We start from the raw sequence: 456847 nt of genomic DNA on the forward strand, positions 1-456847 counted from the left end.
GACAGCGGTTCGTATGTGCTTCATCTGCATGCGTCAACAATGATGAATTTATCGCTTCAGCGCCTTTTTTCTTATCGAATTTTTTCGAGTGGAGTCCGCCGTGTCACTTACGCTTTGGCAACAGTGTCTTGCCCGTTTGCAGGATGAACTACCTGCCACCGAATTCAGCATGTGGATCCGTCCATTGCAGGCCGAATTAAACGACAACACGTTGGCCCTGTATGCACCAAACCGGTTTGTGCTCGATTGGGTTCGGGATAAATACCTCAATAATATTAACGGCCTGCTGAATGATTTCTGCGGTTCAGATACGCCGTTACTGCGTTTTGAAGTGGGCAGTAAGCCGGTGACACGGCAGATCAGCCAGCCGGTGATGGCCAGCGCCGCCCAGACCAATGCGCCGGTTCAGGGTTCGCGTCCTGCGCCTTCACGCCCAAGCTGGGACAGCATGCCGGCACCAGCAGAGCTCTCTTACCGCTCGAACGTTAACACCAAGCACAACTTTGATAACTTCGTTGAAGGTAAATCAAACCAGCTGGCCCGAGCGGCAGCCCGCCAGGTCGCGGACAATCCCGGCGGCGCCTATAATCCTCTCTTCCTTTATGGCGGCACGGGCCTGGGCAAGACCCACCTGCTGCATGCGGTAGGCAACGGCATTATGGCGCGTAAGCCAAATGCGAAAGTGGTCTATATGCACTCCGAGCGCTTTGTGCAGGATATGGTGAAGGCGCTGCAGAACAATGCGATTGAAGAGTTTAAGCGTTACTACCGTTCGGTAGATGCGCTGTTAATTGATGACATTCAATTCTTTGCCAATAAAGAGCGATCTCAGGAAGAGTTCTTCCACACCTTTAATGCGCTGCTGGAAGGCAATCAGCAGATCATTCTGACCTCGGATCGCTATCCAAAAGAGATCAACGGGGTGGAAGATCGTCTGAAATCACGCTTTGGCTGGGGATTAACGGTGGCGATCGAGCCGCCTGAACTGGAAACCCGCGTGGCGATCCTGATGAAGAAAGCGGATGAAAACGATATCCGTCTGCCGGGTGAAGTGGCTTTCTTTATTGCTAAACGTCTGCGTTCCAACGTGCGTGAACTGGAAGGCGCGTTAAACCGTGTGATCGCCAATGCCAATTTCACCGGCCGCGCCATCACTATCGATTTTGTGCGGGAAGCCTTGCGCGATCTGCTGGCTCTTCAGGAAAAGTTGGTCACCATCGACAACATCCAGAAAACGGTGGCAGAGTATTACAAAATCAAGGTAGCCGATCTGCTCTCCAAGCGGCGTTCCCGCTCGGTGGCGCGTCCTCGCCAGATGGCGATGGCGATGGCGAAAGAGTTGACCAACCACAGTTTACCGGAAATCGGTGATGCTTTCGGGGGTCGTGACCATACCACGGTGCTGCATGCCTGTCGTAAAATCGAGCAGCTGCGTGAAGAAAGTCACGATATTAAAGAAGATTTCTCAAATTTAATCAGAACATTATCTTCCTGACGCTATGAAATTTATTGTAGAACGCGAGCATTTACTCAAGCCCTTACAGCAGGTCAGCAGCCCACTGGGCGGCCGGCCAACCTTACCCATTCTCGGCAACCTGCTGCTGCAGGTGAATGAAGGCAGCCTGTTGCTGACCGGCACCGATCTGGAAATGGAGATGGTGGCCCGTGTCGCGCTGACACAGGATCACGAACCGGGCGCCACCACGGTACCGGCACGCAAATTCTTTGATATTTGCCGGGGACTGCCCGAAGGGGCGGAGATTACCGTGATGCTGGACGGCGAAAGAATGCTGGTGCGCTCCGGCCGCAGCCGCTTCTCGCTCTCCACGCTGCCTGCCAGCGACTTCCCGAACCTGGATGACTGGCAGAGCGAGGTGGAATTCACCCTGCCGCAGGCCACCATGAAGCGTTTGATTGAAGCCACGCAGTTTTCCATGGCGCATCAGGACGTTCGTTACTATCTGAATGGCATGTTGTTTGAAACCGAAGGGGAAGAGCTGCGTACCGTAGCCACCGACGGTCACCGCCTTGCCGTCTGCTCTATGCCGGTTGGGCAGTCGCTGCCGAACCATTCGGTGATCGTGCCGCGTAAAGGCGTGATTGAGCTGGTTCGTCTGCTCGACGGTGGCGAAACGCCTCTGCAGGTGCAGATTGGCAGCAACAACATTCGTGCGCACGTCGGCGACTTTATCTTTACCTCCAAGCTGGTGGATGGCCGTTTCCCCGATTATCGCCGCGTATTGCCGAAGAACCCCGATAAAACGCTGGATGCGGGCTGCGATATCCTCAAGCAGGCTTTCGCGCGCGCGGCCATTCTCTCTAATGAGAAGTTCCGCGGCGTTCGCCTCTATATCAGCGAAAATCAGCTGAAGATCACCGCAAATAATCCAGAGCAGGAAGAAGCAGAAGAGATGCTGGACGTCACTTATGGCGGCACCGATTTGGAAATCGGCTTCAACGTCAGCTACGTGCTTGATGTGCTCAACGCGCTGAAATGCGAGAACGTGCGCCTGCTGTTAACGGACTCCGTTTCCAGCGTGCAGATCGAAGACGCATCGAGTCAGAGCGCGGCCTACGTTGTGATGCCAATGAGGTTGTAACCAGCCTTTTTGCCCCCATATCTTTGGGGGGTCGCGCGAAACGGAGACGGGACGCGCGGCAGCGTTTTGGCCCTGTCGCCGGGCAGCCCGCGTGGCCGTCAGCGTCAGTTGCGCCTTCTCCCGTTTCTGAGATGCCCCGGATGTGGTTCAAATGGCTTTAACCCGCCTTCTAATCAAAGACTTTCGCAATATTGAAAATGCGGATCTGGCGCTGGCTCCCGGCTTCAATTTTCTGGTGGGCGCTAACGGCAGCGGTAAAACCAGCGTGCTGGAGGCGATCTACACCCTGGGCCACGGCCGGGCTTTTCGTAGCCTGCAGGCGGGACGGGTTATCCGGCACGATCAGGACGCTTTTATACTGCATGGCCGCATCGAAGGCGCTGAGCGGGAAATTTCCGTCGGCCTGACTAAAAACCGTGCCGGCGAGAGCAAGGTACGTATAGATGGCAGCGACGGGCATAAAGTTGCGGAGCTGGCGCAGATGCTGCCGATGCAGCTGATAACCCCGGAAGGCTTTACCCTGCTGAACGGCGGGCCAAAATATCGCCGTGCTTACATTGACTGGGGCTGCTTTCACAATGAACCCGGCTTTTTTACCGCCTGGAGCAATCTCCGGCGGCTGCTGAAACAGCGCAACGCGGCGCTACGGCAGGTTTCCCGCTATCAGCAAATTCGCGCCTGGGACCAGGAGCTGGCTCCGCTGGCCGAACAGATAAGCCAGTGGCGCGCCGCCTACAGTGAAGCGATTGCGGCGGATATCAACGCTACCTGCGCGCAATTTTTACCGGAATTTCAGCTGAACTTCTCTTTCCAGCGCGGCTGGGACAAAGAGAGCGATTACAGCGAGCTGCTCGAACGCCAGTTTGAACGCGATCGGGCGCTGACTTATACCGCCAGCGGCCCGCACAAAGCGGATTTTCGTATCCGTGCCGACGGGACGCCGGTGGAAGATTTACTCTCACGCGGCCAGTTAAAGCTGCTGATGTGCGCCCTGAGACTGGCGCAGGGTGAGTTTCTCACCCGACAGAACGGGCGACGCTGCCTGTATCTGATAGATGATTTTGCCTCTGAGTTGGATGAAACGCGTCGGCAGCTGTTAGCGGCGCGACTGAAAGCGACTCATGCCCAGGTTTTTGTCAGCGCAATTGGTGCCGAACACGTGTTCGACATGGCTGACGAAAAGGGCAAGATGTTCCACGTAGAACAGGGTAAAATAGCGGTTCAACCTGAAGATTAAACGAGCGAGAAACGTTGATGTCGAATTCTTATGACTCCTCAAGTATCAAAGTTCTGAAAGGGCTTGATGCAGTACGCAAGCGCCCTGGTATGTATATCGGCGATACGGATGACGGCACCGGTCTGCACCACATGGTATTCGAGGTCGTGGATAACGCCATCGACGAAGCACTCGCCGGTCACTGTAAAGACATTCTGGTTACTATTCATGCCGATAACTCTGTTTCCGTGCAGGATGATGGCCGTGGTATTCCTACCGGCATCCATGAAGAAGAGGGCATCTCTGCCGCCGAAGTGATCATGACCGTGCTGCACGCAGGCGGCAAGTTCGATGATAACTCCTATAAAGTCTCCGGCGGTCTGCATGGCGTAGGGGTTTCCGTGGTGAATGCCCTCTCGGAAAAACTGGAGCTGACCATTCGCCGTGAAGGCAAAGTTCACCAGCAGATTTACGTGCACGGCGTGCCTCAGGCTCCCCTGAGCGTGACCGGTGAAACGGATCTGACCGGCACGCGCGTGCGTTTCTGGCCAAGCCATCAGACCTTTACCAACGTCACCGATTTCGAATATGAGATCCTGGCCAAGCGTCTGCGTGAGCTTTCGTTCCTCAACTCCGGCGTCTCTATCAAGCTGGAAGACAAGCGCGACGGCAAGAACGATCACTATCACTACGAAGGCGGTATTAAGGCATTCGTGGAGTATCTGAATAAAAACAAAACGCCTATTCACCCGAATGTCTTCTACTTCTCTACCGAGAAAGACGGCATTGGCGTGGAAGTGGCGCTGCAGTGGAACGATGGTTTCCAGGAAAACATCTACTGCTTTACCAACAACATTCCGCAGCGCGATGGCGGTACGCACCTGGTTGGTTTCCGTACCGCGATGACGCGTACCCTGAACGCCTATATGGATAAAGAGGGCTACAGCAAAAAAGCCAAAGTCAGCGCCACCGGTGATGATGCCCGTGAAGGCCTGATCGCTGTGGTATCCGTGAAGGTACCGGACCCGAAATTCTCCTCTCAGACCAAAGATAAACTGGTCTCTTCCGAAGTGAAGACGGCGGTTGAGCAGCAGATGAACGAACTGCTGGCAGAATATCTGCTGGAAAATCCGGGTGATGCGAAGATCGTTGTCGGCAAAATTATCGATGCGGCCCGTGCCCGTGAAGCGGCTCGTCGTGCCCGTGAAATGACCCGCCGTAAAGGCGCGCTGGACCTGGCAGGCCTGCCGGGCAAACTGGCGGACTGTCAGGAACGCGATCCGGCGCTCTCTGAAATCTACCTGGTGGAGGGTGACTCCGCAGGCGGTTCAGCCAAGCAGGGACGTAACCGTAAAAATCAGGCTATCCTGCCGTTGAAGGGTAAAATCCTTAACGTGGAAAAAGCGCGTTTCGACAAGATGCTCGCTTCGCAGGAAGTCGCCACGCTGATCACCGCGCTGGGCTGCGGGATTGGCCGTGACGAGTACAACCCGGACAAGCTGCGCTATCACAGCATCATCATCATGACCGATGCGGACGTCGATGGTTCGCACATCCGTACGCTGTTACTGACCTTCTTCTACCGTCAGATGCCGGAGATCATTGAGCGTGGTCACGTCTATATTGCCCAGCCGCCGCTCTACAAAGTGAAGAAAGGCAAGCAGGAGCAGTACATCAAAGATGATGACGCGATGGATCAGTACCAGATCTCCATTGCACTGGATGGCGCCACGCTGCATGCCAACGCAGAAGCGCCAGCCCTGGCGGGCGAACCGCTGGAAAACCTGGTGGCGGAGTTCAACAGCACCCGTAAGATGATCAAACGTATGGAGCGCCGTTATCCGGTCGCCCTGCTGAACTCGTTGATCTATCATGCAACGCTGAGCGATCTTTCGGCAGAGGCGCCGGTGCAGAGCTGGACTGACGGTCTGGTAACGATGCTGAACGAGAAAGAGCAGCACGGCAGCTCTTACTCCGCGCTGGTACGCGAGAATCTGGAACTCCATATCTTTGAGCCGATCGTGCGTATTCGTACTCATGGCGTGGATACAGACTATGCGCTGGATACCGAATTCGTGACTGGCGGCGAGTATCGTAAACTGTGCGCGCTGGGTGAGCAGCTTCGCGGCCTGATTGAAGAAGATGCCTATATCGAACGTGGCGAACGTCGCCAGCCGATTGAAAGCTTCGAGCAGGCGATGGACTGGCTGGTGAAAGAGTCGCGTCGTGGTCTCTCCGTGCAGCGTTATAAAGGTCTGGGCGAAATGAACCCGGAGCAGCTGTGGGAAACCACCATGGATCCGGACAGCCGCCGTATGCTGCGCGTAACGGTTAAAGATGCCATTGCGGCTGACCAGCTGTTTACCACGTTGATGGGCGATGCGGTTGAGCCACGTCGTGCATTTATCGAAGAGAATGCGCTGCGAGCAGCAAACATCGATATCTAAACGTGTAGCGGCAATGAAAAAGGCAGATCTCCGGATCTGCCTTTTTTTATGCTTTCTCTTAGTGCGGGGTAAAGTTCACCAGCGCGTAACGGTAAAAATCGCTGTTATTTTTGATGTCCAGCTTGCGCATTACGGCACGTTTATGGGTACTGATGGTTTTTATGCTCAGGTTGGTGACCCGGGAGATATCGGTGAGAGAGAGGCCCAGACGGGTATATTTCACCACCATTGCCTGCTGCCTGCTCAGGATCACAGCATCATGAGGATGGCACTTATGCGGGGTTCTGGTGTAATCCGGGGTGTTTAAACGCCTGAACAGCTTCTGGATGCGTTCAGCCGATCCTCTCTTTTTAAGCCGAATCAGGTGCTGCGAACAGGATTTTGATTCGTCATGGCACTGCGCCGCCAGGAAGAGAGAGACGTAGCGCTCCGCCACGTTATTCCCGGCAAGCGTTGAACCTGATAATTTCGGATGACGAGGGGTGTTTACATCGGTGATGACAATATCGGGCACCAGCAGTGACCTGTGGTCGTCCGCTACCAGAAATACCGGGCTGTCGATAGCTGGCGGCCAGGCTTCCTGAATCAGGTGGATCACGCCTGAAAGGAAATAGCTGTCGTTACTGACGATGACAATATTCATATGTTTCCTCCTTGAATGTCTCGCACCCTGATTCTGTCATAACTGGTTAAAATCTACACACGTAAAACAGCCATTTTTAGTGCCAGTGTTATCTGGAGGTAAACTCTGTTACCGACAGCGGGTGTGCATCGCGCTGGTCAATGTGAGCTGAATCGCGCTAGCATGAGAGTAAACCGTGAGCTGACGAGGACGTTATGGCAATAAAATTGATTGCGATTGATATGGACGGCACCCTGCTGAATCCGCAGCATGAGGTAACCCCGGGCGTGAAGCAGGCGATCAACGCCGCGCGCGAGAAAGGCGTAGCGATTGTGCTGGCAACGGGTCGCCCCTTTATCGGCGTGCAGCGTTATCTGATGGAGCTGGATTTACAGGAGGGGCAATACTGCATCACCAATAACGGCGCACTGGTACAGCAAGCGGCCACCGGCGACTGCGTGGCAGAAGTGACGCTGACGCACGATGACTACCTCTATTTTGAAAAGCTGGCGCGGGAGCTTGGCGTTCATTTCCAGGCGCTGACCAAATCGCAGCTGTTCACCGCCAACAAAGATATCAGCCCCTACACCGTCCATGAATCTTACCTGACCGGCATTCCGCTGCATTACCGTGCTGTTGAAGAGATGGATCCTGCCATGACCTTCCCAAAAGTCATGATGATCGACCCGCCCGAAGTGCTGGATCAGGCTATTGCGCGTCTGCCGCAGGAAGCCCGCGATCGCTATACCATTATGAAAAGTTCACCCTATTATCTGGAAATACTGAACAAGCAGGTCAACAAAGGCGCTGGCGTTAAGGCGCTTGCCGATAAGCTGGGACTTTCCCGCGAGGAAGTGATGGCGATTGGTGACCAGGAGAACGATCTGGCGATGCTGGAATTTGCGGGAACCGGCGTGGCTATGGGTAACGCCATAGAGTCGGTGAAAGCAGTGGCGCAGTTTGTTACCAAAACCAATATGGAAGATGGCGTGGCGCATGCCATAGAGAAGTTCGCGCTGTAACCGCTTGTTTTGCCGCCCCGGCTGAGCTGGGGCACCCCCTCAGTTTTTATCTCCCCCTGAACCTTTCCTGAAGAATCAATATTCCCAGAGACGATTGTCTGTTTTGTGATCTGGATTGTAGTACAATCTGTGCTTCAGGTACTACAATACAACCAGCGTTTAACAATAAACATACAGTTTTGTAGTGCGATTCCATCGCAGGCGGCGGTAAAGTACCAGGGACGTTAACTCAACTGCATGGAACATCATGAAAGACGAACTCAGCAAAACGGATCGCATCATTCTGACTCTGGGCGAAGAAATTGTCTCAGGTAAGTACGCTCCCGGAGGCTCGCTGCCGGCGGAGGCGGAACTCTGTGACCAGTTCAGCACCTCGCGAAATATCATCCGTGAAGTGTTCCGGTCGTTGATGGCGAAGCGGCTGGTGGAGATGAAGCGTTACCGTGGCGCGTTTGTCACGCAGCGGAGCCAGTGGAATTTTCTCGACAGTGACGTGCTGCAGTGGTCCCTGAAGCATGACCAGGATCCCCGGCTGATTGCCGCCATGAGTGAAGTCCGTAACCTGGTGGAGCCGCAAATAGCCCGCTGGTCTGCAGAACGCGCCACCTCCAGCGATTTAGCGAAGATTGAAGCGGCGCTGAACGACATGGTCACGCACCACAACGATCGCGACGCTTTTAACCAGGCCGATATTCGCTATCACGAGGCGGTGCTGGAGTCGGTGCATAACCCGGTGCTGCAGCAGCTCAGCGTGGCGATCAGCTCTTTGCAGCGGGCAGTGTTTGAACGCACCTATATGCCAGACAGCGGCAATATGCCCACCACCTTGCACGAGCATAAAGCGCTGTTTGATGCCATTCGTCACCAGAAGCCGGACGAAGCGGAGCAGGCAGCACTGACGATGATAGCCAGCTCAACCCGAAGACTTAAGGACATCACGTGACAAGTTATATCGCACTCGACTGGGGTTCCACCCATCTTCGCGCCTGGTATTACCGCGAAGGCGTCTGTCAGGAGGAGCGTCGCTCTGAATCGGGCATTACCCGGCTTGAGGGCAGAACGCCTGCCGACGTTTTTGCCGCCGCCACGCAAGGCTGGCCGGTAAATGAGTTACCCGTAGTGATGGCGGGGATGGTAGGCAGCAATGCGGGCTGGATCAGCGTTCCCTATCTCTCCTGCCCGGTCTCGCTGAATGAAGTTGCCTCACGCCTGACCCGCGTCGATAACCGTGCCTGGATCGTGCCGGGCCTCAGTATTGCTGACGGCGATAACCATAACGTGATGCGCGGCGAAGAAACCCAGCTGCTGGGGGCCGCAGAGCTTGCTCCCGCCACACATTATGTGATGCCCGGTACGCACTGCAAATGGGTTCGTGAAGAAGAGGGCCAGATCGTCGATTTTCGCACCGTGATGACCGGGGAGTTACACCATATCCTCATGAAGCATTCGCTGATAGGGGCAGGTTTGCCTGAACAGCAGAGGGATGCTGGTGCCTTTCATCAGGGGCTGGAGACGGGGGCGAACGACCGCACTATTTTAAGCCGTTTATTTGAAGTCCGTGCCGCGCATGTGTTGGGAACCCGGCCGCGCGAAGCGGTCAGTGAGTTCCTCTCCGGTCTGCTGATTGGCCATGAAGTGGCGCAGATGGCAGGCACGTTTATGCAGGGGGATCGCGCGCCGTTGACCCTTATTGCAGGCAGTTCTCTGGCCGAACGCTACCAAAAAGCGCTGGCTTTCACCGGGCTGTCCGCCCAACTGCTGGAGGGGGATCGGGCCTTCCAGCAAGGAATCAGGAGTATCGTTGATGAACTGGTCCACTAAACTGCCGCTGATCGCTATCTTACGCGGCATTCGTCCTGAAGAAGCTGAAGAGCACGTTGCTGTGCTGATTGATGCCGGCTTTGAGGCGATTGAGATCCCGCTTAACTCCCCGGACTGGCAGAAGAGTATCACCAGCGTGGTCGCCACGTTTGGCCACAAAGCGCTGATTGGCGCGGGCACGGTACTGGAGCCTGAGCAGGTTGACCTGCTTGCCACACTCAACAGCCAGCTGGTGGTGACGCCGAATACCGATAGTGCGGTGATCCGCCGTGCGGTTGAAAAGGGCATGACGGTGGCGGCGGGATGCGCCACGGCTTCGGAAGCGTTTGCCGCGCTGAAGGCGGGCGCGCAGGCGCTGAAAATCTTCCCTTCTTCCGCCTTTGGCCCCGACTATATCAAAGCGTTAAAAGCTGTGCTGCCAGCGGATGTCCCGGTGTTTGCCGTGGGCGGCGTCACCCCTGAAAATCTCCATACGTTTCTGGCCGCAGGCTGCATTGGTGCTGGTCTGGGTAGCGATCTCTATCGGGCCGGACAGCCTGTTTCACGCACCGCTGAACAGGCACGCGCCTTCGTTGCCGCCTATAAGGAAGCCGTACAATGAAAATCACAAAACTGACCACTTATCGCTTGCCGCCACGCTGGATGTTTCTGAAGATAGAGACGGACGAGGGCGTGGTGGGCTGGGGTGAACCGGTGATCGAAGGGCGGGCAAAAAGCGTGGAGGCCGCTGTACATGAACTTTCAGACTACCTTATCGGGCAGGACCCGGCGCGGATCAATGACCTCTGGCAGGTGATGTACCGGGGCGGATTCTATCGCGGCGGGCCGATCCTGATGAGCGCTATCGCCGGTATCGATCAGGCGCTGTGGGATATCAAAGGCAAAGTGCTGGGCGCCCCGGTCTGGCAACTGCTGGGCGGCCTGGTGCGCGACAGCATTAAGGCTTACAGCTGGGTGGGGGGCGACCGTCCTGCTGAAGTGATTGCGGACATTAAAAAGCTGCGCGCAATCGGCGTGGATACCTTCAAGCTGAACGGCTGTGAAGAGATGGGCCTTATCGACAGCTCGCGCAAAGTGGACGCGGCGGTGAACACCGTAGCGCAGATCCGTGAGGCTTTCGGCAATGAGATTGAGTTTGGCCTGGATTTCCACGGGCGCGTCAGCGCGCCGATGGCAAAGATTCTGATCAAAGAGCTGGAGCCTTACCGCCCGCTGTTTATTGAAGAGCCGGTGCTGGCGGAGCAGGCGGAATATTATCCTCGCCTCGCCGCGCAAACGCACATCCCGATTGCGGCCGGTGAACGGATGTACTCCCGCTTTGAATTCAAACGCGTACTGGAAGCGGGCGGGCTGGCGATCCTGCAGCCGGATCTCTCACATGCCGGGGGCATCACCGAATGCTACAAGATCGCCGCGATGGCCGAAGCTTATGACGTGGCGCTGGCGCCGCACTGTCCGCTGGGACCGATTGCGCTGGCCTCCTGCCTGCACGTGGATTTTGTCTCGCGCAATGCGGTGTTCCAGGAGCAGAGCATGGGCATTCACTATAACCAGGGCGCGGAGCTGCTGGATTATGTTGTGAACAAAGAGGACTTCGCGATGCAGGACGGCTATTTTGCGCCGCTGAGCAAGCCCGGGCTGGGTGTAGAGATCAACGAAGCGCTGGTAACTGAGCGGAGCCAGAGCGTGCAGGATTGGCGCAATCCGTTGTGGCGGTTTGGCGATGGCACCGTAGCCGAATGGTAAATCTTCGGCGTCTTTGACGCTGTAGCTGCGTTAGCAGCGAGAGTTCACCCAAATCACTTACCTGAGTAAGCTCATTGGGATTCACTCTCTTGCTGCCTTGCTACAGCGCCAAATACTTGAAGATTAACTTTGGCGGCAGCTAAAGCAATTTGTTAAAGCAAGAGCAGTAATAATAATAAAACAGACACCCTAAAATCCCTGCGTGCGGCGTGGGCAGGCTTCGTGCTGCCTGAATCTGGCCGTAACACCTCATGAGGTTGTTATGATGAACACCGATCTCTGTACCTCTACAATAAAGCAGTTAAATAGCAAAATTATTCCGTTTATCGTCATCTGCTATTTTGTCGCTAACCTGGATAAAACCAATATTTCGATTGCCGCGCTGCAGATGAATGCGGACCTGGGGCTTTCTGCCAGCATGTATGGCCTGGGCGTCGGCATGTTTTACATCTCTTACATCCTGTTTGAGATCCCCAGCAACGTCATCATGACTAAGGTTGGCGCACGCCGCTGGATTGCCCGCATCATGATTACCTGGGGCATTGTCAGCACCGGCATGGCGTTTGTGCACAGCGCTAACCAACTTTACGTGATGCGCTTTTTGCTGGGCATGGCGGAAGCGGGTTTCGCGCCGGGGATCATCTACTACATCTCCTGCTGGTTCCCGAAGAGTAACCGCGCCCGCGCCATGTCCTTCTTCTATATGGGATCGGTGGCCGCCTCCATTATCGGTCTGCCCGTTTCTGGCGCCATCCTGAATATGCATGGCATTGCGGATGTGGCGGGCTGGCGCTGGCTCTTCGGACTGGAGGGTATTCCCGCCGTGCTGCTGGGTTGCCTGGTGCTGTGGCGCCTGCCGGATACGCCAGAACATGCTCCCTGGCTCACGCCTGAACAGAAATCCTGGCTGCGCGATCGTCTGCAACAGGAGAACGCAGGCGTGGAAATTGGCAAAAATCATAGCTGGCTGAGCGCGTTAAAAGACAAAACCGTGCTGTTGCTGAGCCTGGTGTGGTTCCTGCAGGCGTTTGGCTCTATCGGCATCACGCTCTTTATGCCGCTGATTATCAAGAGCATGGCAGCGGAACAGAGCAACGTTGTGATTGGCTTGCTCTCTGCCGTCCCCTTTGTGCTGGCCTGTCTGTTTATGTATCTGAACGGCCGCCATTCCGACAAAACCGGTGAGCGCTCCTGGCACCTGGGCCTGCCGCTGATCCTCTCAGGACTCTCGCTGGCGGCGGCAGTCTGGTCCGGCAATCTGGTGCTCTCCTGGATCCTGCTGGTGCTGACCGTGGGCTTCAACTTTGCGCTGACGCCAATCTTCTGGGCGGTGACTACCGAAAAGCTGGCCGGGGTGGCTGCGGCTGCCTCCATCGCTTTTATCAATACCGTCGCCAACTTTGTCGGGCTGGGGTTACCGCCCATACTTGGGAAAATCAAGGATATGACCAACAGCTATCACTACGGGTTGCTGATCGTTGCCGTGGCGCTGATCGTCGGCGGCGTGATTGGGATTATCGTCTCCCGTCCCTCGCGTGATGCGCTGAAAACCCTTCCTCATCCCCACTCAGGTAATTGAAATGAAAATGAAAGTGCTGCAGCAGGCCGCGCTGCCTGCTCCTCTGCTCGCTGCGCTACAGGCTCGTTATAAGGTTGTGGAGTACAGTGCGCTCACCGCAGGCGACTTCAGCGGCATGGCGGGTGATTTTCAGGCGTTGCTGACCAATGGCGAAGCCGTGGTGACCCGCGAACTGATCGCCTCGCTGCCCAATCTGGCACTGATCGCCGTATTCGGCGTGGGCTACGACGGGGTGGATATGCAGGCGGCCACGGAATACAACGTAGCCGTGACGCATACGCCAGACGTGCTGACCGGGGACGTGGCCGATCTGGCGCTCGGCCTGATGCTGGCGACGTCACGGCAGATCCCCGCCGCACAGACGTTTATCCAGCAGGGAAAATGGTCACAGGGGAGCTATCCCTGGACGCGAAAAATGTCAGGTTCATCGCTGGGGATTGTAGGGCTGGGAAGAATAGGGCTGGCTGCGGCTGAACGTGCGCAGGCTTTTGCTATGTCGATTGCGTACTGCAACCGCAGGCCGCTTGATAATGTCGCTTACCGTTACGAACCTGATATCGTGGCGCTGGCGGAAACCAGCGATTTTCTGTTGGTTTGCGCCCCGGGCAGCGCCAGTAACCGCCATCTGATCAACCGTGAAGTGCTGGATGCGTTGGGCAGCGAAGGTATTCTGATTAACGTAGGGCGCGGAAGTCTGGTGGATGAGCAGGCGCTGATCGCAGCGCTGGATGCCGGAACGCTGGGTGGTGCAGGGCTGGACGTCTTTAGTCAGGAACCCGAGGTGCCGGAAGCGCTGTATAACCGGCCCAACGTGGTGATCACGCCGCATATGGCCAGCGCAACCTGGTCAACGCGCCGGGCGATGTCGCAGCTGGTGCTTGATAACGTCGAAGCGTTTTTTGCGGGTTCGCCGCTGGTGACGCCAGTACCCGAATGCCGCTGATTGCAGTACCCTTAGCTGGAGAAACGGCTAAGGGTAAGCATTATGACAGAAACACAGCTGACGTTTGATTCACGTAATCATCAACTCACCAATATCAATATCTGGACCGCAGACAGCCAGTGGCTGGTTTATGACGTGCGGCCCAACGGCGCCACTTTCAGCAGCCTGACCGTGGAACGGGTCAACCTCAGCGGGCAAACGGAAGTGCTTTATCAGGCTAAAGACGGCGCTCATGTTGGCGTGGTTACTGCCAGCCACGATTTGCCACCCCGCTACGTCTGTATCCACGGGCCGGAACATCCCGACAGCCAGTGGAAGTACGATTTTCATCATCGCCGTGGCGTGATTATTCAGCACGGCCATGCCGAAAACCTGGATGCCTGCGACATCACCCCGCCTTTTACCGCTGGCGCGCTGCGCGGCGGCTCCCACGTTCATGTTTTCAGCCCCGACGGTTCCCGGCTGAGCTTTACCTATAACGATCATGTGATGCATGAGCTGGATGTGAAAGAGGATCTGCGCAACGTCGGCGTCGCCGTGCCGCTGCATGCGGTCTGTCCGGTAAAACATCACCCGCGCGAAGTGGATGGCAGCCATTTCTGCGTGCTGGTCAGCCAGACAACCTCTGCTCCCACGCCGGGCAGTGACGAGATCAACCGTGCTTATGAAGAAGGCTGGGTGGGGAAAGAGGGATATCTGCGGCATGATGGCCACCGTCAGCGTTGGGCGCTGGCCTTTATTGGCGACACGCTGGCTGAAAGTGGCGAAAAGGTGCCGGAGGTGTTTCTGGTCGATCTTCCGGCGAAGATGGCAGACTACGCGCTGGAAGGCGATGCGCCACTGGCTGGCACAGAAACTCGCTTACCCGCTCCGCCCGCAGGCGTGGTGCAGCGCAGGCTAACCTGGACGCATCAGCGAGCTTTTCCGGGGCTGGCGACAACGCCGCGCCACTGGTTACGCAGCTCGCCAGACGGGCGGGCCATCGCCTTTCTGATGCGGGATGATAACGGCGTGGTTCAGCTCTGGACAGTCTCGCCAACCGGCGGTGAACCGCATCAGATCACCCGCTCAGCCAGCGATATTCAGTCGGCATTCAGCTGGCATCCGTCGGGGCGCCAGGTGGCATTGATCAACGATAACAGCGTGATGCTGTGCGACGTTGCAACAGGGAAAATGCACCGGCTGACCGCCAGGACGGATGAAGCGCCGCTGGCTGATGCGGTGGTCTGCTCCCCCGATGGCCAGCATGTGGCTTATCTGCGCAACGTCGGGGGCTGGCAACAGATCTTTATCGTTAGCGTGGATGCGCTCTCTTAAGGAGAGGGGCGGGAAGGGGCGCTGACTGGCATTGGCGCAGCCTGGGCAAGACTTTCGTTAGTGTGATTCTGCTGCTCGCTGCGCAGTACCCGCTCCCGTGGGGAGTCATCCGTACCGTCACTGCCTTTTCTGTAGTAATCCCACGGCAGGAACAGCGTGTCCACTACCGCAGAAAAGGGCAAGTCGAGCGCCGCCAGCGGGCGCATCACCCAGCCGCTGTTGCTGTCTGCGACCACCGCTGCACCAGCCCGCGTACCGGAATAGTAGCCCTGTTCAGGGCCGGAATGGGTCATAAAGCTGGAGCACCCGGCGGTGCCAGCAAGTGACAGGCAGGCCAGCAGGCCAGCAAAACGACACTTATTTATTACTATCATAGTCATCATCCCTTCAGTCACGGCGAGCCGGTCTGATTGTTATCGTCGCATGCCGGGAATGTCCCGATCGCTCTGTGGCGACTCTTGCACTGGTCCGACGAATTCTTCCCTGAGTGTATGACATTCACAAGGCAAGGGTTAAAAAATTTGCGTTTTTAGCCCTTGAAAGCCTCGTCAGCGTCACCATTTTACTATCAAGGTCACAGAGCGTATGCCGTCAGGGTACAGCTCAGGGCCTGCGGCCTGTCCATTGTGGAAGGTCTGACTTCTCACTCGCTGAACATCAGGAGTAGTAAAATGCGTAACTTCGATCTTGCCCCACTCTATCGCTCTTCAATTGGTTTTGACCGTCTGATCAACCTGCTGGAATCTAACCAGGGTCAGAGCAACGGCGGCTACCCTCCCTATAATGTGGAGCTGGTGGCGGAAAACAAATACCGTATAACCATTGCCGTGGCAGGGTTCGCGCAGAGCGAACTGGATATCACTGCCCATGACAACATGCTCACCGTTCGCGGCGCTCACCCTGAAGAGCAGCAGGAACGCACCTACCTCTACCAGGGGATCGCCGAGCGTAATTTTGAACGTAAATTCCAGCTGGCGGAACACGTCAACGTGCGCGACGCTAAATTAGAAAATGGCCTGCTCTATATCGATCTGGAGCGTGTGGTGCCTGAAGCTAATCAGCCTCGCCGGATTGAAATTCTGAAATAATTCCGCATCACGCGGGAAAAGGGCCGCCTCGCGCGGCCCTTTTTGTTTTTATCCTTCCCTGTGCGCCCGCTCAATCTCTTCGGCGAGTATCGCTACGCCGCGTTCAATTTTATCGCTCTCCGGCACGTAGTTCATGCGCATGCACTGGTGCGGGTGGGGCCACTCCTGCTCCAGACCGGGGAAGAAGAAGTGGCCCGGCACCATCAGCACGCCACGCTTTTTCAGCCGCTGATAGAGCACCTCGGTGGAGATCGGCAGGTCTTTAAACCAGAGCCAGAGGAAAATAGCCCCTTCCGGCTTGTGGATCAGGCAGCGATCTTCCGACAAATAGCGGCGAATAACCGCGATGGTCTGCTCAACCCGCCTCTTATAGAACGGCTTAATCACCTCTTCAGAGAGCCGCAGCAGATCGCCGCGCTGGATCATCTCATGGGCGATAGCGGGTCCGATGCCGCCAGGTGCCAGACTGATAATGCCGTTCATATTACTGACAGCTGAAATTACCTTCTCATCGGCAATAATGATGCCGCAGCGTGCGCCCGGCAGGCCGAGTTTCGACAGGCTCATGCACAGAATGATATTCGGGTTCCACAGCGGGCGCGCCTCGCTGAAGATAATGCCGGGGAAGGGAACGCCATAAGCGTTATCAATCAGCAGCGGGATCTCATGCTGCTGCGCCAGCACGTCCAGCTTCAGCAGCTCTTCATCGGTAATAACGTTACCGGTGGGGTTGGTCGGGCGGGAAACGCAAATCAGCCCGGTCTCTTCGGTGATCTGCAGATGTTCAAAATCGACGTGATATTTAAACTGTCCCTCTGGCAGCATCTCAATATTGGGGCGCGTGGAGACAAACAGCTCCTCATCCAGCCCCGCATCTGCATAGCCCAGATATTCCGGCGCCAGCGGGAAGAGTACCCGTTTTTTACTGCCGTCCGCGCGGCGTCCGGCATAGAGATTAAACAGGTAGAAAAAGGCGCTCTGGCTGCCGTTGGTAAGGGCAATATTTTGCGGCCCAATCTGCCAGCCGAGCCGATCGCGCAGCAGAGTGGAAAGCGACTCCAGCAGCGTGGTTTTACCGCGCGGGCCGTCGTAGTTACAGAGCGCTTCAGCCAGCTTGCCCTGGTCGTGCATCTCCTGCAGCAGCTGCTGAAAGTAGTCGTTCATTGCAGGGATCTGCGCAGGATTGCCGCCGCCCAGCATCACCGCACCCGGCGTGCGTAATCCTTCACCCATATCTTCCATCAGGCGGGCTATGCCTGAATGTTGTGTAAATTTGTCACCGAAGGCGGAAAAGCTCATAACGTGTTAACTACTTTTTAAATTCGTGTGGGGGTTTACCTTAACGCCAGCCCAGATGGAGTGCAATGCTGCGGCCCATGCCCGCGCCGGGCATCTCCCACAGCAGGAGCGGAACGGCAAAGCAAAAAGGCCACCGGACGGTGACCTCTCTTTTCCGCCAGGGCTGGAAGCTATTTAATAATTTGCGGGTTGACGCAGTTCTTTTCCACTTTCCCGGTCAGCGCAGCGATCAGGTTATCCACCGCATCGCGCGCCATACCATATCGCGTTTCATGCGTAGCCGACCCGATATGGGGTAAAGCCACCACGTTTGGCAACTTCAGCAGCGGAGACTCTTTTGGCAGCGGCTCTTTTTCAAACACATCCAGCCCTGCGGCATGAAGGGTGCCATCCTGTAACGCGGCAATCAGCGCCTCTTCATCCACCACCGGACCGCGACCGGCATTGATCAATATTGCGCCCGGCTTCATTTTTGCCAGCTGCTCACGGCCAATCAGGTGGTGCGTCTCTTTGGTCAGCGGCAGGCTGATGCAGAGGAAGTCAGACTCTTTCAGCAGCGTATCGAGATCGCACCAGGTGGCGCCAAAACGCTGCTCAGCCTCTTCATGGTGCTTACGTGCGTTATAGAGGATCGGCATGCTGAAGCCGAGGTTAGCACGCTGAGCCAGCGCCAGACCAATGCGGCCCATCCCCAGAATACCAAGTTTTTTATGGTGGACGTCGGTGCCAAACCAGTCGGCGCCGATGTTGCTCTGCCACTCTCCCGCCTTGACGCGTTCAGCTACTTCCGTCACGCGGCGTGCGGTGGTCAGCACCAGCGCCATCATGGTATCGGCCACGGTTTCGGTCAGGACGGTTGGCGTATGCATCAGGATCACATCGCGATCGTTCAGGGCGGCGATATCAAAGTTATCCACGCCAACGGAGACGCTGGAAGCCGCACGCAGGCGGGGTGCTTTAGTCAGGAAGTCCGCATCAACTTTACCGCCGGAACCCAGCATCCCTTCCGCCTGTTGAAATGCATCGGCATGCTGGCTCACCGTTTCAGGGGTCAGGCCGTTAACTTCCGTCACGGTAAAATGCTCATCGAGTTTAGCGCGCAGATCTTCCGGTAATTTCTTATACAGCACCACAGAAGGTTTCATTCTCGTCTCCCTTTGAATTGAGGAACGGGCCAGCTGGCCCGTTTTGCATTTTTAAGCGTGTTTAGCGCCGCGGGGCATCGGGGGCTGATTGTTCTCCGCTGGCTTGACGATAAGTGTAAGCCAGACCGAAATCAGCAGAGAGCCCCCCATAAAGATATAGGAAGCTGAAGGGCTGCCGGTCGCGCCGTTCAGGTAACCTACCACCCAGGAGCCCAGGAATGAACCCAGCGCACCCATCGCATTGATCAGCGCCATCGCGCCGCCAGCCACGTTCCGCGGCAGCATCTCCGGAATAATGGCGAAGAACGGCCCGTAAGGGGCATACATGGCGGCACCGGCAATCACCAGCAGCGTAAAGGAGAGCCAGAAATGATTCGCTCCTACCAGATAAGAGCCTAAAAACGCCAGCGCGCCAACCAGCAGCAGCGGCCAGACAAACAGCTTACGGTTTTGTAACTTATCCGATGCCCAGGAGACCACAATCATCGCCACGGTGGCCGCCAGATAAGGTACCGCAGAGAGCCAGCCCGCTTCTACCATCCCCATCTGTGAGCCGCCGCGTAAAATAGAAGGCAGCCAGAGCACAAAACCGTACACGCCAATGCTCCAGGTGAAATACTGCACGCACAAAATGATGACGTTGCGGGACTTAAACGCCTCGCTGTAGTTGCGTACCGCCTTGATATTTTCCTGCTCTTTCTGCAACTGTGCCTGTAGCGCAGCTTTCTCTTCGTTGCTCAACCATTTAGCCTGAGCCGGTTTGTCCTGCACCATAAACCACCAGGCGATCGCCCAGATAACCGCCGGGATCCCTTCAAAAATGAACATTTCGCGCCAGCCGAACGCTTCAATCAGGTAGCCAGAGACCACTGACATCCAGAGTACGGTAACCGGATTACCCAGGATCAGGAAGGTGTTCGCCCGGGAGCGCTCCGACTTGGTAAACCAGTTACTGATGTAAATCAGCATGGCGGGCATCACTGCGGCTTCAACCACCCCAAGCACAAAGCGGATCGCGGCCAGCATCGGAATATTGCTGACCATGCCGGTCAGCGAAGCGCAGACGCCCCAGAGTATCAGGCAGACAAACACCAGTTTCTTTACGCTACGGCGTTCAGCATAGATGGCGCCGGGGATCTGGAAAAAGAAGTAGCCGAGGAAGAAGAGGGCGCCCAGCAGCGAAGACATGCCTTTGGTAATGCCGAGATCGTCATTAATGCCTGCTGCCGAGGCGAAGCTGAAGTTCGCCCTGTCCAGATACGCCAGACTGTAAGTGATAAACACGATGGGCATAATATACCACCAGCGTTTAGGCGCGATTGTCTGCTTGTTCATAGGTGTACCCTCTGTTGAGGCTGTATGAGTGTCGATTATAAGTGGCTCAGAAATCGCCCAGTTCAGCGCGCGTGGGCAGCCCTTCGCTGTCGCCGATCACCTGGATGGCCAGTGAACCAATTTTGTTGCCGCGCCGGATAGCTTCGGGCAGCGTTTTGCCTTCAAGCAAAGCACTGATCACGCCAACGGCAAAGCCATCGCCCGCGCCAACCGTGTCCACCACGTTGTCTGTTTTAATCGCTTCCACCTGGCCTTTTTCGCCCTCAGCGGTTTTATACCAGGCACCGTCGCAGCCGGTTTTCACAATCACCGCCTTCACGCCCCGCTCCAGATAGAAATCAGCAATCGCTTCAGGCCGATCGTGGCCGGTTAATATCTTTCCTTCGCTGATACCGGGTAAAACCCAGTCCGCAAAGCTGGCCAGCGTATTCAGCTGTTTCACCATTTCACGCTCGTTCGGCCAGAGCACCGGGCGAAGATTGGGATCGAAGGAGATGGTTTTCCCCATCTCCTTCATCTCTTTTGCTGCATGCTTAGAGAGCGCAAGGGAAGTTTCGGAGAGAGCCGCCGCCACGCCGCTCAGATGCAGATGGCGAGCCGAGCCAAAATAGTCACGGTTGAAGTCGTCTGGCGAAAGATGGCTGGCGGCCGAGCCTTTGCGGAAATACTCCACCAGCGGATCGGAACCGTCCTCCACTTTGGATTTCAGCTGAAAGCCGGTGGCGTAGCGTGAGTCGGTGGTCACCTGACGACGATCGACCTGCTCCTTTTCCAGCTGTTGCAGGGTAAAGCGGCCAAAAGAGTCATCACCGACCCGGCTGACCCAGCCCACCTTCAGGCCCAGTCTCGCCAGTCCAATAGCCACGTTCAGCTCTGCCCCGGCAATACGCTTCACAAACTGCTCCGCCGCTGCCAGATCGCCCGGCTGGGTGGCGACAAACATCGCCATCGCTTCGCCGATGGTGATGGCGTCCAGCGGGCCGTTTTCATGCAGACTCATGGTTTTTCCTCTCGCAACAGTTCAACGTAATGGCGGGTCACCGCGACCAGATCGTCACCTTCCAGCGGGAATTCGATGCCGCGTGGCACACCGGCAGGCAGCAGCGCCAGCGTTTGCCGCCACAGATTATCAGCCTCGTCCAGGGCAACAGCATGCCAGCCATTTCCATCACTGCGGGCCGCTTTCACGTGGATATAGCTGACGTATGGACTGAGACACTCTGCGGCTGCAATCGGGTCGTCGCCTACCCACAGCCAGTTGCCCATATCGAACGTCATGCTGGTTCCCGTTGCGCCGCCGTCCTGGAAATAGCTCTTCAGCGCGGTGAGTTTGCCGCATTCAGTCTGATCGTTCTCTACCACCAGTTGAAAGGACTGACCGGCCAGTTTTTCGCGCAGAGCGGCACAATCAGTGCCGGGACGGTAATCTCCCAGAGAATATTTTAGTCGCTGGGCCGCTAATTGCCCGGCCTCAGCAAAATGGCGATCGAGGTCAGGGTTGAGTTCACCCGCTTCGGTAAACAGCGCTTCCGGCATGGAATAGAACGCAACCAGCCCCGCTTCAGCGATGGTTTTACCCAGCGCGGAAAGGTTTTCCAGCTCTTTCTCGTTAAAGAGTTCGCGACGAATTTCCACGCCGTCTGCGCCAGCGGCGGCCACGGTCGGTATCACCGCCTGCTGGCCGCCCAGCGCGGCGATCTGCTCGCGGCCATAGGCCGCCGTTACCACTATCACTTTACTTTTCATCGGATCCTCCAGGCTCAGGGTGGCCTCGACGTTATAAAAACGTTAAATGGAACCGGTTCCAATGCAAAGGGGCAGAGTACGAATTTATGATCGCGCTCACGATGCAGACAATTAATTCCAGGGGATGGTCTGAAAAGAAGGGGGGAGAGCCAGTGAAAAGCGGTGTTGCTGGTGAAAGGTTCCGGATAACCTTAACAAGCAGCAGCTAAGGGAGTCCGCTTAATCAGGTCGCCCGGCAGGTAAAAACTAATCAGGGTTTTAGCCGCTTTGTGGAGCCGCGAACAATCAGCTCGCCGGAAAAGGTACGCTCATCGGGCGGCGTGGTTTCCCCGTCAATACGGCGGATAACCTGTTCCAGCGCGGCGTAGCCCATTTGCCAGGTGGGCTGCTTCAGTGTGGTGATCCCCACGCCTGCCAGTTCAGACCACTCCAGCTCATCAAAACCCAGCAGACCGATCTGCTCGCCCCATGCCAGCTCCAGCCTCTTCAGCGAGCGCGCCACCTGCAGGGTTAATGCGCCATTTACCACAATTATTGCGCAGCGCCGATCGCGATGCTGCTGGTAAAATGCCTGCAGCACGCGGTCCATCATCGCTGCGTCATTAAGCGCCACTTCCGCCTGTCCGGCAAAGCGGTCAGGATACTGCGCCATGGTGTTTTTAAAGGCCTGCAGGCGTTCATGACGGGTATTGACCAGCCCCAGAGGTTCGGTCACAAACAGCACCGCCTGAAAATCCTGTTCGATAAGATGAGTGGTGACCTGAATGCCTGCTTCGCTGTTATCCAGGCCTACCACATCGCAGGGAAAATCGGGGATTTTGCGGTCGATCAGCACCATTGGCAGTAATGATTGCTGAAGATAACTCAGCGCCTCTTCCCGCATGCCGACCGCATTAACCACGATCCCTTCCACCTGATAACTGCTCAGCAGATTCAGATAGTGCTGCTCCTGATCCACCTCGTTATTGGTGTTACACATCAGCAGGGTAAAACCCTTAGCACGGCAGGCCGCTTCAATGCCGCTCATCACATCGACGGAATAGGGATTGGTAATGTCCGCAATAATCAGGCCGATTAAGCGGGTGCGGCCTCGCTTAAGCCCGCGCGCCATCTGGCTTGGCCGGTAATTGAGCTCAGCAATGGCGGTTTCAATCCGCTGCTTTAAATCGGCTGAAAGGGCGTGCTGCTCGCCGTTCAGGTAGCGCGAGACGCTGGTTTTACCGGTTTTTGCCGCTCTGGCGACGTCGCTGATGGTGGCTCGTGCAGCCTGACGGTTCATAGCGATCCTTTAAACATTAAAACGCAGGAAAAGGGTAGCTTCAGCCCGTTCTCGCCGGAACACCTTGAGATAGCGGTTGTTCGCTGAAAACGGATCGGGCCATCATAAAGCATAAGCGTGAGTCAGCCCACCTCTGAACAAGGAGAGGCGGAAGATAAAGCGATTCAGGCAAGAGGGGAAGCAACCGGGCCACGTCAGCGGCCCGGCAGAGGAGATTACTGCAGAGGGCTGAGGGTAATTTCCACGCGACGGTTCTGCGCTTTACCTTCTGTGGTGCTGTTAGAGGCTACCGGGTTATCGGGGCCCATACCCGTGGTGCGGATGCGGTTAGCCGCAACGCCCTGGCTGATCAACGAGCTGCCCACGCTGTCTGCGCGCTGCTGCGACAGCGTCATGTTCAGCTGACGCGTGCCGGTGCTGTCGGTGTAGCCCGCCACGTTAACGGCTGTTTTAGGGTACTCTTTCAGCACCATCGCCACGCCAGTCAGCGTATTGGCACCGGCCGGTTTCAGCGTACTGCTGCTGCTGTCGAAGGTCACATTGTTCGGCATGTTCAGCACGATATTGTTGCCTTCGCGCGTCACGCTAACGCCGGTTCCCTTCATTTTTTCGCGCAGCTTGGCTTCCTGCACATCCATATAATAACCGGCACCGCCGCCCAGCGCTGCACCGGCAGCTGCGCCAATCAGCGCGCCTTTGCCGCGATCTTTCTTCGAGGAAGAGAGCACGCCTACGCCCGCGCCCAGCGCGGCGCCCAGACCGGCACCGATGCCGGATTTGCCAGCTTCACGTTCGCCGGTATAAGGGTTGGTGGTACAGCCCGACAGGGCAATTGTGCCGCTCAAAACCAGAGCGAGGGTGATATAGCGCTTTTGCATTGGGGTTCCTTCTCATCCACAACGGCGGGTAAAATTACCCGTAAAACCCCGATTATGCCGATGAATTGTGGAAAAAAAACGGTGCTTTGCTCTTAAAGTGTAAAGAGACGCTACTTCAGATTGTCAGGATGGCAGAAACAGCCGGTAACGTGGTCGTTGATCAGCCCGCAGGCCTGCATAAACGAGTAACAGGTGGTTGTACCAACGAATTTAAAACCCCGCTGTTTTAAGGCCTTTGAAAGGGCATCGGATGCCGCGCTAAACGTTGGTGCCGTTCGGTAATCCTCATGCCGGTGGATTTGCGATTCATTATCGACAAAACTCCAGATCCAGCTGTTAAATATTTCGCCCTTCGCTTCCATGGCTAGCAGCGCGCGGGCATTGGCGATAATGGCTGAAATTTTTCCGCGATGACGAATGATCCCGCTATCCAGCATCAATCTCTCCACGTCGGCCTCCCCCATCAACGCCACGCTCTGCGGGTCAAAATGCTTAAAAGCAGCGCGATAATTTTCACGTTTCTTCAGGACGGTAAGCCAGGAAAGCCCCGCCATTTGCCCCTCCAGACAGAGCATTGCAAACAGTTCTCTTCTGTCAGTTACCGGAATGCCCCACTCCCGATCGTGGTAAGCGAGATAGAGTGGATCCTGTGTGACCCAGCCGCATCGCTGCATAGTAAATCCCCTTTATCAGATTGAGTAAAAAATAGTCATCTCTGCCTTGACGTTATCGCTATCCAGGCAATAGTTAATTCACATTAAGACCTGAAAATAAATTCAATAATACCCGCTCGCCGCTTTTGGGCTCTTTTCCGGAGTCATTTTTATGTCTGAGAAACGCACTGGCACCCGTCGTCTGGTCGTTGGGGCGGCATGGATGGCCTGTTACCTCTGTAGTACCAGCTCCGCATTTAGCTGGGATCGGCTCTATGTGTTTGGCGACAGCCTGAGTGACAGCGGCAACAATGGCCGCTACACCTGGGACGGCAGTCAGCATCCGCTGTATGACGATATTCTGGCAGCCAAAATAAACCAGTCTTTACGTCCTTCTGACCAGGGCGGCACCAATTATGCCGCTGGCGATGCGGTGGCCGTGCCGCAGCTCAATCCTGCCGATAATACGGCTGACCAGGTCAGCGATTACCTGACCGCAAATGGCGGACGGGCAGACGCAAATGGCCTTTATGTTCACTGGGTTGGCGGGAATGACCTGGCTGCAGCGGCGCTCAATCCTCTTGCCGCGAACGCCATTGTCAGCAACAGCGCCTTTGCAGCAGCCAGCCAGGTACAGGCTTTGCTGGCGGCGGGCGCAGAGACCGTTATTGTCCCCACGGTACCCAATATTGGTTCCACGCCAGCCTTACTGGAGGCAGTGATCCAGGTGGGCCTGGCACCGGTAGCCAACGCCGCGCTCGCCGCAGCCTTCTCCTCCCTCAACAGCCAGACCACGCTCAGCCAGGCTGCCCGCAACCAGGCGATCAGAGAGGCATTGTCTGCCGCAGCCGGGCAGCTGACCACGGTCACCGCTTTGCAGGAGGCGATCGCCAGCCAGCTCTATGAAGCCTGGCAAACGCTGAGCACTCAGGCCAGCGCGCTGACAGACAGATATAACCAGCAGGAAGATACCCTGCTGGCGCAGCAGGGCGGCAATATTGTGCGCGTCGATATCAATGGCCTGTTTAACGAAGTGCTTAGCGATCCGGCCCGTTACGGATTGAGCAATACCGCAGGGATGGCCTGTCCGCCGGGCGTTTCGGCAGCCGTCTGCTCCTCCACCACCACGCCGGGCTTTTCAAGCCAGCAGGCCTTTCTGTTTGCTGACCGTTTGCACCCCAGCCCGGCAACCCATTTACTGATTGCGGATTATATCCAGTCGGTGCTGGATGCCCCGGCGCAGGTCGTCGCGCTGAATCAGGCAACGCTGGCGATGTCACGTGATGCCCGCGCAACGCTGGACAGCCACCTGCAGCAGCAGCGTCACGCGGATAATCCGCAGGGTTCACTCAGCGTATATGGCGGCTATGCCGGGCAACACGATGAATATAGCGGCAATCTGGCTGCCGGAGAGGGCGACGCCACCACGCACAATCTGACGCTGGGCGTGGACTACCAGCTAACCGATAGCTGGCTGGTGGGGGCGCTGCTCTCTGGCTCCAGTGATAATCAGCAGCCGACGCCGCATTATGAATATAAGATGCGCGGCTGGCTGGTGGCCGCCTACAGCGAAATGTCATTCTTCGATAACGGCTGGGTGAATACCGATGCGCATTACGCTTCTGCCAGCTACGACAGCATTAAACGTAGCGTGACGCTTGGCCCGGCCACCCGTACTGAAAGTGGCGAAACCGACGGCACGCAGCTGGGCGCACGTATCACCACCGGCTGGGACTTCCCCATTAATGCCGCGCTCACCACTGGCCCGATGGCGCAATATGCGCTGGATTACAGCTCGGTTGAAGGCTATCAGGAGCAGGGTAACAGCAGCACCGCTATGCGCTTTGACGATCAGAATTACCATTCTCAAATCGGCGCGCTGGGCTGGCGGGTGGACTCGCAGCTGGGCTGGATCAATCCCTGGGCAGAGGTCAGCTATAACCATCAGTTTGGCGATAACGTCTGGCGGGCGGGGGGCGGCCTGAAGTCGACCCAGACCTCTTTCAGCCGCGACTCGGCAGATCAGGATACCAACTGGGTGGATGTCACCGTGGGGGCGCACGTTCCGCTTGGCGACAGCGTGGCGGCCTTTGCCTCGGTTTCGCAAACTGGCGGATTAAGCTCTGGCGAGCAGTTTATGTATAACCTCGGCGTCAGCGCGCGTTTCTGATGGTAAATGACAGGCAGCGCCAGCCGCTTTCCGGGCGGTGGCGCTGAGATCTGTAGAAGGTTTTCCGGCAACTGATGGAAGCCGCGCTTTTTATCACGCCCTCTCCCTGAACCGCGTTGAAAAAAGGTTTTACCAATCAGGCAGTAGGGGGAACAGTACGGGCAAAGCTTTCCCGCTCAAACATCTTTTCAGCCAGTTTGATTAACGCCGGACGCTCCACGCACCAACCCGGCACAATACGGCGGAAGTTCAGGAAACCAATCAGACAGGCGGTGGCGATATCCGCCAGATTCAGCGTGTCGCTGTTCAGCACGGTGCCCTTCGCGGCCTCTTTTTCCAGCGCATCCAGCCCGCGCTGAATTTTTTCGCGCTGGCGCAGAAGCTGCGCTTCCATCTGCAACTCAGGCGGGCGCATCTGTTCACGCACCAGGATCACCGCTGCATCGCCAATGCCATCCGCCAGCGCTTCCAGCTGCAGGACTTTCAGCGCCGTCATTTTGTCAGCCGGAAGCAGCGCAGGGGCAATATCGAGCTGTTCCAGGTAAGCGGCAATAATATGCGACTCATACCAGGTTTCTTCCGGGCCGGTGACCAGCGCCGGGATTTTACCCAGCGGATTATAGCCGGGAACGTGACTCTCCTCACCCCAGGGATTCTCGTTAATGAACTCAAAAGTAATGCCTTTTTCCAGCATGATCACCGAAATTTTACGAACAAATGGGCTGGTATAGGTACCAATCAATTTCATGCTGCGTTCCCCTGTTTTGACCGATCGTTACCGGTCTTATCTGCAAAATGGTAGCACCGGACGCGACCGTCCGGTGAAAGAGCGCGTTATTCTCCCGGAAAGAGGAAGGGGTTCAGGCTGCTACGGGCAAACCCTTCCTGTTCCATGCGGGCGTCGAGGATCAGGGATGCCAGATCGTCCGCTACCGGCTCCACCGCCGGATCCTTTTCCTGATAGAGCAGCTTGAGATAGGTGCCGCAGTCGCCACAGCTTTCCGCTTTGATCGGCGCCACCTCGCTCTCCAGCGACCAGTAGTGCAGATCGCGCGTCTGTTCGCAGTTACTGCATTTTGAGCGCACCACGTACCATTCGCTTTCGCAAAGGTTGCAGTGCAGGTAGCGCAGACCCTCCTGGCTACCCATATGTACCACGCCGGCAACCGGAACGCTGGCGCAAACGGGACAGAACTGCCGCTGTTCGCCATATTCGGCCCGCGCTTTACCCGGGATCAGCGCGGCCATCTGCGCCCAGTAAATCGACAGCGCGGCCCAGATAAAGGGGGATTTATCACTGCTGATTTGTGCAAAATCGTTGGCAAACAGCGCGCTGGCCAGCGTTTCCAGCTCGGCAGCCGAGGCTTTCTCCAGGTTTTCCAGCGAGGCTAATGCCTGGCCCGTCATCTCCGGTTTCATCTCCGCAATCAGCGAGTTCAGCAGACGCTGCCAGTGCGGATCCCGGGGCAGCGTATGGATATCGAGCGGCGGCTTGCCCGTGGCAGCCGTTTCCACCAGCCTGGCATAGAGATCCATCTGCAGAGGATGGTCGTAGAGCACAATTTCCTGCGCGCTGGCGACAACGGCGGCAAAGCGCAGATAGTCACCCAGCGGATTTTTCTCCGCCAGCTGCCGCAGCCGCGCGGCGCGGCGGCTGTATAAATTTTTCAGCCTGGGGAAAAGTAACGGCGGGATCTGCTCCGCCGTCTTTTTGTCGCTTTTTTCCAGCTGGTCCTGCGGGATTATGCGAATACTCATCAGGGACGTTTTTCCTGTGGTTTTGGGTGCCGCGCGCGTACGGCACGATACCAGCGCGGATGATGTTTTTTCGCCCAGGCGGGGGTAACCCAGCCTTCAACCATCGCGGTAATCGTCCCTTTTATCCACAGTGCGGCATAGATATGCACCATGATCACGATAATTAAAGCCACCGCCGAAACGGAGTGCACCACCAGAGCGAAGCGAATAACAGGGATAGCAAAGGCGCCGGCAAAGTAAGGCCGCCAGATCGCCACGCCGCTTGCCAGTAACAGCACTAAGCTAAGGATAGCAGCCCAAAATACGCACTTCTGACCAAAATTATAGCGCCCGGTATCCCCGACTTCCCTGTTTTGCACAATTTTATAAATATTTTTCGCCCAGAGCAGGTCTTCACGTTCAATCAGGTTATGTCGCCAGTAGCGGAAAAACATCAGTAAAAAGGCCACAAACATCACGACGCCGATGAAGGGATGAAGGATGCGCGCCAGCTGCGGCGTCCCCAGCACGTGCAGCAACCAGTTAAACGAGGGAAAGAAAAACCCCAGCCCGCTCAGGGCCGCAAAAACAAAGCAGAGCGCCATAATCCAGTGGTTAATCCGCTCTGATGCGCTGTATCGCTGAATGTGATGCTTATTCATTTCCGATCCTCCTTGTCATGGGTTTCGTCCTCATCTTCATCCTCTTCCACACGGTTCGGCCCGACGCCGACATAGTGAAAAACGCTGGCAGCAAAGGTGGCGGCAAAGCCAATCGCCGCCAGTGGTTTCCAGATCCCTTTCCAGAAGGTGACCGCCGGGCTGATGCCCGGATCCTCTGGCAAGCCGTGATAGAGCGCCGGTTTATCAGCGTGATGAAGCACATACATCACGTGCGTGCCGCCCACGCCCTGCGGATCGTAAAGCCCTGCATGGTCATAGCCCCGGCTCTTTAACTCACTAACGCGCTCCGCTGCCAGCTGCTTCATCTCCTCTTTGCTGCCGAAGTGGAGCGCGCCGGTTGGGCAGGTTTTTACACAGGCTGGCTCCTGGCCGACCGCGACCCGATCGACGCAAAGCGTGCATTTATAGGCGCGGTTGTCCTCTTTATTCAGCCGCGGGACGTTGAACGGGCAGCCCGCGATACAGTAGCCACAGCCGATGCAATGCGCCGACTGAAAGTCTACGATGCCGTTAGCGTACTGAATAATCGCCCCTTCTGCGGGACAGGCTTTCAGGCAGCCGGGATCGGCACAGTGCATACAGCCGTCCTTGCGGATCAGCCACTCCAGCCTGCCGTACTCCTCTGTCTCCGCGAAGCGCATCACCGTCCAGGAGTGGGCGCTTAAATCGACAGGGTTATCGTATACCCCGACGTTGTGGCCGACTTCATCACGGATATCATTCCACTCCGAGCAGGCCACCTGACAGCCTTTGCAGCCGGTACAGGTGGTGACATCGATCAACTTTGCGACCTGCTGCTGATGATCCCGCGCCTGCGGCGGCGGCGTTAACGCGTTCGTTGCTGAACGGCGGAGAATATTCTGGCTTTGTAGCGACATAGCGTATTCCTTTACACATCTCTCGATGTTAACAAGAAAAGCTTTGTATTCAGGCGTTTGTGAGTTGGCATCTCCCACAGACGGGGTAAGCGTGTTGGCCAGGAAGCCTTTACGGGCGCTCCCTTCAAATCCCCAATGGCAGGGGATGCCAACGGTATCGATCTGCTGACCATCAATGGTTAATCGCTGCAGCCGTTTGGTCACCACGGCCTTAGCTTTAATGTAACCACGCTGTGAGCTGACTTTTACCCAGTCGCCAGCCTTGATGCCTTTGGCGCTGGCCAGCTCGGTGCCAATCTCAACAAACTGCTCGGGCTGGGCAATGGCATTCAGCCGGGCATGTTTGCTCCAGTGGCGGAACAGTTCAGTGATGGAGTAGGTGGTGGCGACACAGGGGAATTTATCCGCCTTGCCCAGTGCCGCCGCGTCGCGTTTGAACAGGCGGGCTACCGGGCTGTAGACCACCGCCGGGTGGAGGGGATTGGTGCCGGTAGGGCTTTCCAGCGGCTCGTAGTGCTCCGGGAAAGGGCCGTCGCCGAGTTTATCCAGCGCAAACAGGTGCCCCATGCCGTCCGGCATCATAATGAACGGGCCAGTCTGCTTTTCTGGCGCCGCGGTCACCGGATAATCCGGCACGTCCAGCCCCTCCCAGCGCTGACCGTTCCATTCGATAAGTTTGCGCTGCGGATCCCACGCTTTACCCTGCGGATCGGCTGAAGCACGGTTATAGAGAATTCGCCGGTTCAGCGGCCAGGCCCAGGCCCAGTCGTTCACCGCCCCCAGCCCGGACGGATCGGCATTGTCGCGCCTTGCCATCTGATTACCCGCAGGCGTCCAGCTACCGGCGTAAATCCAGCAGGCGCTGGCGGTGGTGCCGTCATCACGGAGATCGGCAAAAGAGGTGAGCTGCTGGCCTTTTTTCAGCACCAGTCCGCCATCCGCATCTACCACGTCGGCCAGCGCCTTGCCGTTATTCTCTTTCGCTACTTCTTCAGGCGAAGGTGACGCCGGGTCGCTGTAATCCCAGCTCATCGCTAACAGCGGTTCAGCCGCCACGCCGCCTTCCTCGCGGTAGAGCTGGCGCAGACGCAGGTAAATATTGCCGAGGATTTTACCGTCATGCATCGCTTCGCCCGGCGGACTGGCTGCGGCCCAGTGCCACTGCAGACAGCGGGCGGAATTGGAGATGGAGCCCTCTTCTTCCGCAAAACAGGAGGAGGGCAGACGGAAGACTTCTGTCTGAATCTCACTGGCCTTAACGTCGTTAAACTCGCCATGATTCTGCCAGAAGGTAGACGTTTCCGTGCTGAGCGGATCGATCACCACCAGATATTTCAGGTTGGAGAGAGCGCGGAAAGCTTTGTTCTTGTCCGGGAAGGCGGCCAGCGCGTTAAAGCCCTGAACGATGCAGCCATTCATTTTGCCCTCCACCATCATCTCGGCCAGGGTCATGCAGTCGTAGCTTTTGTCCCACTTGGGCAGCCAGTCAAAGGCCCAGCTGTTCTCTTTCTGCGCCCTGTCGCCGTAGAAGCTTTTCATCAGGCTGACAAAGAACTTTGAGGTGTTTTGCCAGTAGTTAACCTGGCCCGGCAGCAGCATGGCCGGCGTGGCCTGTTGCAGGTAGGTTTCCAGCGTGGTCTGTTTTTCTGAAGGCAGCGTCAGGTAACCGGGCAGGCTCTGGGAAAGTAGCCCCAGATCGGTAAAACCCTGTACGTTGGAGTGGCCGCGCAAAGCGTTAATGCCCCCGCCCATCATCCCGATATTCCCTAACAGCAGCTGGATCATCGCGGCCGCCCGAATGATCTGGGAGCCATTGGAGTGATGCGTCCAGCCGAGCGCATAAAGCACGCTGGCGGTGCGATCCGGCACGCAGGTTGTGGCGAGCTGCTGACAGATGGCCAGGAAATCTGCCTGCGGCGTGCCGCAAATCCGGCTGACCAGCTGAGGCGTGTAACAGCTGGCGTGCGCTTTCAGCAGATTCCACACGCAGCGCGGGTGAGTCAGCGAGTCGTCACGCTTCGCCTGGCCTGCTGCATCCAGCTCGTAGTGCCAGCTGGTTTTATCATACTGACGTGCGGCCTCATCATAGCCACTGAATAACCCCTCTCGGAAGCTATAACCTTCACTGACTATCAGCGCGGCATTGGTATAGGCCTTCACATACTCATGCTGAACCTTGTCATGTTCCAGCAGGTAATTCACCACGCCCATCAGGAAGGCGGCATCGCTACCGGCGCGCAGAGGAGCATAGATATCGGCCACGGCGGCGGAGCGGTTGAAGCGCGGGTCAACAACAATCACCGTAGCATTGTTGCGGGTTTTCGCTTCGACCACCCACTTGAATCCTACCGGATGCGCTTCTGCCGGGTTACCGCCCATAATGAGGATAACGTTGGCGTTTTTGATATCGGTCCAGTTATTGGTCATCGCCCCACGGCCAAAGCTGGGTGCCAGCGCGGCGACGGTAGAGCCATGACAGAGCCGCGCCTGGTTTTCCAGCGCCAGCATGCCCAGGGAACGGGCAAATTTCTGGTCGAGCAGGCCGGTCTCGTTGCTGGCGGCGGAAGAGCACAGCATGCCCGTGGTCAGCCAGCGGTTTACTCTGGTGCCCGCCGCATTTTTTTCCTGGAAATTCGCATCGCGATCGTTTTTCATCAGGCGGGCGATGCGGGCAAAGGCTTCATCCCAACTGATGCGCTGCCAGCGATCGGAGCCCGGTGCACGGTATTCAGGGTATTTCAGCCGTTGTTCACTGTGAATAAAATCGAGTACGCCAGCGCCTTTAGGGCACAAAGAGCCTCTGCTCACCGGATGGTCCGGATCCCCTTCAATATGGTAAATGGATGAGAGGGCGTTTTTGGCACCGTCGCCGAGGCTGTAAATCAGCATGCCGCAGCCCACAGAGCAGTAGGTACAGTTATTACGGGTCTCTTTACTGCGCAGTAATTTGTACTCGCGTACCGATGCCAATGCTGTTGCAGGCGTAAAGCCCAGCAAGGTCAGCGAAGTCCCGGCCATCCCTCCGGCACAGATTTTAAAAAAGCTCCGTCTGTTCATTTTCATTTTTTATTTTGCTCACGCTACGTTCCTTGAATGCGCAAAATAGCAGGCTGAAAAGGGCATTATTTGACGGAAATCAAGAAGTCAGCGGTTTGTTATTATTCAATTAACAAGTTAACTACTAATGATTATCATTCCTGGGGCTAAGCCTTCCTTAACGGCAGAGAGTGAAAATCAGTTCCCTCTTTTCGCCCGAACTGCTCCTTCCTGAAACCGTGGTAACTGCACGGCGTGTGCTGTCTGGCCCCTGCAGCAATGGCTAAACCATTGCGGTTGGCGGGTGACAGGTTCAGAATCTTCGTACGCTTATCTGAAAGTTAATGATTAAAGCATGACCACTTGGTGGGCGGCGGCGTGAGAACAGATGAAATTCAGGTGAATAAAAACGGTGAGAACATGAGTGAGATCGCAGGGTTAAGCCAGGTACAGGTGCGGCAGCGCCGTTCGCTGGAGACGCCAGAGGATGACTGGCTGGCCGAAGAGGTTCCGGTGGCGCTGGTCTATAACGGCATCTCCCATGTGGTGATGATGGCTACGCCAAAAGATCTGGAAGCGTTCGCGCTGGGCTTCTCGCTCTCTGAAGGGATTATCAGCTCGCCTGCCGACATCTATGGCATCGATATTCACCCTTCCTGCGGCGGTATAGAGGTTCAGGTTGAGCTTTCCAGCCGCCGTTTTATGGGGCTGAAAGAGCAGCGCCGGGCGATGGCGGGACGCACCGGCTGCGGCGTCTGCGGCGTGGAGCAGCTGGAAGAGATTGGCAAACCCCTCCAGCCGCTGCCGTTTACCCAGACTTTTGAGATTGCGCGGCTGGATGAAGCGCTGTCTCAGCTGAAAAGCTATCAGCCTGTTGGACAGTTAACCGGTTGTACTCACGCCGCGGCCTGGATTTTGCCGGACGGCAATCTGGCCGGAGGCTGTGAAGATGTCGGGCGGCATGTGGCGCTGGACAAGCTGCTGGGGCTACGCAGCCAGCAGAGGGCGTGGCAGCAGGGTGCAGTGCTGGTCTCCAGCCGTGCCAGCTATGAGATGGTGCAGAAATCCGCAATGTGCGGCGTCGAAATCCTCTTTGCCGTCTCAGCCGCCACGAAACTGGCCGTGGAGGTAGCCGAGCGCAGTAATCTGACGCTGGTAGGCTTCAGCAAACCGGGTAGAGCCACGGTCTATACGCATCCGCAGAGACTGGTGTAAGTCGGCGTCTATACCAAAACTACCTCTGGCAGCACCTTCTCCAGGGTAGCAAAAGCGGGCAGGTTAGCCGCGGCGCTGTCGGTAATCAGGGCGGATACCTGCCCGATATCGGCATAGTTCATCCGGCTGGTCAGTCCTAACTTGCTGCGATCGGCCAGCAAAATCAGCTGCGCGGACTGCTGTACCATGGCGCGGGCAATGGCGGCTTCGTGAGGATAAAAACTACTGGCGCCGTTTTTACCGTCAATGCCTACCGGCGACATCATCGCCACGTCAGCGCGGTAGCGGTAGATCTCCCCCACCGTCAGTTCGCCCCGCGTCTCGTGCGCCCCGGCAAGCATATTGCCGCCCAGCAGAATGATACTGTTATGCAGCACTTCATGCTCCTCAGCCGCAGAGAGCTTAAGCGCCGCATTCAGGCTGTTGGTAATGATGGTCAGCCCTGACATGGTTTTCAGCTCCTCTGCCAGCATCGTGGTGGTGCTGCCTGCATCCAGGAACAGCGTTTGTCCCGGCTTCAGACGCTGCGCGGCGGCCCGCGCAATGGCGCGCTTCTCTCTCGCTCTGACTTCGCTACGCACCGTCAGGGGAGGTTCCGGCGCCGCATCCAGCGCCATCAGCCCGCCATGCACGCGGCGGGCTAACCCCATCGCTTCCAGCTCAATAATATCCCTTCTGGCGGTCTCTCTGGAGATACCCAGTTCTCTGACGATGCGTTCAGTGCTGAGGTGATTCAGGGTACTCAACAGGGCGCGAATGCGATGTAAACGGGTTTCCTGCAACATAGGGTTTCCTTTTCCGGACCAGAAGCGCGTAGCGTAACTGACATCTCCGGCTTCTGCTTGTGTATTTTATTGTATTTGTGTATTTGGTTGCATTTTGACAGAACTTTGCCATGATAAAGCTATCCGGGCGCCGGTCCGCCCGCTCATCTCACTTCGTAACGGGAGTTCTCATGGCTACACGTTCGACAATTATGGACACCAACAGTTTTCGCGCCGAGCATGCCAACGGCCTGGCAGCTGACGTACGTAAACTGACTGATAAACGCAGCAAGGTGCTGGGTGAATCTTACCGTCTGTTTTACCGTAAGCCGGTGCATCTGGTGCGGGGTGAGGGACAGTATCTCTGGGATGCCGCCGGGGATAAATATCTTGATGTCTATAATAACGTAGCCAGCATTGGTCACTGCCATCCGGCGGTGATTGATGCGGTGTATCAGCAGATGCAGCAGCTGAATACGCATACCCGTTACCTGCATGAGCGCATTCTGGACTATTCAGAAGCGCTGCTGGCGACGATGCCGGCGGAGATCGATCGTGCGATGTATATGTGCACCGGCTCAGAAGCCAATGACCTGGCTATCCGCGTGGCGCGCGCCCACAGTGGCGGCACCGGGATTATCGTCACTCAGGAAGCCTATCACGGCACCAGCGATCTGACCTCTGGCGTATCGCCTGCGCTGGGAACGGGTCAGCCACTGGCAGCAACGACCCGCCTGGTTTCGCCTCCCGACCATTACCGCGTCAACGCGCCAGATTTAGGCGCGTGGTTTGCCAGCGAAATCCAGAAGCAGATTGATGACATGGCCGCCCACGGCATTAAATTTGCGGGTTTCCTCGCCGATTCCATCTTCTCTTCTGACGGCGTGCTGCCGGGGCCAAAAGGCTTCCTGAAGCAGGCGGTCGATGTGGTGCATAAAAATGGCGGGATCTTTATTGCTGATGAGGTGCAGCCTGGTTTTGCCCGCACCGGCGAGGCGTTCTGGGGCTTTGCCCGTCACGGCGTGGTGCCGGATATCGTCACTACCGGCAAACCGATGGGGAACGGCATTCCTGTTTCGGCGCTGCTGGCGAAAAGCGATGTGCTGGCCTCGTTTAGCGACGATATTCCCTATTTCAATACATTTGGCGGCAACCCGGTGGCGATGGCGGCGGCTCAGGCCGTACTCAGGGTCATTAAAGAAGAGGGGCTGCAGGAGCACAGCCGTGTGGTGGGCGAGAAGCTGTTGGGCGAACTGCTGACGCTAAAGGCAAAATATGAGTGCGTCGGAGATGTTCGTGGTGCCGGGTTGTTCATTGGTTTTGAGCTGGTAACGGATAAAGCCAGCAAAACGCCTGATAAGCAGCTGGCGCTGGACGTCACCGAAAAGCTGCGTGAAAACCACGTGCTCACTTCCGTCGCGGGGCCTTATGGCAACGTGCTGAAACTGCGCCCGCCGCTGGCATTCCAGGAGAGCGATATTGACTGGCTGGTCGGGGCGCTGGATAAATCGTTGGCAGCATTAGGGAAATAATCGCTTAGATCGATTTGGCATCACTCTGCAGCCTAACGGCATAAAGCTGTCGTTGCGCCCGCTAAGGGCTAAACCCTTATTAACGTCGGGGCATTGATAACCCTTTTACGGATCGTTTATTTAACTATAATGATCCGACTGCTTACGCGGTGCTAACAGAAACGGCGCCGCCCACCATTAAATGGAGATGATGAACATGAGTTATTCACTGCCATCCTTACCGTATGCCTACGACGCACTGGAACCGCATTTCGACAAGCAGACGATGGAAATCCATCACACTAAACACCACCAGACTTACGTCAACAACGCCAACGCGGCGCTGGAAGGCACTGAGTTTGCCGACCTGCCTGTTGATGAGCTACTCGCTAAACTGGATCAGGTGCCGGCTGACAAGAAAACCGTACTGCGTAACAACGCGGGCGGCCACTCTAACCACAGCTTCTTCTGGAAAGGCCTGAAAACCGGCACCACCCTGAGCGGCGAGCTGAAAGCAGCTATCGAAAAAGATTTCGGCAGCGTTGATGCTTTCAAAGCGGAGTTTGAAAAAGCGGCTGCAACCCGTTTCGGTTCAGGCTGGGCGTGGCTGGTTAAAAAAGGCGACAAGCTGGCTGTGGTTTCCACCGCCAACCAGGACAGCCCGCTGATGGGCGAAGCGATCTCTGGCGCATCCGGTACCCCAATCGTGGGTCTGGACGTGTGGGAACACGCTTACTACCTGAAATATCAAAACAAACGCCCTGACTACATCAAGGCGTTCTGGGAAGTGGTTAACTGGGATGAAGCCGCAGCGCGCTTCTCAGCTAATTAATTTGCCACCACGTTAAATCGTGACGATAAACCGACGAAGTCCGCTTCGTCGGTTTTTTATTGCCCGCTGCGCGACGCCACCTGCTCTTCCCTCTGAAAATTGCTTCAGTAAAAAGATAATCATCTTTGCCTTTAATCCTCCTTCGGCGATGTGATTGCCAGCCAACTCTCTTGTTTCGACAGAAGAGAAAAAATCGATGAACTTTTGTTGGCATTGAGATACTCAGTTCAGACTATGAACTTTCAGGAGAACTTTATGTTTCCGACACTCCCTTTAACCTCATCACAAGTGAAGAGAAACGATCCTCACACAGTTAAGCTCTGGGAGGCGATGCCGGGGCAGCATCATGGCGAAACGGTTCAGGTTTCACCAGGGGTGATGCACGAGTTACACCTTGCTCAGGATGTAATCAATGCCGTCAAAGATAATCTCTCGCAAGGAACCGGTAACCAGAAAACAGATTATCTGCTGACCCAGGGAGGGAGTTATCAGCATGCTGTCGCCGCCCGCCATCTACGTGATGTGGATTTCCGGGGAGATAATCAGGCAATTGTTAAATCGGCGCTGGCGGCCCAGGGAGGCACCTGCGGTGAGCATTCCGCGCTTGCCATGGCTTATTTATCGAATATGGATCTCACGCGTCCGATTTTTACCTATGCGGTTGAAAACCATCCCGATCATCAGTTGAATATCATTGGCGATCTGCGTGAACCCCATCAGGCTGTAGTGGTGGATTCATGGCCGGTTTTTGCCCGTGCTCATCTTGCAAATAATGCGGCACTTCGGGCAAATATCAACCGACCGCTGGATGTTCATCTGCCGGGTTCCGAGCCCAAAATACCTTTAGAAGAACTCGGCGAGACAGAGCCTGTCTGTGAGGCGCGTATTACCCATATCAACCATCAGAAGCAGACACCTGATTATCATCAGGTATTGGAAAATCCACGCCGTGTCAGGCTTGAAGAGTGCACACACGGCATCAGTAACCTTGGTGTGCGATATCAGAACCGAGAAAGCCCGATAGATGTACTGGAAAATATTGCCGATCGTGCAGTTTACGAGCGACAGGCGATAGCGATGCAGCAGGCACGTCACTATTTCCCTGACAGAGGCAATAACTGATGCCTGTTTCCTGTGCCGTTGACCGACTGCTGCGACCGCTTTTACGCCACCTGAACGTTAACGCGCCGGCGCTGGCAGAAAATCAGGGGGTAAACATCGATTTTGAGCATATAAGCATTCAGTTCACTCCTCTGAATAAAGATGAGCTTTTGATGGTCGCCAGTCTGGGCTGCCTGCCATTGGAACATCATAAAGATCTGGCGTGGCTGTTGCTCAGGCAGAATAATTTTTACCAGCCGACCCCGGCAATCAATCTGACCGTTGAGGGGCATGACAAAACGGTGCTGCTCTGGAGCCGTGAACGTTTTGCTAACCTTGATAGCAGTGCACTTATCACGCTTTTTGATCGTTTAGTTGACAGAGCAAACGAAACAGTCCGACTGATTTCTGCGCACAGAACACGCTTTTAAAGAGTATCCGCTGCTATCAGAAGAGGGACTCCGCCGGATACTCCTTCCCTGAGAAGGTGTATCTTGTGTCGCTGCGCTTGAGAACCTCTCAATACAGTATGAATAAGCCGCCATTAATGGCGGCTTATTCATACCTGACCACTATTTATCCTGACTTTCCCGTTGGTTCTCCTCCCTTTGCCGCTTCGCTGTCCGACAAGGCCAATAGATCTGTTAAGCGAAAGGAGAGTTGCAGCATAAAATGCTGCCTGCCGAATTTATCCCCCCGGCTTATACCAGAGACGTCACTCTCACTGGTTTTAACCGCTTATATGGCTGGATGTCTGGATGGCTAATACCGTTTCGTGTTAGCTTATGCGCTTTCGTTCGTTGCCAGCGATGCCAATCCAATAAAAAATGCGGCAACATGTTTTATCATCTGCCAGAGAATTTCGCCCATGACTGCGTTAAACCGCCTCGAAATGCGTCAAATCTCCATCGCTTTTGGCGGTTTCACAGCCCTGAACGGCGTGGACTTCAGCCTTGAAGGCCACTCGGTGCATGCGCTGACCGGGGCTAACGGCGCAGGAAAATCGACGCTGATGGCGGTGCTGTCGGGAGCTTACGACCACTACAGCGGTGAAATTTTGCTGGATGGCCAGCCCGTGATTATCCGCTCTCCGCGCGAGGCGAAACAGCTGGGCATTCATCTTGTGCAGCAGGAAGTGGACGTGGCACTGGTGCCGACGCTGAGCGTGGCGGAAAACATCATGCTGGACAGGCTGGCAGAAGGGGGACAGATCTATCGCTGGGGAGAGATCCGCAAACAGGCCAGAGCGCTGCTGGCACAGCTGGACGTTTCGCTGGATGTTCGCCGACCTGTCGAGCGCTGCACGCTGGCGGAAAAACAGCAGATTTTGCTGGCAAGGGCGCTCTCTCATCACTGCCGCTTCCTGATCCTTGATGAACCCACCGCGCCGCTGGATCAGCATGAGAGCGAGCGCCTGTTTGCGGTGGTCCGCCGTCTGCAAAGCAGCGGCATCGGCGTGGTATTTATCTCCCACCGTATCCATGAGCTGCGCGCTATCTGCGACCAGCTCACCGTACTGCGTGACGGTCAGCTGATTGAAACCTGCCCAATGGCGCAGCTGGATGGCGAGCAGATTGTCGAGAAGATGCTCGGTCATCAGCTGGATGATATCTATCCTCCGCGCCGTCCGCCCTTCAGCGGGCAGACGCTGCTCAGCGTGGAAGGCCTGCACGACGATGCGCTGCTGCACAACATCTCCCTGACGCTGCGTAAAGGCGAAATTTTGGGGATTGCCGGACTGGCAGGGGCAGGCAAAACGGAACTCTGTAAGGCTCTGTTTGGCGCTACCCGCAGCCGGGTTGAGCGGGGAGAGCTGCACGGTAAACCCTGGAAGCCCTCTTCGCCCCATGCTGCGGTAGAGAGCCGTATGGCGCTGATCCCGGAAGAGCGCCGCAAAGAGGGCATTTTCATTGATGAGTCGGTGGCCATGAACCTGAGCGTGACGGCGGACAACAGCTTCTCCCGCTGGAGCCTGTTCGGGCACCGGCGGGCCTGGCAATGGGCGGAAGAGGTCATCAGGCGGCTGGGCGTGCGTACTACGGGTCCACAGCAGACGCTGCGGCGTCTGTCGGGCGGTAATCAGCAGAAAGTGGCCATTGGCAAATGGCTGCGCAATGACGCCGACGTATTGATTTTTGATGAGCCGACCAAAGGGGTCGACATCAAAGCCAAAACGGATCTGTTTGAGCTGATCGACGGGCTGGCCCGCCAGGGAAAAGGGGTAATTTACGCCTCCGGCGAATTCGCTGAACTGGTCGGCCTGTGCGATCGCATCTGCGTGCTCTGGGACGGGCGTATCGTGGCAGAAATGGACGCCAGCGACGTTGATGAAGAGACACTTTTACTTTACTCCACCGGAGGTACGCCTGCGTGAGCAGCAAAGAACTTTCCCTGAAGGCGACGCCCTCTGTGCGCCACCAGCTGTTTGAATTTCTCTATAAATGGGGGATGTTACTGACCGTTATCGCCCTGATCGCGGCATTTGGCCTGGCGTCCGACAGCTTCCTTGAGCCGACGAACATCATCAACATCCTGCGATCTATCGCTATCGTTACGGTGATCGCCATCGGCGTGTCGATTTCCCTGACTATCGGCGGCTTCGACCTCTCTGTGGGATCTACCGCGTCGCTGGCGAACTCGCTGGTGATCTCGCTGTTTGTCTGGTACGGCTACGGCTCAACGCAGGCGATAGTTATCACCCTGTTGCTTTGTACGCTGGTGGGGCTGTTTAACGCATTTCTTATCGTGATCCTGCGTATTCCCGACATGTTAGCTACTCTGGCTAGCCTGTTTGTGGTTCAGGGCGTGGCGATGACCTACAGCTTCGGTGGCTCCATTACGGAAAACATGGTGTTGCCCAGCGGCGATATGGCGGAAGGTACTATTCCGGCCAACTTCTCGCTGCTGGGGCAGGTTCCCACCATCGTTATTATCATGCTGGTGGTGACCGTGCTGGCGCAGTTGGGGCTGTCGCTGACCAAGCATGGCCGCCGGATGTATGCCATTGGCGGCAACCCTGAAGCGGCGCGCCTGTCGGGCATCCGTACTAACCGCTATCGCGTGCTGGCCTATGTTATCGCCTCTCTGCTGGCCGGACTGGGCGGAATTCTGCTCGCTTCCCGCATTGGTTCTTCGCAGGTGAACGCGGGTGGCGGCTATCTGATGGATGCCGTAGCCGCCGCCTGGATCGGCTTCTCGCTGGCCGGCTCCGGCAAGCCGAACGCGCTGGGAACGCTGGTGGGGGCCATTATTCTCGGCGTGCTGCAGAACGGCCTGGTGATGCTCTCCGTGCCCTATTACGCCATGGATATTATCAAAGGCTTAGTGCTGGCTGTTGCACTGGCGATTACTTACATACAGCGCCGATAGGCGCTCTACACCGACCGACAGGGTAGTGATAACAATGAAAAAACTGACCACCTCGTTACTGGCATTAAGCCTGCTCACCGCCGTACCAGCCTTCGCAGAGACCGCTGCCGTTCCGGCCGCCATTGCTGACCACGACGGCCCGGTCCGCGTGGCGGTGATCCGTAACCTCGGTTCCGATGACAATACCACCCAGTTTGTGGCGGGTGCGATTCAGGAAGGGCGTAAGCTCGGCTTTAAGGTCAGCACCTTTTTGAGCAACGGCGACGACGCCCGTTTTCAGGATTTCGTCAACCAGGCGATCAGCCAGAAATATGACGGCATCATTCTGTCGCACGGGAAAGATCCCTACTCAACGGCGCTGGTGAAGCGTATTGCAGACGCAGGTATCAAGGTTTCCGTGTTCGACACGCCGGTAAATCAGCCGGTAGAAGGGGTGACCGTCACTGCACAGGATGACGCCTCTCTGGCGCAGCTCTCGCTGGATCAGCTGATCAAAGATACCAACGGCAAGGCGAATATCGTCAAGCTGTGGGTGGCGGGCTTCCCGGCAATGGAGCGCCGTCAGGTGGTGTATGAGAAGGTGTTGAAGGCGAATCCGGGCATCCATCAGCTTGAGTCAATCGGCGCGGTCTCTTCAGATGTTCAGGGCGACACGGCGAACAAGATTGGTGCTATCCTTGCCAAATACCCGAAAGGCAAAATTGACGCCATCTGGGGCGCATGGGATGCCTTTGCTCAGGGCGCCTATAAAGCGCTGCAGGAGAATGGCCGTACCGAAATTAAACTCTACAGCATCGATGTTTCTAACCAGGATCTCCAGCTGATGCATCAGGCTGACAGCCCCTGGAAGCAGACGGTAGCGGTAGACAGCAAACTGATTGGCGCCACCAATATGCGTCTGATCGCCAATAAGATTGGCGGTGAAGCGACCCCGGCAACTTATCAGTTTAAGGCGGCGGCGATTTCTCAGGCCCAGCTTGCTGAACAGTCGGGCGCGGTTAACGTTGCCAGCCTGAACAAAATCATTCCGGGGTGGGGAGAGTCTGCCGACTTCGTGGCGCCGTGGTTCGCCACGCTGCAGGCAAAATACGCGAAAAAATAACCCGCTTTAATAATAAAAAATGCCCGCTGATGCGGGCATTTTTTATGGCAGGAGCTGCTGATCAGAACGCGGTTTTCGCGAAGCCTGTCATCTCCTGCAGGCCCATCTCACGGCCCAGCGCCGTCATCGGGTGAACCACCACAATGCCACGGACGCTTTTCTTCAGCGCGCCCAGGTTGGCCTGCTCTTTTTTGGTGATCGCCCGGCTGAACGGCAACGCTTTCAGCTTCTGCGCCTCTGTGCTGAGCTTCTGCTCGCGCACGCCGCGCAGGCGTTCCAGCTCTGCAGTAATTTTGTCTTTCTCTTTCAGCAGTTCGCCGAGCTTTTCCGCGTCGCCAGACTCCAGCAGCGCTGGCTCTTTACGCGTCAGCGCCTCCAGCTTATCGCTAAGGGTTCTGATTTCTTCCTGAACTGGTTCTTTCATTTTCATTGACCGTAATGTGATTCATTGCCGCAAGGATACACGAAAGCAGTAGCAAGAGGGAAAGGGGACGCGTTACTTTTTGAACGCCTGCTTGAGACTGATGCGGGAAATCAGCTCCGTCAGAGAGAGCACCAGCGTGGATCGAACCATCTGCTGATAACGCTGCTGCAGCATGGCGCGCAGTTCAGGATCGTCGCTGGAAAGATCTGGCCGGGGGGGCAAAGCCGTCACGCAATGCAGTTCGCCGAATGGGCCAAGCAGCTCATCGTCGGTAAAACGGTAGTCGGTGCCGTCATCATTCAGCGCTTCGCGCAGCGCCATCAGTAATTCCGCATCTTCATATTCGCTGCGGCTTATCACCCCTAAACCGTAAATCAGCTTCAGCCTGACGGAAAGTTCGCCCAGCGGACCGTCGCCAAGCAGCAGCGGCTCCACCGCATACTTTACCGCGTAGTCATCTTTGCGAAAAACCTGCATAACCAGCAGGTTTACCGCTTCCGCCAACAGCTCAACCGCCGCGATCAGAAAACTTCTGACCGTTCGTCCGGCGTTCAGGCGTTCAAGCACCCGATTCTCAAAAGCCTGTGGTTTTTCCATGAGAGCCTGCATATCGTTCATCACCAGGCGGGACGCCGCCTTAAAGGGCACAGAGTGTGCCCTGTCCGTTCATCCGTTGAAACCGGCACTAGGCCATAGCATCAAATGCTGTCACCACATCAGAGACGACGTCGCTCTCTTCTCCCAGGCCAGAAACCTGCGCCAGCGTAGCCTTAACGCCCTGACTTTCCAGCAGCGCTACCAGCTCCTGCGCCTGCGGATCCTGGCTGCTGCGATAGTGCATCGCTGCGGCAATCCCGGTCACCAGGTTAGCGTGCGGCAGACCATATTCCAGCGTGCCCAGAGTGGGTTTAATCAGGCGATCGCCTGCGCTCAGCTTGCGCAGCGGTTGACGGCCCACACGCTCAACATCATCTTTCAGATAAGGATTTTCAAAACGGCCAAGGATTTTCTGGATATAGGCCGCATGCTTGTCCGCATCAAAAGCGTAACGCTTGATCAGCACTGCGCCGCTCTCCTCCATCGCTCCCTGCACCACCGTACGGACTTTCTCATCCAGAATGGCGTCACGAATGGTCTGGTGTCCGGCCAGCTGGCCCAGATAGGCGGTGATGGCGTGACCGGTATTCAGGGTGAACAGCTTACGCTCCACAAACGCCATCAGATTATCGGTCAGCTCCATGCCAGGAATAGCAGGCAGGTCGCCTTTGAACTGGGTTTTATCGACGATCCACTCGCTGAAGGTTTCTACGGTCACTTCCAGCGGGTCGGTGGTGCCCGCTTCTGACGGCGGCACGATGCGGTCTACGGCGGAGTCCACAAAGCCAACGTTGGCTTCTGCCCAGGCGTGGTACTGCTCTGGCAGCGCCTTCATCACGTGGCCTTTCAGCTGCGTGGTGCCGCGCACCATGTTCTCGCAGGCAATGATGTTCAACGGGCGGCTGTTACCGCTGTCGCTGCGTTTTACCAGTCCTTTAGCGATGCCACCAGCAATGCGCTCCAGGATCTGCGGTCCCACCGCGGTGGTCACGATATCAACCTCAGCAATCAGTGGAATGATGTCGTCACTGGCACTGTTTACCGCATTCACGCCTTTAACGATCTCAACCTGCGCCTGCTCGCCAACCACATGCACCGGGTATTCGTGACGGGCATTCAGCGCATCCAGAACCACCTGGTTAACGTCGGCAAACGTCAGCTGAATACCAGCGTCAGCCAGTAATTTACCAATAAAACCGCGGCCAATATTTCCGGCACCAAAATGTAATGCTTTCATAATTTTTCCCGTATCAACGATCAAGGGCCGGACAAACCCGACCCGAAAAAAGAGCCGGGCATGCCCGGCCCTGGGAGGTAATGCCTGAGTACCGGAAGCTTAAGCCGGCTGTTTACCGGAGAGCAGATCCAGCACTTCCTGAACGTCGGTGGTGGTGGTCAGCCGTGCAATCACGGACTCATCATCCAGCGCGTTTGTCAGGCTGGTGATCACCTGAATGTGTTCATTGTTGCGGGCAGCGATACCGATGACCAGACGGGCAATATCATCCTCATCTTCACCGAAACGCACGCCGTCCGGGTACTGGCAGAAGACGATACCGGTATGCAGCACGCGGTCTTTCGCTTCAATCGTCCCGTGCGGAACCGCAATGGATTCGCCCAGATATGTTGGCGTCAGTTTCTCACGATCCAGCATCGCCTGAACATATTCTGGCTCAACATAACCGCCTCTGACCAGCTGCTCGCCGGCAAAGCGGATCGCCTGCTCTTTATCGGTTGCATGGTTGCCGAGGAAGATGTTGCGGGCGCTCAGCTTGAACAGATGTTCCTGGCTGTCGTCGTAGCTGTCGCTCAGCGTGGCGGTCACTTTTTCACGGTGACCCGCTGTACGGTTCGCCTCTACCAGACGGCTGGTCAGGTCGGTATAGAGACCGCTGTCGAGGAAGTTAGTCAGAGAAATATGCTGTGCGTGCGGTGCCTGACGAATGGCGCGCTCGGTCAGGTCACGGTGAGTGATCACCAGATCCACATCGCCCGGCAGGTTATTGATGGCGGTATTGGTGACGGAAATCATGGTCAGACCGGCATCATTGACCTTTTTACGCAGCACGCCTGCACCCATTGCGCTGGAACCCATACCGGCATCACAGGCAACGATGATTTTACGCACCAGAGTCAGGTCGCTGTGCATGCCATCGGCAGCGGTAGCCGTGGTCACGACGCCCTGGCCTTTAGACTGCGCTTTCATCTCATTAACGCGGCGAGCGGCGGCTTCGATATCGTCATCTTCTTTCACCTTGCTGGTTTTCAGCAGGATGGCAGAGACCACGAAGGAGACCGCAAAGGCGGCGATAATGGCGGCGATATTGGCAAAGTAAGCGCCTTTTGGCGTCATCGCCAGCACGGCCAGGATGGAGCCAGGAGAAGCTGGAGAAACCAGGCCGCCGTTCAGCAGGGTCAGCGTGAATACGCCGGTCATGCCGCCGAGGATCACCGCAATAATCAGGCGAGGGTTCATCAACACATACGGGAAGTAAATTTCGTGGATACCGCCCAGGAAGTGGATGATCGCCGCGCCGCCCGCAGACTGCTTGGCGTTACCGCGTCCGAAGAACATGTAAGCCATCAGCACGCCCATGCCCGGACCCGGGTTGGCTTCAATCAGGAAGAAGATTGACTTACCGGCTTCGCTCGCCTGCTGGATACCCAGCGGCGAGAAGATACCGTGGTTGATGGCGTTGTTCAGGAACAGGATTTTCGCCGGTTCCACAAAGATAGAGGTCAGCGGCAGCAGGTTGTTCTGCACCATCAGGTTCACGCCAGCGGCGAGGATATGGGAGAGACCCTCAACCAGCGGACCAATCGCCAGGAAAGCCAGGATCGCCAACAGCATGCCGATGATACCGGCAGAGAAGTTGTTGACCAGCATTTCGAAGCCGCTTTTGATTTTACCATCGACCACGCGGTCGAATTTTTTGATTGCCCAGCCGCCGAGCGGGCCAGCAATCATCGATCCGAGGAACATAGGCATATCCGCACCCACGATCACGCCCATGGTGGTGATAGCACCCACCACGCCGCCGCGATCGCCGCCTACCAGACGACCACCGGTGAAGCCGATCAGCAACGGCAGCAGGTAGGTGATCATTGGGCCAACCAGCTTGGCCATGGTCTCATTTGGCAGCCAGCCGGTAGGAATAAACAGTGCGGTGATGATACCCCAGGCGATAAAGGCCCCGATATTTGGCATCACCATATTGCTCAGAAAGCGACCAAAGTTCTGCACTCTGATCTTGATATCTGATGAGGACATAAAAAAACACCCCTTATTGGTACGCGCTGACAATAAGAGAGCGCGTTGATTTTTGTTTAGGACATGTCGGCGGCGAGCCGCTCTATCACTGTGTATGCAGGCGGACTCTACCACGCGAATATGACGCTGCGTAGTCAGCAGGGAAAGTGTGATGCATATCACTATGTTAGGTGGGCATGAGGGGGTATTTTAGTGACGCAGATCACATATACAGGGTGTAAAAAAAAGACGCTGAGGAAATAATGGGCGAAAGGGGCTGTTTTGTGTGATTTTTGTCACGAAAACGTGACGTGGCTTTCTCTCATATGTGTGATGGCGATCACAATAAATCTGTCGCTCAAAATGCGTGCGATCACACTTCCCCTTGGCCTCTATTTAACAGGCAGATGCTATGTAGGAAAATGACGTCTTTATTCTGGTCTAACGCCGGGTTTTTATCGGGCGGATGGCGCTTTCTGCTTAACGGCTTCGTCAGGCATCCGGCTGGCGTTTAAGCAGCACGGTTGGCAGGCGGCTTTGATGGATAATGCCTATTACAGCGATCCCATCCTTTACCTCTATAAAATAGATGCCGTGGCTCATATAAGGGAAACAGCGCACACCCGGCCAGAGTTCATTACTTTTATCTTCACCAATAGCAGGATGGTCAGCCAGGCGCTTCATCGTCTGGCGCATATTGGACAGATACTCTTTTGCAATCGCCCGGCTAAACTGCCCAATCGAATATTCCCTTATTTCAGCCAAATCGAGTTCGGCCTCTTCGGAGAGTGTTGCCCGGGTCATTACAGATCCTTCATCAGCTCATCAAATACGTCGTCAACATCGCGCACTTTGCCCGCTTCCACCTGAGCAATAGAACGGGCCAGCTTGCTACGCAGCTGCTCCATTTTCATCTGCTCAATCAACTGATAGTCATCAGCAGAAATGACCACAACCGACGGCTTACCGTTTTTAGTAATACTCACCGGCTCACGCTGCGCTTTGTTGATTAATTCTCCGAACTGGGTCTTAGCCTGATTAGCGGTGAAACTCAGCATGGTGCTCTCCTTACATTGTGCGAACAGGTATAAATCGAACGATTCGCTGCAAGAATAGAGTGCACGACAACAATGTGCCAGCTAAATTGGTTATGTCCGGCAGGGATAAGAACTTGAGAGGATAAGTGTACGTTGAAAGCACGGTTGGCAGGCGGGTTACCTTTCTCATCACAGGCGGGATATCCCCACCTGCGATGAGTCTGTAATAGCTATCCAGATTTAGCCGGGCGGCTTACTGGAAACTGCCCTGCAGCGCGCTTTGCGCCTGGCTCAGCGCCTGAGCGTTGGCGGAAAGGTTCTGCATCAGCGTATTGTACTGCGTTGCCTGCTGCTGCGTCGGGAACTGGATAGCCGGGCCGTTAAAGGTGACCTGGCTTCCCTGTGCCTGCAGGAAATCACCGGTCTGCACCGCATCCTGGCTCAGCGTCTGTAACGCGGGCAGCAGCGGCTGCAGCGAATTTGCTGGCTGCGTCACGACTTTGTTATAGACGTTGTCATAAACGGTTTTCAGCTCTTCGGGCTGCTTCAGCGCCGCCTTGCTGCTGTCGGCCTGCGTTTTGGCCGCCTGAATTTGCTGAGTCAGCACGCCCAGCGAACCGCTGGCCTGACGCAATGAGTCACGACGAGTCAGATAATCCTGCGGCGTACGAATGGCGGAAAGCTCATCCACCACCGGCTTCATGCCGGACTCCACGGCGCGGTTAACCTGCTGAGAAAAACCGTAAAGAATGGCGTAATCGCTGACGTAATTACCAAACTTTTGTTTCTGATCTTCACTGAGGCTCGGCAAATGTTCGCCGCTGCGCATCACCGTGTTTTGCAGGAAATCGATAAAAGCTTTGCGCTGATCGGCTTCTTTATCACCGCAGCCGGTGAGCTGGAAAACCAGAAACAGTGCCACAAACGGCACCAGCAGACGTGACCAGACGCGAGAAAGTCCTGTCGTCATGGGAAGTAACTCCTGTAATTGTAGGGCTTGCAAAGAAATGAGGGCGGCGTGCGCCGCCTCTGAAGAATAGTCTAACTCGTGCGGGGAGGATACGGAAAACAGGGCCGGAAGGGTGAAGAAATTCACGCTTCCGGCAGCAGAGCTTAGAAAACCAGGGCCTGGCCATCTTTGCGGCTTTCTGTGGCGGCAATGTAGAAGCCCTGTGGGTCGCGAACAATCGCCTGCGCGCCGCCAAAGTTATAGGTCTGTAGCGGATCTTCCACCACAATTTTATGTCCCATCGCACGCAGGGCGGCAATCGTATTCAGCGCCATTGCTGGCTCCACGCTCACCTCGCGGCCTTCCACCACGCGCCAGCGCGGCGCATCAATCGCCGCCTGAGGATTCTGTTTCGCCAGCATAATCCGCAGTGCCATCTGCAGATGCCCCTGCGCCTGCATCGGCCCGCCCATCACGCCAAAGGACATCAGCGGCTGGCCTTCACCATCCAGCGCAAAGGCGGGGATAATGGTGTGGAAAGCGCGCTTGCTGGCCGCAACCACGTTCGGATGGTTCTCCTCCAGCACAAAGCCTGCGCCGCGGTTTTGCAGGCTGATGCCGGTGCCCGGCACCACCACCCCTGAACCAAAGCCCATGTAGTTGGACTGAATAAACGAGACCATCATCCCGCTGGCGTCGGCGGTGGAGAGATAGACCGTGCCGCTCTGCTTTGGCGCACCAAAAGTAAAGTCGCCGGCTCTGGCCGGGTCGATCAGCGCGGCGCGGGTTTTCAGATACTCATCGCTAAGCAGCAGCTCCGCCGGAAACTCCATGTGATCCTCATCGGCCACGTAGCGCTCCAGATCTACCAGCGCCAGCTTCATCGCTTCGATAGAGAGATGCAGCCACTGCACGGAATCTGGCTCATAGAGGCCGATATCCCACTGCTCAAGAATACCCAGCGCCATCAGCGTAGCGATCCCCTGGCCGTTCGGAGGCAGCTCCTGAACCGAGCCGCCTGCAAACGGACGCGACAGCATCTCCACCCAGTCAGCCTTGTGGTTTTTCAGATCTTCCAGCGTCAGCGCCGCGCCGTGCTCTCTGGCGAAGGCGGCAATTTTTTCTGCCAGCTCGCCGCGATAGAACGCTTCGCCATTGGTGGCAGCAATTTTTTCCAGCGTATCCGCCTGGTCCGGATTGCGGAACAGTTCGCCAACTTTTGGCGCGCGGCCTTCCGGCGCAAAGCAGGCGCTGAAGCCTGGCTGGTCACGCAGCTTATTGAAGCCGCGCTCCCAGAGATGACCGATCAGCGGCGAAACGGGGAAACCGTTGCGGGCATACTCAATGGCCGGTTGCGCCAGCGTGGTCATCGGCAGCGTGCCAAACCGTTCGGCCAGTTCTACCCAGGCAGAGACCGCACCCGGCACCGTCACCGCATCCCAGCCGATTTCCGGCATGGCGGCCAGGTGAGCAAAAGTCTCCCGCGACCAGGCAGCAGGCGCACGGCCCGAAGCGTTCAGCGCATGCAGTTTTTCACCGTCCCAGATAATGGCGAAAGCGTCACTGCCGATGCCGTTGCCGGTGGGTTCCACCACCGTCAGCGCCATCGCGGTGGCAATCGCTGCGTCAACCGCGTTGCCGCCCAGTTGCAGCATGCGGATCCCCGCCTGCGCGGCCAGCGGCTGTGACGCCGCCACCGCATTACGCCCCATCATCGGCGCGCGGTAAGATGGGTATCCCACGTTAAAATCACTGATTCCACTCATAGCCGTTCCTTAATGATTAGTCGTTGCGCGGATCGAGCGCGTCGCGCAGTCCGTCGCCCAGCAGATTGAAGCCCTGCACGATAAGAAAAATGGCAAGGCCGGGGAAAACCGACATCCAGGGGGCCTGCTCCAGAAAACCTTTGGCCGTATTCAGCATCGCGCCCCAGGAGGGAGCAGGCGGCTGTTGCCCAAGCCCCAGAAAGGAGAGGCTGGCCTCGGTAATAATGGCGGAGGCGATAGCCAGCGTGGCCTGCACCAGAATCGGCGACATCACGTTAGGCAGCACGTAGCGCAGCACAATCCAGCGGTCAGGCAGGCCGATAGCGCGTGCGCCGTCGATATACTCTTCATTGCGAATGGCAATCACCTGCCCGCGCGTCAGACGGGCAAAAATGGGCATGGCGGATAAACCGATAGCGATCATCGCGTTGCCAAGACTGGGGCCGAGAAAGGCGCCCAGGGCGATAGCAAGGATCAGAAAAGGGCAGGCGAGCAGGGCTTCGATAAAGCGGGAGATCACGCCGTCCCAGATCCCCTGCCAGTACCCGGCAATCAGCCCCAGCGGCACGCCAACCAGAATGGCGATCAGCACGGAGATGCAGCCTGCCAGCAGCGAGCTGCGGGCGCCCCAGATCAGGCGGGATAAAATATCGCGGCCCAGCTCATCGGTGCCGAGCCAGTAGAGGGCTGAAGGCGCTTTACGCACCGCCAGAAAATTGGCTTTGATCGGGTCAAACGGCGCCAGCCAGGGCGCCAGAAGGGCCACGATCACAAAGAAGAGCACAATCACCGCACCGATAACCGCGCTTTTGTTGCCGAGAAACTTTTTCAGCACGCGGTTGGTGGGTTTGCGTAGTGCAGCAGCGCTGCCAGCGGCCAGAACTTCACTCATCGTCAGCCTCGCATCTTAGGATTGATCAGCACATACAGGACGTCAGCCAGCAGGTTCAGCAGCAGGAAGCCGATAGCCACCACCAGCACTACCCCCTGCACCACGGCGTAATCACGGTTAAATACCGCATCGACAATCATTTTGCCGAAGCCCGGCAGGGTAAAGACCTGCTCCGTCAGCACCGCGCCGCCCAGCAGCTCGCCAAACAGCAGCGTGGTCAGCGTAATCACCGGCACCAGCGCGTTGCGGAAGGCATGCTTTAAAATCACCTTTTTCGGCAGCAGACCTTTGGCTCTGGCGGTACGGATGTAGTCCGCTTTCAGCACCGCAATCATCGAGGCGCGCGTGTGGCGCATCAGCGTGGCGGCCAGGCCGGTGCCCAGCACCAGCGCCGGCAGCAGCAGCGTTTTGAGGTTTTGTGAAACGCTCTCACTCAGCGAGACGTAGCCAGAGGCGGGGAGCCACTGAAGATGCACGGAAAAGAGCAGGATCAGCAGGATCCCCAGCCAGAAGTGCGGGATCGAGATCCCGGAAAGCGCGACAAAGTTGGTGGTGTGATCGACCCAGCTGTTTTTCCGCACGGCAGCGACGATCCCCATACTGATGCCGACAACCAGCGCCACTATCATCGCCAGCAGCGACAGCTCCAGCGTGACCGGAAGCTTGCTGGCGATAAGCGTAGTGACCGGCTCCTGCGTGCGCAGCGAGGTACCCAGGTCACCGCGCAGCGCGTTACCCAGCCACCAGAGATACTGCGTCGGCAGCGGATCGTTCAGGTGATACTGCTCTCTGAGCTGGGCTATCACCGCCGGATCGCGCTCTTCCCCCGCCATCGCCAGCACCGGGTCGCCCGGCAGCAGCTTCTGCAGCGAGAAGACCATAATGCTCACCAGAAACAGCGTGGGGATAGCCAGCAGCAGGCGTTTACAGATCAATTCCAACATGGTCGCTCTCCGGCTCAGGGTGCCATTTTCACGCCAGCCAGGCGTACCAGCCCGTCCGGCCAGGCCTTAAAGCCCTGCACTTTTTTGTTCAGGCCAAAGATGCGCGGCTCAAAGTAGAGGTAGGCAATCGGCATATCGGTTTGCAGCTGCTTCACCACTTTGTCATACAGCCCCTGGCGTGTGGCCGGATCGTTGGTCTGACGTGCTTCGGTCAGCCAGGCATCGACCTGAGGATTGCTGTAACGCCCGTCGTTCAGGGTGCCCTTGCTGTTGATAAAGGAGAAGATGCTGCCATCAGGATCGGGACGCCCCGACCAGCCGGAGAGGCTGAGCTGGAAATCGCCGCGCTGCTGACGATCCAGCAGGGAAGCAAACTCACTCATCTGCAGGTTCACGTTAAATCCGGCTTCGCTCACCATCGCCTGAATCACCTGGCCGACCTGCTGCGAGGTGGGGTTATTGGTGACTAACAGGGTGACGTTGACTGGCGTTTTCACGCCAGCCGCAGCCAGCAGGGCTTTGGCCTTTTCCACATCGCGAGGCGCGATCGGCAGCTTGACGTGGTAAGGACTGACCGGCGAGAACGCCTGATTTGAGGGCGCGTATAAGCCTTCGAACGCCACCTGATTCAGCGCATCGCGGTCGATAGCCAGCGAGAACGCTTCCCGCACGCGGGCATCCTTCACAAACGGGTTGTTCGGGTCCACTTTGCCGTTGGCGATATTGAAGGTAATGCCCTGATAGCCCAGGCCAGTGACTTTGGCGAGGCTCAGTTTGCTGTCAGCCTCCACGGTTTTTACGTCGCTGGCGGCAATGCCTTCGGTCAGATCGAGATCGCCAGAACGCAGGTTCGCCAGACGTACCGAGGCATCAGGAATGGGCAGGAACACCACTTTATCGAAGTGATAGGCTGACTTGTTCCAGTAATTATCGAAGCGTTTCAGGACGATGCGATCCTGCTGCACGCGGCTTTCAAACTGATAAGGGCCGGAGCAGACCGGATGGGTGGCAAAATCGGGCTTCGCCGCCGCTTTGGGGGCCAGCATCGCACCAGCGCGATCGGTGAGCTGACTCAGCAGGGCAGCGTCAGCATTTTTCAGGTGGAATACCACCTGTGAAGGGGAAGCAACTTCAACCGACTCAATCGAGGAGATTTCGCTTTTGCGCAGCGAACCGGGCAGCGTCAGGGCGCGTTCAATATTAAATTTCACCGCTTCAGCATCAAACTTCTCGCCATCCTGGAAGGTCACGCCCTGGCGGAGATTCATGGTCAGCGTTTTGCCATCCTCACTCCATTTCCAGTCCGTTGCCAGGCCCGGTATCACCTTCAGGTGTTCATCCACATCCACCAGACGGTCGCACATGGCCGCAAAGACAAAGCGGCCGTAATAGGTGCGCGCCAGATGCGGGTCGAGCATATCGGGATCGGCACCCAGGCCGATGCGCAGCGTGCTTTCAGCCTGGGCCTGCAGGCTGCCGATCAGCATCAGGCCGCCCAGGGCGGTCAACAACGTGTGGCGTACTTTCATCGCGTCACTTCTCCAGAGGGGGTGATTGAGTGTTGTTTTACCGCCTGTTCAAACAGCGCACGGCGCTGCAGAAAAGCGGAAGAGGGAGGTGCAATGGTTATCACGCTGCGGTCGCGGTTAAGCTCCTGCCAGCGATGGCAGGCTACCTGACGGCCGCCCGGTAAAATCTGGTTGATGGGTTCGATGCGGCGGCATTCGTCGGTGACGTGCGGGCAGCGGGTATGAAAACGGCAGCCGGAAGGCGGCGAGGCGGGATCGGGCAGATCGCCCTGCAGCATCGGGATCTGACGCTCTGCGCCAGGCTGCATCTGCGGCGCAGAGGCAATCAGCGCCTGGGTATAGGGGTGCAGCGGCGCATCAAAAATCTCGTCCACCGTCGCCAGTTCCACAATCTGCCCGAGGTACATCACCGCCACGCGGTCGCTCATATGGCGGATCACCGCCAGGCCGTGCGCCACGATAATCATGGTCAGCCCAAACTGCTGTTTCAGGCTCTCCAGCAGATTCACCACCTGCGCCTGCACCGAGACGTCCAGCGCGGAAACCGGCTCATCGCCCAGCAGCAGTTTTGGACCTGACGCCAGCGCGCGGGCAATGCCGATACGCTGGCGCTGTCCGCCTGAAAACTCATGGGGATAGCGGCGGGCCCAGGCCGCAGGCAGCCCGACGGTTTGCAGCAGATCGGCCACTTTTTCCTGACGTTGCCGTCCGTTAAGCGATTCATGCAGCCAGATCGGCTCGCCGACGATGCTCTCCACGTTCATCCGGGGATTCAGTGAGGCAAAGGGATCCTGAAAGATAATTTGCAGCTCCCGGCGCAGCTGATTGAGGCGCGCGCCGCTGGCTTTGGTGATCTCTTCGCCCTGATAGAAAACGGCTCCCTGAGAAGGGGAAAGCAGGCGTAACAGCAGGCGGCCCAGCGTGGATTTCCCTGAGCCGGACTCGCCCACGATCGCCAGCGTTTCACCAGGCATCACCCGCAACGAGATACGGTCAACGGCGGTAACCTGCAGGTTGCGTTTAAACAGGCGGGTGGGTCCGGCAAAGGTTTTGCTCAGATCGGTACATTCCAGAATCGGGGTGCTCATGCAATTTCTCCCAGCGCGATGTGCTGTTCCAGCGGGGCACGAAAACAGGCCACCTGATGACGCTCGCCAAAGTCTTCCAGCGCAGGTTTATGCTGATGACAGCGGGTTTCAGCAAAGGGGCAGCGGGTGGCAAAACGGCAGCCAGCGGGCATCTGTTCTGGCAACGGTACGGTGCCGGGGATTGTGGCCAGGGTGGCGCTGCGCGCGCCCAGACTAGGGATCGAGCCCATCAGACCGATGGTGTAAGGGTGCTGCGGATCGTTAAAAATCTCCGCCACATCGCCCGTTTCCACCACCTGCCCGGCGTACATGACCGCCACGCGCTGCGCCACTTCCGCCACCACGCCCAGGTCGTGGGTGATCATCAGTACGGCGGTGCCGGTCTCCGCTTTCAGGGTATTCAGCAACGAGAGAATTTGTGCCTGGATCGTCACGTCGAGCGCGGTTGTCGGCTCATCGGCGATCAGTAATTTCGGCCGGTTGATCAGCGCCATCGCGATCATAACGCGCTGACGCATGCCGCCGGAGAGCTGGTGGGGATACGCTTTCAGCCGCATTTCAGGCGCGGGGATCTGCACCTTTTCCAGAATCTGCAGCGCCGCCTGCATCGCTTCACGACGGCTGACATTGCGATGGCGCATCACTGCTTCACTCAGCTGATCGCCCAGCGTAAAGGCGGGATTCAGCGAGGTCATCGGCTCCTGAAAAATCATCGCCAGCTCGTTGCCGCGGATATCGGCATAGTCACGAGGGGTGAGCTTCAGCAGATCCTTTTCCAGAAAAGTTATGTCGCCCTGCTTCACCTGAGCGCTGGCGGGTAGCAGCCCCATCAGCGCCAGCGAGGTTATGCTTTTTCCGCAGCCCGATTCGCCCACCAGCGCCAGCGTTTCTCCGGCATGGACCTGCAGGGAGATGTTGTCCAGTACGCTGACTGGCGAGCCGGCAAACTGTACGTTCAGCTGGCTCAGCGCCAGCACCGGGTGAGAGTGTTCAGCGGTCATGGGTGCTCCTCTTCGCCGCAGCTGATAGCTTCAATCAGGGCCTGCTGTAGCACCAGCAGGTGTTCTCGCATGGCTGCGGCTGCCTCAGGCGGCTGGCGGGCGGCAATATGTTGCACCAGGCGTTGGTGATGGTCGTCATAATGGTTCAGCCGCTCCTGCGTCCTGGCCAGCACCCGCAGATGTTGCCAGCTCGGTTCACGCCGCACGGCGTCAACGGCATCAAACAGCCCCAGCATCAGGCGGTTTCCGGCAGCTTCGGCAATGGCACGATGGAAGGCGCTGTCCCACAGTTCGTGCTGGTCGCCATCGCCCAGGGAGATACTCTGCATGCGCTCCAGCAGGCGCTTTAGCAGGGCAATCTGTTCATTGCTGGCGCGCAGAGCGGCCAGACGCGCCAGCCCCGGCTCCAGCTGAATGCGCGCTTCCATCACCTCCAGCAGGTTGGATCGCTGCGGAAGATCCTGCAAAACCAGAGGCTGTACCGGTGCGGCAGGGCCGACAAAGGTGCCCTTGCCCTGCTTACGCCAGATCCGGCCCTCTTCTTCCAGCACGTCCAGCGCCCGACGGATCTCCCGCCGGCCAACGGTAAACCGTTCCGCCAGCTCACGTTCGGTTGGCAGAGGTAACTCCGGCTGTCGCTCCTGCTGCTGGATCAGCTGGCGCAGCTTTTCCAGCGCGGAGCTGGAGTTGACGGCAGTTTCTGACGTGTCACCCATAATTGGTTCGCTTATTTATTCATCGTTTAAGGAAGCGCTTTCGGCAGTAAGCCCGGCCAGCGTGCAGGCAAGGCGTGATGACCTGTTTATTACAGTAGGCAAGAACTGAACCAATTTTTAATTGGTTCAGTATTCTGTGAGTATGGTCTCGCTAATTAGTTGAATTACGGACGGTTTAAATAGAAGGGAACAACGGGCAGCTGCTTTCTGCAGAAAATTGTTCTGCTGCTTTTTGGTGCAAACGGCGACCCTGAATGCACCAGTTAGGGCACCTGGGGGAGAGCCGGTGGAAATCACCCTTTCAGCGCTTGAAAAGTTTCAGCGCGCTCTCCAGGGCGATCGGACGACCCGATAATAAGGACTTTTTACCTGCCGGGCAGACTCGGAAATTTCTGAAAAAGATAAGTACAAAAACGGGCAGATTATAAAATCAATCAGGCGAATAGTTGCGGAAGTGACTAGTGTAAGCGGTACCATTCGCGCTCTGTCTGGATCAGCTAAAAAGCAGCCGCTGGTAGGGGAAAAGTGACTCTTGTTTAAGGTGGACCTGAGGCAGAAGCAAGTGTGAAAAATAGTCAAAAAATATGACGCAAATCGCATGATTTGATCTAATACTTAGAACCTGGCGTTTCCCTGCGCTGTCTCTCTGAGCCCTACTCTCTGAGCAACCCAGCGGCTGTTGTCGCCAATATTCTGAACCTGAGCCTCAGGTTCTTACCCTCTGGCCGTTCACATTTGTGATTTTTATGAGGAGAGCCTTATGGAATTGAAAGATCCGATGGGCGAATTGTTGTCGAGTCTGGAACATATTGTATTAACGCGTGAAGTTATCCAAGCCGCTCCCGCATTAAAGGGTGAAGTGACCGTGCCCGAACCAAAACGCATCAGGGAAATTACCGGCATGGAGATTGATGAGTTTGCCCTGGCATTGGGCGTCAGCGTTTCTTCGGTGAAAAGCTGGGAAGCCAAGCGCACGAAACCTTCGCGCAGTGCACAGAAACTGATGCAGTTAATACAATTTAATCCTTGCCTCAGCAGAGAACTGCTGGGGTAGTAAAGAAAAACCCGCCCTCTGGCGGGTTTTGTGTTTCTGGCTGTCAGAGACAGCACTTTTCACCGCATTCTCTTCGCTTCTTCTGCCAGCCCAGCAATTATCGCTGTTTCGCTATAAGTCAGCGGTTATCGCAATTCTGCTATAACTCGATCGTTCCGTGAAACACAACTTCATCCATAAAATTCCCGATAAAGCGGCCTGCTTCCTTCAGTTGCTGATTGCCGGAGCGAAGGCTTTCGCCCCGGCAAAGGCTGTTACTGCAGCAGCGAAATATCCGCTACCTGCAGGAACAGCTCACGCAGTTTAGCCAGCAGCGTCAGGCGGTTGATCCGTACCTCACGCTCTTCGGCGTTCACCATCACCTTCTCGAAGAAGTTATCTACCGCCGTACGCAGCTGGGCCAGCTCAATCAGCGCGTCCTGGTAGCGGCCTTCCGCGAAGTAAGGCTGAAGTTTGCTGCTCAGCGCGGAAACGTAGGTCGCCAGCTTGATCTCTTCATTCTCTTTCAGCAGGGACGCCTGCACGCTGTCGTTCAGCGGCTCGGTGGCTTTGGCCAGAATGTTGGAGACACGCTTGTTCGCGGCGGCCAGCGTGGCAGCCTCTTCCAGCGAGCGGAAGTGCGATACGGCTTTCATCCGCGCGTTAAAGTCTGCCGGACGGGTTGGACGACGCGCCAGCACTGCCTGAATGGTATCCACGCTGTGGCCCTCTTCCTGATACCAGGTACGGAAACGGCCCAACATAAAGTCGATCACCTCATCCACTACTTTGGCATTGCTCAGCTTGCTGCCATAGAGGCGCACGGCTTCTTCCGTCAGCGTTTGCAGATCCAGCGGCAGGTTTTTCTCAACGATGATGCGCAAAACGCCCAGCGCGGCGCGGCGCAGCGCGAACGGATCCTTGTCGCCTTTCGGATGCTGTCCGATGCCGAAAATGCCGGCCAGCGTATCCATCTTATCGGCGATAGCCAGCGCACAGGCCACCGGATTAGAGGGCAGATCGTCACCGGCAAAGCGCGGCTGATACTGCTCGTTCAGCGCAACGGCAACATCTTCCGCCTCGCCGTCGTGGCGGGCGTAGTGCATGCCCATCACGCCCTGGGTGTCGGTGAATTCAAACACCATGTTGGTCATCAGGTCGCACTTGGAGAGCAGACCAGCGCGCGTGGCGTGGTTAACATCTGCGCCAGTTTGCCCGGCAATCCAGCCAGCCAGTGCCTGAATGCGGTCGGTTTTATCACGCAGCGTGCCCAGCTCTTTCTGGAACAGCACGGTTTCGAGACGCGGCAGGTTATCTTCAAGACGCTTTTTGCGATCTGAGTTGAAGAAGAACTCAGCATCGGCCAGACGTGGGCGAACCACTTTTTCGTTACCGGAGATAATCTGCTGCGGATCTTTCGACTCGATATTGGTGACAAAGATGAAGTTTGGCAGCAGCTTGCCCGCCGGGTCATAGACCGGGAAGTACTTCTGGTCGCCCTTCATGGTGTAGACCAGCGCTTCCGCCGGTACCGCCAGGAATTTCTCTTCAAATTTCGCCGTCAGCACCACCGGCCATTCCACCAGCGAGGTGACCTCTTCCAGCAGGCTGTCGCTAAGGTCGGCAACGCCGCCGATTTCGCGCGCTGCCGCTTCGGCATCCGCTTTGATCTGCGCTTTACGCGCTTCGTAGTCAGCCTGCACCTTGCCACGTTCCAGCAGGATCTGCGGATACTGGTCGGCGCTATCAAGGCTGAACTCCGCTTCGCCCATAAAGCGATGACCACGAATGGTGCGGCCGGAAGTGACGCCCAGGATAGTGGCGTCCAGGCTCTCTTCACCCAGCAGCAACGTCAGCGTATGCACCGGACGCACAAACTGCACGTCGGAATCGCCCCAGCGCATCAGTTTCGGGATCGGCAGCTTAGAGAGGGCAGTGCTGACCATCGCCGGCAGCAGCGACTGTGCGCTTTCGCCTTTCATGTGCGCACGGTAGAGCAGCCATTCGCCTTTGTCGGTACTCAGGCGTTCAGCCTGATCGACGGTGATACCGCAACCGCGTGCCCAGCCTTCGGCAGCTTTGGTCGCCACGCCGTTAGCATCAAACGCAGCGGCAATCGCCGGGCCGCGTTTTTCAACTTCGCGGTCTGGCTGGGCGGCGCTCAGGGCAGCCACTTTCAGCGCCAGGCGGCGGGGGGAAGCAAACCAGCTCACTTCGCCGTGCGTCAGGCCTGCGGCATCCAGTTCGGCAGTGAAGCTGGCGGCAAAAGATTCAGCTAAATTGCGCAGTGCTTTTGGTGGCAGCTCTTCAGTGCCAAGCTCCACCAGAAAAGTTTTTTCCGTCATGGCGGCCTCTTATTTCTTGTTATTGCACATCGGGAAGCCCAGCGCCTCACGCGACGCATAGTAGGCTTCAGCCACGGCTTTGGTCAGGGTGCGAATGCGCAGAATGTAGCGCTGACGCTCGGTCACGGAGATCGCTTTACGCGCATCCAGCAGGTTAAACGAGTGGCCCGCTTTCAGAATGCGTTCGTAGGCTGGCAGCGGCAGAGGCGTTTCCAACGCCAGCAGGCTCTGCGCCTCTTTCTCATACTGCTCAAAGCAGGAGAAGAGGAAGTCGACATCGGCGTATTCGAAGTTATAGGTGGACTGCTCCACTTCATTCTGATGGAACACGTCGCCATAGGTCGTTTTGCCCAGCGGGCCGTCGCTCCAGATCAGGTCATAGACGCTGTCCACGCCCTGGATATACATTGCCAGACGCTCCAGGCCATAGGTGATTTCGCCGGTAACCGGTTTGCACTCCAGACCGCCAACCTGCTGGAAGTAGGTGAACTGCGTCACTTCCATGCCGTTGAGCCACACTTCCCAGCCCAGACCCCAGGCACCCAACGTCGGGTTTTCCCAGTTGTCTTCTACAAAGCGGATATCATGAATAGTTGGATCCAGCCCCAGCGCCTTCAGGGAGCCGAGGTAAAGCTCCTGAATGTTCTCAGGCGAGGGCTTAATCGCTACCTGGAACTGATAGTAGTGCTGCAGGCGGTTAGGGTTCTCACCATAGCGGCCATCGGTAGGGCGGCGTGACGGTTGCACATAGGCAACGGCCATCGGCTCTGGCCCTATGGCACGCAGGCAGGTCATGGGATGAGAAGTCCCTGCACCCACTTCCATGTCCAGTGGTTGCACAATGGTGCAGCCCAGGCTGCCCCAGTAATCCTGTAAGGTCAGGATCAGTCCCTGAAAGGTTTTAGTATCAAACTTTTGCATGTTGGGTCCGCACGCGAGACAAGTGGTAATAAAAAGTGGGCGCCAGTATACCCTTTGACCGTCAGATAGTCAGCCCGTGATTAAATGCATTCGCCTTGTCGTGAGCGGGAAGCGCCGGGACAATTCAGGCAAAAAAGGGTAAAAAATGAGGGTGCTTTCGGGGAGTTTTCAATTTCTGATGGCTTTCGTTTTTTGGCATCTGAATTTTTCGGGTAATTGCCCTGTTTCCATTAATTAAAATAACGGAAACCCTTTCTCCACCTCAACCAATAAAAATGCCATCGGCATCCACATCTATAAAGAAGTTTTTATCTTCTAAGATGGCATCATACGCTACAGGTTGATGAAGATCATAAGGTGGAATTAAATTGTGTTGCTCAACCACTCTTCTGGCAATCTTTTCTGCTGGCTGGATCATAATTTACCAATTGATTTCAGCCATGCTTCCATTTTATGAGCTTCCTGAGCATTTCCTGCCTGGGCTATCATAGCCAACTGTTCATAGTTTTGTGCCCTATCCAGAGTGGTATTATTCTTATGTGCTTTGAGGATAAGCGGCAGTACCGACGGTTTTGTAGACCACAAGGTATATTCACTCCATGTCATACCAAGATATTGATGAAGTTCCATACCTTGCCCCTCAACACCTTTATGCCACTGCTCTACATAATCATCAATCTCATCTGACAACACGTCACCAGCGAGGCATTTTTGAATGAAATTCATTTGTCTCTCCTAATTCTGCTTGCTGATTTTTCTGCCGCGTACCGCGGGTTTAATGATAATACCTGTAACAGGATCAACTACACCAAGGTGCATCCCACGTTTATTGAAAACTTCGATCTCACCGTGCATTGAATCCCAAGTGTAATAAAGATTTTCGATATTATCTTTATAAACCTTACGGCCACCTTCGATTCCTGCTACTAACAATCCATCCAGAATGGATGGGACTGGAATGGGCAATCCCCCCAAAACAACCTCCTGGCTTCCTTTCCTGATGTAAGCATTTTCTGGCGCACTATAGTTTCAGTCAAGATGAGTTCTGGCACTAAAGCGGGTGAATAAATGGTTTTACGAGCGCGGTTCCATTTACTGTTTCCTGGGACGTGGTTTACTGAAATGCCCTTGATATCGCTATCATCAGAAAATCGTATACGTTCTGTACAGGCAGTTTTTAAGAGGATGTCATAGCTGGCGAAGCAGAATCTAACTGGATGATTTTTAAATTTTTAAATCATACCTGCCATGCAATTATCGACCGACATCACCATACCAGTAGCGCAAAACCAGACCATCTGGTGAAAATTCGCGCGTTGACTTTCGTCTGATCGTATACGAATTTGGCCTCACTAACTCTTCGGTGAGAGACCTCAATGAAAAAGGCTATTGCGTACCCTGGTATGAAAGCGGAAGACCGGCCGATGGGACCCGCGCCCCTCTCGGCTGCGGTGCTGCATGAACCGATGCTGTTTATCTCCGGCCAGGTAGCGATTGATCCTTACACCGCCGCTATCGTTGGCGAGGATATTCAGGCACAGACCCGCCAGGTATTGAAAAACGTGGGCGATCTGCTCGGTGAAGCGGGGATGACCTTTGACAACGTTGTCCGCGTGACGATTTTTCTGACCGATCTCTCGCTCTTCTCGCAGCTGAACGAGGTTTACGCCGACTACTTCTCCTTCCCGTTCCCGGCCCGCGCTACCGTCGGTATCCAGCTCAACCACCCCGATCTGCTGGTTGAGATGGAAGTCACGGCGATGCGCTGAGGGAGAAAAACCATGCATATCCATATCGAAAATGACCCCGCTGGCCCGCAGGCGCTGCAACTCTCTGAAACGCTTCTCTGGCAGCGGCTGCAGGCAAATCCGGCGCTGCAGGGCAAATTTACGCTGTCAGAAAATCACGATCCTCAGCATCTGGCTGAATTTCTTCTGGTGGCGGATATCGTCTGGGCCGGACGTAAGTTTCCGCTGTATCAGCACGCGGCAGACGCCACCAGGCTGAGGTGGGTGCAGGTTATCTCCGCTGGCGTGGAAAGCTGGCTGGAGAAGTGGCCCGACGCGGTTCAGCTCACTAACGCCTCCGGCGTGCATGGCGAGAAGGGCGCGGAATTTATTCTGATGTCGGCCCTGATGTTCAACTACGGCATCCCTGGCTTTCTGCAGGATCAGGCGAACCAGCAGTGGCGTCCGGTCTTTGGCGGCTGCGCACGCGGTAAGAAAGTGCTGCTGCTGGGGCTGGGCGGCATTGGCGCGGCCGCGGCTGCGTTGCTGACCCGACAGGGGTACGAGGTGGTGGGCGTAACCCGCAGTGGGCAAAGCACTGCCACGGTTGCGCGCTGCATCAGCATCGAAGAGGTGGATGCTGAACTGGCGGATACCGACGTGCTGGTCTCCACTCTGCCGCTGACGCCGGAAACTGACGGACTGTTCAGCCGCGAAAGGCTGGCGAAACTGCCTTCCCGCGCCGGTGTGATTATCGTGGGCCGCGCGCGCGTTTTCGATTATGACGCGCTCAGCGAGAGGCTGAACGCCGGAACGCTGGCTGGCGCGGTGCTGGACGTGTTTTACGAGGAGCCGCTGCCGCAGGGCGACGCGCTCTGGCAGGTGCCGCGGCTGATTATGACCCCGCACTGTAGCCTCGACGATCATGGCGCCTATCTTGAGGGCTGCCTGACGCTATTTTTGCAAAACCTTGAACGGTATCTGGCCGGAGAGCCGCTTATAAACCGTGTGAGTACACAGAAAGGGTATTGATCTTACGGCCCAACACCAACAGCGGTTCATGACTAACCGGTCATCGCTTATACCTTCAACAGCACCAGGGGATCCTCAGAATGAAATTAGCACGCATCGCTTTGGTAGTATCCGGTCTGACCGGCGCACTGCTCTCTCTCTCCGCACAGGCGGCGGACACGGTTAAACCTTCCGCCGAAGAGTTCGGTGCGATGGCGCAGTGTAAAACCTTGCAGGCGAAATATCCTTCGCTGGTTGGCAAGGATGTGGTGGTAGGTCTGGGCGGCTATACCAAGGGATTTGAAGCGCCGTCGGCGGCGGATCCAACGGTGATTGAAGGTCTGGACCCGTCGCTGTTTGACCGTATCGGCGGCTGTCTCGGCTTTAAGCACACCTACCAGAATGGCTCTTTTAACGTGCTGCTGACCTCCATCTCCAGCGGCCGCGCCGATATTGGCCCGATGCTCTATGTCACGCCAGAGCGCCTGAAGCAGATTGCGTTTGTGGCTTCCGTGCAGGTGCAGGATGGATCGATTGTGGCGAAAGGCAATCCGGAAAAAATAATGAGTGCAGACGATCTGTGCGGCAAAACGGTAGCGGCCGCTGCCGGTACTTATGAAGCCACCAAACTGGTGCCGGAGCAGACCGCTAAATGTAAAGCTGCCGGTAAGCCGGAAGTGAATATGCTGATGGTGCAGAACACCGATAACAGCATTCAGGCGATCAAAAGCGGCCGTGCCGATATCTATCTGACCGCAGCGGGCTCCGCGCGTGAAATCGCTAAGGCCGATCCAGCTTTTGAGACGGCGTTTACCGTTGACCTGCCGATCATGGTTGGTTTCCCCATCGCCAAGAACAACACCGTGATGCGTCATGCGGTGCTGGATGCGATGAAAGTGATCCAGGAGAGCGGCGCGCAGAAAAAGCTGCTGGATTTCTGGGGCCAGGGTGCCAGCGCACAGCGTATCGCTGTCGATAAAGGCTAAGTCCGCCACAGCCCTTTTTGCTGGCGTGCCGCTGCGCCAGCAAAAAGGGGAGAGCAAGCGTCCGACCGCTGGAGAAAGAGCGTGGATGATTTTCTTAAGTATCTGACCCTGCCCTATCTGTGGCAGGGCGCCGTTATCGCGCTGCAACTGCTGGTCGGTGCGCTGGCCGGTGGGGTGATTATCGGCTTCTTCCTGGCGCTGGCCAGCACCTCGCGCCACTGGGTTATCCGTTTTCCGGTGCAGGTCTATATCTATATTTTGCGCGGCACGCCGGTGCTGCTGCAGCTGATCCTGCTCTACAACGTGCTGCCGCAGTTTGGCCTGTGCTTCAGTCCCTTTCTCAGCGCCCTGCTGGCGTTGATGATCAACGAAACGGCATTCTGCGCGGAGATTATTCGTGGCGGCATCCTCGCTACCGACAGGAACCAGCGCACCGCCGCGCAGGCTTTTGGCTATTCCCGCACCAAAGAGATGATCCATGTGGTTATCCCTCAGGCCCTGCGCGCTATTCTGCCCACCATGGGCAACGAGGCGGTCGGCCTGCTGAAATCCACCTCGCTGGCCTCCGTAGTGGGAGTGAACGAGCTGACCATGCGCGGACAGACCATCGTTTCGCAGAACTTCCTGTTTATTCCGGTGCTGGTGGCTTCAGGCGGCATCTATATGATCCTCTCCTCGCTGCTGGCGGCAGGGCAGTGGTGGCTGGAGCGCCACTACAACCTTGAAGATCGCGCCCGTCGCGCCCGGTTGCGGCTGGAGAAGCTGCCAGTGCCGGCGGAAGCGGAAGTGGTGACGCTGCCGAAGCAGCGTTGGGAGACCAGCAAAGCCGCGCCGGTGCTGGAAATCGACAATCTCTGCGTCGAATATGGCAGCAAGCCGGTACTGAAGGATCTCTCGCTGCACATCCGTCGTGGTGAAGTGGTGGTGCTGCTGGGGCGCTCAGGCTCCGGCAAGAGTACGCTGCTGAAATCTATCCTGGCGTTGACGCCACGCTCCGGCGGCAGGATTTCTACGGAAGGCCATATTATGGGGTATGACGAAAGCGGACGTGCGTTGCCGGACCGCCTGCTGCCCCAGAACCGCGCCCGTTCCGGCATTGGTATTGTCTTCCAGCACTTCGCGCTGTTTGACCACCTGACCGCGCTGGATAACGCCATGAGTATCCCGCTGCGCGTACAGGGCATGCAGGAGGAGGCGGCGCGAGCCAAAGGTCTCCGTGCCCTGCGCGCTGTAGGTCTGGGTGACTTCGTCGCCAACCTGCCGCATGAATTGTCAGGCGGCCAGCAACAGCGCGTGGGTATTGCCCGCGCATTAGCGGCGGAGCCGCGTATCCTGCTGTTTGATGAGCCAACCTCCGCGCTGGATCCGGAACTGGTGCGTGAAGTGAACCAGACTATCCGTAATCTGGCCCAGACCGGCATCACCATGATTATCAGTACCCACGATATCGCCTTCGCCGCAAGCGTGGCTGACCGTGTGGTATTCCTGCAGGGTGGTCAGCTGATTGAGCAGGGGCCGCCGGCGATCCTGAAGCAGCCGGAAACCGAAGCGTTCGCCACCTTCCTGAAAAATGAGCAGGTACATCAGGAGAGTCAGCATGCGTAACGTACTGCCTTTTGAGCAGGAAGCGCGTCAGCGTTTAGGCGAGCCGCTCTACCGTTACATGATGGGCCAGCCTGCGGATGCGCTGCTGGCCGCCGCAGATGGCAACAGCCAGGATTTGCAACGCTATCGTCTGCTGCCGCGGGTGATGCGCGGGAACAACGGCATTGATACCTCGGTCACGTTTGCCGGACATCGCTGGTCTGCCCCGCTTGGTGTGGGCGCCTTTGCCGGGGATGTGGTTTTCCATCCCGAAGGATTGCTGCCCATCGCCCGCGCCTGCAGGCGCCTGCAACTGCCGCTGGCTGTCTCGGAAGAGACGGTGACGCCGCTGAGTGAGATTTGCGCGGAATATCAGGGCTGCTGGTTGCAACTGCGGGCGGCAGGCGAGCTGTCGCGTATTGAAGGATTGATTGCCCATGCGGCGGAATGCGGCGCCAGCGGCATTATCCTCACCGTGCTGGCTCCGGTGCATCCGGTGCCGGGCCTGCAACCCGGCGGCTTCTCCATCGGCGATGCCCTGTTGCAGCGCGGCCTGAAAACCATCGGGTCAACCGGGCCGGGCGTGCAGCCTCTGCCAGCGTTTCCCTGCTGGGGCTGGGATGAGCTGCGTCAGGCGTGTGAATTTGCTGCCAGCCATAAGCTGCCACTGCTGGTGAAAGGCGTTTTACATCCGGATGACGCGACTGCGGCGCACAATGCCGGTTGCCAGGGCATCATCGCTTCAAATATCGGTCTGCGTCAGAGCTCACGCTGGGTTTCTCCCGTGCAGCAGCTGCCTGCGTTGCGCCAGCGCTATGCTGGCGGGCTGGTGCTGGATGGCGGCGTGCGCAGCGGCACCGACGCAGTGGTGGCGGCCTCTCTCGGCGCCTCGCTGTCGCTGGTGGTCAGGCCGGTGATGGGCGCGCTGGTGGCCGGGGGGGAAGAGGCGGTCTTTGGCCTGCTCTCCGGCTGGATCAACGAAATCACAGCCCTGAGCCACTGGTGCGGCGTCAGCAGCATCAGCGAACTGAACCCCTCGTTTCTTACCCTCGCCGGAGCCGAATCAGCATGACTCTCTCTTTAGTTCTCAATCAGGGCGACGCCAGCGAGTCGCGCATCTACTACTGCGCGCACTATCTGGCGGAGAGCCTGGGCCTGTTTGCAAAGCATGGGCTGGAGGTGATCTTCACCACCGCCGGATCTGGCGGGAAAACGGTGCAGGGCGGGCAGGTGCCTGCGGTGATCGCCGGAGAAGCGGATTTGACCCTCGGCGGCCCGATGGTGATGATGAAAAATTATCAGGAAAACGGCCCGGCGCTGCTCTGCTTCGCCGCCGCCGTCTCGGCAAATCCGTGGTTCCTGGCGGCAGGGAAAGTGGACAGCAATTTCACCCTCAGCAGCCTGCGCGGCAAACGCGTGATAGATGTGGGCAACGTCGGTACCGCGACCCTCAGCTTCAACTGGCTGCTGCGCCAGCATCAGCTGGAAAAGGAGGTTGAGCTGATTGCCGGAAGCGGCGATGAAACGGCCGACTTTGCCGCCGTCGGCCGGGGTGAGGCGGAGTATGCGCTGCACTCGATGCATGCGCTGGCACCCTGTATTGCGCGGGGTGAGCTTGAGGCTGTCGCCAGCCTGGCGCCGCTCTGCGGCGCCGTTCCCTGGAGCGCCTACATTGCCCGCCGTGACGTTATGGCGGAGAAAAAAGCGGCCTTCAGCGCGTTTACTGCGGCGCTGAGCGAGGCGCAGCAGTGGCTGCAGGCTAACGGTGCCGCGGCGCTGGCGGCGCAGGTTCAGCCCTGGTATCCCGACTATCCGTCAGCGGCGCTGGTTACCGGTCTGGACGCCTACCTTAAAGCAAACGTTTTTGCACCTTCCCCATTGATGAGGCGTGAGGATTTCGATCGCTTCGCCGTGCTGCTGACTGAAGCAGGCTGGCTCACGCCGGCGATCCCGGTGCCTTTTGCCGCGCTGGTGGAGCTTTCTTTCGCCACCGGCGTAAAACCGTAACAGGAGAAACGGCATGAAAACGTTAATTATTAATGGCCTGGTGGTGCTGGAAAGCGGGGAAGTGCAGGCCGACCTGCTGATTGAGCAGGGGAAAATCGCCGGGATCCTGGCGCGCGGCGCGTGCTTGCCCGCCGTTGATGAAATTATCGATGCCAGCGGGCTGGTGGTGATGCCTGGGGCAATTGATGTGCATACTCACTTTACCGGCTCGCACGACTTCCCGGAGCAGGAGCTGCGTGAGGGCACGCGCGGCGCCGCTGCACATGGCGTCACCACCATTGTGGAGATGCCGCACTCCTTGCCGCCTGCGACCTCGACAAAAAACTTTATCGCCAAGCGCGAGATGCTGGCCCGCAGCTGTTCGGTCGATTTCGCGATGTGGGCAGGGCTGGATGGCAGCAATGTCAGCCAGCTTGCGGAGCTGGACGCGCTGGGCGCTATCGCCTTCAAAGCTTTTCTCTGCAGCGGCGCGGTCAACGGTGAGGCGACCGATGAGAAGGGGCTGCCGCGCCTGAACGATGACGGCCTGCTGCGTGCGATGCGCGAGCTGAAAACCTTTGATGGCCTGATTGGCGTGCATGCCGAGAACCACGATATTCTGATTGGCGCAGGCAGCGAACTGCGTGAAGCAGGGCGGAAAGATACCCGCGCTCATGCGCTGGCAGGCCCGGAGATTGCTGAAATCGAAGCCGTTGGCCGCGTGCTGCAAATTGCCAAAGCCACCGGCGCCAGAGCGCATATCGTGCACGTCAGCTCGGCTGAGGCTGCACAGCAGATTGCTGATGCCCGTCCGGAAGTGCGGGTGACGTTTGAAACCTGTCCTCACTATCTGATGCTTGATGAAGAGGATCTGGTCCGCATTGGTCCCAACGCCCGCTGCGGGCCGCCAATCCGCCCGCGGCCGGTGGTGGAAGCGCTCTGGCAGGTGCTGCACAGCGGCGAAATCGATCTGCTCGCCTCCGACCATTGTCCCTATACGCCGGAGCAGAAGCTGGCTGGCCTGGAAACCATCTGGGAAGCGGGCATGGGGCTGACCGGCGTGGAGACGCTGGGGCCGATGTTCTTCAGCGAAGGCCACCTGAAGCGCGGCGTCTCCCTGCAGGATTTCGCCCGCATGACGGCTACCGGCCCGGCAAAGGCTTTCCACCTTTACCCGCAGAAGGGCGCTATCGCTCTCGGCTTTGATGCTGACCTGGCCTTTTACGATCCCGCCGCGAGCTGGACGGTTGAAGGGGCGAAGTTCCAGGGGCTGGGCAAGTGGAGCGCCTTTGAAGGCATGGCCTGTCAGGGCAACGTTGTCCGTACCCTGATCCGTGGCGTGACCGTCTTCTCGCAGGGCAAAATGCAGGTTGAACCCGGATTTGGTCAGTTCCAGACCCGCACCCATTAATGAGTGAATCAGGAGAGTGCTATGGCCGCTAAACCCGCGACGCCCGCGCGTAAAACGGGCAAATGGGAGCCGCTTGACCAAGAGAATATAGAAGAGAGCTGGGCACTCGCCAGACCGCGCACGCTGGTCGATCACGCCGTAGACGCCATTCTGTCGGCGGCCTCCCGCGGGTTGCTGCTGCCTGGCGATCGGGTGTCAGAGCCGGATCTGGTGACCCGTCTGGGCATGAGCCGCGTGCCCATTCGCGAAGCGCTGCGCATTCTGGAAAGTCAGGGCATTGTCTCCAGCGAGCCCTATAAAGGCATTCGCCTGATGGAGATTTCGCACCAGCGACTGGAGCAGATCATTGATGTGCGGGTGCCGCTGGAGACGCTGGCCTGCCGCCGGGCCATAGAGGCGGGGCGTAACGGCCCGCGTGAAATCCGCACTCTTAACCAGAGCGTGGAAGAGCTGCTGCTGATGCAGCAGCGCAACGACGTATACGGCTTTGCCTCGGCCGATACCGCCTTCCACCGCGTGCTGTGCAGTTTTGCCATGAACCCGGTGCTGAGCAATCTCTGGGAGTCCATTGCACGCCAGCTGACGGTAATCTTCGGCCTTTCGACGATGGGCAAATCGATGTCAGCGATCATCGAAGAGCATCAGCGGCTGGTGGATGTGTTTGCCGAAGGGGATATCCGCAAAATGGCGGAAGAGATTGAACAGCATATCCGCGTGCAGGCGCTGGATGTGGATTATGAAAAAATTATCGCGGAACGCCGCAAAACACTTTCGCAGGCAGAGTAGACCTGCTTCAGGATTTCGCCACCAGGAACCGAATTGATGAAAATTACTGATGTAGAAGCCTTTTATTTGCGGCTGCCAAACATTGAGAAGCGCACCGACAGTTCTCAGGATGCGTTGCTGATAAAGATCTCCACCGATGCCGGCTACACCGGCTGGGGGGAGGTGGATGGCAGCCCTTACGTGACCAAAGCGATCATCGATACGCCCTACTCTCATACCATGGTCACCGGCCTGAAGTCGCTGCTGATTGGCGAGAACCCGCTGGATACCAAACGGCTCTGGAGCAAAATGCACCGGGCGACGATCTATTACGGGCGCAACGGCGCGGTGATCCAGGCGATGGCCGGGATAGATATCGCGCTGTGGGACATCAAAGGCAAGGCGCTGGATAAGCCGATTGTGGATCTGCTGGGCGGCGCGATGCGCGACAAAATGCGCGTCTACTCCTCTAACATGTTCCAGTACAGCATTGAAGAGACCGTGGCCCGCGCCCGCCATGCGGTGGATACCGGGCATACCGGCGTGAAATTTGGCTGGGAACCCTTTGGCGAAAATGAAGCGCTGGATCTGCGCTATCTTGACGCACTTCGCGACGCGATTGGCGACGATGTTGACCTGATGCTCGATGTTGGTCATGCCTGGGACGCCAAAACCACTATCCGCCGCGCGGAGCGTTTCGATCCCTTTAACCTGTTCTGGATTGAAGAGCCGCTGCATCCGGATAACTTTGCGGGATATGGCCAGGTTTCTGCAGCCTGCACTCAGCACATTGCGGCGGGCGAACAGGAGTGCTCGGTCAGCGGTTTCCAGCGTCTGATAGATGAAGGCGGTATTGATATCGTGCAGATCGATCTGACCCGCACCGGCTTTACTCAGGCGATTGAGATTGCGGACTATGCCCGCAGCCGTGGACGCAAAGTCTGCAACCACAACTTCACCACCGACATCAATACGGCCGCCTCGCTGCACTTCCTCTGTGCCATTGAAAATGCGCTGGTGATGGAGTATTGCGTAGAGCCTGGTGAAATCAGCCGTTCGCTGGCGAAAAATCCGGTGCGGATTGAAGAGGGCTTTGCCTGGCTGCCCTCCGGGCCGGGCCTGGGCGTGGAGCCGCGTGAAGAGATTATTGAGAAGTTTCTGGTCCGGGAGTGATCCCCGACTTCAGGCCTTTGCCGGATAAAGATTTCAGGGCTGCTCACGGGCAGCCTTTTTTCATGAGGCAAAGGCTTGTTGAACATTCGCCACCTGGCTACGCTCTGGTACGCGTTGAAGTAGGGTGAATGAGGGTGAAATGAAGGAAAAGATTGGCTGGATTGATAATTTACGTGCTTTGGCCTGCCTGATGGTCATTATGATCCACACCACGACCTGGTATGTAACTAACAGCACGGCAGTGGGCGAACATACCTGGGATGTCTCTAACCTGCTGAATTCAGCCTCACGCGTCTGCGTGCCGCTTTTCTTTATGATTTCGGGTTATCTCTTTTATGGTGAACGGAGCGCGCAGGGGCGCCATTTTCTGCGCATTGTGCTTTGCCTGGCCTTTTACAGTGCGGTTGCTCTGGCCTATATCACCCTGCTGACGCCAATCAATGAAATGATTTCAGTCAGGCATCTGTTTCAAAAACCGGTGTTTTATCATTTGTGGTTTTTCTTCGCGATTATCCCCGTCTATCTGCTTTCACCGCTTATTCAGGTCAGTGCTGTGCGGGCAGGCTATCTGGCGGCCGTCACGCTGGTGCTGGCGGTGTTGGCCAATCCCAATACCGTCGATCAATCCGCAGGAGCTTTTCACTGGCTGCCGCTGAACCTTTATCTCAGCGGGGACAGCTTCTATTACGTGCTCTACGCGCTGTTCGGGCGGGCGATCGGAATGATGGACACCAGTAAACGCGGCGTCAGTTGGGTGGCAGGAGCCGTGTTTATTGCCAGCGTGGCAGGCATTGCGATGGGAACCAAAAAGCAGCTGGCGATCAACGGCGCTTTTGCCGATACCTGGTATCTTTACTGCGGCCCGGTGGTATTTATCGCCGCGGTCAGCCTGCTGATCCTGTTCAAGAACTGCCTGAATCAACGCCCATTACCTTTTTTAGCGCTGATCTCGCGTAATTCCCTGCCTGTTTACGGTTTTCACGCGCTGTTTATCCATTTTATCCGCACTCATCATCTTGATAACACCGATCATCCGTTTATCGATATTCCGCTGGTGTTTACGGTAACGCTGTTTGGCAGCCTGCTGCTGGCGCTGGGGCTACGTCGGCTGGATAAGGCGCATCTGGTGAGTTGACTGGTTTAAGCCTGATAAACTGTAAATAGTAAAAAAGCCCTGTTAAGGGCTTTTTTACATCAGGGAGTTAACGGGTAAAAACCTCTGGTCCTCTGGCATCGATAATATTCAGCAATCTCAGGGCAGGGCCGCTTGGACGGATCTGGCCACGCTCCCATTTAGAGACGCTTTCTACCGACATACTCAGGGTATAAGCCAGTGCTGACTGTGACATGCCATAGCGATTACGCATCGCTTTGATTTGCTCACCGTTCATTACCTGAACCTCTCCGATGCGATCGCGCCATTCACGCACCCTGACCCGGGCATTAATGCGTTGCAGCGTTTCATCAGGCATTGCACCGAGCTCGTTTAACTCCTGAGCCATTTGCTGGAGTTCAAGCAGATTTGCCGCCATTACAGATAACCTCTCTGAGAAATTTGTGCGATATCAGGCGAAGCAACAGAGTGAGATCGTAGCGAAAGAACTCTTTCGCCAGATCCTTATAGGTAGCCAGTTCATCCTCTTCTATTTCTCTTTTCGCACTGGAGGTAGAACTCTTTTTCCAGGCATCGACAAAGAAGAGATGCTTACCCGTTTTGAAAAAAATAATTGTACGGGCGCCGCCGCTTTTTCCTGCTTTGAGGGGAAGACGTTTTTTTATTACCCCGCCACCAAGATTTGCCTCGTACTGACCTGCCATAACCTCGGACGCCGCAAGACATAAATCGTCATCCTGGAGATCGGATTTGCTGAAAGCCCGATCGACTTTTCGTGTCACATAAATAGCCATTCCATTAGCCTTATTATTAACCCGCAATGATTACTGTAGTATTCATTACGGTAGTTTTCAACGCAAGCAGTAGGGGAAATTTCTGCCAGCGTGTCGTTAAAAAACTTATGCCCCATACCCCATCACGGCAAGCAGGTGATGCGCCTGCTGCACGGCGTCCTGACGGTGCGCAATACCCATCTTCTGATAGAGATTACGGATATGCGTCTTGATGGTTGTGGCCGCTACCGCCAGCTCTTCAGCAATCTGTTCATTGCTGTAGCCGGAGTAGATCAGTCCCAGAACCTGCCATTCGCGCTGGGTTAACGGGCTGGTGCGGATCAGTTCCGGCACCTGCGGGTGCGTCAGCAATTTCGTCACAAATCCTTCGTCAAAATGAGCAAACTTATGCCGGTGGTGCTGATTCAACTCGCGCAGGATCTGCTGCGCCCGGCGCTGCTCAAGCTCTGGCAACAGATTCAGCTGTAACAGCTGCCTTAACTGTTGCGCCATCATCTCGCCTTCAATCACAAAATGGCTGATAAAGCCCGTGCGGTTCGCCAGCCCCAGCGCCTCTATCAGCACCTGCTGCGCCTCGCTTTTCCTGCCGGTGTGCCAGTAGACCAGATTGCTCAGCAGCAGGTTACGGTTGAGATCGCTGAGCAGCCGGAACTGGCGGGCATTGCTGTTGAGTTCATCCAGCACCACTTCCGCTTCGTTAAACTGTTCTAATAATATCTGCGCGCGGGCAATGGTGCGCCACTGTCCCTGCTGAAAATGGTTGTCTGCCACGTCCGGTTTCCGCGCCTGCTGCATCCACTGGCGTGCGGCCGCTTTATTGCCGGTAATCTGCCAGTAAATCACCCGGGTTTTATCGGTATTGGTCAGCCAGTCGATATGATACTGGCCGGTTTTTAGCAGCCCTTCGCAACGCTGCAGATAGTGGTGAGCGTTATCAAGCTGGCCGCGGGCCAGCGAGCATTTCGCCAGCATCGTCAGGCACTGTAACTGCTGCTGGGGCTGGAAATTGGTCAGTACAGCCAGTCCCTGGCGGGCAGCGGCCTCGGCATCATCGAGCCGGGACCAGGACCAGAGAACCTGGGCGCGCAAACGCAGCAGGAACTCATGCATCGGCAGCTGCTCCAGATGCTGTTCCCGCACCAGTTCAAAGCCGCGATCCTGCATCTCATAAGCCGCCTGCAAAAAGCCCTGGGCTATCAGGATCTCGCTCTGCTGCAGCAGCGCCCAGAGCGCATAGTGATAAACCTGATAACGCCTGGCGATCTGCTCTGTCTGCTGCATCAGCGGCAGCGCGCGCGCCAGATCGCCTTTACAGTGCTGGATCTCTCCCGTTACCGACGTCGCCACAATACGGCTGTAGTAGCTGTCGTGCGGCAAAAAGCGCAGCGCTTCCAGCGCCAGCCGTTCCGCCTCCTCCTGGCGGCCATCGTTAATTGCTACCTGCGCGCGCAGCGCATCAAACTCGGCGGCCAGATCCTGCGCCATCGAGATATCCCGCCGCTGCATCTCCGCCTGAGCGCGCGAAAGCAGGAGGTCCACCTCCGCGTAGCGATGCTGACTCTGCGCCAGCCAGGCCTGTAACAGGACCAGCTTAGGGTTGAGGATCATCTGATCGTAGGGCAGCGCGTTCAGACACTCTTCAAGCAGCGCCAGTTCGCTCTGATTAAACAGCGCCCAGGCGTGCTGCAGCATAATATCGCGCAGCATGTCGGTATCTTTAGCGCCTAACGCATGATGAATGGCCTCCGCCGGGAAGCCCTGCGCCAGCCAGCCCTCAGCGGCGGCGCGGTGAATGGCGGGCAGCTCGCTGGCTCGCTCCCACTGGCAGCGCTGACGCAGGAAAGAGGCAAACAGCGGATGGAAGTTGAACCACTCCCCGGTGTCATCCATGCGATGAATAAACAGCCCCTGACTCTCCAGCGACTCCAGCCGCTGCTGGCCGTTTTCACCCCCCATCAGGCGCACTATCAGCGAGTCGTTCATCGAGCGTAACAGAGAGCAGCGCAGCAGGAATTCGCGGGTCTGGCTATCCACCCTGTCGAGCACCTCTTCCACCAGATAGTGGGAGAGATGGCTGGCGTTGACCCCTGCCAGCTTACGGGCAGATTGTTGCGTTGACTGCTGCGCTGGCGTGCTGGACTGCCGGGCGGAAAGGGCGATCAGCTGCAGAGCCGTCGCCCAGCCCGCCACCTCGTCACAAAGCCGGTGGCTGTCAGCCTGGTCGATAGGCTCATTCAGGCGGAAATCAAAAAACTGCTGCGTCTCGCTGTGGGTAAAGGCGAGCTGGGTTGAATTAAGTTCCAGCAGCTGGTCGCGCACGCGTAAGTTAGCAATGCCTAGCGAAGGTAGCGTCCTTGAGAGGATCAGCAGTGAGACATTTTCAGGCTGGTGCCGCAGGAAAAACCGCATGCCTTCGTCAATCGCGGCATTGGTGATCAGGTGATAGTCATCTATCACCAGCATCAACGGCTGATGCCAGTCCGACAGCTCGACAAACAGCTGCGCGAACAGGGCGGAGAGGCTGGCGTACTGATGCTTCTGACTTAACGCTTCGCTCTTGACGCAGTGACCGCCGGTGGCGTGCTGCACCGCCGCAATCAGGTAGCTGACGAAGCGTTCGGGCTGATTGTCGCTTTCGTCAAGCGAGTACCAGCCCAGATAATTTTTGCCGGAGGCCCAGTGCGCCATCAGCGTGGTTTTGCCGTAGCCAGCCGGGCTGGTTACCAGCGTCAGCCGGTAATTTTGCGCAGCGGAAAGTTTCGTCAGCAAACGCTCGCGCACCACCGTATTTTGCAGCCGCACAGGGCGGCTCAGTTTCGAAGGGATCAGCATAGTTTCGTTTCTTATGACCAAGGCAGAGGGGGGACTATCTTTATTTTAGTGTGCGTAATTAATCAGTTTTCCTTAAGGTCTGCCTTCAAGGTATTGATTGCAAGCTGGATTGAAATCTTTGTTTCATTTAGTCGCACTTCATCACATTTTTAAAAATCGGAGTTTCCGCGTTTGCTTTTCCACGCGCGCTACGCCCCATTTCTCCTCCCTCTCTAATTTTCTGCAGGAGGATGTTGAGCCCTTGCTGAAGCGGCAGCATGGAGGAAATTTATGGAAATTAAGGAAAAGTGATGCAGGTTCAGTTTAATAAATCGCTGTTTCTGGCCGCGCTGACCCGTCAGTGGCAGGGCTTTGGATTGCACCAGGCGCAGGAGATGACGCCGCATCAGTGGTGGCAGGCGACCAGCGCGGCGCTTTCTGAACAGCTGAATGCGCAGCCAGTCCCCCCGGCGGCACCGTTGTCACAGCGCCACGTGAATTACCTTTCAATGGAGTTTCTGATTGGCCGCCTGACCGCCAGCAACCTGATCAATCTTGGCTGGGCTGATGAGGTGAAAGCGGTGCTGAAGCAGCAGGGCGTAGAGCTGGCTGATGTGCTGGAGCAGGAGGTGGATCCGGCACTGGGTAACGGCGGGCTGGGCAGGCTCGCCGCCTGTTTCCTCGACTCGATGGCTACCGTGGGCCAGCCCGCTACCGGCTACGGGCTGAACTATCAGTACGGGCTTTTCCGCCAGTCGTTCCGTGACGGCGAGCAGCAGGAAGCGCCCGATAACTGGCATCGCGAAAGTTATCCCTGGTTCAGCCACAACAGCGCCCTGGCGGTGGAAGTGAGCTTTGGCGGGGAGTTGATCAAACACGAGGATGGCCGTGAGCAGTGGCAACCCGCTTTCACAATCCGCGGTGAAGCCTGGGACCTGCCGGTCATTGGCTATCAGAATGGCGTCACGCAGCCGCTGCGCCTGTGGCAGGCGGGGGCGCTTCAGCCTTTCGATCTGGCGCTGTTTAATGACGGCGAGTTCCTGAAAGCGGAACGGCAGGGCATTGAAGCGGCAAAACTCACCAAAGTGCTCTATCCCAACGACAATCACCAGGCGGGAAAACGTCTGCGGCTGATGCAGCAATATTTCCAGTGCGCCTGTTCAGTGGCGGATATTTTACGCCGCCATCACTTCCTGGGGCGGAAGATTGAGGATCTGCCGCGTTTTGAAGTTATTCAGCTTAACGATACTCACCCGACCATCGCGATCCCTGAGTTACTGCGCATCCTGCTGGATGAGCATCAGCTGACGTGGGACGCCGCCTGGGCGATAGTCAGCCAGACCTTTGCCTACACCAACCACACGCTGATGCCGGAAGCGCTGGAATGCTGGGATGAGAAGCTGGTGCGCAGCCTGCTGCCGCGCCACTTCTCGCTGATTAAGCAGATCAACGCCCGTTTTAAAAAGCTCGTTGAACAGCGCTGGCCGGGCGATAAGGCGGTCTGGGGAAAACTGGCCGTACACCATAATAAACAGGTGCGCATGGCTAACCTCTGCGTGGTCAGCGGCTTTGCGGTAAACGGGGTGGCGGCGCTGCACTCTGAACTGGTGGTGAAAGATCTCTTCCCGGAATATCACCAGCTGTGGCCGCAAAAATTCCATAACGTCACCAACGGCATCACGCCGCGCCGCTGGCTGAAGCAGTGTAACCCTGCGCTCTCTGCGCTGATAGACAGTAAGCTGAACAGCGACTGGGTGACCGACCTGAACGCGCTGAAAGGGCTGGAAGCCTTTGCTGACGATAGCGATTTCCAGCAGCGATATCAGCAAATCAAGCGGGAAAACAAGCTGAAGCTGGTGAGCTGGGTTCAGCACCATATGGGGATTACGCTGGATCCGGAGGCGATTTTCGATGTGCAGATCAAACGTCTTCACGAGTACAAACGTCAGCACCTCAATCTGCTGCATATTCTCTCGCTCTATCGCCAGATCCGCGATAACCCGGAGAAAGAAACGGTGCCGCGCGTCTTCCTGTTCGGGGCAAAAGCCGCGCCGGGCTATTACCTGGCCAAAAACATTATTCACGCCATCAACAAGGTGGCTGAGAAGATCAATAACGACCCGCTGGTGGGCGACCGCCTGAAAGTGGTGTTTATCCCTGACTACCGCGTCTCGGTAGCGGAGCTGATGATCCCCGCGGCGGACGTATCGGAACAGATCTCCACCGCAGGCAAAGAGGCTTCCGGCACCGGCAATATGAAGCTGGCGCTGAATGGCGCGCTCACCGTCGGCACGCTGGATGGCGCAAACGTTGAGATAGCTGAAGAGGTAGGCAATGAGCATATCTTTATCTTTGGTCACACCGTTGACGAGGTAAAAGCGCTGCTGAGCAAAGGCTACGATCCGCTTAAGCTGCGTAAAAAAGATAAGCATCTGCACAGCCTGCTGAAAGAGCTGGAGAACGGCTTCTTCAGCGGCGGAGATAAGCACGCCTTCGCCCCGCTGCTGGAAAGCCTGCTTCAGGGCGGCGATCCCTACCTGGTGCTGGCTGACTTTGCCGATTACTGCGCCGCCCAGCAAAGCGTGGAGGCGTTGTACCGTGACGCCACGCAGTGGACGCGCAGCGCCATACTCAACACGGCAAGGGTAGGCATGTTCAGTTCTGACCGGTCGATTCGTGACTATCAACAGCGGATTTGGCAGGCGAAGCGCTGAGGGGAAGATATGGAAAATAATGCACTTGAGCAGGCGGCCATGGAGGCGGGCATCGCCTCCGGTTTTATCAATGCGCACGGCAAGCCGCAGGCTATAGCGGCTGAAACCAAGCGCGATCTGCTCCAGGCGATGGGGTGGAGCGACGAGCGTCGCACGCTGGTCAGCCCTGTTCCCACGGTGAAGGTCTTTACAGAAGGCCGCCGGTTTGCGCTTTCCGTCAGCGGCGAGGGGGATTACGGCTGGCTGTTCACGCAGGAAAATGGCAGCTCGCAGCAGGGTAAGGTCAAAGGCAGAATGACGCTGGCGCTGCCTGAGCGGGTTCCCTGCGGCTACCACCGGTTGACGCTCTCTCAGGGAAATCAAAGCTGGGAATGCAGGGTGATTATCGCCCCCAAGCGTTGCTTTGAACCGGAGCCGCTGCTGGCGGGGAAAAAGCTCTGGGGCAGCTGCGTCCAGCTTTATACCTTACGGTCGGCGCGCAACTGGGGGATTGGCGATTTCGGCGATCTGGCGCTGCTGGTGGAGAATATCGCCTCGCGCGGGGGTGCTTTCGTCGGCCTGAACCCGATCCATGCGCTTTTTCCCGGCGATCCCGATGCGGCCAGCCCTTACAGCCCCTCCTCCCGCCGCTGGCTGAACGTGATTTATATCGACGTTGCGGCGGTTGAAGACTTCTCTCTGAGCGAGGCTGCACAGCAGTGGTGGGCAGCGCCGGCAACCCAACAGGCGCTGCAATCTGCGCGGGCTACCGACTGGGTTGATTACCAACAGGTGATGGCCCTGAAATTAGAGGGGCTGCGGCTGGCTTATGCCCATTTCCTGGCGCGTAAGCCCAGGGAAGCTTCCCGCCAGGCTTTTGACCGCTTTGTGAAGCAGGGCGGGGAAAGTCTCTGGCTGCAGGCCGCTTATGATGCCTTATACGCCCATCTTGCCCGGCAGAGCGGTAAGGCACAGGGGTGGAACCAGTGGCCGGAAGCCTGGCGCAACGCACGCGGGCCAGCCGTTCGCGCCTTTTGCGAGCAGCAGGCACCGGAGGTGGAGTTTTATCTCTGGTTGCAGTGGCTGGCCGAAACGCAGCTGGCGAACTGCTATCAGCTCAGCCAGCAGCAGGCGATGCCGATCGGCCTCTACCGCGACCTGGCCGTTGGCGTAGTGGAAGGGGGCGCGGAAACCTGGGGCGATGGCGAGCTTTACTGCCTGAAAGCCTCGGTGGGCGCGCCGCCCGATATTCTTGGGCCTCAGGGGCAGAACTGGGATTTGCGGCCGATGGATCCCTGGGCGATGGTCAGCCGTGGCTATCAGCCCTTTATCGATCTGTTGCGATCGAACATGATCCACTGCGGCGCGTTGCGCATCGATCATGTGATGGCGCTGTTGCGTTTGTGGTGGATCCCGGCGGGAGAAACGGCGGACAGGGGCGCTTACGTGCAGTATCCGGTTGATGACCTGCTGGCCATTCTGGCACTGGAAAGCCAGCGGCACCGCTGCATGGTGATTGGCGAAGATCTTGGCATCGTTCCGGTTGAAATCGTCAGCAAACTGCGTGAAGGCGGCATCTACTCCTACAAGGTGCTCTATTTTGAGCGTGATGCGGAAAAGAGCTTCCGTGCGCCGCAATCTTATCCGGTACAGGCGATGGCCACCCTGACCACGCACGATCTGCCCACCCTGCGCAGCTACTGGCAGGGGGATGATTTAACGCTGGGGAAAACACTGGGGCTGTACCGGGATGAAGCGGTACTCAAAGCGCTTTATGCCGATCGGGCTGCCGCAAGGCAAAGCCTGCTGGATGGGCTGCATCACTACGGTTGCGTGCCGAAGAGAACCGGCAGGCGGGCGGCCTTAACGCCGCTCTCGCCGGTGATCCGTCGCGGCTTACAGCGTTACGTCGCCGACAGCGCCAGCGCGCTGCTGGGACTTCAGCCGGAGGACTGGCTCGATATGGAGACGCCGGTAAACGTGCCCGGCACCAGCAGCGAATATCCCAACTGGCGCCGCAAGCTCACCCGGACGCTGGAGGCGATGTTTGCCGACCCGGAAGTAAACGCGTTAATTAAGGATCTCGATAACCGGCGCAGAAAGGTTTCGGTCAGGTAGAGGCCGGTACGTTGATACTACTCTGGATAATTTATGGCTGAGTGCTGCCCCTGAACCCGGGCAGCATTTTTACTCTGCCGTCGCTTATTTCTGGGAAATAACCGAGGTTCGCTTCTCTGCAAACAGCTCGGGCAAGGTGCTGCGCTGCCGGAACCACATCGCAAAGAAGGCGATTATCAGCAGCAGTTCCGCCAGATCGCCGCCGTAATACATCCATTGTGCCGCGGCCTGGATCTCGCTGAGGCTGGCTGAAGTCCCCTGCGGATAGCCGTAACCGAACATCAGTTTACCGAGAATACCGTGTGTTGCTGTCGCCAGAAAAAGCACCACAAGCCGCACAGCTCTGCCAGGACGGCCTGGCGCAGGATCGGGGCCGGCGATTGACCAGGTAAACAGATAACCTGAAAGAACAAAATGGAGGTGAAGAAAAACAAACAGGGCAGGATGGGTCATGGTCAGGGTATAAAGCGGCGTCAGGTAGAGAAGGTACATTCCGCCAATATCGAGCAGCGCGGCTGTCACCGGATGGATCAGAAACCGGACCGGCGGCGTCTTAAGAAAGTTCATAATACGGCGCGCTGCCGGAGCGGAGACGTTGCGCAGCAACAGAGTGCCGGGAGCGCCAAAAACCAGCCCGAGCGGGCCGAACATGCCCAGCATCAGATGCTGAACCATATGGCCACGCAGATCCTGATGCGCCCAGTCCGCCACGGGCGGCACTATGGCCGTGATAATCAGCCCTGTGCCGAGCGTGAAACTGACGATGCGCCAGAGACGCCATCCGGCGGTTTTGCGCAGCCTGAAAGCGGCAGCCAGATAGAGGCAGAGCAGCACCGCAGGCAGGATCGCCAACAGAACAAACAGCACGGTTTGTCCTCCCATACCGCCGTGCTGTGACATGTGATCCATCACTTATCTCCCCGCAGTGTGCCGCACAGTAACCCCTGATCGCCGGTAAAACAGGTATCCCGTTAACAGTAAAAGGAGACCAAACCCATTCCAGGCCAAATCGTAGGGTAAAAGGTTTTCGACGTAGCGGATCTGGTGCAGCCCGAGCAGTTTGTGGTCGATAATCCCGTCAAAGAGCTGAAAGCTGCCCATGCCAAAAAAGAATCCCGCCCAGGCGCGGTGCCGATCAAGTGCACCCCGGGCGCGCAGATCCATAAACATAAAAAAGCCCAGCACAAAAAATATCAGCTCACCCGAATGCAGTAACCCGTCAGAGAAGAGGCCGAAGGCGGGCGTGGACCAGTCAAAAAAATGGTGCCAGCCGAGCATCTGGTGAAACACAATTTCATCGACAGCAGCCATCATACCGACACCCAGTGGGAAGGTAGCGAGCAGCGTGCGCCGTAGATCTGGCTTGAGAACAGGTTCAGAAGAGGGCACAGATGTCTCCTTTTAAAATGAAGTTGCGGTTTCTCTCTCTTACAAGCGTAGCTAAAACAGGCGTCAGCTCCATGCCGATAACGAAAGCAATCACCCTGGACCCTGTACAGGGCCGGATAATCAGCCGTGTCGGCAGCTTATCTGCCATAAAAAAGGGTGGCCGTAAGGCCACCCAGGACACAGGACTGACTGTAATAACCCTATTACAGGTAAAAAATTTAGCCTTTTACGCCTCCGGCGGTAAGCCCGCCCACCAGCCAGCGTTGCGCTATCAGGAAGACGGCGGTAATCGGAATGGCAGAGAGAATGGCCGCGGCGGCAAAGTCTCCCCACAGGTAGTTCTGCGGATTAAGGTATTGCTGCATTCCCACCGCCAGCGTGTAGTTGTTCACATCCCGTAGCAGCAGTGAAGCCACCGGAACTTCGGTAATCGCTGCGATAAACGACAGAATAAACACCACGGCCAGAATCGGCACTGAGAGCGGCAGCAGCACCAGCCGGAACGCCTGCCACGGCGAGGCGCCATCCAGCGCCGCCGCCTCCTCCAGCGAATTATCAATGGTTTCGAAGTAGCCCTTGATGGTCCAGACATGCAGCGCGATGCCGCCCATATAGGCAAAAATCACCCCGCCGTGGGTGTTCAGGCCGAGGAACGGCACGTACATGCCCAGCCGGTCAAACAGGGCATAGAGCGCAACCAGCGACAGCACCGCCGGGAACATCTGAAAAATCAGCATGCCCTTCAGCAGCGAGCTTTTGCCGCGAAACTTCATACGGGCAAAGGCATAAGCGCAGGTGGTGGAGAGCGCAACAATGCCGATGGCGGTGATCACCGCTATCTTGACGGAGTTCCACAGCCAGAGCATCACCGGGAAGGGCGGCGGCGTAAGGCTGCCGTCACTGTTGGTGACGCTGATGCCGAGCGCCAGCTTCCAGTGATCCCAGGAGACACTCTCCGGGATCAGGCTGCCGGTGGCGAAGTTACCTGGCCGCAGCGAGATAGCAAACACCATCAGCAGCGGGAAGAGGATCAGCGCAACAAAACTCAGCAGTAACAGATGAGTCACCAGCAGCCTGACGCGCTGGGATTTTGGTTTTACCATCGCCATAACGCTTCCTTAATCAAATTTCATTCGTGAGGCTTTAAGGTTGATTGCCGCCAGCGCGCCAACCAGCAGGAAGATCAGCGTGGCGATGGCGGCAGCCAGGCCAAAGTCCTGCCCGCCGCCGCCCTCAAAGGCGATGCGCCAGGTATAGCTGACCAGCAGATCGGTATGCCCGGCGGGCGTGGTGGTGCCCAGCCGATCGGGGCCGCCGTTGGTCAGCAGCTGAATTAGCACAAAGTTATTAAAATTAAAGGCAAAGCTGGCGATCATCAGCGGCGTCAGCGGCTTAATCAGCAGCGGCAGCGTGATGCGGAAGAAGTTCTGCACCGGCGTGGCACCGTCCATTGCGGAAGCCTCGTAGAGATCGTCCGGGATAGCTTTCAGCAGGCCCATACACAAAATCATCATGTAGGGATAGCCAAGCCAGGTATTGACGATCACCAGCATGGTTCTGGCCGTCAGCGGGTCGCTGAACCAGGCGGGTTTGATGCCGAACAGCGCGCTCAGCATCAGGTTGATTTCACCAAAGCTCTGGTTAAATAACCCTTTGAAAATCAGGATTGAGATAAAAGCGGGGACGGCATAAGGCAGGATCAGCAGCAGGCGATAGGCGGCCTTACCCTTCAGCTCATCCCACTGCACGACACATGCCAGCACCATGCCCACCGCCGTGGTGAAGAGCACCGTGAGCAGCGAAAACAGCACCGTCCAGACAAAGATTGCCAGGAAAGGTTTCTGGATCCCCTCATCCTGAAACACGCGCAGGAAGTTTTTCCAGCCGATGCCTACCGTAAAGCCGGGGCTGAGGGTTTCCGTTTCCCAGTCGCCATGCGTATCAATCAGCTGATAGAACCCGCTGCTCATGTTGGGACTGTAGACTTTCCCGTTCTGACTGTTGGTCAGCATTCTGCCGTCATCGCCCAGTTTATACAGCGGCTGGGTGCCGGAAAACTGTCGCAGAGAGCTCATCCGTAACGCCGTGCCGTCTGCCAGCTGTGCGGAAAGCTGGCCAAGCGCCTGGCGATTCTGGGTAATGATCCGCAGTCCGGCTTTAGCGCTTTCCGGTGCGGTCTGGGGTGCCATTTCCAGCGTCTGCGGAGTGGCGGGATCCAGAGTAAAGGGTCTGGAGACCAGCACTTCACTACTCTCGGGCGACGTCAGCGCCAGCTGCCACTGCTTTCCAGCGGGGTAGAGCGCAAAGTTCCAGGCTTTGTCGGCGCGGAATTGTCTCTCCATCAGCACGCTCTGGGCGCGCTCAAAACTCAGCTGATGAACGCTGCTGTAGTTGGTGAAGGCGATGGCAATGGTACAGACCAGCGGGAACAGCACAAACAGCGCCATACCGGCGAGGCCGGGATAAACGTAGCGCCAGGAGTAGGCCCGGCGATTACCATAAATAAACAGGCCGACACTGGAGAGGATCAGCGTCAGGATGGCAAACAGGTATTCGCCCTGCGCGTACATCAACACAATTAAATAACCAGCCACCAGAGCACACAGGCCGATAAGAGCCCAGGCGAGCAGGGGGCGGCCTTTGTTTCTGGCAGGCAGGCTGGTCTGAGCTACGGACATAGCAATAATCCTTTTTGGCACGGTGCAGCCGCACAGCGGCTGCACCGTAAGTCGCGGAAGAAACGATTATTTGGTCACGCGGGTTTCCACATCTTTCAGCGCCTGAGGCACGGTCTGACGACCATTAACCGCATTGACGATGGCGCTGCGCTCGGCATACCAGAAGGCGCTCATTTGCGGGATGTTCGGCATGATTTCGCCGTTCTTCGAGTTCGCCATGGTGGCGGCAATACGCGGATCTTTTTCCAGCTTAGACTGGTACGATTTCAGCGCTACGGCGCCCAGCGGCTTATCTTTATTTACCACCGCCAGGCCCTCATCGGTGATCAGATAATTTTCCAGGAACTCCTTCGCCAGCTCTTTGTTCGGGCTGGCCGCATTGATGCCCGCCGTCAGCACGCCAACAAAGGGTTTAGAGGGCTTACCGTGGAAGGTCGGCAGCGGCGCAACGCCGTAGTTGATTTTGCTCTTGTCGAGGTTAGCCCAGGCCCAGGGACCGTCAATGGTCAGCGCCGTCTGGCCTTTGTTGAAGGCTGCTTCCGCAATGGAGTAGTCGGTGTCGGCACTGATATGTTTGTTTTTCACTAAATCGACAATGAACTGCAGGCCAGCCTGCGATCCGGCGTTATTCACGCCTGTGTCTTTGGTGTCATATTTTCCTGCAACATACTTAAAGGCATAACCGCCATCCGCGGCAATGATGGGCCAGGTAAAGTAGGGTTCCTGCAGGTTCCACATGATGGCGCTTTTGCCTTTGCCCCGCAGCGTTTTATCCAGCGCCGGGATCTCTTCCCAGGTTTTCGGCGGAGTCTTGATCAGGTCTTTGTTGTAAATCAGCGACAGGGATTCCACCGCTACCGGGTAACCAATCAGTTTGCCGTCGAAGGTGACCGCATCCCAGGTAAACGGGAACAGCTTATCTTTGAAAGCCTGGTCAGGAGCGATCTCTGCCACCAGACCGGACTGGGCATAACCGCCGAAACGGTCGTGGGCCCAGAAAATGATATCGGGTCCGTCACCGGTCGCGGCCACCTGCGGATACTTCTCTTCCAGCTTGTCCGGGTGCTCGACGGTGACTTTAATGCCGGTATCCTGCTCAAACTTTTTACCGACTTCCGCCAGGCCGTTATAGCCTTTGTCACCGTTGATCCAGATCACCAGCTTGCCTTCTTCTATTTTGGCAAAGGCGGCAGAGGAGAGAACCAGCGTTGCCAGTGCGGAGATCTTCACGGTGTGTCTGAGGATGTTCTTCATGCTGAGAGCCATAATCCAGTCCTTATAGTGCTGTGAGGCAGCAGATTTCTCTCTACATCGAGGGTGAGAGGGTACGTTGCCAGTGTGGAGTTAACCCCCCGGAGCTTCATCCTCCCCCCGCCTACGCCCCCACCTCTCAGACTGTGATGCCCCTAACACTCTGGGCGGTAATGACAGCTGACTCGCAAAATTCACCATCAGTTTTTGCCAGGTGCGTCACGAAATTGGCTTTTAGCCTGAACTTTTCTTCGCTGCGCGTGGCGGCTCATCCTCCCTGCTCCTCCCCCGTGAAAAACCCGCTGCCGGAGGATTACGCCCGCCGCGCTTGTCGGCATCCTTCCTGACATTCAATTTCCTCTGCATGTGGCAGAGAGAGGAGTTCAGGATGGCGAGCGTTTCCCTAAGCGGCGTGCACAAGGCCTTTGGCGACACGGTGATCTCCAGCGATATCAACCTGGAGATTGAGGAAGGGGAGTTCGTGGTGTTTGTCGGGCCTTCCGGCTGCGGTAAATCAACGCTGCTGCGGATGATTGCCGGTCTGGAAGAGATCACTTCCGGCGAGCTGAAGATTGGCAATCAGCGCATGAATGAAGTCCCACCTGCCGGACGTGGCATCGGCATGGTATTTCAGTCTTACGCGCTCTATCCCCACCTTTCGGTGGCGGAAAATATGTCATTCGGCCTCAAGCTTTCACGCACCAAAAAAGAGGAGATAGAGCGGCGGGTTAATCAGGTCTCTGAAGTCCTGCAGCTGGCTCATCTGCTGGAGCGGCGGCCAAAAGCGCTCTCCGGCGGTCAGCGTCAGCGCGTGGCGATTGGCCGCACGCTGGTGGCCGAGCCAACCGTATTTCTGCTGGATGAACCGCTCTCTAACCTTGATGCGGCGCTGCGTGTGCAGATGCGTATTGAGATCTCCCGGCTGCACAAGCGCCTGAAGCGCACGATGATCTACGTGACCCACGATCAGGTTGAGGCGATGACGCTGGCCGACAAAATCGTGGTGCTGAATGCCGGACGCATCGCGCAGATTGGTAAGCCGCTGGCGCTTTACCACTATCCAGCCAACCGTTTTGTGGCCGGGTTTATCGGCTCGCCAAAGATGAATTTCCTGCCGGTGAAAGTGATTGCCGCCGAGCCTGAGCGCGTGCAGGTGGAACTGCCCGATCGCCAGTGGGTCTGGCTGCCTGTTGCAGGTAGCGACGTCACGGCGGGCAGCAATCTCTCACTGGGCATTCGCCCTGAACACCTTTTGCCAGGCGACAGCGCTGAAATCAGGCTTGCCGGGGAAGTGCAGGTAGTCGAACAGCTCGGTAATGAAACCCAGATCCATATCCAGATTCCGGCAATTCGTCAAAACCTGGTCTACCGCCAGAATGACGTGGTGCTGGTAGAAGAAGGTGCAACTTTCGCCATCGGTTTGCCGCCACACCGCTGTCATCTGTTCCGTGAAGACGGAACGGCCTGTCGCCGGTTACACCCGGAGCCCGGCGTTTAAATGCACCAGTCCCCCTACAGGAGAAGATGATGATAACAATACGCAATTCCTCCCTGGCGCTGGCAGTGGCTGCAGGCGTCCTTTCCACCCCGGCTATGGCCGTGGATTTCACCGGCTACGCCCGTTCCGGCATCGGCTGGTCTGGCAGCGGCGGCGAGCAGCAATGCTTTAAGGCGACCGGCGCAGAGAGCAAATACCGCCTGGGTAACGAATGTGAAACCTATGCGGAGCTGAAACTGGGGCAGGAAGTCTGGAAAGAGGGCGACAAGAGCTTCTACTTCGACACCAACGTAGCCTATTCCGTGTCGCAGCAGAACGACTGGGAATCAACCGATCCGGCTTTCCGTGAAGCGAACGTGAAAGGTAAAAACCTGATCGAATGGTTGCCAGGCTCCACCATCTGGGCCGGTAAGCGTTTCTACCAGCGTCATGATGTCCATATGATCGACTTCTACTACTGGGATATCTCTGGTCCTGGTGCCGGTCTGGAAGATATTGATGTCGGCTTCGGTAAGCTCTCCTTTGCGGCCACCCGCAACACCGAAAGCGGCGGCTCGTTTGGCTACATTGCTGACCAGCGTAATGAACTGCCGACCTCCAACGACGTCTTTGACGTGCGTCTGGCCGGTCTTGAAACCAACCCTGGCGGCGTGCTGGAGCTGGGCGTCGATTATGGCCGTGCCAATGCGCGTGACGGCTACTCGCTGGACGACAACGCCACCAAAGATGGCTGGTTGCTGACCGCTGAGCATACCCAGAGCATCTATAACGGCTACAACAAATTCGTGCTGCAGTATGCGGCTGACTCGATGACCGATCCGGGAACAGGGGCAGCTAACGGCCACTCCAACGGTTCAGCTATCAATAACAACGGCAGCATGATCCGCGTGCTGGACCACGGTGCGCTTGACTTCAATGACACCTGGGGCCTGATGTACGTGGCGATGTATCAGGATACGGATCGTGACAACAACAACGGCACCACCTGGTACACCGTGGGCGTGCGTCCGATGTACAAATGGACGCCAATCATGAGCACCCTGCTGGAAGCGGGCTATGACAACGTGAAATCCCAGCGCACCGGCGACCGCAACGGCCAGTACAAAGTGACCCTGGCGCAACAGTGGCAGGCTGGCGACAGCATCTGGTCCCGTCCGGCTATCCGCCTCTTCGCGACCTATGCCAAATGGGATGAGAAATGGGGTTATGACACCGACAGCGGCGTGAACAATGGTCTGGCTATGAACGATACCAGCGTCCGTACCTTCAGCCGTGGCGATGATGATGAAATCACCTTCGGCGCACAGATGGAAGTCTGGTGGTAAGTGTCCCCTCATCTGCGGCAAGTTGAGTCGTAAAGAAGATGTGCTGGCTGGCGGCAGGCGTGAATGGCTGCCAGCCTTCATGGTGATTTCAAAGGAAACAACAATGAAAAAGAAACTGCTGTCACTGTGTCTCTCCCTGAGCCTGCTGGCTGCTGCGCCTGCAGTGGTCTCTGCGGCCCAGCAGGATGCTGCTAAGGCCCCCACTATTTCCAGCGAGCAGTTACGCAAACTCTCCTGGACACCGCTGGTTCCGCCGGTGACGCAGGAGGTGCAGCTTGGTAGCGGCGGCTCGCAGATCAATCAGGGCGAGATCCAGGGCGCCGTGGGTGCCTTTGCCCTGCCGGCTGACCGTGGTTCGCTGGAGATCGTATTAACCAGCGTGGTGGCAGGCAAAACGGTTTATGCCCCGAACGTGCTGGTACTGGATGAACAGATGCGTCCGGCAGCGTTCTATCCCAGCAACTATTTCCCCTATGAGAAGCCCGGCATCGTCTCCAGCGATCGCCTTGAAGGCACGCTGAAGCTCACTCCGGCGCTGGGGCAGAAGCAGATCTACCTGCTGGTTTATACCACCAGTAAAGATCTGAGCGAGACCACGCAAATGGTTAACCCCGCCAAAGCCTATGCGGCTGGCGTGGGCAATGCCGTACCCGATATTCCCGATCCGGTTGCCCGTCACACCGCAACCGGCACGCTCAGTCTGAAAGTCACCGCAGAGCAGAAGGCGGGGAACGTGATGATTGGGCAGCTCTTCCCATCATCCGACGCCCCGGCGGCCGCCCCTGCGGTGGTAGGCAGTACCCAGGCTGCGGCACCTGCGCCAGCCAAACCTACTGAGCCGATGCTGGATGACTCCGACGCCTGGTTTAACAACGCCATTAAGAAGGCGGTTAAGGCCGGGGATGTGGACAAGGCGCTGAAACTGCTGGATGAAGCTGAGCGGCTTGGCTCGAAAACGGCCCGTAAAACCTTTATCGAGAGCGTGAAGCAGTAAACGGCTGTGATTCAGGGGCCAGGCAGGGGCTTTACCAGCCTGTGTCCCCTAACATTTTCTGAATATTAAGTACGGCCTGATTATTTTCATTGAGTCGGATAGCGGCGTAGACATCAATATTTAACTGCTGCGACTCCTCATCAGTTAACGCACGGTAGCATAACCCTTCCTGATTAAAGGTACATTTTGACTGCGGCATCAGAGCAAAGCCCTTACCTCTGGCGATATGCGTCAGCATAACGAGGGAATCATCAGGCTCTTTGACTTTTTTAAGCGTGACGTTGAGCCTGCTGAAATAGTCTTCGCACTTATCATAAAATGAAGGGTTTGCGCTTCTGGCAAACCAGAAAAGCGGTAAATCACTCACTTCCTGTAGGGAAACCTTCTCGTTGAGACTGGCCGGATGCAGGGCCGGCATAGCCATCAGCAGGGGTTCACGGCAGACCCAGCGGTATTGCACAACATCTTCATGACCCGTGCCTTTCTCTCCCGTCAGGACAAGGTCAAGCGTGTTTTTAGCCAGGCACTGCAGCAGCTGGGCAGAGGTCAGGTTGGGCGTTTCCACGTCATCTTCAGCATTGAGTTTGGTCAGCTGCTTATTTAATGGCTCTACAAATTCAAAGTTCAGCGTGCGGGTAAGGCCGATGCGCAGACGCCCTTCGGTTGCCAGCGAGTCCGCTTTTAATCCATAGAGTTCCGCCAGAATGTTCTCTGCTCTTACCACAAGGGCGCGCCCTGCTTCCGTCAGGCTCACATCGTGCGTACTGCGGCTGAACAGCTGTTCTCCCAGCACGGCTTCCAGACATTTGACCTGGCGAGTTAGCGGCGGCTGGGTCATGCTGAGCCGCTCAGCCGCCCGGCGAAAGTTAAGTTCATGGGCCACAGCCAGAAAGCACTGAAGTTGCTTCACGCTGGGAAGATTGCTGCTGATAAGGTGCGCTGCTGTAGCCATAGAGTCCATCCCGCCATTCAAAGGCGCATTTTAGCCTTTTTTATCTGTGCAGATAAATCACCAATATCACTATCAGAAAAACACCCATTCACAGTAATTCAAAAATTGTATTACACATTTAATAATTCCATCTTCTCACCATATTGCTAAATTCCTCCCGAAATTAAGCACACATCTCAGGAGAGAAAAATGTCATCAAACTATGTTCTGGTATCGCGCTTCCCGCTTAAAAATAAGTTTTCCACTGAAGATTTCTCAGCATTAAAAAACAGTGAAAACACACGTTATTATTTTTGTGAAGAGCAGGGGTTTAATGAACTGCTTGAACTGCGGTCGTTTAAAGATATTAAAGAAATCTCATGGGCAGAAGAGGAAATGGCGTCAATGTTCCATCGTTTCTCTGAAGTTATTGCCGCCGATATCCGTAGAGAACTTCTTAAGTTTGTAGAATCACCCATTGACAACGAAAAAAATCTGCCTGAAACCGCTTATATTCAGTTAAGACATGTTGAGGTTCCGTCTCACAATTATCAAAAATACCGTCAATGGCGCGATGAGACCATTTTCAATGTTGTGAGGGAAAATAAAGATAAAATTAAAAGCTTCGAAGCGTTCCATTCTCTTATCAGCGGCGTTCCGGGCGTGATGTTTATCTCTTCTTTCGATGGAAATAAAGAAGAATACAAAGAGGCCTTTACCAATGCACGGTATCAGGAAATTATTAAACAGGCCGGGGATAATTTTATTACTGGGGGTAATGAAGGTCTTTATACCCGCATCTATCGTGCTTGTTGTTGCTGAGGAAAATTAAATGAACTGTAAGAAACTGGTTGTTGTCGGCGATAAATTCAATGAATTCGCTAACGGGAAAGATGTTTTGACTATTTCTCAGCTTGAGTTATTGACGCAGATTCCTGCTAATATTATCGATAAAGAACATGAAATTATTATCGGCCAAGGCGTCCGTAAAGATTTTGCCGGGAAAGTGATTTCAAATCATGCAAGAAATGCGATTCATGGTAACAAGCTCAAAATGTATTCGCTGGAAAAAATGGTCAATGATAAAAAAAATGTGCATTGCCATAAGAGACTTGAGCAAAACGTCCTTATAGGCTCAGCGGAACAAACTGACCATAACAGCAACCTTTATGCCATGCCCCTGTTGATTGATGAGCGCTGTGAACTCATGTCAGACCATCAGACCGGTCAGCATATTCAGGGCATGTTATTGGTAGAGGCAAGTCGTCAGGCCTTTATTGCCATTACTGAAGAGTTTATTTATAAACAGGACTCCGGACGTTATTACGTCATCAACAGTATGGCGATTAACTTTTCCAGCTTTCTCTTTCCCTTACCGGCCCTCGTCCATTTTGAGTTCCTTGAACAGGATATCAACAATCACCGGGGACGTTTTAAGGCGCAGGTCCGTGTTACTCAGCACCAGACGCTTTGTGCAAGCATGGATGTAGAGTTCACCGTCTACCCTTCAGGATTGATCTCCGAAAAGGAAAAGTCACTGGCTGAAGCGGCCATGCAGGCGGCAGTGGTGGAACAGCAGACACCGGCACAGGAAATGATCCATGCCTGAAATCAGTAGCCAGAAATACCGTTTGGCTGCTACCACGCAGGGGCCGCTTTACCCCCCTGCGGAGGTAATGGACGACAAAGGTAACTTCGTGGTGGTGGGGATGGTCCCCGGGGATAACGGGCTGGCGTGGCGCAAAGTGATTGTTTCGGCAGAGAGTCCGCTTCCTGAGTTCGGTACCACAGCGCCTTACAAAATAGTCCGCGATATTGAAGAGATGTCAGAGGATGAATTGAAGGCAACACTTCTGTACACGCTTCCTCTGCCTGTCCCTGCAAATAATTACGGCATGGTGTTTGCCCCGGAGCAGCGACCGCAGGCAAACAGTGAAACCCGGCCAAGTCTGCCGTTGCATGAAGGATACATTGCTGATTACCGCAGCAGTGATGGCAAACGTCAGATCCCTCCGGTGACGCTGGCAGCCTGGATACAGGCTGAGGGAGAGCTGGAGATAAGGCTTTCGGAAGATCAAAAGCGCGCGCGATTTACGTTTACCTTTCGCAAGCTTGTTCCGGATAGCGTCTATACGGTGATGAGTCTTCGAGAGAATGATTTAGCGGTTGAAGATCCCAGCCGACCAGGCCCGCTGGGGATCCCCAACCTGTTTATTACCGATAGTGAAGGTAACGCAGACTACTGGGCGGAACTGCCCGATCCGTTTCCGGCACATGAACGGCAGGGAAACCGGATTATCAATGTCGTGGTCCTTTATATGAGCACCCGTCAAAGCTACGGCGGCGCTATTGGACTCTATGGCCTAGGTGGCGATATCCATGCCCATTTAAAACTTAAATGCCGTTCTTTTGATGAATTGATTACTTTTGGGTAAGGAGATTATATGCCCTTTGTTCACGTTACGACCTGGCCTGCTAAAAGTGAAAGCGAAATTATAAAATTGCAGGAAGATATTACTTTTGCTGTGCATAAAAATACCGGTGCACCGCTGGATAAAATTTCAGTTGTGATCGTTGAAATTGAGCCTTCGCGCTGGGCAGATGCCGGCGTGCCCGGAAATAATAAGGACTTCCCGACTAAAAGTCGCAGAAAAAATTATGAGGAGTGAATTTTGAAAAATTCAGCCGCTTTTTTTGATGTGGATGAGACAATCATAAATATAAAAAGCATGTTTGATTTTTTTGCCTTCTGGTGTCGGGAAAGAAAAGACCCTGACAAGCTTGACGTTTATATGATGCATTTTCGGAGTGAAGTGAAAAATGGCACCCCCCGGGAAAAAATTAACAGAGATTATTATCGGCAGTTTTCAGGTGTTCGCTATCGTGAGTTAGAAGAGGCTGGAGAAAGGTGGTTCAGTGATAAGTTGAAATCAGGTGTATTTATAGAAAGTGCGGTTTCGGCTTTGAAAAAACACCAGGCCGGGAGTAGACGCGTTGTTTTCATTTCCGGATCTATGCTTCCTGTTCTTTCTCCTGTCGCGAAATATCTTGGTGTAAAAGATATTCTTTGCGCCCCGTTGAAATTAACGGCTGCGGGGATGCTGACTGGTGAAATAGATACGCCACAAACTATTGGTTTCGGGAAAAGGGAAGCGCTAATGACGTTTTGCAATGAAAAAGGCATCGCGCCTGCGGATTGTTATGCCTATGGCGACGATCTCTCGGATATTCCCATGCTCGAAGCAACCGGTCACCCTATTTGTGTGGGGAGATCTACAAACCTTGCCAGTTATGCAACTACACATCGTTGGCCGATTATTTAAATCATTGTTGAGGTAAAAACATGACTTCAGAAAACATTCCGCAAAATATGACCCTGAGGTCATGGCTTGCCCTATTTATCCTGGCTCTTTCAACGTTTACTATCGTCACGACTGAACTTGCCCCCGTTGGTCTGCTGACGCCAATTGCGAAAGGACTCAGCTCCTCTGAATCAGCGGTGGGCATGACGGTTTCACTTTACGCCTGGATTGGCGCACTGAGCGCGCTCTTTGCCTCTGTTTTCCTGGGCAACGTGGCTAAAAAACGCCTGCTGCTAACGCTTACGGTAGTGCTCTTTTTATCGAACGTGCTTGCCGCTACGGTAAGCACCTATACGGCGCTGCTGGCCGCGCGGGTAGTGGGTGCTCTTGCCCATGGGGCATTCTGGGCGATGATCGGTGCGACTGCCGTAGCCATGGTGCCCGCCAGATACATTGGTGCCGCAACCTCAATAGTATTTGGCGGCGTCTCGGCAGCCAGCGTGTTTGGGGTGCCGGTAGCAAACTATATTGGTCTTCACTTTGGCTGGCGACAGGCGTTCTGGCTTATGGCCGTGCTTAGTGTTGTTGCCTTTATCGGCATCACGTTACTCGTTCCCCAAATTACCAGCAAAAGCGCTATTGGGCTGGGGGCATTAAAAAGCGTACTGAAATCATCCACGCTATGGAAAATCTATTCAGCCACTTTACTGACGGTCACAGCACATTTTGCAGCATTCACTTACATTGAACCCTGGCTGCATACGCAACATTCGCTGACCACCTCAATTATTCCGGTTGTTCTTTTCGTTTACGGCATCGCAGGTCTTGCCGGTAATCTCCTTACTGGCATGGTGATCGATAAATATCTCAAGGTAACGGTATCAGCCTCGGTCCTGCTTATTTGCATAGTCCTGGTCTCTCTGGGTTTATCTGGCCCTTCACTCTCAGGCTCTGCTATTTTTGCGGCAATGGTTCTCTGGGGTGTGGCGGTCTCGGGAATATTCGTGGGCTTCCAGACATGGGTTTTGCGGATGGCTGAAGAGAAAACCTTCCCGGCTTCTGCGGTTTACGTCTCATTTTTCAATACTGCAATAGGAATTGGTGCGTCAGCCGGGGCCTGGATGGTATCGGCATTTTCCGTCTCGCTTCTTTATATTGTAGCTGGCGCAGCGATTGGACTCTCCGTGCTGCTGGTTGCCGCTATTCCTGCCCGCGTCACGTCCACACAAACCATTCTGGAGAAATCTTATGAGTCAAACTGATGATCTGACCCGTAATGGCAGAGAGATCATGGACCGCCTTGAGTCAGGACTTGCCGATAAAGTCACCGGGCGATTAAGCGAATTGGATCCCACTCTTCCGGCTTTGATTACCGATTATGCTTTTGGGGCTGTGGTAGGCCGTCCGGGGTTGGATCTTAAAACAAGAGAAATGCTGACCGTGGCCTCGCTGGTGACGCTGGGTAATGCCATGCCCCAGCTCGAATTGCATATGAGGGCGGCGCTGAACACCGGCGTTACCCCGCAAGAGCTGCTGGAAGTCGTGATTCAAATGGCTGTTTATGCTGGTGTTCCGGCCTGTATGAATGGGTTGACGGCGTATCGAGCCGCTATGGCTGCAACCGGACAGACCTTACCCGGACTTAAAAAGGAAAACCCATGAATGAAGTTGTGATTGTTTCTGCAAAGCGCACGGCAACCGGGGCCTTCCTGGGCGCACTGGCCGATCGTTCCGCAGCAGAGCTTGGAAGTCGTGTTATTCGTGCGCTGCTTGCAGACTCTGGCGTGGCGGCCAGTGACATTTCTCAGGTCATTATGGGGCAGGTTTTGACCGCGGGCTGCGGGCAGAATCCCGCACGCCAGTCAGCGCTGAACGCCGGATTACCTGTTAACACGCAGTGCCTGACGGTGAATAAGGTGTGTGGTTCCGGCCTCAAGTCAGTGCATCTGGGCATGCAGGCGCTACAGACTGGTGAAGCAGAGTTTGTGATTGCGGGTGGACAGGAAAGCATGTCCAACGCGCCACATCTGCTGATGTCTTCGCGCACAGGGAAACGCATCGGTGACAATAATATGAAAGACAGCCTGATCTCTGACGGACTCTGGGATGTCTTCAATGATTATCATATGGGTATTACCGCAGAAAACGTGGCAACCCGATTCAATATCAGCCGCGAAATGCAGGATGAATACGCTCTTCTGTCCCATATCAAAGCGCTTGATGCACAAACTCAGGGTATTTTTGAGAGTGAAATCGTTCCTGTAGAATGGCTGACCCCGAAAGGGGAGCCGCGGAGAGTGGACAAGGATGAAGGCCCACGCCAGTCCAGCATCGAAAAACTGATGCAGCTGAAACCGGTCTTTAAAAAGGGCGGCACGGTCACGGCAGGTAATGCTTCCTCTCTTAATGATGGCGCTGCCGCAGTCCTGCTCTGTACCCGAGACACGGCAGTGCTACGCGGGTTACCGATCCTGGCTTCTCTGGGCGCGTTTGCTAACTCTGGAATCGAGCCGGCATTGATGGGAGCTGCGCCGGTACAGGCGATCGCCGACTGTCTCTCCCGTTCGGGCTGGAAACCTGAACAGGTTGAACAACTTGAATCTAATGAGGCATTTGCCGCGCAGGCGCTGGCAGTGATTGCCGGGTCAGGTATCCCCTCTGAACGCATCAATCCGTATGGCGGCGCGATTGCACTTGGCCATGCAATTGGCGCCTCAGGATGCAGGATACTGGTAACGCTGGTACATGGACTGATTCGTAATAATCAAAAGCGCGGCGTGGCGGCGTTGTGCGTTGGCGGCGGGGAAGGTGTGGCGTTGAGCGTCAGTCGTTAAAACAGAAAACGCCCGATGAGCTTCATCGGGCGTTTTCTTACTGAAAGTTTTCAGCCTTTAGCCGGTCTGGCCAGAAGGCCATTATCAGGCATTCACCCCTTTCATCCCCTCCTCAGAGTAACGTCCGCCTTTTATCTCCACGCGCTGATGAATGCCGTTCAGTAACGCAACGTCTGCTTTATCCAGCACGATATCAGCGGCAGCGGCATTTTCAGCCAGATAATGGCTGTGCTTAGTGCCAGGGATAGGGACCAGCTTGTCATACTGCGCCAGCAGCCAGGCCAGCGCAATCTGCCCGGCAGTGGCGCTGTATTTCTCCGCCAGCGGCCGGATAACCTCAAGCAGCTGAGCGTTATGATCCAGGCTGGCCTGCGCAAAGCGCTCATTGTTTTTGCGGAAATCACCCTCTGCAAAATCGCTGTTCTTAAGGTATTTACCGGTCAGGAAGCCTCTGCCGAGCGGCGAGTAAGGAACCAGTCCGATATCCAGCTCTTTCAAAGCTGGAAGGATTTCCTCTTCGATATCGCGGGTCCATAACGAATATTCTGTCTGTAGCGCACTCAGCGGATGCACGGCATGCGCCCGGCGTAGTGTGGATGCAGAGACCTCGCAAAGCCCGATATGGTTTATCTTCCCCTCTTGCACGAGCTGGCTCAGGCACGCCATGCTCTCTTCGATGGGAGTCGCCTGATTTACCCTGTGCAGGTAAAATAGATCGATTCGCTCCACGCCAAGCCGTTTAAGGGAGTCGTTACAGCAGCGGGTAATGTAGTCGGGCTGATTATTGATGGTGCGGGCATAGGCTTTGTCAGGCGAGCGGTCGATGCCGCACTTGGTGGCAATTTTAAACTTTTCCCGTGTCGCCTTATCCAGACCGGCCAGAAAGTGGCCAATCAGCCGCTCGTTATGGCCGCGCCCATAGAGGTCCGCCGTATCGATAAAGGTGATATCCAGATCGATAAGTTTGTGCAGGAGTTGCAGGGAGTTCTGGTCATCTGTTTCGCCATAAAATTCGCTGAGCCCCATGGCGCCATAGCCAACATCACTCACGGTCAGATCCTGAGAAAGATTTCGGGTTTTCATCGTGTCTCCTTTTGTTGAGTCCCCCGATTGTTCCACTCCGCTGACCGTGACTGAATTCCCATTTTCGTGATGCCAAAAAGGTATCACCCCACTGAAATTACGCCTGCCAGCGCTGCAACGCGCGGCGAAGCTGGCGTGAAGAGGAGAAACCGGCGGAAAGGGCGGCTTTCTCAGCGCCTTCCCCCTGCTGTAAACGCTGCTGCGCAACCGCTATCCGCAGCTGCTCGTGATAATCCCGCACGCTGATCCCCAGATGCTGCCTGAACAGGCGCGTCAGATGGCGCGGGCTGACATGCACCCGCCCGGCTATTTCCTCCAGTTGCCACTCCTGCTCGGGATGCACTACCAGCAGGTCCTGCGTGCGATGGATAGCGGGATGCATATGGTTGCGGTAGCGCAGCCACGGCGAAAGCTGCGGATCGTCTCCCGAGCGGCGGAAGTAGATCACCATTTCCCGCGCCACGTTCAGCGCCGTTTGCGAGCCGCAGAGCTGGTGGATAAGGTGCAGGGAGAGGTCGATGCCTGCGGTGATCCCGGCGCTGGTCCAGATGCCGCGATCTTCCACAAAGATGCGGTTTTCCTTAACGATAGCGGCAGGATCGATCTTTTTCAGCCGCTCCGTCACTTCATGGTGGCTGGTGCACTGCACGCCGCTCAGCAGACCCGCTTTAGCCGCAAGAATGGCCCCTGAACAGATGCAGATCAGCGTGATGCGCTGCGCATGGATATCCGGCTGCTGCCGCATCAGCCAGTGACGCGCCGCGATGCCCTGCGGCGTGTCAAAGCAGGTAACCGAGTCATGCACGCCGGGCACCACCAGCAGACTGCCTGCGGGAAGCCTGTCGGGCAGCGGCTCGATGCGGCTGATGGTCATATCGGTGGAGGTGGTGATGCTCTCCTCCGGGCCGAAATAGCGCAGCGCAAAGGCGCCGCCTGCCAGCTTCAGCGTCTCTGCCGGGCCGGTCACATCCAGCGAGACAACGCCGGGCACCAGCAAAAACCACACCTGGACACTCATATTATGGCAGCTCCTGCAGGCACTCCTCCACGCTCTGAACGGAGGCGAAACGGTTGATCAGCACCGCTTCAGTACGGTGACGGATGTCAGCGATACTTAACGTGATGCGGTTATGGCAAATCGGGAAGGTTAGCGTCGCTTCGGTCACAAACGTCACCTTATAGCCAAGATCTGACGCGACGCGGGCGGTGGTTTCACAGCACTGTTCGGTGCGCAGGCCGCAGATAATCAGATGATCCACCTGCTGTTCCTGTAACCACGCCTGTAGCCCGGATTCGGTCAGGGCATTGTGAACGCGCTTATGCACCGTCTTCACCGCTTTATGGTTCAGAAAAGGCAGGCGCACCACCAGACCGGAGTCCCGCGAGAACGGACCCTCTTCCTCCTCATGGAACACATCCACAATCGGGATACCGCGCACGTGGCAGCCGCCGATCAGCGCGGAGAGGCTGCGTTCAAAGGCGGGCATCTCGACGGTTTCCTGATAGCCACGATGATAGAACGACTGCTGGGCGTCAATCACTAAAAGCACGCTGTTGGACATTTCTGGACTCCTGACTGAGTGGGTGTAACCCAATGATGGCGGGAAACAGCAGGGCAAAGAAGGCCAAAAACGGACATCATGGTGTCGGGGCGGGACGAGTGTGTGCATAGTGCTGACGCCTCTGAGGCATAAGGGCAACCAGCCAGATTACATCCATGATCATCTTCTTGCAGCCACAGATAAACTCCATACAGGGATACTTACATCCTGGCTACACAGCCTACTTGCGACGCGCTGTTGCAGCACGCGAACAATACCCCCACATTTGTTATCTCTATTGTTCCTGTGCTGAATATCCTGCAGGATAGTGTGTAAAGGAATTGACCGGCGGTTTACTGACATTCCGCCTATAGCTCCCACCAGCAATTGTCAGGGAACAGGAAATCCGACCCATGTCTTTTATTGATTTAGCTGTAGATTGTCTGAAGCGGGATGGTGTGATCCTCGTGCCCACCGATACCCATTATGCGCTGGCCGCCAGTCCCTTCAGCGCTTCAGCTGCGCAGCGTTTAAGTGAGATGAAGGCGCAGAAGACGGAGCAGGCTACCCTGTGCGTGACCGGCATCAATAACCTGCTGCCGTGGGTGACGCTGAATGGCTGGCAGCGCGAACAGCTACACTTTTTCGCACAGCGCTACTGGCCTGGTCCGTTAAAATTCCTGCTACCGAAGTCCGACCGAGTGCCCGAGAACCCGCTAATGTCGGGGTCGTCTGTGGCTGTGCTGTGCAATCACAATAGCTTGTTGAATGCGACCATCGACGCGCTGGGACATCCCCTGATGGTGCTTCCCGCCAGTGTAACGACTGCCTCTGACGGGCTGGTCAGCATGACGGCCGCGCGTGACAATTTTGGCGCACTGGTGGATATGGTAATCCCGTCCAATAATCGCAACCAGTGTTCCCACGCAACGACCTTTGTCAGCCTGCTGGACAATCGCGTCGAGCTTTTACGCCGTGGCGATGTGATTATCGAACCTGAAATGTCGATGGCTTAAGCCAGTTCGCGTAGCAGGCCGGCCTGTAAATCGTTAGCAAAATGTCGCACCCGCGAAGAGAGCGTTTTTTCTGACTTGAAAACCATCCATGCCTGATACGTATCCATGCGCCAGCCGGGCAGCAGGCGTACCAGTTTGCCGCTGCCGACCGGCTCGCGCGCCATATAATCAGGGAGATAAACAATCCCGGTGCCCGCCAGCGCGCAGCTCATCAACGCCATGCTATTATTGGCGCGAAAACGGCTTCTTACCTCAATATCGATTTTTTGTTTTTCTTTGCGGAAAGGAAGCGAAATTGTATGGGCCGAACCCCGGAATAAAATATAGTCGTAGCGCGGCAGATCCTCGGGGTTTTCAATTGCATCATACTGGCTGATATATTCCGGAGTGGCATATAATCCCCAGCTGATATCAGTTAATAGCTTAATAAATGGATGGTCAGGCGGCTGACGACTGATAATAATACCAATATCATACTGATCTTCAGTAATGTTTAACGGACGGTCGGTTAAATCCAGGTCGGCACTGACATGAATATTGCCGGAAATAAAGTGATTCAACGCCGGAACCACACACTGATAGCCAAAGGTGAACGGGGCAATGATATGCAGGTTACCAATAGGCTCTTCATGAAAGTTTCGAATAAACCGTTCGGCGCTGTTCAGCTCATTAAGTATGCGATAGCAATATTGATAATAACTCATCCCTAATTCAGTCACTTCAATGCTCCGCGTTGTGCGGTTAAGCAATTGCGCGCCCAGGCGTACTTCCAGCTGAGCGATTTCACGGCTGACGGATGACTTAGATAATTGAAGCAGGCGGGCGGCTTCAGTAAAACTTAATGTCTCTACGACGCGGGCGAAGGCAGCCATAGAAACCAGATTTTCGACATTATTCATCAGAAAAATTGATTATTGTCATCAGATTGTGCAGGTACATTAGCACAAAATTCCTCTGCTATCTGTGCGTTTTTGCAGAAGTAAACAGAGTTTTTCACTGTCTTTTCATCGTAAGCTGATAGCTTCTGATTGTTTCATTACTGAAATAATGCTGAACACTTGCCCGATGGGCTAGGAAGATAAAATCCCACTGGTTAGGATGTATTTCCCCAACCAGAGGTGAAAGTATGAAAATAATTTCCAGCGACTTTAAAGATCAAGAGACATTGAGCAAGAAACAAGAATTTAATGGCTTTGGCGGCAGCGGAGATAATATCTCTCCCCAGCTGAGCTGGGAAAACATTCCGGCAGGTACTCAAAGTTTTGCCGTTACGGCTTACGACCCCGATGCGCCAACCGGCAGTGGTTTCTGGCACTGGGTGGCATTTGATATTCCCACCGAAGTTAAATCACTGGCCGAAAATAGCGGAAATACGGCAGAAGAAAACCCGTACTCATTTACGCAAAGTCATAATGACTTTGGCCTGCCGGGTTACGGTGGGGCTTGCCCGCCAGAAGGAGATAACGCCCACCCCTATATTTTCACTGTTCATGCACTGGGTGTGGATAAATTAGGCATTGATCAGCACACACCTAATGCCGTGGCGCGTTTTTTGATTCACGCCAATAGTCTGGCAAGTGCTTCTTTAACGGGTTTTTATCAGCGCTAATCAGGTAAAACTATTGTGAAACGTTTTTTACTCACCGGGCTATGGGTGATTACCGTAAAGCCGGAAAATATCTGTTAATCGCGGTGTTGTTACTGGCTTTACTTTGGTTATTTACCCGAAAAGTGACCAGTAAAGAGGCGTTTATTAATGCCAGCGTCACGCAAATTGCCTCCCCGATCCCAGGTACGCTGGCCTGGCGACCGGGACAATATCCCGGTGCCGGGGTGACCAAATCCCAGCTGCTGGTCGCCATTGATGCCTTCACGGCAGGTCAGGACGGCGGCGGAAACGGGTACGCGCAGAAGGAAGGCCAGCCGAAGGGGATCACCTTTGATGCCCTGTCCCGATTGAATTAACACGCGCCAGAAAGCCCACTGTTGTCATTCTGGAACAATAAGCCGCCAGACGGGATTAAACGCGGTCCGGCGTCGGGAACGTATCTGCCCATGGTAATCTTTAACCCTGATTTTAGTGATTATTAAGAGGCCAGAGAGATGGGACAAACCATTACACAAAAAATTCTCGCACGCGCCTGTGGACGTGAAAGTGTGACGCCGGGTGAAGTGGTTTGGGCAAAAGTGGATATTCTGATGTCACACGATCCCTGCACTCCCGGCGTTGCCAGCGTATTTAAAAAAGAGTTTGGTGCCGATGCCCGCGTATGGGACCCACGCCGTTTTATTATGATCCCGGATCATTTTGTCTATTCTGCCGACCCGCAGGCCAATCAGAATATTCGCGTGATGCGTGAGTTCGCCGCCGAGCAGAATATTCACTACTTCTATGATGTTGGCACGCCGGAATATAAAGGCGTCTGCCATATTGGCCTGGCCGAAGGCGGCCATGCACGTCCGGGCGAAGTATTACTCGGCACGGACTCACATACTGTCACCTCCGGCGCGTTCGGCGCGTTCGCCATTGGTCTGGGGATCACGGATGCCGCTTATGCGCTCGGTACCGGTGAAATTCCGCTGAAAGTGCCTTCCAGCATCCGGGTGAACTTCACCGGTGTTCGTCCTGCCAGCCTGTTGGCTAAAGATATGATCCTGGCGCTGCTGGCCGAGTTAACGGTGGACGGTGCCACCTATGAAACTATTGAGTTTGGCGGTAACGCCACTGATGAACTCTCTGTCGAAGAGCGGATGACACTCTGCAATATGGTGGTCGAGTGTGGCGCCAAGAATGGAATCATGGTGCCGAATCAGGCCACGCTGGACTATCTGGCAAAGCGTACGGATGTGCCTTTTACCGTGGTCAGGCCGGATGAAGATGCTGTCTACAGCCGGGTAGTGAACATTGACGTCACCAGGATGCAGCCGAGAATTGCCCGTCCGCATTCGCCTGATAATGTCGTCGCCATCGAGCGGGTGACCAACGTGGCGATTTCTCAGGCTTATATTGGCTCCTGCACGGGCGGCAAGCTGGAAGATTTTATTGCGGCGGCAAGGGTGATCAAAGGCAATAAGGTAAAGATTCCGACCTATGCCGTCCCGGCCACCAAAGAGGTGTTTCACAATATTATCACCACGCAAATTGACGGCGTTTCGGTCTACCAAATCCTTAGCGATGCCGGGGTCAAGTTGTCAGCAGAAGCGGGCTGTGCCGCCTGCTGCGGCGGACCGGCGGACACCTTTGGCCGCATTAACGATCCGATTTCGGTGATTTCCACCACAAACCGTAATTTTATCGGTCGTATGGGGCACAAACGGGCCAGCATCTATCTGGGCTCACCTTATTCCGTGGCTGCCGCCGCCGTAAATGGCTATATCACTCACCCGGAGATTTACTTATGAGTGCATCAACCACAGGCACCATCAGCGGCGTTGTTTATGTGTTGCAGGATAACATCGATACCGATCAGATCCTGACCGCCGAATACCTTAAGGTCAATCCTTCTACATCGGAAGGTTATGCACAATTGGCGACGCTGGCGATGTGCGGATTGCCCGAGGATGCCTTACCCTTCATTGACGAGCAGAGTGGGAAATCGAAGTATCCAATTATTGTTGCCGGTAAGAATTTCGGCTGTGGTTCCTCGCGCGAGCACGCCGTCGTGGCATTAGGCGCTTCCGGTGTAAAAGCGGTACTGGCCCAGTCCTATGCACGTATCTTTTTCCGCAACTGCGTGTCCACCGGACAGGTATTGCCGGTCGCCACCGCAGAACGTTTATGCGATGAATTGCAAACAGGCGATGAAATCGCGATTGATATTGAACAGCAAACCATCACCGTGTTGAAGAATGACCGCAGAGTCGCCAGCGAACCGGTGGGAGAACTGGCCAATATTGTCGCTGCAGGCGGACTATTTTCCTATGCTCGTGCAACCGGCCGTATTAAATAATAATAATCTTTAGCCATCAATCGATGGCTATTTTATATCAATAGTCGCGAGTTGAATTTTCTTATTGCTGGATTTAAAGCCAAGCAAAATTTATGGGCATCTGCGCTAAGATTAAAAATGAAAGCACTTATAATTTCCGTAACGAAGACGCGATGAAGAATTATTCGGAATACTTCACTGTTATTGTGCCGGGCTTTGTTACCGAGGTTTAAAATTAAACACTTTTGGTAGCCATTCACGGTTAGCTGTACAGGGTACTTAAATTAATTAAACTATGCCGATTTAATGGCAGGTCTTTCTGCACCTGCCATTTGCTTTTCCTGTCGTCAGGAAAGCCAGTAAGTAGCGATAAACTAAATAATGTCAGCTATCCTCCGACATAACGAGCAAAGATCCTGCAACAACGATAACCTCAATGCACTCACAGGAATGCCAGGTACCGCAGTAGTGCCGACAAAACTACCTGACGAGAGAAAACGTCATTTCCCATCAAATCAGGGTTTCGAAAAGGCATTCTTTGCTGCCTTCTGATAATCGATGGTGATAACGCTAATCTCCGCTGCTGGCACTTGGTAGCCCCGGATGATTGCATGTCCGCTTAGAGCGAAGAATGGACGTTAGCCTTGAAAAAGTATTCTAAAGACTATTTGGCAATGGTCTGTCAAATTTCTATACGTAGTGCACGGCATGGCTATGCCTGAGGCGGCCGCTAAACACTTTTGGCTGGAAAACAGAGCATTATCCCGTTAAATTCATTTAAACAATTTCAAGTTCATTTGAGGTTACCGTGCTGGACATCACTAATTTTGGATTCTTCGCCTTATCCGTTTTTCTGCTTTCTGTTACTCCCGGACCTGATATGGCCTATGTAATCGGGCAGAGCGTGGCTAACGGCCGCCGCGCCGGTATTGTGTCAGCCTCTGGCGTAGCCCTTGGGAGTTGTACCCATGCTATTGCAAGCACTTTAGGGCTGACTGCTCTGATTACCGCTTCTCCGGTGATGTTTATGGTTATCAAGTACATTGGCGCGGCATACCTTATGTATCTAGGCGGGAAAATGTTCTTAGACACATTCATAAGAAAACAGGACCAGAAAGACATTGAATCTCAGAGCGTTAAGAAGGTAAGCGCTTACGGTCTTCTGTCTAAGGGTTTCATTACTACGTTAACCAATCCCAAGGTGCTCCTTTTCTTTATTTCTTTTTTCCCACAGTTTGTAACGCCTGAAGGCGAGCAACATGCGGCATCATTTTTGCTGCTGGGGCTGACTTATGCCCTCATAGCATTTTTAACCGATGTCACATTCGCCATATTGGCTGGCAGCGCAGCAGGCGCTGTTTCAGCAAATCGGAAATTACAGAATTTACTGGATCGAATTGTTGGAGCCGCATTCATTGCGTTGGGAATAAGGTTAGCCCTAACTCGCCGATGATTGGCATACATTGCGGGATTGTAAGAAATAGTTGTAATTCCATTGGTTAAAAGCAAAGTATTCAACATGGAAAAGCAGGATTTTTTATATTCTAAAAGCAAGTGGAACAACTATTCGACAGCATAAGTAATATAATAATGGCCCAACCCTGCTGGCCTCTCCGCCTTCCGGACAGGCCGCGTCGCGGCCTGCTACGCTAACCAGCGAAAGCCAATAGGCTTCTCTGGATCACGCGGACGCGTTTCGGGCCTCTGCTGGGGCCTGATGGTAACAACCAGGCCAACTGGTGTAGTCGGCTGGTGCCGGCGCTTTCACTGTCCATACAAATACGCGGTCGCTTTGAGCGATAAGCGGACATAGATAATCTACGATTAAGGCTGAGGTCTACCTACATAATGTCAGAAAGACCTTTCCCTTAAGGTTTGCAGAGTGAAACAATCCCTAAAGCAGCGATATAAAGCCCAACACCCTATGACAGGTGTGTGAGAACACTTAACAGGCGTGTCAGCCAGGGGTGCGGTGTGCGTGAAGCAGCTACGCCAAAACCAAATGCGGGTTGCATAATCAGCACAGGGGCAGATAAAGTTAACAGGCCTGTCAGCAAAGCCGTCAGGAACGAAGGTTCCCTGAGCCATGCCACCCCATTCAAACGGTATGAAGGCAAAAAGTATCCCGGTCAGATAATGAAACGCCCAACCAGTAAACCTCTCGCCACGCATCATGATTGTAGTGATGATAGTGTGATGGCAGAACTTTCCCCGGGGTAACCATAATAACCAGCGACCAACCAGTGCATAATTCAGCGGCTGAATATTCAGTATATGCTTCTGAAACAGGGACCATAAATCCATAGTAAATGTTGCACTAATGCCTGTTATAACTGTCTGGAGAATCGAAATTTTATCCAATCTATACGTCCTTTTTTGAGCGAATGTCAGGGCTTATAATCAGTGTGCAACTTAAAGTAAGGTTCAAGTCAATGGGTAAAGAACTGGATATAAGAGAGATAGCTGACCTTTCAGGTGTTCAGCCTTCAGCACTGAGATTTTATGAAAAGAAAGGTTTAATCAGGCCAGTAGGACGCAATGGCCTGAGAAGGCAATATCATGAAAATGTACTGAATAAGCTGCGGCTTATTGCGATTGGTCAGGCTGCAGGTTTTTCTCTGGATGAAATGGCAGCAATGTTAAATACTGAGGGGCGGATAGCTCTGGACCGTAAGCTGCTATATAAACGCTCTCAAGAGATTGACGATACTGTTCGCAGGCTGCAGCTGTTCAGTCAGGGGCTTAAACACGCTGCCCGTTGCAAGGAACAGGAACATACCAACTGTGATGAATTTCAAAAAATTATCGATCGGGGACTTCGTCTTATAAAGTAAGCCTTATCCAGCCATTACCCCTTACGACCTGCTGTCTGTTATTTGGTATATTGCGATTTCGCTCATGTCCGCCTCTGGCACACAGCAGACTGACGCGGGAGTGAGGTTTGCTAAGAGCCAGAAGCGGACATTGTGTTGGGCCGATTATGTATAGTTAACCTGACCCTCAGAGCTTTTGTTTTACCTGTTCTGATAGAGATCCCAACGGTTGCCGTAGATGTCTTCAAACACAACGACCAACCCGTATTCTTCCTCTCGCGGCTCCTGGCAGAAGTGAACACCCTTTTCCTTCATAGCGTTATAGTCGCGCCAAAAGTCGTCAGTCTGCAGGAACAGGAATACCCTTCCTCCGCACTGGTTACCAATAAAACTCTCCTGTCTGTCATTTGAAGCACGAGCCAGAAGAAGATTACAGTCGCTTTCCGGATTGGGTGTCACAACGACCCAGCGCTTACCCGGTTGTGGCGTGTCTTCAACCAACGTAAAACCCAGCTTGTGGGTGTAATACTCAATTGCGCGGTCATAGTCGTCGACAACGATGGCCACATAACCCATGCATCGCTTTTGCGTTCTCATTTTTGTTCCATTAGGTTTTAAACACAGCTCGCTTGAAACAACTTTTTAACACAATCTAAAGCCACTCGCCGCATTGATGAATCAAAAGTAAACAACGTCCGCTGTTGGCACACAGCAGCCCGATGCGAACGGACGGTCCGCCATGAGCGAGAAGCGGACAGTACAGCTTAAAATACGGCTTGCTGTAAGATTAAAAAGCACGACAATCAATGAGCTTGATCTGCAACCGGGAGCGATGTCAGATGGAAATTATGCTCAGATTTATGCTTTCCCAATATGCAGAGCTACCTTTGCCGCATAAAACCCTTCATAACTGGCTTGAAAAATGGATTTATGAGCAGGAGGAAAGATGCGCAGACGATGCTTTTGCAGCAAGGTTTCCGTGGAAAGAAACGGGTTTGCCCCAATCCTATTTTTTACAGCGAAAACTCTGTATTGATGGTCAATATTTTTTGACAGGTCCGCGTTATAGAGGAGGCGATATTAACCGCCCTTTTATTGATATAGTAGCTTCGAGCGCTGGTATCGATGATTCTGTGCTCAAAGCTGTCAGCCGGGAATGGGCGGAATTAAAACCACAACACATTCGCCAGCTTACGCCTGGTAACAATACCGTACAGGGTGTGACTGATCAGCTTATATATGCATCCTGCCTGGCTAATGAGCCAAAATATTATGACGATGCCCTTACCCTAAAGCCCGCCGCAAGCGCCGATTTTGAATGGTGCCGACTGGGGCTGCTGGAGGCCTACCAGCATTCATGGTCTACAATTCCTGCCTTATCAGGCAGCCTGTACTCTGTAGATAATGAAGACCTCGGCAACCATATTCTTAAAGGCCATGTGTATATTGTTCACGAGCAAGGCGATAGGGTCGGACTAATCATTTGTGAGCAAGGGGAAGTGGCTTTTTTAAAGGGTTGCCGCATTTCAGAAGAAGTCATCCTTCCCGCGTTTCACGGACGCTCTCTGGCTTCACGGGCACAGCGTTTACTGCGTAACCATCTTTACTACTTTAGCCAGAAAGCTTGCTTGATTACAGGAACCATTCTTCCGGAAAATTTTCCGTCTATAAGAACAGCTGAAAAAGCGGGACGTACCTGTGTTCTCAGATACGAGTTTTTGCCTGTAATTTTTGATTGAGCGGCACATCGTCATAAAGCGCCAATGTCCGCTCCTGGCACAAAGCGGACTGACGGCAGGCCAGGGTCCGCTATGAGCGAGAAGCATAAGTCGCTGCTGCGTCAGATGGAATAGAGCTTTGGTGGTGCGGCGGGCGAGAAGAACAGTCCGCATTCAAAAAGCTTTTTCGATGGCGTCAAAAAGTTCTTCGACGATTTGACTCGCTAAGCGGAAACGCTGCGGTAAACATAAAAAGCCCTTGCTGTGCAGGGGCTTTTTTTATTGCTGTACTATTCAGCAAAACGTATCCGTTAGGCGTACTTAAAAATCTTTCTCATGTTTCCGCTTTCGTTGTCGATAACCTGATTGCTGGCTGAGTGATGATTTCACTCAGCATTTATTTTTTCATTTCAGGCGATAAGGATAGTTATGAACAAGCTTTGTGTTGCGGCGTTGTTGGCTCTGAGTTTAACCGGCTGTGCGCAGCAGACTTTCGTAATGAAACAGAATCAAGTTGGCGCGGCGACGAAAACCACCAGCCAGCCGTTCTTTGTTTCAGGTATCGGTCAGCGTAAGAGCATTGATGCGGCGCAGGTGTGCGGCGGCCAGGAAAAAGTTAGTCGGGTTGAAGTGCAGCAGACGTTTGTTAATGGCTTACTGAGCGTGGTGACGTTTGGTATCTACACGCCACGTGAAGCGCGCGTTTATTGCGCCATCTGATAATGCCTCAGGCCGGTTCGCCGGCCTAATCCTGCGCCTGTTATTAAATCGCATTAGTATATTGTAACTATTAAATTCTGCTGTCGCACCGCTGCGCGGCTTGCCTGCTGACGACGATATCCGAAACGAGTTCAGGCAACGTGGTCCAGCCTGGTAAAAGCAGTGGTAAGCTGTTGAGGCATGTCAGTCCGCTTTGAACGAAAAGCGGACATTGAGTGCAAAAGAACGGCAATGCCCACCTTTATTCTTAATACTGACTTGTCTACAGCTGCTGGGTTACGGAACTACCATTTTCTGCGAAAAATACCGTCGCATTGGCTCCATTTACCAGTGAAATTTGAGGAGGTATGTGTCCAATATCCACATCATACAGTACGGGTACGGCAACATTCTCAAAAGCGGCTTTAAGGGCATCCAGATAATTATGTTTAGTCGGGTCGCTTATATCGGGTGCAGCACTTCTGCCTATAAGAACACCATTTAAGCTATCAAACCAACCCTGTAATCGTAAGCTAAATAATGCGCGTGTTAATTCACAGGGAGCCATTTCCACGTTTTCAAAATAGAGGATTATTCCTTGATCGCTATTTTTCGCCTTGTACAAAGGTAAGTTCCCGAATGGTGTACCTCCTAATCTCGATATTATTTCGAGGCAGCCGCCAATCAGTTTTCCACTAAAGCTGAGAGAAGATATAACACCATCAAGGCGTTTCCACTGTGTTTTTTGGGTCAGATTGAAACCTTCGTCTGCCGCTGTTCCCCATTGATTTTCATCAACTTGGAATACTGTTGAAGAGTACTGTTTGATTACAGTTCCCCGATTCGATTCCAGAATCTCCCATACAGCCTGAGTGGTGGCATCTAACTTTTGAGCACCAAGATCCATTAGGTTTGGTCCATGCAGAGTAGCCCAGCCCGAAATCGTAGTCAGTGGAAAATGAAGTGTACTAAGATCTGAAAAACCTACAAACCATTTTGGTTTAGACCGAGCTAACAGCTTAAAATCAATCAACTCAAGCAATTCCATAGCTAGGTCACCGCCCCACGGTGGCATAACAGCTTTTATTTCTGGGTCAGTAAGATAAGACATTAATTCTTCAGCGCGAGAAAGCTTACTGGAACTTTTATTTTTGTGCTGCGAGCGTAAGCAACTTCCTTCGCGGACTTGGAAACCTTTTTTCTTTAGGTTTTTGATGGCGAGTTCCAACCTGGGGTGCAGGTGCTGAGGTACGCCAGAAGATGGAGCTGTTACACCAATAACATCTCCCGGAACCAGCCTGGGTGGAAAGAGGACACTCATGTATAAATCCTTTTCAGAACATGTGGAAATCCATAATCCATAAATAAAGCCTGGATGTAAAATCAGCAGGCGTGCACTCCGCTTATTCTTTCCATGAACCTTAGTAAGGTCCGTTTCTGGCGCAGAGCGGACGTTAGTATCTGGCTTTTTCCGTCCTCCATTAGTTTTTAGCCGGGCACTGGCACGAAACCACAATCTAAAGGGGGTCGCTTTCGCCTTGATGGAGAAGCGCAGCTGGCATTTGCCGAATAAATGTCTTGTTTAGTTTGCGGGATAGGTTTTAGTGAGCAGGCGCGTGGATCACTTGTCGTTATGATTTTGACGTCGAAACGGCGCAGTCTGCCGGGCAGAGCCATGTTCATTTAATGGAAAAATGCGGCCAGTTTGTTATTCATAAGCTGGAGCACTCAAACCAGTAGTTGAAAAAACGGTCAGCAAATGGTTCTATAAAACATCAATAATTATTAACTATTCCTGCACTGGGTCAGATACGTTGTCACTACAGTCTACAGAGTGGTTTAGCCGGAATGGCATGGAGTGTTCCAGGGTCAAAGCTCTTAATTCTGGCTTTCCGAAACATCTTCACGATGAATATGTCATCAGCGCAAACCTGACGGGGGTTGAGGAAATCTGGCTGGCAGGGAAAACCGCATATGTTAAAAGTGGTCAGGTTACCATATATAATCCGGGTACCATTCAGGCGTCACGCTTTGACACTCAGTCTGTGGAATTCATCAGCGTACACATGCCCCAGTCAGTGATGAAGATGCTTGCAGATGAGGATAATATCCGCAGCGATCGCGAAGCGCCGGTACTGCGTGAAGGCATAATAAATAATGCGCGCCTGTTTGACGCGCTGTACCGTTTTGCAACATCAGCCCGGCTAGAGCAGGGCATGAATGAGGAGCAGGAACTGATTTTACTCTGTGGTGAGCTGCTTGAGACGTCCGCTGTGCTTCAGAGAGATGATGAACAGAGAATCAACGTAGTCATTGAGTACCTCCGGGATCACCTCAGCGTAAAACCGCAGCTGGAGGTGCTCGCGCAGATGGCGGGGATGAGCAAATATCATCTTGTTCGATTCTTTACCCGGCATACGGGGATGCCGCCTCTGCAGTATCACATGCAGCTTCGCCTGCACCATGCCCGTGACTTGCTTCGCAGAAACGTGCATCCGCTCGACGCGGCGATGCTGCTGGGGTTTTACGATCAGAGTCATTTCATCAACGCGTTTCGCAAAGTGATGGGAACAACACCCCATCACTATGCTTCGCAGGTCAGATCAGGTCACCATAAACTCCCGGTACCCTGATACGATCACGTAAAGCGCAAAGTAGCTGAATATGAGGGCTGAGGCTATGTAGGAATATTTAAGCAGACGGTGACCAAGCAGTTTGCCCCCAAAACTTCCCACCAGGCACAGTACACAGGTCCAGAACATTCCCGCAATGAAGAAGCCACTCAGAAACCAGGACGTTGCCGTAACGCTGTGCTGACCCATTCGGGATATCAGCGCACCTCCCACTGTCGCAAACCACAGAATAGCCGTGGGAGAGGACATAGCAAGCACCACGCCCCGCCCAAATTCACGCAAAAGCGGGCGATACTCGTGGGTTTCGCTGACGTTAAGTTCTGCAGCCCTCCGGAAAGCGGCCACCAGCATTTTACTGGCGAACCATAACAGCATTGCGCCACCGCCAATCCACAGCCCCAAGCGTACGGCTTCATACTGAAGCAGTACGGCCATTCCCGCCAGCGCCAGTAATGCATACGCAAGGTCACCCACGCAGGTCCCAATCCCCAGCCAGAAACCATGGAAATATCCACGTTGCATGGCAAGGGTAATCATGGCGATATTGGCAATCCCGATATCAAGACACAGCGAAAGGCTCAGTAAGAAACCGTTTGAAAACTCGATCATAGCGTAAAGCCTTTGATTTTCTGGTCGTACTCGATCATGTCGACAGTTTTACCAAGCCGGTTTAGCAGCAGCTCAGCCTCTTCGCGCTGATAATGTGGTGAATAGCATTGCAGAAACGCTATGGCTGCGTCTGTATCACCCTGCAATACAGAGCGGGTCATTGCCGTTGCTAGTTTAGTCAGAGCAGGCTTTACCGCACTGAGTTCCACCACATAATGAGTTCCACTCCATTTCAGGCACTGGTGTTCGGTCAACCACTTGAGTTGTATATAGGCCGCCCCTGCATCAGGATAATCGCATGGGCCACGGCGCAGATATCGCAGCATTTCAAGCAGGAACACTTTTAACTGCAACGTCTCATTCAGTTGCAGGGCCTGTCTTGATGGTTCTGTCAGGCACATCAGCAGCCCAAACACATCGGCCAGTGCTTCCTGCACAACCATTGATCCCCATCGGTCCTGTTTACTCAGTTTGCCAAACATCATCTTTTCAAGGATAACGGAATGCCCCAGGTCATGACCGCGAAACCATGCAATAAGGTGCCGGGCGCAGACAGCGCTTTCCGGGATAGCGTCATGGTGCCAGCCAAGCAGGGAAGCTTGGGTGCGGGCGAACCGTTCAAAAAGATTCAGATAGGTATTCGCAAACACGATGGTGCGCTTCTGAGGTGCATATTTCACGCCTTCATCTTCGGGAAAAAAATAAGCGAAATGTTTCGGGTAGCTGTTAGCTTCTCCGGCAATGGCAAACAAGTCGACAATTTTGTAGCGGCATCCGGGGAGAGCAACCAGCCGCTGGTCGATATGGTTTTGCAACCAGCAGAGGTTGTCAGGAAAAAGGTTATCCATCACATCCGAAACTTCCTGCAACCCGCGACTGGGTAACCCAAACCAGGCGGAATAATGTTGCGTGCGGGACTTGCCCACCCACGTCGACATGTGACCTATTCCCTGCACCAGCTCCTGTTCATCAAGTCCTGCTATCTGCGGGAGAAGTTCTTCTGCTGTGCTGGCGTCAGAGAGGATTTCTGCGCGCAGCTGCAACGCTTTGCGGGTATCCGGATCGTCAAATTCCTGTGCAAGCTTGAAACAAATAATGCTGAGTTTTTCTTCAACAGACTGTAGCAGCGTGCTTCCGGTTCGTGTGGCAACTGGGTGAATATGACTGGCCGCCTCTGCGAGACGTGTAGCCTGGTGGATAAGGTCCAGCGCAGCGGGCGAAAGTGAGCCAGGCAGAGGGATATCCATCATGTGGATATGATATGAGTCAGCAGCAGGCCAGAACGGTGTCGTAAACATGAAATTCCCTTCCATTATGAATAACGAGACGCTTACTTAACCATTGCATGCGTTATTGGTATTGGAAAGAATTGCGCAGTACTGCTGAAAGCGAGATGTATTTCAGACTTATAACAGATTACTTTGCTTTCCAGGGGATGGACAAATTGCCGTGGCGGGGAACTTAACTAAGCGGGACAACGCAATCCTACATCTTGATAGAATCACAAGGTCTGCATTACACTCGCGTGGATTAATCTGCCCCCCATAAATTGACATTGTTCGATGTTAGCAATATCCGCTCTGGCACTCAGTTGCCGCAGGTAAAGCCCTTAGAGCAGCTTTGAGCGAGAAGCTGATGCCCCCCGTTCACGTCCGGGCGATGCACCATACTTGCTGGTAATCTGCAGAACCACCCAGATTGAACATAACATCCGTGTTGTGCAGCGTAGTCTGGAGGCTGCGGTTCCAGGCAGGCGGGTCATCTGATCGCATAAGATGGCCGCTAGGGCACGAGCTTAAGCATGTGGATTGCTAAGCCGCCGTTTCGTTCTTCAGTACGTTCAACTTCATAACCCAATGATGCGTAGAGGCGAAGGTTCACCTCAAACAGCGAGTTTGTATAGAGTCGGACGACATCTAAGCCGGCTTGAACGGCCAGTTTCTCTGCATGGGCCATCATCTTTTTTCCGTAACCGCGCTTCTGGAAACGCGGGTCAACGGCCACGTTTTCAATCAGGATATCGTCCTTGCGCTGAATTGTTTCCACGAGCGCGGCCAAATCTGCGCCACAGAACAAAAGATCGACTCTGTTCTCCTGGATGAACGCAGCATGATCTGCCTTCATCGGAAGAGGTTCCCGGCCAATCACGGGTACCCACTTTGCGTAAGCCATTCTTGTGAGTTTCGTAACGGCCTCGGCATCGCTAATCGTTGCAATTCGCATCGTCTCGATCATGTTATTACCATCACATCTGTTGCGAGCCCCTTAGAAATGCGCTCAGCACGTTTCTGGTCTAAAAACTCCAGATAACTGTTCCACAACACTTTCCATGTCTGCACATCCTTCTCTTTCAATGCCCAAAAAGGCATAAAATCACCTCTTAAATTTTTTAAAGTTAACCCTGTATAAAGCATAAGCATTTGTAGCTAATGTATATAGAGTTTTAAAAATAACAGAGGCATTGAATAATTACTCATTTTTAATGAATACCCAGTCAGGAGGAGCTAATGAAAAGACGCTATGTGATTGCCGATGTGTTTACTGACAAACCTTTTAGCGGTAATCCGGTTGCAGTCGTTCTGGATGCCGAGGGACTGACCACTGAGCAAATGCAGTTGCTTGCCGTTGAGTTTGGCTACAGCGAAACGACCTTTGTATTGCCTCCTGAAGATTCCTCAAATACTGCTCAGCTCCGTATTTTTACACCGTCTCGTGAAATTCCTTTTGCCGGTCATCCCAATGTGGGGATCGCTTTCGTACTGGCAAACCAGGCCATACGGAATGGAGGACCACTGCCTGAGACTCTGCTTTTCGAAGAGGCCGCCGGGCTGGTGCCGGTCAGGCTCATTAAAGAGAATGAGGCTGTAACCGGCGCAGAGCTTCTTGTGCCAGAAGTATTATCATGTCGCTCAGAGGTCTGCCCGGAAAAGGTTGCTGCATGTCTGTCCCTGGAAGCCAGTGATGTTCGTACAGAAATACATATGCCTCTCGTCGCCTCGGTTGGCCTGCCTTTTCTTATTGTCGAACTCGCAACCCGGGATGTGCTTCGCCGTTGCATCCCTAATTTACAGGGGTTCCGGGCTGTTCTACCTCTCGACGGTGAGGTTTCTGTTTATGCCTATACGCTGGAAACTGCTCCCGAAGAGCAGTGTGATTTGCATGCCCGCATGTTTACGCCACGAATGAGCGAAGATCCGGCAACAGGCAGTGCGACAGCGGCAGTTACGGCCCTGCTGGCAAAGCTTCGCAATGAAAAAGTGCTTACGCTCCGAATAAGCCAGGGCGTAGACATGGGACGGGCCAGCATATTGTATTCACGCTGTGACGGCACGTCAGAAATACCGTCCGTCCGGGTGGGCGGAAAAACCGTTATTGTAATGGAGGGGGCATTTAACCTGCCCTGAGACGCGCTCATACGGTCCGCTTTGAGCGAGGAGCGGACTTAGCACAAAGGCGCAATGGATCGACTTCAAATTTTGTCCTTTTAAATAATCAAGCAAAGCTTCAAAAAAAAGGGTTCTTCTTTTTATATCTCTGACCCAAGCAATTTTTATAAGGAAGAAGAACCTCCTCAGTATTTCCGATAATATGTACCATAGCTTGCATGGTTATCTTAGTATTCAGCTCATCCACAGCTGATTCATCGATACGATTTATACCGGGAGCAAAGCGTCTTGAATTACATATAATATAGGCAATACGTGGTGAAATTGGGTAGTATAGGTCAGCATATTCAGGTGCGATCAATTCTGTCTCTGAGACACATGGATGAACGTTGACGACTGGATGATCTGATGTAATGAAAGGTATCGCGGTATCGTTTAGCAACAAGGCATGCGCGTCTTCATTTCGACTTGAATATAAACTCCATCCAATATTCATTCCAAACATATAGCTCATAAACCACCACGCATGAACAATCGTGTCGGCAACTTTGATTTCAAGATCGTTACGGCGAGGCTGAGCATGAAATACTGCGTCCCTGAATGTCTTCGTACGCGTGATTTGATGACCGAAGAACATCATGAACTCTATCATGTGCTGCTTATCATGAAGTATATCAAGATTTTCATTAACGAGCGCTTCCAATATCGGTAGTGCCTTCATTTCGTGAGAAGAATGGAGATTCTCCATTAGGTTGCACTTTGTAGCATGAATGAGTTTTTCAGCATCGTGATCTTGTATACCGAAAGTCCTATAAATATTTTCCCAACTTTGTATTTTAAGAATGTCTTTTAAATAGGACATATGTTGTGTATGGAGGTGGTGGGGGCTTTTTTGAGAGAAGGCCTTGATTATGGCAACGTGTTGGTTAGTAAATGTTGTTGTTTTGTAGAAAAAATCGTCAACGGCTATTGCACGCACACTGTCATAGGCAATTTTCCCAGTTTTCGTTGTATAGAAAACATTTTTCGTATTATTACCCCAGCGTGTAAGGTACTTCGCCCATACGTGATGGTGTCTCTTCTTAGCTTCTAGCATTTTTCGTGACATGAGAATCTATTCTCTAAAAGGTTATCCTCAAAGCTTCTATGTTTACAAAAATATAGTCAACCACGTGATTTTTTGTCAGGCTGTGTTTGTCAAAACTTGGATGCGGCATCTGAGTTTTTAGAACCACTTAATGTCCACTTCTGGCACCGAGCGGACTATCAAATAAGCTTTTGCGCTATTCATCAAACGCCTCAAATCACCCATGAGCCAGTACAATCTACTTCTTTTCTTCAACCCTCAACCGCTCCAACTCTTTCCGTCCAAGCGTTTTCAACCAGTTCCCAAGACTCATACCCGCCTCTTTCGCTGCAACTTCAAACTGCGCTTTCAGCTCAGGTGCGATCCGGATCTGAAATGTTGGAGAAAGCCCGTTTCCCTTGGGGTTTTTGTCATGCTTGATCGTTGACATACAGCAGCGCACTCCTCAATATAATATCCGTATCGTACGTACACTTAGACGATATTTATTCTTGAGCAACGCCCCGGTAGTGATGCAACACATACCGAGGCGTTTAACCAAAACGTTAAAGGAGCTAACGCAATGGCTGTTTCCGATAGTACCACAACTACCTGTCATGAAATCATCTGCCCGGTGCCAGAATGTGAGCCATCTTTCGACACGCTTCTGAAAATTCCCCTTGGCACGACGATGGATCTCTTCCAGATACTTGACTGCTGCCAGAACCTTGTCGATACGCTCATTGATACCAGCGATAACAACAGCCGCATGGCGCTTTGTGGCAGGTTGTACGCTGCGCTGAAGGTATTAGAGGTCGTGCTGAAGGCACCGCTACCTGCATATCTGATTGAACGCTTAACTGTAGAGATAGCGGAAGCAGAGGGTTATCACTGCCCGCTTTCTACAGACTCTGAAACCCTGCGGCAATATTGCGCGGCGTTAACCCTGCTGCTGTTACAGCGTCAGCAGTCGCCAGAGCAGGAAGAGCAGATCGCCGGTTTGCTGTATGAGTTGATCGGTGTGCTGACGGAGGATTTAAAAGCACCGCGCTTTGTCCGGACCGCAGATGGAATAACCATGATAAGCAGCGGTATAAAAGCTGAGGTTCATTAACCGGGAGCAGGGCGGGTGAATTTGCTTCATCCGCCTTATGCAAATCCATGTATCTCCAGGAAATGACATAAGAATTCATATAAAGAGATGATCAGGCTTGCGGATAGTGAATTTCGTAAGCATCTGAATGAGGAAAAATAATGGCTAACCTGAAAGAACTGATGGCAAAACAGAGCCCGGAAAGCCGGGAGCGCATCGCCGGAAAAGTTGAGGCAATGCGGCAGGTTATCGCTCTGAATATGTTGCGTGAAGAACTTAATCTGTCTCAAACCGAGATGGCGCAGGCAATGGGCGTGAAACAGCCAACCATCGCTAAAATGGAGCAAGCAGACAATGATCCCCGCCTTTCTACGCTGAAGCGTTACGTTACAGCATTGGGAGGCGAATTAAGTATCGACGTTAAACTGCCTTCAGGTAAAAGAGTGACCTTTGATCTTTGATTAAAAAAAAGAGCAAGTCCCTGCGGGCTTGCCTGAAATCCGATTTATTTTTTTCAGAACGTAAGTTATTTATTTAGCAGGATTCTGGCTTCATCAAGCTCAGCCTGAGCCTCTTCAAGTTTCCGCTGTGTTATCCATGCGGCTCTCAGTTTGAGCTTCTGCCAGCGTCTGGCTTCGCAGCCGGTGCTGCCTGAGGAGCAGCCAGTGCAGAAAAAACGGGACCATTACCAACAGACCAGCCAACTGTGTTTGAATCTGTTTCATAATTTTAACGGTGTAAAAGTAATATCTTTTATTTCAGTCACTTTCTTTCCTGCGAAAAAACCCATAACCTTTCGGTTATGGGCATGTTATTATTTTTAATTATGTCGTGCTTTCCCTGATATTGGCGATGCAGGGTTTTTTTTATAGTATTTTCGTTGTTATCTATAGGTAGATATAAGGTACGGCATATTTTATGTAGGGTAATTTAAATGTAGGGATACGATTATGAAAGAAATTACATTACCTTCAAAGTTAATCGCGATGTTCGAAAGCGATCCTGTTGTAGGCTGGGCAGTAAAAGACAATAACTCCCGCTTTATCTACGTCAATAACACGTTTAAAGCCTGGCAAACTATCTCAACAAGTTATGATTACGAAGGCCTGAACATCAGGGATATTCCTGTTCCTGTGTCTGAGTTTGCAGATATCTTTAACCAGCAGGAACGGGAGATAGAGCGCACAGGTAAGCCGGTGAAAGCGATCACTACGCACATTCAGGGCAGAGAGAAGATAATGCAGCCTGCCTACAATATTCAGGAGCCGCTCTATGATGAACATCATAACTGTACAGGCACGGTTATCAGCGTCAGACCCGTCAGGATCATCACGCCAACCTCGTTGCTTAATGGAAAAATAATCCAGCACGCTACCTTCCAGTCCCCTTCTGAAGTATTTACCGAAAAAGAATGGGAAGTTGTTTACCTGCTGGACTGTGGCATGCGGCTCAAAGAGATAAGCAGTATTCTCTCAATCACCGTCGATGCCGTTAACGGCAGACTCCGGAGCTGCTACAGAAAAACAGGTTTGAATTCCCTGTCAGGTTTGAAGCAATACTGCAGGGATAACAGATTTGATAACTACATCCCGCAGTTCTTTCTCAAAAAAGGACATATCATAATCAGAGGCTGACCTGATGGACAGAGACCTGACTCCTGTTGAATATTACTTTGATCACTCTCTTTTTGGCTGGGCCATAAAGGACAGCGACTCCCGCTATGTTTATGGTAATAAGATCCTCTGTCACTATTTTGGTGTAACCGAAAATCAACTTCCGGGCCTTCTCGACACGGAACTTACGCCCGATATCAGCGAGTACTATGACCATATCCTCTGTGACGACCAGAAAATCCTGACCACAAATGAAATGAGCATAGTTCTCAAAACGTTCGATTACGGAAGACGAAACAGGCTCAGATCCTTTCTGGTTGAGAAGCGTCCCTGGCAGCTCGATAATGGCAGCGACGGCATTGTCTGTACTTACACAGAGATTACCAATGTCTACTTTTCCACCTTTCTTATGCCATGTGAAAGGAAGCCCTTTGTATTCACCCGACCGGCAAATATTTTTACAGACAAAGAGTGGGAAGTGATCCTGCTGTTGCAGTGTGGGGTAAAGCAGAACGCTATGCCGGACATACTCGGTATCAGCGCTTCAGCGCTTCGCAACCGGATAACACGTTGCTGTGATAAAACAGGCGTGACGAGCACCACCACGCTGCTGCAGCACTGCAATCAGAATGGATGGGATAACTACATTCCTCCTTTTTTTCTGACCAAGGGCCATGTGTCGGTTTCCTGAGTGGCTGCGGTTCTGGCCTCTGAGCCGGGGCCGGGCAGCTTAAAAAGCCTGACCGAAGATAAAAAAGTGGGGCGCTAAGGCCCCACATTGTTTCACGACTCGCTGTATGAACGACTATTCAGGCAGAGCGTAAACCACCACCTGGTCGCCTACCTGATCCTTCAGGATAGTATTACCGCCCGCGACGAACGCCACATATTGACGGCCTTTATACTCATAGACTGACGGATTCGCTACCGCAGGTGCCTCAACCTGATCGGACCATAGCTCTTCGCCATTATCCACTGAGTAGGCGCGAACTTTGGCATCCATTGAAGCGCCGATAAAGATCACGCCGCCCGCCGTCACTGCCGGGCCGCCGATAGTTGGTGAGCCCCAGCTTTCCGGCATAAAGAAGCCATACTGCTGCGATGCGCCAACCGGACGACGCCATTTCACGTCACCCGTATGCATATCCAGCGCCACGATTTCACCAAATGGCGGCTGCCAGCACGGCATGCCAAGCCAGTTATTCGCTACCATCAGACGCAGGCCGTAAGGAGCGCCTTCCTGCGGAGCAAAGCCGCTCTCGTTGCCGGAACCACTATCCGCTTTTTCATAATCTTCGCGGCTGTAGAGCTTCACATACTGCACAATGTGCGAGGTGTTGACGATCGCAATCTGTTTTTGCGGATCGTACGCCACGCCGCCCCACTGGACGCCACCGGCACTGTCCGGATAGGTTAACGCCCCTTCGCCTTTCGTGGTTGGCGGCGTGTACATACCTTCATAGCTCAGTTTATCCCACAGCCGTGAACACTGGCCGGCACCCACCATATCCGCCAGTTTCCAGATTTCAGGCTTTTTCGATTGATCGAGCAGCGGCGCCGGTTTTGTCGGGAATGGCTGCGTTGGCGAGAGCACTTCCCCCTGCACCGAACCATCGCCCTGCGGCACAGGACGCTCTTCAATAGGCCAGACATCCTCACCTGTCAGACGGTTCACTACAAACAGAAAGCCCTGCTTGGTAGCCTGAATCAACGCCGGGATCTGTTTGCCGTTTACTGTGATATCCATCAGCGTCGGCGCCGAGTTGATATCGTAATCCCACACATCGTGATGCACCCACTGGCGAGACCAGACCACTTTACCGGTGTTGATATCCAGCGCGGTGGTAGAGGTGCCAAGCGGAACAGGATCGACACGGTTACCGCCCCAGTAGTTGGGGGACGGGGAGGAGACCGGCAGATAGACCAGGCCATGAGCCTCATCGGCAGACATATGTGTCCAGACGTTGGCCGTACCGGTGCGTTTGCGGATTTCCGCCGGAATCGCTTCAAAGGTCCATTCGCGCTCGCCGGTCTGCGCATTGATGGAAAATACGGTGCCCGCAGGTGCTTCAGCATATGCCCAGTCTTTGCCGGCCCAGCCAACAAGCAGATGGTTACCGACTACGGTAGGCGGCTGCAGCACAGATAGCGGGTATTTGGCGTTAACCTTGTTCCACTGATTGAGATTCAGAACACCATTGTCGGCAAAGCTACGGCACGGCTTACCTGAATCGGCGTCCAGCGCATAGAGGTTGCCATCAACGGTGCCCATATAGACAATCTTCTGACACGCTTCTCCGGCAACCGGATTTTTTGCCTGCCAGTAGGAGACGCCACGGTTTTTCAGTACCGGCTGCGTCAACGCTTTGCGCGAGGATTTAGTATCGTATTGCCACTTCTCTTTACCTGTACCGGGATCCAGCGCAATCAGGCGATCAAAAGGTGTACCGATGTAGATCGTCTCGTTGGCAAAAACAGGCGTCGCTGACCAGACGGTGGCAGGGATATCACCTTTGCCATCCGAGACATCGCCGGTATGAAACTCCCAGATTTTCTTTAACTTGCTGACATTATCAGTGGTGATCTGTTTCAGCGGGCTGTATTTCTGTGCGTTAAGCTGACCATGAAAGCTGTCCCAGGTGGCAGAAGAGGGTACCAATGAAATTGCCGGATTACTGGCAGATTCGACTTTCTGGTCTTGGTGCTTGCCAGTTGACGCATCGTCAGTGGTTTTAGTGGTTCCCGGCTCTTGTTGATTGGCCGCATCCACACTGAGCTCTTCCCGTGCCCCCATAGAGGCTTCAGCGGCTTTATCCTGCGCCTGCAGCGTCAGCGGCGTGACCAGTAACGCCAGCGCCGTCATGCTGACTTTCATTAATGGAGAGTGTTTATCGTTATGCACAGGCGGCTCCTCAGGCTTTGACGCGATGATCGTGACGAACGGAATTGCTGCTCAGCGCAATCAGACCAATCAGGCCGACCACCATTGCTGCCGTAATGATGTACTGATGCAGCAGCGCGGCCGCAAAACCAATACCGAACAACATTAACAAAGTGACAATAATCAGGAAAATGCGTGCACCGCGACGGGAGGCGCCCCGTAAAATAAAGGTCAGTAGCGCCAGCACCGCGCTGGCGATAGCTACACCCAGCGCACCGATTGTACCGGTGACACCGGTGAGTGGCGTCAGCCAGGCGTATAAAGCCACCGCGAAGCCGATCACGGCTGCCAGTAGCAACAGTAAGCTGCCCAGGCGTGAGGGTTGAGATTGCAGCATGTCAGGAAGCACCTTATGAAAAATGAACAGGTAATAAATATGGAGTATCGGTGAATTTATGCGCCAGTTGTTCGCGCAAGACGAAGATTAAAAAACCAGTGCAGCGCGAGAAACAGCGGCATAGTTCACTAAACGTAACAGAGTATAGAAGATGGTTTTTTAAATGGAGCGTTCTGCATTGGACAGCATCCGGGTTATTAACTTGTCGTGATGTTGGCAATTTGTGGTTCTGGCACAGCACGCATCAAAGAAATTTAATGAGGTGAGGACTTTGAAAAAATATTAATTACCAGAACGCCAGCTAAAATCAGCAACATGCCTGCTATCGCCGGGAAATCAAGCTTTTGCCCACTGACCAACCAGCCCAGAAGGCTAATTAATACGATCCCAGCACCTGACCAAATTGCGTACGCAATACCTGTAGGGATGTTCGACAGCGTCTGGGCAAGAAGATAGAAAGCAGCACAGTAGCAAACAATGGTTGCTACAGATGGCCACAGGCGTGTAAATCCTTCAGAGTATTTCATCAGGGTTGTACCAATAACTTCAGCTATGATGGCCCCACCAAGCAAAATGTATGTATTCACGCCCTGACCTCATATAACAAATGTAAACATTCATTATATCACCCAGGGTCAGGTGTGTCTGAAGGCAGCGAATACTCCCTGTTGAATAACCATGATCAGCAGCGGTATAAAAGCTGAGGTCCATTAACTGATAGCAGGGCGGGTAGGTTTTCTCATCCGCCCACCCCTCAGCTCAAATCCACATCCTTATACCCAAAGAACCAGGTGACGGCGAAGCCCGCGATCCAGGAAATCACCACGCCTGCAGCGTACACCGCCATCCCGGCGTAGATCCCCTGGCCTGAGGTCATCAGCGGCAGCGCCACCAGACCGGAAGGGCCAAACACGGTGTTCAGCCCGACAGGCAAGCCCAGCCAGGCAACCAGACCGAGAAAGAAGCCGCCGCAGGCCCCACCGATACAGGCGGTGACGAATGGCTTAACGCGCGGCAGCGTCACAGCGTAAATCAGCGGTTCGCCCACGCCAAGCAGGCCGGGGATAATCGCGCCTTTTACCTGATTACGCGTCATGGAATGTTTTGCCGAGCGGTAGTAAAGCGCCAGCGCGGCGCCCACCTGGCCACCGCCAGCCATCGCCAGAATCGGGAACAGCGAGTTAAAGCCCTGCACATCCATCAGCGCAAAGTAGACCGGAATAAAGCCCTGATGCACGCCAAACACCACCGCAATCAGGAATAATCCCGCCAGGATCGCCGTGCCAAACGGGTTGCCGTTCAGGTGCAGGAACAGCCAGGACATCCCCTTAAACAGCTCGCCGCCAAGCGGCATGATCACCGTAAAAGTCAGCGCGCCGGTAATCAGCAGCGTCAGCAGCGAGGTCAGGATCATATCCAGATTATCGGGAACGATCCTGCGGATCTGCCGCTCAACCCGGGCGCCGAGGATCGAAGCCAGCAACACGCCAATAATATTGCCGCGCGGATCGATGCCCATGCCAAAGAAGGTCTCAATGCCGGAGAAGTAGCCCGTGGTGGCCGCCGGGTTATAGCCCAGCAAAAACAGCGAGGCGATAATGGCGCCGTTAACGCCGGAGCCGCCAAATGCTTTTTGCGCGTTATAGCCAATCAGGATCGGCAGGAAGGTGAAGAGGCCTTTGCCGAAGAGCTTCATGTAGCCGACGATATGCATCAGCGTGGCGTTCTTCTCCGCCGCGTTAGCGATCAGCGTTTGCTCCAGTAATGTGGCAAAGCCCAGCAGCATCCCGGCGGCGATAAAGCCGGGAATTAGTGGGGTGAAGATGGTAGCAAATCTGGCGAGGAACTGATGAACCGCGCTGGTCTGCTTCGCCTTCATCTTCTGTTTGGTGTCGCTGGCCGTTGCCGCCAGCGCGGGCGCGTCAGAAGCCTGCTGCGCCAGCACCCTGTTCATTATCTCTGCGGCACTCTGCGCTTTGCCGGGGCCGAGGATGATCTGTAGCTGCTCCTCGCTGTTCACCACGCCCAGCACGCCCGGCAGCGCTTTCAGGCTGGCGCTGTCCGTAAGAGTCTCATCTCTCAGCGTCAGACGCAGACGGGTCATGCAGTGCCCGCAGGTTTCAATATTGCCGTTGCCGCCAACTCTTTGCAGAATCGAGGCGATCAGCTGCTCCGTGATTTTCGCCATCGCTAGCTCCCGGCGTTGTGTAGCGCCTGACGGATAAATCCGCCGTTATCTTTTAAAAGCTGCCGCGCCTGTTCAGCCTGCAGATTGCCCAGCACCATAACGATGGCAGTTTTACAGTGGTTGCCGCAGGCGTTCAGCGCCGCAGTGGCGGTCTGAAGATCGCAATCGGTCGCCTCCTGCACAATGTTTATCTGGCGCTGTACCAGCTTCTTATTGGTGGCTTCCACATCCACCATCAGGTTGCCGTAGACCTTGCCGCTGCGGATCATCGCGCCGGTGGTGAGCATATTCAGCACCAGTTTCTGCGCGGTACCGGCCTTCATGCGCGAGGAGCCGGTGACCACTTCCGGGCCGACAACCGGCACGATAGCGATATCGGCAATCTGCGTCATCTCGCTGCCTGCGTTACAGGTCAGGGCGGCGGTGGTCGCGCCCAGGCTTTTTGCGTAATTCAGCGCCGCAATGACATAAGGCGTGCGGCCGCTGGCGGCAATGCCTACCAGCACATCCTTGCTGTTAAAGCCGAGATTTTTCAGATCTTCCACCCCCAGCGTCAGGCTGTCTTCAGCGTTCTCAACGGCCTGCAAAATCGCCTGATGCCCGCCAGCAATCAGCCCCACCACCTGTTCGCGCGGAGTGCCAAAAGTTGGTGGGCACTCACTTGCATCGAGGATCCCCAGCCTGCCGGAGGTGCCGGCACCGCAGTAGATCAGGCGTCCGCCTTGACTGAAGGCTGCCACAATAGCCTCTACAGTTTGCGCAATAGCGGGGATCGCTTTCTCTACCGCCAGCGCAACTTTCTGGTCTTCAGCGTTGATAACCTGCAGCATCTCTTCGGTAGAGAGCATATCGATGTTTTCGCTCGCGGCGTTGCGGCCTTCAGTGGTCAGGACGGAGAGATCGATTTTCATAACTTACTCGCTGGTTGGTTCAGATCCGGAAACGGCCCGGACTTCGGATGGAATATTTAATTATTAAAAGTTAATTATAAAGGAATAAATTATTCTTTTAACGCTAACTGTGAGCGGGTTCATAAAGTTTGCCGCAATGCGCCACTTCAGATAACCGGTGCAGCACGCTAATTTAGCAGTGCCGCCAGCGGGGTAACAGCAGGGTGTGGGGCAATGATAAGGTGGCTGATGGCCTGCTCAGGGTGGCGAATAAGCGTAAAGGCGTGTAAACCGGCCCGCCGCGCGTAAAAAAGTCAAAACTGCAGCGATTTATTTTGTAGAATTCGCTCAGTACGCCTCAGGGCTGACGGTGTTCAATCTGGAGAAATTATGAGTAAGTCGAAGATCGTATTGTTATCAGCAGTGTTGTTGAGTGCCCTGCCGGCGATGTCCACTGCTTACGCAGAAGGCGAGCAGGCTCAGCAAGTTCAGACTACCGAAGGGCAGGACCCGGCAGCACAGGAGCAGGCCGCGCCAGTCCCGGATACCGATCCTACCGGTGAAGCACCGGACGCCAACGCGCAGGGCGTCACCTCCCCAGGCCAGACGCCGGACGTGCAGTCGCCAGCGGAAAAGAAACTGGATGTGCCAGAGAAGCCCGATCCGGCTCACCCCTATGCGGTTAAAACCTTCTTCGCGGATTTCCAGCGCTTCAATATCGGCAGCGTGGTTCCCGACCGCTACCGCACCAAGAAATATGAAATCGTTGACTGGAAAACCCGCAACCTGCCAAAACCGGCGGAAGGCACCAACTGGACCTATATGGGCGGTAATTACGTGCTGATCTCTAAAGCGGATGGCAAAATTCTGCAGGCGGAATCTGGCGACATTTTCTACCACCAGTAATAAAAAAACGGAAACCGCGTTCGCTGGTTTCCGTTTTACTCTCCCGTCCGTTCCCCTCTCCTGGCCCCCTTAAGCGGCCGGAGTCAGTTTACCCACTCCAAAAAGATAGCGGCAGGTGGAGAACAGGCACAGGCTGTAGCCCAGCAGTTCGCACCCCTCTTCCGCCATATTTTTTACCGTACGGTTATAGCCATCCAGCATCAGATGCTGCCAGAGGTCATGCTGACCAAACAGGCGCGAGAAGATCAGGATGGTGAGCATACCCGCGCACATCATTCCCCAGCCGGGATGACGGAGATAGGCAGCAAGGCCAGAGACTATCTGACGCGGCTGGCGCAGGGCTGCCCCGACGCAGAGCAGCGTTGTCGCTAACGCAAACCAGACCCAGCTTCCGTGGGAAATCTCATCAAACAGAAAATCGAGTTCACGGATCAGCATACAACTGAAGAACCCGCCGACCAGCACATAGAGGGGCCGGAGAGGGGCCTGCCGCCAGGCTCGGGCAAAATAGAGCAGGGCGATGATCAGCAGCATCCCTTCCTGCGCAATTTCCGTAAAGGAGGTTTCATGGACAGCATCGTTCATCCATCGCACATCAATAAATACCAGCCCCATCATGGCGCTGAGAAAAGCAGCACAGCCCAGAAAAGCAAACGCCCTGTTTCGGATAAAAAGTAAATCAGAATGCACAACAGCCCCCTTATTATGATTAGGGGGGCGATTATAGGAACAAGGGGTGTCAGGTCTTGCCAATTCATGCCAGTAACACGTTGGCAGCACAGAGAGATCATTTTGCGGGGTGGGCGGACGGGCCGGCACCGGCCCGCCCGCTTAATCAGAGCGCGACAGGATATTTTTGCTGCTGCTTTGTGAACCAGACCGCAGGAACCAGATGGGGCGCTTGCGTTAACTGGTCGATGCCGTTTTCAATAATGACCGACGCCTGCTGCCACAGCTCCCGGTTGCCTGCGGTAAGCAGCGCAATCTGGATCCGCTTCTCTACCAGATAGACGCGGGCAAAATGGGGGTCGAAAGGGATAATAGAACGCGTATTATCGATGATATCCGCCAACTTGATGGTCTGGGCATCCGGCGAGGCGAGCGCAGAGTGCCGGAAATGGGCAACTTTGCGCGCGGCGCGGTTTCTCGCTTCCGCAGGATGGCTGTCCGTCAGCATCTCTACCAGCGCTGCGACCTCCGCGCCAAAATGGCTGGTGATCTCATTCAGCGTGCTGGCGGTATCTTCTACCGTGTCGTGCAGCCAGGCGGCGGCCAGCATCACCTCATTGTCGGTGACGCTTCTCACCAGTTCGACCACCGCCGCCGGGTGAACAATATAAGGTTCACCGGTATATTTCCGTTGCTGCCCGGCATCGGCGTGGGCTTTAGTGGCATACCGTCGTGCCTGTTCTTCCAGTGTGAGCATTCGCCTTCTCCCGCAGGTAAAATTTCGCTTGCAATTGTATCGTGTGCTATTTATATTTTTAGTCATGACTACCGTTAAAGATGACAAAAAAGCCCAGGACGCGCCACTGTTGCTTGACCAGCAGCTCTGCTTTGCGCTCTATTCCGCCAACCTGGCGCTGCACAAGCTCTACCGCCAGCTGTTAACGCAGCTTGAGATCACCTACCCGCAATATCTGGTGATGCTGGTACTTTGGGAGCGGGATGATGTCACCGTTTCTGATATTGGCGAACGTCTGTTTCTGGACTCCGCCACGCTGACGCCGCTGTTAAAAAGGCTGGAATCAGCCGGGCTGCTTCATCGCCAGCGCTCACGCAAAGATGAGCGGCAGGTGATGGTCACCCTGACAGAGCAGGGCCGTGAGCTGCGCAGTAAAGCCGTAAATATTCCCGATACGGTGTTCTGTGCCACCTCCTGCGACGATGAGACGCTCTCCTCGCTGAAAACGAATCTGGAAAAGCTGCGCGATAACCTGAACAGTTAAGCGCTGGCTGCTAAATTAAAAAGAGTTCAGTCTATAAGATAAGTAGCGCGCGATTAAATCGCACAACAAACTAATCAGGAGTCTCATTATGTCTTTAGAAAAAGTTGTTTATACCGCAAAAGCCAAAGCCACCGGCGGCCGTGATGGTCGTGCAACCTCTTCCGACAACGTGCTGGACGTCAAGCTGGGCGTGCCAAAAGAGATGGGCGGCGCAGGCGGCGAAGCCACTAACCCGGAGCAGCTGTTTGCCGCCGGTTATTCTGCCTGCTTCCTGGGCGCGATGAAGTTTGTAGCGGGCCGCGACAAAATCTCTCTGCCAAAAGAGGCGTTTATTGAAGGCGAAGTGGGTATTGGCCCGATTCCGACCGGTTTCAGTATCGAAGTGAAACTGAACATCCACCTGGAAGGTATGGATCCGGCAGAAGCGCAAAAGCTGGTCGATGCGGCACACATTGTCTGCCCATACTCCAACGCCACCCGCGGCAACATTGATGTGACGCTGAATATCATCAACTAAGTTCCTCTTTCCCTTTCCGCAAGGGAAGGGCGACGAGCACCGCCAGCCACCGTTCACTCCGGTGGCTGGATCTACTGACACTACCCTTCTGTAACGAAAATGCAGCGTCTGTCCCGACGGCGTCACCTGCCCGCAGATCGCCCTTCTGCCATGAAAAGGCAGATCTGCCTCTCTGCATGGCCCTTCTTTTCGTCACAGTATCGTTACGTTTGCGAACATAATAAATCCGTGTTGCACCTCGTATATTCACCGCAGACGATTACGCTTACTTAGCAAACTAATGACTCACCCAGCCCGGACAACCTTCTCAGGAGAGAAACATGCTTAAATCCCGTATTGCAGCCCTGCTGCTCGGCACGCTGCTGGTCAGCGGCAGCACCTTTGCTGCAGAGACCACCATCAAACCTACCCGTGGCACCATTGACTCAGTAAGCGATTCTGCAATGCAGATCACCACCCGCCAGGGCGACAAGCTGGATGTGAAAATCACCGATCAGACCAAGGTGAACAGCGTCAGTAAAGCCAAAATGAGTGATATCAAGCCAGACAGCTATATCGGTACGGCGGCGGTGCCGATGGCAAACGGCGAGCTGAAAGCGCTGGAAGTGCATGTCTTTGCGCCAAGCCTGCGCGGGAGCGGTGAAGGTTTTAACCCGTTTGAATCTGCGGACGGTAAAGTAAACACCATGACCAACGGCACCGTGGGTAAACTGGTTCACTCCAATGGCCGAACCCTGACCGTGAAAGTGAAAGATATGGAAAAAACCGTGATCGTACCTGATGATGTGCCGGTGGTATTGCTGGAGCCGGGCGATCGCAGCCTGTTGAAAGCTGGTACCAAAGTGGTGCTGTTCGGGGCAAAAGATGAGCAGGGTAACCTCACTGCTCGCGGCGTTGCGGTAGGTAAAGATGGCCTGACCCCACCGATGTAACCCGGAGTGTGACCATGTCGGCTTCTGCAACAAAACGGGTTCACCCCTGGCCCGTCCGGCTCTGTCACTGGCTGAACGTGCTGGTGATGGTCGGCATGGTGATGAGCGGGTGGGGTATCTATAACGCCTCGCCGCTCTATTCCTTTACCTTCCCCCAATCTCTGACGCTGGGCGGCTGGCTTGGCGGCAATCTCGCCTGGCATCTGGCAGTGATGTGGCTGCTGTTTGTCAACGCGCTGATCTATCTGGTGTGGGGCGTGTTCAGCGGGCATTTCCGCCGCCGTTTCTTCCCCTTCAGCGCCGGCACGGTTATCAGAGACGCCGGTCTTGCGCTTCGCTTCCGGCTACCTCATCAGCATAACGACTATAACGCGGTGCAAAAGCTGCTCTATGTTGCGGTGTTACTGCTGGGTACGCTGCTGGTACTCTCCGGGCTGGCTATCTGGAAGCCGGTGCAACTGAGCAAGCTGGTTGCTCTGCTTGGCGGTTTTGATCTGGCCCGCTACGTCCACTTTTTTGCCATGAGCGGCCTGATGCTTTTTGTCGTGGTGCATGTGGTGATGGTGCTGCTGGTGCCAAAAACGCTGCCCGCGATGGTGACGGGTGGCAGAAGAAAGGAGCCTGCCGATGAGTGAGAAACCAAAAATTATCCTGGAGCCGGAGCAGCGTAAAAAGCTGGTGAACCTGGAGCGCCGTTTACTGTTACGTTCCGGGCTGACGCTGGGCGCAGTGTCGATGCTGACGGGCTGCAATCTGCAGGATGGCGATGAGGTCGATAAAGTGCTGTGGGCAATGTCCCGCTGGAACGATCGGGTTCAGGCCTGGCTGTTCAGCGGCAGCAAACTGGCGCAGACCTATGACGAGTCGCAAATTACCCGGCCATTCCGGTTTAACGCCTTTTATCCCGAATATAACGTGCCGGAGATCGATCTGGGCGATTATCGCCTGGAGGTCTCCGGCAGCGTGGAGAAGAAAACGCCGTGGACGCTGGAGCAGCTGCAGCGCCTGCCGCAGAGTGAGCAGATCACCCGGCTGATCTGCATTGAGGGCTGGAGCGCTATCGGCCAGTGGAGCGGCGTGCCGCTGAAAACGTTTTTACAACACGTGGGGGCCGATCTCACCGCTAAATATGTCGGCTTCAAGTGTGATGATCGCTACTACAGCAGCCTGGATATGCCCTCTGCGCTGCATCCGCAAACCATTCTGGCGCTCGATTTTGATAAAAAACCGCTGCCGCCCGATTTCGGTTATCCCCTCCGCCTGCGCATTCCCACCAAGCTGGGTTTCAAGAACGCCAAGCATATCCGTGAAATCTTCGTCACTAACCAGAACCCCGGCGGTTACTGGGAAGACCAGGGCTATAACGGTTTCAGCGGCATCTGAGTAAGCTCATTTTTTAGTCTCTTTTGGGCTTATTCCGCCGATTGAACTGAAAAATTGCGCGTAATGTGATTAACTACGCCGCTTGTGTGAGGGCCTCTCCTTCGCTCACGCCTCCTCCTGAGCCTTGCCGCAGGAGGTTAATCGACCTGCTTTCCGAACTCTGGCGAAACGGCACGGTCTGATTAGCGTTTAAGATCCGTTTAAGTTACGCCGGGAAAAAGGTTGCATGAATTACATAAAATCACTGACTCAGCAGAAGCTGTCGCTTGTGCTGGCATTTTACATCGGTATCTTCCTGAATATACCGGTCTTTTACCGCCGGTTTGATCCCTTCCTCAGTCATTTCAAAGCGTTACAGTGGGTTTCCGCCGTGGCTGAAGTGGTGGCCATTGTCCTGCTGACCTTCTTCCTGATGCGTCTGTTGTCGCTGGGCGGCAAAGTGTTCTGGCGTATTACCGCCACGGCGCTGGTGCTGATTTCCGTTGCGGCAAGCTACTATATGAGCTTCTTCAACGTGGTGATTGGCTACGGCATCGTCGCCTCGGTGATGACCACCGATACCGATCTGTCGAAAGAAGTTGTCGGTTATCACTTCGTCTTATGGATGGTGCTGGTCAGCGCCATCCCTTTGCTGCTGATCTGGCGCAACTCGCTGCGCCTGACGCTGATTGAACAGCTGAAAACGCCGGGCCAGCGTATTAAACCTCTGCTGATCATGCTGCTGGCGGTGGCGCTGGTCTGGCTGCCGATCCGCTTCTTCGACAAGCAGCAGAATATTAATGAGAAACTCACCAACGTCGATCTGCCAAGCTATGGCGGCGTGGTGGCACACTCCTATCTGCCCTCTAACTGGCTCTCTGCGCTCGGCCTGTTTGCTTACACCAGCTACGACGAGAAGATGGACAGCGAAGACCTGCTGGATCCGGCGAAGCAGTTTACCTACACGGCGCCCGCTGCCGGGCTGGATGATACCTATGTGGTGTTTGTGATTGGCGAAACCACACGCTGGGATCATATGGGGATGCTGGGTTATGAGCGGGATACCACGCCGAAACTGTCGAAAGAGAAGAATCTGGTCGCCTTCCGCGGGGAATCCTGTGACACCGCCACCAAGCTCTCTTTGCGCTGCATGTTTGTGCGTGAAGGAGGAACGGATGAAGGTCCGGGCCGCACGCTGAAAGAGCAGAATGTGTTTGCGGTACTGAAAGCGTTGGGCTTCAGTTCTGAGCTGTTCGCCATGCAGAGCGAATTATGGTTCTACAACAACACCAACGCTGATAACTTCGCCTTCCGCGAGCAGATCGGCTCGGAAAAACAGAATCAGGGCAAATCTGTCGATGACATGCTGCTGATCCCGGAGCTGAAAAAGTCATTAGATCGCCATCCACAGGGCAAACATCTGGTGGTGCTGCATACCAAAGGCTCTCACTACCTCTACTCCCAGCGCTATCCGCGTGAGTTTGCACGCTATCAGCCAGAGTGCATGGGTGTGGATCACTCCTGTACTAAAGCGATGTTGATCAACGCTTTTGATAACTCTGTGCTCTATACGGACACGGTGCTGGAGAGCGTGTTCGACCAGCTACGGGATAAAAAAGCGATCGTGTTTTATGCGGCTGACCATGGCGAGTCGATCAGTGAAAATATGCATCTGCACGGTACGCCGCGCGATATGGCACCGCCGGAGCAGTTCCGCGTGCCGATGATTGTCTGGGCTTCTGATAAATATCTGGCTGACCCGGCAAATCTGGACGCCTTCGATCGGCTGAAAGCGCAGCAGCGCGTGGGGGAAACCCATCGCCATGTTGAGCTGTTTGACACCATTCTGGGCTGCCTGGGCTACACCTCACCCAATGGCGGCATCAAAGAGAGCAACAACTGGTGTGCCGATCCGAAAAAGGCCGCAGCGCCTGCGGACAACAAAGCGTGACCGGCTGTTAAACCTGCTTTCAAAGCCCGGATCTTTCCGGGCTTTTTTATGCCTGCTCTTCGCCCGCGAGAGAGGGCAGCATAATATCCTGTTGCCGAAAAATGACTCTTACGCAAAAAAGTCCATTTTTTGCCGGTAATTCTCCCGGCAAACCCTTCTGGCGCCTGGCTTCAGCCGCTTAATTCGCGCCGCGTTACGCTTATGACCGTTATCGGGTTGTTGATGATTTCTTATGCCACTGTTGCAGCATATTTAGCTGGATAAGATGACATAAGCAAAGCGTATCGTTCATAAAAAAGGCACCTGGCCGACTAATTTAATCGTTTTTTTTCAGAGCAAATTGCCATGATTAAAGGTAAGGGCATTATGTTTGTCTGGCATTTTGCGCGTGAAATAAACGTTTCCTCTGGAAATGTTATGAATTGGTTTTTTTTATGTTTGCTTGCTGTTTCTCACACTCTGTGTAAATACCTCACAGTTGTATTGACGTTGCTTGCAACTGTTGACAAATTGATGCCTCGACGAGAAGGGAAGCGGATTAGTCTGATGGTAACTTTTCAGGCTCGCTCTCTCCTCAACTGCCGAAAGGCAACGCGCAAAGACCGCACTTAAAAAAATACAGGGTCTTGCGGAAGTGCACACAACACCACATCACAATTGGAGCAGAAGCATGCGTATTTCTAAAACAGGGATGCTGAAGGTAGGTCTGAGCCTGATCGCTCTGACCGTTGCCGCTGGCGTCCAGGCTAAGACCCTTGTTTATTGTTCAGAAGGGTCGCCTGAAGGCTTCAACCCACAGCTTTTCACTTCCGGCACCACTTACGATGCCAGCTCTGTACCGATCTATAACCGTCTGGTTGAGTTTAAAATCGGCACCACTGAACTGCAGCCTGGCCTGGCTGAAAAATGGGACGTGAGCGAAGATGGCAAGACCTACACCTTCCATCTGCGTAAAGGCGTGAAGTGGCAGACCACCAAAGATTTTAAGCCGACGCGTGACTTCAACGCAGACGACGTGGTGTTCTCTTTCGAGCGTCAGTTGGATGCCAACAACAAATATCACGGCGTCTCCGGCGGCAGCTATGAGTACTTCGAAGGCATGGACATGCCGAAGCTGATCAGCAAAATCGAGAAAGTGGACGAGAACACCGTGCGTTTCGTGCTGACCCGTCCGGAGGCTCCTTTCCTGGCTGACCTGGGCATGGACTTCGCTTCCATTCTGTCTGCAGAATATGCGGATAACATGCTGAAAGCGGGCACCCCGGAAAAAATCGACCTGAACCCGGTCGGTACCGGCCCGTTCCAGCTGCTGCAGTACCAGAAAGACTCACGTATTCTCTACAAAGCGTTTGACCAGTTCTGGGGCACCAAGCCAAAAATCGACCGTCTGGTCTTCTCCATCACGCCGGATGCTTCCGTGCGTTACGCCAAGCTGCAGAAAGGCGAATGCCAGGTGATGCCGTACCCGAACCCGGCTGACATCGCCCGCATGAAGGAAGATAAAAATATCAACCTGATGCAGATGCCAGGCCTGAACGTCGGCTACCTCTCCTTCAACACCGAGAAGAAACCGCTGGATAACCTGAAAGTGCGTCAGGCGTTGACCATGGCGGTTAACAAGAAGGCGATCATCGAGGCGGTCTATCAGGGTGCTGGCCAGGCGGCTAAAAACCTGATCCCACCAACCATGTGGAGCTACAACGACGCGGTGCAGGATTACGCCTACGACCCGGCGAAAGCGAAAGAGCTGCTGAAAGAAGCAGGCATGGCAGACGGTTTCTCTATCGACCTCTGGGCGATGCCGGTACAGCGTCCTTACAACCCTAACGCGCGTCGTATGGCTGAAATGATCCAGAGCGACTGGGCGAAAATTGGCGTGAAAGCCAAGATCGTTACCTACGAGTGGGGCGAATATCTGAAGCGTGCTAAGGCCGGGGAACACCAGACCGTGATGATGGGCTGGACCGGTGATAATGGGGATCCGGATAACTTCTTCGCCACCCTGTTCAGCTGCGCCGCGGCTAAAGATGGTTCCAACTACTCTCGCTGGTGCTACAAGCCGTTTGAAGATCAGATCCAGCCAGCCCGTGCTGAAGCCGATCACAACAAACGTATTGAATACTACAAACAGGCTCAGGTTGTGATGCATGACCAGGCGCCTGCGCTGGTTATCGCGCACTCTACGGTGTATGAGCCAGTCAGTAAGAAAGTAACCGGCTATGTGGTTGATCCATTAGGTAAACATCACTTCGAGAACGTTGATATTCAGGAATAACAGTCGGGGCCGGTCGGCCCCCTCTTGCCCCCTGTCGGGCCGCTCTTTTGCGGCCCCTCTCTAAGTCGTACCGCTCGGAAGCAAAAGAATTGTCTGTGCGCCCTTCGGGGCGTCGCGACGGAGAATATCCGTCGCAAGATGTGAGCAAATATAATCCTTCAGGCCATGAGTCTGCGGGAACTAAAAGAGAATCCGGAATATGTTGCAGTTCATACTCCGACGTCTGGGACTTGTTATCCCGACGTTTATTGGCATCACCCTGTTAACCTTCGCGTTTGTGCATATGATCCCGGGCGACCCGGTGCTGATTATGGCTGGCGAACGCGGTATCTCTCCTGAACGTCACGCGCAGTTGCTGGCCCAGATGGGTCTGGACAAGCCGCTGTGGCAACAATATGTCTCCTACGTCTATGGCGTGCTCCATGGCGATTTGGGCATCTCGCTGAAAAGCCGCATTCCGGTCTGGCAGGAATTCGTTCCCCGCTTTAAAGCGACGCTGGAACTCGGTTTCTGCGCCATGATTTTCGCCGTTGCGGTGGGCATCCCGGTTGGGGTTCTGGCTGCGGTGAAGCGCGGTTCCATCTTTGATCACACCGCTGTCGGCATCTCGCTGACCGGCTACTCCATGCCGATTTTCTGGTGGGGAATGATGCTGATCATGCTGGTCTCCGTGCAGCTGAACCTGACGCCGGTTTCCGGGCGAATAGGCGATACGGTCTTCCTGGATGACAGCCAGCCGCTGACCGGCTTTATGCTGATCGATACCCTGTTCTGGGGCGAGCCGGGCGACTTCAAAGATGCGGTGATGCACATGATCCTGCCTGCCATCGTGCTGGGCACCATCCCGCTGGCCGTTATCGTCCGTATGACCCGTTCCGCGATGCTGGAAGTGCTGGGCGAAGACTACATTCGTACCGCGCGTGCCAAAGGGCTGACGAGAATGCGCGTTATTGTGGTTCATGCGCTGCGCAACGCCATGCTGCCTGTGGTGACCGTTATCGGTCTGCAGGTGGGGACGCTGCTGGCCGGGGCCATTCTGACCGAAACCATCTTCTCCTGGCCGGGTCTGGGCCGCTGGCTGATCGATGCGCTTCAGCGTCGTGACTATCCGGTGGTACAGGGCGGCGTGCTGATGGTGGCCATTCTGATTATCGCGGTCAACCTGCTGGTTGATGTGCTCTACGGCGTGGTTAACCCGCGCATTCGCCACAAGAAATAAGGGGGCCAGGATGTCTTTAGTCGATCCAGGCAGCGTGAGCGCTGCACCCAAGCCCATGACCCCTCTGCAGGAGTTCTGGCACTATTTTAAACGTAACAAAGGCGCGGTTATCGGGCTGGTTTACGTGGTTCTAATGTTCCTTATCGCGATTTTCGCTAACTTTGTCGCGCCGCATGCGCCTTCCGAGCAGTTCCGTGATGCGCTGCTGCATCCGCCGGTCTGGCAGGATGGCGGCAGCTGGAAGTTTATCTTCGGTACCGATGACGTGGGCCGTGATGTGCTTTCCCGCCTGATGTATGGCGCGCGGCTGTCGCTGCTGGTGGGCTGTCTGGTGGTGGTGCTGTCGCTGATCCTGGGCGTGGTCTTTGGCCTGATCGCCGGTTACGTGGGCGGCGCAACGGATGCCGTTATCATGCGTCTGGTGGATATCATGCTGGCGCTGCCAAGCCTGCTGCTGGCGCTGGTGCTGGTGGCTATCTTCGGACCGTCGATCGTCAACGCCTCGATAGCGCTGACCTTTGTCGCCCTGCCGCACTATATCCGTCTGACGCGTGCAGCGGTGCTGGTAGAGGTGAACCGCGATTATGTTACCGCCTCCAACGTGGCCGGTGCGGGCGCGCTGCGTCAGATGTTTATCAATATTTTACCAAACTGCCTGGCACCGCTGATCGTGCAGGCTTCTCTGGGCTTCTCCAACGCAATCCTCGATATGGCTGCGCTGGGCTTCCTGGGTATGGGTGCGCAGCCGCCGACGCCGGAGTGGGGCACGATGCTCTCCGACGTGTTGCAGTATGCGCAGAGTGCCTGGTGGGTGGTCACCTTCCCTGGGGTGGCGATCCTGCTGACCGTACTGGCATTTAACCTGATGGGCGACGGCTTACGCGACGCCCTCGACCCGAAACTCAAGCAGTAAAGAGGCACCAGATGGCACTATTAAATGTAGACAAACTGTCGGTGCATTTCGGCGACGAGAAGGCACCGTTTCGCGCGGTAGACCGCATCAGCTACCAGGTTGAACAGGGCCAGGTAGTGGGCATTGTGGGGGAGTCCGGCTCCGGTAAATCGGTCAGCTCGCTGGCGATTATGGGGCTGATTGATTTCCCCGGCAAAGTGATGGCAGACAAGCTGGAGTTCAACCAGCGGGACCTGAAACGCATCTCTGAAAAAGAGCGCCGCCAGCTGGTGGGCTCGGAAGTGGCGATGATTTTCCAGGATCCGATGACCAGCCTCAACCCCTGCTACACCGTGGGCTTCCAGATTATGGAGGCGATCAAGGTCCATCAGGGCGGCAACAAGAAAACCCGCCACCAGCGGGCAATCGATCTGCTGAACCAGGTCGGCATCCCTGACCCGGCTTCCCGTCTTGATGTTTATCCGCATCAACTCTCCGGCGGGATGAGCCAGCGCGTGATGATCGCCATGGCGATTGCCTGTCGGCCAAAGCTGCTGATTGCTGATGAACCTACCACCGCACTGGATGTGACTATTCAGGCGCAGATCATTGAGCTGCTGCTCGATCTGCAACGCCAGGAGAATATGGCGCTGATCCTGATCACTCACGATCTGGCGCTGGTGGCCGAAGCTGCCCAGCACATCATCGTGATGTATGCCGGACAGGTAGTGGAAACCGGTAAAGCGGTCGATATCTTTAAGGCGCCGCGTCATCCCTATACGCAGGCTCTGCTGCGTGCGCTGCCTGAGTTTGCCGCTGATAAAGCGCGGCTCGCGTCGCTGCCGGGGGTTGTGCCGGGTAAATATGACCGCCCGACCGGCTGCCTGCTGAATCCGCGCTGCCCGTATGCGACTGACCGTTGTCGTGTTGAAGAACCTGAACTCCGTGATATTCCGGGGCGTCAGTCCAAATGTCATTACCCTCTGGATGATGCCGGGAGACCAACTTATGAATCCTGAACAAAACTCTGCGCTGTTAATGCAGGCGATCGATCTGAAAAAGCATTACCCGGTGAAGAAGGGGATGTTTGGCCAGGAGCGGCTGGTGAAGGCGCTGGATGGCGTCTCCTTTAACCTGGAGCGCGGTAAAACGCTGGCGGTGGTAGGTGAGTCGGGCTGTGGTAAATCCACGCTCGGTCGCCTGCTGACCATGATTGAAACCCCGACCGAAGGGCAGCTCTTCTACCAGGGGCAGGATCTGCTGAAGCACGATCCGGCGGCGCAGAAGCTGCGTCGTCAGAAAATCCAGATTGTGTTTCAGAACCCCTATGGCTCGCTGAACCCGCGTAAAAAGGTCAGCCAGATCCTGGAGGAGCCGCTGCTGATTAACACTTCTCTGAGCAAAGCCGAGCGCCGCGAAAAAACGCTGGCGATGATGGCGAAAGTGGGCCTGAAGACCGAGCATTACGATCGCTATCCGCATATGTTTTCCGGTGGCCAGCGCCAGCGTATCGCGATTGCACGCGGCCTGATGCTGGATCCGGACGTGCTGATTGCCGATGAACCGGTGTCGGCGCTGGACGTTTCGGTGCGTGCTCAGGTGCTTAACCTGATGATGGATCTGCAGCAGGAGCTGGGCCTCTCTTACGTCTTTATCTCGCATGACCTCTCCGTGGTGGAGCACATTGCGGATGAAGTGATGGTGATGTATCTGGGACGGTGCGTGGAGCGGGGCACCAAAGAGGCGATCTTTGCTAATCCGCGTCATCCGTACACCCAGGCGCTGCTCTCCGCCACGCCACGTCTGAATCCGGACGAGCGTCGTGAGCGCATCAAGCTGACCGGGGAGCTGCCAAGCCCGTTAAGCCCGCCGCCAGGCTGCGCGTTTAACGCCCGCTGCCGTCGTCGTTTCGGACCCTGTACCCAGATCCAGCCGCAGCTGAAGCAGTATGGCGAGCAGCAGATTGCCTGCTTCGCCGTTGACCAGGATGAAGGTCAGCCGGTTCCCAACTAAAGCGGGCAGGCAGGGCAGAAGGGCGGATCCGGGATCCGCCCTTTTTTATGGGTTAAAACGATAAGAAATCCAGGGCGTTACCAGCGGGCATCGCACATTGCAGTCAGGACCGTTTCTTTCTGCAGGCTTCACTTTCTTTCCGGGTTGCCGCATAAAGTAGGGGAAGCGGGGCGACGAAAAGTGACTTATGTCAAATATTTACCTCCGCCAGCACAAAGTTTGATAACTTCTTCTAAAGTATTGCTAAAGATAAAAAAGATTGGTATCCCCTTTCTTTGTTCGCATTTCTCACATTGCAAAATTTTTTAATTAACCCGACGAAATTATTTAATTAAGACAAATAATAACAAAGTTGATTGATTGTCTGCGTAGTCATTTATTTTATCTGTTCTGGAGAGTTAATTATTCACTCCACTGACGCTTACCTGGCGATAAGAATAATCTGATGCGAATAATAATTGTATGCTATATTGCCGCAAAATCCCCCCACTCCTCGCGATCGTTCCCATGAAAAGTTATGATGACCTGCAGCGTTTTAAAGAAAAAACGCAAACAAACCATATCGAATTCAAGGACATGTCTGATCAGACGATGAATTCAGACGCGGCCAACTGGGCAATCATCAAACAGCTGATAAACGAGGGATCGGAAGCGGCATTAGGTAATGGCCAGCTGACGGATATCGCTGCGCCACAGCCTATTGCCGGCGATACTTTTACGGCCCCGCATACCTCTTTACAGGCATTACTGACGCAGCCTCACTCGCTGCGACCACAGCCTGTAGCGGAGGCTTCCGTACAGCCGCACAGCGTGGCGGCCTTTGTAGCAAAACCGGCGGCAGCGCAGATTGGCGCTTCGCTGCTGGAAAGCATTTCTGCTTCGCTGAAGCCTGTTGCCACAGAGGAACCCGCGCCAGCGGAGCCTGAATCAGCCGCAGTGCCCTCTGCTCAGGCGTCAAATTCGTTAGCCGCAGCCAACCCGCTGGCGGCGGCTCAGACGGTAAATTCGTTAGCCGCAGCGCAGGCATTCAATCCGCTGGCGGCTCAGACGGTAAATCCGTTAGCCGCAGCGCAGGCAGCCAATCCGCTGGCGGCGGCCCGGACGGTAAATCCGTTAGCCGCAGCGCAGTCCACCGGGCCAGCGCCGGCCTCGTCTCTGATGGCTTCTCTGCCGGTGGCACCTTCTGCCGCCACAACGCCTTCTGCGGCGGTCACTTCGCAGCCGGCCGCTGCTGCACAAAACGCGCCTGCGCAACCCACAGCGGATCAGCCGCCACGCTTCAGGCAGCTGTTCAGTTCAGAGCCTGCCTCAGGCGCGATTTCTAAAGATACTTTGCTGCAACCTCTGCTGGAGAGAATTGCCTCATGCCGTTAGTTTGCGTTTGTTCTCCCAAAGGTGGCGTGGGTAAAACCACCATGGCTGCCAACCTGGCTTACACCCTTGCCCGTGGCGGCAGCAAAGTGCTGGCTATCGACTTTGACGTGCAAAACGCCCTGCGTCTGCACTTTGGTGTTCCGCTCTCTGATGGCCGCGGCTACGTGGCAAAATCGGCGGAATCGCCCGACTGGAGCCAGTCAATTTTAACCACCGGCGGCAACATTTTTGTGATGCCTTATGGTGACGTAACGGAAGAGCAGCGTGTTGAGTTTGAAAATAATTTATCGCGCGACCCTAACTTCCTCACCCGCGGCCTGCATACCGTCCTCAACTATCCAGGCCTGGTGATTGTGGCGGATTTCCCGCCAGGACCTGGTCCCGCCCTCAAGGCCATGACCGATCTTGCCGATTTACACCTTGTAGTGATGCTGGCGGATACCGCTTCGCTGTCGCTGCTGCCGCAAATCGAAAACGACAGGATGATTGGCGGCGCGCTTAATCACCGTTCAGGACACTACTTTGTGCTGAACCAGAGCGACAGCCGCCGCAATATCAGTCGTGACGTGACGGCCTTTATGCAACAGCGACTGGGTGATCGGTTGCTTGGCGTGGTGAATCGCGATGAGAGCGTGGCGGAAGCCAATGCCTCGCAGCAGTCCATCTTTGATTTCAGCCCGGTGTCGGCTGCCGCTTTTGATATTGAGATTGTCGGCAAGCGCATTGCCGCCCTGCTCAACATCACCGTCGGCGATGGTGAGATGCAGGCTCCGCTGAGATCGCGTTAATCGACGGCGATGCCGTCGGGTAAGGATGCCTGAAACACCGCAGTGGGTTCACTGCGGTAAAAATAATAGTCCCGCTTTTCAGGATGACTCATGAAAAAAGTCCTGTATTACCTGCTGCTGTTGGTATTATTCCCGCTCGCTGCAGTGATTGTTATCACGCCCATGGACAGCCAGAAGCAGTATATTTTTGGCCTGATCTCCATTGCTATTCTTATTCTGCTGGGCATCAGCAAAAGCCGCAATATCTCGATGGTAATGGTGTTCCTCTCGGCTTTAATGTCGACGCGTTATATTTACTGGCGCGCCACCGAAACGCTCTCTTTTAATTCTGAAGTGGAAGCCATTCTCGGCATCGGATTATTTCTTGCCGAGGTCTATGTCTGGCTGATCCTGATCCTTGGTTACCTGCAAACATCATGGCCGCTTAAGAGAACCATCGAGCCGATGCCGGACGACATTAACTTATGGCCGACCGTGGATATCTACGTGCCGAGCTATAACGAAAGCCTTGATGTGGTGCGTGACACCGTGCTTGCCGCGCAGTGTATCGACTATCCGCGCGATAAAATCAAAATCTATCTGCTGGATGATGGCAAGCGTAGCGAGTTTGCGATGTTCGCTGCCGATGCGGGCGTAGGCTATATCACGCGTGATGATAACCGCCATGCCAAGGCCGGTAACCTTAACCACGCCATGCGCATCACCAAAGGTGAGCTGATTACCGTTTTTGACTGCGATCACGTAGCCACCCGTGCCTTCCTGCAGGCGACGGTTGCGCCGTTCCTGCGCGATCCCAAACTGGCCCTGTTACAGACGCCACACTACTTCTATTCACCGGACCCATTCGAACGTAACCTGAAGGCCGCACGCGAAATCCCCAATGAGGGCGCGCTGTTCTACGGCCCGGTGCAGCAGGGTAACGATAACTGGAACGCGACCTTCTTCTGCGGCTCCTGTGCGGTTATCCGTCGCTCAGCGCTGGGAAGAGATTGGCGGCTTCGCCACCGAGACCGTGACCGAAGATGCCCACACGGCGCTGAAAATGCAGCGTCGCGGCTGGAAGTCGGCCTTCCTGGCGCTGCCGCTGGCAGCCGGTCTGGCAACGGAGCGTCTGGGGCTGCATATTATTCAGCGTACCCGCTGGGCGCGTGGCATGACGCAGATTTTCCGCGTGGATAACCCGCTGTTTGGCCGTGGCCTGAAATGGCAGCAGCGTCTCTGCTACCTGAACGCCATGCTACACTTCCAGTTTGGCCTGCCGCGGGTGATCTTCCTGACCGCACCGCTGGCTTACCTGCTGTTTAACCTGAACATTATTCACTCTTCTGCCAGCCTGATTTTTGCCTACGTGCTGCCGCACCTGGTGATGTCGCTGTACGTGAACTCCCGCATGAATGGCCGCTTCCGCGCCACCTTCTGGGGCGAGATTTACGAAACGGTGATGGCCTTCCATCTGGTTATCCCGACGATCCTGACCATGATTTCGCCCAAACACGGCAAATTCAACGTAACGGATAAGGGGGGTCTGCTGGACGTCGGCTTCTTTGACTTCAACATCGTGCGTCCTCACGTTATCTGCGCCGCTCTGCTGCTGATTGGCGTGGTGAGCGGCATTGTCCGCGCCGTGGCGCATGACTACTTCGGCGTCGATCCTTACGTGATTGCGCTGAACGTCGGCTGGGCGATATTCAGCCTGATCATTCTGATGGCGGCGATAGCGGTCGCGCGTGAGACCAGGCAGACGCGTAAAACTATCCGTGTTGAAGTCAGCCTGCCTGTGGTGCTGCATTACGCCAGCGGTATCTCCTCGCGCACCACCACCGTGAATCTGTCGATGGGCGGTGCGCAGGTTGTGTCGCCGGACAACCGTCATGAAACGGATGCCATTGAAGCCATTGATGTGATGCTGCAATCCGGCACCATCTCCATTCCGGTGGGCATTATCGGCGCTGAAGATGGCGTGATCCGCCTTAAGTTTGACGAAATGCCGCTCTCGCGCCGCCGTGAACTGGTGCGGGTGGTGCTCTCGCGCGCCGATGCCTGGATTAAACCGGAAGGGCCGAAAGACAAACCTTTCCGTTCCCTGATAACCATTATTCGTACCGTATTTGAACTGTTCTGGCTGACCTGGAAAGATCGTCGCGCTAAGCGTCAGCGTCAGGCCGTGAAGGCTGAAGAGGATGGCGTGGCATGAAGCGATTATTACCTGCGCTCTGTTTTACCGCCGTCCTGACGCTGGGCAGCGTCTGGGCTGCGCCGGAAAGCGTGACTCAGGACAGCAGCGCGCTGTCACAGATCCCGCCGCCAGCGGGCGTCGGCGAACCTTCCGGTTCCGCGACGCAAACTTCCCCGCCTGTTGACTATTCCACGCAGATGAATCAGGCGAACAGCAACGCTGCGGCAATGCCGTGGCGCCAGCCGTCCGCTCCGGCAGCGGGCACCTCTGCGCCGTCAGCAGAGCAAGGTTCGTCAGTAATGGGACAAAGCGCGCCATTATCAGAGCAGAGTTCACCAGTCATGGGGCAGGACGCCTCTTCGGCAGAGCAGAGTTCGCCAGCGATGGGGCAGGACGCCTCTTCGGCAGAGCAGAATTCGCCAGCGATGGGGCAGGACTCCTCTTCAGCAGAACAGGGTTCACCAGCGACAGGGCAGGACGCCTCTTCGGCAGAGCAGAGTTCGCCAGCGATGGGGCAGGATTCCTCTTCGGCAGAGCAGAGTTCGCCAGCGATGGGGCAGGACTCCTCTTCAACAGAGCAGAGTTCACCAGTGATGGGACAGGACGCCTCTTCAACAGAGCAGAATTCACCAGTCATGGGACAGGACTCCTCTTCGGTAGAGCAGAGTTCGCCAGCGATGGAACAAAACTCGCCAGCAGCGGAGCAGGACTCTCCGGCCAGCGCAGCTCCCCAATCCGGTTCAGTGACCGGCCTGCCTGCGGGTCTGCCGCCGTTGCCTGCGCCTGTCGCCATCGCGCCAGCCAGCCCCACGCTGCTGAACCAGCCGCTCTCCAGCACCGTTACGGTCAGCCAGATGGGCCAGACTAACGGTATCTTACTCACCGGCGGCCAACTGCAGTCCGGGATTGTCTTCACGCTGCCAACGGATGAAGTGATCACCAACGCCCGTCTGAACCTGTCGCTCAAAGTGTCGCAGGCGCTCGCCGCCCGTAATACTTCGCTGCAACTCATGCTCAACGGCCAGCCGCTGGGTACTCTGCCGCTGAGTGCTTCAGACAGTGCCAGCGAAGATTATCAGCTCGATATTCCCGCTGCGATGGTGGTCTCCAGCAACAACCTGAGCTTTAAAATTAACGATGCCGACCAGCTGCTGTGCGAGCGCGACAGCGCCAGACAGTATCAGGTCACCATCCTGCCGAAAACCACGCTGCTGCTGGAAGGGCAGCAGCTGAACATTGGCAGCGTGCTGCGTAACTTCCCGCGTCCGTTTATCGACCCGCTGCGCATGACGCCATCCGTGGTGACGATGGTCTTTGGCCAGGCCGTTTCGCCGGGCGAAGTCAGCGCGGCGGCCATCGTCTCCTCCTGGCTGGGGATTCAGACCGATTACCGTGGCATCAGCTTCCCGGTGCTGCGTAACGAGCTGCCGGAGAAAAACGGCATTGTGTTTGCGCGCCCCGGGCAGAGGGTTGCCGGTATCGCCATACCCAACGTGAGCGGCCCGACGCTGCAAATTGTGGATAATCCGGTAAACCCGGTTTATAAGCTGATGCTGGTGATCGGCAAAACCGATAATGATCTTCGGCAGGCCGCCTGGCGTCTGACGCAGCCGCTGAGCGTGGATGTTGCTTCACTGGCCGTTGCCGCTCAACCCCTGCCGATCAGCAAGCCCTATGATGCTCCGCGTTGGATCGATACCGATCGTCCGGTTCGCCTCAGCGAGCTGCTGCGTAAAGATCAAAGCATGACCACTACCGGGATCTGGCACGATGCGCTGCGGGTCAATTTCCGCGCTGCGCCCGATCTTTTCCTTTGGGATGGCGATACCCTGCCGGTGCAGCTGAGCTACCGTTTTCCCTCCGAAACCTGGATCGACGAAGAGAAGTCCTTCCTTAATGTCGGCCTGAACGGCACTTTCCTGCGCAACCTGTCGGTGAACAAAGTTGGCCTGCTGGAGAACATCTGGCATCGTCTGGGCGGCGATGCGCGTCAGGAAAAGTACACCCTGAAGCTCGATCCCTACCTGATTTACGGCGATAACCAGCTGCAGCTCTACTTCAACATCAAACCCAAAGAGAATGCGCCCTGCAGCGTGCTGACCAACAACAACATCAAGAGCCGCATTGAAGATGACTCGTTTATTGACCTGAGCCATACGCGTCACTTTACGCTGTTGCCAAATCTCTCTTACTTTGTGGGCGCCTCTTTCCCGTTCAGCCGGCTGGCGGACTACTCGCAGACCGTACTGCTACTGCCTTCCATACCGAGCAACGCTGAAATCAGTACGCTGCTGGAGATGGCGGGTCGTTCAGGTAATGCCACCGGCGTAGCGCTGAGCAATAACAGCGTAATGTTCGGCATCCCGGCTGGCGGCACCTCGCTGGGCCGTTTGCAAAACAGCGACGTGCTGGCCGTTTCCACGCTCTCTCAGACCGCCTTTAATCAGGCGATGTTGCAGGGCACCCCTTACGAAGTGAACCGCCATACGCTGGGCGTGAAGGAGCCAACGCTGCTGGATAATCTGCGCGGCTGGCTGACCGGCGACTGGTATCGTCAGGCGGTGGATGCCGATCGCTACTTATCCTCCAACGAAGAGTGGCGTGGATTTATCAGCTATCGTTCGCCATGGAGCCACTCGCGCCTGGTGGTGATGACCGTGGCAACCAATGATGCGCAGCTCTCCCGCCTGCATCAGGATCTGACCTCGCCACGTATCAACGCCGGGATCCGGGGCGATACGGCGATTATTACCGATGAAAACGGCATCCGCAGTTTCCGGGTCGGCGCACAGTTCCCGAGCGGACAGATGCCGTGGTACATGATGGTGATCTGGTATGCCAGCCAGCATGCCGTGGTGCTGGCGTTGCTGGCGCTGCTGTTCTCTCTGCTGGTGGGGTTGAGCACCGTCGTGCTGCTGAAGCGTCACGCCTGGAAGCGCCTGAACCCGCAGAACGATCCGTCCCCTGGCGAGAAGAAGTAATAACCATGATGAAAATAAAAACGCTTACCGCCAGACTTCGTCAGCATTGGGTGCCGGGCATGACCTTAGCCGCTTCTGCGCTGGTTTTCCCGACGCTGGCAGCAGAGAATAATCCGGCTATTCAGGCGCTGTTCGATCAGGCCAACTACTGGCACCAGAAGGCGCATGACGAGCTGGCGCGCGACGCGCTGAACAAAGTGCTGATGGTGGATCGTGGCAATACGCAGGCGCTCTATCTGATGGCGCTTTGGACGCAGCAGAGCGGCGACACGGCGACTGCCGCGACATGGCGCACCCGCCTGAGCGAAGCCTCGCCCAACGATCCGCGGCTGGTGGAGCTGGACCAGGCGCGCCAGATGCAGTCTATCCCGACAGCGCAGCTTTCTCTGGCCCGTCAGCAGGCGCGCAGCGGTAACATTGCCGCCTCTCTGCAAACCTGGCGCAACACCTTCAGCGGCAATGAGCCGCCAGCCAGCGTGGCGGCAGAATATTACCTGACGATGGCGGGCGATCGCACGCTGCTGCCGCAGGCCGTGGATAACCTCCGCCAGTTCGCCGCGCAGCATCCTCAGGATACCGGCGCGAAGCTGGCGCTGGGTAAGGCGCTGACCTACCAGGAATCGACCCGCCGCGAAGGATTGCAGATACTGGAAAGCATGGCAGACGGCAATCCGGATGCGGATCGTTCTCTGCGCCAGGGGCTGATGTGGTTAGGCCCGCAGCCGGGCGATGCGCCGCTCTATCAGACCTACCAGCAGCGCCATCCGCAGGATCGCACGGTGATGGAGTATTACCGTAAGAATGCGGGCGGTGCCGAGAAAGGCCAGGGCTTTACCGCGCTGAACAGCGGCGACGTCAGCGGGGCGCAGTCGGCGTTTAATCAGGTGCTTCAGGCCAACCCGGAAGATGCGGATGCTTTAGCCGGTCTGGGTTACGTTGCCCAGCGCAACGGTAACTATGCGGCCGCAGCCGACTATCTGGAGCGTGCGGCGAAGCAGGGCGGAGAAAACAGCCAGCAGCGTCAGCAGCAGGCGGCAGATGCCCGTTTCTATGCGCAGCTGGCTACCGCGCAGCAGGCGATGAAAGCGGGGAACACCGCTCAGGCGCTGAGCTTAAGCGAACCGTTAACCCAGGCCGGGGGCGAAAAAGGGACCGCCGCGAAGCTGTTCCGCGCGGACGTACAGCGTCGCAGCAATCAACTGGAGGCGGCCGAACAGACTTACCGCTCCGTGCTGCAGAGTGATGCCGATAACCGCCCGGCGAAAGAGGGGCTGTTTTACGTGCTGCGCCAGCAAAACCGTGGCGCTGAAGCGAACACCCTGTTGTCTTCCCTGCCGGATAGCGTGCGCGAAAGCGTGACGCCACGTCCTGCTGTCACCAGCGATCCGGTACGGCGTCAGGCCAAACAGGCGCTGGCAGCAGGTAACACGCAGCAGGCCACTGCCATTCTCCAGCAGGGCATTCAGCGCTTCCCCTCCGATCCCTGGCTGCGTCTGGATCTGGCCCGCCTCTATCAACAGCAGGGGAATACCTCCCTGGCGGCCGGGATCATGCAGCCCGCTTTCCGTAGCGGCGCCAGCAACAACGAGATTTACGCCGCTGCGCTGTTCGCCAGCGAAAGCGGTGCCTGGCAGCAGGCACAGTCGCTGATTTCCCGTATTCCTGCCCGCAGTCAGAACAGCCAGATGCGTGACCTGTCGCACCGTGCCAACTTCAATCTGCAGATGGCGGTGGCGCAACAGTATCTGGCGCAGGGCTCAAACGCTGCCGCAGCGAACACGCTGAAGGCGCTGGCGGTGAACCCACCAGAGAACCCGGCTGATGCGGGCAACCTGGCGAAAGGGCTGGCCGATGCGGGCGATTTGTCCACCGCGGTCACCGTGGTGCGCACTAATATGCAGCGCGGCGTGCAGGGCAACGCTGGCGACTATGCAGCCCAGGTCGCGGTACTGAATCAGGCCGGTCTGAGCAGGGAGGCGCAGAGCTTCCTCAGCAACCCGGAACTGCAGTCCCGCAGTACGCCAACCCAGCTGGCTGGTATTCAGAATGGCTATGTCATTCAGGAAGCTGACCGTCTGCGCGAGCAGAAGCAGTATGCTGCCGCTTATGACAAGCTGATAGGCGCGTTGCAGCACGACCCACAAAACACCGACTTAATGTTTGCGATGGCGCGTCTCTATCAGTCCGGCAAAATGAATAAAGATGCCGGCGTGGTGTACGACTACCTGCTGACCCGCGACACGCCAACCCAGGATGCGCGGGTGGGCGCAATTGACGTGGCGCTGGCAAACAATGACCTGCCGAAAGCGAAAGGTCTGGTAGCCGGACTGCGCGGTGAGCAAACCCCTGAACGCCTGCTGTTAATGGCGCGCGTGGCGGAAGCGGATGGCGATCACCAGCAGGCGCTGGCCTATCTGCGCACCGCGCGCGGTAAAATGATCGGTCTGGAAGGCGCTTCTACCGGTACCAGCCCCGCTATCGGCGGCCTGTCGCTCGCAGACAACCCGTTTATTAACCGTACCACGCCTTCCCAGCGTCGTTCCCCTTCTGCCTACGGTGCCGTGATGCCGTGGCAGCAGGCTCCCGCAGGCAGCGATGCGGCGTTGCAAACCACCAGCGCAGACGTTCCTTCCGAACAGAGCCGCACTCTGCATCAGATCGATACCATGATGGACGATCTGCAGGAGCGCACCGGGACCTGGGTACAGGGCGGCGTGCAGGTCAGAGGGCGCGATGGCGAATCGGGCCTCAGCAAGCTGACGGAAGCGAAAGCGCCACTCACCTGGTCTACCGTGCCGTATGGCGACACGCGTTTCGACTTCACCCTGACGCCGGTAACCCTGAGCGCGGGCAGCGCTTCCGGTTCAGCGGCGCCGCGCTTTGGTACGCAGGCGCTGGAACAGGGCCGCAGCGCCCAGGCTAACGATATTCTGCCGTCGCAAGTGAAGCTGAATTCACCCGGCTCGCAAAACGCCTCTGGCGTGGAAGTGAATCTGGGCCTGACGAACGATAAGTTCAAAATCGATCTGGGCTCGACGCCGCTGGGACAGGATCTCAGCACGCTGGTGGGCGGCATTCAGTGGTCGCCCAAGCTGACGGATTACCTGACGCTGATCCTGACCGGCGAACGCCGCGCCGTCACCGACAGCCTGCTCTCCTATGTGGGTATGGAAGATAAGCTGAGCGGTAAACGCTGGGGCCGCGTGACCAAAAACGGTGGTAACGCGCTGTTAAGTTACGACAACGGCGATGCGGGCTTCTACTTCGGCGCGGGCGGCTACAGCTACCTGGGCGAGAATGTGGAGAGCAACCAGAGCGTGATGGGCTCGGCAGGGGCGTATGTCCGTCCGTTCCACGATGACAGCAGCGAGCTGAAAACCGGGATCAGCATGAGCTGGATGGATTTCTCGAAAAACCTCAGCTACTACACTTACGGTCAGGGCGGTTACTTCAGCCCGCAGAACTTTGTTGCCGTCTCGTTACCGGTGGACTGGAGCAAAGATTACGACGATCTGAAAGTGAAGATGGGCGGCTCGGTGGGGTATCAGTCTTATTCACAGGATCGCAGCGCTTACTTCCCAACCGATCCCGATAAACAGGCGCAGCTGGAAAGCTATTACAATGCCGGTTACGCCACCGAGGCCTACTACGCGGGCGGCAGTAAAAATGGCATTGGTTATAATCTGCACGCAGGCGCGGACTACAAGGTTAACAGAGACGTGACCATCGGCGGTCAGCTGGGCTACGACACCTTTGGTGATTACAACGAAAGCACCGCGAAACTCTATTTCCGCTATATGCTCGGGGACAAATAGGCATGAGTGAACTTACACAGCGCACGCTGAATTACTATCGGCAGCAGCAGTATCAGCCAGGCTGGTTTGACTTACTGAGCGTGATGATCAACGGCATGCTGCGCAACGCGGGTGAGCGGGAGAGCCACGCTTTCCTGCAGCAGATGGGCGAGACGTTAGCGACCCGCTATCCGCTGGGTGCTTTACAAACCGTAGGGGATCTGGAAGCGCAGATCAACGCGGTGCTGGCGCAGTTCAACTGGGGTTTTGTCGATGTGCAGCCGAGTGAGAGCGCCATGATCATCTCCCATATGGCGCTGCCGCCGGGTGATGGTTTGATGGATGCCCGTCAGTGGCGTCAGGCGTTAGGGGCGGTGCTGCTGGGCCTCTATGCGCGCTGGCTGCGCGATCAGGGCGGCAATCCTGCCGTGTCGTTGGTATGCGAAGAGACGGAAAGTGAAGCTACGCTGAACTTCCGTTATCAGGTATGAGGAAGATAAACATGTCACTGCTCAGGGCGAGCGTTATCATTATTGCCATGCTGCTGGGCTGCGCGCAGGCGACGGCGGCAGAGGGCTGGAGCAGCTTTAAAAACCGCTTTATGACCAGCGACGGGCGTATTCAGGATACGGGCAACAACAACGTCAGCCATACCGAAGGGCAGGGCTATGGGATGCTGATGGCGGTCTGGTACAACGACCGCAGCAGTTTTGACAGCCTGTGGCGCTGGACCCAGCAGCACCTGAAGAATCCGCAAACCGGCCTGTTTTACTGGAAATATATTCCCAATGCGGCGGATCCGGTTGCCGACAAAAATAACGCCTCGGACGGGGATGTGCTGATCGCCTGGGCGCTGCTGAAGGCGGGGCAGAAGTGGCAGAATCCGGCTTATCTGCAGGCTTCCGATCGTATTCAGAAAGCGATTGTTGCCCGTGACGTAATCACCTTCGGCGGCCAGACCGTGATGCTGCCGGGCAATCAGGGTTTCAACAAAACCAGCTACGTCGTGCTGAATCCTTCCTATTTTCTGTTTCCTGCCTGGCGCGATTTCGCCGCCCGCAGTCATCTGAAAGTCTGGAATAACCTGATCGACAGCGGCATGGATCTGCTGTCGAAGATGCGCTTTGGCGATGCCGGTTTGCCGGTTGACTGGGTAGCATTGAATGCCGATGGCAGCGTGGCGCCCGCTACAGCCTGGCCGCCGCGCTTCAGCTATGACGCCATCCGTGTGCCGCTCTATCTCTACTGGTACGACGCGCAAAGTCTGCAGCTGGTGCCGTTCCAGCGCTACTGGTTGGGTTTCTCAAGGCTGCAAACGCCTGCGTGGATTGACGTGATGAGTAACGATAAAGCGCCCTACAATATGGCGGGCGGCCTGCTGGCGGTGCGCGATTTAACGCTGAACCAGACCGGCTACCTCAGCGACCAGCTGGATGACAAGGAAGATTACTTCTCCTCCAGCCTGCAGCTGCTCGCCTGGCTGGCGCTGAAAGAGCACTAAAGAGCATTAAGCAACGCCTGGTTAACCGCTCGGGTTAACCAGGTTGCTGCCTTAGTTCGGATAAGCCACCCAATCGCCGCCGTTGAGCCGTATCCAGGGTTTCCCCTGGTACATCATCACCACGGCATTGTCGTTCTCGGAAATCACCGGCGTCTGCGGCAGGTTTTCCGTGAGCACCGACATATTCACATTGGCGGCGTTGAAAACCTGACCATCCACCACGCGGGAGACCAGGGCTGACAGGGCCTGCAAACTGACCGGAGTTGAAACGTTCAGCGGCCCCTGATGCGGTGCCTTCATGCCGACAAACTTAATGCCAACCGGCACGTGAGTAATGCCCGGACTGGGGATATCGCGCAGGCCGGACATCTGCATTTTGTCACCCTGCAGCGCCGCGCCGTGTTCCGGAACCACCATCACCATTACCCGGCGGCCTGATTTATCCAGGTTGGTCAGAAACGCATCCAGCTGATCGAACAACAGTTTCGCCCGCGGCTGCCAGGCGTCGGTTTTGCTGCTGCCCAGCTCTCTCGTACCGTCATGCAGCGGGATGAGGTTGTAGAAGGTGGCGCTGCGGGCGTCGCTGCTTTTCTGCCGATCGTCCAGCCAGCGTTGCATCACCTCCGCATCGTTCAGCACCGGCGAGCTGTCAAAAGAGGTGAGTTCCGGCCTGATCCCGGCCTGCGACATCAGCGGCGCGCTCAGATTCCCCTGTTCACGTAGCTCCTGCAGATAGTTACCAAATACCCCGGTATGGTCCATCATCAGCTGCTGCTTAAAGCCAAGCTTTGCAAGATTATCAAAAAGATAGCAGCGCTGATCGGCGGGTTTGTAGAGATCGCTGTGCGAGCTCTGTCCGCAGCTTGCCCTTAACAAACGGATGCCGGCCGGACCGCTGTAGCCTGTCGCCGAATTGTAATTGGTCATCATGATATCGAAATGCTTCCACAGCGGATGATCGCTCAGCTGAGCCGCCTCCATGTCGGACCAGGCCAGCGAACAGATATTGATCACCAGGATATCGAACGGGGCCGAATCTGCCGGTAACGCGTCAGGAAAATGGGTGACCTCCTGTTTCTGACTTTCATAAAACGCATTCAGATAGGCCGTCAGATTTGCGCTGGTGGGCGGTGCCGACTGATCCAGCCCGCTGGCGGGGGCCGGCTGCGGTGCATTATTTAACGTCACCGGTGGCGTGGCCTCTTTACCCGGTAACAGCGCAAAGGAAGGACCGGCAAGATTCACTACGTTGATCCATAGCAGCATCAGCGACACCAGCACCGTCACCCTTATCCACTGGGCGATGAACAGGTAGAGCACCAGCATCACAAAACCGGTTCCTACCATTTGCCAGTTGATAAAGCGGTTAGCAAGGTCCAGCAGATAAGCCGCGGAAAAGCCGGTGAGCTGGCTGCCCTGGCTCAGAATGCTCTCCGGTCCCGGCAGCCAGGTGTCGTGCCAGAACAGCCCGATGCCCACCGGCAGGGAGATCCAGTTGCGCAGGCGGTGCAGGCTGTCGGAGCGCACCGGCAAAACCAGCCAGGCAAGAAACACCAGGTTAGTCAGCGCATGAAAGTTCAGATAACCAAACCACAGCAGGCCAAATTTAAGCAGAAAATAGAGGTTCCAGCTGCCCAGTCCGCGCCAGCGTACAGGGGATGTAGCTTCATCAAGAGGGCTCATTGCTTGTCCGATGTTGAAGATTTACGTCGCCAGGTCCCTTCATATTTTAATGAGCGGGGCGGCGTGAAACGCAGGAGCAGCCCGTGCCACTTTTTCGGCAGCCAGCGGGCATAAAAAGGTTTAAGTAACAGCAGTAACAGCACCAGCAGCAGCAGGATCTGTACCCCATCCATCAGCGTCATAAGTCCTCTTCCGGTCGTTGGCCGAGGATAATATCTTGCGGCTGATGACGAGATTTCTCCACTTTCGGCGCTGGTGCAGCCTGCTCAGGCGCCGAAGCCGCAGGGGCCGCGTGCCATGCTGTTTTCACCTTTCCCGCCATCTGGCGTACCTCCGATAAAATTTGCAAATCTTCATACCAGACCAGCCGGTTAGTAAAAATTTCATCATGCGGCAGGCGGAAAATATATTTCAGTGCGGTATCCAGATCGTTAAAGCGACAGGAAGAGAGGAACACGTAAAGCCGATCGCTCGCCAGCGTGACCAGATCGCCATATCGCCGTGGCTTGCAGAGCGTCAGCGCCTGTTCTGGTTTCAGTTCAGGCACTGTGCGCAGCGCAACCAGTAGCCCTTTGCCGTTTTCCGGCAGCAGCGTGTTGTTCACCAGCAGCGTCACCGACTGAGAGAACGCTTCCGGTGAAAGATAGCCCCGCTCCTGCAACGGCTGCATCGATTTCAGCAGAGCGGAAAGGTCAGCCGGCACGTGGCGGTTAAATGACTGGCCCTGAATACCTTCAAGGGTGGTCAGGAACCGGGAGAGGGGCGCGCTGAACGGAACGATGGCATTAACGCCGCAGGCCAGCAGCAGGCGCTCATCGCTGTAGCGCAGTGCCGTTTGCATCTCGCGTACCACGATTTTCAGCCCGCTCCCGCGGGAGATACGCAGGCTGTGAATCTGGCTCGCCATGTCGGAAATGGCGTCGCTGTGCTGCAGGGCAAAAACCACAGTGGCGGCACTGGCCTGCAGAGCGCGATCGTAAACCGCCCTGTTATCATCGAATAAAAGCCACAGGCTGGAGAGGGGGGGAGCGCCTTCCAGCACCGATTTTTCAGCAATACAGAGCTGCTCATCATTCAGGGTCAGCGGCGTATTCTGCTCATCCCGATCGATAAGCCTGAAACAGTGCTCACTGGCAGAGAGACGCATTGCCCGGTCAGCCAGCATGCCATCGCCGTTTGCCCACCAGTTAATGCGGTAATGCCAGCTGTCCTGTTGCCAGTCAAGTTGAGAAAGGCCTTCAAGGTGACGATAAAATACCTGCAGATGATGACGAACGTTATTTATGCCCGATCCCGAAGTCACGATCAGCAGCGAAATTTGTTTGCCGCTTAACCAGCTCTGTAAGCGCTTCAGCCAGCTTTTTATCTCCTCTGCCGTTATTTTTTCCCACAGCAGTGAGGAGGTGAAAAATATTATCAGCCGGGGCTTTTCCGGTAATACCCGCGCCAGATCATCGGTCAGATTCAACAGGGCCTGACGGGTTTCCGGCAGGGAAAAAAGAGGAATGGCATTCGGCCCTCCCTGAGGTGCCGGCGTAAGCAGCGCTTCAGGCTTGCTGCCGGAGGTGATTAAGGCAACCGATCGCTGCACGCTGATGCACTGGCGAGCCAGCAAACGCGCATCTTCTTCCCGGTCAGCGGTCACCCAATAACAACCGGCAGGCTGCATCAGCATGAGTTCATCCCGGACCTGTTCGAAACCCAATGTGAATGAAGAAGCCATAGTTTTTTCCGCAACACGTCCTGTTACATGGGTTAAATGTAGACCAGATAAAAGTTATTTTGAGAGGATCTTTCACTAAATATACATTACAACTTATACCAATCAGATTTAAACTTCAGATAAGATAAATCTTAAGCCAGTCACACTATTTTGGCGCTCTTTTCTGCTGCAAAAGGGGTTCTATGACGAGTGAAAAGCGTTTGCCGGTATTAACGGCGCCTGGTGAGGCACAGGATGATATTCGTGCGTTAGCCGCCGCCTTTTCTCTACAACGCTGGCACTATGTGGATATTTCCCGGCAGGAGCGCCTTGACGGCATAGTGGCCCGCTGGCCGCTGCTTGCCGAGCTGGCCACCGCCGCCTCTACTGAGGATCGGTAGTGCCGGTTATTGCTCTTCAGGGCGTGCGCGGCGGCGCAGGAACAACTTCGTTGACGGCGGCTTTTGCCTGGGCGTTGCAAACGCAGGGAGAGTCGGTGGTTGTCGCCGATCTCTCGCCGGATAATCAGCTACGCCTTCACTTTAATACCCGGGCCACGCACCCTCGCGGCTGGCTGCGTGCCGCGCTCGACGACCAGCCCTGGCAACAAAGCGCTCTGCGCTATGCGACAGGCCTGGATTTTATCCCGTTCGGCCAGATCAACGATCGGGAACTGATGACGTTTGTCAGCCAGCCGCTGGCATATGGCGGGCACTGGGCTGCCCATCTGGCAGAGCTACGCCACTCTTACCGCTGGATTTTACTGGACGTTCCCGCAGGCGCAACGCCCTGGACGCGTTCCCTGCTGACGCTGGCCGATCGGGTTATCAGCGTGGTGGTGCCGGATGCCAATTGCCATATCCGTCTGCATCAGCAGCGCTTCGCCGCCGGTAACCTCTTTCTGCTGAATCAATATTCCCCGCTCGTTAATTCCCAGCAGGATCTGCATCAGCTCTGGCTAAGCACGCTGGATAATCTGATCCCGCTCTCTGTCCACCGCGACGAAGCGGTAGCCGAAGCGCTGCTGAACAAACAGCCGTTTACGGAATATCGCCCGCAGAGTCTGGCGGCGGAAGAGATGATGACGTTTGCCAGCTGGGCGCTGATCAATCTGCGTGGGATACCGGCATGATGCTGCTGCGCTGGCTTCTGACCCCGGCGGTCTTCCTTGGCTTGCAGCAGCGCTACAGCGGATTTCGTCAGCAGGGTACCCCGGCTCTGACTGCCGGGCTGCACTGCTTCTGGCTGAGCCTGGCCTGGGCAGTGTTGAGGTTTGAACAGCCCGGCTGGCAAAAGATCAACGCTAACCGCCGCCGGTTCTACCCCCATATTTCGCCGGAAAGGCCACGCCCTGCAGACTGCTTGCGCTATGGCCTGCAAAGCCTCTGGCTGCTGCTGGTGATGCCGCTGGATAGCGTCAGCAGCAGCGAACGTTCGCCTGTTATTCCGCTACGAAGCTGGCGACAACGTGCCTTTCTCTGGCTGGATAAACTGCCCCAGCGGTTCGAAGAGCGGGGAATTGCCCGCAAAGCGGATCGCCACCTGAAAAGGCTGCCCTCCTGGCTACGTCAGGTGTTGCTTGGTGGCGCGATCCTCGTCGCCACCGGGCTGGCCCTGCTCTGTATCTCTCAGCCGTTTGACCTTGTTACCCAACTGATCTTTGTGCTGCTACTGTGGGGCGTGGCGATGGTGGTGCGGGGCATTCCGGGAAGGCTGCCCACCATGATGCTGATCGTGCTCTCGCTGACCATCTCCTGCCGCTACCTGTGGTGGCGCTATACCTCCACGCTGAACTGGGATGACCCGGTCAGTCTGACCTTTGGCGTGCTGCTGGTTGCGGCAGAAACCTACGCGTGGGTGGTGCTGGTGCTGGGCTATTTCCAGACGTTGTGGCCGCTGCAACGTCAGCCCGTGTCGATGCCGGAAGAGACGGCAAGCTGGCCCACCGTGGATTTATTAGTACCCACCTATAATGAAGCGTTAAGCGTGGTGAAACCGACGCTCTATGCTGCGCTGGGCATTGACTGGCCAAAAGAGAAGCTGACAATTTACCTGCTGGATGATGGTAACCGACCTGAGTTCCGTGAATTCGCGCAGGAAATTGGCGTGCAGTATGTGGCGCGAACCAGCCATGAACATGCTAAAGCGGGTAACATTAACCATGCGCTGAAAACCGTCTGTCGCAGCGAGTATGTTGCGATTTTTGACTGTGACCATGTGCCCACCCGCTCGTTCCTGCAGGTCTCGCTTGGCTGGTTCCTGAAGGATCCGAAGCTGGCGATGCTTCAGACGCCGCACCACTTCTTCTCGCCCGACCCGTTTGAACGCAATCTTGGCCGGTTCCGCCGCACGCCAAATGAGGGCACGCTGTTTTATGGTCTGGTGCAGGATGGTAACGATATCTGGGATGCCGCGTTCTTTTGCGGTTCGTGCGCCGTGCTCCGCCGTTCCGCGCTGGATGAGATTGGCGGTATCGCCGTCGAAACGGTGACCGAAGATGCGCATACCTCGCTGCGCCTGCACCGCAGGGGCTACACCTCAGCCTATATCCGTATTCCGCAGGCGGCCGGACTGGCTACAGAAAGTCTCTCCGCCCACATCGGGCAGCGTATTCGCTGGGCAAGGGGAATGGTGCAGATTTTCCGGCTGGATAATCCGCTGACGGGTCGGGGGCTGAAGCTGGTGCAACGGCTCTGTTATGCCAACGCCATGCTGCACTTTTTGTCCGGCATTCCCCGGCTGATATTTCTGCTGGCGCCGCTGGGCTTTCTGCTCTTCCACGCCTTTATTATCTTTGCGCCGGCGCTGGTCATCGCCATTTTCGTGCTGCCGCACATGATCCACACCAGCCTGACCAACTCACGCATTCAAGGGCGCTGGCGGCACTCTTTCTGGAGTGAAGTGTATGAGACGGTGCTGGCCTGGTATATCGCCAGGCCCACTACCGTCGCGTTGTTCAATCCGCATAAGGGCAAGTTCAACGTCACCGCCAAGGGCGGTCTGGTGGAAGAGCAGCATCTGGACTGGGTCATTACCCGACCTTACATGTGCCTGGTGCTGATTAATCTGGCGGGCGTGGCCGCAGCCATCTGGCGACTGCATTACGGGCCACCGCAAGAGGTGCTGACGATCCTGGTCAGCCTGCTCTGGGTGTTCTACAACATGATTATTCTGGGCGGCGCGGTCGCCGTATCGGTAGAGGCCAGGCAGATCCGTGAAGCCCATCGCGTTGAAATTGCGATGCCCGCTGCGCTGGCCCGGGCTGACGGGCATATGCTGCCCTGTACGCTACGGGATTACTCAGACGGCGGCGTGGGTGTGGAGATGAGAGAAGAAAACCAGCTCAGCGAGCACGATAAAGTTTATCTGCTGCTGCGCCGCGGTCAGCAGGAATTCAGCTTCCCCTGTGTGGTTCAGCGGACGTTTGGCCGCCGTGCCGGCATCCGTTTGCATGAGCTGACAACGGAACAGCACGTCGAATTTATTCAGTGTACCTTTGCCCGCGCCGATACCTGGGCGCTGTGGCAGGACAGTTTCCCTGAAGATAAACCTGTTCAGAGCCTGGCCGATATTGTGGTGCTGGGCTTCAGGGGGTATTTACGGCTTGCCGAACATGGTCCGGCTCCGTTGCGCGGGTTATTTACGCTGCTGACGAGGCTGGCAGGCTGGATAGCCTCTTTTTTCCCGAGGATCGTGAGCGGAACAGGCTCGCCATTACAGATGAAGAGAAGATGACGATAAAACCAGGTTGGTTCGCGGCATTATTACTGGGTATGACTTCGGTGGTGCAGGCCGCGCCGGAGACCCTTTCTCAGCCGGTATCGAGTACCTCATCGCCAGGCGCCGAGCCGGGCACCGCGCCGGCCGCTCCGGTGCGCAATGCGCTGACGAAGTTCTCTGAGATTGCGCCTCCGCCGGGCAACTTTACTCTGCTGGGTACCCGACCCCAGGGGCAGATTGAGTTTGGCGTGCGCAGCGATGAGGTGGTGACCAGGGCGTTGCTGAACCTCACTTTTCGCCCTTCGCCGTCGCTGATCCCCTCCCTTTCGCATCTTAAAGTTTATCTGAATGATGAACTGGCAGGCCTGGTGCCGATTGCTGCCGAACAGCTGGGGAAAACCAATCAGGTTCAGGTGCCGATCGACCCCCGTTTTATTGGCGACTTTAACCGCATCCGGCTACAGCTGGTGGGACATTACGCCAACATCTGCGAAAATCCGGCAAACAGCGTTATCTGGCTGGATATCGGCAAGGAAAGCACGCTGGATCTCTCGCTGCAGAAACTGCCGGTGAAAGACGATCTGTCGCACTTCCCGGAACCATTCTTTGACGCGCGGGATAACCGTCCCCTGTCTCTGCCGATGGTTTTTGCCGCGGCGCCTGATGTAGGCGAGCAGCGAGCGGCGGCGGTGCTCGCCTCCTGGTTCGGGACCAAAGCCGACTGGCGCGGGCAGACATTCCCGGTGTTTTACAACGCGCTACCTGAAATGCAGCATGCTGTGGTCTTCGCCACCAACGACAAACGGCCAGATTTCCTGAAATCGCTGCCGCCGGTAGAGAAACCCACGGTAGAGATGATCGACAGCCCGGGTAATCCGTATCAGAAAATGCTGCTGATCCTGGGGCGTGACGACAACGATTTGCTGACGGCGGTGCAGGGAATTGCGCAGGGCGAAATGCTGCTGCGCGGACAGACCTCCACTATCGACAGCGTGAAAGAGCTGGCAGCACGGCAGCCTTACGATGCGCCAAAATGGGTACGTACCGACCGCGCCACCACCTTTGGCGAGCTGCAGCAGTTCCAGGGCCAGCTTCAGGCCGATGGCACGCAGCCCGGCCCCATCTCCCTGACCCTGAAGCTGCCGCCGGATCTGTTTCTGGTGCGCGCACGCGGTATCGATATGGACATCAAATACCGCTATACCTCACCGGTGCAGGATGACGGATCGCGGCTGGCGGTGAACCTGAACGATCAGTTTGTGCAGGATTATGCGTTAACTACCAAACGGGACGAAGGCAAACAGCTGCTGCGCATTCCGCTGGTACAGGGTTTACTGGACGGTGGCAGGCAGCTCACCATTCCGGCGCTGCGGCTGGGCATGGTCAATCAGCTGCGGTTTGACTTCGACTACGCCAATACTTTTATTGGCGGAAGCTATAACAACACCACCAACGAAAGCCGTTGCGAGACCATTACTCCTGTTACCAACCATGCGGTGATTGACGCCAACTCCACGGTCGACTTCTCCGGCTATCGTCATTACATGGAGATGCCTTCGCTGGGCGCTTTTGCCAATGCAGGCTTCCCGTTCAGCCGCAGCGCCGATCTGGCGCAAACGCTGGTGCTGGTCAGTGGCCGGCCAGAGCCGGAAAAAGTCAGCGCGTTACTGAATGCGCTCGGTAACATCTCTGCCCAGACCGGCTATCCGGCGCTGAAGGTTCAGATTACCGATGACTGGAGCAAGGCGAAATCGTACGACGCTGACCTGTTGATGATCGGCACCTTACCTGCGGATATGAAAGGCGACGTGAACCTGCTGGTGGATGCGGCGAAAAGCTGGGTGAACAAGCCAAATCGCCAGACCGCCTTCTCAGGCGGCCTCTCCTCTCCTGAAGATCGCCAGGCAGAAAGCCAGACCACTATCAGCTCAACCGGCCCGGTGGCGGCGCTGGTCGGTTTCCAGTCTCCGTTCGCTGCCCAGCGCAGCGTTGTTGCTCTGCTGGCCGACAGCCCACAGGCCTGGTCACTGCTGAACGGGGCGCTGATCGACAGCGGCAAACGGGCCGCTATCTTTGGTTCCGCCTCGATTATACGCGACTCCGGCGTCAACAGCCTGCAGGTTGGCGAGACCTACTGGATCGGCCATCTTCCCTGGTATGAACGGCTGTGGAATGCGCTGGCCACGCATCCGATCCTGCTGGCGCTCTTTGCCGCCGTGGTGGTGGTGGTGTTTGCGCTGCTGGTCTGGCGCCTGATGCGCCGCGTAAGCCGTCATCGTCTGGGTGATGAGGATGACCGGGAGTGAAACGCTCGCTGCTAAGCCTGATCCTGCCGGTACTGCTGCTGCCGTTAAGCAGCACCGTAACAGCTGCGGAGCAGGTGCAACCGATTGAGTGGCTGCTGCAGCAGGTCAGGATTGGCGAAGCCACCAATAAATACGATCTGGTCAGCGCGTCGCTCTACCGGCTGGAGAAGATTGCGCCGGAAGATCCGCAGGTGCTGGCGGCGCAAATCCGCCTGGCGCTGCGTCAGGGGCAGCAGGAGAAAGCCCGCCAGCTGATGGTGACGCTGAAGGCCGTTTCCCCGGATTCGCTGGTGACCCGTCAGACTGAAGCCAGCCTGCTTTTACTCTCAGATGCGGGGCGGCAACAGCTGCAGCAGGCAAGGCTGCTCGCCACTGCCGGACGTCTTGCAGAAGCGCGTGCGCTCTACGATCGGCAATTCAACGGTATATTTCCTTCCAGTGAGATTGCCCTGGAGTACTGGCGGTTAGTGGCGCGGCTGCCGGGAGAAGAGACGCGTGCGCTGGCAGAGCTCTCTGCGCTGGACCAGCAGGCGCCAGGCAACATCAATGTCCGTATGGCGATAGCGCAGATGGAGCTGAGCCGCAATAATCCGGCGGCAGCGGTGAAGCAGCTTCAGGCGGTGGCAGCCGATCCTGCAGGAGAGATGCAGGCCGCCCAACTGTGGCTCAGCAGCATCAAATCCCAGCCGGTTACGGCGCAAAGCGTGGCGCAGCTGAAGGTCTACCTCGACACCTTTACCCACGACAAACCGCAGTCTGACGGCGTGGCTGAGCTTACCCGTCAGCAAAAAATGTTGGCCGATCCCGCTTATCAGCAGCGCCTGCGCGGACTGGCGATGATTGAGCAGGGTGAGGGCACCGCCGCAATTCCCGCATTACGTGCGGCGTTAAAAGCGGCGCCAGACGACCCCGATCTGCTGGGCGCTATGGGCCAGGCGCTGGCACGGGCAGATAACCGTGAAGCGGCCAATGACTATCTGCAGCGGGCTATAGCCGCAGATGCTCAGGGGACCGACATCGGCAAGTGGCGCAGTCTGCTGCAGTCCAACCAGTACTGGCTGGCGATTGCACAGGGGGATAAAGCGCTGACGGCGGGCGATCTGTCTCAGGCAAGCCGTCAATATCAGCTGGCTCACAGTCTGGATAACCAGGATGGCTATGCGTTGATCGGGCAGGGTGATGTGGCACAGGCGCGCAAGGATCCGGCCACGGCAGAAGAACTCTACCGGCAGGCCTTACGCAGCGATCCGGGTAATGCCACTGCCGTTCAGCGTCTTGCCGCGCTTTATCAGCAACAGTCGCCGCAAAAAGCGCTGGCGTTTATTAACGGGTTGTCGGCGGCGCAGAAAAGTTCTGTCAGCGCTACTCTCGCCAGCCTGCGCAGCAACGCGCTCAGTGGCGAAGGGGATCAGTTAGCCGAAGCTGGCAACTGGCCGCAGGCGGCAGAGAAATACCGGCTGGCACAGCAGGCTGCTCCGCAGGATATCTGGCTGAATTACCGGCTGGCAGGCGCGTTACGCCGCGCGGGTCAGCCTCAGGCTGCCGATGAACGGATGCAGGCCATGGCCCGACAGCAGCCTGACGAGCCCGCGCAGGTCTATGCTAACGCGCTCTATCTTTCCGGCAGCGATCGTGCCGATGCAGCGTTGGCACAGCTCCATGCCCTGCCGAAGGCGAAATGGGATCGCAACATGCAGGATCTCGCGGATCGTCTGGAAAACGATCGCAAGCAGGCACAAGCGGAAGCCCGGCTGGATGAGGTCGAAGCGCTGGTGGCGCGCAACCAGCTAAACACTGCCCATACGAAGCTCGGCGCACTGCCAGCGGATTTCTCTCTTCAGAGCGTGAACAGTGGGCGAAGAGTGGCAAATGCCTGGCTGGCTGCAGGAGAACCGCAGCAGGCCGCTACGATCTATCAGCAGCTGAAGCCGCTGGCCGCCAGAGAAGGCCCTTCGCAAAGCAGCTCGCTGCTCTATCGCGATGCGGCCAGGCTTGAAACCCTTCAGCAGCAGCCTCAGGCCGCCCGGGCTGATTACGCCCGCGCCATGGTTGCCAGCGGCATCACTCCCGTTCAGCCGGACTCTAATGAAGAGTATACCCGCCTGACCCGCAATGACGGGCGCGACGACTGGCTCAAACGCGGTATTCGTAGCGACGCTGCCGATCTCTATCGTCAGCAGGAGACCACGCTGACGCTGGAGGAGGACTATTCGCGCAACAAAGGGACGGGTGGTATCTCGGACTTTACTGCCCATACCACCATGATCGAAGCGGAAGCGCCGTTTTCTGTTGGAAAAGGTTTCTTCCGGCTCGATAACGTCGATCTCTCTGCGGGATCGTTTTTGCGCAGCAGCACGGGCACCATCGATGAAAACTTTGGCACCTGCGCCAGTGCCGACGCCGTTTGTAACCGGGATTTCCGGCAGCATCAGAACGGCACCAGCGTTGGCCTGGGCTACAGGAGCGATCGCTGGTCGGCAGATCTGGGCAGCACGCCGCTGGGGTTCGCCGTCACTAACTGGGTCGGCGGCCTGACATGGAATACCGATCTGCAGGACCTGGGGGTCTCGCTGACCGCCTCAAGACGGCCTATTTCCAGCTCATTACTCTCTTACGCTGGCGCACGGGACCCGAATCCGGCCAGCGGCAAGACCTGGGGCGGCGTGGTGGCGACCGGCGGCGCGCTTGGTCTGAGCTATGACCAGGGCAAAGCTAACGGCATCTGGGCCTCTCTCAGCGCCCATCAAATCACCGGCGAAAACGTAGCGGATAACTCCCGTGAGCGCATCATGGCAGGGTACTACTACAAGCTGATCAATGAAGATAACCGCCGGGCGACGATAGGCCTGAACGGTATGGTTTGGCATTACGCTCACGATCTGAGTGATTACTCACTGGGGCAGGGAGGCTACTACAGCCCGCAGCGCTATAACTCCATTGCCGTGCCGGTCACCTGGCGTCAGCGCACGGAAAACTGGTCTTATGATCTGGCCGGATCCGTGTCATGGTCCCATTCAGAAACCCGGGCAGAGTCGCGCTATCCGCTCGATTTTGGTTCTTTGACCCGCGACAACCCTAAAAGCAGCGACAGCAGCAGCAGCGGCTTTGGCTACACGCTGCGGGCGCTGGTGGAACGCAGGCTGACCTCGCACTGGACGCTGGGTATGGGTATCGACATTCAGCAGGCTAAGGATTATACGCCCAGCCATGGTCTGATCTATGCCCGCTACTCTATGGCTGGCTGGGAAGGCGATCTCAACATGCCTCCTGAACCGCTTACGCCATATGCCGATTTTGATTAACCGACCCCTCAGTTAACCGCTAATTACAGCGAATCATGCTAAGAAAAGGCCTAATCAGCAGGTTGCCTGACAGCAGGGCTTAACAAGCGGCTCCCTTACGATATACTCGGGGCAGTTTTTGCTGCCCCGGGCGGCAGCATCCAGAAATACGGAGATCAGGCTTGCGAGTCAGTCGTTCATTAACAATAAAACAGATGGCGACGGTTTCCGGCGTGGCTGCCGTGACCATCTCTGTTTTTATTGTCATTCAGCTTTTCCATTTTGTGCAGCAGCGCAGGATTGACTACGCCCAGCAGATGGAAAACGTTGCCCATACCGTGCGGGAACCGCTTTCTCAGGCCGTGTTAAAGGCTGATATTCCGCAGGCTGAACAGATCCTCAATTCGTTAAAACCGGCCGGGATCCTGGCGCGCGCAGAGGTGGTGTTACCGAATGGATTGCAGGCGCTGCATACTGATTTCGAGCCTGAAAAACCGGTGCCTGAATTTATCGCCACGCTCTTTGAACTGCCGGTGAAGATCACCGTGCCGCTCTATTCCCTGGAGCCAGCCAATCCCAAACCGCTGGCGCTGCTGGTGCTGCAGGCTGACTCCTGGCGAGTCTATCAGTTTATCCTCAGCGCCATATCGACCATGGTCACCACCTATCTGCTGCTGGCGTTGATCCTCTCTGTCGCCATCAGCTGGTGCATCAACAAACTGATCGTTCGCCCGCTGCGCAAAATTGCCAACGAGCTGCAGGATCTGCCGCCGCAGGAGGCGATTTCCCATCAGCTTACCCTGCCTGACCGCCATCGGGATGATGAGCTGGGAATGCTGATCCGCAGCTACAACCGCAACCAGCAGGTGGCGGAAGCGGTGCACGATGAGATGAGCCGCCTGACCACGCGGTTTGCGCTGACTAATCTGCCCAACAAAACGCTGTTTCTGGCGCTGCTGGAGCAGCATCTTGCTTCTGTCCCCAGTGACGAGTCGTTCACCGTGATGGTGCTGCGTATTGAAACGTTGCTGGAGGCGAATGGTGTGGTGCTGGACGAGCAGCGTAATACGCTGCTGCTGACCCTGCTGGAAAAAATTCGCCACTGCATTGATGACCAGACCGTAGTGGGTCAGCTCTCCGGCAGCGATTTTGTGCTGTTGGTCAAACGCGCCAACAAACCGTTCCGCGCAATGCGGCTCGCCAGGCTGCTGTTGATGCGGCTGAATCAGCCCGTGGCGTTACAGGAGATGCATCTGCGCCCCAACGTCAGTATCGGGCTGGCACAGCGGGAAGCGAGCACGCTTACCGCCTCCGAATTTCTCAGCCGGGCCGCTTCCGCCATGATGTCTGCCCGCCATCAGGGTAAAAATCAAATTCTGTTCTATGATCCGCTGATGATGGAGCGCGCTCACAAGCGCATGACGCAGGAGCATGACATTTTACAGGGGCTGGAAGAGGAACAGTTTACGCTGTTCCTGCAGCCGCAGATTGATATGCGCAACGGCAAACTGGTCGGTGCTGAAGCGCTGCTGCGCATGCGTCAGCCGGACGGTAGCTGGGCCTTGCCGGAAGATCTGATCGTCAACGCGGAAGAGATTGGCGTGATCGGCGCGCTGGGCCGCTGGGTCTTTGAAGAGTCCTGCCGGGTACTGGCCGCCTGGCAGAAGCACGGCATTACCCTGCCGCTCAGCGTCAATCTCTCTGCGGTGCAGCTGCGTGAACCGGATATGGTGTCGCATCTTCAGGAGTTGATTCGCCGGCACCAGATCGCGCCCGGCAGCCTGATACTGGAGATCACCGAGACGGCACAGGTGGGCGAACCGGAGCAGGCGTTGCGGCTGTTAAGCGAATTGCAGAAGGCGGGGGTTTCCGTGGCGCTGGATGATTTCGGCATGGGTTATGCCAACCTCAACTGGCTGAGCCAGTTTAAAGCGTTACCGATCAGCAAGCTGAAAATGGATCGCAGCTTCGTCTGCATTCTGCCGGATGATGACACCATGGTGCGCATCGTGGCGGCGATAGCTGAGATTATCAAGCTGGATGTGATAGCCGAAGGGGTGGAAACCAGCCAGCAGCGCGACTGGCTGCTGGCCCGTGGCATTTATATTGCCCAGGGCTACCTCTATTCCGGGGCGCTGCCGTTGGCCGTTTTCAATCAGAGATACCTCGGGTTGCAGGCTGACTGACTCCTTTCGGCACGGGATAATCCCCTGTGGTATCAATCCTTAAGGCAAACCTGCTTTTGCTGACGTGATTCAGCTCATAAAACGGCGCGCTGCTGCGGCGCAAAGCAGGCCAACTTATATCAATCCCGTTAACAGAGTGTTATTTTCGCGCAGAAGGTTACGTATAACTACAGCGAATTCGCCTGCCATCCAGCCGTTAACGGACATTTTATGAAAACTTCCCTTTTTAAAAGCCTCTATTTCCAGGTGATCACAGCCATCGCCATCGGCGTGCTGTTAGGGCACTTCTACCCAGAGTTGGGTGCTCAGATGAAGCCTCTGGGCGATGGGTTTGTGAAGCTGATCAAGATGATCATTGCGCCCGTCATTTTCTGTACCGTGGTCACAGGGATTGCCGGTATGGAGAGCATGAAAGCCGTAGGCCGCACCGGTGCCGTGGCGCTGCTCTATTTTGAAATTGTCAGTACTATCGCGCTGATTATCGGGCTGGTGGTGGTCAACGTGCTGCAGCCTGGCGCTGGCATGAATATCGACCCGGCTACGCTGGATGCTAAAGCGGTAGCGGTTTACGCTCAGCAGGCAGAACAGCAGGGCGTGGTCGCTTTCCTGCTGGACGTTATCCCTAACAGCGTGATTGGCGCGTTCGCCAGCGGCAACATTCTTCAGGTGCTGCTGTTTGCCATTATGTTCGGTTTTGCCCTGCATCGTCTGGGCGACAAAGGCACGCTGGTCTTTAACTTTATCGAAGGTTTTTCAAAGGTTATCTTCGGTATCATCAACATGATTATGCGCCTGGCGCCGATTGGGGCCTTCGGGGCGATGGCGTTCACCATTGGTAAATATGGCGTGGGATCGCTGGTTCAGCTCGGTCAGCTGATTATCTGCTTCTACATTACCTGCCTGCTGTTTGTGATTGTGGTGCTGGGGCTGATTGCACGCTTTACCGGCTTTAACATCTTCAAATTCATCGCCTATATCAAAGAAGAGCTGCTGATTGTGCTGGGTACCTCTTCGTCCGAATCCGCGCTGCCGCGCATGCTGGATAAGATGGAGAAGCTGGGCTGTAAGAAATCGGTGGTGGGGCTGGTTATCCCAACCGGCTATTCGTTTAACCTCGATGGCACCTCGATTTACCTGACCATGGCAGCGGTGTTTATCGCTCAGGCGACCAATGCGCATATGGATATCTGGCATCAGATTACCCTGTTGGTGGTGCTGCTGCTCTCTTCCAAAGGGGCGGCTGGGGTCACCGGAAGCGGCTTTATTGTGCTCGCGGCTACGCTCTCTGCGGTAGGCCATCTGCCGGTAGCAGGCCTGGCGCTGATCCTCGGCATAGACCGCTTTATGTCTGAAGCGCGTGCGCTGACCAATCTGGTAGGAAACGGCGTTGCAACCGTCTTCGTGGCTAAATGGGTCGATCAGCTCGATGAGAAGCAGCTGAAAGAGACGCTCTCAGGCGGAAATAAGGCTAAAAAGCTGCCCGATTCGCCGATGTAAGCGTTTAATTCACGAAATATCTTCTCAAATGCCCGCCGCGACTTGCCCTCGCGGCGGGCATTTGCATAATAACCCCCCAGAGATTTTTATCATTTTTCACTCCGTGGTGGGACATCCCCGCCAATATGTGGTCTAAGAAGCTGTTCCGTTAAAAAACAGCGGCTTCCCTGAGTTATCCTTCCCGTAGATAGCCCCAGGCCGTAGATCGCCAGTGATTTTTTTTGGTTTGTGATTGAGTAGGGGTTCACATGCAGGGCACCAGAATTCGTCTTTTGGTTGGTGGAATATTGCTGGCTGCTGCCAGCAGCACTGTGCAGGCTGAAACACTCCAACCCGATCCCGCCTGGCAGCAGGGAAAACTGGATAACGGTTTTAGCTGGCAGGTTTTAACAACGCCACAGCGTCCCAGTGACCGCGTTGAAGTTCGCTTACTGATTAATACGGGTTCATTACTCGAAAATACCCAGCAGACAGGGTACAGCCATTTATTGCCGCGTATGGCCCTGGTGCATAACGCGAAGCTCGATCCTGCCCAGCAGCGCTCACTGTGGCAGCAAAGTATCGATCCCGATCGCCCTCAGCCGCCTGCCATCACCTCTTATGATTTCACCCTTTATTCCCTCAGCTTGCCCAATAACCGGCCTGAGATGGTGAAAGAGGCGATGAACTGGCTGGCTGCCACCGTGGGCGACATGACCATCAATGAGCAGACTGTTAATGCCGCTCTCGGGGCGGATGATCCAATTGCCACCTGGCCCGCCAATCCGCAGGATGTCTGGTGGCGCTACCGGCTGAAAGGCTCAACGCTGCTGGGGCACGACCCGGCAACGCCGACCACCGCGCCGGTTGATATTAAAAAGCTTAACGACTTTTATAAGCAGTGGTACACGCCAGATGCGATGACGCTGATGGTGGTGGGCAACATTGAAAGCCGCGGCCTGGTAGAGCAGATCAACAAAACCTTCTCTTCGCTGCAAGGCAAGCGGGATGTTCCTTCACCGGTGCCTACCCTTTCGCCGCTGCCCCCGCAGCCGATAAGCCTGGTGAATAATAATCTGCATCAGGATCGTCTTTCTCTGGTGTGGGATACGCCGTGGCAGCCGATCCGCGATTCGCAAAATCTGCAGCGCTACTGGCAGAGCGATCTGGCCCGTGAAGCGCTCTTCTGGCATGTTCAGCGCGTACTCAGCGCCAGCAAAGCGCAGAAGGTTCAGGTTGGTTTTGACTGCCGTGTGCTCTACCAGCGCGCCCAGTGCGCCATTAACCTGGATGCGGACAACACCACGCTGCAAAGTAACCTGAATCTGGTGGCGCGCGAGATGGCGAACATCCGCGACAATGGCCTGCCGCAGGAGGAGTTTGACGCGCTGATGGCGCAGAAGACTGCCGAGCTGAATAAGCTGTTTGCCACCTATGCCCGTACCGATACCGACGTGCTGATGAGCCAGCGCTTACGTTCCCAGCAGAATGCCGTGGTGGATATCGCGCCTGAGCAGTATCAGAAGTTGCGGCAGAGCTTCCTCTCTGGGCTGACGCTACAAATGATGAATCAGGAACTGCGTCAACAGCTGTCGCAGGATCTGACAATGCTGCTGATGCAGCCGCAGGGGGAGCCGGAAACGAACGTGCAGTCGCTGGAAGAGAGCTGGAAGAAGATCATGGCCCCGGCGCCGGATGCCGCAGCCGTCGCGGTTGATGATACCAAGCCAGAGGTTTCTGATATCCCCGCTTCACAGAACTGACAGAGGCCCTCAACCCCGTTCACCAGTGGGACGGGGTTTTCTTTATGCAGATATTCAGCAGCATCTTCAAGATTCTTTCTGGCTATCCTTAGCCATTTGATTTCCAAAAGTAGATGGAATTTCTCACCACACCCGCGCGCGCAGCCACTCGTTAACCAGCATCGGCCAGCTGGCCAGCGGCAGATCGGCTACGTTGCGAATGCCGAAGCCGTGGCCGCCTTTCTCATAAAAATGGAGCTCGCTGGAAACCTTGTGTTCCCGGAGCGCGCTGAACATCACCATGCTGTTGTTGATCGGCACCGACTCATCATTTACGGCGTGGATCAGCAGAGTTTGCGGGGTCTGTTCCGTTACGCGGGTTTCCATCGAATAGGCATCAATTTCACGCTGGGTAGGGTGTTCACCCAGCAGGCGCAGGCGCGATCCCTGATGCGCCAGCCCTTCACGCATGCTGATAACCGGGTAGATCAATACCATTGCATCCGGACGGGCGGCGAGCGAGTCGGCGATATCCTGTACCGGATAGAGCTTCTCACTGAAACGCGTGCCGACGCTGGCGGCGACGTAGCCCCCGGCGGAGAAGCCCATCATCACAATACGTTTGCCGTTCAGGCCACGCGCTGCACGATGGCGCAGCACGCGTACTGCCCGCTGCGCATCCGCCAGCGGCGCATCGGCCGCTTCATGGTGTCCATCCTGCGGAAAACGGTAGGTCATTACCGCCAGCGTATAACCCATTGCGGTAAAGAACATCGCCAGCGCGCTGCCCTCTTTATCAATCATGATCTTTTCAAAACCGCCGCCCGGCGCCACCAGCAGCGTGATGCCGTTTGATTTGTTCTCTTCCGGGTACCAGAAGGCAAGCTCAGGACAGCGCACGCCGCTGGCTGCGCGATCGTAGGGTTCATATTCTTTGGCTAAATCGATAATTTGTGGGCTGACCCGGGAATCGCTGGCACCCGGGGCATCACCATGAGGCCAGATATTTATTATTTCGGTTTTCACAGGCGCTCCTCTCTTGCATTAATTAAGTATAGACGAGCCTGGCCGAAAATAGTTTTTATCAGTTCGTCTGGCTGCATTAAAACAAACATTGCCAATTTATTATTAAGTCGTCCAGCATTCCCGACGCAGAGCCGCCAGTTTCAGACTATGCCCAGAAAAGATTTATTCTGGTTTTTAGTTTTGTTACCCTGCTGTTTTAAAAAGAAATTGCTAAACCAGCCTGCAGATAAACAAAAGCGGTTAAAACGATTTTCTCACTTTCTCAATATATTCAGGTTATTATGATTTTATCCGCAGGCGGGTGGTACTGAATTAAGATTTAACTCATTCAATTGATTAACTGTTTGCGGGCGGGCGCGCTGCTTATTTCACTCTTAATGGCCGCAGGTATTAATTCGACCAGAGCGTGTTATTTGCTGAATTTTATTATCATTCGGATAATAAAAGGCATAAAGCCAAATAAAAGTCAGCTTGCGCTGGTTATTTGACTTTATGCCGGAGAGTTAACAGCAGACAGGGTGGTGAAAGGTTGATCGCCCGCCTGTTTATGCAACCTGAAGCAGTCAGTCAGGCATTGCCGCCAGTGGAATAATCGCCCCACGATGCTGAATAACCGTACTGGCTGTCAGATGACCGCGACGTGCCGCATCGCTCGCGCTGCCGCCGCTCAGGCGGACCGCCAGATAGCCGGCACTGAATGAATCGCCCGCGGCCGTGGTATCCACCACGCTGCTCGCGGGAAGAGTGACAGCAGGGATCTCCAGCAGCGGCTGCTCCGGCAGCGAAACCAGACAGGACTCTGCACCCCGTTTAATCACCACTTCACTGACGTCAGCGGCGTGAGTACGGGCAATCACCTCTTCAACAGCAGACTCTCCCCACAATAGCGTTTCATCATCCAGCGTCAGGAAAGCGATATCGGTAGAGGCCAGCATCAGCCGGTACGCAGCCCGGGTCACTTCAACAGAGGGCCATAAGCGTGGGCGATAGTTATTATCAAAGATAATTTTTCCGCCATTCAGCCGACAGATGGCGAGCAGCGCCATCAGCTTTTCCCGGCTCTGCGGGCTGAGAATGGCCAGGCTGATGCCGCTGAGATAGAGGTAATCATACTCCGCCAGCTGCTGGCAGATGGCCTCTGCCCGATCGCTTTCCAGCCAGAAACGCGCGGCGGCATCGTTACGCCAGTAGTAGAACGTACGTTCGCCCCGGGGATCGGTTTCAATCACATAGAGGCCGGGAAGCTTATCTTCCATTCGCTGAATAAGCGAGGTGCCCACCTTTTCCTGCTGCCATGCGGCGATCATCTCACTACTGAAGCTGTCCGTGCCAAGCGCGGTAACGTAATCCACGCCAAGACGCGCCGGGTCAACCTGACGGGCGATATAGACCGCGGTGTTCAGGGTATCGCCCCCAAACCCCCGGCTCAAATCATGCTCTTTTTGCGACAGTTCAATCATGCACTCGCCCAATACGGCGATTTTTTTCTGCGTCATGGGAGTCCACTCCTCACTCAAAGTTGATTCAGTTTCGCCGTCGTGGCGGGCAGAGTCAATATTTTAAAACAGCGTTTTACTTTTAATAACTGGCCGTAGCGGGCAATTAACGCCCTCAACAGGGCTCTGTTTTTGGGATTGGGGCGAAGAGGATAAGCGAGAATAAAGGGGCTGCATGCGGGAGATCCCCCGATAAAGTTATCAGAGCTGATGCCGATATCTTTCAGGCGGGAGATCCGTTCTCTGGACGGTCTCATCATAAAAAGGATCAACTTAATGGTGCTGAAAAACATCAGCCACCGGCTTCCTCCCTCAGATGTTGCTAAAAAACAACAAGAAGAACGTCTCTATTGGCAGGAGTGCCAGCGCACCTATACGTTCCAGCCTATCTACCGGGTAACCGGAAGCCTGATGGCAATTGAGTTGCTTACTGCGGTATTTCACCCTTCCGCACCGGATCAGAAGTTATCGCCAGAGTGCTACTTTGCAGCGCTTGAGATCGACCATCGTCTGCATATTGTCACCGAGCAGCTTGAGCTGCTGGCGCAGTGGGAAGAGACCTTTACCAAAACGGGGATAGTGGCCTCAGTTAATATTGACGGGCCGACGCTGCTGGCCATCCAGCATCAAGCTACCCTCCGGCAGTTGATTGCCCGTTGTCCCTGGGTTCGCTTTGAACTGGTAGAGCATCACGTGCTGCCGCAGGAAGAGATTGTTGCACTTATGCCGGAGCTTGGGCCGCTGTGGCTGGATGATTTCGGCTGCGGCATGGCTAACTTCTCTGCGCTCACCGAACTGAAATATGACTACATCAAAATGGCACGCGAGCTGTTTATCATGCTGAGAAAATCAGATGAGGGCCGCAATCTGTTTAACATGCTGCTGGCGTTGATAGACCGTTACAGCAAAGGGGTCATAGTAGAAGGTGTGGAAACCCTGGAGGAGTGGAGACAGGTTCAGAATTCGCCTGCTTTTGCCGCTCAGGGCTACCTTTTTGCCCGCCCCATGCCTTTTGATCGGCTGGCGTCGTTGCCTCTGCAGCTGAACTGATGCCGTATCCTGTTCTCTCGACTATCTTTACAGAAGGCCGAAGCGAGCAAGGAGAAAGGATATGTCGCGTGCGGGAAAAATAATTAGCTGGGTTGTCGGGATCTTTTTGTTGCTGGTGATCGTGGTGGTGGTGATCATCGCTACGTTTGACTGGAACCGTCTTAAACCTACCATTAACCAGAAAGTCTCGATGGAAATTAACCGTCCTTTCGCCATTCGTGGCGATTTAGGTGTGACCTGGGAACGCAATCGTGATGAACCAGGCTGGCGCAGTTGGGTGCCGTGGCCGCAGGTGCATGCGGAAGATATCCTGCTCGGCAATCCACCTGAGATCCCGGAAGTCACTATGGTTCATCTGCAGCGTGCGGATGCGACTCTCTCCCCGCTGGCGCTGATGGGTAAGGAAATCTTTATCCCATGGATCAAGCTGACGCAGCCTGATGCACGTCTGATCCAGACGGCGGATAAAAAGAACAACTGGACCTTTAATCTTGCCGGCAGCGATAAGCCGGATGCAAATCAGGCGCCTTCTGCCTGGACCTTCCGCCTTGACAACATTATGTTTGACCGGGCCCAGATTGCCTACCGCGATGCGATAAACAAGGCTGATGTGCAGGTAACCGTGAACCCGCTGGGTAAACCGGTGCCCTATGTGCAGGTGGCAGGCAGCAAAGATGATAAAAGCCAGAAAGGCGCCTCTGATTTTGTCTTTGGCTGGAAAGCCGCCGGGACTTATAACGATGAGAAGCTGACCGGTGACGGTAAAATCGGCGGTATGCTCTCGCTGCGCAGCAAAACCAACCCTTTCCCGCTGGAGGCGGACGTACGCAACGGCACCACGCGGGTACAGGTTGGCGGTACCTTACAGGACCCGTTAAACCTTGGAGGACTCAATATCCGCTTACGTTTCTCTGGCGATACGCTGGGCAACCTCTATGGTTTGACCGGTGTTCTGCTGCCTGATACTCCTCCTTATGAAACGGATGGTCATCTGATTGCCCGTTTCCAGCAGAAGGGGGGACCGGTATTCCGTTATGAGAACTTCAACGGCCATATCGGCGACAGTGATATACACGGCTCCATGACCTATACCCAGAGCAAACCGCGTCCCAAGCTTGAAGGCTCTCTGGAGTCAAAACAGTTGAGAATGGCCGACCTGGGGCCGTTGATTGGCGTGGACTCAGGTAAAGGAAGCGGAAAAACCGGGCAGGCAAAAAACAAGCGCGGTGAGGATGCCAGCCAGCCTGCAGACCGCGTATTACCGCATGATAAGTTTAATACCAAAAGCTGGGACGTGATGGATGCTGACGTTAAATTCAGCGGCAAGCGTATCGAGCACAGCAATTCGCTTCCGCTCAGCGATCTCTACACGCACCTGGTACTGAAAAATGGCAGTTTATTGCTGGATCCGCTGCGCTTTGGCATTGCCGGAGGCAACCTCAACTCAACCATTCGCATGGAGGGGGATCGTACGCCGATGCGGGCGCGCGCCGATCTGCATGCGCGAAATCTGAAACTGAAGCAGCTGTTCCCGGATGTTGAAGCGATGCAAAGCAGTATGGGGCAGCTGAACGGTGATGCCACCCTGAGCGGTACCGGTAATTCGGTGGCGGATATTCTGGCGACCAGCAACGGCGACCTGAAAATGCTGATGAATGACGGCGTGATCAGCCGGAGCCTGATGGAGATTGTCGGACTGAATGTCGGTAACTACGTGGTGGGTAAACTGTTTGGCGACGACCAGGTCCGCATCAACTGTGCGGCGGCAGATCTTCAGGTCAACAATGGACTGGCCTCGACCAAACTCTTTGTTTTCGATACCGAGAATGCGGTCATCAACATCAGCGGTACCACCAACTTCGCCAACGAACGCATGGATCTGTCGATTGACCCGGAAAGTAAGGGCATCCGCATCGTCACGCTGCGTTCGCCGCTCTATGTGCGTGGCACCTTCAAGAACCCCGATGCGGGCGTGAAGGCAGGCCCGCTGCTTGCACGTGGTGCCGCAGCGGTAGCGCTGGGCACGGTAGTCGGCCCGGCGGCAGCTCTGCTGGCACTGATTTCCCCGAGCGATAACGAGGATAATCAGTGTACGAATGTGCTGCAGCAGATGAAGAAAAAATAGTGGGTAAGGGAACGGGTAAAACCGTTCCTGCTCTGAAACGGCTGCTGCATCAGAGGACGACTTTGTCGGACCGGATCAGGAAAGCAGAACGAAAAAAAACCGGCCGGAGCCGGTTTTTCTGCTTAACGAGGGTTAGTCGAAAAGGGATTCGTGACGGGTTTCTTTACTGAGGAGCAAAGCAATCAGCGTCAGGCAGGCCATCGCGGCCAGATAGATACCCACATAGAACAGACCATAAGTGTGCGCTAACCAGGTAGCGATATAGGGAGCGACAGAAGCGCCCAGTATCGACGACAGATTATAGGAGAACGAGGCGCCGGTATAACGCACTTCCGTCGGGAACAGCTCCGGCAGCAGCGCGCCCATCGGGCCAAACGTCAGTCCCATAATGCTCAGGCCGCACAGCAGGAACGCCATCACCAGCAGCTGATTGCCAGACCCTAACATGCTCGGGAAAATCAGCGAGAAGGCGATAATCATCAGCGTAATTACAATCATCGTCTTACGGCGACCAAAGCGGTCCGCCAGCATACCGGCAATCGGCACCATCACGCCAAAACCAATCACCGCCAGCATCAGCATCCACAGCATGGTATTGCGTGGGAAGCCCAGCCCGCCAGGCGCTGGCGTAGTGCCGTAGGTCATGGAGTAAACGGTCATGATGTAGAACAGGGTATAGGTAGCCAGCATAATAAAGGTACCGAGGATCGTCGCCTTCATATGCCTGGATAGCAGCGTCCCGATCGGCACTTTTACCTGTTTCTTCTCTTTCTTCACTTTGGCAAAGACCGGGGACTCGTTCAGCGATACGCGAACATAAAGCCCAACCAGCACCAGCACGGCAGAGAGAATAAAGGGTACGCGCCAGCCCCACGCCATAAACTGCTGGTCTGTCAGCAGCCAGGAGAGCAGCAGGAAGGTGCCGTTAGCAAAGAAGAAGCCAATCGGCGCACCCAACTGAGGAAAGGAGCCGTAAAGCGCCCGTTTTTTGGCAGGTGCGTTCTCCGTTGCCAGCAGCGCTGCGCCACCCCACTCTCCGCCCAGCCCCAAACCCTGACCAAAGCGCGCCAGCGCCAGCAGCAGGGGAGCAAAGACGCCGATGGTTTCATAACCCGGCAGCAGGCCGATCGCCACCGTGGAAATGCCCATGGTCAGTAACGAGGCGACCAGCGTGGCTTTACGGCCGACACGGTCACCAAAGTGGCCGAACACGGCGGAACCAATAGGACGTGCCACAAAGGCAATAGCAAAGGTCGCCAGCGACTGTAGCGTGGCTACCGTGGCGTCACCCTGCGGAAAGAAAATATGCGGGAAGACGATAACCGCAGCGGTAGCGTAAATATAGAAATCGAAAAATTCGATAGCCGTACCGACCAACGAAGCAACCACCACTTTACTGCGTGAGTTAACGGGCGTGGCATCGTTTTCGGCGTCGGGAGATGGTGCGATGGAGGCTTGCATAGCAGTTTCTTATTTGTAAAACGTGAAAAAGAATCTTACGCACTGCCGGGACACCATTCAATGGCGAAAACCGCGCGGGCACCGGCCTGCGGCACGGAAAAGAGGATCGTGCGTGACAGTGGATATTTACTGGGGGATGGCAGGGTGAAACGTCACTTTTATGGCAATAATCACTAAGAAACGGGCAATAAAAAGTAGTGCCTCAGCGATAAATGCTGGCTTTTGCGCAAAATTTGCGCAGTAAACCAGATTTATGACTGAGTTTGCCGCCTGTGACCGCAGCCTTCTGCCCTGGCATCGGCTGTTACAAAGCGTGTCAGGTGACATATCTGCGGCTTATCTCAGCGTGGCATTGACGCGCTCAAGCATCCACGGAAAGAAAGGGTTGGAGGACTGGCGCATCAACGTATCCAGACTCACCATCAGCACCGCACGTTCTCCCCGTGGCGTCAGCGAGCCGAAGCTCACCCCAAATTCACCCGGCCGCGTTGGCGTTCTGCCATAAAGGGAATCGGTAAGCGGGAAGGGCAGTGCCACGTGGGAGAGCGAATAGACATCCGGGGGATAATTCAGCCCCAGCGGCGTGCTCCGGATCTCTGTGCTGCCTGCGGCCGTGCTGTTAGCGACCTCAATATTACTCTTTGCCGGGGCATTGGTGACCAGCGTGGTGGTATAGCGGCGGGGCGGAGGCGGCAGCAGATGTTCTGCCGCATGTCTGGCACTGCTGCGCATCAGCGGCGAAAGCTGCACCGACTGATTGATATCAAACAGCACCAGCTCACTGCCGTTAGCAGGCAGCAAATTATATAATCCTCTTACCACGGCTGGCGTGCTGACCGTGGCATCCGCTACTGACTGAAAGGTCAGCACCGGCGGAAGTTTATCCAACAGATGGCTGGCCTGGTCGCGGTGCAGCTGGGTTTGCAGGGCGCTGGTGAGCAGCCAGGACTGACGGGCCGCTTTCACCGGAAATGAGTTGTATTTGAAAGGGTTAAACTCCGGCAGGATGCTCAGCCAGGCGGAGCGCGCAAAGGCGGGAAAAACAGAAGGCAGGCCAGCCAGCCCGGCGTAGCGGGCATAGCTGCTGACGCCAATCATGGGTGAAATCAGGATTAACCGGCTGGGGGCGGCTAACGCCGGATCCTCCAGCGCGTCCAGGGCATATTTCATCGCCAGCGCGCCGCCGTTAGAGAAACCGACGATCTGCAACGGCGTTCCGTCAGGCGCAAGTTTTCGTGCCTCCCGCACTGCCAGCCGGGTAGCGGCCATCCACTCTTCCCATTCAACGCTGGTCAGGGCAGCAGGTACGGTCCCATGTCCCGGCAGGCGTATGGCAACCGCCACATAGCCATGCTGCCGGTAATCTTCCGCAAAATGGCGCAGACTGTAGGGCGAATCAGTAAGACCATGCAGCAACACTACTGCGCCGCGCGGTTTACCCTGCGGCATCATGATGTAGGAGCGATTCCAGTCCGTAGCAAAATGGCCCGGATAAACGGGGCTGTGCTCTGCGTAACGGTTGTAGGTTTCCGGATCCGTCTGCTGCAGCTTATCGCTGACGTTAAGCTTCATCTCTGCAAAGATTTTCTGCTCATTCTGCAGATAGCCCGCCCAGTCGGTGCGATCCAGCTGGCTCTCACTCAGCTCTTCCGGCACCCAGGTGTGCCACAGCGCTAAATCGGGCCCACGCTCGGTCAGCGCCACGCGCAGCCCTAACAGCACAATTAACGCCAGTATTGCCACAATCGCCGTGCGTTTCAGCCAGATTCTGGTTCGCTGTAGCATCCTTATCCTGTCCTTTATCGTGTTACCCGGGCTGATCTTATGAAATCAAACGCAGAGTTTGCCTCTCAGACTTTTACAAAGCGCAGATAGATGAAACGGATAATAAAATACTCAATGGCGCCCAGCAGCAGGAACCACAGGCAAAAGACCAGCGTATAGAGCTGGCCGATATCGCTGAAATGGAATATCGCCATCAGTCGGTAAGTCAGGCTGAGGCCAAACCAGGGCGCGGGTAACAATAAAGCGGAGAGCATGCCCAGCATCAGCGTGCTCATCGGCATTAAAAAGGTCAGAAACGGGTTTTTCATCATTGTTCCATTCTGGTCAGAAGCCGCCATTTTCCGGCAATCGGGCTTCAGGTTCAATCTGAAGTGCCCGACCTGGCCTTTTTCACAGCAATTTAGGCATTACAGAAGCGGGGTGTTGATAAATATTTTTTTCATCTGAGTGCCGATACAACCCTGATTTCTGCCTGGAATTCCCCCAGTACCGTCAGGGATGTCCCCTTTAACGTAGTAATTCTTTTAGGCTTTTTATCGATTTTTCAGGCGCAGAATTAGCATTCGTTAAAAAGTATAGCCAAGGCTATACTCAAACCCCTGATTTTGTTGTCTTTTTTTTATCGAAAACGCATGGTAGGATGCGTCACACTTTCATCCGCGGCCGCTTATTTTTACAGCGGGATCGGTTTTTATGATGCGTTGAGGGCCTCCTGGGGTCTCAAGCCGGTATAACCACAATGAACATGTACGCCACTCTCATTCTGGCCTTTGGTATGTCAATGGATGCCTTTGCAGCGGCTCTCGGCAAAGGCGCCTGTCTGCACCGCCCTTCGGTGAAAGAGGCGCTGCGGACGGGATTAATCTTTGGTGTAATTGAGGCGCTGACTCCGCTGATTGGCTGGGCAGTCGGCATCGCTGCCAGCCATTACGTGATGGCCTGGGATCACTGGGTTGCCTTCATTTTGCTGTTTGTGCTTGGCGCCCGCATGATCCGGGAAGGCTTCCGTAAAAAAGAGGATGTTGACGAAGCGCCGCAAAGTCACAGCTTTATGCTGTTGGCTACCACAGCGGTAGCAACCAGCCTGGATGCGATGGCGGTGGGCGTAGGGCTGGCTTTCCTGCAGGTCAACATTGTCGCTACCGCGCTGGCGATTGGCGCATCAACCATGATTATGGCCACGACCGGTATATTGCTGGGACGCTTCCTGGGCCCGGTGATGGGTAAATGGGCAGAAATTTTTGGCGGCGTGGTGCTGATCGGGATTGGCAGCACCATCCTGATCGAGCATCTGAATCTTTTTCCCTGATTTTGCAGGCCTTTCCTGAAGCATCTGGCGGGCAACAGCCCGCTTGTTTAACTTCCGTTTAACTTTTTCTTTGCATACTGAAACTCATTTATGTGATCTGGTTCAAATTTATTTGCCTGCAAAAGGTGCGTCTTGTATAATTTTTTTGCACTTTACTAATAAAATTTGAAGCAGGCCGATCGAAATGAAAAAATTACTTAAACGCGTGTTGCACAGCTATGTTGAAGTCTTTAAACACGTACCGCCGGGTGCCATGTCTTAATGGCGCTGGCCAGAAACCCTCGATAGCCGCGGTCAGGGAAAGACCGATGGTTATCACCTCTCATACCCAGCCTTAACTCTTCCTGCTCGTCAGCTTCAGCGCTTACCCGTTCCAGACCGCTCAATCGCCTTCTTCGCCATTCCGCACATCAGTCACCGTCCCTGTGATTCTTTTCAGCAGGCGCAGGCCAATTCGTCTTCTATCCTTTTAAGCAGTAGCAATCACGCTGTTGATGACCAGCTGACAGAGGAGTTCGACATGACGATTACAGCGAATAAAGTTGCCATTGTGACCGGCGCATCACGCGGAATCGGAGCGCAGATCGCGCTTCGCCTTGGGGAAGAGGGATTCAACGTAGTGGTGAATTATGCCAGCAGCGCCAGCGAAGCCGAAGAGGTGGTGACTCAGCTCAAAGCGATGGGCGTAGAGGGGCTGGCGGTGAAAGCGGACGTCTCCCGATCTGATGATGTGGCTGCGATGTTCGATGCTGCTCAGCACCATTTTGGCCGTATTGACGTGCTGGTGAATAACGCGGGCGTGTTGAAAACGCTGCCGCTGATGGAACATTCAGACGAGTTGTTCGCCCAAACTTTTGCTATCAATGTGCAGGGCACATTTAACACACTGCGTGAAGCCGGGAAGCGCCTGGAGGAGGGCGGCAGGATTATTAATCTCTCCAGCTCCGCTATCGGTCTGAATATGCCTGGCTACGCGATTTATAACGGCACTAAAGCCGCCGTGGAAGCCTTTACCCATACCTTCGCCAAAGAGTTGCGCGGGCGGCAGATAACCGTCAATGCCGTTGCGCCAGGGCCGGTTGCCACAGATCTGTTTTTAACCGGGAAAAGCGAAGAGCTGATCCAGAGTCTGGCGAACCTGAACCCGATGCAGCGCCTGGGGCAGCCGGATGATATTGCCGCCGTGGTGGCCTTCCTGGCGGGCGAACAGAGCGGCTGGATCAACGGTCAGGTAATCCGCGCCAACGGCGGGATGGTCTGATTTTTTCTTCACGTTGCTGAATTACGCCTTACACTCACTGTGTGCACCGATTAAGGCCCTGTTCAGGGGCCTGAATTTTCGATGGATTGAGCTTGGCTTACTGCCCACAACGTGCTGAAAAGAAGGTGTAATCAGATGGAATTTAAAGACTACTATGCGCTGCTGGAGGTTGATCCTTCAGCCGATTTAAAAACAATTAAAACGGCTTACCGACGGCTGGCGCGGAAATATCACCCGGACGTCAGTACCGACGCGGATGCCGAACGCAAGTTCAAGCTGATGGCGGAAGCTTACGAGGTGCTGAAAGACAGCGAGCGTCGGGCCGAGTATGACCAGCTCCGCCAGCATCGCGACGATCCCCGTTTTTCCGGAGCCTCTCCCGGCGCCGGCGGCGGCCACTGGCAGCATGAGCAGGGCGGCGCGGGCGACTACTCCGACTTCTTCGAGTCTGTCTTTGGCCGTCATGCCAGTGGGTTTCAGGGACAAACGCGACGACATCCCCCCAGACGCGGTCAGGATCTGGAGATGGAAGTGCCGCTGTTTCTTGAAGAGACGCTGGCAGGCGATAGCCGGACTGTCTCCTTCACCGTACCGGTCCTGGATGAATCTGGCCGACAGATCGACGAAGTAAAGAAAACGCTTAAGGTGAAAATCCCGGCTGGCGTTACAGATGGCGAACGCATCCGCCTGAAAGGTCAGGGCGTGGCGGGCAGCCAGGGCGCAGCTAACGGCGATCTCTACCTGGTTATCCGGCTGGCGCCCCATCCGCTGTTTGAGGTTGACGGGCAAAACCTGCATATCGTGGTGCCGGTTGCGCCGTGGGAGGCCGCTCTGGGCGCTACCGTTCAGGTGCCTACCCTGACCGGAAAAATATCGCTGACAATCCCGCCCGCCAGCCAGAACGGCCAGCGGCTTCGCGTCAGGGGCAAGGGGCTGTCCGGTAAAACCAGCAGCGGCGATCTCTATGCCATTCTGAAAGTGGTCATGCCCGCTAACACTGACGAACAGAGTGCAGCGCTGTGGCGTGAGCTGGCGGAAAAAGCCGCGTTTGATCCGCGCGCTGCATGGGGGGCTACATCATGACTGAACTCGCAAGGTATACCGTGATTGAGATCTGCCGTTCGGTGGATATTTCTCCGGAGGAGTTAACGGAAGTGGTGGGGTTGGGCGTCATCACGCCGACTGAGAGCGAGCCGCAGTGGGTTTTTGACTATTACGCCGTGCATCAGCTGCGGCGTGCAAGAAGGTTGCAGATTGAACTGGAGCTGGAATGGTCAGGCATTGCTCTGGCACTGACGCTGCTGGACAAAGTCGACCGGCTGGAAAAGGAAAATCTTCTGCTCAGGCGGCAGTTAGAGCGGTTACTGCACAGCGCCTGAACTGCTGCCGATCGCTGAGAAATAAGCAGGCCGGTTATCACCGGCCTGAAATTTTTTGCTTAACGCGCGTTGCCGCGTTAGCCATGGCCTGTTAATCCTGACTCTGATACTCATCCAGCGTGGCGTTCTGACACGCCTCAGGACTCTGACGGGCCTGCGCTTTCTGCTGGTCGTTCAGGTTCATCCAGGCCGCGACAACGGTTCTGGCTTCATCCTCATCGAACTCCGGTTTTTCCTGGGCGGAAGGCGACTGACCGCGGGCGTCCAGCGCTTTCAGCTTAGCGATATAGCTCTCAGCTGAGCCGGTCGTTTTTTCCTGCGTCACGAGGGTACACAGATTAGCAATATAGCCCGCTGCCGGATCTTCCGTGTCGTCTGCGGCCTGTGCGGCACCGGTTGCTGCCAGAATGGCGAGCAGCATCACTACTTTTTTCATACCTGCTCCTTAAAAAAGGCAAAGTGACTTTTATCTTCCATCAGCCCGTCTCTATTTTCAAATGCTTTCACAGCTAAGATTTTTGCGGGCACGGTTTCCTCCGGCCCGGCTCAAGTGATGAGGCTAGTGCGCTTTGGGTATGCCAAACTGCGTCAGCGTGGGATCGACGTTATGGTCAAAAGTCTTCTGATCCTTATGCTTTTTCACCGCATCGATAATCGCCTTGATACCAAAGCCTATCCCCAGTACGGCATCAATGGCCCAGCCCACCGGTCCGGCGGCGGCGCCCAAGGCGCTTGCAGCAGCCAGGCCAGCGGCTTCTCCTGCGACCATTCCCACCACGCGACCCGCTACGGCCCCGGCCATTCTTCCCAGGCCTGCTGAGGCATCCTTCGCCAGTGCGTTAGCCGCGGCGTTATAACCGAGTTTGCCCAGCTCCGCCGTGCCTTTCACGCCGTCGTAAATCGTTTTCGCTGCCGCCGCCTTGTCGCCAGATTTCAGCTGGTCTGAGAGGGAAATCATGCCCGCTACGCCCAGCGCGCCGCCGCCCGCCATCAGACTTTTCCCGCTGCTACTGAGTCCCGCGGCGCTGGTCTGTTTCTCCACGTTATCGCGCAGCTGTGAAAGCATCTCTTTACCACTCATTTTTTGCAGATCGCTCTCTTTTGGCAGCGTTCCGGCCTCTTTCAAATCTTTGAGTACGCTCATGCCTTTGCCGGTTGTGGTCAGCGCTTTCAGCGTGGCTTCAGCGTAGCCGTCCTGAGCAGCGGTAGTGGCGCTTTCCGGAATAGCCGCTTCATAGGCAGCTTTCTGCCGATCCACATCGCTCAGCACCTCGGTGGCATCGGTTTTTTTATTGTTTTTCAGGCCGCTTTCCACCGCCTTGCCCTGGGTAAAGTTTTCGTTATAAGAACGCTCGATTTCCTGCTTCAGCCCAGGCTGGCTGTTCACTACCTCTTGTGTGCTGGGGACTTTTCCCGCCTCTCCCTTCAGGTCGCCCTGCATCTTCAGCTCGGCATCCAGGTTACCAATAGCGCTGCTGTAATCGACAGGCTGCTTCTCTTCCTCTTTCTTGCCTTTATTCGCCTTATCCGCTTTATCCCGGGCGGCCTGCATATCCTGCCCGAGCGCCTTACCGGACTTCAGATCTTCATAACGCTGGCTGACCGCCTGACTGAGTGCAGGATCGCTGTTGATGATGTTCTTTTCCTGCGCGGGCACGGCCTGATTCAGGTAATCCTTCACACTCTGGTCTTGCTGCAACTGACCAATCTTCTCTTCCAGCGCCGCCGAGGTTTTATCAACTTTACGCAGCGAGCTGCCGCCGTTGACCTGCTCTAGCGTCTGTTGCAGCTTCACCATTACAGCGGCTTTCTGCGCGCCGCTGTAGTTTTGTGGGTTATTGAAAACATCCTCATTGAGCTGGCTGATATCCACACTGGCGACCGCATTTCGCGTGGCAGCATCGCTCATCATGCTGGAAAATTCTCCGCCATTAGTGGGCGCCTGCTTTTTAATCCAGTCGTCGATATTATGAGTACTGATTTTCTGATCCGGGTTGTGCAGCGCCAGGCTTTTACCTTCGAACCCTCCCTGATCCAGCATCGTCATCAGCCCTGGCTGAGAGAACGTTTTTGCCGACCGGGTGAGGGAAGAGGCCAGGCCAGGATTGTTTTCCTGCAGCCCTTTCAGCGCGTCGGCGGTGATATATTTATCGACCTTGCCATCCTGATTCAGTGCTCCAGCTTTTGCCAGCGGTTCGCTGGCCCGCAGCGTGGCCGCCGACATCACCATTTGCAGCGACTGGGGATCGGCGTTGGGATTTTCCTTTTTGTAATTATCGACATCTTTGCTTGCCGCATCGCGGGCTTTTTCCATGTTTTTAACAAAGGATTTGTAGTCGCCGCTGGTGGTTTTGCCGTCCGGCTTTCCGCCATGTTTGCCGACATCCATGGCCCTTTCCAGCGCCGGGTTAGCGCCAATAAACGCTTTGGCCCGATCGCCATCTTCGCCTCCTGCGGCGGCCATTTTCGCGGCGGCTATCGGACGGTTCATCTCTTTCGCTGCCTGTTCCCGCTGCTCTGGCGGCAGGTTTGATACCAGCGAATCATATTTCTTCAGCTCTTCCGGGGAGGAGTAAGGGGAGTTATCCAGGAAGGCGGCATCACTGCCGGGCGAAGCTGGCGCGGCCTCACTCCCGCTGGCCTGAGATTGCCCCGTATCCTGAAGCGGGGAGGTGGCAGTGGATTGCCCGACGTTGCCACTCTCTGCGCTTTGTGGCACTTCTCCTGTCTCCGCCGTGCTCTGGATGTCAGCCGCTTTTTTCAGCAGCCCGGCAAGCATCGAAGCCAGCTCCTTCAGCGCATCTTCCTTAGCCCCGACGCAGGCTTTCTCTGCCCCGGCCAGGCTGCCCGCCTGTCCAAACTGGATACTTCCTGCACCCGTTTTTAGCACCGGATTGGGTTGGTTTGCCTGAGCTGGCGGGGCAGAAGAGGCCGGGCCGGTGGAATCAGCCAGACCGGTTCGTGAATGGAGAACGCGCATGATAACTCACCTGAAAGCGATTGCTGGGAACAGGTAAGTGGGCGGAAAGAGGGGTCAGGTTCCTTTTTTCTTACAGCCAGCGTCTGAACCACGCAATCTGCTGCGTGATGACAGAGAGAAAATGGGGGCCATTGTAGATTTCGTAATGCCTGGCGCCCCTCTCAATATGCAGCTTTTTCGTCCCGGCAGCGACCGCGTCAAACAGCGCCATCGCCTGCTCTGGCGGATTGACGGTATCCGATCCGGCGGCAACGATCAGCGTTGGACAGGTTACCCGGCTGGCGAATTCAACAGGCTTATAATTAAGCGTTTCCCGCACCGTCAGGAAAGGGATCCTGATATCCATGGCCGGAAAGGCAGCTTTGTGGCTCTCAAAAAAGGTTTTTGACTCTTCGTCATTCAGGACTCGGGTAATGGCGACAAACGTCTCCCTGCCCGTGGACGCCTTTTTGTCCGCCATTTTATCAAGGGTGGCGATAAAAGCCTTTTTCTCCTCTGCCGTCATTGATCCGGTGACAATGCTCTCTCCGTCGGCAAAGGGCAGCTGGCTGACCACACAGCGGACATCAGGGTTATCTGCCGCGGCCGCCATAACGTGCGAGCCGCCAAAGGAGGTTCCCCACAGACCCAGGCGGGAGCTGTCGACCTCGGGTAAGGACCGGCACCACTGCATGACGCTGATGATATCCGCAATCTGCATGGCAGGCACCAGCCGCCCACGTTCGCCGCCGCTGGCACCAAAGCCACGATAATCAAAAGTGATGGCGGTAAAGCCTGCCTCTACAAAAGCGTTAACAAACGCGGGTAACAGAATTGGCTGGATGCCGCAAAAACCGTGGCAGAGAATAATGGTGGGGGCTGAGCTGATGTTATCAGCCGCGTGAACCGTGGCGGCAATTTTGCCAGGCAGAGTAAAGGCAGAGACGTTCATACCTGTTCCTTGTAAAAAACGATCCTGAAAAGCGGTAAAATAGTACCAGTCATAATAAGGGCGATCGCGAATAAAATAGCAAAATAACCGCAGGCTGGCAGAGGCAGAGAGGGAACTTAAAGACGAAAAGGCCCTTTTTATGACGGCGATCAATTAACGCAAACGCTGGAAAAAAGGATCCGCAACCGGCATTGCCGATCGCGGATAGTTTAACGCTACTGCTACTGGATCAGTCGTTTAACCCAGGCGATTATCTCCTGATCTTTACCCTGTTCAAACAGACACTGCTGGAAGCGCTCCCCGCCGACAGCCGTTTTTACCAGTTCAGGATCCAGGGCTCTCAGCGTATCCAGATAGTTCTCTTTCATCACCGCGCTTTTCACCTGATTCAGAATGCCCGCGTTACGAACCTGAGGCTCTTTGCGCTCGGCTGGATAGCCTTCGCCTTTGCGGCCGGTAAATGCCTTTTCAAAGATATAGCGCACATTAAGCTCTGCGCCCCAGCCGAAACCTTTAGCGAAAGGCAGAGCCAGCGCGTTGCCGTTATTGATCTGAGCAAACAGGAAGGCGTCGGCTGGATCGACACAATAGCCGCATACCACCCCAGGATGGATATTCAGTGAAAGTAACGCGCCCTGACCGGTGCCACAGCCTGTCACCACAAAATCCACGGCTTTCGCATTCAGCAACAGGCTCGCCATAATCCCCAGGTGGATATAGGTCAGGTGATGATCCCCCTCATCCTGCATTCCCACGTTAAAAACGGCATCCTTGTTTTCGGCTGCTACAGCCTTTAACTGGGCTAAAACTACGGCATTTTTTGCCGCCTGGCTGTTTTCCATCATCAGTGCAATATTCATATTTTCTCCGGTTTGCAGGCTTGTTGGTTAATAGAGGCGAAGGGCTAGCGCGCGAGCCAGCCACCGTCCACCGCAAGGGTGTAGCCATTGACGTAATCAGAAGCGCTGGAGGCCAGAAACACCACCGGCCCCATCAGGTCCTGCGGTTCTCCCCAGCGTCCGGCAGGAATACGGGCGAGAATTTCACTGCTGCGGCTCTGGTCTTCGCGCAGCTGTTGCGTATTGTTGGTAGCGATATAGCCAGGCGCCAGCGCATTAACGTTGATGCCATGTCTGGCCCACTCGTTGGCCAGCTCGCGGGTAAGTCCCATGACGGCACTTTTCGACGCGGTATAAGAGGGGACCCGAATGCCCCCCTGAAAAGAGAGCAGGGAAGCGATATTGATGATTTTTCCGCCACGCCCCTGCTTAATGAACTGTTGCGCTACCAGCTGTGACAAAAAGAACAGCGTTTTGATGTTCACATTCATCACGTCGTCCCACTCCTGCTCGCTGAACTCCAGCGCCTCGTTGCGGCGTATAATGCCGGCATTGTTGACCAGAATATCTATCTGGCCCATCTCGCTCACCGCCTGTGCCACCAGCGATGGCAGAGATTCCTGCTGACCGAGGTCAGCTTTCAAACTCAGAAACCGCCGCCCCAGGGCGATGACCTCATTAGCGGTTTCTGTGGGCTCACTGCGGTTAATGGCCACAATGTCGCACCCTGCCTGCGCCAGGCCTACGGCCATACTTTTCCCAAGACCGGTATTGCATCCGGTGACGATGGCTACCTTTCCGTGCAGAGAAAAATGATTCAGGATCATGCTGTTTTCCTTGTTTTACAGATAGACATGCAGGTATTCCACCAGGCATAAAATCGCCATCGCCTGCCCGTACGGCATCGACGTCAGCGGGATCTGGCGGTAATAATTGAGATCTTTGCCCATGCCTGTACCAAAGGAGACCTGGGTCAGTTCGCCGTCGTGACTGATATGGGAGATCAGCCCCCTCAGCGCCTTTTCGGCCACGGCGACGTAGCGCGGATCGGCATAATGACAACGTGCGGCTTTCAGCATGCCAAATGCGAAGCCTGCGGTAGCGGAAGCTTCAAGGTAGGAGTCGGGATCGTCCAGCAGCGTATGCCATAAGCCGCTTTCATGCTGGCATCGCTCCAGCGCCTCAAGCTGGCTGGCGAGTACCTGCTGGAGAAAACGTCGGGTGGCATCCTTTTCCGGCAAATCCAGCAGGCTGAGAAATTCCGGTATTACAATGGTGAGCCAGCTGTTACCGCGCGCCCAGCGGGCGTTAGCAAAGTTGTGCCTGCCCTCAAACGTCCAGCCGTGGAACCATAATCCCGACTGCCGATCCATCAAATGCTGCGTATGCACCAGGAACTGATATTTAGCCTCTTCAATGTAGTCCGGGCGGTTCAGCAACTGGCCGATTTTTGCCAGCGGCAGCACGGTCATCATCAGCGTGTCGTCCCACAGCTGTTGATGGTTCTCTTCAGCCAGCGTGATGTGCTGCATACCGTCGCAGTCGGTGCGGGGCATTTTGTGCATGATCCAGTCGGCCCAGCTTTCAAGATAGGGCAGCCAGCGCGGATCGCGGGTCTCTTCATAGCGGTAAGCGAGCGTCAGAAACGGACAGACCGTATTCACATTACGGGTGGGAGTCCCTTCACTAAACCGGTTGCTGAACCAGTTATCCACGATGGCCCGAAGCCGATCGTCGCCGGTATGGCGATAGTATTGATGAATGCCATAGAGGCCGATGCCGTGCGTCCATTCCCATCCCGCCCAGCCTTTGGTATCGATGACCCGACCATCATCCAGCCTCAGCAGAAACTCCCCCGTGTCGTCGGTAATGTTCACCAGGTTATCCACCAGCTTGTTGATCAGCTGATGCAGCTCCTTGCAGGAGATGAACCGCTCCGGCTGGCGTAGCAAGGCGCTCTGTTTTACGGGATAAACCAACATAAATACTCCTCTCAGATCAGGGACGGGTTAACTGGCTGGCGACAGGGGTTGCCGCCGGGCTTGCCGGTAAAGGCTGCACGGCTGGCTTATTGCGATTGAGATAGCCAATATTGTTGTTTCCCCACAGCGCTTCATAAGGCAGACCGGCCAGCAGTTCCACGGTGGCTCTGGCCTGAGGCGTGATATCCGCAGGCACCACATTGCCTGCCGCGCGCATCTTCTCAATCTCTTCACGTAATGTCTGATGGGTGGCGAGGTTGAGCCTGAAGCGCAGGGAGATGAAAAAGCCGATGCAGAGCATTACCAGCGTGCCGCCGCAAAGAATGGTGAGAATGGCATGACTGACCGCCGGGGTTTGCGTCGCGCTGCCGGCGACGAAGCCGGAGAGCTGCATCAGGATCCCTACCAGCATCACTGCGCCCGCCTGCGATGCTTTGCGGGTCAGCGTCATGATCCCGGCAAAAATGCCCTCGCGGCGCTGCCCGGTGATCGCTTCATCCACATCGGAAATGTAGGTGTAGATATTCCAGGGCACATAATTGATGCCGCCGCGCCCCAGTCCTGCAATGGCAGAGACGAACAGCAGAAGAGAGAACACATTGCTTAAGCCGCTGTAGTAAAGCAGGCCATAAGAGAGTGAGCTGAGGCCAAACAGCACCACCACAATGCGATAAGAGGGAGCGGGACCAAACCGGATACAGAGCGGGATCATGCCGATCACCGCTACAAACTGCATGATCGCCATCGTCCCCATCAGATTTGAGGCCAGGCTGGCGCTCTGCATCAGTACAAAGACCACGTAATAGGTGAAAACTGCGTTGAAGATGTCCTGAGCGATATAGCCGCCGAGGTACATGCCAAGATGTTGACGAAATATTCGCACCCGCAACGTGGAGGTCAGTTCTGTCTTCAGGCGGCTCAGGCTTTGACTGAGCGTCAGCTTTTGCTGCTCGGCCTGTAGTGCGGCGCTGGACTTCTTCTCCGGCGGACGTTCCCAGGTGTAGAACCAGACCAGTGTCAGCACGATGGCGCAGATCACCGAGAACACCAGGCTGGCATAGAAGAAGGAGATCGCATTGTCCTTGCCGAAATAGCTCAGCAGCATGCCCGGCAGGAAAGCGGCAAGAATGGCCGAGAGCTGAGCAAGAGCGATACGTGCGCCGGAGAATTTGGTTTTCTCTTTGAAATCATCGGTCATTTCCGGCACCAGCGTCTCGTAAGGCACCAGAATGGAGGTGTAGACCACCTCAAAGAGCAGATAAGTCATCAGATAGTAAACGTAGGTCATGTCGCCGACCCACATTAGGCTATAGGTAAAGACCAGCGGAATGCCGGTGAGGATAAAAAATTTGCGGCGGCCAAAGCGTTTGCCAAACCAGGTCGAGCCGAAATTATCGGTGAGGTAGCCCATCAGTGGGCTGACGACGGCGTCCAGCACGCGGGCCAGCGCAAAGATCGAGGTCGCTTCAATCGGACTCAGTCCGCAGAAGGTGGTGTAGAAATAGAGCAGCCATGCCGAGGTCAGCGCCATGGTGCCAGCGCCGAGGAAATCACCTGACCCATAGGCTAAATAATTTAGCGTTCCTGGTTTACGTGTCATCATCGTATCCTTCCTGATTTACCTGATAAGCGCCCGGCGATTGTCGGGGGATGAGCTAAGGTAGAACCAGTAAGGGGCAAAAACCTTTGCGATTTTGCCAACAGAAGGAAGGGAGTGACACGTAAGTAAAGAAAGCCGGGACCGATCTCACCAATTTAATAAAATGGCGTTTCATTATTATTAAATTGGCGTCTTGTTTATCCTTTCAGAGGCGAGCAGCCGGTCGGAAAGTTGCCTGTTTTGAACTCTTTCAGGCCTGCATATAAAAACTTGAGCGGGCGGGGGCTTGCGGTTCCAGCAGACAGCAAAGGCTGTGCCATAACAGCGAAATCCACCAAAAGGTCAGGCTTGTCATGGTTCTCTCCTGTGAGACGATGCCCGAAAAGATAAATGTAATCTGAATAAGCAATTTCGCCAGATTCGCCGGGGCAAAACGCTTTTTTTGTTAAAAAATGCGTCGATGCCCTCAATTTGTAACTTCCTCCTCTGCCTGACTTTGCGCTTCTTTACCCGTCTCACGTCCTGACACTCTTATTTATCCGCTATGGTTAAGCCTTGTTTACTTTGACTTTCCATCTTGCTTTTGAGGATAACGTCTGTGTCAAAACTCATCTCTTGTCTGGTGTTCTCAGGCTTGGTCACTGCTTTTACCGCTTCTGCCGCTGACAGTACGCCAAAATATGGCCCGCAGCTGCAGGGATTTGATTTCCCCTATCCCATACAGAAATTCGACTTCACCTCTCAACAGCAGCAGCTCACTATGGGTTACATCGATGTGAAACCCAGCGGCAGTGCCAACGGTCGTACGGCGGTGCTGATGCATGGGAAAAACTTCTGTGGTGTCACCTGGCAGGCGTCGATAGACGCCCTGAGTCATGCGGGCTATCGGGTGATTGCACCGGATCAGATTGGGTTTTGTACCTCCAGCAAACCCGAGCATTATCAGTACAGTTTCCAGCAGCTGGCGCTGAACACAGAAAATCTGCTCAGGAAATTGCATATAGATAAAGTGACGCTGGTGGGCCATTCCACGGGTGGTATGTTGGCAACCCGCTTTGCTCTGATGTACCCGCAAGAGGTGGAGAAACTGGTGTTGGTGAATCCTATCGGCCTGGAAGACTGGAAAGCGAAAGGAGTGCCGTGGCGGAGCGTGGATGATTGGTATCAGCGCGAGCTGAAAACGTCGGCTGCCAGCATCAAAAAATATGAGCTGAACACCTACTATGGCGGCCGGTGGAAACCGGAGTACGATCGCTGGGTCACTATGCTGGCCGGCCTGAACAACGGCCCGGGCCATGAAATCGTCGCCTGGAACTCCGCCTTGTTGTACGACATGATCTTCACTCAGCCGGTTTATTACGAATTCAAAAATCTGCAGATGCCGACCACGCTGATGATCGGCACCTCAGACACCACCGCCATTGGCAGCGATATCGCACCGCCAGAGGTTAAGGCGAAAATCGGCCATTACAATGAGCTGGGTAAACAGGTTGCCGCGCTGATCCCGCAGGCAACCCTGATTGAATTCCCGGGAATGGGCCATGCGCCGCAGATGGAGGAACCGGCGAAATTTAATCAGACGCTGATTAAGGATCTCAGTCAGCCCTGATTAGCGACACTGGGAGGTGCAGGCCTGCAGGCAGGTCTGCATCTTCGCGCCACATCCGCTGTTGTCGTTGCGGTCGCACTGGCTGTTCTGCACATAGCACTGTTGCTGACAGAGGCTGACATCGCATTTCGCGGCTACCGGCGTGGCGATGATATCCTGCTTAGGCGGCGCCAGAGGGAGCTGAGAAAGCTGGGAGCAGGCTGTTCCTGAAAACAGCAGGATCGCTAAGGCAAAGAGAGTGCTCTTTTTCATAAAAATGTCCCCAGAATAAATAGTGCCCTTTCGGCGGCTTTAGTCCGTTCTTCCCCATAATTGTAGTCAGTGGCTTTCAGGCGTTTTAGCGTGGTGATCAGCGATTCCAGGGTAAATGCCTGCTTCTCACCCAGTATGGTCAGTACCGCACCGCCTATCTCATTACAGATCGCTTTTGCTTCAGCCATATCTTCATCGGTGGTGACGTTCTCTTCACGCATACTGCCTCCCACGCTTTCGCCTGTTTATAAAATCATAGATACCCCCTCTGAAAAAGCGAACGCTCGTCTCATTAAGTGTGAAACAGCCACACCGGAAATGCCTTTCTCCGTCTGGCATGGCTTATACTGGGCATGCCGCTGCAGATGCATCCGGCAGGTTCATTACAGCCGAAATAACGCAAAATTCTCGTAAAGAGGGCACCATGACCGGAGACGAACAGAGCAGGATCACGACTTTAGCGCAGCTGGAACAGCTTTATGGCGACGTGGCACCTCCCTCACTGATGAAAGTCGCTGACCATATTCACCCGGCTTACCGTCCATTTATTGAATCTTCTCCGTTTGTGGCGCTGGCGACCTCAGGCGATGCCGATCTGGATGTTTCCCCGCGCGGCGACCCGGCTGGTTTTATTCAGATAGAGGACGAGAAAACCCTGCTGCTGCCGGACAGGCGTGGCAATAACCGCATCGACAGTTTAAAAAACATTCTTGGCGATCCCCGGGTGGCGCTGCTTTTTCTGATCCCGGGCATAGGTGAAACGCTGCGAGTGAATGGCGAGGCGGAAATTAGCGTGGATCCTGCACTGCTGGCGCGTTTTACGGTGGAGGGAAACCAGCCCCGCACAGTGTTGCGGATCCACGTCCACAGCGTTTTCTTCCAGTGCAGCCGCGCTATTGTCCGCTCCCGGCTTTGGGAGGCGGATACGCAGCTGCAGCGTTCACAGCTTCCCAGCACCGGCAGCATTCTGAAGGCTGTCTCCCACGCTGCCGTCGATGGCGAAGCTTATGATAAGGCGCTGCCGGAACGCATTAAGAAGACGCTTTATTGAGAATATAGTGCGGGTTTAGAAAGAATCTGTAGGTCACAGGACTCAACGGTCTTCTTTGCTATGCCAGACGCGCAGAAGATAAATCTCTTCATCTTTCAGTTCGTAACGTATTTCATACTGGCCCACAATAAGTCGCCGTACTTCCCGAGGCTCAAACTCACTAAGAACTGGACCATGGCGCGGATGAGTAATCAGGCTGGTGGGAGCATTAACCAAAGCCTGAACCGCGTTAGCAGCAGCCCGGGGATTCACTTTTGCCAAAAATTGATAGACCCTTTCTAAATCCTTTATGGCAGGGTCGGCCCAGATAAAGCGCATAGTTATTTTCCTGGCTCGGGCGTGCTCAATTGCGTATCGGTACCCAGACTTGCTGCCCATTTCACTACATCGTCATGTTCAACAACGCGCCCTTCTTCAACGGCCTGCAGAGCTTCCAGTGTGAGCCGGTGACGATGTTCTTCCTGTTCAATGATGGCCGCGAGCGCCTGCTTAACAAGCCATCCACGCGAACGATCGTAATTTGTCGCCATTGCATCTAATTTTTCTGCCATTTCAACTGGGATATGTGCAGTAATAACGCGAGTTTGTGACTGGCCCATAAATAAATTTCCAGCAGTGATTTACTTTTAATCATAACCAATCAGCTTGTTTATGGCGACTTTTTCATCGTTTTCTTCCAGTGCAGCCGCGCTATTGTCCGCTCCCGGCTTTGGGAGGCGGATACGCAGCTGCAGCGTTCACAGCTTCCCAGCACCGGCAGCATTCTGAAGGCTGTCTCCCACGCTGCCGTCGATGGCGAAGCTTATGATAAGGCGCTGCCGGAACGCATTAAGAAGACGCTTTACTAAAACGTTCAATCTTGCTGCTTTAGACCGGACAGAAGTTTCCACCTCTTGTTTTTGTGGTTATTGGTGGGTATATTTTTTTATGCGTTAACACGCCAGGGAGCAGGCATGTCCAGCAGGGAACTGATGAAGCTGTTGCAGCAGAATGGGTGGGTTTTAAACAGAGTGAAAGGGAGCCATCACATTTTTATTAAAGAGGGAAAGGAGCACCATATTACCGTTCCCCATCCAGAGAAGAACGTTGCAAAGGGCACACTGCATGACATTCTCAAAAATATGTAATAAAAGCGGCGCGTTCCGCGCGCCCTTTCAGATATCAGAAATGAAGGTGAAATAAATGAAATTTCCGATCTACCTCCACAGGGCAGAAGGCGGCAGTTTCTCCGGCTTTGTACCGGATATCAAAGGTTGCTATTTTGCTGGCGACACAATTGATGACGCAATTGCGGACGCCTTTAACGCCATTGATGCACATCTGGAATTTCAGGCAGAAAAAGGCAAAGACTTGCATGAAGCGCAGGATATTTCCGCGCATCTGCAAAATAGCTCGTGTGAAGGGGGCTATTGGGCTTACGTTGAGGTCGATTTATTGAAATACGAGGGCAAAGCGGTGAAGTTAAACATTACCCTGCCGCAAAATCTTTTATACAGAATAGATAGCTATGTTGAGCTGAACAAAGAATATGGTTCGCGGAGCGGTTTTATTGCCGCGCTGGCGCGCCGTGAGTTAGTGAAATCTGCCTGACCGACAGGGTGTATCCTTTTGTTGAAAAGGCCTGCCTGTAGCGGGCCTTTCAATATCGTACTCATAAAATTGATTACGAAAATTTCAACGTAATATTTTTAGGATGAAAGAATGGCAGAGTTAACCAGAATAAATTATCCACAGCTTGGTCAAGTAAAAGCACCCTATGTCCACGCTGTTAAACATAATGGTACGTTGTACGTTTCAGGACTGACTGCTTTTGGCACGGCGGCACAAAAACAAGGTATTGTTGAACAGGCTGAAGCTATTTTTTCGCAATTTAAGCTGATAGCCGCTGCTGAATCTGTATCGCTGGCTTCACTGATTAAGGTGACCATTTTTGTCACCTCGCTTGATGAATTGGATGGGCTGAGAACAGTGCTGTTCAGGAATTTTGGCGAGTGCTTACCCGCCAGCTCTCTTGTCCAGGTAAGCCAGCTTTTTTCGCCCGACCTGATTATTGAGATCGAGGCAATCTTTGCGCTTGATGCGTGACACTACTCCGGCCCCCGGGCCTTTAAAATTCTGCCTGCCTGATCGGCGGTTAAGGGATAATCGAAGAAGCGCTGATAAAAATCCTGCGTGGCTTTTACCATATTCAGGGCAGGGAACAGCTCCGGATGCAGGAGCTTTGCCGCCCACTGGATCTGTAAGCCCGCTTCGGTGCCATAGCGATCCCAGGGGAAGACGCCAGCCGGGTTTTGCCAAACCTGATGATTTTTAACAGCCTTCAAACTGCTGAACAGATTAGCGTAATCTGAGCTGGCAATCGTCCCGGCTCCCGCGCCGATAATGATGATATCCGGCTGCCAGAACAGTACCTCCTCCGGCGACGTCTCTTTCATATTGCCATCGATTTTCTCAGCCACGTTGCGCCCGCCCGCCAGCTTTATCCAGGTATCAATTAATGTGTTGCGGCCATCCACTTTCAACGGATGCAGGGACTGGATATGCAGCACGCCTGGCCGTTGTGCCGCCGTCAGCCCCGCCGTTTTCGCCCGGATAGCGGCAATCTGCTGATCCAGATACGTGTTGTACATTCTGGCGCGCTGGCGGGCGGTGGCGGTGCCAACTACTTCAGCGGTGGTCAGCAGGGATCGCTTCATCGACGGGAAATCATCAAAGCCCATTACCAGCGTTGGCAGGCCCGCCTGGCGATAGGCGGCGGCATCGCCATCTTCCGCCGCCACAAAGACGGCATCCACCTTACGCACCAGCAGGGCTTCGCTCGAAAAACTGCGGCCATGTACTGACAGCGCCTGATTAAGCGAAGGCTGAATTTTGAACATCCAGGGCCGGTCTTTGGCGTGATTCACCGTGGCGACAATGCGGTCGCCTGCGCCCAGCGTCATCAGCAGCGAATGGTGGGCATACCAGCCATCGGCAATTCTTGTGGCCTGTGCAGGCACGGTGACGGTATTACCAGCGTCATCGGTCACCGTCCGGGCTGACGCAGCCTGGCTCATGGTCAGGCTCAGCGCCGCCAGCAGCGCCAGGATCGGGCGTTGACTTATTTTCAAACTCAGCGCCGCCAGCAGCGGCAAAATCGGACGTTTACTCATCGGGACCTCATCAGAAATTAAGCTGCATGGAAACCTGTACCATCCGCGGCTCACCCAACTGGGCGCTGGCATAGCCTGCACCGCTGTAGCCGTTCAGGCCACCCGGCACGATATTGGTCCAGTAGTGGCGATTGGTCAGGTTGGTCATATCGAGCCGGAAGGTGGTATCGGTACTGAACAGCCGCGTTTTATAGCTGGCACCCGCATCAAAGGTCGCGTAACTGCCTGTCCAGCTCTCATTGGCGTTGTCGGTGCTGCGGCGTCCTGTGTAGTGCATACCGCCGTGCAGATCCGTCCCGCTGAGAAACGGCAGGTCATAAGCGGCAAACAGGCTGGCGGTATAGCGGGCAAGGCCGACAATCTGCTTGTTCTCTGTGCTGGCGCTGGCGGTGTCGCGCAGGCGGGGATCCAGCCAGCTCATGCCGCCATAAATATGCAGATTCTCCGTTACGTCACCATCGGCCATCAGCTCCAGGCCGCGATTGCGCTGGTTGCCATCCACACTATATTCAGCGTCTGTACCGGTATAGGCGAAGGGGCGGTCAATCTGGAACAGCGCCGCAGTCAGCAGGACTTTCCCCACTGTCAGCTTGCTGCCCACTTCTGTCTGTTTGCTGCGGTAGGGCGACAGAATATTGCCTGCATTGCTGGCGCCGGCAGGCGCTGTATCGCCCTGTTGCAAGCTGTCCGCGTAAGTCACATAGAGCGTCAGTGGCTCTGTCGGCTTATACATCAGGCTTGCTGAACCGCTAAAGCCGCTGTTACTGGCGTCGCTGGTGCGGCTGCCGGTTTTGTTATAGTTCGCCGAGCTGAGAAAGCTCTCGCTGCCCGCCAGCAGCAGACTCCATTGGGGTGAAAAGGTCAGGGTATCGCTCAGCAGGAACGCCTGCTGCGTAGCGGTGGCTGAATGGTAGCGATGGGTAAAGTCGGGATAGTTGGGCCGATCGTAAGCGCGCGGGTCGTTAAGCGAGGCGCTGCCAAGCGTGGTTGTGCCGCCATGCAGCGGATTTTCGTTTTTCCAGACGAAGCCGCGAATGCCGGTGGAAAGCTGATGATGCAGCCAGCCTGTATCCACTTCGCCATTCAGGTTTGCCATATAGCTGTTGATAGTGAAGCGGCTGGCGGTGGCGGAGGAGGTCGTGCTCTTGTAATGCCCGGCGCTGTCGGTAAAGGTATTGGTTACCGCCGTCGATTCCCTGTCGGCAATCTGTCTCAGCACACCCACTTCCCCCTGCCAGTTACCGTCGAAATCATGCTTCAGATGCAGGCTGGCAGTGAGCGTATGGTTGTCACTCCCGGCGTAAGACTGGCCCAGATGCGCGGTTTTCGGGTTGGGCGCGGCGGGGAAGGAGAGGCCGCTACCCAGCGCAAACTTCCCTGGCAGTCCTTTTTCATAATAATGGTAATAGCTGAAATTGCTCTCCAGCACCGTCTGGTCGGTGAGGTTAGCATCCAGCGCCAGGCTGAAGAGCTGGCGGCGTTTTTTGCTGCCGCTGACATAGCCGTTGCCCTCATCATCAAGGAAGTTCGCGCGATAACGCAGACGATCGTTCTCATCCAGCGGCCCGCTAAAGTCACCGGAAACCAGATGGCTGAGACCGGTGCCCGCGCCAACGGTCAGGCTGTGCTGAGCGATATCGGTGGGACGTTTGGCGACAAAGTTAAAGAGTCCGGCGGGATTTGCCGGGCCATACAGCGAGCCTGCCAGCCCGTTCAGCACTTCAAGATGGTCAAACTGTTCGCTGGCATAGTCGGTGGTGGAAACCACATTCAGCCCGTCAATCATCGAATTCTGCACCACGCTGCCCTGCATGCCGCGGGTCTGTGGGCGGGCGCCCTCACCCTGTACGGAGGGCATGTAACGATAAATATCGCTGAGGCTTTTCAGCTGCTGGCGCTTCATCAGTGAAGGCGAAATCACCTGCACCGACCAGGGCGTATTGCGAATTTCCTGCTTACCGAGGTTGCCCAGCGTCGCCTGTTTATCCGGCGCGGCAACCTCGCTGTCTGGGGCTACGGCATTGACCGTCAGCGTCTTATCATCGGTTGCTGCCTGCGCCTGGAGCGCGACAAGGATCAGGGCACTTAGCGCGCCTGTCTTAAAAGAGGGAGTGACCACTATTTATATTGCCTTATGCTGCGGTGCGGCCTGGAAGGCCGCCAGAGCGGGGGTGCTGTAAAAAGTGCGCGAAGATTATCATATCGTTATGTAATCAAGTATACAGCGTGAGGCATGCGGTTAAATTCAGAGTAACCTGCTGATGACGGCAGAAAATGCAAAGCATGCTAACGAATATGACGCGGCCCGCATCACAATATTTCGCCTCTTACCCCCTATAGCCTCAGGCTATACCCTGGCAACAAACAAGCATTATCCTGCGTCGGGCAACGGTGAAATAGTCTTATCAGGCAAACCCTGCAACCCGATAAGAGATAACCTGATGCTGATCCCGCAACCCTATTTGTTATTCCTTGGCGATGTGACTGACCCGCTGGCCGCGAAAACCGCGCGCGGTATTCAGGTCTGGCGACCAGAGCAGTGCGTAGGGCAGATACGCCTGCCGGGCTGCAGCGTTTCGCTGGGGCTGGACGATTTGACCATTGAGGCGGCCGTGACGGCTGGCGCGAAAACGCTGGTGCTGGGCACGGCTAACGCTGGCGGCTATCTGCCGGAACACTGGCTGGATACCGTGCGCGGCGCAATCAAAGCGGGCATGAACGTCGCCAGCGGCCTGCATTATCGCCTGGTGGATAATGAAGAGCTGGTGGCGCTGGCGAAAGAGCAGGGCGTAGAGCTGTTCGACATCCGCCATATGCGTCCCAAACTGGAGGTCGGCAGCGGCAAGAAACGCAGCGGCAAGCGCGTGTTGACGGTGGGCACCGACTGCTCGGTGGGCAAAATGTACACCTCGCTGGCGCTGGAGTCCGCCATGCGTGAGATCGGCCTGAAGGCGGATTTCCGTGCTACGGGGCAGACCGGGATCCTGGTCGCCGGTGAAGGCATTGCCATTGATGCCGTCATCGCTGACTTTATCGCCGGGGCAGCAGAAGCGCTCTCGCCAGCCAATGAACCCGATCACTGGGATATCGTGGAGGGTCAGGGTTCACTGTTCCACCCCTCTTACGCTGGCGTCAGCATGGGCCTGATCCACGGCGCCCAGCCGCACTGGCTGGTGATGTGCCATGAAATGCATCGTCCGCATATGCGCCATTTGCCGCATCAGCCGATGGTCAGCCTGGCTGACTGCGTGGAGGCCAACCTGCGCGCCGCGCACGTCACCAGCGACAACGTGCAGCTGGCTGGCTTTGCCATCAATACCTCCAATTTCCCCGAGCAGGAAGCCCGTAACTACTGCCAGCAGGTCAGCGAAGAATTTGGCGTACCGGCGACCGATCCGGTGCGTTTCGGCATGACAGAGATCGCCGCGCTGCTGAAGGAGCGTGGCTGATTATGCGCCGTATGCAGGTTGAGGTCGTGGAGCTGCCGCTGGCCCGCCCGTTCGCTATTGCCCGCGGGACCCGCACGGCGGTGACCGTGGTCCGTGTCACGCTGGAGCAGCAGGGCTTTATCGGGCGCGGTGAATGCACGCCGACGGCGCATTATCACGAAAGCGCTGAAAGCGTGACCGCGCAGCTGGCCGCCGTGCAGGAGGAGGTGGAGAACGGCTTAACGCTTTCTGAACTGCAATCCCGTCTGCTGCCAGGATCGGCCCGCAACGCGCTGGACTGCGCGCTGTGGCGGCTTGAGGCGGCGCTGAACAGGCAAACCCTGTGGCAACGGCTGAATGCGCAGCCGCCCGCCACGGTGATCACCGCGGAAACGCTGAGCCTGGAGAGCACCGAAAATATGGCTGCTGCCGCGGCAGATGCCGTTTCCCGCGGGGCTATCCTGCTGAAAATCAAACTGAACCGCGAGCTGATTCTGGAAAAAGTGGCGGCGATCCGTGCCGCGGCGCCCGGCGTCACGCTGATTATTGATGCTAATGAAGCCTGGAGCGGGCTGGATCTCGGCAGCCTGTTCGCGGCGCTGACGCACTACAACATCGCGATGATCGAGCAGCCTTTGCCTGCCGGTAAAGATGCTGATTTGCAGCGCTTTGACCATCCGATCCCGGTCTGTGCGGATGAGAGTTGCCATCACGCCGGGGATATCGCCGGGCTGCGCAATCGTTACGAGATGATCAACATCAAGCTCGATAAATGCGGCGGCCTGACCGAAGCGCTGGCGATGGTGGAAGAGGCAAAGCGGCATAAGCTGCGGCTGATGGTGGGCTGCATGCTGGGCTCATCGCTGGCGATGGAGGCCGCGCTGCCGGTGGCCGTTGCGGCAGAACACGTTGATCTCGACGGGCCAATCTGGCTCGCGGCGGACAGCTCCCCCTATCTCTCTTACAACCAGGGTCGCATCTGGCTCTGAGCCAGGGCCACCGGAGTCACGATGACGGAACGCATGCAACCAGACCTCACCGGATCCGGCACCCCTTCTCCTGTGTTACGGGTGGAGGATCTCAGCGTCAGCTTTAGCGGGCGCTCCGGGAAAAATCTTGCCCTGAAAGGCGTCTCGTTCACCCTCAACAAAGGCGAAATCGTCGCGGTGGTGGGCGAAAGCGGCTCCGGCAAATCCGTCACCTCGCTGGCGGTGATGGGGCTGCTGGCACCCTCGGCGACCATTGAGCGCGGTGCCATTCATTTCAGCCCGCGCAGCGGTGCCAGCCACCCTCTGCTGACCATGAGCATGGAGGAGCGACGCAAGCTGCGCGGCCGCGATATGGCGATGATTTTTCAGGAGCCGATGACCTCCCTGAATCCGGTATTAAAGGTGGGCGATCAGCTCACGGAAGCCCTTAAGGATCATCAGCTCTGCGACAGCAAAACCGCTGACGCAAAAGCCCGCGAGCTGCTGCGTAAAGTGCGCATTGCCGATGTCGATCGGGTGATGAAAAGCCATCCGCATTCGCTCTCCGGCGGGATGCGTCAGCGCGTGATGATCGCCCAGGCGCTGGCCTGCGATCCGCAGCTGCTGATTGCTGACGAACCCACCACCGCGTTGGACGTCACCGTGCAGGCGCGCATTCTGCAAATTCTCCGTGACCTGCAGCAGCAAAGCGATATGGCGGTGCTGTTTATCACCCATGACATGGGCGTGGTGGCGGAAATTGCCGATCGCGTGGTGGTGATGTATCGCGGTGAAGTGGTGGAGCAGGGCAGCGTGGAGCAGATTTTTGCTGCGCCCGAGCACAGCTATACCAAAGCGCTGCTGGCGGCTGTTCCGCGCCTCGGCGATATGAAAGCGAGCCGCTGGCCGCAGCGTTTCCCGCTGCTGGGCGAGGAGCAGGATGAAGATCAGGGCGTGCAGATCACCGCGCGCTATGAAGAGAAACCGCTGCTGGACGTGCGCGGACTCAAGGTTTATTACCCGGTGCGCAGCGGCCTGTTTTCAGCGCTTACCCATCGGGTGCATGCGGTAGAGCAGATCGATTTCAGCGTCTGGCCTGGCGAAACGCTGGCGATTGTGGGCGAAAGCGGCTGTGGCAAATCCACTACCGGCCGGGCGCTGCTGCGGCTGGTCGCCAGCGAATCGGAAAGCATCCACTTTCGCGGCGAGGAGGTGAGCGTGCTGAAAGAGGCGGCGTTCCATGCGCTGCGTCGGGAAATTCAGATGGTATTTCAGGATCCCTACGCCTCGCTGAATCCCCGCCTGACGGTGGGCTTCACCATCGCGGAGCCGCTGCTGCTGCATGGTCTGGTAAAGTCGCTGGAGGCGGCCACGCCGCAGGTGCAGGCGCTGCTGAAAAGCGTCGGCCTGCTGCCGGAACATGCCCGTCGCTATCCGCATGAGTTCTCCGGCGGGCAGCGTCAGCGTATCGCTATCGCCCGGGCGATGGCGCTCCAGCCAAAGGTGATTATTGCCGATGAGGCGGTCTCCGCGCTGGACGTCTCGATTCAGGCTCAGGTGGTTAACCTGATGATGGATCTGCAAAAAGAGACCGGCGTTGCCTGGATATTTATCTCGCATGATATGGCGGTGGTGGAGCGCATTGCTAACCGCGTGGCGGTGATGTACCTCGGACAGATTGTGGAGATCGGCCCGCGCCATGCGGTCTTCACCAACCCACAACATCCCTATACCCGTCGCCTGCTGGCGTCCGTGCCGGTGGCCGATCCTGCCCGCCGCACCGCACGTGAGCTGGATGACAGTGAAATTCCCTCACCGCTGCGTAAGGCAGGGGAGGAAGTGACAAAACTTCGTTACCGTCAGGTTGCCCCGCATCACTGGGTAGCCGAGGGGGACATGCACCGTTAGCGAGTATTTCAATTCCTCATCTGGAGAGAAACCATGAAGCCGTTTTTACGTCGTTCTGCCGTCGCCCTTGGGCTCTCATTGTGCCTGACGGGCATCGCTCAGGCTCAGGACCTGCGCATTTCCGCCTATGTTGATATCACCGGCCTGGATCCGCACGACACCTCTGACAACGCCAGCTATTCGGTGCAGGCCGGTATCTTTGAGCGTCTGTTCCAGTTCGACAGCAAGATGAAGCTGGTACCCTGGCTGGCAACCGATTACAGCAGCAATGAGGATGCCACTGAATTCACCCTGAACCTGCGTCAGGGCGTGACCTTCCAGGACGGCACGCCGTTTGATGCACAAGCGGTAAAAGCTAACCTCGACAGGCTGGCGGATCAGACCAAAGGCCTGAAGCGTAACAGCCTCTACAAAATGATTAAAACGGTGACCGTGGTCTCGCCAACGCAGGTAAAAGTTACGCTGAACCAGTCGTTTGGCGCTTTTATCAATACCCTGGCGCACCCCTCGGCGGTGATGTGGAGCCCGGCTATTCTGAAACAGTACCCGGAAGAGGCGCAGCTGCGTCTGCATCCTGTCGGCACCGGTCCGTTTACATTTGTCAGCTGGCAGCCAGGCAAAGAGGTCAAACTCAGCAAGTTTGCCGGCTACTGGCAGAAAGGGTGGCCGAAAGTGGATAACGTTTATATCTCGCCAAGCCCGGAAGATTCCACCCGCGTGGCGGCGCTGAAATCGGGTCAGGTGGACGCCATTTATCCTCTGCCTTCCGATCTGATCAAAACGGTGGAGAGCGACAGCAAGCTGGCGGTACAGCGCGATGAGAGTATTTATCTCTACTACATGGCGATTAATACTCAGCATAAATCGCTGGCCGATGTGCGCGTGCGTCAGGCGATCAACTACGCCATCAACCGCGATATCTGGCTGAAAGTGGCCTATGCGGGAATGGGGAAACCGGCCACCTCTGCGATCCCACCTGCGGTACAGTTCTACGCCAGACAGAGCGAGCCGGACTACAGCTATAACCCTGAGAAAGCCAAAGCGCTGCTGAAAGAGGCGGGTTTTGCCAATGGCCTGGACCTCAAGCTGTGGGTAACCAACGCCACTGCCAGCGTCCGCGCGGCGCAGTTCCTCAAGCAACAACTGGGGGCGGTGGGGATCCGCGTGACGGTCACACCGATGGATTCCGGCGCGCGTAACGCCAAACTGTGGGGCGTGAAGGATCCGAAGCAGGCCGAATTCGACCTCTATTACGGCGGCTGGTCAACTTCAACCGGGGATGCTGACTGGGCGCTGCGTCCGCTGTTCGCTACCGAGTCCTGGGTGCCGACCTCCTATAACGTCTCCTACTACAGCAACCCGGAGGCGGATAAAGCTATCGCCGCCGCGCTGCAAACGGCCGATCCCGCTAAACGCGCTGCGGCCTATGCTGAGGCACAGAAAATCATCTGGAAAGATGCGCCTGTGGCCTTCCTTGGTTCGCCAGATAACCTGGTCGGCAAGAAAAAGAACCTGACCGGCGTGTCGATGCTGGCGGACGGATCGTTCCTGTTCGATCAGGCTGAGTTTAAATAATCCTCTGAGGCGGGAGCGATCCCGCCTTTGCTGCCAGGCACCCGAATTTACCAGGAAATCGCCTATGTTTACCTATCTTGTCCGACGTTTGCTGGAAATGATCCCGGTGCTGCTGGTGGTCTCTCTGTTGGTGTTCGGTTTTATCAAATTACTGCCGGGCGACCCGGCACGCATTTACGCAGGCCCCGATGCGCCGATTGAAGCGGTCGAGGCGGCAAGGCAGCATCTGGGGCTGAATGACCCGCTGCAGCAGCAGTACCTTCACTGGCTGGGTGGCCTGATGCAGGGCGATTTGGGCGTGACTTACCGCACCCAACAGCCGGTGACAGAAGTGATCGCCCAGGGCTTTATGCCAACGATGTGGCTGGCGCTGGCAGGCTTTGCCTGGTCGGTACTGCTGGGGCTGATTATCGGCGTGGTTTCCGCGCTGAAGCGTGGCAGGTGGCAGGACTGGACGCTGATGAGCCTGGCGGTAGGGGGCATCTCCATGCCGCCTTTCTGGCTGGGGCTGCTGCTGATCCAGTTTGTGGCGATGCCTTTTGGCCTGTTCTCGGTCAGCGGGTTTAATCAGCCCAGCGATATCATCCTGCCCGCCCTGACGCTGGGTTCTTCCGTCGCGGCGGTGATGGCGCGCTTCACCCGCTCGGCGTTTCTGGAAGTGGCTCAGGAAGATTATGTGCGCACCGCTAAGGCCAAAGGTCTGCGCAACCGGCTGGTGACATGGAAGCACGTAATGCGCAACGCGCTGATCCCGGTGATCACCATGCTGGGTTTGCAGTTCGGTTTCCTGCTGGGAGGATCGATCGTGGTGGAAAGTGTCTTCAGCTGGCCCGGTCTGGGCTGGCTGCTGATCGAGTCGATCAAATCTCAGGACCAGCCGGTGATCCAGGCGCTGGTGATGCTGTTTGTGTTTGAATTTATTGTTATTAACCTGCTGGTGGACCTGCTCTATGCGGTGGTGAATCCGGCCATTCGTCTGCGTCAGGAGCCTGCATGAAGCCTACCACTGAAGCGGCCACTGCGCAGAACGTGCTGCAGAACAGCACGCTCCGCTCGCCGTGGCACGATTTTATACAAAACCTGATCCGCAACCCGCTGGCGCTGGTCTCCGGCGGCTTTATTCTGCTGCTGGTTATTGTGGCGATCTTCGCCCCATGGCTGGCGCCCTGGGACCCGATGGCACCCGACTGGATGGCGCTCTCCGCGCCGCCCTCTGCCGCACACTGGATGGGCACCGACGACCTTGGGCGTGACGTGCTGAGCCGCATTATCTATGGCGCACGTATCTCGCTCTATGTCGGCGTGCTTTCTGTCACCGCAGGCATGGTGGTGGGCATCGTGCTGGGGCTGCTGGCGGGCTACTATGGTCGCTGGGTCGATATGCTGATTATGCGCGGCTCCGACGTCCTGTTTGCCTTTCCCGGCATGCTGCTGGCGATTGCGGTGGTAGCAATATTAGGGCCGGGATTAAATAACGTGATCGTCGCCGTGGCGGTATTCAGCGTGCCGGTTTTTGCCCGTATTGTGCGGGCCTCCACGCTCTCGCTGAAGCAGGCTGCCTATGTGGAGGCGGTGCGCTGCGCCGGCGCGCCGGACCGGGTTATTTTGATCCGCCATATCCTGCCGGGCACCCTCTCCAACGTCATCGTCTATTTCACCATGCGTATCGGTACCAGCATTCTTACCGCCGCCGGACTGAGCTTTATCGGCCTGGGGCCAGAGCCGGACGTGCCGGAGTGGGGCAATATTCTGGCGATGAGCCGCAGTATGATGATGGCCGGAGAGTGGCACGTCAGCGTCTTCCCGGGCCTGGCCATTTTTGTCACGGTGCTGGCGTTTAACCTGCTGGGTGACGCGCTGCGCGATACCTTAGATCCCAAACTGAAAGGGTAGAAAGATGGATTATCGTCAGGCGGCGCTTGAGCTGTTACTGCAACGCTGGCGCCAGACGCGTCAGTTGGGCAATCCGCGCACTACCCGTGGTGCCACCGACAGCCTGAGCGACGTGCCGGGCGTGCGGGTCGGGCACTTCACGCTGGATGAGGGCGAACGGCAGAGCGGCGTCACCGCTATTGTGCCGCCGGGCGAGGATCTGTTTACGCGGCCGCTCCCCTGCGGCACAGCGGTGCTGAACGGCTTCGCCAAACCGGTGGGGCTGGTGCAGGTGGAGGAGCTTGGCGTACTGCAAACGCCGATCCTGCTCAGCAATACGCTGGCCGTGGGGACGCTGTTTACCACGCTGGTGCGGCAGGCGATTGCGCAGAATCCCGAACTGGGTCGTTCTTTGCCTACGGTTAATCCGCTGGCGCTGGAGTGCAACGACGGCTGGCTGAATGATATTCAGGCGCTGGCCATCACTGAGAGCATGGCGCAGCAGGCGCTGGCGACAGCCACGGCAGATTTTGCCCGCGGCAGCGTGGGGGCAGGGCGCGGTATGAGCTGCTTTGGCATGAAGGGTGGCATTGGCACCGCCTCACGGGTTATTCCTTCACTGAACGCCACGCTGGGGGTGCTGGTGCTGGCTAATTTTGGCGTGCTCTCTGCCCTGACGCTGGATGGCGTGCGCGTAGGGGAGGCGATAGAACCGCTGCTGCCGGAGCTGACGCCGCAGCGCGATGCCGGCTCCATCATCATTATTATGGCGACCGATGCGCCGCTGGATGCCCGGCAGCTGAAACGCATTGCCAGACGTGCCGGAGCCGGACTGGGTAGGCTGGGAAGCTACTGGGGACATGGCTCCGGCGATATTGCCGTAGCCTTTTCCACCACCGCCTTCCCGCAGCCGCCAGAGGATACGGCTCTTGAACCGCTGCTGATGGCCGCTGCCGATGCCACCGAGCATGCGGTGCTGGATGCGCTGCTCAGTGCGGAGACGGTGACTGGCTTTCGTGGACATCACCGTCCTGCCCTGAGCGATCTTCTGGATCGGCTGGCGTCAGAAGCGGGGCATCTTCAGCAATAACGGCTGGCCCTGTCAGGCGGCCACTTAACTTAACCAGTCTCTCTATTTTCAACTCTTTAGCAGGGCGGAAAGAGAGGCGACCAGGAATTCTGTGATGAAAATCTTTATTTCGGCTGATATTGAAGGCATTGCGGGCGTCATGCGTCCTGAACAGTGCAACCCGGGCCATGCGGAATATCAGCTGGCACGCGGTCTGATGGAGCAGGAGGTAAACGCCGCCATCGACGGCGCATTTGCTGGCGGAGCAACAGCAGTGGTGGTGGCAGACAGCCATGCGCAGATGACCAATTTACGGGCGGAGAATATCGACCCGCGGGCGCGTCTGGTGCAGGGAAAGCCGCGCGGGCTGTCGATGGTGGAAGGGCTGCAGCAGCAGGCTTATGACGGCATGATGTTTGTGGGCTATCACAGCGCTGCAGGCGAGTCCGGCGTGCTGGCGCACACCATCAACGGCCGGGCGTTTTACCGGGTGAAGATCAACGGTGAAGTGATGGGCGAAAGTGATATCTACGCCGCCGCTGGCGCAGAACAGGGTTCTCCGCTCTGGCTGGTGACCGGAGATGATGAGTTACAGCGGTGGATTGGCAGCCATTATCCCTCGGTGGACTACGTGTGCGTGAAGCGCGCTATTTCGCAAACCTGTGCCGAATCCCTCAGTCCGCAAGCCGCCCGCGAGGCCATCCGCCAGTCGGCGGAGAATGCGGTGAAGCGCGCACGCAAAGTCGCCACCACACGTCTTCAGGCCCCCTACACGCTGGAGCTGATGGTGGCAAAACCGGTACTGGGCGATCTCTTCTGCCTGATCCCCGGCGTTCAACGGCAGGATGCGATTACGGTAAGCTATACCGCGCCCACTATGGCAACTATCGTCAGCCTGTTAAGCGCCTTTTCTTATCTTGCTTCGACGCAGAACTGAGTAATTTAACGCTCACTTTATAGTGTTCACATATTGTGAACTTAAACTGTCAGGCATATATTTACCCGATAACTGACGCAAAGAGGGACTTATGCGAGTCATTTCAAGGAAGCCATTTGACCAGGCAGCGCGGCAATACCCTAATGATGCGCGCTCTGGATGACACTTACCGTGTGCTGCACACAGAAGAATTCATTACGCCAGAAGCTCTTAAAGCCAGGTTTTGTTCTTTAGATCGTTTTAAATATCGAAAAAAATGGTGGGTACTGGACGTTGGGGGGAACAATTTGAGGATCATCACTTACATCAAATTTGAGACACAAAACGTTTTTATCAAACACATAGTGACGCACAAAGAATATGACAGATTGACCGAGTATGACCGGAGGAATCCAGAATGAGAGCAGTTGAAGCGACAACTTTGCAGCAGGCAATTAATGCAACAGAAACTTTAGTTAATGCAGTGCCTATGCTTGGTCCTCATCCCACCTCAAAGGATTATAAAGAAGCGCTGGCACTTGTGGAGCTCCTCATTGATCATCACGATGAGAGTCCACTTATTGATCTGCTGACCAGAAAAATTGCAGATTATGAAGATGCTGCACCTGAACTTGCTGAATTCAATGCCCGCATTGCTGCGCTTCCGCGTGACCTGGCGATGCTTCGTACCCTTATGGAACAGTATGGTCTTAATCAGAGTAGCTTTTCCCGGGAAATTGGCTCCCGTTCCCTGGTCAGCATGATTTTGAAGGGACAGCGTTCACTGACGCTCGATCATATGCGGGCTTTGTCAGCCCGTTTTAATATCCCGGTATCGGCTTTTATTGACGCCAGTACTTCACCACCCGGCTGCGATTAAGCAGTAACTTCAGGCTTTCGCCCTCAACCTGCACGGCAAAGCGTTTCTGCCAGGGGCCATCCTGCGCGGTGGCTAACAGGCGGCCTTTGCCGAGTGAGACCAGCGTGGCGGTGATGGCGGCGGGGCCGATGCCCATTACCATATTTTCCCCGTCTATCACCAGCTCGCTGCGCATCTCCGGCACACTCCAGCGCCCCTGAATAGCGGCCAGCGTGGCGCTTTCCGGCGCTACCGGAACAAACCGTCTGGCGGCCAGGCCAATTTCGCCGTGGATGGTGCCGCCTTCCTGTCTCAGCCGAACCGGGAAGGTACTGGAAAGAGAGATCGCCTCGCCAGGCTGTTCGCCGCGGTAAAGGTTTTCAGCCGCGCCCAGCCAGGTGATGCTGCTGGCGTTCACCTCCAGCCAGTCGCTGCCCGCCTCAGCAACATAGAGCCCCGGCGTCAGCTCGTGGCCGCGTTCCGGCAGAGTCTGATCCTGTAACGCTGCCATCACTGCCAGCGCCGTATCGAAACTCGCCACATCCTCGCGATTTGCCACTAAAGCCAGCCCCACTTTTTGCTGTGGGTCGAGCAGGAAATAGCTTTTATAACCGGCATGGGAGCCGCCGTGGCCCACCAGCTTCACGTTGCCCACGGAGGAATGTGCAATGCCCAGCCCGTAGCCGCTCGGCCGGCCATCTGCCAGATAGCGGGTCGCCATCAGCCGGTTTAAAATCGTCTCTTCACTCAGCAGATACTGCAGCCATTTACTGAGGTCATTCACGCTGCCGGTAACGGAGCCGGAAGCGGAAAGGTGCAGCCCGGCGCTGGCCAGCAGCCACTGGTTGTTCTGCTGCCAGTAGCCAGGCACCAGCCCTGGCACCACATCAAACCAGCTCTCCGGCGCGGTAAAATGGGTTCCCAGCGGCTGGTTGATCTGCTCATCAAGCAGGTCCGCCAGCAGCACGCCTTTGGCTTTCAGCGCCTCTTCCACCAGCCGGTAGCCGGTATTGGAATAGGAGACCTCGCTGCCCGGCGGATAGCTGAGGTCGCCCATCTCCGCCAGGAAAGCCAGCAAGGCAGCGGCGCTGGTGGCGTTATAGACCGAGAGCCCAAGCAGAGAGAGCGTTTCACGCACGTCCGGCAGGCCGGAAGTCATATCGAGCGCGCGGCCCACGCTGACCTGGCCATTTTCGCCGGTCAGCTGCGGCAGATGATCGGCCAGCCGATCTTCCAGCCCGATATGCTGGCTGGCTGCGCCCGTAACCAGCGAGGCGAAGATATGTTTGGTTACCGAGGCATAACGCACCACGGTATCACCATCAAAGGCACTATTTTGTGCCAGGTCGGCCAGCCCGCCCGCGCTGAGGCTGCGCAGGTTCTCAGCATCGAACAGCGCAATGGCTCCGCCCGGCGCGCCAGGTTTCCCCCAGCCTGCGGCAATGTTGTCGGCGACTTTTTGCGCCTGCTGCCAGTTCAGCGTCATGCCGGTTCCTCCAGCGTCATGCTTAAATCAAAGAGTTCCGCCGTGTGCGGATGGTGAATGCGCCTGGCGCGAAGATCGTCAGCGCTGAGCTGCTCGACCATTTCGCCCTGCTGCATGACGCCAATCTGCGCACAGAGGTGGGTCACCACCGCCAGATTATGCGTCACCATAATGTAGGTGAGCTTGCGCTCTTCCCGCAAATCGCTGAGCAAATTCAGGATCTCCGCCTGAACCGAGACGTCCAGCGCGGAGGTGGGTTCATCCAGCAGCAGCACTTCTGGCTCCGCTATCAGTGCACGGGCAATGGCAACGCGCTGGCGCTGGCCGCCCGAAAGCTGATGAGGGAAACGGAAGCGGACGCCCGCAGGCAGGCCCACTTCGGCCAGCGCCTGCGCAATGCGTTGTTCCGCGCGGTCAAAGCGATGGATCAGCAGCGGCTCATGCAAAATGCGGTCGATGGTCTGCCGCGGATGCAGCGACCCGTAAGGGTCCTGAAACACCATCTGCACCTGGCGGAAGAAGCTGCGTCCACGGCGTGCAGAGAGCGCCATTCCGCCAAACTTGATCTCACCGGCCCAGGCATTATTCAGACCGGCCAGCGCGCGAAGAATGGTGGACTTGCCGGAGCCGCTCTCTCCCACGATGCCAAAACTGGCGCCGTTAGCCACAGTAAAGGAGACCCCTTTCACCACTTCCTGAGCGCCAAAGGCGATGCGTAAATCTGCTACTTCAATCACAATAAACCTCGCTGGGCGCTGCATTTCGCCGGAAATCTGGAGCCTGGAGAGAGGCAGAAGTGCCGATCGGGTTGCAAGAGCAGGCACTCATTCTTCTCTCCATGACGCCTGCCGCTGCATCACCGGCAGGCGGTCGCGCGGATGACGAAGGGAGGGGAGGCAGGCCAGCAGGCCCCGGGTGTAAGGATGCTGTGCCTGCTGCAACTCTCCAGCCTGCAGCATCTCGACAATACGTCCGCCATACATCACCGCCACGCGATCGCAGAAATGGGAAACCAGCGGCAGATCGTGGCTGATCAGGATCAGCCCCATGCCGCGCTGCGAAACCAGATCGTCAATCAGGCGCAGGATCTCCGCCTGCACGGTGGCATCCAGCGCACTGGTTGGCTCATCGGCGATCAGCAGTTCCGGATCCGGCGCCAGCATCATGGCGATCATCACGCGCTGCCCCATGCCGCCAGACACCTCATGCGGATAGCGTTTCGCCACCAGTTTCGGGTCGCGGATTTTAACCTGTGCCAGCAGTTCAATAGCGGCTTGCATCGCTTCACGCTTGCTGCCGCCCTTGTGCTCGCGCCAGGCTTCAGCGATCTGCTGACCGATAGTCATCACCGGGTTCAGCGAATATTTCGGGTCCTGCAGAATAAAGCCAACGCGCTTGCCGCGCACCTGACGCAGTGTTTTTTCGCTTGCGCCGCGCAGGTCAATCCCGTCAAAGCTCAGCTTATCGGCAGTAATTTTTGCGCTGCCAGGCAGCAGCTGCATCAGGCTGCGGGCGGTCAGGGATTTCCCCGATCCGCTCTCCCCCACGATAGCGAACTTCTCTTTGCCCACGCTGAATGAAACGCCGCGTACCGCTTCAAAGGTCTCTGCACCGCTGGTGAAGCTGATGCGTAAATTCTCTATCTCTACCAGCATTTACTTCTCCTTGGGATCCAGCACGTCGCGCAGGCCGTCGCCGAGGAAATTAAACGCCAGCGAGGTGAGAAAAATGGCGATGCAGGGCATCAGCGGCACCCACCATTCGCTGAACAGGAAGCGGCGCGCAGTGGCGATCATCGTTCCCCATTCCGGCGAGGGTGGCTGTGCGCCCATGCCAAGAAAGCCCAGGCTGGCAGCGGTAATGATGATGGAGCTCATGTCCAGCGTGACCCGCACAATCAGGCTCGGCACGCAGAGCGGCATCACGTGGCGCAGGATCACGCGCAGCGGTGAGGCGCCGCTCAGACGGCTGGCCGCAATGAAATCGCTGTGGCGAAACTGTAGCGTTTCGGCACGCGCCAGACGCGCGTAGGGCGGCCATGCGGTGAGCGCAATCGCCAGAATCGCGCTCTCCACGCCCGGCTTCAGCGCCGCCACAAAGGCCAGCGCCAGGATCAGCCGGGGAAAGGCCAGGAAGATATCGGTGAGGCGCATCAACGCCTTGTCCAGCAGGCCGCCAGCATAACCTGCGATACAGCCGGTCAGCAGGCCAATCGGCGCGGTGATCAGCACCACGGCAATCACCATGCCCAGCGTGGTTCTGCCGCCGAAAAGAATACGCGTCCAGATATCGCGGCCCAGCTCATCGGTGCCCAGCCAGTGCTGAGCCGAAGGGCGGGCGAGGCGGTTAGCCAGATCCTGAAAACCGGGATCGTAAGGGGTGAGCAGGGGAGCTGCGAGCGACAGCAGCAGCATCAGCAGTACCACTACCAGCCCGCTCATTGCCAGCGGATGGCGTTTCAGCCCCAGCCAGAGACGGTAGCGGCGACCCCACACTGCCTGACGGCGGGTGGAGGGCGTCTCGTCAAGCAGCCAGGCTCTTGTCAGATTGGTCATTTTACGCGTGGGTCCCAAAGTCGGTAGAGAATATCGGCGCAGAGGTTAAGCAGCACATAGACCGTGCCCACCAGCAGGGTGGCGCCTACTACCGGGTTCATATCCGCATTCATCAGTGAAGTGGTCAGATACTGCCCAAGGCCTGGCCAGGAGAAGACGTTCTCCGTCACCACTGCGCCTTCCAGCAGCCCGGCGTAGGTCAGCGCCAGTACGGTCACTAACTGCACTGCAACGGTCGGAAAAGCGTGACGCCAGATCACCCTGCGGGAAGAGAGTCCTTTAGCGCGGGCAGTAGTAACAAACTCCCCGCTCAGCGCATTCAGCATAAAGGTGCGGGTCATACGGGTGATGTAAGCCATGCTGAACCAGGCCAGGATCAGCACCGGCTGTGCCATATGCGCCAGCGCATCCCGTAAGGCGTCATAATCTCCCGCCAGCAGGGAATCCACCGTCAGCAGCCCGGTGACCTGTGGCACCATATCCTGATAGATGATGTCCTGCCGCCCGGGACCGGGCGCGATGCCCAGCACGGCGTAGAACAGCAGCAGGCTCAGCAGCGCCAGCACAAAGACTGGCAAAGAGTGCCCCGCCAGACAGATCACGCGGATGATCTGATCAATCCATTTCCCCTGGCGCACGGCTGCCCAGACGCCAAGCGGAATGCCGACGATCGCCGCAATAATAATTGCTGCGGTAGCCAGCTCCAGCGTGGCAGGAAAGAAGCGGGCGATATCCTGGCTGACCGGGTTAGAGGTTAAAACGGAGCGGCCAAAATCGCCGTGAACAATCTGCGTGAGATAGTGCCAGAACTGAATGTATAAGGGCTGATCCAGCCCCATCTCCTGACGAACGCGCTCGACCACGGCCTGGGGAGCATTGTCCCCCACCGCCGCCAGTACCGGATCGGTCGGCATAACCCGACCGATAAAGAACGTTAACACCGACAGACCAAACAGCGTCAGCAGCAGGCTTCCCAGCGTGCTGACAATTCGTTTTAACCACGACATCAGGCTTTTTTCACCTGCTCGTAAGGGTTGTCATTCAGCACGCTAATCTTCATACCCGTGACGTTTTTTGTGCTGGCATAGGTGGTGACGGACTGGAACATCATAATAAAGGGGCTTTTTTCACGGTGCTCTTGCTGAATTTTTTCATACTGAGCGATGCGTTTTGCTGCATCCGTTTCATGCAGCGCCGCAACGGTCATCTTATTAAAGGCTTCATCAGACCAGCCGCAACGCCAGGCCAGCGTCCGGTTACGGGCGTTGGTGGTGTTATCGGTATTTACGCAGAACGCTTCGGTATTGGAGTTGGGATCGAAATAGTCCGCGCCCCAGGAGGTAATAGCCAGCTGATGCTGACGCGCACGCATTTTAGTCAGAACCTGACGGTTTTCAGAGGCGATCAGCGACGCCCTGATACCCACTTCGGCCAGCTGGGTCTGAATAGCCTGAGCAATATCCGGGAAAGGCTGGGCAGAGTAGTGATCGAGCGTGATTTCAAATCCGTCGGCATAACCCGCTTCCGCCAGCAGCGCCTTCGCTTTTGCCACATCTTTTTTGAAGGGATTATCGTTTAACGCCGCAGGGAAACCGGCTGGCAGGAAGCTCTGATGCACTTTATGTGTCAACGGAATGATATTTTTCTGAATGCTGTCGTAATCAATCGCCCACTTCAGTGCCTGCCAGACCTGCGGTTTGGCCAGATGTTCGTTGGTGGTGTTGCAGGACATCAGCGTCAGCGTGCCCACTTCCTGGCCCACAACATGGAAATTGTTATCGCCCTGCAGCGGTTTCAGCTGCTCGGTGGTCAGGTTACGGGCAATATCCACGTCCCCCTTTTGCAGCATCAGCAGCTGCGCCGACGGGTCGATGATATGTTTGGCGATTACGCGTTTAATGATGCTTTTGGAAGGATGCTGCTCGTTTTTCTCCAGAATCACGCTTTCGCTCGCTTTCCAGGCGCGCAGCGTAAACGGCCCGCTCCCGGCGCTGTGCTGTTTGATCCAGGCATTTCCCTGGTCATCACCTGTCTGATTCGCCAGCGCGGTTTTCTTCTGCACGATGCTGCCAACCGGAGCAGAGAGGCAGTAAAGCAGGAAAGTTTCGGCGGCGGGTTCGCTCAGGTTCAGCACCAGCGTATGGGCATCTTTCGCCACAATCATCTGGTCGACATTCTCTTTGGTGAAGCCGAACTGGTTGATGATAAAGGCCGGGCTTTTATCCAGCTTTACCACGCGTTGTAAGGAGAACGCCGCATCTTCCGCCGTCAGCGGGCTGCCGTCAAAAAATTTTACTGACGGATCCAGATGGAAGGTGAAGATTTTACCGTCGCTGCTGACTTCCCAGCTTTTTGCCAGTTCACCCATTACTTCATCGGGCTTGTCAGGGTTGGGCATCACCAGGCGCTGATAGAGGTTACCGCAGATTTCAGAGCCGATAGCTTCAAAGCTTTCGGCCGGGTCGAGACTGGTCATGTTATCAAGCTGCATCGCCATCACCAGCATGGTGGGGGGCGTGGCGGCGAAGGCGTTGTTCAGTGAGAGGTAAGAAAGAAAGGGAACCGCACTGCATCCTGCAAGAAAACGTCTTCTGGTAACCATGATATCTCCAAGATATTGAAATAAAAGAATAAATTAGCTATTTCTTCTCTGTTTTGCCTTGACAGCGACCCAGGGTGTCGGGTAGTACTGAAAGCAGAAGTTTTTTTGCTGCGCGAGCGGCCTGCCCTCTGCTGGTGCGCTCTGCGTCAGCATGAAGCACCGCCATAACCCTGAACTGAGAGCGGAATTCCCCATGCAATCACTGCGTCCTGATGCTGTTTCCCTGCCCGTCTTTGACGGCCATAACGATCTTCTGATGCGCCTGTGGCTCTCCCATCAGGATGACCCCGCATCCGCTTTTCTTAACGGCCCTGCGGCAGGGCAGATGGATCTGCCCAGAGTGCGTCAGGGAGGCTTTGCCGGGGGGCTGTTCGCGGCTTATGTGCCTTCGGCTGGATCTGCTGCAAGAAACGCGCCAGCTGTGAAAAAAAACCGTGCCGTGCCGGGCTATGAGGAAATTGAACCCACGCCGTGCCGGGAAGAGGCGCTGGAGATCACCCTGTCGATGATCGCCACGCTGCTGCGCATTGAGCAGCAGTCCGCTGGCGCAGCACGTATTTGCCGGACGGCGGCAGATATCCGTCAGTGCATGCGAGAGGGTGCAATAGCGATGGTGATGCACATTGAAGGAGCAGAAGCGCTGGATGAAGATCTGGCGCTGCTGGATGTGCTGTACGCCGCCGGTTTACGCACGCTGGGTCCGCTCTGGAGCCGGCCAAATATCTTCGGCGATGGCGTTCCTTTCCGCTTTCCCTCCTCTCCGGATATCGGCAACGGCCTGACGGAGGCGGGTTTGCGTCTGATTCGCGCCTGTAATGCCAAGCGCATCATGATCGATCTCTCGCATATGGATGAGAAAGGCTTCTGGCAGACGGCGGAAATCAGCAACGCGCCGCTGGTGGCGAGCCATTCCAATGCCCATGCGTTATGCCCGCAGTCGCGCAATCTTACTGACCGTCAGCTTGCCGCTATCCGCGAAACCCACGGCTTTGTTGGCGTGAATTTCGGCACCAGCTTCCTGCGCAGCGACGGCAAAAAAGCGGCGGACGCCACGGTGCTGGAGATCGTGCGCCATGTGGACTATCTCATTGAAAAAGTCGGCGAAGATAACGTCGGCTTTGGATCGGACTTTGATGGCACCACGCTGCCGCCCGATATAAAAGATGTGGCGGGCTTACCCCTGCTGGTTTCCGCGCTACGCGAGCGGGGCTACAGCCACTCTCTGCTGGAAAAGGTCTGCTACGGCAACTGGCTACGCGTGCTGGAAGCCACCTGGGGTGAATAATCATGCGGCTGCGGCATATTGAAGTTTTTCAGGCGATTATCGATACCGGCAGCATCAGCGGGGCGGCCAGGCAGCTTAACGTTTCGCAGCCCAACGTCAGCCGGGTGCTGGGGCATGCCGAGCAGCAGCTGGGCTTCACGCTGTTTGAGCGCCGCAGCCAGGGAATGATCCCAACGCTGGAAGCCCAGCGGCTGATGCCGGAAATCCGTGAGCTGTACGGTCGGCTGCAGGCCATCAGCAACCTGACCGAGAGGCTGCGACGGGGGGAAGGGCAAACGGTGCGGGTGGGCGCGGCTCACGCCTTCGGCCAGATGATTCTGGCACCGGCCATGGTGGAGTACCGGCGGCAAAATGGTCTGGTGAACGTCGATCTGGTGACGGAACACTTCAGTACGCTGTGCCAGAATTTACTGGAGGATCGGCTCGATTTCGCCCTGGTGTTTGGTCAGCAGGTGCCGGCTGAGCTGGTGGCGGAGCCGCTGTTTCACTCTTCAATGGTGGCGCTGTTGCCGCTGGGAATGGAGGCGGATTCGCCCGTTACGCTGGAGTGGTTATGCCAGAATAATTTGCTGATGATGCAGAAAGAGGATCCGCTGGGCCATGTGCTGCACCGCGCCCTGCGGGACAAGGCGTTGCAGCCTGCCAGTTTGCTCTCGATTAAAACCTATTCGGTTATCGCAGATATGGTGCTGGCGGGCGGCGGCGTAGGGGTTGTCGATCTCTTTACCGGCAGGCGCTACGCCGGGCAGGTCAGGGTGCTCCCCATCGCGCAGCCGCTGCCGTTCGAAGTGATGCTGATTGGCCGACGCGATCGGCCTCAGTCGCAGTCCACGCTGCAGCTGAAGCAGGTTATCCGCACCAGGCTCTGGGAGCTTGCGCGGCAATCCCATTATCTTCAGGAACAAATGCCGCCAGACGTTTTGTAAAATGCCGCAATGCTGGCAGCAGATCGCCTCAAAAATAGAGCGTGGCGTTGCTGATGCCGCAGGCTTTAGCGTAGCGGGCCAGCGTCTCCAGACTGGCAGAGGTGATATTTTTTTCCATTCTGGAGATCGTCGGCGGCTTAATCCCCATGCGTTCAGCTACCTGCGCGCTGGTCAGGCCTGCATGAGCTTTCCACTCAACCAGCAATTTCTGCAGCCGCTCTTTTCTCTCTTCCGCTTCCCACGCCGCACGGTACTCGGGATCTTCCATTAATTCATTATGAATCTGAGAGTGTGTTTTAAATTTCACGTTTCATCTCCTCCAGTCTTCGCAAGGCCAGGCTCATTTCTGACAAAGGTGTTTTAGTTGTTTTCTTAATGAAAATCCTTAAAAGAAAAATAACGCTGCCGGTTTGGTAAACCCATAACCCCCGGGCAATATCATTTCCCATAGTTCTGATTTCATAAAGCCCATTGCCCAAAAACTTTGTATGAGGCTCTCGCAACAAACGGGGATTATTTTCAAGCCTCTCAATAAGCTTGTCCATTTTGATTCTGACAGGAATGGGCAAAGATTTTAATTCTGCTTCCGCATCATTATGATAAATGACCTCAAACATGCGCTTCTCCTCCCTGGAAAAGCTGATGTTAGCCTTAACGCTAATGTCGGTCAACTATTAACCACTTTGTTTATGCCCTTTTTCTAAGTTCTGTGGCAGTTAACAGTTTCGCCTGCCGCTGCTTTGCAACCCCCTCCACCGGTGGTTAAATCGACTGTCGTTTATCAATATGCAGGAGGAGCTGTGCTGCCATCGCAAACCGTTGCCCGGACGATCCCTCGTAACTGGGTGGACCTTTACGAGACTATCTGGAAACCTGACTACTTCCCGAAATGGGCTTCCGGCCTCAGTCACTCTTCACTGGTGCAGGAAAGTACCCACTGGAAAGCAAGCGGGCCGGACGGAGTAGTGAAAATCCGCTTTACCGCGCACAACCCCTTTGGCGTGATGGATCACTACGTGGATACGGGGTTTGGCAAAGAGGTCTATGTCCCGATGCGCGTGATGGCGAATCAGGAGGGAGCGCAGGTGCTGATTACCGTGTTTCGTCAGCCGCTGATGTCGGATGAAAAGTTTGCCGAAGATGTGGCGTGGGTGACGCGGGATCTGGAGAACTTACACTCGCTCTTAACAAGCTGATACCAGGTTCTTTTCCCGCCTTTAAGCGGAAAGAGCGCTCTGCTCACTCCTCTCCTTTTCTGGGGGAAGAGTGAGCAGTCTGATGATTTTGGCTTCCTGCCCGTTAAAAATGGATCACGCCTTTGATCAGCTCACGGTTATTGATCACTTCAGATTCAAAACGATCCGCCAGATCGACAAACGCAAAACGTTGATTCAGCATCATGCCGGCACTGATTTTCCCCGCCGCCATTAACTGTGCCACTTTTTCAAAATCCTGCTGCGTGGCGTTGCGGCTTCCCATCAGCGTGGTCTCCTTTTTATGGAACTCCGTATCGGGGATCTGGATGTCGCCTTTATGTAAGCCCACGAACACAATGCTGCCACCGTGGGCGATAAGCGACACGGTATTGTTCATCGCCGTTGGGTTGCCGGTGGCATCGATCACTTTGCCCGGCAGCCGGCCCGAAAACTGCGCCCGCAGCTGCTGCTCAAAATCGCTGGCAGCGGCGTCCAGCGCGGGCAGAGCCAGGTTTTGCGCGACATGCTCACGACGAAATGCGCTGGTGTCGGCAACCACCACCCGTGCGCCTGCCGCGTTAGCAATGGCCGCCACCCCCAGCCCGATGGGGCCTGCGCCCACCACCAGTACGCTTTCGTCTGGCTGCACGGCTGCCCGGCGGACGGCATGGGCGCTGATAGCGAAGGGTTCAATCAGTGCGGCAGCTTCCGCATCAACGCCGGTAACGTCCAGCAGGTTACTCACCGGCACGCTCAGGTAGTCGCAAAAACCGCCATCCTGATGCACGCCGATGACCGAGATTTTTTCGCAGCAGTTGGTTTTACCGCTTTCGCACGCAGCACAGGTGCCGCAGGAGAGATAAGGGATTACCGAGACGCTCTGGCCCACGCGGAAGCGCTCCGCACCGGCGCCCAGCGCAACCACTTCACCACACAGCTCGTGACCGAGAACGCGGGGATAGCTAAAAAAGGGCTGGTTGCCTGCCCAGGCGTGGATATCGGTGCCGCAAATACCGGCGGTCACAATTTTCAACAGGGCTTCACCGGCGGCAGGCTCTGGTCTGGCGCGCTGCTGGTAAGCCATCTCTTTCGGCTGCTGGCACACCAGCGTAGTCATCATGGTCATGAGTTTTCTCCAATGTCTGGCCTGAGTTATGGAATAAAACCCTGCGCCTTTGCAGCCCGGGCCGCTGAATTTGTGACTGACCGCGCCTTTGTCGGGCCTGAATTGGTTTTTAATAGATAAAAATCAGGAGAAGCCATGAGCCGCACGCAAAATCTTCGCCATAACGTGGTGAATCAGATGCTGGAGGGCATCAGCAGTAACCATATCCGCTCTCCGCTGCCGCCGCAGGCCGCGCTGGCGGAGATGTTTAACGTCAGTCGCACCACCGTCCGCCACACGCTGGCGCATCTGCACGAGCGCGGCGTGCTGGATAAGGTGGATGAACAATATGTGATTGTCCGCCGCCCCGCCCAGGAGGATGGCTTTGACGCCGTAAGTCCCTCTCTGGACGACCAGGCCCGCGAGTTTGAACAGGCTTTCTTTCAGATGATCAACCAGAAGACGCTGTGCGCCGGAGAAAGCTTCTCCGAGCTGCAGCTGGCGCAGCAGGTTGGCGTCAGCCCGGTAGTGGTGCGGGAATTTCTGCTGCGCTTCAGCCGCTACAATCTGATTGAGAGCGTTCGTCGCGGGCACTGGCTGATGAAAAAGTTCGATCGCCGCTATGCGGAGAAGCTTTTCGAGCTACGTGAGATGCTGGAAACGCACGCCCTGAACCGGTTTCTTAATCTGCCAGCCAGCGATGAGCGCTGGATTAAAGCCCGCGATCTGCTCAGCCGTCATCGTGAGATGCGCGACACCATCGCCAGCAATTACCGGATGTTTGCGCAGCTGGACCGGGAAATGCATCAGCTGATCCTCTCCGCCGCCGATAACCCCTTTATCGACCAGTCGCTGGAGATTATCTCGGTGATTTTTCACTCGCATTATCAGTGGGATGAGAGTGATTTAAAGCAGCGCAATATCGTCGCGCTGGAGGAGCATATGGCGATTCTCACCGCCATTATCAGCCGCAATGATGTGGAAGCCAGCTGTGAACTGCATCGTCATCTCACCACCGCCAAGCAGTCGATGATCCGCTCTATCCGGCAATACAGTGACTGAGATCGCGCTTTTGCGCGCCTCTGGCGATAAAGAACCAATAAAAACCAGTAAAGCCTAATCTGAAGCACGGAACCGCAACATGATTACCTCATGAAATTAACATGGCATTTACTCTGAGCAGGAGATCTTCACCGCTGAAGCGGATTACAAGAACACCTGACACTTGGGGAATGCTTTATGGAAAACAGCCCGATTGTGACTGGCAGCGGCCGTGATATCGGCTCCGGCAAAGAGACTGTGGAGATTGTTCCGCAGCACGGCAAGCTGGTCCGCTCTGCCCGCATCAAGCGCGTACAAACCACCGCGATGATCCTGCTGTTTCTGGCAGCCGTCATCAACTACCTCGACCGCAGTTCGCTCTCCGTCGCCAATATGACCATCCGCGGCGATATGGGGCTGAGCGCCACGGAGATCGGCCTGCTGCTGTCAGCCTTTTCTCTGGCTTACGGTATAGCGCAGCTGCCCTGCGGCACGCTGCTGGACCGTAAAGGCCCACGTATTATGCTGGGGATTGGCATGTTCGTCTGGTCATGCTTCCAGGCGCTCTCTGGCCTGGTGCATAACTTCACGCAGTTCATTCTGGTACGCATCGGGCTGGGCATCGGCGAAGCGCCAATGAACCCGTGCGGCGTGAAGGTGATCAATGACTGGTTCAACATCAAAGAGCGCGGCATGCCGATGGGCTTCTTTAACGCCGCCTCGATGATTGGCCTGGCGATCAGCCCGCCGATCCTGGCCGCGATGATGCTCTCTCTGGGCTGGCGCGGCATGTTTGTCACCATCGGCGTGCTGGGCATTTTCCTCTCGGCGGGCTGGTATATGCTTTACCGCAACCGCGATAACAAGACGCTGACTAAAGAAGAGATCAACTATCTGGAAGCGGGTAGCGTCAGCGCCCGCAAAGAGCCGATGAGCATGAAAGAGTGGCGTGGGCTGTTTAAGAACCGCACCATGTGGGGCATGATGATCGGCTTCAGCGGAATTAACTATACCGCCTGGCTCTACCTGGCCTGGCTGCCGGGCTACCTGCAGACCACCTACCATCTGGATTTGAAAGCGACCGGCTGGCTGACCGCCATCCCGTTCCTGTTCGGTGCAGCGGGCATGCTGCTGAACGGCTATGTGGTGGATGCGCTGGTACGCCGCGGCATGCAGCCGGTAAAAACCCGTAAAATCTGTATCGTGGCGGGTATGCTGTTCTCAGCCGCTTTTACGGCGGTGGTGGTGCAGGCAACAACAACCTCGATGGCGGTGCTGCTGATTGGCATGGCGCTGTTCTGTATTCACTTTGCCGGAACCTCCTGCTGGGGGCTGATCCATGTCAACGTGACCTCACGCATGACCGCTTCGGTGGGCAGTATCCAGAACTTTGCCAGCTTTGTCTTTGCCTCGTTTGCCCCGGTGTTAACCGGCTTTATCCTCGATAAAACCGGCTCTTTCAGCATGGCGCTGACGTTATGTGCCTGCGTCACCGTGCTGGGCGCGCTCTCCTATCTGTTTATCGTCCGCGATCCGATTGTGGATGCGGTGGAATAACCAGAGTACCCCGGACAGGCAGCGGATTGCTGCCTGTCCGACTGACAAACCGGAGCCGGAAACAGATATTTCAGGTTGCCTGACCGCGCTATTCACCGAGCTTGCCCTGTAAGAACGCCAGCAGAGCCTGAATGATTTCGCTTCGCTGACGATGCTGAGGATAAACGGCGCTGAGCGGAAGGGAAGCAGGGTGGAACGGCTCCAGCACGGTCATCAGTTCGCCACGCGCCAGCGCCCGGCCCACAATAAAGCGCGGCAGCAGAACCAGCCCTAACCCCGCTTTTGCGGCATCCACCAGCACCTCGCCGTTATTGCTCAGCATCGGTCCCTGTACGGCCATCACTTTGCCCCGGCCTCCCACCTCCAGCTCCCAGCCATATTGCCCCTCCCGGCCAAATCGCAGACAGGCGTGATGCAGTAAATCTTCCGGCAGCTGCGGGACGCCGACGCGCTGAAGATAGTCAGGGCTTGCGCAGATAACCCGGCTGAGATCGCCCAGATGACGCGCTATCAGCGTGGAGTCGGCCAGGCTGCCGATGCGGATAGCCATATCAAACCCTTCACCAATCACATCCACATAGCGGTCCGCAAGCTCAACGTGAAAGCGGAGAGCGGGGTGCAGCATCAAAAATTCAGCAATCAGCGGGGAGAGGGGATTCATGCCAAAGGACATCGGCAGGCTCAGGCGAAAGGTGCCGTGCAGTTCAAGACGCTGCTCGGAAACGGCCTGCTCAGCTTCACGGATATCATCCATGATGCGTTGGGCATGCAGGGCAAAAACCTTTCCGGAATCGGTGACCGTGAGCTTACGCGTGTTGCGGATCAGCAGACGCGCGCCCAGCGAAGCTTCCAGAGCAGCCATTCTGCGGCTGACATATTGCTTGGAGAGCATCAGCAGGTCAGCGGCGGCGGTGAAGCTCCCGGCGTGAATAACCGCCAGATAAATTTTCAGATCTTCGATCTGCATATTGTCCACCAAAATGTGACAGTCATTGCCTTTTCAGGCCATTGTTGGGCAATTGAGTTTACCGGTATTCTCTCTTTACCGGAAGGGCAGACGCCCGCCGACCCCTTAAAAACCCTGGAAAGGAGAAACACCATGATTGAGCAAAGATTGTCAGAGCAACGCGGAGTGGGTGACCACGGCTGGTTACGTTCTCACCATACTTTTTCGTTTGCTAATTACTGGGATCCTAAACAGGCCGGCTTCTCTGACCTGCTGGTGATAAACGACGACCGCGTTGCCGAATCTCGTGGCTTCGGCGCGCATCCGCACAGCAACATGGAGATTATCTCTTACGTGTTGCAGGGCGAACTGGCGCACAAAGATTCAATGGGTACCGGCTCTGTAATCGTACCGGGCGATGTGCAGCTGATGAGCGCAGGCAGCGGCGTCACCCACAGCGAGTTCAATAACTCCAGTACTGAAGGGGTGCACTTCCTGCAAATCTGGATTGTGCCTGCCGAGAAAAATACCCCGCCCGCTTATCAGCAGGTTTCCGTGCCAGAGAGTGAAAAGCGAGGCCAGTTCAGGCTGATTGTGTCGCCAGATGGCGAAGGTGAGGCGCTGAAAGTCCGTCAGGATATGCGTATCTACGCCGGTCTCTTTGATGGCGACGAGCAGCAGACGGTGACGCTGGATGAAAATCGTTACGCCTATATTCACGTTGCCCGCGGTGCGGTAACGGTAAACGGCGTGGCCTTCAAAGCGGGTGATGGCGCGCGGGTTCGCAATGAGCAGGCGCTGACGTTCAGCAATGGCGAAGAGGCGGAAGTGCTGCTGTTTGACCTGCGTCCGGTGGAAGTGAATCACCCTTCGCGTTAAGGGCTGGAAAAGCGCTGATGATTCAGCGCTTAAAAAGATTCAACTCCGTGTCGGCACGGCTGGCATGAGCTGTTCGCAAAGACGCAAAAAGCGTCATCCGTGACAGCTCGGGCCGCGCCGTCCATGGCGCGGCACGCTTTGCTCAGCATCTCATACCAGCCCTGCTTCAGGTTCGGGTGAACGCTTCAGCGCTGATTGCTCAGCGCTTTTTTTCTTTACTGGCGAGCCTGCAGGAATGCCAGCAGATCGGCATTCAGCGTTTCCTGATGGGTCACGGCAAAACCGTGTGGCGCATTATCATAGATTTTCAGTTCCGCACCCGCGATGCTGGCGGCAGCCAGCTTGCCGGTGGTTTCGAATGGCACTATCTGGTCATTGCTGCCGTGGATCACCAGCGTAGGCACGTCAATTTTCGGCATATCAGCACGGAAATCCGTTTCTGAGAACGCCGTAACACAATCTACTGTACCCTTCAGCGAAGCCAGCAGCGCAATATTCAGCGTCTGCGTCAGCACGCCTTCAGAAACGCTCTGTCCCGCATTGATACCGAAGAACGGCGTGTTAAATTCTTTGATAAACTGCGCGCGATCGCTGCGCAAGCCCTGCCTGATACCCTCAAATACAGAGAGATCCACGCCCTGTGGATAATCTTCGGCCTTGCCAAAAATAGGGGTCACGGCGCCTAACAGCACCAGGCCTGCCACACGGGAACTGCCATAACGGCTGATATAACGGGCCACATCGCCGCCGCCCATAGAGAAGCCGACCAGCGTGACCTCCTGCAGATCCAGGCTGGTGATCAGATCGTTGATGTCGCTGGCGAAGGTGTCGTAATCATAACCTGTCCACGGCTGCTCAGAGCGACCAAATCCGCGGCGGTCAAAGGCGATAGCGCGGTAGCCACGCTCGGCCAGGAAATTCATCTGGCTGTCCCACATATCGGCGTCCAGTGGCCAGCCGTGGCTGAACAGCACCGGTTTGCCTGTGCCCCAGTCTTTATAATAGATCTGCGTACCGTCTGATGTTTTGAATGTGCTCATTATTTGACCTTGCCTTTTACAGTTAAAAAAAGAGGAACCCATTTATACCGGGGCGACCAGATAGCGTACGTCAGGCAGCTTTTCTCCCTGATGGAACTGATAAACCCGATTCTGAATTTTCAGATCGTTCATGGTGTAGCGATCCTGCTGACGCAGATGCTCCATCCACGATCCAACGATAAAGGTTTCGACGAAGATGCCTGGCTGCAGGATGTCCTCATACACAGACCAGTTGATGGCGCCTCCCCGCTTGCGCACCCGGCGCATGTCCTGCATACAGACGGTAAAGCTGTGGGCATCACCCTCGCGAACGAGATACTCATAAGTCACCATCACCGGCCCGCGGTCGTGATGAATTTCCAGGGCGGGGATGGGCTGGTTGCTGGTGCTGATATCCAGGTTAAGGTCGGGATCCAGATCCAACCGCCAGCGGAACACGGTGGCACAGGCCAGCACCATTCCCAGCGCCGCCACGCCCAGCGAGACGGGAATGCCGTAATGAGAAGCAAGCTGCCCCCACACCGCGCTGCCAAGGGTCATCGACCCGAAGAACACGGTGAGATAAACCGCCAGCGCGCGGGCTTTCACCCATTTCGCTGCGCTACGTTGCGCCCCCAGGTTCAGCGTGGAAAGCACCGCTATCCATGAGAAGCCGGTAAAGAACTCAAAGGCGTTCAGCAGCCAGAAATGGCGGACAAAGGCGAGTGCCAGCAGCGTGATGGCAAAAAGCAGGCTTGCCAGCACCATCAGCCGGTCGGGATTAAAGCGCTTGCGCAGCCGGGGCAGCATAATGGCCCCGCAGATCGCGCCCACCCCAATACAGGCCAGCATAATGCCGTAGCCGCCCGGCCCCAGCCCCAGCTCGCGCCGGGCAACCAGCGGTAACAGCGCCCAGCCTGCGCTGCCAAACACGAAGAAGGCGACGGTACGAACAAGGACATTACGCAGCACCGGTGCCGCGTGGACATAACGCAGCCCGGCCCGCACGGCAGAGAAGAAGTGCTCTGGCGGCAGGCGCTGCACCGCCGGTTCTGCTTTCCAGCGATAAAGCACCCAGGCAACGCCCAGCACTGAAACGGCATTCAGCAGGAAGACCAGCCAGGGACCGGCGAAGGTCATGATCAGCCCACCCAGCGCCGGGCCGATGGCGCGACTGATATTGATGCCGAGCGAATTCAGCGCGATAGCGGGTCCCAGCTCCGCCTTGCTGACCAGATCCGGCACAATCGCCTGAAACGGCGGGGAGCTCATTGCCGCACCCGTGCTGAGCAGAAAAGCGGCAATCAGCAGCACCAGCGGCGTGACCTGCCCGGTAAAGGAGAGGAGAGCCAGCGCGGCAGCAGCGATAAATACCCACACCTGTGAAAACAGCAGGTATTTACGGCGATCCACTATATCGGCCATCACCCCGGAGGGCAGGGCAAAAAGAAACATCGGCAGGCTGCTGGCGGCCTGAACCATCGCCACTGAAAGCGGATCGGCGCTTAAGGTGAGCATGCTCCAGTTCACGCCAACATCGTTCATCCATGAACCTATGTTCGACACCACCGTCGCTATCCAGAGCGTGCGGAAGACGCGCTGGCGCAGCGGTTGCCACGGCGAGGCGGCAACAGCCGGAACGGCCGCTTCTACCGCCACATCATGAAGATCGTTAACCTGCGCCAAAGCGAACCTCCCTGGTGCGATTTGCCCCGATGCGCCATTTGCCAGGGCCGGTTATCGCCAGCGTGCCAAACAGGATCAGCAGCAGCCAGCCGAACTGACCTTCGGCAATGCTCCAGTCAGGATGCACAAACAGCATCGCCACCAGCAGCACGCCGATAATCGGCAGGCAGGCAAGGCGCGTGCCGAAGCCGACAATAATGAAGAGTGGGCAGATAACTTCGGCAAAAATAGCCGGGACAAGACTCATCCACGGGCCAAGTCCGAAGGGATCTTCGATATGCGTCAGTTCTTCGCTGAAATGAAACACCTTTGGCAGGCCGTGTACATAGAGCAACAGCAGGCTGCCAGCCAGGCGCAGGAAGAACAGCCCCGCATCGATACGGGGCGGCTGAGTGAGGTTATTTTTCATCATATCAGAACGCAAAGCAGCTGCAGCCGAGCGCGCCCCAGAAGGCGTTATCTTCGGCAACCGGAACGTTAGCGCCACGAGCAATATCGTGTGAATGGCTGTGCACGCCACACGGACCGCTGCAGTGGTGAGCCTGCTGCTGCATACCGACGCGAGCGTTTGCCTGCGGCGGTGCGCTGCGATAGTGTCCTGGCACCTTCACTACTGGCGACCAGTCTGGTAGCACGGGTAGCGACGGTGGCCCTTCGGCGCTAAAGGATCCGGCGGCATAAACCACGTTGCCATCCACCAGGGTCAGGACGGACTCAATGCCTTTGATCTCTTCTTCCGGCACGCTGAAGTAATCTTTGCTCAGCACCACCATATCTGCGAGCTGACCCGCTTTGATCTGCCCTTTTTTGCCCTGTTCGCTGGAGAACCAGGCGCTGCCCTGGGTCCAGAGCATCAGCGCCGTTTCGCGATCGAGCCGGGCGTTGACGTCATACATCTGCATACCGCCCACGGTCCGGCCGGAAACCAGCCAGTAGAGTGCGGTCCAGGGGTTATAGCTCGCGACTCGCGTGGCATCCGTTCCCAGGCCGACCGGCACGCCGGTTTCCAGCATTTTTGCCACCGGCGGCGTATGGCGCGTGGCTTCAATACCGTAGCGCTCGGCGAAGTACTCGCCCTGGAAAGCCATACGGTGCTGCACCGCAATGCCGCCGCCAAGCTCTTTGATGCGGTCGATATTGCGCTGCGTGACCGTTTCCGCATGGTCAAAGAACCAGTGCAGGCCGTTGAACGGGATCTCGCGGTTTACTTTCTCAAAGACATCCAGCATGCGGCTGATGGACTCATCGTAGGTGGCATGCAGGCGGAAGGGCCAGCGGTGCTCAACCAGATGGCGCACTACGCGCTCCAGCTCATCTTCCATACCGGGCGCAAGGTCTGGACGGGGTTCCAGGAAATCTTCAAAGTCGGCAGCCGAGAAGACCAGCATCTCTCCGGCGCCGTTATGACGGAAGTAATCGGTTCCCTGGCCCGGCGAGAGCATATCGGTCCACTTTTCAAAATCTTCCAGCTCATGACCGGGACGCTGGGTGAAGAGGTTATAGGCGATGCGTAAGGTCATCTGCTTTTTCTCATGCAGCTCAGCAATGACTTCGTAATCTTCGGGGTAGTTCTGGAAGCCGCCACCGGCGTCAATGGCGCTGGTCAGCCCCAGCCGGTTCAGCTCGCGCATAAACTGGCGCGTAGAGTTGACCTGCAGTTCCAGAGGCAGTTTTGGGCCTTTTGCCAGCGTGGAGTAGAGGATCATCGCATTCGGACGGGCAATCAGCATGCCGGTAGGGTTGCCGTTGCTGTCACGCTGGATCTCGCCGCCCGGTGGGTTCGGCGTATCTTTGGTGTAGCCCACCACTCTGAGCGCGGCGCGGTTAAGCAGGGCGCGATCATATAAATGCAGGATAAAGACCGGCGTATCCGGCGCGGCTTCATTGATCTCTTCCAGCGTAGGCATACGGCGCTCGGCAAACTGGAATTCGGTCCAGCCGCCGACCACTCTCACCCACTGTGGGTTGGGGGTGCGCAGCGCCTGCTCTTTCAACATTCTTAACGCATCAGCCAGCGAAGGGACGCCTTCCCAACGCAGTTCAAGATTGTAATTCAGGCCGCCGCGGATCAGATGGAGGTGGGAGTCGTTGAGGCCTGGCACGGCGGTATGCCCGTTGAGATTGATTAATTTCGTGCCTTCCTCGTGGTACTGCATCACTTCAGCAAGGCTGCCGACGGCGAGAAATTTACCCTCACTGATGGCTGCGGCTTCCGCTACTGGGTTTTCGCGGTCTACCGTATGAAATTTACCGTTGGTGAAAATAAGATCCGCTTTACCGGGCGTGACCATAAAACCTCCTGAATGTTGATGAACGAAAAGGCTGAGGCCACGGAACGCGCCGTCTCGTGAAACGTCAGGCCTGCTACAGGCGGCAGTATGGTGAGAGCAAGGGAGCAGCGTCTAGTTATACAAACGGATAGGTATACCAACGTATAGTTATACACAGAGATAATAGTTAGCCCTGAAAAACCCCCTTACAATTTGCTCAGACAGTGACGACAGGCCCCGGCCATCAGGGGTCCGCAACATGCCTCTCCTGACCAGAACACTGTCACTCCCATCCGGAACAGCACCGCCCCGGACATGCAGTCACCTAAACCTCAATGGGCATATTCATGACTAACTCCAAACTTGAAGTACTGACGCCTCATAACAGCCAGATGATTTTCATCGACCAGCAGCCGCAGATGGCGTTTGGCGTGCAGTCAATCGATCGCCAGGTCCTGAAAAACAACACCGTTGCGCTGGCTAAAGCGGCGAAAGTTTTCAATATTCCCACCATCATCACTACCGTGGAAACAGAGAGCTTCTCAGGTCATACCTACCCTGAGCTGCTGGATGTCTTCCCGAACCTGGATATCCTGGAACGCACCTCAATGAACTCCTGGGATGACCAGAAGGTGCGCGATGCCCTGGCGGCAAACGGCAAGAAAAAAGTGGTGGTTTCCGGCCTGTGGACTGAAGTCTGCAACAACAGCTTCTCTCTGTGTGCAATGCTGGAAGGCGGTTACGAAATCTATATGGTGGCTGATGCCTCAGGCGGCACCACCAAAGAAGCGCACGATTACGCGATGCAGCGCATGATCCAGGCGGGCGTGATCCCGGTAACCTGGCAGCAGGTGATGCTGGAGTGGCAGCGTGACTGGGCGCACAAAGATACCTACAACGCCGTGATGGATATTGCCAAAGAGCATTCTGGTGCTTACGGCATCGGCGTGGATTACGCCTACACCATGGTGCACAAAGCGCCGTCACGTCAGAAGAGCGAACACCGCACGCTGGCGCCGGTTCCGGCTCGCTGATTTCCTCTGGCCGGCATGCAGGTGCCGGCCAGCCCTGACTGATGACAGGAGACTCGCCATGAGTCCTTTACTCATATCTCTGGGGGCTGGCGTGCTGATCGGGCTGGTCTATGCGCTGCTTAATGTCCGCTCTCCGGCACCGCCTGCCGTCGCCCTGGTCGGGCTGTTGGGCATGATCGTAGGCGGTCAGCTGAGCCTGCAATTTTCACAGAAAGAGGTTGCCGCCCAGCACGCCCTTTCTCTGACTACCGGGAAAGTCACGGCGTTGGCTGCAGGAAAAAAAGGGGTCTGACATGCTGAAATCCTACGTTATTGCACTACTGACCGGGATGCTGGCAGGCGTCCTCTACTCCCTGATTGAAGTGAACTCGCCGGCACCGCCCGTGATTGCTCTGCTGGGGCTGTTTGGTATGTTGATTGGGGAACAACTTATCCCTTTACTGAAAAGAGTGATTAAACGTGAGCCGGTGACGCTCGCCTGGTTTCGCCATGAGTGCGTGCCAAAGATTAGCGGAACGCCACCGCCATCCGGCGACAAGCCTTGATAAGGAAGCCCGCGTAAGCCGGGGTAAAGGATAACAGCATGAAGCCGCCCCAGTGCATTGTGATCGTTGATGATGAACGTTCGGTCCGCAGTGGACTGAGTAATCTGCTCCAGTCTGAAGGCTATGCAACCCTGGTTTTTGACTCTGCCGAGGCGTTACTGGCTGAAGATCGCCTGCTGGCCGGGGCGGCCTTTTTTATCATTGATATCAACCTGAAAGGCATGAGTGGTTTTGAGCTTTTTATTGAGCTGACCCGCCGGAAAGCGAACCCGCAGGTCATTCTGATTTCGGGGCAGGGGGATGAGAGCATGCTCTGGTACGCCATCAGCCTGGGCGCGCTGGCTTTTTTGCGCAAGCCCATTGATATCGATACCTTGTTCGGACATATTCATAACGAATTCAGCTCAAGAGATACGCCACCATGAGCACAACGCCTCTGGCGCTTTGGGGATCTGAAAGTTATGAATTCACCTTACCGGAAGAGTTCATCGTGACTCCGCTGGTACAGGCAGGCCAGGCGGAATGGCTGTTCTGCCAGGATCCCTCAGGCGGCGAAAGCTGGATGCTGGCAACAGCGGCCGGTGACGATGGGGTGTTTCCGGTCACGCAATTACTGAAAAATGAGTTCCTGCTGCGCGAGGATCTCAGCCCAAAATGGGCGATTAAGCCGGTTGCACACACCCTTTATCAGGGAAAGTATGCGCTGGTTTATCCCGCCTTCTGTTACCGGACGCTGGCCGACTCCCTGCGCCAGACGCCGCACTCTCTGTCTGACTTCCTTACCAACGCCGTGATGATGTGTTCAGCGCTGAGCCAGATGCATCAGCAGGGTATTGTGCATGGTGATATCAAGCCCGCGAATTTTTTCCGCCATGAGGAGGGGACGTTCCGGCTGGGTGGATTTGGTCTGGCCTGGCTGCAAACCGGGGCGCTGCTCCCGACCCGCCTGCCGACAACAGGCGGAACGCTGGCCTATATGTCGCCAGAGCACACCTCGCGGACGGCTCATCCGGTTACCAGTCAGAGCGACCTCTACAGCTTCGGTATGGTGCTATATGAGCTGCTGACCGGCAAGCTGCCGTTTGGCACGCCGGAAGGGAACCATGCCGAGTGGGTTCACCATCACATCGCGTCACAGGCTCCTTCTCCTCATTTGCTGCGTGCTGACGTACCAGTGGCACTCTCCGCCCTGATTTTACGGCTGCTGGCGAAATCGCCGGATAAACGTTACCAGACGGCAGAAGGGGTGCTGGCCGATCTTCGCCGCTGCCTCTCCACGCTGACCCCGCAGGGCGATATCGGTACTTTTACCCCGGGCCTGCAGGATACCCGGCAAAACGGCTTTGGCTCAGAGAAGCTCTATACCGATCATCCCCAGGCCGCAGAGATCCTGCAGGCTTTTAATAAGGTCAGCAGCAGTGGCACGCACAGTCTGGTTATCATCAGCGGTGCGCCGGGCAGCGGCAAGTCAGCGCTGATCGCCTCTTCATTAAAAAAGCTGCAGCAGAAAAATGTCCTTCTGACGATGGTAAAGGCCGATCGCCACTCTCCCGTCTTACCCTATGGGGTGCTTATCGCTGCTTTCCGGTCGCTGGCGCTCAATTTACTCGGGCTTGCGGCATCGGATGTGGCGCGCTGGCGTACCCACTTTACCCGTCTTTTAGGGGATTACGCCGGGCTGGCGGTACATTTTATCCCGGAACTTGGCGTCCTGCTGAACAGGAAGGCTCGCCTGCCGACTGACGCCAGCTCGCTGGACGCCCGCGATCAGTTTAACAATATGGCCAGCAGTATGATTAAGGCGTTGGCCAATCCGGGCCGGCCTCTGGTTATCCTGATTGACGATCTGCACTGGGCCGATCAGGCCAGCCTGCAGCTGCTTCAGCATCTTCTGAGCCTGGATGAAGCTATTCCGCTGATGATGGTGGTGGCTCACCGGGAGCTGACCTCGTTACCCTGCCCGTTAATTGCCGCGCATCTCACCCGCTTCCGGGCATCGGTCTCCAGCAGTGTGGATATCTCTCCAGACCCGCTATCGGTAAAAAAGATCGCGGGCTGGCTGGCAGGTCTGTTCCATCTCCGTCCCGTGCAGGCAAACGACCTGGCTCAGGTGATCCGTGAAAAGAGCGGCGGGAATCCCTTATTTACCTCTGAATTTGTGCGACAGGCTGTGCAGGATCGCCTTATCAGCCAGCCCAACGCATCAGGGAGGTGGCACTACGATCTGGAGGCGATAAAAGCCTGCCACTACACGGAAAATGTGGCGAACAGAGTGCTGCAACAGCTGGAAACCATTCCGGCTAAAACCCGCGCACTGCTTGGTCACGTAGCCTGTCTGGGCGGGTCGGGTGAGCTTTTGTTGTCTGCAACCGTGCTGAATCTGTCGCTGGAGAGGCTGAAAACCGATCTTGCGCCCGCCGTTGCCGCGCAGCTGATCACGTTGACGGCGCACACCTTCGCCTTTACGCATGACCGCGTGCAGGAAGCGGCGCTGAACCTGATCCCGGGCGCGGAGAAAGATGCCCTGCATTTTCGTGCGGCGAACAGGCTGGTGGCTCTGGCCGCCGGAGAGGCGAATAACGACTCGCTTTTCCGGGCGATCTACCATATCGCCTGCGTGCAAAATGTTGCCCTGATCCGCCCGGAAGCCGCCAGATATCGCGCGCTGATCCTGCTCGCCACGCGGCAGGCAAAAAATACCGGCGACTACCTCTTTGCGCTGCGTTTTTTACAAACGGCACATCTTCTCGGCGAGCAGATGCCACCTGAGGAGCGCTTCACCTTTCTGCTGGAGGAGGCGGAGTGTGAATTTTTGCTGGGAAACCTCTCCGTAGCGCTCGGGCTGTGTGAAAGAGTGCTGCATGCACCAGGTAAACTCACGGATAAGGCGGTAGCCGCCTGTCTGCTGGCGGAAATTCATATGCGCCAGTCTGATAATCAGCTTGCGCTGGAAACGGCGATCGCCTGGCTGGCGGTGTTTGGCATTCATCTGAACCGCTTTCCGCATAAAGAAGAGTGTGACGCTGCCAGGGTCACGCTGAAAGCGCAGGTCGGTAACAATCCCTATACCCGCTTCAGGTCGCTACCTTTGATGGCCAGCCGGGAGACCGAAGCGGTGATGAACCTGATGGCCAGCGCCAGCATGTTTGCCGCCTTTGTCAGCCCGCGCCTGCACTTTATGATCATCTGCAAAATGCTGCACCTGACTCTGGATCACGGTATCACCGGTGCTTCCACCTTTGCTCTCTCCTGGTACGGCGTGCTGTGTGGCGATCACTATGATGAATACAGCCGCGGTTTTGCCAGTACGCTGCTGGCACGGGAGCTGGTTTATCAGCACGATTTCACCAGTTTTAAAGCCAGGACGCTGCTGCCGCTGGATCAGGTCGGCATCTGGACCATGCCGGTGACCTACGCCATTGAGTGTGCCAAAGCGACGTTTGATGCCGCCGTAGCCAATGGCGACCGGACCTCCGCCTGCCTGGCTCTGCGGCATCTGGTGATGAACTACCTGACGCGTGGCGATCACCTTGAAGGGGTGCAGACCTCGATCGATCGGGGGCTGGCTTTTGTTCGCAAAGCGCAGTATCACGACGTAGAGGTGATTTTGCAGATGCAGCGGGACTATGTCTGTTTCCTGCGTAATCCCACCGAGCAGCCCTTTTCAGGAAAAGGATTTAACGCGCCTGCTTTGCAGCATTACGCGCCGGGAAGCGCCGCAGATCCCATTATCCTGATGCAGTTCTGGTGCTGGGTTTATAAAGGGATGGCCGCTTTTTTTGCCGGAGAGTATCACTGTGCTAGCCACTGTTTTGAGCAGGCCGCTCCGCTGACGGAAAATATTCCGGGCCATATCCACAAGCTGGATTTTCACTTCTACAGCGCGCTGGCCTGCACGCTAACCCTGACGCCGGAGAGCTGGAGCGCCGACGACCGGCAAAAAGTCAGCCGCCATTATGACAAAATCCTCACCTGGTCGGTGGAGAATGCCAAAACCTTTGCCGACAAAGCGGCGCTGGTTCAGGCTGAAATTCTGCGTCTGGAGGGGAATGTGGCGCGTGCTGCTGAGCAGTATGAAGTGGCGATAGCGCTGTCACGCGAAGGGCAATTTACCCATATCAACGCGCTGGCGCACGAGCTGGCGGCCAGCTTCGCCTCCTGCTGTGGCCTCTCTGTCGCCGCAGACGCCTATATGAAAGGGGCGATCGCCGGCTGGGAGCGCTGGGGAGCAAAAGCGAAAGTTCGCCAGCTTGAACTGCGCCATCCGGCGCTGATCCCGCCTGCCACCCATTCGCCGTTTAATACGGTCTCCTTTGATCAGAGTGCTGCCATCGGCGATTTGCAAAGCGTGGTGACCGCCGTGCGTGCGCTGACGGAGGAGATTAATCTGGACCGGCTCATTAATATTCTGATGATGATGCTACTGGAAAGAGCTGGGGCGCAGCATTGTCTGCTGATACGGTTACTTGATGGCACGGTGCCGGAAATTGAAGCGAGAGCAGAAACCACCGCAGAGGGTATTCGGGTAAAGATGGTGAAAGAGACGCCTGTTGCCACAGACCTGCCGCTCTCGGTGCTCACTGCCGTTATCCGCACCGGACAGGAAATCCGTACCGTTAAGCCTGAAATTTTCAGCCCCTTCAGTCAGGACCCCTATCTGGTTGCTTCCGGCGCGGCAGTGATGTGCGTACCGATGTTCAGGCAGGCGCAGATGGTGGGGGTACTCTATCTGGAAAATCGTTTGATGCCTGACGTCTTCACTGCGGAGCATTCCAGAATTGTATCCATGCTCGGCGCGCAGGCGGCGGTATCGCTGGAAACTGTCAGGCTTTACGCTGAACTGCTGGAGGAGAACAAACAGCGCAGGCGCGTAGAGAAACAGCTGCGGGCCAGCCAGACTTCGCTGATGCTGGGCGAAAAGATCAGTCATACCGGCACCTGGCACTGGCATCTGGAAAAGGACCTGATGCTGGTCTCTGATGAGTACCGGCATATTCTGGGGCTGCCCGACGATCTGACGGCGTTTTCCATGGCTGACTTCCTGACGCGGGTGCATCCCGACGATCATCCCTGTATCCATGCGCTGGTGGAGGAGAGCGTGCGCAACGGCGTCAGCATGCAGGCGGAGTTCAGGATCCTCAGGCCGGGCGGAGAGTGCCGTTACATCAAGGGAATCGGCGATCCCGTGGAAAGCTGGCCGGAGGCTGAAGAGTATTTTGGCACCATTACCGATATCACCGAGCAACGTCATTCTGAAGATGCGGCACGCCTGGCGCAGGCCGATCTGGCTCGCGTCTCCCGGGCCACTACCGTGGGGCAGCTGACCGCCTCGATTGCCCATGAAATCAATCAGCCGCTGATGTCGATAGTGGCCAATGCCGGGGCAAGCCTGCGTTGGCTGAAAAAGGATCCCGTGCATCTGGATAAAGCCTGCAGCAGCCTGGATGAGATACTCAGTGAAGGAAAACGCGCCGGAGAGATCATCTGTGGACTACAGGCGTTGACCCGCAAGCACGATCCTGTCTTTTCCCACGCTAACCTGCATCTGATTGCCCGCGATATTCTGTCGCTTTCCCGTATGGAGCTGGAGAGAAGGGGGATTTCGCTGGAGCTTAACCTGACCGCCACCCATCCGGAGATATTCTGTGACCGCGTTCAGATCCAGCAGGTGCTGCTTAATCTGGTGGTGAACGCCATAGAGGCGATGAGCGAAAACGCAGAGCGCTCCCGTGTTCTGACTTTTGCCTCTTCCAATCCCACGCCGGAAACGCTGCTGTTTGAAGTGCGCGATACCGGCACAGGCCTCAGTGAAGAGGTGCAGCATCGCCTGTTTGACTCTTTCTATACCACCAAGAAAGAGGGGATGGGCATGGGGCTGACCATCTGCAGCGAGATTATCAAAAAACATGCGGGTGAGCTGAAGGCGAAAAACAGGCCCGGATCGGGCAGCGTTTTCTGGTTTACGCTGCCTGCCGAGCCGCTGGCGGAGTGAGTTTGCGCTGTCAGCGTCGTCTGATGCTGACAGCCGATCAGCGCGAGCGGGAAATCATGAGGTTCAGCCTGTCGGCAATTCTTACCAGGTCAGATAACGAGCGGACTTTCATCTTCTCCATTACCCTGCGCTTATGCACTTTGGCGGTAATCTCGCTGATGCCCATCTCTGCGGCAATCTGTTTATTGAGCAGCCCACCGATCGCCAGCAGCATCACCTCACTCTCTCTGGGCGTCAGCGACTGATGCCGGGTGGTCATCTCCAGTTTATCGGAGGAGACCTCAAGGTTCTCTTCAGAGATTTGAATAGCTTCCGAAACCGCCTGCAGGAGTTTTTCTGGCTCTGCGGGCTTGGTCAGAAACTCGTAAGCCCCCGCCTTCATCGCCTTGACTGTCACCGGAATCGAGCCAAATCCGGTTAAAAATATGGTAGGAATCGAATAACCGCGCGCTGCCAGCGCCTGGGTCACGTCAAAACCGTCTGCGCCCGGCATATTAATATCGAGGATCAGGCAGCAGGGCTGCTGGTAAGCCGGATGGGCAAGAAAGCACTGGGGAGATGAGAAGGGTACAACGACATAACTTTCTGAACTCAGCAGGTTGCTGAGTGCGGCGATTACGGATTCGTCATCATCCACTACATACACAATGTGAGTCATAATGAGTCTCGTCTCCAGCCTGTGGTCAGCGCGTCGCGTTCGCAGCAGTGTAAACGGTTACATTGCACGGTATGAAGCGGGTTAACAGGAGCAGGGCATAACAGGGATAACAGATATTATCATAATAATTATCATTAGCAGCAACTATCCCAACAATCAAAAACAAATGGCTAACTCATTGAGTGTTAATGTTTCATCCCGGCCATTTTTATACAATTTTTACAGCCCACCCCCGCATTTTTACATCAACTTTGCAGTGAACCCGCAACAATAACGCCATCTGAAAGCGCCCCGGAGGTGTGTTGTGAGTATCGCCCTGCTAACCAGCATTGTGCTGGTGTTCCTGTTACTGATCTACCTGGTCTGTGCACTGATAAATGCGGAGGAGTTCTGATGGCCGCCAGCGCATTTCTTCTGATCGCCACTTACCTGCTGCTGCTGATGCTGCTGGCCCGTCCGCTGGGAGCCGGGCTGGTCCGCCTGATTGAAGAGCAGCCCTTACCCGGATTCGCCCGCTTTGAGCGCCTGCTCTGGCAGGTCAGCGGCGTGGAGAGCCAGCCGATGGCGTGGCGGCGCTATCTGCTGGCGATCCTGCTGTTCAATCTGCTTGGCTTTGTGCTGCTGATGAGCCTGCTGATGGCGCAGGGAAGCCTGCCGCTAAATCCACAGCAGCTTCCCGGCCTGAAGTGGGATCTGGCGCTGAATACCGCCGTCAGCTTTGTCACCAACACCAACTGGCAGGCTTATGCCGGTGAGAGCACGCTCAGCTACTTCAGCCAGATGGCGGGGCTGACGGTGCAAAACTTCCTCTCCGCCGCTACCGGCATTGCCGTGGCGTTTGCGCTGATCCGGGGCTTTGCTAATCGCTCTCTGGGGACGCTGGGCAACGCATGGCGGGATCTTACCCGTATTACGCTCTACCTGCTGCTGCCGCTCTCGCTGGTGATTGCCCTGTTCTTTGTCAGTCAGGGAACCCTGCAAAACCTCAACGGCTACCTTGATCTGACCACGCTGGAAGGGGCCAGACAGACGCTGCCGATGGGGCCGGTGGCTTCTCAGGAAGCGATCAAGATGCTGGGTACTAACGGCGGCGGCTTCTTTAACGTTAACTCGGCGCATCCGTTTGAAAACCCCACCGCCCTGAGCAATTTTGTGCAAATGCTGGCGATCTTTCTAATCCCCGCCGCGCTCTGCTTCGCTTTTGGCGAGGTGGTGAAAGAGCGACGTCAGGGCCACGCGCTGCTCTGGGCGATGTCGCTTATGTTCCTGACGGCGGTAGCGGTGGTGATGTGGGCGGAAGTGAACGGCAACCCGCACTTCCTTGCTCTGGGTGCAGAGAGCGCCAGCAATATGGAGGGCAAGGAGACCCGCTTCGGTATCCTCAGCTCCAGCCTGTTTGCGGTGATCACCACTGCGGCATCATGCGGGGCCGTCAATGCGATGCATGACTCCTTCACCGCGCTGGGCGGCATGGTGCCGATGTGGCTGATGCAGATTGGCGAAGTGGTCTTCGGCGGCGTGGGAGCCGGGCTGTACGGCATGCTGCTGTTCGTGCTGCTGGCGGTGTTTATTGCCGGGTTGATGATCGGTCGCACCCCGGAATACCTCGGGAAAAAAATCGACGTCTGGGAGATGAAGATGACCGCGCTGGCGATCCTGGTCACCCCCACGCTGGTGCTGCTGGGTAGCGCGCTGGCGATGATGACCGAGGCGGGACGCAGCGCGATGGCGAATCCGGGCATACACGGCTTCAGCGAGGTGCTCTATGCGCTCTCCTCTGCCGCCAACAACAACGGCAGCGCCTTTGCGGGACTGAGCGCCAACACGCCGTTCTGGAACCTGCTGCTGGCCTTCTGCATGCTGGTGGGTCGCTTCGGCATCATCATTCCGGTGCTGGCCATTGCCGGTTCGCTGGCGCAGAAAAACGTGCAGCCAGCGGGCAACGGCACGCTGCCGACGCATGGCGCGCTGTTTATCGCTCTGCTGACTGGCACCGTGCTGCTGGTGGGCGCACTGACGTTTATCCCTGCACTGGCTCTTGGGCCGGTTGCGGAACATTTGCAGATGGTCGGTCATTAATCGCCGGAGAGAAGAATCATGAGTCGTAATCAACAGGCGCTGTTTGACGGTGCGCTGATGCGTGTCGCCCTGAGTGACGCCCTGAAAAAGATGAGCCCCCGCGTGCAGTTCCGTAACCCGGTGATGTTTGTGGTGTGGATCGGCAGCGTGCTGACCACGCTGCTGGCGCTGGCGATGCTGGCAGGAAAAACGCCGGGTAACGCCGCCTTTACCGGCGCAATTTCGCTGTGGCTCTGGTTTACCGTGCTGTTCGCCAATTTTGCCGAAGCGCTGGCAGAAGGGCGCAGTAAGGCGCAGGCCAACAGCCTGAAAGGCATCCAGAAAACCAGCTATGCCAAAAAGATGAGCGCGGCGAAATATGGCTCCGCGCATCAGCAGGTGGCGGCAGACTCCCTGCGTAAGGGCGATGTAGTACTGGTGGAAGCGGGAGATATTATTCCCTGCGATGGAGAAGTGCTGGAGGGGGGCGCTTCGGTGGATGAAAGCGCCATTACCGGCGAGTCTGCACCGGTTATCCGTGAGTCCGGCGGCGACTTCGCCTCGGTCACCGGCGGCACGCGCATCCTGTCAGACTGGCTGGTGGTGCAGTGCAGCGTTAACCCGGGCGAAACTTTTCTCGACCGGATGATTGCTATGGTGGAAGGCGCAACCCGCCGCAAAACGCCTAATGAAATCGCCCTGACTATTCTGCTGGTGGCGCTGACCATCGTCTTTCTGCTGGCGACCGCTACCCTCTATCCCTTTACGGTGTGGGGCGGCCATCCGGTGAGCATCACCGTGCTGGTGGCGCTGTTGGTCTGCCTGATCCCCACCACTATTGGCGGCCTGCTCTCCGCCATTGGCGTGGCGGGAATGAGCCGCATGCTGGCGGCCAACGTGATCGCTACCAGCGGGCGTGCCGTGGAAGCGGCAGGGGATGTGGATGTGCTGATGCTCGATAAAACCGGCACCATCACGCTGGGGAACCGGCAGGCCACCCAGTTTATGCTTGCGCCTGGCGTGACGGAGGAGCAGCTGGCCGATGCTGCCCAGCTCGCCTCGCTGGCGGATGAAACGCCGGAAGGGCGCAGTATTGTGGTGCTGGCTAAACAGAAATTTAACCTGCGCGAGCGGGATCTCAACAGCATGGGGGCGACCTTTATCCCCTTCTCGGCGCAGACGCGGATGAGCGGCGTCAACGTGCAGGGGCGCATGGTGCGCAAAGGGGCGGTGGATGCGGTCCGCCGCCATACGGAGAGCAGCGGCGGCGAGTTTCCTCTGGCGGTCAATAAACTGGTGGAAGAGGTGGCACGCGCAGGCGGAACGCCGCTGGTGGTCAGCGAAGGGGCAAAAGTGCTGGGTGTGGTGGCGCTGAAAGATATCGTGAAGGGCGGGATCAAAGAGCGCTTTGCCGAGCTGCGCAAAATGGGTATCAAAACCATCATGATCACCGGCGACAACCCGCTGACCGCTGCCGCCATCGCTGCCGAGGCGGGCGTGGATGACTTCCTTTCAGAAGCGACGCCGGAAGCGAAGCTGGCGCTGATCCGTCAGTATCAGGCGGAAGGGCGGCTGGTGGCGATGACCGGAGACGGCACTAACGATGCCCCGGCGCTGGCGCAGGCGGACGTAGCCGTAGCGATGAATTCCGGCACCCAGGCGGCCAAAGAGGCGGGCAACATGGTGGATCTCGATTCCAACCCGACCAAACTGCTGGAAGTGGTGCATATCGGTAAGCAGATGCTGATGACCCGTGGCTCGCTGACGACCTTCAGTATCGCCAACGACGTCGCCAAATATTTTGCCATCATCCCGGCGGCTTTTGCGGTGACTTATCCGCAGCTTAACGCGCTGAACGTGATGGGATTGCACTCGCCGGACTCCGCCATTCTGTCGGCGGTGATCTTTAACGCGCTGGTGATTGTGTTCCTGATCCCGCTGGCGTTACGCGGCGTCAGCTATCGTCCGCTGAGCGCCGCCGCGCTGCTGCGTCGCAACCTGTGGATTTACGGATTTGGTGGACTGCTGGTGCCGTTTGTCGGCATTAAGTTAATCGATATGTTGCTGACCGTGACCGGTTGGTTTTAAGGAGTATTATCATGAGTCAATTACGCCCTGCGGTGATTTTACTGCTGTTACTCACGCTGATCACCGGACTGCTTTATCCTTTACTCACCACGCTGCTGGCGCAGTGGTGGTTTCCGCTGCAGGCGAACGGTTCTTTGCTACAAAAGGAGGGGAAAGTGCAGGGATCGGCGCTGATTGGACAGGATTTTTCCTCGCCCGACTATTTTTGGGGGCGTCCTTCCGCTACCGCCCCGTCGCCCTACAATCCGGCGGCTTCATCAGGAAGTAACCTGGCTGGCAGCAATCCGGCGCTGGATGAGGCGGTAAAGCAGCGGATAGCCGCCTTACGCCAGGCCAATCCGCAGGCAGACACGGCAGTGCCGGTCGACCTGGTGACCGCTTCCGGCAGCGGGCTTGACCCGCAAATCTCTCCTGAAGCCGCTTACTGGCAGGCCGCCCGCGTGGCGGCAGCCAGAAAGATCCCGGCCGAAGAGGTGAAGCGACTGATAGAAGAGAACACCACTGTGCCGTTCCCCGGATTTATTGGCGAGCCAGGCGTGAACGTACTGAAACTGAACCTGGCGCTGGATGCCGTGCAATAAGCTGAGGAGTAAAGTGCGCATGAATGATGAACTGCAGCGCCCCGATCCGGACGCGCTGCTGCTGCAGGCGAAGGAGAGCGGCCGTGGCAAGCTGAAGATCTATTTTGGCGCCTGTGCCGGGGTAGGGAAAACCTGGGCGATGCTGCAGGAGGCGCGTCGGCTGCGCGCGCAGGGGCTGGACGTACTGGTCGGCGTGGTGGAGACGCACGGCCGCGAGGAGACGGCCGCGCTGCTGGAAGGGTTAACCGTACTGCCGCGCCGGGCGACGGGGCAGAATCGCCATCCGGAATTCGATCTGGATGCTGCGCTGGCCCGCCATCCGGCGGTGATCCTGATGGATGAGCTGGCGCACAGTAATGCGCCAGGCTCCCGCCACCCTAAACGCTGGCAGGACATTGACGAACTGCTGGACGCCGGGATGGACGTGATGACCACCGTCAACGTTCAGCATCTGGAGAGCCTGAACGACGTGGTTGGCGGCGTCACGGGGATCCGCGTGCGGGAAACCGTACCGGATCCCTTTTTTGATGCGGCTGATGAAGTGGTGCTGGTGGATTTGCCCGCCGATGACCTGCGCCAGCGGCTGAAAGAGGGCAAGGTCTACATTGGCGACCGGGCCGAGCGTGCCATTGAGAACTTTTTCCGTAAGGGCAACCTGTTTGCGCTGCGCGAGCTGGCGCTGCGCCGCACCGCTGACCGCGTTGACGATCAGATGCGGGCCTGGCGAGACAGCCAGGGGCGGGAGAAAGTCTGGCACACGCGCGACGCTATCCTGCTCTGCATTGGCGACAACAGCGGCAGCGAAAAGCTGGTGCGGACGGCGGCCCGGCTGGCTGCCCGACTGGACTGCGTCTGGCATGCGGTCTATGTGGAGACGCCGCGCCTGCACCGCCTTTCTGAAGCTAAACGCCGGGGGATTTTGCGCACTCTTCAACTGGCGCAGGATCTTGGGGCCGAGACCGCCACGCTCTCCGACCCGGATGAAGCGAACGCCGTGGTGCGCTATGCCAGGGAGAATAACCTGGGCAAGATCCTGCTTGGTCACCGGCCTGTGCGGCCCTGGCGACGGCACAGCTTTGCCGAACGGCTGGGTAAACTGGGGCCGGAGTTAGATCGGGTGATTGTGGCGCTGGACGAACTTCCATCGCCATCCGCCAGCACGCTTTCTGACCCGCGTCCGTTGAATGAGAAATGGCGTCTTCCCTTACGGGGATCGCTTGCCGCACTCCTCTCCTGTACGCTGGTGACGCTGGCTGGCCGCTGGCTGCTGCCCGGCGTCGATTCCGTTAACCTGGTGATGGTTTATCTGCTGGCGGTGGTGGTGGTGGCGCTGCGCTATGGCCGCTGGCCTTCTGTGGTGGCGACCCTGCTGAATATTGTCGCGTTTGACCTGGTATTTGTGATGCCTACCGGCACCATTGCGGTCTCTGACGTGCAGTATCTGGTGACGTTTGGCGTGATGCTGGCGGTGGGCGTGATTGTCGGCAACCTCACCGCCGGCGTGCGCTATCAGGCCAGAGTGGCGCGGCACCGTGAACAGCGCGCCCGCCGCCTTTATGAAATGGCAAAAACCCTGAGCCGCGCGCTCAGCCAGCAGGATATTGCTCAGGCCCTGCCGAACGGCCTTGGCCTGCAGGCGCGGAGCGAGCTGTTGCTGCCGGATGAAAAAGGGGAGCTGACGGCGGTGGGCGAGTCGCGTCTCAGCACGGTGCCGGACAGAGCGATTGCCCGCTGGAGCTTTGATAAAGGGCAGCCCGCCGGGGCGGGAACGGATACGCTGCCGGGCGTGCCGTGGCAGATCCTGCCGCTGAAAAGCGGCAATCAGACGCTGGGACTGCTGGTACTGGAGCCGCTCAACCTGCGGCAGCTGATGATCCCGGAGCAGCAGCGGCTGGTGGAAACCTTTACGGTGCTGATTGCCAATGCGCTGGAGCGTATCGCCCTCAGCCAGCGTGAAGCGGTGGCTCGCCTGGCCGCCGAGCGTGAACAGCTGCGAAACGCGCTGCTTTCCGCCCTCTCGCACGATCTGCGGACGCCGCTGACGGTGCTGTTTGGTCAGTCTGAAATCCTCACCCTGGATCTGGCCAGCGAAGGCTCACCCCATGCTGTTCAGGCCAGCGCCATGCGCGTGCAGACGCTGAACACCATCCGTCTGGTCAACAATCTGCTGGATATGGCGCGGCTGCAGTCAGGCGGCTTCAGTCTGCGTGCCGAATGGATGGCGATTGATGAGCTGATAGGCAGCACGCTGAAAATGATGGCACCTTCGCTGGGCGCAAGGGAAATTAACCTGTCGCTGCCGGATGAGATGCTGCTGATTTACGTCGACGGGCCGCTGATGGAAAGGGTCCTGACCAACCTGCTGGAGAACGCGCTGAAATATGCCGGACCAGCGGCGCAGATCGGCATCCGTGTGGCGCTCTCCCCGGCAAGCTGGCTGACGCTTGAAGTGTGGGACAGCGGGCCGGGCATTCCCCGGGGGCTGGAAACGCAGATTTTTGAGAAATTTTTACGGGGAGAAAAAGAGTCAGCTATCCCAGGCGTGGGGCTTGGTCTGGCAATTTGTCAGGCTATCGTCACGCTGCACGAGGGAAAGATCCGTGCAGAGAATCGTCCTGAGGGCGGCGCAAGCTTTATGATTACGCTGCCGATGAAAATACCGCCGGTCATTGAAGAGTACCAGTAAGAAATTAAGGACAAAAACAAAAAAGGCCGCCCATGGGCAGCCTCTTCTGGCACGTCCTTATGCAACCATCCTTATTTGTAGAGTTCAGCGGTCATGTACACGCCGTTGTCTGCACGTGCGCTGGTGATTTTGTAAGAATCAGCGCCGGATGCTTTAGCCTGTGCCGCGATTTGTGCTTCTGCGCTGTCCAGGGTAGAGCCTTGTGCAGAGATACTCTGGGCAGCGAAGCTACCGAAAGAGATCAGTGACAGGGCAGCAAGAGCGGCAACAGACAATGTTTTGATAGTTTTCATGGTTAAAATCCTTCTCTATGGTTTGTGTGAAGAGTGTCTCTCTTCGATGGAGGTAATAATAACCATTGAAACTATTAGCGGATTAACAATAAATGCGATCCTGATCACACTTTTATGCTGAGAGGCACCTGCCGATGAACGCCGCCGCCGAGCGCGCGCCCTGTACGGAAATCGTATGGCCTGTGGAGGGATCAAATTGCGTAGTGGCGGTAATGCCCGCTGCCGCCAGCGCCAGCGCCGCCGTTTCGCTTTCGCTGTAGGGGATCACGCTGTCAGCCATGCCGTGGATAAGCATCACCGGCGTGGAGGTGGCAGGGTGATAAGGGGTGGGCGAGGCGAGCCGGCCCGAGAAGGCCACCAGCCCGGCTATCGGCCAGCGCCCGGAGATTACCGCATCTATTCCCATAATCGAGCCCTGCGAAAAGCCCACCAGCACGACTTTATTCAGCTGATCCTGCATCTGATGCTCTGCAAGGATGGCGTTAAGCTGCTGATCAAAGGCTTCACGCGCCGCCTCCACGCGCGCCGCGCGGTTATCAGGCGTCACGCCAGCCAGGCTGAACCACTGGTAGCCCGGACCATGATCAAAACGGTAAGGCGCGTTGGGGCTGGAGAAGGCCACCTCGGGCAGGTCGCTGGCCCAGTGAGCGCCGAGACCGGCCAGATCCTCGCCGTTGCTGCCGACGCCGTGCAGTAAAATAACCAATCCTTTTGTCATGTAAGCCTCATATCAGGGAGAGAGTCAGTGAGCGGCTGTTGCCACCCTCCCAAGGCTACACGGTTATTTTGCGGATTATTACCCCTGAAAAATCGTATTTTTCTTAGTCAGGTATCAGAGCCGTTTCCCGCTCCCGGCATCAAACAGATGGATTTTCTCACCGTTGACAGCCAGCGACAGCGGCTGCTCAGGGCGAACATCGACGCGGCCAGCAAACTGGACATGCAGCGGGTAACCCTGCCAGTCAACGTGCAGCAGGCTGGATTCACCGGTGATTTCAACCAGCCGGACAATAGCCTCCGGCAGCGGCGGCGCCATAACAGGTGCCGCTGCAGAAACAGGCGCAGAGGCTAACAGAAAGTCCTGCGCCCTGATCCCTACCAGTACCGGTCGGCTTCCCTGCTGAGCTGCCGCCTGATGCCAGTGGGCAGGCAGAGCAAACCAGAGTCCGTTGCACCGTACGCCAAGCACGCCTGCACGGCTTTCTGGCACCCCCTCCAGCAGGTTCATCGGCGGGGAGCCAATAAAACGGGCGACAAAGGTATCGACCGGACGATCGTAGATCTCCAGCGGTTTGCCCTGCTGAACGATCACGCCGTCACGCATCACCACAATCTGATCCGCCAGCGTCATCGCTTCAACCTGGTCGTGGGTGACATAGACCATGGTGGTTTTAAACCGCTGATGCAGCGCTTTGATCTCTGCGCGCAGCTCCATACGCAGCTGGGCATCCAGGTTTGACAACGGTTCGTCAAACAGAAAAACCTGAGGGTTACGAACCATGGCGCGGCCCATCGCCACCCGCTGACGCTGCCCGCCGGAGAGGGCGCGCGGGAAGCGGTTCAGCAGTTTGCTGATGCCGAGGATCTCCGCCACGCGGGAAATTTTGCTCTCCTGCTCTTCACGCTTAACCCGCTTCACCTTCATATGAAAACCCAGGTTTTCCGCCACGGTGAGGTGGGGATAAAGCGCATAGCTCTGGAAAACCATGGCGATATCACGATCCGCAGGATCGAGATCGTTAATCTGTTTGTTATCCAGCAGGATCGATCCCTCCGTGAGGGTATCCAGCCCCGCCATCAGGCGCAGCAGCGTGGATTTTCCACAGCCGGAGGGGCCAACCAGCACGGTAAAGCTGCCGTCAGGAATGGTGAGATCCAGCGGCTGGAGCACCGTTTGTTTAGCGTAACGCTTAGCGACCTTGACCAGTTCAACACGTGCCATAATTCAGTAATTCCCCAAAAAAGTGGTGAAGAGCCGTCAGCCTTTACTGCCGCCGCTGGCCAGCCCGTTAACAAGGCTTTTTTGCAGCCAGATGGCGATAAACAGCGGCGGTACCGAAGCCAGAATGCCAACGGCGGCAATCAGGCCATCATCGGTCGCGCGACCGGCGGTAAAGCCGGCAATGGTCACCGGAAGCGTCTGGGCACTGATATTGCTGGTAAACAGCAGCGCATAAAAGAACTCGTCCCAGGCCAGCAGCCAGCCAAACAGCGCCGAAGCCCCCAGCACCGGTTTTGCCAGCGGCAGCGTGATCCGCAGCAGCACCTGCCAGAAACGCAGCCCGTCCAGTCTTGCCGCTTGTTCGATATCGCGCGGTAGCGCATCAAACTGGCCCTTCAGCATCCAGGTGAGGAAGGGCAAAATCAGCGAGCAGTAAACCAGCACCAGGCCAAGATGGGTGTTCAGCAAACTGAGCTGTTGCAGCACAAAGTAGAGCGGCAGCACAAACGCCACCGGCGGCACCATATAGATCGCCAGGCTGCCAAACAGCCAGCCGTCGCGCCCGGGATAGCGTGAAAAGCTGAACGCGGCCGGAATCGCCAGCAGCAGGGAGATCAGCGTGGCACCGCAGGCCACCAGCACGCTGTTACCCAGCGCGTGCAGGAACAGCACGCCCGGCTGACCTGGTTCCAGCGAGACCAGCGCGGCATAACGGCTGAAGTCCCACTGGCGCGGCAGCCACTCCAGCGGGATGCGGGCCAGATCGTTATTGGAGCTGACGCTCATCAGAAACAGCCAGAGCATCGGCCCCAGAATGCTGGCCGCTACCAGTAGCGCGGCCAGGTAACGCAGAATAGTTTTGATATTACGCTTCATTGATCACGCTCCTGCGTCGCTGGCGATAGAGCATCGCCATATAGAGAGCAATCAGCACGCTGCACATCAGGGTCATCAGAATGGCGTAGGCGGCACCGCTGCCCGCGCGCAGATAGCTGAAGGATTCCTGATACACAAAGAAACTGAGCGTTTTGGTACTGTCCACCGGGCCGCCGCGCGTCATCACATAGATGATGTCAAAGATTTTAAAGGCATCGATGGTACGCAGCACCAGCGCCACGCTGAGCGGGCCGACAATGGCAGGAAAGGTAATCGCCCGGAATCGTCGGAAAGCGGAAGCGCCATCCAGCCGCACGGCTTCAAACAGATCGTCCGGAATAGACTGCATCGCCGCCAGCGTTAAAAGCGTCACCAGCGGATAGTTTTTCCAGACGTCGGCCAGCATCACCGCGTTCAGCGCGGAGTCAGGCGACCCCAGCCAGCTGCGGTAGCCATCAATAATCCCCCACTGCGTCAGCAGCGCGTTGATGCTGCCGTAATCGGGGTTGAAGTTTAGCCGCCACATCATGGCGTTAACGATGGTCGGCAGCGCCCACGGTAAAATCACCAGCACGCGCAGCACGCTGCGACCGTAAAATTTCTGGTTCAGCAGCAGAGCGACCAGCACGCCGATAATTCCCTCAAGCAGCACAGAGGCGATGGTGAAATAGAGCGTGCGCCAGAGCGAAGCGAGGAAGTCGGGATCGGTCAGGGCATAGAGATAATTCTCAACCCCAACATAATTCACCTCGCCGCCGTTGCCGATCAGCGCGGCATCGGTAAAGCTGAGCCAGATAGTACGCAGCAGGGGCCAGGCGGTCAGCAGCCCCATCACGATCAGCATGGGTGCCAGCAGCACCCATGCCTGACGTTGCTCACGTTGTGACAAACTGAGCATCGTTATTCCTTAACGCAGACGTTGTGCGCTTTTGGTTACCGCTTGCATACCCGCTTCCGGCGTGACCTGACCCTGCAGGACCTGCTGAAGCTGCTGCTGCAGGGTGTTGGAGAGACGGGAGTAGTCGGCAGTAATCGGGCGCATCAGCATCACATCCAGCGCCGGCTTCGCGGCAGCGATCAGCGGCTCCTGCCCTTTTTGCACCGCCGGGTCATCATAGGAAGATTTCCAGATCGGCAGGCTCAGACGGGCATATTTGTTCTGTACCGGCTGCGAGGTGAGATAGCGGATATAGGCCCAGGACTCATCAGGATGGCTGCTGGCCTGCGTCACGCCCAGCCCCATTGAGCCATTCATCGCCGCGACCGCGCCCGGCTTCTCTGAAGGCGCCGGGACAATGCCGACGTCGCCGGCCACTTTGCTCTGTTTCGGATCGTTAGCCATGTTGTACATGTAGGTCCAGTTCAGGGCGAACGCGGCATCGCCGTTAGAGAAGACCTTGCGCACATCCTCTTCCAGGTATTCACGGGAGTTTGGATTGGTCACCCCTTTATCCAGCGAAGCCTTCATATACTCCACCGCTTTCACCGACCCGGCATCGCTGAAGTTCAGCTTGCCGTTTTGCCAGAACTGGCCGCCAAAGGCAGAGACCAGCGTGGTGTAGTCACACACCAGCGCCTCAGCCTGTGACCAGCTCCAGACCAGCGGATACTTCACAATGCCTTTCTCTTTCAGGATCTGCGACTGTTCCATCACCTGTTGCCAGGTTTCAGGCGGCCTGGCGATCCCCGCTTTGGCCAGCATCGCTTTGTTGTAGTAAAGGTATTTGGTGTCGAGGATCCACGGCATTCCCCACTGTTTGTTATTCCAGCTTACGGTGCTCCAGGCGCCCTCAAAGACTTTGGCTTTTTCCTCCGGCGTAATGTTGCTGGTGATATCTTTCAGCATATTGAATTTGCCAAATTCAGCAGGCCACATGTCATCAAACAGCACCACATCGTAGCCGTTGCTGCCGGCACCACGCGCCGCGATGATTTTATCGTGCAACGCTTCGTAAGGGACAAACTCCAGGTTGACGCTGACGTCGGGATGCTCTTTTTCAAAGTCACTGGTCATGGCGCGCACGTCGGTTTCACTGTAGGCGGCCTGGGACATAAACAGGGCGTTAATTTGGGTTTTTGCAGAAGCGATCCCGGAGGCGCTGAGGGCCAGCAGGGTAAGTAAATAACCGGTGATACGGGGGGTGAATCGACTCGTCATAAAAACTCTCCAATACGGTAAAGGAAAAGCGATGGGTCAATATTTTTCACGTTCGGTAAAATGCCTGGCTCTCTGCAGATCAGAGAGACCAGGACTTCATTACGAGCACTTTCTTATTTTATGCTTACAGCTGACGGGGTTCCCCTGACTGTTGGCCGATTCGCCGCTCCCGACACGCCCGCCACGCGTCAGAAGATAGTTAAACTTTGGCCTGCCTTAGCGTGGGCAGAAGGGCCGCGCCCAGTGCGCCCGCCGCATCACCCAGAGAGGAGTAAGAGATATGCCGGTTAACGGCATAGCCCTCCGCACGATGCAGCGCTTCATCCAGACCTGCCTGATAAAGCGGAAGCAGCAGAGCGGCGCTCCCGCTTAACAGGGTGATATCGGGACCGTAAAGTGTCAGCAGAGTATTTAAACCGCGCCCCACCGTCTGGCCATATTTATGCAGAATGGCGGCTACCCGCGCATTCTCAGCGCCGATCTCGGTTAACACCAGCACCGTGCGGGCATCCCAGACCAGGTCAGGGATCTCTGCCAGCAGCGCCTGTTGTAACCAGCTGCGCGAGGCGAGCATTTCCCAGCATCCCTGCAGGCCGCAGTAGCAGGTTACCGGGTCGCCAGAGACCGGAATATGTCCCGCTTCCGGGTGTTTGCCGTCAAAACTGCGCAGCGGCTCGCCTTTATCCAGCAGCGCAACGCCAATGCCGGTGCCGAGCGTGACCATCATCATGCGCTGACTGCCACGGCCTGCGCCTAAATGGTATTCACCCAGCGCGGCCACTACCGCATCGTTATCAATGGCCACCGGTACTGCCACCAGCTCGCGCAGTTGCGCCACCAGCGGGTAAAAGGAAAAACAGGCCAGCGTATCGTTGTTTTCAATGATTTCGGTCTGATTATTGACCGGGCCGCTGGCACCGATGCCGACGCTTGCCAGCGACGTTCCTGCTGGCAGTAAGGCAGAAATCTTGTCCACCAGCGCTTTGGCGCGCAGCTCCTGCGGCAGCGTGGCAAACCAGGCGGATGGGATCGTTTCTGACACAACTTCCTTTTCACCATCCAGCAACACAATGCGGGTGCCGGTGCCACCCATATCAATACCTGCGCGAAGAGGAAGCGTGTTTTTTGTCATATTTTTACCGTGATCTTTTTACCGTAGAGGAATTCACCTGGCACCATGCCATTGCCCCTGGCAAGCGTAACGGTAAGATGCTGAACCCAGAGCATGGCGCAGAGCAAGCGGGCCAGCGGCGTTTCTGCTGGCGCTTCCCAGCGCTGACTGTTGGCGTAAGCCTGCGGCCCTACGGTGACCACTTCGGTGCCGTTCTGCAGGAGATCGGCCGCCAGCGTTTGCAGCGTGGCGTCGCGACCATCGCCGAACAGCAGGGCCAGCATGCCTTCCCCCGAGGTTTCCATCGGGCCATGGCGGAATTCGCCGCCAATAAAGCCTTCCGCACTCACTTTCGACGCTTCTTTGGTGATCAGCGCACCCGTTAAGGCGGTAGCGGCATCCGCGCCCATGCCAATCAGCGCCACCCGAGGTTTTGCATGGCTGAATAACCGATCGGTTATCGCCTGAACCGGCGAGCGATTTTGAATAATTTCCGCCACTTTCGGCAGCACTGCACGCACATCCTGTAACAGAGGCTGCTCGTCGCGTCCGGTCAGGGCGTAAAGCGTACGATAGCTGGCGACCAGGGTATTGAGATAGCTTTTAGCGCTGACGGTAGCCTCATCACCACTTTTCAACTCAACCACAATGTCTGCTTTTTTAGCCAGCAGGCTCTGGGGATCGTTAGTCACGCCAATCAGCGTTTTGGGTGCCGGAAGCGTTTCCAGCACCGCCACCACTTCACCGCTCATACCGGACTGAGAAGTGATCCATAAAAGCGTCTCTGGCGTGACCAGGCTGGGCATATCCAGTAAGCGGCCTGCATCGGTACGCCATACCGGGAACCCCAGGGCGATCAGCTCACGCTCGATCGGGATCAGTGCGTAATCGGAAGATCCCATTCCTGCCAGCACGATACGATCGTACTGCGTAAGATCCAGCGAGCTCAGTGCGCCCGGCAGAGCGGAGTTAAGCTGATCCGTCAGGGCGTTAACCTGCTGCCCCAACTCTTGTTCATAGTCGCTAACATAGGGTGCCGACATAGGCCTCTTCTCCCGGAAATGAATAATCCTGATAACATCAAACATATCTGCACGAATTCGTGCGGTCAAGCTGCTATTTGGTGCATTTTGATTAATTTTACCGCGTGTGACGCGGCTCTCAGGTGACATGTTGCACGTTGTGCGACAATATATGCATGAAAGTGTGCAACAGAGATCAAAGGAGCAGGGATGACAGCGGCACAACGCAGAGCACAAATTGTTGAGATGATCGCCGAACGCGGCTACCTGAATGCGGGCGAGCTTTCAGACATTTTTGGCGTGGACAGCTCAACCATACGGCGGGATCTCTCCCTGCTGCAAAAAACCGGCAAGGTCATGCGCACGCACGGCGGGTTATTACCGGTTGAATCAGAAAATGGCCGGGATACGCCCTTCAACGAGCGGCTGCTGATGAACGCCGCGGCGAAAACGGCCATTGCCCGGCATGCTGCCAGCCTGGTGCAGGATGGACAATCGCTGATCCTCGATAACGGTTCTTCAGTCTATGCACTGGCACTGGCGCTAAAAGAGAAGAAAAACCTGACGGTGGTGACCAACGATATTTATACGGCGATGGCGCTGGGTAATCACCCCGGCGTCACCGTGCATGTGGCGGGCGGACTGATGCTGGAGAGCGTCTATACGCTGGTAGGACAGGAGACGGTCGATAAAATCAACAGCATCCATGTTGACTGGGCGTTTCTCGGCTCTGAAGGGGTGCATTTTGAGAGCGGCATCACCAACATCAATACGATTGAAATTCCGGTTAAACAGGCGATGATCCGTGCGGCGGAGAACACCGTGGTCCTGGCCGACAGTTCCAAAATTGGCTATCGCGCGCTGGCGCCGGTCTGTCCGTTAAGCGATGTCAGCCAGATTATCACCGAAGCGTCGCCCACGCTGAAACAGCGGGCAAAGTATGGCTCCCGCCTGGTGGTGGTGCCGCTGGAAGGGGCGTGATTTTCCAGCGCGTGGCGGTGATTAAAAGGCACTCCGTGCCGCAGGCCACGCCGGATATGCACTAAAATCAGTTCTTTTAGCCGTAAAAGTGAGCCTGTAATGCTGTTTCGCCGCTTTGAGAAACTGATCGATATTTTCCAGGAGGCGCCCAGCGCCACGCCGCCCGACAGCGTCTGGGCCTTCTACATCTACTACCTTCGCCAGGTGTGGCAAAGCTTCGCCATGCTGCTGGTGGTGGGGTTAATAGGTTCGTTAATTGAGGTGGCGCTGTTTCGCTATCTCAGCACCATCATCGATATGGTTAACAGCACGCCCGCTGCCACCTTTTTCCGCGATCATGCCACAGAATTGATCTGGATGGTGGTGGTGGCGCTGGTGCTGAGGCCGATTTTCATCGGGCTGCACGATCTGCTGGTCCACCAGACCATCAACCCCGGCATGACCAGTATGATCCGCTGGCAGAATCACAATTACGTGCTGCGCCAGAGCCTGAACTTTTTCCAGAATGATTTCGCCGGACGCATCGCTCAGCGCATTATGCAGACCGGTAACGCCCTGCGTGACTCTGCGGTGCAGGCGGTAGATGCGCTCTGGCACGTGCTGATCTATGCGATCACCGCGCTGGTGCTGTTTGCGGAAGCGGACTGGCGGCTGATGGTGCCGCTGCTGATCTGGATTGCGGGCTACATCATCAGCCTGCGCTATTTTGTGCCGCGCGTGAAATCCCGGTCGGTGGCTTCCAGCGATGCCCGCTCAAAACTCATGGGCACCATTGTGGATGGTTATACCAATATCACTACCCTCAAGCTGTTTGCGCACAGCGATCTGGAACGCTCTTACGCCCGCGAAGCCATTGGTGATCAGACCGAGAAAACCCGCCAGCAGGGCAGGATGGTGACCAATATGGACGTGGTGGTCACCACGCTGAATGGTCTGTTGATCGTCAGCACCACCGGCCTGGCGTTATGGCTCTGGACGCACTCTTTAATCAGCGTGGGGGCGATTGCCCTGGCCACCGGTCTGGTGATCCGTATCGTCAATATGTCTGGCTGGATCATGTGGGTGGTAAACGGCATTTTCGAGAATATCGGTATGGTGCAGGATGGCTTGCAGACCATTGCTCAGCCCGTCAGCGTCACGGATAAGCCTGAAGCGCCAGCGCTTAAGGTGCACAGCGGTGAGATCCATTATGACCACGTTAATTTTAACTACGGTAGCGATCGTCGGGTCATTGATGACCTGCAACTTACCATTCGCCCGGGGGAGAAGATTGGCCTGATTGGGCCTTCGGGGGCGGGGAAATCCACGCTGGTTAACCTGCTGCTGCGTTTATACGATCTGGACGGCGGGCGCATAGCGATCGACGGACAGGACATTTCGCGGGTCAGCCAGGAAAGCCTGCGCGCGCAGATTGGAATGATTACGCAGGATACCTCCCTGCTGCATCGCTCCATCCGCGACAACCTGCTCTATGGTCGCCCTCACGCTACGGAAGCGGAGCTTGAACGCGCTATTCATCAGGCCAAAGCTGATGAGTTTATCCCCATGCTGTCAGATCCGCAGGGCCGTTACGGGCTGGATGCACACGTGGGTGAGCGCGGGGTTAAACTTTCCGGCGGGCAGCGTCAGCGCATCGCCATCGCCAGGGTGCTGCTGAAAGATGCGCCGATCCTGATTATGGATGAAGCCACGTCTGCGCTCGACTCCGAAGTGGAGGCAGCTATCCAGGAGAGTCTGGAAACGTTAATGGGCGGTAAAACGGTTATCGCTATTGCGCACCGTCTCTCGACCATTGCCAAAATGGACCGTCTGGTGGTGCTGGAACGAGGCCGTATTGCCGAAATGGGCAGCCACCGCGAACTGCTGGAGAAAGGGGGATTGTATGCCCGTCTCTGGGCGCACCAGACCGGTGGTTTTGTCGGCGAGGATTAACCAGAACGGCCCTGCTGATGCAGGGCCTTTGCTGGCAGCAGAAGGTTTTATCACAGCGCTACATAAAGTTATTTATCTCAACGCCTGCTCCCCGCAACCGATTTGCGGGCGAGTTCTCCGTTAAGGATATTAATTACTGACTATTTTCAGTTCTCTTCCCCCTGGCGACGATAGGGCAAGGCTTCACGCGCCTCCTCTGCCCAGGCCATTACCCCGGCACGCTCCTGCTGCAGGAAATCCGCTACGGCTTCATGCAGCCCCTGATGGCGGAGGTAATGCCAGGATTCGGTAATCACCGGTTCAAAACCGCGGATCAGCTTATGCTCCCCCTGCGCACCGGCATCAAACCGCTGCAGGCCATGAGCAATGGCATAATCCATGCCCTGGTAAAAGCAGGTTTCAAAATGCAGGCGGTTAAACTCTTCCAGACAGCCCCAGTAGCGGCCATAGAGCGTGGTACCGTCGAGCAGACTGAAAGCCATGGCTGCCGCCAGCCCGTTTTGCGTGGCGAAAACCACCCGAATGGCCTGCGGCATTCTCTCTGCCAGCAGGCTGAAAAAGGCGCGGGTCAGATAAGGCCGCTGGCCGCGCACGGCGTAGGTGTTGGCATAGCAGGCATAGACAAAGTCCCAGTGGGATTCGCTGAGCTGGCTACCCGTCAGCCATTCAAACTCAAACCCCTGGCTTGCAACCAGCTGCCGCTCTTTGCGGATCTGCTTGCGCTTGCGCGACATCAGCGTATCCAGGAAGTCCTGAAAATCGCGGTAGCCGGGATTGTGCCAGTGGTACTGACAGCCAAGACGGGGAAGCCACTGCGCCTTTTCTGCCAGCAGCTCGCGCGTTTGCGCATTGCCGAAATTGATATGCGCGCTGTGTAACTGGCGCTGTTGCAGGAAGTCGGGTATCGCTGCCAGCAGCTGGCGGCCCGCTTCCGCCTCTCCCAGCAGCCTGGCGCCGGTGACCGGACTGAACGGCACGGCGGCGAGCCATTTAGGATAATAGGGTAAACCGGCGCGCTCGCACGCCTCTGCCCAGGCGTGATCGAAAACGTATTCGCCTCTGGAGTGCGATTTACGGTAGCCAGGCAGCGCCGCCCGCACTTCCCCCTTTTCTGTCCAGAGCAGATGTTCAGGCTGCCAGCCGCTGCCTTTGCCCAGGCAGCCGCTCTCTTCCAGCGTGCTGAGAAAGGCATGGCTGATAAACGGCTGGTCGTCTGGCGTCAGGGCATCCCACTGACTGGCGGGAAGATCGGCCAGCTGCGTCAGAAGGGTAAGAGACATAGAAGCACTCCGTGGAGATTGTACGTACGGGAGTCCGTACCGGAAGCCCTAAGGTGAAGGTTTTCAGCGCGAAGATCAACGGCTGATGCTGCCACCGCACGCGGTGCTAACCCCGTGCGGTGGCAGGATGCTTAGCGCACGCCATCCGTCAGCGTATAGCGCTGATTATCCTCTGGCGTTTCACCGCCTACGCGCACAATTGGCCCCATAATAAACAGGAAGCAGATCGCCGCGACGATGCAATGCGCGCCAACAAAGATCAGCCCCACGCTGTAGCTGCCGGTAAGCGCAACCAGATAACCAAACATTATGGGGGTGACAATCCCGGCAATGTTCCCGACGCAGTTAAAGATGGCGCCCGCCAGGCCAACGGCTTCTTTCGGCGCGGTATCGCTGATTATCGCCCAGGTGCCCGCACCCGCCGCAATTCCTTTGCCATAGAAAGCAAAAGACATAATGGCAATCACCCAGAAATTGCTGTTGGCGCCCGCAGCGGCTATCAGCGTGGCGGCCATCAGCATGCCGACGATATAGGGCGTCTTACGCGCCCAGGAGACCGACCAGCCGGTGCGGATCAGGTAGTCTGAGATAATGCCGCCCGAAATCCCGCCCGCAAAACCAAACAGCGCAGGGGCAACGGTGGCAAAGCCGGCATGAAGGATATCCATGCCCCGCGCCTGCACCAGATAGATAGGGAACCAGGTAATAAAGAAATAGCTCAGCGCGATAGTGCAATATTGCCCGATATAGGCGCACCAGAGCATCCGGTTGGTGAGTAATTTACGGAAGGTGGCCCGTGAAAGCCGGTTTTTATCTTTCCGCGCCTCGGTAGAATCGATATCAATCAGCCCACCGCCCTCAACAATATAGTTCAGCTCCTGGGGAGTGACGCGGGGATGCAGACGCGGCTCTTTCATATACCAGAGCCAGGCAAAGAAGGCGGCGATGCCGATGACGCCCAGCACAAAAAAGGGCCAGGGCCAGCCGAACTCGGAAACCAGCCAGCCGGAGAGCGGAGAGAAAATGCCGACGGCAAAATATTGTGAAGAGGCGAACAGGGAGGAGGCGCGACCCCGTTCAGCTTTGGGGAACCACATAATGGCCACGCGGGCATTTGCCGGGAAGCTGGGCGCTTCAATCAGCCCGAGGGCAAAGCGCAGGCTGAACATGATAATTAAGGCGCTGGTGAGCCCGTTAGCAAACTCCCCCACAAAGCCCATTGCCAGCGTGGAGAGGGACCATAACACCAGCGTGACGCCATACACTTTTTTGGTGCCGAAGCGGTCCAGAAACAGGCCGCCGGGGATCTGGCCAATCACATAGGCCCAGCTAAAGGCGGAGAGCACAAACCCCAACTGAATAGGCGAGAGGCCGAATTCATCTTTAATCGCCCCGCCCGCTATCGACAGAATAGATCTGTCCGCATAGGCAATAACCGACAGGAATAATATCAACATTAATATCCAGACGCGGACATGCGATCCATTTTTAGCCGTCATAGTAATGACCCTTTTAGTTATTATCGCCGGGGTAAATGAAGTGATTCCGTGATTAGCATTGGCCAGATATTCAGGCAGGCAGGTGAGTGTAGGGCGCCACTGCTAATGCGTATTCAGTCAACTATAGGAGCGCCCTGGCGGGCTGGTCATTGGGCTTTTGTCGAAATAAGCGCGGCAATTCAGGGCTGAATTCAGCCAGAGTCACAGCCTGGCATGAGGCGTCTCACATTCCTGCAACTGCACGGCGGGCGGGCAAAAAGGCTTTGCAGGAATGTGCTCTCCGTCGAGGATTCTCTTACCAGAGTTATCTATGGCAGGCGCTGAGCCGCTCAGGGATCCATCATGCTGGGGCCGGTCTCTTTCAGGAAATTATAAAACCAGGTTTTCGCGGTGATATCGCCAATTTCCGTGTTGGCGTAGACAAACACCTCCTGGTTTGGTAGCTGGAACGGCAGCTCAAGCAGGCGACCATTGCCGCGGCGCAGGTAGATTTTGGCTGCCAGAGAGGGGAGGGTAACCAGCAGTTCACTGGAGGCGATGAGCTCCCCTAACGCCGCAAAATGAGGGACTTCCAACGCAATATCCCGCTCCAGAGCGTACTCTTTCAGCCGGTCTTCCACGCTGTGATGACCGCTGGTGGCAGCGACAATGATGTGCTGCTCCTGCATATACTCATCCAGCGAGAGCGTGGCGCCAATCCGGGGATGGTGGCTGTTCAGCAGGCAGACGTAGCGTTCGGATAAAATCAGCTCACGCTGAGCGGAGGAGACGGTCTCATTACGGTTGCAGATAGCGGCATCAATCTTGCCGGTCAGCAGCCAGTCGTTAAGTCTGAGCGTATCTACCGCAATTACCTCCAGCTGGATCGACGGTGCGACGGCGCGCAGCGCAGCCACCAGCCTGGGCAAAATCAGCAGCTCGCCTAAATCTGAAAGCGCCAGCCGGAATTTATGCCGCGAGGTGGCAGGAACAAAGGTTTTAGTGTCGGCCACTGCCTTTTCGATGCCGGTCAGGGATTTTTTGAAGACTTTATAGAGCTGGACGGCGGTCGGCGTCGGTTCCATCCCGGTACGGCTGCGCTTGAAAAGCTCATCATTCGTTTCATTTCTCAGGCGGGACAGGGCATAGCTGGCGGAAGGCTGGGTAATAAACAGGCGCTCCGCGGCACCGCTAACGCTGCGCGTTTCATAGATAGCGGTAAAAACGCGAACAAGGTTGAGATCCATCATGGCCACGACCTATAGAGGTTGTCTATAAAGGGAGATTTAAAATATCTATTTGAACTATTTTATTCTTCTTTATAACATTCGCACCATCTTCTTTTGATATGTTGCAATATTTTTTGCATATCTCAGGTTTTACCAATAAAAACATAAACATATAAAATTCATCGCGCAAGTGGCGACGGCTTTGTGCAGGCTGTTGTCAGGGGAGAGGACAAGTGAAAGGCGAAATCGTAGAGGTTATTATCGACTGGATTGAACAACATCTGGACGACGGGTTAAATATTGAAGCCGTAGCGGCGCGTTCAGGTTACTCAAAATGGCACCTGCAGCGCGCTTTTAAAGAGAAGAAAGGCATGACCCTCGGCACCTTTATCCGCTGCCGCAGGCTGGATGAAGCGGCAAAAAGTCTGGTCAGCTCGCATAAAACCATTATGACCATTTCAATGGATCTCGGTTTTTCTTCCCAGCAATGTTTCCAGCGCGTCTTTAAAAAGCATTTTAACGTTACGCCAAGAGATTATCGCAACCAGCATCGTGAATGGCGCTGAGCCAGGCCAATCCTTTTACTTTATAAACTGATATGCCCATGAAAAAACAGACACTGCTGCTGATCACTCTGGTGATGAGCAGCCCGGCTTTTGCCTCTACCGCTGCCCTGCATGCGCCCGTTAAGCTTGTCTCGTGCGATCCGGGCAGCTGCTTTACCGAAACCGGATCGGGCGACGACCTGACTCAGGGCGTAGCCGGTTACGGTCGTCAGGTTCAGCGGGTCATGAAGCAGGTTGATGAGATCGGCTCAGTTGACGCTGTGAGTTTATCGGCATGGGGCCGCTAACGTAAAATCACTTAAATTCCGCCCAGCCGCGCTAGCGTAATGCAATAGTTCCTCAGTTATACTGACGCTCGTGTTGAATTGCTTACGGAAAGCTATGGAACGTTTTGCTGAAAATCTCATTTATGCTTCTCGCTGGCTGCTGGCGCCGATCTATATCGGGCTCTCTTTAGGGCTGCTGGCGCTGGCGATCAAATTCTTCCAGGAAGTATTTCACCTGCTGCCCAACGTGCTGGCGATGGCGGAAAACGATCTGGTGCTGGTTTTGCTGTCGATGATCGACCTGACGCTGGTTGGCGGGCTGCTGGTGATGGTGATGCTCTCTGGCTACGAGAACTTTGTCTCTAAGCTCGATATTGCCGACCATAAAGAAAAGCTCAGCTGGCTGGGCAAAATGGACTCCGGCTCGCTGAAAAATAAAGTGGCCGCCTCGATTGTCGCTATCTCTTCCATTCACCTGCTGCGGGTGTTTATGGATGCTAAAAATATCCCTGACAATAAACTGATGTGGTACGTGATCATTCACCTGACGTTTGTGCTCTCCGCTTTTGTTATGGGCTACCTCGACAGCCTGTCACGCAAAGAAAAAGTCAGCAGCCACTGATCCCCTCTCTGCCCGGCTTATCCGGGCAGAAGACTTTTTTCGACCAGATCACATTTTTGCTTGCATCAGACGGGTCAGATCGCATAAAAAGCGGTGAAGAGCCGTTACCTCATGCCGATAAAAAGAGATATTCCCGACAACACTCCTTTTCAATCCAGTGAAATGGCGATTGCCGCCTTTCTGCTGGCATCTTCATTGCATGAGTTTTTCAGAGAAAGTAATGGGTTTCTGTTTATTGAGGACGGATATGCCAGATGATTAGTCGTCGTCGGTTGATACTGGGCACCGGCGCCACTGTGCTTGCCATGACCACCGGAAAATTGTTTGCCAGAGAAGACATTATTCCACTCTGGCAGGATGAACCTCCGGGCGGCGGCGGACCGAGCGGAAACCTGCGGGTTTCTGCCAATGGCTCATGGTCAAATATTGTCAGCCCGGCGATCCAGCGTTTCCAGCCGGAAAACCCTAACGGGTCGGCCGTGCTGATTGCGGCGGGCGGCGGCTATCGCTGGATTGGCATGGGCGGAGAAGCCTGGCCCGTTGCACGCTGGCTGAACGCCCGTGGTTATACGGCCTACGTCCTCAGCTATCGTCTGCCGCACGAGAAGTGGCATGCCGCCAGTCTCGCCCCGCTGCAGGATGCGCAGCGCGCTATCCGTCTGGTTCGCTCAATGGAAAGAAAGGTGCATCTGCTGGGCTTCTCGGCTGGCGGTCATCTCTTCGGCATGGCGGCTGCCCGTCCTGATTTTGCCACTTATGAACCTCAGGATGCGCTGGATCAGGTGGTGCCCGTGGTAGACAGCGTCGGGCTAATCTATCCGGTGATCACCCTTGAGCCACCCTATACGCACACCATGACGCACCAGCAGCTAGTCGGAAAAAATGCTACCGCAAATCAGGAGGCGAACTGGTCAGTGGAAAATTACGTTACCCGGAAATTCCCGCCAACGTTTCTGGCTCAGGCTGAAGACGATCCGATTTCCAATCCTCACAACACAGTGATCATGCATGATACTTGCCGCAGAATGGGCGTGCCGGTGGAGCAGATTAACATCACCCGTGGTGGCCATGGCTTCGGTTTAGGCAAAGCGGGTACGCCCGCGGCCCTGTGGGATGAAGCCTACGCCATCTGGCTGGATGCCCGCAGATAACCTCCCCGTAAAATCCCTTTCATCTTCCCTGTTCAGCATTTTTTGACGACTTATTAAAGGTCTTTTATCACTTTATCCCAACGTACCCTCTGCAAGGTGAGGTTCAGCCAGGTAGCGAGGCAGATAGCCGCATCCCGGACCGGCGAGCTGGGCCTGCACCTTTGCACCGAAATCATGCACGCTGAGGATTTGTTGTTCATCCAGCACGCGTAAGTCCCTGGCCGCTGCGTGTCGGCCTTTCTGTGGATGCCGGTCGTTACGCGTCTGCTTAAAAACTGGCTCAGCCCTCAGCGGTAATAGACCGCAACGGGCTGGCCGTTGATCTTCTCGATAGTGACCTCCGTATCAAAAATATCGCCGAGCACCGCAGAGGTCATGATCGCCTGCGGCGCGCCGCGATAGAGGATTTTGCCCTGTTTCATCGCAATAATGTGGTCTGAATAAGCGGAGGCAAAATTGATATCGTGGATCACCAGCACGATGGTTTTCTTCAGCTCATCGGCGGCGCGCCTGAGCTGTTTCATCATCGCCACGCTGTGCCTGATATCCAGATTATTTAACGGCTCATCCAGCAGCACATATTGGGTATTCTGACAGAGCACCATCGCTACAAAAGCGCGCTGCCGCTGTCCACCGGAGATCTCATCAAGATAGCGTGCCTTCAGCGGCATCAGATCCAGAAAGAGTAAGGCGGCATCAATATGCTCACGATCCTCTGGCGTCAGACGTCCCTGCGACCAGGGATAGCGCCCAAAACTAACCAGATCATACAGGGTTAAACGGCCGGTAAAATGATTCTCCTGGCGCAGCACAGAGAGTACTTTTGCCAGCTCGCTGCCTGACGTACGCTGCACATCCAGACCCTTTACCAGGACGCTGCCCGCTTCCGGCAGGAGCAAACGGCTTATCACTGCCAGCAGCGTGGATTTCCCCGCACCGTTGGCGCCAATAATGGAGGTCAGCCCGCCCTCCGGCAGCGATTCACTGATGTTGTCCAGCACGGTGGTTTGCTGATATTTTTTTACCACCCCATTTATTTCGATCACTTTGTTGTCTTCCTGATCAACAGATAAAGGAACAGCGCGCCGCCAGCAAACTCAATGACCACAGAGAGCGTTCCGGTCATATTCAGCAGCCGCTCCAGCACCAGCTGACCGCCGACCAGCGTGATGATGCCCGTCAGGATCACGCCAGGCAGAAGATACTGGTGACGGTGTGAACCAACAATCTGGTAACTGAGGTTTGCCACCAGCAGCCCCAGAAACGTCAGCGGCCCAACCAGCACGGTAGAGACGGCCACCAGCAGGGAGACCAGCAGCAGTACGACCATCACCTTTTGCTGATAAGCCACACCAAGATTGATAGCCGCCTCACGGCCCAGCGCCAGCACGTCCAGCAGATGCCGCAGACGCCAGATCACCACTGCCGTCAGCACCACAATTACCGCAGAGAGAGCAATAATCTCTGGCGCGGCGCGGGTAAAGGTGGCGAACACCCGCCCCTGCAACACCGCAAATTCACCCGGCGCCAGCAGGCGTTGCAGCAGGCCAGAGAGGCTGCGGAACAGCGTGCCAAACACCAGCCCCACCAGCAGAACCTTATGCAGATCAACGCCTCTGCCCGCCAGCAGCCAGCGGTAGAGCAGCACTGAAAAAAGCAGCAGCAGCGACGTTTCACCAAGGAATTTGCCCACGGTGCCCAGCACCCTGAAGCCATCCGCATCGATAAAAAAGATCAGTGCGGTCTGAATCAAAATAAACAGCGCTTCCAGGCCCATAATCGAGGGCGTCAGGATGCGATTGCTGGTGACGGTCTGGAACAGCAGCGTGCCTGCGCCCGCCGCGAACGCTACCAGCAGCATGGTGGCCAGAATCAGGCCACGGTGAACAAGGATATAGCGCAGATTGCCGTGCAGGTTCACCGTCATAAACAGTACGATGGCCGCGAGCGCAATGACTGCAAGCAGCAGCAGGCGCTTAGGTGGCGAAGGCTTTTTTGCTGCAGGCAAAGGTGCGGATAAAGCGGTATCAGCCTGCATGCTGCGGCCTCCTGGTCAGAAGCCAGAGAAACAGCAGCGCACCGATAACGCCAAGAATGACGCTGACCGGCATCTCGAACGGCCAGACAATCAGCCGCCCGACGATATCGCACAGTACCACCAGCCCGCCGCCGCATAAGGCGACCCAGGGAAGGGTTCTGCGCAGGTTATCGCCCATCGCCAGGCTGACGATGTTTGGCACAATCAGCCCGAGGAAGGGGAGCACGCCGATCACCACCACGACCACGCCGCTGATTGCCGAGACGATCGCCATGCCGGTCAGCAAAATATGCTGATAGTTGAGGCCAACGTTGATGGAAAACTCCCGCCCCATGCCCGCTACGGTGAACCTGTCGGCAATCAGCAGAGCGACCAGGGTCAGCACGCCAACCAGCCAGAGAAGTTCATAGCGCCCCTGAAGCACGCCGGAAAAATCACCCGATTCCCAGCCTCCCAGCGATTGCAGGAGATCAGTTTCCATCGCCAGGAAGGTGGTCACCGAGCTGAAAATTGCGCCAAGCATAATGCCGGTCAGCGGCACCATCAGCGGGGTTTTGATACGCATCCGTTGCAGCAGCGTCATAAATAACGCCGTTCCACCCATGGCAAACAGTACCGCAATCACCATCTTCGTCAGCACGGAGGCGGCGGGATTAACGATCATCACCAGCAGCAGGCCCAGGCTCGCCGACTGCGTGGTGCCCGCTATTGAGGGCTCCACAAAGCGGTTCTGCGTCAGCATCTGCATAATCAGCCCCGCCACGCTCATCGCGCTGCCTGCCAGCAGCAGCGCCAGCGTGCGGGGGACGCGGCTGAGCAGCAGGATGTCGCGCATATCTTCATCATGCCAGATCCCGCTCCAGCTCATCTGGCCTGCGCCCACCATCAGACTGCAGGCCATCAGACCCAGCAGGGCTGCCAGGCCTGCTAAGAAGGAGAGTTTATTCATCGGCAGAAACGAGCTGGCGCTTATCCAGTGCGGTGCTGATGGTATCCATCAGCTGGCTGTAGCTTTGCAGACCGCCAGCGATATAGAGCGAAGCAGAGTCAAGATAGACAATATGCTGATGCTGCCACGCGCTGGTTTTGCGGATCAGCGGGTTATCCAGCACCTGCTGAGCAGACTGCCCCTCTTTGCGGCCTATCGCGTTATCGCGATCCAGAACGAAAAGCCAATCAGGATTGGTTTGCAGAATAAATTCCGGGGAGACGACATTGCCGTGGCGGCCGGTTTGCTTAAAGCGGGTAGCAGGCTCAAACCCCAGGGCGTCATAGATAAAGCCGAAGCGGGAGCCGGGGGTATAGGCAGACATCTTCCCGCCGTTGATCATGATAACCATGGCCGTGCCCGCCTGCGCCGACTTCGCTTTGATAGCGGCGATCTTCGCAGCAAAGCCCGCCAGCAACGTTTTTGCCTCTTCCTGCTTGCCAAAAATGGCAGCAAGCTGCTCTGTCCGCTGCGTCAGGCTGGCGACGAAATACTGAGGGTCTGTATCCAGCGCGATGGTTGGCGCGATTTCGCTAAGCTTGTCATAGGCATCGCGGGCGCGGCTGCCGGCGATAATCAGGTCCGGGCTGGCATTCGCCAGCGCCTCATAATCAGGTTCAAACAGGGTGCCTGCATTCAGGTAATTGTCGCCCTGATATTTCGCCAGGAAGGGGGGAAGGTGGGCGCTGTTTTTAGGGATGCCCGCTACCGGAATGTTCAGCGCATCGGCATTATCCAGCGTTGCCGGGTTGAGAATAATCACCTTTTGCGGCTTAAGCGGCACCTGCGTTGTCCCTTGTGCATGTACGACTGTTAACGTTTCTGTTTTTTCCGCCGCAAAAGCCAGCGGAAAAGATCCGATCGTTAATCCTGTTATGACTAGTGAGGCCGCCAGCGCTGAACGAATTTTCATTTTCTCTCCTGAAAGTGAAAGGGGATCGATTGTTGAATGCTAATGATTCGTATTCCATTTTGTCTTGATAATACGCGAACGCGGCGGGGAATAAACAGGGTTTTTGTATAGGATTGTCAGTGCGTTGGGCCTGGTAAGGCTGGCAGAGGAGCGCAGCGCGTCCATACAATCTCCCATCCCCTATAAAGTTTCCCCTCCAACGGGCGATAACGTTCAGGTATTGAGAGTCAGAAAGCACAAGACGCGTTTTCTCCTGATACCGAGTTCTTCTCGCGTATGGATCATGCCTTTAGCCCTCCTTTTTACACCACACCACTCATTTCCATCACCACTCAAAACCTATAATTAGAAAGTAAGGTAAAAACCATGTCTTTATTAATGGCCATCAGGCATTGCCTGTCCGCTCCCCTTTTCCGCAGCAAAAGTAGCCCGGCAAACGGGACTTTTGATTGCCAGAGCCTGCCTGCATCACTTTCGCAAGCGGGGCTTAGCAACAAAGCTTCCGGGATCCTGATGACCTTTGTACCACCCCAGGCGGACTTCGCGCGGGTCAGCCAGGCCTGGCAACGTTTTACTTCCGCCGATCTCACAGTGCTGACGCTCTCCTCCAACGGAGCCCTGAGCAGCAGCGGAAAAGAGACCACCTATTGTGAAGGGGCGGGGCAGCAGGGGAGCTGGCTGTGGCTACCCGACAGCCTGATTGCCCGTCATGAAACGCATATTGTTGACCTGCACGTCAACGATACGCAGACCGCTACCGATCGAATTAAAGCTATTCAGCGTGAGTTAGAGCGGCTCAGGGTGCAGATGCCTCTCTCAGCAGACCAGACTTTTGCAATGATCTATTGCGACGGTCTCTCCGCGTCAGAAGGGTTCTTTATGCAGGCCTGGTATAACAGCGGGCGTTTCCCGTGCCTGGCAATAGGCGGATCGGCAGGCGGTAAGATTGAGTTCGACGGCACATGGATTGGCGTGGGCGGCAAGATTTTGCAGGGCAAAGCGGTGATTGTTTTCTGCCAGATGGCCGCAGGGAAATCCTTCGCACCGTTCAAAAGTCAGAACTTCATTCCACGCGATAAAAGCTGGCTGATAGCGGAAGCCGATCCCATCGCCCGTACGGTGACCTCTGTGTTTGATCAACAGGGGCAGCAGGTTCCCTTCACCGCAGCGATCGCCAGCTGGCTGGGTTGTAAGGAGCCACAGCTGATGGATAATCTTAAAGGACTGACGTTTGGCGTAAAGGTAGGCGAGGAGTATTTCATTCGGTCAATCGCTAAGATTGAAGCGGGCAGCGTACAATTTTTCTGTGACCTTGAGTTTGGCGATCGCCTCTATCTGCTGGAAGAGACCGATTTCAAACAGGCCACACGGCAGGACTGGCAGGCATTCATTGCTAAACGAGGTAAACCGGCCGCGATTCTGATGAATGACTGTATCCTGCGGCGGGTAGGTAATGAAGGGCAGTTACATAATGCGCATTTCTTTAAGGGCTTACCTGCGGCGGGCTTCTCCAGCTTTGGCGAAATTCTTGGTGTGCCCATTAACCAGACGCTGTCAGCGCTGGTGTTCTTTAATCAGGACGTAAAGGCGATGACGCAGTTTCCGGTGGAATATGCCGTCTATGCCGGGCATTACGCACAGCGTGCGCTGCGCCGTTGGGAAGCGCTGAACGCTATTCAGACGCGAGTGCTGAATCGGGTGGTGGATTATCAGCAGGAGCTGACGCCATTAATGCAGGCGCTGCCGATGCTGGAATCTGCTACGCAAAATCAGAATGAAACGCTGGGGCTGGCGGAAAACAGTATCCGCTCTATCAGCGATATCGCCCTGCAAAGCCAGCAGGCGCAAAGTCGTCTTGGGGAAGGACTGGACGATCTCGAAAAGATCTCAACCGGTATCAATGAAATCACCAGCGGTATCAGTAATATTGCCTTCCAGACCAATCTGCTGTCGTTAAACGCGGCGGTAGAAGCGGCCAGAGCGGGCGAAGCGGGACGCGGCTTTGCGGTAGTAGCCGGTGAGGTTCGTCGGCTGGCGCACTCTTCAAAAGAGCAGGCCGATTCCACCGCTGGTAATATCAGCCAGGCGGTAGAGACCATTTTCCGTATTCGCAACGTCGCCAGCAAAACGGTGGAAACTTCTGCCGAGATGGCCGAGCGCAGCATCGCCGCCGCCGATGCGATTGCCGCGATGAGCCACAAAACCAACAGCGAGCGTGAAAGCATCGCAAAACATCTGGGCAGCCTGCGGACGCTGACCGCCGGGATGGACGCGATGCAGGAGGCGGTGGCACAGCTTACGGTGTTGCAAAAGCTCTCCACAGCGAACGAAAAAGCGTAATGCGTCTGTGACAATAGCGCATCAAAAAAGCCAGCATTCGCTGGCTTTTTCTTTTGGTGATTAGCGCCTTAGCGCATGGTCACGAACTCTTCAGAACCGGTCGGGTGGATAGCGACAGTGTTGTCGAAATCTTTCTTGGTGGCGCCCATTTTCAGCGCCACGGCGAAGCCCTGCAGCATCTCATCCATGCCGTAGCCGATACCGTGAATGCCGACAATTTTTTCATCCTTGCCCACGCAAACCAGCTTCATGCGGCACGGCTGGCGGTGCTGGGTAACAGCGGTGTACATGGCGGTGAAAGCAGATTTATAGACTTTCACAGCGTCATCACCATATTTTTCACGCGCTTCTGGCTCGGTCAGGCCCACGGTGCCGATTGGCGGGTGGCTGAAGACCACGGTTGGCACGTTGCTGTAATCCAGATGCTCTTCCGGCTTGTTGTTAAACAGGCGCTCGGAGAGGCGACGCCCTGCGGCAACCGCTACCGGCGTCAGCTCTACCGCACCGGTGTTGTCGCCCACGGCATAGATGCCCGCCACATTGGTGTTCTGGTATTTATCGACGTTGATGTAGCCTTTTTCGTTCAGCTCCACGCCGGTGACATCCAGGTTCAGGTTATCGGTCATTGGCTCACGACCAATGGCCCAGACCAGGCAGTCAACCGTCTGATCCTTGCCGTTTGCCAGTTTTAGCGTCAGGCTGCCGTCAGCGTTTTTAATCACCGCCTCAGGAACAGAGTCAGTATGCAGCTGCGGGCCTTCAGTGTTCATCACTTCAACCAGCGTTTCAACGATCAGCGGATCGAAACTGCGCAGCGGCGCATGCTTACGTACAAACAGGTGCGTTTCTGAACCCAGCGCGTTAACCACGCCTGCGATCTCAACCGCGATATAGCCAGCGCCCACCACAGCGGTGCGTTTTGGCAGGGCATCCAGCTCAAAGAAGCCGTCGGAATCGATACCATATTCCGCACCCGGGATTGTCGGGCGGGTTGGACGGCCGCCGGTGGCGATCAGGATATGGTCGGCAGTGATTTTTTCGCCGTTCACTTCTACGGTGTGCGCATCCACAAAGCGGGCATAACCTTTGATCACGTCAACATTGTTTTTACCCAGCACGTTATCGTACGAGGTATGAATGCGATCGATATAGGCGGTGCGGTTTTTCACCAGCGTGCCCCAGTTGAAGCTGTTGACGGTGGTATCGAAACCATAATCGGGGCCATACTGATGGATAGCTTCAGCGATCTGCGCCGCGTGCCACATCACTTTCTTCGGAACGCAGCCGACGTTCACGCAGGTACCGCCAAGATCTTTCGCTTCGATCAACGCACATTTCTGTCCGTACATAGCCGCACGGTTAATAGAGGCGATGCCGCCGCTGCCGCCGCCAATGGCAAGATAGTCATAATGTCTGGTCATCGGGAATTCCAAAGTTAGTGAAATGAATTGGCAGTAGTGTAACGCCACTCGGTTAAATGCCGCAAAGTTTGCATCTATGATTGTGATAGGGCGGGAGCAATAAAACGCGCAATAATGGTGATTTATTGCGATCCCGCTCACTTTTTTAACGGCAACAAAGGCTGAGAGAAACCGGATGGAACTGCTATTTTTAGGAACCGGCGCGGGTACGCCCAGTCGCCAGCGTAACGTTACCAGTATTGCGCTGACTCTGCATGGCGTGCGCAGCGGCTGCTGGCTGTTTGACTGTGGAGAGGGGACGCAGCATCAGATGATGCGTTCCCAGGTGAAGACCGGCAAAATCGAGAAGATTTTCATCACCCATCTGCACGGGGACCACATCTTTGGCCTGCCGGGGCTGCTGACCAGCCGTTCGATGAACGGCATCAGCGATACCATGACGATTTACGGGCCGAAAGGCATCAGGGCTTTTGTCGAAACCACCCTGAGCCTGAGCGGCTCCTGGCTCACCTTCCCGCTGGAGATTGTGGAGATAGAAGCGGGGGAAGTGTTCAACGACGACCATTTTCGCGTGACGGCGTATCCGCTGACCCATCCGGTAGAGTGCTACGGTTTTCGCATCGAAGAACATGATAAGCCTGGCGCGCTGGATGCCGGACGGCTTCTTGCCGACGGGATAAAGCCCGGGGTGCTGTTTCAGCAGCTTAAACTGGGTAAAACGGTGACGATGGAGGATGGTCGGGTGGTGGAGGGAAAAGCCTATCTTGGCCCCGCCACCAAAGGCGTGACGCTGGCCATCTTCGGCGATACCAGCCCAACGCCTGCGGCCAGCGAACTGGCAGCAGGGGCAGATGTCATGGTGCATGAAGCCACGCTGGAAGCTGCGCTGGAGGAGAAAGCCAACGGACGCGGGCACTCTTCTACCCGACAGGCAGCCACGGCAGCAAAACAGGCGGGGGCGAAAAGGCTGATCGTCACGCACCTCAGCTCGCGTTATCTGCGGGAGGATGCGGAAAGATTGCTGGCAGAATGCCGGGAGATTTTCCCGAATACCGAGATGGCGCACGACTTCTCGGTATTCAGGCTGTAGCGGCGAACGGCGGATTTACGAACTAGATTTTTGATTAATAATGCATTATTCGGTGGCCGCGCTGCTTTTAGTTAATCAGACCCATGCTGCTGATAAGAGCTGCATGGGGCGGCCGGTTATTCCGGCACAATCCAGCTGACTTTGGTGTGGCCGGTTCCTGCGGGAACCAGGTGCTTCAGCAGCCACGGCAGTACGTTGTTCATCTGCTGCTCCAGCTTCCACGGCGGGTTGATCACAATCATACCTGATGCGGTCATGCCGAAGCGGTCGCTGTCCGGGCGGACGCCCAGCTCGATCTGCAGAATGCGACGGATACCGGAGGCTTCAAGCTCTTTGGTAATGCGTTTGATCTGCTGGCGCAATACCACCGGATACCACAGCGCAAACACGCCGGTGCCGAAACGTTTGTACCCTTCAAGCAGCCCGGTTACCACCGCCTGATAGTCCGTTTTCAGCTCGTAAGGGGGATCGATCAGGATCAGACCACGGCGCGACGGCGGCGGCAGTTTAGATTTCAGCTGCTGGAAGCCATCCGCTTTCTCGGTACGCGCGCGTTCATCCTTCTGGAACTCATTACGCAGCATCGGGTAGTCGCTGGGATGCAGTTCCGTCAGGCTCAGCTTGTCGTAAGGGCGCAGCAGGTGACGCGCAATCAGCGGCGAACCGGGGTAATAACGCAGCTTGCCGTTCGGGTTCAGCGCCTTGATGCAGGAGATATAGCTCTCCAGCTCTTCCGGCAGGTCATCCTGTTGCCAGATGCGGGCGATCCCTTCCAGATATTCACCCGTGCGCTCGGCGTGCTCGCCGCTCAGCTGATAGCGCCCGGCCCCGGCATGGGTGTCCAGATAGAGGAAGGGTTTGTCCTTCTCATTAAGCGCGGTGATGATCAGGCTCTGAACGGTATGTTTGAGAACGTCGGCATGGTTGCCGGCATGAAAACTGTGGCGATAACTCAGCATGTCTTGGGATCTGTCCGGTGGGAAGTGAGGTGCGTGCCGCCGGTGGCGGCACATGTTGGCCCCAGTATAACCGCCCTGCGCTGAAAATGCTCTGTTATCCTGGCAGGCGTTGCCAGACCGGATAGGTAAAGAAGAGCAGATGCAGCAGATTAAAGGCGAAATGCACCAGCGTGGGGACCCACACTCTGCCGCTCCAGAGCCAGGCCAGGCCGTAAATCAGGCCGGTGAGCGCGGCAAAGAACACCAGCAGCGGCCCGCCAGCAGCGTGCGCCAGACCAAACACTACCGCGGCAATCAACAATCCCCAGAGATTGCCGAGCTTCTGGCTGACGCGCTGCTGGAGATAGCCGCGAAACAGCGCTTCCTCCGCAAAGGAGACAAAGAACAGGTTAGCCAGCATAAAAGCGCCAAGCCATTCAGGCTGATGCAGCTCGACGCGCAGGCCGCCAGCCAGCGTGGCGACCAGCAGCAGCAGTGGCATAGAGAGCATCAGCACCAGCCACCACAGCCGGTTTTTGGGTGCCGCAGCCGGGCGTTTCAGCAGCGTGGGCAGGCAGGCGAGCAGAACAAAGGGGATCAGGGCCTTATCAAAATTGTAGTAAAAGCTGAAGGGGGCGCTTTCCGGTCCGGCTTTAACGCCGCTGATAATTTTCAGATTATTAAAGCCGGGGAGAAGATGCAGCATCAGCGCAACGGCGCTGAGCAGCAGCAACGCTTCGCCAGCGAGAGCCGCTGTGCGCTGCTCTTTTATTCTCATTCGCCAGAGAGCGACAGCCCCAATAACAACTAACGCGCCGATCGCCTGCCACTGAAGGGTTTCATCGATCGCCGCCAGAACCAGCGCCACTGCCAGCAACCCCAGTGAAGCCCGTCGGTGGAAAGAGAGCAGTAACAGTGAGGCGGCAAAGAGATACCACATAACAACACTCCGTGTGAGTAAGCAAAAAACCGGCAAAATTATGCGGTGGCTGGCCGGGGCAGGCAACTGCCAACCGGTGGAACCGGCCAGATAGTGGCGTGCGCTGTGACTAAGATCAATAACGCGTTAAAGGTAGCAGCAACAGACTTCTGCCGCCGTCCGGCAGGCGCCATCACGGACAGCTTCACCTTTCCTCGCCTTCCCGCCATTGATTTTCACTACACTTAGCCTCATGTTAACTTTATCGCGCGCTAAACAGCGCCTCAGACAAGTCATCATAACAAGGACTGCGCAATGACCAATCCGTTACTTTCTTCTTTTACGCTTCCGCCGTTTTCTGCAATCAAACCCGAGCACGTGGTTCCCGCTGTGACTCAGGCACTGGCCGATTGTCGTGCGGCAGTGGAAAAAGCGGTCGCTCAAGGCGCGCCCTATAGCTGGGATAACCTGGTTCAGCCGCTGGCGGAAGTGGACGATCGCTTAGGCCGTCTTTTCTCGCCGGTCAGCCATCTGAACTCCGTGAAAAACAGCCCGGAACTGCGCGAAGCCTATGAGCAAACGCTGCCGCTGCTGTCCGAGTACAGCACCTGGGTTGGTCAGCACGAGGGCCTGTATCAGGCTTATCGCAACCTGAAAGAGACCAGCTACGCCGGACTGAGCACGCCACAGAAAAAGGCGGTGGATAATGCCCTGCGTGACTTCGAACTCTCCGGTATTGGTCTGAGCAAAGAAAAACAGCAGCGCTATGGCGAAATTGCCGCGCGCCTCTCCGAGCTGGGGTCTAAATACAGCAATAACGTGCTGGATGCCACCATGGGCTGGAGCAAGCTGATCACTGATGAGAGCGAACTCTCCGGCATGCCGGAAAGCGCACTGGGGGCGGCGAAGGCGCAGGCGGAAGCCAAAGAGCAGGAGGGCTGGCTGCTGACGCTGGATATCCCAAGCTATCTGCCGGTGATGACCTATTGCGACAATCAGGCGCTGCGCGAAGAGATGTACCGCGCCTACGCCACGCGAGCGTCCGATCAGGGGCCGAATGCGGGCAAATGGGATAACAGCGAAGTGATGGCGGAAGAGCTGGCGCTGCGTCACGAGCTGGCTCAGCTGCTGGGCTTTGACTCTTATGCGGATAAATCGCTGGCCACCAAAATGGCGGAAAATCCTGCCCAGGTGACGGACTTCCTGACCGATCTGGCCAAACGCGCCCGACCGCAGGCGGAGAAAGAGCTGGAGCAGCTGCGCGCCTTCGCGAAAAAAGAGTATGGCATTGATGAGCTGAACCCGTGGGATCTCACCTATTTCGGCGAAAAGCAGAAGCAGTACCTCTACGCCATCAGCGACGAGCAGCTTCGCCCTTACTTCCCGGAAGAGCGTGCCGTTAACGGCCTGTTCGAAGTGGTTAAGCGCATTTATGGCATTACTGCCAAAGAGCGCAAGGATGTTGACGTTTACCATCCCGACGTACGTTTCTTCGACCTGTTTGATGAGAGCGGCGAGCTGCGCGGCAGCTTCTATCTCGATCTCTATGCGCGTGAAAACAAGCGTGGCGGGGCGTGGATGGATGACTGCGTAGGCCAGATGCGCCTTGCCGACGGTTCTCTGCAAAAGCCGGTGGCTTACCTGACCTGTAACTTCAACCGTCCGCTGAAGGGCAAGCCTGCGCTGTTTACCCATGATGAGGTGACCACGCTGTTCCACGAGTTCGGCCATGGCCTGCACCATATGCTGACGCGTATCGAAACGCCGGGCGTGGCGGGCATCAGCGGGGTGCCATGGGATGCGGTGGAGCTGCCAAGCCAGTTTATGGAAAACTGGTGCTGGGAGCCGGAAGCGCTGGCGTTTATCTCCGGTCATTATGAAACGGGCGAGCCGCTGCCGCAGGAGCTGTTGGATAAAATGCTGGCGGCGAAAAACTACCAGGCGGCGCTGTTTATCCTGCGTCAGCTGGAGTTCGGCCTGTTTGACTTCCGTCTGCATGCCGAGTTTGACCCGGCCAAAGGCGCGCAAATCCTTGAGATGCTGAAAGAGATCAAACAGCTGGTAGCGGTGGTGCCAAGCCCTTCATGGGGCCGCTTCCCGCATGCCTTCAGCCATATCTTTGCCGGGGGTTATGCTGCGGGGTACTACAGCTATCTCTGGGCAGACGTGCTGGCGGCTGACGCTTACTCGCGCTTTGAAGAGGAAGGTATTTTCAACCGCGAAACAGGTCAGTCTTTCCTGGATAACATCCTGACGCGCGGGGGTTCTGAAGAGCCGATGGAGCTGTTCAGGCGCTTCCGTGGCCGTGAGCCGCAGCTGGATGCGATGCTGGAACATTACGGCATTCAGGAATAGCGTGCAGTGAAGATCTGTTTAGTGGATGAATCGGGCGCCGGAGACGGCGCCCTGTCTGTTTTAGCCGCCCGCTGGCAGCTGGAGCATGACGCCGACGCGCCAATGGCGCTGGTCATGACGGCAACACACCTTGAGCTGCGCAAGCTTGATGAGCCGAAACTTGGCGGAATTTTTGTAGATTTCGCGGAGGGAGCGATGGCCCACCGGCGCCGTTTTGGCGGTGGCCGGGGCGAGGCGGTGGCAAAAGCGGTAGGCATTAAAAGCGGCTATCTGCCTTCGGTGATTGATGCCACGGCGGGGCTGGGGCGCGATGCCTTTGTGCTGGCCTCAGTAGGCTGCCGCGTGCAGATGCTGGAGCGTCATCCTGTGGTGGCAGCTCTGCTGGATGACGGCCTGCAGCGCGGCTACCAGAATGCGGAAATCGGCGGCTGGCTGCGGGAACGGCTGACGCTGATCCACGCTTCAAGCCTTGACGCACTGAGCGAAATTGCCGACAAGCCCGACGTGGTTTATCTCGACCCGATGTATCCCCACAAGCAGAAAAGTGCGCTGGTGAAGAAAGAGATGCGGGTATTTCAGACGCTGGTGGGGGCGGATGACGATGCGGATGGCCTGCTGGCCCCGGCAAGGCGACTGGCGAAGAAAAGGGTGGTGGTAAAGCGTCCTGATTACGCGCCCCCGCTGGCAGGCGTGGTGACGCAGTCCGCCGTGGTGACCAAAAGCCACCGCTTTGATATCTATCCACCGCTGCAGGACGAGTAAAAGCCCGTAGCGTTTCAGCAGCTAACCTGATAAAAAAAGGGCGGAGATTATCCCGCCCTTTGCTGTTTATTCGTCTTCTTCATCGCGCAGCGGCACGATCAGCATATCAATGTGTACGGTATTGATCAGCTGGCGAGCCGACGACATCAGCTTGCTCCAGAAGTCCTGATGGTGACCGCACACCACCAAATCCACATCATATTTTTTGATCGCATCGACCAGCACCTGGCCCAGATCGCCACTGCCGCTCAGGGTTTCAGAGATAGGGTAGCCTGCGCTGTTTGAGAGGCCGGTCAGTGCGGTGTGCGTCTCTTCAGAGATACGTTTTTGCATATCGCCTAAGTTGACGTCAATCAATCCGGTATAGAGGTCGGAATAGTTCACATCCACATGGATCAGTGACACTTTGGCATCGTACGGGCGCGCCATGGAGACGGCTTTGGCGACCAGCAGCTGGCTTTCCGGAGAAAGGTCGACTGCAATCAGAATGTGTTTGTAAGACATAACGATACTCCTTTCATTCGTTGCGGAGGGATATCCGCCGAAAAAGTTCTCTTTTCGCATCATAACACATTGAAATCCGTTGCTAATGTTTAATGCATTGCGCCGCGTCTGATGGAGAGAAACGCACCGACGACGTTATTGTTTTCCCCTCTATTATAACCCTAATTGTTAACGGCAGAGCGGCCAGGCCGCGCCGTTTGCGAGCGGGATCATACTGAATTTTTCTCGCTTTCTGACGGCTACGTAAAACATCGCTGGAAAAAATTTAAACAGATCTCCTACACTGGTATTAACGACTTGCTATGCGCTAATAGCGGTCGCTCTTCTGTTACAACTAAAATCAGTCTGGTTTAATGAGGTGATTAGCTACTTATCGTGGGGCTTGTCCGGCGTATTCCGCTGCGTAAGCTCTTTGAGGGCTGTCGGGAGGGGATCATGATCAGCACCATCGCGCTTTTCTGGGCTCTTTGTGTGGTATGTGTGGTGAATATGGCGCGCTACTTTTCCTCTTTGCGTGCGTTGTTAGTGGTGCTTCGTGGGTGCGACCCTTTGCTCTATCAATATGTGGATGGCGCGGGCTTTTTTACCTCACACGGTCAGCCCGGGAAACAGGTCCGGCTGGTGCGGTATATCTGGTCACAGCGCTATCGCGACCATCACGATGATGAGTTTATTCGCCGCTGCGAGCGGGTGCGGGGGCAGTTTATCCTGACCAGCGCGCTGTGCGGACTGGTGGTAATTAGTCTGGTTGGGCTGCTGATCTGGCATTGAGTCAGCAAACGGCGGAAACAAAAAAGGGCGGGGATATCCCCGCCCTTTTGCTCTGCCCGGAGGGCACTACACTACAAATTTCAACGCGATCCAGTAAAGCGATCCTGAAAGCAGGATGGAGATAGGCAGCGTAAATATCCAGGCAAGCAGGATATTTTTGATGGTTTTGCTCTGAACGCCGCCGCCATCAACCAGCATGGTGCCGGCAACGGAAGAGGAGAGGACGTGAGTGGTTGAAACCGGCATCCCGGTATAACTCGCCACGCCGATAGAGACCGCCGCCGTCATCTGCGCGGACATCCCCTGAGCATAGGTCATGCCTTTCTTACCGATCTTCTCACCGATAGTGGTCGCCACACGACGCCAGCCCACCATGGTTCCCAGCGACAGCGCCAGCGCTACGGCGACGATAATCCAGACCGGAGCATATTCAATCGTGCCCAGCAGATCACCTTTCAGCTTGCTGAGGAAACGCTGATCGTCACTGGTGACGCCCGGCAGTTTCGACGCTTTTTCTGAAGTGTCAGAGATGCACATCAGCAGGCGGCGAAGCTGCGCCCGCTGGTCCACCGTCAGCTTATCGTAGCTTTGCAGGTTGTTCAGCAGGCCCTGGGCTTGCTGAATCGCTGGCAGAGCACGGGCTGCATCGCAATGGAAATCTTTCGGACCGCCTGGCACCTCTTCCGGCGTTGGCACCACAGGCGGCGCCATCTGCACAATATGGGCCAGTGAATCAGCGTGCTGCTGATAGTACTGCTCCAGATGGTTTACCGCGTCGCGGGTGCGGGTGATGTCGTAGCCCGTAGAGTTCATGTTGACCACGAAGCCGGCAGGCGCCACGCCAATCAATACCAGCATGATCAGACCAATGCCTTTCTGACCATCGTTGGCACCGTGCGAGTAGCTCACGCCAATAGCAGAGACAATCAGGGCAATCCGCGTCCAGAACGGCGGCTTCTTTTTGCCGTCGATCTTTTCACGCTCTGCAGGCGTCATATGAATACGGCGGCGCTTTTTGTTCCCGCTCCAGTAACGGCGCAGGATAAATACCAGGCCGCCAGCCAGCACCAGGCCAACAATCGGTGAAATCACCAGCGACATAAAGATGCCGACCATTTTGGGGATGTTTAATGCATCTACTACCGAGGTGCCGGTAATCAGTGCGTTGGTCAGGCCAATACCGATGATGGCCCCGATAAGGGTATGAGAGCTGGAGGCCGGCAGACCAAAGTACCAGGTGCCGAGGTTCCAGATGATCGCGGCAAGCAGCATAGAGAAGACCATGGCAAGGCCATGAGCTGAACCTACGTTAAGCAGCAGATCGGTGGGCAGCAGGTGAACAATGGCATAGGCCACGCTCAGTCCGCCCAGCAGGACGCCAAAGAAGTTGAACACCCCAGCCATCACCACCGCCACTTGCGATCGCATTGCCCGGGTATAGATCACAGTAGCGACTGCGTTGGCCGTATCATGGAAGCCGTTGATGGCCTCGTAGAACAGCACAAAGAGCAGCGCGAGTACCAGTAACAAGCCAGTATGAAAATCGAGACCAGCGAACAGATGTAACATAAGCGTTAAGCCATTTTGGGGGACATGAACGCGGCGCATTATCAGCGAGAATACGCGGCTGGGGAAAGGAAAATATAGACTTTTTTTGACAGAAATGTGTCAGCATGATGAAAATCGGCGCTGCTTTCACTTAAATATCATTCAGTTGCAAAATGTTTCAGCGATGACATTTTTGTTACTCTGGCGTCACCCGCCCCTTGTCATTACAATCAGCGTTTTTTAGCCCGGAGCGAGTTGTGGAAAAGTTTGACGTTATCATCATTGGCGCTGGCGCGGCTGGCCTGTTCTGCGCAGCGCAAGCGGGGCAGCGGGGCAAGCGAGTGCTGCTGCTGGATAACGGCAAAAAAGCGGGGCGTAAAATATTGATGTCCGGCGGCGGCCGCTGTAATTTTACCAACCTCTATACCGAACCGGCCGCTTATCTTTCGCAAAACCCCCATTTCTGTAAGTCGGCACTGGCGCGGTATACCCAGTGGGACTTTATTGATCTGGTTAACCGTCACGGTATTGCCTGGCATGAAAAGACGCTGGGCCAGCTGTTCTGCGATGATTCCGCCCAGCAGATTGTGGACCTGCTGCTGAAAGAGTGTGAAGCGGGCAGCGTTACCCTGCGGCTGCGCAGCGAAGTGCTGAGCGTGGCGCGCGATGAGGCGGGCTATACGCTGGCGCTGAACGGCAGTACGGTGCAGGCGGAGAAACTGGTGGTGGCCTCCGGCGGGCTCTCGATGCCGGGTCTGGGCGCCTCGCCTTTTGGTTATAAAATTGCAGAGCAGTTTGGTCTGAAGGTCTTTCCTACCCGCGCCGGGTTGGTGCCTTTCACGCTGCACAAGCCTCTGCTGGAGCAGCTGCAAACCCTCTCCGGCGTTGCCGTCCCTTCCGTGATAAGTGCGGAAGATGGCACCCTGTTTAAAGAGGCGCTGCTGTTTACCCATCGTGGGTTATCAGGTCCGGCAGTTCTGCAATTATCGAGCTACTGGCAGCCTGGCGAGTTTGTGACGATCAACCTTTCCCCTGAGCGCGAACTCGGTAGTTTTATTGATGAAGAGCGTGAAGCCCACCCCAATCAGAGCCTGAAAAACACGCTGGCAAAAGTCCTGCCGCGCCGTCTGGTGGAGTGCCTTCAGCTGCTGGGCAGCGTACCGGAATGTACGCTGAAGCAGCTCAACAGCCGTCAGCAGGGCGAACTGGTTGCCTCGTTGCACCAGTGGCGGGTGCAGCCTAACGGTACTGAAGGCTACCGCACGGCGGAAGTGACGCTGGGTGGAGTGGATACCAGCGTGCTCTCCTCCAAGACCATGGAGGCGCGCGATGTGCCCGGCCTCTACTTCATTGGTGAAGTGGTGGACGTGACCGGCTGGCTGGGAGGCTATAATTTCCAGTGGGCCTGGGCTTCCGCCTGGGCTTGTGCTCAGGCTTTGTAAAAGCGAACGTTAAACGCCCGATTTTTTTGAGCTTTCCATAGTGAACGCAGAGCGCCTGAGCGAGCCAGCCTCAGGCGCAGAATTTACACGCCCATGATCTCTCTTAACTCCTGTTGCGCGCCCGGTGCCACGGCCAGCACTTTTGCGCCCTTAGTCAGCCGCTCGCCTGCGGTATCAAAAGGCAAATACCAGCCGCCCGCCTCTTTCACCAGGCAGTATCCGGCCAGGCAATCCCACGCGTGCATATAGGGTTCGAAATAGCCGACAACCCGACCAGCAGCGACCCAGGCCAGCATCAGTGCGCCGGAGCCGATACGGATAAAGTTCCCGCCTTTGCTCAGCAGCGCCGCCAGCAGTTCGCCCACGGCCTGCGGTGAAACGTAACTGTTAGCCCCAAAGCCAACTACATGATTTTGCAAGGTGCGCGCAGGATCAACCTGCAACTTGCGGCCATTTAAGGTGGCTCCCATGCCTGACGCCGCAACGTAACATTCGTCGTAGCAGGGGGCATAAATCACCCCAATAACCGGTTCGCCTTCAAAGAGCACCGCTATCGATACGCACCAGCTCGGCATGCCGTTAAGAAACGGGCTGGTGCCGTCAATGGGATCCACCACCCACGTATAGCCTGACGTACCGGATTGCAGGCCAGACTCCTCCCCCAGAAAGCCATCTTCTGCCCAGGCCTGACGAATACGCTGGTCAATCATCTGCTCAACTTCACGGTCGGCCTGTGAAACCACATCCTGAGGATCTTTTTTAGTTTCCACAATCAGGCTGTCGCGCTGATTAAACCAGCTTAATGCCAGCTGGCCTGCGGCCCGCGCCGTTTCTTCTGCCAGTGCAAGGCGCGCCAGTAGCGCGTGATCTTCTGTTCCGGTCATACTTTTCTCCAGAGTAGCGAACGTTAAGAGGCGATTAATGCCAGGCCCTGCGGTTTGAAATCCACATTGACGTGGGCAGCCAGCGGTAATATCTGCTCCATCTGGCTGTCAATAATAAACAGCGCGCCAAGCGGCGTACTGACTTCATATTCGATATGGTCACCCAGCCAGGTTGCATGCACGATTTGCCCTGCCAGCGCTCCTGCGCCGCCTGAGTTGAGCGTAATATATTGGGGTCTTATGGAAAGCTGCGCTTTACCCGGTTTCGCGCCACTGCTGCGTACCCGATAGCGCTGGTTGCCCACGCTTACCTGGGCGTACTCGCCGTCTGTGGTGTCAACTTCACAGGGCAGAATATTAGCTTCTCCCATAAAGTCGGCAATAAATACCGAGTTTGGCGAGTGGTAGAGCGTATCGGGCGCGCCCTGCTGTGCAATTTCGCCCTCCTTCATCACGATAATTTTATCGGAGACCGCCAGCGCCTCTTCCTGGTCATGGGTGACGTAGACGGCGGTAAAGCCCAGCCGCTGCTGCAGGTCGCGAATATCGGTGCGTACGCGACGGCGCAGACGCTCATCCAGATTTGAAAGCGGCTCATCCAGCAACAGTACCTGCGGCTCCAGCACCAGCGCACGCGCCACGGCGATACGCTGCTGCTGCCCGCCGGAAAGCTCTGACGGCAGCCGGTTTCCCTGCTGCTCCAGCCCGACCAGCTTTAGTCCCTCTCTGGCGCGATCCTGCGCTTCCCGCTTACGCAGGCCGCCCGACAGCAGTCCGTACATAACATTTTCCAGGGCTGACATATGAGGAAACAGCGCATAAGACTGAAACACCATCGCTACGTCGCGCTCGTTGGCGGGAAGATGCGTGACCTCTTTACCGCCAATCAGGATACGCCCTGATGTGGGGTGCTCCAGCCCGGCCAGCAAGCGCAGGGTGGTGGTTTTACCGCAGCCCGAAGGGCCGAGAAGGGTCACCAGCGTGCCCGCCTCCACGGTTAATGAAAGATCGGGTATAGCGTCAAAACCGGCGAAGCGCTTGGAAACCTGCTCAAACACCACTGTTCCTGCGGTAACGATGCTCATAGGGCGTTCTCCTGTATTAACGGTTTCCGGGAAAGAGGAACAACAGTGGCCGGGATAAGGGCGGCCGTGCGGCGTAAGCGCCGCTCGCCGACCAGCAGCTGGAAGAGGGCGATGATCGCCAGCATCACCACAATCAAAACGGATGAGTAAGCAATCGCTACGCCGTACTCGCCGTTTTCCACCAGCCCGACAATGTAAGAGGTGGCCATGTTGTACTGGGCGCTGACCAGAAAGATCACGGCGCTGATAGAGGTAATGGCGCGAACAAAGGCGTAGACCAGCGCGGCGCTGATGGCGGGTTTCAGCAAGGGCAGAATAACTCTGGTCAGCGTGCGGAAGCTGTTGGCACCCAGCGTCAGCGAGGCTTCATCCAGGCTTTTATCCAGCTGGCTCATAGCGGCGATGCCGCCACGGACGCCCACCGGCATGTTGCGGAAAACAAAGCAGGCGACGAGGATCAGCGCCGTACCGGTTATCTCCAGCGGCGGCAGGTTATAAGCCATCACGTAGCTGACGCCAATCACCGTGCCGGGAATAGCAAAACTCAGCATCAGCATGAACTCAAAGGTCTGACGGCCGGCAAACTTTTGCCTGACGATAAGCCATGCGGTGAGTAAGCCGACCACAGCCGTGAGCGGAGCGGCAATCAGCGCAATTTCCAGCGTGGTCCAGAAGGAGTTCCACGCTACGCCGCTCCAGAGCAGATGCCCATCCTGCAGGGAAACGCGGAAGGCGCGAATATAGTGGTCCAGCGTCAGGCTGTTATCCAGTCCCCATGACTGCACAAATCCTCCTACCATGATCATGCCGTAGACCACCAGCGTAAACAGGCCCCAGGGGATTACCATCCCGTAAATGCCCGCCCGCAGGGGTTTTGGCAGCGTGGTGTGACGGCCGCCATCCCCTTTGCCGGTAACAGTGGCGAAATTTTTACCCGAGAGCCAGAGTCGCTGGATAATAAAGGCGCATAACGTAAAGCCCAGCAGGATCATCGCCAGCACCGCCGCGCGGCTGGGATCGTTTTGCGCGCCAACGACGGAGAAGAAGATCTCCGTAGAGAGGACGCCGTGGCTGCCGCCCAGCACCATAGGGTTGCCGAAATCAGCCATGCTTTCGATAAAACTGATTAAAAAAGCGTTGGCCAGGCCCGGCGCCATGAGCGGCAGCGAAACGCGGGAAAAAGTGCGCCAGCGGTTGGCTCGCAGAGTTTGTGAAGCCTCCTCCAGCGACGGGCTTACCCCTTCCACTACACCGATCAGCACCATAAATGCCACCGGCGTGAAGGAGAGGACCTGAGCAATCCAGATGCCGGTCATGCCATAGAGCCAGCGGCCCGGTTCGATGCCAAACAGCGCTGCCAGCTGTGCGGTAACCACGCCCGAGCGCCCGAACAGCAGAATCAAAGCCAGGCCAATTACAAAGGGCGGGGTGATAATCGGAAGAATGGTCAGCAGGCGTAGCGCTTTCTTGTAGGGCAAAGCAGTACGCGTAGCGGCCAGGGCAAATGCCAGTCCAAGCAGCGTGGAGCCTGATGCCGTCATCAGCGCCAGCGCCAGCGTACGCCAGGCTGTGCCGCAGTTACCGCCCGCAAAGCAGGCAAGGCTCCAGATTGAGGGGTCGCGCATATTGTTGATCAGGCCATCCGGCCTGAAGCTGCCGTCAACATCCTGTACAGAGACAATAAACAGACTTATCACCGGGTAAAGCACAAAGGTGCTGACCAGGGCGACCAGTAAAACGATGGCGGCAACCACAAAGGCATCACCGCGCAACGCGCCGCGCTCTGCCAGCGCAAAAGCGAACAGCAGCAGAAAAACGGTCAGCATCAGCAGCGCACCTGCACCCATTGCCGGCTGGCCCTGGGTCAGCGGCCCGAACAGACCTTCCAGCCACTGCCAGTTCCAGCCGCTATAACCGATGGCGTGACCTTCCAGCACCATAAACAGCACGCCGGTGCCGCTAATAGTCAGCAGCAACCCGCTGCGCCAGCCGCTCCGTTGCATAAGCCCGCAGAGCGCCGCCAGCGCCAGCAGGCCAACAATGACGCCCAGCCACGCATGTGAATAGAGTGATATCTGCCATAAAGCAGGCGCGGAGGCTTCATCACGCCACAGCGTGACAAGCCAGCTAAAATCGAAGAAGCCGTTTTCAAGGCTGTACCACGGCAGTAGCGTCAGCGCTACCGCCCCCAAAGCCAGCGCGATAACTAATCGCCGGTTATTTGCATTCATCTATCACCTCGACCTGGTTCAGGCAGGCGGACATCAGGCGCAGGCCACCGCAGTTACGTTAAAAGGGCAGAATTACTGTGCGCTGGAGCCGATCTCTTTATCCCAACGGCCAAGCAGCGCTTTGCGTTTGGCAGAATCTCCGTAGGTTTTGAAGTCATAATCGATAAGCTTGATCTTCTCGAAGCGCGGCGCGTAGTCCGAGATTTCCGCTTTGGTGTTAGAGGGAAGCTGGAAAGATTTGGCTTCTTTCATGTGCGACTGCGCTTCCGCTGAGAGCGCCCAGTCATACCAGACTTTGGCGCTGGGCAGATTGCGTGCGCCTTTTACGATCGACATTGAGCCAATCTCATAGCCGGTACCTTCACAGGGTGCGACGGTTTTTATGGGAAACCCCTCAACTTCCATCGCGACCGCATCGTGCATAAACACGATGCCGACGGTGGTCTCGCCACGCGCTGCCGCTTTGACCGGCGCAGAGCCCGATTTGGTGTATTGGGAAATATTGGCGTTCAGCTTTTTCAGATAAGCAAAGGCCTGATCTTCACCCATGATCTGCACCAGCGTAGCCAGAGTGTTGTAGGCCGTACCGGAGGAGTTTGGATTGGCGATCTGGATTTCCCCCTTGAATCCCGGATCGAGCAGATCCGCCCAGCATGCCGGAGCTTTGAGCTTTTTCTCTGCCAGCAGTTTGGCGTTATATCCCCAACCCAGCGCACCTGCGTAAATACCAACCGTGCGGTAACCGGAGATTTCCGCCTGCTTTTGCGCCCACTCATGCTGTTGAGTAAGCAACGGTGATTTGTAAACCTGCGTTAATCCCTCTTCGGCCGCCTGCATGTGAGGATCGCCCGTTCCCGCCCACCAGATATCGGTACGGGGGTTACGCGCTTCGCTGCGAAGACGCGCATAGGCTTCTCCTGCGGAGAGTCGCACCATGCTGACTTTTATATCAGGATGCGTCTGGCTGAAAACGCGGGTCATCTGCTCACAGACCACCACGTCAGCCGAGCAGATCATATTGAGATTACCCGCAGCGCTGGCCGCAAACGGGGAGAGCGAGCAGCAGAGAGCAAGGGCAGGGGTCAACAAGGTATAACGCATGGTGTTCTCCTTGGGGTTGAGGTGATGCTTCACCGGCATCTTTTTTTGCACAGCTGTGCAGATTAGTAGAGAACAAAAAATAGCCTGTCAATCCAGCTCTGCTGCAATTGGCGGTTGCCGTCACAAAAATGCAACATTCGCAGTCGATTTTATTTTGCACAGCTGTGCAGTTCAGGGCAAACTGGAGCCGTTCATGAAAAACTGGTGGGAATAAGCCTGATGCAGGAGAAAACAGTGGTCAGCGCACAGGATGTTGCTCTACGGGCGGGCGTATCACGTTCTGCGGTATCCCGCGTCTTTACGCCGGGCGCCAGCGTATCGGAACCGATGCGCGCCCGCGTCCTGAAAGCGGCAGAAGAGCTGGGTTATCACGTCAATCATCTCGCCCGCAGCCTGGTAAGAAACCGCAGCGGCATAGTCTGTTTGATTGTTTCAGAGGTGGCCACCCCCTATCGCGCCACCCTGGTCAGCTGGCTGACTCAGTTACTTCAGGAGGCGGGAAAAGTGGCGATGATCATTAATACCGATCGCTCGGACAGCCGCGTTTCAGCAGCCCTGCAGCAGGCGATTAATTTTCGTGCCGATGCGTCGATTATTCTCTCCGGCATGCCTGACCGTACCATCACCCGCCTCTGCTACCAGCATGGGCAACACCTGGTACTGATCAACCGCGACGAGACGCTGCCGGGATCGCTAAGCATCAATCTCGACTCTACCCAGGCTGCCGAAACTGCATTAATGGCTTTTCAGCGTGCGGGATGTCGCCACCTTGCATTCGCCAATTCGCTGGCAGGGACGCCCAGCCTGATGAAACGAGAGGCCGACTTTCTGGCCGCCGCCGCCCGAGCTGAGATTGCGGTCACGGTGGAACGCTTTGGCAGTACCTCGTATGAGAGCGGCCAGATCCTTGCGCATCGCCTGCTGACGCGACAGCAGCGTCCCGATGCCATCTACTGCGTTACCGACCTGGTGGCCTGTGGGCTGATGGATGAAGCGCGGCATCGTTTTGGCCTGCGCATTCCGGAAGATCTTTGCGTGGTAGGGTATGACAATATCCCGCAAAGCGGCTGGTCATCTTACGATTTGACTACCTTTACCCAGCCCATCGAACAGTTTGCACGTGAAGCTGTGCGCTGGCTGATTGAGCAGGATAACCACTCTGATGAACTGCGGCCACGCACCGGACAGCTAAACCACAGCCTGATTTATGAGGCAAATGTCGTGTGGCGCGGCTCGGTGCGCAGCGGTTAATGGAGGCGTCCTGCGGGCAGGGATACCTGCAGGAGCCGTGAGCCCGTTACTGGGTGGCTGGCAGGCCCTCCTCTTCAGGCTCGGCTTCCTGCGCTTCCGCCAGGTAAGGGTTTTTCACCACCAGATTAGGCAGCGCCATCTCAACACCTATCTCCTGCAGGCGCTCAATAATCTGAATATTGATCTCCTGCTGAATATCCATGTATTTGTTGTAGTCCGCCGTGTTAACGATATGCACCACTTCATAGTTCAGTCGGTCGGTGCCAAAGCCCAGCAGATGCGCCCGGTCGAACTTTGTTTCCCCTGCTTCAGTAATAATCTGACCGACAATTTCACCAATCTTGCGCAGTTTTTCCGGCGGCGTATTCAGCGCCACGCCAAAGGTGAAGACGATGCGTCGGGTCTGCATACGCTTGTAATTGTGCAGCGTCTGCTGAAGCAGAATGGCGTTACCACAGACAATCTGTTCGCCGCTCAGACTGCGGATGCGGGTGGTTTTCAGCCCGATATGCTCGATAGTACCGGCAACATCATTAAAGACCACGAAGTCACCAATCTCAAACGGCTTATCAAAGCCAATGGAGAGCGAGGCAAACACGTCGCTAAGGATGGTCTGAACAGCCAGCGCAATAGCGATACCGCCCACCCCCAGGCTGGCTACCAGCGCAGTAATATCTACCCCGGCGTTAGCCAGTATTGAGAGCAGCATTACTGACCAGACCACGGCTCGCAGGAGCAGACCGGTGATCACCAGCGTCACCGGATTTTTAATCATGCCGGGCTGAGTCATCAACTGACGAAGCCAGGAGACTACCCCCTGATCCATCCAGAGTGCAATTTGCACCGCCAGCACCAGGAACCAGGCGTGGCTGATGGTGTTATAAAGGTTATCCGGCAGGTTGATAAAGCGCAGGCTGAATAAAAAAGCAGAGATGAAAATCAGGGATTTACTGGTTCTTTTCAGCATATCTGTGAGGATGATGCGCCCTTTATTGGCCGCGGCGTGTTTCTCTCCCCAACTGTTGATTGCTTTCTGAATGAAAGAGAGCAGCCGATTAATCACCCAGTACATGACCAGCGTTACCAGAACCACGGTGGCGGTTCCTATCCAGAACGAGGGGGTCATCAGCAGGTTGAAAAAATGGAAGCGCGACAGAAATTGCATGTTCTCTCCTTGTGTCAGAAAAAAAGTCCAAAAGGAAAGGATAGACAAGGTGCCAGAGTGCGTCGAACTTGCAGAGGCCCCTGTTCCGGGTGAAAGTGCTGGTTTGAAGCCCTGCAAAGAGGAGCAGAGGCGATCATCTTTATCAGCCTGAACGGATGTAGCCTTCCAATACTGCGGCTGCCAGAATAAAAAAAGGCCCGCTATCAGGCGGGCCTTTTGCATTAATCACATCAGCTATTCATTAATATTTGGATGTTGATGGATCAGATGCTTACGTTTCTCTTCCAGCTCCGCTATCTGCTCACTGATATCATCAATTTTGCTCTCGATATTATCGTGATGCTCCTGCAGGATCTCTTTAGCTTCATCAATATCTGAAGCGGCAGGCGTTGCGCCGCGCAGAGGCATATTTGCGGTTTCCTTCATCATAATACCGGTCACCAGACCCACAACCGCAACCACCATCAGGTAATAAGCAGGCATGTAGAGGTTAGCGGTATATTCCACCAGCCAGGCCGCCAGCGTTGGCGTTAAACCTGCAACTAAAATCGAAATATTGAAGGCGCTTGCCAGCGCGCTGTAACGGATATGCGTAGGGAACATCGCGGGAAGCGAGGAGGCCATAACGCCGGTAAAGCAGTTCAGCACCACGGCCAGAATCAGCAGCCCGGCAAAAATCAGCCCCATCACGTTACTGTTGATCAGCATAAAGCAGGGAATAGCCAGGAACAGCAGCGCCACGCTGCCGATAATCACAAACGGACGGCGGCCAAACTTATCACTCATCAAGCCCATAACCGGCTGGATAAACAGCATACCAATCATGATAGCGATAATGATCAGGACGCCGTGATCTTCAGAATAGTGAAGATTGTGCGACAGGTAGCTTGGCATATACGTCAACAGCATGTAGTAAGTGACGTTGGTTGAGAGCACCAGACCAATACAGGCCAGCAAACTTTTCCAGTGTTTGGTAGCGATCTCTTTGAAAGAGACTTTTGGTCCATCAGCCAGACCTTCGCGATCGCCTTTTTCAAGTTTATCCACATGCTGCTGGAACGCAGGTGTCTCTTCCAGCGCGTTACGCAGATAGATCCCAATCAGACCAAGCGGCAGCGCAACAAAGAACGGCACGCGCCAGCCCCACTCCAGGAATTTGGCTTCGCCGATCACGGCGGAAATCAGTACGACCAGGCCTGCGCCGGTCACAAATCCCACGATGGAGCCGAAATCGAGCCAGCTTCCCATAAAGCCGCGTTTGCGGTCGGGAGAATATTCCGCCACAAAGATGGAAGCACCGGTATATTCGCCGCCCACCGAGAAGCCCTGAGCCATTTTACAGAGCAGCAGCAGCACAGGTGCCCAGACGCCAATGGAGGCGTAGGAGGGTATCAGGCCGATACAGAAAGTACTGACGGACATAATCACAATGGTGATAGAGAGTATTTTCTGACGGCCGTACTTGTCACCCAGTGCACCAAAGAACAGGCCACCCAGCGGACGAATCAGGAAAGGAACAGAGAAGGTTGCCAGTGCGGCAATCATCTGTAGGCCGGGATCGGCACCCGGGAAGAACACCTGACCCAATGCATAGGCCACAAAGCCATAAACCCCAAAGTCAAACCACTCCATGGCGTTGCCCAGCGACGCTGCGGTAATGGCTTTGCGTAACCTGGCATCATCAATGATCGTTACGTCTTTTAAGCCTATCGGCTTAACACGCTTCCTACGTAGCTTCATATAAAACACCCTGTGATTGTCTGTTTCCCGATTAAATTTTGTCCGGTTTGCCAGAGCGATACCCACGGCTCATGGCAAAATGGTACAAATAGTGTAGGGCTATATACCCTACAGGCAGCGATTTGTAGCGGGTATTTGCCCCGCTCAACAAATATCTGTCTGCTTTCAGTATATCGTTTCTTCCGGCACGAACATAATTTCTCCCTGAAATCAGGGTGACTGAAGAGATCGTTCAATCATTTTATGCCGCAGCGTTTTGCCTGAATGGCCTGAATCACAGCGGGTTATCCTGAAGGGTGAGGAGACACTGAAAACTATTATATTGTGACGGGGGAAATACCCATCGTATTTACAGGCAAATAACGAACAAATTTTATATTCTGAATTAAGTTAAATTAATGAATATTTTCGATAAAGTCCGCTGCTGCGCCTGAAGAAACTATAAGTCATACTCTCTGGCGCTTTATAGCGAAGCCAGCCATGTATAATAAAAAATCCCCCGTCTTTAAAAATCATTTTCTTAATAGCGTTGACAGGATTGAAGTTAATTTGGCTGCCTGGCGAGAATATCACGCCTTTTCCCTGTTAACTGTCCGGGTATTTGCCCGCAAAATGCGTGGCAAAAAGGCGCTGTCAGCGTCGATATGACGCTGGAGAGAGAGGTTATTCAGCGTAAAATAATTTTTCATCAGGCAGAAAAATTAAACAATCGTGGGCTTCTGGGGTTGAAAAGTGAGCGGATGCTGACCTTCCTGTTGGATCCACGCCATTAATGCCTCACTGCTCATCGGCCGCGCATAAAGATAACCCTGAATAAATATGACGCCGCGCGCCTGCAAATACGCCAGCTGTTTCACTGTTTCCACCCCCTCTGCCACTATGCTGAGCTTCAGCTTCTGACTGAGCATGATAATGGCATCCAGCACCGGCGCTTCCCCCTCTGCCGATTCGATCGCATTCACAAAGCCACGATCGATTTTCAGATAGTCGAGCGGGAAGGTCTGCAAATAGGAGAGCGAACAGTGGCCGGTTCCGAAGTCATCAATGGCTATCCGAATCCCTTCCCGGCGCAACGTCTCCAGCTTCTGAATCACCTCATCCCCGTCTGATATCAGGCTGCGCTCCGTCAGCTCAAGGGTAATATTGGGCTGATGGGAAGCCATTTGAGCGGCAAAATTTCTGATATCCGCCACGAAATCGGGATGCTGAATATGCTCGCCGGCAATATTGATGGCGATATGGAAACCGGGAGGCACCTGCCAGCTACGCGCCTCTTCGGCAATCGTCTGCAGTAGATGCTGCGTAAGCGGCACAATCATCTCTTCCTCTTCTGCTGCGCCGATAAACAGGTCAGGCCGCGCCCAGTTACCATTTGGCAACTGCCAGCGCATCAGCGCTTCAACGCCGCTAAACGTTCCGGTTTCTATGTTACAGACCGGCTGATAATGAACCGAAAACTCCCGTCGTAACAGCGCCTGGCGCAGCTGATCGTGTATCGAGACTTTGCGCTTCAGCCAGTTATTGGTGCTCATCATCAGAAGCAGAGAAAAAATGGTCGCCATGGGGAAATAGGTCATTAACCCCTGCCGCCAGGTAAGGGCGAGATCGGCTGGCGGCGAGATAACGGTTGCATCCACAGGATATCGCTTTGAGCTGACAGTCAGCGTATGCGAGCGCAGCAGAGAAGGGCTGTTCGCCGGGGTAAAGGCGCTGTCGATGGCGTAGCCGCCACCAAACTGCAGCGAGATGTTATAGCCATGGCTTTTCCCCACCGCATGCATAAAATCCAGCAGATACTGCCCATCCACCACCGCATAGCTACTGAACTGATTGGGCAGATCGCGCATATACATAACGGCCGGACGATCCCTGACGGAAAACGTGCCGGAGAGAGAGAGCATCCACCAGGCTTTACGCGGCTCTGGCGCAGGGCGCAGAAGCATGCTTGAGAGATCGCCCTTCATCCCGCCAAAGATAGAGGAGCAGGTCACCATCCCATCCTGCATCAGGCCAATAGATCGGAAGTAGGGAAACTGCGAGGCGTACTGCTGAAGCTGTTCATTAATATCGCTGCAACTTTTGCCTGAGAGTTTGCGCAGATAGCCGACCATATTCCAGGCCTGATCGCTGATCGCTTCTGCCTGGTTCAGCAGCATTGAAGCCGTGACGGCTTGCTGCCGCGTAACAATCTGACGGGCATCTATATAGGTAAAAATCAGGCAGAGGAGTAATGGCGTCAGCCCGGCAATGGTTAACAGCAACCCCTTGCGGTCAGGGGTTCTTTTAAAAATTGAGTCCACACTATCCCCCTGTCATGCAACAAAAATGGCAAAACCCTCTCTCCAGCCTGCGCTTCTGACGGCTCAGGATACAGGCGGCCGCACAGTCTGCCTGCATCATAAACTCAGCGCCTGGTCTTTGGTCAAGTTTCTGCACACTATTGCTGGAATGACTGCTTCTTCTTCTCTGGCTGGGGGCCACCTTATCTTTCTCCCTGAGGCATTATCTTCTGTGACGACAGATGGCAAGATAACGCCTCGGCAGCAGACTGTTAAGCTTTTAACCGGACAACCTCTCCGCTGGTCAGCGACGCCAGCGCCGCGTCGGCCAGACGTAGCGCCTGCAATCCATCCTCGCCGCCTGGCGTTACTGCGGTGCCGCTTTTCAGATGCGTTATCAGGCTGGCGAACTCAAGCCGGTAGGCTTCCGCGTAGCGCTGCAGGAAGAAATACATCGGCTTCTGCGCCACCACGCCGCTCAGTGAGGATTTCACCAGGCTGCTTTCAGGCAGATTAGTTACCGCCAGCATCCCTTCACTGCCATGCACTTCAATACGCTGGTCGTAACCATAAGTCGCACGGCGGCTGTTGGTGATCACTGCCATTTTGCCGCTGGCGCAGGTCAGGGTGACAATGGCCGTATCGATATCGCCTAACGCTTTGATCGCGGGATCAACCAGTGAAGAGGCGCTGGCATAGACGGTAACGGGCTCTTCCTGCAGCAGCCAGCGCGCCATATCAAAGTCATGAATGGTCATATCACGGAACAGACCGCCGGAGGTTTTCAGGTACTCTGCGGGCGGTGCGCCAGGGTCACGGGAGCTGATAGTCACAATCTCAGTCTGACCAATTTCTCCGGCAGCCAGACTTTGCTGCAGCTGCGCCATGCTGGGATCAAAACGGCGGTTGAAACCCACCATTAGCGTCACCCCTGTTTCCTTCACCGTGGCCAGGCAGCGCTCCACGCGTTCCAGACTGAGGTCGACCGGCTTCTCGCAGAAAATGGCTTTACCGGCCCGCGCTGCCGCCTCAATCAGATCCGCGTGGGTATTGGTTGCGCTACAGATGGCAACAAGCTGGATGCTGCTGTCATTCAGGGCCTGCTCGGCCGTCGCTACCTGGGCGCCAAATTTTTCGGCCAGCGCCTGCGCGGCAGGCTGGTAGAGATCCACCACATATTGCAAACGGCAGTCAGGATGGGCAGCAATGTTGGCGGCGTGAATTTGGCCGATACGACCGGCACCAAACAGGGCGACGTTATACATGATCAGATTCCTTGGTTAAGAGACGAAATGTCTGCAGAGAGTGATCGTTTTTGGCCGGAATAAAGTCAAAGCAAAGGGCAAACGGCATCATCAAAAAATGCGGTAAATCACAGATTTAATTGAGGTGAAAGCCATCAATCAGCGCTTAACTGGCTGGAATCAGCAGCTTAGCATCGCTGGCTTAATCACCGCTTTTGGCTATGATGAAAAACACCTCATTACCCCCTTTTTGGGAGCAGGTATGTCGGAGAAAAACGGCTGGAAAGGACCCACTATCGCCACCATCGCGGAAGAGGCGGGCTTGAGCATGGCTACCGTTGACAGAGTCGTGAACGCCCGCCCCGGCGTACGTGAAGTCACGCGTAAAAAGGTGATGCTGGCGATCCAGCGGCTGGGCGGGCAGTGGGATGAGAGCGGCACGCCAGCATCGCGCCGGCGCATCGCTTTTATCTGCGAGTCCGGCACCAGCTTTATCAGCCTGGTGGAGAAAGAGGCCCGACGTTACATCGCCGCACATCCTGAAATTGCCTTCAGTTTTGACAGCGTGCCTAACGTTCAGGTCAATACCGGGCGCTTCAGCGAGCTGATCGTCCGGCGTGCGGCGGAATCTGACGCACTGCTGCTGGTGTGCCGCGATGATGTAAAGATCAATCGGGCGGTGCGTGAAGCTGTCGGGAACGGCGTGCCGACGATCTGTCTGACCAGCGATCTGCCCAATTCACGGCGCACCGCCTATGTCGGACTGGAACAGATCAGCACCGGAGCCACCGCTGGCTGGCTGATGGGCCGCATGTTGCCAAAACGGCCCGGAAATATTTTGCTGATCTTCAGCTCCACCTACCGGACGCAGGAGGAGCGGGAAGTGGGCTTCCGGCGGGCTTTACGGGCTGAATTTCCCCATCTGACCATCGTGGAGAGGGTGAACACCAATGATGAGTCAGCAAGCTCATACCAAAGCGTCAAAAAGTTCCTTGAAGAGAATCCGCCCATGGCTGGCATCTACAACATGGCTGGCGGAAACCGCGGCGTGGCTAAAGCTCTGACGGAGAAAGGGCTGGCGAACGAGGTGCTGTTTATTGGCCACGAATTGAGCGACTACACGCGAACCCTGCTGGAAACGGGGGAGATGGATATCGTGCTGGGCCATGATATCCAGCGTGAAATAGAGCTGGGCGTGGAGGCCCTCGATCGCTTGCGCACCGGCGGGCAGATTCAGAATATCAACACGCCGCTGCTGATCTACACCCGTTACGCCCATTTCTGAACCCTGAGGCGTTAAGCGGGCAAAATTTTCAGCGCATTGGTATGCTGCAAGAGGATAATCCACCTGAACCGGAGACGACTGCAGCATGAAAATGAGCGACATTCCGTTTGGTACCACCGCATGGGCTGCGCTGGCCGCTACTGAGCATCCTGGCGAAACAGGCAGAGCGCTCTGGCGTACTCAGCAGTTCGGCGAAGTTCGGGTCAGAATGGTGGAATATAGCGCGGGTTACCTGGCAGATCACTGGTGTTCAAAAGGGCATATTCTGCTGTGCCTTTCTGGTGAGCTACATACCGAGCTGGAGGACGGAAGGGTGTTTACCCTGACGCCGGGCATGAGTTATCAGGTGGCGGATAGTGCGGAAGCGCACCGCTCCTGGAGTGATTCCGGTGCGCAGCTGTTTATCGTTGATTAACGGTACGAGAGGCGGCGGCAGGTGTTTGCCTGCCGCCGCAGGCGTGAATTTACTCCTGAAAGTAGATCTGTTTTAGGGCAACTTCTACTCCTCTGACCTCCGCCAGCCCCTTCAGGCGACCAATGGCGGAATAGCCCGGGTTGGTTTTTTTCTGCAGATCGTCCAGCATCTGATGGCCATGATCGGGACGCATCGGAATAGGGCGCAGATTGCCCTGCTGGCGACGGCGCTGCTCTTCCGCCAGGATCACCTTCACCACGCCGACCATATCCACATCTCCTGCCAGATGCGCGGCTTCGTGGAAGCTTTTCGGATTAGCTTCCCGCTTTGTTGCGCGCAGATGAGCGAAATGAATGCGGTCCGAGAACGCCTCTGCCATTTTCACCAGCTCATTGTCCGGACGCACGCCATAGGAGCCGGTGCAGAAGGTAAAGCCGTTGTGCACGCTCTCTACACTCTCTTTCAGCCACTGCATATCTTCCTGGGTAGAAACGATGCGCGGCAGGCCGAGTATTGGACGCGGTGGATCGTCAGGGTGCACCGCCAGCATAATTCCGGCCGCTTCCGCCACCGGGACGACAGCCGCAAGAAAATCGGCCATATGCCGGCGTAAACCCGCTTTATCAATGCCGTCATACTGGGAAAGCTGCGCCTGGAACTGCTGCAGAGTGTAGCCCTCTTCAGCCCCTGGCAGACCCGCAATGATGTTACGTGTCAGCGTTGCAATCGCCTCTGGCGTCATTGCGGCAAAATAGTCAGCCGCCTCTTGATGTTCCTGCTCGTCATAATCCTGCGTGGCGCCCGGCCGCTGCAAAATGTGCAGTTCGAAAGCGGCAAAGGCGATATGGTCAAAACGCAGCGCTTTTGCGCCATCCGGCAAGGTCCAGGCGAGATCGGTACGGGTCCAGTCGAGTACCGGCATAAAGTTATAGCAGACGGTATCAATACCGCAGAGACCCAGATTGCGAATCGACTGCTGATAATTCGCGATAAAGCGCTGATAATCACCACGCTGCGTTTTAATCGACTCATGAACAGGAATGCTCTCGACCACCGACCAGACCAGCCCTTTTTCTGCGAGCAGCGCCTGGCGCGCTTTGATCTCCTCAACCGGCCAGATCTCGCCGTTGGGAATATGGTGCAGGGCGGTAACAATGCCCGTGGCGCCCGCCTGACGGGCATCATCCAGAGAGACCGGATCGTTCGGGCCGTACCAGCGCCATGTATGTTCCATCTGAAGACTCCTTAACGTAAGCAGGAGGGCAATCGGGCCGCTCAGTATCGCCCGGGCCATTGTTGAAGGCGATACTCAGCAAGCCAAAGCGTGAAGGGGGTCCTGTTCTCTCTGCCGGTGAAGGGCTGGTGACAGTAGCTGGTCACCCGGTTGTGGCAACGGGCGGCTTACCTTCTGCCTATCTTTATCTTGTTTTCAGGGCTCTGATCGATGGTGGTTTTCTGCACGCGCAAGCGCTTTACTTTAGGCCTGCCGTTCCCCAGCAGGATCGCCAGCTTACTGCCCCCAGGCGTGGTTTCCATCAGGATCTTACAGACGCTGGTCAACGGCACCGACAGCAGCATCCCCACCGGCCCCAGCAGCCAGCCCCAGAAAATCAGCGACAGGAACACCACCAGGCTGGAAAGGCCCAGCCCTTTGCCCATCACTCTGGGTTCAAGCATATTGCCGAACACCGTATGGATGGCAATAAACAGGGTTCCGACCAGCGCTGCCTCATAAACACTGTTCAGCAGCAGCGCCTGAATCAAAGGAGGGATCCCGGCAATAACCGGGCCGATATTGGGAATGTAGTTAAGGATAAAGGCCACCACGCCCCAGAGCAGGGCAAACTTGACATCCAGCAGCAGCAACGCCAGCCAGACCGAAGCACCAGTTATCAGGCTGATCAACGTTTTAAGCGCCAGGTAATGGGTGACACCTTTCAGCGCCTTGTGCAGTCCGGCGATGCGAATTTTAGGGTTCACCAGTGCAAAGCGGAGTTTATAAGGCAAGTGGTGGACTTCAAACAGCATAAAGACCACGGTCATCAACAGCAGCACGATATTGGTCATCGCTCCCGAGAACTGGCTCAGCACGGTGGTCGCCATGTTCATCATGGCGTTAGGATCGAGCCGTTCCGCCATCCGGTCGGTGGAGAGATTGATATTAAACGTGGCGGCAAAATGCTGAACGATGCCGAGCTTATGCTCGAGCTGGCTGCGGATCTGTGGATAAATATCGCTGAATTCGTTTGCTGCCCCGGCCACCATCGCCACCAGCAGAGCAAAACAGATGAGCACGCCGCTCATCACCAGACCTATCGCCAGCCCGCGTCTGACGCCCCGGCGCATCAGAATAGTGACTAACGGATTCAGTACAATAGCCAGAAACATGGCCAGCAAAAAGGGCACCATAATGTCCGAGGCGGCTTTGATGCCCGCGAGGATCACCACCAGCATCGCCATCTTTAACAGCATGTTCTGCCCGATCTTTTCCTGCTGTAGTTCGCTCATTCCCATTCCAGTTCAGCTTCAGATGCGTAAGTTTAGCGCTTTTAAGCAGTAAATCGCTGATTTTAAGAAAGGTCGGAAGCTTTTTCCTGGCGCCGCATCAATCCAATCGCTGCCAGCATCAGTACCAGGCTGAGGGTCATGGCAATGCTGGCCATAGCCATGCCCTGACCAATCGAGCCTTGTTCAAACTGGCGCCAGATAAATACGGCCACCGTCTGCGTGCCTGCGGGCGCCAGCAGCAGTGAGGTCACCAGCTCGCGGGAGGCGATGGCAAAGACCATTAACATCGCCGCCAGCAGGCTGGGAAACACCAGCGGCAAAATAATGTGCCGTAACGCCTGCAGGGAACTTGCCCCGTGGACGCGAGCCGCAGGCTCCAGATTGCCGCCAATCTGCTTCAGGGCGCTGCTGACATAGCGTACCGGCCAGGGCAGCAGAAGACAGCAGTAGGAGAGCAGTAAAATCACCCAGCTGTTATAGGGAGAAACCGGCCAGAAAGCGCGGTTCCACAGCAGGATCAGCCCCACGCCCACCACCACACCTGGCAAGGCGGCGGGCAGGAGCGAGAGGGCATCAATCACCTTCGCGCCGCGCATTTTCCCCTCCACGACCAGCCAGGCGACAAAGAACCCCAGCACGCCGGTAATGGCGGCGGCCCCGAGCGCCAGAGCCATGCTGGTGGAGAGGGCGGATAACGCTTCGCTCTGCTGTGCAAAAAGCGCGGAGAAGTGGCGCAGCGTCAGGTTGTCTGCATGCAGCCCGCCAGAGAGGGTGGACATTACGGCGGTAACGATCAGCGAGCAGAGCGGCATCGCCACTACCAGCAGTGACACCACAGTAAATAACACCATCACCGGAAGCGTCCACGCGCCGAGTAAAACCGGGCTGCTCTGGGCGGGCTTGCCGGTAATAGCGGTGACTTCTTTACTGCCGGTGAGCTGCTTTTGCAGGGCAAACGCAGAGAGCGCAATCAACACCAACAGCACGGAAAGCAGCGAGGCACCGGGAAGATCGATCGGCCAGTCCGCCAGCCGCTGCTCAATGCCCACGGTCAGCATCACCACGCCTGCGCGAGGTCCAAGCGCGGCGGGCACCCCAAACTCTTCAATCGCCAGCGTAAAGGCCAGCAAAACACCTGCCGCCAGCGCGGGCAGCGCCATCGGTAACGAAATATGCCAGAACGCGCGCCACGCTGAAGCGCCATGCACCCGGGCAACCGTTGCCAGCCGCTGACCGCTGGCCAGCATGCTGCGGGAGACGGCAAAGTAGACAACGGGAAAAATGTTCAGCGTCATGATCAGCATGATGCCCGTCTGGCTGAACAGCAGGTTATTCAGGTTGCTCCCGCTCAGCTGCTGCACATAACCATTCTGCTGCAGCGCCAGCATCCAGCTCAGGGCGGCAATATAGGGTGGGGTGAGGAACGGGATCAGCAGCATCAGATCCCAGAAGCGCGCCAGCGGAAGATGGAATAACCCGCGAAGCGCCCCTAAAGGAATGCCGAGCAGCGCGCTGCATAAGGCCACGCCTGCCCCTGTTTTCAGCGTGCCTGCCAGCAGAGCAGGCAGCGCCGGATCTGTTATCAGGGCTGGAAGGGTGGAGAACGCTCCCGTCAGCGAGCCTTCGCTCAGCGCGGGAAAAAGCGCCTGCAGCAAAATAAACAGCAGCGGCAGCGCCACCAGAACCGATAACAGAGCCAGGGTAATCAGCGGCATCAGGCGCAGTTTCACAGGCGAATTTCCCGGTCGGAGGATAAACCCCACGGCAGATTAAGGCCGGGCAAAGAGTTTACCAAAGCGTTGCAGAACTTCAGCCCGATCGCTGCTGCCATCGCCTGCAGAGGGCAGCAGTTTCAGATCGCTGAGCAGGGGACGTTTGGCGCCAATATCTGAACGCGCGGGCATCAACCATGCGCTGGCGACCAGCTCCTGGCCCTCCGGCGACAGCACGTAGTCGACAAAGGCTTTAGCCTCTGCCGCATGCTGAGTGGTTTTCAGGATCATCATCGGGCGCGGTGCCACCACCGTGCCGCTGGCAGGGAAGATGACCTTGATCGCTTCGCCATCCTGAATGCTGCCGTAAGAAACGTAATCCACCGCACCGAATACGGCAGCCTTTGCTCCCTGTAACACCGGGGTCAGCGCCTGCGCATTGGGGCCGCCGATCGCCATGCCGTTAGCCTTCAGCTTCTCAAACAGCTGCCAGGCTTGTTCGCCCATGCCGTTTTGCAGACCAATCAGCAGATCCAGAGAAGCGCCGGAAAGCGCAGGATCGGGCGTGGTAACTTTATCCTTAAAATCGGGCGTGGTGAGATCGCGCCACTCTTTCGGCTCCGGCGTGCCGCTTTTGGTGTTCCAGACGATACCCAGCGCAGAGATACCCTGCGCTACGTAGAAATCCGTTTTAAGGAAATCGGGAACTTTGGCCGCGTTGGCGCTCTGATAAGGCAGCAGCCAGCCGCGCTGCTGCAGCTCTTCAGCGGTATCCCAGGAGGCGGAAATCAGCACGTCGGCCAGCGGATTGGCCTGTTCAGCCTCCAGCCTCGCCATCACTTTGCCGGTGGTAGCCTGGAAAATATTGACCTTAGTCCCGCTCTGTTTTTCATAACCCGCAGCGAGTTTTTTTGCCAGCGTGCCGGGTCCGGCGGTGTAGACCGTCAGCGCGTTGGCGTCTTTTATCATCATGGCGGAAGTGAAAATCATCGCAACGATGGCTCCTGTTTTTTTAGTCAAAATGGATTTCATGCTGTTTCCCCGGAGAGTGGCGTCACGGTCTGGACAGAGGTGACGGAACCTTGTGATAAGTGAACGATGCGGCTGGCAAGCATCTCTGCCTCGCTGCGGTCGTGCGTGACGTAAACGGCGGTGGTGCCGAGCTGGCGCAGCAGGCTGCTCATTTCACGGCACAAGGATTCACGCAAGTCGCGGTCGAGGTTTGAGAGCGGCTCATCAAACAGCAGAATGCCCGGCTCGGCGATAATCGCGCGGGCCAGGGCAACACGCTGCTGCTGGCCGCCAGAAAGGTCTGCCGGACGGCGTAGCGCAAAGTTGGCGAGCCCAACCCGTTCAAGGGCGATCATCGTTTTAGTCAGCCGCTCGGCAGTGTTCACGCGGCGCATCAGCAGGGGAAAACCCACATTCTGCGCCACGGTCATGTGGGGCCACAGCGCATAGTCCTGAAATACCATGCCGATATCGCGCTGCTCCGGCGGCAGGGCGCTTTTCGCACTGGCGATCAGGCGGTTACCGAAGTGGATCTCACCTTGCTGCGGCTGCAACAGGCCCGCCAGCAATTTAAGCAGGGTACTTTTTCCACAGCCGGAAGGGCCAAGCAGCGCCACGGTAGTGCCGCTTTCGACTCTCAGGTCGAGCTGCTGCAGTACGGTGTGAGTGCCAAAAGCGTAGCGAACGCCTTTCAGCTCTATGGTGGTGGGAGCGCGCGTCATAAGGCGGCCTTGTGAGGAAACAGGCACGGCCCCGCCAGCCGGAGCGGACGGTTCGCGCTCTCCCTGGGGGAAATCAGGAGAGCCATCAGTTTATCCTCTTTGGGATTTCATTAAGGCGGCAGTATAAGAGCGCTATGTGACGGATTTATGGCGGCAATTATCCCGAAGAGGCGAACGGGGATGAGAGAAAGCCGAAAAGCAGGGTATAGTTAACTCTCCCTTTTTGTTAACCGGTTCACGATTCCCATGTCTGAGCAACCTGCGGCAGAACCTGCTCAAAGCGGTTTACGCCTTAATTTGCGCATCATTTCCGTGGTGATATTTAATTTTGCCAGTTACCTGACCATCGGCCTGCCGCTGGCCGTTTTACCCGGCTATGTACATGATGTGATGGGCTACAGCGCCTTCTGGGCAGGGCTGGTGGTCAGCCTGCAATATTTCGCCACGCTGCTTAGCCGTCCTCACGCCGGTCGGTTTGCCGACCTGTGGGGGCCGAAAAAAGTGGTGGTCTTTGGGCTGTGCGGCTGTTTTCTCAGCGGGATCTGTTATGCGCTGGCGGCCTTTGGCGCCAGCCTGCCGGTGTTGAGCCTGGTGATGCTCTGCCTTGGACGGGTGATCCTGGGGATCGGGCAAAGTTTTACCGGGACAGGCTCTACCCTGTGGGGCGTTGGCGTGGTGGGGTCGCTGCATATTGGCCGCGTGATCTCCTGGAACGGCATCTTCACTTATGGCGCCATGGCTATCGGTGCTCCGCTGGGCGTGGGGATTTATCGCTGGGGCGGACTGCTGCTGCTCGCAGGCATCATTATCGCCATTGCCCTGATTGCGATTCTCTTTGCGCTTCCCCGCCCCACGGTGAAAAGCAGCAAAGGTAAACAGCTGCCGTTCCGCGCCGTGCTGGGCAAGGTGTGGGGTTATGGCGTTCTGCTGGCGATGGGGTCGGCAGGATTCGGGGTGATTGCCACCTTTATCACGCTATTTTATCAGGCCAAAGGGTGGGAAGGCGCCGCCTGGGCATTGACGCTTTTCAGCGGTGCTTTTGTCGGAACCCGCCTGCTCTTCCCCAATGCGATTAACCGACACGGCGGGCTTAGCGTCGCGCTGGTCTGCTTTGCGGTAGAGGCGGTGGGCCTGTTTCTGGTCTGGGGGGCGGTCGATCCCTGGATGGCGAAACTGGGCGCATTCCTGACCGGGGCGGGCTTCTCGCTGGTGTTTCCGGCCATCGGCGTGGTGGCGGTTAAAGCCGTACCGCCACAGAATCAGGGCAGCGCGCTGGCGGCCTATACCACCTTTATGGATCTCTCTTTAGGGATAACCGGCCCTCTGGCCGGGTTTGCCATGAGCTATCTGGGAGTGCCGGTGATCTATCTGCTTAGCGGGCTGCTGGTCTGCGTGGCGATAGTGCTGACGGTCCGCCTGAAACGGACGCTGCGACGGCAAAAAGAGGCGCTGGGGGAACTCTCCTGAAAAGGCGGCAGGCGCCGCCAAAGTGACACGGATAAGCCGGGGAACTACACCGCCCCGGTTAATCCTGCAGGAAAGCGATACTGCGGCGGATCTCCTGCTCAATATCTTCCGCTGTCCAGTTCTCCATCACCGAAGAGAAGGGTTCAAAGGCGTAGACGCCCCGGTAACCCATCCGCTCCAGACGCTGTACCTGGGTGGCCGTATTCAGCAGGTCACCCTCTGTCAGCATGATCCGTTCTTCATCCGTGAGTTCGCTGGTTGGACGGCTGTCTTCCACGCCGGAAAGGTGGACCAGCCCGATCGCCTTGATATCGATCCCCTTTTCAAATTCCTCTTCAGCATTTTCATACAGATGATGATGGAAGGTATCCAGTAACAGGCGGAAAGGGAGATTGGCCTCACGGATCAGCTTCTGTGCTTTAACCGCGGAGCGCAGCGAGCTGACCTGGAAGCCCAGCGGCTCTACCAGCCCTTCAATCCCATAGCGGGCAAACAGCGGGGCCAGCGTTTTCAGGGCAGCAAGCGTCTCCTCCTCGGAAACTGGCGTACCGTCGTTCAGCGGGCAGAGCACCAGCGCTTTGGCACCCACTCCCTGAGCATCCTTCAGCAATCCTTCCGTCTTCGCCAGCAGCGCTTCATTTATCTGATTAAAGGGGTAAACGGCATTGATGGTGGCAATTTCCAGCCCATAGCGCAGCGCCAGGGCCTTCACTTCCGCATGCGTGAGATTATCCGTCACGCTGCCTCCGCGCATATCGTTGCGCAGTTCGACTTTAGTCAGGCCGAGCTTATGCACCAGCTGGAAAAATTGTTCGATAGTGAGACCGGGGGCAATTTTTCGGTTAATACAGAAACGGGTGGGATCAATAGCCATTTTACTGCTCCTGCAAGTGGAGAAAGAAAGGATCGTTAAGCCGCGAGGCTCGCCATACAGGCGGCGTTCTCAGGTTATGGCGTATAAAAGAACATTTATTTCATGATTGGTGAATTATGAAATTTAAATTTTTGGATCGTCCTCGCAAAATTTCGTTTTATTGCGCTCTTTAACGGGCCCAGGCGGTTGATTTGTGAGCCATATCGCAACGCCATACAGAGAACGGGTGCTGATTTATAAAAGGTCGAAAGCCGCAGCCACCTTGCGCTAAGCCCTTTTTCTTTCTGTTGTGATCATGCAGGCGTGACTGTAGCGCCCCGACAGAGAAAAATGCGATCTGCTCCGCTAAAAATGAATTTTCTAAAGTGAATTATTTGAAAAATTTGTTCCAATATAATAGTGTCGTAGCACGCATTCGGGATTTCTCCGGTCAGGCCACGGCCTGCAGGAATACTCACATTAAAGAGGCCAGAACATGACTATCGTAGGAAACTTTATTGGCGGAAAAACATCTCTGAGCGCCAGCAATGAAACCATTCCGGTTTACGATCCGGCGAGCGGCAAACCAGTGCGCGAGCTGACGCAAAGCAGCGCAGAGGAAGTAACAAAAGCGATTGAAGTGGCGCATAACGCTTTTGATGCGTGGTCCCGCACCTCGCCGCTGCGCCGCGCGCGCGTTATGTTCAATTTTAAAACGCTGATGGAAGCGCACCGTGAAGAGCTGGCTGCGCTGATTGTCAGCGAGCACGGTAAAGTCTGGTCTGACGCGCTGGGGGAACTGACCCGCGGCATCGAGGTGATTGAATATGCCTGCGGTATCCCTCACCTGATCAAAGGTGAAAACTCTGCTGACGTGGCAACCGGCGTGGACAGCTATTCCCTGATGCAGCCGCTGGGCGTGGTGGCCGGGATTACCCCATTCAACTTCCCGGCCATGGTGCCACTATGGATGTTCCCGATCGCGCTGGCCTGCGGCAACACATTTGTGCTGAAGCCGCCGGCGCTGGATCCTTCAGCCTCAGTACGTATGGCAGAACTGCTGACCGAAGCGGGCCTGCCGGATGGCGTATTCAACGTTATCCACTGTTCTAACGAAGATGCAGAGCAGCTCTATACCGATCCGCGCGTGCAGGCCGTGAGCTTTGTTGGCTCTTCCGGCGTGGCGGAGCACATCTATAAAACCGCCAGCGCCCACGGTAAGCGTGTTCAGGCTTTTGGCGCGGCAAAAAATCACGCCATTGTGATGCCGGATGCTGATCTGGAAAGCACCGTAAACGCCATCATGGGCGGCGCGTTTGGCTCCGCTGGGGAACGCTGCATGGCGCTGCCGGTGGTGGTCGCGGTTGGCGATGATACCGCAGATAAATTAGTGGCCGCCCTGACGCCGCTGGTTAAAGCCCTGCGCGTCGGGCCTGGCATAAAGAAAGGCAGCGAAGAGAACGAAATGGGGCCGGTTGTCTCTGCCGCGCACCAGAAAAAAGTGCTGGGTTACATCGACCAGGGCGAGCAGGAAGGCGCGAAGCTGATGGTGGATGGTCGTCACTGCCAGGTGGAAGGCTATAGCGAAGGCTACTACGTTGGCGGCACGCTGTTCGATAACGTCACAGCTGATATGGTTATCTGGCGTGAAGAGATCTTTGGACCAGTGCTCAGCATCATGCGCGCACCAGACTATGCCACGGCCCTGAAGCTGGTCAACAGCCATGAATTTGGCAACGGCAGCGCCATCTTCACCAGCAATGGTCACACCGGGCGTGATTTTGTGCGTGAAGTGCAGGCCGGGATGGTTGGCGTAAACGTGCCGGTGCCGGTACCGATGGCTTTCCACAGCTTTGGCGGCTGGAAGCGCTCCGTCTTTGGCGCCCTGAACGTGCACGGGCCAGACGGCGTGCGTTTCTATACCCGCATGAAAACTGCCACCGTGCGCTGGCCGAGCGGTCAGAAAACCGTTTCAGAGTTCAGCATGCCAACGCTGGGTTAATCCACGAGCAGGGGAAAGCAGAATGTCATTGCTTAACAAAGTAAAGCAACCGGATGCGCAAGGGCGCATCCAGCATGTTACTCCCAGTAGCGCGAGCTGGCGCTACGTGGGCTTTGATGCTTACCAGCTGGAAAAAGGGCAGACGCTGCAGCTGGAGAGTGGTGATAGAGAGCTCTGTCTGGTGCTGGTAGCGGGGCTGGCTTCGGTGAAAACGCTGCACGCGGAGTTCCCCGGCATCGGCAAGCGCATGTCTCCTTTTGAGCGCACGCCGCCTTATTCCGTCTACGTGCCAAATCACGACAAGGTTGAAGTTTACGCGGAGTCGGATCTGGAGCTGGCCGTGTGTAACGCGCCGGGGAAAGGGACGCTACCCGCCAGGCTGATTACCCCTGCCGACGTGGGCGTGGAGCAGCGTGGCAAAGGCCGCAACAGGCGGCTGGTGCACAATATTCTGCCTGACGACAAGCCAGCGGACAGCCTGCTGGTGGTGGAAGTCTATACCGATGAAGGGGATACCAGCTCCTACCCCAGCCATAAACACGATCGGGAAGACTCAGAGTCGGAAACCTATCTGGAAGAGACCTATTACCACCGCTTCAATCCGGAACAGGGTTTTGCCATGCAGCGCGTCTATACGGACGATCGCTCGCTGGATGAGTGCATGGCCGTCTACAACCGCGATGTGGTCACCGTTCCGCGTGGCTACCACCCGGTTGCGACTATTGCCGGCTACGATAATTATTATCTGAACGTGATGGCAGGGCCGGTAAGATTATGGAAGTTTAGCTGGGAGAAAGATCACGCCTGGATTAACAGCGAGGCGTATCCGCGCGAAAAATAGTCCCGGAAAAATGAAACGAGTCAGCAAAAAACGGGTGGAATTTTCCACCCGTTTTTTTATGCTTTTCCGACATTGTTCAGCGCCAGCGAAACGGCCAGCGTCTGGGCAAGACAGAGGGAAGCAACCTGCGAACGGAAACCATCCACCTGCGCTTCACGCACCACAAAGCAGACGTCGCTGAAGGCCGCAAGCGGGCTGACCTGACTGTCGGTGATGGCAATCAGGTGCGCACCACGCTTGGCACCCAGCTCAACCAGCTCTACCGCTTCCCGCGCATACGGCGAGTAGCTGATGGCAATCACCACGTCCCTGGGGTTCACCATGCTTAACTGCTCGGTGAACATGCCGCCGAGACCATCGATCAGAAAGGCGCGGCGCTCCAGGTGGCGCAGCGCATAGGTCAGATAAGAAGCGACGCTGAAAGAGCGGCGCAGACCAATCACGTAGATATTTTCCGCCTCATTAAGCAGCTCTACCGCTTTATTCAACTGCTCAGGATTGGTCTGCATCGCCAGCTGCTGCAGCGCCTGCGAGTTTACCATAGTGAACACGTTAAGAATTTCAGCCGGGTTTTCAGGCGGCGTGGCCGACTCGTCCGTTGAGGTCTGGCGGAACAGGCGCGCGCGTTCGGTATAATTCACCGTCTCTTCCATCAGATGCTGACGGAAAACCTGTTTCATCTCGTTGAAGCCGCTGAAGCCAAAGGCGTTAGAGAAGCGGATCAGCGTGGAGGGCGGCACGTCAGCCTGTTGTGCAATGGAGGCCACGGTGTCAAAAGCGATGCTGTTGCTGTTGTCGAGAATATAGCGAGCAACCTGTTTCAGGCGCTTACTCAAAGTATCATAGCGACGACGGATGTCGTCCTGTAACAGGGAAAGCTGCGTCGGATTATTGGTCATTACTTCGGCTCACCAGATAAAATAAGTCATCTTCTTCTGGTCGATATTCTATCAGATGAACAAAAAATTTCACTTGCTAACGAAAAACAGGGGATCTATTTCATCGGGTTATGAAACGAATCACAGATTGAAGGGGTAAAAAGGCGCGCCAGAGGTATTTTTAGTTCGCGTTGTGAAATAAGAACATCAGGCGGATCGGAAACGGGAGGGGATCATGGCGGCTAACAGAGTGCAGAGGGAAAGAGAAAGCCCGTTCAGGGTCAGCATCCTTGCCGACCATTTCTTCAGGCTTTTGTCCTGTAAGGGTGGGCTTCATAAAAGTTCATGACAGCCCTTCATCCCCGGAGGTTTACTTTACCGGACGCACTTCACGCCAGTAGCCGATCAGCTGATGATAATTGCTTTTCACCTGCGCGATAAGCGCCTCATCATCCAGTTCACCCTGCAACCACTGGCGCGAAGGCTGCCCGAAGATGGTACGACCCACGGCAAACCCTTTTACCCACGGCGCTTTGGCGGCATCGGCAAAACCTGCTTTCAGCTTCTCTTCCGGCGCGTCCAGACCCAGGATCAGGATGCCACGACAGTGGGGATCCTGCTGCTCGATCAGCCCGCTAATCGCCTCCCAGCTCTCAAGCTTAAGCGGCGGCAGCTTCCACCAGTCGGGCTGAATACCCAACGAATAGAAGTGCGTCAGAATATCGAGATAGTAAGACTCCTCCCTGTCCGGGTTGCTCTCCGGCAGGATCACTTCCAGCAGCAGTTCGTGGCCCGTTTTGTTACAGCCGTTCCAGACCTCCAGCACCAGCTCATCCTGCTCTTTACGCAGTTCGGCGCTGTCATGGGGATGATAGAAGACCAGGCACTTCACCACGTGCTCCTGCGGCCAGTCAACTAACTGGGAACCGATACTGCCGTGCTCAAGACGCAGCGGACGGGAGCTGGGCAGCTCAATTGGACGACCAATCCACCACCCTTTGCCGGTAATGGCGTTCAGTGCTGGCTGACCGTAAGTGGTGTCGGCCAGAATGCCACTACGGCTCTCCAGGCCCGCTTCTGCTGCCGCTTCTTCCGCAGCCCGCAGCAGCAGCAGCTTGAGTTCAGGCAGACGGGAGGGATCCACACCCGCTTCACTGGCCATATCCAACAGCTGCTTACGGTGATCAAAGGCGAAGACGCACAGCTCCGGCCACTGCTGCTTGCGCGTGGTGACGCGGTGGAGATGGTTGAGCCGTTTGTCCAGATCGGGGCGTTTCACTTCGTCAGCGCGGCTCAGGAAATCATCCAGCTCCGCTTTGGTTGGCATTGCCGGGGCGCAGCCGTGGCGTGAAACCACCAGCGCGCCGCAGGCGTTGGCATAGCGGCATGCCTGTTCCCAGCTCTCATCATTCAGCCAGCCACGCAGCAGGCCGGACATAAAGGCATCGCCCGCGCCGAGCACGTTCAGCACCTCAACGCGCACACCGCTCTGCAATTTAGTCTGTTCCCAGCTCGTCGGGATCTCACCTTCCAGTACCACACAGCCCATCGGACCACGTTTGCACACCAGCGTAGCTTTGGTCGCCTGCCGGACATTTTTCAGTGCGGTAAGCGTATCCGTGCTACCCCCGGCGATATGAAACTCCTCTTCCGTTCCCACCACCAGATCGAAATAGTGCAGCACTTCCTGCAGCTGCTGGGTAACATGCTGTGACTCCACGAAACGCGTTTCACCATCTCCCAGCGAAGTCAGGCCCCACAGCACTGGACGATAATCGATATCCAGCGCCGTGCGTAAGCCGTTGTTACGTGCAATATCCAGCGCTTTCAGCACCGCCGCGCGGGTATCAGGATGGGAGAGATGCGTGCCGGTAACGGCCACGGCTCGGGAGGAGGTAATGTACTCTTCTTTAATATCCTCCGGAGTCAGCCCCATGTCCGCACAATTATCGCGGTAGAACACCAGCGGGAAGGTATCCTGATCTTTGATCCCCAGGATCACCAGACCGGTCAGACGGGTTTTATCGGTAATCAGGCATTCGGTGTCGGCACCTACACGCTGCAACTCTTCGCGCAGAAAACGCCCCATATGCTCATCACCCACGCGTGCCAGCATACCGGACTTCAGGCCCTGAATTGCCGTGCCGTAAGCCACGTTGCCGGAGGATCCGCCCAGATACTTGGCGAACGTGCTCATATCTTCAAGGCGGGCGCCAATTTGCTGGCCATAAAGGTCAACGGCAATGCGCCCGATACAAATCACATCAAGCCGCTTCTGTTGTGTACTCATACCTGTTTTTTCCTTCTGTGATGTGCCGCGCTTCTCCAGCGGACTCGCCTGAGCGTGACGCCCGGATTTGATATGCGAATCAGTATGGGGAATAAATATTTCAACTTCAACACAAAATGAAACTAATACCCCAAAAGTGTGAGGTGGATAAAACTCTGCTGCAACGGAGCGGATACGATCAAATTTCGCCCTGGTTTCAGCGGAATTGGGCAGTGTGAGCCACCTCGCAAACCCTGAATGGCAGAATCACAAACTCGTTGAAGTGAAACATAATTTTCTCTCTCTGCACTAACTCTTCTCTGGTGTTCCAAAATGCCGGGCGCCAACACCCGGCTCAAAGCGGTTTAACGGCATAATTTGATCTCACTCGCAAAATGAAATGTTTCTTCTGTAATTGTGTTTAGTGAAAAAAATATTTGTTTATAATCGCCTCACGTTTCACTTACAGCCGTCGCCTCTTTTCAACCCAGGCGGCCAGTATTGCGAATTTCGGAAGGTTGCTGACTTTCCGCCGAACCGTTAAGGAAGAGCACATGGGTAAGATCAGATTAACCACAGCACAGGCTCTGGTCAGATTTCTGGATAATCAGTATCTGTCGGTAGATGGCGTTGAAACCAAATTCATCAAAGGTATTTTCGCCATCTTTGGCCATGGCAATGTGCTGGGGTTAGGGCAGGCGCTGGAGCAGGATAGCGGCGATCTGGTGGTGCATCAGGGGCGTAACGAGCAGGGGATGGCCCATGCGGCCATCGGCTATGCGAAACAGAAACTGCGCCGTGAGATTATCGCCTGTAGCTCCTCGGTGGGGCCGGGTGCTGCCAATATGATCACCGCGGCGGGCACCGCCTCGGCTAACCGCATTCCTTTATTGCTGCTGCCGGGCGATGTGTTTGCTACCCGCCAGCCGGACCCGGTTTTGCAGCAGATTGAGCAGAGCCACGATCTCAGCATCAGCACCAATGATGCCTTCCGCGCGGTGAGCAAATACTGGGACCGGGTCAGCCGTCCGGAACAGCTGATGACCGCCTGTATCAACGCGATGCGTGTTCTGACCGATCCGGCCGAGACCGGCGCGGTAACGATCTCGCTGCCGCAGGATGTGCAGGGTGAGGCTTATGATTACCCGGACTACTTCTTCCAGAAACGCGTCCATCTCCTTGACCGTCGTCTGCCGACGGAAGCGCAGCTTGCCGCCGCTTTGAAGCTTATAGCGGGTAAACGTAAGCCGATGATCGTTTGCGGCGGCGGCGTGAAGTACTCCGAAGCGGGTGAAGCGCTGCGCCAGTTCGCGGAACGCCATCAGATCCCCTTTGCGGAAACTCAGGCAGGGAAAGGGACGATTGTCTCCGATCATCCGCTGAATGTGGGTGGCGTGGGCGAAACCGGCTGCCTGGCCGCCAATTTACTGGCAAAAGAGGCGGATTTGGTGATTGGCGTGGGGACTCGCTACACCGATTTCACCACCGCGTCGAAATGGATCTTCCAGAATCCTGACGTCAGCTACATCAATATCAACGTCAGCAACTTTGACGCGTACAAGCTGGATGCGGTGCAGGTTGTGGCGGATGCGCGCGAAGCCCTGACGGCGCTGGATGAACGTCTGGCTCAGCAGGGTTTCAGCAGCGGCTGGGGCGAGCAGATCCCGCAGGCGCAAAGCAAGTTGTTGAAAGAGACGCAGCGCGTTTATCAGGCGGTCTACAGCAACGAAGGCTTTATCCCGGAAATTGACGACAGCCTCGATCGTGAAGCTGTGTTTGCCGAATTCAACCGTCTTACCGACTCCTTCCTGACGCAGAGCAGCGTGCTGGGGACGCTGAATGAACTCCTCCCAAAGGATTCAGTGATCGTCGCCGCTGCGGGTAGCCTGCCTGGCGATCTGCAGCGCGTCTGGCGCAACAGAGATTACAACGGCTACCACGTGGAATATGGCTACTCCTGTATGGGCTACGAAGTTAGCGCCTCGCTGGGGGTGAAGCTGGCCGAACCGCACCGTGAGGTCTATACGCTGGTGGGCGACGGCTCATTTATGATGCTGCACTCCGAGCTGGTCACCTCCATTCAGGAGCGAGCCAAAATCAACGTGGTGCTGTTCGATAACATGACCAACGGCTGCATCAACAATCTTCAGATGGAACATGGAATGGAGAGCTTTACCACCGAGTTCCGCTTCCGTAATAGCGAAAGCGGCAGGCTGGACGGCGGCTTTGTGCCGGTGGACTTTGCCGCTATCGCAGCCGGTTACGGCTGTAAAACCTATCGCGTGACCACGCTGGAACAGCTGAAGGAGGCGCTGGAAGATGCCCGCAGGCAGAGCGTTTCCACGCTGATTGATATCAAGGTGCTGCCGAAAACCATGGTGCACAAATACTTCAGCTGGTGGCGCGTGGGCGGCGCACAGGTTTCTGAATCAGAACGTATTGATGCCGTCGCCCGCATGCTTAACGAGCATATCGACCAGGCACGCGAATACTGATCCCCTTTTTACTCTGAATAACAGCCCGGAACCGGGAACTGCCAGAAAATAGTGGCAGAGCCGGAGACCGCGCTGAACCCTACATTATGAAGGATATGCTATGACTCTCAGACTCGGTGTTATCGGTACAGGTGCAATTGGTCAGGAACACATTCGCCGCTGCAGCAAAGTGTTGCAGGGGGCAAAAGTGGTCGCCGTCTCCGACATCAATATTGATGGCGCGAAGGGCATCGTTAGCCGTTTAGGGCTGGAAGCGGAAGTTTATGCCAACGGCCATGATGTGATCGCCTCTTCCGATGTGGATGCGCTGATTGTGACCTCATGGGATCCCACCCACGAAGAGTTTACCCTTGCTGCCGTGGCTGCCGGTAAACCGGTATTTTGCGAAAAGCCGCTGGCGCTGAGCGCTGAAGGGTGCCGCCGTATTGTGGATGCAGAAATTGCGCACGGTAAGCGTCTGGTGCAGGTCGGTTTTATGCGCCCTTATGATGCGGGCTATCGTGCATTAAAGCAGGTGATTACCAATGGCGACATCGGTGAGCCTCTGATGCTGCACTGCGCGCACCGTAACCCCGCCGTTCCTGAAAGCTATACCACCGATATGGCTATCACCAGCACGCTGATCCATGAGCTGGACGTGCTGCGCTGGCTGACGGAAGACGACTATAAATCTGTGCAGGTGGTCTTCCCCCGCTCGACCAAAAACAGCCATGCAAAGCTGCGTGACCCGCAGATAGTGCTGTTTGAAACGCAGAAAGGCACCCGCATTGATGTCGAAATCTTTGTGAACTGCGCCTATGGCTACGACATCCAGTGTGAGGTAGTGGGTGAAACCGGTATTGCCAGACTGCCAGAGCCTGCTGCGGTGCAGATGCGCAAAGAGGCGAAACTTTCGACCACCATTCTCACCGACTGGAAAGATCGTTTTATTGACGCCTATGACATCGAGCTGCAGGCATTTATTAACGATGCCACGGCTGGCAAGCTGCAGGGCCCGTCTGCCTGGGATGGCTATGCGGCCTCCGTTGCGGCTGATGCCTGCCTGAGAGCGCAGGAGAGCGGCGTCATTGAGGCGGTTGAGCTGCCGCCTCGCCCGGCGTTCTATAACAAGTAATGCCATTTTTCCCCGCCGTGGGCGGGGAAAACGCTGAACCGATCCGCAGGGAGAAACAGATGAAAATCGCTTTTGACGTTGATGTCATCAAAGAGATGGGCATTACCAAAATGGTCCATCAGGTGGCGGACTGGGGCTACAAATATATTGAGCAGTCGCCGCATCCTCAGATTAACCCGTTTTACAAGCACCCCAAGGCCAGTCGGGAGATCATTACCGAATACAAAAATGCGCTGCGTGAAACCGGCGTGGAGATCTCCTCCTTTATCGTCGTCTACCGCTGGTCCGGCCCGGATGAGGCACGCCGTCAGGCTGCCGTACGTAACTGGAAGCGGATGATTGAAATTGCGGTTGAAACCGGCGTGCAGGTGATCAATACCGAGCTTTCCGGGACGCCAAACGAGCCGGAGATCTGCGAAGAGATGTTCTACCGCTCAATGGAAGAGCTGCTGCCGATCGTCGAGCGTGAGGGGATCCGTATCGAAATTCAGTCCCATCCGTGGGACTTCTGTGAAGAAAATAATGAAACGGCGGACCTGGTAAAATCGTTCCGCAGTGAGAACGTCAAATATCTCTATAGCGTGCCGCACACCTTCTTCTACGACAAAGGCAAGGGCGACGTTAAAAGCATGCTGGAGTACGCAGGCGACGATCTGTCGCACGTGCTGATTGCCGATACCATGAACCACACCAAGCATTGCCGCTACATCGTGAACCCGCCGGGCGTGGATGCCGTCGTCCATCAACATGTGGGCGTTGGCGAAGGGGAGGTCGATTTCGCCACCCTGTTCCAGACCCTGCGTGAAATGGACTTTGCTAACCGGAGTTACAAGGTAGGCGGAGAGTCGATTATCGCCTCTTCCCTGTTCGGTTACCCGGAAAAGATGCCGCGTCAGGCGGTGGAAACCCGCGAGCTGATCGAGCGTGAGCTGCTGAACCGTTAATCCGTGGCGGCAGCGCTGCCTTATCCCCGACGAGAAAAGACGATGAATAAAGAGAACGTGAAGCTGGCGATAGCACCGATTGGCTGGACCAACGACGATATGCCGGAACTGGGTGCGGAGAATACCTTTCAGCAAATCGTCAGCGAAATGGCGCTGGCAGGGTTCACCGGCAGCGAGGTGGGCAGTAAGTATCCGCGCGATCCCGCCATATTGAAACCGATGCTGGAGATACGTGGCCTGCAGATTTGCAACGCCTGGTTCAGCACCTTTTTTGGCAATGGAGACAAAGCGAGGACCATTGATGAATTTATCAACCATCGCGATTTCCTGCACGCCATGGGCGCCAAAGTGATTGGCTGTTCCGAGCAGAGCAAGAGCATTCAGGGGACCTCGCTGCCGGTGCTGGATGAGAAGCCCAACTTCAGCGATGAAGAGTGGCGCTTAACGGCGGAAGGCTACAACGAGCTGGCGAAGCTGGCGGCAGAAAAGGGCATGCAGGTCTGTCTGCATCATCATATGGGCACGGCCATTCAGACTACGGAAGAGATTGACCGTTTTATGGCGCTCACTAACGATGATGTCTACCTGCTGTTCGACACCGGCCACGCCTACTACTCTGAAGGCAGCCAGGCGAAGATGCTGGCGATCCTTGAAAAGTACCTGCCGCGTATCAATCACATCCATCTGAAAGATGTGCGTGATGAGGTAGTGGCGCAGGTTAAGAGCCAGAAAATGTCCTTCTTAGACGGCGTGAAAAAGGGCACTTTCACCGTGCCTGGCGACGGCGTTATCGACTTTATGCCGGTATTTTCCCTGCTGGATGAGGCGGGCTATAAGGGCTGGATGGTGGTGGAAGCGGAACAGGATCCGGCGTTAGCCAATCCGTTTGAATACGCGGTTAAAGCCAGAAAATACATTCGCGAGCATGCGGGCCTGTAGCTTTATCAGCAGTCTCTCTGAAAGCGCATAAAAAAGCCCCGGTCAGTTGACCGGGGCTTTTTGTTAATGCGTTCGCGCTTACTGCAACGTTGTTTATTTCAACGTAATAGTGTTGATGATGTTTTCTGCATCGGTCTGGGACTTCTGCTGATTATCGGCGGGCAGGGTGATCTGCAGCGTCAGCAGTTTGCCGTCAACCTTCGCCAGCACCACGGAGGACCAGGAAGACTGGTTCTTGGCAGAGATGACCGTATCCAACTGCTGGGCAGGCTGACCTTTCAGATCCACCGATTTGTTGGTCACCACCTGCAGCTGCGGATCGCGATTGCGCTGCTGCTGCTCAAGGCGCTTGGCCAGTACATCCAGACCATCGGTAGTGGCATCGCCTTCGATAACGATAATCGCTTTCTGTCCGGTCGCATCGGCATAGACGTGCATGTTATTCGCCTGAGTACCGAGCTTGCCGCTCTGATCGGACATGCCGGCAGGCAACGTGAAGCCTAATTTACCATCCATCAGGCTCACATTTTGCGAGCTCTGGCTGCTGCTGACGCCGTTGTCATCAGCGGAGGCTTTATCATCTTTGCCGTCGCAGGCGGTCAGTCCAACCACCAGTAAACCGATACCGGCATATTTCAGTAAGTTACGCATCATGATCCCTTTTACGTTAGTCGTGTGCTGCAATAGAGCCACTCATAAAATAGCAATCAGCTGGCAAAAGCAACCGCCGGCCTGTACAGCATTCAGCTTAACCGAAGTTGACCTGCGCGCGACTCGATTTTTCCGCCAGGCGCTTAAGCATCGCATTTAACAGCAAACCGTAAGCAGGCAGGAAGAAAATCATGCAGATGAGCACTTTAAAGCTGTAGTCCACCAGCGCAATTTCCACCCAGTTCTGCGCCATAAACGGATCCGGGCTTTTATAGAAGGCGATAAAGAAGAAGGCCAGCGTATCGCTGATGTTGCCCAGGAACATGGCCGACGCCGGAGCAATCCACCACTGAGGCAGCTGACGCAGACGGTTAAAAACGTGGACATCCAGGATCTGCCCCAGCGCATAAGCCATAAAGCTGGCGCAGGCGATACGGGCGACAAACAGGTTTACCTCTTTCAGCGCGGCAAATCCCTGCCACTCCCCCTGATAGTAGAGGGCGGAGATGCTGTAGGAGATAAACAGTGCCGGAACCATTACCGCAAGGATAATACGACGAGCCAGCGGTGCGCCAAAAATCCGCACGGTGAGATCGGTTGCCAGGAAGATAAACGGAAAGCTGAAGGCTCCCCACGTGGTATGGAAGCCAAACAGAGAGATCGGCAACTGCACCAGGTAATTACTGGAGGTGATCACCAGGACGTGAAATAACGACAGCCAGACCAGCGCATGCGTGCGCTGACTTTTCGAGAATGAAATCATCTTGTAGCCTTTTTGAAAGTTGGGGTGAGGGAACCCAATGAAAATGGTCTCGCGTAGCGAGTGCGCGGCATCTTACCGAAACAGAGTGCTAATGCAATGGTTAATTTTAGCGCAAACGTTATCGTTATATGTGAGCTTGCACCAGCGAAGTGTGTGGGTAAAAATAAATGCAGTTCCCGACTTTTAAAGAGAGTGTTATGAGCGATCTGTTCGCCAGTGCCGACCAAACCCTGGATGCCATGGGGCTGCGCTGCCCGGAGCCAGTGATGATGGTGCGTAAAGCCGTGCGCCATATGCAGGAGGGCGAAACCCTGCTGATTATTGCCGACGATCCCGCCACGACCCGCGATATCCCAGGCTTCTGCCGTTTTATGGAGCATACGCTGGTGGCCCAACTTACCGAGCAGGTGCCCTATAAATACCTGTTGAAGAAGGGGCTGTAGAGCTGTCAATGACAGTTGCTGAAGTCAGTGTTAAGGCAAGTTGTCTGAAGGAATAACGTCAGCAGTAAGGTGTGGAGAAAGGTCAGGTCGTCTGTAAATGCAGGCGATCTGGTCAGGGAGAACGGGCTGAACACAAAAACGCCGTGAACCCTTCCATGGGGGCTGCGAAGCGGCGTCCATGCCGCTTAGCTTTTGCTTATCAGCCCATTCTCCCTTCCCAATAGCTTTAGTGTTGCCTGTTGATACAATTTACCTGCCAAAGCCAAAGCCAAAGCCAAAGCCAAAGCCAAAGCCAAAGCCAAAGCCAAAGCCAAAGCCAAAGCCAAAGCCAAAGCCAAAGCCAAAGCCAAAGCCAAAGCCAAAGCCATGCTTTTGATCTGTTTGACCGCCGAACACACTGGCAAAACTGAATCTGATGGGTGGCACCATAAGGCACGTTAGCCGAGTGTATGCCGCAGGGATGCGGCATCCAAGCCTACAGGGAGGTATTTACGGCGTCTCGGATAACGTGCCTTATGGTGACGCCTTACCACCGCACCCGGTTTTGACCTGTGTAAGCCTGAAGCTTCCCAAAAACGTCGTACGCCTTACCACAACCAGTTTCGAAGTGAAGTGTACAGAAAGGTCAGGTCGTCTGTGAATTCAGGCGATCTGGTCAGCTTTTCCGAAGCAGACGTAATGCATTAGCGGTTACTAACGCTGTAGCGCCTGAATCGGCGAGAACTGCCAGCCACAATCCGGTAATGCCCATCAGCGTCGTGATCAGAAAGATCCCTTTCAACCCCAGCGCAATAGTCACGTTCTGGCGGATATTGGCATGCGTCGCTCTGGACAAGCGGATCATGGTTGCCAGCCCGCCCAGCCGATTATGCGTCAGCGCGGCGTCGGCGGTTTCCAGCGCCACATCGCTGCCGCTGCCCATGGCAATGCCGATAGTGGCGGCTTTCATCGCGGGAGCATCATTAATGCCGTCGCCGACCATGGCAACAGGCTGCTGCTGATTAAGCTCGCCGATGGCCGCCACTTTGTCTGCAGGCAGCAGGCCAGCACGATAATCAATGCCCAGCTCTCCGGCAATGGCGGCTGCGGCACGAGGGTTATCGCCAGTCAGCATCACCGCCTGAATGTTCATTGCCTTCAGCTCAGCCAGCGCAGCTAAAGCATCGGGCCGTAACGTATCACGCAGCACAATCAGCGCGGTTGGCCGGCTCTCTTCCAGCAGTACCACCACCGTGTTGCCCTCGGCTTCCAGCCGGATGACCTGCTCAGCCTGACGGGAAGTCAGCACGTTTGCTGCCAGTCGGCCCGGCGCGCTGATTAAAAGTTTGTGACCACCAACTACTGCCTCCACGCCGCTGCCTGCAAGCGCCCGCTGCTCGCTGGCCTGCGGTAGCGTCAGCTTTCTTTCCGCAGCCTGCGCCACCATCGCTTTCGCCAGCGGGTGTGAAGAACCGCTTTCCACCGCCGCCGCTTTGGCCAGCAGGGAAACTTCACTCTCCTCGGTTAGCGGCACAACGGCGACAACCTGCGGCTTACCTTGCGTTAGCGTGCCTGTTTTATCAAAAGCCAGGGTGCGAACGCCATTCAGGCTTTCCAGCGCCGCGCCACCTTTGATCAGCACCCCGCGGCGGGAAGCCGCAGCCAGACCAGAAGTAATGGCTGCCGGGGTGGATATCACCAGCGCGCAAGGGCAGCCAATCAGCAGCAGCGTCAGACCTTTATAGATCCACGGCTGCCACTCTGCCGCCATCAGCAGCGGCGGGATTATCGCTGTCAGCAGCGCTAATGCCATGATTATCGGCGTATAGATCCGGCTGAAACGGTCCAGAAAGCGCTCAATGGGCGCACGATTCGCTTCGGCCTCTTCAATCAGATGCAGGATGCGGTCAATCGCGCTCTCGCCCGGCTCAGAAACCACTTCCAGCTGAACCTGACGGTCAACGCTCAGGCAGCCTGCGGCAACGGTTTCACCCTGCTGGCGCTCAACCGGCACCGACTCGCCGGTCAGGGCACTTTCATCAAAGCTGGCGAAAGAAGAGAGCAGACGCGCATCCGCTGGTAACCGCGAACCCGCCGCAACCTCGATCCTGTCGCCTGGTCGCAGGGCGCTAAGTGGAACCGTTTCCCGCACGTTGCCGTTCAGCCGGACAGCCTCTTCAGGTTTCAGGGCCATTAAAGCCGTGACGCCGCGCCGAGCCCGACTGGCAGCAAAAGACTCAAGCCGCTCGCCGAGCAGGAACAGCAGAAGCACCATAGCCGCTTCCGCCGTGGCGCCAATAAACAGCGCGCCAATGGCCGCAACGCTCATCAGCGTTTCAATGGCAAACGGCGTTCCGCTACGGATCAGACGAAGGGCGCTGCGGGCGACAGGCCAGACGCCGACCAGCGTGGTCAGCGTAAAGGCAATCTCGCCTGCCTGCGGGTGGACAATGTGGATCAGCCAGCTGACGAGCATTAAGCCGCACAGCAAAATCAGGGCGCGGTTTTCCTGCCAGAAACCGGGAGAAGGGTCGGCCGTATGAGAGGCATTGCTGAGTCTCAGCTTAAAACCCGCTCTGGCAACGGCAGCTTCCACCTGCTGACGAACATCTTTATCTGCATTGACCACCAGCTTCTCGGTGGCAAACAGCACACGCGCTTGTGCAACATCCGGCAAATTGCTGACGGCCGTTTCAATTTTACGGGCGCAGGCCGGGCAGTCCATTCCTTCGATCAGCCAGCTAAAGCGTGCTCTGTCGCTCTCCTCTTCACACTCGCTGCCCGAACTACAGCCCGACTCACTGCAACAGCTGGATTCAGGAGCGGCAGGGGTTATAGCCGCAATTTTCCTGATGACGGGGCGAGGTTTAGCGCTGCAATCAGGCTGACCGGGGGCGTGGCGATGACCACAAGAGCAAGGGGATGAGTGTGAGTGCATAACGCCTCCTGATGAGTAACGGCGGGAAACGTTCCCGCCGATACGCCATCATACACTCTGGAGTGGACTCCAGAGTCAAGGCCTTTGCGCTGCTTACAGGTAGAGCGAGCGTACGATCATAAAGTGGCCGGCAAAATAGCAGGCGGCAACAATCGCGCTGTCCGAGGTAAAACGACGACGATAGTGGGTAATAAACCAGACGATATTCGCCAGCAGCAGCAGTGAAGTACCCACCATCAGCGTGAAGCTGTAATCCGTTGGGCGGAAGAAATACTGCTCTGTGGTCAGCCAGACCATCAGCAACGTCATGCCGATAAAGGTACAGATTGGCCAGCGCAGATCCTCAAGGCGTGACCAGATGGTGGCGATCAGCGCTGCGCCAATAATCACCAGCGCCAGCGGTATTGGCCAGAAAAAGGTCAGCGTCATGTGGCTGGCGAAGCAGATAGTGTAAAGCAGGTGAGAGAGGAAGAAAGCGCCCATCGCGTAGAGCATACGCCGGTTCGGCAGCAGGGTCAGCGCATCGCCAATAAGCGTGGCAAGCAGACCAAACAGGATGAGGTAATCTGTCGTGTTGAGAACCGGAGCCTGCCAGGCCAGCGCTAAAAGCAGCAGCAGCGTAACGGGCTTAAATACCCAGCGTTGCCACTGAGGGCCACGATAGGAGGCGTCAACATATAACCAACCGGAAAAAAACACTGCCAAAAACGACCAAATCATAATGTGTCCCTTTGTTTTCAGATGCCAGACTCCACAAATCTGAATTCAGTTTAGGCCACGCCATCACGATGTGACAATGGGAGGGCTCTGGTTGTATCCTTTCAGGCCAGCAAACCATCCGCATCGCCTGACAGGGAGAAAAAGGAAAATATGAAGCTTCTGTTTTTCGTCGTACTGGCTGTGATTGCCGTGCTGGCTACGCGTCAGTTCATAAAGCAGCGCAGAGAAGTTGCAGTGAATGACGCCTCTCCGGTTCGTTCTATGCCGGCTGAAGTGAAAGCCAAGCGCGAGTTCCCGCTGCCAAACCGTCGGTCACGCCAGCGTGAAGTCATTCCGGTTGAGGAGATGCGCTTTGAGGCGTGGTTCCATCCGCTGAATGGCGCAGGGGATTTTAAGCTGGTGCTTAAAGAAAAAGATTATAATCAGATAGATAAAGGTGACAGGGGACAATTGAAAGTGCAGGGAACGCGTTTTATCTCCTTTAACGCTAACTGAGAGCCTGCCGAAAGAGCCTGGCCTGTTCCGTGCTCTTTCGGCTGGTTTCTGCTTTTACTTTTTCGGCAGAAACTTCTTTTGCCACGCCAGCAGTTCAAATACGCCAAAAAAGAAGATTTTGATCTGCATCAGGGCGCTCAGCTTGGGCGCATCCCTGGGCTGCGTGGCACGCATCAGCACCAGCTGCAGACTATGCATCACCACCATGAAAAACAGGGCAACATCAATAAAATATTTCAGCGGCTTGGGAAACGGATGCACCAGGTTGAGCAGTAAAAACGCCCAGACACAGATCATCAGTAACCGGCCGATATTAATCAGCATTTTTCTCTTCCTTTTCAGCAATCTGACGGTGGTAAAGGCGATAAGCTACCTGACCCGCTATCTTCTCCCGATAGAGTTGCCAGCTTACCGGCACCGGCGGCAGGCCATGCTCCACTTCGCTCTCCACATAAATCAGCGCGCTTTCCGCCAGCCAGCCCTGGGTTTCCAGCTGGTCGATGGTCTGTTCCAGCAGTCCCTTACGGAACGGCGGATCGATAAAGATCAGGTCGTACGGTTCGCCGCCCTGCGCCAGAAACTGCAGGGTGTTTACGTTTATCACCCGGCCCGTTTTTGCCCCCAGCGTGGCAAGATTTTTCTCCAGCTGTTGGGCTACCGGACGCTCCAGCTCCAGCAGCGTTGCCGAGGCCGCATGACGGGAGAGTGCCTCCAGCCCCAGCGCCCCACTTCCGGCAAAACAATCCAGACAGCGGGCGCCCTGAATATCGGGCGCCAGCCAGTTAAATAACGTTTCACGAACGCGATCGGTCGTTGGGCGCAGTCCGGCGCTGTCCGGCACCGGAAGTTTTCTGCCACGCCACAGACCGCCAATAATGCGGATTTGTCCGGCGCCACCGCCACGGGGTTTTTTATTCATGCTGCTGAACTCTACATAATTTGTTGCACAGTTTAACGCGCGATCGGGGCGGAGGAAACGTAAAAAGGGTGCTGTGTTGCGTTAGCAGGAAAGTGTTAGACTAGGGGATTAAGATGATTTTCAGAGACCTGACAGTTTTTTCCCCGCGAGGAGTGTGGTTGCACCATGGCAAAAAATAAAAAACGTGGCTTTTTTTCCTGGCTGGGATTGGGGCGTGAAGAGCAGGCGCCTCAGGAAGAGACAAAAGAGACGTTAGCGGAACAGCAGCCCGCGGCTGAGACATCATCAGATGGCGCCACGCCAGCGGCTGAACAACGCGCGGAAGCGATAGTTGAAGTAACCGAAACCGTTGCTCAGCAGCAGGCCGCCCACGCTGAAGAAGCGATAAAGGCGCCTCCGGCAGCAGAGACTCTGGCTGAAGAGGTTGCTGAAGTTAAGCCAGCGCCTGCGGAAGAGTATCTGCCGGAAGAGGTTGCTGAAGTTAAGCCAGCGCCTGAAGAAGAGTACCTGCCGGAAGAGGTTGCTGAAGTTAAACCAGCGCCTGAAGAGGAGTACCTGCCGGAAGAGGTTGCTGAAGTTAAGCCAGCGCCTGAGGAAGAGTACCTGCCGGAAGAAGTTGCTGAAGTTAAACCAGCGCCTGAAGAAGAGTACCTGCCGGAAGAAGTGGCTGAAGCTGAGTCGGAAGAGGAGATCTCCCCGGAAGAGCTGGAAGCCATAGCGCTGGCGGCGGGTGAGGCAGAATCGGGACAAATTGCTAAAGAAGAGTCCGTAGCCGCGGCGTTAGCCAAAGTGGAACAGGCCGACAGCGCAGAGCAGGCGGAACAACAGCGGCCAACTAAAGAGGGCTTTTTTGCCCGCCTGAAACGCAGCCTGGTGAAAACGCGCCAGAATCTGGGTTCCGGGTTTATTGGCCTGTTCCGCGGCAAAAAGATTGATGACGATCTGTTTGAGGAGCTGGAAGAGCAGCTGCTGATCGCTGACGTTGGGGTGGAAACCACGCGCCGCATCATCAGCAACCTTACCCAGCAGGCAAACCGCAAGCAGCTGCGCGACGCAGAAGCGCTTTACGGTCTGCTTAAGCAGGAGATGTCAGAGATTCTGGCTAAAGTGGAAGCGCCGCTGGATGTCAGCCGCAAAACGCCTTTCGTTATTCTGATGGTTGGCGTCAACGGCGTGGGTAAAACCACCACCATCGGCAAACTGGCGCGCCAGTATCAGGCGGAAGGTAAATCCGTGATGCTGGCCGCAGGGGATACCTTCCGTGCTGCAGCGGTCGAACAGCTTCAGGTCTGGGGGCAGCGCAATAATATTCCGGTGATTGCCCAGCAAACCGGTGCGGACTCTGCTTCGGTGATTTTTGATGCCATTCAGGCCGCCAAAGCGCGCCACGTTGACGTATTGATTGCCGATACCGCAGGACGCCTGCAGAACAAAGCGCACCTGATGGAAGAGTTGAAGAAAATTACCCGCGTGATGAAAAAGCTGGATGAACAGGCGCCGCATGAAGTGATGCTGACCATTGACGCCAGTACCGGCCAGAACGCCATCAGCCAGACTAAGCTGTTCCATGAGGCGGTGGGCCTGACGGGGATTACCCTGACCAAGCTGGACGGCACGGCAAAAGGGGGCGTGATCTTCTCCGTGGCCGATCAGTTTGCCATTCCTATCCGCTATATCGGTGTGGGTGAGGGCATTGAAGATTTACGCTCGTTTAAGGCTGACGATTTTATAGAGGCACTTTTTGCCCGAGAGGACTAATTAGGATGATTCGCTTTGAAGAAGTCAGTAAGGCTTATCTCGGCGGTCGGCAAGCGCTTCAGGGGGTGGATTTTCATCTGCGCCCGGGAGAGATGGCGTTTCTGACCGGACATTCTGGCGCAGGGAAAAGTACATTGCTGAAGCTGATATGCGGCATTGAGCGCCCAAGCGCTGGCCATATCTGGTTCAGCGGGCATGACATCAGCCGTCTGAAAAGCAGTGAAGTGCCGTTTTTACGCCGTCAGATCGGCATGATTTTCCAGGATCACCACCTGCTGATGGACCGCTCCGTTTACGACAACGTGGCGATCCCGCTGATTATTGCCGGTGCCAGCGGAGAAGATATCCGCCGCCGCGTTTCTGCGGCGCTGGATAAGGTGGGTCTGCTGGATAAAGCTAAAAGTTATCCGATTCAGCTTTCCGGCGGTGAACAGCAGCGGGTGGGCATCGCCCGCGCGGTGGTGAACAAACCCGTTGTGCTGCTGGCAGATGAGCCTACCGGTAACCTGGATGACGCGCTGTCGGAAGATATTCTGCGCCTGTTTGAAGAGTTTAACCGGGTTGGCGTCACCGTTTTGATGGCAACCCACGACCGGGCGCTGATTGCCCGGCGTAACTACCGCCTGATGACGCTGAATCAGGGACGTTTGCACGGAGGTCAGGGTGGCGAATAAACGCAATTCCCGGGCGCCCGCTCCAAAAGCGGCAAGGCAGAAGCAGCCCTCAAAAAGCAAGGCGCTGAAAGGCGGCTGGCAGGAGCAGTGGCGCTATGCGCTGCGCGGCACGCTCTCTGATATGTGGCGTCAGCCGCTGGCCACGCTGCTGACGGTGATGGTGATTGCCATCTCACTGACGCTGCCCAGCGTCTGCTATATGGTGTGGAAAAACGTCAACCAGGCGGCGGAGCAGTGGTATCCCGCCCCGCAGCTGACGGTCTACCTGAGCAAAACGCTGGATGATGATGCCGCCGAAAACGTGGTAGCGCAGCTGAAGAAAGAGGAGGGGGTCGACAAGGTTAACTACCTGTCGCGCGAAGAGGCGATGGGCGAGTTCCGCAACTGGTCCGGCTTTGGCGGAGCGATGGATATGCTGGAGCAGAATCCGTTGCCTGCGGTAGCGATCATCACGCCAAAACTGACCTTCCAGAATTCCGACACCATGAGTAACCTCAGCGCCCGCGTGGCGAAAGTGCAGGGCGTGGATGAGGTGAAAATGGATGACAGCTGGTTTGCCCGCCTGGCGGCGCTGACCGGCCTGGTCGGTCAGGTGGCCGCGATGATCGGCGTACTGATGATAGTGGCGGTGTTCCTGGTGATAGGGAACAGCGTACGGCTGAGCATCTTTGCCCGCCGTGACACCATTAACGTGCAGAAGCTGATTGGCGCAACTGACGGCTTTATCCTGCGCCCGTTCCTTTATGGCGGTGCGCTGCTGGGCTTTGCCGGGGCGCTGCTTTCGCTGATCCTCTCCGAGGTGCTGGTGTTCCGTCTGGAGACGGTAGTGACACAGGTGGCCGCTGTATTTGGCACCACCTTTAACCTGACCGGACTGGCGTGGGATGAGAGCCTGCTGCTGCTGCTCATCTCAGCGATGATTGGCTGGATAGCCGCCTGGCTGGCGACGGTACAACATTTACGTCGATTTACGCCTCAGTAACCCCTCTACACGTTTTTTTGCTATAATCTTCCTCTGTTGCATGGCTACTGTGCCGCAGAGGAAGTCATCATTTTGTCACTTCCTCCAGCAATCCTCCCCTGCCAGATGGTGTGTAGTTTATTCACCGTGAATAGTGAACTTGTGGATAACTTTGACGTCGAAGTAGCACAGATTGCGTTTAATTCTGGCTGCCGTTCACGTAATCTTGTGGATTGAGCAGGGAAACCGGCGCCGCTTTTAGGTTGAGGGCGCAGCATCATTGTTAAATTGAGAGAGGGTTTGAATGACCAAAGAAATGCAAACTTTAGCTATTGCTCCCTTAGGCAACCTGGATTCCTATATCCGGGCGGCCAATGCCTGGCCTATGCTGACGGCAGAAGAGGAAAAAGCGCTGGCTGAACGGCTGCATTACCAGGGCGATCTGGAAGCAGCTAAGACGCTGATCCTGTCTCACCTGCGCTTTGTTGTTCATGTCGCTCGTAACTACTCAGGCTATGGCCTGCCGCAGGCTGACCTGATTCAGGAAGGGAACATCGGCCTGATGAAGGCGGTTCGCCGTTTTAATCCGGAAGTGGGCGTGCGTCTGGTGTCGTTCGCGGTGCACTGGATCAAAGCTGAAATTCACGAATATGTGCTGCGTAACTGGCGTATTGTGAAAGTGGCTACCACCAAAGCTCAGCGCAAACTCTTCTTTAACCTGCGTAAAGCCAAGCAGCGTCTGGGCTGGTTTAATCAGGATGAGGTGGAGATGGTGGCGCGTGAGCTGGGCGTTTCCAGTAAAGATGTGCTGGAGATGGAGTCGCGTATGGCGGCCCAGGACATGACGTTCGATCCGACGCCGGATGATGAAGGCGAAGGGCGCTCCATGGCCCCTATGCTCTACCTGCAGGATAAGTCATCTGACTTTGCCAACGGCATTGAGGAAGATAACTGGGATTCTCACGCGGCTGATAAACTCAGCGACGCGATGCAGGGCCTGGATGAGCGTAGCCAGGATATCATCCGTGCCCGCTGGCTGGACGATGACAACAAAACCACGCTGCAGGAGCTGGCCGATAAATATGGCGTCTCCGCAGAGCGTGTACGTCAGCTTGAAAAGAACGCGATGAAAAAACTGCGTGTTGCGATTGAAGCGTAAGGCATGCTGTTAACGAGAAAAGGGCGACTCTGGTCGCCCTTTTCTGTCTCTGTCTCACAATAACTTATTCTCTGCTGCCTGACTGCCTGACTGCCTGACTGCCTGACTGCCTGACTGCCTGACTGCCTGACTGCCTGACTGCCTGCCTGCGAAAAGATTTATTCGCTGCGAGCCAGCCCCCAGCCGCCAACCTGTGCCATAAACCCGCCGTGCTGCATAAATGCGGCCATCGTTGCCCGATCTTCCACATTATCATCCGCCAGCCACCACTGGGTTATTGCAGAACTTTGCGCCAGCAGCTCTGCAAGCAGATAACTGCCCACTCCCCGACGACGCGTCACTTCCCGCACGATGAAATCCCTCAGCTCGCCCTGCGTTCCTTTTATCGTGACCTGCACCGCGGCCAGCAGGCGGTCGTTGAACTTTGCCGCCCAGATCTGCTGCTGTTCACCGAGCGCGTTTTCCAGCGCTTTGAGATCGGCAGCAGGCCAGATTTTCGCCAGATCGAGCCGATCCTGATCGGAGAAGTGTTGCAGCCTGATGATGGTGAGTTTCATTGTGATTACCGGACTAGTACGAAAGGCATATTGTAGCGAAATTACGCAAAGAGGGGCTCGTAACTTTTCCTGTACGAAAACAAAGCAATCTGTTTATTGCGCACCACCAGACCAGGGTAAATACTTAAGCTTGCTCTGAAAGGCAGCATAACCCGCTGTCCTGGTGCGCAAAATGCCACGGTTACTGCCAGCGTTTTCTCCTGTGCGACAGGGGGATTTCTGAATGTGTCAGTTGATTTACAGAAGAAAACTCCTGTTTAATAACCTGAAAATTAAAGTCTTATTACTAAAAATTGCCTTAAGTCGCGATAACTCCTTCTTTCTGCGAGGATTTATCTGCGGCTTAACGGGAATAAACAGCAATCACAACAGATGGGGTAGTTTGGATGAAAATCACGAAAGGTAGCGCGTTCCTGGCGGGTTGTGTGGCACTGGCGATGAGCCACGCGGCCGTGGCTAAAGAGATTAAAGTGGCCATTGTCGGTGCGATGTCCGGACCGGTAGCGCAGTATGGCGATATGGAGTTCACCGGCGCTAAACAGGCGATTGCCGATATCAATGCCAAAGGCGGCCTTAACGGCGACAAACTGGTTGGCGTGGAGTATGACGACGCCTGCGATCCAAAACAGGCCGTGGCCGTTGCCAACAAAGTGATTAACGATGGCATTCGCTACGTGATTGGTCACCTCTGCTCCTCTTCTACTCAGCCCGCTTCCGACATCTATGAAGATGAAGGCGTGCTGATGATCACCCCGGCGGCCACTAACGCCGATCTCACCACTCGTGGTTATAAAATGATCATGCGTACCACCGGGCTGGACTCCGATCAGGGCCCTACTGCGGCGAAATATATTCTGAGTGAAATTAAGCCGCAGCGCATTGCCGTGATCCACGACAAGCAGCAGTATGGTGAAGGCCTGGCGCGTTCCGTTCAGGAGAGCCTGAAAAAATCGGGCGGCAACGTGGTGATGTTTGAAGGGATCACCGCTGGCGACAAAGATTTCTCCACGCTGGTCGCGCGCCTGAAGAAAGAGAACGTCGATTTTGTCTACTTCGGCGGTTACTACCCGGAAATGGGCCAGATCCTGCGTCAGGCTCGCGCTGCCGGGATGAAAACCCAGTTTATGGGACCTGAAGGCGTGGGTAACTCCTCGCTCTCTAACATTGCCGGCGCAGCTTCTGAAGGCATGCTGGTGACGCTGCCGAAGCGTTACGATCAGGTTCCGGCGAACAAACCAATTGTTGATGCGTTGAAGGCGAAAAAACTGGACTCAACCGGGCCATTCGTCTGGACCACCTATGCTGCTCTGCAGGCGCTGACTACCGGCATGGAGCGCAGCAAAAGCGCAGAGCCGGAAGATATCGCCAAAAACCTGAAAGAGGGCGCACCAGTACCAACCGTAATGGGCGACCTGAGCTGGGACGCGAAAGGCGATCTGAAAGGCTTTGAGTTTGGCATCTTCAAATGGCACGCAGACGGCTCCTCCACTGCGGTGAAATAAGCCAGGCACAGACGGCGCTGTGCCGTCTCAAACAGCCTGTCAGCGGTGAAGACGGCGTAGTTAGTTGCCAGTAACAGCAAACGTCTGGTGGATCGCTCCCGGACGTTTTTTTCATTCTCTCCGCCGATGCGGATAGAAGTAAGGTACCAGGGTATGTCCGAGCAGTTTCTCTATTTCCTGCAGCAAATGTTCAACGGCGTGACGTTGGGCAGCACCTATGCGCTGATCGCTATCGGTTACACGATGGTTTACGGCATTATTGGCATGATCAACTTCGCCCACGGCGAGGTCTATATGATCGGCAGCTACGTCTCGTTTATCGTCATCGCCGCGCTGATGATGATGGGCATTGATGTCAGCTGGATGCTGATTGGCGCCGGATTTATTGTCGCCATTGTGATTGCCAGCGCCTACGGCTGGAGCATTGAGCGTGTGGCTTACAAGCCCGTGCGCTCGTCAAAACGCCTGATCGCGCTGATCTCCGCCATCGGGATGTCGATCTTTCTGCAAAACTACGTCAGCCTGACCCAGGGATCGCGCGATCTGGCGCTGCCAAGCCTGATTACCGGGCAGTGGACGCTGGGCGAAAGCAACGGCTTTGCCGCCACCATCTCCACCATGCAGGTGGTTATCTGGGTGGTGACCTTCCTTGCGATGCTGGCGCTGACGCTGTTTATCCGCTACTCCCGCATGGGCCGCGCCTGTCGTGCCTGTGCAGAAGACCTTAAAATGGCCAGCCTGCTGGGCATTAACACCGACCGCGTGATCTCCCTGACGTTTGTGATTGGCGCCGCGATGGCGGCGGTGGCTGGCGTGCTGCTGGGGCAGTTCTACGGCGTGATCAATCCCTACATCGGCTTTATGGCCGGTATGAAGGCCTTTACTGCCGCCGTACTGGGCGGTATCGGCAGTATTCCCGGCGCGATGCTGGGCGGCCTGATCCTGGGCATTGCTGAAGCGTTAACCTCTGCCTATCTCAGTACTGAATACAAAGATGTGGTCTCATTTGCGTTGTTGATTGTGGTGCTGCTGGTGATGCCAACCGGCATCCTGGGCCGCCCGGAGGTTGAGAAAGTATGAAACAGCTCAGCCTGCTTAACGCCATCGCTTCCTCGCTGATGCTGGTGGTGCTGGCCGCGTTCTTTATGGGGATGCGGCTGAATCTCGACGGCACGCATCTGGTAGTCAATAACGCCGGAAGCGTACGCTGGAACTGGATTGCCCTTGGGGCCGCCGTGGTATTTTTCTTCCAGCTGCTGCGCCCTCTGATGCAGAAAGGCCTCAAGAAAATCTCTGCTCCGGCGCTGGTGCTGCCAGGCATTGATGGCTCCACGCCAAAACAGAAGCTGTTTATGCTGCTGCTGATTATCGCTGCGGTCGCCTGGCCTTTCCTGGTCTCCCGCGGCACGGTTGATATTGCCACGCTGACGCTGATCTACGTCATGCTCGGCCTGGGGCTGAACGTGGTGGTGGGCCTGTCCGGCCTGCTGGTGCTGGGATATGGCGGCTTCTATGCCATCGGCGCCTACACCTTTGCGCTGCTGAACCACTATTACGGTATGAGCTTCTGGGAGTGCCTGCCGTTAGCGGGGCTGGTGGCCGCGATGTTTGGCCTGCTGCTGGGCTTCCCGGTGCTGCGCCTGCGCGGCGACTATCTGGCGATCGTCACGCTTGGCTTCGGGGAGATCGTCCGTATTCTGCTGCTGAACAATACCGCCATCACCGGCGGCCCCAACGGCATCAGCCAGATCCCCAAACCTTCGCTGTTTGGTCTGGAATTCAACCGCAGCGTGCGCGACGGCGGCTGGGATACCTTCCACAACTTCTTTGGTCTGAAGTATGACCCCAGCGACCGCATTATCTTCCTCTATATGGTGGCGCTGCTGCTGGTGGCGATCACGCTGTTTGTGATCAACCGCCTGCTGCGTATGCCGCTGGGCCGGGCCTGGGAAGCGCTGCGTGAAGATGAAATTGCCTGCCGCTCGCTGGGGCTCAGCCCAACGCGCATTAAGCTGACGGCGTTCACCATCAGCGCCGCGTTTGCCGGTTTTGCCGGGAGCCTGTTTGCTGCACGTCAGGGATTTGTCAGCCCTGAATCGTTCACCTTTGCCGAGTCCGCATTTGTGCTGGCGATTGTGGTGCTGGGGGGAATGGGGTCGCAGTTTGCGGTTATCCTGGCGGCGGTGCTGCTGGTGGTTTCCCGCGAGCTGATGCGCGATCTGAATGAATACAGCATGCTGGTGCTGGGTGGCCTGATGGTACTGATGATGATCTGGCGTCCGCAGGGGCTGCTGCCGATGAAGCGACCTCATCTGAAGCTGAAGAGTGTGGAAAAAGGAGAGCCGTCATGAAGCCGCTGTTAGCCGTAAATGGCCTGATGATGCGCTTTGGCGGCCTGCTCGCCGTAAACAACGTTGAGCTGGAGCTGCGCCAGAAAGAGATTGTGTCGTTAATCGGCCCAAACGGCGCCGGTAAAACCACCGTATTTAACTGCCTGACCGGTTTTTATCGTCCCACGGGCGGCAGCATTATGCTGGGCGACAGGCAGCTTGCGGGTCTGCCAGGGCAGAAAATTGCCCAAATGGGCATCGTGCGGACCTTCCAGCACGTCCGTTTGTTCCGTGAAATGACGGTGATTGAAAATCTGCTGGTGGCGCAGCATCAGCATCTGAAAAGCGGCGTGTTTGCCGGGTTGCTGAAGACGCCTGCGTTCCGTAAGGCGGAAAGCGATGCGCTGGATCGGGCTGCCGCCTGGCTCGATCGCGTTGGCCTGCTGGAGATGGCGAATCGTCAGGCGGGGAACCTTGCTTACGGCCAGCAGCGCCGCCTGGAAATTGCCCGCTGCATGGTCACCCGACCAGAGATCCTGATGCTGGATGAGCCTGCCGCCGGCCTGAACCCACGAGAAACGCACGAGCTGGATGAGCTGATTGCGGAGCTGAGAGGCGAACACAACGTCTCGGTACTGTTGATTGAACATGATATGAAACTGGTAATGGGTATTTCAGACCGTATTTACGTGGTTAACCAGGGAACGCCGCTGGCCAACGGCACGCCGGAAGAGATCCGCAATAACCCGGACGTGATCCGCGCCTACCTGGGAGAAGCCTGATATGAACCCGATGCTTTCACTGGAGAACGTCAGCGCGCACTACGGCAAGATCCAGGCGCTGCACAACGTCAGCCTGCAGATCAATCAGGGCGAAATAGTGACGCTGATTGGCGCAAACGGCGCAGGCAAAACTACCCTTCTGGGTACGCTTTGCGGCGAACCGCGCGCCACTCAGGGCTCGATTACTTTTGATGGTAAGGCGATTACCGAGTGGCAAACGGCGCGCATTATGCGTGAAGCGATTGCGATTGTCCCGGAAGGTCGGCGCGTATTTTCCCGCATGACCGTGGAAGAAAACCTGGCGATGGGCGGCTTCTTTGCCGATCGCCAGCAGTATCAGACGCGGATCAAGCGGGTTTATGAGCTGTTCCCGCGCCTCTATGAGCGCCGCGTGCAGCGTGCCGGTACCATGTCGGGCGGTGAGCAGCAGATGCTGGCGATAGGCCGCGCGCTGATGAGCCAGCCGCGCCTGCTGCTGCTGGACGAACCTTCGCTGGGACTGGCGCCGATTATCATTCAGCAGATTTTCGATACCATTGAACAGCTGCGTCAGGAGGGGATGACCATCTTCCTGGTGGAGCAGAATGCCAATCAGGCGCTGAAGCTGGCAGACCGGGGCTACGTGCTCGAAAACGGCCACGTGGTGCTGGAAGATACCGGCGACGCGCTGCTGGCCAACGAAGCGGTGCGCAGCGCCTATCTGGGCGGCTGATGTAAAAGGCCGGGGCTGACGCGCCCTGGCCTCCTTTCCGCTCCTCTGTAACCCCGGTTTCCCGTCATATGGCTGTCACCTTCCCGTCATAAGTCCGTTATTTTTCTGTCATTTTTCCATGTCATGTTACCTCCCGAACAATAAAAATGCGCGAGATCGCGCGAATGACACCGGGCACAGGAAACCGATATGACATCGTTCTCATTCCGTAAAACCACACTTTGCATGGTACTGGGATTGACCTTAAGCGGTCACGCTCTAGCAGCCACTGAGATCCCTTTCTGGCACTCAATGGAAGGCGAGCTGGGCGTGGAAGTGGATTCACTGGCAAAACGCTTTAACGAATCTCATCCCGATTACAAAATCGTGCCAACCTACAAAGGCAATTATGAGCAGAGCCTGGCAGCAGGTATTGCCGCCGTGCGCTCTGGTAAAGCGCCCGCTATTTTACAGGTTTATGAAGTGGGTACGGCGACCATGATGGCTTCTAAAGCTATCGTGCCGGTTTACGATGTCTTCAAAAATTCTGGCGTTGAGTTTGATGAGAAGCAGTTCGTGCCGACCGTGGCGGGCTATTACAGCGATGCGAACGGCCACCTGATCTCTCAGCCGTTTAACAGCTCCACGCCGGTGCTCTATTACAACAAAGACGCCTTCAAAAAAGCGGGCCTGAACCCGGATCAGCCGCCAAAAACCTGGCAGGAGCTGGAGAAGGATGCCGCTGCGCTGCGTAAAGCCGGCATGAACTGCGGCTACGCCAGCGGCTGGCAGGGCTGGATCCAGATCGAAAACTTCAGCGCCTGGCATGGTCTGCCGGTGGCGACCAAAAACAACGGCTTTGACGGCACTGACGCGGTTCTGGAATTCAACAAGCCGGTGCAGGTGCGTCACATCGAAATGCTGCAGGAGATGAACAAGAAGGGCGAGTTCACCTACTTCGGCCGTAAAGATGAGTCCACCGCCAAGTTCTATAACGGCGACTGCGCCATCACCACCGCCTCTTCCGGTTCGCTGGCGGATATCCGCCATTACGCCAAATTCAACTACGGCGTCGGCATGATGCCTTACGACGCAACCGTACCCAGCGCGCCGCAGAACGCCATTATCGGCGGGGCAAGCCTGTGGGTGATGAAAGGCAAAGATGCGGATACTTACAAAGGCGTTGCCGAGTTTATGAAGTTCCTGGCAGAACCGGAAATCGCTGCGGAATGGCACCAGAAAACCGGCTATCTGCCGATTACCACCGCCGCCTATGAGCTGACCCGCAAACAGGGCTTCTATGACAAGAACCCGGGCGCGGATACCGCTACCCGTCAGATGCTGAACAAACCGCCACTGCCGTTCACCAAAGGTATGCGCCTGGGCAACATGCCGCAGATCCGTACCATTGTGGATGAAGAGCTGGAGGGCGTCTGGACCGGCAAGAAAACCCCGCAGGCTGCGCTGGATAGTGCGGTAACCCGTGGAAACCTGCTGCTGCGTCGCTTCGAGCAGACGGTTAAGCAGTAAGCCAGATCGCTCTCCTTGCTGGCTGGGTTCAAACCAGCAGCAAGGAAGTGATGGAGCGGTAACAGGAGCGTCAGCCGCAGGGAGGCGGCTGTCAGGCCGCCAGGGATGGATCTTCCGGCGTTCTGCTTCCTGCCGCTTTCACCGGCGGCCCGTTTCTCTTTTTGCCGTTAAACCTCGCCGTTTACCTATTTCAGAGCGACCCTATGTCTTCTTCCCGTCCCGTATTTCGCTCGCGCTGGCTGCCTTATCTGTTGGTGCTGCCGCAGCTGCTGATTACGATTATTTTTTTCCTCTGGCCTGCCGGTGAAGCGTTGTGGTATTCGGTGCAGAGCGTCGATCCTTTTGGCCTCTCCAGCACCTTTGTCGGCATGGAAAACTTCAGACGCCTGATGGGGGATGAGTACTATCTCGACTCTTTCCTGACCACCCTGATCTTCAGCGGCCTGGTCACGGTCATTGGCCTGGTGGTCTCGCTCTTTTTCGCCGCGCTGGTGGATCACGTACTGCGTCTTAAACGCTTCTATCAGACGCTGTTTCTGCTCCCTTATGCGGTAGCGCCCGCCGTGGCCGCCGTGCTGTGGATGTTCCTGTTCAGTCCTGGCCTGGGGTTAATTACCCATTTCCTGCGACTGATTGGCTATGACTGGAACCACGCGCAGAACAGCGGCCAGGCGATGTTGCTGGTGGTACTGGCCTCCGTCTGGCAGCAGATGAGCTACAACTTTTTATTCTTCTTTGCCGCGCTGCAATCCATTCCGAAATCGCTGACCGAAGCGGCCGCCATTGATGGTGCCGGGCCGGTACGGCGCTTTTTCCAGCTCTCTCTGCCGCTGATTACCCCGGTCGGCTTCTTCCTGGTGGTGGTGAACCTGGTTTACGCCTTCTTCGATACCTTCCCGGTGATTGATGCCGCTACGGGCGGCGGGCCGGTGCAGTCCACTACCACGCTGATTTATAAAATTTATCGTGAAGGTTTTGCCGGGCTCGATCTCTCTTCATCCTCTGCACAGTCGGTGGTGCTGATGGTGCTGGTGATTGTTCTGACGGTGATCCAGTTCCGCTACGTTGAGAAAAGGGTGCGTTATCAATGATTGAGAACCGTCGCGGGCTGACCATTTTCAGCCATACCCTGCTGGGGTTGGGCATTCTTACCGTGCTGTTTCCGCTCTATGTCGCTTTTGTGGCTGCCAGCCTCAGCAACAGTGAAGTGTTTCAGGTGCCGATGACGCTGATCCCCGGCACGCATCTGCTGGATAACATGGCGAATATCTGGCAGCACGGCGTAGCGCAGAACAGCGCGCCCTTTGGCCGGATGCTGATGAACAGTGCCATCATGGCGCTGAGCATTACCGCCGGAAAAATCACCGTATCGATCCTCTCAGCCTTTGCGCTGGTCTGGTTTCGTTTTCCGCTACGTTCGCTGTTTTTCTGGATGATTTTTATCACCCTGATGCTGCCGGTTGAAGTGAGGATTTTTCCCACGGTGGAGGTAATTTCCAACCTTAACATGCTCGACAGCTACAGCGGCTTAACGCTGCCGCTGATGGCATCGGCCACCGCTACCTTTCTGTTTCGCCAGTTCTTTATGACCTTACCGGACGAGCTGATTGAGGCGGCGCGCATCGACGGCGCCACTCCAATGCGCTTCTTCTGGGACATTGTGCTGCCGCTGTCGAAAACTAACCTGGCTGCGCTGTTTGTGATCACCTTTATCTACGGCTGGAACCAGTATATGTGGCCGCTGCTGATTATCAGTGAAGCCGATCTCGGCACGGCCGTGGCCGGTATTCGCAGCATGATTGGTAACGGTGACGGATCGACCCAATGGAATCTGGTGATGGCGGCGATGCTGCTGACCATGATCCCGCCCATTGTGATTGTTTTAGTGATGCAGCGCGCCTTCGTTCGCGGGCTGGTTGAGAGCGAGAAATAAGTTATGGCAGGCGTAAAACTTCAGGCCGTTACCAAATCCTACGACGGTAAAAACCAGATTATTCAGCCGCTGGATGTCGCTATCCGCGACGGTGAGTTCATGGTGATGGTGGGGCCTTCAGGCTGTGGAAAATCCACCCTGCTGCGCATGGTCGCCGGGCTGGAGCAGGTCACCAGCGGCGATATCTATATCGACAGCCAGCGCGTAACCGATCTTGAGCCAAAGGATCGCGGCATTGCGATGGTATTCCAGAACTATGCGCTCTATCCGCACATGAGCGTGGAGCAGAACATGGGCTATGGCCTGAAAATCCGCGGTATGGGTAAAGAGCATGTCCGTCAGCGGGTGCTGGAAGCGGCGAAAAGTCTGGAGCTGGAGCCGCTGCTGCATCGCCGTCCGCGTGAGCTTTCCGGCGGACAGCGCCAGCGCGTGGCGATGGGCAGGGCAATTGTCCGCGAACCGGCGGTATTCCTGTTTGATGAACCGCTCTCGAACCTGGACGCGCGTTTGCGCGTGCAGATGCGCCTTGAGCTGCAACAGCTGCATCGCCGTCTGAATACCACCAGCCTTTATGTCACGCACGATCAGGTGGAAGCGATGACGCTGGCGCAGCGGGTGATGGTGATGAACAAAGGCGTGCTGGAGCAGCTGGGGACGCCGGTGGAAGTGTATGAGCGTCCGGCCACGCGCTTCGTTGCCAGCTTTATCGGCGCGCCCTCAATGAACCTGATGGAAGGAGAGCTGAACGACGATGGCACCCGTCTGACGCTTTCAGACGGTTTTGTGGTGCCATTAGCGCAAGCCAAAGCGCGCTGGGCAGAACGTGCATTGACGTTAGGCATCCGGCCGGAGCATATTAAGCTCGCCACACGGCAGGCTGGCGGATTGCCGCTGGTGATTGAGACGCTGGAAATGCTTGGCGCAGACAATCTGGCGCACGGCAGGTGGGGCGGCCACAGTGTTGTGGTGCGTCTGCCGCACAGCGAGCGTCCGGCACCGGGCAGCACGCTCTGGCTGCATCTGCCGGCGGAATCGCTACACTTCTTTGATACTTCTACAGGACAACGGCTCGAATAATGAACAAAGCCTGGCCTTACCCTAAGATTGTCGCGCACCGCGGCGGCGGAAAGCTGGCACCGGAAAATACGCTGGCTGGCATTGATGTCGGGGCGAAACTGGGCCACAAGATGATTGAATTTGACGTCAAGCTCTCGCAGGATGGCGAAATATTCCTGCTGCATGACGACACGCTGGAGAGAACCAGCAACGGCTGGGGAGTGGCGGGGCAGCTGCCGTGGGCAAAACTGGTTCAGCTGGATGTGGGCGGCTGGTATAGCCGACACTTTGCTGACGAACGTCTGCCGTTACTGGCGCAGGTTGCCGCGCGCTGTGCGGCCTATCAGATGATGGCCAACATTGAAATCAAACCCACCACCGGGCTGGAAGCGGAAACAGGGCGTGCGGTCGCCCTGGCCGCCAGGGATCTCTGGCACACGGAAACGACACCGCTGCTCTCTTCGTTCTCTTATGCCTCGCTGCAGGCAGCTAAAGAAGCCGCGCCGGAGCTGCCCCGCGGGCTGCTGCTGCATGAATGGCATGAGAACTGGCAGGAGATGACAGACGCGCTGGAGTGCGTCTCGATCCATTTCAATCACAAGGTGCTGACGGAACAGCGCGTGGTGAGCCTGAAGCAAGCCGGACTGCGCATTCTGGTTTATACGGTTAACAGCCCTGAACGGGCAAGGAAACTGCTGAAGTGGGGTGTCGATGCGATCTGTACTGACGCCATCGACACCCTGGGCCCTGATTTTAGCTGAACTTAATTGGTGTTGTTATTGCCGTTGTTCTGCTGAACGGGCGGCATACTGCCCGAGCCGGGCTGGGACTGCAACACGCGCTGGGAAGCGCTGTTGCGCTGCTCCTGCACTTTACGCTGCATCTGCTGGGTCTGTTGCTGCTGATCCTGCTGCAGTTTGAGTTTTTGCTGGGTCTGCTGCGTCTGCATCTGCTGCTGCGTACGCTGGGTGCTGGGGTTATAACCCGGCTGATTGGGTTGATTGCTGTTATTCAACATATTTGCCATGCCGCTCAGCGGCACCAGTGCGGCAAAAATAACTAACCATTTCATAAACTGCCCTCCTTATTTCTTTCCTTAAGTGTACGACACGCTCACAAAACGGGTGCCAGGAGTTGCCTGAATTTCTTTGTCGCCTCGCCTTTTCTCTTATTTCGTACACACTTAACAGCGGTAAACAAACGTAAATAATACTAACAAGAGGTGAAGATGACAGGACAGGGCAAGATGACGCGGTTTGCGGGGCTGACGCTCGGGCTGTTGCTGTGGCAGGGTGCGTACGCCGCTCCTGCCGCACCGGCGGTCTCTTATGGTGTGGATGCCGATACGTTTCATCCCGTTAAAGAGCAGCATGGGATGGTCTCTTCAGTCGATGCCACCGCTACGCAGGTAGGGGTGGAGATCCTCAAACAGGGTGGTAATGCCGTTGATGCGGCAGTTGCCGTGGGCTATGCGCTGGCGGTAACCCACCCTCAGGCGGGCAATCTGGGCGGCGGCGGCTTTATGATGCTGCGCACCGCCTCTGGCCGCACCACCGCCATCGACTTCCGGGAAATGGCACCAACCCGCGCCAGCCGCGATATGTTCCTGGATGCGCAGGGCAACGCCGACAGCAAAAAGTCGCTGACCAGCCATCTGGCTTCCGGCGTGCCGGGTACCGTTGCCGGTTTCGCTCTGGCGAACAAAGAGTACGGCACGATGCCGCTGAGCCGTCTGATCCAGCCCGCCATAAAGCTGGCGAGCAAAGGGATTGTGGTGAACGAAGCGCTGGCGGACGATCTGAAGGTCTATGGCAAGGAGGTGCTGATTACCCATCCCAACAGCAAAGCCATTTTCTATAAGCAGGACGGCATGCCTTACAGCCGCGGCGAAACGCTGGTGCAGCGTAATCTTGCCCACAGTTTAGAACTGATTGCGAAACAGGGGCCGGATGCTTTTTATAAAGGCGAAATCGCTGACCAGATTGACCAGGAGATGGCGGCCCACGGCGGGCTGATCGGTAAAGAGGATCTGGCGAAATACAAAGCCGTTGAGCGTAAACCCATTAGCGGAACCTATCGTGGGTATGAAGTCTTCTCCATGCCACCGCCCTCTTCAGGCGGCATTCATATCGTGCAGATCCTGAATATCCTTGAGAACTTTGACCTCGCGAAGATGGGCTTCGGCAGCGCGGATGCTCTGCAGGTGATGGCAGAAGCGGAAAAATATGCCTATGCCGACCGGTCGGAATATCTCGGCGATCCGGACTTTGTGAAGGTGCCGTGGCAGGCGCTGACCAGCAAGGCCTATGCAAAATCGCTGGCGCAGCAGATAGATGTTAACAAAGCGCGCCCCTCTGCAGAGATTAAACCCGGCAAGCTGGCTCCTTACGAGAGCAATCAGACCACCCATTTCTCGGTAGTGGATAAGCAGGGCAACGCGGTCGCCGTGACCTATACGCTGAATACCTATTTCGGCAGCGGCATCGTGGCGGGCAGCAGCGGCATTCTGATGAATAATGAGATGGATGACTTCTCGGCCAAGCCGGGTACGCCAAACGTTTATGGGCTGGTTGGCGGAGAAGCCAACGCCGTGGGGCCTTACAAACGTCCCCTCTCGTCGATGTCGCCCACTATTGTGGCGAAAGAGGGCAAAACCTGGCTGGTAACCGGCAGCCCTGGCGGCAGCCGCATCATTACCACCGTGCTGCAAATGGTGGTGAACAGCATCGATTACGGGATGAACATTGCGGAAGCGACCAATGCGCCGCGCTTCCATCATCAGTGGTTGCCTGACCAGCTACGCGTAGAGAAGGGCTTCAGCCCCGATACGCTTAAACTGCTGGAAGCCAGAGGGCAGCATGTGAAGGTTCTGCCTGCCATGGGCAGCACGCAAAGCATTATGATTGGACCGGACGGCATGCTCTATGGCGCATCAGATCCCCGCTCGATTGATGATTTAACGGCGGGCTACTGAATCAGCCGGTTGATGAGTTAACCGCAAGTGAACAGCGCTGACAGTTTTAAAAGGCATTCCTGATATCGGGAATGCCTTTTATATGCTGGCTCTCTGCCAGAGTCAGCTCTTATCTTTCAGGCGGGCCATATAGAGCGCATCCACCTGCCTGCCGTCGCGCACGGCGAAGCGGCGGGCGACGCCTTCAGTAACAAAGCCAAATTTTTCATACAGCGCTATCGCCGTGGCGTTGTCAGCAAACACCGTCAGTTCGATACGAGCCACTTCCAGCCAGCTGTCGCACAGGCTGATCATCTCCTGCATCAGCGCTTTCGCCACGCCTTTACCGCGATAATCGTAATCCACAGCAATCCCGAACGAGGCCGTATGGCGGCGGCGCGCGCGGCTGTTGACTTCCAGCGTCAGGTCGCCGACCACTTTACCTTCAATACAGGCGACCAGGCGATGCAAACCTGCCTGGGAAACCGCCGCGCGATCCTGCCAGACTTTGAGCGCCGGATGGGGAAGCTGTAGCGTATCGCGGTAAGTTTCAGGCTGGCTCATCATGCGGTGCAGCGCTTCTGCATCGCCTGGTTCGGCATGACGTATCACGATCTCACTCATTTCCTTGCTCCCTCTCTGTAAGTAATCCTCTTTAAGATCAGGGCCTTTAGCGGATAAATCAAGCAAAAAAACACTTTACAAGTGCGAATGATAATGATTATTATTGTCATGCGTTCCCGGCATGGGCTTCACGGACCAGCGGGAAAGCACGACATTGCTCACATTGCTTTCAAGTATTATTTAGCCAGCTCGGGTGCTGGCTTTTTTTTTGCCTGCCCTTTGTTCAGTCTGAAAACTTATCCAAACCCCGCGCCATTAATCGAATATTTTGAACAGAGGAGACAATTTTCTCCGCTATCATCCCCACGTGTTCAGGTCCAGACTATGTGAAAACGTTGAGGAGAATTGAACATGATTTACTTACGCAAAGCAGAAGATCGCGGTCACGCCAATCATGGTTGGCTGGACAGCTACCACACATTTTCTTTCGCCAACTACTACGATGCCAATTTCATGGGCTTCTCGGCGTTGCGCGTGATTAATGAAGATGTGATCGATGGCGGACAGGGTTTTGGTGCCCATCCCCATAAAGATATGGAAATTCTGACCTACGTGCTTTCCGGTACGGTTGAGCATGAAGACAGCATGGGTAACAAAGAGCAGATCCCGGCGGGTGAGTTCCAGATTATGAGCGCCGGTACCGGCGTCCGTCACTCTGAGTACAATGCCAGCAAAGAGGTGCCGCTGCATCTGTACCAGATCTGGATCATTCCGGAAAAAACCGGCATTGAGCCTCGCTATGCCCAGCGCCGCTTTGACGATGTGCAGGGCCGCCAGCTGGTGCTGTCACCGGATGCCCGTGACGGTTCACTGAAAGTATTCCAGGATATGACGCTTTCCCGCTGGGTGCTGAAACAGGGTGAGCAGGGCACCGCAGAGGTGGAAGCTGGACGCCGTATCTGGATCCAGGTCGTGAAAGGTGATGTCACCGTTAACGGTGAGAAAGCCTCTACCAGCGATGCTTTCGCCATCTGGGATGAAAATGCTCTGGCGATTGAAGCCGGAAGCGATACTGAAATCCTGCTGTTTGATCTGCCCGCAGTTTAACTTCGTCACACTTTGGGTGCGGTTTTCCGCACCCTTCACCGTTTTCCTGTCATTTTTGTTACACTCAGCTTATCTCTCCCCAATCCCTGACGATAATGAAGAAAAAAAGACCGGTATTACAGGACGTTGCCGATCGTGTGGGCATCACTAAAATGACCGTCAGCCGCTATCTGCGCAACCCCGATCAGGTCTCTGTCGCGCTACAGAGCCGCATTGCCGAGGCGCTGGATGAGCTGGGCTATATTCCCAATAAAGCACCGGATATTTTATCCAATGCCACCAGCCGGGCGATTGGTGTACTGCTGCCGTCGCTCACTAACCAGGTTTTTGCCGATGTGCTGCGGGGCATTGAAGCGGTGACGGACGCGGCCGGCTATCAGACCATGCTGGGCCACTTTGGCTACAGCGCGGAAAAGGAAGAGCTGCAAATTCGCTCGCTGCTGGCCTGGAATATCGACGGGCTGATCCTTACCGAGCGAACGCATACGCCAGCCAGCCTGCGGATGATCGAGACGGCCGGCATCCCGGTGCTGGAGATGATGGACTCCGTTTCACCCTGTCTGGATATGGCGGTGGGCTTTGACAATGTTGAAGCGGCGCGGCAGATGACACACGCCATTCTTAAAAAAGGGTACCGCCACACCGTTTATCTGGGCGCCAGGCTTGACGAGCGAACGCTGCTGAAGCAGCAGGGCTACGAGCAGGCGATGCGGGAGGCGGGCTTAGCGCCCCACAGCATTATGATGGAAGAAGCCTCCTCTTTCTCAATGGGAGCAACCCTGTTTCAGGAAGCCCAGCGGCGCTATCCCGCGACCGACAGCCTGTTCTGTACCAACGATGATCTGGCTGTAGGCGCCATGTTTGAGTGCCAGCGCCAGGGATTACGCGTACCGCAGGAGATGGCGATAGCGGGTTTTCACGGCCATGATATTACTCAGGTAGTCACGCCTGAACTGGCAACGGTGGTGACGCCGCGTGAAAAAATGGGCAGTGAATCCGCCGCGCTGCTGCTGGCCCGTATTCGCGGCGAGCAGAGAGAGGCGAGTCAGGTGGATGTCGGGTTTACCATTTCCGAAGGTGGCAGCATCTGAGTACGCGTATCTGAGAGGGTTTCGGGGAGAGTCAGCAAAAGGATTTCCCGCTATTGCACGCCTGAAGGGAAAATTTGACCCTTTGTGCCCCGACGACTCTGAAACGCTCATTTTTTTGAACCACCTCACAAATACCCACTTTTTCCCGCCCAGCTGTTGCCTTACTGCATGGCCGTCCAGACAATGTTACCGATAACAAATTGGGCTGAAGCTGCACGGTCTTCTCCCTGGACTCTCTGCCGGAGCATAAATAAATGAAAACCACCCCCTCGTCCCACCACGTCTTCGTGCTGATGGGCGTATCAGGAAGCGGCAAATCAGCGGTTGCCAATGCCGTTGCCTATCAGCTGAAAGCGGCGTTCCTCGACGGGGATTTTCTTCATCCTCGCGCTAATATCCAGAAAATGTCTGAAGGGCATCCTCTGAACGATGAGGATCGCAGGCCCTGGCTACAAGCTATCAACGATGCGGCGTTTGCCATGCAGCGCACCAATGATATTTCGCTGATTGTCTGCTCCGCGCTGAAAAAGCAATATCGCGACATCCTGCGTAAAGGCAACGATAACCTCTCCTTTGTCTATCTGAAGGGCGATTTTGACACCATCGAATCCCGCCTGCGTGCGAGAAAAGGTCACTTCTTCAAGCCGCAGATGCTGGTCACGCAATTTGAAACGCTTCAGGAGCCGGGTCTTGATGAAGGCAACGTTCTGATCGTCGATATTAACCAGACGCTGGATGAGGTTGTGGCCGATACCATCGCCACCATCGAAGGTGCGATCAAAAAATAAGTTGGATGTAATGGCTACTGCAACACTGGTTTTAACGGCAGCAGGTTCCGTGTTACTGCTGCTGTTCCTGGTGATGAAAGCTCGGATGCACGCTTTTGTCGCCCTGATGTTAGTCTCCGTCGGTGCCGGGATCTTCTCCGGCATGCCCCTCGATAAAATTGCGGACACCATGCAAAAAGGCATGGGTGGCACGCTGGGTTTCCTCGCGATTGTGGTGGCGCTGGGCGCCATGTTCGGCAAAATCCTGCATGAAACCGGGGCGGTCGATCAGATCGCTATCAGGATGCTGAAGACCTTCGGCGAAAGCCGCGCGCACTATGCGATGGGCATCGCCGGGTTAATCTGCGCCCTGCCTCTCTTCTTTGAGGTGGCGATAGTGCTGCTGATCAGCATTGCCTTTGCCGTGGCTCGCCGCACGCACGACAACCTGGTTAAGCTGGTGATCCCGCTGTTTGCCGGGGTTGCCGCCTCTGCCGCCTTCCTGCTGCCCGGACCTGCGCCGATGCTGCTGGCGTCCCAGATGCATGTCGATTTTGGCTGGATGATCCTGCTGGGCCTCTGCGCCGCTATCCCCAGCATGCTGATTGCCGGTCCGCTGTTCGGCAACTTTATCAGCCGCCATGTGGAGTTCACGCTGCCAACGGAAGCTTCGCACCCTGATTTTGATGAGAACAAGCTGCCTTCGTTTGGCTTCAGCCTGTCGCTGATCCTGTTTCCGCTGGTGCTGGTAGGGCTGAAAACCATCGGCGCGCGCTTTACCGAACAGGGCACCACGCTCTATCAGTGGCTGGAATTTATCGGCCATCCGTTTATTGCCATTCTGCTGGCCTGTCTGGTAGCCATGTATGGCCTGGCTTACCGTCAGGGCATGGATAAAGAGCGCGTCATGCAGATTTGCGGCAGCGCGTTGCAGCCTGCGGGCATTATCCTGCTGGTGATTGGCGCGGGTGGCGTGTTCAAGCAGGTGCTGGTGGATTCAGGCGTAGGCCCGGCGCTGGGTAACGCGCTGACCGGTGCCGGCCTGCCGGTTGCGCTGGCCTGCTTTATTCTGGCGGGGGCGGTACGCATCATTCAGGGATCGGCTACCGTAGCCTGCCTGACGGCAGTTGGCCTGATTATGCCGGTGATTGAACCGCTGCATTACTCAGGCGCGCAGATGGCGGCGCTTTCCATCTGTATTGCCGGCGGCTCCATTATCTTCAGCCACGTCAACGACGCAGGCTTCTGGCTGTTTGGCCGCTTCACGGGCGCAACCGAAGCGCAAACGCTGAAGACCTGGACGATGATGGAAACCCTGCTGGGCACCGTGGGCGCCGTTGTCGGGATGATCGCTTTCGAGCTTTTATCCTGACGACTGAAGGGGCGCGGCATCGCGCCCCTTGCTCACTAAATTTTCAGATAGGCGCGGATCCCGTCCAGGAACATCTGGGTCGCCAGCATAATCAGAATCAATCCCATCAGGCGCTCCAGCGCATTCACCCCTTTCTCCCCCAGCAGACGTAAAAAGAGCCCTGAGAGCAGCAGGATCACCACCGTTGCGCCCCAGGCGATCAGCAGCGCGCCGACCAGATGGCTCATCTGGTCGGGATACTGATGGGAGAGCAGCATCAGCGTCGCCAGCAGGGAGGGCCCCGCTACCAGCGGGATCGCCAGCGGCACCAGAAACGGCTCCTCTCCGGCAGAGAGCCCGGTGCTGTTACTTTCATGGGAAGGGAAAATCATCTTAATCGCGATCAGAAACAGAATAATGCCGCCGGAAATCGACACGGTTTCCGTCCGCAGATTCAGAAAGGCGAGAATTTTCTCCCCGGCGAACAGAAACAGCAGCATGATAGCGAGCGCGATAAGCATTTCGCGCATTAAGACTCGGCGACGACGTTTTGGCTCCAGATGCTTTAAAACCGACATAAAAATCGGCAAATTGCCCAGCGGATCCATAATAAGCAACAATAATATTGTCGCGGAGATCATTTCTGTCATTGCATTACTTCCCAGATTCGTTCCGATCGCTGCACGTTATAAGCAGCATTGCTAAAAAAATGCTGCTAATCGATTTAATTCACTTGCCACTTTTCCAGCATTTTGTAAGGTGTTAACAGATCTCTTTCTTATCACTCTAACAGTTCAGGCGTGCCTGTCGTCCCCGGCAGCGCCTTCAGCAGGTGCAACATGAAATCAGTAGGACTTATCGGTTGGCGTGGCATGGTTGGCTCCGTTCTTATGCAGCGTATGGTGGAAGAACGGGACTTTGATGTCATTCGCCCGGTCTTTTTCTCCACCTCTCAGCACGGCCAGGCGGCCCCTGAGTTCGGCGGCCGCACTGCCGGAACCCTGCAGGATGCGTACAATATCGAGGCGTTAAAAGCGCTGGATATCATCATTACCTGCCAGGGCGGCGATTATACCACTGAAATCTATCCAAAACTGCGGGCCGCTGGCTGGCAGGGATATTGGATCGACGCGGCCTCCACGCTGCGTATGCAGGATGACGCGCTGATTATCCTCGATCCGGTTAACCACCACGTTATTCAGCAGGGCCTGGATCAAGGGATTAAAACCTTTGCGGGCGGCAACTGTACGGTAAGCCTGATGCTGATGTCGCTGGGCGGCCTCTTCGCCAATAATCTGGTGGAGTGGGCTTCTGTGGCCACCTATCAGGCTGCTTCCGGCGGCGGCGCACGACACATGCGCGAGCTGCTGACGCAGATGGGCATGTTGCATGACCACGTGGCGAAAGAGTTGCAGGATCCGGCGTCTGCTATCCTGGATATCGAACGCAAAGTCACCGAGATGGGCCGCAACGGCGTATTGCCGACCGATAATTTTGGTGTGCCGCTGGCCGGCAGCCTGATCCCCTGGATCGACAAGCAGCTTGAAAACGGTCAGAGCCGGGAAGAGTGGAAAGGGCAGGCGGAAACCAACAAAATTCTGCAGCCTGCGGCCACTATTCCGGTTGATGGCCTTTGCGTCCGGGTCGGCGCGCTGCGCTGCCACAGCCAGGCCTTTACGCTGAAGCTGAAAAAGGATGTGCCGCTGAAAGAAGTGGAGCAGATGCTGGCTGCGCATAACGATTGGGTTCACGTGGTGCCGAACGATCGCGAGCTGACCATGCGCGAGCTGACGCCTGCTGCCGTAACCGGCACGCTGAAAACGCCGGTAGGACGTCTGCGTAAGCTGAATATGGGGCCGGAATACCTTTCAGCCTTCACCGTCGGTGACCAGCTGTTATGGGGCGCGGCTGAACCGCTGCGTCGTATGCTGCGTCTGCTGGTGGGCTAACGTCCCGCTCTCTCCTCTCTGCCCCTGGCCCTCCCGGTCCAGGGGCTTTGCATTTTTACTGCTATACATTGCCAAAAAGCGTCTGGTTCTGCTCATAATTTATCCATTCTGAAATTTCATCCTCACCAATCTCTGAAAGTTTGATCTGAAAAGCATATTTTTGTGCTTTCGGTGCGGGCTTTAGCGGCGCCCTGGCTATGCTTAACACCATTACCGGAAAAAACTGGCCGAAACGGGTAACACGATACGGCCCGGAACGTTTTACATTATCTGAAGAAGTTGTCGCGCGCTGCGGCGGTTTTCGCCCTGGATGGCCACCTTTCCCGTCAGCGTGCTTTTGGCTCAATGAAGAGCAGTGCACTTCTCATCATAAGTAAGAGATGGGAGGTCGCCTGCCATACATCACGGGAAGACAGTCATGTCCGAGCTTACGGATCGTCGGCATATTAACGAATTGATTTCCGGCCATTACGCCGACCCTTTTTCACTCCTGGGTATGCACCAGACAAGTCAGGGTCTGGAAGTCCGGGCGCTGCTGCCCGATGCCACGGAAGTCTGGGTGATTGAAACCAATACCGGGCGCAAATGCGCTCAGCTTGAGTGCATCGATTCACGCGGATTTTTTCACGGAGTGATCCCAAGACGTAAGAATCCTTTCCGTTATCAGCTGGCTGTTACCTGGCATGGTGAGCAGAACCTGATTGATGACGCCTACCGCTTTGGCCCGTTACTGGCTGAAATGGACAGCTGGCTGCTGGCTGAGGGCACCCACCTGCGTCCCTATGAAACCATGGGCGCACATGCGGATGTGATTGATGGGGTAATCGGTACCCGCTTCTCCGTCTGGGCGCCGAATGCAAAGCGCGTTTCCGTGGTAGGGGATTTTAACTACTGGGATGGCCGTCGCCATCCGATGCGTTTCCGCCGTGAAATCGGCGTCTGGGAGCTGTTTGTTCCCGGTGCCGTACCGGGCCATCTCTATAAGTTCGAGATTATCGATCTGCATGGCAACTTGCGCCTGAAGGCCGATCCCTACGCTTTCGAAGCGCAGATGCGTCCGGACAGCGCCTCCGTGATCTGCGGTATCCCGCCTAAGATGGAGATACCTGAAGCGCGGCGGAGAGCCAACGATTTCGATGCCCCTATCTCAATCTATGAGGTTCACCTCGGATCCTGGCGCCGCCATACCGACAATAATTTCTGGCTGAGTTACAAAGAGCTGGCTGAACAGCTGGTGCCCTATGCTAAAGAGATGGGCTTTACCCACCTTGAGCTGATGCCGATTAACGAGCACCCGTTCGACGGCAGCTGGGGCTATCAGCCTACCGGTATGTACGCGCCTACCCGCCGTTTCGGCACCCGCGACGAGTTCCGCAATTTCATCGCCGCTGCGCATGAGGCGGGGCTTAACGTGCTGCTTGACTGGGTACCGGGCCATTTCCCCTCTGATGACTTCAGCCTGGCGAAATTTGACGGCACCGAGCTCTATGAGCACGGTGACCCGCGTGAAGGCTACCACCAGGACTGGAACACGCTGATTTATAACTTTGGCCGCCGTGAAGTGAGTAATTACCTTTCCGGCAACGCGCTTTACTGGATCGAACGGTTTGGCATTGACGGACTGCGTGTGGATGCGGTGGCCTCGATGATTTACCGCGACTACAGCCGCGCAGAGGGCGAATGGGTGCCTAATCACCTGGGCGGCAGAGAGAATCTGGAAGCGATCGCCTTCCTGCGTTACACCAACCGTACTCTGGGGAGCCATGCACCAGGCTCGGTGACTATTGCGGAGGAGTCTACCGACTTCCCTGGCGTCTCCAGACCGCCTGAATCGGGTGGATTAGGTTTCTGGTACAAGTGGAACCTGGGCTGGATGCACGACACCCTCGACTATATGAAGCTGGATCCGGTCCACCGTAAGCATCACCACAACAACCTGACCTTCGGCATGCTCTATAACTCCACCGAGAACTTCGTGCTGCCGCTCTCTCACGATGAAGTGGTACACGGCAAGCGTTCGATTCTGGACCGCATGCCTGGCGATGCCTGGCAAAAGTTCGCCAACCTGCGCGCCTATTACGGCTGGATGTTTGGCTTCCCGGGCAAAAAGCTGCTGTTTATGGGCTGTGAATTTGCCCAGGGAAGAGAGTGGGATCATGACAGCAGCCTGGACTGGCATCTGCTGGAGGGGCACGACAACTGGCATAACGGCGTACAGCGGCTGGTACGCGACCTGAACCACACCTACCGGGCCCATCCTGCGCTTTATCAGCTCGATTTTGACACCATGGGCTTTGAGTGGCTGGTGGTCGACGACTTTGAAAACTCCGTGTTTGTCTTTGTGCGTCGCGATCGCGAAGGCAACGAAATGATGGTTGTCAGTAACTTTACGCCAGTGCTACGCGAAAACTACCGCTTTGGCGTAACGGGCGCAGGCAGCTGGAAAGAGGTGCTGAACACCGACTCAGAACATTATCACGGCAGTAACGCAGGGAATCTGGGAAGCATTCACAGTGAAGCGCACCCCAGCCATAACCGTGAGCATTCGGTCTGCATCACGCTGCCGCCGTTATCCACCCTTTGGCTGGTGAGAGAAGCGTCATGAGTCAACTGCTTCCTGGAAAAGCCACGCCTGCCGGCGCAGTGTATGACGGCAAAGGCGTGAACTTTACCCTGTTTTCTCAGCATGCAGAGCGCGTTGAACTCTGCCTGTTTGATGAACAGGGGCAGGAAGCACGTATGGATTTACCAGGCCGTACCGGCGCTGTCTGGCACGGCTATCTGGCCGCTATCAAACCCGGCCAGCGCTACGGTTATCGGGTACATGGCCCGTGGCAGCCTGAGGCGGGACATCGCTTCAACCCCAATAAACTGCTGGTCGATCCCTGCGCCCGTGAAGTAGAGGGCGAAGTCACCGACGACCCGCGTTTTCTGGGCGGTGAAGCAGAGGCAGATCCTCTCGACAGCGCAGCGGTAGCGCCGAAAAGCGTGGTGCTGGCCGATGATTTCGACTGGGAAGAGGACGCCTTTCCGCGCGTGCCCTGGGGGGCAACCGTGATCTATGAGGCGCACGTCCGCGGGCTGACAAAGCGGCATCCCGGTATTCCCCCGGAGATCAGGGGTACCTACGCGGCGCTGGGCCATCCGGTGATGATCGACTATTTCAAACGGCTCGGCATCACCAGCCTGGAGCTGTTGCCGGTGGCCTGTTTTGCCCATGAGCCGCGTCTGCTGCGTCAGGGGCTGACCAATTACTGGGGTTATAACCCGCTCGCTCCCTGTGCGCTGGATACGCGCTATGCTTCAGGGGTGGCGGGGGTGCAGCCCCGTACTGAGTTCCAGCAGGCGGTTAAAGCGCTGCATGCGGCGGGAATTGAGGTGATCCTTGATGTGGTGTTTAACCATACCGCCGAGCTGGAAGAGACGGGACCGCTCCTCTCCATGCGCGGTATTGATAATCAAAGCTACTACTGGCTCGACCAGCAGGGCGGCTATCAGAACTGGACCGGGTGCGGCAATACGCTGAATATCAGCCACCCTGAAGTGATGAGCTGGACGCTGGATTGCCTGCGTTACTGGGTGGAAGAGTGCCACATTGATGGGTTCCGCTTTGATCTGGCCACCGTGCTGGGCAGAACGCCAGAGTACCGGCGGGATGCGGAGCTGTTTCAGGCCATTGCGGCCTGCCCGATCCTCTCGCAGTGCAAAATGATTGCTGAGCCGTGGGATATCGGACCGGGCGGCTATCAGGTAGGGAATTTCCCTGTGCCGTTTGCCGAATGGAACGACCATTTCCGGGATACCGTAAGGCGTTACTGGTTGCACGGCGATATCTCTAACGGCGATTTCGCCAGAAGATTTGCCGCTTCAAGCGATCTCTTTCAGCAGCCGGGACGTTTACCTTCTGCCGCCATTAATCTGGTGACTGCACACGACGGCTTTACCCTGCGGGATGTGGTCTGCTTTAACGAAAAACATAATGAAGCCAACGGGGAAGATAACCGTGATGGCAGCAACAACAATTTCAGTCACAACCACGGTGTTGAAGGACTGAAAGCTCCGATTTTGATTGTGGAACACCGTCGCCGCAGCGTGCATGCGATGCTGACCACATTGCTGTTAGCGCAAGGCACGCCAATGCTGCTGGCCGGTGATGAACACGGGCACAGCCAGCACGGCAACAATAACGCCTACTGTCAGGATAATGAGCTCACCTGGCTCAACTGGGAACAGAATGACAGCGGGTTATTTACCTTTACTGCCGCTTTGATTCACCTGCGCAAAAAGATCCCTGCGCTGCAAGCGGATAGCTGGTGGCAGGAGGGAGACGGAAACGTAGAGTGGCTGGGCCCGGAAGGAGAGCCGCTTAGCGCGCAGGCGTGGCAGCAGGGCGTGCATCGTCTGCAGATCTTGCTGTCGCAAAACTGGTTAATCACCCTCAACGCCACCGAAGAAGTGTGCGATATCAGACTGCCTCAAGGGCGATGGCACGCCATACCGCCCTTCGCCGGGGATAATAACCCGATCCTTGTAACTGTCTGGCATGGACCTGCCCACGGTGTGTGCGTGTTCCAAAAGCAATCATAACAGGAGTCAGACATGGTCATTGAGAAGAACGATCCCCTGATGCTGGCAAGACAATTGCCGACGCAAACTGTAGCCCTGATCCTCGCGGGTGGACGTGGCACCAGGTTGAAAGACCTGACCGCTAAACGCGCAAAGCCCGCCGTGCACTTTGGCGGAAAGTTTCGCATTATCGATTTTGCGCTGTCGAACTGTCTGAACTCCGGGATCCGTCGGATCGCGGTGATCACCCAGTATCAGTCGCATACGCTGGTGCAGCATATTCAGCGCGGCTGGTCATTTCTGAATGAAGAGATGAATGAGTTTGTCGATTTACTGCCTGCGCAGCAGCGGCTCTCTACCGAGCACTGGTATCGCGGCACGGCGGATGCGGTGACCCAGAACCTGGACATTATTCGCCGCTATCAGGCGAAATATATCGTGATCCTGGCGGGCGACCACATCTATAAAATGGACTACTCCCGGATGCTGCTTGACCACGTTGAAAACGAGGCCAAGTGCACTATCGCCTGCCTGCCGGTACCCATTGCTGAGGCCAGCGCTTTTGGCGTAATGGCGGTCAGCGACGAAAACAAGGTAGTGGAGTTCCTGGAAAAACCGGCTGAACCGCCGCATATGCCGGGCGACCCCACTCAGGCGCTGGCGAGTATGGGCATCTATGCTTTTACTGCCGACTATCTCTACGAGCTGTTAGAGGAAGATCTTAAAAATCCGGACTCCAATCACGATTTCGGCAAGGACATTCTGCCAAAAATTGTGGAGACCGGAGAGGCTCTGGCGCACTCCTTCAGTATCTCCTGCGTGCAAAGTGACGAAACTTCGCCGCCTTACTGGCGCGATGTCGGGACGCTGGAGGCCTACTGGAAAGCGAATCTCGATCTCGCTTCCGTGACGCCAGAGTTAGATATGTATGACCGCGACTGGCCGATCCGCACGCATATGGAGCCGCTACCACCGGCAAAATTTGTCCAGGATCGTTCAGGCAGTCATGGCATGACCATGAATTCACTGGTTTCGGGCGGCTGTATTATTTCCGGCTCGGTGGTGGTGAATTCAGTGCTGTTCTCTCGCGTACGAATTAATTCTTTCTGCAATATCGAGTCTTCTGTTCTCTCGCCGGATGTAGTAGTGGGGCGATCCTGTCGCCTGCGCCGCTGCGTGATTGACCGCGCCTGTGAACTGCCTGAAGGAACGGTAATCGGGGAGAACCCGGATGACGACGCGCGACGTTTTTATCGTTCAGAAGAGGGGATCGTGTTGGTAACACGCTCCATGCTGGCCAAATTAGGCTGGCGCAATTAACAACTTATTACCGTATTTGGTTAGTTCAGGCACAGGTATTTGATGCGGAGGACCGCGTCAGCACAAGGTAAAGGAGCCGATAATGCAGGTTTTACATGTCTGTTCAGAAATTTTCCCGCTATTAAAAACTGGCGGGCTTGCTGATGTTGTTGGGGCATTACCGGCGGCGCAAATTGCAGAAGGCATTGATACCAGAGTCCTGCTGCCGGCGTTTCCTGATTTGAAAAAAGGGATCCCCGATACGCAGATCGTGGCAACGCTGCAAACGTTCGCTGGCCCCGTAGATCTTCTCTATGGGAAATACGATGGCGTGGGGATCTACCTGATAGATGCCCCGGAATTATATGACAGGCCCGGCAGCCCCTATCACGATGAGTCGCAGTTCGCTTATACGGATAACTATCTCCGTTTTGCCTTACTGGGCTGGATGGGATGTGAGCTGGCCTCGGGGGCGGATCCGCACTGGCGGCCGGAAGTGGTGCATGCACATGACTGGCATGCCGGCCTTACCTGCGCCTATCTGGCGGCAAGAGGAAGGCCAGCAAAATCGGTGTTCACCGTGCATAACCTGGCTTACCAGGGGTTGTTCGCTGCGAAACATCTGGAAGAGATCCAGCTTCCGCCATCATTTTTCAACATGTACGGGCTGGAGTTCTTTAACCAGATTTCCTACCTGAAAGCGGGCCTGTTCTATGCCGATCACGTTACGGCAGTCAGCCCAACCTATGCCCGTGAAATCACCCTGCCGGAGTTTGGCTACGGCATGGAAGATCTGCTGCGGCAGCGGCAGCTGGAAGGGACGCTCACCGGGATCCTCAACGGTGTGGATCCCGCTATCTGGGATCCGGCGCACGATCTCCTGCTGAACGCGCGTTACAACCGTGACGTGCTGGATGCCAAAATAGAGAACAAGCGTCAGCTGCAAATTACCATGGGCCTGAAGATCGATGACAAGGTACCGGTCTTTGCAGTAGTTAGCCGCCTGACCAAGCAGAAAGGGTTGGATCTGGTGCTGGAAGCGTTGCCTGGCCTGCTGGAGCAGGGCGGACAGCTGGTGCTGCTGGGTGCCGGTGATGCGGTGCTGCAGCAAGGATTCCTGGCGGCGGCGGCGGAGTATCCCGGACAGGTGGGCGTGCAGATTGGTTACCACGAGGCTTTCTCACACCGAATCATGGGTGGCGCGGATGTCATTATGGTGCCAAGCCGCTTTGAACCCTGCGGGCTTACGCAGCTCTATGGCCTGAAATATGGCACGCTGCCGCTGGTCAGACGTACCGGCGGCCTGGCCGATACGGTTAATGACAGCTCGCTGGAAAACCTGGCCGACGGCATCGCCAGCGGATTTGTCTTTGAGGACAGTAACGCCTGGTCGCTGCTGAGAGCGATCCGCCGTACCTTCGTTCTCTGGTCCCGTCCTTCACTCTGGCGCTATGTTCAGCGGCAGGCGATGGGGATGGATTTTAGCTGGCAGGTGGCGGCCGTGGCCTACCGCGATCTCTATCAACGACTGCTGTAATGGATATGGGAAAAATGATATGAAAGCACCTTTCACCTATACCGCACCGACACTCAGCGTTGAGGCGTTGAAACACTCTATTGCCTATAAGCTGATGTTTACCATAGGGAAGGACCCTTCCATTGCCAACAAGCATGAGTGGCTTAACGCCACGCTGCTGGCAGTCCGCGACAGGATGGTGGAGCGTTGGCTGCGATCGAACAGGGCGCAGCTTTCCCAGGATGTGCGGCAGGTCTACTACCTGTCAATGGAGTTTCTGGTAGGCAGAACGCTCTCTAACGCGCTGCTGGCGATGGGCATTTATGAAGATGCGCAGGCCGCGCTTGATGAGATGGGTTTTAATCTTGAAGATCTGATTGAAGAAGAGAGCGATCCGGGATTAGGTAATGGCGGCTTAGGGCGGCTGGCGGCCTGTTTCCTGGACTCCCTGGCGACGTTAGGTCTGCCGGGGTGCGGCTACGGTATCCGCTACGATTACGGCATGTTCAAGCAGAACATTGTTGATGGTCGTCAGGCGGAGTCTCCGGACTACTGGCTGGAGTATGGTAACCCGTGGGAGTTCCAGCGCTTCAATACCCGCTACAAGGTGCGTTTTGGCGGAAGAATTCAGGTGGAAGGCAGCCGTTCCCGCTGGCTGGAAACGGAAGAAGTGCAGGCGATGGCCTACGACCAGATCATTCCCGGTTTCGATACGGACGCCACTAACACCTTACGGCTCTGGTCGGCGCAGGCCAGTAATGAAATCAATCTGGGTAAATTTAATCAGGGCGACTACTTTGCGGCGGTGGAAGACAAAAACCACTCTGAAAACGTCTCCCGCGTTCTCTATCCCGATGATTCCACCTACTCCGGGCGCGAGCTGCGGCTGCGTCAGGAGTATTTCCTGGTCTCCGCCACGGTGCAGGACATTCTGAAGCGTCACTGGATGATGCACCAGACCTACGACAATCTGGGCGACAAAATCGCCATTCACCTCAACGACACCCACCCGGTGCTGGCGATCCCCGAGCTGATGCGGCTGCTGATCGACGAGCACAAATTCAGCTGGGACGATGCGTTTGAAGTGACCTGTCAGGTGTTCTCTTACACCAACCATACGCTGATGCAGGAAGCGCTTGAAACCTGGCCGGTGGATATGATCGGCAAAATATTGCCGCGCCATCTGCAGATTATCTTTGATATCAACGACTACTTCCTGAAAACCATTCAGGACTACTATCCGGACGACTGGGAGTTGCAGTCGCGTATTTCCATCATTGATGAAAACAACGGCCGGAAAATCCGGATGGCCTGGCTGGCGGTGATTGTCAGTCATAAAGTGAATGGCGTTTCTGAACTGCACTCGAATCTGATGGTGCAGTCGCTGTTTGCGGACTTCGCCGCGCTGTTCCCGGGCCGCTTCTGCAACAAGACCAACGGCGTGACCCCGCGCCGCTGGCTGGCGCTTGCTAACCCCTCCTTATCTGGCGTGCTGGATGAGGCGATAGGGCGCAACTGGCGTACCGAGTTAGGGCAGCTTGATGAGCTTAAACAGCACATTGATTACCCGAGCTTCCTCGCCGAGATCAGCGAGTCCAAGCTGCACAACAAAAAGCGGCTGGCTGAGTATATCGCGCAGAAAATGGATGTGGTTATCGATCCCAATGCGCTGTTCGATGTGCAGATCAAACGTATTCATGAGTACAAACGTCAGCTGCTCAATGTACTGCATGTCATCACCCGCTATAACCGCATCAAGGCGGATCCGGAAGCGGACTGGGTGCCACGCGTCAACATCTTCGCTGGTAAGGCGGCTTCGGCTTACTATATGGCGAAGCACATCATTCATCTGATCAACGATGTGGCGAATGTGATCAACAACGATCCGCAGGTGAAAAATAAGCTGAAGGTGGTCTTTATCCCCAACTACAGCGTCAGCTTGGCGCAGATCATCATTCCGGCAGCCGATCTCTCTGAGCAGATTTCGCTGGCTGGTACTGAAGCTTCCGGCACCAGTAACATGAAGTTTGCCCTGAACGGCGCGCTGACTATCGGCACGCTGGATGGCGCGAACGTCGAGATGCTGGAGCATGTGGGCGAGGAAAATATCTTTATCTTCGGCAATACCACGCCGCAGGTAGAGGAGTTACGCAAAAGCGGTTACAGCGCACATAAATTTTACGAGCAGGACGCAGAGCTGCATCAGGCCCTGACGCAGATAGGCACCGGTGCCTTCAGCCCGCAGGAGCCAGGCCGCTACCGTAATATTTTTGATTCGCTGGTGAATCTGGGTGACCACTATCAACTACTGGCAGATTACCGCAGCTATGTGGATACTCAGGACAAGGTAGATGAGCTTTATCGCCATCCGGACGAGTGGACGCGCAAAGCGCTATTGAATATTGCCAATATGGGGTATTTCTCTTCCGACCGGACGATTCAGGAATATGCAGACGAGATTTGGGGCATTAAGCCGATTCGTCTGTAGCAGGCAGAAAAGTAAAAAGGGGCGGAAATAAATTCCGCCCCTTTTTTTATCGCTATCAGCTATTTATGACTGGCTCAGGAAGCCAGTGACAGCGCCGGTTTCTTACCGTGCTCTGCCAGCCATTCGCCGACGCGCGCGCGCTGCGCATCGCTCAGGAAAATACCGTTTTTGGTACGACGCCACAGCGCATCATCCTGCTCACGCACCCATTCGTTCTCTACCAGGTAACGCAGCTCGGCTTCATAGAAGTGATGGCCAAACAGCTCGCCTAAATCTTCCAGGCTTTTCGCTTCGCTCAGCAGCTTCTCGCTATTGCTGCCGTAGGTGCGGGCATAGTGGCGCGCCATCGATTCAGTGATGAAAGGATAACGGCGGCGCAGGCTTGCAGCGTAATCTTCACGCGTACCGGCAATATCGCCCCCTGGCAGCACGCAGGTTTTAGTCCATGCCGGACCCGCTTTCGGATAATATTTGGAGAGTTTCTCCATCGCGTGTTCCGCCAGCTTACGATACGTGGTGAGCTTGCCACCAAATACGGAGAGCAGGGGAGCCTGACCATTATCGTCACGTACGTCGAGCGTATAGTCACGGGTAATCGCCTGCGGTGAATCGGACTCATCATCACACAGCGGACGCACGCCAGAGTAGGACCAGACGATATCCTCTTTGCTCAGCGTCTTTTTGAAATGACCATTGAACACTTTTAACAGGTATTCGGTCTCGTTATCGTCAATGTGAACGTTTTTCGGATCGCCTTTGTACTCTACGTCGGTGGTGCCGATGATAGAGAACTCATCCATCCAGGGGATCACAAACACGATGCGGTTATCTTCGTTCTGCAGAATATAAGCCTGCTTCTCCGTGTGTACACGGGGAACCACGATGTGGCTGCCTTTGATCAGACGGATGCCGTAAGGCGATTTCAGCTTCAGGCCTTCATCAAACAGCTGCTTAACCCATGGGCCGGCGGCGTTGACCAGACCTTTGGCCTGCCAGGTGAAGGTTTTACCGGTGTCGATATCTTCCGCTTCCACCATCCACAGGCCATTTTCACGCCAGGCACGGGTCACTTTAGTGCGGGTACGCACTTCGCCACCGCGCTTTTCAACTTCCTGAGCATTCAGCACAACCAGGCGGGCATCATCGACCCAGCAGTCGGAATATTCGAAACCGCGCACAATTTCTGGCTTAAGGGCTGAGTCTGCACCAAAACGCAAACTTTTGCTGCCGGGCAGGCTGGTACGCTTGCCCAGGTGGTCATACATAAACAGACCCACGCGGATCATCCACGCCGGACGCAGATGCGGACGGTGCGGCAGACGGAAGCGCATAGGGAAAGCGATATGAGGTGCCATCTTCAGCAGCACCTCACGCTCGGCCAGCGCTTCGCTGACCAGGCGGAATTCATAATGCTCCAGGTAGCGCAGGCCACCGTGGATCAGCTTTGAGCTGGCAGAAGAGGTGGCGCACGCCAAATCCTTCGCTTCCAGCATCAGCACAGACAGGCCGCGTCCTGCAGCGTCAGCCGCAATGCCAGCGCCGTTGATACCGCCGCCGATTACGATCAAGTCTTTGGTTTCCACGTCATCTCCTCCGATGTTCGGAATAGTTCTTTAATGTTCGTTTTCGAGCATAATAATAATCGTAAACGCACATTGATGCCAGCGTTAACCGAATAAAAACATTTATGCGTGATGCAGGTAACATAATTTGCCCGAGAAAAGCACAGTAGCCTTACAAGTTTCCGGGTTATTCCCGGCATTCTTCGCGTTACAATAGCGTTAAACAGCCGGACACAAACGAGGATCCCATGGAACAATTTGAGTGCATTAACGTGCAGCAGGCGCAGGCGCAGTTGAGCGAAAATAATGCGCTGCTGGTGGATATTCGCGACCCGCAAAGCTATGCCGCAGGCCATGCCAGCGGCGCGTTTCATCTCACTAACAGCTCACTGCACAGCTTTATCGAACAGGCTGATTTTACCCGCCCGGTACTGGTGATGTGTTATCACGGCAACAGCAGTAAAGGTGCGGCACAATATTTGCTGACGCAGGGGTTTGACCAGGCTTACAGCATTGATGGCGGTTATGATGCCTGGCGACTGGCGTTTCCGCAGCAGGTTGATGCCGCTGCGCTTTAACTGCGCCCCTTGAAACAGTGCGGTATACTGTTCTTTCGTTTTGATAACAGGGACTTTCGACGGCGATGATGCGCATCACTGAATTCTCCAACCCCCGCATGGCGCAAGCCTTTGTGGACTATATGGCTACCCGAGGCATCCCGCTTCGCGTGGTGCACGATAACCACTATACGGTCTGGCTGGATGATGATTCGAAAGTCAATCTGGTCGAAAACGAACTTAACCAGTTTATCCGTGAGCCTAACCACCCACGCTATCAGGCGGCAAGCTGGCACTCCGGCACCACCAGTTCCGGTATCCATTATCAAAGCTCCTCGCTGCTGGCGAATATCCGTCAGCGGGCCGGGCCGCTGACGCTTTCGGTGATGGTGGTGTGCATCGCCATCTTTATTCTGATGCAACTGCTGGGCGACGGAACGGTCATGAGCTGGCTGGCGTGGCCGGATCAGGATCAGCATCTCCAGCTCTGGCGCTGGTTTACCCATGCGTTTCTGCACTTCTCCATTCTGCATATCACCTTTAACCTGCTCTGGTGGTGGTATCTTGGTGGGGCGATCGAGAAACGTCTTGGCAGCGGGAAGCTGTTTGTGATCCTGCTGATCTCGGCACTGCTCAGCGGCTGGATGCAGGCTAAGTTCAGCGGCGTGCTGTTTGGCGGCTTGTCCGGCGCGGTCTATGCGCTGATGGGTTATGCCTGGCTGAGAGGGGAAAGAGACCCCGAGAGCGGCATATTCCTTGAACGTGGGCTGATGGCCTTTGCGGTGGTCTGGCTAATCGTGGGCTATATGGGCTGGTTTGGCCTCTCCATTGCCAATGCGGCACACGTCACCGGCCTGCTGGTCGGGCTGGCTATGGCCTTTGTCGATACCCGACACAGCAGATCCTAGCGCAACAATCTGCAGGGATACCCGTACAGGAGAGTTATGTGAAGCAAACGCAACGTCATGACGCCATTATCGAACTGGTGCGTCGTCAGGGATATGTCAGCACGGAAGAGCTGGTGGATCATTTTACCGTCAGCCCACAGACTATTCGTCGGGATCTGAACGAGCTGGCAGAACAGAATAAAATTCAGCGCCATCACGGCGGCGCGGCCCTGCCATCCAGCTCTGAAAACACCGCGTGGCAGGATCGTAAAATGATGTGGTCGGCGGAGAAGGCGCGTATCGCCCAGCGTGTTGCCAGCCAGATCCCGGACGGCGCCTCGCTGTTTATTGATATCGGCACCACGCCCGAAGCGGTAGCCCATGCGTTGCTAAACCACAGTAACCTGCGGGTGGTGACCAACAACCTCAACGTCGCCATGCTGCTGATGTCAAAACCTGACTTCAGCCTGATTGTGGCGGGCGGCGAGGTGAGAACCCGCGACGGCGGCATCATGGGCGAAGCCACGCTGGACTATATCTCCCAGTTCCGCCTGGATTACGGCATTCTGGGCATCAGCGGTATCGATATGGATGGCTCGCTGCTGGACTTTGACTATCACGAAGTCAGAACCAAGCGCGCCATTATCGAAAACTCACGCTGCGTGATGCTGGTGGCGGACCATTCCAAATTTGGCCGTAACGCGATGGTAAACCTGGGCAATATGAGCCTGATCGATTATCTCTTTACCGATGAGACGCCGCCCCCGGGCGTGCTGAAAACGATCGAAGAGCATGAAGTGCATCTGGAGCTCTGCTGACCAGACCTCCTGAGGCCGGCGGCAAGGATGCCGCACGCGTTTTCGCTTAATCTTTTCCCCGCATTCTCTTTATTATCATCTTCATCTCCGCTTTATCTTCATCTCCGGTGAGCATTTTTTTCCGTTCCGGTCTTAACTGTAAGGGTCTCTGTCGTTTACACGTTGTCTCTGCCAGGAAGGAAGTGGTATGCCCCAACAGAAATTCAGTCAGGCACGTTTTGACGCGGCACTGACGCGTCAGTGGCAACATCTTGGTCTCTCTTCAGCCAGTGAAATGACACAGCAGCAATGGTGGCAGGCGCTCAGCGGAGCGCTAGCCGATATGCTGGCGGCGCTGCCGGTGGTAAAGCCCGCAAAGAAGCAGCGCCACGTGAATTACATCTCAATGGAGTTCTTAATCGGCAGGCTGACCGGCAATAACCTGCTGAACCTGGGCTGGTATGACGAGGTGAAGGCGAGCCTTGCTCAACACCAGTGCGATTTGAGCGAACTGCTTGAGGAGGAGGTGGATCCAGCCCTCGGCAACGGGGGATTAGGTCGCCTTGCAGCCTGCTATCTGGATTCGATGGCCACCGTAGGGCAGTCCGCAACCGGCTATGGCCTGAATTATCAGTACGGCTTATTCCGCCAGTCTTTTGCCGGGGGCCAGCAGCAGGAAGCGCCCGATGAGTGGCACCGCGACCGCTACCCCTGGTTCCGGCACAATGCCGCGCTGGATGTGGAGGTCAGCTTTGGCGGAAAAGTGGTGAAAAATGCCGGGGGAACCCGCTGGCAACCCGCCTTTACCCTGCGTGGAGAAGCCTGGGATCTGCCCGTTACCGGCTACCGTAATGGCGTCACCCAGCCACTGCGCCTCTGGCAGGCCACGCATGCGCATCCCTTTGATTTAACCAGATTTAACGACGGCAAATTTCTGAAAGCCGAAGAGCAGGGCATTGAGGCGGCAAAGCTCACCAAAGTGCTCTATCCCAACGATAATCATCAGGCGGGGAAAAGGCTGCGCCTGATGCAGCAATATTTCCAGTGCGCCTACTCGGTGGCCGATATTCTGCGTCGCCACCACCTGGCCGGGCGCCCTGTCGCCGAGCTGCCAGATTATGAGGTCATCCAGCTTAACGATACCCATCCCACGCTCGCCATCCCTGAGATGCTGCGTATTCTGCTGGATGAGCACCAGCTGAGCTGGGATGAAGCCTGGGCGATCACCAGCAAAACCTTTGCCTATACCAACCATACGCTGATGCCAGAAGCACTTGAGCGTTGGGATCAGCGGCTGTTCCGCAAGCTGTTGCCGCGTCACTTCATGATTGTGAATGAAATCAATCAGCGTTTTAAAAAGGTGGTGGAGCGGCACTGGCCGGGCGAAGAGGCGAAATGGGAAAAGCTGGCGGTGCTCTACGACCATCAGGTGCGCATGGCGAACCTCTGTGTGGTCGGCGGCTTCGCGGTCAACGGCGTGGCGGCGCTTCACTCCGATCTGGTGGTGAAGGATCTGTTCCCGGAATATCACCAGCTCTGGCCCGCGAAGTTTCACAATGTCACCAACGGCATCACGCCGCGCCGCTGGCTGAAACAGTGTAATCCTGCCCTCTCCGCGCTGATTGACGAGACGTTAAAGGTGGAGTGGGTAAACAATCTGGAGGCGCTGAAAGGGCTGGAGCCATTTGCGGATAACGAAGCCTTTCGCCAGCAATACCGGCAGATAAAACAAGATAACAAGCTACGGCTCGCCAGCTATATCAGGCATCTCACCGGCATCGTGGTTAACCCCGATGCGTTGTTCGACGTGCAAATCAAACGCCTGCATGAATATAAACGCCAGCATCTGGGGCTGTTGCATATCCTGCACTGTTATAAAGAGCTGCGCGAAAACCCGGAAAAAGAGCGGGTGCCGCGCGTGTTCCTGTTTGGCGCAAAAGCGGCCCCTGGCTACTACCTGGCCAAAAATATCATCTATGCCATCAATAAAGTGGCTGAGAAGATCAATAACGATCCGCTGGTCGGCGACAGGCTGAAAGTGGTGTTTATTCCTGATTACCGCATCACGGCGGCGGAGCTGATGATCCCGGCGGCGGATCTCTCTGAGCAGATCTCCACGGCAGGTTATGAGGCCTCCGGCACGGGCAATATGAAACTGGCCCTGAACGGCGCGTTAACCATCGGCACCATGGATGGTGCGAATGTTGAAATCGCCGAACAGGTAGGCGAGGAGAACATTTTTATTTTTGGTCACTCGGTCTACGACGTGAAAGCGTTAAAAGCTGACGGTTATTCGCCGCAGAAGGTGCGTAAAAAGGATAAACACCTTAACGGCCTGCTGAAAGAGCTGGAAAAAGGGTTCTTCAGCGACGGGGATAAGCACGCGTTCGACCTGATGCTTACCAGCCTGGGCAAAGGTGGCGATCCCTGGCTGGTGCTGGCGGATTTTGCCAGCTATATCGACGCGCAGCAGCGGGTTGAAGCCCTGTGGCGCGACCAGGACGCCTGGACGCGCGCCGCGATCCTCAATACGGCACGCACCGGCGTTTTCAGTTCCGACCGTTCAATTCGGGATTACCAGCAGCGTATCTGGCAGGCAAAACGATAAGGAGAGCCGATGGAGAGCAAGAAATTTGAGCAGGCGGCAGCGGCCGCGGGCATCGCCGCTAAGTACATCAATGCTAAAGGTGAACCGGAAGAGATCGCGGTTGATATCCGGCAGCGATTGCTGGAGGCGATGTCAGATCAACGTAGCGCAAAGCCCGGGCCGGTTCCTTTGTGCAAAGTGTTTATTCGTAAACGTTCGCTGCAGCTTGATGTGGCAGGCAAGGGGGAATTTCAGTGGCTGCTGAGGCTGGAAAACGGTCGCGAGTACACGGGAACCGTCAGCGCAGGCGAGGCGATCAGGCTGCCGGCAAACCTGGCCTTTGGTTATCACCAGCTTCAGCTTGAGCAGGGCAAAAAACAGTGGCAGTGCAAAGTGATCGTGGCGCCCAAACGGTGCTATGAGCCTGAGCCGCTGCTGGAAGGCAAAAAACTGTGGGGAGCCTGCGTGCAGCTCTATACCGTGCGCTCGGAGCAGAACTGGGGCATGGGCGATTTTGGCGATCTGAAACGCATGTTAATTGAGGTAGCCAGTCGCGGCGGGGCGTTTATCGGGCTGAACCCTATTCATTCGCTCTATCCCGCCAGCCCGGAAAACGCCAGCCCTTACAGTCCCTCCTCCCGACGCTGGCTTAACGTGCTCTATATCGATGTGGCTGCCGTCGCCGATTTTCAGCAGGGAAAGGCGGCACAGCGCTGGTGGCAGCAGAAAAACACACAAAAGTCGCTGGCAAAGGCCCGTGAGGCGGAGTGGGTCGATTATGGCCGGGTGGCGGAGCTGAAAATCAGCGGGCTGCGCCACGCCTGGCAGCACTTTTCTCAGCGAAAGAGTGACGATCCTGCCCGCGTCCAGTTTGAAGATTTTATTACCGAGGGAGGCAGCAGCCTTTACTGGCAGGCGGCTTATGATGCGCTGCACGGCACGATGGTGGCAGATAACCCAGAGCGCTGGGGCTGGCCCGTCTGGCCGAAAACCTTGCAGGATGCACATTCAGAACAGGTGAAGCAGTTCTGCCAGCAGCAGGAACAGGAAGTGCGCTTCTGGCTCTGGCTGCAGTGGCTGGCAAACCGGCAGTTTGATGAGTGCTGGCAGGTGAGCCAGCAGCACAACATGCCGGTAGGCCTCTATCGCGACCTGGCGGTAGGCGTGGCGGAAGGGGGCGCGGAAACCTGGTGCGATCGGGAGCTCTATTGCCTTAAGGCTTCCGTCGGCGCGCCCCCTGATATTCTCGGTCCACTGGGGCAAAACTGGGGCCTTCCGCCGATGGATTCGCACGTGATGACCGCCAGAGGCTATCAGCCCTTTATCGATCTGGTTCGCGCAAACATGCGCAGCTGCGGGGCGTTGCGCATCGATCACGTCATGTCGATGCTGCGGCTTTGGTGGATCCCTTACGGGGAAACCGCCAACTTTGGCGCCTATGTCTATTATCCGGTTGAAGATCTGCTGGCCATTCTGGCGCTGGAGAGCCAGCGTAACCAGTGCATGGTGATTGGGGAGGATCTGGGCACCGTACCAAAAGAGATCGTTGCGCTGTTGCGTAACAGCGGCATCTACTCCTGGAAAGTGCTCTATTTCGAGCAGGAGGGAATGGACAGCTATCGCTCTCCCGCCGCCTGGCCACGCCAGTCAATGGCCAGCGCCACGACGCACGATCTGCCGACGTTACGGGGATTCTGGAACGCCGGAGATTTGCAACTGGGCGAGCGGTTAGGCTTATACCCGGATAAAACCGTGTTACACAGCCTTTATCAGGATCGCGCCCGGCAGAAACAGGCACTGCTGAAAGCGCTGCATCAGTATGGTTGCCTGTCGGCAAGTAGCGGTAAAAAAGCCAGCGTGATGAAAATGACGCCGGAGCTGAACCGCGGCATGCAGCGGTTTATCGCTGACAGCAGCAGCGCCTTACTTGGGCTGCAGCCGGAGGACTGGCTGGATATGGAGAAGCCGGTTAACGTGCCGGGCACCACCGATCAGTATCCAAACTGGCGCAGAAAACTGAGCATGACGCTGGAGGCGATGTTCGCCGATCCGCGCATCAACCGGTTGCTTAAGGATCTCAATCGCAGACGGAAAGCGGGTAATAAACCAGAGCAGGCAAATAAGGAGATTGCGCAAACGACTGAGCCAGTTAAGAAAACCGTAAAGGCGGATAAATCGCGGAGCCGGTAAAGCAAACGGGCAGAGGGATCTGCCCGTTAAACCCGCTTAGTAGAAGGAGTGTTCGCCGCGCTGATGCTCGGTCAGGTCGCGCACGCCTTTCAGCTCCGGGAACGCTGCCAGCAGCTCTTTCTCAATGCCTTCTTTCAGGGTCACGTCGACCATTGAACAGCCGTTACAGCCGCCGCCAAACTGCAGAATAGCGTACCCTTCGTCAGTGATCTCCATCAGCGACACTTTGCCGCCGTGGCTGGCCAGCTGTGGGTTAATGGTCGCCTGAAGCTGATATTCAACGCGCTCAATCAGCGGAGCGTCGTCATTTACCTTACGCATTTTGGCGTTCGGTGCCTTCAGCGTCAGCTGGGAACCCAGGTTATCGGTCACGAAATCAATTTCCGCATCTTCCAGATAAGGGGCGCTCAGCTCATCCACATAGGCCGTAAGCTTTTCAAACTTCAGTTCAGTATCTGTGGCTTCAACCGCATCAGGTGGGCAATAGGAGACGCCACATTCAGCCCCAGGCGTACCCGGATTGATAACGAATACGCGAATTTGTGTGCCATCTTCCTGTTTCGACAGCAGTTTTGCGAAATGCTCTTGCGCAGAATCAGTAATTAGGATCATGGCGATTGCTCAATAGTTAAGACAATTAATCGAATATATTACGCCCATCACCGACGCTCTACAAGGTGCGGCACAGGCTCCATATCTCTACGCTGGCGGCACCGGCAGCCAGCAGAATGCGGCTGATTTCCCCCACGGTGCTGCCGGTGGTGACCACATCATCCAGTAAAGCGATATGCAGCCCTTTTACGGCAATTTCAACCCTGAACGCTCCGCGCAGATTCTTTCTTCTGGCGGTAGCCAGCAGCAGATGTTGAATCCCGGTCTTTCTCCGCCGGGAGATCCCTGCCGGAGAGTAGCGACACTGCAGCCAGTGTGCGAGCTGTCGGGCTACCTCATCCATCTGATTATAGCCCCGCTGCCACGCACGCGTTTTATGCAAGGGTACACAGAGCAGCAGGTCTGGTCTGCGCAGCTTGTGCTGCCTGCGCGCTGTTAACCAGCTTAGCAAGAGCAGCCTTGCCAGCATGGCTGAAAGTGCGGTGGCGCGAAAAAACTTCAGGCGCTTTACCCAACTGCTGACGGGAGGCCGCCAGTCGCTGACAAAAATCATCTGCTGCCAGTAAGGCGGTTTTGTCAGGCAGGCACCGCATGCCGTAGTGGCGCTGGCCGAGGCTAAACCGCACCGTGGGCAGCAAACAGGTAAGGCAGGAAGATGACGCAGGCAAAAGCTGCAAAGGCCGTGACCGGCCAGCGTCAGCGGCATCTGGCATAGCCAACAGGTAGCGGGCATTGGTAGCATAGCGTCCTCCATGACAAAAACAGGACAATAACGCATGACACAGCTCTACTGGCAGACAATCGGCAGCGGCGATCGCCATCTTGTGATGCTGCACGGCTGGGGATTGAATGCCGGTGTCTGGCAAAGCGTGGTGGAGCGACTCAGCCCGCATTTTTCTCTGCATCTGGTGGATCTGCCCGGTTACGGCCGCAGCCAGGGCTTTGCCCCAATGAGCGTTGAACAGATGGTGGCGACTCTGCTGCCGCAGGCGCCTGAAAAAGCGATCTGGCTGGGCTGGTCACTGGGCGGGCTGGTGGCAAGCCAGCTGGCGCTTACTTCGCCACAGCGCGTTGCCGGTCTGATTACTCTGGCCTCCTCGCCCTGTTTTACCGCCGCGGAAGGCTGGCCCGGCATCAGACCTGAAACGCTTGGCAACTTCCAGCAGCAGCTGAGTGAAGACTTTCAGCGAACCGTTGAGCGTTTTCTGGCGCTGCAAACGTTGGGCACGGAGAGCGCCAGACAGGATGCCCGCCTGCTGAAAAGCGTGGTATTGGCCTTGCCCGCGCCGCAGGCAGAAGTCCTGCACGCGGGTCTGGAGATATTGCGCACGCTGGATCTGCGCGAAGCGATGCAGCACCTGCAGGTACCGCTGCTGCGTTTATACGGCGCGCTGGACGCTCTGGTGCCGCGCAAGGTGGCCGCGCTGCTGGACACCGCCTGGCCGGCAAGCGAATCCGTTGTTATTGAGAAAGCGGCGCATGCTCCTTTCATCTCTCATCCAGCGATCTTTTGCCAGCAACTGATTGATTTCGGCATGAAAATTGAACGTTAATTTGGCGCAAAACTGGCGAATTATTACTTCCAGGTAATAATTATTGAGGTAAGCAGGATCGCTTACTTTGATACCTCTGAGCTGTCCAGGGAGCTGGCTGTGTTCCTCCCTGTCTTCTCATCAAGCGATTGCTTATTCCTAACAACAATACAGGAGTGTCTTTGATGAAAATTTTTAAAACTGTTGCGATTAGCCTGCTGGTAGGCTCTGTCTCTTTTGCGGCCGTGGCGGCTAAAGAAGTGACCAAAGAAGAAGTGAAAACGATGAATCTGGAAAAAATTGGCACGGTAAACACCACGGCCGAGACGACTTCACCAATGGATGCGAAAGCGGCGTTGTCGAAACTGGCGGATGAAAAGGGCGGGAAATACTTCCTGGTCATTGCCGGTCGCGAGCATGGTAAATTTAGCGCAGTAGCAGACGTGTACAAGTAACCGATCTTCCGCAGGCAGGGATTAACCTGCCTGCGGCACTTCTTCAGCTTTTCAGCCACCGGAAAGACCAGGGCGCCAGCTTCAGCGGTGTCTCCCCGTCAAAATTCATCTCACTGGCAATATCGCGATAGCGTCGCGCATCCGGCAGCGTCCAGGAAATTTCTCTGCTGCTCAGATTGTAAACGCACAACAGCGTCTGATGCCCTTTCTCCGACCAGCGATAGAAGGCAAATATGGCATTATCGCTTTCCAGCACCTGCATAGGGTTATCGGGATGAAAAGCTGGCTGGCGGGTTCTCAGCTGGATCAACCGTGACAGCGAATGGTAAACCTGATGCCGTAAGGAATGGCTGTCGCTCAGCGCCGCCTCAATCTCACTGATGGCATATTTCTCCCGGTTGATAGCCCGGTTGTAACCTGCGCTTTTTACGCCTTCCATATCATTACGCGAGCCAAGGATGCTTTGAATGTAGATAGCCGGTACCCCCGGGAAAGCGAGCAGCAGCGCATGCGCCAGCATAAAACGTTGCAGCCGCGTCGTGTCGTCATCCTCCTGTTTATTCAGCGCATCCATATAGGTGACATTGATTTCGTACGGGCTGGTGGTGCCGTCCGGGTTATTTTTATAGGAGATCAGCGCCCCCTCTAACGCCAAATCCCTGACCAGAGAAACGATTTCCGTTTCCGGCAGAATGCCGCGCAGCGGATTGAGTCCAATGCCGTCATGGGAAGCCAGAAAATTAAACCAGGTGGTGGTTCCGTCTGAAGTATCCAGCGTGGAAGCCCACTGTTTCAGCGCACGTGCGGAGCCGTAGTGAATAGCGTGCAGCACCAGCGGCGGCAGAGAGAACTGATAGACCATCTGCGCTTCATCCTGACCGTTGCCCAGATAGCTGATGTTATCTTTATGCGGCACGTTGGTTTCGGTGATGATCACCGTGCCGGGCGCCACCTCGTTGGCGATGGCACGAAACAATTTCACCAGCAGATGCGTTTTTTCGAGGTGGATGCATGAGGTGCCCGGCGTTTTCCACATATAGCCTACGGCATCCAGCCGGACATAATCCGCGCCCTTCGCCAGATAATCCAGCAGCACATTCACCATGCTTAACAGGACGTTGGGATTGGCAAAGTTAAGGTCAATCTGATCGGCGCTGAACGTTGTCCAGATAAAACGGGTATCGCCGTTTGCCATCTTAAACGGCGTAAGCAGAGGCGAGGTGCGCGGGCGCGTCACCGCGCTGAGATCGGTCGCGGGCGGCATGCTGATAAAGAAATCATCCCAGCCGGGATCGCCCGCCAGGAAGTGCTTAAACCAGGCGCTGTGGGCTGACATATGATTGCAGACAAAATCAAACATCAGCCTGGTTTGCTGGTGCAGCTCCGCCACATCTGACCATTCACCGCAAATTCCGTTGACCCGGTGATAATCAATCACCGAAAAGCCATCGTCAGAGGAGTAGGGGAAAAAAGGCAGTAAATGGACAAGATTGAAGCTGGATTGCAGGTGCTGCTGGTAGAAGCGTGAAAGGGTGCGAAGCGTGGGCGCCTCGCTTTCGCGGAACTGATCGGCATAGGTGATCAGCACCACATCCTTTTCGTCCCAGTGCGCTTTCCGCTGATGATCCAGCGTGGTACGCGTGTGACGAATAGCTTCTTCCAGCTTTTCCCTGCAGTGGCGAGGAAAAGTCCCGTCATAAATTTTGTCGAGAAGGGGAGTGATAATATCCATCGTGACGCAGTGAGCCGCCGCATTTATTCAAAGCACGATAGTTTTCACTGTAGACCGTTGAGGCAGGATCGCAACTTCAACCGCCTTAATCGCCGCTATTTTGCGGGAGTATCAGTGACAGCTCCCGCTTTTAGTGCAGCCCGCGCAGTCTTTCCCGGTTATGACCCTGACTTCCAGACGCTCTGGCGGCAAAGCGGTTCGCTTCAGCTTCCACCACAGCAGCAGATTAAAGCCGATGACGGCCAGCACAATCAGGCTGCTGGACAGGGGATGGTCGCTGAAAGTGGCCAGTTGATAAAAAAGCGTGGCCAGCGAATAAGCCAGGTTCAGCCCCCAACCGATAGAGAAGAGCATCCAGCCGCGGCTGCTTTCCCGCGCGATAGCGCCCATCACGGAGACGCAGGGCACGTAGAGCAACACAAAGATCAGATAGCTGTAGGCTGCGGCATCATTAGCGAATTTGCTGTGCATGACGCCCATCGATCCGGCAGCCATTTCGCCATCCCCTTTACTGGCTTCAACGGGATTGAGCAGAACGCTCAGGCTGAATGTGGATTTGATGCCGTCCCAGGTTTCTGTCACCGCCTCTTTGAGTTCGCCTGTGAGGCTGAACGCATCGGGATCAAAAGGCTGCTCGTGCAGCGCTTCGGCGGTATAGAGCGTGTTCAGCGTACCAACAACCACCTCTTTCGCCATCGCCCCGGTTACCAGCCCCACGGTAGCCTGCCAGTTATCGTTGTGGACGCCCATCGGCGACAGCAAAGGGGTTAACGCCCGGCTGACGCTGGCGAGGGCGGAATCATTGATGCTGTCTACCGGCCTGCCGCTGAAAGAGAAGCTGTTAAGCGCGCCAATAAACACGCTGACCAGCACAATAACCTTGCCCGCCCGCAGCACAAAGCTGCTCAGCCGCTGCCAGGCCTGTAAAAGCAGGCTTTTAAGGTGAGGCACATGCCAGGTCGGCAACTCCATAATAAATGGCGAAGCTTCTCCTTTCAGCAGCGTATGTTTCAGGATCAGCCCGGTGAAAATTGCTGCCGCAATGCCCAGCAGATAGAGGCTGAAAACCACCAGCGAGCCGCGCTGCCCGAAAAAGGCGGCGGCAAAGACGGCAAATATCGCCAGCCTGGCGCCACATGACATAAACGGCGCCATCAGCACCGTCATCAGCCTTTCACGCGGCGCATCCAGCGTACGGGCGCCCATCACCGCCGGTACGTTACAGCCAAATCCCACGATCAGCGGCACGAAGGATTTTCCCGGCAGCCCCAGCGCCTGCATCAGCCTGTCCACTACAAACGCAGCGCGCGCCATATAACCCGAGTCCTCCATCAGCGAGAGGAACAGATACATCAGGCCGATTTGCGGCACCAGCGGCATCACGGTATTAATACCGCCGCCCAGCCCCTGCGCCAGAAACAGCGTGAGCGGCAGAGGGAAATGCAGCCCCGCCCCCAGCCACTGCATGCCATGAATAAACAGCGCTGCCGATCCCAGGTCGAACAGCGGCTGCAAAGCGCCACCCAGATTGATCGCCAGGAAAAACATCAGGTACATCACCAGCAGGAAAACCGGCAGGCCCAGCCAGCGATTCAACACTACCCGGTCGAGAAGGGCGGAAAGCCGGTGAGGTGTAGCCAGACTGGCGTTGGTGACGGCCTGGCAAACCGCATTAATCCTCTGATGTCTTGCTGCGGCAATCGCCATTGGCGCTGCCTGCAGATTTGCCAGGGTATGCATCTTTGCGGCCGCTTCAGGTGCCTGAGCCTGACTGTAAATATCCCCTTCCAGCATCTGGACTGCCAGCCACCGGCGCTGGCGCTGCGGCCGACTCTCGGGCATCAGATCGCAGAGCGAGGCAATATGCCGATCTATCTCTGCGGGCCAGCGGACCCGACAGCGGCCAGGCTCTCGGGCAGCGTCGTCAATCGCCTGCCTGAGGCTGTCAATGCCCTTGCCGCGGGTAGAAACCAGCGGGATAACCGGGCAGCCAAGCTGGCGCTCCAGTTCAGCTATATTGATAGCAATCTGCTGGCTGGCAGCAATATCCAGCATATTCAGCGCCACGATGCAGGGAACCCCCAGCGCCTGAAGCTGAAGCGTCAGCCAGAGGTTGCGGGCCAGATTGCTGGCATCCACCACGTTGATCACTAAGTCGGCTTCGCCACTCAGCATATAGTGGCAGGCAATCTGTTCATCCAGCGAGTTGTCGGCAGAGAGGGTGGTGAGAGAGTAGGTGCCGGGCAGATCCACCAGCCGTACGGTATGGCTGGCCGTGGTAAAGCGGCCCTCTTTACGCTCGACGGTAACGCCTGCCCAGTTGCCAACCCGCTGGCGGGCGCCGGTGAGCTGGTTAAACAGCGTGGTTTTTCCAGAGTTAGGGTTGCCAATCAGGCCGATGGTGCAGGTTTTCATTACGCGCTCCTCTCTAACCTAAGGGTGTCAGTTGCAGAAAGGCCAGGTCTTTTTTTCTCAGCATCAGGCTGACGCAGCGGGTTTCGATCTGTACCGGGTCGCCCAGCGGCGCGACACGCCTCACTAAAAAGCGGGCGCCGGGTAACAGCCCCAGCGCGAGCAGTTTTTGCCGGAAGGCTGCGCTGACGTCGGGGGAAAAGCTGACAATTTCATACTGCTGAAGAGGAGTGATTTGCATGGTTCCACCTGGGCGATTAAACAACGCGCCGTAATAATCAACGGTGGCAAGTATAATGAGAACGATTATCGCTATTATTGATGCAGAACAATTTGCGGGGCGAGAGAGGCGGAGCGGGGGGAGATAATCTCAGGGGGCGACATTACGCCGCCGCCCCCTGAAGCCTTAGCGTTTTTTACCGAACGCCGCGGCCAGCGCATCACCCATCGCGCTGTTGTTACTGCCTGCAGGCTGTGCGGCAGGGCGCGGGCGCCCTTTGCCAGCAGGCTTGCCGGCGTCGCGGTTGTTTCCGCCGCCACGACGGGCATTGGTTTCACCCGGCTGCTCATCAAGACGCATTGTCAGCGCAATACGCTTACGCTGCAGATCGACTTCCATCACCTTCACTTTGACGATATCGCCAGCCTTGACCACTTTATGCGGATCATCGACAAACTTATCTGCCAGAGAGGAGATATGCACCAGACCATCCTGATGCACCCCGATATCCACGAACGCACCAAAGTTGGTGACGTTGGTGACCGCCCCTTCCAGTACCATGCCCGGCAGCAGATCGTTCATGGTTTCAATACCTTCAGCAAACTGGGCGGTTTTGAATTCAGGACGCGGATCGCGGCCCGGCTTCTCCAGCTCTTTGATGATATCGGTGACGGTGGGAACGCCGAACTTCTCATCGGTGAAATCGACGGCGCGCAGATTGCGCAGTTCAGCAGGATTGCCCATCACTTCGTTTAGCGCCTGCTGCGTGGCGGCCAGAATGCGCTGCACCACTGGGTAGGCTTCCGGGTGAACGGTAGAGGCATCCAGCGGGTTGTCGCCCTGGTTGATACGCAGGAAGCCCGCGCACTGTTCAAAGGCTTTCGGGCCGAGGCGGCTCACTTTCAGCAGCTGTTGACGATTCTGGAAGCGACCGTTCTCGTCACGCCAGCTGACGATATTCTGCGCCATCATTTTGCTCAGCCCCGCCACGCGCGTCAGCAGCGGCACCGAAGCGGTGTTCAGATCCACGCCGACGCCGTTTACGCAGTCTTCCACCACCGCATCCAGCTTTTTCGCCAGCTGGCTCTGGCTGACGTCGTGCTGATACTGGCCGACCCCGATCGATTTCGGATCGATTTTCACCAGCTCAGAGAGCGGATCCTGCAGACGGCGGGCGATGGAAACGGCACCACGGAGGGAGACATCCAGATCCGGGAACTCCAGCGCTGCCAGTTCGGAAGCGGAGTAAACCGATGCGCCAGCTTCACTGACAATCACTTTCTGCGCCTGCACCTGCGGGAACTGCTTTTGGATATCCAGATAGAAGCGCTCGGTCTCGCGGGAGGCGGTACCGTTACCGATAGCAACCAGCTCAACCTTGTGTTTGATACAGAGCGCAGCCACGGCGGCGGCAGCTTTCGCGGCCTGGCCGGTGTGCGGATAGATGGTGTCGGTGGCAACCACCTTGCCGGTGGCATCCACAATGGCAACCTTCACGCCGGTGCGCAGACCAGGATCCAGCCCCATGGTGGCGCGCATACCTGCTGGTGCCGCCATTAACAGGTCGTGCAGGTTACGGGCAAAGACGTTGATCGCTTCATCCTCTGCGCGTTCGCGCACGGTGCCCATCAGCTCGGTTTCCAGGTGCAGCAGCACCTTGATGCGCCAGGTCCAGCTCACCACCGCTTTACGCCAGCCATCAGCCGGCGCGTTATTCAGGCGCAGCTGCAGGTGATCCATAATGATCTGCTCACCGTGACTCTCCTTCGGCGGCTCATCAAACTGCGGATCGGCGTTCAGAGAGAGCTGCAGAATACCTTCGTTACGACCGCGGAACATCGCCAGCGCACGGTGTGACGGCACGCCAGCCAGCGCTTCGTGGTGATCGAAATAATCGCGGAATTTCGCCCCTTCTTCCTCTTTCCCGGCAATCACGCGGGAAACAAGATGGGCATTTTTCCACAGATAGTCGCGGACTTTAGCCAGTAACGCGGCATCTTCCGCGAAACGTTCCATCAGGATGTAGCGTGCGCCGTCCAGCGCCGCTTTGGTATCGGCAACGCCTTTGTCTGCATCGACAAAACCGGCCGCTAACTGCTCAGGCTGTTGGGAAGGATCCTGCCACAGGGTGTCAGCAAGCGGTTCCAGACCGGCTTCAATGGCAATCATCCCGCGCGTGCGGCGCTTCTGTTTGTAAGGCAGGTAGAGATCTTCGAGTTCGGTTTTGCTCAGCGTGGCGGTAATGGCAGCAGCCAGCTCATCGGTCAGCTTGCCCTGATCGCCGATAGATTTCAGAATCGACTGGCGTCGTTCTTCAAGCTCTCTGAGGTAACCCAGGCGGGTTTCCAGCTGGCGGAGCTGGGTATCGTCCAGGCCGCCCGTCACTTCCTTACGATAACGTGCGATAAACGGCACGGTATTCCCTTCATCCAGCAGACGAACAGCGGCATCAACCTGTTCTGCTCGCGCCTGCAGCTCACTTGCAATTATGCGGCTCAGCGAATCTTTCATCATCGGTTACTTTATGGCTTAAAGACAGCGGACAGTTATACGGATTGCGGGCGGAAAATGCCAGTCAACGGGCGATCCCCGGCGCCTGCAGCGGCGTGATTAGGATTGTTTAACGTAATCGATAGCGACCACGTACCAGTTGGCTTCACCTGCCGGTGTCTGCACCGTGGCCAGGTCACCCACCTCTTTCTTCAACAGCGCACGCGCCATTGGCGAGTCGATGGAGATATAGTCATTGCGGCCAAAAATTTCATCGTAGCCAGCAATACGAAAGCGTTTCAGTTCGCCCTCGTCGTTCTCAATCTCTACCCAGGCACCGAAAAATACTTTGCCCTCCTGCTGCGGGGAGTAATCCACAATCCGCAGCTGCTCAAGGCATTTGGTGAGATAGCGGACGCGGCGATCGATTTCGCGCAGGCGCTTCTTGTTGTACTGGTAGTCAGCATTTTCGCTGCGGTCGCCCAGGCTGGCGGCCCAGGTCACTTTTTTGGTCACTTCCGGCCGTTCCTCCCGCCAGAGAAAGTCCAGTTCCTGCTTCAGCTTGTCGTAACCTTCGCGGGTAATCAGTTGGGTTTTCATCGTAATCCATTTCTTTCTCAGGAATGCTGCGGTTATTTTGTTTCTCGTTGGACACCGATGCAAATCTCTTCGCCATTTTTTTGCTTACGCTTACTGTTTGTTTGTGCAGAGTATTCGCCGGTAAAGAGGTGTGCGCCAGCGCTGATTTTTCTCTCAAAATTAAAGATAAGCTGCTGTTTAATATGCTTTGTAACAATTTCGGCTAGAATATAAACCAATATTGACTGTTACATTCAGGCATCTTTTTTAAGAATAATGGCTCGGGCAATAGCGCCTTTGGGAGTATCGATATGCAAGAAAATTACAAAATTCTGGTCGTGGATGACGACATGCGTTTACGCGCGCTGTTAGAGCGTTATCTGACCGAACAGGGTTTCCAGGTGCGTAGCGTGGCCAACGCGGAGCAGATGGACCGCCTGCTGACGCGCGAATCCTTCCACCTGATGGTGCTCGATCTGATGCTGCCTGGCGAAGATGGCCTCTCTATCTGTCGCCGCCTGCGCAGCCAGAGCAACCCCATGCCGATCATTATGGTAACGGCCAAGGGTGAAGAGGTGGATCGCATCGTGGGGCTGGAGATCGGCGCGGATGACTACATCCCCAAACCGTTTAACCCACGTGAACTGCTGGCCCGTATCCGTGCCGTATTGCGCCGTCAGGCCAATGAGCTGCCGGGCGCCCCTTCCCAGGAAGAGGCGGTGATCGCCTTCGGCAAGTTCAAGCTGAACCTCGGTACCCGGGAAATGTTCCGTGAAGATGAGCCTATGCCGCTGACCAGCGGTGAGTTTGCCGTGCTGAAAGCGCTGGTCAGCCACCCGCGTGAGCCGCTCTCCCGCGACAAGCTGATGAACCTGGCCCGTGGCCGCGAATACAGTGCGATGGAGCGTTCTATCGACGTGCAGATCTCTCGCCTGCGCCGCATGGTGGAAGAAGATCCAGCCCATCCACGCTATATCCAGACCGTTTGGGGCTTGGGCTACGTCTTCGTGCCGGACGGCAGTAAGGCATGAGGCGGATCCGCTTCTCTCCCCGCAGTTCCTTTGCCCGCACGCTGCTGCTGATTGTGACCCTGCTGTTTGTCAGCCTGGTCACAACCTACCTGGTGGTGTTGAACTTTGCGATCCTGCCCAGCCTGCAGCAGTTCAACAAAGTGCTGGCTTATGAAGTGCGCATGCTGATGACCGACCGGTTACAGCTTGAGGATGGCACGCAGCTTGAGGTGCCTCCTGCTTTCCGTCGTGAAATATATCGCGAGTTAGGTATCTCGCTCTATACCAACGCGGCGGCGGAAGAGAGCGGATTACGCTGGGCGCAGCATTACGAATTCCTCAGCCAGCAGATGGCGCAGCAGCTTGGTGGCCCCACCGATGTGCGCGTTGAGGTGAATAAAAACTCCCCGGTGGTCTGGCTGAAAACCTGGCTGTCGCCCGATATCTGGGTCAGGGTGCCGCTGACGGAGATCCATCAGGGCGACTTCTCCCCGCTCTTCCGCTACACGCTGGCCATTATGCTGCTGGCGATAGGGGGCGCCTGGCTGTTTATCCGCATCCAGAACCGGCCTCTTGTGGAGCTTGAGCATGCGGCATTGCAGGTCGGCAAAGGGATAATTCCTCCTCCGCTGCGGGAATATGGCGCTTCTGAGGTTCGCTCGGTTACCCGGGCATTTAATCAGATGGCGGCGGGCGTGAAGCAGCTGGCCGATGACCGGACCCTGTTAATGGCTGGCGTCAGTCACGATTTACGTACCCCGCTGACGCGCATCCGTCTGGCGACTGAAATGATGTCGCAGGAAGATGGCTATCTGGCGGAGTCGATCAATAAAGATATCGAAGAGTGCAACGCCATCATCGAGCAGTTTATTGATTATCTGCGTACGGGCCAGGAGATGCAGTTTGAGCGAGCCGATCTTAATGGCGTGCTGGGTGAAGTGGTGGCGGCTGAAAGCGGTTATGAACGTGAGATCGAGAACGCGGTGATGCCTGCCGAACTGATGGTGGAGATCAATCCGCTCTCGATCAAACGCGCTGTGGCCAATATGGTGGTGAATGCGGCACGTTATGGCAACGGCTGGATCAAAGTCAGCAGCGGCAGCGAACTGCAGCGCGCCTGGTTCCAGGTGGAAGATGATGGCCCGGGGATCAAACCCGATCAGTTAAAGCATCTGTTCCAGCCCTTTGTCCGTGGCGACAGTGCCCGCAGCACCAGCGGCACGGGGCTGGGGCTGGCGATTGTACAGCGTATTATTGATGCGCATCAGGGGACGCTGGAGATTGGTGACAGCGAGCGGGGCGGCCTGCGCATTCGGGCCTACTTGCCTTTGCCTGCCGTCAGTAGCCTGCCTTCTCCGCCAGTGGTCTGAGCGGAAATGGAAAGGGCGTAGTCGTAAAGACTACGCCCTTTTTTTACAGCTGAGGCCCGGCTTTAATCAGGGCTTTTCCTGCCGGCGTATCGGTATATTTATCGAAGTTCGTGATAAACCGCGCAGCCAGGTCGCGCGCTCTGGTTTCCCACTCCGCTTCGTTTGCATAGGTATGACGGGGATCGAGGATCTGGCTCTCCACGCCCGGCAAGGCAACAGGCATCTCCAGGTTGAAGATGGGCAGCGTCACCGTTTCTGCGTCTGATAACTCGTCGTTGAGGATAGCGTTGATAATCGCGCGGGTATCTTTAAGCGAGATCCGCTTGCCGCTGCCGTTCCAGCCCGTATTGACCAGGTACGCCTCTGCGCCTGCCGCCTCCATCCTTTTTACCAGCACTTCTGCATACTGCGTGGGGTGTAATGTCAGGAAGGCGGCGCCAAAGCAGGCCGAAAACGTTGGCGCAGGCTCCGTCACGCCACGTTCCGTGCCGGCCAGCTTGGCGGTAAACCCAGACAGGAAGTGATACTGCGTCTGGTCCGGGCTGAGGCGTGAAACCGGCGGCAATACGCCAAAGGCATCCGCCGTCAGGAAGATCACCTTACGGGCATGCCCCGCTTTGGAGACAGGTTTAACAATATTGTCGATATGCTCAATAGGGTAGGAGACGCGGGTATTTTCGGTCTTGCTGCCGTCATCGAAATCGATGGAGCCATCGGCGCGTACCACCACGTTTTCCAGCAGCGCATTACGGCGAATAGCGTGATAAATTTCCGGCTCTGCCTGCTCAGAAAGCTTGATGGTTTTTGCGTAGCAGCCGCCTTCAAAGTTAAACACGCCATCATCATCCCAGCCATGTTCATCATCACCAATCAGCTGGCGCTTCGGGTCGGTGGAGAGCGTGGTTTTTCCGGTGCCGGAGAGGCCGAAGAAGATAGCCACATCCCCTTTTTCACCCACGTTGGCCGAGCAGTGCATGGAGGCAATGCCCTGTAACGGCAGCAGATAGTTCATCACCGCAAACAGGCCTTTCTTCATTTCGCCGCCGTACCAGGTGCCGCCAATCAGCTGTATGCGTTCCGTGAGGTTGAAAGCGACAAAATTCTCGGAGTTCAGCCCCTGAGCCTGCCACTCCGGGTTAGTGCATTTCGATCCGTTCATCACCACAAAGTCAGGTTCAAAGCTTGCCAGCGCCTGCTCATCGGGGCGAATAAACATGTTTTTGACAAAGTGCGCCTGCCACGCCACTTCGGTAATAAAGCGGACGCTGAGTCTGGTATCGGGGTTAGCGCCGCACCAGGCGTCCACCACAAACAGCCGTTTGCCAGAGAGCTGTTTGGTGACCAGTCCCTTCAGGGCCTGCCAGGTTTCCGCAGAAAGCGGCTGATTGTCATTCTTGCCTTTGCCCTGATCGTTCCACCAGAGCGTGTCGCGGGTGGTCTCATCACGAACGATATATTTATCTTTGGGAGAGCGGCCGGTAAAAATGCCGGTATCCACAGCGATAGCGCCCGATTGGGTGGTTATGCCACGCTCATAGCCGGTCAGCTCCGGGCGTGTTTCTTCCTGATACAGGGTGTCGAAATCGGGATTATAGAGAATCTCTACCGTCTCAGTGATGCCATATGCGACGAGGTCCTGCGGGGTCAGATCACGCATGTTACTGCTCCTTTTCGGCTCTTTGCTGCAACGTAGTTTAGAGGAATGGGTATCCATTAACCGTGATGTCCCGCATGTTCAACCGCCAGCGGAAAACACGATCGCGCGCAGTGTACACGGGTGAGATCGCAGTGAAAGGGAAAAGCAGCAGAAATGAGAGACAGCGCGTGTTGAGCAGGCCAGACCGGTTAAGGCCTGACCTGAAACAGCAAATCAATGAAGGTTTTCGTCACTGGAGAGAGAGCCGTTACGAATAGCCGCGATATCAACCGCATCATAGGTATAGTGGCTGCCGCAATAGTCGCAATGCATATCAATTTTGCCATCTTCAGCGAGGATCTGGTCCACTTCCTCTTCTGGCAGCGTTGCCAGCACTTCGCCGCAGCGTTCATGAGAGCAGGTACAGCGGAAGCAGACGGTTTGCGGATCGTAAACGGTAACTTCTTCCTGATGATAGAGGCGCCACAGCACGTCATTGGCAGGCAGGCCGAGCAGCTCTTCCGTTTTAATGGTTTCGGTCAGCGTTGCCAGATGGGTGAAATCATCGGGATTTGCATCCTGCGCGGGAAGAACCTGCAGCAGAATACCGCCAGCGCCTGGCTTGCCTTCGTGTTCACCCGTGCGGATAAACAGACGGGTAGGAAGCTGCTCTGAACGCATAAAGTAATCTTCCAGACACTCTGCCAGCGTCTCGCCTTCCAGCCCGACCACGCCCTGATAACGCTCGCCTTGCGTTGGGGAGATGGTGATCACCAGATAGCCATTGCCCACCATCTCTTTCAGCGTGCTCTCGGGAGCAATCTCACCCTGCATACGCGCTACGCCACGCATCTCCTGGCGGTTGTTACCGTTAATCACCGCCATAGTGAGCGGGCCGTCGCCCTGAAGCTGAACGGTAATATCCCCGTCAAACTTCAGCGTAGCGGTCAGCAGGCTGGTCGCCACCAGCAGTTCGCCCAGAATGTTTTGCACCGGCAGCGGATAATCGTGTCCGCTGATGATTTCACGCCAGGTTTCGGAAACGGTCACCAGTTCACCACGCACGGCGTAGTTTTCGAACAGATAACGGTGCATTTGGTCTTGATGAGCCATAATTCTCTCTCGTTTGGGCGGCTACTCGTCGCCTGAATTTTTAAATTTCATTAAGTCCCGTCGCTCCTTTTTGTCAGGGCGACGATCGGGGTGCGGCATAGTCAGCGCGTTCATTTTTCGCGCCTGCGCAATCTTTTCCCGTTTCTCAATACTTTCTGCCGTCTCTTCATACATCAGCTGGGCTTCTACAGCGGGACGACGCTGTTCGCCGATCGCCTGAACGACAACGGTACGTTCATCGTTGCCCTGCCGGAGCGTTAACCGGGCGTGAAGCTCCACAATTTTACTCGGCTTGCTACGCTGACCGTTGTAATGAACCTTGCCGCCTTCAATCATCTCACGTGCGGCAGAGCGGGTTTTATAGAAGCGAGCGGCCCACAGCCATTTATCGAGCCGAACCGCCTCTGCGGATTTCTCTTTCATCGCTGCTCCTTGGTGGGAATACCCCTATGTATGGGTGAAACACCGGAATTCAAGGCGCGCTGTTGCAGGTTAATCCGGGGAGAACATAAGGGGAGGTGATTCGCCTTGTCAGTCTTAAAAATAGCATAAAACTGACCGGCTCAGAACAGCGGACGAATACTCTGGCTGGTGCTCAGCGCGGGGCTGAAGCACTTATCATAATAGGTCTGAATGGCGATAATCCGCTGACGGTTACGGTGAATACGCCGCAGCGCCAGCAAACCATTGATCACGAAACAGAGTGCTACCACCAGCAGCAGCAGGCTGGTGCCGAGATAGCGCCATAACGTCAGCGTGTCTGGCGCGTTGTGCAGCGCGATATGCCGCGTGCCGTTCGCATCAGTGCTGATATTGGTCACAATGCCGTTAGCGGAGAAGGGCGTATGCAGCAGCATGCCGGCAAGCCTTTGCAGCTCTGGCCACTGATCGGGTGCATTGTAATCAAACAGCGAGACGGTAGGCGCCTGCTGATTCACTAATTGCCTGCCTTCATCACTGAGGATCAGGAAACCGCCCGGCGGTGGGCTGTTCAGGGCTTCAGCAGCACGTCGCGTTTCCCGGTAGAAGAAAGAGGATGTCGCGGTGTTTACCAGGTTCTCCAGCGCTTCGGCACTGACAGGACGCAGCAGAACGTTCATGCCGTTTAATGCGCCAGAATCTGCACGGTGCACCAGCGTTTCCCAATCTTTGGCATTCCCCAGATTGACCAGGGCGTTTTTCAGCCTGACGCAATCCTGCTCCTGGCTACAGAGCTCCTGCGTTCTCAGCACGATATCGGAGAAGTCATCCAGCAGGATCATGCCCGATTTCTGAATAGCGGTGGCCAGCTGCGGGTTAAGCTTGGGATCGGTGCTGGTCTGGGGATGAAGCTGCTGGCTGGTGGTGCTGAGCAGCGCGGTGGCTTTATCAATAATGTCAGACTGAGGCTGGGGCAGGGGAGCGGCATTATTCCAGTAAACGGCAGAACAGTCGAAAGGCATAAACGCATAGGTGCGGTTGCCCTGATAAGTCGCCGGGATAGAACACATCCCTTCACCGTTCACCTTCAGGCTGTCGCCAACGTGAAGCGACATTTTCTCCAGATCATTTACCGAATGTACCTGCACGCTCTCCGTGCCTTTCAGCCAGGCGATGCTCAGCTTAAGCGGCATACTCAGCGGGATCCACGCCACTAACAGCACCAGCACCAGCAGAGAACCCGCTGCCAGCACTAAATTCTTTTTCCAGCGCTGGATCGGAAAGTTACGCACCTCATCCTGCAGAGAAAGGAAGCGACCCTGGCGGACAACGTGGCGGTTAAGGTAAATATCCACTTCTGTGGATTGCCCCAAATCGTTGGAGACATAGGGCTGCCAGTGAGGGGGATAGATCAGATCAATGATACCCAGCGAAATGTTGCTGACCTGACCCTGATTCGATTCACCGAACAGTCCCCAGCGCTTGGGCGCACCTCTGAGGCAGTGGATTTCCCGCAGATCTTTCTCTGTCGGACGACGGATCAGGAACCAACAGCTCACTACCAGCAGCGCGGTTCCGGCCAGTACCAGCCAGGGCATCAACAGTTCAGGGCCGACCAGGCTGATAAAAAACAGCAGGAACGCGACGCAGATGGCGACCGCTTCCCGCGTGCCGTCCGGGCGGCTGAGCGCATACTCTTCGGCGCTCTCTTTGCGCACGCTAATCAGCTCAATGTTTTCGCTCTCTTCTTTTCTGATCGAGGCGTTTTGCGACACGGGCCGGACAACGGGCGCCAGCGCGGGTTGCTCGTAGACATAATTGACCAGCGAATGGCCATTGAGCGAAATCACCAGCGGAATAGAATGCGTTTTGATCAGCTCGACATAATTCTCTTCCGCAATGTACTGCTCCCATAACGGCGGCAGATGCACTTCTACAGCATCAAGGTAGTAGCGCCACTTGTTGGGTTCATCGGTAGAGAGGCCATAGCGGGTGATTGAGCGGGTGACCGGGTAGACGTTGCTGCTTTGTGAGGTGAGCGTTAACGGCTCTGCCGTCCTGCTCACGCCGCCAGGCAGCGTATTGTCGCGCTGTTTTCCAAGCAGGGAAATATAGCGCTCGACGGCTTTACGCTCGTCCTCGCTTAATTTGCGAAAGGGGGGACTGATAAATGGCAGTGGTTTCGCCAACGGCGGACGATGCCGCATAGCGTACCAGAAGAAACAACCCGCCCCGATCGAGCAAGACAGCATCACAGCCAATATAATGACTATCGTGCTCATGCTTCCCTCATTCCTGCCACGATGCTCCCGTCATTATTATGATGATACCCGGTCATGATCATATCGTTACCGACATTGTGGCGGGTTTAGACGGCTCTGGCAATCCGCTGTGTATACAAAAATAGCGCGCAAAATCATAAAATTAGAATAATAGTATAAGATTCCCTGCGCAAATGTTATCAACCATTACGCATGACCAGTATCGGTATATTCCTATTTTTCCTGGTCCTGATTGACATTAGCGAAAACCTTTTCATCCGCTGTGGCGGAATTGTTATAACCGCATAAAAATAATCCGTGCGATGATTGGCATCCCCGCGCTGGTGCAGCACAATGGGAAGATGACGGTCAGCGCACCGCAACTTCCGGGCTATGATGCTCTTTTTCCGGCTTGACTCCTGGGGCCATAATGACCAGACAACTGCAAAAACCCAAAATTCTTAACGTTGAAGCTGTGGCGCGTTCCCGCCTGTTCACCGTTGAAGCCGTCGATCTGGCATTCAGTAACGGTGCCCGGCGCGTCTATGAGCGGATGAAACCCTCCGATCGTGAAGCGGTAATGATTGTGCCTATCATTGACGATCACCTGATTCTGATTCAGGAATATGCGGTGGGGCTGGAATGCTATGAGCTTGGTTTCCCTAAAGGGCTAATCGATCCGGGCGAAACGCCGTTTGAAGCCGCTAATCGCGAGCTGAAAGAGGAGGCGGGCTACGGTGCTGAAATGCTGGAAACCCTGGGCAAGCTGACGATGGCGCCCTCTTACTTTTCCAGCAAGATGAATATTGTGGTGGCCGAAAATCTTTACGAGGAAAAGCTGGAAGGGGATGAGCCTGAGCCGCTTCCTCAGCTGCGCTGGCCGCTGGACAATCTGCTTGGGCTACTGCAGGAACCCGATTTCCGTGAAGCGCGCAATGTCAGCGCACTGTTTCTGGTACGGGAGTGGTTGGTGAAGCAGGGGCGATTGAGCTATTAAAAAAGCGAACCGGGGTTCGCTTAAGCAGAAAGGGATGCGACGTAAGCCGACGCATCCCTTTTTTGTGGCAGGATCAGAAGAGCTCGTGGCTCTCACCGTTATCCATCAGGGTGGTGCCGACATCATGTACCGAGTACTCGGTTGGCTGTGTGCCCTCGATAAAGTACTCCTGGCGCGTGTTGCCACCGCCGTTTGCCAGCTTGCCAGTGCTGCGATCAATCGTCACCGTCACCACCCCTTCTGGCGGCGTTAGCGGCTGGACCGGTACGCCATCCAGCGCGACTTTCATATAGGCGTCCCAGGCAGGTTGCGCACTTTTCGCGCCCCCTTCGTAGCCAGAAATTTGATCCTTAATGGCGCCGGAAGCGGTGGTACGCCCCAGATCGCGGCGATGATCGTCAAAGCCAATCCAGACTGAGGTCACCACGCCCGGACCGTAGCCAGAGAACCACGCATCTTTCGAGCTGTTGGTGGTACCCGTTTTACCGCCAATATCATTCCGACCCAAATCGCGGCCCGCGCGCCAGCCGGTTCCCATCCAACCCGGCTCCCCGAAGATATTGGAATTGAGTGCGCTTTTAATCAGGAACGACAGCGGCGTGTTAATCACGTGAGGAGCGTACTGCTGTTCACCCTCCTGTTGAACCTGCTGTTGTGAAACCTGCTCAAGCTGGGGCTGCGGCACGGCAGGTTTTTCCCCTTCTTTAGAGACGGCAACGTTTTCCACGCTCTCTTCACTCAGGGCAACGGCTTTTTTCGTGTCGCCGTAAATCACCGGCAGATTACATTCCGGACAGGCGATTTTCGGTTTTTCTTCAAAGAGAGTGTTGCCCTGCTCATCTTCAATCTTGCTGATGAAGTAGGGATCAACCAGGAAGCCGCCGTTCGCCATAACCGAATAGCCGCGTACCATCTGCAGCGGCGTAAAGGAGGCAGAACCCAGCGCCAGCGATTCGGTATGCACGATATTTTGCGCCGGGAAGCCGAAGCGCTGCAGATACTCGGCCGCGTAGTCCACGCCCATGGCGCGCATGGCACGAACCATCACCACGTTCTTCGACTCACCCAGCCCCTGACGCAGACGGATAGGGCCATCATAGGTGGCAGGGGAGTTTTTTGGCCGCCAGTCAGAACCCGCTCCCGCATCCCAGCGTGAGATCGGCACGTCGTTAAGGATGGAAGCCAGGGTCAGGCCACGGTCCATCGCTGCGGTGTAGAGGAAAGGTTTAATATTCGAACCGACCTGACGCAGCGCCTGGGTGGCACGGTTAAATTTGCTCAGGTTGAAATCAAACCCGCCTACAAGCGCGCGGACTGCGCCATTGTGCGGGTCGAGTGAGACCAGAGAGGAGTTCACGTCAGGCACCTGGCCAAGCCACCACTCTGAACCAACCTGGCGAACCCACACCTGCTGGCCAGCCTGCACCACTTCGGTAACAGATTTTGGCGTACGGCCCTGAACGGTATCGGACTTGTAAGGACGAGCCCAGCGCATGCCCGCCAGGTTCAGCGTAACGTTGCTGCCATCACGCAGGGTTGCCGTCGCAGCGTCGCTGTTGGCTTCGGTAATGACCGCCGGGATCAGCGGGCCGTAGACAGGCAGCGCTTTAAGCGTTTTCAGAATTTCAGTGTGGCCCCATGGGTTCTGACCCACTTTCCACAGCACGTTAGCCGGGCCGCGGTAGCCGTGACGCATATCATAGTTCATCACGTTATCCTGCACCGACTTCTGAGCAGCCAGCTGCAGTTTGCGCGTGATGGTGGTGGTGACTTTGAACCCGTCGTTATAAGCATTATCGCCATAACGTTTTACCATCTCCTGACGAACCATTTCTGTCAGGTAAGGGGCTGAAAACGCAATTTCAGGCGCATGGTAATTGGCAACCAGCGGCTCGATGCGGGCATCCTGGTACTGAGCCTGGGTAATATATTGCTGATCGAGCATGCGGCTTAACACCACATTGCGGCGCTGAACGGCGCGTTCATGGGAGTAAAGCGGGTTAAACGTTGAGGGCGCTTTTGGCAGACCGGCGATCATCGCCATCTCGCTAAGAGAGAGCTGATCGACATTTTTGCCGAAATAGACCTGTGCAGCAGCACCCACGCCATAAGCGCGGTAACCCAGGTAGATCTTGTTCAGATAAAGCTCAAGGATCTCATCCTTGGTCATCATCTGCTCAATGCGGATGGCAAGAAACGCCTCTTTGATTTTACGCATCAGCGTGCGCTCAGGGCTGAGGAAGAAGTTACGCGCCAGCTGCTGAGTGATGGTGCTCGCCCCTTGCGAAGCGTGGCCAGAGACCAGGGCAATACTCGCCGCACGGAAGATCCCGATAGGGTCGACCCCGTGGTGCTCGTAGAAACGGCTGTCCTCGGTGGCGATAAACGCCTTCACCATCTCAGGGGGGATCTGCGGCAGCTTCAATGGGATACGGCGCTTCTCACCATACTGAGCAATCAGCTCATTATCGGCACTGAAGACCTGCATAGGCGTCTGAAGACGCACATCTTTCAGCGTGGCGACGTCGGGCAGCTGAGGCTCTATGTATTTGTACAAACCATAGATCGAGCCTGCTCCCAGCAAAATGCAACACACTGCAAGGATCAAAAAATACTTTACGAACTTCACCTGATATTTTCCATTCTCAGTCGATTGGGCAGTTTATAAACAATCGCGCGGTAGTATAAAGGCAAGCCTGAAGCTTGGATACGTTATTCATTACTGACGATATGGAGATCGCGCTTAATGGCATTTCAGACATGGCAAGTCGGCCTGGATATTCAAAACGGGCAGCTTTGCGCCCTCGGCATCCAGCGTTGTCGCAACGGCTGGCAACTTCGCCACTGGTGGCAGCATGCGTTGCCGCAAGATACGTTAGTTAACGGGCTGCTGCAACGTCCTGAACCGCTGATCCCCCTTCTGCAACGCTGGCGTAAGCTGCTGCCTTATCGCCTCTCGCTGCGGGTGGGATTTCCGCCGCAGCTGGTTCTGCAACGGCAGGTTGAACTGCCGGGCACCCAGTTACGTGAGCCAGAGCGTAGCAGGTACATCACCGCAGCGGCGAGGCGATTTTTCCCAATTGAACCGGAGACGCTGGCGCTCGACTACCGGGCAGATGCGGAGCAGCAGCAGGCTCTCTACATCACCGCGGCACGTCGTGACGCGCTGCAGGCGTGGCTGCACTGCCTTGAACGGGCCAGCCTGAAGGCAAACGTGCTGGAGCTGACGCCCGCCGCGCTCTGTGCTTTGTCCAGCTCGCTCTCGCTCACGCCTTCCGCAGCATTAGTGCACCGGCTGCACGATCACTGGTTGTGGTACACGGCGCAGCCAGGGCATCCACGCTGGGGATGGTGTTCCCTGCAGGAGGCACCCGATTTTGCCGCTCTGCAACAGAAGCAGCTGGCGACGATTAACGCATTCTACTACAGCTCCGTTCTGGAAGAGCCTCTTCCCGTCTCTGCGCAATGGCTGGATCCGTTAGCGGCTTTCTCCCTGAAACACCCCCCTTTACCTCAGTTTGCCGGAGCTTTCTCTCTGGCGGCAGGGCTGGCGCTACGACCGGGAGATGCCTGATGGTCTGGGTCAATCTTCTGCCGTGGCGAGCCGAACGGCTTAAAAGTCAGTGGCAGCGCTGGCTGCTGGTGATGGGGGTGCTGATGTTGATGCTGCTAACAGCGAGCGTGCCGCTCTGGGGGCAACAGGCGTTGAACCAGCAGAACATTAAGCTGATTGAGCAGGTTCATCAGGCGCAGCAGAACGTCAGGCAACAGCTGAAGCAGTTAACGTTACTGGAAGCGGAACGGGAGGCGCTGCGTCACTCAACAGCAAACCAGCTCAGGCGCAGAGAAGCGCTTAAGCAGTGGGCTCTTTTTATCCGCAATCTGACAACAGCAATGCCCGATACGCTGTGGCTGACTGGCCTTACGAAAAGTCAGCAGAGTCTGACAGTTTCAGGAGTTTGCCAGGGCGTCAGCGATCTTGCTGCTTTCCGCCAGCGTTTGCAGGAGATGGCGCTGATTGCACAGGTGAAAATGGGCACGTTAAGCCGGAGCAAAGAGGGCCAGATGCTTTTTCATCTGCTTGCTTCACTCAGTAGGGAGAATCGTGCCGATGAGTAAACTTTTCTATCGCTGGTTAAGCTGTTCCCTCTGGCTACAGGGTGGTTCCGTGAGCCTCTTTTTCACCCTGCTGGCGGGGCTTTTGTGGGGATTCTGGGGGGCACCTGTGCAGCAAAACAGCCTCAGACTGATCCAGCTGCAGCGGCAGCAGATGGGTGACTATCAGCAGCTTATGCGCTCTCTGGCAGCAAAGGGGACGCTGGCGGGTATTGCGTCTGAGATCGCACAGCTCAAACAGGCAGCAGAACCTGGCGGGCGCGAGGTTTTCTCACTGCAGAGGCTGACAGAAGTAACAAAAAGCTCCCTGGCAGAGTGGCAACCCGCCAGCCAGGGAGGGAGTCTGGCTCTGCTGCTCACCTGGCCGCAGGTTGAGAGCGTATTCAGCTATCTCAGCTCGCTCCCGACGGGCGTGGCGCTACCGGACTTCACCCTTAAACCGGAAAAACAGCAGTTACGTCTGCACTTATCGCTGGCCGTAAAAGATGAGCGCTGACCTCAGAATAAATTGGCGGCTGGCGGCAAGCCTGTTCCTGCTGTTGACGGCAGAGTGCCAGGCCAGCAGGGATCCCTTCAGGCCTGTTGAGGCTGCCTGCCGACAGGAACAGGTTGTTCCTGAGGGCTGGCGACTAAAAGGGATCGTCGGGCAAAAACAGGATTACCGCGTCTTATTGCTAACGGTAAACGGAAAATGGGCACAGCGACGCCAGGGGGAGCCAGTGGATGAGCACTGGTATCTGCTTAACGTTGGCGCGCTCAGCATTACGCTGGGCGATCGAAAAGGGTGCCAGTCGCCAGTAGAAAAACGCTTAAAAGGAAGCCTCTATGAAAGGGATGATTTGCCTGCTGTTCCTCCTCTGCTTACCGCTTTCTCGGGCTGAAAAAAGCCCCCTCTCTCTGGCATTCGACGAGGCGCCGGTTGGGCAGGTTTTTCAGGCCCTTGCCGCCTGGAAACAGCTCAATCTGGTGGTGGCCCCGGAGGTGAGCGGCACGCTGTCAGTGAGGCTGGATAATGTTGCCTGGGAGCAGGCCATCGCGCTGGTTGCCAGAATGGCTAAGGTTACCATTGAGCAGCAGCAGAATGTCCTGCTGGTCTGGCCGGAAAGCAGGCTCCTGGAGCAGCAGCGTCAATTGGAAAAAGCGCGGGAAAAAGCGGAGGCCGAACTGCCATTAATCACAGAGGTGCTGACGCTGGCCCATGCCGATGCCAGTACGGTCAACAGCAGTTTGCTGGCTGAACGGGCGAAATTAATGAGTGGGCGCGGTAGCGTGACCGTGGATACCAGAACCAACAGCCTGCTGTTACGGGAGACTGAACCGGCTCTGGAAGCGATCCGCCGCTGGGTGCATGCTCTTGACGTCCCGCTTGAGCAGATTGAGCTGGCGGCACATATCGTCACCATCAACGAGGAGAGCCTGCGGGAGCTGGGCGTGCGTTGGGGGCTTTCCGGCGAGGAACAGATTACCCGTGCCTTACGCGCCAGCCAGTTCAGCGTTAATTTGCCGGTGACGGAAGCCGCGCTGACGGCGGGTTTCACGCTGGCCAGGCTGGATGGCCGGCTGCTTGATCTGGAGCTGAGCGCGCTGGAGCAGGAGAGCAAGCTGGAGATTATCGCCAGTCCGCGCCTGTTTACCTCTCATCAGCAGACTGCCAGCATTAAGCAGGGCACCGAAATCCCTTATGAAGTCTCCAACGGCAGCAATGGCAATACCCGCGTTGAGTTTAAGGAGGCGGTGCTGGGGATGGAGGTGACGCCGGTTGTACAGCATGACGGGCGGATTTTACTCAAGCTGCATCTTTCACAAAATGTGCCTGGCCGCACGATGCGCAGCGGAGAGGGGGAGTACCTGGCTATCGATAAACAGGAAATCCAGACTCAGGTCACGCTGAAAGATGGGCAAACGCTGGCATTAGGGGGCATTTTCCAGCGTGAAAATGCCAACGGACAACGAAAGGTGCCGCTGATTGGCGATATTCCGATAGTGGGGTCGCTTTTTCGTTATGATATTCATCAGCAAAAACGGCGGGAATTGGTGATCTTCATCACGCCACGACTGATCCGTGACGAGTAATGCGTTTTTTAGTGCAAACTGAGAAAGCAGATGCTTTTTTCTGGCAATGAAGGCATATGCGTTTGACGCAAGAGCCGAATTAGCTTACAAGGTTTAGCGATTTTGATTTATGGGCCTCGGTTTGGCTTCAGAGAATGCATAGAACCCGTTTTTTATCGTGCGCAACCGGCGTAGCCGATGCAGTGACATCGGGCTGATAAATGAAGCGGACTGAAACGCGCCCTGAGTGCGCAATGGGCAAGGTCAATTTAATCGGTTGCCAAAACACCTTCAGTGTTGAGATAATTTTCATCTGACTCTCGCACTATCGCTCATGAGGTTTCAGTTCATGTCCTGTCCGGTTGGACGGGGTATCATTAACGAATTGTCTTAGTAATACCGAAAAAATGGCAGAGAAACGCAATATCTTTCTGGTTGGGCCTATGGGTGCCGGCAAAAGCACTATTGGGCGTCAGTTAGCTCAGCAACTCAATATGGAATTTTTCGATTCCGATCAAGAAATTGAGCGACGTACCGGAGCGGATGTGGGTTGGGTGTTCGACGTCGAAGGCGAAGAAGGCTTCCGCGATCGCGAAGAAAAAATCATCAATGAACTCACCGAGAAGCAGGGCATCGTGCTGGCTACCGGTGGCGGTTCTGTGAAATCACGCGAAACCCGCAACCGTCTTTCGGCTCGTGGCGTAGTGGTGTATCTGGAAACCACCATCGAGAAGCAGTTAGCCCGTACTCAGCGTGACAAAAAACGCCCTTTGCTGCAGGTGGAATCCCCCCCGCGCGAGGTGCTGGAAGCGCTGGCCGATGAACGTAATCCGCTTTATGAAGAGATTGCCGACGTGACGATTCGTACTGATGACCAGAGCGCTAAAGTGGTCGCGAATCAGATTATCAACATGTTGGAAAAGAGCTAAGTTCCGCTCTGACCGCCTGCGGGCCAAAGTAATAAAAAGGTGATAACGCTTCATGGAGAAGATTACCGTCACTTTGGGGGAGAGAAGTTACCCCATTACCATAGCTGCCGGATTGTTTAACGATCCGGCTTCGTTTTGGCCGCTTAAGGCGGGCGATCGGGCCATGCTGGTCACTAACCAGACGCTGGCCCCTCTCTACCTGACACCTCTTCGTCAGCAGCTGGAAAGCGCTGGCGTAGAGGTAGACCAGACGATCCTTCCCGACGGCGAGCAGTACAAGACGCTGGAGGTGATGGATCGGGTCTTTACCGCACTTCTGGAAAAACCTCACGGTCGCGATACAACCCTGATCGCCCTCGGCGGTGGGGTGATTGGCGATCTCACCGGGTTTGCGGCGGCGAGCTATCAGCGCGGCGTGCGCTTTATTCAGGTTCCTACCACGCTGCTCTCCCAGGTTGACTCCTCTGTGGGAGGAAAAACCGCCGTCAATCACCCGCTGGGTAAAAACATGATCGGCGCGTTTTATCAGCCCGCTTCCGTGGTGATCGATATCGACTGCCTGAGCACGCTGCCACCGCGTGAGCTGGCGTCTGGTCTGGCGGAAGTGATCAAATACGGCATCATTCTGGATGGCGAATTCTTTACCTGGCTGGAAAACAATCTCGATGCTTTGCTGGCGCTTGATGCCAAAGCGATGACCTGGTGCATTCGCCGCTGCTGCGAGCTGAAAGCAGAGGTTGTGGCGGCAGACGAGCATGAGCATGGCCAGCGTGCGTTGTTGAATCTGGGGCATACTTACGGTCACGCCATTGAAGCCCATATGGGGTACGGCAACTGGCTACACGGTGAAGCTGTGGCGGCCGGTATGGTGATGGCGGCAAGAACCGCCGAGCGTCTGGGATCGTTCTCAGCGCAGGAGACCAGCCGGATTATCGCATTGCTGCAGCGGGCAGGCTTGCCCGTTACCGGGCCGGAGAGCATGTCCGCTGAAGCCTATTTGCCGCATATGCTGCGCGACAAAAAGGTGCTGGCGGGGGAGCTGCGTCTGGTGCTGCCTCTGACTATCGGTAAAGCGGAAGTGCGCAGCGGCGTTGCACATGATACGGTGCTGGCTGCTATTAACGACTGTCAGCCAGGCTGAAAGCGTTAGAACGGGTTTCGGCCCAGGAACAAGTAATCCGCCAATCAGAGGGTATTGAGAGGCGTCGCTGCTCTACAGTAGGAGGTTGAATGGACGAATTTAAACCGGAAGACGAGTTAAAACCTGACACCAGCGATCGCCGCCCGCAGCGGTCCCGCAAAACGTCTTCTGCCCCTAAAGTCCCGGTTTCCCGTCAGCATATGATGATGGGGATTGGTATTCTGGTGCTGCTGCTATTGGTGATTGGCATTGGATCTGCGCTGAATTCGCCTGATGATAGCGCCAGCAAGAGCGCCCAGCAGCCTTCCACCCCTTCAGGTACTTCTGGCGCCGGTAGCGATAAAAACATCGATCTTTCGGGCTCCTCCTCCATGAGCGGGCAGAACGGCACGCCCGCTGCGCCAGCCTCAACAGAGCAGCAGCAGCCAGCCAGCAATGCTCCGCAGGAGATCAGCGTACCGCCTATCTCTTCCACGCCCACTCAGGCTGAGCCTGTGCAGGCACCAGCGAATCAACAGCGTGTTGAACTGCCGGGCGATCTGAACAACGCACTCTCTAATCAGCAGGGGCAGGTGGATGTGGCGGCGCAGGGCGCACAGCAGAGTGGCTCATTGCCCACGGCACCCGCTACGGTAGCGCCAGGCGGCAACGTTTCTGCACCAAAAGCAGTTACCGGGCAGACTCATCAGAATCAACCCGCGGCTGTACACAAACCCGCGCCGAAGCCTGCTGCAACTGCTAAAGAGAGCAGGCCGAAAAGTAGCGCTTCTGCCAGCCATACTGCGTCCGAACCTGCCAGAGCGGCCTCTTCGGCACCGGCTGGAAGCTATACGCTCCAGCTGAGCAGTGCTTCAAGATCGGATACGCTTAACGCCTGGGCGAAGAAGCAAAACCTGAGCAGCTACCACGTCTATAAAACGACCCGTAACGGGCAACCCTGGTATGTGCTGGTCAGCGGCTCTTACGCTACGCCAGCTGAAGCGAAGCGCGCCGTAGCTTCCCTTCCGGCCGAAGTCCGGGCAAAAAGCCCCTGGGTGAAGCCGGTCAGCCAGGTGAAAAAAGAAGCGGCTAATTAACCGCTTTCTCCCGGTATGATTTAAGCAGGAACCGTTAGCCCTCTTCGGAGGGCTAACTATTCAAAGCGCAGATATGCTGTCGGTGTAACCGCAGCCAGAAGAGTAAGTGTAATAAAACGACGGCATGAAAAAAAATCGCGCTTTTTTGAAATGGGCGGGTGGCAAATACCCGCTGCTTGATGATATCCAGCGTCATCTGCCAGAAGGGGACTGCCTGATCGAGCCTTTTGTCGGGGCCGGCTCGGTGTTCCTGAACACGCATTTTCCAAGCTATGTTCTTGCGGATATCAACAGCGATCTGATTAACCTCTATAACATCGTCAAAACCCGCGTCAGCGAGTTTGTTACCGATGCCCGCGAGCTTTTTACCAGCGAGAGCAACGACTCAGAATTCTATTACGCCCGTCGTGCAGAATTTAATCGCTGCGCCGATCCTTATCGTCGCGGCCTGCTGTTTTTGTATCTGAACCGCCATTGCTACAATGGCCTGTGTCGTTACAACCTGCGCGGTGAGTTCAACGTGCCGTTTGGCCGCTATCGCAAACCCTATTTTCCGGAAGATGAGCTCTACTGGTTCTCTGAGCGCTCGCAGAATGCGACCTTTGTCTGTGAATCGTACGATGTTACCCTTAACCGGGCGCCGCAAGGGGCGGTAGTCTATTGCGATCCTCCCTATGCGCCGCTGTCGGCCACGGCGAACTTCACCGCCTACCACACCAACAGCTTCAGCCTGCTGCAACAGCAGCATCTGGCGGAGCTGGCAGAGAAGCTGGCCGCTGAAAGTCGTATACCGGTGCTGATTTCTAATCACGATACCCCGCTGACCAGGGTCTGGTACCAGGCAGCCGAGCTGCATCAAATCAAGGCGCGGCGTTCAATCAGCCGCAACAGTAACGGACGTAATCAGGTGGATGAACTGCTGGCGCTGTTTGCCAGCAAATAACCCTCAACTGCGGTACGTGCCGTAAGGCGCGCTAATTGGGAGAAATGGATGAAACAGTTTTTAATTGCCCCATCAATTCTGTCTGCTGACTTTGCCCGTCTGGGCGAAGATACGGCGAAAGCGCTGGCCGCCGGTGGCGATGTTGTGCATTTTGACGTGATGGATAACCATTACGTTCCCAACCTGACCATGGGCCCGATGGTGCTGAAAGCGCTGCGTGACTACGGCATTACCGCTCCCATTGACGTGCATATGATGGTGAAACCGGTGGACAGACTGATCCCCGACTTCGCCAAAGCGGGTGCCAGCTACATCACCTTCCATCCGGAAGCCTCTGATCACGTTGACCGCTCGCTGCAGCTGATCAAAGAGCATGGCTGCAAAGCTGGCCTGGTATTTAATCCGGCGACCCCGCTCAGCTACCTTGATTTTGTGATGGATAAGCTGGATGTTATTTTGCTGATGTCGGTTAATCCGGGCTTTGGCGGACAATCCTTTATTCCCGGCACGCTGGATAAGCTGCGCCAGGTTCGTAAGCTGATCGATCAAAGCGGCTATGACATTCGCCTGGAAGTGGACGGCGGCGTGAAGGCTGAAAACATTGGCGAAATTGCCGCAGCGGGCGCAGATATGTTTGTTGCCGGCTCCGCCATCTTTGGCAAACCCGATTATAAAAAAGTGATCGACGACATGCGCACCGAACTGGAGAAGTCACGTCATGGCTCATTTCACTAAAGTTCGCGCGCTGGCATTCGATCTTGACGGCACGCTTATCGACAGCGCGCCGGGTTTAACCAGCGCTGTCGATGCCGCATTAACGTCGCTCAGCCTTCCTGCTGCAGGCATCGAGCGGGTTTCCACCTGGATCGGTAACGGCGCTGATATTCTGATTGAGCGGGCGCTGACCTGGGCGCTGGGTCATGCGCCGGAAGGTGAGCTGATTCGCGATGCGCGCGTGCTGCTTGATAAGCACTATGCCACCACTATCGAAAGCGGCAGCAAGCTGTTCCCTGGCGTGAAGGAAGGGCTAGCGGCGCTGGCTGAGAAAGGCCTGCCGATGGCCATTGTCACCAACAAGCCAACGCCTTTTGTCGCGCCGCTGCTCGCCTCGTTAGGGATTGCGGAGTACTTCTCGCTGATCGTCGGTGGAGACGATGTGGTAGCGAAAAAGCCGCATCCTGCGCCTCTGTTCCTGGTGTTGGGCAAATTTGGCCTGTTGCAGGAGGAGCTGGTGTTTGTCGGCGACTCGCGAAATGATATTCTTGCCGCTCAGGCAGCAGGATGTCCCTGCGTCGGCATGACCTTCGGATACAACTACGGTGAGCCGATTGCCACCAGCCAGCCAACCGTTGTACTGGATCACTTTACCGATTTGTTGCCCGCTTTAGGGCTGTAATTATCAGGACGAAAAACATGAAACCCATCGTATTTAGCGGCGCACAGCCATCCGGCGAACTGACCATTGGTAATTATATGGGTGCGCTGCGTCAGTGGGTCAGCATGCAGGATACCCATGACTGCATCTACTGCATCGTTGATCTGCATGCCATCACCGTCCGTCAGGATCCTCAGGCGCTGCGTAAAGCCACGCTGGATACGCTGGCGCTCTATCTGGCCTGCGGTATCGACCCGCAAAAGAGCACTATCTTTGTGCAGTCGCACGTGCCTGAACATACTCAGCTGGGCTGGATCCTGAACTGTTACACCTATTTCGGCGAACTGAGCCGCATGACGCAGTTCAAAGATAAGTCTGCCCGCTATGAAGAGAACATCAACGCCGGACTGTTCGACTACCCGGTGCTGATGGCAGCCGATATCCTGCTCTATCAAACCACCCAGGTGCCGGTGGGCGAAGATCAGAAGCAGCATCTGGAGCTGAGCCGCGACGTGGCCGCCCGCTTTAACGCGCTCTATGGCGAGGTGTTTAAGGTGCCGGAGCCGTTTATCCCGAAATCGGGTGCGCGCGTGATGTCACTGCTGGAACCGACGAAAAAGATGTCCAAGTCAGACGATAACCGTAATAACGTGATTGGCCTGCTGGAAGATCCGAAATCGGTAGTGAAGAAGATCAAGCGGGCGATGACCGACGGCGACGAGCCGCCGGTGGTGCGTTATGACATCAAAAACAAGGCTGGCGTCTCTAACCTGCTGGATATTCTCTCAGGCGTGACCGGTAAAAGCATTCCTGAACTGGAACAGCAGTTTGAGGGGCAGATGTATGGTCATCTGAAAGGAGCCGTGGCTGATGCGGTATCCGGGATGCTGATTGATCTGCAGGAGCGGTACAACCGCTACCGCAGCGATGAAGCCCTGCTGGAGCAGGTGATGCGTGATGGCGCGACTAAAGCGCGTGCACAGGCTCAGGAAACGCTGAAGAAGGTTTATGAAGCCGTGGGCTTTGTCGCTCAGCCTTAAGCGTGGACTGAAGAGGAACCAGAAGCGGCGTTACGCGGTTTCTGGTTTCTCCTTCTGAAGATTTAAAACCAGCGCAGTTTCTCCCTTAGCGCCACCACGCGCCCTACGATAATCAGTGAAGGGCTGCTGGCTGCGGCAGCCAGCGTGGCCAGCGCGTGCAGTTCTCCACTGACAACCCGCTGTTGTGTTGAGGTTCCCCGCTCCACAATGGCGACCGGCATATCGGCTGACATACCGTGCTCAAGCAGCTGATGCTGGATCTCTCCCGCCTGTGCCAGCCCCATATAAAACACCAGCGTCTGCTTTTCCGCCGCAAGATTTTTCCAGTCCAGTCCGCCATCGGCCTGAACATGCCCTGTTACCAGACGTACGCTTTGCGCATAATCGCGATGGGTCAGCGGGATCCCGCTATAGGCTGAGCAGCCGGAAGCGGCGGTAATACCGGGCACCACGGAAAAGGGGATATTTGCCGCCAGCAGCGCTTCCAGCTCTTCAGCGCCACGGCCAAAGATAAAGGGATCGCCCCCTTTCAGGCGCACCACACGCTTGCCCCGCTGCGCCTGCTCCAGCAGCAGCTGATTGATCGACTCCTGAGGGACGCAGTGAAAGCCCGCCCGTTTCCCCACGAAGATGCGCTCTGCATCGCGTCTGACCAGCTCAAGAATTTCATCCGATACCAGCCGGTCATAGACCACCACATCCGCCTGCTGGATCTGCTGCAGCCCTTTCAGCGTCAGCAGACCGGCATCGCCAGGCCCGGCGCCAACCAGCACCACTTCGCCTCTCTCTTCCAGCGGGGTGGCAAACAGCGTTTCGGTCAGCTGTTCAACCTGAGCAGACTGCCCGTTAGCCAGGGCCTGGGCCAGACGATCGTGGCTGAAGAGCTTCTCCCAAAAACGACGCCGCTGCCCGATTTCTGAGAAGCTGTTTTTAACGCGCTGACGGAGCGAACCCGCATAAGCAGCCGCTTTTCCCAGATGCTGAGGCAGCAGGGCTTCGATCTTCTCCCGCAGCAGCCTCGCCATCACCGGCGCTTTACCCCCGCTGGAAACGGCCACTATCAGCGGCGAACGGTCAACGATGGAAGGCATAATGGCGCTGGCCTGCTCCGGTGCATCCACCACGTTGCAAAAAATTTGCCTGGCCTCCGCGCAGGCGCTGACGTGCTGATTCATGGCTGCGTCGTCAGTAGCGGCAATGACCAGCCAGCAGCCTGCAAGCATGTCGGGATGGAAGTTTCCGGGCAAAAGGGCCAGCTCGCCCTGCTGCTGCCAGAGAGTAAACGGGGGAGAGAAGTAGGTTGAGCAGACCCGCAGGTCTGCCCCCGCTTTCAGTAACAGACGGGCTTTACGTTCTGCCACCTCGCCACCGCCAACCAGCAGGCAGGCCCGGTTACGCAGCTGACAAAAGAGAGGAAGATAATCCACAGCAAGGCTCACTTAAGAAAAGGGCCGCCAGAGGGCGGCCAGAGCGCCAGTCAGCGCAGCTTCAGACAGCAATCTCTACCAGCCCCTCCCGCACGCGGGCGGGATAGCTGGCTACGGAGTGGCTTTCATCCTCCATGCAGAGACCATCCTGCAGGCGAAAACGCTGTTTTTTCAGCGGGCTGGCTATCCACAGCGTCTGCTGATGCTCCGCGATAATGCCGCGTGACAACACGCTTGCCTGAGCGAAAGGATCGATATTACTCAGCGCAAACACCGTGTCATCGGCCCGCGGGCGGAACAGGGCTATCTGCAAATCGTTCACTTTAGCGCAGACGCCGGTAGCGGGCAGAATGCTCTCCAGCGGGCAGATGGGATACCAGTGACTCATGATTGTTCCTCCAGGAGTACCACAGAAATGCGCTCTGCAGGACGGGCAGGGCGATGCTGCTCCCGCTCGGGTACAGACTGAACCAGCGGATCGCGCTGTGGAGTGTTAATGAAGTGAGCGAAACGCGCACGTTGGCGCGGATCCTCAACGGTTTCTTTCCATTCACAGGTTACCTGCTCGCGGAGGCAGGCGACTTCGGCTTCCAGCTGGCTGTTCAGCCCCAGCTTGTCATGGATAATGACCTGTTTGAGATAATCGATGCCGCCTTCCAGACTTTCCAGCCACAGCGAGGTGCGCTGCAGCTTATCGGCAGTGCGGATATAAAACATCATAAACCGGTCGAGATAAGCGATCAGCGTCTGCTCATCCAGATCCGCTGCCAGCAAATCCGCATGCCGTGGCTTCATGCCGCCGTTACCGGCTACATAGAGATTCCAGCCTTTTTCGGTGGCGATGATCCCCACATCTTTGCCCTGCGCTTCTGCACACTCCCGGGTACAACCGGAGACGCCAAATTTCATTTTATGCGGCGTGCGGATGCCCTTGTAGCGGTTTTCCAGCATGACCCCCAGTCCGGCGCTGTCGCCAACGCCAAAACGGCACCAGCTGCTGCCCACGCAGGTTTTTGCCATCCGCAGCGCTTTGGCATAGGCGTGACCAGTCTCAAAACCAGCGGCGATAAGTTCAGACCAGATGGCGGGCAGATCGTCCTTCTGCGCGCCAAACAGCCCGATGCGCTGTGAGCCGGTAATCTTGGTATAGAGGTTATAGCGACGGCCAACTTCACCAATCGCAACCAGACCTTCCGGGGTGATCTCTCCTCCGGCGGAGCGGGGGATCACGGAGTAGGTGCCATCTTTTTGAATATTGCCAAGGAACAGGTCGTTACTGTCCTGCAGCGGCGTATGTTCCGCTTTCAGCACGTAATCGTTCCAGCAGGAGGCGAGCAGCGAACCTATCGTCGGTTTGCACACTTCACAGCCGTAGCCCTGACCATATTTCTTCAGCAGCTGATCAAAGGTTTTGATCTCCTCCACACGGATCAGGTGGTAAAGCTCCTGACGGGAGTAGCGGAAGTGTTCACACAGGTGGTGGTTGACCTCAATACCCTGACGGCTGAGTTCCGCATTCAGCACCTGGGTCATTAACGGTACGCAACCACCGCAGCCTGTGCCCGCTTTGGTTTCTGCCTTGAGCGCGGCAACGGTATGGCAACCTCCTTGCACTGCGGCGATCAGATCGCCCTTCGTCACATCAAAGCAGGAGCAGATTTGCGCCGTATCGGGTAAAGAGTCCACGCCGATAGCGGGCTTGCTGCCTGCATGGGCGGGCAGGATCAGCGCGTCGGGGTTTTCAGGCAGCTCAATCGCATTAAGCATCAGCTGCAGCAGGTTGCCATAGTCGCTGGTATCACCAACCAGCACGGCGCCCAGCAGCGTTTTGTTATCCTCGCTGACCACCAGACGCTTATAAACTTCCTTGCTCTCATCCAGATAAACGTAACTTCTGGCGCCCGGCGTCCGGCCATGCGCATCGCCAATGCCGCCAACGTCCACGCCCAGCAGTTTAAGTTTGGCGCTCATATCCGCACCGGTGAACGCATTCTCCTTGCCCAGCAGATGATCGCAGGCAACCTGCGCCATTTTGTAACCTGGCGCGACCAGCCCGTAAATGCGGTTTTGCCAGGCAGCGCATTCGCCGATAGCGTAGATATCCGCATCCGCCGTCAGGCAGCGATCGTCAATCAGCACGCCGCCACGCTGGCCAAGCGGCAGATTACTCTGTCTGGCCAGCTTGTCCTGCGGGCGGATACCGGTTGAGAAGACGATAAAATCGATATCCAGCTCGCTGCCATCGGCAAACTGCATGGTTTTGCCGCCAGCGGGCCGGTCAACAATGCGTTGCGTATTTTTGCTGGTATGGACCTGCACGCCCATGCGTTCGATTTTTTTCCTGAGCTGATCGCCGCCCAGCGGATCAAGCTGTTCGGCCATCAGCCCGGAAGCGAATTCGACAACGTGGGTCTCAATACCGAGATTTTTTAAGGCACCGGCCGCTTCCAGCCCCAGCAGCCCACCGCCCACTACGGCGCCGCGCTTGCTGCGCCGGGCGCAGGCTTCAATGGCATTGAGATCTTCAATAGTACGATAGACAAAACAGTCCTGACCGTCTGCTCCGGCAATGGGCGGCACCCACGGGTAGGAGCCGGTGGCGATAACCAGCTTGTCATACTGCACCGCGCGTCCGGTACTGGAGTGGATCACTTTTTCCTGACGATTCAGGGTGATCGCCCGCTCGCCAACCAGCACTTCAATCTGGTTTTTCTGATAGAAATCATCGCGGACCAGCGAAAGCTCTTCAGCCGTATGGTGCGAGAAGTAGGCGGAAAGGTGCACGCGGTCATAGGCCACGCGGGGTTCTTCGCAGAAGACGGTGATGGCAAACTGGCCGGGCGCCGCTTTTTCAACCAGCTCTTCGATTAACCGGTGGCCCACCATGCCGTTGCCAATAATGACGAGTCGGGTGCTCATATTTGCCTCACAATGCTATGTATTGTGGCTACAATAGCGCGCCAGAACCCCCACTTATTGATATCGATCAATCCCCTTTTCAAATACTCCTTTATGAGTATGCTGCTGATTTGGCAATACTTTTTGTAAGTTGCGGAAAAGCAAGAACTTCAACTGAATCGAGTCAGTGGCTGTCAGGGCAGACGATCGTGCGGCGGGCAGAAGAGTGCTATGGTGATAAATAACCCCATCACCCTGAGGAGCGTTGGCATGCAGAGTGTTAAGTTGAGATGGATTAATCACGTTCGTTTGCCCTGGCGCGAAGGCCTGTGGCAGATAGAGATCCGCGACGGCAAAATCGCCTCTCTTTCTCCCCAGCCGCAAAGCGAGCCCGCTGGCGATTCACTGGATGCGGAAGGCGGACTGGCTTTTCCACCTTTTATCGAGCCGCATATCCATCTTGATACCACGCAAACCGCCGGAGAACCCGCCTGGAATGAATCAGGCACGCTGTTCGAAGGGATTGAACGCTGGGCTGAGCGCAAGGCGCTGCTGAGCCATGAGGATGTTAAGCAGCGCGCTGCCCAGACGTTGAAATGGCAGATAGCCAATGGCATCCAGCATGTTCGCACCCACGTTGATGTTTCCGATCCCACGCTGACGGCGCTGAAGGCGATGCTGGAAGTGAAAGCGGAAATGGCGCCATGGGTGGATATTCAGCTGGTGGCTTTTCCGCAGGAGGGCATTCTCTCCTACCCGGATGGCGAAGCGCTGTTAGAAGAGGCGCTGCAGCTGGGAGCCGATGTGGTCGGCGCTATCCCGCATTTTGAATTCACCCGGGAATACGGCGTGGAGTCGCTGCATAAGACCTTTGCGCTGGCGCAAAAATACCAGCGCATGATCGACGTGCATTGCGATGAAATTGATGATGAGCAGTCCCGCTTCGTGGAGACGGTAGCGGCGCTGGCGCTGCGGGAAAAGATGGGAGAGCGCGTTACCGCCAGCCATACTACCGCGATGCACTCCTACAACGGAGCCTACACTTCGCGCCTGTTTCGGTTACTTAAGCTTTCCGGCATCAATTTTGTGGCCAACCCGCTGGTGAATATTCATCTTCAGGGGCGTTTCGACACTTATCCCAAGCGCCGCGGCATCACGCGGGTGAAAGAGATGCTGGAAGCGGAGATCAACGTCTGTTTCGGCCATGATGACGTGTTCGATCCCTGGTATCCACTCGGCACGGCCAATATGCTGCAGGTACTGCATATGGGCCTGCATGTCTGCCAGCTGATGGGCTACGGTCAGATTGATGCGGGCATCAACCTCATCACCCATAACAGCGCGCGAACGCTGCAGCTGAAGGATTACGGCATCCAGACGGGCAACAGCGCCAATCTGATTATTCTCCCTGCCGATAATGGTTTTGATGCGCTTCGCCGTCAGGTGCCGGTGCGCTATTCCATCCGTCAGGGCAGGATGATTGCCGAGACCAGGCCAGCCGATACCACCATCCATTTAACACAGAGTGAGAAAGTGGATTTCCGGCGGTAAATAAGATGGGACTGGACATAAAAAAAAGGCCGGAGCTCCGGCCTTTCTGTTTTTTGTCTGCTGATGATTAATGCGCGGACATATGGCCTGGCAGCTTGTGCCGGCTGACAAAGCCCAGCAGCAGGCACATCACGAAGACCACGGCATAGAGGCCGTTTGCGGTAAGCAGAGCGGCATGCGCGCCACCTTTCTCCACAATCGGGCCGGTGACCACAAAGGTCAGCATTGTGCCTACGGTGCCGCAGGTAAGGATAAAGTTCACCAGCTTCGGTGAGGCAATCTTAGTCTGCAGTGAACCCAGCGTGATGATGGTGGTGTAGATGGCGCTGGAGAAGAAGCCCAGGGCGATCATGATCCATTTCAGCATAGAAGCATCTGTTGCGCTGACAAACCAGTACATCAGCAGCGTCGCCATCAACGCCAGCACGGTCAGAATACGCTGCGGATCGAAGAAGCGCAGAATGGCGCTGAAGGCCCACATACCAATCATGTAGGAGGTCCAGAAGTTGCCTACCAGTCCGCCAGCCTGGCTGATATCCATGCCCATGGTCTTGGTGGCGTAGAGCGGAACCCAGCCAATAAAGCCCAGCTGGCCAAGAATATAGCAGAGTGCAGCGATGGCGAGGAACAGCACGCCCAGACCCCATTTCTCTTTCTCGCCCTGGGGCTGATTAGGGGCTTTCTTGCCGAGTACCGGGAATTCAAAGCAGAGTGCGAGTACGAAAATAGCCACATAGATCACGCCAATGCAGGCATAAACCCAGTACCACGGCAGCGAGCGCGCCAGGATTGCCGCAGCAATAATCGGGAATATGGTGCCGGCCATGCTGAAGAAGGAGTCCGTGAACAGCAGGCGTGACCCGCGCTGACGTCCTTCATACAGGTGAGTGATCAGGAAGGTACCGATCGACATGGTAATGCCGCTGACCACGCCAAGCACAAACATGCACAGCGAGAAAACGCTCAGGCTGTGGCTGGTCATCAGCCCCAGTACCGCCAGCACCATCAGCACAAAGCCGAAGATCAGCTGACGCTTCAGCGGAATAATTTCCATCAGCCAGGCGTTCAGAAAGACCGCAACAAGAATACCGGCGTTCAGGAAGGTAAAGGTGTTACTCATCTGGGCGACGGGTAACTGAAAATAATCAGCAATATTTTCCAGCACCATCCCGGTCACAATAACCACTGCGCCTGTGAGTGCGTAAGAGAAGAAACTGATCCAGGTAAGCCCGATGCGATCGCGATTAGTCATAAGTTGGAAACCTGTGGGTCAAAGGGAGCGTGGCGCGGGTCGTCCACGGTATGCAGCGGAAGTGTAGCGAGAATCGTGATCGGCTTAAATAAATAATGAAACATTTGTTTTCAAATACATGAATTTCGTGACTGAAGTCACTGTTTTGGCTGCTTCGCAAGCGTTTGCCTGGCGACGTTCGCGAGTAAATTAAAGTAAAACGCTGGCGCCGTGATAAGCGCCTCTTTACAATCATTTTTTTGGCCTGTCGCCCTTCGTAAGGAATCTTTTATGTTTAAACGTACTCTGACTGCGGTAGCCGCCGTGCTTGCGCTCTCCACGCTCTCCGTTTCTACCTTTGCCGCTAAGGGAGATACGCATGTGCTGCTGACCACTTCAGCCGGTAATATTGAGCTGGAACTCAATAATCAAAAAGCCCCCATCTCAACAAAAAACTTTGTCGACTATGTGAACAGCGGTTTTTATAACAACACCACGTTCCATCGCGTCATTCCTGGCTTTATGGTACAGGGCGGCGGTTTCACCGCGGATATGCAGCAGAAGCCGACCAACGCACCTATTAAAAATGAAGCTGACAACGGTTTGCTGAACAAACGCGGCACCATCTCAATGGCCCGTACCTCCGACAAAGATAGCGCTACCAGCCAGTTCTTTATTAACGTGGCAGACAACGCCTTCCTCGATCACGGCCAGCGTGATTTTGGCTACGCCGTTTTTGGCAAAGTGGTGAAAGGTCAGGATGTAGCCGATAAAATTTCTCAGGTTCAGGCGCAGAACGTAGGCCCTTATCAGAACGTCCCGGTTAAGCCGGTGGTGATCCTTTCCGCAAAAGTGCTTCCTTAATCTCCCGTTGGGTGATTGCTGCTTATAATTAGTGCGAGTTACGCGGTCATCAGGCCGCGCCACGCAGCAATCACCTGGTTTTGGGAGACCGCATGACAAAAAAAATCACAGAAAAACAGAAGCTCACCCTGTGGCAACAGCGGCAGGAAGCTAACTTCTACGCCAGCTTTCTGCTTGGCGGCACGCCGCTTCAGCCCGGCCCTGAACATCCAGGGCTGCCGCATTTGCAGGCGCTTCACTATGCGCTTTTTCAGGACGTTTTAGAGGACGCTGGCGAGCTGCGTCAGGTTGATATTCAGCTTGGCGATACGCCCTGCTGCCATTTTGAATATATCGAAAAAGAGGGGAACGCGCTGATGCAGGCGCTGGAGGATGAAAACGGCCTGGCCGATCTGCCTCTTGCGCTGCTGACAGAGCGTCTCGCCTGGTACTACTGTGAACTCACGGTCCTGCATCCTTTTCTGAAAGGCAACGGACGCGCTCAGCGCATGCTGTTTGAACAGATTGTTATCCACGCCGGTTTTGATATTCAGTGGGCGAAAATTGATGCGGAAAGCTGGCGGGCCGCTAATCAGGCGAGCCTGGAGGGCGATCTCAGCTTACTGACGGCGGCTTTCGGCAAAGTGGTAAGCGAGCGGCAGGAAAGCGCGTAGAATAGCGCCGTCCTGAACCTGCCCGGAGCTGCCATGCTACTGCTGATTGATAACTACGACTCTTTTACCTGGAACCTCTACCAGTATTTTTGCGAGCTGGGCGCAGAGGTTCAGGTTCACCGAAATGATGAGATCTCGTTAGAGCAGATAGCCTCCCTGCACCCTGAGCGGCTGGTGATTTCACCCGGCCCCTGTACGCCCGACGACGCAGGGATTTCACTGTCGGCAATCCGCCAATTTGCCGGCAAGCTACCCATTCTGGGCGTTTGTCTTGGACATCAGGCCATCGCCCAGGCTTTTGGTGGCCGTGTGATCCGGGCGCGGCAGGTGATGCATGGCAAAGTCTCGGCTATTGAACATAACGAGGGCGGCGTGTTTGCCGGGCTTAATCATCCGCTGAACGTGACGCGCTATCACTCGTTAATTGTCGAATCCCACTCGTTGCCGCCAGAGTTTGAGGTAACAGCCTGGACGCTTTGCGACGGTAAGCCCGATGAAATCATGGGGTTCCGTCACCGCTCTTTGCCGCTGGAAGGGGTGCAGTTTCATCCTGAAAGCATTCTCAGCGAGCAGGGGCATCAGCTGCTGCGCAATTTCCTGAAAGCGTGAAATAATTGCTTTTGAGTGATTTTTTATGCATATTTTATGATTATAATTTCACTCTCCTGTAACAGAATAAAACGATGAGGTAGTCAATGGCGGCGGATAAATTAGCGGTAACGCGGGCGACGTTCAATGAGGTGATTTTGCCTGTTTATGCACCAGCAGCGTTTGTGCCTGTTAAGGGCAAAGGCAGCCGCGTCTGGGATCAGCAGGGAAAAGAGTATATCGATTTTTCCGGCGGCATTGCGGTGACGGCGTTAGGGCATTGTCATCCCGCGCTGGTTGAAACGTTAAAAAGCCAGGGGGAAACGCTGTGGCACACCAGCAACGTGTTCACCAATGAACCCGCGCTGCGTCTGGCCAGCAAACTGATTGCTGCCACCTTTGCTGAACGGGTCTTTTTTGCTAACTCGGGTGCCGAAGCTAACGAAGCGGCGTTCAAGCTGGCCCGCTATTATGCTGCCAAACGCCACTCTCCCTACAAGAGTAAAATCATCGCTTTCCACAATGCGTTCCACGGACGCACGTTCTTTACCGTCTCCGTAGGCGGGCAGCCAAAATATTCTGACGGGTTTGGCCCTAAACCTGGCGATATCGTTCACGTTCCGTTTAACGATCTGGAGGCGGTAAAAGCGGTAATTGATGACCATACCTGCGCCATCGTCGTTGAGCCGATTCAGGGAGAGGGCGGCGTGATGCCTGCCACCGCTGAATTTATGCAGGGCCTGCGTAAACTCTGCGATGAACATCAGGCGCTGCTGGTGCTGGATGAAGTGCAGAGCGGCATGGGCCGCAGCGGCAAGCTGTTTGCGTATGAACATTATGGCGTGCAGCCAGATATTCTGACCACCGCCAAAGCTTTGGGCGGCGGCTTCCCGATCAGCGCGATGCTGACCACCAACGAGATCGCTTCCACCATGTCGCCGGGCGTACACGGCACCACCTACGGCGGTAATCCGCTCGCCTGTGCAATTGCGGAGACGGCGCTGGATATCATTAACACCGAAGAGGTGCTGAGCGGCGTGGTATCGCGTCGTGAACTCTTTGTGGCAGCATTGAAAACGCTTGATGCAAAGCTGGATCTGTTCAGCGATATTCGCGGCAAGGGGCTGCTGATTGGCGCGGCGCTGAAGCCACAACATGCCGGTAAAGCGCGCGATATCCTGAACGCTGCGGCCGCCGAAGGGGTGATGATCCTGAATGCCGGTACGGAGGTGATCCGTTTTGCCCCTTCGCTGGTGATTGAACCAACGGATATCGAAGAGGGCATGGCTCGCTTTGCCAGAGCCGTGGAAAAAGTGCTCGCTTAACAGGCCACAGGGAGCTGTCCTGTGCAGCTCCCCCGCGCACTTCCCCGGAAATACTTTACCAGTAAAGTGCCTTTTCCAATGTCATCACTCTGGCGCTTCTCCAGAAACCCTTTACCAGCAGAGCCATCTTCTCAACATCAGTACCCTGACACTTCCCCGAAGACAGCTCACCCTCAGGAGGATCTCTTCAGCTTGCGTATCAGCCAGCGGCCGTGATGCGGGCGGGCACTCCATGCCAGCGAGGAGATGGTGTGCATCACGCTCAGATGCCCCAGAATACGTTTTACGTGCCTTTCCAGAATAGTGGTCGGCCCCTGACTCAGCTCGACCTGAGAATCCATCACGTTGGTTTCTGAGCCTGGCCCGTCATATTCCAGACGCTGCTGACAGCGCTGCAGCGCCACCTCACAATCCTGCAAATAGCGTTCTGCCAGCGAAGAGGTCAGCATCGTATGCTCGCGCGCCAGTATGGTCATGGCGTTAATGTGCTCCACGATAAACTGGCTGTGCGTCACCCAGAGTTTCATATCGGAAAGATAGCGCGAATCGAATCCCGGCTCCTGCATCGCCTGATTCAGCGAGTTAAACAGGGCGTTATGCGCCTGATTCACCCGCATACGCTGATAAGCCAGCTTCACCGGATCCTGCTCATTGCCCAGCAGCATCTGCAGCGCATCCTGGTAGGTTTCAAGCGCATCGTGCGCATTCTGCCGCAGCAGGCCGCTTTGCCACTGTGGCCAGAGCCAGATCATGCCGCCGAAAGCGATCAGGCAGCCCATCAGCGTATCCAGCAGGCGGGGCAGCAGGAAGTCCGCGCCGTTAAGCGACAGCAGCTGAAGAGACCAGACCGCGGTTACCGTGAAACCAATCATCGCAAAGCCATAGAATTTGCGGATAAACAGATAGCTGATAAGCGTAATCGCCAGCATCACCAACAGCACCACAGATTCCGGCGCCTGAAGACGCAGCGTGATGGCGGCGATAATCAGTCCCGCCAGCGTGCCAAGCGCACGGTGCTGGATCCGCACGCGGGTGGCGCTGTAGCCGTTCTGGCTGACAAACATCACCGTCATCAGGATCCAGTAAGGCTTGGGCAAATTAAAGAACAGCGCCAGCGAGCTGGCAAAAGTCAGCATCACTGCAAAGCGCGAGGCGGTGCGCAGCGCGGCGGATTTCAGCGACAGATAGCTTCTGATAGCAGGTAACAGTGGCTGACGGCGCTGGCGGTCCGCCATCAAATCCCGCTGATACAACGGCCTCTGGGTACGTAAAACCCGGCCGATGCGGCTGAAATGATAATAACAAAAGGTGCCCACCGGATTGTCCGGGTGCTGTCGGGAGATCTTCTCCAGCGCCTGTAGCTGTTTATCCATCGTGAAGCGTTCAGGCAGCTTGTGATAGAGAATATCGTCAGCCAGTACGCGAAGCCGGGCGGCGATGGTCTGCGCATTCCAGCGGATTACCGCTTCAGCATGGCTCTGCTCTACCAGCTTTTGCACCTCTTCAGGCTGATGCAGGCTGACCGAAATATGCTCCTGCAGATCCAGCGCTACCTGGAACGCCCGGGTCAGGCGTTTGTGATGGTTGTAGCGGGTGGCGGAGAGCATATGCATCTGCTGGTAGCAGGTAGTGATCAGATCGACCGCTTTCTGTTGCCGGGCCAGCAGCGGCGGCAGCGCCTTTTCCGGATCCGTCAGCCTGGTCAGCAGGGTGTATTTGGCTTCGCAGTAGCCCGCCAGCTCGCGGTAGAGCAGGCTGAGCGTTTCCCGCATCGGCTGCTCTTTCCACAGCCAGAACCAGAACCAGTTAAAGACGCCGTACCAGATGGTGCCCAGCACGTAGAGCATTGGCGGTTCCCATATTGGCATCCGGCCAGCCAGGCTGAGGGTAAAAATAGCGGCGATCAGCGAGCCGGGCAGCAGCCGGCCATGCAGCGGGCTGATCTCGCCGGTGATGCCCAGCAGCATCGTCATGGTGAACAGGATGAGGGGTAAAGGCACCGCCTTTCCGCCCAGATACTGGATCAGAAAACTGCTGAAAGCGAACAGCGTTCCGCCGATGAGCAGGCGCTTGAAGAAACGTTTGTGGGGAGTATCAAGACCGGCGATGTTGCAACAGGCAGGCACTAAAGAGAAGAGCAGGCCCCGTTGCAGGTCACCCAGCAGCCAGCCGACAGCCACCGGTAAGCAGAGCACCAGCGTCTGGCGCAGCGCGTAGTTCACTTCAGGGTGATAGATCAGTCGACGCCACATCACTCCGTACCAAATAAAAAGGCGCAACAGAGGCTGTTGCGCCGTGGATCAGAGCCGATCAGCGTGTGCCATAGACAACGATGGTTTTACCGTGTGCCGAGATCAGGTTTTGATCTTCCAGCATTTTCAGAATACGGCCTACCGTTTCGCGTGAGCAGCCAACAATCTGCCCAATTTCCTGACGGGTGATTTTGATCTGCATCCCGTCCGGGTGCGTCATAGCGTCGGGTTGCTTCGCCAGATTCAGCAGAGTTTGCGCAATGCGACCTGTCACATCAAGGAAAGCTAAATTGCCCACTTTCTCTGAGGTAACCTGAAGACGACTGGCCATCTGTGCCGAGAGGCGCATCAGGATGTCAGGATTGACCTGAATAAGCTGACGGAATTTTTTATAGGAGATTTCAGCCACTTCACAGGCTGTTTTCGCACGTACCCACGCGCTACGCTCCTGACCTTCTTCAAACAGGCCAAGTTCGCCAATGAAGTCACCCTGGTTGAGGTAAGAGAGGATCATCTCTTTGCCTTCTTCATCCTTGATAAGCACCGCTACTGCGCCTTTGACGATGTAGTAGAGGGTTTCTGCCTTTTCACCCTGATGAATCAGCGTGCTCTTGGATGGATACTTATGAATATGGCAATGTGACAGGAACCATTCAAGTGTCGGGTCTGTTTGCGGTTTGCCGAGAACCATTCGCTGTTATCCTCTGTTGTCATCGTGCCTAAATACAGGGGCAGAGTTCCCTGTCAGGCGTTGAAATAATCAAGCGTTTCCCATCAGGAAATGTATTCGGGCCTCTGTGAAAAGCCTGGCTCGTTATGTTGTCCCGTTTCGTCGTGCTTGTAGAGTACTGACGAAAATATTACAGCTTTGTTTGTAGCACAGCTTTCAACGAGTGTCTTCTGTTGTCTCGCTTCAGCATAGTGGGAAAACTGCCGCATTGCCGTTTTTCAGGCTAAAGCGTAATCTGAAGTTAACTAAATGAATTAGAGGAATTTGTTATGCAGGCTCGGGTCAAGTGGGTTGAAGGGTTAACGTTTTTGGGAGAATCCTCATCAGGACATCAGGTATTGATGGATGGAAACTCCGGGGATAAAGCGCCAAGCCCGATGGAAATGGTGTTGATGGCCGCGGGCGGATGCAGCGCCATCGACGTGGTCTCGATTCTGCAGAAGGGCCGCCATAACGTAAAGGATTGCGAGGTGAAGCTCACCTCAGAGCGGCGTGAAGAGGCTCCCCGCCTCTTTACCCATATTAATCTGCACTTTATCGTCAGCGGCGTCGGGCTGGGTGACAAAGCCGTATCGCGCGCCGTGGATCTCTCTGCCGAGAAGTACTGCTCTGTGGCGCTGATGCTGGGTAAAGGGGTCAATATGACCCACAGCTACGAAGTGATCGAATTAGAGGAAAAGTAGTTCGCTGAGCGTAGGAGTAACGCCTGTTTACCGGGCGTTACTCAATTTTCTTGCCCTGAATCAGCCGTTTAACCAACGGCCCCATAATCAGCTCCATGGCCAGCCCCATTTTCCCGCCCGGCACCACCAGCGTATTGATATGCGAAATAAACGATCCCTGCAGCATCGACAGCAGGTAGGGGAAGTCGATATCTTCCAGCGCCTGGAAGTGGATCACCACAAAGCTTTCATCCAGCGAAGGGATAGCCCGGGCCGCAAAAGGGTTAGAGGTATCCACCGTCGGCACGCGCTGGAAGTTAATGTGCGTGCGTGAAAACTGCGGCGTAATGAAGTTGATGTAATCCTCCATTGAGCGCACCACTGAATCCATCACTGCTTCACGCGAATGGCCGCGTTCGCTGGTGTCACGCACCAGCTTCTGGATCCACTCCAGGTTAACGATAGGCACTACGCCGACCAGCAGATCGACATGCGCGGCCACGTTATTCTGCGGGGTTACCACGCCGCCGTGCAGCCCTTCATAAAACAGCACGTCGGTCGGTTCGGGCAGCGGCTGCCACGGCGTAAAGGTGCCCGGCACCTGATTCCACGGCACCGCTTCATCATAGGTATGCAGATACTTGCGGGATTTACCGCTGCCGGTGCGGCCATACTCGGTAAAGGTGAGTTCCAGCAGCGCAAAGTCGTTGGCTTCCGGGCCAAAATAGCTGATATGGCGGCCCATATCCCGTGCCTTGCGGATCGCCATGTCCATCTCAGGGCGGGTATAGCGGTGAAAGCTGTCCCCTTCCACTTCGGCGGCATGCAGGCCAAGCTGCTGGAAAATCTTTCTGAAGGCCAGGCTGGTGGTGGTGGTTCCCGCCCCGCTGGATCCCGTTACGGCAATCACCGGATGTTTGGCTGACATGCATATACCTCCCTGAGAAAAGTCGCCTCGCATTGGTACCATGTTTCAGGCGTGGATGTCATCTCTGCCCGTTAACCCGTCACCTGACCACGCGGCATGATATTGACCGTCTCATGCAGCTCGGACCAGACCAGTACCGCTTCGCCGCTGGTTAACTGGCGGCGAACGTCTTTAACCTTCTGTTCCAGCGAGCGTTCCTGCTCGCCGTAGTCGGTACCTTCTCGCAGGACAAAAGATTCAATCAGGTTGTCCAGGGTGTCATTGTCGAGCTCTTTCCAGGGAATTATCACGTTAGTTGTCCAGCCAGGTTGAAAGCCATTGCGGAATGCGTTGTTCAAGCCACATCTGGGGCTTGCGCAGGGTGCCGCCGACAAAACCCACGTGGCCGCCATACTCTGTCAGCTGGTAGGTGACAGCGGAAGGCAGCAAATGGGCGGCGGGGATCACCTCATGGGTCATAAAGGGATCGTCTTTAGCATGGATGATCAGTAACGGTTTCTCCACTTTGGGCAGCAAAGGCATGGCGCTGCAGCGACGATAATAGTCGGTGGCGTCCAGAAAACCGTGCGCCCGGGCGGTAATAACATCATCAAAGTCGCGCAATTTTTTCAGTGCCCTGAGTTCTGGCAGCTCAATGGGCAGCGTGCCCGGCCAGGCGAGCAGCTTGCGCTCCGCGTTCTGTTTAAGAAGCGAGAGCAGATAACGCTGATAGAAGCGGGAAACCCCCTGTTCCAGCTTCAGGCTGCAGGGTTCCAGCATTAACGGGGCAGAGACCACCACGCCCGCCTCCAGCGTGCAGGCCGATCCCTGTTCGCCCATCAGACAGGCCAGCATGTTGCCGCCGAGGGAGAAACCGACGGCAGCAGTAGGGACACTACCCCACTCCTCACGCAGCCAGTGGAGAAAATAGCTGGCATCGCTGGTTTCGCCGGAGTGATAGATGCGTTGCAGGCGGTTGGGTTCGCCGCTACAGCCGCGAAAATGCATCACTACGCCCAGCCAGCCACGCTCCTTGCAGACCTGAAGCAGCCCGTGCGCATAGGGACTATGAACGCTGCCTTCCAGACCATGAAACAGTACCACTCGTGGTTTGTGTCGGGCGCAGGCCGGATCTTCGCTCCAGGCGAGATCGACAAAATCGGTGTCCGGCAGGGTGAGTCTCTGCCAGTGAGGCGTGAACAGCATGTGGCGGCGAACCAGCCGCGGCAAAATTGTTTGCAGATGCGCGTTGCTCATGCCGGGAATTGGCTGAAACCGCAGGGTCTCAGGGTGATTAAAATTCATGTTCAAAATGCTTGTAGGATCTCTGTCACATTGTTAGCTTCATGTGGTTCGTTTCTGGTCAGGGGGTGAGGAGCACCCGTTTCATATGGAACTGAGTCTGTTTTTATCAATGCTGGGCTTTTTATGGGTGGCGGCTATCACGCCGGGACCTAATAATATGTTACTCACCGCCTCCGGCGCCAATTTTGGTTTTCTTCGCTCGTTGTGGCTGCTGATCGGCATCATGATTGGCATGCAGGTCATGCTGCTGATGGTAGCGTTTGGCATCGGCGGGCTGATCCTGCTTTATCCCTCTCTGCACCTGGTGCTGAAAATTGGCGGAAGCCTCTATCTTCTCTGGCTGGCATGGAAAATCGGCACGGCTGAGTATGAGAAGCTGGAGACGAATGATGCACCCGCTGCGCCAATGCCGTTCTGGCAGGGTGGTCTGCTGCAGCTGATTAACCCTAAAGCCTGGCTGATGGCACTGGGCGCCGTGGCCAGCTTCAGCCTGGCCGGGGAAGCCTACCAGAGCTCGGTGGTCGCCATCAGCGTTGGCATGGCGCTGGTCAATCTGGTGTCAGGCATTATCTGGCTGGGCTTTGGCGCGGTGATTGGTCGTATCCTGCGCAGCCGCCGGGCCTGGACTATTTTTAACGTGGCGATGGGGCTACTGACCGCCGCCTGCGTGCTGCTTATCTGGCATTAATTCCCTGTCCCTCTGAGAAGCCACCGCACTGCGGTGGTTTTTTTTGGCGCTTACCCGCCATGTCACTTAGTTATCCAGCATTTGATCTAAGGATAATTAGTTATAAAAGATAATTTCTAATTACTTTATCGCGATGGTTGCTCTCGGTTACAAAGGCGTTATTCAAACGATAACGATCACCGGAGCAGGGCATGGCGGGAAAATTCACTCTTACACTTATTGCAGCGGCACTCTCTCTTTCCTCGCTCAGCGCGCAGGCCGTGGATGTCACCGTTGCTTATCAGACCTCCGCAGAGCCGGCGAAAATTGCGCAGGCCGATAACACCTTCGCCAGAGAGAGCGGAGCGAAAGTGGAGTGGCGCAAATTCGACAGCGGTTCAAGCGTGGTCAGAGCGCTAGCCTCCGGTGATGTACAGATTGGCAATATCGGCTCCAGCCCGCTGGCCGTTGCCGCCAGCCAGCAGGTGCCCATTGAAGTCTTCCTGCTTGCCTCGCAGCTGGGTAACTCTGAAGCGCTGGTGGTGAAAAAAAGCATCAGCAGCCCGAAGGATCTGATCGGTAAACGCATCGCGGTACCTTTCATCTCCACGACCCACTACAGCCTTCTTTCCGCCCTCAAGCACTGGGGGATCCGTCCCGATCAGCTGCAAATCGTTAACCTGCAACCGCCCGCCATTATTGCTGCCTGGCAACGGGGCGATATTGATGGCGCCTACGTCTGGGCGCCAGCAGTGAATGAGCTGGAGAAAGAGGGCACTGTGCTCACCGACTCGGCGCAGGTGGGTAAGTGGGGCTCCCCAACGCTGGATGTCTGGGTGGTGCGAAAAGATTTCGCCGAAAAGCATCCTGATGTGGTGACCGCCTTCGCCCGCAGCGCGCTGGCCGCGCAGAAAGGCTATCTCGATAATCCGGAACAGTGGCTGAAAGAGGAGGGCAACCTCAGCAAGCTCTCGCGTTTAAGCGGCGTGCCTGAACAGCAGATCCCGGGCCTGGTGAAAGGGAATACCTACCTTACCGCGCAGCAGCAGGTTGAACAGCTTGGCAAGCCGGTGGATCGGGCCATTATCGATACCGCCAGATTCCTCAAAGAGCAGGGCAAGGTGCCGCAGGCCGCCAGTGATTACAGCGCCTATGTCACCGACCGCTTCGTCAAACCTCTTGCCGAATAAAGGGAGTCTCTATGCTGAGGGTATCCAATCTTACGGCTCGCTACGGCGGTCAACTCGCCTTACAGGATATTAACCTGACCATTGAGCCAGGTGAGCTGCTGGTGGTGCTGGGACCGTCAGGCTGCGGCAAAACCACCCTGCTGAATCTTATTGCGGGATTTTTGCCCGCCGTGTCGGGCAGTATCACGCTGGATGGCAAAGTAGTGACCGGTCCTGGCGCAGAGCGCGGGGTGGTGTTCCAGCATGAAGGCTTGCTGCCGTGGCGTAACGTGCTGGATAACGTGGCGCTGGGCTTACAGCTTGCCGGAGTGGCGAAGCCGCAGCGTCGTGACATTGCCCGCCAGATGCTGAAGAAAGTTGGCCTTGAAGGCGCGGAAAAACGCTTTATCTGGCAGCTTTCTGGCGGCATGCGCCAGCGTGTCGGTATCGCCCGGGCGCTGGCGGCCAACCCTCAACTGCTGCTGTTGGATGAACCGTTCGGCGCTCTGGATGCGTTTACCCGTGAGCAGATGCAGGAACTGCTGCTGAATCTCTGGCGCGAAAGCGGCAAGCAGGTGTTGCTGATTACGCACGATATTGAAGAAGCAGTGTTCCTGGCAAGCACGCTGATCCTGCTCTCTACCGGGCCGGGCAGGGTGACTGAACGCCTGTCGCTCGATTTTGGCCGACGCTACGCTGCGGGAGAATCGTGCCGCAGCATCAAGTCCGACCCCGCTTTTATCGAAAAACGTGAATATGTCCTGAGTCAGGTCTTCCAGCAGCGCGAGGTCTTCTCATGAGTTTATTATCAACCGAAAAACCGCTGCCTCGCCGCGTGCGCTTGAGCTGGCCTTTCAGTCGTCAGATCACGCTTAGCGCAGCGACACTGCTGGTAGTGCTGGCCATCTGGTGGGCCGTGACCGCGCTGAAGCTGATTGCGCCACTGTTTTTACCTGCGCCTTATCAGGTGTTCCATCAGCTGCTCACCATCGCCAGCGCACAAGGGTTTATGGATGCGACGCTTTGGCAGCATCTGGCAGCCAGCCTGACCCGCATCGTGATTGCCCTGCTGGCCGCCGTGGTTATTGGCGTGCCGGTTGGCATTCTGATGGGGTTGAATGAGACGGCACGCGGCATTCTCGACCCGCTTATTGAGCTTTACCGCCCGGTGCCGCCGCTGGCCTATCTGCCGCTGATGGTTATCTGGTTCGGCATCGGCGAAACCTCCAAAATTCTGCTGATCTATCTGGCTATTTTTGCGCCGGTTGCGCTCTCTGCGGTGGCTGGCGTTAAAAGCGCCCAGCAGGTTCGCATCCGTGCGGCTCAGGCGCTGGGCGGCAGCCGCTGGCAGGTGCTCTGGTATGTGATTTTACCCGGTGCGCTGCCGGAGATTTTAACCGGGGTGCGCATCGGGCTTGGCGTTGGCTGGTCCACGCTGGTGGCCGCAGAGCTGATTGCCGCCACGCGTGGGCTCGGTTTTATGGTGCAGTCCGCCGGAGAGTTTCTCGCCACCGACGTGGTACTTGCAGGCATCGCCGTTATCGCCCTGATCGCTTTCACTCTTGAGGTGGGGCTGCGCGCCCTGCAACGCCGTTTAACCCCCTGGCATGGAGAACACGTATGAACGAACGTCTGACTATTAAAGCGCTGGGGCCGCATATCGGCGCCGAGGTTTCTGACATCACTCTGAGCCGTCCGCTGAGCGATGCGCAGTTTGAGCAGCTCTATCACGCGCTGATCCGCCATCAGGTTCTGTTCTTCCGCCATCAGCCGGTCACCCCGCAGCAGCAACGGGCGCTGGCTGCCCAGTTTGGCGATCTGCATATCCATCCTGTTTATCCTCACGCGCCAGGGGTGGAGGAGATCATCGTGCTGGACACCCACGATAACAATCCGCCGGACAATGATAACTGGCACACCGACGTGACCTTCATTGCCACGCCCCCAGCAGGCGCAATTCTGGCGGCGAAAAGGCTGCCGGAGTCGGGCGGGGATACGCTCTGGGCCAGCGGGATCGCCGCTTATGAAGCGTTGTCCGACTCGTTTAAAACGTTGCTGAGCGGCCTGCAGGCGGAGCACGATTTCACTAAATCATTTCAGGAGTTCAAACACCGCGGCAGTGAGGAAGAGCATGCGCGCTGGAAGCTGGCGGTAGAGAAAAATCCGCCGCTGCTGCATCCGGTCATTCGTACCCATCCGGTGAGCGGCAGGCAGGCGCTGTTTGTGAACGAAGGGTTCACCACGCGCATTGTGGGTATTCCACAGAAAGAGAGTGAAGCACTGCTGGGCTTCCTGTTTGCGCATATCACTAAGCCGGAATTTCAGGTGCGCTGGCGCTGGCAGGAGAATGATATTGCGATCTGGGATAACCGGGTGACGCAGCACTATGCCAATGCGGACTACATGCCGCAGCGGCGGATCATGCACCGGGCAACCATTCTGGGAGATAAGCCTTTCTGGCGTGGCTGAGGCTGTGCAGCAACCAGTCAGACCGCCGGGACAGGGAGAGAAGGAAGGCGGCTGAGCCGGTGCTCAGCCGCCTTTGGAGGCAGGATGCCGGGGCGTTGGCAGCCAGCCCGATGGTCAGGAAGCGAGCATGACCTCAAGCTGTTCCTGCGCATCCAGCCACGCCATCTCGCACTCTTCCAGCGCCGATTTAGCCGTCGCCTGCTGTTGCAGCGCCAGGGTGAGGTCCGCTTTGCGGCTCTGATCGTAGAGTGCTGAATCTGCCAGCTTTGACTCCGCCTCTGCCAGCTGCGCATTCAGCTTTTCCATCTGCTTTTCCAGCTTCTCAATCTGCTTACGCAACGGCTGAGTTTGCGTACGCAGCTCCGCTTCGCGGCGTTTTTGATCCTTACGGGCCTGCGCACTGTTAGCGGTATCCTGCTTTGGTTCGCTTACGCTGCTCTGCTTCTGCAGATCGCTCAGCCACTGCTGGTAATCTTCCAGGTCGCCATCAAAGGGTTCAACCTGGCCATCATGCACCAGATAGAGGTCATCGGTGGTAGAGCGGAGTAAGTGGCGATCGTGCGATACCACCACCAGCGCCCCCTCAAAATCGATCAGCGCCTCGGTCAGCGCCTGGCGCATATCGAGATCCAGGTGGTTGGTCGGTTCATCCAGCAGCAGCAGGTTAGGGCGTTGCCACACAATCAGCGCCAGCACCAGACGCGCCTTTTCGCCGCCGGAAAAACGCTGGGTGATTTCCGTCACCTTATCGCCCTGGAAGCCAAAGCCGCCCAGATAATCACGCAGCTGCTGTTCCAGCACCTTCGGCGCCAGACGAACCATATGCTGCAGAGGGGATTCATCAGCCTGTAAGAATTCCAGCTGATGCTGGGCGAAGTAACCGAACTTGATGCCTTTCGCCAGGCCGATATCGCCTTTCAGCGGGGCGAGATCGCCCGCCAGCATTTTGATCAGCGTGGATTTGCCCGCGCCGTTACGGCCCAGCAAACCAATGCGCGAACCAGGAACCAAATTCAGCTTGATGGAGTTAAGGATAATTTTATCGCCATATCCCGCGCTGACTTTCTCCATCTTCAGCAGGGGATTCGGCAAGCTTTCCGGCTCGCGGAAGCTGAAGGTGAAGGGGTTATCCACGTGCGCAGGGGCGATCAGCTCCATACGCTCCAGCATTTTGATACGGCTTTGCGCCTGCTTTGCCTTGCTGGCTTTCGCCTTAAAACGGTCAATAAAGCTTTGCAGGTGCGCCACTTTTTGCTGCTGGTTCTCAAACATCGACTGCTGCTGAGCCAGCTTGGTGGCGCGCTGGATCTCGAACGAGCTGTAGTTGCCGGTGTACTCAAACATCGACTGCTGTTCAATATGCAGAATTTTATCCACCACCGGATCGAGGAAGTCCCGATCGTGGGAGATCAGGATCAGCGTGCCCTGATAGCTGTTAAGCCAGCGCTCAAGCCAGATAACGGCGTCGAGATCCAGGTGGTTTGTGGGTTCATCCAGCAGAAGAAGATCGGAACGGCAGATCAGCGCCTGCGCCAGGTTAAGACGCATCCGCCAGCCGCCCGAAAAGTCGCTGACCGGACGCTGCAGCTGCTCCTGAGAAAAGCCCAAACCGTTCAGCAGGCTGGACGCGCGGGGCTGTATGGTCCAGGCCTGAATAGCATCCAGCTTGCCGTGCAGCGTAGCGATGGCGTGACCGTCGTTGATCTCATTGGCGTGAGCCAGTTCCGCCTCCAGCTGGCGGAACTCCCGGTCACCATCGATCACATACTCAATGGCCGGTTTGCTGAGCGCTGGCGTTTCCTGATTAACCCAGGCCAGCGACCAGTTGCCGGGATAGCTGAAACTGCCCGCATCGGCGCTTATCTCGTTCTTAAGCAGCGACAGCAGCGTGGATTTACCGCAGCCATTTTTCCCTACCAGGCCCACTTTCTGGCCCGGGTTGATGGTGGCTGTGGCATTGTCCAGCAGTACGCGGACACCGCGTCGAATTTGTAATGAAGAGAAGACAATCATAAGCGCCGTAATAGTCAGAATATGTTAAATTAAACCATCAATTTGATTTCGGAATCGCAAATTCCGTTGCGTCGTGCATGGTAGCGGAATTTCCCCGCCGTGACGATGATTTGGAGGGGAATGATGTCGCAGCCGCCTAAAGTTTTGCTGCTTTACGCACACCCGGAATCACAGGATTCGATAGCTAATCGGGTTTTGCTCAAGGCAGCCCGGGATTTACCACACGTGACGGTGCACGATCTCTACGCGCACTATCCTGATTTCTTTATCGATATTCATTACGAACAGCAGCAGCTGCGCGAGCACGACGTCATTGTTTTCCAACATCCACTCTATACCTACAGCTGTCCGGCACTGCTGAAAGAGTGGCTGGACCGGGTGCTTTCACGCGGGTTTGCCAGCGGGCCTGGCGGCAACGTGCTGGAAGGAAAATACTGGCGCAGCGTGATCACCACCGGTGAACCTGAAGCGGCCTATCATGAGGATGGGCTTAACCGCTATCCCATGTCCGATATCATGCGTCCGTTTGAGCTGACGGCGCAGATGTGCCGTATGCACTGGCTGACGCCGATGATTGTTTACTGGGCCAGGCGTCAGACGCCAGAGGTCATGAAGAACTACTCCCGTGCCTACGGCGACTGGCTCGCTGCCCCTTTGCCCTATGGAGGTATCTGAATGGAAGGACAATCTCTTCTGACGGCGGGTGTGGTCTATTTATTTGCGGCGGTGATCGCCGTGCCGATTGCTGCACGGCTGGGGATCGGCGCCGTACTGGGCTATCTGCTGGCCGGTATTGCTATCGGTCCGTGGGGGCTGGGCTTTATCAGCGACGTTGAGGAGATCCTGCACTTCTCCGAGCTGGGCGTGGTATTCCTGATGTTTATCATCGGCCTGGAACTGAAGCCCTCAAAGCTTTGGGAGCTGCGGCGCTCGATTTTTGGCGTGGGTGCCGCTCAGGTGATCTTCAGCGCGGCCATTTTAGGCGGGTTGCTGTGGCTCACTGATTTTTCCTGGCAGGCAGCAATTATCGGCGGCATTGGGCTGGCGATGTCTTCTACCGCGATGGCGCTGCAATTAATGCGCGATAAGGGCATGAACCGTAACGAGTCTGGCCAGCTTGGCTTCTCCGTACTGCTGTTCCAGGATCTCGCGGTGATCCCTGCGCTGGCGCTGGTACCTTTGCTTGCCGGTGGCGACAGCGGCCATACCGACTGGATGAAGGTGGGCATAAAGGTGCTGGCGTTTGCCGGCATGCTGGTGGGCGGGCGCTATCTGCTTCGCCCTATCTTCCGCTTTATTGCCGCTTCGGGCGTTCGGGAGGTATTTACTGCGGCGGCGCTGTTACTGGTGCTCGGTTCGGCTCTGTTTATGGATGCGCTGGGTCTCTCTATGGCGCTGGGAACCTTTATCGCCGGCATTCTGCTGGCAGAAAGTGAATACCGCCATGAACTGGAAATCGCAATCGATCCCTTTAAAGGGCTGCTGCTGGGGCTGTTCTTTATCTCGGTAGGCATGGCGTTGAATCTGGGCGTGCTTTACACCCACATTGTTGAAATCCTGGTGGGCGTGATAGCGCTGGTGTCGATCAAAGCTGGCGTGCTTTATCTGCTGTCGCGCATCTTTGGGCTGCGCAGCTCCGAACGACTGCAGTTCTCTGGCGTACTGAGTCAGGGCGGGGAATTCGCCTTTGTTCTCTTCTCGGCTGCCTCTTCCGCTAAACTGTTCAGTGGCGACCAGATGCCGCTGCTGCTGGTCACCGTCACGCTGTCGATGATGACCACGCCGTTGCTGCTGCAGGGCGTCGATAAAATCCTTGAGCGGCGCTTTAACGAGGGGGATGAAAACCAAGAGAAGCCCTTTGTTGAGGATGATAAGCCCCAGGTCATCGTGGTTGGATTTGGCCGCTTCGGTCAGGTCGTTGCCCGTTTGCTGATGGCCAATGAAAAGCGCATTACGGTTCTGGAACGCGATATCAGCGCCGTGAGCCTGATGCGAAAATATGGTTACAAAGTATACTATGGTGATGCGACAGAGCTGGAGCTGCTGCGAGCCGCAGGCGCGGAGACGGCACAATCTATCGTCATCACCTGCAACGGCCCGGAAGATTCCATGGAGATTGTGCATCTCTGTCAGCATCATTTCCCGCATTTACAGATCCTCGCCCGCGCGAGGGGGCGTGTGGAAGCTCACGAGTTGCTGCAGGCGGGTGTGACGCAGTTCTCACGCGAAACCTTCTCCAGTGCGCTTGAGCTGGGGCGTAAAGCGTTGATGACACTGGGCATGCATCCGCATCAGGCGTTCCGCGCCCAGCAGCATTTCCGCCGTCTGGATATGCGTATGCTGCGTGAACTGATGCCCAATCATTCGGACAGTCAGCAAATCTCCCGCGTGAAAGAGGCAAGACGCGAGCTGGAAGATATTTTTCAGGCGGAGATGCAGCATGAAAAACGGCAGTTTGACGGCTGGGACGAATATGAATAGGAGGCTTTATGCGTAAAAGATTTATTGCCGGTGCCACCTGCCCGAGCTGTAAAGCTCAGGATACGCTGGCGCTGTGGCAGGAAAATAATATCGATGTTGTTGAATGCGTTAAATGTGGTCATCAGATGCGCGAGGCCGATAAACAGGTGCGCGAGCAGGTCAGAACCAACGAGCAGGTGATCGGTATTTTCCATCCTGAGTAGCGTTATCGCTCAGCTTTTTTTAAGCTGTAACACACAGCCGCGTTGAAATTCGTTACAATCGGCGCAATTAAGAGTCCTTATGCGTTGGCAAACAGCTCAACAAACTCAGGACTCAACGTTCTCAACGGTTAGGAGTAATCATGAAAGTAGCTAAAGACCTGGTGGTCAGCCTGGCATACCAGGTACGTACAGAAGACGGCGTGTTGGTCGATGAGTCTCCGGTGAGCGCACCGTTGGACTACCTGCACGGTCATGGTTCCCTGATCTCAGGCCTGGAAAAAGCCCTGGAAGACCATGAAGCGGGTGACAAGTTTGAAGTTCACATCGCTGCCAATGACGCATACGGCCAGTATGATGACAACCTGGTACAGCGCGTTCCGAAAGACGTTTTCATGGGTGTTGATGAACTGCAGGTTGGCATGCGCTTCCTGGCAGAAACCGATCAGGGCCCGGTGCCGGTCGAAATCACCGAAGTGGAAGACGAGCACGTTGTGGTTGATGGTAACCACATGCTGGCGGGGCAGGATCTGAACTTCAACGTTGAAGTGGTTGCCGTACGTGAAGCAACTGCGGAAGAGCTGGCGCACGGCCATGTTCACGGCGAAGATGGCCATCATCACGACCACGACCATGATCACGACCACGATCACGGTAAAGGCGGTTGCGGCACTGGCGGCTGTGGTTGCAGCCACTAAGCCTCTGTGCTGACGTAAAAGGCCACCTGCGGGTGGCCTTTTTGCTTTCTGCGTCGCAAGCCTGCTCAGGCATTAATAATGAGGCGGGGGCGTCTCTTCAGATTGCGAAGCGATCATCGACGGCGCAGCAGATTTGAGCTTATCCGTCAGCAGGCGCATCTGCTCGCGCAGGCGGGCCATCTCCAGCTCATGATGAATCACCGTTTGGTTAAGCTCCTCAAGGGTATGTTCCTGAAAGGCCAGCCGGCTTTCCAGCATCTCCATTCGCTCTTCAAACAATGATTGTTGCATACGCTTTCCTCTTGTTACTGCGCTGGTCGTTATCGTGACCGAATGCGCTGATTCTAACGGGAAAGTGCAGGCTGAAATAGGGAATTCAGGTAAATTTTGGCCCGGCAGTTGAAAAATCGTTTCGGCGCCTGCATCTCTGTGGTGAAACTTTCGCAAAGGAACGGGGTCGGAAGTTAACTTAGTTTTCATTGCGGGATTTTTCTCGCGCACAGTTATAGTACAGGTCCTGCCTGTAAACGATTTCCGAGGTGAGAGGCTTCGGTTTTGGAGAAATGGATGAAATCACTGTTTAAAGTCACACTGTTAGCCACCACCATGGCCGTTGCGCTGAATGCGCCACTGGCAATGTCCGCCGAAACCACGCCGGCCACTACGGCTCAGCAGGCACCACAGCAAGCTCCGAAGAACGCAGCCTTCAAAAATGATGACCAGCAGTCCGCCTATGCGCTGGGTGCGTCACTGGGTCGTTACATGGAAAACTCGCTGAAAGAGCAAGAGAAGCTGGGCATCACGCTCGATAAAGATCAGCTGATCTCCGGTGTTCAGGACGCTTTTGCTGGCAAGAGCAAACTCTCTGACCAGGAAATCGAACAGACTCTGCAATCCTTTGAAGCCCGTGTGAAAGGCGCTGCACAGGCGAAGATGGAAAAAGACGCGAAAGAGAACACCGAAAAGGGTGAAGCCTTCGCCACCAAATTCGCCAAAGAAAAAGGCGTGAAGAAAACTGACTCTGGCCTGCTTTATCAGGTTGAGAAAGAGGGATCGGGCGATGCGCCAAAAGACAGCGATACCGTTGTAGTGAACTACAAAGGCACGCTGATTGACGGCACCGAGTTCGATAACTCCTACACGCGCGGTGAGCCGCTCTCCTTCCGTCTGGATGGCGTGATCCCAGGCTGGACTGAGGGTCTCAAGCACGTGAAGAAAGGCGGTAAGATCAAACTGGTTATCCCACCACAGTTGGCTTACGGTAAAAACGGCGTTCCGGGCATTCCGGCTAACTCTACCCTGGTCTTCGATGTTGAGCTGCTCGACATTAAACCAGCTGCCAAAGCAGACGCAAACGCGCCAGCACCGGCAGAAGCCCCAGCGGCAACGCAGGCTAAATAATCTCTTAACCGCCACATCCCGTGTGGCGGTTTGCTTTTCTTCTGCAGCTTTTCCCGGTTTATGCGCTCTCTGGCATTTCATGACAAAGGTCAGGACAGGCGTTTCTGATATTTGATAGACTGTCCCCCACGCATTTTCATCAGAACGAGTCTGCCCTTGTGCCGTGCGACAGGCTCTTTAAAAGGGTGGTGTCTTAATGTCTGGTTCAATTTTTACCGGTGATCTGGCCGATCTGGAATTACTGGAACAGCATCCCTTCGCGCAAACTGACTTTGATATCCTTAAATCCTACGAAGCCGTGGTCGATGGGCTGGCGATGCTGATCGGTTCTCATTGTGAAATCGTGCTGCACTCGCTGGAAGATTTAAAGTGCTCGGCGGTCAGAATTGCCAATGGCGAACATACAGGACGAAAAATTGGCTCCCCTATTACCGATCTGGCTCTGCGGATGCTGCATGACATGACCGGCGCGGACAGCAATGTCTCCAAAGCCTACTTCACCCGTGCTAAAAGCGGCGTGCTGATGAAGTCGGTGACGATTGCCATCCGTAACGGTGAGCAGCGCGTCATTGGTTTGCTCTGCATCAACATGAATCTGGATGTGCCTTTCTCCCAGATTATGGCCACGTTTATGCCACCGGAAACGCATGATGCGGCCTCCGCGGTAAACTTTGCCACCTCGGTTGACGATTTAGTGATGCAGACGCTGGAGTTCACCATTGAAGAGGTGAGCGGCGATCGTAACGTCTCTAACAATGCCAAAAACCGGCAGATAGTACTTAACCTCTATGAAAAGGGGATCTTTGATATCAAAGATGCCATTAACCAGGTTGCTGAACGGCTGAACATCTCTAAGCACACCGTTTATCTCTATATCCGCCAGTTCAAAAGTGGTGATTTCCAGGGACAGGAGCGCTGATGCGTTACGCTTTACTGGTCACCGGACCGGCCTATGGCACTCAGCACGCCAGCAGCGCTTATCTTTTTGCGCGGGCACTGCTGGCGGCGGGACATGAGCTGGAAAGCGTATTCTTCTACCGTGAAGGCGTGCTGAATGCCAGCGAGCTGATCTCTCCTGCCAGCGATGAGTTTGATTTAAGCCAGGCGTGGCAGCAGCTACACAGAGAACAGGGCATCAAACTCAATATCTGTGTGGCGGCGGCACTGCGCAGGGGAATTACCGATCGGCAGGAAGCGGATAATCTGAATCTGCCGGGCGCTAATCTGGCAGAGGGATTTCAGCTGGCCGGATTAGGCGCCCTGGCTGAAGCCGCATTAACCTGTGAACGTCTGGTGCAGTTCTGATGAACCGCGTCGCGTTTATATTTACCCAGCCGCCGCACGGAAGCAGCGCCGGACGGGAAGGGCTGGATGCGGTAATGGCTATGTCAGCATTAAGTGAAGAGGTGGCGCTGTTTTTTGTCAGCGACGGCATCTTCCAGCTGCTGCCGGGGCAGGATCCTGACCAGGTTCTGGCGAGAAATTATATCGCTACCTTTGGCGTGCTGCCTTTATATGACCTTGAACATTTCTACGTCTGTTCAGCTTCGCTTGCCGAACGGGGTGTGAGCGCCGATCGGGTGACGGTACTGCCTGCTGAAGTTTTAGCCCCTGAAGCACTTCGCGCAGCGCTGAAAAAGTACGATCGGATCATTACGTTTTGAGGACGCTATGCTGCATACTCTGCTGAATTCGCCTTATCGCTGCGATTTTAACGCGATGGTGAGATTTTTTTCTGCCGGTGACGATCTTCTTCTTTTACAGGATGGCGTTATTGCGGCTATTACAGGCAGCCGTCCCCTTGAAATTCTGTTATCTGCCCCTATATCCCTGTATGTGCTGCAAGAAGATATCGTCGCGCGCGGGCTTTCTGCTCAAATTTCAACCAGTGCGGCCACAGTAAGCTATACTGATTTCGTCGCGCTGACGGTAAAAAATTCGCAACAAATGACCTGGTAATGCACGATATCCTGGTTATTTCTTGACACCTTTTCTGCTCAGCCCTAAAATTCCGCGTCCTCGTTATACCACGAGGCGATTTATCACGTGTTTACGAAGCAAAAGCAAATCCCAGGAGCTATTTAATGGCAACAGTTAATCAGCTGGTTCGCAAACCACGCGCACGCAAAGTTGCAAAGAGCAACGTGCCTGCGCTGGAAGCCTGCCCGCAGAAACGTGGTGTATGTACTCGCGTATATACTACTACCCCTAAAAAACCGAACTCCGCACTGCGTAAAGTATGTCGTGTTCGTTTAACCAACGGTTTTGAAGTTACCTCCTATATCGGCGGTGAAGGTCATAACCTGCAGGAACACTCCGTGATCCTGATCCGTGGCGGTCGTGTTAAAGACTTGCCAGGTGTGCGTTACCACACCGTTCGTGGCGCGCTGGACTGCTCAGGTGTTAAAGACCGTAAGCAGTCACGCTCCAAGTACGGCGTGAAGAAGCCAAAGGCTTAATGGTTCTCCGTTAAGTAAGGCCAAACGTTTTATCTTAAATGTCATAATAAACTCCTAGAGTTTTGGACAATCCTGAATTAACAACGGAGTATTTCCATGCCACGTCGTCGCGTAATTGGCCAGCGTAAAATTCTGCCGGATCCTAAGTTCGGATCGGAGCTGCTGGCTAAATTTGTAAACATCCTGATGGTAGATGGTAAAAAATCTACTGCTGAATCAATCGTCTATACCGCGCTTGAGACCCTGGCTCAGCGTTCAGGTAAAAACGAACTGGAAGCATTCGAAGTAGCCCTGGACAATGTCCGCCCAACCGTGGAAGTTAAATCCCGTCGCGTTGGTGGTTCTACTTATCAGGTACCAGTTGAAGTCCGTCCGGTTCGTCGTAATGCTCTGGCAATGCGTTGGATCGTTGAAGCTGCTCGTAAACGCGGTGATAAATCTATGGCTCTGCGCCTGGCGAACGAACTTTCTGATGCTGCAGAGAACAAAGGTACTGCAGTTAAGAAACGTGAAGACGTTCACCGTATGGCCGAAGCCAACAAGGCGTTCGCTCACTACCGCTGGTAACAGCCCCGTAGTTGTTATTAACCCAGCGGGCGTCCCAGTGACTTACCCGCTGGGGTTTACTAACTTAGAACGTCCGAGAATCAGAGGAATCAAATGGCTCGTAAAACACCCATTGAGCGCTACCGTAATATCGGCATCAGCGCACACATCGACGCCGGTAAAACGACGACGACCGAACGTGTTCTGTTCTACACCGGTGTAAACCACAAAATCGGTGAAGTCCATGACGGCGCAGCCACCATGGACTGGATGGAGCAGGAACAGGAACGTGGTATTACCATCACTTCCGCTGCGACCACCTGTTTCTGGTCTGGCATGGCTAAGCAGTTTGAGCCGTACCACGTAAACATCATCGACACCCCGGGACACGTTGACTTCACCATCGAAGTAGAACGTTCTATGCGTGTTCTTGACGGCGCAGTAATGGTTTACTGTGCGGTTGGTGGTGTTCAGCCACAGTCTGAAACCGTATGGCGCCAGGCTAACAAATATAAAGTTCCACGCATCGCGTTCGTTAACAAAATGGACCGTATGGGTGCTAACTTCCTGAAAGTTGTTGACCAGATGAAAGCGCGTCTGGGTGCAAACCCAGTACCATTACAGCTGGCCATCGGCGCAGAAGAGAAATTCACCGGCGTTGTTGACCTGGTGAAAATGAAAGCGATCAACTGGAACGATGCCGATCAGGGTGTGACCTTCGTTTACGAAGATATCCCAGCTGATATGCAGGAACTGGCTGAAGAATGGCGCGGGAAGCTGGTTGAAGCCGCAGCTGAAGGCTCTGATGAGCTGATGGAGAAATTCTTTGGTGGCGAAGAGCTGACCGAAGAAGAGATCAAAACCTCTCTGCGTAAGCGCGTTCTGAACAACGAAGTCATCCTGGTTACCTGTGGTTCTGCATTTAAGAACAAAGGTGTTCAGGCGATGCTGGATGCGGTTATCGAATACCTGCCGGCACCGACTGACGTTACCGCGATCAACGGTCTGCTGGATGATGGTAAAGATACCCCAGCGGTTCGTCACTCAGATGACGAAGAGCCGTTTGCTGCACTGGCGTTCAAAATCGCTACCGACCCGTTTGTAGGTAACCTGACGTTCTTCCGCGTCTACTCCGGCGTAGTTAACTCCGGCGATACCGTGTTCAACCCGGTTAAATCCGCGCGTGAGCGTCTGGGCCGTATCGTACAGATGCACGCCAACAAACGTGAAGAGATTAAAGAAGTTCGCGCAGGCGACATCGCTGCTGCAATCGGTCTGAAAGACGTGACTACTGGTGACACCCTGTGTGATCCAGATAACGTGATCATTCTGGAGCGCATGGAGTTCCCTGAGCCAGTAATCTCGATCGCTGTTGAACCAAAAACCAAAGCTGACCAGGAAAAAATGGGTCTGGCTCTGGGTCGTCTGGCAAAAGAAGATCCATCATTCCGCGTATGGACTGATGAAGAAACTAACCAGACCATTATCGCCGGTATGGGTGAGCTGCACCTCGACATCATCGTTGACCGCATGAAGCGTGAATTCAACGTTGAAGCGAACGTTGGTAAACCTCAGGTTGCTTACCGTGAAGCGATTCGCGCGAAAGTTACCGATATCGAAGGTAAACACGCCAAGCAGTCTGGTGGTCGTGGTCAGTACGGTCATGTGATTATCGACATGTACCCACTGGAGCCGGGCGTTAACCCTAAAGGTTATGAGTTCGTCAACGACATCAAAGGTGGTGTGATTCCTGGTGAATACATCCCTGCGGTGGATAAAGGTATCCAGGAGCAGCTGAAATCGGGTCCTCTGGCTGGTTATCCAGTGGTTGATCTGGGCGTTCGTCTGCACTTCGGTTCATACCATGACGTTGACTCCTCTGAGCTGGCGTTTAAACTGGCGGCTTCTATCGCGTTCAAAGACGGCTTTAAGAAAGCGAGCCCGGTTCTGCTTGAGCCAATCATGAAGGTTGAAGTAGAGACCCCTGAAGAGAACACCGGTGACGTTATCGGTGACCTTAGCCGTCGTCGTGGTATGCTCAAAGGACAGGAATCTAACGCTACTGGCGTTCAGATTCACGCTGAAGTTCCGCTGTCTGAAATGTTCGGATACGCGACTCAGTTGCGTTCTCTGACTAAAGGCCGTGCTTCATACTCCATGGAGTTCCTGAAGTATGATGATGCGCCGAATAACGTCGCTCAGGCCGTTATTGAAGCTCGTAGCAAATAAGCTACAGTTTTAAAATATTGATCCTATGCTCTCACCAAAGGGTGAGAGCATTAAAGTAAGGAATATTGTCGTGGCTAAAGAGAAATTTGAACGTAACAAACCGCACGTCAACGTTGGTACCATCGGACACGTTGACCACGGTAAAACTACCCTGACTGCAGCTATCACCACCGTTCTGGCTAAAACCTACGGCGGTTCTGCTCGTGCATTCGACCAGATCGATAACGCACCAGAAGAAAAAGCACGTGGTATCACCATCAACACTTCACACGTTGAATATGACACCCCGTCTCGCCACTATGCGCACGTTGACTGCCCAGGCCACGCCGACTATGTGAAAAACATGATCACCGGTGCTGCGCAGATGGACGGTGCAATTCTGGTTGTTGCTGCAACTGACGGCCCAATGCCTCAGACCCGTGAGCACATCCTGCTGGGTCGCCAGGTTGGCGTTCCTTACATCATCGTGTTCCTGAACAAGTGCGACATGGTTGATGATGAAGAGCTGCTGGAACTGGTAGAAATGGAAGTACGTGACCTGCTGTCACAGTACGACTTCCCAGGCGACGACACGCCAATCGTTCACGGTTCTGCTCTGAAAGCGCTGGAAGGCGATGCTGAGTGGGAAGCTAAAATCATTGAGCTGGCTGGCCACCTGGATAACTACATCCCGGAACCAGAGCGCGCAATCGACAAGCCATTCCTGCTGCCTATCGAAGACGTCTTCTCTATCTCCGGCCGTGGTACTGTTGTTACCGGTCGTGTAGAGCGCGGTATCGTTAAAGTCGGTGAAGAAGTTGAGATCGTTGGTATCAAAGATACCGTGAAATCAACCTGTACCGGCGTTGAAATGTTCCGTAAGCTGCTGGACGAAGGTCGTGCAGGCGAGAACTGTGGTGTTCTGCTGCGTGGTATCAAGCGTGAAGATATCCAGCGTGGCCAGGTTCTGGCTAAGCCAGGCACCATCAAGCCACACACCAAGTTCGAGTCAGAAGTTTATATTCTGTCTAAAGATGAAGGCGGCCGTCATACTCCGTTCTTCAAAGGCTACCGTCCTCAGTTCTACTTCCGTACTACTGACGTGACCGGTACCATCGAACTGCCAGAAGGCGTTGAGATGGTAATGCCTGGTGACAACATCAAAATGGTTGTTACCCTGATCCACCCAATCGCGATGGATGACGGTCTGCGTTTCGCAATCCGTGAAGGCGGCCGTACTGTTGGTGCGGGCGTTGTTGCTAAAGTTATCGCTTAATTGAGATAATTTGAAATGGCGGGGCAGGTCTCCGTCATAGCAAATAAAAAGAGCACTTCGGTGCTCTTTTTTTATGCCCGCAATTCAGCCCGATTGCGGAAGCTGGCATTGTAATAAAAACGATTCGCATTTACACTAAGATCAGAAAATGTACTGGAGTAGCAAAATGTACGTCTGCTTGTGTAATGCCGTCAGTGATAAAACAATTCGTGAAGTGGTTCGCCGTTACCAGCCCAAATCGATACAGCATCTTCGTCAACTGGTCCCGGTTGGCAAGCAGTGCGGCAAATGCATCCGCGCCGCGCGTGAAATAATGGACCATGAGCTACAGCACGTCCCGCAATACAAAGAGATTGCCTGATAATCTCCCTGCAATTTGTCATGCTTTTTTGACTTCCTTCAATCCGCATCTACGATCTACTTAACTGGAAGCGGAGGAAACAAAATGAAGGGCGATATAAAAATCATCAGTCATCTCAACAAATTGCTTGGAAATGAGTTAGTTGCTGTTAATCAGTATTTCCTGCACGCGCGGATGTTCAAAAATTGGGGGCTGATACGCTTAAACGATATCGAATACCATGAGTCTATCGATGAGATGAAGCATGCGGACAAATATATAGAACGCATCCTTTTTCTTGAAGGCATTCCCAATTTGCAGGATCTTGGCAGGCTGCGTATCGGGGAAGATGTGGAAGAGATGCTGAAGTCAGATTTGCAGCTTGAACTGGAGGGGGCAAGGGATCTCCGGGAAGCGATCGCCCATGCAGACAAAGTCCACGATTATGTCAGCCGGGATATGATGATTACCATTCTGGAAGATGAAGAGCATCATATCGATTTTCTGGAAACGGAACTCGACCTGATAAGCAAAATTGGCATACAGAATTATCTGCAGTCACAAATTAAAGTAGAAGAGTAATACAGGACAGAAAGATGCAGTTGTATAAATTTACGCCGCTGAAACAGAGACTTCAGCGGCGTTACTGTTTCTGAACCTGACTGATACCTCCTGTTTCCCATCCGCCTTCTTCAGCACCTCCGATAAACAGGTTGCTTTATGTGCTCAGGCACGTATAATGCGCGGGCTTGTCAGAAATGACGGCCCGGTTCAATCTGAACCGCAGGCGAGCAATCTGCTCACCTGACAATACTCCCGATAGGGGAGTTATGTGCAGACGATTACACTCACCCATCAATCGTAATGGGTATGAGTAGTAATCTTTTCGTTTATAAATAATTGGAGCTCTGGTCTCATGCAGAACCAAAGAATCCGTATCCGTCTTAAAGCGTTTGATCATCGTCTGATTGATCAATCAACTGCGGAAATCGTTGAGACTGCCAAGCGCACTGGTGCGCAGGTACGTGGTCCCATCCCGCTGCCGACCCGCAAAGAGCGTTTTACCGTTCTGATCTCCCCGCACGTCAATAAAGATGCGCGCGATCAGTACGAAATTCGTACTCACAAGCGTCTGGTTGACATCGTTGAGCCAACTGAAAAAACGGTTGATGCTCTGATGCGTCTGGATCTGGCTGCAGGTGTAGACGTGCAGATCAGCCTGGGTTAATCAGGTCATTGAGCGATTGAGAGGTTGAAACAATGATTGGTTTAGTCGGTAAAAAAGTGGGCATGACTCGTATCTTCACTGAAGATGGCGTTTCTATCCCAGTAACCGTGATTGAAATTGAAGCAAACCGCGTAACTCAGGTTAAGAGCCTGGAAAACGACGGCTACACTGCTATCCAGGTAACTGCCGGTGCTAAAAAAGCTAACCGTGTCACTAAGCCTGAAGCAGGCCATTTTGCTAAAGCTGGCGTTGAAGCTGGCCGTGGTCTGTGGGAATTCCGTACCGCTGAAGGCGCAGAGTTCACCGTAGGTCAGAGCATTAACGTTGATATTTTCGCTGACGTGAAAAAAGTTGACGTGACTGGTACATCTAAAGGTAAAGGTTTTGCCGGTACTGTTAAGCGCTGGAACTTCCGTACTCAGGATGCTACTCACGGTAACTCCTTGTCTCACCGCGTTCCGGGTTCTATCGGTCAGAACCAGACTCCGGGCAAAGTGTTCAAAGGCAAGAAAATGGCAGGCCAGCTGGGTAATGAGCGCGTAACCGTTCAGAGCCTGGACGTAGTACGCGTTGACGCTGAGCGCAACCTGCTGCTGGTTAAAGGTGCAGTTCCCGGTGCTACCGGTTGCGACCTGATCGTTAAACCAGCTGTGAAGGCGTAAGGGGATAGCAATGGAATTAGTATTGAAAGACGCGCAAAGCGCGCTGACTGTTTCCGAAACTACCTTCGGTCGTGATTTCAACGAAGCGCTGGTACATCAGGTTGTTGTTGCGTATGCAGCAGGTGCCCGTCAAGGTACTCGTGCTCAGAAGACCCGTGCTGAAGTTACTGGTTCCGGCAAAAAGCCGTGGCGCCAGAAAGGTACCGGCCGTGCGCGTGCAGGTTCTGTAAAGAGCCCAATCTGGCGTTCCGGTGGTGTATCCTTCGCTGCAAAGCCGCAGGACCACAGTCAAAAAGTTAACAAAAAGATGTACCGCGGCGCGCTGAAAAGCATCCTGTCCGAACTGGTACGTCAAGATCGTCTGATCGTTGTCGAGCAGTTCTCTATTGAAGCGCCTAAAACTAAGCTGCTGGTAGAGAAATTGAAAGACATGGCTCTGGAAGACGTGCTGATCATCACTGGCGAACTGGAAGAGAACCTGTTCCTGGCCGCTCGCAACCTGTACAAGGTTGACGTACGTGATGCAGCGGGTATCGACCCAGTTAGCCTGATCGCCTTCGACAAAGTCGTTATGACTGCTGACGCAGTTAAGCAAGTTGAGGAGATGCTGGCATGATCCGTGAAGAACGTCTGCTGAAAGTACTGCGCGCGCCGCACGTATCTGAAAAAGCGTCTGCTGCGATGGAAAAAACCAACACCATCGTTCTCAAAGTTGCTAAAGACGCGACCAAAGCAGAAATCAAAGCCGCTGTACAGAAGCTTTTCGAAGTGGAAGTAGAGGTCGTTAACACCCTGGTAGTTAAAGGGAAAGTTAAACGTTCCGGTCAGCGTATTGGTCGTCGTAACGACTGGAAAAAAGCTTACGTCACCCTGAAAGAAGGCCAGAATCTGGACTTCGTCGGCGGCGCTGAGTAAGTCGGAGGAGAAGAACAATGGCAGTTGTTAAGTGTAAACCGACATCTCCGGGTCGTCGCCATGTAGTTAAAGTGGTGAATGCGGAGCTGCACAAGGGCAAACCATTCGCCCCGCTGGTAGAAAAAAACAGCAAATCCGGTGGCCGTAATAACAATGGTCGCATCACTACCCGTCATATCGGTGGTGGTCACAAGCAGGCTTACCGTATTATTGACTTCAAACGCAATAAAGATGGTATCCCGGCAACCGTTGAACGTCTTGAGTACGATCCGAACCGCTCTGCGAACATCGCACTGGTTCTGTACAAAGATGGCGAGCGCCGTTACATCCTGGCCCCTAAAGGCCTGAAAGCTGGCGACCAGATTCAGTCTGGCGTTGATGCTGCGATCAAAGCGGGTAACACCCTGCCGATGCGTAACATCCCAGTGGGTTCTACCGTGCATAACGTAGAAATGAAACCAGGCAAAGGCGGACAGATTGCTCGCTCAGCTGGTGCTTACGTGCAGATCGTTGCGCGTGAAGGTTCCTACGTCACCCTGCGTCTGCGTTCAGGTGAAATGCGTAAAGTCGAAATCGACTGCCGCGCAACCCTGGGCGAAGTCGGCAACGCTGAGCACATGCTTCGCGTTCTGGGTAAAGCCGGTGCTGCTCGTTGGCGTGGTGTTCGTCCTACCGTTCGCGGTACTGCGATGAACCCAGTCGACCACCCACACGGTGGTGGTGAAGGTCGTAACTTTGGTAAGCACCCGGTAACCCCGTGGGGCGTTCAGACCAAAGGTAAGAAGACCCGCAGCAACAAGCGTACTGATAAATTTATCGTACGTCGCCGTAGCAAATAATTTTAGAGGATAAGCCATGCCACGTTCTCTCAAGAAAGGTCCTTTTATTGACCTGCACTTGCTGAAGAAGGTAGAGAAAGCGGTGGAAAGCGGAGACAAGAAGCCTTTGCGCACCTGGTCCCGTCGTTCAACGATCTTCCCTAACATGATCGGTTTGACCATCGCTGTCCATAATGGTCGTCAGCACGTTCCTGTCTTTGTATCCGACGAAATGGTCGGCCACAAACTGGGTGAATTTGCACCGACTCGTACTTATCGCGGCCACACGGCTGATAAGAAAGCCAAGAAACGCTAACAGGAGGAAGAGATGGAAACTATCGCTAAACATCGCCACGCTCGTTCTTCTGCTCAGAAGGTTCGCCTGGTAGCAGATCTTGTACGCGGTAAGAACGTGTCGCAGGCTCTGGACATTTTGACCTACACCAATAAGAAAGCGGCTGTACTGGTCAAGAAGGTTCTGGAATCTGCCATTGCTAACGCCGAGCACAACGATGGCGCTGACATTGATGATCTGAAAGTTACGAAGATCTTCGTAGACGAAGGCCCAAGCATGAAGCGCATTATGCCTCGTGCAAAAGGTCGTGCAGATCGCATCCTGAAGCGCACCAGCCACATTACTGTGGTTGTGTCCGATCGCTGAGACTCTGGAGACTAGCAATGGGTCAGAAAGTACATCCTAATGGTATTCGCCTGGGTATTGTTAAACCCTGGAACTCTACCTGGTTCGCCAATACCAAAGAATTCGCTGACAACCTGGACAGCGACTTTAAAGTACGTCAGTTCCTGACTAAAGAACTGGCTAAAGCGTCTGTATCTCGTATCGTTATCGAGCGTCCAGCTAAGAGCATCCGTGTGACTATTCACACTGCTCGCCCTGGTATCGTTATCGGTAAGAAAGGCGAAGACGTAGAAAAACTGCGCAAGGTCGTAGCGGATATCGCTGGCGTTCCTGCACAGATCAATATCGCTGAAGTCCGTAAGCCGGAACTGGACGCTAAATTGGTTGCTGACAGCATCACTTCACAGCTGGAGCGTCGTGTGATGTTCCGTCGTGCTATGAAGCGTGCTGTACAGAACGCAATGCGTCTGGGCGCTAAAGGGATCAAAGTTGAAGTTAGTGGCCGTCTGGGCGGTGCTGAAATCGCGCGTACCGAATGGTACCGTGAAGGCCGCGTGCCGTTGCACACCCTGCGTGCTGACATTGACTACAACACCTCTGAAGCGCACACCACTTATGGTGTAATCGGCGTTAAGGTATGGATCTTCAAAGGTGAGATCCTGGGTGGTATGGCTGCTGTTGAACAACCGGAACCGGCTGCTCAACCTAAAAAGCAGCAGCGTAAAAGCCGTAAGTAAGGAGAGTCGCTGATGTTACAACCAAAGCGTACAAAATTCCGTAAAGTGCATAAAGGCCGCAACCGTGGTCTGGCGCAGGGCACGGATGTTAGCTTCGGTACTTTCGGTTTGAAAGCTGTTGGCCGTGGTCGTCTGACCGCTCGTCAGATCGAAGCAGCACGTCGTGCTATGACCCGTGCAGTTAAGCGTCAAGGTAAAATTTGGATCCGTGTATTCCCGGACAAACCAATTACCGAGAAGCCGCTGGAAGTGCGTATGGGTAAAGGTAAAGGTAACGTGGAGTATTGGGTTGCCTTGATCCAGCCGGGTAAAGTCCTGTATGAAATGGACGGCGTTCCGGAAGAGCTTGCCCGTGAAGCATTCAAGCTGGCAGCAGCAAAACTGCCTATCAAAACCACCTTTGTAACTAAGACGGTGATGGAATGAAAGCAACAGAGCTGCGTGAAAAAAGCGTTGAAGAGCTGAACACTGAGCTGCTAAACCTGCTGCGTGAGCAGTTTAACCTGCGCATGCAGGCAGCATCCGGCCAGCTGCAACAGTCTCATCTGTTGAAGCAAGTGCGTCGTGATGTTGCACGCGTTAAGACTTTACTGACTGAGAAGGCGGGTGCGTAATGACCGATAAAATCCGTACTCTGCAAGGTCGTGTGACTAGTGACAAAATGGAGAAATCCATGACCGTTGCTATCGAACGTTTTGTGAAACACCCTATCTACGGTAAATTCATCAAGCGTACGACTAAACTGCACGTACATGACGAGAACAACGAATGCGGTATCGGCGACGTGGTAGAAATCCGCGAATGCCGTCCGCTGTCCAAGACTAAGTCCTGGACTCTGGTTCGCGTTATTGAGAAAGCTATTATGTAATCGGGCCTCAAGCCCGCTACAGGTTAGCGAAATTGCGATCGGTGGGTTTCCTGCCGATCGCATCTCTAAAGGAATATCCGGTGTCTTCTGACCCCGGATATTTTTTTGCCTCTTTTCTGGATCGCTCGCTCGGTTGAGTTCAAGTGCGGTTTACGCTGTACAGCCTTTATTCATCGCGCTTTACCGGCTGCTGAAGGCTTTGACAGAGATATCCAGTCAGGGGGAGGGAGCATATAAGGTTGTATCGGGCTACGGGGTTGTGTAGAATGCTGCGCTCGCCTGATTTTATCAAGTATCCCCATTAGTGTGATTATTTATCTATCCATAATTTGGAAGCGGTGTTATAATGCTGCGCCCTCATTTGTGGGGTTTTATATACGACCTGATTCAAGGTCCCGAAGTAGTAGTTGACATAAGCGGAGCACTGAAATGATCCAAGAACAGACTATGCTGACCGTCGCCGACAACTCCGGTGCACGTCGCGTAATGTGTATCAAGGTTCTGGGTGGCTCGCACCGTCGCTATGCAGGCGTAGGCGATATCATCAAAATTACCATCAAGGAAGCAATTCCTCGCGGTAAGGTTAAGAAAGGTGATGTGCTGAAAGCGGTAGTGGTGCGCACCAGGAAGGGTGTTCGTCGCCCGGACGGTTCTGTCATTCGCTTCGATGGCAATGCATGCGTTATTTTAAATAATAACAGTGAGCAGCCAATCGGTACGCGTATTTTTGGGCCGGTAACTCGTGAACTTCGTACTGAAAAGTTCATGAAAATTATCTCTCTGGCACCAGAAGTACTCTAAGGAGCGAAAAATGGCAGCTAAAATCCGTCGCGATGACGAAGTTATCGTGCTGACCGGCAAAGATAAAGGTAAGCGCGGTAAAGTTAAAAATGTCCTGTCTTCTGGCAAGGTCATTGTTGAAGGTATCAACCTGGTTAAGAAACATCAGAAGCCGGTTCCGGCCCTGAACCAACCAGGTGGCATCGTTGAAAAAGAAGCTGCTATTCAGGTTTCTAACGTTGCGCTTTACAACACTGCCACCGGTAAGGCTGACCGTGTAGGCTTTAGATTCGAAGACGGCAAAAAAGTCCGTTTCTTCAAATCTAACAGCGAAACTATCAAGTAATTTGGAGTAGTACGATGGCGAAACTGCATGATTACTACAAAGACGAAGTAGTTAAACAACTCATGACTGAGTTTAACTACATTTCTGTCATGCAAGTCCCTCGGGTCGAGAAGATCACCCTGAACATGGGTGTTGGTGAAGCGATCGCTGATAAGAAACTGCTGGATAATGCAGCAGCTGACTTAGCAGCAATCTCCGGTCAAAAGCCGTTTATCACCAAAGCACGCAAATCAGTTGCAGGCTTCAAAATCCGTCAGGGCTATCCGATCGGCTGTAAAGTGACTCTGCGTGGTGAACGCATGTGGGAGTTCTTTGAGCGTCTGATTTCTATTGCTGTTCCACGTATTCGTGACTTCCGTGGCTTGTCCGCTAAGTCTTTCGATGGTCGTGGTAACTACAGCATGGGCGTTCGTGAGCAGATCATCTTCCCAGAGATCGACTATGACAAAGTCGACCGCGTTCGTGGTTTGGATATCACCATTACCACTACTGCGAAATCTGATGATGAAGGCCGCGCACTGTTGGCTGCTTTTAACTTCCCGTTCCGCAAGTAAGGCAGGGTTACTGATGGCTAAGCAATCGATGAAAGCACGCGAAGTCGTTCGCGTGAAACTGGCTGACAAGTACCGCGCTAAACGCGAGGAACTGAAAGCTATCATTTCTAGTGTGAACTCATCCGACGAAGATCGTTGGAATGCTGTTCTCAAGCTGCAAACTCTGCCGCGTGATTCCAGCCCGTCTCGTCAGCGCAAGCGCTGCCGCCAAACTGGCCGTCCACATGGTTATGTGGGCAAATTCGGGTTGAGCCGCATCAAGTTACGTGAAGCCGCCATGCGCGGTGAAGTACCAGGCTTGAAAAAGGCTAGCTGGTAATTACCAATTGAATCACGGGAGTAAATACAGATGAGCATGCAAGATCCGATCGCGGATATGCTGACCCGTATCCGTAACGGTCAAGCCGCGAACAAAGTTGCGGTGACCATGCCTTCCTCCAAGCTGAAATTGGCAATTGCCAAGCTGCTGAAGGAAGAAGGATATATCGAAGAATTTAAAATCGAAGGCGACACCAAGCCAGAACTGGAACTGACTCTTAAGTATTTCCAGGGCAAGGCTGTGGTAGAAAGCATTCAGCGTGTTAGTCGTCCAGGTCTGCGCATCTACAAACGCAAAGACGAGCTGCCAAAAGTTATGGCAGGACTGGGTATCGCTGTTGTTTCTACCTCTAAAGGTGTTATGACCGATCGTGCAGCGCGCCAGGCTGGTCTTGGTGGCGAAATTATCTGCTACGTAGCTTAAGGAGGAATTTATGTCTCGTGTTGCTAAAGCACCTGTCGTGATTCCTGCCGGCGTAGAGGTAAAACTCGACGGTCAGGTTATTTCGATTAAAGGTAAAAACGGCGAGCTGACTCGTACTCTTAACGCTGCTGTAGAAGTAAAGCATGCTGACAACACCCTGACTTTCGCTCCGCGCGAAGGCTTCACGGATGGTTGGGCGCAGGCTGGTACTTCTCGTGCACTGTTGAACAGTATGGTTATCGGTGTTACCGAAGGCTTCTCTAAGAAGTTGCAGCTGGTTGGTGTAGGTTATCGTGCAGCCATTAAAGGCAACGCTGTGAGTCTGGCCCTGGGCTTTTCTCACCCTGTTGAACATGCGCTGCCTGCCGGAATCACTGCTGAATGTCCAACTCAGACTGAAATCGTGCTGAAAGGCGCTGATAAACAGCTGATTGGTCAGGTAGCAGCAGATCTGCGCGCCTACCGTCGTCCTGAGCCTTATAAAGGCAAGGGTGTTCGTTACGCCGACGAAGTCGTGCGTACCAAAGAGGCTAAGAAGAAGTAAGGTAACACTATGGATAAGAAATCTGCTCGTATCCGTCGTGCGACCCGCGCACGCCGCAAGCTCAAAGAGCTGGGTGCAACTCGCCTGGTGGTACATCGTACCCCGCGTCATATTTACGCACAGGTAATTGCTCCAAACGGTTCTGAAATCCTGGTTGCTGCTTCTACAGTAGAAAAAGCAATCGGTGAGCAACTGAAGTACACAGGAAACAAAGACGCCGCCGCAGCTGTTGGTAAAGCAGTCGCTGAGCGCGCAATCGAAAAAGGCATCACAAATGTTTCTTTCGACCGCTCTGGTTTCCAATATCATGGTCGTGTCCAGGCACTGGCAGATGCTGCCCGTGAAGCTGGCCTACAGTTCTAAGGTAGAGGTGTAAGATGGCACACATCGAAAAACAAGCTGGCGAACTGCAGGAAAAGCTGATCGCGGTAAATCGCGTATCTAAAACCGTTAAAGGCGGTCGTATCTTCTCCTTCACTGCTTTGACAGTGGTTGGCGACGGTAACGGTCGTATCGGTTTTGGTTACGGTAAAGCGCGTGAAGTTCCAGCAGCGATCCAGAAAGCGATGGAAAAAGCTCGTCGCAATATGATTAACGTCGCGCTGAACAACGGCACCCTGCAGCACCCTGTTAAAGGCGTGCACACTGGGTCTCGTGTGTTCATGCAGCCGGCTTCTGAAGGTACCGGTATCATCGCCGGCGGTGCAATGCGCGCCGTACTGGAAGTCGCTGGGGTTCATAACGTTCTGGCTAAAGCCTACGGTTCCACTAACCCGATTAACGTGGTTCGTGCAACGCTGGATGGCCTGGCCAACATGAATTCCCCAGAAATGGTCGCTGCCAAGCGTGGCAAATCCGTTGAAGACATTCTGGGGTAATGACCATGGCTAAGACTATTAAGATTACTCAAACCCGCAGTTCGATCGGCCGTTTGCCAAAACACAAGGCAACGCTGCTTGGCCTGGGTCTGCGTCGTATTAACCACACCGTAGAGCGTGAAGACACGCCAGCTGTACGCGGTATGGTTAACGCGATTTCCTACATGGTTAAAGTGGAGGAGTAACAGATGCGTTTAAATACTCTGTCTCCGGCCGAAGGGTCTAAGCACGCTCCTAAACGTTTAGGTCGTGGTATTGGTTCTGGCCTCGGTAAGACCGGTGGTCGTGGTCACAAAGGTCAGAACTCTCGTTCTGGCGGTGGCGTACGTCGCGGTTTCGAAGGTGGTCAGATGCCTCTGTACCGTCGTCTGCCGAAATTCGGTTTCACCTCTCGCAAAGCAGCAGTAACCGCAGAAGTGCGTCTGTCTGACCTGGCGAAAGTTGAAGGCGGTATCGTCGACCTGAACACGCTGAAAGCAGCTAACATTATCGGTATTCAGATTGAATTCGCTAAAGTTATCCTGTCTGGCGAAGTCTCTGCACCGGTAACGGTTCGCGGTCTGCGTGTCACTAAAGGCGCTCGTGCTGCAATCGAAGCTGCTGGCGGTAAAATTGAGGAATAAGTAGCAGATGGCTAAGCAACCAGGATTAGATTTTCAAAGTGCCAAAGGCGGTTTTGGCGAACTAAAACGCAGACTTCTGTTTGTGATTGGTGCGCTGATTGTTTTCCGTATTGGTTCTTTTATTCCGATCCCTGGTATTGATGCCACTGTACTTGCCAAACTGCTTGAGCAACAGCGTGGCACCATCATTGAAATGTTTAACATGTTCTCTGGTGGTGCTCTCAGCCGTGCTTCTATTTTTGCTCTGGGTATTATGCCGTATATTTCGGCCTCTATTATTATCCAGCTGCTGACGGTGGTTCATCCGGCGTTGGCAGAGATCAAAAAAGAAGGGGAGGCTGGCCGTCGTAAGATTAGCCAGTACACCCGTTACGGTACGTTAGTATTGGGTATATTTCAGTCTATCGGTATTGCTACCGGTCTGCCGAATATGCCTGGAATGCAGGGCCTGGTGTTAAACCCAGGCTTTGCTTTCTACTTTACTGCTGTTGTCAGCCTGGTCACAGGAACAATGTTCCTGATGTGGCTGGGTGAACAGATTACTGAGCGAGGTATCGGTAACGGTATCTCAATCATTATCTTCGCTGGTATTGTTGCGGGTTTGCCGCCGGCCGTTGGCCATACTATCGAGCAAGCAAGGCAAGGCGACCTGCACTTCCTCCTGTTGCTGTTGGTTGCAGTTCTCGTATTTGCAGTGACCTTCTTCGTTGTTTACGTTGAGCGTGGTCAACGCCGCATTGTGGTGAACTATGCGAAACGTCAGCAAGGCCGTCGTGTCTATGCTGCACAGAGCACACATTTACCGTTGAAAGTGAACATGGCTGGCGTTATTCCAGCAATCTTTGCTTCCAGCATTATTCTGTTCCCTGCGACCATTGCTTCCTGGTTCGGGGGCGGTACCGGTTGGAACTGGCTGACGACGATTTCGATGTATTTGCAGCCCGGACAACCGCTTTATGTGTTACTCTATGCGACTGCAATCATCTTCTTCTGTTTCTTCTACACTGCGCTGGTATTCAACCCGCGTGAAACAGCAGATAACCTGAAGAAGTCCGGTGCATTTGTACCAGGAATTCGTCCGGGAGAACAGACGGCTAAGTACATCGATAAAGTAATGACTCGCCTGACTTTGGTTGGTGCGCTCTACATTACTTTCATCTGCCTGATCCCGGAGTTCATGCGTGATGCGATGAAAGTCCCATTCTATTTCGGTGGTACATCACTGCTGATTGTGGTGGTTGTCATCATGGACTTTATGGCTCAAGTGCAAACTCTGATGATGTCCAGTCAGTACGAGTCTGCATTGAAGAAAGCAAACCTGAAAGGCTACGGCCGATAATCAGGCGCTTAAGAAGTTACGGAGAGTAAAAATGAAAGTTCGTGCTTCCGTCAAGAAATTATGTCGTAACTGCAAAATCGTCCGTCGTGATGGTGTCGTACGTGTGATTTGCAGCGCCGAGCCTAAGCATAAACAGCGTCAGGGCTAATATTTTTCTTGCAAAGTCGGGTTGAGCTGGCTAGATTAGCCAGCCAATCTTTTGTATGTCTATGCGTTTCCATTTGAGTATCCTGAAAACGGGCTTTTCGGCATGGGACGCATAAGTAATTTAATAGGAGTGCATAGTGGCCCGTATAGCAGGCATTAACATTCCTGATCATAAACATACTGTTATTGCATTAACTGCAATCTTCGGTATCGGCAAGACCCGTTCACAGGCTATCTGTGCAAATACGGGAATCGCTGAAAATGTTAAGATCAGTGAGCTGTCTGAAGAACAAATCGACATTCTGCGTGATGCAGTTGCAAAGTTTGTTGTTGAAGGCGATCTGCGTCGTGAAGTCACCCTGAGCATCAAGCGTCTTATGGACCTTGGCTGCTATCGTGGTTTACGTCATCGTCGTGGTCTTCCAGTGCGCGGTCAGCGTACCAAGACCAACGCACGTACCCGCAAGGGTCCGCGTAAACCGATCAAGAAATAATCGGGGTGATTGAATAATGGCAAAGGCACCAGTTCGTGCACGTAAGCGTGTAAGAAAGCAAGTCTCTGATGGCGTGGCTCATGTCCATGCGTCTTTTAACAACACCATCGTGACTATTACCGATCGTCAGGGTAACGCGTTGGGTTGGGCAACAGCCGGTGGTTCCGGTTTCCGTGGTTCTCGTAAGTCCACTCCGTTTGCAGCTCAGGTTGCTGCCGAGCGCTGTGCCGACGCCGTGAAAGAGTACGGTATTAAGAACCTGGAAGTTATGGTTAAGGGTCCAGGTCCAGGCCGCGAATCAACGATTCGTGCTCTGAACGCTGCTGGTTTCCGCATCACGAATATTACTGATGTGACTCCGATCCCTCACAACGGTTGTCGTCCGCCGAAAAAACGTCGCGTATAACGCCCGTTTTTTAGGAATGTTGGAGAAAGAAAATGGCAAGATATTTGGGTCCTAAGCTCAAGCTGAGCCGTCGCGAAGGTACCGACCTCTTTTTGAAGTCAGGCGTTCGCGCGATTGATACCAAGTGTAAGATTGAACAAGCTCCTGGTCAGCACGGTGCGCGTAAACCGCGTCTGTCTGATTACGGCGTACAGTTACGTGAAAAGCAGAAAGTTCGTCGTATGTACGGCGTGCTGGAGCGTCAGTTCCGTAACTATTATAAAGAAGCAGCACGTCTGAAAGGCAACACGGGTGAAAACCTGTTAGCTCTGCTGGAAGGTCGTCTGGATAACGTTGTTTACCGTATGGGCTTTGGCGCCACTCGTGCAGAAGCACGTCAGCTGGTTAGTCATAAATCTATCATGGTAAATGGTCGCGTTGTCAGCATCGCTTCTTATCAGGTAACTCCGAATGACGTTGTTAGCATCCGTGAGAAAGCCAAAAAGCAGTCTCGCGTGAAAGCCGCTCTGGAGCTGGCTGAACAGCGTGAAAAGCCAACCTGGCTGGAAGTTGATGCGACTAAGATGGAAGGTGTGTTCAAACGTATTCCTGAACGTACCGATCTGTCTGCGGACATTAACGAACACCTGATCGTCGAGCTTTACTCCAAGTAAAGCTTAGTACCAAAGAGAGGACACAATGCAGGGTTCTGTGACAGAGTTTCTAAAACCGCGCCTGGTAGATATCGAGCAAGTGAGTTCGACGCACGCCAAGGTGACCCTTGAGCCTTTAGAGCGTGGCTTTGGCCATACTCTTGGTAACGCACTGCGCCGTATTCTGCTTTCATCAATGCCGGGTTGCGCGGTGACCGAGGTTGAAATTGATGGTGTACTACATGAGTACAGCACCAAAGAGGGCGTACAGGAAGATATCCTGGAAATCCTGCTCAACCTGAAAGGGCTGGCGGTAAGAGTTCAGGGGAAAGATGAAGTTATCCTTACCTTGAATAAATCTGGCATTGGCCCTGTGACTGCAGCCGATATCACCCATGATGGTGATGTCGAAATCGTCAAGCCGCAGCACGTGATCTGCCACCTGACTGATGAGAACGCCGCTATTAGCATGCGTATCAAAATTCAGCGTGGTCGTGGTTATGTGCCGGCTTCTGCCCGAATTCATTCGGAAGAAGATGAGCGCCCGATCGGTCGTCTGTTGGTCGACGCCTGCTATAGCCCTGTAGAGCGTATTGCCTACAATGTTGAAGCAGCGCGTGTAGAACAGCGTACTGACCTGGACAAGCTGGTCATCGAAATGGAAACCAACGGCACTATTGATCCTGAAGAAGCGATCCGCCGTGCGGCTACCATCCTGGCAGAACAACTTGAAGCTTTCGTTGACTTACGTGATGTTCGTCAGCCGGAAGTTAAAGAAGAGAAACCAGAATTCGATCCGATCTTGCTGCGCCCTGTTGACGATCTGGAATTGACTGTCCGCTCTGCTAACTGCCTTAAGGCAGAAGCTATCCACTACATCGGTGATCTGGTACAGCGTACCGAGGTTGAGCTGCTTAAAACGCCTAACCTTGGTAAAAAATCTCTTACTGAGATTAAAGATGTGCTGGCTTCTCGTGGTCTGTCACTGGGCATGCGCCTGGAAAACTGGCCACCCGCTAGCATCGCTGATGAATAACCCGATCACAGGTTAAGGTTTCACTGAGAAGGATAAGGTCATGCGCCATCGTAAGAGTGGTCGTCAACTGAACCGCAACAGCAGCCATCGCCAGGCTATGTTCCGCAACATGGCTGGCTCTTTGGTTCGTCACGAGATTATCAAGACGACCCTGCCAAAAGCGAAAGAGCTGCGTCGTGTAGTTGAGCCGCTGATTACTCTTGCCAAGACCGACAGCGTAGCTAATCGTCGTCTGGCATTCGCCCGTACTCGTGATAACGAGATCGTGGCAAAACTGTTTAACGAGCTGGGCCCGCGTTTCGCGAGCCGTGCCGGTGGTTACACTCGCATTTTGAAGTGTGGCTTCCGCGCTGGTGACAACGCTCCGATGGCTTACATCGAGCTGGTTGATCGTCCAGAAGCTCAAGCAGAAGCTGTAGCAGAGTAATCTGTTGCACTAAGGAAAAAACCGGGCTTGCCCGGTTTTTTTATATCTGAAATTCCCCTCACTCTTTTCCCGCGCTATTCTGTTTATTCTCAATCATGGTAGTGAGGTCATTATTATGTGGCTAATCGATCAATTAGTAGAGCAGCACATCGCTGAAGCACAAAAAAATGGCGATCTGGATAACCTCTCTGGCAGCGGCAAAAAGCTGCAGCTCGACGATGACAGCCATGTTCCGCAGGAACTTCGCGCAGCTTACCGTTTAATGAAGAACTCGGGTTATCTCCCTCCTGAACTTGAAATGCGGCGGGAGGCTGTCGAGCTTGATCAATTACTTGCGGGCATCGATCCACAAGATCATCGTTATGAGCAGCACGTAAAGCGTCTTTTACTGCTTGAGGTTAAACTTCAGCAGGCTGGTATGAGTACGACATTTCTGCGGGGCGACTACGCAAACCGGGTCAATCACCGCTTCAGTGGAGATGAATAATGTTTAAAATCGGGCAGCTGGCTAAATTGGCCGAGGTCACCCCTGATACCATTCGTTATTACGAAAAGCAGCAGATGATGGATCATGAAATTCGTACTGAAGGCGGTTTTCGGCTTTATAGCGATAACGATCTTCAGCGGCTGAAGTTTATTCGCTATGGCAGACAGCTTGGCTTTAGTCTGGAAGCCATCAGAGAACTGCTCTCTATTCGTGTTGATCCTGAACATCACACCTGTCAGGAGTCTAAAACGATCGTGCAGTCCCGACTGAGTGAAGTGGAGGGCATGATTGCAGAACTACAGAATATGCAGCGGTCGCTGAAGAGACTAAATGATGCCTGTTGCGGAACCGCACACAGCAGCGTCTACTGCTCTATTCTTGAAGCGCTGGAGAAAGGGGACGTTGCTTCAATGGGTTGATTTATTCCGCCGCAGGACCTATATTTCGCCGACAATCACAGAAGGAAATCACATGGCTGGTTATCAACATAAAAAGGGCGTTATCCGTGATAACGCAATAGAAGCACTACTGCACGATCCGCTCTTTAAAGTTCGTATTGAAACAAATCACAAAGGTAAAGGCAGCTTTCGACGTAAAGCGAAACACGCTAAGAAAGGTAACTGGGAGGCCAGTGGTAAAGAGAGCTTTACCACTGGCCTTCTGAATAACCACAGGTTGCCAATAATGCGGTCTATGCCCGAGCGCGTGATTTCAGACTTTCAACCATTACCGCGATGATAATGATAACGCCTTTTACAACCTGCTGGTTATAACCGGAAATATTCATCAGGTTCATCAGGTTAGAAATCATACTTAAAATAAATACGCCGATAAGAGTATTAACCACATTACCACGCCCTCCGGCCAGACTGGCACCTCCTACTACTACTGCAGCAATAACATCCAGCTCAAACCCTATAGAAAGCACGGGCGAACCAACACCGGTACGGGTTGCCGAGATAATACCTGCAATTCCACACCCAAACGCGCTGATCGCATACACGGCCAGCTTATAGATATTCACGCGTATACCGGCAAATCGTGTTGCCATCTCGTTTGAACCGATGGATATAACCAGACGACCAAATACTGAGTTCTTGTAAACCAACTGACAAAGGATGGCGAAGCCCAGCAGTACGTAAACCGGGAGGGGGAGATCGAGAAAATATCCTGTGCCAAAATTTACAAAAGCATCGTTATCGATAAAAACCGGCTGGCCATTGGAAATAATCAAAGCCAGACCACGCGCAATAGTCATCATTGCCAGCGTAGCTATGAAGGGCGCTATATTGAACCATGTCACTAACATTCCTGAAAAAGCACCCATCAGCGTCACCATGCCTACGCCTGCTACCAACGCTGGCCACAATCCTATGTCCGGTATCATCAAGCCAACTACGACGGAAACAAACGCCATAATTGAGCCGATCGACAAATCAATTCCCCCCGTCAAAATGACAAACAGCAGTCCCAGCGCTGCCAGACCCAGAGGAACACTCTGTCGTAATACGTTAGTAATATTATCTGCACTGTAAAAACGGTCGGAGAGAAATGCAGCTATTACAAGCATACAAATAAAAACTAAAATAGTTGAGTTATCTAATAAAAAACGACCAATGCGCTTTCTGGGAGTAAATTCTACGTTATCTTTTTCTTTAGTGATTGATTGCATCATCTGATTTTCCCTCAGGCTGCGCTATTTCTTGGAATGGCATAGCGCATGATATTTTGTTCTGATATCTCATCGCCAATAAGTTCTTTGGTCAACTGACCTTCGCTCATTACATAAACGCGGTGGCTCAGATTGATGACCTCGACCATTTCTGACGAGATGACCAGGATGGAATAACCGCGTTTCGCCAGTTGATGAATAATGTTATAAATCTCAACTTTCGCACCGACATCAACACCACGGGTAGGCTCATCAAGAATAAGAATATTGCAGTCAGTGTTTAACCATTTGGCAATCACCACTTTTTGTTGATTACCGCCGCTGAGGCTGGCGATAGTATCTTCGACCGAACCTAGTTTAATATTCAGTTTTTTACGAAGGGATTGGCTAACCTCCTGTTCCTGACGCCGATTGATAAATCCCATCATACGGCTGATAACGCTGAGATTAGTCAGGGTCATATTTTCCCTGATTGGGCGAACTAAAATTGCTCCCTGTTCCTTACGGCTTTCAGGCACCAGTCCGATACCATGACTCATTGCCTGGGCAGGAGAACCTATCTCAATTTTTTTTCCTTCTTTAAATACAGTACCTGCTGACATTTTATCAATACCAAACAGGCAGCGTGCAATCTCTGTGCGCCCGGAACCGATTAAACCAGCCAGGCCGACAACTTCGCCTTTACGCAGCGTCAGACTGATATTTTTCAGGAGCGACCGAGTCGAGAGCTCTTTAACCTCAAGCATCACTTTCTCTTCAGGCAAGCCTTTATCAGGGTAAAGACTTTCCAGTTTTCGTCCGACCATGTTAGTGATAATGTCCTCCTCGCTACACAGGGTCGGATCTAAAGTTATAACGGTCTCACCATCTTTAATAACGGTAATCTCATCTGCGATTGCCATTAATTCCTCAAGGCGGTGAGAGATATAAATGATGGTCACACCGCGCGATTTAAGCTTGCGCAGCTGCTCAAAAAGGATAGCGACCTCTTTTCCTGAAAGAACAGCGGAAGGCTCATCAAGGATTAAAATGTTAACGTCTTTGGCCAGCGACTTAGCAATCTCAACCATTTGTTGATAAGCAACGCTTAAATCACCGGTACGTTTGCATGGGTCGATTGAAAAACCTAATTCATTAAGAATATGCGAGGCACGCTCATTCAATCGCTTCCAGCGCACAATGCCCTTTCCCATACCCAGATCGTCAAGAAAGATATTCTCTGCCACCGATAAATCTGGTGAAAGCGCCAGTTCCTGATAAATAATGCCAATCCGGCTCTCTTTACTGTGAGCGGGCGTAGTGAAGTTTTTCTCTTCACCATGGATGAAGATTTTTCCGCTGTCTTTTGTATAAATGCCAGACAGGATCTTCATCAGGGTAGATTTGCCTGCCCCATTTTCTCCGATGATGGCGTGAATGGTGCCCGTATGCACCTGCAAATTAATGGCTTTAAGTGCATGAACTCCGCCAAAGCTTTTTTTTACCTGCTGAACGTCAATAGCATACTGGTTCACGTTTTAACCTCACAGATATCCCCCTCTCTGGAGGGGGCTCATCATCAGAAAATCGCGTCGGCTTTGTAATACTGAGCCACGTTGTCTTTAGTAATGACAATCGTTGGGATATAGCTATAAGGTGGGAAATCTTTTTTGCCACCCTGATATTGTTCAATAATATTTAGTGTGTCGCGGGTAAGCAGGTCGGGGTTATTCGATGCTGTTGCTTGTAGTTCGCCTTTTTCTACGGCTTCCAGTCCCTTTTTATAGCCATCATGAGCATAGACTTTCACCTGGTCTAATTTATTGGCTGCCTTCAGTGCGCGGATTGCCCCTAAAGCCATATCGTCCATCTCACTGTAAACACAATTAATTTTATTTCCCTGAGCAACGATCATATCTTCCATCGCTTTCAAACCACCTTGCTGATCCCAGTTTCCCCATCCCTGACTCAGGACGGTTAGCTGTTTATGACCATATTTTTTTTCCTGGGCTTCTGTGACGCCTTTCAGAAAATTATCGCTACGTGCCTGACCGACCAGATTACCGGCATTGCCGCTGACTAATACGCAATTCATAGGTTTATCGCCAAACTGGCTCACCGCAAATGCCCCTAACTGTCTGTTATTCTCTGCATTGTTAGCCTGAACACGGGTGATAACTTTGGCTTTTAATGAAATGTCGCTGTCAATAATCACAACCGGCACTTTGGCGCGTTCCGCCATTTTAACAATACGCTGGCCTGCTTCAGGATCTTGCGGATTAAGCACCAGATAGTTAATCCCCTGAGAAAGCATATCCTCAACGTCTGCAATCTGTTTATTCAGGTCACCGCGTGCATCGGTAGTAACCAATTCATAGTTTTTCTCTTTTGCATGGATTTTCATATATTCGGTCAACCCATTAAAGAAAGCGCCGTTAAGCGTGCGGTTAGCAAAACCAATTTTAAGTTGCTCAGCTGCGCTTGCAGATAATGAGGTGGCTGCGCCAGCTAACAGCATGCACACTAAAAGCTTTTTCATTTTTAATCCTCTTCAATTATAGGGGCAGGGTAAAATGCTTATTTTCTTATTGGTGAGTTGAAGTCAGTGCTGCTTTTTCCAGGCATTCGACAGATTCTCGTATCAGCTGGATAAAATTGGCTTTACCCGCAAGCGTGGAGAAAAGGGCATTATCACTGGCAAATGCTTTGACAGGATCTTCACTCTGATACCAGGCGTGAACTTGATGAGGGTCGAGAATGCCATCTTCGTAGTTGTACGGCAGCGAACCTTCATGCCATCGCCGCATAAACAGGAAAAAGAGCGCGGGAAGTTTTGCACATGCACGGGGTGTCTCCCCTTGCTCATAACGCGTGATTAACGTTGGAGTGATAAATCCAGGTATTTTGGAAAGGCCATCGGCCGCTACACGCTGATTGGTATCCTTGATATAAGGGTTACCAAAACGCTCGAGAATTACATCCCGGTAGCTTTCCAGATCAAGCGGAGAGGGAGTCAGGCAGGGAATGACATCTTCAGTGACATAGTCCCAGGCTAACTGATAAATAGCCTTTACATGCGTACTTTCGTCAATGAAAGAGAGGCCCTGGAGGGTTCCCGCCCATGCAATAGCGCTGTGGCTGGCATTAAGGATGCGAGTTTTGGCCTCTTCATACGCCTCCACATTGTTCACCAGCGCTACGTCTACTTTTTCCAGCGCCGGGCGCTCAGCAGCAAATTTATCTTCCACCACCCACTGAATAAAGGATTCTGCCATTACGGGTGCAGCATCACTGATGCCCAGTGCCGTTTTTACCCTGGCTGCAATGTCGGGAGAGGGGCGTGGTGTAATGCGATCCACCATAGTATTGGGGGTTGTCACCGATTCTGCCAGCCACTTCAGTAATCCATCTTGTTGGCGCAACGTGAGAAATTGTACCAGGCCGTCACGAAAGTGCTCACCGTTTTGCCGCACATTGTCACAGCACATCAGGGTAATCGGCCCAGCCTGTTGTTCCATTCTTCGTTGCAGGATATGCGCAATAGCACCATAAATGGTGCGAACACCTCCTTTTAGGTCAAGGTCAACATCCCTGTTGCTCTTATCCAGTACCCGATGAGAATCAAGATAATAACCTCCCTCTGTCACCGTAAATGAGATCACTTTGGTCTCTGGCGCAGCGCCCTCAGCAATCAATGCTGCCAGCTTAATATCCCACGGAATGATTTTTTTGATTACGGTGATTTTTTCATATTCCCGCTCTCCCGCCGGGGAAACGGTTTCAAGTACATACTCCCCCTTTTGCCGTTCGAGTATGGAAAGCAGCGTTTCCGCGTCATCTCTGATGTTACCAAGAGCAATATGCCACTCTACAGCGCTGTCGCCCCCCTGTTGCAACAGGCGATTAAGATAGCAGGCTTGATGGGCGCGATGAAATGAACCGGCCCCGATATGTACCCATTGTAACGTCTGCTGCGCTGCCATGATTGTCTCCCGAAATGGTCATTTGCCCATTAACAGGGCTTTTGAAAGTTCACGTAGCGTAAATGAATAATTGCCCCTCTAAAGAGCATTAGCTCACAAATGTGATTAATTTGTGTGTAAATGGTTAAAAAAACCTTGCCGTCAGATAACGTGAGGCCAATATTGCTGAAATTGGCAAAAAACAGGTGAGGGGAGTAGAGGATGAAAAGGACGATTACAACCCATACCGCTGCCCGCGCCGCATGGTTGTATTACATTACCGGCTACACTCAATATCAGATTGCCGACTGTCTTGGCGTCTCGCGTCAGGTTGTGCAGCGTCTCATCGCCAGGGCTTCTGCAGAAAATTTGATCTCATTTCAAATTATGCACGCCGTGTCGGATTGCCTGAAGCTGGCCTCTGCACTTGTTTTGAAATACAACCTGCAATTTTGCCAGGTTGTCCCTTCTGCGGGACTGGCGCCTGCCGCGTGCCAGAAGATGGTGACATCTGCCGCTGCCAGCGTCATGGCCAGCCTGCTTTCTGCAACGCCGGGAATGACGATTGCGTTGGGGTCAGGCAGGACACTGCGCGCTGCAATTGAAAAAATGCCCGACCTTACATATTTCCAGCATCATTCTGTTTCTTTACTCGGTGCGATGACTGCCGATGGAACCACTACGCGGTACGACGTGCCGCTGTGCATGGCGCAAAAAACCGGGGGGAAATATTTTATTGTGCCAGCCCCAATGTTTGCTGATAACGCACACGATCGCGACCTCTGGTGCAATAACAGGATTTATAAAACAGTTACTGAAAAAGCCAGAATGGCCGATATGACTTTTCTGGGGATCGGCGATATTGCGCAGAATTGCCCGATTTTTCTTCAGGGATTTATCAACAGGGAAGAACTGGACAGGCTGCTGGAACTAGGCGCGGTGGCGGAGGTGGTCGGCCATATTGTTGATGAGAATGGCATGCTGATAAAAAGTGAGTTAAAGCAACGTCTAACCAGCATAGCGCTTCCGCAACGACCGGTCAGGCCAACCCTGGCTTTTGCTGGCGGAGCTGATAAATATCAGGCAATTGAAGCCGTATTAAAAGGAAGATGGATTAATGGATTCATTACTGATGAAGAGTCCGCACGCTATTTACTGCGGGGGGAGTTGCCAGAAAGAAAAACGCTGTAGGATTAATAAAAAATCTCCCGCCCCAGGGGCAGGAGACTGTTCAATAAACAGGACGTGATTTTATCCTCACTGGCAGGATATCAATTGCCGGTATTTTGCTGCTTCAGCAAGTCGCGAATTTCCGTGAGCAGAGTCTCTTCTGCACTGGGTTTAGGCGCAGGCTTTTCCACTTCTTTCTTCTTATGAAGCTTGTTCATCAGTTTAATTGCCATAAAGATGGCGAACGCTACGATGATGAAATCAAATACCGTCTGGATAAAAATACCATACTGCATGATAACGGCTGGAGTATCGCCAACGGCTGGTTTCAATACCCAGGCGAACGATTTGAAATCTACCCCACCAATCAGTAACCCCAGCGGTGGCATAATAATATTCGCCACCAGAGATGAAACGATTTTACCAAATGCCGCACCAATAATGACACCGACCGCCAGATCGACAACGTTGCCGCGCATCGCAAAATCGCGAAACTCTTTGAATAAACTCATTGTTATCTCCTTTCCTGTGCCAATTGTTAAGTCTAACAAACGATCTGGCTTTTTCCATAATCATGAATGAAATAATGAATAATCAGTAAGATAAAGCAGCCAGCCGTCAGGCTGGCGTACTGATTCAGAGGAAGAAGGGGCTTGGCTGGAAAAGACGTTCAACGTCCGAAACAAACTTTTTGTCGGTCAGGAACATCACCACATGATCGCCTTGCTCAATCCGCAGATTGTCATTGGCTATCATCACGTCGTCCCCCCGTACAACTGCACCAATGAGGGTTCCGGGCGGTAGTTTGATATCATCGATCAATCTGCCCACCACGCGTGAGGTCGTTTCGTCACCATGTGCAATGGCTTCAATAGCTTCAGCCACGCCGCGGCGTAGTGACGAAACACTTACAATATCCGCTTTACGAACATGTCCCAACAGAGCCGATATTGTCGCCTGCTGTGGCGAAATGGCAATATCAATAACGCTACCCTGAACGAGGTCGACATAGGCCTTGCGCTGAATAAGCACCATCACTTTTTTCGCCCCCATGCGTTTAGCCAGCATGGCCGACATAATGTTGGCTTCATCATCATTGGTGATCGCAATAAACAGATCGATCTGAT

At 55.6% G+C, this 456847-nt stretch carries 431 protein-coding genes and 7 pseudogenes (1 of these 438 cut by a window edge); 258 read left to right on the forward strand and 180 right to left on the reverse strand.

All coding sequences use genetic code 11. The annotated features are described in order from the left end of the window. Positions 1 to 100: 100 nt before the first annotated feature. The 4 genes from dnaA to gyrB all read left to right on the forward strand — a co-directional run bounded on the left by dnaA (position 101) and on the right by gyrB (position 6263). On the forward strand, positions 101 to 1495 hold the full coding sequence (dnaA, locus tag Q3V30_RS00005; RefSeq protein WP_306209280.1) for a chromosomal replication initiator protein DnaA: 1395 nt from the start codon (positions 101 to 103) through the stop codon (positions 1493 to 1495). Between the two features lie 4 nt (positions 1496 to 1499). Next, on the forward strand, positions 1500 to 2600 hold the full coding sequence (gene dnaN / locus Q3V30_RS00010; protein WP_306209283.1) for a DNA polymerase III subunit beta: 1101 nt from the start codon (positions 1500 to 1502) through the stop codon (positions 2598 to 2600). 151 nt (positions 2601 to 2751) lie between these two features. Then, positions 2752 to 3837: a DNA replication/repair protein RecF gene (gene recF / locus Q3V30_RS00015; RefSeq protein WP_306209285.1), complete on the forward strand. Its 1086-nt coding sequence runs from the start codon at positions 2752 to 2754 to the stop codon at positions 3835 to 3837. 17 nt (positions 3838 to 3854) lie between these two features. Then, positions 3855 to 6263 carry a DNA topoisomerase (ATP-hydrolyzing) subunit B gene (gene gyrB, locus Q3V30_RS00020; protein ID WP_306209287.1) on the forward strand — a complete coding sequence of 803 codons (2409 nt, stop codon included), beginning with the start codon at positions 3855 to 3857 and terminating at the stop codon, positions 6261 to 6263. A gap of 58 nt (positions 6264 to 6321) precedes the next feature. Here the strand turns inward: gyrB and Q3V30_RS00025 are convergent, their stop codons facing one another. After that, entirely contained in the window at positions 6322 to 6906 is a 585-nt protein-coding gene (locus Q3V30_RS00025; protein WP_306209290.1) for a helix-turn-helix transcriptional regulator, read from the reverse strand. A 194-nt stretch (positions 6907 to 7100) separates the two neighbouring features. On the opposite strand from Q3V30_RS00025, the gene yidA reads away from it, so the two are divergent. The 8 genes from yidA (at position 7101) to Q3V30_RS00065 (ending at position 15313) form a co-directional block, all read left to right on the forward strand. Then, the gene (yidA, locus tag Q3V30_RS00030) at positions 7101 to 7907 is read left to right on the forward strand and encodes a sugar-phosphatase (RefSeq protein WP_306209292.1); all 807 of its coding nucleotides are present in this window, start codon (positions 7101 to 7103) and stop codon (positions 7905 to 7907) included. 247 nt (positions 7908 to 8154) lie between these two features. Then, positions 8155 to 8850 carry a FadR/GntR family transcriptional regulator gene (locus Q3V30_RS00035; RefSeq protein ID WP_306209294.1) on the forward strand — a complete coding sequence of 232 codons (696 nt, stop codon included), beginning with the start codon at positions 8155 to 8157 and terminating at the stop codon, positions 8848 to 8850. After that, a complete protein-coding gene (locus Q3V30_RS00040; protein WP_306209297.1) occupies positions 8847 to 9728 on the forward strand; it encodes a 2-dehydro-3-deoxygalactonokinase in 882 nt (293 codons plus the stop codon). Before Q3V30_RS00035 ends, Q3V30_RS00040 begins: the two co-directional genes overlap by 4 nt. Beyond that, positions 9712 to 10329 carry a 2-dehydro-3-deoxy-6-phosphogalactonate aldolase gene (locus Q3V30_RS00045; protein ID WP_306209299.1) on the forward strand — a complete coding sequence of 206 codons (618 nt, stop codon included), beginning with the start codon at positions 9712 to 9714 and terminating at the stop codon, positions 10327 to 10329. The genes Q3V30_RS00040 and Q3V30_RS00045 overlap by 17 nt, the downstream gene beginning before the upstream one ends. Then, positions 10326 to 11474 carry a galactonate dehydratase gene (gene dgoD / locus Q3V30_RS00050; protein WP_306209301.1) on the forward strand — a complete coding sequence of 383 codons (1149 nt, stop codon included), beginning with the start codon at positions 10326 to 10328 and terminating at the stop codon, positions 11472 to 11474. The genes Q3V30_RS00045 and dgoD overlap by 4 nt, the downstream gene beginning before the upstream one ends. A 265-nt stretch (positions 11475 to 11739) precedes the next feature. Then, positions 11740 to 13053: an MFS transporter gene (locus tag Q3V30_RS00055; protein WP_306213273.1), complete on the forward strand. Its 1314-nt coding sequence runs from the start codon at positions 11740 to 11742 to the stop codon at positions 13051 to 13053. 1 nt (position 13054) lies between these two features. Next, positions 13055 to 13996 (forward strand): 2-hydroxyacid dehydrogenase, encoded by a 942-nt coding sequence (locus tag Q3V30_RS00060; protein WP_306209303.1) that lies wholly within the window; start codon positions 13055 to 13057, stop codon positions 13994 to 13996. A gap of 42 nt (positions 13997 to 14038) precedes the next feature. Beyond that, positions 14039 to 15313, forward strand: a complete 1275-nt coding sequence (locus Q3V30_RS00065; protein WP_306209305.1) for a YidR family protein — start codon at positions 14039 to 14041, stop codon at positions 15311 to 15313. On the opposite strand, the gene Q3V30_RS00070 is transcribed toward Q3V30_RS00065, so the two are convergent. After that, positions 15310 to 15687 (reverse strand): YceK/YidQ family lipoprotein, encoded by a 378-nt coding sequence (locus tag Q3V30_RS00070; protein ID WP_306209306.1) that lies wholly within the window; start codon positions 15685 to 15687, stop codon positions 15310 to 15312. The genes Q3V30_RS00065 and Q3V30_RS00070 overlap by 4 nt on opposite strands. 297 nt (positions 15688 to 15984) lie before the next feature. On the opposite strand from Q3V30_RS00070, the gene ibpA reads away from it, so the two are divergent. Continuing rightward, complete coding sequence (gene ibpA / locus Q3V30_RS00075; protein ID WP_306209307.1) at positions 15985 to 16401, forward strand: small heat shock chaperone IbpA; 417 nt, start codon at positions 15985 to 15987, stop codon at positions 16399 to 16401. Positions 16402 to 16449: 48 nt separating this feature from the next. On the opposite strand, the gene Q3V30_RS00080 is transcribed toward ibpA, so the two are convergent. The 8 genes from Q3V30_RS00080 to Q3V30_RS00115 form a co-directional block, all read right to left on the reverse strand. Then, positions 16450 to 17700: a valine--pyruvate transaminase gene (locus Q3V30_RS00080; RefSeq protein ID WP_306209308.1), complete on the reverse strand. Its 1251-nt coding sequence runs from the start codon at positions 17698 to 17700 to the stop codon at positions 16450 to 16452. A gap of 170 nt (positions 17701 to 17870) precedes the next feature. Continuing rightward, positions 17871 to 18845, reverse strand: a complete 975-nt coding sequence (ghrB, locus tag Q3V30_RS00085) for a glyoxylate/hydroxypyruvate reductase GhrB (protein WP_306209309.1) — start codon at positions 18843 to 18845, stop codon at positions 17871 to 17873. Positions 18846 to 18896: 51 nt separating this feature from the next. Beyond that, the gene (locus tag Q3V30_RS00090) at positions 18897 to 20180 is read right to left on the reverse strand and encodes an MFS transporter (RefSeq protein ID WP_306209310.1); all 1284 of its coding nucleotides are present in this window, start codon (positions 20178 to 20180) and stop codon (positions 18897 to 18899) included. 46 nt (positions 20181 to 20226) lie between these two features. Continuing rightward, positions 20227 to 21180: a sugar kinase gene (locus tag Q3V30_RS00095; protein ID WP_306209311.1), complete on the reverse strand. Its 954-nt coding sequence runs from the start codon at positions 21178 to 21180 to the stop codon at positions 20227 to 20229. Further along, a complete protein-coding gene (locus Q3V30_RS00100) occupies positions 21177 to 21926 on the reverse strand; it encodes a sugar phosphate isomerase/epimerase family protein (RefSeq protein WP_306209312.1) in 750 nt (249 codons plus the stop codon). Before Q3V30_RS00100 ends, Q3V30_RS00095 begins: the two co-directional genes overlap by 4 nt. 250 nt (positions 21927 to 22176) lie before the next feature. Next, entirely contained in the window at positions 22177 to 23205 is a 1029-nt protein-coding gene (locus Q3V30_RS00105; RefSeq protein WP_306209313.1) for a LacI family DNA-binding transcriptional regulator, read from the reverse strand. Between the two features lie 215 nt (positions 23206 to 23420). Beyond that, positions 23421 to 24083, reverse strand: a complete 663-nt coding sequence (locus Q3V30_RS00110) for an OmpA family lipoprotein (protein WP_306209314.1) — start codon at positions 24081 to 24083, stop codon at positions 23421 to 23423. Between the two features lie 110 nt (positions 24084 to 24193). Continuing rightward, positions 24194 to 24757, reverse strand: a complete 564-nt coding sequence (locus tag Q3V30_RS00115) for a DNA-3-methyladenine glycosylase I (RefSeq protein ID WP_306209315.1) — start codon at positions 24755 to 24757, stop codon at positions 24194 to 24196. Positions 24758 to 24959: 202 nt separating this feature from the next. Between Q3V30_RS00115 and Q3V30_RS00120 the strand changes: the two genes are divergently transcribed. Next, positions 24960 to 26906, forward strand: coding sequence for an autotransporter outer membrane beta-barrel domain-containing protein (locus Q3V30_RS00120; RefSeq protein ID WP_306213274.1), 1947 nt, complete (start codon positions 24960 to 24962; stop codon positions 26904 to 26906). Positions 26907 to 27042: 136 nt separating this feature from the next. On the opposite strand, the gene Q3V30_RS00125 is transcribed toward Q3V30_RS00120, so the two are convergent. The 5 genes and pseudogenes from Q3V30_RS00125 to fdnG all read right to left on the reverse strand — a co-directional run. Beyond that, positions 27043 to 27654 carry a glutathione S-transferase gene (locus Q3V30_RS00125; protein ID WP_306209316.1) on the reverse strand — a complete coding sequence of 204 codons (612 nt, stop codon included), beginning with the start codon at positions 27652 to 27654 and terminating at the stop codon, positions 27043 to 27045. A gap of 86 nt (positions 27655 to 27740) precedes the next feature. Next, positions 27741 to 28664, reverse strand: coding sequence for a formate dehydrogenase accessory protein FdhE (gene fdhE, locus Q3V30_RS00130; RefSeq protein WP_306209317.1), 924 nt, complete (start codon positions 28662 to 28664; stop codon positions 27741 to 27743). Next, positions 28664 to 29305 carry a formate dehydrogenase cytochrome b556 subunit gene (gene fdoI, locus Q3V30_RS00135; protein WP_306209318.1) on the reverse strand — a complete coding sequence of 214 codons (642 nt, stop codon included), beginning with the start codon at positions 29303 to 29305 and terminating at the stop codon, positions 28664 to 28666. Before fdoI ends, fdhE begins: the two co-directional genes overlap by 1 nt. After that, the gene (gene fdxH / locus Q3V30_RS00140; protein WP_306213275.1) at positions 29302 to 30204 is read right to left on the reverse strand and encodes a formate dehydrogenase subunit beta; all 903 of its coding nucleotides are present in this window, start codon (positions 30202 to 30204) and stop codon (positions 29302 to 29304) included. The genes fdoI and fdxH overlap by 4 nt, the downstream gene beginning before the upstream one ends. 18 nt (positions 30205 to 30222) lie before the next feature. Then, positions 30223 to 33267, reverse strand: a pseudogene (gene fdnG / locus Q3V30_RS00145) (formate dehydrogenase-N subunit alpha); the annotation flags it as partial. A 393-nt stretch (positions 33268 to 33660) separates the two neighbouring features. Between fdnG and fdhD the strand changes: the two are divergent. Further along, on the forward strand, positions 33661 to 34455 hold the full coding sequence (gene fdhD / locus Q3V30_RS00150; protein ID WP_306209319.1) for a formate dehydrogenase accessory sulfurtransferase FdhD: 795 nt from the start codon (positions 33661 to 33663) through the stop codon (positions 34453 to 34455). Positions 34456 to 34463: 8 nt separating this feature from the next. Here the strand turns inward: fdhD and Q3V30_RS00155 are convergent, their stop codons facing one another. Then, entirely contained in the window at positions 34464 to 35240 is a 777-nt protein-coding gene (locus tag Q3V30_RS00155) for a DeoR/GlpR family DNA-binding transcription regulator (protein ID WP_306209320.1), read from the reverse strand. Positions 35241 to 35410: 170 nt separating this feature from the next. Between Q3V30_RS00155 and Q3V30_RS00160 the strand changes: the two genes are divergently transcribed. The 7 genes from Q3V30_RS00160 to Q3V30_RS00190 all read left to right on the forward strand — a co-directional run bounded on the left by Q3V30_RS00160 (position 35411) and on the right by Q3V30_RS00190 (position 43134). Next, a complete protein-coding gene (locus Q3V30_RS00160) occupies positions 35411 to 36751 on the forward strand; it encodes an aspartate aminotransferase family protein (protein ID WP_306209321.1) in 1341 nt (446 codons plus the stop codon). 196 nt (positions 36752 to 36947) lie between these two features. Then, on the forward strand, positions 36948 to 37562 hold the full coding sequence (sodA, locus tag Q3V30_RS00165) for a superoxide dismutase [Mn] (RefSeq protein ID WP_306209322.1): 615 nt from the start codon (positions 36948 to 36950) through the stop codon (positions 37560 to 37562). Between the two features lie 150 nt (positions 37563 to 37712). After that, the gene (locus Q3V30_RS00170; protein ID WP_306209323.1) at positions 37713 to 38684 is read left to right on the forward strand and encodes a hypothetical protein; all 972 of its coding nucleotides are present in this window, start codon (positions 37713 to 37715) and stop codon (positions 38682 to 38684) included. Beyond that, on the forward strand, positions 38684 to 39094 hold the full coding sequence (locus Q3V30_RS00175; RefSeq protein WP_306209325.1) for a CesT family type III secretion system chaperone: 411 nt from the start codon (positions 38684 to 38686) through the stop codon (positions 39092 to 39094). Before Q3V30_RS00170 ends, Q3V30_RS00175 begins: the two co-directional genes overlap by 1 nt. Positions 39095 to 39531: 437 nt before the next feature. Continuing rightward, entirely contained in the window at positions 39532 to 41037 is a 1506-nt protein-coding gene (locus tag Q3V30_RS00180; protein ID WP_306209327.1) for a sugar ABC transporter ATP-binding protein, read from the forward strand. Continuing rightward, positions 41034 to 42032: an ABC transporter permease gene (locus Q3V30_RS00185; protein ID WP_306209329.1), complete on the forward strand. Its 999-nt coding sequence runs from the start codon at positions 41034 to 41036 to the stop codon at positions 42030 to 42032. The genes Q3V30_RS00180 and Q3V30_RS00185 overlap by 4 nt, the downstream gene beginning before the upstream one ends. A 34-nt stretch (positions 42033 to 42066) precedes the next feature. Then, positions 42067 to 43134, forward strand: coding sequence for a sugar ABC transporter substrate-binding protein (locus Q3V30_RS00190; RefSeq protein ID WP_306209331.1), 1068 nt, complete (start codon positions 42067 to 42069; stop codon positions 43132 to 43134). Positions 43135 to 43195: 61 nt separating this feature from the next. Here Q3V30_RS00190 and Q3V30_RS00195 read toward each other — a convergent pair whose 3' ends face one another. The 14 genes from Q3V30_RS00195 to Q3V30_RS00260 form a co-directional block, all read right to left on the reverse strand. Then, positions 43196 to 43558, reverse strand: coding sequence for a YibL family ribosome-associated protein (locus Q3V30_RS00195; protein WP_306209333.1), 363 nt, complete (start codon positions 43556 to 43558; stop codon positions 43196 to 43198). Between the two features lie 72 nt (positions 43559 to 43630). After that, positions 43631 to 44176, reverse strand: a complete 546-nt coding sequence (gene mtlR, locus Q3V30_RS00200) for a mannitol operon repressor MtlR (protein ID WP_306213276.1) — start codon at positions 44174 to 44176, stop codon at positions 43631 to 43633. Positions 44177 to 44243: 67 nt separating this feature from the next. After that, positions 44244 to 45392, reverse strand: coding sequence for a mannitol-1-phosphate 5-dehydrogenase (mtlD, locus tag Q3V30_RS00205; RefSeq protein WP_306209335.1), 1149 nt, complete (start codon positions 45390 to 45392; stop codon positions 44244 to 44246). A 99-nt stretch (positions 45393 to 45491) separates the two neighbouring features. Then, positions 45492 to 47426 (reverse strand): PTS mannitol transporter subunit IICBA, encoded by a 1935-nt coding sequence (locus Q3V30_RS00210; RefSeq protein ID WP_306209337.1) that lies wholly within the window; start codon positions 47424 to 47426, stop codon positions 45492 to 45494. A gap of 471 nt (positions 47427 to 47897) precedes the next feature. Then, positions 47898 to 48209, reverse strand: coding sequence for a type II toxin-antitoxin system RelE/ParE family toxin (locus Q3V30_RS00215; protein ID WP_306209339.1), 312 nt, complete (start codon positions 48207 to 48209; stop codon positions 47898 to 47900). Next, on the reverse strand, positions 48209 to 48463 hold the full coding sequence (locus Q3V30_RS00220) for a type II toxin-antitoxin system Phd/YefM family antitoxin (protein ID WP_306209341.1): 255 nt from the start codon (positions 48461 to 48463) through the stop codon (positions 48209 to 48211). The genes Q3V30_RS00215 and Q3V30_RS00220 overlap by 1 nt, the downstream gene beginning before the upstream one ends. Before the next feature lie 232 nt (positions 48464 to 48695). Beyond that, on the reverse strand, positions 48696 to 49412 hold the full coding sequence (locus Q3V30_RS00225) for a DUF3053 domain-containing protein (protein ID WP_306209343.1): 717 nt from the start codon (positions 49410 to 49412) through the stop codon (positions 48696 to 48698). 143 nt (positions 49413 to 49555) lie between these two features. Further along, positions 49556 to 51157, reverse strand: coding sequence for a gamma-glutamyltransferase family protein (locus Q3V30_RS00230; RefSeq protein WP_306209345.1), 1602 nt, complete (start codon positions 51155 to 51157; stop codon positions 49556 to 49558). A 16-nt stretch (positions 51158 to 51173) separates the two neighbouring features. Then, entirely contained in the window at positions 51174 to 52049 is an 876-nt protein-coding gene (locus Q3V30_RS00235) for an ABC transporter permease (RefSeq protein ID WP_306209347.1), read from the reverse strand. Positions 52050 to 52051: 2 nt separating this feature from the next. After that, positions 52052 to 52993, reverse strand: coding sequence for an ABC transporter permease (locus tag Q3V30_RS00240; protein ID WP_306209348.1), 942 nt, complete (start codon positions 52991 to 52993; stop codon positions 52052 to 52054). A 14-nt stretch (positions 52994 to 53007) separates the two neighbouring features. Then, positions 53008 to 54522: an ABC transporter substrate-binding protein gene (locus Q3V30_RS00245; protein WP_306209350.1), complete on the reverse strand. Its 1515-nt coding sequence runs from the start codon at positions 54520 to 54522 to the stop codon at positions 53008 to 53010. After that, positions 54519 to 55610 carry an ABC transporter ATP-binding protein gene (locus Q3V30_RS00250; RefSeq protein ID WP_306209352.1) on the reverse strand — a complete coding sequence of 364 codons (1092 nt, stop codon included), beginning with the start codon at positions 55608 to 55610 and terminating at the stop codon, positions 54519 to 54521. The genes Q3V30_RS00245 and Q3V30_RS00250 overlap by 4 nt, the downstream gene beginning before the upstream one ends. Next, a complete protein-coding gene (locus Q3V30_RS00255; protein ID WP_306209354.1) occupies positions 55607 to 56611 on the reverse strand; it encodes an ABC transporter ATP-binding protein in 1005 nt (334 codons plus the stop codon). The genes Q3V30_RS00250 and Q3V30_RS00255 overlap by 4 nt, the downstream gene beginning before the upstream one ends. After that, positions 56608 to 57327: a FadR/GntR family transcriptional regulator gene (locus Q3V30_RS00260; RefSeq protein ID WP_306209356.1), complete on the reverse strand. Its 720-nt coding sequence runs from the start codon at positions 57325 to 57327 to the stop codon at positions 56608 to 56610. Before Q3V30_RS00260 ends, Q3V30_RS00255 begins: the two co-directional genes overlap by 4 nt. Before the next feature lie 760 nt (positions 57328 to 58087). Here Q3V30_RS00260 and Q3V30_RS00265 point away from each other — a divergent pair. Further along, entirely contained in the window at positions 58088 to 58381 is a 294-nt protein-coding gene (locus tag Q3V30_RS00265; RefSeq protein ID WP_306209358.1) for an HTH-type transcriptional regulator, read from the forward strand. Positions 58382 to 58635: 254 nt separating this feature from the next. Here the strand turns inward: Q3V30_RS00265 and glyS are convergent, their stop codons facing one another. The 5 genes from glyS to Q3V30_RS00290 form a co-directional block, all read right to left on the reverse strand. Further along, complete coding sequence (glyS, locus tag Q3V30_RS00270) at positions 58636 to 60705, reverse strand: glycine--tRNA ligase subunit beta (RefSeq protein ID WP_306209360.1); 2070 nt, start codon at positions 60703 to 60705, stop codon at positions 58636 to 58638. A gap of 9 nt (positions 60706 to 60714) precedes the next feature. Continuing rightward, positions 60715 to 61626, reverse strand: coding sequence for a glycine--tRNA ligase subunit alpha (gene glyQ, locus Q3V30_RS00275; RefSeq protein WP_306209363.1), 912 nt, complete (start codon positions 61624 to 61626; stop codon positions 60715 to 60717). Positions 61627 to 61888: 262 nt separating this feature from the next. Then, the gene (locus tag Q3V30_RS00280; RefSeq protein WP_306209365.1) at positions 61889 to 62044 is read right to left on the reverse strand and encodes a hypothetical protein; all 156 of its coding nucleotides are present in this window, start codon (positions 62042 to 62044) and stop codon (positions 61889 to 61891) included. Further along, on the reverse strand, positions 62041 to 62352 hold the full coding sequence (locus Q3V30_RS00285; RefSeq protein WP_306209368.1) for a hypothetical protein: 312 nt from the start codon (positions 62350 to 62352) through the stop codon (positions 62041 to 62043). Before Q3V30_RS00285 ends, Q3V30_RS00280 begins: the two co-directional genes overlap by 4 nt. Positions 62353 to 62361: 9 nt before the next feature. After that, positions 62362 to 62601 (reverse strand): colicin E3/pyocin S6 family cytotoxin, encoded by a 240-nt coding sequence (locus tag Q3V30_RS00290; protein WP_306209370.1) that lies wholly within the window; start codon positions 62599 to 62601, stop codon positions 62362 to 62364. 401 nt (positions 62602 to 63002) lie between these two features. Between Q3V30_RS00290 and Q3V30_RS00295 the strand changes: the two genes are divergently transcribed. The 10 genes from Q3V30_RS00295 to Q3V30_RS00340 all read left to right on the forward strand — a co-directional run bounded on the left by Q3V30_RS00295 (position 63003) and on the right by Q3V30_RS00340 (position 73404). Further along, a complete protein-coding gene (locus Q3V30_RS00295; RefSeq protein WP_306209371.1) occupies positions 63003 to 63395 on the forward strand; it encodes a Rid family detoxifying hydrolase in 393 nt (130 codons plus the stop codon). 12 nt (positions 63396 to 63407) lie between these two features. Next, on the forward strand, positions 63408 to 64385 hold the full coding sequence (locus Q3V30_RS00300) for an NAD(P)-dependent oxidoreductase (RefSeq protein WP_306209373.1): 978 nt from the start codon (positions 63408 to 63410) through the stop codon (positions 64383 to 64385). A gap of 80 nt (positions 64386 to 64465) precedes the next feature. Beyond that, entirely contained in the window at positions 64466 to 65350 is an 885-nt protein-coding gene (locus Q3V30_RS00305) for a transporter substrate-binding domain-containing protein (protein ID WP_306209375.1), read from the forward strand. An 81-nt stretch (positions 65351 to 65431) separates the two neighbouring features. Next, positions 65432 to 66955: an amino acid ABC transporter permease/ATP-binding protein gene (locus tag Q3V30_RS00310; RefSeq protein WP_306209376.1), complete on the forward strand. Its 1524-nt coding sequence runs from the start codon at positions 65432 to 65434 to the stop codon at positions 66953 to 66955. Then, positions 66948 to 68006, forward strand: coding sequence for an alpha-hydroxy acid oxidase (locus tag Q3V30_RS00315; RefSeq protein WP_306209377.1), 1059 nt, complete (start codon positions 66948 to 66950; stop codon positions 68004 to 68006). Before Q3V30_RS00310 ends, Q3V30_RS00315 begins: the two co-directional genes overlap by 8 nt. Next, positions 68003 to 68941: an ABC transporter substrate-binding protein gene (locus tag Q3V30_RS00320; protein WP_306209378.1), complete on the forward strand. Its 939-nt coding sequence runs from the start codon at positions 68003 to 68005 to the stop codon at positions 68939 to 68941. The genes Q3V30_RS00315 and Q3V30_RS00320 overlap by 4 nt, the downstream gene beginning before the upstream one ends. Positions 68942 to 68954: 13 nt before the next feature. Then, on the forward strand, positions 68955 to 70331 hold the full coding sequence (locus Q3V30_RS00325; RefSeq protein WP_306209379.1) for a dihydroorotase: 1377 nt from the start codon (positions 68955 to 68957) through the stop codon (positions 70329 to 70331). Between the two features lie 21 nt (positions 70332 to 70352). Beyond that, complete coding sequence (locus tag Q3V30_RS00330) at positions 70353 to 71117, forward strand: GntR family transcriptional regulator (RefSeq protein ID WP_306209380.1); 765 nt, start codon at positions 70353 to 70355, stop codon at positions 71115 to 71117. Between the two features lie 36 nt (positions 71118 to 71153). Further along, positions 71154 to 72269 carry a mandelate racemase/muconate lactonizing enzyme family protein gene (locus tag Q3V30_RS00335; protein ID WP_306209381.1) on the forward strand — a complete coding sequence of 372 codons (1116 nt, stop codon included), beginning with the start codon at positions 71154 to 71156 and terminating at the stop codon, positions 72267 to 72269. A gap of 139 nt (positions 72270 to 72408) precedes the next feature. After that, positions 72409 to 73404: an acyltransferase gene (locus tag Q3V30_RS00340; RefSeq protein WP_306209383.1), complete on the forward strand. Its 996-nt coding sequence runs from the start codon at positions 72409 to 72411 to the stop codon at positions 73402 to 73404. Between the two features lie 67 nt (positions 73405 to 73471). On the opposite strand, the gene Q3V30_RS00345 is transcribed toward Q3V30_RS00340, so the two are convergent. The 3 genes from Q3V30_RS00345 to malT all read right to left on the reverse strand — a co-directional run bounded on the left by Q3V30_RS00345 (position 73472) and on the right by malT (position 77009). Further along, a complete protein-coding gene (locus Q3V30_RS00345) occupies positions 73472 to 73801 on the reverse strand; it encodes a helix-turn-helix domain-containing protein (RefSeq protein ID WP_306209384.1) in 330 nt (109 codons plus the stop codon). Continuing rightward, complete coding sequence (locus Q3V30_RS00350; RefSeq protein ID WP_306209386.1) at positions 73782 to 74177, reverse strand: type II toxin-antitoxin system RelE/ParE family toxin; 396 nt, start codon at positions 74175 to 74177, stop codon at positions 73782 to 73784. Before Q3V30_RS00350 ends, Q3V30_RS00345 begins: the two co-directional genes overlap by 20 nt. Positions 74178 to 74282: 105 nt before the next feature. Further along, positions 74283 to 77009, reverse strand: a complete 2727-nt coding sequence (gene malT, locus Q3V30_RS00355; protein ID WP_306209387.1) for an HTH-type transcriptional regulator MalT — start codon at positions 77007 to 77009, stop codon at positions 74283 to 74285. Positions 77010 to 77299: 290 nt separating this feature from the next. On the opposite strand from malT, the gene malP (Q3V30_RS00360) reads away from it, so the two are divergent. Together malP (Q3V30_RS00360) and malQ (Q3V30_RS00365) are read left to right on the forward strand one after the other, a co-directional pair. Beyond that, on the forward strand, positions 77300 to 79702 hold the full coding sequence (gene malP, locus Q3V30_RS00360) for a maltodextrin phosphorylase (protein WP_306209389.1): 2403 nt from the start codon (positions 77300 to 77302) through the stop codon (positions 79700 to 79702). A gap of 9 nt (positions 79703 to 79711) precedes the next feature. Next, positions 79712 to 81799: a 4-alpha-glucanotransferase gene (malQ, locus tag Q3V30_RS00365; RefSeq protein ID WP_306209391.1), complete on the forward strand. Its 2088-nt coding sequence runs from the start codon at positions 79712 to 79714 to the stop codon at positions 81797 to 81799. A gap of 84 nt (positions 81800 to 81883) precedes the next feature. Here malQ (Q3V30_RS00365) and Q3V30_RS00370 read toward each other — a convergent pair whose 3' ends face one another. The 5 genes from Q3V30_RS00370 to malE all read right to left on the reverse strand — a co-directional run bounded on the left by Q3V30_RS00370 (position 81884) and on the right by malE (position 87132). Then, entirely contained in the window at positions 81884 to 82708 is an 825-nt protein-coding gene (locus Q3V30_RS00370) for a cytochrome c oxidase assembly protein (RefSeq protein ID WP_306209393.1), read from the reverse strand. Positions 82709 to 82711: 3 nt separating this feature from the next. Then, on the reverse strand, positions 82712 to 83188 hold the full coding sequence (locus Q3V30_RS00375) for a DUF2243 domain-containing protein (protein WP_306209395.1): 477 nt from the start codon (positions 83186 to 83188) through the stop codon (positions 82712 to 82714). 218 nt (positions 83189 to 83406) lie between these two features. Then, entirely contained in the window at positions 83407 to 84297 is an 891-nt protein-coding gene (gene malG / locus Q3V30_RS00380; protein WP_306209397.1) for a maltose ABC transporter permease MalG, read from the reverse strand. 9 nt (positions 84298 to 84306) lie between these two features. Continuing rightward, positions 84307 to 85866, reverse strand: coding sequence for a maltose ABC transporter permease MalF (gene malF / locus Q3V30_RS00385; protein ID WP_306209399.1), 1560 nt, complete (start codon positions 85864 to 85866; stop codon positions 84307 to 84309). Between the two features lie 66 nt (positions 85867 to 85932). Beyond that, positions 85933 to 87132, reverse strand: a complete 1200-nt coding sequence (malE, locus tag Q3V30_RS00390; RefSeq protein ID WP_306209401.1) for a maltose/maltodextrin ABC transporter substrate-binding protein MalE — start codon at positions 87130 to 87132, stop codon at positions 85933 to 85935. 373 nt (positions 87133 to 87505) lie between these two features. Here malE and malK point away from each other — a divergent pair, with 373 nt between their 5' ends. The 3 genes from malK (at position 87506) to malM (ending at position 90934) form a co-directional block, all read left to right on the forward strand. After that, the gene (gene malK, locus Q3V30_RS00395) at positions 87506 to 88615 is read left to right on the forward strand and encodes a maltose/maltodextrin ABC transporter ATP-binding protein MalK (RefSeq protein WP_306209403.1); all 1110 of its coding nucleotides are present in this window, start codon (positions 87506 to 87508) and stop codon (positions 88613 to 88615) included. Between the two features lie 26 nt (positions 88616 to 88641). After that, positions 88642 to 89940 (forward strand): maltoporin, encoded by a 1299-nt coding sequence (locus Q3V30_RS00400; protein ID WP_428979225.1) that lies wholly within the window; start codon positions 88642 to 88644, stop codon positions 89938 to 89940. A 103-nt stretch (positions 89941 to 90043) separates the two neighbouring features. Then, on the forward strand, positions 90044 to 90934 hold the full coding sequence (gene malM / locus Q3V30_RS00405; protein WP_306209404.1) for a maltose operon protein MalM: 891 nt from the start codon (positions 90044 to 90046) through the stop codon (positions 90932 to 90934). A 31-nt stretch (positions 90935 to 90965) separates the two neighbouring features. Here malM and Q3V30_RS00410 read toward each other — a convergent pair whose 3' ends face one another. Further along, the gene (locus tag Q3V30_RS00410; protein WP_306209405.1) at positions 90966 to 91886 is read right to left on the reverse strand and encodes a LysR family transcriptional regulator; all 921 of its coding nucleotides are present in this window, start codon (positions 91884 to 91886) and stop codon (positions 90966 to 90968) included. 189 nt (positions 91887 to 92075) lie between these two features. Between Q3V30_RS00410 and Q3V30_RS00415 the strand changes: the two genes are divergently transcribed. From Q3V30_RS00415 to Q3V30_RS00450, 8 genes are read left to right on the forward strand one after another with little or no spacing between them, the layout of a single operon-like run. Beyond that, positions 92076 to 92687, forward strand: a complete 612-nt coding sequence (locus Q3V30_RS00415; protein ID WP_306209407.1) for a hypothetical protein — start codon at positions 92076 to 92078, stop codon at positions 92685 to 92687. A 10-nt stretch (positions 92688 to 92697) separates the two neighbouring features. Beyond that, the gene (locus tag Q3V30_RS00420; RefSeq protein ID WP_306209409.1) at positions 92698 to 93474 is read left to right on the forward strand and encodes an AfsA-related hotdog domain-containing protein; all 777 of its coding nucleotides are present in this window, start codon (positions 92698 to 92700) and stop codon (positions 93472 to 93474) included. Then, positions 93467 to 94300, forward strand: a complete 834-nt coding sequence (locus Q3V30_RS00425; RefSeq protein ID WP_306209411.1) for a hypothetical protein — start codon at positions 93467 to 93469, stop codon at positions 94298 to 94300. The genes Q3V30_RS00420 and Q3V30_RS00425 overlap by 8 nt, the downstream gene beginning before the upstream one ends. Positions 94301 to 94309: 9 nt before the next feature. Next, a complete protein-coding gene (locus tag Q3V30_RS00430; RefSeq protein ID WP_306209413.1) occupies positions 94310 to 94534 on the forward strand; it encodes a tautomerase family protein in 225 nt (74 codons plus the stop codon). 3 nt (positions 94535 to 94537) lie between these two features. Continuing rightward, positions 94538 to 95188 (forward strand): HAD family hydrolase, encoded by a 651-nt coding sequence (locus tag Q3V30_RS00435; protein ID WP_306209415.1) that lies wholly within the window; start codon positions 94538 to 94540, stop codon positions 95186 to 95188. Between the two features lie 20 nt (positions 95189 to 95208). Continuing rightward, a complete protein-coding gene (locus tag Q3V30_RS00440; RefSeq protein WP_306209417.1) occupies positions 95209 to 96429 on the forward strand; it encodes an MFS transporter in 1221 nt (406 codons plus the stop codon). Further along, positions 96416 to 96829 carry a carboxymuconolactone decarboxylase family protein gene (locus tag Q3V30_RS00445; protein WP_306209419.1) on the forward strand — a complete coding sequence of 138 codons (414 nt, stop codon included), beginning with the start codon at positions 96416 to 96418 and terminating at the stop codon, positions 96827 to 96829. Before Q3V30_RS00440 ends, Q3V30_RS00445 begins: the two co-directional genes overlap by 14 nt. After that, the gene (locus Q3V30_RS00450; RefSeq protein ID WP_306209420.1) at positions 96826 to 98001 is read left to right on the forward strand and encodes an acetyl-CoA C-acetyltransferase; all 1176 of its coding nucleotides are present in this window, start codon (positions 96826 to 96828) and stop codon (positions 97999 to 98001) included. The genes Q3V30_RS00445 and Q3V30_RS00450 overlap by 4 nt, the downstream gene beginning before the upstream one ends. Positions 98002 to 98085: 84 nt before the next feature. On the opposite strand, the gene Q3V30_RS00455 is transcribed toward Q3V30_RS00450, so the two are convergent. The 3 genes from Q3V30_RS00455 to Q3V30_RS00465 all read right to left on the reverse strand — a co-directional run bounded on the left by Q3V30_RS00455 (position 98086) and on the right by Q3V30_RS00465 (position 100646). Beyond that, positions 98086 to 99084, reverse strand: a complete 999-nt coding sequence (locus Q3V30_RS00455; RefSeq protein ID WP_306209422.1) for an aldo/keto reductase — start codon at positions 99082 to 99084, stop codon at positions 98086 to 98088. Positions 99085 to 99181: 97 nt separating this feature from the next. Then, on the reverse strand, positions 99182 to 100102 hold the full coding sequence (locus Q3V30_RS00460; RefSeq protein WP_306209424.1) for a GlxA family transcriptional regulator: 921 nt from the start codon (positions 100100 to 100102) through the stop codon (positions 99182 to 99184). A gap of 1 nt (position 100103) precedes the next feature. Next, positions 100104 to 100646, reverse strand: a complete 543-nt coding sequence (locus Q3V30_RS00465; protein ID WP_306209426.1) for an isochorismatase family protein — start codon at positions 100644 to 100646, stop codon at positions 100104 to 100106. 392 nt (positions 100647 to 101038) lie between these two features. Here Q3V30_RS00465 and Q3V30_RS00470 point away from each other — a divergent pair, with 392 nt between their 5' ends. Next, positions 101039 to 101641, forward strand: a complete 603-nt coding sequence (locus Q3V30_RS00470) for an L-threonylcarbamoyladenylate synthase (protein WP_306209428.1) — start codon at positions 101039 to 101041, stop codon at positions 101639 to 101641. Here the strand turns inward: Q3V30_RS00470 and Q3V30_RS00475 are convergent. After that, positions 101638 to 102540, reverse strand: a complete 903-nt coding sequence (locus Q3V30_RS00475) for a LysR family transcriptional regulator (RefSeq protein WP_306209430.1) — start codon at positions 102538 to 102540, stop codon at positions 101638 to 101640. The two genes, Q3V30_RS00470 and Q3V30_RS00475, sit on opposite strands and share 4 nt — an antisense overlap. A gap of 227 nt (positions 102541 to 102767) precedes the next feature. Between Q3V30_RS00475 and Q3V30_RS00480 the strand changes: the two genes are divergently transcribed. The 5 genes from Q3V30_RS00480 (at position 102768) to Q3V30_RS00500 (ending at position 107023) form a co-directional block, all read left to right on the forward strand. Further along, positions 102768 to 103250 carry a YbhB/YbcL family Raf kinase inhibitor-like protein gene (locus Q3V30_RS00480; RefSeq protein ID WP_306209432.1) on the forward strand — a complete coding sequence of 161 codons (483 nt, stop codon included), beginning with the start codon at positions 102768 to 102770 and terminating at the stop codon, positions 103248 to 103250. A gap of 41 nt (positions 103251 to 103291) precedes the next feature. Then, on the forward strand, positions 103292 to 103606 hold the full coding sequence (locus Q3V30_RS00485; protein WP_306209433.1) for a hypothetical protein: 315 nt from the start codon (positions 103292 to 103294) through the stop codon (positions 103604 to 103606). 138 nt (positions 103607 to 103744) lie between these two features. Then, complete coding sequence (locus Q3V30_RS00490; protein ID WP_306209435.1) at positions 103745 to 105043, forward strand: 3-isopropylmalate dehydratase large subunit; 1299 nt, start codon at positions 103745 to 103747, stop codon at positions 105041 to 105043. Further along, the gene (locus tag Q3V30_RS00495; RefSeq protein WP_306209437.1) at positions 105040 to 105591 is read left to right on the forward strand and encodes a LeuD/DmdB family oxidoreductase small subunit; all 552 of its coding nucleotides are present in this window, start codon (positions 105040 to 105042) and stop codon (positions 105589 to 105591) included. The genes Q3V30_RS00490 and Q3V30_RS00495 overlap by 4 nt, the downstream gene beginning before the upstream one ends. 787 nt (positions 105592 to 106378) lie before the next feature. Further along, a complete protein-coding gene (locus Q3V30_RS00500; protein ID WP_306209438.1) occupies positions 106379 to 107023 on the forward strand; it encodes a LysE family translocator in 645 nt (214 codons plus the stop codon). Positions 107024 to 107492: 469 nt separating this feature from the next. On the opposite strand, the pseudogene Q3V30_RS00505 reads toward Q3V30_RS00500, so the two are convergent. Continuing rightward, positions 107493 to 107931 (reverse strand): annotated as a pseudogene (locus Q3V30_RS00505) (DUF2938 family protein). Between the two features lie 71 nt (positions 107932 to 108002). On the opposite strand from Q3V30_RS00505, the gene Q3V30_RS00510 reads away from it, so the two are divergent. Then, the gene (locus Q3V30_RS00510; RefSeq protein WP_306209440.1) at positions 108003 to 108404 is read left to right on the forward strand and encodes a MerR family transcriptional regulator; all 402 of its coding nucleotides are present in this window, start codon (positions 108003 to 108005) and stop codon (positions 108402 to 108404) included. 180 nt (positions 108405 to 108584) lie between these two features. Here Q3V30_RS00510 and Q3V30_RS00515 read toward each other — a convergent pair whose 3' ends face one another. Beyond that, on the reverse strand, positions 108585 to 108980 hold the full coding sequence (locus Q3V30_RS00515) for a VOC family protein (protein ID WP_306209442.1): 396 nt from the start codon (positions 108978 to 108980) through the stop codon (positions 108585 to 108587). A 251-nt stretch (positions 108981 to 109231) separates the two neighbouring features. Here Q3V30_RS00515 and Q3V30_RS00520 point away from each other — a divergent pair, with 251 nt between their 5' ends. The 3 genes and pseudogenes from Q3V30_RS00520 to Q3V30_RS00530 all read left to right on the forward strand — a co-directional run bounded on the left by Q3V30_RS00520 (position 109232) and on the right by Q3V30_RS00530 (position 110821). Then, positions 109232 to 110122: a GNAT family protein gene (locus Q3V30_RS00520; RefSeq protein WP_306213278.1), complete on the forward strand. Its 891-nt coding sequence runs from the start codon at positions 109232 to 109234 to the stop codon at positions 110120 to 110122. A 72-nt stretch (positions 110123 to 110194) separates the two neighbouring features. Continuing rightward, positions 110195 to 110329: pseudogene (locus Q3V30_RS00525) on the forward strand (molecular chaperone DnaJ); the annotation flags it as partial. Positions 110330 to 110530: 201 nt separating this feature from the next. Continuing rightward, entirely contained in the window at positions 110531 to 110821 is a 291-nt protein-coding gene (locus Q3V30_RS00530; protein ID WP_009089453.1) for a Bor family protein, read from the forward strand. A 262-nt stretch (positions 110822 to 111083) separates the two neighbouring features. On the opposite strand, the gene Q3V30_RS00535 is transcribed toward Q3V30_RS00530, so the two are convergent. After that, complete coding sequence (locus Q3V30_RS00535; protein WP_306209453.1) at positions 111084 to 112121, reverse strand: S66 family peptidase; 1038 nt, start codon at positions 112119 to 112121, stop codon at positions 111084 to 111086. Between the two features lie 532 nt (positions 112122 to 112653). Between Q3V30_RS00535 and Q3V30_RS00540 the strand changes: the two genes are divergently transcribed. Beyond that, positions 112654 to 113433 carry an AraC family transcriptional regulator gene (locus Q3V30_RS00540; RefSeq protein ID WP_306209455.1) on the forward strand — a complete coding sequence of 260 codons (780 nt, stop codon included), beginning with the start codon at positions 112654 to 112656 and terminating at the stop codon, positions 113431 to 113433. On the opposite strand, the gene Q3V30_RS00545 is transcribed toward Q3V30_RS00540, so the two are convergent. From Q3V30_RS00545 to Q3V30_RS00555, 3 genes are all read right to left on the reverse strand, one after another. Continuing rightward, positions 113404 to 114042 carry a LysE family transporter gene (locus Q3V30_RS00545; RefSeq protein WP_306209457.1) on the reverse strand — a complete coding sequence of 213 codons (639 nt, stop codon included), beginning with the start codon at positions 114040 to 114042 and terminating at the stop codon, positions 113404 to 113406. The two genes, Q3V30_RS00540 and Q3V30_RS00545, sit on opposite strands and share 30 nt — an antisense overlap. After that, positions 114039 to 115355 (reverse strand): hypothetical protein, encoded by a 1317-nt coding sequence (locus tag Q3V30_RS00550; protein WP_306209459.1) that lies wholly within the window; start codon positions 115353 to 115355, stop codon positions 114039 to 114041. Before Q3V30_RS00550 ends, Q3V30_RS00545 begins: the two co-directional genes overlap by 4 nt. Before the next feature lie 469 nt (positions 115356 to 115824). Beyond that, positions 115825 to 116277, reverse strand: a complete 453-nt coding sequence (locus tag Q3V30_RS00555; protein WP_306209461.1) for a GNAT family N-acetyltransferase — start codon at positions 116275 to 116277, stop codon at positions 115825 to 115827. A 272-nt stretch (positions 116278 to 116549) separates the two neighbouring features. Between Q3V30_RS00555 and Q3V30_RS00560 the strand changes: the two genes are divergently transcribed. Further along, complete coding sequence (locus Q3V30_RS00560) at positions 116550 to 117446, forward strand: PhzF family phenazine biosynthesis protein (RefSeq protein ID WP_306209462.1); 897 nt, start codon at positions 116550 to 116552, stop codon at positions 117444 to 117446. Positions 117447 to 117546: 100 nt separating this feature from the next. Here Q3V30_RS00560 and Q3V30_RS00565 read toward each other — a convergent pair whose 3' ends face one another. Together Q3V30_RS00565 and Q3V30_RS00570 are read right to left on the reverse strand one after the other, a co-directional pair. Continuing rightward, entirely contained in the window at positions 117547 to 118536 is a 990-nt protein-coding gene (locus Q3V30_RS00565; RefSeq protein WP_306209464.1) for a DUF4238 domain-containing protein, read from the reverse strand. A gap of 217 nt (positions 118537 to 118753) precedes the next feature. Then, positions 118754 to 118945: a toxin-antitoxin system HicB family antitoxin gene (locus tag Q3V30_RS00570; protein WP_306209466.1), complete on the reverse strand. Its 192-nt coding sequence runs from the start codon at positions 118943 to 118945 to the stop codon at positions 118754 to 118756. A 132-nt stretch (positions 118946 to 119077) separates the two neighbouring features. Between Q3V30_RS00570 and Q3V30_RS00575 the strand changes: the two genes are divergently transcribed. From Q3V30_RS00575 to Q3V30_RS00590, 4 genes are all read left to right on the forward strand, one after another. After that, entirely contained in the window at positions 119078 to 119608 is a 531-nt protein-coding gene (locus Q3V30_RS00575; RefSeq protein WP_306209468.1) for a hypothetical protein, read from the forward strand. Between the two features lie 140 nt (positions 119609 to 119748). Further along, complete coding sequence (locus Q3V30_RS00580; RefSeq protein WP_306209470.1) at positions 119749 to 120048, forward strand: helix-turn-helix domain-containing protein; 300 nt, start codon at positions 119749 to 119751, stop codon at positions 120046 to 120048. A 489-nt stretch (positions 120049 to 120537) separates the two neighbouring features. Then, positions 120538 to 121221 (forward strand): helix-turn-helix transcriptional regulator, encoded by a 684-nt coding sequence (locus tag Q3V30_RS00585; RefSeq protein ID WP_306209472.1) that lies wholly within the window; start codon positions 120538 to 120540, stop codon positions 121219 to 121221. 4 nt (positions 121222 to 121225) lie between these two features. Further along, positions 121226 to 121891 carry a helix-turn-helix transcriptional regulator gene (locus tag Q3V30_RS00590; RefSeq protein ID WP_306209474.1) on the forward strand — a complete coding sequence of 222 codons (666 nt, stop codon included), beginning with the start codon at positions 121226 to 121228 and terminating at the stop codon, positions 121889 to 121891. 114 nt (positions 121892 to 122005) lie between these two features. Here the strand turns inward: Q3V30_RS00590 and Q3V30_RS00595 are convergent, their stop codons facing one another. The 5 genes from Q3V30_RS00595 to murQ all read right to left on the reverse strand — a co-directional run bounded on the left by Q3V30_RS00595 (position 122006) and on the right by murQ (position 127577). Continuing rightward, on the reverse strand, positions 122006 to 124102 hold the full coding sequence (locus Q3V30_RS00595; RefSeq protein WP_306209476.1) for a pyrroloquinoline quinone-dependent dehydrogenase: 2097 nt from the start codon (positions 124100 to 124102) through the stop codon (positions 122006 to 122008). Between the two features lie 10 nt (positions 124103 to 124112). Beyond that, entirely contained in the window at positions 124113 to 124478 is a 366-nt protein-coding gene (locus Q3V30_RS00600) for a hypothetical protein (protein ID WP_306209478.1), read from the reverse strand. A gap of 254 nt (positions 124479 to 124732) precedes the next feature. Further along, positions 124733 to 125065, reverse strand: a complete 333-nt coding sequence (locus Q3V30_RS00605; protein ID WP_306209480.1) for an EmrE family multidrug efflux SMR transporter — start codon at positions 125063 to 125065, stop codon at positions 124733 to 124735. 167 nt (positions 125066 to 125232) lie between these two features. After that, positions 125233 to 126666, reverse strand: coding sequence for a PTS N-acetylmuramic acid transporter subunit IIBC (gene murP / locus Q3V30_RS00610; protein ID WP_306209482.1), 1434 nt, complete (start codon positions 126664 to 126666; stop codon positions 125233 to 125235). A 2-nt stretch (positions 126667 to 126668) separates the two neighbouring features. Further along, the gene (murQ, locus tag Q3V30_RS00615; protein WP_306209484.1) at positions 126669 to 127577 is read right to left on the reverse strand and encodes an N-acetylmuramic acid 6-phosphate etherase; all 909 of its coding nucleotides are present in this window, start codon (positions 127575 to 127577) and stop codon (positions 126669 to 126671) included. 369 nt (positions 127578 to 127946) lie between these two features. Here murQ and Q3V30_RS00620 point away from each other — a divergent pair, with 369 nt between their 5' ends. Beyond that, positions 127947 to 128462 (forward strand): RcnB family protein, encoded by a 516-nt coding sequence (locus tag Q3V30_RS00620; RefSeq protein WP_306209486.1) that lies wholly within the window; start codon positions 127947 to 127949, stop codon positions 128460 to 128462. 69 nt (positions 128463 to 128531) lie between these two features. Here Q3V30_RS00620 and Q3V30_RS00625 read toward each other — a convergent pair whose 3' ends face one another. Both Q3V30_RS00625 and Q3V30_RS00630 read right to left on the reverse strand, forming a co-directional pair. Further along, positions 128532 to 129152: a hypothetical protein gene (locus tag Q3V30_RS00625; RefSeq protein ID WP_306209488.1), complete on the reverse strand. Its 621-nt coding sequence runs from the start codon at positions 129150 to 129152 to the stop codon at positions 128532 to 128534. Between the two features lie 145 nt (positions 129153 to 129297). Beyond that, positions 129298 to 129888 (reverse strand): HD domain-containing protein, encoded by a 591-nt coding sequence (locus Q3V30_RS00630; RefSeq protein WP_306209490.1) that lies wholly within the window; start codon positions 129886 to 129888, stop codon positions 129298 to 129300. Between the two features lie 64 nt (positions 129889 to 129952). Here Q3V30_RS00630 and Q3V30_RS00635 point away from each other — a divergent pair, with 64 nt between their 5' ends. From Q3V30_RS00635 to Q3V30_RS00720, 18 genes and pseudogenes are all read left to right on the forward strand, one after another. After that, a complete protein-coding gene (locus Q3V30_RS00635) occupies positions 129953 to 130411 on the forward strand; it encodes a MarR family winged helix-turn-helix transcriptional regulator (RefSeq protein WP_306209492.1) in 459 nt (152 codons plus the stop codon). A gap of 88 nt (positions 130412 to 130499) precedes the next feature. Then, complete coding sequence (locus Q3V30_RS00640; protein WP_306209494.1) at positions 130500 to 130928, forward strand: organic hydroperoxide resistance protein; 429 nt, start codon at positions 130500 to 130502, stop codon at positions 130926 to 130928. Between the two features lie 320 nt (positions 130929 to 131248). Then, a complete protein-coding gene (locus tag Q3V30_RS00645) occupies positions 131249 to 131860 on the forward strand; it encodes a hypothetical protein (protein WP_306209496.1) in 612 nt (203 codons plus the stop codon). A gap of 14 nt (positions 131861 to 131874) precedes the next feature. Further along, complete coding sequence (locus Q3V30_RS00650) at positions 131875 to 132495, forward strand: cytochrome b/b6 domain-containing protein (protein WP_306209498.1); 621 nt, start codon at positions 131875 to 131877, stop codon at positions 132493 to 132495. Further along, positions 132488 to 133243 carry a molybdopterin-dependent oxidoreductase gene (locus Q3V30_RS00655; protein WP_306209500.1) on the forward strand — a complete coding sequence of 252 codons (756 nt, stop codon included), beginning with the start codon at positions 132488 to 132490 and terminating at the stop codon, positions 133241 to 133243. The genes Q3V30_RS00650 and Q3V30_RS00655 overlap by 8 nt, the downstream gene beginning before the upstream one ends. Before the next feature lie 226 nt (positions 133244 to 133469). After that, complete coding sequence (gene eptB, locus Q3V30_RS00660; protein ID WP_306209501.1) at positions 133470 to 135173, forward strand: kdo(2)-lipid A phosphoethanolamine 7''-transferase; 1704 nt, start codon at positions 133470 to 133472, stop codon at positions 135171 to 135173. Between the two features lie 670 nt (positions 135174 to 135843). Then, positions 135844 to 137448, forward strand: a complete 1605-nt coding sequence (gene dppA / locus Q3V30_RS00665) for a dipeptide ABC transporter periplasmic-binding protein DppA (protein ID WP_306209502.1) — start codon at positions 135844 to 135846, stop codon at positions 137446 to 137448. 199 nt (positions 137449 to 137647) lie between these two features. After that, the gene (gene dppB / locus Q3V30_RS00670) at positions 137648 to 138667 is read left to right on the forward strand and encodes a dipeptide ABC transporter permease DppB (RefSeq protein WP_306209504.1); all 1020 of its coding nucleotides are present in this window, start codon (positions 137648 to 137650) and stop codon (positions 138665 to 138667) included. Positions 138668 to 138677: 10 nt separating this feature from the next. Continuing rightward, complete coding sequence (dppC, locus tag Q3V30_RS00675; RefSeq protein ID WP_306209505.1) at positions 138678 to 139580, forward strand: dipeptide ABC transporter permease DppC; 903 nt, start codon at positions 138678 to 138680, stop codon at positions 139578 to 139580. A gap of 11 nt (positions 139581 to 139591) precedes the next feature. Then, positions 139592 to 140578 (forward strand): dipeptide ABC transporter ATP-binding protein, encoded by a 987-nt coding sequence (gene dppD / locus Q3V30_RS00680; protein WP_306209507.1) that lies wholly within the window; start codon positions 139592 to 139594, stop codon positions 140576 to 140578. Continuing rightward, the gene (gene dppF / locus Q3V30_RS00685) at positions 140568 to 141572 is read left to right on the forward strand and encodes a dipeptide ABC transporter ATP-binding subunit DppF (RefSeq protein WP_306209509.1); all 1005 of its coding nucleotides are present in this window, start codon (positions 140568 to 140570) and stop codon (positions 141570 to 141572) included. The genes dppD and dppF overlap by 11 nt, the downstream gene beginning before the upstream one ends. A gap of 507 nt (positions 141573 to 142079) precedes the next feature. Continuing rightward, complete coding sequence (gene bcsO, locus Q3V30_RS00690; protein ID WP_306209511.1) at positions 142080 to 142946, forward strand: cellulose biosynthesis protein BcsO; 867 nt, start codon at positions 142080 to 142082, stop codon at positions 142944 to 142946. Beyond that, a complete protein-coding gene (gene bcsQ, locus Q3V30_RS00695) occupies positions 142937 to 143734 on the forward strand; it encodes a cellulose biosynthesis protein BcsQ (protein WP_306209514.1) in 798 nt (265 codons plus the stop codon). Before bcsO ends, bcsQ (Q3V30_RS00695) begins: the two co-directional genes overlap by 10 nt. Positions 143735 to 143824: 90 nt before the next feature. Then, positions 143825 to 145928: pseudogene (gene bcsA / locus Q3V30_RS00700) on the forward strand (UDP-forming cellulose synthase catalytic subunit). A 281-nt stretch (positions 145929 to 146209) separates the two neighbouring features. Continuing rightward, positions 146210 to 148891, forward strand: a complete 2682-nt coding sequence (gene bcsB, locus Q3V30_RS00705) for a cellulose biosynthesis cyclic di-GMP-binding regulatory protein BcsB (protein ID WP_428979273.1) — start codon at positions 146210 to 146212, stop codon at positions 148889 to 148891. A gap of 8 nt (positions 148892 to 148899) precedes the next feature. Then, positions 148900 to 152706 carry a cellulose biosynthesis protein BcsC gene (locus Q3V30_RS00710; protein WP_306213279.1) on the forward strand — a complete coding sequence of 1269 codons (3807 nt, stop codon included), beginning with the start codon at positions 148900 to 148902 and terminating at the stop codon, positions 152704 to 152706. A 2-nt stretch (positions 152707 to 152708) separates the two neighbouring features. Then, positions 152709 to 153176 (forward strand): cellulose biosynthesis protein BcsD, encoded by a 468-nt coding sequence (gene bcsD / locus Q3V30_RS00715; RefSeq protein ID WP_306209518.1) that lies wholly within the window; start codon positions 152709 to 152711, stop codon positions 153174 to 153176. Between the two features lie 11 nt (positions 153177 to 153187). Further along, a complete protein-coding gene (locus Q3V30_RS00720) occupies positions 153188 to 154186 on the forward strand; it encodes a family 8 glycosyl hydrolase (protein WP_306209520.1) in 999 nt (332 codons plus the stop codon). A 51-nt stretch (positions 154187 to 154237) separates the two neighbouring features. Here the strand turns inward: Q3V30_RS00720 and bcsG are convergent, their stop codons facing one another. Genes bcsG through bcsE form a run of 3 tightly spaced genes read right to left on the reverse strand, consistent with a single transcriptional unit; the run spans position 154238 to position 157592 of the window. Then, on the reverse strand, positions 154238 to 155869 hold the full coding sequence (bcsG, locus tag Q3V30_RS00725; RefSeq protein WP_306209522.1) for a cellulose biosynthesis protein BcsG: 1632 nt from the start codon (positions 155867 to 155869) through the stop codon (positions 154238 to 154240). Next, the gene (gene bcsF, locus Q3V30_RS00730; protein WP_306209524.1) at positions 155866 to 156051 is read right to left on the reverse strand and encodes a cellulose biosynthesis protein BcsF; all 186 of its coding nucleotides are present in this window, start codon (positions 156049 to 156051) and stop codon (positions 155866 to 155868) included. The genes bcsG and bcsF overlap by 4 nt, the downstream gene beginning before the upstream one ends. Next, positions 156048 to 157592, reverse strand: coding sequence for a cellulose biosynthesis protein BcsE (bcsE, locus tag Q3V30_RS00735; protein WP_306209526.1), 1545 nt, complete (start codon positions 157590 to 157592; stop codon positions 156048 to 156050). The genes bcsF and bcsE overlap by 4 nt, the downstream gene beginning before the upstream one ends. A gap of 182 nt (positions 157593 to 157774) precedes the next feature. Here bcsE and bcsR point away from each other — a divergent pair, with 182 nt between their 5' ends. From bcsR to Q3V30_RS00775, 8 genes are all read left to right on the forward strand, one after another. Next, complete coding sequence (gene bcsR / locus Q3V30_RS00740; protein WP_306209528.1) at positions 157775 to 157972, forward strand: cellulose biosynthesis protein BcsR; 198 nt, start codon at positions 157775 to 157777, stop codon at positions 157970 to 157972. Next, positions 157972 to 158703, forward strand: coding sequence for a cellulose biosynthesis protein BcsQ (bcsQ, locus tag Q3V30_RS00745; RefSeq protein ID WP_306209530.1), 732 nt, complete (start codon positions 157972 to 157974; stop codon positions 158701 to 158703). The genes bcsR and bcsQ (Q3V30_RS00745) overlap by 1 nt, the downstream gene beginning before the upstream one ends. Continuing rightward, a complete protein-coding gene (gene bcsA / locus Q3V30_RS00750; protein ID WP_306209532.1) occupies positions 158700 to 161306 on the forward strand; it encodes a UDP-forming cellulose synthase catalytic subunit in 2607 nt (868 codons plus the stop codon). Before bcsQ (Q3V30_RS00745) ends, bcsA (Q3V30_RS00750) begins: the two co-directional genes overlap by 4 nt. Further along, positions 161303 to 163597 carry a cellulose biosynthesis cyclic di-GMP-binding regulatory protein BcsB gene (bcsB, locus tag Q3V30_RS00755; protein ID WP_306209534.1) on the forward strand — a complete coding sequence of 765 codons (2295 nt, stop codon included), beginning with the start codon at positions 161303 to 161305 and terminating at the stop codon, positions 163595 to 163597. The genes bcsA (Q3V30_RS00750) and bcsB (Q3V30_RS00755) overlap by 4 nt, the downstream gene beginning before the upstream one ends. Then, on the forward strand, positions 163594 to 166899 hold the full coding sequence (locus Q3V30_RS00760; protein WP_306209535.1) for a cellulose biosynthesis protein BcsC: 3306 nt from the start codon (positions 163594 to 163596) through the stop codon (positions 166897 to 166899). The genes bcsB (Q3V30_RS00755) and Q3V30_RS00760 overlap by 4 nt, the downstream gene beginning before the upstream one ends. A 161-nt stretch (positions 166900 to 167060) precedes the next feature. Continuing rightward, positions 167061 to 169064 (forward strand): biofilm formation regulator HmsP, encoded by a 2004-nt coding sequence (hmsP, locus tag Q3V30_RS00765; RefSeq protein ID WP_306209537.1) that lies wholly within the window; start codon positions 167061 to 167063, stop codon positions 169062 to 169064. A 210-nt stretch (positions 169065 to 169274) separates the two neighbouring features. Beyond that, the gene (locus Q3V30_RS00770) at positions 169275 to 170561 is read left to right on the forward strand and encodes a dicarboxylate/amino acid:cation symporter (protein ID WP_306209540.1); all 1287 of its coding nucleotides are present in this window, start codon (positions 169275 to 169277) and stop codon (positions 170559 to 170561) included. A 248-nt stretch (positions 170562 to 170809) separates the two neighbouring features. Continuing rightward, positions 170810 to 172303 carry a M16 family metallopeptidase gene (locus Q3V30_RS00775; RefSeq protein WP_306209542.1) on the forward strand — a complete coding sequence of 498 codons (1494 nt, stop codon included), beginning with the start codon at positions 170810 to 170812 and terminating at the stop codon, positions 172301 to 172303. A gap of 123 nt (positions 172304 to 172426) precedes the next feature. On the opposite strand, the gene Q3V30_RS00780 is transcribed toward Q3V30_RS00775, so the two are convergent. The 3 genes from Q3V30_RS00780 to Q3V30_RS00790 form a co-directional block, all read right to left on the reverse strand. Further along, positions 172427 to 173308: an alpha/beta hydrolase gene (locus Q3V30_RS00780; RefSeq protein ID WP_306209544.1), complete on the reverse strand. Its 882-nt coding sequence runs from the start codon at positions 173306 to 173308 to the stop codon at positions 172427 to 172429. A gap of 563 nt (positions 173309 to 173871) precedes the next feature. After that, entirely contained in the window at positions 173872 to 174804 is a 933-nt protein-coding gene (gene kdgK, locus Q3V30_RS00785) for a 2-dehydro-3-deoxygluconokinase (protein ID WP_306209546.1), read from the reverse strand. A 17-nt stretch (positions 174805 to 174821) separates the two neighbouring features. Further along, entirely contained in the window at positions 174822 to 175097 is a 276-nt protein-coding gene (locus Q3V30_RS00790) for a hypothetical protein (RefSeq protein WP_306209547.1), read from the reverse strand. Between Q3V30_RS00790 and pdeH the strand changes: the two genes are divergently transcribed. Then, complete coding sequence (gene pdeH, locus Q3V30_RS00795; RefSeq protein WP_306209549.1) at positions 175081 to 175854, forward strand: cyclic-guanylate-specific phosphodiesterase; 774 nt, start codon at positions 175081 to 175083, stop codon at positions 175852 to 175854. The two genes, Q3V30_RS00790 and pdeH, sit on opposite strands and share 17 nt — an antisense overlap. A 61-nt stretch (positions 175855 to 175915) precedes the next feature. Continuing rightward, positions 175916 to 177979 (forward strand): AsmA family protein, encoded by a 2064-nt coding sequence (locus Q3V30_RS00800; RefSeq protein ID WP_306209551.1) that lies wholly within the window; start codon positions 175916 to 175918, stop codon positions 177977 to 177979. A 132-nt stretch (positions 177980 to 178111) separates the two neighbouring features. Here the strand turns inward: Q3V30_RS00800 and Q3V30_RS00805 are convergent, their stop codons facing one another. The 3 genes from Q3V30_RS00805 to Q3V30_RS00815 all read right to left on the reverse strand — a co-directional run bounded on the left by Q3V30_RS00805 (position 178112) and on the right by Q3V30_RS00815 (position 181533). Further along, positions 178112 to 179440, reverse strand: a complete 1329-nt coding sequence (locus Q3V30_RS00805) for an MFS transporter (protein WP_306209553.1) — start codon at positions 179438 to 179440, stop codon at positions 178112 to 178114. Positions 179441 to 179776: 336 nt separating this feature from the next. Next, positions 179777 to 181225: an alpha/beta hydrolase gene (locus Q3V30_RS00810; protein WP_306209554.1), complete on the reverse strand. Its 1449-nt coding sequence runs from the start codon at positions 181223 to 181225 to the stop codon at positions 179777 to 179779. 65 nt (positions 181226 to 181290) lie between these two features. Beyond that, entirely contained in the window at positions 181291 to 181533 is a 243-nt protein-coding gene (locus Q3V30_RS00815) for a DUF1158 family protein (RefSeq protein WP_306209556.1), read from the reverse strand. A 431-nt stretch (positions 181534 to 181964) separates the two neighbouring features. Here Q3V30_RS00815 and mntP point away from each other — a divergent pair, with 431 nt between their 5' ends. The 5 genes from mntP to Q3V30_RS00835 all read left to right on the forward strand — a co-directional run bounded on the left by mntP (position 181965) and on the right by Q3V30_RS00835 (position 185174). Further along, positions 181965 to 182534, forward strand: coding sequence for a manganese efflux pump MntP (gene mntP / locus Q3V30_RS00820; protein ID WP_306209558.1), 570 nt, complete (start codon positions 181965 to 181967; stop codon positions 182532 to 182534). Between the two features lie 184 nt (positions 182535 to 182718). Next, entirely contained in the window at positions 182719 to 182796 is a 78-nt protein-coding gene (gene azuC, locus Q3V30_RS22715; RefSeq protein ID WP_428979274.1) for a stress response protein AzuC, read from the forward strand. A gap of 258 nt (positions 182797 to 183054) precedes the next feature. Further along, positions 183055 to 183795 carry an SDR family oxidoreductase gene (locus Q3V30_RS00825; protein WP_306209560.1) on the forward strand — a complete coding sequence of 247 codons (741 nt, stop codon included), beginning with the start codon at positions 183055 to 183057 and terminating at the stop codon, positions 183793 to 183795. A gap of 135 nt (positions 183796 to 183930) precedes the next feature. After that, the gene (gene cbpA, locus Q3V30_RS00830; RefSeq protein WP_306209561.1) at positions 183931 to 184878 is read left to right on the forward strand and encodes a curved DNA-binding protein; all 948 of its coding nucleotides are present in this window, start codon (positions 183931 to 183933) and stop codon (positions 184876 to 184878) included. After that, entirely contained in the window at positions 184875 to 185174 is a 300-nt protein-coding gene (locus Q3V30_RS00835) for a chaperone modulator CbpM (protein WP_306209563.1), read from the forward strand. The genes cbpA and Q3V30_RS00835 overlap by 4 nt, the downstream gene beginning before the upstream one ends. 91 nt (positions 185175 to 185265) lie before the next feature. Here the strand turns inward: Q3V30_RS00835 and Q3V30_RS00840 are convergent, their stop codons facing one another. The 8 genes from Q3V30_RS00840 to Q3V30_RS00875 form a co-directional block, all read right to left on the reverse strand. Next, entirely contained in the window at positions 185266 to 185610 is a 345-nt protein-coding gene (locus tag Q3V30_RS00840; protein WP_306209566.1) for a hypothetical protein, read from the reverse strand. A gap of 123 nt (positions 185611 to 185733) precedes the next feature. After that, on the reverse strand, positions 185734 to 188154 hold the full coding sequence (locus tag Q3V30_RS00845) for a type III effector HrpK domain-containing protein (RefSeq protein WP_306209568.1): 2421 nt from the start codon (positions 188152 to 188154) through the stop codon (positions 185734 to 185736). A 70-nt stretch (positions 188155 to 188224) separates the two neighbouring features. After that, on the reverse strand, positions 188225 to 189085 hold the full coding sequence (gene uilS, locus Q3V30_RS00850; protein WP_306209570.1) for a UilS family quorum-quenching N-acyl-homoserine lactonase: 861 nt from the start codon (positions 189083 to 189085) through the stop codon (positions 188225 to 188227). Positions 189086 to 189306: 221 nt separating this feature from the next. Further along, entirely contained in the window at positions 189307 to 189945 is a 639-nt protein-coding gene (locus tag Q3V30_RS00855; RefSeq protein WP_306209572.1) for an RpiB/LacA/LacB family sugar-phosphate isomerase, read from the reverse strand. A 44-nt stretch (positions 189946 to 189989) separates the two neighbouring features. Beyond that, positions 189990 to 190751 carry a 2-dehydro-3-deoxy-D-gluconate 5-dehydrogenase KduD gene (gene kduD, locus Q3V30_RS00860; protein WP_306209574.1) on the reverse strand — a complete coding sequence of 254 codons (762 nt, stop codon included), beginning with the start codon at positions 190749 to 190751 and terminating at the stop codon, positions 189990 to 189992. 15 nt (positions 190752 to 190766) lie between these two features. After that, positions 190767 to 191906 (reverse strand): beta-galactosidase BglB, encoded by a 1140-nt coding sequence (bglB, locus tag Q3V30_RS00865; protein ID WP_306209576.1) that lies wholly within the window; start codon positions 191904 to 191906, stop codon positions 190767 to 190769. Positions 191907 to 191922: 16 nt separating this feature from the next. Continuing rightward, positions 191923 to 193509 (reverse strand): MFS transporter, encoded by a 1587-nt coding sequence (locus tag Q3V30_RS00870; protein ID WP_306209577.1) that lies wholly within the window; start codon positions 193507 to 193509, stop codon positions 191923 to 191925. 194 nt (positions 193510 to 193703) lie between these two features. Further along, positions 193704 to 193976, reverse strand: coding sequence for a hypothetical protein (locus Q3V30_RS00875; protein ID WP_306209579.1), 273 nt, complete (start codon positions 193974 to 193976; stop codon positions 193704 to 193706). A gap of 128 nt (positions 193977 to 194104) precedes the next feature. Between Q3V30_RS00875 and Q3V30_RS00880 the strand changes: the two genes are divergently transcribed. Continuing rightward, positions 194105 to 195115, forward strand: coding sequence for an alpha/beta fold hydrolase (locus Q3V30_RS00880; protein WP_306209581.1), 1011 nt, complete (start codon positions 194105 to 194107; stop codon positions 195113 to 195115). On the opposite strand, the gene Q3V30_RS00885 is transcribed toward Q3V30_RS00880, so the two are convergent. After that, positions 195116 to 195367 (reverse strand): hypothetical protein, encoded by a 252-nt coding sequence (locus Q3V30_RS00885; RefSeq protein WP_306209583.1) that lies wholly within the window; start codon positions 195365 to 195367, stop codon positions 195116 to 195118. It abuts the gene before it with no gap. Continuing rightward, positions 195364 to 195588: a hypothetical protein gene (locus tag Q3V30_RS00890; protein ID WP_306209585.1), complete on the reverse strand. Its 225-nt coding sequence runs from the start codon at positions 195586 to 195588 to the stop codon at positions 195364 to 195366. The genes Q3V30_RS00885 and Q3V30_RS00890 overlap by 4 nt, the downstream gene beginning before the upstream one ends. A 203-nt stretch (positions 195589 to 195791) precedes the next feature. Here Q3V30_RS00890 and Q3V30_RS00895 point away from each other — a divergent pair, with 203 nt between their 5' ends. Further along, on the forward strand, positions 195792 to 196418 hold the full coding sequence (locus Q3V30_RS00895) for a pyridoxamine 5'-phosphate oxidase family protein (RefSeq protein ID WP_306209587.1): 627 nt from the start codon (positions 195792 to 195794) through the stop codon (positions 196416 to 196418). A 42-nt stretch (positions 196419 to 196460) separates the two neighbouring features. Here Q3V30_RS00895 and Q3V30_RS00900 read toward each other — a convergent pair whose 3' ends face one another. Together Q3V30_RS00900 and Q3V30_RS00905 are read right to left on the reverse strand one after the other, a co-directional pair. Then, positions 196461 to 196736: a type II toxin-antitoxin system RelE/ParE family toxin gene (locus Q3V30_RS00900; RefSeq protein WP_306209589.1), complete on the reverse strand. Its 276-nt coding sequence runs from the start codon at positions 196734 to 196736 to the stop codon at positions 196461 to 196463. 2 nt (positions 196737 to 196738) lie between these two features. After that, positions 196739 to 197017 carry a CopG family ribbon-helix-helix protein gene (locus Q3V30_RS00905; RefSeq protein ID WP_306209591.1) on the reverse strand — a complete coding sequence of 93 codons (279 nt, stop codon included), beginning with the start codon at positions 197015 to 197017 and terminating at the stop codon, positions 196739 to 196741. A 69-nt stretch (positions 197018 to 197086) separates the two neighbouring features. On the opposite strand from Q3V30_RS00905, the pseudogene Q3V30_RS00910 reads away from it, so the two are divergent. The 4 genes and pseudogenes from Q3V30_RS00910 to Q3V30_RS00925 all read left to right on the forward strand — a co-directional run. Next, a pseudogene (locus tag Q3V30_RS00910) lies at positions 197087 to 197266 on the forward strand (pyridoxamine 5'-phosphate oxidase family protein); the annotation flags it as partial. A 123-nt stretch (positions 197267 to 197389) separates the two neighbouring features. Beyond that, on the forward strand, positions 197390 to 197545 hold the full coding sequence (locus Q3V30_RS00915) for a type II toxin-antitoxin system HicA family toxin (RefSeq protein WP_428979226.1): 156 nt from the start codon (positions 197390 to 197392) through the stop codon (positions 197543 to 197545). Between the two features lie 55 nt (positions 197546 to 197600). Then, positions 197601 to 198008 (forward strand): type II toxin-antitoxin system HicB family antitoxin, encoded by a 408-nt coding sequence (locus Q3V30_RS00920; RefSeq protein ID WP_306209596.1) that lies wholly within the window; start codon positions 197601 to 197603, stop codon positions 198006 to 198008. Between the two features lie 111 nt (positions 198009 to 198119). Continuing rightward, positions 198120 to 198503 (forward strand): RidA family protein, encoded by a 384-nt coding sequence (locus Q3V30_RS00925; protein ID WP_306209598.1) that lies wholly within the window; start codon positions 198120 to 198122, stop codon positions 198501 to 198503. Positions 198504 to 198505: 2 nt separating this feature from the next. Here Q3V30_RS00925 and Q3V30_RS00930 read toward each other — a convergent pair whose 3' ends face one another. After that, positions 198506 to 199474, reverse strand: a complete 969-nt coding sequence (locus tag Q3V30_RS00930; RefSeq protein ID WP_306213280.1) for an ABC transporter substrate-binding protein — start codon at positions 199472 to 199474, stop codon at positions 198506 to 198508. A gap of 106 nt (positions 199475 to 199580) precedes the next feature. Then, positions 199581 to 201689 (reverse strand): TonB-dependent receptor, encoded by a 2109-nt coding sequence (locus tag Q3V30_RS00935; protein WP_428979227.1) that lies wholly within the window; start codon positions 201687 to 201689, stop codon positions 199581 to 199583. Positions 201690 to 202011: 322 nt separating this feature from the next. Between Q3V30_RS00935 and dgcN the strand changes: the two genes are divergently transcribed. From dgcN to Q3V30_RS00985, 10 genes and pseudogenes are all read left to right on the forward strand, one after another. Next, positions 202012 to 203019, forward strand: a complete 1008-nt coding sequence (gene dgcN / locus Q3V30_RS00940; RefSeq protein WP_306209600.1) for an N-acetyltransferase DgcN — start codon at positions 202012 to 202014, stop codon at positions 203017 to 203019. A gap of 2 nt (positions 203020 to 203021) precedes the next feature. Further along, on the forward strand, positions 203022 to 203987 hold the full coding sequence (gene dgcA, locus Q3V30_RS00945) for an N-acetyl-D-Glu racemase DgcA (protein WP_306209602.1): 966 nt from the start codon (positions 203022 to 203024) through the stop codon (positions 203985 to 203987). A gap of 21 nt (positions 203988 to 204008) precedes the next feature. Further along, entirely contained in the window at positions 204009 to 205874 is a 1866-nt protein-coding gene (locus tag Q3V30_RS00950) for an ABC transporter ATP-binding protein (protein WP_306209604.1), read from the forward strand. A 33-nt stretch (positions 205875 to 205907) separates the two neighbouring features. Continuing rightward, positions 205908 to 207449 (forward strand): glutathione ABC transporter substrate-binding protein, encoded by a 1542-nt coding sequence (locus tag Q3V30_RS00955; protein WP_306209606.1) that lies wholly within the window; start codon positions 205908 to 205910, stop codon positions 207447 to 207449. Positions 207450 to 207513: 64 nt separating this feature from the next. Continuing rightward, positions 207514 to 208446: an ABC transporter permease gene (locus Q3V30_RS00960; protein ID WP_306209608.1), complete on the forward strand. Its 933-nt coding sequence runs from the start codon at positions 207514 to 207516 to the stop codon at positions 208444 to 208446. Further along, a complete protein-coding gene (locus tag Q3V30_RS00965) occupies positions 208443 to 209342 on the forward strand; it encodes an ABC transporter permease subunit (protein ID WP_306209610.1) in 900 nt (299 codons plus the stop codon). Before Q3V30_RS00960 ends, Q3V30_RS00965 begins: the two co-directional genes overlap by 4 nt. A 4-nt stretch (positions 209343 to 209346) precedes the next feature. Next, on the forward strand, positions 209347 to 210411 hold the full coding sequence (locus Q3V30_RS00970) for a DmpA family aminopeptidase (protein WP_306209612.1): 1065 nt from the start codon (positions 209347 to 209349) through the stop codon (positions 210409 to 210411). A 94-nt stretch (positions 210412 to 210505) separates the two neighbouring features. Beyond that, positions 210506 to 211327 carry a M55 family metallopeptidase gene (locus tag Q3V30_RS00975; RefSeq protein WP_306209613.1) on the forward strand — a complete coding sequence of 274 codons (822 nt, stop codon included), beginning with the start codon at positions 210506 to 210508 and terminating at the stop codon, positions 211325 to 211327. 91 nt (positions 211328 to 211418) lie between these two features. Further along, positions 211419 to 211728: pseudogene (locus Q3V30_RS00980) on the forward strand (type II toxin-antitoxin system HigB family toxin). After that, positions 211725 to 212186, forward strand: coding sequence for a helix-turn-helix domain-containing protein (locus tag Q3V30_RS00985; RefSeq protein WP_306209615.1), 462 nt, complete (start codon positions 211725 to 211727; stop codon positions 212184 to 212186). Before Q3V30_RS00980 ends, Q3V30_RS00985 begins: the two are co-directional and overlap by 4 nt. Here Q3V30_RS00985 and Q3V30_RS00990 read toward each other — a convergent pair. The 6 genes from Q3V30_RS00990 to Q3V30_RS01015 all read right to left on the reverse strand — a co-directional run bounded on the left by Q3V30_RS00990 (position 212149) and on the right by Q3V30_RS01015 (position 218808). After that, positions 212149 to 213651: a serine hydrolase domain-containing protein gene (locus Q3V30_RS00990; RefSeq protein ID WP_306209617.1), complete on the reverse strand. Its 1503-nt coding sequence runs from the start codon at positions 213649 to 213651 to the stop codon at positions 212149 to 212151. The two genes, Q3V30_RS00985 and Q3V30_RS00990, sit on opposite strands and share 38 nt — an antisense overlap. After that, positions 213648 to 214388, reverse strand: a complete 741-nt coding sequence (locus Q3V30_RS00995) for an ABC transporter ATP-binding protein (protein ID WP_306209619.1) — start codon at positions 214386 to 214388, stop codon at positions 213648 to 213650. The genes Q3V30_RS00990 and Q3V30_RS00995 overlap by 4 nt, the downstream gene beginning before the upstream one ends. Positions 214389 to 214475: 87 nt before the next feature. After that, positions 214476 to 215306, reverse strand: coding sequence for an ABC transporter ATP-binding protein (locus tag Q3V30_RS01000; protein WP_306209621.1), 831 nt, complete (start codon positions 215304 to 215306; stop codon positions 214476 to 214478). Beyond that, a complete protein-coding gene (locus tag Q3V30_RS01005) occupies positions 215307 to 216206 on the reverse strand; it encodes an ABC transporter permease (RefSeq protein WP_306209623.1) in 900 nt (299 codons plus the stop codon). After that, positions 216203 to 217213: an ABC transporter permease gene (locus Q3V30_RS01010; RefSeq protein ID WP_306209625.1), complete on the reverse strand. Its 1011-nt coding sequence runs from the start codon at positions 217211 to 217213 to the stop codon at positions 216203 to 216205. Before Q3V30_RS01010 ends, Q3V30_RS01005 begins: the two co-directional genes overlap by 4 nt. After that, on the reverse strand, positions 217213 to 218808 hold the full coding sequence (locus tag Q3V30_RS01015; RefSeq protein ID WP_306209627.1) for an ABC transporter substrate-binding protein: 1596 nt from the start codon (positions 218806 to 218808) through the stop codon (positions 217213 to 217215). The genes Q3V30_RS01010 and Q3V30_RS01015 overlap by 1 nt, the downstream gene beginning before the upstream one ends. 193 nt (positions 218809 to 219001) lie before the next feature. Between Q3V30_RS01015 and Q3V30_RS01020 the strand changes: the two genes are divergently transcribed. Both Q3V30_RS01020 and Q3V30_RS01025 read left to right on the forward strand, forming a co-directional pair. Then, on the forward strand, positions 219002 to 220093 hold the full coding sequence (locus Q3V30_RS01020; RefSeq protein WP_306209629.1) for a dipeptidase: 1092 nt from the start codon (positions 219002 to 219004) through the stop codon (positions 220091 to 220093). Between the two features lie 2 nt (positions 220094 to 220095). Next, positions 220096 to 221019 carry a LysR family transcriptional regulator gene (locus Q3V30_RS01025; RefSeq protein ID WP_306209631.1) on the forward strand — a complete coding sequence of 308 codons (924 nt, stop codon included), beginning with the start codon at positions 220096 to 220098 and terminating at the stop codon, positions 221017 to 221019. A 28-nt stretch (positions 221020 to 221047) separates the two neighbouring features. Here Q3V30_RS01025 and Q3V30_RS01030 read toward each other — a convergent pair whose 3' ends face one another. Both Q3V30_RS01030 and Q3V30_RS01035 read right to left on the reverse strand, forming a co-directional pair. Continuing rightward, entirely contained in the window at positions 221048 to 221326 is a 279-nt protein-coding gene (locus Q3V30_RS01030) for a helix-turn-helix domain-containing protein (RefSeq protein ID WP_306209633.1), read from the reverse strand. Continuing rightward, positions 221316 to 221636, reverse strand: a complete 321-nt coding sequence (locus Q3V30_RS01035; protein WP_306209635.1) for a type II toxin-antitoxin system RelE/ParE family toxin — start codon at positions 221634 to 221636, stop codon at positions 221316 to 221318. The genes Q3V30_RS01030 and Q3V30_RS01035 overlap by 11 nt, the downstream gene beginning before the upstream one ends. A 183-nt stretch (positions 221637 to 221819) precedes the next feature. Between Q3V30_RS01035 and Q3V30_RS01040 the strand changes: the two genes are divergently transcribed. After that, a complete protein-coding gene (locus Q3V30_RS01040; protein WP_306209637.1) occupies positions 221820 to 222215 on the forward strand; it encodes a polyketide cyclase in 396 nt (131 codons plus the stop codon). A 103-nt stretch (positions 222216 to 222318) separates the two neighbouring features. On the opposite strand, the gene Q3V30_RS01045 is transcribed toward Q3V30_RS01040, so the two are convergent. After that, complete coding sequence (locus Q3V30_RS01045) at positions 222319 to 223341, reverse strand: zinc-binding alcohol dehydrogenase family protein (protein WP_306209639.1); 1023 nt, start codon at positions 223339 to 223341, stop codon at positions 222319 to 222321. Between the two features lie 135 nt (positions 223342 to 223476). Here Q3V30_RS01045 and Q3V30_RS01050 point away from each other — a divergent pair, with 135 nt between their 5' ends. Both Q3V30_RS01050 and Q3V30_RS01055 read left to right on the forward strand, forming a co-directional pair. Then, positions 223477 to 224382 carry a GntR family transcriptional regulator gene (locus Q3V30_RS01050; protein ID WP_306209641.1) on the forward strand — a complete coding sequence of 302 codons (906 nt, stop codon included), beginning with the start codon at positions 223477 to 223479 and terminating at the stop codon, positions 224380 to 224382. Between the two features lie 177 nt (positions 224383 to 224559). Continuing rightward, positions 224560 to 225918 carry an MFS transporter gene (locus Q3V30_RS01055; protein ID WP_428979228.1) on the forward strand — a complete coding sequence of 453 codons (1359 nt, stop codon included), beginning with the start codon at positions 224560 to 224562 and terminating at the stop codon, positions 225916 to 225918. An 88-nt stretch (positions 225919 to 226006) separates the two neighbouring features. On the opposite strand, the gene Q3V30_RS01060 is transcribed toward Q3V30_RS01055, so the two are convergent. Continuing rightward, complete coding sequence (locus Q3V30_RS01060) at positions 226007 to 226885, reverse strand: LysR family transcriptional regulator (RefSeq protein ID WP_306209643.1); 879 nt, start codon at positions 226883 to 226885, stop codon at positions 226007 to 226009. A 132-nt stretch (positions 226886 to 227017) separates the two neighbouring features. Here Q3V30_RS01060 and Q3V30_RS01065 point away from each other — a divergent pair, with 132 nt between their 5' ends. Next, positions 227018 to 227743, forward strand: a complete 726-nt coding sequence (locus Q3V30_RS01065) for a pirin family protein (protein ID WP_306209645.1) — start codon at positions 227018 to 227020, stop codon at positions 227741 to 227743. A gap of 215 nt (positions 227744 to 227958) precedes the next feature. On the opposite strand, the gene Q3V30_RS01070 is transcribed toward Q3V30_RS01065, so the two are convergent. The 4 genes from Q3V30_RS01070 to Q3V30_RS01085 are packed head-to-tail and all read right to left on the reverse strand — an operon-like array spanning position 227959 to position 232739. Beyond that, the gene (locus tag Q3V30_RS01070) at positions 227959 to 228783 is read right to left on the reverse strand and encodes an alpha/beta fold hydrolase (protein ID WP_306209647.1); all 825 of its coding nucleotides are present in this window, start codon (positions 228781 to 228783) and stop codon (positions 227959 to 227961) included. 42 nt (positions 228784 to 228825) lie between these two features. Further along, positions 228826 to 230448, reverse strand: a complete 1623-nt coding sequence (locus Q3V30_RS01075) for an MFS transporter (RefSeq protein ID WP_306209648.1) — start codon at positions 230446 to 230448, stop codon at positions 228826 to 228828. Further along, positions 230435 to 230857 carry a DoxX family protein gene (locus Q3V30_RS01080; protein WP_306213283.1) on the reverse strand — a complete coding sequence of 141 codons (423 nt, stop codon included), beginning with the start codon at positions 230855 to 230857 and terminating at the stop codon, positions 230435 to 230437. Before Q3V30_RS01080 ends, Q3V30_RS01075 begins: the two co-directional genes overlap by 14 nt. A gap of 4 nt (positions 230858 to 230861) precedes the next feature. Further along, positions 230862 to 232739 carry an amidohydrolase gene (locus tag Q3V30_RS01085; RefSeq protein WP_306209650.1) on the reverse strand — a complete coding sequence of 626 codons (1878 nt, stop codon included), beginning with the start codon at positions 232737 to 232739 and terminating at the stop codon, positions 230862 to 230864. A 326-nt stretch (positions 232740 to 233065) separates the two neighbouring features. Here Q3V30_RS01085 and Q3V30_RS01090 point away from each other — a divergent pair, with 326 nt between their 5' ends. Genes Q3V30_RS01090 through Q3V30_RS01110 form a run of 5 tightly spaced genes read left to right on the forward strand, consistent with a single transcriptional unit; the run spans position 233066 to position 240289 of the window. Beyond that, complete coding sequence (locus Q3V30_RS01090; protein WP_306209652.1) at positions 233066 to 233752, forward strand: hydrolase; 687 nt, start codon at positions 233066 to 233068, stop codon at positions 233750 to 233752. A gap of 58 nt (positions 233753 to 233810) precedes the next feature. Then, positions 233811 to 234044, forward strand: coding sequence for a DUF1427 family protein (locus Q3V30_RS01095; protein WP_306209654.1), 234 nt, complete (start codon positions 233811 to 233813; stop codon positions 234042 to 234044). Between the two features lies 1 nt (position 234045). Then, positions 234046 to 234297, forward strand: a complete 252-nt coding sequence (locus tag Q3V30_RS01100) for a XapX domain-containing protein (protein WP_306209656.1) — start codon at positions 234046 to 234048, stop codon at positions 234295 to 234297. A 38-nt stretch (positions 234298 to 234335) separates the two neighbouring features. Further along, a complete protein-coding gene (locus tag Q3V30_RS01105) occupies positions 234336 to 234722 on the forward strand; it encodes a response regulator transcription factor (protein WP_306209658.1) in 387 nt (128 codons plus the stop codon). Continuing rightward, positions 234719 to 240289 (forward strand): ATP-binding sensor histidine kinase, encoded by a 5571-nt coding sequence (locus Q3V30_RS01110; RefSeq protein WP_306209660.1) that lies wholly within the window; start codon positions 234719 to 234721, stop codon positions 240287 to 240289. The genes Q3V30_RS01105 and Q3V30_RS01110 overlap by 4 nt, the downstream gene beginning before the upstream one ends. 37 nt (positions 240290 to 240326) lie before the next feature. Here Q3V30_RS01110 and Q3V30_RS01115 read toward each other — a convergent pair whose 3' ends face one another. After that, the gene (locus Q3V30_RS01115) at positions 240327 to 240947 is read right to left on the reverse strand and encodes a response regulator transcription factor (RefSeq protein ID WP_306209662.1); all 621 of its coding nucleotides are present in this window, start codon (positions 240945 to 240947) and stop codon (positions 240327 to 240329) included. Positions 240948 to 241251: 304 nt separating this feature from the next. Between Q3V30_RS01115 and kdpF the strand changes: the two genes are divergently transcribed. From kdpF to kdpD, 5 genes are read left to right on the forward strand one after another with little or no spacing between them, the layout of a single operon-like run. Further along, complete coding sequence (gene kdpF / locus Q3V30_RS01120) at positions 241252 to 241341, forward strand: K(+)-transporting ATPase subunit F (protein WP_306209664.1); 90 nt, start codon at positions 241252 to 241254, stop codon at positions 241339 to 241341. Further along, a complete protein-coding gene (gene kdpA, locus Q3V30_RS01125) occupies positions 241341 to 243026 on the forward strand; it encodes a potassium-transporting ATPase subunit KdpA (protein WP_306209666.1) in 1686 nt (561 codons plus the stop codon). Before kdpF ends, kdpA begins: the two co-directional genes overlap by 1 nt. Before the next feature lie 18 nt (positions 243027 to 243044). Beyond that, a complete protein-coding gene (gene kdpB / locus Q3V30_RS01130) occupies positions 243045 to 245093 on the forward strand; it encodes a potassium-transporting ATPase subunit KdpB (protein WP_306209668.1) in 2049 nt (682 codons plus the stop codon). Between the two features lie 11 nt (positions 245094 to 245104). Beyond that, positions 245105 to 245674 (forward strand): potassium-transporting ATPase subunit KdpC, encoded by a 570-nt coding sequence (gene kdpC, locus Q3V30_RS01135; protein ID WP_306209670.1) that lies wholly within the window; start codon positions 245105 to 245107, stop codon positions 245672 to 245674. Between the two features lie 19 nt (positions 245675 to 245693). Next, on the forward strand, positions 245694 to 248360 hold the full coding sequence (gene kdpD, locus Q3V30_RS01140) for a two-component system sensor histidine kinase KdpD (RefSeq protein ID WP_306209672.1): 2667 nt from the start codon (positions 245694 to 245696) through the stop codon (positions 248358 to 248360). A gap of 71 nt (positions 248361 to 248431) precedes the next feature. Here the strand turns inward: kdpD and Q3V30_RS01145 are convergent, their stop codons facing one another. The 8 genes from Q3V30_RS01145 to Q3V30_RS01180 form a co-directional block, all read right to left on the reverse strand. Continuing rightward, positions 248432 to 248653, reverse strand: coding sequence for a YdgH/BhsA/McbA-like domain containing protein (locus Q3V30_RS01145; RefSeq protein ID WP_306209675.1), 222 nt, complete (start codon positions 248651 to 248653; stop codon positions 248432 to 248434). Between the two features lie 112 nt (positions 248654 to 248765). After that, a complete protein-coding gene (locus Q3V30_RS01150; RefSeq protein ID WP_306209677.1) occupies positions 248766 to 249371 on the reverse strand; it encodes an alpha/beta hydrolase in 606 nt (201 codons plus the stop codon). A gap of 114 nt (positions 249372 to 249485) precedes the next feature. Next, on the reverse strand, positions 249486 to 250595 hold the full coding sequence (locus Q3V30_RS01155) for an ABC transporter ATP-binding protein (protein ID WP_306209679.1): 1110 nt from the start codon (positions 250593 to 250595) through the stop codon (positions 249486 to 249488). A gap of 36 nt (positions 250596 to 250631) precedes the next feature. Beyond that, positions 250632 to 251471, reverse strand: a complete 840-nt coding sequence (locus tag Q3V30_RS01160) for a carbohydrate ABC transporter permease (RefSeq protein ID WP_306209681.1) — start codon at positions 251469 to 251471, stop codon at positions 250632 to 250634. Continuing rightward, on the reverse strand, positions 251461 to 252369 hold the full coding sequence (locus Q3V30_RS01165; protein ID WP_306209683.1) for a carbohydrate ABC transporter permease: 909 nt from the start codon (positions 252367 to 252369) through the stop codon (positions 251461 to 251463). Before Q3V30_RS01165 ends, Q3V30_RS01160 begins: the two co-directional genes overlap by 11 nt. A 9-nt stretch (positions 252370 to 252378) precedes the next feature. Beyond that, the gene (locus Q3V30_RS01170; RefSeq protein ID WP_306209685.1) at positions 252379 to 253629 is read right to left on the reverse strand and encodes an extracellular solute-binding protein; all 1251 of its coding nucleotides are present in this window, start codon (positions 253627 to 253629) and stop codon (positions 252379 to 252381) included. 199 nt (positions 253630 to 253828) lie between these two features. Beyond that, a complete protein-coding gene (locus Q3V30_RS01175) occupies positions 253829 to 254761 on the reverse strand; it encodes an ROK family protein (RefSeq protein ID WP_306209687.1) in 933 nt (310 codons plus the stop codon). Beyond that, the gene (locus Q3V30_RS01180) at positions 254758 to 255783 is read right to left on the reverse strand and encodes an SIS domain-containing protein (RefSeq protein WP_306209689.1); all 1026 of its coding nucleotides are present in this window, start codon (positions 255781 to 255783) and stop codon (positions 254758 to 254760) included. The genes Q3V30_RS01175 and Q3V30_RS01180 overlap by 4 nt, the downstream gene beginning before the upstream one ends. A 189-nt stretch (positions 255784 to 255972) precedes the next feature. On the opposite strand from Q3V30_RS01180, the gene Q3V30_RS01185 reads away from it, so the two are divergent. Together Q3V30_RS01185 and Q3V30_RS01190 are read left to right on the forward strand one after the other, a co-directional pair. Further along, positions 255973 to 256743: a DeoR/GlpR family DNA-binding transcription regulator gene (locus Q3V30_RS01185; protein ID WP_306209691.1), complete on the forward strand. Its 771-nt coding sequence runs from the start codon at positions 255973 to 255975 to the stop codon at positions 256741 to 256743. A 99-nt stretch (positions 256744 to 256842) separates the two neighbouring features. Continuing rightward, a complete protein-coding gene (locus Q3V30_RS01190) occupies positions 256843 to 258675 on the forward strand; it encodes an ABC transporter ATP-binding protein (protein ID WP_306209693.1) in 1833 nt (610 codons plus the stop codon). A 146-nt stretch (positions 258676 to 258821) separates the two neighbouring features. On the opposite strand, the gene Q3V30_RS01195 is transcribed toward Q3V30_RS01190, so the two are convergent. The 3 genes from Q3V30_RS01195 to Q3V30_RS01205 form a co-directional block, all read right to left on the reverse strand. Beyond that, positions 258822 to 259955: a GNAT family N-acetyltransferase gene (locus Q3V30_RS01195; protein WP_306209694.1), complete on the reverse strand. Its 1134-nt coding sequence runs from the start codon at positions 259953 to 259955 to the stop codon at positions 258822 to 258824. Positions 259956 to 260086: 131 nt separating this feature from the next. Further along, positions 260087 to 261454 carry an MFS transporter gene (locus Q3V30_RS01200; RefSeq protein ID WP_306209696.1) on the reverse strand — a complete coding sequence of 456 codons (1368 nt, stop codon included), beginning with the start codon at positions 261452 to 261454 and terminating at the stop codon, positions 260087 to 260089. A gap of 329 nt (positions 261455 to 261783) precedes the next feature. Beyond that, positions 261784 to 262683, reverse strand: a complete 900-nt coding sequence (locus tag Q3V30_RS01205; protein WP_306209698.1) for a LysR family transcriptional regulator — start codon at positions 262681 to 262683, stop codon at positions 261784 to 261786. A 212-nt stretch (positions 262684 to 262895) separates the two neighbouring features. On the opposite strand from Q3V30_RS01205, the gene Q3V30_RS01210 reads away from it, so the two are divergent. The 4 genes from Q3V30_RS01210 to Q3V30_RS01225 all read left to right on the forward strand — a co-directional run bounded on the left by Q3V30_RS01210 (position 262896) and on the right by Q3V30_RS01225 (position 265267). Continuing rightward, positions 262896 to 263228 carry a helix-turn-helix domain-containing protein gene (locus tag Q3V30_RS01210; RefSeq protein ID WP_306209700.1) on the forward strand — a complete coding sequence of 111 codons (333 nt, stop codon included), beginning with the start codon at positions 262896 to 262898 and terminating at the stop codon, positions 263226 to 263228. Positions 263229 to 263266: 38 nt separating this feature from the next. Beyond that, entirely contained in the window at positions 263267 to 263515 is a 249-nt protein-coding gene (locus Q3V30_RS01215; protein ID WP_306209702.1) for a hypothetical protein, read from the forward strand. Positions 263516 to 263609: 94 nt separating this feature from the next. Continuing rightward, on the forward strand, positions 263610 to 264116 hold the full coding sequence (locus Q3V30_RS01220) for a TIGR00645 family protein (protein ID WP_306209704.1): 507 nt from the start codon (positions 263610 to 263612) through the stop codon (positions 264114 to 264116). Positions 264117 to 264370: 254 nt separating this feature from the next. Continuing rightward, the gene (locus Q3V30_RS01225; RefSeq protein ID WP_306209706.1) at positions 264371 to 265267 is read left to right on the forward strand and encodes an alpha/beta hydrolase; all 897 of its coding nucleotides are present in this window, start codon (positions 264371 to 264373) and stop codon (positions 265265 to 265267) included. 78 nt (positions 265268 to 265345) lie between these two features. On the opposite strand, the pseudogene Q3V30_RS01230 reads toward Q3V30_RS01225, so the two are convergent. From Q3V30_RS01230 to Q3V30_RS01250, 5 genes and pseudogenes are all read right to left on the reverse strand, one after another. Continuing rightward, positions 265346 to 265480, reverse strand: a pseudogene (locus Q3V30_RS01230) (LysR family transcriptional regulator); the annotation flags it as partial. 74 nt (positions 265481 to 265554) lie between these two features. Next, complete coding sequence (locus Q3V30_RS01235) at positions 265555 to 266313, reverse strand: iron ABC transporter ATP-binding protein (protein ID WP_306209708.1); 759 nt, start codon at positions 266311 to 266313, stop codon at positions 265555 to 265557. After that, positions 266310 to 267305: an iron chelate uptake ABC transporter family permease subunit gene (locus Q3V30_RS01240; RefSeq protein ID WP_306209710.1), complete on the reverse strand. Its 996-nt coding sequence runs from the start codon at positions 267303 to 267305 to the stop codon at positions 266310 to 266312. Before Q3V30_RS01240 ends, Q3V30_RS01235 begins: the two co-directional genes overlap by 4 nt. Then, on the reverse strand, positions 267295 to 268254 hold the full coding sequence (locus Q3V30_RS01245; RefSeq protein WP_306209712.1) for an ABC transporter permease: 960 nt from the start codon (positions 268252 to 268254) through the stop codon (positions 267295 to 267297). Before Q3V30_RS01245 ends, Q3V30_RS01240 begins: the two co-directional genes overlap by 11 nt. Next, positions 268247 to 269206: a siderophore ABC transporter substrate-binding protein gene (locus tag Q3V30_RS01250; RefSeq protein WP_306209714.1), complete on the reverse strand. Its 960-nt coding sequence runs from the start codon at positions 269204 to 269206 to the stop codon at positions 268247 to 268249. The genes Q3V30_RS01245 and Q3V30_RS01250 overlap by 8 nt, the downstream gene beginning before the upstream one ends. Before the next feature lie 378 nt (positions 269207 to 269584). On the opposite strand from Q3V30_RS01250, the gene Q3V30_RS01255 reads away from it, so the two are divergent. Beyond that, positions 269585 to 271546: a methyl-accepting chemotaxis protein gene (locus tag Q3V30_RS01255; protein WP_428979275.1), complete on the forward strand. Its 1962-nt coding sequence runs from the start codon at positions 269585 to 269587 to the stop codon at positions 271544 to 271546. Positions 271547 to 271614: 68 nt separating this feature from the next. On the opposite strand, the gene gorA is transcribed toward Q3V30_RS01255, so the two are convergent. Next, the gene (gene gorA / locus Q3V30_RS01260; protein ID WP_306209718.1) at positions 271615 to 272967 is read right to left on the reverse strand and encodes a glutathione-disulfide reductase; all 1353 of its coding nucleotides are present in this window, start codon (positions 272965 to 272967) and stop codon (positions 271615 to 271617) included. Between the two features lie 175 nt (positions 272968 to 273142). Between gorA and rnz the strand changes: the two genes are divergently transcribed. Continuing rightward, on the forward strand, positions 273143 to 274057 hold the full coding sequence (rnz, locus tag Q3V30_RS01265; RefSeq protein WP_306209720.1) for a ribonuclease Z: 915 nt from the start codon (positions 273143 to 273145) through the stop codon (positions 274055 to 274057). A gap of 116 nt (positions 274058 to 274173) precedes the next feature. Here the strand turns inward: rnz and Q3V30_RS01270 are convergent, their stop codons facing one another. Both Q3V30_RS01270 and Q3V30_RS01275 read right to left on the reverse strand, forming a co-directional pair. After that, on the reverse strand, positions 274174 to 275016 hold the full coding sequence (locus tag Q3V30_RS01270; protein WP_306209722.1) for a 23S rRNA (adenine(2030)-N(6))-methyltransferase RlmJ: 843 nt from the start codon (positions 275014 to 275016) through the stop codon (positions 274174 to 274176). A gap of 94 nt (positions 275017 to 275110) precedes the next feature. Next, entirely contained in the window at positions 275111 to 275935 is an 825-nt protein-coding gene (locus Q3V30_RS01275; RefSeq protein ID WP_306209724.1) for a CPBP family intramembrane glutamic endopeptidase, read from the reverse strand. 105 nt (positions 275936 to 276040) lie between these two features. Between Q3V30_RS01275 and Q3V30_RS01280 the strand changes: the two genes are divergently transcribed. The 3 genes from Q3V30_RS01280 to rsmJ all read left to right on the forward strand — a co-directional run bounded on the left by Q3V30_RS01280 (position 276041) and on the right by rsmJ (position 279031). Further along, a complete protein-coding gene (locus tag Q3V30_RS01280) occupies positions 276041 to 276163 on the forward strand; it encodes a hypothetical protein (RefSeq protein ID WP_306209726.1) in 123 nt (40 codons plus the stop codon). A gap of 66 nt (positions 276164 to 276229) precedes the next feature. Further along, positions 276230 to 278269, forward strand: a complete 2040-nt coding sequence (gene prlC, locus Q3V30_RS01285; protein WP_306209728.1) for an oligopeptidase A — start codon at positions 276230 to 276232, stop codon at positions 278267 to 278269. Between the two features lie 6 nt (positions 278270 to 278275). Next, positions 278276 to 279031, forward strand: a complete 756-nt coding sequence (gene rsmJ, locus Q3V30_RS01290) for a 16S rRNA (guanine(1516)-N(2))-methyltransferase RsmJ (protein ID WP_306209730.1) — start codon at positions 278276 to 278278, stop codon at positions 279029 to 279031. A gap of 66 nt (positions 279032 to 279097) precedes the next feature. Here rsmJ and uspA read toward each other — a convergent pair whose 3' ends face one another. Further along, a complete protein-coding gene (uspA, locus tag Q3V30_RS01295; RefSeq protein WP_306209732.1) occupies positions 279098 to 279535 on the reverse strand; it encodes a universal stress protein UspA in 438 nt (145 codons plus the stop codon). 435 nt (positions 279536 to 279970) lie between these two features. Between uspA and uspB the strand changes: the two genes are divergently transcribed. Then, positions 279971 to 280306 carry a universal stress protein UspB gene (uspB, locus tag Q3V30_RS01300; RefSeq protein ID WP_306209734.1) on the forward strand — a complete coding sequence of 112 codons (336 nt, stop codon included), beginning with the start codon at positions 279971 to 279973 and terminating at the stop codon, positions 280304 to 280306. Positions 280307 to 280372: 66 nt separating this feature from the next. On the opposite strand, the gene pitA is transcribed toward uspB, so the two are convergent. Further along, complete coding sequence (gene pitA, locus Q3V30_RS01305) at positions 280373 to 281875, reverse strand: inorganic phosphate transporter PitA (RefSeq protein ID WP_306209735.1); 1503 nt, start codon at positions 281873 to 281875, stop codon at positions 280373 to 280375. 236 nt (positions 281876 to 282111) lie between these two features. Here pitA and Q3V30_RS01310 point away from each other — a divergent pair, with 236 nt between their 5' ends. Then, positions 282112 to 283296, forward strand: a complete 1185-nt coding sequence (locus Q3V30_RS01310) for a BaiN/RdsA family NAD(P)/FAD-dependent oxidoreductase (RefSeq protein ID WP_306209737.1) — start codon at positions 282112 to 282114, stop codon at positions 283294 to 283296. Positions 283297 to 283379: 83 nt separating this feature from the next. Here Q3V30_RS01310 and Q3V30_RS01315 read toward each other — a convergent pair whose 3' ends face one another. The 4 genes from Q3V30_RS01315 to Q3V30_RS01330 all read right to left on the reverse strand — a co-directional run bounded on the left by Q3V30_RS01315 (position 283380) and on the right by Q3V30_RS01330 (position 288597). Further along, positions 283380 to 284180 (reverse strand): inositol monophosphatase family protein, encoded by an 801-nt coding sequence (locus Q3V30_RS01315; RefSeq protein ID WP_306209739.1) that lies wholly within the window; start codon positions 284178 to 284180, stop codon positions 283380 to 283382. 23 nt (positions 284181 to 284203) lie between these two features. Then, on the reverse strand, positions 284204 to 285265 hold the full coding sequence (locus Q3V30_RS01320; RefSeq protein ID WP_306209741.1) for an ABC transporter ATP-binding protein: 1062 nt from the start codon (positions 285263 to 285265) through the stop codon (positions 284204 to 284206). Then, positions 285262 to 287496, reverse strand: a complete 2235-nt coding sequence (locus Q3V30_RS01325; protein WP_306209743.1) for an ABC transporter permease — start codon at positions 287494 to 287496, stop codon at positions 285262 to 285264. The genes Q3V30_RS01320 and Q3V30_RS01325 overlap by 4 nt, the downstream gene beginning before the upstream one ends. A gap of 72 nt (positions 287497 to 287568) precedes the next feature. Next, positions 287569 to 288597 carry an ABC transporter substrate-binding protein gene (locus Q3V30_RS01330; RefSeq protein ID WP_306209745.1) on the reverse strand — a complete coding sequence of 343 codons (1029 nt, stop codon included), beginning with the start codon at positions 288595 to 288597 and terminating at the stop codon, positions 287569 to 287571. A 219-nt stretch (positions 288598 to 288816) separates the two neighbouring features. On the opposite strand from Q3V30_RS01330, the gene Q3V30_RS01335 reads away from it, so the two are divergent. Beyond that, positions 288817 to 289848: a LacI family DNA-binding transcriptional regulator gene (locus Q3V30_RS01335; protein WP_428979229.1), complete on the forward strand. Its 1032-nt coding sequence runs from the start codon at positions 288817 to 288819 to the stop codon at positions 289846 to 289848. A 46-nt stretch (positions 289849 to 289894) separates the two neighbouring features. Here the strand turns inward: Q3V30_RS01335 and Q3V30_RS01340 are convergent, their stop codons facing one another. From Q3V30_RS01340 to iolG (Q3V30_RS01355), 4 genes are all read right to left on the reverse strand, one after another. Then, the gene (locus Q3V30_RS01340) at positions 289895 to 291013 is read right to left on the reverse strand and encodes a mechanosensitive ion channel family protein (RefSeq protein WP_306209746.1); all 1119 of its coding nucleotides are present in this window, start codon (positions 291011 to 291013) and stop codon (positions 289895 to 289897) included. Between the two features lie 234 nt (positions 291014 to 291247). Continuing rightward, the gene (gene proP, locus Q3V30_RS01345; RefSeq protein WP_306209748.1) at positions 291248 to 292753 is read right to left on the reverse strand and encodes a glycine betaine/L-proline transporter ProP; all 1506 of its coding nucleotides are present in this window, start codon (positions 292751 to 292753) and stop codon (positions 291248 to 291250) included. Between the two features lie 701 nt (positions 292754 to 293454). Further along, on the reverse strand, positions 293455 to 295053 hold the full coding sequence (locus Q3V30_RS01350; protein ID WP_306209750.1) for an EAL domain-containing protein: 1599 nt from the start codon (positions 295051 to 295053) through the stop codon (positions 293455 to 293457). Positions 295054 to 295304: 251 nt separating this feature from the next. Beyond that, positions 295305 to 296297, reverse strand: coding sequence for an inositol 2-dehydrogenase (gene iolG / locus Q3V30_RS01355; protein ID WP_306209752.1), 993 nt, complete (start codon positions 296295 to 296297; stop codon positions 295305 to 295307). 241 nt (positions 296298 to 296538) lie between these two features. Here iolG (Q3V30_RS01355) and Q3V30_RS01360 point away from each other — a divergent pair, with 241 nt between their 5' ends. Beyond that, the gene (locus Q3V30_RS01360; RefSeq protein WP_306209754.1) at positions 296539 to 297561 is read left to right on the forward strand and encodes a LacI family DNA-binding transcriptional regulator; all 1023 of its coding nucleotides are present in this window, start codon (positions 296539 to 296541) and stop codon (positions 297559 to 297561) included. Positions 297562 to 297646: 85 nt separating this feature from the next. Beyond that, positions 297647 to 297976: a DHCW motif cupin fold protein gene (locus Q3V30_RS01365; RefSeq protein ID WP_306209757.1), complete on the forward strand. Its 330-nt coding sequence runs from the start codon at positions 297647 to 297649 to the stop codon at positions 297974 to 297976. Positions 297977 to 298025: 49 nt separating this feature from the next. Here Q3V30_RS01365 and uxuA read toward each other — a convergent pair whose 3' ends face one another. The 5 genes from uxuA to Q3V30_RS01390 form a co-directional block, all read right to left on the reverse strand. Next, the gene (uxuA, locus tag Q3V30_RS01370; protein ID WP_306209759.1) at positions 298026 to 299210 is read right to left on the reverse strand and encodes a mannonate dehydratase; all 1185 of its coding nucleotides are present in this window, start codon (positions 299208 to 299210) and stop codon (positions 298026 to 298028) included. Between the two features lie 167 nt (positions 299211 to 299377). Next, entirely contained in the window at positions 299378 to 300484 is a 1107-nt protein-coding gene (locus Q3V30_RS01375) for an AI-2E family transporter (protein WP_306209761.1), read from the reverse strand. A 62-nt stretch (positions 300485 to 300546) separates the two neighbouring features. Continuing rightward, on the reverse strand, positions 300547 to 302214 hold the full coding sequence (locus tag Q3V30_RS01380) for an ABC transporter permease (protein ID WP_428979230.1): 1668 nt from the start codon (positions 302212 to 302214) through the stop codon (positions 300547 to 300549). A gap of 39 nt (positions 302215 to 302253) precedes the next feature. Continuing rightward, the gene (locus Q3V30_RS01385) at positions 302254 to 303228 is read right to left on the reverse strand and encodes an ABC transporter substrate-binding protein (protein ID WP_306209763.1); all 975 of its coding nucleotides are present in this window, start codon (positions 303226 to 303228) and stop codon (positions 302254 to 302256) included. Next, complete coding sequence (locus tag Q3V30_RS01390; protein WP_306209765.1) at positions 303225 to 303929, reverse strand: ABC transporter ATP-binding protein; 705 nt, start codon at positions 303927 to 303929, stop codon at positions 303225 to 303227. The genes Q3V30_RS01385 and Q3V30_RS01390 overlap by 4 nt, the downstream gene beginning before the upstream one ends. Positions 303930 to 304175: 246 nt before the next feature. Between Q3V30_RS01390 and Q3V30_RS01395 the strand changes: the two genes are divergently transcribed. Next, a complete protein-coding gene (locus Q3V30_RS01395) occupies positions 304176 to 305396 on the forward strand; it encodes an MFS transporter (protein ID WP_306209767.1) in 1221 nt (406 codons plus the stop codon). A 58-nt stretch (positions 305397 to 305454) separates the two neighbouring features. Here the strand turns inward: Q3V30_RS01395 and Q3V30_RS01400 are convergent, their stop codons facing one another. Further along, the gene (locus tag Q3V30_RS01400; RefSeq protein ID WP_306209769.1) at positions 305455 to 306270 is read right to left on the reverse strand and encodes a TIM barrel protein; all 816 of its coding nucleotides are present in this window, start codon (positions 306268 to 306270) and stop codon (positions 305455 to 305457) included. A 475-nt stretch (positions 306271 to 306745) separates the two neighbouring features. Between Q3V30_RS01400 and Q3V30_RS01405 the strand changes: the two genes are divergently transcribed. Together Q3V30_RS01405 and iolB are read left to right on the forward strand one after the other, a co-directional pair. Next, entirely contained in the window at positions 306746 to 308251 is a 1506-nt protein-coding gene (locus Q3V30_RS01405) for a CoA-acylating methylmalonate-semialdehyde dehydrogenase (RefSeq protein ID WP_306209771.1), read from the forward strand. Positions 308252 to 308273: 22 nt separating this feature from the next. Beyond that, positions 308274 to 309092 (forward strand): 5-deoxy-glucuronate isomerase, encoded by an 819-nt coding sequence (gene iolB / locus Q3V30_RS01410; RefSeq protein WP_306209773.1) that lies wholly within the window; start codon positions 308274 to 308276, stop codon positions 309090 to 309092. A 56-nt stretch (positions 309093 to 309148) separates the two neighbouring features. Here iolB and Q3V30_RS01415 read toward each other — a convergent pair whose 3' ends face one another. Further along, a complete protein-coding gene (locus Q3V30_RS01415) occupies positions 309149 to 309991 on the reverse strand; it encodes a MurR/RpiR family transcriptional regulator (RefSeq protein ID WP_306209775.1) in 843 nt (280 codons plus the stop codon). A 349-nt stretch (positions 309992 to 310340) separates the two neighbouring features. Beyond that, entirely contained in the window at positions 310341 to 312260 is a 1920-nt protein-coding gene (locus Q3V30_RS01420; protein WP_306209777.1) for a bifunctional 5-dehydro-2-deoxygluconokinase/5-dehydro-2-deoxyphosphogluconate aldolase, read from the reverse strand. Between the two features lie 533 nt (positions 312261 to 312793). Here Q3V30_RS01420 and iolD point away from each other — a divergent pair. The 4 genes from iolD to iolE all read left to right on the forward strand — a co-directional run bounded on the left by iolD (position 312794) and on the right by iolE (position 317731). Next, positions 312794 to 314734, forward strand: coding sequence for a 3D-(3,5/4)-trihydroxycyclohexane-1,2-dione acylhydrolase (decyclizing) (gene iolD, locus Q3V30_RS01425; RefSeq protein WP_306209779.1), 1941 nt, complete (start codon positions 312794 to 312796; stop codon positions 314732 to 314734). Between the two features lie 100 nt (positions 314735 to 314834). Then, on the forward strand, positions 314835 to 315848 hold the full coding sequence (gene iolG, locus Q3V30_RS01430) for a bifunctional inositol 2-dehydrogenase/D-chiro-inositol 1-dehydrogenase (protein WP_306209781.1): 1014 nt from the start codon (positions 314835 to 314837) through the stop codon (positions 315846 to 315848). A 59-nt stretch (positions 315849 to 315907) separates the two neighbouring features. Further along, a complete protein-coding gene (locus Q3V30_RS01435) occupies positions 315908 to 316792 on the forward strand; it encodes a sugar phosphate isomerase/epimerase family protein (RefSeq protein ID WP_306209783.1) in 885 nt (294 codons plus the stop codon). Positions 316793 to 316834: 42 nt separating this feature from the next. Then, positions 316835 to 317731 (forward strand): myo-inosose-2 dehydratase, encoded by an 897-nt coding sequence (gene iolE / locus Q3V30_RS01440; protein ID WP_306209784.1) that lies wholly within the window; start codon positions 316835 to 316837, stop codon positions 317729 to 317731. Between the two features lie 93 nt (positions 317732 to 317824). On the opposite strand, the gene Q3V30_RS01445 is transcribed toward iolE, so the two are convergent. Continuing rightward, positions 317825 to 318382, reverse strand: a complete 558-nt coding sequence (locus Q3V30_RS01445) for a DcrB family lipoprotein (protein ID WP_306213286.1) — start codon at positions 318380 to 318382, stop codon at positions 317825 to 317827. A gap of 97 nt (positions 318383 to 318479) precedes the next feature. After that, positions 318480 to 319145: a 7-cyano-7-deazaguanine/7-aminomethyl-7-deazaguanine transporter gene (locus tag Q3V30_RS01450; RefSeq protein WP_306209786.1), complete on the reverse strand. Its 666-nt coding sequence runs from the start codon at positions 319143 to 319145 to the stop codon at positions 318480 to 318482. A gap of 197 nt (positions 319146 to 319342) precedes the next feature. Here Q3V30_RS01450 and tusA point away from each other — a divergent pair, with 197 nt between their 5' ends. Beyond that, positions 319343 to 319588 (forward strand): sulfurtransferase TusA, encoded by a 246-nt coding sequence (tusA, locus tag Q3V30_RS01455; RefSeq protein WP_306209788.1) that lies wholly within the window; start codon positions 319343 to 319345, stop codon positions 319586 to 319588. A 249-nt stretch (positions 319589 to 319837) separates the two neighbouring features. Here the strand turns inward: tusA and Q3V30_RS01460 are convergent, their stop codons facing one another. The 3 genes from Q3V30_RS01460 to Q3V30_RS01470 all read right to left on the reverse strand — a co-directional run bounded on the left by Q3V30_RS01460 (position 319838) and on the right by Q3V30_RS01470 (position 323225). Beyond that, positions 319838 to 320017: a hypothetical protein gene (locus Q3V30_RS01460; RefSeq protein WP_306209790.1), complete on the reverse strand. Its 180-nt coding sequence runs from the start codon at positions 320015 to 320017 to the stop codon at positions 319838 to 319840. A gap of 226 nt (positions 320018 to 320243) precedes the next feature. After that, positions 320244 to 322505: a zinc/cadmium/mercury/lead-transporting ATPase gene (locus Q3V30_RS01465; RefSeq protein WP_306209792.1), complete on the reverse strand. Its 2262-nt coding sequence runs from the start codon at positions 322503 to 322505 to the stop codon at positions 320244 to 320246. A 93-nt stretch (positions 322506 to 322598) separates the two neighbouring features. Then, a complete protein-coding gene (locus tag Q3V30_RS01470) occupies positions 322599 to 323225 on the reverse strand; it encodes a lysoplasmalogenase (RefSeq protein WP_306209794.1) in 627 nt (208 codons plus the stop codon). Positions 323226 to 323375: 150 nt separating this feature from the next. Between Q3V30_RS01470 and Q3V30_RS01475 the strand changes: the two genes are divergently transcribed. Further along, positions 323376 to 323720: a DUF2500 domain-containing protein gene (locus Q3V30_RS01475; protein WP_306209796.1), complete on the forward strand. Its 345-nt coding sequence runs from the start codon at positions 323376 to 323378 to the stop codon at positions 323718 to 323720. 54 nt (positions 323721 to 323774) lie between these two features. Here the strand turns inward: Q3V30_RS01475 and Q3V30_RS01480 are convergent, their stop codons facing one another. After that, on the reverse strand, positions 323775 to 324044 hold the full coding sequence (locus tag Q3V30_RS01480; protein WP_306209798.1) for a DUF1145 family protein: 270 nt from the start codon (positions 324042 to 324044) through the stop codon (positions 323775 to 323777). Next, positions 324034 to 324639 carry a 16S rRNA (guanine(966)-N(2))-methyltransferase gene (gene rsmD / locus Q3V30_RS01485; protein ID WP_306209800.1) on the reverse strand — a complete coding sequence of 202 codons (606 nt, stop codon included), beginning with the start codon at positions 324637 to 324639 and terminating at the stop codon, positions 324034 to 324036. Before rsmD ends, Q3V30_RS01480 begins: the two co-directional genes overlap by 11 nt. Before the next feature lie 165 nt (positions 324640 to 324804). On the opposite strand from rsmD, the gene ftsY reads away from it, so the two are divergent. From ftsY to rpoH, 4 genes are all read left to right on the forward strand, one after another. Next, complete coding sequence (gene ftsY / locus Q3V30_RS01490; protein WP_306209802.1) at positions 324805 to 326397, forward strand: signal recognition particle-docking protein FtsY; 1593 nt, start codon at positions 324805 to 324807, stop codon at positions 326395 to 326397. 5 nt (positions 326398 to 326402) lie between these two features. Continuing rightward, complete coding sequence (gene ftsE / locus Q3V30_RS01495; protein ID WP_306209804.1) at positions 326403 to 327071, forward strand: cell division ATP-binding protein FtsE; 669 nt, start codon at positions 326403 to 326405, stop codon at positions 327069 to 327071. Beyond that, entirely contained in the window at positions 327061 to 328053 is a 993-nt protein-coding gene (gene ftsX, locus Q3V30_RS01500; protein ID WP_306209806.1) for a permease-like cell division protein FtsX, read from the forward strand. Before ftsE ends, ftsX begins: the two co-directional genes overlap by 11 nt. 283 nt (positions 328054 to 328336) lie before the next feature. Then, a complete protein-coding gene (rpoH, locus tag Q3V30_RS01505) occupies positions 328337 to 329191 on the forward strand; it encodes an RNA polymerase sigma factor RpoH (RefSeq protein WP_306209807.1) in 855 nt (284 codons plus the stop codon). Between the two features lie 158 nt (positions 329192 to 329349). On the opposite strand, the gene panM is transcribed toward rpoH, so the two are convergent. Then, complete coding sequence (gene panM / locus Q3V30_RS01510; protein ID WP_306209808.1) at positions 329350 to 329748, reverse strand: aspartate 1-decarboxylase autocleavage activator PanM; 399 nt, start codon at positions 329746 to 329748, stop codon at positions 329350 to 329352. Between the two features lie 386 nt (positions 329749 to 330134). Here panM and Q3V30_RS01515 point away from each other — a divergent pair, with 386 nt between their 5' ends. From Q3V30_RS01515 to ugpQ, 10 genes are all read left to right on the forward strand, one after another. Then, the gene (locus Q3V30_RS01515; protein ID WP_306209809.1) at positions 330135 to 331250 is read left to right on the forward strand and encodes a branched-chain amino acid ABC transporter substrate-binding protein; all 1116 of its coding nucleotides are present in this window, start codon (positions 330135 to 330137) and stop codon (positions 331248 to 331250) included. Between the two features lie 153 nt (positions 331251 to 331403). Beyond that, positions 331404 to 332330: a high-affinity branched-chain amino acid ABC transporter permease LivH gene (livH, locus tag Q3V30_RS01520; protein WP_306209811.1), complete on the forward strand. Its 927-nt coding sequence runs from the start codon at positions 331404 to 331406 to the stop codon at positions 332328 to 332330. Next, positions 332327 to 333601: a high-affinity branched-chain amino acid ABC transporter permease LivM gene (locus Q3V30_RS01525; RefSeq protein ID WP_306209813.1), complete on the forward strand. Its 1275-nt coding sequence runs from the start codon at positions 332327 to 332329 to the stop codon at positions 333599 to 333601. Before livH ends, Q3V30_RS01525 begins: the two co-directional genes overlap by 4 nt. Next, positions 333598 to 334362, forward strand: coding sequence for a high-affinity branched-chain amino acid ABC transporter ATP-binding protein LivG (gene livG, locus Q3V30_RS01530; RefSeq protein WP_306209815.1), 765 nt, complete (start codon positions 333598 to 333600; stop codon positions 334360 to 334362). The genes Q3V30_RS01525 and livG overlap by 4 nt, the downstream gene beginning before the upstream one ends. A 1-nt stretch (position 334363) precedes the next feature. Beyond that, the gene (livF, locus tag Q3V30_RS01535) at positions 334364 to 335074 is read left to right on the forward strand and encodes a high-affinity branched-chain amino acid ABC transporter ATP-binding protein LivF (RefSeq protein ID WP_306209817.1); all 711 of its coding nucleotides are present in this window, start codon (positions 334364 to 334366) and stop codon (positions 335072 to 335074) included. Positions 335075 to 335263: 189 nt separating this feature from the next. Continuing rightward, positions 335264 to 336583, forward strand: coding sequence for a sn-glycerol-3-phosphate ABC transporter substrate-binding protein UgpB (gene ugpB, locus Q3V30_RS01540; RefSeq protein WP_306209819.1), 1320 nt, complete (start codon positions 335264 to 335266; stop codon positions 336581 to 336583). Between the two features lie 203 nt (positions 336584 to 336786). Beyond that, positions 336787 to 337674, forward strand: coding sequence for a sn-glycerol-3-phosphate ABC transporter permease UgpA (gene ugpA / locus Q3V30_RS01545; RefSeq protein WP_306209821.1), 888 nt, complete (start codon positions 336787 to 336789; stop codon positions 337672 to 337674). Then, the gene (gene ugpE / locus Q3V30_RS01550) at positions 337671 to 338516 is read left to right on the forward strand and encodes a sn-glycerol-3-phosphate ABC transporter permease UgpE (RefSeq protein ID WP_306209824.1); all 846 of its coding nucleotides are present in this window, start codon (positions 337671 to 337673) and stop codon (positions 338514 to 338516) included. Before ugpA ends, ugpE begins: the two co-directional genes overlap by 4 nt. A gap of 3 nt (positions 338517 to 338519) precedes the next feature. Continuing rightward, positions 338520 to 339593, forward strand: coding sequence for a sn-glycerol-3-phosphate import ATP-binding protein UgpC (locus tag Q3V30_RS01555; RefSeq protein ID WP_306209825.1), 1074 nt, complete (start codon positions 338520 to 338522; stop codon positions 339591 to 339593). After that, entirely contained in the window at positions 339593 to 340333 is a 741-nt protein-coding gene (gene ugpQ, locus Q3V30_RS01560) for a glycerophosphodiester phosphodiesterase (protein ID WP_306209826.1), read from the forward strand. The genes Q3V30_RS01555 and ugpQ overlap by 1 nt, the downstream gene beginning before the upstream one ends. Before the next feature lie 2 nt (positions 340334 to 340335). Here the strand turns inward: ugpQ and Q3V30_RS01565 are convergent, their stop codons facing one another. Beyond that, the gene (locus Q3V30_RS01565) at positions 340336 to 340644 is read right to left on the reverse strand and encodes a DUF2756 domain-containing protein (protein ID WP_306209827.1); all 309 of its coding nucleotides are present in this window, start codon (positions 340642 to 340644) and stop codon (positions 340336 to 340338) included. A gap of 174 nt (positions 340645 to 340818) precedes the next feature. Between Q3V30_RS01565 and ggt the strand changes: the two genes are divergently transcribed. Beyond that, entirely contained in the window at positions 340819 to 342546 is a 1728-nt protein-coding gene (ggt, locus tag Q3V30_RS01570; RefSeq protein ID WP_428979276.1) for a gamma-glutamyltransferase, read from the forward strand. A gap of 102 nt (positions 342547 to 342648) precedes the next feature. On the opposite strand, the gene Q3V30_RS01575 is transcribed toward ggt, so the two are convergent. Next, positions 342649 to 343149: a GNAT family N-acetyltransferase gene (locus Q3V30_RS01575; protein ID WP_306209830.1), complete on the reverse strand. Its 501-nt coding sequence runs from the start codon at positions 343147 to 343149 to the stop codon at positions 342649 to 342651. A 351-nt stretch (positions 343150 to 343500) separates the two neighbouring features. Here Q3V30_RS01575 and Q3V30_RS01580 point away from each other — a divergent pair, with 351 nt between their 5' ends. The 4 genes from Q3V30_RS01580 to gntU all read left to right on the forward strand — a co-directional run bounded on the left by Q3V30_RS01580 (position 343501) and on the right by gntU (position 347426). Beyond that, positions 343501 to 344196 carry a pirin family protein gene (locus Q3V30_RS01580; RefSeq protein ID WP_306209831.1) on the forward strand — a complete coding sequence of 232 codons (696 nt, stop codon included), beginning with the start codon at positions 343501 to 343503 and terminating at the stop codon, positions 344194 to 344196. A 95-nt stretch (positions 344197 to 344291) separates the two neighbouring features. Next, on the forward strand, positions 344292 to 345287 hold the full coding sequence (gene gntR / locus Q3V30_RS01585; protein WP_306209832.1) for a gluconate operon transcriptional repressor GntR: 996 nt from the start codon (positions 344292 to 344294) through the stop codon (positions 345285 to 345287). Positions 345288 to 345541: 254 nt separating this feature from the next. Next, entirely contained in the window at positions 345542 to 346075 is a 534-nt protein-coding gene (gntK, locus tag Q3V30_RS01590) for a gluconokinase (protein ID WP_306209833.1), read from the forward strand. A 10-nt stretch (positions 346076 to 346085) separates the two neighbouring features. Continuing rightward, positions 346086 to 347426 carry a gluconate transporter gene (gene gntU, locus Q3V30_RS01595; RefSeq protein ID WP_306209834.1) on the forward strand — a complete coding sequence of 447 codons (1341 nt, stop codon included), beginning with the start codon at positions 346086 to 346088 and terminating at the stop codon, positions 347424 to 347426. Between the two features lie 35 nt (positions 347427 to 347461). Here the strand turns inward: gntU and Q3V30_RS01600 are convergent, their stop codons facing one another. Then, positions 347462 to 348055 carry a YhgN family NAAT transporter gene (locus tag Q3V30_RS01600; protein WP_306209836.1) on the reverse strand — a complete coding sequence of 198 codons (594 nt, stop codon included), beginning with the start codon at positions 348053 to 348055 and terminating at the stop codon, positions 347462 to 347464. A 189-nt stretch (positions 348056 to 348244) separates the two neighbouring features. On the opposite strand from Q3V30_RS01600, the gene asd reads away from it, so the two are divergent. Beyond that, positions 348245 to 349354, forward strand: coding sequence for an aspartate-semialdehyde dehydrogenase (gene asd / locus Q3V30_RS01605; protein WP_306209838.1), 1110 nt, complete (start codon positions 348245 to 348247; stop codon positions 349352 to 349354). Between the two features lie 61 nt (positions 349355 to 349415). On the opposite strand, the gene Q3V30_RS01610 is transcribed toward asd, so the two are convergent. Beyond that, positions 349416 to 349700, reverse strand: coding sequence for a hypothetical protein (locus Q3V30_RS01610; RefSeq protein WP_306209840.1), 285 nt, complete (start codon positions 349698 to 349700; stop codon positions 349416 to 349418). Between the two features lie 72 nt (positions 349701 to 349772). On the opposite strand from Q3V30_RS01610, the gene glgB reads away from it, so the two are divergent. From glgB to glgP, 5 genes are all read left to right on the forward strand, one after another. Beyond that, positions 349773 to 351959, forward strand: coding sequence for a 1,4-alpha-glucan branching enzyme (gene glgB / locus Q3V30_RS01615; RefSeq protein WP_306209842.1), 2187 nt, complete (start codon positions 349773 to 349775; stop codon positions 351957 to 351959). Beyond that, entirely contained in the window at positions 351956 to 353941 is a 1986-nt protein-coding gene (gene glgX, locus Q3V30_RS01620) for a glycogen debranching protein GlgX (RefSeq protein ID WP_306209844.1), read from the forward strand. Before glgB ends, glgX begins: the two co-directional genes overlap by 4 nt. 12 nt (positions 353942 to 353953) lie before the next feature. Beyond that, on the forward strand, positions 353954 to 355240 hold the full coding sequence (gene glgC / locus Q3V30_RS01625; RefSeq protein WP_306209846.1) for a glucose-1-phosphate adenylyltransferase: 1287 nt from the start codon (positions 353954 to 353956) through the stop codon (positions 355238 to 355240). 82 nt (positions 355241 to 355322) lie between these two features. Continuing rightward, a complete protein-coding gene (gene glgA / locus Q3V30_RS01630) occupies positions 355323 to 356756 on the forward strand; it encodes a glycogen synthase GlgA (protein WP_306209848.1) in 1434 nt (477 codons plus the stop codon). Between the two features lie 19 nt (positions 356757 to 356775). Beyond that, complete coding sequence (gene glgP / locus Q3V30_RS01635) at positions 356776 to 359223, forward strand: glycogen phosphorylase (RefSeq protein ID WP_306209850.1); 2448 nt, start codon at positions 356776 to 356778, stop codon at positions 359221 to 359223. Positions 359224 to 359297: 74 nt separating this feature from the next. On the opposite strand, the gene glpD is transcribed toward glgP, so the two are convergent. Next, positions 359298 to 360806: a glycerol-3-phosphate dehydrogenase gene (gene glpD, locus Q3V30_RS01640; RefSeq protein WP_306209852.1), complete on the reverse strand. Its 1509-nt coding sequence runs from the start codon at positions 360804 to 360806 to the stop codon at positions 359298 to 359300. A gap of 227 nt (positions 360807 to 361033) precedes the next feature. Here glpD and glpE point away from each other — a divergent pair, with 227 nt between their 5' ends. From glpE to malQ (Q3V30_RS01665), 5 genes are all read left to right on the forward strand, one after another. Beyond that, the gene (gene glpE / locus Q3V30_RS01645) at positions 361034 to 361363 is read left to right on the forward strand and encodes a thiosulfate sulfurtransferase GlpE (protein ID WP_306209854.1); all 330 of its coding nucleotides are present in this window, start codon (positions 361034 to 361036) and stop codon (positions 361361 to 361363) included. Between the two features lie 68 nt (positions 361364 to 361431). Next, positions 361432 to 362250 carry a rhomboid family intramembrane serine protease GlpG gene (gene glpG, locus Q3V30_RS01650; protein ID WP_306213287.1) on the forward strand — a complete coding sequence of 273 codons (819 nt, stop codon included), beginning with the start codon at positions 361432 to 361434 and terminating at the stop codon, positions 362248 to 362250. Positions 362251 to 362288: 38 nt separating this feature from the next. Continuing rightward, entirely contained in the window at positions 362289 to 363047 is a 759-nt protein-coding gene (locus tag Q3V30_RS01655) for a DeoR/GlpR family transcriptional regulator (RefSeq protein ID WP_306209855.1), read from the forward strand. Between the two features lie 187 nt (positions 363048 to 363234). After that, positions 363235 to 365634: a maltodextrin phosphorylase gene (malP, locus tag Q3V30_RS01660; protein ID WP_306209857.1), complete on the forward strand. Its 2400-nt coding sequence runs from the start codon at positions 363235 to 363237 to the stop codon at positions 365632 to 365634. A 9-nt stretch (positions 365635 to 365643) separates the two neighbouring features. Continuing rightward, complete coding sequence (malQ, locus tag Q3V30_RS01665) at positions 365644 to 367803, forward strand: 4-alpha-glucanotransferase (protein ID WP_306209859.1); 2160 nt, start codon at positions 365644 to 365646, stop codon at positions 367801 to 367803. Between the two features lie 36 nt (positions 367804 to 367839). On the opposite strand, the gene nfuA is transcribed toward malQ (Q3V30_RS01665), so the two are convergent. Both nfuA and gntX read right to left on the reverse strand, forming a co-directional pair. Further along, positions 367840 to 368415, reverse strand: a complete 576-nt coding sequence (gene nfuA / locus Q3V30_RS01670) for a Fe-S biogenesis protein NfuA (RefSeq protein ID WP_306209860.1) — start codon at positions 368413 to 368415, stop codon at positions 367840 to 367842. A gap of 58 nt (positions 368416 to 368473) precedes the next feature. Further along, positions 368474 to 369157: a DNA utilization protein GntX gene (gene gntX / locus Q3V30_RS01675; protein ID WP_306209863.1), complete on the reverse strand. Its 684-nt coding sequence runs from the start codon at positions 369155 to 369157 to the stop codon at positions 368474 to 368476. Between the two features lie 34 nt (positions 369158 to 369191). On the opposite strand from gntX, the gene bioH reads away from it, so the two are divergent. Continuing rightward, positions 369192 to 369968, forward strand: coding sequence for a pimeloyl-ACP methyl ester esterase BioH (gene bioH, locus Q3V30_RS01680; RefSeq protein WP_306209865.1), 777 nt, complete (start codon positions 369192 to 369194; stop codon positions 369966 to 369968). Positions 369969 to 370132: 164 nt separating this feature from the next. Then, a complete protein-coding gene (locus Q3V30_RS01685; protein ID WP_306209867.1) occupies positions 370133 to 370402 on the forward strand; it encodes a YdgH/BhsA/McbA family protein in 270 nt (89 codons plus the stop codon). Between the two features lie 43 nt (positions 370403 to 370445). Here the strand turns inward: Q3V30_RS01685 and Q3V30_RS01690 are convergent, their stop codons facing one another. The 5 genes from Q3V30_RS01690 to greB all read right to left on the reverse strand — a co-directional run bounded on the left by Q3V30_RS01690 (position 370446) and on the right by greB (position 377856). After that, positions 370446 to 372134, reverse strand: a complete 1689-nt coding sequence (locus tag Q3V30_RS01690; protein WP_306209869.1) for an alpha-amylase family glycosyl hydrolase — start codon at positions 372132 to 372134, stop codon at positions 370446 to 370448. A 111-nt stretch (positions 372135 to 372245) separates the two neighbouring features. Then, positions 372246 to 374549, reverse strand: coding sequence for a Fe(2+) transporter permease subunit FeoB (gene feoB / locus Q3V30_RS01695; protein ID WP_306209871.1), 2304 nt, complete (start codon positions 374547 to 374549; stop codon positions 372246 to 372248). 13 nt (positions 374550 to 374562) lie between these two features. Further along, positions 374563 to 374787 carry a ferrous iron transporter A gene (feoA, locus tag Q3V30_RS01700; RefSeq protein WP_306209873.1) on the reverse strand — a complete coding sequence of 75 codons (225 nt, stop codon included), beginning with the start codon at positions 374785 to 374787 and terminating at the stop codon, positions 374563 to 374565. A 165-nt stretch (positions 374788 to 374952) separates the two neighbouring features. After that, entirely contained in the window at positions 374953 to 377280 is a 2328-nt protein-coding gene (locus tag Q3V30_RS01705; RefSeq protein ID WP_306209875.1) for a Tex family protein, read from the reverse strand. A 96-nt stretch (positions 377281 to 377376) separates the two neighbouring features. Then, a complete protein-coding gene (greB, locus tag Q3V30_RS01710) occupies positions 377377 to 377856 on the reverse strand; it encodes a transcription elongation factor GreB (protein ID WP_306209877.1) in 480 nt (159 codons plus the stop codon). A 290-nt stretch (positions 377857 to 378146) separates the two neighbouring features. On the opposite strand from greB, the gene ompR reads away from it, so the two are divergent. Continuing rightward, a complete protein-coding gene (gene ompR, locus Q3V30_RS01715) occupies positions 378147 to 378866 on the forward strand; it encodes an osmolarity response regulator transcription factor OmpR (RefSeq protein ID WP_001157751.1) in 720 nt (239 codons plus the stop codon). Next, positions 378863 to 380215 (forward strand): two-component system sensor histidine kinase EnvZ, encoded by a 1353-nt coding sequence (gene envZ, locus Q3V30_RS01720; RefSeq protein ID WP_306209878.1) that lies wholly within the window; start codon positions 378863 to 378865, stop codon positions 380213 to 380215. Before ompR ends, envZ begins: the two co-directional genes overlap by 4 nt. A 43-nt stretch (positions 380216 to 380258) precedes the next feature. On the opposite strand, the gene pckA is transcribed toward envZ, so the two are convergent. The 4 genes from pckA to Q3V30_RS01740 form a co-directional block, all read right to left on the reverse strand. Next, entirely contained in the window at positions 380259 to 381872 is a 1614-nt protein-coding gene (pckA, locus tag Q3V30_RS01725; protein WP_306209880.1) for a phosphoenolpyruvate carboxykinase (ATP), read from the reverse strand. A 213-nt stretch (positions 381873 to 382085) separates the two neighbouring features. Next, positions 382086 to 382964, reverse strand: coding sequence for an Hsp33 family molecular chaperone HslO (gene hslO / locus Q3V30_RS01730; RefSeq protein ID WP_306209882.1), 879 nt, complete (start codon positions 382962 to 382964; stop codon positions 382086 to 382088). 21 nt (positions 382965 to 382985) lie between these two features. Next, positions 382986 to 383387 (reverse strand): ribosome-associated heat shock protein Hsp15, encoded by a 402-nt coding sequence (hslR, locus tag Q3V30_RS01735; RefSeq protein ID WP_306209884.1) that lies wholly within the window; start codon positions 383385 to 383387, stop codon positions 382986 to 382988. Between the two features lie 140 nt (positions 383388 to 383527). Beyond that, a complete protein-coding gene (locus Q3V30_RS01740) occupies positions 383528 to 385666 on the reverse strand; it encodes an intracellular growth attenuator family protein (protein WP_306209886.1) in 2139 nt (712 codons plus the stop codon). A gap of 409 nt (positions 385667 to 386075) precedes the next feature. Here Q3V30_RS01740 and nudE point away from each other — a divergent pair, with 409 nt between their 5' ends. Next, the gene (gene nudE / locus Q3V30_RS01745) at positions 386076 to 386642 is read left to right on the forward strand and encodes an ADP compounds hydrolase NudE (protein ID WP_306209888.1); all 567 of its coding nucleotides are present in this window, start codon (positions 386076 to 386078) and stop codon (positions 386640 to 386642) included. Positions 386643 to 386715: 73 nt separating this feature from the next. Here the strand turns inward: nudE and mrcA are convergent, their stop codons facing one another. Beyond that, positions 386716 to 389271 carry a peptidoglycan glycosyltransferase/peptidoglycan DD-transpeptidase MrcA gene (gene mrcA / locus Q3V30_RS01750; RefSeq protein ID WP_306209890.1) on the reverse strand — a complete coding sequence of 852 codons (2556 nt, stop codon included), beginning with the start codon at positions 389269 to 389271 and terminating at the stop codon, positions 386716 to 386718. Between the two features lie 117 nt (positions 389272 to 389388). Here mrcA and pilM point away from each other — a divergent pair, with 117 nt between their 5' ends. From pilM to trpS, 12 genes are all read left to right on the forward strand, one after another. After that, positions 389389 to 390216, forward strand: coding sequence for a pilus assembly protein PilM (gene pilM, locus Q3V30_RS01755; RefSeq protein ID WP_306209892.1), 828 nt, complete (start codon positions 389389 to 389391; stop codon positions 390214 to 390216). Beyond that, positions 390216 to 390761: a PilN domain-containing protein gene (locus Q3V30_RS01760; RefSeq protein WP_306209894.1), complete on the forward strand. Its 546-nt coding sequence runs from the start codon at positions 390216 to 390218 to the stop codon at positions 390759 to 390761. The genes pilM and Q3V30_RS01760 overlap by 1 nt, the downstream gene beginning before the upstream one ends. Beyond that, positions 390754 to 391254: a HofO family protein gene (locus tag Q3V30_RS01765; RefSeq protein WP_306209896.1), complete on the forward strand. Its 501-nt coding sequence runs from the start codon at positions 390754 to 390756 to the stop codon at positions 391252 to 391254. The genes Q3V30_RS01760 and Q3V30_RS01765 overlap by 8 nt, the downstream gene beginning before the upstream one ends. Further along, a complete protein-coding gene (locus tag Q3V30_RS01770) occupies positions 391244 to 391639 on the forward strand; it encodes a HofP DNA utilization family protein (protein WP_306209898.1) in 396 nt (131 codons plus the stop codon). The genes Q3V30_RS01765 and Q3V30_RS01770 overlap by 11 nt, the downstream gene beginning before the upstream one ends. Further along, positions 391584 to 392831 carry a DNA uptake porin HofQ gene (gene hofQ, locus Q3V30_RS01775; protein WP_306209900.1) on the forward strand — a complete coding sequence of 416 codons (1248 nt, stop codon included), beginning with the start codon at positions 391584 to 391586 and terminating at the stop codon, positions 392829 to 392831. The genes Q3V30_RS01770 and hofQ overlap by 56 nt, the downstream gene beginning before the upstream one ends. A 386-nt stretch (positions 392832 to 393217) precedes the next feature. Next, positions 393218 to 393739 (forward strand): shikimate kinase AroK, encoded by a 522-nt coding sequence (aroK, locus tag Q3V30_RS01780; RefSeq protein ID WP_004160692.1) that lies wholly within the window; start codon positions 393218 to 393220, stop codon positions 393737 to 393739. A 52-nt stretch (positions 393740 to 393791) separates the two neighbouring features. Next, the gene (gene aroB, locus Q3V30_RS01785) at positions 393792 to 394880 is read left to right on the forward strand and encodes a 3-dehydroquinate synthase (protein WP_306209905.1); all 1089 of its coding nucleotides are present in this window, start codon (positions 393792 to 393794) and stop codon (positions 394878 to 394880) included. Positions 394881 to 394969: 89 nt separating this feature from the next. Continuing rightward, a complete protein-coding gene (locus Q3V30_RS01790) occupies positions 394970 to 395956 on the forward strand; it encodes an SPOR domain-containing protein (protein ID WP_306209907.1) in 987 nt (328 codons plus the stop codon). A gap of 124 nt (positions 395957 to 396080) precedes the next feature. Then, positions 396081 to 396899, forward strand: coding sequence for an adenine-specific DNA-methyltransferase (gene dam / locus Q3V30_RS01795; RefSeq protein WP_306209909.1), 819 nt, complete (start codon positions 396081 to 396083; stop codon positions 396897 to 396899). A 48-nt stretch (positions 396900 to 396947) separates the two neighbouring features. After that, positions 396948 to 397634: a ribulose-phosphate 3-epimerase gene (rpe, locus tag Q3V30_RS01800; RefSeq protein WP_306209911.1), complete on the forward strand. Its 687-nt coding sequence runs from the start codon at positions 396948 to 396950 to the stop codon at positions 397632 to 397634. Further along, entirely contained in the window at positions 397618 to 398295 is a 678-nt protein-coding gene (locus Q3V30_RS01805) for a phosphoglycolate phosphatase (protein WP_306209913.1), read from the forward strand. The genes rpe and Q3V30_RS01805 overlap by 17 nt, the downstream gene beginning before the upstream one ends. Before the next feature lie 17 nt (positions 398296 to 398312). Then, positions 398313 to 399314 (forward strand): tryptophan--tRNA ligase, encoded by a 1002-nt coding sequence (gene trpS, locus Q3V30_RS01810; protein WP_306209914.1) that lies wholly within the window; start codon positions 398313 to 398315, stop codon positions 399312 to 399314. Positions 399315 to 399376: 62 nt separating this feature from the next. On the opposite strand, the gene cysG is transcribed toward trpS, so the two are convergent. From cysG to nirB, 3 genes are all read right to left on the reverse strand, one after another. Next, a complete protein-coding gene (gene cysG / locus Q3V30_RS01815) occupies positions 399377 to 400741 on the reverse strand; it encodes a siroheme synthase CysG (RefSeq protein ID WP_306209916.1) in 1365 nt (454 codons plus the stop codon). 61 nt (positions 400742 to 400802) lie between these two features. Next, positions 400803 to 401129, reverse strand: a complete 327-nt coding sequence (gene nirD, locus Q3V30_RS01820) for a nitrite reductase small subunit NirD (RefSeq protein WP_306209918.1) — start codon at positions 401127 to 401129, stop codon at positions 400803 to 400805. After that, positions 401126 to 403660, reverse strand: a complete 2535-nt coding sequence (gene nirB, locus Q3V30_RS01825; RefSeq protein WP_306209920.1) for a nitrite reductase large subunit NirB — start codon at positions 403658 to 403660, stop codon at positions 401126 to 401128. Before nirB ends, nirD begins: the two co-directional genes overlap by 4 nt. Positions 403661 to 403909: 249 nt before the next feature. Here nirB and Q3V30_RS01830 point away from each other — a divergent pair, with 249 nt between their 5' ends. Further along, positions 403910 to 405190 carry a cytosine deaminase gene (locus tag Q3V30_RS01830; RefSeq protein ID WP_306209922.1) on the forward strand — a complete coding sequence of 427 codons (1281 nt, stop codon included), beginning with the start codon at positions 403910 to 403912 and terminating at the stop codon, positions 405188 to 405190. A gap of 67 nt (positions 405191 to 405257) precedes the next feature. Here the strand turns inward: Q3V30_RS01830 and tsgA are convergent, their stop codons facing one another. Further along, entirely contained in the window at positions 405258 to 406442 is a 1185-nt protein-coding gene (tsgA, locus tag Q3V30_RS01835; protein WP_306209924.1) for an MFS transporter TsgA, read from the reverse strand. 270 nt (positions 406443 to 406712) lie between these two features. Between tsgA and ppiA the strand changes: the two genes are divergently transcribed. The 4 genes from ppiA (at position 406713) to argD (ending at position 409851) form a co-directional block, all read left to right on the forward strand. After that, positions 406713 to 407285: a peptidylprolyl isomerase A gene (ppiA, locus tag Q3V30_RS01840; protein ID WP_306209926.1), complete on the forward strand. Its 573-nt coding sequence runs from the start codon at positions 406713 to 406715 to the stop codon at positions 407283 to 407285. A 92-nt stretch (positions 407286 to 407377) separates the two neighbouring features. Further along, complete coding sequence (locus Q3V30_RS01845; protein WP_306209928.1) at positions 407378 to 407938, forward strand: putative adenosine monophosphate-protein transferase Fic; 561 nt, start codon at positions 407378 to 407380, stop codon at positions 407936 to 407938. Positions 407939 to 407971: 33 nt separating this feature from the next. Next, positions 407972 to 408547 carry an aminodeoxychorismate synthase component II gene (locus tag Q3V30_RS01850; protein ID WP_306209930.1) on the forward strand — a complete coding sequence of 192 codons (576 nt, stop codon included), beginning with the start codon at positions 407972 to 407974 and terminating at the stop codon, positions 408545 to 408547. Positions 408548 to 408633: 86 nt separating this feature from the next. After that, the gene (gene argD / locus Q3V30_RS01855) at positions 408634 to 409851 is read left to right on the forward strand and encodes a bifunctional acetylornithine/succinyldiaminopimelate transaminase (RefSeq protein ID WP_306209932.1); all 1218 of its coding nucleotides are present in this window, start codon (positions 408634 to 408636) and stop codon (positions 409849 to 409851) included. Positions 409852 to 410024: 173 nt separating this feature from the next. On the opposite strand, the gene Q3V30_RS01860 is transcribed toward argD, so the two are convergent. Continuing rightward, entirely contained in the window at positions 410025 to 412103 is a 2079-nt protein-coding gene (locus tag Q3V30_RS01860) for a YccS/YhfK family putative transporter (RefSeq protein ID WP_306209934.1), read from the reverse strand. A gap of 58 nt (positions 412104 to 412161) precedes the next feature. Further along, positions 412162 to 412794 (reverse strand): cAMP-activated global transcriptional regulator CRP, encoded by a 633-nt coding sequence (crp, locus tag Q3V30_RS01865; RefSeq protein WP_034895576.1) that lies wholly within the window; start codon positions 412792 to 412794, stop codon positions 412162 to 412164. Positions 412795 to 413102: 308 nt separating this feature from the next. On the opposite strand from crp, the gene Q3V30_RS01870 reads away from it, so the two are divergent. Further along, positions 413103 to 413516: an OsmC family protein gene (locus tag Q3V30_RS01870; protein WP_306209940.1), complete on the forward strand. Its 414-nt coding sequence runs from the start codon at positions 413103 to 413105 to the stop codon at positions 413514 to 413516. A 37-nt stretch (positions 413517 to 413553) separates the two neighbouring features. On the opposite strand, the gene Q3V30_RS01875 is transcribed toward Q3V30_RS01870, so the two are convergent. The 3 genes from Q3V30_RS01875 to Q3V30_RS01885 all read right to left on the reverse strand — a co-directional run bounded on the left by Q3V30_RS01875 (position 413554) and on the right by Q3V30_RS01885 (position 415707). Then, entirely contained in the window at positions 413554 to 414423 is an 870-nt protein-coding gene (locus Q3V30_RS01875; RefSeq protein ID WP_306209942.1) for a phosphoribulokinase, read from the reverse strand. Positions 414424 to 414494: 71 nt separating this feature from the next. Next, complete coding sequence (locus Q3V30_RS01880; protein WP_306209944.1) at positions 414495 to 414713, reverse strand: YheU family protein; 219 nt, start codon at positions 414711 to 414713, stop codon at positions 414495 to 414497. A 1-nt stretch (position 414714) separates the two neighbouring features. After that, on the reverse strand, positions 414715 to 415707 hold the full coding sequence (locus tag Q3V30_RS01885; RefSeq protein ID WP_306209946.1) for a hydrolase: 993 nt from the start codon (positions 415705 to 415707) through the stop codon (positions 414715 to 414717). An 85-nt stretch (positions 415708 to 415792) separates the two neighbouring features. Between Q3V30_RS01885 and Q3V30_RS01890 the strand changes: the two genes are divergently transcribed. The 5 genes from Q3V30_RS01890 to tauD all read left to right on the forward strand — a co-directional run bounded on the left by Q3V30_RS01890 (position 415793) and on the right by tauD (position 420012). After that, positions 415793 to 416395: a LysE family translocator gene (locus tag Q3V30_RS01890; protein WP_306209948.1), complete on the forward strand. Its 603-nt coding sequence runs from the start codon at positions 415793 to 415795 to the stop codon at positions 416393 to 416395. 191 nt (positions 416396 to 416586) lie between these two features. Continuing rightward, complete coding sequence (gene tauA / locus Q3V30_RS01895) at positions 416587 to 417564, forward strand: taurine ABC transporter substrate-binding protein (RefSeq protein WP_306209950.1); 978 nt, start codon at positions 416587 to 416589, stop codon at positions 417562 to 417564. An 11-nt stretch (positions 417565 to 417575) separates the two neighbouring features. Next, entirely contained in the window at positions 417576 to 418343 is a 768-nt protein-coding gene (tauB, locus tag Q3V30_RS01900; protein ID WP_306209952.1) for a taurine ABC transporter ATP-binding subunit, read from the forward strand. Beyond that, entirely contained in the window at positions 418340 to 419167 is an 828-nt protein-coding gene (gene tauC / locus Q3V30_RS01905) for a taurine ABC transporter permease TauC (RefSeq protein WP_306209954.1), read from the forward strand. The genes tauB and tauC overlap by 4 nt, the downstream gene beginning before the upstream one ends. Then, a complete protein-coding gene (gene tauD / locus Q3V30_RS01910; RefSeq protein ID WP_306209956.1) occupies positions 419164 to 420012 on the forward strand; it encodes a taurine dioxygenase in 849 nt (282 codons plus the stop codon). Before tauC ends, tauD begins: the two co-directional genes overlap by 4 nt. 114 nt (positions 420013 to 420126) lie before the next feature. On the opposite strand, the gene Q3V30_RS01915 is transcribed toward tauD, so the two are convergent. Further along, entirely contained in the window at positions 420127 to 422025 is a 1899-nt protein-coding gene (locus Q3V30_RS01915; RefSeq protein WP_306209958.1) for an ABC transporter ATP-binding protein, read from the reverse strand. A 123-nt stretch (positions 422026 to 422148) separates the two neighbouring features. Here Q3V30_RS01915 and kefG point away from each other — a divergent pair, with 123 nt between their 5' ends. The 4 genes from kefG (at position 422149) to slyD (ending at position 425404) form a co-directional block, all read left to right on the forward strand. Beyond that, positions 422149 to 422700: a glutathione-regulated potassium-efflux system ancillary protein KefG gene (gene kefG, locus Q3V30_RS01920; protein WP_306213288.1), complete on the forward strand. Its 552-nt coding sequence runs from the start codon at positions 422149 to 422151 to the stop codon at positions 422698 to 422700. Further along, the gene (gene kefB, locus Q3V30_RS01925) at positions 422701 to 424506 is read left to right on the forward strand and encodes a glutathione-regulated potassium-efflux system protein KefB (RefSeq protein WP_306209960.1); all 1806 of its coding nucleotides are present in this window, start codon (positions 422701 to 422703) and stop codon (positions 424504 to 424506) included. Between the two features lie 8 nt (positions 424507 to 424514). Continuing rightward, positions 424515 to 424709, forward strand: a complete 195-nt coding sequence (locus Q3V30_RS01930; RefSeq protein WP_306209962.1) for a YheV family putative zinc ribbon protein — start codon at positions 424515 to 424517, stop codon at positions 424707 to 424709. 140 nt (positions 424710 to 424849) lie between these two features. Next, complete coding sequence (slyD, locus tag Q3V30_RS01935; protein WP_306209964.1) at positions 424850 to 425404, forward strand: peptidylprolyl isomerase; 555 nt, start codon at positions 424850 to 424852, stop codon at positions 425402 to 425404. A gap of 72 nt (positions 425405 to 425476) precedes the next feature. Here slyD and Q3V30_RS01940 read toward each other — a convergent pair whose 3' ends face one another. Continuing rightward, a complete protein-coding gene (locus Q3V30_RS01940; RefSeq protein WP_034895544.1) occupies positions 425477 to 425695 on the reverse strand; it encodes a SlyX family protein in 219 nt (72 codons plus the stop codon). 276 nt (positions 425696 to 425971) lie between these two features. Between Q3V30_RS01940 and fkpA the strand changes: the two genes are divergently transcribed. From fkpA to Q3V30_RS02150, 42 genes are all read left to right on the forward strand, one after another. Then, positions 425972 to 426805 carry an FKBP-type peptidyl-prolyl cis-trans isomerase gene (gene fkpA / locus Q3V30_RS01945; RefSeq protein WP_306209967.1) on the forward strand — a complete coding sequence of 278 codons (834 nt, stop codon included), beginning with the start codon at positions 425972 to 425974 and terminating at the stop codon, positions 426803 to 426805. 196 nt (positions 426806 to 427001) lie between these two features. Continuing rightward, positions 427002 to 427724, forward strand: a complete 723-nt coding sequence (locus Q3V30_RS01950; RefSeq protein ID WP_306209969.1) for a helix-turn-helix transcriptional regulator — start codon at positions 427002 to 427004, stop codon at positions 427722 to 427724. Next, positions 427724 to 428110, forward strand: coding sequence for a sulfurtransferase complex subunit TusD (tusD, locus tag Q3V30_RS01955; RefSeq protein ID WP_306209971.1), 387 nt, complete (start codon positions 427724 to 427726; stop codon positions 428108 to 428110). Before Q3V30_RS01950 ends, tusD begins: the two co-directional genes overlap by 1 nt. Next, positions 428110 to 428469 carry a sulfurtransferase complex subunit TusC gene (gene tusC / locus Q3V30_RS01960; RefSeq protein WP_306209973.1) on the forward strand — a complete coding sequence of 120 codons (360 nt, stop codon included), beginning with the start codon at positions 428110 to 428112 and terminating at the stop codon, positions 428467 to 428469. Before tusD ends, tusC begins: the two co-directional genes overlap by 1 nt. A gap of 7 nt (positions 428470 to 428476) precedes the next feature. Then, the gene (gene tusB, locus Q3V30_RS01965) at positions 428477 to 428764 is read left to right on the forward strand and encodes a sulfurtransferase complex subunit TusB (protein ID WP_306209974.1); all 288 of its coding nucleotides are present in this window, start codon (positions 428477 to 428479) and stop codon (positions 428762 to 428764) included. Positions 428765 to 428889: 125 nt separating this feature from the next. Next, positions 428890 to 429264 (forward strand): 30S ribosomal protein S12, encoded by a 375-nt coding sequence (gene rpsL / locus Q3V30_RS01970; RefSeq protein WP_013204141.1) that lies wholly within the window; start codon positions 428890 to 428892, stop codon positions 429262 to 429264. A gap of 96 nt (positions 429265 to 429360) precedes the next feature. Then, the gene (rpsG, locus tag Q3V30_RS01975; RefSeq protein ID WP_008457106.1) at positions 429361 to 429831 is read left to right on the forward strand and encodes a 30S ribosomal protein S7; all 471 of its coding nucleotides are present in this window, start codon (positions 429361 to 429363) and stop codon (positions 429829 to 429831) included. 93 nt (positions 429832 to 429924) lie between these two features. Beyond that, the gene (gene fusA, locus Q3V30_RS01980) at positions 429925 to 432039 is read left to right on the forward strand and encodes an elongation factor G (protein ID WP_306209978.1); all 2115 of its coding nucleotides are present in this window, start codon (positions 429925 to 429927) and stop codon (positions 432037 to 432039) included. Positions 432040 to 432109: 70 nt separating this feature from the next. Beyond that, positions 432110 to 433294 carry an elongation factor Tu gene (gene tuf, locus Q3V30_RS01985; RefSeq protein ID WP_306209981.1) on the forward strand — a complete coding sequence of 395 codons (1185 nt, stop codon included), beginning with the start codon at positions 432110 to 432112 and terminating at the stop codon, positions 433292 to 433294. Between the two features lie 166 nt (positions 433295 to 433460). Continuing rightward, entirely contained in the window at positions 433461 to 433655 is a 195-nt protein-coding gene (gene bfd, locus Q3V30_RS01990; protein WP_306209983.1) for a bacterioferritin-associated ferredoxin, read from the forward strand. 84 nt (positions 433656 to 433739) lie between these two features. Further along, positions 433740 to 434216 (forward strand): bacterioferritin, encoded by a 477-nt coding sequence (bfr, locus tag Q3V30_RS01995; RefSeq protein ID WP_306209985.1) that lies wholly within the window; start codon positions 433740 to 433742, stop codon positions 434214 to 434216. Between the two features lie 334 nt (positions 434217 to 434550). Further along, complete coding sequence (gene rpsJ, locus Q3V30_RS02000; protein WP_001181005.1) at positions 434551 to 434862, forward strand: 30S ribosomal protein S10; 312 nt, start codon at positions 434551 to 434553, stop codon at positions 434860 to 434862. Positions 434863 to 434894: 32 nt separating this feature from the next. After that, positions 434895 to 435524 (forward strand): 50S ribosomal protein L3, encoded by a 630-nt coding sequence (gene rplC, locus Q3V30_RS02005; protein ID WP_306209997.1) that lies wholly within the window; start codon positions 434895 to 434897, stop codon positions 435522 to 435524. A gap of 10 nt (positions 435525 to 435534) precedes the next feature. Continuing rightward, the gene (rplD, locus tag Q3V30_RS02010) at positions 435535 to 436140 is read left to right on the forward strand and encodes a 50S ribosomal protein L4 (RefSeq protein WP_306210000.1); all 606 of its coding nucleotides are present in this window, start codon (positions 435535 to 435537) and stop codon (positions 436138 to 436140) included. Continuing rightward, the gene (gene rplW / locus Q3V30_RS02015; protein ID WP_105595770.1) at positions 436137 to 436439 is read left to right on the forward strand and encodes a 50S ribosomal protein L23; all 303 of its coding nucleotides are present in this window, start codon (positions 436137 to 436139) and stop codon (positions 436437 to 436439) included. The genes rplD and rplW overlap by 4 nt, the downstream gene beginning before the upstream one ends. Positions 436440 to 436456: 17 nt before the next feature. Next, the gene (rplB, locus tag Q3V30_RS02020; RefSeq protein WP_306210004.1) at positions 436457 to 437278 is read left to right on the forward strand and encodes a 50S ribosomal protein L2; all 822 of its coding nucleotides are present in this window, start codon (positions 436457 to 436459) and stop codon (positions 437276 to 437278) included. A 16-nt stretch (positions 437279 to 437294) separates the two neighbouring features. Beyond that, on the forward strand, positions 437295 to 437573 hold the full coding sequence (gene rpsS, locus Q3V30_RS02025) for a 30S ribosomal protein S19 (RefSeq protein ID WP_013204132.1): 279 nt from the start codon (positions 437295 to 437297) through the stop codon (positions 437571 to 437573). 12 nt (positions 437574 to 437585) lie between these two features. Continuing rightward, on the forward strand, positions 437586 to 437918 hold the full coding sequence (rplV, locus tag Q3V30_RS02030; protein WP_013204131.1) for a 50S ribosomal protein L22: 333 nt from the start codon (positions 437586 to 437588) through the stop codon (positions 437916 to 437918). Between the two features lie 17 nt (positions 437919 to 437935). Then, entirely contained in the window at positions 437936 to 438634 is a 699-nt protein-coding gene (gene rpsC, locus Q3V30_RS02035; RefSeq protein ID WP_306210007.1) for a 30S ribosomal protein S3, read from the forward strand. A 12-nt stretch (positions 438635 to 438646) separates the two neighbouring features. Then, positions 438647 to 439060 (forward strand): 50S ribosomal protein L16, encoded by a 414-nt coding sequence (gene rplP / locus Q3V30_RS02040; RefSeq protein ID WP_306210009.1) that lies wholly within the window; start codon positions 438647 to 438649, stop codon positions 439058 to 439060. After that, entirely contained in the window at positions 439057 to 439248 is a 192-nt protein-coding gene (gene rpmC, locus Q3V30_RS02045; protein WP_013204129.1) for a 50S ribosomal protein L29, read from the forward strand. Before rplP ends, rpmC begins: the two co-directional genes overlap by 4 nt. Next, positions 439248 to 439502 (forward strand): 30S ribosomal protein S17, encoded by a 255-nt coding sequence (gene rpsQ / locus Q3V30_RS02050; RefSeq protein WP_306210012.1) that lies wholly within the window; start codon positions 439248 to 439250, stop codon positions 439500 to 439502. The genes rpmC and rpsQ overlap by 1 nt, the downstream gene beginning before the upstream one ends. 429 nt (positions 439503 to 439931) lie before the next feature. Beyond that, positions 439932 to 440303, forward strand: coding sequence for a 50S ribosomal protein L14 (gene rplN, locus Q3V30_RS02055; RefSeq protein WP_015960712.1), 372 nt, complete (start codon positions 439932 to 439934; stop codon positions 440301 to 440303). A gap of 10 nt (positions 440304 to 440313) precedes the next feature. Continuing rightward, positions 440314 to 440628, forward strand: a complete 315-nt coding sequence (gene rplX, locus Q3V30_RS02060; RefSeq protein ID WP_020322770.1) for a 50S ribosomal protein L24 — start codon at positions 440314 to 440316, stop codon at positions 440626 to 440628. 14 nt (positions 440629 to 440642) lie between these two features. Further along, positions 440643 to 441182, forward strand: coding sequence for a 50S ribosomal protein L5 (rplE, locus tag Q3V30_RS02065; protein ID WP_306210017.1), 540 nt, complete (start codon positions 440643 to 440645; stop codon positions 441180 to 441182). A 13-nt stretch (positions 441183 to 441195) separates the two neighbouring features. Beyond that, on the forward strand, positions 441196 to 441501 hold the full coding sequence (rpsN, locus tag Q3V30_RS02070) for a 30S ribosomal protein S14 (protein WP_004160578.1): 306 nt from the start codon (positions 441196 to 441198) through the stop codon (positions 441499 to 441501). A gap of 30 nt (positions 441502 to 441531) precedes the next feature. Continuing rightward, positions 441532 to 441924, forward strand: a complete 393-nt coding sequence (rpsH, locus tag Q3V30_RS02075) for a 30S ribosomal protein S8 (protein WP_147200079.1) — start codon at positions 441532 to 441534, stop codon at positions 441922 to 441924. 10 nt (positions 441925 to 441934) lie between these two features. After that, a complete protein-coding gene (rplF, locus tag Q3V30_RS02080) occupies positions 441935 to 442468 on the forward strand; it encodes a 50S ribosomal protein L6 (protein WP_306210021.1) in 534 nt (177 codons plus the stop codon). Positions 442469 to 442477: 9 nt separating this feature from the next. Then, a complete protein-coding gene (gene rplR, locus Q3V30_RS02085; RefSeq protein ID WP_306210023.1) occupies positions 442478 to 442831 on the forward strand; it encodes a 50S ribosomal protein L18 in 354 nt (117 codons plus the stop codon). Between the two features lie 14 nt (positions 442832 to 442845). Next, entirely contained in the window at positions 442846 to 443346 is a 501-nt protein-coding gene (rpsE, locus tag Q3V30_RS02090) for a 30S ribosomal protein S5 (RefSeq protein ID WP_004160571.1), read from the forward strand. Between the two features lie 5 nt (positions 443347 to 443351). Next, positions 443352 to 443531: a 50S ribosomal protein L30 gene (gene rpmD, locus Q3V30_RS02095; RefSeq protein WP_004160569.1), complete on the forward strand. Its 180-nt coding sequence runs from the start codon at positions 443352 to 443354 to the stop codon at positions 443529 to 443531. 3 nt (positions 443532 to 443534) lie between these two features. Continuing rightward, positions 443535 to 443969: a 50S ribosomal protein L15 gene (gene rplO, locus Q3V30_RS02100; protein ID WP_128178044.1), complete on the forward strand. Its 435-nt coding sequence runs from the start codon at positions 443535 to 443537 to the stop codon at positions 443967 to 443969. 7 nt (positions 443970 to 443976) lie between these two features. Further along, positions 443977 to 445308 (forward strand): preprotein translocase subunit SecY, encoded by a 1332-nt coding sequence (gene secY / locus Q3V30_RS02105; RefSeq protein ID WP_306210028.1) that lies wholly within the window; start codon positions 443977 to 443979, stop codon positions 445306 to 445308. A 31-nt stretch (positions 445309 to 445339) separates the two neighbouring features. Continuing rightward, positions 445340 to 445456 carry a 50S ribosomal protein L36 gene (gene rpmJ / locus Q3V30_RS02110; protein WP_020322760.1) on the forward strand — a complete coding sequence of 39 codons (117 nt, stop codon included), beginning with the start codon at positions 445340 to 445342 and terminating at the stop codon, positions 445454 to 445456. A gap of 136 nt (positions 445457 to 445592) precedes the next feature. Continuing rightward, entirely contained in the window at positions 445593 to 445949 is a 357-nt protein-coding gene (rpsM, locus tag Q3V30_RS02115) for a 30S ribosomal protein S13 (protein ID WP_306210031.1), read from the forward strand. Positions 445950 to 445965: 16 nt separating this feature from the next. Beyond that, the gene (gene rpsK, locus Q3V30_RS02120; RefSeq protein WP_034899652.1) at positions 445966 to 446355 is read left to right on the forward strand and encodes a 30S ribosomal protein S11; all 390 of its coding nucleotides are present in this window, start codon (positions 445966 to 445968) and stop codon (positions 446353 to 446355) included. Positions 446356 to 446387: 32 nt separating this feature from the next. Beyond that, entirely contained in the window at positions 446388 to 447008 is a 621-nt protein-coding gene (rpsD, locus tag Q3V30_RS02125) for a 30S ribosomal protein S4 (protein ID WP_024966594.1), read from the forward strand. 25 nt (positions 447009 to 447033) lie between these two features. Next, entirely contained in the window at positions 447034 to 448023 is a 990-nt protein-coding gene (locus Q3V30_RS02130; protein ID WP_034899656.1) for a DNA-directed RNA polymerase subunit alpha, read from the forward strand. A gap of 40 nt (positions 448024 to 448063) precedes the next feature. After that, a complete protein-coding gene (gene rplQ, locus Q3V30_RS02135; RefSeq protein ID WP_004160560.1) occupies positions 448064 to 448450 on the forward strand; it encodes a 50S ribosomal protein L17 in 387 nt (128 codons plus the stop codon). A 115-nt stretch (positions 448451 to 448565) separates the two neighbouring features. Beyond that, entirely contained in the window at positions 448566 to 448937 is a 372-nt protein-coding gene (locus tag Q3V30_RS02140; protein ID WP_306210036.1) for a DnaJ family domain-containing protein, read from the forward strand. Continuing rightward, a complete protein-coding gene (gene zntR / locus Q3V30_RS02145) occupies positions 448937 to 449356 on the forward strand; it encodes a Zn(2+)-responsive transcriptional regulator (protein ID WP_306210039.1) in 420 nt (139 codons plus the stop codon). Before Q3V30_RS02140 ends, zntR begins: the two co-directional genes overlap by 1 nt. 52 nt (positions 449357 to 449408) lie before the next feature. Further along, complete coding sequence (locus Q3V30_RS02150) at positions 449409 to 449675, forward strand: alternative ribosome-rescue factor A (protein ID WP_306210041.1); 267 nt, start codon at positions 449409 to 449411, stop codon at positions 449673 to 449675. Here the strand turns inward: Q3V30_RS02150 and Q3V30_RS02155 are convergent. The 4 genes from Q3V30_RS02155 to dalD are packed head-to-tail and all read right to left on the reverse strand — an operon-like array spanning position 449629 to position 454571. Continuing rightward, the gene (locus Q3V30_RS02155) at positions 449629 to 450609 is read right to left on the reverse strand and encodes an ABC transporter permease (RefSeq protein ID WP_306213289.1); all 981 of its coding nucleotides are present in this window, start codon (positions 450607 to 450609) and stop codon (positions 449629 to 449631) included. The genes Q3V30_RS02150 and Q3V30_RS02155 overlap by 47 nt on opposite strands. Positions 450610 to 450623: 14 nt before the next feature. Then, positions 450624 to 452123 (reverse strand): sugar ABC transporter ATP-binding protein, encoded by a 1500-nt coding sequence (locus Q3V30_RS02160; RefSeq protein WP_306210043.1) that lies wholly within the window; start codon positions 452121 to 452123, stop codon positions 450624 to 450626. Positions 452124 to 452167: 44 nt separating this feature from the next. Beyond that, on the reverse strand, positions 452168 to 453127 hold the full coding sequence (locus Q3V30_RS02165) for a substrate-binding domain-containing protein (RefSeq protein ID WP_306210045.1): 960 nt from the start codon (positions 453125 to 453127) through the stop codon (positions 452168 to 452170). Between the two features lie 46 nt (positions 453128 to 453173). Beyond that, positions 453174 to 454571, reverse strand: coding sequence for a D-arabinitol 4-dehydrogenase (gene dalD / locus Q3V30_RS02170; protein ID WP_306210047.1), 1398 nt, complete (start codon positions 454569 to 454571; stop codon positions 453174 to 453176). A 201-nt stretch (positions 454572 to 454772) separates the two neighbouring features. Here dalD and Q3V30_RS02175 point away from each other — a divergent pair, with 201 nt between their 5' ends. Next, a complete protein-coding gene (locus tag Q3V30_RS02175) occupies positions 454773 to 455741 on the forward strand; it encodes a sugar-binding transcriptional regulator (RefSeq protein ID WP_306210048.1) in 969 nt (322 codons plus the stop codon). An 80-nt stretch (positions 455742 to 455821) separates the two neighbouring features. On the opposite strand, the gene mscL is transcribed toward Q3V30_RS02175, so the two are convergent. Both mscL and trkA read right to left on the reverse strand, forming a co-directional pair. After that, a complete protein-coding gene (gene mscL, locus Q3V30_RS02180) occupies positions 455822 to 456232 on the reverse strand; it encodes a large-conductance mechanosensitive channel protein MscL (RefSeq protein ID WP_306210050.1) in 411 nt (136 codons plus the stop codon). 124 nt (positions 456233 to 456356) lie between these two features. Continuing rightward, positions 456357 to 456847, reverse strand: the end of a protein-coding gene (trkA, locus tag Q3V30_RS02185) for a Trk system potassium transporter TrkA (RefSeq protein ID WP_306210052.1). It continues 886 nt past the right edge of the window; 491 of the gene's 1377 nt are visible here — the last part of the coding sequence; the start codon falls outside the window, past its right edge; the stop codon is at positions 456357 to 456359.

The sequence above is a fragment of the Erwinia pyri genome (genome assembly GCF_030758455.1).
GTDB classification, from domain to species: Bacteria; Pseudomonadota; Gammaproteobacteria; order Enterobacterales; family Enterobacteriaceae; genus Erwinia; species Erwinia pyri.

Excerpts from the sequence above, each read along its gene's own strand:
- dnaN (WP_306209283.1), top strand. The coding sequence starts at position 1,500 with ATGAAATTTATTGTAGAACGCGAGCATTTACTCAAGCCCTTACAGCAG.
- recF (WP_306209285.1), top strand. The coding sequence starts at position 2,752 with ATGGCTTTAACCCGCCTTCTAATCAAAGACTTTCGCAATATTGAAAAT.
- gyrB (WP_306209287.1), top strand. The coding sequence starts at position 3,855 with ATGTCGAATTCTTATGACTCCTCAAGTATCAAAGTTCTGAAAGGGCTT.
- Q3V30_RS00025 (WP_306209290.1), bottom strand. The coding sequence starts at position 6,906 with ATGAATATTGTCATCGTCAGTAACGACAGCTATTTCCTTTCAGGCGTG.
- yidA (WP_306209292.1), top strand. The coding sequence starts at position 7,101 with ATGGCAATAAAATTGATTGCGATTGATATGGACGGCACCCTGCTGAAT.
- Q3V30_RS00035 (WP_306209294.1), top strand. The coding sequence starts at position 8,155 with ATGAAAGACGAACTCAGCAAAACGGATCGCATCATTCTGACTCTGGGC.
- Q3V30_RS00045 (WP_306209299.1), top strand. The coding sequence starts at position 9,712 with ATGAACTGGTCCACTAAACTGCCGCTGATCGCTATCTTACGCGGCATT.
- dgoD (WP_306209301.1), top strand. The coding sequence starts at position 10,326 with ATGAAAATCACAAAACTGACCACTTATCGCTTGCCGCCACGCTGGATG.
- Q3V30_RS00055 (WP_306213273.1), top strand. The coding sequence starts at position 11,740 with ATGAACACCGATCTCTGTACCTCTACAATAAAGCAGTTAAATAGCAAA.
- Q3V30_RS00060 (WP_306209303.1), top strand. The coding sequence starts at position 13,055 with ATGAAAATGAAAGTGCTGCAGCAGGCCGCGCTGCCTGCTCCTCTGCTC.
- Q3V30_RS00065 (WP_306209305.1), top strand. The coding sequence starts at position 14,039 with ATGACAGAAACACAGCTGACGTTTGATTCACGTAATCATCAACTCACC.
- Q3V30_RS00070 (WP_306209306.1), bottom strand. The coding sequence starts at position 15,687 with ATGATAGTAATAAATAAGTGTCGTTTTGCTGGCCTGCTGGCCTGCCTG.
- ibpA (WP_306209307.1), top strand. The coding sequence starts at position 15,985 with ATGCGTAACTTCGATCTTGCCCCACTCTATCGCTCTTCAATTGGTTTT.
- Q3V30_RS00080 (WP_306209308.1), bottom strand. The coding sequence starts at position 17,700 with ATGAGCTTTTCCGCCTTCGGTGACAAATTTACACAACATTCAGGCATA.
- ghrB (WP_306209309.1), bottom strand. The coding sequence starts at position 18,845 with ATGAAACCTTCTGTGGTGCTGTATAAGAAATTACCGGAAGATCTGCGC.
- Q3V30_RS00090 (WP_306209310.1), bottom strand. The coding sequence starts at position 20,180 with ATGAACAAGCAGACAATCGCGCCTAAACGCTGGTGGTATATTATGCCC.
- Q3V30_RS00095 (WP_306209311.1), bottom strand. The coding sequence starts at position 21,180 with ATGAGTCTGCATGAAAACGGCCCGCTGGACGCCATCACCATCGGCGAA.
- Q3V30_RS00100 (WP_306209312.1), bottom strand. The coding sequence starts at position 21,926 with ATGAAAAGTAAAGTGATAGTGGTAACGGCGGCCTATGGCCGCGAGCAG.
- Q3V30_RS00105 (WP_306209313.1), bottom strand. The coding sequence starts at position 23,205 with ATGAACCGTCAGGCTGCACGAGCCACCATCAGCGACGTCGCCAGAGCG.
- Q3V30_RS00110 (WP_306209314.1), bottom strand. The coding sequence starts at position 24,083 with ATGCAAAAGCGCTATATCACCCTCGCTCTGGTTTTGAGCGGCACAATT.
- Q3V30_RS00115 (WP_306209315.1), bottom strand. The coding sequence starts at position 24,757 with ATGCAGCGATGCGGCTGGGTCACACAGGATCCACTCTATCTCGCTTAC.
- Q3V30_RS00120 (WP_306213274.1), top strand. The coding sequence starts at position 24,960 with ATGGCCTGTTACCTCTGTAGTACCAGCTCCGCATTTAGCTGGGATCGG.
- Q3V30_RS00125 (WP_306209316.1), bottom strand. The coding sequence starts at position 27,654 with ATGAAATTGATTGGTACCTATACCAGCCCATTTGTTCGTAAAATTTCG.
- fdhE (WP_306209317.1), bottom strand. The coding sequence starts at position 28,664 with ATGAGTATTCGCATAATCCCGCAGGACCAGCTGGAAAAAAGCGACAAA.
- fdoI (WP_306209318.1), bottom strand. The coding sequence starts at position 29,305 with ATGAATAAGCATCACATTCAGCGATACAGCGCATCAGAGCGGATTAAC.
- fdxH (WP_306213275.1), bottom strand. The coding sequence starts at position 30,204 with ATGTCGCTACAAAGCCAGAATATTCTCCGCCGTTCAGCAACGAACGCG.
- fdhD (WP_306209319.1), top strand. The coding sequence starts at position 33,661 with ATGAGTGAGATCGCAGGGTTAAGCCAGGTACAGGTGCGGCAGCGCCGT.
- Q3V30_RS00155 (WP_306209320.1), bottom strand. The coding sequence starts at position 35,240 with ATGTTGCAGGAAACCCGTTTACATCGCATTCGCGCCCTGTTGAGTACC.
- Q3V30_RS00160 (WP_306209321.1), top strand. The coding sequence starts at position 35,411 with ATGGCTACACGTTCGACAATTATGGACACCAACAGTTTTCGCGCCGAG.
- sodA (WP_306209322.1), top strand. The coding sequence starts at position 36,948 with ATGAGTTATTCACTGCCATCCTTACCGTATGCCTACGACGCACTGGAA.
- Q3V30_RS00175 (WP_306209325.1), top strand. The coding sequence starts at position 38,684 with ATGCCTGTTTCCTGTGCCGTTGACCGACTGCTGCGACCGCTTTTACGC.
- Q3V30_RS00180 (WP_306209327.1), top strand. The coding sequence starts at position 39,532 with ATGACTGCGTTAAACCGCCTCGAAATGCGTCAAATCTCCATCGCTTTT.
- Q3V30_RS00190 (WP_306209331.1), top strand. The coding sequence starts at position 42,067 with ATGAAAAAACTGACCACCTCGTTACTGGCATTAAGCCTGCTCACCGCC.
- Q3V30_RS00195 (WP_306209333.1), bottom strand. The coding sequence starts at position 43,558 with ATGAAAGAACCAGTTCAGGAAGAAATCAGAACCCTTAGCGATAAGCTG.
- mtlR (WP_306213276.1), bottom strand. The coding sequence starts at position 44,176 with ATGAACGATATGCAGGCTCTCATGGAAAAACCACAGGCTTTTGAGAAT.
- mtlD (WP_306209335.1), bottom strand. The coding sequence starts at position 45,392 with ATGAAAGCATTACATTTTGGTGCCGGAAATATTGGCCGCGGTTTTATT.
- Q3V30_RS00210 (WP_306209337.1), bottom strand. The coding sequence starts at position 47,426 with ATGTCCTCATCAGATATCAAGATCAGAGTGCAGAACTTTGGTCGCTTT.
- Q3V30_RS00215 (WP_306209339.1), bottom strand. The coding sequence starts at position 48,209 with ATGACCCGGGCAACACTCTCCGAAGAGGCCGAACTCGATTTGGCTGAA.
- Q3V30_RS00220 (WP_306209341.1), bottom strand. The coding sequence starts at position 48,463 with ATGCTGAGTTTCACCGCTAATCAGGCTAAGACCCAGTTCGGAGAATTA.
- Q3V30_RS00225 (WP_306209343.1), bottom strand. The coding sequence starts at position 49,412 with ATGACGACAGGACTTTCTCGCGTCTGGTCACGTCTGCTGGTGCCGTTT.
- Q3V30_RS00230 (WP_306209345.1), bottom strand. The coding sequence starts at position 51,157 with ATGAGTGGAATCAGTGATTTTAACGTGGGATACCCATCTTACCGCGCG.
- Q3V30_RS00235 (WP_306209347.1), bottom strand. The coding sequence starts at position 52,049 with ATGAGTGAAGTTCTGGCCGCTGGCAGCGCTGCTGCACTACGCAAACCC.
- Q3V30_RS00240 (WP_306209348.1), bottom strand. The coding sequence starts at position 52,993 with ATGTTGGAATTGATCTGTAAACGCCTGCTGCTGGCTATCCCCACGCTG.
- Q3V30_RS00245 (WP_306209350.1), bottom strand. The coding sequence starts at position 54,522 with ATGAAAGTACGCCACACGTTGTTGACCGCCCTGGGCGGCCTGATGCTG.
- Q3V30_RS00250 (WP_306209352.1), bottom strand. The coding sequence starts at position 55,610 with ATGAGCACCCCGATTCTGGAATGTACCGATCTGAGCAAAACCTTTGCC.
- Q3V30_RS00255 (WP_306209354.1), bottom strand. The coding sequence starts at position 56,611 with ATGACCGCTGAACACTCTCACCCGGTGCTGGCGCTGAGCCAGCTGAAC.
- Q3V30_RS00260 (WP_306209356.1), bottom strand. The coding sequence starts at position 57,327 with ATGGGTGACACGTCAGAAACTGCCGTCAACTCCAGCTCCGCGCTGGAA.
- Q3V30_RS00265 (WP_306209358.1), top strand. The coding sequence starts at position 58,088 with ATGGAATTGAAAGATCCGATGGGCGAATTGTTGTCGAGTCTGGAACAT.
- glyS (WP_306209360.1), bottom strand. The coding sequence starts at position 60,705 with ATGACGGAAAAAACTTTTCTGGTGGAGCTTGGCACTGAAGAGCTGCCA.
- glyQ (WP_306209363.1), bottom strand. The coding sequence starts at position 61,626 with ATGCAAAAGTTTGATACTAAAACCTTTCAGGGACTGATCCTGACCTTA.
- Q3V30_RS00280 (WP_306209365.1), bottom strand. The coding sequence starts at position 62,044 with ATGATCCAGCCAGCAGAAAAGATTGCCAGAAGAGTGGTTGAGCAACAC.
- Q3V30_RS00285 (WP_306209368.1), bottom strand. The coding sequence starts at position 62,352 with ATGAATTTCATTCAAAAATGCCTCGCTGGTGACGTGTTGTCAGATGAG.
- Q3V30_RS00295 (WP_306209371.1), top strand. The coding sequence starts at position 63,003 with ATGAAAAAGGCTATTGCGTACCCTGGTATGAAAGCGGAAGACCGGCCG.
- Q3V30_RS00300 (WP_306209373.1), top strand. The coding sequence starts at position 63,408 with ATGCATATCCATATCGAAAATGACCCCGCTGGCCCGCAGGCGCTGCAA.
- Q3V30_RS00305 (WP_306209375.1), top strand. The coding sequence starts at position 64,466 with ATGAAATTAGCACGCATCGCTTTGGTAGTATCCGGTCTGACCGGCGCA.
- Q3V30_RS00315 (WP_306209377.1), top strand. The coding sequence starts at position 66,948 with ATGCGTAACGTACTGCCTTTTGAGCAGGAAGCGCGTCAGCGTTTAGGC.
- Q3V30_RS00320 (WP_306209378.1), top strand. The coding sequence starts at position 68,003 with ATGACTCTCTCTTTAGTTCTCAATCAGGGCGACGCCAGCGAGTCGCGC.
- Q3V30_RS00325 (WP_306209379.1), top strand. The coding sequence starts at position 68,955 with ATGAAAACGTTAATTATTAATGGCCTGGTGGTGCTGGAAAGCGGGGAA.
- Q3V30_RS00330 (WP_306209380.1), top strand. The coding sequence starts at position 70,353 with ATGGCCGCTAAACCCGCGACGCCCGCGCGTAAAACGGGCAAATGGGAG.
- Q3V30_RS00335 (WP_306209381.1), top strand. The coding sequence starts at position 71,154 with ATGAAAATTACTGATGTAGAAGCCTTTTATTTGCGGCTGCCAAACATT.
- Q3V30_RS00340 (WP_306209383.1), top strand. The coding sequence starts at position 72,409 with ATGAAGGAAAAGATTGGCTGGATTGATAATTTACGTGCTTTGGCCTGC.
- Q3V30_RS00345 (WP_306209384.1), bottom strand. The coding sequence starts at position 73,801 with ATGGCGGCAAATCTGCTTGAACTCCAGCAAATGGCTCAGGAGTTAAAC.
- Q3V30_RS00350 (WP_306209386.1), bottom strand. The coding sequence starts at position 74,177 with ATGGCTATTTATGTGACACGAAAAGTCGATCGGGCTTTCAGCAAATCC.
- malT (WP_306209387.1), bottom strand. The coding sequence starts at position 77,009 with ATGCTGATCCCTTCGAAACTGAGCCGCCCTGTGCGGCTGCAAAATACG.
- malP (WP_306209389.1), top strand. The coding sequence starts at position 77,300 with ATGCAGGTTCAGTTTAATAAATCGCTGTTTCTGGCCGCGCTGACCCGT.
- malQ (WP_306209391.1), top strand. The coding sequence starts at position 79,712 with ATGGAAAATAATGCACTTGAGCAGGCGGCCATGGAGGCGGGCATCGCC.
- Q3V30_RS00370 (WP_306209393.1), bottom strand. The coding sequence starts at position 82,708 with ATGGATCACATGTCACAGCACGGCGGTATGGGAGGACAAACCGTGCTG.
- malG (WP_306209397.1), bottom strand. The coding sequence starts at position 84,297 with ATGGCGATGGTAAAACCAAAATCCCAGCGCGTCAGGCTGCTGGTGACT.
- malF (WP_306209399.1), bottom strand. The coding sequence starts at position 85,866 with ATGTCCGTAGCTCAGACCAGCCTGCCTGCCAGAAACAAAGGCCGCCCC.
- malE (WP_306209401.1), bottom strand. The coding sequence starts at position 87,132 with ATGGCTCTCAGCATGAAGAACATCCTCAGACACACCGTGAAGATCTCC.
- malK (WP_306209403.1), top strand. The coding sequence starts at position 87,506 with ATGGCGAGCGTTTCCCTAAGCGGCGTGCACAAGGCCTTTGGCGACACG.
- Q3V30_RS00400 (WP_428979225.1), top strand. The coding sequence starts at position 88,642 with ATGATGATAACAATACGCAATTCCTCCCTGGCGCTGGCAGTGGCTGCA.
- malM (WP_306209404.1), top strand. The coding sequence starts at position 90,044 with ATGAAAAAGAAACTGCTGTCACTGTGTCTCTCCCTGAGCCTGCTGGCT.
- Q3V30_RS00410 (WP_306209405.1), bottom strand. The coding sequence starts at position 91,886 with ATGGCTACAGCAGCGCACCTTATCAGCAGCAATCTTCCCAGCGTGAAG.
- Q3V30_RS00415 (WP_306209407.1), top strand. The coding sequence starts at position 92,076 with ATGTCATCAAACTATGTTCTGGTATCGCGCTTCCCGCTTAAAAATAAG.
- Q3V30_RS00420 (WP_306209409.1), top strand. The coding sequence starts at position 92,698 with ATGAACTGTAAGAAACTGGTTGTTGTCGGCGATAAATTCAATGAATTC.
- Q3V30_RS00425 (WP_306209411.1), top strand. The coding sequence starts at position 93,467 with ATGCCTGAAATCAGTAGCCAGAAATACCGTTTGGCTGCTACCACGCAG.
- Q3V30_RS00430 (WP_306209413.1), top strand. The coding sequence starts at position 94,310 with ATGCCCTTTGTTCACGTTACGACCTGGCCTGCTAAAAGTGAAAGCGAA.
- Q3V30_RS00440 (WP_306209417.1), top strand. The coding sequence starts at position 95,209 with ATGACTTCAGAAAACATTCCGCAAAATATGACCCTGAGGTCATGGCTT.
- Q3V30_RS00445 (WP_306209419.1), top strand. The coding sequence starts at position 96,416 with ATGAGTCAAACTGATGATCTGACCCGTAATGGCAGAGAGATCATGGAC.
- Q3V30_RS00450 (WP_306209420.1), top strand. The coding sequence starts at position 96,826 with ATGAATGAAGTTGTGATTGTTTCTGCAAAGCGCACGGCAACCGGGGCC.
- Q3V30_RS00455 (WP_306209422.1), bottom strand. The coding sequence starts at position 99,084 with ATGAAAACCCGAAATCTTTCTCAGGATCTGACCGTGAGTGATGTTGGC.
- Q3V30_RS00460 (WP_306209424.1), bottom strand. The coding sequence starts at position 100,102 with ATGAGTGTCCAGGTGTGGTTTTTGCTGGTGCCCGGCGTTGTCTCGCTG.
- Q3V30_RS00465 (WP_306209426.1), bottom strand. The coding sequence starts at position 100,646 with ATGTCCAACAGCGTGCTTTTAGTGATTGACGCCCAGCAGTCGTTCTAT.
- Q3V30_RS00470 (WP_306209428.1), top strand. The coding sequence starts at position 101,039 with ATGTCTTTTATTGATTTAGCTGTAGATTGTCTGAAGCGGGATGGTGTG.
- Q3V30_RS00475 (WP_306209430.1), bottom strand. The coding sequence starts at position 102,540 with ATGAATAATGTCGAAAATCTGGTTTCTATGGCTGCCTTCGCCCGCGTC.
- Q3V30_RS00480 (WP_306209432.1), top strand. The coding sequence starts at position 102,768 with ATGAAAATAATTTCCAGCGACTTTAAAGATCAAGAGACATTGAGCAAG.
- Q3V30_RS00485 (WP_306209433.1), top strand. The coding sequence starts at position 103,292 with ATGGGTGATTACCGTAAAGCCGGAAAATATCTGTTAATCGCGGTGTTG.
- Q3V30_RS00490 (WP_306209435.1), top strand. The coding sequence starts at position 103,745 with ATGGGACAAACCATTACACAAAAAATTCTCGCACGCGCCTGTGGACGT.
- Q3V30_RS00495 (WP_306209437.1), top strand. The coding sequence starts at position 105,040 with ATGAGTGCATCAACCACAGGCACCATCAGCGGCGTTGTTTATGTGTTG.
- Q3V30_RS00510 (WP_306209440.1), top strand. The coding sequence starts at position 108,003 with ATGGGTAAAGAACTGGATATAAGAGAGATAGCTGACCTTTCAGGTGTT.
- Q3V30_RS00515 (WP_306209442.1), bottom strand. The coding sequence starts at position 108,980 with ATGAGAACGCAAAAGCGATGCATGGGTTATGTGGCCATCGTTGTCGAC.
- Q3V30_RS00520 (WP_306213278.1), top strand. The coding sequence starts at position 109,232 with ATGCTCAGATTTATGCTTTCCCAATATGCAGAGCTACCTTTGCCGCAT.
- Q3V30_RS00530 (WP_009089453.1), top strand. The coding sequence starts at position 110,531 with ATGAACAAGCTTTGTGTTGCGGCGTTGTTGGCTCTGAGTTTAACCGGC.
- Q3V30_RS00535 (WP_306209453.1), bottom strand. The coding sequence starts at position 112,121 with ATGAGTGTCCTCTTTCCACCCAGGCTGGTTCCGGGAGATGTTATTGGT.
- Q3V30_RS00540 (WP_306209455.1), top strand. The coding sequence starts at position 112,654 with ATGGAGTGTTCCAGGGTCAAAGCTCTTAATTCTGGCTTTCCGAAACAT.
- Q3V30_RS00545 (WP_306209457.1), bottom strand. The coding sequence starts at position 114,042 with ATGATCGAGTTTTCAAACGGTTTCTTACTGAGCCTTTCGCTGTGTCTT.
- Q3V30_RS00550 (WP_306209459.1), bottom strand. The coding sequence starts at position 115,355 with ATGGAAGGGAATTTCATGTTTACGACACCGTTCTGGCCTGCTGCTGAC.
- Q3V30_RS00555 (WP_306209461.1), bottom strand. The coding sequence starts at position 116,277 with ATGATCGAGACGATGCGAATTGCAACGATTAGCGATGCCGAGGCCGTT.
- Q3V30_RS00560 (WP_306209462.1), top strand. The coding sequence starts at position 116,550 with ATGAAAAGACGCTATGTGATTGCCGATGTGTTTACTGACAAACCTTTT.
- Q3V30_RS00565 (WP_306209464.1), bottom strand. The coding sequence starts at position 118,536 with ATGTCACGAAAAATGCTAGAAGCTAAGAAGAGACACCATCACGTATGG.
- Q3V30_RS00570 (WP_306209466.1), bottom strand. The coding sequence starts at position 118,945 with ATGTCAACGATCAAGCATGACAAAAACCCCAAGGGAAACGGGCTTTCT.
- Q3V30_RS00575 (WP_306209468.1), top strand. The coding sequence starts at position 119,078 with ATGGCTGTTTCCGATAGTACCACAACTACCTGTCATGAAATCATCTGC.
- Q3V30_RS00580 (WP_306209470.1), top strand. The coding sequence starts at position 119,749 with ATGGCTAACCTGAAAGAACTGATGGCAAAACAGAGCCCGGAAAGCCGG.
- Q3V30_RS00585 (WP_306209472.1), top strand. The coding sequence starts at position 120,538 with ATGAAAGAAATTACATTACCTTCAAAGTTAATCGCGATGTTCGAAAGC.
- Q3V30_RS00590 (WP_306209474.1), top strand. The coding sequence starts at position 121,226 with ATGGACAGAGACCTGACTCCTGTTGAATATTACTTTGATCACTCTCTT.
- Q3V30_RS00600 (WP_306209478.1), bottom strand. The coding sequence starts at position 124,478 with ATGCTGCAATCTCAACCCTCACGCCTGGGCAGCTTACTGTTGCTACTG.
- murP (WP_306209482.1), bottom strand. The coding sequence starts at position 126,666 with ATGGCGAAAATCACGGAGCAGCTGATCGCCTCGATTCTGCAAAGAGTT.
- murQ (WP_306209484.1), bottom strand. The coding sequence starts at position 127,577 with ATGAAAATCGATCTCTCCGTCCTGACCACTGAAGGCCGCAACGCCGCG.
- Q3V30_RS00620 (WP_306209486.1), top strand. The coding sequence starts at position 127,947 with ATGAGTAAGTCGAAGATCGTATTGTTATCAGCAGTGTTGTTGAGTGCC.
- Q3V30_RS00630 (WP_306209490.1), bottom strand. The coding sequence starts at position 129,888 with ATGCTCACACTGGAAGAACAGGCACGACGGTATGCCACTAAAGCCCAC.
- Q3V30_RS00635 (WP_306209492.1), top strand. The coding sequence starts at position 129,953 with ATGACTACCGTTAAAGATGACAAAAAAGCCCAGGACGCGCCACTGTTG.
- Q3V30_RS00640 (WP_306209494.1), top strand. The coding sequence starts at position 130,500 with ATGTCTTTAGAAAAAGTTGTTTATACCGCAAAAGCCAAAGCCACCGGC.
- Q3V30_RS00645 (WP_306209496.1), top strand. The coding sequence starts at position 131,249 with ATGCTTAAATCCCGTATTGCAGCCCTGCTGCTCGGCACGCTGCTGGTC.
- Q3V30_RS00650 (WP_306209498.1), top strand. The coding sequence starts at position 131,875 with ATGTCGGCTTCTGCAACAAAACGGGTTCACCCCTGGCCCGTCCGGCTC.
- Q3V30_RS00655 (WP_306209500.1), top strand. The coding sequence starts at position 132,488 with ATGAGTGAGAAACCAAAAATTATCCTGGAGCCGGAGCAGCGTAAAAAG.
- eptB (WP_306209501.1), top strand. The coding sequence starts at position 133,470 with ATGAATTACATAAAATCACTGACTCAGCAGAAGCTGTCGCTTGTGCTG.
- dppA (WP_306209502.1), top strand. The coding sequence starts at position 135,844 with ATGCGTATTTCTAAAACAGGGATGCTGAAGGTAGGTCTGAGCCTGATC.
- dppB (WP_306209504.1), top strand. The coding sequence starts at position 137,648 with ATGTTGCAGTTCATACTCCGACGTCTGGGACTTGTTATCCCGACGTTT.
- dppC (WP_306209505.1), top strand. The coding sequence starts at position 138,678 with ATGTCTTTAGTCGATCCAGGCAGCGTGAGCGCTGCACCCAAGCCCATG.
- dppD (WP_306209507.1), top strand. The coding sequence starts at position 139,592 with ATGGCACTATTAAATGTAGACAAACTGTCGGTGCATTTCGGCGACGAG.
- dppF (WP_306209509.1), top strand. The coding sequence starts at position 140,568 with ATGAATCCTGAACAAAACTCTGCGCTGTTAATGCAGGCGATCGATCTG.
- bcsO (WP_306209511.1), top strand. The coding sequence starts at position 142,080 with ATGAAAAGTTATGATGACCTGCAGCGTTTTAAAGAAAAAACGCAAACA.
- bcsQ (WP_306209514.1), top strand. The coding sequence starts at position 142,937 with ATGCCGTTAGTTTGCGTTTGTTCTCCCAAAGGTGGCGTGGGTAAAACC.
- bcsB (WP_428979273.1), top strand. The coding sequence starts at position 146,210 with ATGGGACAAAGCGCGCCATTATCAGAGCAGAGTTCACCAGTCATGGGG.
- Q3V30_RS00710 (WP_306213279.1), top strand. The coding sequence starts at position 148,900 with ATGAAAATAAAAACGCTTACCGCCAGACTTCGTCAGCATTGGGTGCCG.
- bcsD (WP_306209518.1), top strand. The coding sequence starts at position 152,709 with ATGAGTGAACTTACACAGCGCACGCTGAATTACTATCGGCAGCAGCAG.
- Q3V30_RS00720 (WP_306209520.1), top strand. The coding sequence starts at position 153,188 with ATGTCACTGCTCAGGGCGAGCGTTATCATTATTGCCATGCTGCTGGGC.
- bcsG (WP_306209522.1), bottom strand. The coding sequence starts at position 155,869 with ATGAGCCCTCTTGATGAAGCTACATCCCCTGTACGCTGGCGCGGACTG.
- bcsF (WP_306209524.1), bottom strand. The coding sequence starts at position 156,051 with ATGACGCTGATGGATGGGGTACAGATCCTGCTGCTGCTGGTGCTGTTA.
- bcsE (WP_306209526.1), bottom strand. The coding sequence starts at position 157,592 with ATGGCTTCTTCATTCACATTGGGTTTCGAACAGGTCCGGGATGAACTC.
- bcsR (WP_306209528.1), top strand. The coding sequence starts at position 157,775 with ATGACGAGTGAAAAGCGTTTGCCGGTATTAACGGCGCCTGGTGAGGCA.
- bcsA (WP_306209532.1), top strand. The coding sequence starts at position 158,700 with ATGATGCTGCTGCGCTGGCTTCTGACCCCGGCGGTCTTCCTTGGCTTG.
- bcsB (WP_306209534.1), top strand. The coding sequence starts at position 161,303 with ATGACGATAAAACCAGGTTGGTTCGCGGCATTATTACTGGGTATGACT.
- Q3V30_RS00770 (WP_306209540.1), top strand. The coding sequence starts at position 169,275 with ATGAAAACTTCCCTTTTTAAAAGCCTCTATTTCCAGGTGATCACAGCC.
- Q3V30_RS00775 (WP_306209542.1), top strand. The coding sequence starts at position 170,810 with ATGCAGGGCACCAGAATTCGTCTTTTGGTTGGTGGAATATTGCTGGCT.
- kdgK (WP_306209546.1), bottom strand. The coding sequence starts at position 174,804 with ATGACGCAGAAAAAAATCGCCGTATTGGGCGAGTGCATGATTGAACTG.
- pdeH (WP_306209549.1), top strand. The coding sequence starts at position 175,081 with ATGGTGCTGAAAAACATCAGCCACCGGCTTCCTCCCTCAGATGTTGCT.
- Q3V30_RS00790 (WP_306209547.1), bottom strand. The coding sequence starts at position 175,097 with ATGTTTTTCAGCACCATTAAGTTGATCCTTTTTATGATGAGACCGTCC.
- Q3V30_RS00800 (WP_306209551.1), top strand. The coding sequence starts at position 175,916 with ATGTCGCGTGCGGGAAAAATAATTAGCTGGGTTGTCGGGATCTTTTTG.
- Q3V30_RS00805 (WP_306209553.1), bottom strand. The coding sequence starts at position 179,440 with ATGCAAGCCTCCATCGCACCATCTCCCGACGCCGAAAACGATGCCACG.
- Q3V30_RS00810 (WP_306209554.1), bottom strand. The coding sequence starts at position 181,225 with ATGCTACAGCGAACCAGAATCTGGCTGAAACGCACGGCGATTGTGGCA.
- Q3V30_RS00815 (WP_306209556.1), bottom strand. The coding sequence starts at position 181,533 with ATGAAAAACCCGTTTCTGACCTTTTTAATGCCGATGAGCACGCTGATG.
- mntP (WP_306209558.1), top strand. The coding sequence starts at position 181,965 with ATGAACATGTACGCCACTCTCATTCTGGCCTTTGGTATGTCAATGGAT.
- azuC (WP_428979274.1), top strand. The coding sequence starts at position 182,719 with ATGAAAAAATTACTTAAACGCGTGTTGCACAGCTATGTTGAAGTCTTT.
- Q3V30_RS00825 (WP_306209560.1), top strand. The coding sequence starts at position 183,055 with ATGACGATTACAGCGAATAAAGTTGCCATTGTGACCGGCGCATCACGC.
- cbpA (WP_306209561.1), top strand. The coding sequence starts at position 183,931 with ATGGAATTTAAAGACTACTATGCGCTGCTGGAGGTTGATCCTTCAGCC.
- Q3V30_RS00835 (WP_306209563.1), top strand. The coding sequence starts at position 184,875 with ATGACTGAACTCGCAAGGTATACCGTGATTGAGATCTGCCGTTCGGTG.
- Q3V30_RS00840 (WP_306209566.1), bottom strand. The coding sequence starts at position 185,610 with ATGAAAAAAGTAGTGATGCTGCTCGCCATTCTGGCAGCAACCGGTGCC.
- Q3V30_RS00845 (WP_306209568.1), bottom strand. The coding sequence starts at position 188,154 with ATGCGCGTTCTCCATTCACGAACCGGTCTGGCTGATTCCACCGGCCCG.
- uilS (WP_306209570.1), bottom strand. The coding sequence starts at position 189,085 with ATGAACGTCTCTGCCTTTACTCTGCCTGGCAAAATTGCCGCCACGGTT.
- Q3V30_RS00855 (WP_306209572.1), bottom strand. The coding sequence starts at position 189,945 with ATGAATATTGCACTGATGATGGAAAACAGCCAGGCGGCAAAAAATGCC.
- kduD (WP_306209574.1), bottom strand. The coding sequence starts at position 190,751 with ATGATCCTGAATCATTTTTCTCTGCACGGAAAGGTAGCCATCGTCACC.
- bglB (WP_306209576.1), bottom strand. The coding sequence starts at position 191,906 with ATGTTGGTTTATCCCGTAAAACAGAGCGCCTTGCTACGCCAGCCGGAG.
- Q3V30_RS00870 (WP_306209577.1), bottom strand. The coding sequence starts at position 193,509 with ATGATGACACGTAAACCAGGAACGCTAAATTATTTAGCCTATGGGTCA.
- Q3V30_RS00885 (WP_306209583.1), bottom strand. The coding sequence starts at position 195,367 with ATGAAAAAGAGCACTCTCTTTGCCTTAGCGATCCTGCTGTTTTCAGGA.
- Q3V30_RS00890 (WP_306209585.1), bottom strand. The coding sequence starts at position 195,588 with ATGCGTGAAGAGAACGTCACCACCGATGAAGATATGGCTGAAGCAAAA.
- Q3V30_RS00895 (WP_306209587.1), top strand. The coding sequence starts at position 195,792 with ATGACCGGAGACGAACAGAGCAGGATCACGACTTTAGCGCAGCTGGAA.
- Q3V30_RS00900 (WP_306209589.1), bottom strand. The coding sequence starts at position 196,736 with ATGCGCTTTATCTGGGCCGACCCTGCCATAAAGGATTTAGAAAGGGTC.
- Q3V30_RS00905 (WP_306209591.1), bottom strand. The coding sequence starts at position 197,017 with ATGGGCCAGTCACAAACTCGCGTTATTACTGCACATATCCCAGTTGAA.
- Q3V30_RS00915 (WP_428979226.1), top strand. The coding sequence starts at position 197,390 with ATGAAGCTGTTGCAGCAGAATGGGTGGGTTTTAAACAGAGTGAAAGGG.
- Q3V30_RS00920 (WP_306209596.1), top strand. The coding sequence starts at position 197,601 with ATGAAATTTCCGATCTACCTCCACAGGGCAGAAGGCGGCAGTTTCTCC.
- Q3V30_RS00925 (WP_306209598.1), top strand. The coding sequence starts at position 198,120 with ATGGCAGAGTTAACCAGAATAAATTATCCACAGCTTGGTCAAGTAAAA.
- Q3V30_RS00930 (WP_306213280.1), bottom strand. The coding sequence starts at position 199,474 with ATGAGCCAGGCTGCGTCAGCCCGGACGGTGACCGATGACGCTGGTAAT.
- dgcN (WP_306209600.1), top strand. The coding sequence starts at position 202,012 with ATGCTGATCCCGCAACCCTATTTGTTATTCCTTGGCGATGTGACTGAC.
- dgcA (WP_306209602.1), top strand. The coding sequence starts at position 203,022 with ATGCGCCGTATGCAGGTTGAGGTCGTGGAGCTGCCGCTGGCCCGCCCG.
- Q3V30_RS00950 (WP_306209604.1), top strand. The coding sequence starts at position 204,009 with ATGACGGAACGCATGCAACCAGACCTCACCGGATCCGGCACCCCTTCT.
- Q3V30_RS00955 (WP_306209606.1), top strand. The coding sequence starts at position 205,908 with ATGAAGCCGTTTTTACGTCGTTCTGCCGTCGCCCTTGGGCTCTCATTG.
- Q3V30_RS00960 (WP_306209608.1), top strand. The coding sequence starts at position 207,514 with ATGTTTACCTATCTTGTCCGACGTTTGCTGGAAATGATCCCGGTGCTG.
- Q3V30_RS00965 (WP_306209610.1), top strand. The coding sequence starts at position 208,443 with ATGAAGCCTACCACTGAAGCGGCCACTGCGCAGAACGTGCTGCAGAAC.
- Q3V30_RS00970 (WP_306209612.1), top strand. The coding sequence starts at position 209,347 with ATGGATTATCGTCAGGCGGCGCTTGAGCTGTTACTGCAACGCTGGCGC.
- Q3V30_RS00975 (WP_306209613.1), top strand. The coding sequence starts at position 210,506 with ATGAAAATCTTTATTTCGGCTGATATTGAAGGCATTGCGGGCGTCATG.
- Q3V30_RS00985 (WP_306209615.1), top strand. The coding sequence starts at position 211,725 with ATGAGAGCAGTTGAAGCGACAACTTTGCAGCAGGCAATTAATGCAACA.
- Q3V30_RS00990 (WP_306209617.1), bottom strand. The coding sequence starts at position 213,651 with ATGACGCTGAACTGGCAGCAGGCGCAAAAAGTCGCCGACAACATTGCC.
- Q3V30_RS01000 (WP_306209621.1), bottom strand. The coding sequence starts at position 215,306 with ATGCTGGTAGAGATAGAGAATTTACGCATCAGCTTCACCAGCGGTGCA.
- Q3V30_RS01005 (WP_306209623.1), bottom strand. The coding sequence starts at position 216,206 with ATGACCAATCTGACAAGAGCCTGGCTGCTTGACGAGACGCCCTCCACC.
- Q3V30_RS01010 (WP_306209625.1), bottom strand. The coding sequence starts at position 217,213 with ATGTCGTGGTTAAAACGAATTGTCAGCACGCTGGGAAGCCTGCTGCTG.
- Q3V30_RS01015 (WP_306209627.1), bottom strand. The coding sequence starts at position 218,808 with ATGGTTACCAGAAGACGTTTTCTTGCAGGATGCAGTGCGGTTCCCTTT.
- Q3V30_RS01020 (WP_306209629.1), top strand. The coding sequence starts at position 219,002 with ATGCAATCACTGCGTCCTGATGCTGTTTCCCTGCCCGTCTTTGACGGC.
- Q3V30_RS01025 (WP_306209631.1), top strand. The coding sequence starts at position 220,096 with ATGCGGCTGCGGCATATTGAAGTTTTTCAGGCGATTATCGATACCGGC.
- Q3V30_RS01035 (WP_306209635.1), bottom strand. The coding sequence starts at position 221,636 with ATGTTTGAGGTCATTTATCATAATGATGCGGAAGCAGAATTAAAATCT.
- Q3V30_RS01045 (WP_306209639.1), bottom strand. The coding sequence starts at position 223,341 with ATGACCATGATGACTACGCTGGTGTGCCAGCAGCCGAAAGAGATGGCT.
- Q3V30_RS01050 (WP_306209641.1), top strand. The coding sequence starts at position 223,477 with ATGAGCCGCACGCAAAATCTTCGCCATAACGTGGTGAATCAGATGCTG.
- Q3V30_RS01055 (WP_428979228.1), top strand. The coding sequence starts at position 224,560 with ATGGAAAACAGCCCGATTGTGACTGGCAGCGGCCGTGATATCGGCTCC.
- Q3V30_RS01060 (WP_306209643.1), bottom strand. The coding sequence starts at position 226,885 with ATGCAGATCGAAGATCTGAAAATTTATCTGGCGGTTATTCACGCCGGG.
- Q3V30_RS01065 (WP_306209645.1), top strand. The coding sequence starts at position 227,018 with ATGATTGAGCAAAGATTGTCAGAGCAACGCGGAGTGGGTGACCACGGC.
- Q3V30_RS01070 (WP_306209647.1), bottom strand. The coding sequence starts at position 228,783 with ATGAGCACATTCAAAACATCAGACGGTACGCAGATCTATTATAAAGAC.
- Q3V30_RS01080 (WP_306213283.1), bottom strand. The coding sequence starts at position 230,857 with ATGAAAAATAACCTCACTCAGCCGCCCCGTATCGATGCGGGGCTGTTC.
- Q3V30_RS01085 (WP_306209650.1), bottom strand. The coding sequence starts at position 232,739 with ATGGTCACGCCCGGTAAAGCGGATCTTATTTTCACCAACGGTAAATTT.
- Q3V30_RS01090 (WP_306209652.1), top strand. The coding sequence starts at position 233,066 with ATGACTAACTCCAAACTTGAAGTACTGACGCCTCATAACAGCCAGATG.
- Q3V30_RS01095 (WP_306209654.1), top strand. The coding sequence starts at position 233,811 with ATGAGTCCTTTACTCATATCTCTGGGGGCTGGCGTGCTGATCGGGCTG.
- Q3V30_RS01100 (WP_306209656.1), top strand. The coding sequence starts at position 234,046 with ATGCTGAAATCCTACGTTATTGCACTACTGACCGGGATGCTGGCAGGC.
- Q3V30_RS01105 (WP_306209658.1), top strand. The coding sequence starts at position 234,336 with ATGAAGCCGCCCCAGTGCATTGTGATCGTTGATGATGAACGTTCGGTC.
- Q3V30_RS01110 (WP_306209660.1), top strand. The coding sequence starts at position 234,719 with ATGAGCACAACGCCTCTGGCGCTTTGGGGATCTGAAAGTTATGAATTC.
- Q3V30_RS01115 (WP_306209662.1), bottom strand. The coding sequence starts at position 240,947 with ATGACTCACATTGTGTATGTAGTGGATGATGACGAATCCGTAATCGCC.
- kdpA (WP_306209666.1), top strand. The coding sequence starts at position 241,341 with ATGGCCGCCAGCGCATTTCTTCTGATCGCCACTTACCTGCTGCTGCTG.
- kdpB (WP_306209668.1), top strand. The coding sequence starts at position 243,045 with ATGAGTCGTAATCAACAGGCGCTGTTTGACGGTGCGCTGATGCGTGTC.
- kdpC (WP_306209670.1), top strand. The coding sequence starts at position 245,105 with ATGAGTCAATTACGCCCTGCGGTGATTTTACTGCTGTTACTCACGCTG.
- kdpD (WP_306209672.1), top strand. The coding sequence starts at position 245,694 with ATGAATGATGAACTGCAGCGCCCCGATCCGGACGCGCTGCTGCTGCAG.
- Q3V30_RS01145 (WP_306209675.1), bottom strand. The coding sequence starts at position 248,653 with ATGAAAACTATCAAAACATTGTCTGTTGCCGCTCTTGCTGCCCTGTCA.
- Q3V30_RS01150 (WP_306209677.1), bottom strand. The coding sequence starts at position 249,371 with ATGACAAAAGGATTGGTTATTTTACTGCACGGCGTCGGCAGCAACGGC.
- Q3V30_RS01155 (WP_306209679.1), bottom strand. The coding sequence starts at position 250,595 with ATGGCACGTGTTGAACTGGTCAAGGTCGCTAAGCGTTACGCTAAACAA.
- Q3V30_RS01160 (WP_306209681.1), bottom strand. The coding sequence starts at position 251,471 with ATGAAGCGTAATATCAAAACTATTCTGCGTTACCTGGCCGCGCTACTG.
- Q3V30_RS01165 (WP_306209683.1), bottom strand. The coding sequence starts at position 252,369 with ATGCTCAGTTTGTCACAACGTGAGCAACGTCAGGCATGGGTGCTGCTG.
- Q3V30_RS01170 (WP_306209685.1), bottom strand. The coding sequence starts at position 253,629 with ATGACGAGTCGATTCACCCCCCGTATCACCGGTTATTTACTTACCCTG.
- Q3V30_RS01175 (WP_306209687.1), bottom strand. The coding sequence starts at position 254,761 with ATGACAAAAAACACGCTTCCTCTTCGCGCAGGTATTGATATGGGTGGC.
- Q3V30_RS01180 (WP_306209689.1), bottom strand. The coding sequence starts at position 255,783 with ATGTCGGCACCCTATGTTAGCGACTATGAACAAGAGTTGGGGCAGCAG.
- Q3V30_RS01185 (WP_306209691.1), top strand. The coding sequence starts at position 255,973 with ATGACAGCGGCACAACGCAGAGCACAAATTGTTGAGATGATCGCCGAA.
- Q3V30_RS01190 (WP_306209693.1), top strand. The coding sequence starts at position 256,843 with ATGCTGTTTCGCCGCTTTGAGAAACTGATCGATATTTTCCAGGAGGCG.
- Q3V30_RS01195 (WP_306209694.1), bottom strand. The coding sequence starts at position 259,955 with ATGTCTCTTACCCTTCTGACGCAGCTGGCCGATCTTCCCGCCAGTCAG.
- Q3V30_RS01200 (WP_306209696.1), bottom strand. The coding sequence starts at position 261,454 with ATGACGGCTAAAAATGGATCGCATGTCCGCGTCTGGATATTAATGTTG.
- Q3V30_RS01205 (WP_306209698.1), bottom strand. The coding sequence starts at position 262,683 with ATGATGGATCTCAACCTTGTTCGCGTTTTTACCGCTATCTATGAAACG.
- Q3V30_RS01215 (WP_306209702.1), top strand. The coding sequence starts at position 263,267 with ATGAAAAAACAGACACTGCTGCTGATCACTCTGGTGATGAGCAGCCCG.
- Q3V30_RS01220 (WP_306209704.1), top strand. The coding sequence starts at position 263,610 with ATGGAACGTTTTGCTGAAAATCTCATTTATGCTTCTCGCTGGCTGCTG.
- Q3V30_RS01225 (WP_306209706.1), top strand. The coding sequence starts at position 264,371 with ATGATTAGTCGTCGTCGGTTGATACTGGGCACCGGCGCCACTGTGCTT.
- Q3V30_RS01240 (WP_306209710.1), bottom strand. The coding sequence starts at position 267,305 with ATGCAGGCTGATACCGCTTTATCCGCACCTTTGCCTGCAGCAAAAAAG.
- Q3V30_RS01245 (WP_306209712.1), bottom strand. The coding sequence starts at position 268,254 with ATGAATAAACTCTCCTTCTTAGCAGGCCTGGCAGCCCTGCTGGGTCTG.
- Q3V30_RS01250 (WP_306209714.1), bottom strand. The coding sequence starts at position 269,206 with ATGAAAATTCGTTCAGCGCTGGCGGCCTCACTAGTCATAACAGGATTA.
- Q3V30_RS01255 (WP_428979275.1), top strand. The coding sequence starts at position 269,585 with ATGGCCATCAGGCATTGCCTGTCCGCTCCCCTTTTCCGCAGCAAAAGT.
- gorA (WP_306209718.1), bottom strand. The coding sequence starts at position 272,967 with ATGACCAGACATTATGACTATCTTGCCATTGGCGGCGGCAGCGGCGGC.
- rnz (WP_306209720.1), top strand. The coding sequence starts at position 273,143 with ATGGAACTGCTATTTTTAGGAACCGGCGCGGGTACGCCCAGTCGCCAG.
- Q3V30_RS01270 (WP_306209722.1), bottom strand. The coding sequence starts at position 275,016 with ATGCTGAGTTATCGCCACAGTTTTCATGCCGGCAACCATGCCGACGTT.
- Q3V30_RS01275 (WP_306209724.1), bottom strand. The coding sequence starts at position 275,935 with ATGTGGTATCTCTTTGCCGCCTCACTGTTACTGCTCTCTTTCCACCGA.
- prlC (WP_306209728.1), top strand. The coding sequence starts at position 276,230 with ATGACCAATCCGTTACTTTCTTCTTTTACGCTTCCGCCGTTTTCTGCA.
- uspA (WP_306209732.1), bottom strand. The coding sequence starts at position 279,535 with ATGTCTTACAAACACATTCTGATTGCAGTCGACCTTTCTCCGGAAAGC.
- uspB (WP_306209734.1), top strand. The coding sequence starts at position 279,971 with ATGATCAGCACCATCGCGCTTTTCTGGGCTCTTTGTGTGGTATGTGTG.
- pitA (WP_306209735.1), bottom strand. The coding sequence starts at position 281,875 with ATGTTACATCTGTTCGCTGGTCTCGATTTTCATACTGGCTTGTTACTG.
- Q3V30_RS01315 (WP_306209739.1), bottom strand. The coding sequence starts at position 284,180 with ATGACCGGAACAGAAGATCACGCGCTACTGGCGCGCCTTGCACTGGCA.
- Q3V30_RS01320 (WP_306209741.1), bottom strand. The coding sequence starts at position 285,265 with ATGAGCATCGTTACCGCAGGAACAGTGGTGTTTGAGCAGGTTTCCAAG.
- Q3V30_RS01325 (WP_306209743.1), bottom strand. The coding sequence starts at position 287,496 with ATGAATGCAAATAACCGGCGATTAGTTATCGCGCTGGCTTTGGGGGCG.
- Q3V30_RS01330 (WP_306209745.1), bottom strand. The coding sequence starts at position 288,597 with ATGCGTTATACCTTGTTGACCCCTGCCCTTGCTCTCTGCTGCTCGCTC.
- Q3V30_RS01335 (WP_428979229.1), top strand. The coding sequence starts at position 288,817 with ATGCAGGAGAAAACAGTGGTCAGCGCACAGGATGTTGCTCTACGGGCG.
- Q3V30_RS01340 (WP_306209746.1), bottom strand. The coding sequence starts at position 291,013 with ATGCAATTTCTGTCGCGCTTCCATTTTTTCAACCTGCTGATGACCCCC.
- proP (WP_306209748.1), bottom strand. The coding sequence starts at position 292,753 with ATGAAGCTACGTAGGAAGCGTGTTAAGCCGATAGGCTTAAAAGACGTA.
- iolG (WP_306209752.1), bottom strand. The coding sequence starts at position 296,297 with ATGTATAACGTCGCCCTGTTTGGTGCCGGTCGTATCGGCCAAATTCAC.
- Q3V30_RS01360 (WP_306209754.1), top strand. The coding sequence starts at position 296,539 with ATGTCGGAGAAAAACGGCTGGAAAGGACCCACTATCGCCACCATCGCG.
- Q3V30_RS01365 (WP_306209757.1), top strand. The coding sequence starts at position 297,647 with ATGAAAATGAGCGACATTCCGTTTGGTACCACCGCATGGGCTGCGCTG.
- uxuA (WP_306209759.1), bottom strand. The coding sequence starts at position 299,210 with ATGGAACATACATGGCGCTGGTACGGCCCGAACGATCCGGTCTCTCTG.
- Q3V30_RS01375 (WP_306209761.1), bottom strand. The coding sequence starts at position 300,484 with ATGAGCGAACTACAGCAGGAAAAGATCGGGCAGAACATGCTGTTAAAG.
- Q3V30_RS01385 (WP_306209763.1), bottom strand. The coding sequence starts at position 303,228 with ATGAAATCCATTTTGACTAAAAAAACAGGAGCCATCGTTGCGATGATT.
- Q3V30_RS01390 (WP_306209765.1), bottom strand. The coding sequence starts at position 303,929 with ATGACGCGCGCTCCCACCACCATAGAGCTGAAAGGCGTTCGCTACGCT.
- Q3V30_RS01395 (WP_306209767.1), top strand. The coding sequence starts at position 304,176 with ATGTCTGAGCAACCTGCGGCAGAACCTGCTCAAAGCGGTTTACGCCTT.
- Q3V30_RS01400 (WP_306209769.1), bottom strand. The coding sequence starts at position 306,270 with ATGGCTATTGATCCCACCCGTTTCTGTATTAACCGAAAAATTGCCCCC.
- Q3V30_RS01405 (WP_306209771.1), top strand. The coding sequence starts at position 306,746 with ATGACTATCGTAGGAAACTTTATTGGCGGAAAAACATCTCTGAGCGCC.
- iolB (WP_306209773.1), top strand. The coding sequence starts at position 308,274 with ATGTCATTGCTTAACAAAGTAAAGCAACCGGATGCGCAAGGGCGCATC.
- Q3V30_RS01415 (WP_306209775.1), bottom strand. The coding sequence starts at position 309,991 with ATGACCAATAATCCGACGCAGCTTTCCCTGTTACAGGACGACATCCGT.
- Q3V30_RS01420 (WP_306209777.1), bottom strand. The coding sequence starts at position 312,260 with ATGAGTACACAACAGAAGCGGCTTGATGTGATTTGTATCGGGCGCATT.
- iolD (WP_306209779.1), top strand. The coding sequence starts at position 312,794 with ATGGGTAAGATCAGATTAACCACAGCACAGGCTCTGGTCAGATTTCTG.
- iolG (WP_306209781.1), top strand. The coding sequence starts at position 314,835 with ATGACTCTCAGACTCGGTGTTATCGGTACAGGTGCAATTGGTCAGGAA.
- Q3V30_RS01435 (WP_306209783.1), top strand. The coding sequence starts at position 315,908 with ATGAAAATCGCTTTTGACGTTGATGTCATCAAAGAGATGGGCATTACC.
- iolE (WP_306209784.1), top strand. The coding sequence starts at position 316,835 with ATGAATAAAGAGAACGTGAAGCTGGCGATAGCACCGATTGGCTGGACC.
- Q3V30_RS01445 (WP_306213286.1), bottom strand. The coding sequence starts at position 318,382 with ATGCGTAACTTACTGAAATATGCCGGTATCGGTTTACTGGTGGTTGGA.
- Q3V30_RS01450 (WP_306209786.1), bottom strand. The coding sequence starts at position 319,145 with ATGATTTCATTCTCGAAAAGTCAGCGCACGCATGCGCTGGTCTGGCTG.
- tusA (WP_306209788.1), top strand. The coding sequence starts at position 319,343 with ATGAGCGATCTGTTCGCCAGTGCCGACCAAACCCTGGATGCCATGGGG.
- Q3V30_RS01460 (WP_306209790.1), bottom strand. The coding sequence starts at position 320,017 with ATGGTGCCACCCATCAGATTCAGTTTTGCCAGTGTGTTCGGCGGTCAA.
- Q3V30_RS01465 (WP_306209792.1), bottom strand. The coding sequence starts at position 322,505 with ATGCACTCACACTCATCCCCTTGCTCTTGTGGTCATCGCCACGCCCCC.
- Q3V30_RS01470 (WP_306209794.1), bottom strand. The coding sequence starts at position 323,225 with ATGATTTGGTCGTTTTTGGCAGTGTTTTTTTCCGGTTGGTTATATGTT.
- Q3V30_RS01475 (WP_306209796.1), top strand. The coding sequence starts at position 323,376 with ATGAAGCTTCTGTTTTTCGTCGTACTGGCTGTGATTGCCGTGCTGGCT.
- Q3V30_RS01480 (WP_306209798.1), bottom strand. The coding sequence starts at position 324,044 with ATGCTGATTAATATCGGCCGGTTACTGATGATCTGTGTCTGGGCGTTT.
- rsmD (WP_306209800.1), bottom strand. The coding sequence starts at position 324,639 with ATGAATAAAAAACCCCGTGGCGGTGGCGCCGGACAAATCCGCATTATT.
- ftsY (WP_306209802.1), top strand. The coding sequence starts at position 324,805 with ATGGCAAAAAATAAAAAACGTGGCTTTTTTTCCTGGCTGGGATTGGGG.
- ftsE (WP_306209804.1), top strand. The coding sequence starts at position 326,403 with ATGATTCGCTTTGAAGAAGTCAGTAAGGCTTATCTCGGCGGTCGGCAA.
- rpoH (WP_306209807.1), top strand. The coding sequence starts at position 328,337 with ATGACCAAAGAAATGCAAACTTTAGCTATTGCTCCCTTAGGCAACCTG.
- panM (WP_306209808.1), bottom strand. The coding sequence starts at position 329,748 with ATGAAACTCACCATCATCAGGCTGCAACACTTCTCCGATCAGGATCGG.
- Q3V30_RS01515 (WP_306209809.1), top strand. The coding sequence starts at position 330,135 with ATGAAAATCACGAAAGGTAGCGCGTTCCTGGCGGGTTGTGTGGCACTG.
- livH (WP_306209811.1), top strand. The coding sequence starts at position 331,404 with ATGTCCGAGCAGTTTCTCTATTTCCTGCAGCAAATGTTCAACGGCGTG.
- Q3V30_RS01525 (WP_306209813.1), top strand. The coding sequence starts at position 332,327 with ATGAAACAGCTCAGCCTGCTTAACGCCATCGCTTCCTCGCTGATGCTG.
- livG (WP_306209815.1), top strand. The coding sequence starts at position 333,598 with ATGAAGCCGCTGTTAGCCGTAAATGGCCTGATGATGCGCTTTGGCGGC.
- livF (WP_306209817.1), top strand. The coding sequence starts at position 334,364 with ATGAACCCGATGCTTTCACTGGAGAACGTCAGCGCGCACTACGGCAAG.
- ugpB (WP_306209819.1), top strand. The coding sequence starts at position 335,264 with ATGACATCGTTCTCATTCCGTAAAACCACACTTTGCATGGTACTGGGA.
- ugpA (WP_306209821.1), top strand. The coding sequence starts at position 336,787 with ATGTCTTCTTCCCGTCCCGTATTTCGCTCGCGCTGGCTGCCTTATCTG.
- ugpE (WP_306209824.1), top strand. The coding sequence starts at position 337,671 with ATGATTGAGAACCGTCGCGGGCTGACCATTTTCAGCCATACCCTGCTG.
- Q3V30_RS01555 (WP_306209825.1), top strand. The coding sequence starts at position 338,520 with ATGGCAGGCGTAAAACTTCAGGCCGTTACCAAATCCTACGACGGTAAA.
- ugpQ (WP_306209826.1), top strand. The coding sequence starts at position 339,593 with ATGAACAAAGCCTGGCCTTACCCTAAGATTGTCGCGCACCGCGGCGGC.
- Q3V30_RS01565 (WP_306209827.1), bottom strand. The coding sequence starts at position 340,644 with ATGAAATGGTTAGTTATTTTTGCCGCACTGGTGCCGCTGAGCGGCATG.
- ggt (WP_428979276.1), top strand. The coding sequence starts at position 340,819 with ATGACGCGGTTTGCGGGGCTGACGCTCGGGCTGTTGCTGTGGCAGGGT.
- Q3V30_RS01575 (WP_306209830.1), bottom strand. The coding sequence starts at position 343,149 with ATGAGTGAGATCGTGATACGTCATGCCGAACCAGGCGATGCAGAAGCG.
- Q3V30_RS01580 (WP_306209831.1), top strand. The coding sequence starts at position 343,501 with ATGATTTACTTACGCAAAGCAGAAGATCGCGGTCACGCCAATCATGGT.
- gntR (WP_306209832.1), top strand. The coding sequence starts at position 344,292 with ATGAAGAAAAAAAGACCGGTATTACAGGACGTTGCCGATCGTGTGGGC.
- gntK (WP_306209833.1), top strand. The coding sequence starts at position 345,542 with ATGAAAACCACCCCCTCGTCCCACCACGTCTTCGTGCTGATGGGCGTA.
- gntU (WP_306209834.1), top strand. The coding sequence starts at position 346,086 with ATGGCTACTGCAACACTGGTTTTAACGGCAGCAGGTTCCGTGTTACTG.
- Q3V30_RS01600 (WP_306209836.1), bottom strand. The coding sequence starts at position 348,055 with ATGACAGAAATGATCTCCGCGACAATATTATTGTTGCTTATTATGGAT.
- asd (WP_306209838.1), top strand. The coding sequence starts at position 348,245 with ATGAAATCAGTAGGACTTATCGGTTGGCGTGGCATGGTTGGCTCCGTT.
- glgB (WP_306209842.1), top strand. The coding sequence starts at position 349,773 with ATGTCCGAGCTTACGGATCGTCGGCATATTAACGAATTGATTTCCGGC.
- glgX (WP_306209844.1), top strand. The coding sequence starts at position 351,956 with ATGAGTCAACTGCTTCCTGGAAAAGCCACGCCTGCCGGCGCAGTGTAT.
- glgC (WP_306209846.1), top strand. The coding sequence starts at position 353,954 with ATGGTCATTGAGAAGAACGATCCCCTGATGCTGGCAAGACAATTGCCG.
- glgA (WP_306209848.1), top strand. The coding sequence starts at position 355,323 with ATGCAGGTTTTACATGTCTGTTCAGAAATTTTCCCGCTATTAAAAACT.
- glgP (WP_306209850.1), top strand. The coding sequence starts at position 356,776 with ATGAAAGCACCTTTCACCTATACCGCACCGACACTCAGCGTTGAGGCG.
- glpE (WP_306209854.1), top strand. The coding sequence starts at position 361,034 with ATGGAACAATTTGAGTGCATTAACGTGCAGCAGGCGCAGGCGCAGTTG.
- glpG (WP_306213287.1), top strand. The coding sequence starts at position 361,432 with ATGCGCATCACTGAATTCTCCAACCCCCGCATGGCGCAAGCCTTTGTG.
- malP (WP_306209857.1), top strand. The coding sequence starts at position 363,235 with ATGCCCCAACAGAAATTCAGTCAGGCACGTTTTGACGCGGCACTGACG.
- malQ (WP_306209859.1), top strand. The coding sequence starts at position 365,644 with ATGGAGAGCAAGAAATTTGAGCAGGCGGCAGCGGCCGCGGGCATCGCC.
- nfuA (WP_306209860.1), bottom strand. The coding sequence starts at position 368,415 with ATGATCCTAATTACTGATTCTGCGCAAGAGCATTTCGCAAAACTGCTG.
- gntX (WP_306209863.1), bottom strand. The coding sequence starts at position 369,157 with ATGCTACCAATGCCCGCTACCTGTTGGCTATGCCAGATGCCGCTGACG.
- bioH (WP_306209865.1), top strand. The coding sequence starts at position 369,192 with ATGACACAGCTCTACTGGCAGACAATCGGCAGCGGCGATCGCCATCTT.
- Q3V30_RS01685 (WP_306209867.1), top strand. The coding sequence starts at position 370,133 with ATGAAAATTTTTAAAACTGTTGCGATTAGCCTGCTGGTAGGCTCTGTC.
- Q3V30_RS01690 (WP_306209869.1), bottom strand. The coding sequence starts at position 372,134 with ATGGATATTATCACTCCCCTTCTCGACAAAATTTATGACGGGACTTTT.
- feoB (WP_306209871.1), bottom strand. The coding sequence starts at position 374,549 with ATGAAAACCTGCACCATCGGCCTGATTGGCAACCCTAACTCTGGAAAA.
- feoA (WP_306209873.1), bottom strand. The coding sequence starts at position 374,787 with ATGCAAATCACTCCTCTTCAGCAGTATGAAATTGTCAGCTTTTCCCCC.
- Q3V30_RS01705 (WP_306209875.1), bottom strand. The coding sequence starts at position 377,280 with ATGATGAAAGATTCGCTGAGCCGCATAATTGCAAGTGAGCTGCAGGCG.
- greB (WP_306209877.1), bottom strand. The coding sequence starts at position 377,856 with ATGAAAACCCAACTGATTACCCGCGAAGGTTACGACAAGCTGAAGCAG.
- ompR (WP_001157751.1), top strand. The coding sequence starts at position 378,147 with ATGCAAGAAAATTACAAAATTCTGGTCGTGGATGACGACATGCGTTTA.
- envZ (WP_306209878.1), top strand. The coding sequence starts at position 378,863 with ATGAGGCGGATCCGCTTCTCTCCCCGCAGTTCCTTTGCCCGCACGCTG.
- pckA (WP_306209880.1), bottom strand. The coding sequence starts at position 381,872 with ATGCGTGATCTGACCCCGCAGGACCTCGTCGCATATGGCATCACTGAG.
- hslO (WP_306209882.1), bottom strand. The coding sequence starts at position 382,964 with ATGGCTCATCAAGACCAAATGCACCGTTATCTGTTCGAAAACTACGCC.
- hslR (WP_306209884.1), bottom strand. The coding sequence starts at position 383,387 with ATGAAAGAGAAATCCGCAGAGGCGGTTCGGCTCGATAAATGGCTGTGG.
- Q3V30_RS01740 (WP_306209886.1), bottom strand. The coding sequence starts at position 385,666 with ATGAGCACGATAGTCATTATATTGGCTGTGATGCTGTCTTGCTCGATC.
- nudE (WP_306209888.1), top strand. The coding sequence starts at position 386,076 with ATGACCAGACAACTGCAAAAACCCAAAATTCTTAACGTTGAAGCTGTG.
- pilM (WP_306209892.1), top strand. The coding sequence starts at position 389,389 with ATGGCATTTCAGACATGGCAAGTCGGCCTGGATATTCAAAACGGGCAG.
- Q3V30_RS01760 (WP_306209894.1), top strand. The coding sequence starts at position 390,216 with ATGGTCTGGGTCAATCTTCTGCCGTGGCGAGCCGAACGGCTTAAAAGT.
- Q3V30_RS01765 (WP_306209896.1), top strand. The coding sequence starts at position 390,754 with ATGAGTAAACTTTTCTATCGCTGGTTAAGCTGTTCCCTCTGGCTACAG.
- Q3V30_RS01770 (WP_306209898.1), top strand. The coding sequence starts at position 391,244 with ATGAGCGCTGACCTCAGAATAAATTGGCGGCTGGCGGCAAGCCTGTTC.
- hofQ (WP_306209900.1), top strand. The coding sequence starts at position 391,584 with ATGAAAGGGATGATTTGCCTGCTGTTCCTCCTCTGCTTACCGCTTTCT.
- aroK (WP_004160692.1), top strand. The coding sequence starts at position 393,218 with ATGGCAGAGAAACGCAATATCTTTCTGGTTGGGCCTATGGGTGCCGGC.
- aroB (WP_306209905.1), top strand. The coding sequence starts at position 393,792 with ATGGAGAAGATTACCGTCACTTTGGGGGAGAGAAGTTACCCCATTACC.
- Q3V30_RS01790 (WP_306209907.1), top strand. The coding sequence starts at position 394,970 with ATGGACGAATTTAAACCGGAAGACGAGTTAAAACCTGACACCAGCGAT.
- dam (WP_306209909.1), top strand. The coding sequence starts at position 396,081 with ATGAAAAAAAATCGCGCTTTTTTGAAATGGGCGGGTGGCAAATACCCG.
- rpe (WP_306209911.1), top strand. The coding sequence starts at position 396,948 with ATGAAACAGTTTTTAATTGCCCCATCAATTCTGTCTGCTGACTTTGCC.
- Q3V30_RS01805 (WP_306209913.1), top strand. The coding sequence starts at position 397,618 with ATGGCTCATTTCACTAAAGTTCGCGCGCTGGCATTCGATCTTGACGGC.
- trpS (WP_306209914.1), top strand. The coding sequence starts at position 398,313 with ATGAAACCCATCGTATTTAGCGGCGCACAGCCATCCGGCGAACTGACC.
- nirD (WP_306209918.1), bottom strand. The coding sequence starts at position 401,129 with ATGAGTCACTGGTATCCCATCTGCCCGCTGGAGAGCATTCTGCCCGCT.
- nirB (WP_306209920.1), bottom strand. The coding sequence starts at position 403,660 with ATGAGCACCCGACTCGTCATTATTGGCAACGGCATGGTGGGCCACCGG.
- Q3V30_RS01830 (WP_306209922.1), top strand. The coding sequence starts at position 403,910 with ATGCAGAGTGTTAAGTTGAGATGGATTAATCACGTTCGTTTGCCCTGG.
- tsgA (WP_306209924.1), bottom strand. The coding sequence starts at position 406,442 with ATGACTAATCGCGATCGCATCGGGCTTACCTGGATCAGTTTCTTCTCT.
- ppiA (WP_306209926.1), top strand. The coding sequence starts at position 406,713 with ATGTTTAAACGTACTCTGACTGCGGTAGCCGCCGTGCTTGCGCTCTCC.
- Q3V30_RS01845 (WP_306209928.1), top strand. The coding sequence starts at position 407,378 with ATGACAAAAAAAATCACAGAAAAACAGAAGCTCACCCTGTGGCAACAG.
- Q3V30_RS01850 (WP_306209930.1), top strand. The coding sequence starts at position 407,972 with ATGCTACTGCTGATTGATAACTACGACTCTTTTACCTGGAACCTCTAC.
- argD (WP_306209932.1), top strand. The coding sequence starts at position 408,634 with ATGGCGGCGGATAAATTAGCGGTAACGCGGGCGACGTTCAATGAGGTG.
- Q3V30_RS01860 (WP_306209934.1), bottom strand. The coding sequence starts at position 412,103 with ATGTGGCGTCGACTGATCTATCACCCTGAAGTGAACTACGCGCTGCGC.
- crp (WP_034895576.1), bottom strand. The coding sequence starts at position 412,794 with ATGGTTCTCGGCAAACCGCAAACAGACCCGACACTTGAATGGTTCCTG.
- Q3V30_RS01870 (WP_306209940.1), top strand. The coding sequence starts at position 413,103 with ATGCAGGCTCGGGTCAAGTGGGTTGAAGGGTTAACGTTTTTGGGAGAA.
- Q3V30_RS01875 (WP_306209942.1), bottom strand. The coding sequence starts at position 414,423 with ATGTCAGCCAAACATCCGGTGATTGCCGTAACGGGATCCAGCGGGGCG.
- Q3V30_RS01885 (WP_306209946.1), bottom strand. The coding sequence starts at position 415,707 with ATGAATTTTAATCACCCTGAGACCCTGCGGTTTCAGCCAATTCCCGGC.
- Q3V30_RS01890 (WP_306209948.1), top strand. The coding sequence starts at position 415,793 with ATGGAACTGAGTCTGTTTTTATCAATGCTGGGCTTTTTATGGGTGGCG.
- tauA (WP_306209950.1), top strand. The coding sequence starts at position 416,587 with ATGGCGGGAAAATTCACTCTTACACTTATTGCAGCGGCACTCTCTCTT.
- tauB (WP_306209952.1), top strand. The coding sequence starts at position 417,576 with ATGCTGAGGGTATCCAATCTTACGGCTCGCTACGGCGGTCAACTCGCC.
- tauC (WP_306209954.1), top strand. The coding sequence starts at position 418,340 with ATGAGTTTATTATCAACCGAAAAACCGCTGCCTCGCCGCGTGCGCTTG.
- tauD (WP_306209956.1), top strand. The coding sequence starts at position 419,164 with ATGAACGAACGTCTGACTATTAAAGCGCTGGGGCCGCATATCGGCGCC.
- Q3V30_RS01915 (WP_306209958.1), bottom strand. The coding sequence starts at position 422,025 with ATGATTGTCTTCTCTTCATTACAAATTCGACGCGGTGTCCGCGTACTG.
- kefG (WP_306213288.1), top strand. The coding sequence starts at position 422,149 with ATGTCGCAGCCGCCTAAAGTTTTGCTGCTTTACGCACACCCGGAATCA.
- kefB (WP_306209960.1), top strand. The coding sequence starts at position 422,701 with ATGGAAGGACAATCTCTTCTGACGGCGGGTGTGGTCTATTTATTTGCG.
- Q3V30_RS01930 (WP_306209962.1), top strand. The coding sequence starts at position 424,515 with ATGCGTAAAAGATTTATTGCCGGTGCCACCTGCCCGAGCTGTAAAGCT.
- slyD (WP_306209964.1), top strand. The coding sequence starts at position 424,850 with ATGAAAGTAGCTAAAGACCTGGTGGTCAGCCTGGCATACCAGGTACGT.
- Q3V30_RS01940 (WP_034895544.1), bottom strand. The coding sequence starts at position 425,695 with ATGCAACAATCATTGTTTGAAGAGCGAATGGAGATGCTGGAAAGCCGG.
- fkpA (WP_306209967.1), top strand. The coding sequence starts at position 425,972 with ATGAAATCACTGTTTAAAGTCACACTGTTAGCCACCACCATGGCCGTT.
- Q3V30_RS01950 (WP_306209969.1), top strand. The coding sequence starts at position 427,002 with ATGTCTGGTTCAATTTTTACCGGTGATCTGGCCGATCTGGAATTACTG.
- tusD (WP_306209971.1), top strand. The coding sequence starts at position 427,724 with ATGCGTTACGCTTTACTGGTCACCGGACCGGCCTATGGCACTCAGCAC.
- tusC (WP_306209973.1), top strand. The coding sequence starts at position 428,110 with ATGAACCGCGTCGCGTTTATATTTACCCAGCCGCCGCACGGAAGCAGC.
- tusB (WP_306209974.1), top strand. The coding sequence starts at position 428,477 with ATGCTGCATACTCTGCTGAATTCGCCTTATCGCTGCGATTTTAACGCG.
- rpsL (WP_013204141.1), top strand. The coding sequence starts at position 428,890 with ATGGCAACAGTTAATCAGCTGGTTCGCAAACCACGCGCACGCAAAGTT.
- rpsG (WP_008457106.1), top strand. The coding sequence starts at position 429,361 with ATGCCACGTCGTCGCGTAATTGGCCAGCGTAAAATTCTGCCGGATCCT.
- fusA (WP_306209978.1), top strand. The coding sequence starts at position 429,925 with ATGGCTCGTAAAACACCCATTGAGCGCTACCGTAATATCGGCATCAGC.
- bfd (WP_306209983.1), top strand. The coding sequence starts at position 433,461 with ATGTACGTCTGCTTGTGTAATGCCGTCAGTGATAAAACAATTCGTGAA.
- bfr (WP_306209985.1), top strand. The coding sequence starts at position 433,740 with ATGAAGGGCGATATAAAAATCATCAGTCATCTCAACAAATTGCTTGGA.
- rpsJ (WP_001181005.1), top strand. The coding sequence starts at position 434,551 with ATGCAGAACCAAAGAATCCGTATCCGTCTTAAAGCGTTTGATCATCGT.
- rplC (WP_306209997.1), top strand. The coding sequence starts at position 434,895 with ATGATTGGTTTAGTCGGTAAAAAAGTGGGCATGACTCGTATCTTCACT.
- rplD (WP_306210000.1), top strand. The coding sequence starts at position 435,535 with ATGGAATTAGTATTGAAAGACGCGCAAAGCGCGCTGACTGTTTCCGAA.
- rplW (WP_105595770.1), top strand. The coding sequence starts at position 436,137 with ATGATCCGTGAAGAACGTCTGCTGAAAGTACTGCGCGCGCCGCACGTA.
- rplB (WP_306210004.1), top strand. The coding sequence starts at position 436,457 with ATGGCAGTTGTTAAGTGTAAACCGACATCTCCGGGTCGTCGCCATGTA.
- rpsS (WP_013204132.1), top strand. The coding sequence starts at position 437,295 with ATGCCACGTTCTCTCAAGAAAGGTCCTTTTATTGACCTGCACTTGCTG.
- rplV (WP_013204131.1), top strand. The coding sequence starts at position 437,586 with ATGGAAACTATCGCTAAACATCGCCACGCTCGTTCTTCTGCTCAGAAG.
- rpsC (WP_306210007.1), top strand. The coding sequence starts at position 437,936 with ATGGGTCAGAAAGTACATCCTAATGGTATTCGCCTGGGTATTGTTAAA.
- rplP (WP_306210009.1), top strand. The coding sequence starts at position 438,647 with ATGTTACAACCAAAGCGTACAAAATTCCGTAAAGTGCATAAAGGCCGC.
- rpmC (WP_013204129.1), top strand. The coding sequence starts at position 439,057 with ATGAAAGCAACAGAGCTGCGTGAAAAAAGCGTTGAAGAGCTGAACACT.
- rpsQ (WP_306210012.1), top strand. The coding sequence starts at position 439,248 with ATGACCGATAAAATCCGTACTCTGCAAGGTCGTGTGACTAGTGACAAA.
- rplN (WP_015960712.1), top strand. The coding sequence starts at position 439,932 with ATGATCCAAGAACAGACTATGCTGACCGTCGCCGACAACTCCGGTGCA.
- rplX (WP_020322770.1), top strand. The coding sequence starts at position 440,314 with ATGGCAGCTAAAATCCGTCGCGATGACGAAGTTATCGTGCTGACCGGC.
- rplE (WP_306210017.1), top strand. The coding sequence starts at position 440,643 with ATGGCGAAACTGCATGATTACTACAAAGACGAAGTAGTTAAACAACTC.
- rpsN (WP_004160578.1), top strand. The coding sequence starts at position 441,196 with ATGGCTAAGCAATCGATGAAAGCACGCGAAGTCGTTCGCGTGAAACTG.
- rpsH (WP_147200079.1), top strand. The coding sequence starts at position 441,532 with ATGAGCATGCAAGATCCGATCGCGGATATGCTGACCCGTATCCGTAAC.
- rplF (WP_306210021.1), top strand. The coding sequence starts at position 441,935 with ATGTCTCGTGTTGCTAAAGCACCTGTCGTGATTCCTGCCGGCGTAGAG.
- rplR (WP_306210023.1), top strand. The coding sequence starts at position 442,478 with ATGGATAAGAAATCTGCTCGTATCCGTCGTGCGACCCGCGCACGCCGC.
- rpsE (WP_004160571.1), top strand. The coding sequence starts at position 442,846 with ATGGCACACATCGAAAAACAAGCTGGCGAACTGCAGGAAAAGCTGATC.
- rpmD (WP_004160569.1), top strand. The coding sequence starts at position 443,352 with ATGGCTAAGACTATTAAGATTACTCAAACCCGCAGTTCGATCGGCCGT.
- rplO (WP_128178044.1), top strand. The coding sequence starts at position 443,535 with ATGCGTTTAAATACTCTGTCTCCGGCCGAAGGGTCTAAGCACGCTCCT.
- secY (WP_306210028.1), top strand. The coding sequence starts at position 443,977 with ATGGCTAAGCAACCAGGATTAGATTTTCAAAGTGCCAAAGGCGGTTTT.
- rpmJ (WP_020322760.1), top strand. The coding sequence starts at position 445,340 with ATGAAAGTTCGTGCTTCCGTCAAGAAATTATGTCGTAACTGCAAAATC.
- rpsK (WP_034899652.1), top strand. The coding sequence starts at position 445,966 with ATGGCAAAGGCACCAGTTCGTGCACGTAAGCGTGTAAGAAAGCAAGTC.
- rpsD (WP_024966594.1), top strand. The coding sequence starts at position 446,388 with ATGGCAAGATATTTGGGTCCTAAGCTCAAGCTGAGCCGTCGCGAAGGT.
- Q3V30_RS02130 (WP_034899656.1), top strand. The coding sequence starts at position 447,034 with ATGCAGGGTTCTGTGACAGAGTTTCTAAAACCGCGCCTGGTAGATATC.
- rplQ (WP_004160560.1), top strand. The coding sequence starts at position 448,064 with ATGCGCCATCGTAAGAGTGGTCGTCAACTGAACCGCAACAGCAGCCAT.
- Q3V30_RS02140 (WP_306210036.1), top strand. The coding sequence starts at position 448,566 with ATGTGGCTAATCGATCAATTAGTAGAGCAGCACATCGCTGAAGCACAA.
- zntR (WP_306210039.1), top strand. The coding sequence starts at position 448,937 with ATGTTTAAAATCGGGCAGCTGGCTAAATTGGCCGAGGTCACCCCTGAT.
- Q3V30_RS02150 (WP_306210041.1), top strand. The coding sequence starts at position 449,409 with ATGGCTGGTTATCAACATAAAAAGGGCGTTATCCGTGATAACGCAATA.
- Q3V30_RS02155 (WP_306213289.1), bottom strand. The coding sequence starts at position 450,609 with ATGCAATCAATCACTAAAGAAAAAGATAACGTAGAATTTACTCCCAGA.
- Q3V30_RS02165 (WP_306210045.1), bottom strand. The coding sequence starts at position 453,127 with ATGAAAAAGCTTTTAGTGTGCATGCTGTTAGCTGGCGCAGCCACCTCA.
- dalD (WP_306210047.1), bottom strand. The coding sequence starts at position 454,571 with ATGGCAGCGCAGCAGACGTTACAATGGGTACATATCGGGGCCGGTTCA.
- Q3V30_RS02175 (WP_306210048.1), top strand. The coding sequence starts at position 454,773 with ATGAAAAGGACGATTACAACCCATACCGCTGCCCGCGCCGCATGGTTG.
- mscL (WP_306210050.1), bottom strand. The coding sequence starts at position 456,232 with ATGAGTTTATTCAAAGAGTTTCGCGATTTTGCGATGCGCGGCAACGTT.